General features: G+C 71.4%; 407 protein-coding genes, 9 pseudogenes and 2 riboswitches (2 of these 418 only partly in view). Of the genes and pseudogenes, 167 read left to right on the top strand and 249 right to left on the bottom strand.

The window, feature by feature from the left end; all coding sequences use genetic code 11:
* Positions 1-143, bottom strand: the 5' portion of a protein-coding gene (locus tag O7595_RS10915; protein ID WP_003966491.1) for a DUF3117 domain-containing protein. It extends 25 nt beyond the left edge of the window; the window shows 143 of its 168 coding nt (coding positions 1-143); it begins with the start codon at positions 141-143; its stop codon lies beyond the left edge, outside the window.
* Between the two features lie 337 nt (positions 144-480).
* Between O7595_RS10915 and O7595_RS10920 the strand changes: the two genes are divergently transcribed.
* Entirely contained in the window at positions 481-1,281 is an 801-nt protein-coding gene (locus O7595_RS10920) for an enoyl-CoA hydratase/isomerase family protein (RefSeq protein WP_269728519.1), read from the top strand.
* 3 nt (positions 1,282-1,284) lie between these two features.
* Here the strand turns inward: O7595_RS10920 and O7595_RS10925 are convergent, their stop codons facing one another.
* Positions 1,285-1,935, bottom strand: a complete 651-nt coding sequence (locus O7595_RS10925; protein WP_269728520.1) for a DNA-3-methyladenine glycosylase I — start codon at positions 1,933-1,935, stop codon at positions 1,285-1,287.
* Positions 1,932-2,417 (bottom strand): hypothetical protein, encoded by a 486-nt coding sequence (locus O7595_RS10930; RefSeq protein WP_269728521.1) that lies wholly within the window; start codon positions 2,415-2,417, stop codon positions 1,932-1,934. Before O7595_RS10930 ends, O7595_RS10925 begins: the two co-directional genes overlap by 4 nt.
* Before the next feature lie 111 nt (positions 2,418-2,528).
* Between O7595_RS10930 and folP the strand changes: the two genes are divergently transcribed.
* Positions 2,529-3,401 (top strand): dihydropteroate synthase, encoded by an 873-nt coding sequence (gene folP / locus O7595_RS10935; protein WP_269732450.1) that lies wholly within the window; start codon positions 2,529-2,531, stop codon positions 3,399-3,401.
* 163 nt (positions 3,402-3,564) lie between these two features.
* Here the strand turns inward: folP and O7595_RS10940 are convergent, their stop codons facing one another.
* Both O7595_RS10940 and dapE read right to left on the bottom strand, forming a co-directional pair.
* On the bottom strand, positions 3,565-4,344 hold the full coding sequence (locus tag O7595_RS10940; protein WP_269728522.1) for a TIGR00730 family Rossman fold protein: 780 nt from the start codon (positions 4,342-4,344) through the stop codon (positions 3,565-3,567).
* Positions 4,345-4,549: 205 nt separating this feature from the next.
* On the bottom strand, positions 4,550-5,629 hold the full coding sequence (dapE, locus tag O7595_RS10945) for a succinyl-diaminopimelate desuccinylase (RefSeq protein ID WP_269728523.1): 1,080 nt from the start codon (positions 5,627-5,629) through the stop codon (positions 4,550-4,552).
* A 310-nt stretch (positions 5,630-5,939) separates the two neighbouring features.
* Between dapE and O7595_RS10950 the strand changes: the two genes are divergently transcribed.
* Together O7595_RS10950 and O7595_RS10955 are read left to right on the top strand one after the other, a co-directional pair.
* Positions 5,940-6,884, top strand: a complete 945-nt coding sequence (locus O7595_RS10950; RefSeq protein WP_269728524.1) for a hypothetical protein — start codon at positions 5,940-5,942, stop codon at positions 6,882-6,884.
* Positions 6,885-7,390: 506 nt separating this feature from the next.
* Positions 7,391-7,858 (top strand): ATP-binding protein, encoded by a 468-nt coding sequence (locus O7595_RS10955; RefSeq protein WP_269728525.1) that lies wholly within the window; start codon positions 7,391-7,393, stop codon positions 7,856-7,858.
* 279 nt (positions 7,859-8,137) lie between these two features.
* On the opposite strand, the gene dapC is transcribed toward O7595_RS10955, so the two are convergent.
* Together dapC and fdxA are read right to left on the bottom strand one after the other, a co-directional pair.
* Positions 8,138-9,235, bottom strand: a complete 1,098-nt coding sequence (gene dapC / locus O7595_RS10960) for a succinyldiaminopimelate transaminase (RefSeq protein ID WP_269728526.1) — start codon at positions 9,233-9,235, stop codon at positions 8,138-8,140.
* Between the two features lie 162 nt (positions 9,236-9,397).
* On the bottom strand, positions 9,398-9,718 hold the full coding sequence (fdxA, locus tag O7595_RS10965) for a ferredoxin (RefSeq protein WP_010474859.1): 321 nt from the start codon (positions 9,716-9,718) through the stop codon (positions 9,398-9,400).
* Positions 9,719-9,857: 139 nt separating this feature from the next.
* Between fdxA and O7595_RS10970 the strand changes: the two genes are divergently transcribed.
* Both O7595_RS10970 and O7595_RS10975 read left to right on the top strand, forming a co-directional pair.
* A complete protein-coding gene (locus tag O7595_RS10970; protein WP_269728528.1) occupies positions 9,858-10,865 on the top strand; it encodes a GNAT family N-acetyltransferase in 1,008 nt (335 codons plus the stop codon).
* Between the two features lie 17 nt (positions 10,866-10,882).
* A complete protein-coding gene (locus O7595_RS10975; protein WP_269728529.1) occupies positions 10,883-11,722 on the top strand; it encodes a transglutaminase-like domain-containing protein in 840 nt (279 codons plus the stop codon).
* 217 nt (positions 11,723-11,939) lie between these two features.
* Here the strand turns inward: O7595_RS10975 and O7595_RS10980 are convergent, their stop codons facing one another.
* From O7595_RS10980 to O7595_RS10995, 4 genes are all read right to left on the bottom strand, one after another.
* The gene (locus O7595_RS10980) at positions 11,940-14,051 is read right to left on the bottom strand and encodes a hypothetical protein (RefSeq protein WP_269728530.1); all 2,112 of its coding nucleotides are present in this window, start codon (positions 14,049-14,051) and stop codon (positions 11,940-11,942) included.
* A 173-nt stretch (positions 14,052-14,224) separates the two neighbouring features.
* The gene (locus tag O7595_RS10985; RefSeq protein WP_269728531.1) at positions 14,225-14,626 is read right to left on the bottom strand and encodes a DUF6113 family protein; all 402 of its coding nucleotides are present in this window, start codon (positions 14,624-14,626) and stop codon (positions 14,225-14,227) included.
* Positions 14,623-15,561 (bottom strand): N-acetyl-1-D-myo-inositol-2-amino-2-deoxy-alpha-D-glucopyranoside deacetylase, encoded by a 939-nt coding sequence (gene mshB, locus O7595_RS10990; RefSeq protein WP_269728532.1) that lies wholly within the window; start codon positions 15,559-15,561, stop codon positions 14,623-14,625. The genes O7595_RS10985 and mshB overlap by 4 nt, the downstream gene beginning before the upstream one ends.
* A 62-nt stretch (positions 15,562-15,623) precedes the next feature.
* Positions 15,624-15,818 carry a hypothetical protein gene (locus O7595_RS10995; protein ID WP_269728533.1) on the bottom strand — a complete coding sequence of 65 codons (195 nt, stop codon included), beginning with the start codon at positions 15,816-15,818 and terminating at the stop codon, positions 15,624-15,626.
* A gap of 201 nt (positions 15,819-16,019) precedes the next feature.
* Here O7595_RS10995 and O7595_RS11000 point away from each other — a divergent pair, with 201 nt between their 5' ends.
* Entirely contained in the window at positions 16,020-18,149 is a 2,130-nt protein-coding gene (locus O7595_RS11000) for a S9 family peptidase (protein ID WP_269728534.1), read from the top strand.
* Positions 18,150-18,499: 350 nt separating this feature from the next.
* On the opposite strand, the gene O7595_RS11005 is transcribed toward O7595_RS11000, so the two are convergent.
* Positions 18,500-19,243, bottom strand: coding sequence for a siderophore-interacting protein (locus O7595_RS11005; protein ID WP_269728535.1), 744 nt, complete (start codon positions 19,241-19,243; stop codon positions 18,500-18,502).
* Between the two features lie 79 nt (positions 19,244-19,322).
* Between O7595_RS11005 and O7595_RS11010 the strand changes: the two genes are divergently transcribed.
* A complete protein-coding gene (locus O7595_RS11010; protein WP_269728536.1) occupies positions 19,323-21,416 on the top strand; it encodes a penicillin acylase family protein in 2,094 nt (697 codons plus the stop codon).
* Complete coding sequence (locus tag O7595_RS11015; RefSeq protein ID WP_269728537.1) at positions 21,406-22,026, top strand: GNAT family N-acetyltransferase; 621 nt, start codon at positions 21,406-21,408, stop codon at positions 22,024-22,026. Before O7595_RS11010 ends, O7595_RS11015 begins: the two co-directional genes overlap by 11 nt.
* A 41-nt stretch (positions 22,027-22,067) precedes the next feature.
* Here the strand turns inward: O7595_RS11015 and O7595_RS11020 are convergent, their stop codons facing one another.
* The 12 genes from O7595_RS11020 to O7595_RS11075 all read right to left on the bottom strand — a co-directional run bounded on the left by O7595_RS11020 (position 22,068) and on the right by O7595_RS11075 (position 39,538).
* Positions 22,068-23,156, bottom strand: coding sequence for an ABC transporter ATP-binding protein (locus O7595_RS11020; protein WP_269728538.1), 1,089 nt, complete (start codon positions 23,154-23,156; stop codon positions 22,068-22,070).
* Positions 23,149-24,198 carry an ABC transporter ATP-binding protein gene (locus O7595_RS11025; RefSeq protein ID WP_269728539.1) on the bottom strand — a complete coding sequence of 350 codons (1,050 nt, stop codon included), beginning with the start codon at positions 24,196-24,198 and terminating at the stop codon, positions 23,149-23,151. The genes O7595_RS11020 and O7595_RS11025 overlap by 8 nt, the downstream gene beginning before the upstream one ends.
* 11 nt (positions 24,199-24,209) lie before the next feature.
* Positions 24,210-25,190, bottom strand: coding sequence for an ABC transporter permease (locus tag O7595_RS11030; RefSeq protein WP_269728540.1), 981 nt, complete (start codon positions 25,188-25,190; stop codon positions 24,210-24,212).
* Positions 25,183-26,106 carry an ABC transporter permease gene (locus O7595_RS11035; RefSeq protein ID WP_269728541.1) on the bottom strand — a complete coding sequence of 308 codons (924 nt, stop codon included), beginning with the start codon at positions 26,104-26,106 and terminating at the stop codon, positions 25,183-25,185. Before O7595_RS11035 ends, O7595_RS11030 begins: the two co-directional genes overlap by 8 nt.
* 29 nt (positions 26,107-26,135) lie before the next feature.
* Complete coding sequence (locus tag O7595_RS11040) at positions 26,136-27,761, bottom strand: peptide ABC transporter substrate-binding protein (RefSeq protein ID WP_269728542.1); 1,626 nt, start codon at positions 27,759-27,761, stop codon at positions 26,136-26,138.
* 535 nt (positions 27,762-28,296) lie between these two features.
* A complete protein-coding gene (locus O7595_RS11045; RefSeq protein ID WP_269728543.1) occupies positions 28,297-29,397 on the bottom strand; it encodes an ABC transporter ATP-binding protein in 1,101 nt (366 codons plus the stop codon).
* Positions 29,390-30,448, bottom strand: a complete 1,059-nt coding sequence (locus tag O7595_RS11050) for an ABC transporter ATP-binding protein (protein WP_269728544.1) — start codon at positions 30,446-30,448, stop codon at positions 29,390-29,392. Before O7595_RS11050 ends, O7595_RS11045 begins: the two co-directional genes overlap by 8 nt.
* A gap of 11 nt (positions 30,449-30,459) precedes the next feature.
* Positions 30,460-31,410, bottom strand: coding sequence for an ABC transporter permease (locus tag O7595_RS11055; RefSeq protein ID WP_269728545.1), 951 nt, complete (start codon positions 31,408-31,410; stop codon positions 30,460-30,462).
* Entirely contained in the window at positions 31,403-32,332 is a 930-nt protein-coding gene (locus O7595_RS11060; RefSeq protein WP_269728546.1) for an ABC transporter permease, read from the bottom strand. The genes O7595_RS11055 and O7595_RS11060 overlap by 8 nt, the downstream gene beginning before the upstream one ends.
* Positions 32,333-32,460: 128 nt before the next feature.
* Positions 32,461-34,077 carry a peptide ABC transporter substrate-binding protein gene (locus tag O7595_RS11065; protein WP_269728547.1) on the bottom strand — a complete coding sequence of 539 codons (1,617 nt, stop codon included), beginning with the start codon at positions 34,075-34,077 and terminating at the stop codon, positions 32,461-32,463.
* Positions 34,078-34,615: 538 nt separating this feature from the next.
* Complete coding sequence (gene typA, locus O7595_RS11070; RefSeq protein ID WP_269728548.1) at positions 34,616-36,523, bottom strand: translational GTPase TypA; 1,908 nt, start codon at positions 36,521-36,523, stop codon at positions 34,616-34,618.
* Between the two features lie 591 nt (positions 36,524-37,114).
* On the bottom strand, positions 37,115-39,538 hold the full coding sequence (locus O7595_RS11075) for an ABC transporter family substrate-binding protein (RefSeq protein WP_269728549.1): 2,424 nt from the start codon (positions 39,536-39,538) through the stop codon (positions 37,115-37,117).
* 302 nt (positions 39,539-39,840) lie between these two features.
* Here O7595_RS11075 and O7595_RS11080 point away from each other — a divergent pair, with 302 nt between their 5' ends.
* The 4 genes from O7595_RS11080 to O7595_RS11095 are packed head-to-tail and all read left to right on the top strand — an operon-like array spanning position 39,841 to position 43,647.
* Positions 39,841-40,071, top strand: coding sequence for a hypothetical protein (locus O7595_RS11080; protein WP_269728550.1), 231 nt, complete (start codon positions 39,841-39,843; stop codon positions 40,069-40,071).
* 8 nt (positions 40,072-40,079) lie between these two features.
* Entirely contained in the window at positions 40,080-40,898 is an 819-nt protein-coding gene (locus O7595_RS11085) for a hypothetical protein (RefSeq protein ID WP_269728551.1), read from the top strand.
* A 17-nt stretch (positions 40,899-40,915) separates the two neighbouring features.
* Positions 40,916-42,871, top strand: a complete 1,956-nt coding sequence (locus O7595_RS11090) for a fumarate reductase/succinate dehydrogenase flavoprotein subunit (RefSeq protein ID WP_269728552.1) — start codon at positions 40,916-40,918, stop codon at positions 42,869-42,871.
* On the top strand, positions 42,868-43,647 hold the full coding sequence (locus O7595_RS11095) for a succinate dehydrogenase/fumarate reductase iron-sulfur subunit (RefSeq protein ID WP_269728553.1): 780 nt from the start codon (positions 42,868-42,870) through the stop codon (positions 43,645-43,647). The genes O7595_RS11090 and O7595_RS11095 overlap by 4 nt, the downstream gene beginning before the upstream one ends.
* A 90-nt stretch (positions 43,648-43,737) precedes the next feature.
* Here O7595_RS11095 and O7595_RS11100 read toward each other — a convergent pair whose 3' ends face one another.
* The 7 genes from O7595_RS11100 to O7595_RS11130 form a co-directional block, all read right to left on the bottom strand.
* Positions 43,738-46,380 carry a SpoIIE family protein phosphatase gene (locus tag O7595_RS11100; protein ID WP_269728554.1) on the bottom strand — a complete coding sequence of 881 codons (2,643 nt, stop codon included), beginning with the start codon at positions 46,378-46,380 and terminating at the stop codon, positions 43,738-43,740.
* 147 nt (positions 46,381-46,527) lie between these two features.
* Positions 46,528-46,956, bottom strand: coding sequence for an ATP-binding protein (locus tag O7595_RS11105; protein WP_269732451.1), 429 nt, complete (start codon positions 46,954-46,956; stop codon positions 46,528-46,530).
* A 115-nt stretch (positions 46,957-47,071) separates the two neighbouring features.
* On the bottom strand, positions 47,072-47,500 hold the full coding sequence (locus tag O7595_RS11110; protein WP_269728555.1) for a (deoxy)nucleoside triphosphate pyrophosphohydrolase: 429 nt from the start codon (positions 47,498-47,500) through the stop codon (positions 47,072-47,074).
* 72 nt (positions 47,501-47,572) lie between these two features.
* A complete protein-coding gene (locus tag O7595_RS11115; RefSeq protein WP_269728556.1) occupies positions 47,573-47,755 on the bottom strand; it encodes an SPOR domain-containing protein in 183 nt (60 codons plus the stop codon).
* A gap of 660 nt (positions 47,756-48,415) precedes the next feature.
* On the bottom strand, positions 48,416-49,168 hold the full coding sequence (locus tag O7595_RS11120) for a GntR family transcriptional regulator (protein ID WP_269728557.1): 753 nt from the start codon (positions 49,166-49,168) through the stop codon (positions 48,416-48,418).
* Between the two features lie 334 nt (positions 49,169-49,502).
* The gene (locus O7595_RS11125) at positions 49,503-50,747 is read right to left on the bottom strand and encodes a DUF4190 domain-containing protein (RefSeq protein WP_269728558.1); all 1,245 of its coding nucleotides are present in this window, start codon (positions 50,745-50,747) and stop codon (positions 49,503-49,505) included.
* A 145-nt stretch (positions 50,748-50,892) separates the two neighbouring features.
* Complete coding sequence (locus O7595_RS11130) at positions 50,893-52,467, bottom strand: S8 family peptidase (protein ID WP_269728559.1); 1,575 nt, start codon at positions 52,465-52,467, stop codon at positions 50,893-50,895.
* A gap of 192 nt (positions 52,468-52,659) precedes the next feature.
* Between O7595_RS11130 and O7595_RS11135 the strand changes: the two genes are divergently transcribed.
* Positions 52,660-53,781 carry a pyridoxal-phosphate dependent enzyme gene (locus tag O7595_RS11135; protein ID WP_269728560.1) on the top strand — a complete coding sequence of 374 codons (1,122 nt, stop codon included), beginning with the start codon at positions 52,660-52,662 and terminating at the stop codon, positions 53,779-53,781.
* 269 nt (positions 53,782-54,050) lie between these two features.
* On the opposite strand, the pseudogene O7595_RS11140 reads toward O7595_RS11135, so the two are convergent.
* A pseudogene (locus O7595_RS11140) lies at positions 54,051-55,424 on the bottom strand (DEAD/DEAH box helicase); the annotation flags it as partial.
* 260 nt (positions 55,425-55,684) lie between these two features.
* On the opposite strand from O7595_RS11140, the gene O7595_RS11145 reads away from it, so the two are divergent.
* From O7595_RS11145 to O7595_RS11165, 5 genes are all read left to right on the top strand, one after another.
* Positions 55,685-55,936, top strand: coding sequence for a hypothetical protein (locus O7595_RS11145; RefSeq protein ID WP_269728561.1), 252 nt, complete (start codon positions 55,685-55,687; stop codon positions 55,934-55,936).
* The gene (locus O7595_RS11150) at positions 55,936-56,328 is read left to right on the top strand and encodes a DNA-binding protein (protein WP_269728562.1); all 393 of its coding nucleotides are present in this window, start codon (positions 55,936-55,938) and stop codon (positions 56,326-56,328) included. Before O7595_RS11145 ends, O7595_RS11150 begins: the two co-directional genes overlap by 1 nt.
* Before the next feature lie 310 nt (positions 56,329-56,638).
* Positions 56,639-57,220 carry a Uma2 family endonuclease gene (locus O7595_RS11155; RefSeq protein WP_269728563.1) on the top strand — a complete coding sequence of 194 codons (582 nt, stop codon included), beginning with the start codon at positions 56,639-56,641 and terminating at the stop codon, positions 57,218-57,220.
* A gap of 310 nt (positions 57,221-57,530) precedes the next feature.
* Positions 57,531-57,806, top strand: coding sequence for a hypothetical protein (locus O7595_RS11160; RefSeq protein WP_269728564.1), 276 nt, complete (start codon positions 57,531-57,533; stop codon positions 57,804-57,806).
* Positions 57,803-58,210, top strand: a complete 408-nt coding sequence (locus O7595_RS11165; RefSeq protein WP_269728565.1) for a PIN domain-containing protein — start codon at positions 57,803-57,805, stop codon at positions 58,208-58,210. The genes O7595_RS11160 and O7595_RS11165 overlap by 4 nt, the downstream gene beginning before the upstream one ends.
* Before the next feature lie 252 nt (positions 58,211-58,462).
* Here O7595_RS11165 and O7595_RS11170 read toward each other — a convergent pair.
* The 11 genes and pseudogenes from O7595_RS11170 to O7595_RS11220 form a co-directional block, all read right to left on the bottom strand.
* Positions 58,463-60,094: pseudogene (locus O7595_RS11170) on the bottom strand (type I restriction endonuclease); the annotation flags it as partial.
* Positions 60,094-60,543 (bottom strand): restriction endonuclease subunit S, encoded by a 450-nt coding sequence (locus O7595_RS11175; RefSeq protein ID WP_269732452.1) that lies wholly within the window; start codon positions 60,541-60,543, stop codon positions 60,094-60,096. The gene O7595_RS11175 and the pseudogene O7595_RS11170, both read right to left, overlap by 1 nt.
* Positions 60,536-60,673, bottom strand: coding sequence for a type I restriction-modification system subunit M N-terminal domain-containing protein (locus O7595_RS11180; protein ID WP_269728566.1), 138 nt, complete (start codon positions 60,671-60,673; stop codon positions 60,536-60,538). The genes O7595_RS11175 and O7595_RS11180 overlap by 8 nt, the downstream gene beginning before the upstream one ends.
* 568 nt (positions 60,674-61,241) lie before the next feature.
* On the bottom strand, positions 61,242-62,696 hold the full coding sequence (locus O7595_RS11185; protein ID WP_269728567.1) for a hypothetical protein: 1,455 nt from the start codon (positions 62,694-62,696) through the stop codon (positions 61,242-61,244).
* A 362-nt stretch (positions 62,697-63,058) separates the two neighbouring features.
* Positions 63,059-63,442 (bottom strand): DUF4913 domain-containing protein, encoded by a 384-nt coding sequence (locus tag O7595_RS11190; protein ID WP_269728568.1) that lies wholly within the window; start codon positions 63,440-63,442, stop codon positions 63,059-63,061.
* Positions 63,439-65,184, bottom strand: a complete 1,746-nt coding sequence (locus O7595_RS11195) for a type IV secretory system conjugative DNA transfer family protein (RefSeq protein WP_269732453.1) — start codon at positions 65,182-65,184, stop codon at positions 63,439-63,441. The genes O7595_RS11190 and O7595_RS11195 overlap by 4 nt, the downstream gene beginning before the upstream one ends.
* Entirely contained in the window at positions 65,181-66,470 is a 1,290-nt protein-coding gene (locus O7595_RS11200) for an ATP/GTP-binding protein (RefSeq protein ID WP_269728569.1), read from the bottom strand. The genes O7595_RS11195 and O7595_RS11200 overlap by 4 nt, the downstream gene beginning before the upstream one ends.
* 176 nt (positions 66,471-66,646) lie before the next feature.
* A complete protein-coding gene (locus tag O7595_RS11205; RefSeq protein WP_332328149.1) occupies positions 66,647-68,182 on the bottom strand; it encodes an SCO6880 family protein in 1,536 nt (511 codons plus the stop codon).
* Positions 68,133-69,533, bottom strand: coding sequence for a hypothetical protein (locus O7595_RS11210; protein ID WP_269728571.1), 1,401 nt, complete (start codon positions 69,531-69,533; stop codon positions 68,133-68,135). Before O7595_RS11210 ends, O7595_RS11205 begins: the two co-directional genes overlap by 50 nt.
* A gap of 6 nt (positions 69,534-69,539) precedes the next feature.
* Positions 69,540-70,337 carry a hypothetical protein gene (locus tag O7595_RS11215; protein ID WP_269728572.1) on the bottom strand — a complete coding sequence of 266 codons (798 nt, stop codon included), beginning with the start codon at positions 70,335-70,337 and terminating at the stop codon, positions 69,540-69,542.
* Between the two features lie 35 nt (positions 70,338-70,372).
* Positions 70,373-70,723, bottom strand: coding sequence for a hypothetical protein (locus O7595_RS11220; RefSeq protein ID WP_269728573.1), 351 nt, complete (start codon positions 70,721-70,723; stop codon positions 70,373-70,375).
* 317 nt (positions 70,724-71,040) lie between these two features.
* Here O7595_RS11220 and O7595_RS11225 point away from each other — a divergent pair, with 317 nt between their 5' ends.
* From O7595_RS11225 to O7595_RS11235, 3 genes are all read left to right on the top strand, one after another.
* Positions 71,041-72,030, top strand: a complete 990-nt coding sequence (locus O7595_RS11225; RefSeq protein ID WP_269728574.1) for a peptidoglycan DD-metalloendopeptidase family protein — start codon at positions 71,041-71,043, stop codon at positions 72,028-72,030.
* A gap of 104 nt (positions 72,031-72,134) precedes the next feature.
* Positions 72,135-72,635 carry a hypothetical protein gene (locus O7595_RS11230; protein WP_269728575.1) on the top strand — a complete coding sequence of 167 codons (501 nt, stop codon included), beginning with the start codon at positions 72,135-72,137 and terminating at the stop codon, positions 72,633-72,635.
* Positions 72,636-72,645: 10 nt separating this feature from the next.
* A complete protein-coding gene (locus O7595_RS11235) occupies positions 72,646-73,452 on the top strand; it encodes a hypothetical protein (protein ID WP_269728576.1) in 807 nt (268 codons plus the stop codon).
* Between the two features lie 54 nt (positions 73,453-73,506).
* On the opposite strand, the gene O7595_RS11240 is transcribed toward O7595_RS11235, so the two are convergent.
* The 13 genes from O7595_RS11240 to O7595_RS11300 all read right to left on the bottom strand — a co-directional run bounded on the left by O7595_RS11240 (position 73,507) and on the right by O7595_RS11300 (position 86,534).
* Positions 73,507-76,650: a LysM peptidoglycan-binding domain-containing protein gene (locus tag O7595_RS11240; protein ID WP_269728577.1), complete on the bottom strand. Its 3,144-nt coding sequence runs from the start codon at positions 76,648-76,650 to the stop codon at positions 73,507-73,509.
* Entirely contained in the window at positions 76,647-77,105 is a 459-nt protein-coding gene (locus O7595_RS11245; RefSeq protein ID WP_269728578.1) for a TadE/TadG family type IV pilus assembly protein, read from the bottom strand. The genes O7595_RS11240 and O7595_RS11245 overlap by 4 nt, the downstream gene beginning before the upstream one ends.
* A complete protein-coding gene (locus O7595_RS11250; protein WP_269728579.1) occupies positions 77,105-77,536 on the bottom strand; it encodes a TadE family protein in 432 nt (143 codons plus the stop codon). The genes O7595_RS11245 and O7595_RS11250 overlap by 1 nt, the downstream gene beginning before the upstream one ends.
* The gene (locus tag O7595_RS11255; protein ID WP_269728580.1) at positions 77,533-77,967 is read right to left on the bottom strand and encodes a TadE family protein; all 435 of its coding nucleotides are present in this window, start codon (positions 77,965-77,967) and stop codon (positions 77,533-77,535) included. Before O7595_RS11255 ends, O7595_RS11250 begins: the two co-directional genes overlap by 4 nt.
* On the bottom strand, positions 77,964-78,179 hold the full coding sequence (locus O7595_RS11260) for a hypothetical protein (RefSeq protein WP_269728581.1): 216 nt from the start codon (positions 78,177-78,179) through the stop codon (positions 77,964-77,966). Before O7595_RS11260 ends, O7595_RS11255 begins: the two co-directional genes overlap by 4 nt.
* 42 nt (positions 78,180-78,221) lie before the next feature.
* Entirely contained in the window at positions 78,222-79,112 is an 891-nt protein-coding gene (locus O7595_RS11265) for a type II secretion system F family protein (protein ID WP_269728582.1), read from the bottom strand.
* Positions 79,109-80,017, bottom strand: a complete 909-nt coding sequence (locus O7595_RS11270; protein ID WP_269728583.1) for a type II secretion system F family protein — start codon at positions 80,015-80,017, stop codon at positions 79,109-79,111. Before O7595_RS11270 ends, O7595_RS11265 begins: the two co-directional genes overlap by 4 nt.
* Positions 80,014-81,525 (bottom strand): CpaF family protein, encoded by a 1,512-nt coding sequence (locus tag O7595_RS11275; RefSeq protein WP_269728584.1) that lies wholly within the window; start codon positions 81,523-81,525, stop codon positions 80,014-80,016. Before O7595_RS11275 ends, O7595_RS11270 begins: the two co-directional genes overlap by 4 nt.
* The gene (locus tag O7595_RS11280; protein WP_332328150.1) at positions 81,515-82,285 is read right to left on the bottom strand and encodes a hypothetical protein; all 771 of its coding nucleotides are present in this window, start codon (positions 82,283-82,285) and stop codon (positions 81,515-81,517) included. The genes O7595_RS11275 and O7595_RS11280 overlap by 11 nt, the downstream gene beginning before the upstream one ends.
* A gap of 41 nt (positions 82,286-82,326) precedes the next feature.
* Entirely contained in the window at positions 82,327-83,016 is a 690-nt protein-coding gene (locus O7595_RS11285) for an SAF domain-containing protein (protein ID WP_269728586.1), read from the bottom strand.
* Positions 83,017-83,058: 42 nt separating this feature from the next.
* On the bottom strand, positions 83,059-83,829 hold the full coding sequence (locus tag O7595_RS11290; RefSeq protein ID WP_269728587.1) for an ATP/GTP-binding protein: 771 nt from the start codon (positions 83,827-83,829) through the stop codon (positions 83,059-83,061).
* Positions 83,830-83,960: 131 nt separating this feature from the next.
* Positions 83,961-84,362: a hypothetical protein gene (locus O7595_RS11295; protein WP_269728588.1), complete on the bottom strand. Its 402-nt coding sequence runs from the start codon at positions 84,360-84,362 to the stop codon at positions 83,961-83,963.
* A gap of 321 nt (positions 84,363-84,683) precedes the next feature.
* On the bottom strand, positions 84,684-86,534 hold the full coding sequence (locus O7595_RS11300; protein ID WP_269728589.1) for a hypothetical protein: 1,851 nt from the start codon (positions 86,532-86,534) through the stop codon (positions 84,684-84,686).
* A 182-nt stretch (positions 86,535-86,716) separates the two neighbouring features.
* On the opposite strand from O7595_RS11300, the gene O7595_RS11305 reads away from it, so the two are divergent.
* Genes O7595_RS11305 through O7595_RS11315 form a run of 3 tightly spaced genes read left to right on the top strand, consistent with a single transcriptional unit; the run spans position 86,717 to position 90,063 of the window.
* Complete coding sequence (locus tag O7595_RS11305) at positions 86,717-87,262, top strand: hypothetical protein (RefSeq protein ID WP_269728590.1); 546 nt, start codon at positions 86,717-86,719, stop codon at positions 87,260-87,262.
* 58 nt (positions 87,263-87,320) lie between these two features.
* Positions 87,321-88,862, top strand: coding sequence for a hypothetical protein (locus O7595_RS11310; RefSeq protein WP_269728591.1), 1,542 nt, complete (start codon positions 87,321-87,323; stop codon positions 88,860-88,862).
* A 43-nt stretch (positions 88,863-88,905) separates the two neighbouring features.
* Positions 88,906-90,063, top strand: coding sequence for a DUF5710 domain-containing protein (locus tag O7595_RS11315; RefSeq protein ID WP_269728592.1), 1,158 nt, complete (start codon positions 88,906-88,908; stop codon positions 90,061-90,063).
* Positions 90,064-90,155: 92 nt separating this feature from the next.
* Here O7595_RS11315 and mobF read toward each other — a convergent pair whose 3' ends face one another.
* Positions 90,156-95,216, bottom strand: a complete 5,061-nt coding sequence (gene mobF / locus O7595_RS11320; protein WP_269728593.1) for a MobF family relaxase — start codon at positions 95,214-95,216, stop codon at positions 90,156-90,158.
* A 257-nt stretch (positions 95,217-95,473) separates the two neighbouring features.
* Here mobF and O7595_RS11325 point away from each other — a divergent pair, with 257 nt between their 5' ends.
* A complete protein-coding gene (locus O7595_RS11325) occupies positions 95,474-95,884 on the top strand; it encodes a hypothetical protein (protein WP_269728594.1) in 411 nt (136 codons plus the stop codon).
* Positions 95,885-96,065: 181 nt separating this feature from the next.
* On the opposite strand, the gene O7595_RS11330 is transcribed toward O7595_RS11325, so the two are convergent.
* The 17 genes from O7595_RS11330 to O7595_RS11410 form a co-directional block, all read right to left on the bottom strand.
* Positions 96,066-96,434 carry a hypothetical protein gene (locus O7595_RS11330; protein ID WP_269728595.1) on the bottom strand — a complete coding sequence of 123 codons (369 nt, stop codon included), beginning with the start codon at positions 96,432-96,434 and terminating at the stop codon, positions 96,066-96,068.
* Positions 96,435-96,686: 252 nt separating this feature from the next.
* Positions 96,687-97,553, bottom strand: a complete 867-nt coding sequence (locus O7595_RS11335; protein ID WP_269728596.1) for a GNAT family N-acetyltransferase — start codon at positions 97,551-97,553, stop codon at positions 96,687-96,689.
* A 102-nt stretch (positions 97,554-97,655) separates the two neighbouring features.
* Positions 97,656-98,981, bottom strand: a complete 1,326-nt coding sequence (locus O7595_RS11340; protein WP_269728597.1) for an asparagine synthase-related protein — start codon at positions 98,979-98,981, stop codon at positions 97,656-97,658.
* Positions 98,978-99,115, bottom strand: a complete 138-nt coding sequence (locus O7595_RS11345) for a lariocidin/triculamin family lasso peptide core domain (protein WP_269728598.1) — start codon at positions 99,113-99,115, stop codon at positions 98,978-98,980. Before O7595_RS11345 ends, O7595_RS11340 begins: the two co-directional genes overlap by 4 nt.
* A 332-nt stretch (positions 99,116-99,447) precedes the next feature.
* The gene (locus O7595_RS11350; protein ID WP_269728599.1) at positions 99,448-99,675 is read right to left on the bottom strand and encodes a hypothetical protein; all 228 of its coding nucleotides are present in this window, start codon (positions 99,673-99,675) and stop codon (positions 99,448-99,450) included.
* Between the two features lie 783 nt (positions 99,676-100,458).
* Positions 100,459-100,692 (bottom strand): hypothetical protein, encoded by a 234-nt coding sequence (locus O7595_RS11355; RefSeq protein ID WP_269728600.1) that lies wholly within the window; start codon positions 100,690-100,692, stop codon positions 100,459-100,461.
* Between the two features lie 256 nt (positions 100,693-100,948).
* Positions 100,949-102,145 carry a UDP-N-acetylglucosamine--N-acetylmuramyl-(pentapeptide) pyrophosphoryl-undecaprenol N-acetylglucosamine transferase gene (locus tag O7595_RS11360; RefSeq protein ID WP_269728601.1) on the bottom strand — a complete coding sequence of 399 codons (1,197 nt, stop codon included), beginning with the start codon at positions 102,143-102,145 and terminating at the stop codon, positions 100,949-100,951.
* 106 nt (positions 102,146-102,251) lie between these two features.
* Positions 102,252-102,737 carry a low molecular weight protein-tyrosine-phosphatase gene (locus tag O7595_RS11365; protein WP_269728602.1) on the bottom strand — a complete coding sequence of 162 codons (486 nt, stop codon included), beginning with the start codon at positions 102,735-102,737 and terminating at the stop codon, positions 102,252-102,254.
* A complete protein-coding gene (locus tag O7595_RS11370; protein WP_269728603.1) occupies positions 102,734-103,873 on the bottom strand; it encodes a DegT/DnrJ/EryC1/StrS family aminotransferase in 1,140 nt (379 codons plus the stop codon). The genes O7595_RS11365 and O7595_RS11370 overlap by 4 nt, the downstream gene beginning before the upstream one ends.
* Before the next feature lie 11 nt (positions 103,874-103,884).
* Positions 103,885-104,853 carry an ATP-grasp domain-containing protein gene (locus O7595_RS11375; protein WP_269728604.1) on the bottom strand — a complete coding sequence of 323 codons (969 nt, stop codon included), beginning with the start codon at positions 104,851-104,853 and terminating at the stop codon, positions 103,885-103,887.
* A gap of 7 nt (positions 104,854-104,860) precedes the next feature.
* Complete coding sequence (gene rfbB / locus O7595_RS11380) at positions 104,861-105,874, bottom strand: dTDP-glucose 4,6-dehydratase (protein WP_269728605.1); 1,014 nt, start codon at positions 105,872-105,874, stop codon at positions 104,861-104,863.
* Between the two features lie 135 nt (positions 105,875-106,009).
* Positions 106,010-106,576 (bottom strand): dTDP-4-dehydrorhamnose 3,5-epimerase family protein, encoded by a 567-nt coding sequence (locus O7595_RS11385; RefSeq protein WP_269728606.1) that lies wholly within the window; start codon positions 106,574-106,576, stop codon positions 106,010-106,012.
* A 418-nt stretch (positions 106,577-106,994) separates the two neighbouring features.
* Entirely contained in the window at positions 106,995-107,786 is a 792-nt protein-coding gene (locus O7595_RS11390; protein WP_269728607.1) for a hypothetical protein, read from the bottom strand.
* Positions 107,787-107,903: 117 nt separating this feature from the next.
* Entirely contained in the window at positions 107,904-108,695 is a 792-nt protein-coding gene (locus O7595_RS11395) for a relaxase/mobilization nuclease domain-containing protein (protein ID WP_443071594.1), read from the bottom strand.
* A 33-nt stretch (positions 108,696-108,728) separates the two neighbouring features.
* Positions 108,729-109,070, bottom strand: a complete 342-nt coding sequence (locus O7595_RS11400; protein ID WP_269728609.1) for a hypothetical protein — start codon at positions 109,068-109,070, stop codon at positions 108,729-108,731.
* Positions 109,071-109,439: 369 nt separating this feature from the next.
* The gene (locus O7595_RS11405; protein ID WP_269728610.1) at positions 109,440-110,672 is read right to left on the bottom strand and encodes a ParB/RepB/Spo0J family partition protein; all 1,233 of its coding nucleotides are present in this window, start codon (positions 110,670-110,672) and stop codon (positions 109,440-109,442) included.
* Entirely contained in the window at positions 110,669-110,896 is a 228-nt protein-coding gene (locus O7595_RS11410; RefSeq protein ID WP_332328151.1) for a hypothetical protein, read from the bottom strand. Before O7595_RS11410 ends, O7595_RS11405 begins: the two co-directional genes overlap by 4 nt.
* 590 nt (positions 110,897-111,486) lie before the next feature.
* On the opposite strand from O7595_RS11410, the gene O7595_RS11415 reads away from it, so the two are divergent.
* Positions 111,487-113,112: an ISL3 family transposase gene (locus O7595_RS11415; RefSeq protein WP_269728611.1), complete on the top strand. Its 1,626-nt coding sequence runs from the start codon at positions 111,487-111,489 to the stop codon at positions 113,110-113,112.
* 3 nt (positions 113,113-113,115) lie between these two features.
* Here O7595_RS11415 and O7595_RS11420 read toward each other — a convergent pair whose 3' ends face one another.
* Entirely contained in the window at positions 113,116-113,898 is a 783-nt protein-coding gene (locus O7595_RS11420; RefSeq protein ID WP_269728612.1) for an SMI1/KNR4 family protein, read from the bottom strand.
* 44 nt (positions 113,899-113,942) lie between these two features.
* On the opposite strand from O7595_RS11420, the gene O7595_RS11425 reads away from it, so the two are divergent.
* Complete coding sequence (locus O7595_RS11425) at positions 113,943-114,092, top strand: hypothetical protein (RefSeq protein WP_269728613.1); 150 nt, start codon at positions 113,943-113,945, stop codon at positions 114,090-114,092.
* Positions 114,093-114,161: 69 nt separating this feature from the next.
* A protein-coding gene (locus O7595_RS11430) for an IS3 family transposase (protein ID WP_443071595.1) occupies positions 114,162-115,354 on the top strand; the annotation gives its coding sequence in 2 pieces (ribosomal slippage) (positions 114,162-114,426 and positions 114,426-115,354; 1,194 coding nt in all).
* Positions 115,355-115,582: 228 nt separating this feature from the next.
* On the opposite strand, the gene O7595_RS11435 is transcribed toward O7595_RS11430, so the two are convergent.
* The 4 genes from O7595_RS11435 to O7595_RS11450 all read right to left on the bottom strand — a co-directional run bounded on the left by O7595_RS11435 (position 115,583) and on the right by O7595_RS11450 (position 119,125).
* Entirely contained in the window at positions 115,583-116,845 is a 1,263-nt protein-coding gene (locus O7595_RS11435; RefSeq protein ID WP_269728616.1) for a tyrosine-type recombinase/integrase, read from the bottom strand.
* A 35-nt stretch (positions 116,846-116,880) separates the two neighbouring features.
* The gene (locus O7595_RS11440; RefSeq protein WP_269728617.1) at positions 116,881-117,063 is read right to left on the bottom strand and encodes a helix-turn-helix domain-containing protein; all 183 of its coding nucleotides are present in this window, start codon (positions 117,061-117,063) and stop codon (positions 116,881-116,883) included.
* A gap of 413 nt (positions 117,064-117,476) precedes the next feature.
* The gene (locus O7595_RS11445) at positions 117,477-118,454 is read right to left on the bottom strand and encodes a TRM11 family SAM-dependent methyltransferase (RefSeq protein ID WP_269728618.1); all 978 of its coding nucleotides are present in this window, start codon (positions 118,452-118,454) and stop codon (positions 117,477-117,479) included.
* Between the two features lie 23 nt (positions 118,455-118,477).
* The gene (locus O7595_RS11450; RefSeq protein ID WP_269728619.1) at positions 118,478-119,125 is read right to left on the bottom strand and encodes a hypothetical protein; all 648 of its coding nucleotides are present in this window, start codon (positions 119,123-119,125) and stop codon (positions 118,478-118,480) included.
* 299 nt (positions 119,126-119,424) lie between these two features.
* On the opposite strand from O7595_RS11450, the gene O7595_RS11455 reads away from it, so the two are divergent.
* The 6 genes from O7595_RS11455 to O7595_RS11480 all read left to right on the top strand — a co-directional run bounded on the left by O7595_RS11455 (position 119,425) and on the right by O7595_RS11480 (position 125,253).
* A complete protein-coding gene (locus O7595_RS11455) occupies positions 119,425-120,981 on the top strand; it encodes an SMI1/KNR4 family protein (RefSeq protein WP_269728620.1) in 1,557 nt (518 codons plus the stop codon).
* On the top strand, positions 120,902-121,693 hold the full coding sequence (locus O7595_RS11460; RefSeq protein ID WP_269728621.1) for a hypothetical protein: 792 nt from the start codon (positions 120,902-120,904) through the stop codon (positions 121,691-121,693). Before O7595_RS11455 ends, O7595_RS11460 begins: the two co-directional genes overlap by 80 nt.
* A gap of 334 nt (positions 121,694-122,027) precedes the next feature.
* A complete protein-coding gene (locus O7595_RS11465; RefSeq protein ID WP_269728622.1) occupies positions 122,028-122,411 on the top strand; it encodes a pilin in 384 nt (127 codons plus the stop codon).
* Between the two features lie 211 nt (positions 122,412-122,622).
* Positions 122,623-123,963: a Mu transposase domain-containing protein gene (locus O7595_RS11470; RefSeq protein WP_269726681.1), complete on the top strand. Its 1,341-nt coding sequence runs from the start codon at positions 122,623-122,625 to the stop codon at positions 123,961-123,963.
* Positions 123,960-124,769, top strand: a complete 810-nt coding sequence (istB, locus tag O7595_RS11475) for an IS21-like element helper ATPase IstB (RefSeq protein WP_026244149.1) — start codon at positions 123,960-123,962, stop codon at positions 124,767-124,769. Before O7595_RS11470 ends, istB begins: the two co-directional genes overlap by 4 nt.
* Positions 124,759-125,253, top strand: coding sequence for a hypothetical protein (locus O7595_RS11480; protein WP_269726680.1), 495 nt, complete (start codon positions 124,759-124,761; stop codon positions 125,251-125,253). Before istB ends, O7595_RS11480 begins: the two co-directional genes overlap by 11 nt.
* Before the next feature lie 63 nt (positions 125,254-125,316).
* Here O7595_RS11480 and O7595_RS11485 read toward each other — a convergent pair whose 3' ends face one another.
* Positions 125,317-125,796 (bottom strand): diadenosine tetraphosphate hydrolase, encoded by a 480-nt coding sequence (locus O7595_RS11485; RefSeq protein ID WP_269726679.1) that lies wholly within the window; start codon positions 125,794-125,796, stop codon positions 125,317-125,319.
* Between the two features lie 470 nt (positions 125,797-126,266).
* Here O7595_RS11485 and O7595_RS11490 point away from each other — a divergent pair, with 470 nt between their 5' ends.
* The 9 genes and pseudogenes from O7595_RS11490 to O7595_RS11530 all read left to right on the top strand — a co-directional run bounded on the left by O7595_RS11490 (position 126,267) and on the right by O7595_RS11530 (position 138,782).
* Positions 126,267-127,886 carry a hypothetical protein gene (locus tag O7595_RS11490; protein WP_269728623.1) on the top strand — a complete coding sequence of 540 codons (1,620 nt, stop codon included), beginning with the start codon at positions 126,267-126,269 and terminating at the stop codon, positions 127,884-127,886.
* A 7-nt stretch (positions 127,887-127,893) separates the two neighbouring features.
* Positions 127,894-128,841, top strand: a complete 948-nt coding sequence (locus O7595_RS11495) for a PrgI family protein (protein ID WP_269728624.1) — start codon at positions 127,894-127,896, stop codon at positions 128,839-128,841.
* Positions 128,838-130,697, top strand: coding sequence for a VirB4 family type IV secretion system protein (locus tag O7595_RS11500; protein WP_269728625.1), 1,860 nt, complete (start codon positions 128,838-128,840; stop codon positions 130,695-130,697). Before O7595_RS11495 ends, O7595_RS11500 begins: the two co-directional genes overlap by 4 nt.
* On the top strand, positions 130,694-133,099 hold the full coding sequence (locus O7595_RS11505; protein ID WP_269728626.1) for a helicase HerA domain-containing protein: 2,406 nt from the start codon (positions 130,694-130,696) through the stop codon (positions 133,097-133,099). Before O7595_RS11500 ends, O7595_RS11505 begins: the two co-directional genes overlap by 4 nt.
* Positions 133,100-133,141: 42 nt before the next feature.
* A complete protein-coding gene (locus O7595_RS11510; RefSeq protein WP_269728627.1) occupies positions 133,142-134,131 on the top strand; it encodes a replication-relaxation family protein in 990 nt (329 codons plus the stop codon).
* Positions 134,128-135,066 carry a C40 family peptidase gene (locus O7595_RS11515; RefSeq protein ID WP_269728628.1) on the top strand — a complete coding sequence of 313 codons (939 nt, stop codon included), beginning with the start codon at positions 134,128-134,130 and terminating at the stop codon, positions 135,064-135,066. Before O7595_RS11510 ends, O7595_RS11515 begins: the two co-directional genes overlap by 4 nt.
* Positions 135,063-135,947, top strand: a complete 885-nt coding sequence (locus tag O7595_RS11520) for an extensin (RefSeq protein WP_269728629.1) — start codon at positions 135,063-135,065, stop codon at positions 135,945-135,947. The genes O7595_RS11515 and O7595_RS11520 overlap by 4 nt, the downstream gene beginning before the upstream one ends.
* Before the next feature lie 433 nt (positions 135,948-136,380).
* Positions 136,381-137,625, top strand: a pseudogene (locus O7595_RS11525) (IS110 family transposase).
* Between the two features lie 317 nt (positions 137,626-137,942).
* Positions 137,943-138,782: a MarR family transcriptional regulator gene (locus tag O7595_RS11530; protein WP_269728630.1), complete on the top strand. Its 840-nt coding sequence runs from the start codon at positions 137,943-137,945 to the stop codon at positions 138,780-138,782.
* Positions 138,783-139,120: 338 nt separating this feature from the next.
* Here O7595_RS11530 and O7595_RS11535 read toward each other — a convergent pair whose 3' ends face one another.
* Positions 139,121-140,080: an ISL3 family transposase gene (locus O7595_RS11535; protein WP_443071597.1), complete on the bottom strand. Its 960-nt coding sequence runs from the start codon at positions 140,078-140,080 to the stop codon at positions 139,121-139,123.
* Here O7595_RS11535 and O7595_RS11540 point away from each other — a divergent pair.
* Positions 140,079-140,366, top strand: coding sequence for a transposase (locus tag O7595_RS11540; protein WP_269726684.1), 288 nt, complete (start codon positions 140,079-140,081; stop codon positions 140,364-140,366). The genes O7595_RS11535 and O7595_RS11540 overlap by 2 nt on opposite strands.
* Complete coding sequence (locus tag O7595_RS11545; protein ID WP_269726683.1) at positions 140,354-141,274, top strand: IS3 family transposase; 921 nt, start codon at positions 140,354-140,356, stop codon at positions 141,272-141,274. The genes O7595_RS11540 and O7595_RS11545 overlap by 13 nt, the downstream gene beginning before the upstream one ends.
* Here the strand turns inward: O7595_RS11545 and O7595_RS11550 are convergent.
* The 4 genes from O7595_RS11550 to ychF form a co-directional block, all read right to left on the bottom strand.
* A complete protein-coding gene (locus O7595_RS11550; protein ID WP_269728632.1) occupies positions 141,238-141,546 on the bottom strand; it encodes a hypothetical protein in 309 nt (102 codons plus the stop codon). The genes O7595_RS11545 and O7595_RS11550 overlap by 37 nt on opposite strands.
* On the bottom strand, positions 141,543-144,188 hold the full coding sequence (locus O7595_RS11555) for an SUMF1/EgtB/PvdO family nonheme iron enzyme (protein WP_269732454.1): 2,646 nt from the start codon (positions 144,186-144,188) through the stop codon (positions 141,543-141,545). The genes O7595_RS11550 and O7595_RS11555 overlap by 4 nt, the downstream gene beginning before the upstream one ends.
* 5 nt (positions 144,189-144,193) lie before the next feature.
* On the bottom strand, positions 144,194-144,970 hold the full coding sequence (locus tag O7595_RS11560; protein WP_269728633.1) for a class I SAM-dependent methyltransferase: 777 nt from the start codon (positions 144,968-144,970) through the stop codon (positions 144,194-144,196).
* A gap of 475 nt (positions 144,971-145,445) precedes the next feature.
* Positions 145,446-146,534, bottom strand: a complete 1,089-nt coding sequence (gene ychF / locus O7595_RS11565) for a redox-regulated ATPase YchF (protein WP_269728634.1) — start codon at positions 146,532-146,534, stop codon at positions 145,446-145,448.
* Positions 146,535-146,716: 182 nt separating this feature from the next.
* On the opposite strand from ychF, the gene O7595_RS11570 reads away from it, so the two are divergent.
* Positions 146,717-147,370 carry a DUF6542 domain-containing protein gene (locus tag O7595_RS11570; RefSeq protein ID WP_269728635.1) on the top strand — a complete coding sequence of 218 codons (654 nt, stop codon included), beginning with the start codon at positions 146,717-146,719 and terminating at the stop codon, positions 147,368-147,370.
* A 110-nt stretch (positions 147,371-147,480) separates the two neighbouring features.
* On the opposite strand, the gene ppgK is transcribed toward O7595_RS11570, so the two are convergent.
* Both ppgK and O7595_RS11580 read right to left on the bottom strand, forming a co-directional pair.
* Entirely contained in the window at positions 147,481-148,224 is a 744-nt protein-coding gene (gene ppgK, locus O7595_RS11575; protein WP_269728636.1) for a polyphosphate--glucose phosphotransferase, read from the bottom strand.
* A gap of 99 nt (positions 148,225-148,323) precedes the next feature.
* Positions 148,324-149,304 carry a 4-hydroxy-3-methylbut-2-enyl diphosphate reductase gene (locus O7595_RS11580; protein WP_269728637.1) on the bottom strand — a complete coding sequence of 327 codons (981 nt, stop codon included), beginning with the start codon at positions 149,302-149,304 and terminating at the stop codon, positions 148,324-148,326.
* 362 nt (positions 149,305-149,666) lie between these two features.
* Between O7595_RS11580 and xseA the strand changes: the two genes are divergently transcribed.
* The 3 genes from xseA (at position 149,667) to O7595_RS11595 (ending at position 152,095) form a co-directional block, all read left to right on the top strand.
* Positions 149,667-150,878, top strand: a complete 1,212-nt coding sequence (gene xseA / locus O7595_RS11585) for an exodeoxyribonuclease VII large subunit (protein ID WP_269728638.1) — start codon at positions 149,667-149,669, stop codon at positions 150,876-150,878.
* A gap of 97 nt (positions 150,879-150,975) precedes the next feature.
* The gene (locus O7595_RS11590) at positions 150,976-151,263 is read left to right on the top strand and encodes an exodeoxyribonuclease VII small subunit (RefSeq protein WP_269728639.1); all 288 of its coding nucleotides are present in this window, start codon (positions 150,976-150,978) and stop codon (positions 151,261-151,263) included.
* 241 nt (positions 151,264-151,504) lie between these two features.
* Positions 151,505-152,095, top strand: coding sequence for a malonic semialdehyde reductase (locus O7595_RS11595; protein WP_269728640.1), 591 nt, complete (start codon positions 151,505-151,507; stop codon positions 152,093-152,095).
* 403 nt (positions 152,096-152,498) lie between these two features.
* Here O7595_RS11595 and O7595_RS11600 read toward each other — a convergent pair whose 3' ends face one another.
* Positions 152,499-153,053: a DUF4245 domain-containing protein gene (locus tag O7595_RS11600; RefSeq protein WP_269728641.1), complete on the bottom strand. Its 555-nt coding sequence runs from the start codon at positions 153,051-153,053 to the stop codon at positions 152,499-152,501.
* Between the two features lie 124 nt (positions 153,054-153,177).
* Here O7595_RS11600 and glpX point away from each other — a divergent pair, with 124 nt between their 5' ends.
* Complete coding sequence (gene glpX, locus O7595_RS11605; RefSeq protein ID WP_138053405.1) at positions 153,178-154,209, top strand: class II fructose-bisphosphatase; 1,032 nt, start codon at positions 153,178-153,180, stop codon at positions 154,207-154,209.
* Between the two features lie 107 nt (positions 154,210-154,316).
* Here the strand turns inward: glpX and O7595_RS11610 are convergent, their stop codons facing one another.
* On the bottom strand, positions 154,317-154,667 hold the full coding sequence (locus O7595_RS11610; RefSeq protein WP_078503542.1) for a WhiB family transcriptional regulator: 351 nt from the start codon (positions 154,665-154,667) through the stop codon (positions 154,317-154,319).
* Positions 154,668-154,803: 136 nt separating this feature from the next.
* On the bottom strand, positions 154,804-155,502 hold the full coding sequence (locus O7595_RS11615; protein ID WP_269728642.1) for a DUF1707 SHOCT-like domain-containing protein: 699 nt from the start codon (positions 155,500-155,502) through the stop codon (positions 154,804-154,806).
* 336 nt (positions 155,503-155,838) lie between these two features.
* On the opposite strand from O7595_RS11615, the gene O7595_RS11620 reads away from it, so the two are divergent.
* The 5 genes from O7595_RS11620 (at position 155,839) to O7595_RS11640 (ending at position 163,901) form a co-directional block, all read left to right on the top strand.
* Positions 155,839-157,530 (top strand): fumarate hydratase, encoded by a 1,692-nt coding sequence (locus O7595_RS11620; protein ID WP_269728643.1) that lies wholly within the window; start codon positions 155,839-155,841, stop codon positions 157,528-157,530.
* A 345-nt stretch (positions 157,531-157,875) separates the two neighbouring features.
* On the top strand, positions 157,876-159,282 hold the full coding sequence (locus O7595_RS11625) for a class II fumarate hydratase (protein ID WP_269728644.1): 1,407 nt from the start codon (positions 157,876-157,878) through the stop codon (positions 159,280-159,282).
* Between the two features lie 73 nt (positions 159,283-159,355).
* Positions 159,356-160,021: a cytidylyl-2-hydroxypropylphosphonate hydrolase gene (gene fomD, locus O7595_RS11630; protein WP_269728645.1), complete on the top strand. Its 666-nt coding sequence runs from the start codon at positions 159,356-159,358 to the stop codon at positions 160,019-160,021.
* Between the two features lie 410 nt (positions 160,022-160,431).
* A complete protein-coding gene (locus O7595_RS11635; protein ID WP_269728646.1) occupies positions 160,432-162,321 on the top strand; it encodes an ATP-binding SpoIIE family protein phosphatase in 1,890 nt (629 codons plus the stop codon).
* Positions 162,322-162,437: 116 nt separating this feature from the next.
* Positions 162,438-163,901 carry a catalase gene (locus tag O7595_RS11640; RefSeq protein WP_269728647.1) on the top strand — a complete coding sequence of 488 codons (1,464 nt, stop codon included), beginning with the start codon at positions 162,438-162,440 and terminating at the stop codon, positions 163,899-163,901.
* Between the two features lie 115 nt (positions 163,902-164,016).
* Here O7595_RS11640 and O7595_RS11645 read toward each other — a convergent pair whose 3' ends face one another.
* Positions 164,017-166,314, bottom strand: coding sequence for a transglycosylase domain-containing protein (locus tag O7595_RS11645; RefSeq protein ID WP_269728648.1), 2,298 nt, complete (start codon positions 166,312-166,314; stop codon positions 164,017-164,019).
* Between the two features lie 271 nt (positions 166,315-166,585).
* Between O7595_RS11645 and O7595_RS11650 the strand changes: the two genes are divergently transcribed.
* Both O7595_RS11650 and O7595_RS11655 read left to right on the top strand, forming a co-directional pair.
* On the top strand, positions 166,586-167,524 hold the full coding sequence (locus O7595_RS11650) for an SPFH domain-containing protein (RefSeq protein ID WP_269728649.1): 939 nt from the start codon (positions 166,586-166,588) through the stop codon (positions 167,522-167,524).
* Positions 167,470-167,733, top strand: coding sequence for a hypothetical protein (locus O7595_RS11655; RefSeq protein WP_443071831.1), 264 nt, complete (start codon positions 167,470-167,472; stop codon positions 167,731-167,733). The genes O7595_RS11650 and O7595_RS11655 overlap by 55 nt, the downstream gene beginning before the upstream one ends.
* Positions 167,734-167,897: 164 nt before the next feature.
* Here O7595_RS11655 and O7595_RS11660 read toward each other — a convergent pair whose 3' ends face one another.
* Positions 167,898-168,905 carry a LysR substrate-binding domain-containing protein gene (locus O7595_RS11660; protein ID WP_269728651.1) on the bottom strand — a complete coding sequence of 336 codons (1,008 nt, stop codon included), beginning with the start codon at positions 168,903-168,905 and terminating at the stop codon, positions 167,898-167,900.
* Positions 168,906-169,042: 137 nt separating this feature from the next.
* Between O7595_RS11660 and O7595_RS11665 the strand changes: the two genes are divergently transcribed.
* Positions 169,043-169,597 (top strand): peroxiredoxin, encoded by a 555-nt coding sequence (locus O7595_RS11665; protein WP_269728652.1) that lies wholly within the window; start codon positions 169,043-169,045, stop codon positions 169,595-169,597.
* A 2-nt stretch (positions 169,598-169,599) separates the two neighbouring features.
* Positions 169,600-170,133 (top strand): alkyl hydroperoxide reductase, encoded by a 534-nt coding sequence (locus O7595_RS11670; RefSeq protein WP_269728653.1) that lies wholly within the window; start codon positions 169,600-169,602, stop codon positions 170,131-170,133.
* A gap of 179 nt (positions 170,134-170,312) precedes the next feature.
* Here O7595_RS11670 and O7595_RS11675 read toward each other — a convergent pair whose 3' ends face one another.
* The 4 genes from O7595_RS11675 to O7595_RS11690 all read right to left on the bottom strand — a co-directional run bounded on the left by O7595_RS11675 (position 170,313) and on the right by O7595_RS11690 (position 175,615).
* Entirely contained in the window at positions 170,313-171,680 is a 1,368-nt protein-coding gene (locus O7595_RS11675; protein WP_269728654.1) for an AI-2E family transporter, read from the bottom strand.
* Positions 171,681-171,857: 177 nt separating this feature from the next.
* Positions 171,858-172,559, bottom strand: coding sequence for a transglycosylase SLT domain-containing protein (locus O7595_RS11680; protein WP_269728655.1), 702 nt, complete (start codon positions 172,557-172,559; stop codon positions 171,858-171,860).
* A gap of 392 nt (positions 172,560-172,951) precedes the next feature.
* Entirely contained in the window at positions 172,952-174,274 is a 1,323-nt protein-coding gene (locus O7595_RS11685) for a PhoH family protein (protein WP_269728656.1), read from the bottom strand.
* 579 nt (positions 174,275-174,853) lie between these two features.
* Positions 174,854-175,615: an isoprenyl transferase gene (locus O7595_RS11690; protein WP_269728657.1), complete on the bottom strand. Its 762-nt coding sequence runs from the start codon at positions 175,613-175,615 to the stop codon at positions 174,854-174,856.
* 111 nt (positions 175,616-175,726) lie between these two features.
* On the opposite strand from O7595_RS11690, the gene mgrA reads away from it, so the two are divergent.
* Positions 175,727-176,764 carry an L-glyceraldehyde 3-phosphate reductase gene (mgrA, locus tag O7595_RS11695; protein WP_269728658.1) on the top strand — a complete coding sequence of 346 codons (1,038 nt, stop codon included), beginning with the start codon at positions 175,727-175,729 and terminating at the stop codon, positions 176,762-176,764.
* A gap of 126 nt (positions 176,765-176,890) precedes the next feature.
* Here the strand turns inward: mgrA and O7595_RS11700 are convergent, their stop codons facing one another.
* On the bottom strand, positions 176,891-178,624 hold the full coding sequence (locus O7595_RS11700; RefSeq protein WP_269728659.1) for a DUF2079 domain-containing protein: 1,734 nt from the start codon (positions 178,622-178,624) through the stop codon (positions 176,891-176,893).
* A gap of 354 nt (positions 178,625-178,978) precedes the next feature.
* Positions 178,979-179,968 carry a prepilin peptidase gene (locus O7595_RS11705; RefSeq protein ID WP_269728660.1) on the bottom strand — a complete coding sequence of 330 codons (990 nt, stop codon included), beginning with the start codon at positions 179,966-179,968 and terminating at the stop codon, positions 178,979-178,981.
* Between the two features lie 103 nt (positions 179,969-180,071).
* On the opposite strand from O7595_RS11705, the gene O7595_RS11710 reads away from it, so the two are divergent.
* Complete coding sequence (locus O7595_RS11710) at positions 180,072-180,440, top strand: DUF192 domain-containing protein (protein ID WP_269728661.1); 369 nt, start codon at positions 180,072-180,074, stop codon at positions 180,438-180,440.
* A gap of 37 nt (positions 180,441-180,477) precedes the next feature.
* Here O7595_RS11710 and O7595_RS11715 read toward each other — a convergent pair whose 3' ends face one another.
* From O7595_RS11715 to O7595_RS11725, 3 genes are all read right to left on the bottom strand, one after another.
* Entirely contained in the window at positions 180,478-181,638 is a 1,161-nt protein-coding gene (locus O7595_RS11715; protein ID WP_269728662.1) for a mannosyltransferase family protein, read from the bottom strand.
* Positions 181,639-181,707: 69 nt separating this feature from the next.
* Positions 181,708-182,436 (bottom strand): Imm52 family immunity protein, encoded by a 729-nt coding sequence (locus tag O7595_RS11720; protein WP_269728663.1) that lies wholly within the window; start codon positions 182,434-182,436, stop codon positions 181,708-181,710.
* 19 nt (positions 182,437-182,455) lie between these two features.
* Complete coding sequence (locus O7595_RS11725) at positions 182,456-184,840, bottom strand: Tox-REase-5 domain-containing protein (protein ID WP_269728664.1); 2,385 nt, start codon at positions 184,838-184,840, stop codon at positions 182,456-182,458.
* Between the two features lie 257 nt (positions 184,841-185,097).
* Here O7595_RS11725 and O7595_RS11730 point away from each other — a divergent pair, with 257 nt between their 5' ends.
* Positions 185,098-185,427 carry an AraC family transcriptional regulator gene (locus tag O7595_RS11730; protein ID WP_269728665.1) on the top strand — a complete coding sequence of 110 codons (330 nt, stop codon included), beginning with the start codon at positions 185,098-185,100 and terminating at the stop codon, positions 185,425-185,427.
* A 212-nt stretch (positions 185,428-185,639) separates the two neighbouring features.
* Here the strand turns inward: O7595_RS11730 and O7595_RS11735 are convergent, their stop codons facing one another.
* The 15 genes from O7595_RS11735 to O7595_RS11805 form a co-directional block, all read right to left on the bottom strand.
* Positions 185,640-186,698 (bottom strand): PucR family transcriptional regulator, encoded by a 1,059-nt coding sequence (locus tag O7595_RS11735; RefSeq protein ID WP_269728666.1) that lies wholly within the window; start codon positions 186,696-186,698, stop codon positions 185,640-185,642.
* 439 nt (positions 186,699-187,137) lie between these two features.
* Positions 187,138-187,800, bottom strand: coding sequence for an OmpA family protein (locus O7595_RS11740; RefSeq protein ID WP_443071599.1), 663 nt, complete (start codon positions 187,798-187,800; stop codon positions 187,138-187,140).
* The gene (locus O7595_RS11745) at positions 187,800-188,393 is read right to left on the bottom strand and encodes a hypothetical protein (protein WP_269728667.1); all 594 of its coding nucleotides are present in this window, start codon (positions 188,391-188,393) and stop codon (positions 187,800-187,802) included. Before O7595_RS11745 ends, O7595_RS11740 begins: the two co-directional genes overlap by 1 nt.
* A gap of 31 nt (positions 188,394-188,424) precedes the next feature.
* Positions 188,425-189,009 (bottom strand): pilus assembly protein TadG-related protein, encoded by a 585-nt coding sequence (locus O7595_RS11750; protein WP_269728668.1) that lies wholly within the window; start codon positions 189,007-189,009, stop codon positions 188,425-188,427.
* Positions 189,009-189,242, bottom strand: a complete 234-nt coding sequence (locus O7595_RS11755; protein ID WP_269728669.1) for a hypothetical protein — start codon at positions 189,240-189,242, stop codon at positions 189,009-189,011. Before O7595_RS11755 ends, O7595_RS11750 begins: the two co-directional genes overlap by 1 nt.
* Before the next feature lie 254 nt (positions 189,243-189,496).
* The gene (locus O7595_RS11760) at positions 189,497-190,600 is read right to left on the bottom strand and encodes a response regulator transcription factor (RefSeq protein ID WP_269728670.1); all 1,104 of its coding nucleotides are present in this window, start codon (positions 190,598-190,600) and stop codon (positions 189,497-189,499) included.
* Between the two features lie 98 nt (positions 190,601-190,698).
* On the bottom strand, positions 190,699-192,120 hold the full coding sequence (locus O7595_RS11765; protein WP_269728671.1) for a sensor histidine kinase: 1,422 nt from the start codon (positions 192,118-192,120) through the stop codon (positions 190,699-190,701).
* A gap of 237 nt (positions 192,121-192,357) precedes the next feature.
* The gene (locus O7595_RS11770) at positions 192,358-193,248 is read right to left on the bottom strand and encodes a DUF5936 domain-containing protein (RefSeq protein WP_269728672.1); all 891 of its coding nucleotides are present in this window, start codon (positions 193,246-193,248) and stop codon (positions 192,358-192,360) included.
* Between the two features lie 31 nt (positions 193,249-193,279).
* A complete protein-coding gene (locus O7595_RS11775) occupies positions 193,280-194,221 on the bottom strand; it encodes a type II secretion system F family protein (RefSeq protein WP_269728673.1) in 942 nt (313 codons plus the stop codon).
* 66 nt (positions 194,222-194,287) lie between these two features.
* Positions 194,288-195,628, bottom strand: a complete 1,341-nt coding sequence (locus tag O7595_RS11780) for a CpaF family protein (RefSeq protein WP_269728674.1) — start codon at positions 195,626-195,628, stop codon at positions 194,288-194,290.
* 65 nt (positions 195,629-195,693) lie between these two features.
* Positions 195,694-196,080, bottom strand: a complete 387-nt coding sequence (locus O7595_RS11785) for a TadE/TadG family type IV pilus assembly protein (RefSeq protein WP_269728675.1) — start codon at positions 196,078-196,080, stop codon at positions 195,694-195,696.
* A 2-nt stretch (positions 196,081-196,082) separates the two neighbouring features.
* The gene (locus O7595_RS11790) at positions 196,083-196,445 is read right to left on the bottom strand and encodes a TadE/TadG family type IV pilus assembly protein (RefSeq protein ID WP_269728676.1); all 363 of its coding nucleotides are present in this window, start codon (positions 196,443-196,445) and stop codon (positions 196,083-196,085) included.
* Positions 196,446-196,633: 188 nt separating this feature from the next.
* Positions 196,634-197,875: an AAA family ATPase gene (locus tag O7595_RS11795; RefSeq protein ID WP_269728677.1), complete on the bottom strand. Its 1,242-nt coding sequence runs from the start codon at positions 197,873-197,875 to the stop codon at positions 196,634-196,636.
* 7 nt (positions 197,876-197,882) lie between these two features.
* Positions 197,883-198,593, bottom strand: coding sequence for a Flp pilus assembly protein CpaB (cpaB, locus tag O7595_RS11800; RefSeq protein WP_269728678.1), 711 nt, complete (start codon positions 198,591-198,593; stop codon positions 197,883-197,885).
* Between the two features lie 112 nt (positions 198,594-198,705).
* Positions 198,706-199,584, bottom strand: a complete 879-nt coding sequence (locus O7595_RS11805) for a hypothetical protein (protein ID WP_269728679.1) — start codon at positions 199,582-199,584, stop codon at positions 198,706-198,708.
* 751 nt (positions 199,585-200,335) lie between these two features.
* Between O7595_RS11805 and O7595_RS11810 the strand changes: the two genes are divergently transcribed.
* Together O7595_RS11810 and O7595_RS11815 are read left to right on the top strand one after the other, a co-directional pair.
* Entirely contained in the window at positions 200,336-200,782 is a 447-nt protein-coding gene (locus O7595_RS11810) for a hypothetical protein (protein WP_269728680.1), read from the top strand.
* Positions 200,783-200,954: 172 nt separating this feature from the next.
* Positions 200,955-202,652, top strand: coding sequence for a chitinase (locus O7595_RS11815; RefSeq protein WP_269728681.1), 1,698 nt, complete (start codon positions 200,955-200,957; stop codon positions 202,650-202,652).
* Positions 202,653-202,779: 127 nt separating this feature from the next.
* On the opposite strand, the gene O7595_RS11820 is transcribed toward O7595_RS11815, so the two are convergent.
* Both O7595_RS11820 and O7595_RS11825 read right to left on the bottom strand, forming a co-directional pair.
* Positions 202,780-203,349, bottom strand: coding sequence for a hypothetical protein (locus O7595_RS11820; RefSeq protein WP_269728682.1), 570 nt, complete (start codon positions 203,347-203,349; stop codon positions 202,780-202,782).
* Between the two features lie 22 nt (positions 203,350-203,371).
* Complete coding sequence (locus tag O7595_RS11825) at positions 203,372-204,649, bottom strand: Nramp family divalent metal transporter (protein WP_269728683.1); 1,278 nt, start codon at positions 204,647-204,649, stop codon at positions 203,372-203,374.
* 181 nt (positions 204,650-204,830) lie between these two features.
* On the opposite strand from O7595_RS11825, the gene O7595_RS11830 reads away from it, so the two are divergent.
* From O7595_RS11830 to O7595_RS11840, 3 genes are all read left to right on the top strand, one after another.
* Positions 204,831-206,216: a M14 family metallopeptidase gene (locus O7595_RS11830; protein ID WP_269728684.1), complete on the top strand. Its 1,386-nt coding sequence runs from the start codon at positions 204,831-204,833 to the stop codon at positions 206,214-206,216.
* A 472-nt stretch (positions 206,217-206,688) separates the two neighbouring features.
* On the top strand, positions 206,689-207,972 hold the full coding sequence (locus tag O7595_RS11835; protein ID WP_269728685.1) for an amino acid deaminase: 1,284 nt from the start codon (positions 206,689-206,691) through the stop codon (positions 207,970-207,972).
* Positions 207,973-208,095: 123 nt separating this feature from the next.
* Positions 208,096-208,404, top strand: coding sequence for a helix-turn-helix domain-containing protein (locus O7595_RS11840; RefSeq protein ID WP_269728686.1), 309 nt, complete (start codon positions 208,096-208,098; stop codon positions 208,402-208,404).
* 78 nt (positions 208,405-208,482) lie between these two features.
* On the opposite strand, the gene mptB is transcribed toward O7595_RS11840, so the two are convergent.
* From mptB to O7595_RS11855, 3 genes are all read right to left on the bottom strand, one after another.
* The gene (gene mptB, locus O7595_RS11845) at positions 208,483-210,051 is read right to left on the bottom strand and encodes a polyprenol phosphomannose-dependent alpha 1,6 mannosyltransferase MptB (protein WP_269732456.1); all 1,569 of its coding nucleotides are present in this window, start codon (positions 210,049-210,051) and stop codon (positions 208,483-208,485) included.
* A 132-nt stretch (positions 210,052-210,183) separates the two neighbouring features.
* Positions 210,184-210,837, bottom strand: a complete 654-nt coding sequence (locus O7595_RS11850) for a hypothetical protein (protein ID WP_269728687.1) — start codon at positions 210,835-210,837, stop codon at positions 210,184-210,186.
* 12 nt (positions 210,838-210,849) lie between these two features.
* Entirely contained in the window at positions 210,850-211,371 is a 522-nt protein-coding gene (locus O7595_RS11855; protein WP_269728688.1) for an ATP-binding protein, read from the bottom strand.
* A 101-nt stretch (positions 211,372-211,472) separates the two neighbouring features.
* Here O7595_RS11855 and O7595_RS11860 point away from each other — a divergent pair, with 101 nt between their 5' ends.
* The 3 genes from O7595_RS11860 to O7595_RS11870 are packed head-to-tail and all read left to right on the top strand — an operon-like array spanning position 211,473 to position 213,870.
* A complete protein-coding gene (locus O7595_RS11860; RefSeq protein WP_269728689.1) occupies positions 211,473-212,267 on the top strand; it encodes a helix-turn-helix domain-containing protein in 795 nt (264 codons plus the stop codon).
* Positions 212,264-212,506 (top strand): DUF397 domain-containing protein, encoded by a 243-nt coding sequence (locus tag O7595_RS11865; RefSeq protein ID WP_269728690.1) that lies wholly within the window; start codon positions 212,264-212,266, stop codon positions 212,504-212,506. The genes O7595_RS11860 and O7595_RS11865 overlap by 4 nt, the downstream gene beginning before the upstream one ends.
* On the top strand, positions 212,503-213,870 hold the full coding sequence (locus tag O7595_RS11870; protein WP_269728691.1) for a cytochrome P450: 1,368 nt from the start codon (positions 212,503-212,505) through the stop codon (positions 213,868-213,870). The genes O7595_RS11865 and O7595_RS11870 overlap by 4 nt, the downstream gene beginning before the upstream one ends.
* 292 nt (positions 213,871-214,162) lie before the next feature.
* On the opposite strand, the gene O7595_RS11875 is transcribed toward O7595_RS11870, so the two are convergent.
* Positions 214,163-214,795 carry an alpha-ketoglutarate-dependent dioxygenase AlkB gene (locus tag O7595_RS11875; protein WP_269728692.1) on the bottom strand — a complete coding sequence of 211 codons (633 nt, stop codon included), beginning with the start codon at positions 214,793-214,795 and terminating at the stop codon, positions 214,163-214,165.
* Between the two features lie 157 nt (positions 214,796-214,952).
* Between O7595_RS11875 and O7595_RS11880 the strand changes: the two genes are divergently transcribed.
* Positions 214,953-216,164, top strand: a complete 1,212-nt coding sequence (locus O7595_RS11880) for a pyridoxal phosphate-dependent aminotransferase (RefSeq protein ID WP_269728693.1) — start codon at positions 214,953-214,955, stop codon at positions 216,162-216,164.
* 115 nt (positions 216,165-216,279) lie between these two features.
* Positions 216,280-216,666, top strand: coding sequence for an SCO4983 family protein (locus O7595_RS11885; protein ID WP_269728694.1), 387 nt, complete (start codon positions 216,280-216,282; stop codon positions 216,664-216,666).
* A 322-nt stretch (positions 216,667-216,988) separates the two neighbouring features.
* Here the strand turns inward: O7595_RS11885 and O7595_RS11890 are convergent, their stop codons facing one another.
* Complete coding sequence (locus tag O7595_RS11890) at positions 216,989-218,824, bottom strand: phosphoenolpyruvate carboxykinase (GTP) (RefSeq protein WP_269728695.1); 1,836 nt, start codon at positions 218,822-218,824, stop codon at positions 216,989-216,991.
* 194 nt (positions 218,825-219,018) lie between these two features.
* Here O7595_RS11890 and trhA point away from each other — a divergent pair, with 194 nt between their 5' ends.
* A complete protein-coding gene (gene trhA, locus O7595_RS11895; protein ID WP_269728696.1) occupies positions 219,019-219,696 on the top strand; it encodes a PAQR family membrane homeostasis protein TrhA in 678 nt (225 codons plus the stop codon).
* 181 nt (positions 219,697-219,877) lie between these two features.
* On the opposite strand, the gene O7595_RS11900 is transcribed toward trhA, so the two are convergent.
* The 5 genes from O7595_RS11900 to O7595_RS11920 all read right to left on the bottom strand — a co-directional run bounded on the left by O7595_RS11900 (position 219,878) and on the right by O7595_RS11920 (position 228,768).
* Positions 219,878-222,283 carry a galactose oxidase early set domain-containing protein gene (locus tag O7595_RS11900; RefSeq protein ID WP_269732457.1) on the bottom strand — a complete coding sequence of 802 codons (2,406 nt, stop codon included), beginning with the start codon at positions 222,281-222,283 and terminating at the stop codon, positions 219,878-219,880.
* A gap of 116 nt (positions 222,284-222,399) precedes the next feature.
* Positions 222,400-223,626: a glycosyltransferase gene (locus O7595_RS11905; protein WP_443071603.1), complete on the bottom strand. Its 1,227-nt coding sequence runs from the start codon at positions 223,624-223,626 to the stop codon at positions 222,400-222,402.
* On the bottom strand, positions 223,623-225,254 hold the full coding sequence (locus O7595_RS11910; RefSeq protein ID WP_269728697.1) for an ArnT family glycosyltransferase: 1,632 nt from the start codon (positions 225,252-225,254) through the stop codon (positions 223,623-223,625). Before O7595_RS11910 ends, O7595_RS11905 begins: the two co-directional genes overlap by 4 nt.
* Positions 225,251-226,507: a glycosyltransferase gene (locus tag O7595_RS11915; protein ID WP_269728698.1), complete on the bottom strand. Its 1,257-nt coding sequence runs from the start codon at positions 226,505-226,507 to the stop codon at positions 225,251-225,253. Before O7595_RS11915 ends, O7595_RS11910 begins: the two co-directional genes overlap by 4 nt.
* A gap of 224 nt (positions 226,508-226,731) precedes the next feature.
* The gene (locus tag O7595_RS11920; protein WP_269728699.1) at positions 226,732-228,768 is read right to left on the bottom strand and encodes a thioredoxin domain-containing protein; all 2,037 of its coding nucleotides are present in this window, start codon (positions 228,766-228,768) and stop codon (positions 226,732-226,734) included.
* Between O7595_RS11920 and O7595_RS11925 the strand changes: the two genes are divergently transcribed.
* The 5 genes and pseudogenes from O7595_RS11925 to O7595_RS11945 all read left to right on the top strand — a co-directional run bounded on the left by O7595_RS11925 (position 228,767) and on the right by O7595_RS11945 (position 233,283).
* Complete coding sequence (locus tag O7595_RS11925; RefSeq protein ID WP_269728700.1) at positions 228,767-228,931, top strand: hypothetical protein; 165 nt, start codon at positions 228,767-228,769, stop codon at positions 228,929-228,931. The two genes, O7595_RS11920 and O7595_RS11925, sit on opposite strands and share 2 nt — an antisense overlap.
* 109 nt (positions 228,932-229,040) lie before the next feature.
* A pseudogene (locus O7595_RS11930) lies at positions 229,041-229,186 on the top strand (Uma2 family endonuclease); the annotation flags it as partial.
* A 143-nt stretch (positions 229,187-229,329) separates the two neighbouring features.
* Positions 229,330-230,706: an IS1380 family transposase gene (locus O7595_RS11935; protein ID WP_269728701.1), complete on the top strand. Its 1,377-nt coding sequence runs from the start codon at positions 229,330-229,332 to the stop codon at positions 230,704-230,706.
* Positions 230,707-230,913: 207 nt separating this feature from the next.
* Entirely contained in the window at positions 230,914-232,155 is a 1,242-nt protein-coding gene (locus O7595_RS11940; protein ID WP_269727137.1) for an IS4 family transposase, read from the top strand.
* Positions 232,156-232,521: 366 nt separating this feature from the next.
* Positions 232,522-233,283, top strand: a complete 762-nt coding sequence (locus O7595_RS11945) for a polyprenol monophosphomannose synthase (RefSeq protein WP_269728702.1) — start codon at positions 232,522-232,524, stop codon at positions 233,281-233,283.
* Between the two features lie 41 nt (positions 233,284-233,324).
* Here the strand turns inward: O7595_RS11945 and O7595_RS11950 are convergent, their stop codons facing one another.
* The 4 genes and pseudogenes from O7595_RS11950 to O7595_RS11965 form a co-directional block, all read right to left on the bottom strand.
* Complete coding sequence (locus tag O7595_RS11950; protein ID WP_269728703.1) at positions 233,325-234,680, bottom strand: hypothetical protein; 1,356 nt, start codon at positions 234,678-234,680, stop codon at positions 233,325-233,327.
* A 155-nt stretch (positions 234,681-234,835) separates the two neighbouring features.
* Positions 234,836-235,302, bottom strand: a pseudogene (locus tag O7595_RS11955) (transposase).
* 11 nt (positions 235,303-235,313) lie between these two features.
* Positions 235,314-236,360: a hypothetical protein gene (locus O7595_RS11960; protein ID WP_269728704.1), complete on the bottom strand. Its 1,047-nt coding sequence runs from the start codon at positions 236,358-236,360 to the stop codon at positions 235,314-235,316.
* 31 nt (positions 236,361-236,391) lie between these two features.
* A complete protein-coding gene (locus O7595_RS11965; RefSeq protein ID WP_269732459.1) occupies positions 236,392-236,862 on the bottom strand; it encodes a DNA/RNA non-specific endonuclease in 471 nt (156 codons plus the stop codon).
* Positions 236,863-236,953: 91 nt separating this feature from the next.
* Here O7595_RS11965 and O7595_RS11970 point away from each other — a divergent pair, with 91 nt between their 5' ends.
* The 3 genes from O7595_RS11970 (at position 236,954) to O7595_RS11980 (ending at position 238,472) form a co-directional block, all read left to right on the top strand.
* The gene (locus O7595_RS11970) at positions 236,954-237,481 is read left to right on the top strand and encodes a hypothetical protein (protein WP_269728705.1); all 528 of its coding nucleotides are present in this window, start codon (positions 236,954-236,956) and stop codon (positions 237,479-237,481) included.
* Positions 237,482-237,564: 83 nt separating this feature from the next.
* Positions 237,565-238,038: a trypsin-like serine protease gene (locus O7595_RS11975; RefSeq protein WP_269728706.1), complete on the top strand. Its 474-nt coding sequence runs from the start codon at positions 237,565-237,567 to the stop codon at positions 238,036-238,038.
* Positions 238,039-238,166: 128 nt separating this feature from the next.
* Positions 238,167-238,472, top strand: a complete 306-nt coding sequence (locus O7595_RS11980) for a hypothetical protein (RefSeq protein ID WP_332328152.1) — start codon at positions 238,167-238,169, stop codon at positions 238,470-238,472.
* A gap of 186 nt (positions 238,473-238,658) precedes the next feature.
* Here O7595_RS11980 and O7595_RS11985 read toward each other — a convergent pair whose 3' ends face one another.
* Together O7595_RS11985 and O7595_RS11990 are read right to left on the bottom strand one after the other, a co-directional pair.
* The gene (locus O7595_RS11985; RefSeq protein ID WP_269728707.1) at positions 238,659-238,808 is read right to left on the bottom strand and encodes a hypothetical protein; all 150 of its coding nucleotides are present in this window, start codon (positions 238,806-238,808) and stop codon (positions 238,659-238,661) included.
* A 57-nt stretch (positions 238,809-238,865) separates the two neighbouring features.
* Positions 238,866-239,015, bottom strand: a pseudogene (locus O7595_RS11990) (DUF255 domain-containing protein); the annotation flags it as partial.
* Between the two features lie 544 nt (positions 239,016-239,559).
* Between O7595_RS11990 and O7595_RS11995 the strand changes: the two are divergent.
* Positions 239,560-242,838, top strand: a complete 3,279-nt coding sequence (locus O7595_RS11995; protein ID WP_269728708.1) for a tetratricopeptide repeat protein — start codon at positions 239,560-239,562, stop codon at positions 242,836-242,838.
* Positions 242,839-243,200: 362 nt separating this feature from the next.
* Here the strand turns inward: O7595_RS11995 and O7595_RS12000 are convergent, their stop codons facing one another.
* The gene (locus tag O7595_RS12000; protein ID WP_269728709.1) at positions 243,201-243,443 is read right to left on the bottom strand and encodes a hypothetical protein; all 243 of its coding nucleotides are present in this window, start codon (positions 243,441-243,443) and stop codon (positions 243,201-243,203) included.
* 111 nt (positions 243,444-243,554) lie between these two features.
* Positions 243,555-244,436, bottom strand: a complete 882-nt coding sequence (gene mca / locus O7595_RS12005; protein WP_269728710.1) for a mycothiol conjugate amidase Mca — start codon at positions 244,434-244,436, stop codon at positions 243,555-243,557.
* A gap of 98 nt (positions 244,437-244,534) precedes the next feature.
* Between mca and O7595_RS12010 the strand changes: the two genes are divergently transcribed.
* Both O7595_RS12010 and greA read left to right on the top strand, forming a co-directional pair.
* Positions 244,535-244,951, top strand: a complete 417-nt coding sequence (locus O7595_RS12010; RefSeq protein WP_269728711.1) for a DUF4307 domain-containing protein — start codon at positions 244,535-244,537, stop codon at positions 244,949-244,951.
* Between the two features lie 169 nt (positions 244,952-245,120).
* Entirely contained in the window at positions 245,121-245,618 is a 498-nt protein-coding gene (greA, locus tag O7595_RS12015; protein ID WP_269728712.1) for a transcription elongation factor GreA, read from the top strand.
* Between the two features lie 109 nt (positions 245,619-245,727).
* On the opposite strand, the gene O7595_RS12020 is transcribed toward greA, so the two are convergent.
* The 3 genes from O7595_RS12020 to ilvA all read right to left on the bottom strand — a co-directional run bounded on the left by O7595_RS12020 (position 245,728) and on the right by ilvA (position 249,124).
* Positions 245,728-246,585 carry an ABC transporter permease gene (locus O7595_RS12020; RefSeq protein ID WP_269728713.1) on the bottom strand — a complete coding sequence of 286 codons (858 nt, stop codon included), beginning with the start codon at positions 246,583-246,585 and terminating at the stop codon, positions 245,728-245,730.
* A complete protein-coding gene (locus O7595_RS12025; protein WP_269728714.1) occupies positions 246,582-247,616 on the bottom strand; it encodes an ATP-binding cassette domain-containing protein in 1,035 nt (344 codons plus the stop codon). Before O7595_RS12025 ends, O7595_RS12020 begins: the two co-directional genes overlap by 4 nt.
* A 278-nt stretch (positions 247,617-247,894) precedes the next feature.
* Positions 247,895-249,124 carry a threonine ammonia-lyase gene (gene ilvA, locus O7595_RS12030; RefSeq protein WP_269728715.1) on the bottom strand — a complete coding sequence of 410 codons (1,230 nt, stop codon included), beginning with the start codon at positions 249,122-249,124 and terminating at the stop codon, positions 247,895-247,897.
* 148 nt (positions 249,125-249,272) lie between these two features.
* Between ilvA and O7595_RS12035 the strand changes: the two genes are divergently transcribed.
* The 4 genes from O7595_RS12035 (at position 249,273) to O7595_RS12050 (ending at position 250,827) form a co-directional block, all read left to right on the top strand.
* Entirely contained in the window at positions 249,273-249,785 is a 513-nt protein-coding gene (locus O7595_RS12035) for a MarR family winged helix-turn-helix transcriptional regulator (RefSeq protein ID WP_269728716.1), read from the top strand.
* A 31-nt stretch (positions 249,786-249,816) separates the two neighbouring features.
* A complete protein-coding gene (locus O7595_RS12040; RefSeq protein ID WP_269728717.1) occupies positions 249,817-250,323 on the top strand; it encodes a sigma factor-like helix-turn-helix DNA-binding protein in 507 nt (168 codons plus the stop codon).
* Positions 250,320-250,571 carry a hypothetical protein gene (locus tag O7595_RS12045; RefSeq protein WP_269728718.1) on the top strand — a complete coding sequence of 84 codons (252 nt, stop codon included), beginning with the start codon at positions 250,320-250,322 and terminating at the stop codon, positions 250,569-250,571. Before O7595_RS12040 ends, O7595_RS12045 begins: the two co-directional genes overlap by 4 nt.
* A 64-nt stretch (positions 250,572-250,635) precedes the next feature.
* Positions 250,636-250,827 (top strand): DUF1059 domain-containing protein, encoded by a 192-nt coding sequence (locus O7595_RS12050; protein ID WP_269728719.1) that lies wholly within the window; start codon positions 250,636-250,638, stop codon positions 250,825-250,827.
* 196 nt (positions 250,828-251,023) lie between these two features.
* Here O7595_RS12050 and O7595_RS12055 read toward each other — a convergent pair whose 3' ends face one another.
* Entirely contained in the window at positions 251,024-252,172 is a 1,149-nt protein-coding gene (locus tag O7595_RS12055; protein ID WP_269728720.1) for a cystathionine gamma-synthase, read from the bottom strand.
* Positions 252,173-252,255: 83 nt separating this feature from the next.
* Here O7595_RS12055 and O7595_RS12060 point away from each other — a divergent pair, with 83 nt between their 5' ends.
* From O7595_RS12060 to O7595_RS12070, 3 genes and pseudogenes are all read left to right on the top strand, one after another.
* Complete coding sequence (locus O7595_RS12060) at positions 252,256-253,362, top strand: hypothetical protein (protein ID WP_269728721.1); 1,107 nt, start codon at positions 252,256-252,258, stop codon at positions 253,360-253,362.
* A 102-nt stretch (positions 253,363-253,464) separates the two neighbouring features.
* Entirely contained in the window at positions 253,465-254,133 is a 669-nt protein-coding gene (gene msrA, locus O7595_RS12065) for a peptide-methionine (S)-S-oxide reductase MsrA (protein ID WP_269728722.1), read from the top strand.
* Positions 254,134-254,208: 75 nt separating this feature from the next.
* A pseudogene (locus tag O7595_RS12070) lies at positions 254,209-254,601 on the top strand (DUF4291 family protein); the annotation flags it as partial.
* 270 nt (positions 254,602-254,871) lie between these two features.
* Here O7595_RS12070 and O7595_RS12075 read toward each other — a convergent pair.
* The 4 genes from O7595_RS12075 to O7595_RS12090 all read right to left on the bottom strand — a co-directional run bounded on the left by O7595_RS12075 (position 254,872) and on the right by O7595_RS12090 (position 258,917).
* The gene (locus O7595_RS12075; protein WP_269728723.1) at positions 254,872-256,059 is read right to left on the bottom strand and encodes a sensor histidine kinase; all 1,188 of its coding nucleotides are present in this window, start codon (positions 256,057-256,059) and stop codon (positions 254,872-254,874) included.
* The gene (locus O7595_RS12080) at positions 256,056-256,721 is read right to left on the bottom strand and encodes a response regulator (protein ID WP_269732461.1); all 666 of its coding nucleotides are present in this window, start codon (positions 256,719-256,721) and stop codon (positions 256,056-256,058) included. Before O7595_RS12080 ends, O7595_RS12075 begins: the two co-directional genes overlap by 4 nt.
* 319 nt (positions 256,722-257,040) lie before the next feature.
* Positions 257,041-258,300: a L,D-transpeptidase gene (locus tag O7595_RS12085; protein WP_269728724.1), complete on the bottom strand. Its 1,260-nt coding sequence runs from the start codon at positions 258,298-258,300 to the stop codon at positions 257,041-257,043.
* A 251-nt stretch (positions 258,301-258,551) separates the two neighbouring features.
* Positions 258,552-258,917, bottom strand: coding sequence for a hypothetical protein (locus O7595_RS12090; RefSeq protein ID WP_269728725.1), 366 nt, complete (start codon positions 258,915-258,917; stop codon positions 258,552-258,554).
* Positions 258,918-259,037: 120 nt separating this feature from the next.
* Here O7595_RS12090 and O7595_RS12095 point away from each other — a divergent pair, with 120 nt between their 5' ends.
* Entirely contained in the window at positions 259,038-259,445 is a 408-nt protein-coding gene (locus tag O7595_RS12095) for a hypothetical protein (RefSeq protein ID WP_269728726.1), read from the top strand.
* A 252-nt stretch (positions 259,446-259,697) separates the two neighbouring features.
* Here O7595_RS12095 and hutH read toward each other — a convergent pair whose 3' ends face one another.
* The 5 genes from hutH to O7595_RS12120 form a co-directional block, all read right to left on the bottom strand.
* Entirely contained in the window at positions 259,698-261,254 is a 1,557-nt protein-coding gene (hutH, locus tag O7595_RS12100) for a histidine ammonia-lyase (protein WP_269732462.1), read from the bottom strand.
* 134 nt (positions 261,255-261,388) lie between these two features.
* Positions 261,389-262,522: a GGDEF domain-containing protein gene (locus tag O7595_RS12105; RefSeq protein WP_269728727.1), complete on the bottom strand. Its 1,134-nt coding sequence runs from the start codon at positions 262,520-262,522 to the stop codon at positions 261,389-261,391.
* A 30-nt stretch (positions 262,523-262,552) separates the two neighbouring features.
* On the bottom strand, positions 262,553-263,383 hold the full coding sequence (locus tag O7595_RS12110; RefSeq protein WP_269728728.1) for an enoyl-CoA hydratase/isomerase family protein: 831 nt from the start codon (positions 263,381-263,383) through the stop codon (positions 262,553-262,555).
* 44 nt (positions 263,384-263,427) lie between these two features.
* Positions 263,428-264,579, bottom strand: a complete 1,152-nt coding sequence (locus tag O7595_RS12115; RefSeq protein ID WP_269732463.1) for an adenylate/guanylate cyclase domain-containing protein — start codon at positions 264,577-264,579, stop codon at positions 263,428-263,430.
* 261 nt (positions 264,580-264,840) lie between these two features.
* On the bottom strand, positions 264,841-265,731 hold the full coding sequence (locus O7595_RS12120; protein WP_269728729.1) for a biotin--[acetyl-CoA-carboxylase] ligase: 891 nt from the start codon (positions 265,729-265,731) through the stop codon (positions 264,841-264,843).
* 198 nt (positions 265,732-265,929) lie between these two features.
* On the opposite strand from O7595_RS12120, the gene O7595_RS12125 reads away from it, so the two are divergent.
* The 4 genes from O7595_RS12125 to O7595_RS12140 all read left to right on the top strand — a co-directional run bounded on the left by O7595_RS12125 (position 265,930) and on the right by O7595_RS12140 (position 268,897).
* Entirely contained in the window at positions 265,930-267,531 is a 1,602-nt protein-coding gene (locus O7595_RS12125) for an acyl-CoA carboxylase subunit beta (protein WP_269728730.1), read from the top strand.
* Between the two features lie 26 nt (positions 267,532-267,557).
* Positions 267,558-267,764 (top strand): acyl-CoA carboxylase epsilon subunit, encoded by a 207-nt coding sequence (locus O7595_RS12130; protein ID WP_138053499.1) that lies wholly within the window; start codon positions 267,558-267,560, stop codon positions 267,762-267,764.
* A gap of 116 nt (positions 267,765-267,880) precedes the next feature.
* On the top strand, positions 267,881-268,009 hold the full coding sequence (gene mmpB, locus O7595_RS12135) for a morphogenic membrane protein MmpB (RefSeq protein WP_269728731.1): 129 nt from the start codon (positions 267,881-267,883) through the stop codon (positions 268,007-268,009).
* 273 nt (positions 268,010-268,282) lie between these two features.
* Positions 268,283-268,897, top strand: a complete 615-nt coding sequence (locus O7595_RS12140; RefSeq protein WP_269728732.1) for a Maf family protein — start codon at positions 268,283-268,285, stop codon at positions 268,895-268,897.
* 142 nt (positions 268,898-269,039) lie between these two features.
* Here O7595_RS12140 and O7595_RS12145 read toward each other — a convergent pair whose 3' ends face one another.
* The gene (locus tag O7595_RS12145) at positions 269,040-269,540 is read right to left on the bottom strand and encodes a hypothetical protein (RefSeq protein ID WP_269728733.1); all 501 of its coding nucleotides are present in this window, start codon (positions 269,538-269,540) and stop codon (positions 269,040-269,042) included.
* A gap of 458 nt (positions 269,541-269,998) precedes the next feature.
* Between O7595_RS12145 and O7595_RS12150 the strand changes: the two genes are divergently transcribed.
* The gene (locus O7595_RS12150; protein ID WP_269728734.1) at positions 269,999-271,762 is read left to right on the top strand and encodes an acetyl/propionyl/methylcrotonyl-CoA carboxylase subunit alpha; all 1,764 of its coding nucleotides are present in this window, start codon (positions 269,999-270,001) and stop codon (positions 271,760-271,762) included.
* Positions 271,763-271,884: 122 nt separating this feature from the next.
* Positions 271,885-272,478 (top strand): TetR/AcrR family transcriptional regulator, encoded by a 594-nt coding sequence (locus tag O7595_RS12155; protein ID WP_443071604.1) that lies wholly within the window; start codon positions 271,885-271,887, stop codon positions 272,476-272,478.
* Positions 272,479-272,798: 320 nt separating this feature from the next.
* Here O7595_RS12155 and O7595_RS12160 read toward each other — a convergent pair whose 3' ends face one another.
* Positions 272,799-273,722, bottom strand: coding sequence for a DeoR/GlpR family DNA-binding transcription regulator (locus O7595_RS12160; RefSeq protein WP_269728736.1), 924 nt, complete (start codon positions 273,720-273,722; stop codon positions 272,799-272,801).
* Positions 273,723-273,868: 146 nt separating this feature from the next.
* Entirely contained in the window at positions 273,869-275,308 is a 1,440-nt protein-coding gene (locus O7595_RS12165; protein ID WP_269728737.1) for an NAD(P)H-quinone dehydrogenase, read from the bottom strand.
* Positions 275,309-275,569: 261 nt separating this feature from the next.
* On the opposite strand from O7595_RS12165, the gene O7595_RS12170 reads away from it, so the two are divergent.
* The 4 genes from O7595_RS12170 (at position 275,570) to O7595_RS12185 (ending at position 280,191) form a co-directional block, all read left to right on the top strand.
* Positions 275,570-276,007, top strand: coding sequence for a gamma-glutamylcyclotransferase (locus O7595_RS12170; protein WP_018889198.1), 438 nt, complete (start codon positions 275,570-275,572; stop codon positions 276,005-276,007).
* 168 nt (positions 276,008-276,175) lie between these two features.
* Entirely contained in the window at positions 276,176-276,985 is an 810-nt protein-coding gene (locus tag O7595_RS12175) for a purine-nucleoside phosphorylase (protein WP_269728738.1), read from the top strand.
* Between the two features lie 179 nt (positions 276,986-277,164).
* Entirely contained in the window at positions 277,165-278,826 is a 1,662-nt protein-coding gene (locus O7595_RS12180) for a phospho-sugar mutase (protein ID WP_269728739.1), read from the top strand.
* Positions 278,827-278,994: 168 nt separating this feature from the next.
* Entirely contained in the window at positions 278,995-280,191 is a 1,197-nt protein-coding gene (locus O7595_RS12185; RefSeq protein ID WP_269728740.1) for a hypothetical protein, read from the top strand.
* A gap of 74 nt (positions 280,192-280,265) precedes the next feature.
* Here O7595_RS12185 and O7595_RS12190 read toward each other — a convergent pair whose 3' ends face one another.
* On the bottom strand, positions 280,266-280,907 hold the full coding sequence (locus O7595_RS12190; RefSeq protein ID WP_269728741.1) for a PH domain-containing protein: 642 nt from the start codon (positions 280,905-280,907) through the stop codon (positions 280,266-280,268).
* Positions 280,908-281,007: 100 nt separating this feature from the next.
* Between O7595_RS12190 and deoC the strand changes: the two genes are divergently transcribed.
* From deoC to O7595_RS12205, 3 genes are read left to right on the top strand one after another with little or no spacing between them, the layout of a single operon-like run.
* Positions 281,008-281,955 carry a deoxyribose-phosphate aldolase gene (gene deoC, locus O7595_RS12195; RefSeq protein WP_269728742.1) on the top strand — a complete coding sequence of 316 codons (948 nt, stop codon included), beginning with the start codon at positions 281,008-281,010 and terminating at the stop codon, positions 281,953-281,955.
* A gap of 12 nt (positions 281,956-281,967) precedes the next feature.
* Positions 281,968-283,410: an aldehyde dehydrogenase family protein gene (locus O7595_RS12200; RefSeq protein WP_443071605.1), complete on the top strand. Its 1,443-nt coding sequence runs from the start codon at positions 281,968-281,970 to the stop codon at positions 283,408-283,410.
* Positions 283,403-284,317 (top strand): aldehyde dehydrogenase family protein, encoded by a 915-nt coding sequence (locus O7595_RS12205; RefSeq protein WP_269728744.1) that lies wholly within the window; start codon positions 283,403-283,405, stop codon positions 284,315-284,317. The genes O7595_RS12200 and O7595_RS12205 overlap by 8 nt, the downstream gene beginning before the upstream one ends.
* Before the next feature lie 88 nt (positions 284,318-284,405).
* Here the strand turns inward: O7595_RS12205 and O7595_RS12210 are convergent, their stop codons facing one another.
* Positions 284,406-284,747: a hypothetical protein gene (locus O7595_RS12210; protein WP_269728745.1), complete on the bottom strand. Its 342-nt coding sequence runs from the start codon at positions 284,745-284,747 to the stop codon at positions 284,406-284,408.
* A 50-nt stretch (positions 284,748-284,797) separates the two neighbouring features.
* On the opposite strand from O7595_RS12210, the gene O7595_RS12215 reads away from it, so the two are divergent.
* Complete coding sequence (locus tag O7595_RS12215) at positions 284,798-285,505, top strand: uridine kinase (RefSeq protein WP_269728746.1); 708 nt, start codon at positions 284,798-284,800, stop codon at positions 285,503-285,505.
* A 166-nt stretch (positions 285,506-285,671) separates the two neighbouring features.
* Here the strand turns inward: O7595_RS12215 and O7595_RS12220 are convergent, their stop codons facing one another.
* On the bottom strand, positions 285,672-286,451 hold the full coding sequence (locus O7595_RS12220) for a SigE family RNA polymerase sigma factor (RefSeq protein WP_269728747.1): 780 nt from the start codon (positions 286,449-286,451) through the stop codon (positions 285,672-285,674).
* 181 nt (positions 286,452-286,632) lie between these two features.
* Between O7595_RS12220 and afsQ1 the strand changes: the two genes are divergently transcribed.
* From afsQ1 to O7595_RS12245, 5 genes are all read left to right on the top strand, one after another.
* Positions 286,633-287,310 (top strand): two-component system response regulator AfsQ1, encoded by a 678-nt coding sequence (afsQ1, locus tag O7595_RS12225; protein ID WP_026165053.1) that lies wholly within the window; start codon positions 286,633-286,635, stop codon positions 287,308-287,310.
* Positions 287,307-288,833, top strand: a complete 1,527-nt coding sequence (locus O7595_RS12230; protein ID WP_269728749.1) for a sensor histidine kinase — start codon at positions 287,307-287,309, stop codon at positions 288,831-288,833. The genes afsQ1 and O7595_RS12230 overlap by 4 nt, the downstream gene beginning before the upstream one ends.
* A complete protein-coding gene (locus O7595_RS12235) occupies positions 288,830-289,540 on the top strand; it encodes a hypothetical protein (protein WP_269728751.1) in 711 nt (236 codons plus the stop codon). Before O7595_RS12230 ends, O7595_RS12235 begins: the two co-directional genes overlap by 4 nt.
* 121 nt (positions 289,541-289,661) lie before the next feature.
* Complete coding sequence (locus O7595_RS12240; protein WP_269728752.1) at positions 289,662-290,186, top strand: VanZ family protein; 525 nt, start codon at positions 289,662-289,664, stop codon at positions 290,184-290,186.
* Positions 290,187-290,278: 92 nt separating this feature from the next.
* On the top strand, positions 290,279-290,479 hold the full coding sequence (locus O7595_RS12245; RefSeq protein WP_269728753.1) for a PspC domain-containing protein: 201 nt from the start codon (positions 290,279-290,281) through the stop codon (positions 290,477-290,479).
* A gap of 118 nt (positions 290,480-290,597) precedes the next feature.
* Here the strand turns inward: O7595_RS12245 and O7595_RS12250 are convergent, their stop codons facing one another.
* Positions 290,598-290,906: a hypothetical protein gene (locus O7595_RS12250; protein WP_269728754.1), complete on the bottom strand. Its 309-nt coding sequence runs from the start codon at positions 290,904-290,906 to the stop codon at positions 290,598-290,600.
* 134 nt (positions 290,907-291,040) lie between these two features.
* On the bottom strand, positions 291,041-292,228 hold the full coding sequence (locus tag O7595_RS12255; protein WP_269728755.1) for an adenosine deaminase: 1,188 nt from the start codon (positions 292,226-292,228) through the stop codon (positions 291,041-291,043).
* A 560-nt stretch (positions 292,229-292,788) separates the two neighbouring features.
* Here O7595_RS12255 and O7595_RS12260 point away from each other — a divergent pair.
* Positions 292,789-293,469, top strand: a complete 681-nt coding sequence (locus O7595_RS12260; RefSeq protein WP_332328352.1) for an alpha/beta hydrolase — start codon at positions 292,789-292,791, stop codon at positions 293,467-293,469.
* Between the two features lie 138 nt (positions 293,470-293,607).
* Here the strand turns inward: O7595_RS12260 and O7595_RS12265 are convergent, their stop codons facing one another.
* On the bottom strand, positions 293,608-294,561 hold the full coding sequence (locus O7595_RS12265) for a LysR family transcriptional regulator (RefSeq protein ID WP_269728757.1): 954 nt from the start codon (positions 294,559-294,561) through the stop codon (positions 293,608-293,610).
* A gap of 62 nt (positions 294,562-294,623) precedes the next feature.
* Here O7595_RS12265 and O7595_RS12270 point away from each other — a divergent pair, with 62 nt between their 5' ends.
* The 3 genes from O7595_RS12270 (at position 294,624) to O7595_RS12280 (ending at position 297,810) form a co-directional block, all read left to right on the top strand.
* A complete protein-coding gene (locus tag O7595_RS12270) occupies positions 294,624-295,919 on the top strand; it encodes an MFS transporter (protein WP_269728758.1) in 1,296 nt (431 codons plus the stop codon).
* Between the two features lie 193 nt (positions 295,920-296,112).
* Positions 296,113-296,757 (top strand): L,D-transpeptidase family protein, encoded by a 645-nt coding sequence (locus O7595_RS12275; RefSeq protein ID WP_269732464.1) that lies wholly within the window; start codon positions 296,113-296,115, stop codon positions 296,755-296,757.
* Between the two features lie 66 nt (positions 296,758-296,823).
* A complete protein-coding gene (locus O7595_RS12280; protein ID WP_269728759.1) occupies positions 296,824-297,810 on the top strand; it encodes a sigma-70 family RNA polymerase sigma factor in 987 nt (328 codons plus the stop codon).
* On the opposite strand, the gene O7595_RS12285 is transcribed toward O7595_RS12280, so the two are convergent.
* The 12 genes from O7595_RS12285 to O7595_RS12340 all read right to left on the bottom strand — a co-directional run bounded on the left by O7595_RS12285 (position 297,794) and on the right by O7595_RS12340 (position 311,879).
* Positions 297,794-298,114, bottom strand: coding sequence for an STAS domain-containing protein (locus tag O7595_RS12285; protein ID WP_269728760.1), 321 nt, complete (start codon positions 298,112-298,114; stop codon positions 297,794-297,796). The two genes, O7595_RS12280 and O7595_RS12285, sit on opposite strands and share 17 nt — an antisense overlap.
* A 308-nt stretch (positions 298,115-298,422) precedes the next feature.
* Complete coding sequence (locus O7595_RS12290; RefSeq protein WP_269728761.1) at positions 298,423-299,700, bottom strand: thymidine phosphorylase; 1,278 nt, start codon at positions 299,698-299,700, stop codon at positions 298,423-298,425.
* 101 nt (positions 299,701-299,801) lie between these two features.
* Entirely contained in the window at positions 299,802-300,221 is a 420-nt protein-coding gene (locus O7595_RS12295) for a cytidine deaminase (protein WP_269728762.1), read from the bottom strand.
* Positions 300,218-301,480: an ABC transporter permease gene (locus O7595_RS12300; protein WP_269728763.1), complete on the bottom strand. Its 1,263-nt coding sequence runs from the start codon at positions 301,478-301,480 to the stop codon at positions 300,218-300,220. The genes O7595_RS12295 and O7595_RS12300 overlap by 4 nt, the downstream gene beginning before the upstream one ends.
* Positions 301,477-302,586, bottom strand: coding sequence for an ABC transporter permease (locus O7595_RS12305; protein WP_269728764.1), 1,110 nt, complete (start codon positions 302,584-302,586; stop codon positions 301,477-301,479). Before O7595_RS12305 ends, O7595_RS12300 begins: the two co-directional genes overlap by 4 nt.
* Positions 302,583-304,166 (bottom strand): ABC transporter ATP-binding protein, encoded by a 1,584-nt coding sequence (locus tag O7595_RS12310; RefSeq protein WP_269732465.1) that lies wholly within the window; start codon positions 304,164-304,166, stop codon positions 302,583-302,585. Before O7595_RS12310 ends, O7595_RS12305 begins: the two co-directional genes overlap by 4 nt.
* 225 nt (positions 304,167-304,391) lie before the next feature.
* The gene (locus O7595_RS12315; protein WP_269728765.1) at positions 304,392-305,438 is read right to left on the bottom strand and encodes a BMP family lipoprotein; all 1,047 of its coding nucleotides are present in this window, start codon (positions 305,436-305,438) and stop codon (positions 304,392-304,394) included.
* A gap of 146 nt (positions 305,439-305,584) precedes the next feature.
* Positions 305,585-306,823 carry a M20 family metallopeptidase gene (locus O7595_RS12320; protein ID WP_269732466.1) on the bottom strand — a complete coding sequence of 413 codons (1,239 nt, stop codon included), beginning with the start codon at positions 306,821-306,823 and terminating at the stop codon, positions 305,585-305,587.
* A 459-nt stretch (positions 306,824-307,282) separates the two neighbouring features.
* Positions 307,283-308,362 (bottom strand): hypothetical protein, encoded by a 1,080-nt coding sequence (locus O7595_RS12325; protein WP_269728766.1) that lies wholly within the window; start codon positions 308,360-308,362, stop codon positions 307,283-307,285.
* Positions 308,363-308,367: 5 nt separating this feature from the next.
* Complete coding sequence (locus O7595_RS12330; RefSeq protein ID WP_269728767.1) at positions 308,368-309,297, bottom strand: N-acetylneuraminate synthase family protein; 930 nt, start codon at positions 309,295-309,297, stop codon at positions 308,368-308,370.
* 22 nt (positions 309,298-309,319) lie between these two features.
* On the bottom strand, positions 309,320-310,555 hold the full coding sequence (locus O7595_RS12335) for an acylneuraminate cytidylyltransferase (protein WP_269728768.1): 1,236 nt from the start codon (positions 310,553-310,555) through the stop codon (positions 309,320-309,322).
* Positions 310,556-310,586: 31 nt separating this feature from the next.
* Entirely contained in the window at positions 310,587-311,879 is a 1,293-nt protein-coding gene (locus tag O7595_RS12340; protein ID WP_269732467.1) for a DUF6716 putative glycosyltransferase, read from the bottom strand.
* A 224-nt stretch (positions 311,880-312,103) separates the two neighbouring features.
* Here O7595_RS12340 and O7595_RS12345 point away from each other — a divergent pair, with 224 nt between their 5' ends.
* Positions 312,104-313,096 (top strand): glycosyltransferase family 2 protein, encoded by a 993-nt coding sequence (locus O7595_RS12345; protein WP_269728769.1) that lies wholly within the window; start codon positions 312,104-312,106, stop codon positions 313,094-313,096.
* Complete coding sequence (locus O7595_RS12350; RefSeq protein ID WP_269728770.1) at positions 313,096-314,478, top strand: alpha-2,8-polysialyltransferase family protein; 1,383 nt, start codon at positions 313,096-313,098, stop codon at positions 314,476-314,478. The genes O7595_RS12345 and O7595_RS12350 overlap by 1 nt, the downstream gene beginning before the upstream one ends.
* 197 nt (positions 314,479-314,675) lie before the next feature.
* Here the strand turns inward: O7595_RS12350 and O7595_RS12355 are convergent, their stop codons facing one another.
* From O7595_RS12355 to O7595_RS12365, 3 genes are all read right to left on the bottom strand, one after another.
* A complete protein-coding gene (locus O7595_RS12355) occupies positions 314,676-315,227 on the bottom strand; it encodes a hypothetical protein (RefSeq protein WP_269728771.1) in 552 nt (183 codons plus the stop codon).
* 306 nt (positions 315,228-315,533) lie between these two features.
* A complete protein-coding gene (gene leuE, locus O7595_RS12360; protein ID WP_269728772.1) occupies positions 315,534-316,193 on the bottom strand; it encodes a leucine efflux protein LeuE in 660 nt (219 codons plus the stop codon).
* Between the two features lie 63 nt (positions 316,194-316,256).
* Entirely contained in the window at positions 316,257-317,837 is a 1,581-nt protein-coding gene (locus O7595_RS12365) for an acyl-CoA mutase large subunit family protein (protein WP_269728773.1), read from the bottom strand.
* A 210-nt stretch (positions 317,838-318,047) separates the two neighbouring features.
* Here O7595_RS12365 and O7595_RS12370 point away from each other — a divergent pair, with 210 nt between their 5' ends.
* Both O7595_RS12370 and O7595_RS12375 read left to right on the top strand, forming a co-directional pair.
* Positions 318,048-318,881, top strand: coding sequence for a L,D-transpeptidase family protein (locus O7595_RS12370; protein WP_332328154.1), 834 nt, complete (start codon positions 318,048-318,050; stop codon positions 318,879-318,881).
* Positions 318,882-319,108: 227 nt separating this feature from the next.
* The gene (locus O7595_RS12375) at positions 319,109-319,237 is read left to right on the top strand and encodes a hypothetical protein (protein WP_269728775.1); all 129 of its coding nucleotides are present in this window, start codon (positions 319,109-319,111) and stop codon (positions 319,235-319,237) included.
* 84 nt (positions 319,238-319,321) lie between these two features.
* Here O7595_RS12375 and O7595_RS12380 read toward each other — a convergent pair whose 3' ends face one another.
* The 3 genes from O7595_RS12380 to O7595_RS12390 form a co-directional block, all read right to left on the bottom strand.
* On the bottom strand, positions 319,322-320,407 hold the full coding sequence (locus O7595_RS12380) for a hypothetical protein (RefSeq protein ID WP_269728776.1): 1,086 nt from the start codon (positions 320,405-320,407) through the stop codon (positions 319,322-319,324).
* The gene (locus tag O7595_RS12385) at positions 320,407-321,102 is read right to left on the bottom strand and encodes an RNA polymerase sigma factor (protein WP_269732468.1); all 696 of its coding nucleotides are present in this window, start codon (positions 321,100-321,102) and stop codon (positions 320,407-320,409) included. The genes O7595_RS12380 and O7595_RS12385 overlap by 1 nt, the downstream gene beginning before the upstream one ends.
* Positions 321,103-321,964: 862 nt before the next feature.
* On the bottom strand, positions 321,965-322,567 hold the full coding sequence (locus O7595_RS12390; RefSeq protein WP_269732469.1) for a maleylpyruvate isomerase N-terminal domain-containing protein: 603 nt from the start codon (positions 322,565-322,567) through the stop codon (positions 321,965-321,967).
* A 224-nt stretch (positions 322,568-322,791) separates the two neighbouring features.
* Here O7595_RS12390 and O7595_RS12395 point away from each other — a divergent pair, with 224 nt between their 5' ends.
* Positions 322,792-324,459 carry an FG-GAP-like repeat-containing protein gene (locus O7595_RS12395; RefSeq protein ID WP_269728777.1) on the top strand — a complete coding sequence of 556 codons (1,668 nt, stop codon included), beginning with the start codon at positions 322,792-322,794 and terminating at the stop codon, positions 324,457-324,459.
* A 16-nt stretch (positions 324,460-324,475) separates the two neighbouring features.
* Here O7595_RS12395 and O7595_RS12400 read toward each other — a convergent pair whose 3' ends face one another.
* From O7595_RS12400 to O7595_RS12410, 3 genes are all read right to left on the bottom strand, one after another.
* Positions 324,476-324,994 (bottom strand): hypothetical protein, encoded by a 519-nt coding sequence (locus tag O7595_RS12400; RefSeq protein WP_269728778.1) that lies wholly within the window; start codon positions 324,992-324,994, stop codon positions 324,476-324,478.
* A 112-nt stretch (positions 324,995-325,106) separates the two neighbouring features.
* Complete coding sequence (locus tag O7595_RS12405) at positions 325,107-325,817, bottom strand: DUF4328 domain-containing protein (RefSeq protein WP_269728779.1); 711 nt, start codon at positions 325,815-325,817, stop codon at positions 325,107-325,109.
* A gap of 101 nt (positions 325,818-325,918) precedes the next feature.
* On the bottom strand, positions 325,919-327,511 hold the full coding sequence (locus tag O7595_RS12410) for a beta-N-acetylhexosaminidase (protein ID WP_269732470.1): 1,593 nt from the start codon (positions 327,509-327,511) through the stop codon (positions 325,919-325,921).
* Between the two features lie 253 nt (positions 327,512-327,764).
* On the opposite strand from O7595_RS12410, the gene O7595_RS12415 reads away from it, so the two are divergent.
* From O7595_RS12415 to O7595_RS12440, 6 genes are all read left to right on the top strand, one after another.
* Complete coding sequence (locus tag O7595_RS12415) at positions 327,765-328,361, top strand: 2-oxo-4-hydroxy-4-carboxy-5-ureidoimidazoline decarboxylase (protein ID WP_269728780.1); 597 nt, start codon at positions 327,765-327,767, stop codon at positions 328,359-328,361.
* 154 nt (positions 328,362-328,515) lie between these two features.
* A complete protein-coding gene (sdhC, locus tag O7595_RS12420; protein ID WP_026165064.1) occupies positions 328,516-328,896 on the top strand; it encodes a succinate dehydrogenase, cytochrome b556 subunit in 381 nt (126 codons plus the stop codon).
* Positions 328,897-328,904: 8 nt separating this feature from the next.
* Entirely contained in the window at positions 328,905-329,378 is a 474-nt protein-coding gene (locus tag O7595_RS12425; protein WP_138053551.1) for a succinate dehydrogenase hydrophobic membrane anchor subunit, read from the top strand.
* Positions 329,379-329,400: 22 nt separating this feature from the next.
* On the top strand, positions 329,401-331,155 hold the full coding sequence (gene sdhA, locus O7595_RS12430; protein WP_269728781.1) for a succinate dehydrogenase flavoprotein subunit: 1,755 nt from the start codon (positions 329,401-329,403) through the stop codon (positions 331,153-331,155).
* Complete coding sequence (locus O7595_RS12435; RefSeq protein WP_269728782.1) at positions 331,155-331,922, top strand: succinate dehydrogenase iron-sulfur subunit; 768 nt, start codon at positions 331,155-331,157, stop codon at positions 331,920-331,922. The genes sdhA and O7595_RS12435 overlap by 1 nt, the downstream gene beginning before the upstream one ends.
* A gap of 129 nt (positions 331,923-332,051) precedes the next feature.
* Positions 332,052-332,519 (top strand): hypothetical protein, encoded by a 468-nt coding sequence (locus O7595_RS12440; RefSeq protein ID WP_269728783.1) that lies wholly within the window; start codon positions 332,052-332,054, stop codon positions 332,517-332,519.
* 49 nt (positions 332,520-332,568) lie between these two features.
* Here the strand turns inward: O7595_RS12440 and O7595_RS12445 are convergent, their stop codons facing one another.
* Positions 332,569-333,393, bottom strand: coding sequence for an alpha/beta fold hydrolase (locus O7595_RS12445; RefSeq protein ID WP_269728784.1), 825 nt, complete (start codon positions 333,391-333,393; stop codon positions 332,569-332,571).
* A gap of 133 nt (positions 333,394-333,526) precedes the next feature.
* Between O7595_RS12445 and O7595_RS12450 the strand changes: the two genes are divergently transcribed.
* Genes O7595_RS12450 through O7595_RS12460 form a run of 3 tightly spaced genes read left to right on the top strand, consistent with a single transcriptional unit; the run spans position 333,527 to position 335,234 of the window.
* A complete protein-coding gene (locus tag O7595_RS12450; protein WP_269728785.1) occupies positions 333,527-333,961 on the top strand; it encodes a hypothetical protein in 435 nt (144 codons plus the stop codon).
* Between the two features lie 17 nt (positions 333,962-333,978).
* Positions 333,979-334,365, top strand: a complete 387-nt coding sequence (locus O7595_RS12455) for a thiol-disulfide oxidoreductase DCC family protein (protein WP_332328155.1) — start codon at positions 333,979-333,981, stop codon at positions 334,363-334,365.
* A gap of 11 nt (positions 334,366-334,376) precedes the next feature.
* Positions 334,377-335,234, top strand: coding sequence for a TetR family transcriptional regulator (locus O7595_RS12460; protein WP_269728786.1), 858 nt, complete (start codon positions 334,377-334,379; stop codon positions 335,232-335,234).
* A gap of 85 nt (positions 335,235-335,319) precedes the next feature.
* Here the strand turns inward: O7595_RS12460 and O7595_RS12465 are convergent, their stop codons facing one another.
* Together O7595_RS12465 and O7595_RS12470 are read right to left on the bottom strand one after the other, a co-directional pair.
* Complete coding sequence (locus tag O7595_RS12465; RefSeq protein WP_269728787.1) at positions 335,320-336,795, bottom strand: metallophosphoesterase; 1,476 nt, start codon at positions 336,793-336,795, stop codon at positions 335,320-335,322.
* A 12-nt stretch (positions 336,796-336,807) separates the two neighbouring features.
* Positions 336,808-337,053 carry an SCO4848 family membrane protein gene (locus O7595_RS12470; protein ID WP_269728788.1) on the bottom strand — a complete coding sequence of 82 codons (246 nt, stop codon included), beginning with the start codon at positions 337,051-337,053 and terminating at the stop codon, positions 336,808-336,810.
* 190 nt (positions 337,054-337,243) lie between these two features.
* Here O7595_RS12470 and O7595_RS12475 point away from each other — a divergent pair, with 190 nt between their 5' ends.
* Positions 337,244-338,503 (top strand): D-alanyl-D-alanine carboxypeptidase family protein, encoded by a 1,260-nt coding sequence (locus tag O7595_RS12475; RefSeq protein ID WP_332328156.1) that lies wholly within the window; start codon positions 337,244-337,246, stop codon positions 338,501-338,503.
* On the opposite strand, the gene O7595_RS12480 is transcribed toward O7595_RS12475, so the two are convergent.
* The 4 genes from O7595_RS12480 to O7595_RS12495 all read right to left on the bottom strand — a co-directional run bounded on the left by O7595_RS12480 (position 338,451) and on the right by O7595_RS12495 (position 341,380).
* A complete protein-coding gene (locus O7595_RS12480; protein ID WP_269728790.1) occupies positions 338,451-339,371 on the bottom strand; it encodes a YihY/virulence factor BrkB family protein in 921 nt (306 codons plus the stop codon). The two genes, O7595_RS12475 and O7595_RS12480, sit on opposite strands and share 53 nt — an antisense overlap.
* Positions 339,359-339,772: a GtrA family protein gene (locus O7595_RS12485; protein WP_269732472.1), complete on the bottom strand. Its 414-nt coding sequence runs from the start codon at positions 339,770-339,772 to the stop codon at positions 339,359-339,361. Before O7595_RS12485 ends, O7595_RS12480 begins: the two co-directional genes overlap by 13 nt.
* A gap of 92 nt (positions 339,773-339,864) precedes the next feature.
* Complete coding sequence (locus tag O7595_RS12490) at positions 339,865-340,842, bottom strand: decaprenyl-phosphate phosphoribosyltransferase (RefSeq protein ID WP_269728791.1); 978 nt, start codon at positions 340,840-340,842, stop codon at positions 339,865-339,867.
* A complete protein-coding gene (locus tag O7595_RS12495; protein WP_269728792.1) occupies positions 340,835-341,380 on the bottom strand; it encodes a phosphatase PAP2 family protein in 546 nt (181 codons plus the stop codon). The genes O7595_RS12490 and O7595_RS12495 overlap by 8 nt, the downstream gene beginning before the upstream one ends.
* Before the next feature lie 274 nt (positions 341,381-341,654).
* On the opposite strand from O7595_RS12495, the gene O7595_RS12500 reads away from it, so the two are divergent.
* Together O7595_RS12500 and O7595_RS12505 are read left to right on the top strand one after the other, a co-directional pair.
* Positions 341,655-343,079 carry an FAD-binding oxidoreductase gene (locus O7595_RS12500; RefSeq protein WP_269728793.1) on the top strand — a complete coding sequence of 475 codons (1,425 nt, stop codon included), beginning with the start codon at positions 341,655-341,657 and terminating at the stop codon, positions 343,077-343,079.
* 43 nt (positions 343,080-343,122) lie between these two features.
* Positions 343,123-343,878, top strand: coding sequence for a decaprenylphospho-beta-D-erythro-pentofuranosid-2-ulose 2-reductase (locus tag O7595_RS12505; RefSeq protein WP_269728794.1), 756 nt, complete (start codon positions 343,123-343,125; stop codon positions 343,876-343,878).
* A 166-nt stretch (positions 343,879-344,044) separates the two neighbouring features.
* On the opposite strand, the gene O7595_RS12510 is transcribed toward O7595_RS12505, so the two are convergent.
* From O7595_RS12510 to glyA, 3 genes are all read right to left on the bottom strand, one after another.
* Positions 344,045-344,632 (bottom strand): 2'-5' RNA ligase family protein, encoded by a 588-nt coding sequence (locus O7595_RS12510; RefSeq protein WP_269728795.1) that lies wholly within the window; start codon positions 344,630-344,632, stop codon positions 344,045-344,047.
* A 110-nt stretch (positions 344,633-344,742) separates the two neighbouring features.
* Entirely contained in the window at positions 344,743-345,756 is a 1,014-nt protein-coding gene (gene trpS / locus O7595_RS12515) for a tryptophan--tRNA ligase (RefSeq protein ID WP_269728796.1), read from the bottom strand.
* A 953-nt stretch (positions 345,757-346,709) separates the two neighbouring features.
* On the bottom strand, positions 346,710-347,987 hold the full coding sequence (gene glyA / locus O7595_RS12520; RefSeq protein ID WP_269732473.1) for a serine hydroxymethyltransferase: 1,278 nt from the start codon (positions 347,985-347,987) through the stop codon (positions 346,710-346,712).
* A 29-nt stretch (positions 347,988-348,016) separates the two neighbouring features.
* Positions 348,017-348,107: riboswitch (ZMP/ZTP riboswitch) on the bottom strand.
* A 211-nt stretch (positions 348,108-348,318) separates the two neighbouring features.
* Between glyA and rocD the strand changes: the two genes are divergently transcribed.
* On the top strand, positions 348,319-349,527 hold the full coding sequence (gene rocD / locus O7595_RS12525; protein ID WP_269728797.1) for an ornithine--oxo-acid transaminase: 1,209 nt from the start codon (positions 348,319-348,321) through the stop codon (positions 349,525-349,527).
* Positions 349,528-349,725: 198 nt separating this feature from the next.
* On the opposite strand, the gene O7595_RS12530 is transcribed toward rocD, so the two are convergent.
* A complete protein-coding gene (locus O7595_RS12530; RefSeq protein WP_269728798.1) occupies positions 349,726-350,934 on the bottom strand; it encodes a glutathionylspermidine synthase family protein in 1,209 nt (402 codons plus the stop codon).
* Between the two features lie 14 nt (positions 350,935-350,948).
* Positions 350,949-351,230, bottom strand: coding sequence for a hypothetical protein (locus O7595_RS12535; protein ID WP_269728799.1), 282 nt, complete (start codon positions 351,228-351,230; stop codon positions 350,949-350,951).
* A gap of 124 nt (positions 351,231-351,354) precedes the next feature.
* On the opposite strand from O7595_RS12535, the gene O7595_RS12540 reads away from it, so the two are divergent.
* Positions 351,355-352,239: a hypothetical protein gene (locus tag O7595_RS12540; RefSeq protein WP_443071609.1), complete on the top strand. Its 885-nt coding sequence runs from the start codon at positions 351,355-351,357 to the stop codon at positions 352,237-352,239.
* A gap of 168 nt (positions 352,240-352,407) precedes the next feature.
* On the opposite strand, the gene pdxR is transcribed toward O7595_RS12540, so the two are convergent.
* A complete protein-coding gene (pdxR, locus tag O7595_RS12545) occupies positions 352,408-353,844 on the bottom strand; it encodes a MocR-like pyridoxine biosynthesis transcription factor PdxR (protein ID WP_269728800.1) in 1,437 nt (478 codons plus the stop codon).
* Between the two features lie 47 nt (positions 353,845-353,891).
* On the opposite strand from pdxR, the gene O7595_RS12550 reads away from it, so the two are divergent.
* Entirely contained in the window at positions 353,892-354,389 is a 498-nt protein-coding gene (locus O7595_RS12550; RefSeq protein ID WP_269728801.1) for a carboxymuconolactone decarboxylase family protein, read from the top strand.
* A 7-nt stretch (positions 354,390-354,396) separates the two neighbouring features.
* Positions 354,397-354,630: pseudogene (locus O7595_RS12555) on the top strand (isocitrate lyase/phosphoenolpyruvate mutase family protein); the annotation flags it as partial.
* Positions 354,631-354,968: 338 nt separating this feature from the next.
* Here O7595_RS12555 and O7595_RS12560 read toward each other — a convergent pair.
* The 6 genes and pseudogenes from O7595_RS12560 to O7595_RS12585 form a co-directional block, all read right to left on the bottom strand.
* A complete protein-coding gene (locus O7595_RS12560; RefSeq protein WP_269728802.1) occupies positions 354,969-355,931 on the bottom strand; it encodes an ABC transporter substrate-binding protein in 963 nt (320 codons plus the stop codon).
* 33 nt (positions 355,932-355,964) lie between these two features.
* Positions 355,965-357,932, bottom strand: a complete 1,968-nt coding sequence (locus O7595_RS12565; RefSeq protein WP_269728803.1) for an ABC transporter permease — start codon at positions 357,930-357,932, stop codon at positions 355,965-355,967.
* Between the two features lie 67 nt (positions 357,933-357,999).
* Positions 358,000-359,121: a quaternary amine ABC transporter ATP-binding protein gene (locus O7595_RS12570; protein WP_269728804.1), complete on the bottom strand. Its 1,122-nt coding sequence runs from the start codon at positions 359,119-359,121 to the stop codon at positions 358,000-358,002.
* The gene (locus tag O7595_RS12575) at positions 359,118-360,659 is read right to left on the bottom strand and encodes a GMC family oxidoreductase (protein ID WP_269728805.1); all 1,542 of its coding nucleotides are present in this window, start codon (positions 360,657-360,659) and stop codon (positions 359,118-359,120) included. Before O7595_RS12575 ends, O7595_RS12570 begins: the two co-directional genes overlap by 4 nt.
* 27 nt (positions 360,660-360,686) lie before the next feature.
* Positions 360,687-362,168, bottom strand: a complete 1,482-nt coding sequence (locus O7595_RS12580) for an aldehyde dehydrogenase family protein (protein ID WP_269728806.1) — start codon at positions 362,166-362,168, stop codon at positions 360,687-360,689.
* Positions 362,169-362,806: 638 nt separating this feature from the next.
* A pseudogene (locus O7595_RS12585) lies at positions 362,807-363,797 on the bottom strand (malate dehydrogenase).
* 44 nt (positions 363,798-363,841) lie between these two features.
* On the opposite strand from O7595_RS12585, the gene O7595_RS12590 reads away from it, so the two are divergent.
* Positions 363,842-363,967 carry a hypothetical protein gene (locus O7595_RS12590; RefSeq protein WP_269728807.1) on the top strand — a complete coding sequence of 42 codons (126 nt, stop codon included), beginning with the start codon at positions 363,842-363,844 and terminating at the stop codon, positions 363,965-363,967.
* Positions 363,968-364,064: 97 nt separating this feature from the next.
* On the opposite strand, the gene O7595_RS12595 is transcribed toward O7595_RS12590, so the two are convergent.
* The 3 genes from O7595_RS12595 to O7595_RS12605 all read right to left on the bottom strand — a co-directional run bounded on the left by O7595_RS12595 (position 364,065) and on the right by O7595_RS12605 (position 367,173).
* Complete coding sequence (locus tag O7595_RS12595; RefSeq protein WP_269728808.1) at positions 364,065-365,096, bottom strand: XRE family transcriptional regulator; 1,032 nt, start codon at positions 365,094-365,096, stop codon at positions 364,065-364,067.
* Between the two features lie 380 nt (positions 365,097-365,476).
* Positions 365,477-366,310, bottom strand: a complete 834-nt coding sequence (locus O7595_RS12600; protein ID WP_269728809.1) for a DUF3017 domain-containing protein — start codon at positions 366,308-366,310, stop codon at positions 365,477-365,479.
* A 5-nt stretch (positions 366,311-366,315) separates the two neighbouring features.
* Entirely contained in the window at positions 366,316-367,173 is an 858-nt protein-coding gene (locus O7595_RS12605; protein WP_269728810.1) for a bifunctional methylenetetrahydrofolate dehydrogenase/methenyltetrahydrofolate cyclohydrolase, read from the bottom strand.
* 338 nt (positions 367,174-367,511) lie between these two features.
* Between O7595_RS12605 and O7595_RS12610 the strand changes: the two genes are divergently transcribed.
* Positions 367,512-368,093: a hypothetical protein gene (locus O7595_RS12610; RefSeq protein ID WP_269728811.1), complete on the top strand. Its 582-nt coding sequence runs from the start codon at positions 367,512-367,514 to the stop codon at positions 368,091-368,093.
* 141 nt (positions 368,094-368,234) lie between these two features.
* On the opposite strand, the gene purH is transcribed toward O7595_RS12610, so the two are convergent.
* Positions 368,235-369,803 carry a bifunctional phosphoribosylaminoimidazolecarboxamide formyltransferase/IMP cyclohydrolase gene (purH, locus tag O7595_RS12615; RefSeq protein ID WP_269728812.1) on the bottom strand — a complete coding sequence of 523 codons (1,569 nt, stop codon included), beginning with the start codon at positions 369,801-369,803 and terminating at the stop codon, positions 368,235-368,237.
* Complete coding sequence (purN, locus tag O7595_RS12620) at positions 369,790-370,407, bottom strand: phosphoribosylglycinamide formyltransferase (protein WP_269728813.1); 618 nt, start codon at positions 370,405-370,407, stop codon at positions 369,790-369,792. Before purN ends, purH begins: the two co-directional genes overlap by 14 nt.
* 226 nt (positions 370,408-370,633) lie before the next feature.
* Here purN and O7595_RS12625 point away from each other — a divergent pair, with 226 nt between their 5' ends.
* Positions 370,634-371,464: a hypothetical protein gene (locus O7595_RS12625; protein ID WP_269728814.1), complete on the top strand. Its 831-nt coding sequence runs from the start codon at positions 370,634-370,636 to the stop codon at positions 371,462-371,464.
* 309 nt (positions 371,465-371,773) lie between these two features.
* Here the strand turns inward: O7595_RS12625 and O7595_RS12630 are convergent, their stop codons facing one another.
* A complete protein-coding gene (locus O7595_RS12630; protein WP_269728815.1) occupies positions 371,774-373,888 on the bottom strand; it encodes a cell division protein PerM in 2,115 nt (704 codons plus the stop codon).
* Between the two features lie 116 nt (positions 373,889-374,004).
* Between O7595_RS12630 and O7595_RS12635 the strand changes: the two genes are divergently transcribed.
* The gene (locus O7595_RS12635; RefSeq protein WP_269728816.1) at positions 374,005-375,669 is read left to right on the top strand and encodes a sigma factor-like helix-turn-helix DNA-binding protein; all 1,665 of its coding nucleotides are present in this window, start codon (positions 374,005-374,007) and stop codon (positions 375,667-375,669) included.
* Between the two features lie 117 nt (positions 375,670-375,786).
* Here the strand turns inward: O7595_RS12635 and sucD are convergent, their stop codons facing one another.
* The 8 genes from sucD to O7595_RS12675 form a co-directional block, all read right to left on the bottom strand.
* Positions 375,787-376,671: a succinate--CoA ligase subunit alpha gene (gene sucD / locus O7595_RS12640; protein WP_269728817.1), complete on the bottom strand. Its 885-nt coding sequence runs from the start codon at positions 376,669-376,671 to the stop codon at positions 375,787-375,789.
* Positions 376,672-376,691: 20 nt separating this feature from the next.
* Complete coding sequence (gene sucC / locus O7595_RS12645) at positions 376,692-377,867, bottom strand: ADP-forming succinate--CoA ligase subunit beta (protein ID WP_269728818.1); 1,176 nt, start codon at positions 377,865-377,867, stop codon at positions 376,692-376,694.
* 469 nt (positions 377,868-378,336) lie between these two features.
* On the bottom strand, positions 378,337-379,299 hold the full coding sequence (locus O7595_RS12650; protein ID WP_269728819.1) for a hypothetical protein: 963 nt from the start codon (positions 379,297-379,299) through the stop codon (positions 378,337-378,339).
* A gap of 88 nt (positions 379,300-379,387) precedes the next feature.
* Positions 379,388-380,275: a hypothetical protein gene (locus O7595_RS12655; protein ID WP_269728820.1), complete on the bottom strand. Its 888-nt coding sequence runs from the start codon at positions 380,273-380,275 to the stop codon at positions 379,388-379,390.
* 213 nt (positions 380,276-380,488) lie between these two features.
* Positions 380,489-381,670, bottom strand: coding sequence for a VWA domain-containing protein (locus O7595_RS12660; protein ID WP_269728821.1), 1,182 nt, complete (start codon positions 381,668-381,670; stop codon positions 380,489-380,491).
* Positions 381,667-384,054, bottom strand: a complete 2,388-nt coding sequence (locus tag O7595_RS12665; protein WP_443071611.1) for a DUF5682 family protein — start codon at positions 384,052-384,054, stop codon at positions 381,667-381,669. Before O7595_RS12665 ends, O7595_RS12660 begins: the two co-directional genes overlap by 4 nt.
* Positions 384,051-385,163, bottom strand: coding sequence for an ATP-binding protein (locus O7595_RS12670; protein WP_269728822.1), 1,113 nt, complete (start codon positions 385,161-385,163; stop codon positions 384,051-384,053). Before O7595_RS12670 ends, O7595_RS12665 begins: the two co-directional genes overlap by 4 nt.
* Before the next feature lie 109 nt (positions 385,164-385,272).
* Positions 385,273-385,695, bottom strand: coding sequence for an MmpS family transport accessory protein (locus tag O7595_RS12675; RefSeq protein WP_269728823.1), 423 nt, complete (start codon positions 385,693-385,695; stop codon positions 385,273-385,275).
* A gap of 131 nt (positions 385,696-385,826) precedes the next feature.
* On the opposite strand from O7595_RS12675, the gene O7595_RS12680 reads away from it, so the two are divergent.
* Together O7595_RS12680 and O7595_RS12685 are read left to right on the top strand one after the other, a co-directional pair.
* Entirely contained in the window at positions 385,827-387,176 is a 1,350-nt protein-coding gene (locus tag O7595_RS12680; RefSeq protein WP_269728824.1) for an SWIM zinc finger family protein, read from the top strand.
* A gap of 19 nt (positions 387,177-387,195) precedes the next feature.
* A complete protein-coding gene (locus O7595_RS12685) occupies positions 387,196-388,800 on the top strand; it encodes a DUF5691 domain-containing protein (protein WP_269728825.1) in 1,605 nt (534 codons plus the stop codon).
* A 429-nt stretch (positions 388,801-389,229) separates the two neighbouring features.
* Here O7595_RS12685 and O7595_RS12690 read toward each other — a convergent pair whose 3' ends face one another.
* On the bottom strand, positions 389,230-389,637 hold the full coding sequence (locus tag O7595_RS12690) for a cobalamin B12-binding domain-containing protein (protein ID WP_269732476.1): 408 nt from the start codon (positions 389,635-389,637) through the stop codon (positions 389,230-389,232).
* Positions 389,638-390,045: 408 nt separating this feature from the next.
* Between O7595_RS12690 and O7595_RS12695 the strand changes: the two genes are divergently transcribed.
* Both O7595_RS12695 and O7595_RS12700 read left to right on the top strand, forming a co-directional pair.
* On the top strand, positions 390,046-390,990 hold the full coding sequence (locus O7595_RS12695; protein ID WP_269728826.1) for an esterase/lipase family protein: 945 nt from the start codon (positions 390,046-390,048) through the stop codon (positions 390,988-390,990).
* A gap of 209 nt (positions 390,991-391,199) precedes the next feature.
* Positions 391,200-392,882, top strand: a complete 1,683-nt coding sequence (locus O7595_RS12700; RefSeq protein ID WP_269728827.1) for a M23 family metallopeptidase — start codon at positions 391,200-391,202, stop codon at positions 392,880-392,882.
* Positions 392,883-393,246: 364 nt separating this feature from the next.
* On the opposite strand, the gene pcrA is transcribed toward O7595_RS12700, so the two are convergent.
* Positions 393,247-395,724 (bottom strand): DNA helicase PcrA, encoded by a 2,478-nt coding sequence (pcrA, locus tag O7595_RS12705; protein ID WP_269728828.1) that lies wholly within the window; start codon positions 395,722-395,724, stop codon positions 393,247-393,249.
* A 210-nt stretch (positions 395,725-395,934) separates the two neighbouring features.
* Positions 395,935-396,104: riboswitch (cyclic di-AMP (ydaO/yuaA leader) on the top strand.
* Between pcrA and O7595_RS12710 the strand changes: the two genes are divergently transcribed.
* The gene (locus O7595_RS12710) at positions 396,103-397,263 is read left to right on the top strand and encodes a C40 family peptidase (RefSeq protein ID WP_269728829.1); all 1,161 of its coding nucleotides are present in this window, start codon (positions 396,103-396,105) and stop codon (positions 397,261-397,263) included. It overlaps the preceding riboswitch by 2 nt.
* Before the next feature lie 130 nt (positions 397,264-397,393).
* Here the strand turns inward: O7595_RS12710 and O7595_RS12715 are convergent, their stop codons facing one another.
* A complete protein-coding gene (locus O7595_RS12715; RefSeq protein ID WP_269728830.1) occupies positions 397,394-397,747 on the bottom strand; it encodes a hypothetical protein in 354 nt (117 codons plus the stop codon).
* Positions 397,748-397,997: 250 nt separating this feature from the next.
* Between O7595_RS12715 and O7595_RS12720 the strand changes: the two genes are divergently transcribed.
* The gene (locus O7595_RS12720; protein WP_269728831.1) at positions 397,998-399,047 is read left to right on the top strand and encodes a C40 family peptidase; all 1,050 of its coding nucleotides are present in this window, start codon (positions 397,998-398,000) and stop codon (positions 399,045-399,047) included.
* Positions 399,048-399,113: 66 nt separating this feature from the next.
* Here O7595_RS12720 and O7595_RS12725 read toward each other — a convergent pair whose 3' ends face one another.
* The 3 genes from O7595_RS12725 to O7595_RS12735 form a co-directional block, all read right to left on the bottom strand.
* Complete coding sequence (locus tag O7595_RS12725) at positions 399,114-400,304, bottom strand: alpha/beta hydrolase (protein WP_269728832.1); 1,191 nt, start codon at positions 400,302-400,304, stop codon at positions 399,114-399,116.
* Positions 400,305-400,584: 280 nt separating this feature from the next.
* Entirely contained in the window at positions 400,585-401,280 is a 696-nt protein-coding gene (locus O7595_RS12730; RefSeq protein WP_269728833.1) for a LuxR C-terminal-related transcriptional regulator, read from the bottom strand.
* Positions 401,277-402,551 carry an ATP-binding protein gene (locus O7595_RS12735; RefSeq protein ID WP_269728834.1) on the bottom strand — a complete coding sequence of 425 codons (1,275 nt, stop codon included), beginning with the start codon at positions 402,549-402,551 and terminating at the stop codon, positions 401,277-401,279. Before O7595_RS12735 ends, O7595_RS12730 begins: the two co-directional genes overlap by 4 nt.
* Positions 402,552-402,713: 162 nt before the next feature.
* Between O7595_RS12735 and O7595_RS12740 the strand changes: the two genes are divergently transcribed.
* From O7595_RS12740 to O7595_RS12770, 7 genes are all read left to right on the top strand, one after another.
* Positions 402,714-404,009 (top strand): PspC domain-containing protein, encoded by a 1,296-nt coding sequence (locus tag O7595_RS12740; protein ID WP_269728835.1) that lies wholly within the window; start codon positions 402,714-402,716, stop codon positions 404,007-404,009.
* Positions 403,996-404,259 carry a hypothetical protein gene (locus O7595_RS12745; protein WP_269728836.1) on the top strand — a complete coding sequence of 88 codons (264 nt, stop codon included), beginning with the start codon at positions 403,996-403,998 and terminating at the stop codon, positions 404,257-404,259. Before O7595_RS12740 ends, O7595_RS12745 begins: the two co-directional genes overlap by 14 nt.
* 40 nt (positions 404,260-404,299) lie before the next feature.
* Positions 404,300-405,847: a recombinase family protein gene (locus tag O7595_RS12750; protein ID WP_269728837.1), complete on the top strand. Its 1,548-nt coding sequence runs from the start codon at positions 404,300-404,302 to the stop codon at positions 405,845-405,847.
* Between the two features lie 299 nt (positions 405,848-406,146).
* On the top strand, positions 406,147-406,356 hold the full coding sequence (locus O7595_RS12755) for a hypothetical protein (protein WP_269728838.1): 210 nt from the start codon (positions 406,147-406,149) through the stop codon (positions 406,354-406,356).
* A complete protein-coding gene (locus O7595_RS12760; RefSeq protein ID WP_269728839.1) occupies positions 406,340-406,861 on the top strand; it encodes a DUF6879 family protein in 522 nt (173 codons plus the stop codon). Before O7595_RS12755 ends, O7595_RS12760 begins: the two co-directional genes overlap by 17 nt.
* Positions 406,862-406,864: 3 nt before the next feature.
* Positions 406,865-407,695 carry a helix-turn-helix domain-containing protein gene (locus tag O7595_RS12765; RefSeq protein ID WP_269728840.1) on the top strand — a complete coding sequence of 277 codons (831 nt, stop codon included), beginning with the start codon at positions 406,865-406,867 and terminating at the stop codon, positions 407,693-407,695.
* Positions 407,696-408,384: 689 nt separating this feature from the next.
* A complete protein-coding gene (locus tag O7595_RS12770; protein WP_269728841.1) occupies positions 408,385-408,972 on the top strand; it encodes a recombinase family protein in 588 nt (195 codons plus the stop codon).
* Between the two features lies 1 nt (position 408,973).
* Here O7595_RS12770 and O7595_RS12775 read toward each other — a convergent pair whose 3' ends face one another.
* From O7595_RS12775 to guaA, 5 genes are all read right to left on the bottom strand, one after another.
* Positions 408,974-409,510: a DoxX family membrane protein gene (locus tag O7595_RS12775; protein WP_269728842.1), complete on the bottom strand. Its 537-nt coding sequence runs from the start codon at positions 409,508-409,510 to the stop codon at positions 408,974-408,976.
* Between the two features lie 90 nt (positions 409,511-409,600).
* The gene (locus tag O7595_RS12780) at positions 409,601-410,842 is read right to left on the bottom strand and encodes a hypothetical protein (RefSeq protein ID WP_443071612.1); all 1,242 of its coding nucleotides are present in this window, start codon (positions 410,840-410,842) and stop codon (positions 409,601-409,603) included.
* Between the two features lie 134 nt (positions 410,843-410,976).
* The gene (locus tag O7595_RS12785) at positions 410,977-411,765 is read right to left on the bottom strand and encodes a class II aldolase/adducin family protein (RefSeq protein WP_269728843.1); all 789 of its coding nucleotides are present in this window, start codon (positions 411,763-411,765) and stop codon (positions 410,977-410,979) included.
* A gap of 124 nt (positions 411,766-411,889) precedes the next feature.
* Positions 411,890-412,471, bottom strand: a complete 582-nt coding sequence (locus O7595_RS12790) for a Uma2 family endonuclease (protein WP_269728844.1) — start codon at positions 412,469-412,471, stop codon at positions 411,890-411,892.
* A gap of 115 nt (positions 412,472-412,586) precedes the next feature.
* A complete protein-coding gene (gene guaA, locus O7595_RS12795; RefSeq protein WP_269728845.1) occupies positions 412,587-414,194 on the bottom strand; it encodes a glutamine-hydrolyzing GMP synthase in 1,608 nt (535 codons plus the stop codon).
* A 306-nt stretch (positions 414,195-414,500) separates the two neighbouring features.
* Here guaA and O7595_RS12800 point away from each other — a divergent pair, with 306 nt between their 5' ends.
* The gene (locus O7595_RS12800; protein ID WP_269728846.1) at positions 414,501-414,815 is read left to right on the top strand and encodes a chorismate mutase; all 315 of its coding nucleotides are present in this window, start codon (positions 414,501-414,503) and stop codon (positions 414,813-414,815) included.
* A 921-nt stretch (positions 414,816-415,736) separates the two neighbouring features.
* Positions 415,737-416,810 (top strand): LPXTG cell wall anchor domain-containing protein, encoded by a 1,074-nt coding sequence (locus O7595_RS12805; RefSeq protein WP_269728847.1) that lies wholly within the window; start codon positions 415,737-415,739, stop codon positions 416,808-416,810.
* An 86-nt stretch (positions 416,811-416,896) separates the two neighbouring features.
* Here O7595_RS12805 and O7595_RS12810 read toward each other — a convergent pair whose 3' ends face one another.
* The 7 genes from O7595_RS12810 to O7595_RS12840 all read right to left on the bottom strand — a co-directional run bounded on the left by O7595_RS12810 (position 416,897) and on the right by O7595_RS12840 (position 431,890).
* A complete protein-coding gene (locus O7595_RS12810; RefSeq protein ID WP_269728848.1) occupies positions 416,897-418,690 on the bottom strand; it encodes a GMC oxidoreductase in 1,794 nt (597 codons plus the stop codon).
* Positions 418,691-418,743: 53 nt separating this feature from the next.
* Positions 418,744-420,372, bottom strand: a complete 1,629-nt coding sequence (locus O7595_RS12815; RefSeq protein ID WP_269728849.1) for a succinic semialdehyde dehydrogenase — start codon at positions 420,370-420,372, stop codon at positions 418,744-418,746.
* A gap of 215 nt (positions 420,373-420,587) precedes the next feature.
* The gene (locus O7595_RS12820) at positions 420,588-422,267 is read right to left on the bottom strand and encodes a serine/threonine-protein kinase (RefSeq protein WP_269728850.1); all 1,680 of its coding nucleotides are present in this window, start codon (positions 422,265-422,267) and stop codon (positions 420,588-420,590) included.
* Positions 422,268-422,337: 70 nt separating this feature from the next.
* Positions 422,338-423,918, bottom strand: coding sequence for a serine/threonine-protein kinase (locus O7595_RS12825; protein ID WP_269728851.1), 1,581 nt, complete (start codon positions 423,916-423,918; stop codon positions 422,338-422,340).
* Positions 423,919-424,064: 146 nt separating this feature from the next.
* On the bottom strand, positions 424,065-427,190 hold the full coding sequence (locus O7595_RS12830; protein WP_269728852.1) for a protein kinase: 3,126 nt from the start codon (positions 427,188-427,190) through the stop codon (positions 424,065-424,067).
* 253 nt (positions 427,191-427,443) lie between these two features.
* Positions 427,444-430,020: a serine/threonine protein kinase gene (locus O7595_RS12835; RefSeq protein WP_269728853.1), complete on the bottom strand. Its 2,577-nt coding sequence runs from the start codon at positions 430,018-430,020 to the stop codon at positions 427,444-427,446.
* A 163-nt stretch (positions 430,021-430,183) separates the two neighbouring features.
* Positions 430,184-431,890 carry a glycerol-3-phosphate dehydrogenase/oxidase gene (locus O7595_RS12840; RefSeq protein WP_269728854.1) on the bottom strand — a complete coding sequence of 569 codons (1,707 nt, stop codon included), beginning with the start codon at positions 431,888-431,890 and terminating at the stop codon, positions 430,184-430,186.
* 220 nt (positions 431,891-432,110) lie between these two features.
* Between O7595_RS12840 and O7595_RS12845 the strand changes: the two genes are divergently transcribed.
* Complete coding sequence (locus tag O7595_RS12845; protein WP_269728855.1) at positions 432,111-433,352, top strand: nucleotide sugar dehydrogenase; 1,242 nt, start codon at positions 432,111-432,113, stop codon at positions 433,350-433,352.
* Between the two features lie 114 nt (positions 433,353-433,466).
* Complete coding sequence (locus tag O7595_RS12850) at positions 433,467-433,991, top strand: hypothetical protein (RefSeq protein WP_269728856.1); 525 nt, start codon at positions 433,467-433,469, stop codon at positions 433,989-433,991.
* 99 nt (positions 433,992-434,090) lie between these two features.
* On the opposite strand, the gene O7595_RS12855 is transcribed toward O7595_RS12850, so the two are convergent.
* The 4 genes from O7595_RS12855 to O7595_RS12870 form a co-directional block, all read right to left on the bottom strand.
* A complete protein-coding gene (locus tag O7595_RS12855) occupies positions 434,091-435,215 on the bottom strand; it encodes a GuaB3 family IMP dehydrogenase-related protein (protein WP_269728857.1) in 1,125 nt (374 codons plus the stop codon).
* Positions 435,216-435,342: 127 nt separating this feature from the next.
* Entirely contained in the window at positions 435,343-436,845 is a 1,503-nt protein-coding gene (guaB, locus tag O7595_RS12860; RefSeq protein WP_269728858.1) for an IMP dehydrogenase, read from the bottom strand.
* 150 nt (positions 436,846-436,995) lie between these two features.
* The gene (locus tag O7595_RS12865) at positions 436,996-437,583 is read right to left on the bottom strand and encodes a sigma-70 family RNA polymerase sigma factor (protein ID WP_269728859.1); all 588 of its coding nucleotides are present in this window, start codon (positions 437,581-437,583) and stop codon (positions 436,996-436,998) included.
* 335 nt (positions 437,584-437,918) lie between these two features.
* Complete coding sequence (locus tag O7595_RS12870) at positions 437,919-438,530, bottom strand: response regulator transcription factor (protein ID WP_003948568.1); 612 nt, start codon at positions 438,528-438,530, stop codon at positions 437,919-437,921.
* Between the two features lie 381 nt (positions 438,531-438,911).
* Here O7595_RS12870 and O7595_RS12875 point away from each other — a divergent pair, with 381 nt between their 5' ends.
* Positions 438,912-439,235: a WhiB family transcriptional regulator gene (locus O7595_RS12875; RefSeq protein ID WP_269728860.1), complete on the top strand. Its 324-nt coding sequence runs from the start codon at positions 438,912-438,914 to the stop codon at positions 439,233-439,235.
* A 105-nt stretch (positions 439,236-439,340) separates the two neighbouring features.
* On the opposite strand, the gene O7595_RS12880 is transcribed toward O7595_RS12875, so the two are convergent.
* On the bottom strand, positions 439,341-440,231 hold the full coding sequence (locus O7595_RS12880; RefSeq protein WP_269728861.1) for a LysR family transcriptional regulator: 891 nt from the start codon (positions 440,229-440,231) through the stop codon (positions 439,341-439,343).
* 79 nt (positions 440,232-440,310) lie between these two features.
* Here O7595_RS12880 and O7595_RS12885 point away from each other — a divergent pair, with 79 nt between their 5' ends.
* The 5 genes from O7595_RS12885 to O7595_RS12905 all read left to right on the top strand — a co-directional run bounded on the left by O7595_RS12885 (position 440,311) and on the right by O7595_RS12905 (position 444,976).
* The gene (locus O7595_RS12885; protein WP_269728862.1) at positions 440,311-440,979 is read left to right on the top strand and encodes an MOSC domain-containing protein; all 669 of its coding nucleotides are present in this window, start codon (positions 440,311-440,313) and stop codon (positions 440,977-440,979) included.
* A 513-nt stretch (positions 440,980-441,492) separates the two neighbouring features.
* Entirely contained in the window at positions 441,493-442,266 is a 774-nt protein-coding gene (locus tag O7595_RS12890; RefSeq protein WP_269728863.1) for an SDR family NAD(P)-dependent oxidoreductase, read from the top strand.
* Positions 442,267-442,750: 484 nt separating this feature from the next.
* The gene (locus tag O7595_RS12895) at positions 442,751-442,954 is read left to right on the top strand and encodes a hypothetical protein (RefSeq protein ID WP_269728864.1); all 204 of its coding nucleotides are present in this window, start codon (positions 442,751-442,753) and stop codon (positions 442,952-442,954) included.
* Positions 442,955-443,106: 152 nt separating this feature from the next.
* On the top strand, positions 443,107-444,156 hold the full coding sequence (locus O7595_RS12900) for a hydroxyacid dehydrogenase (RefSeq protein WP_269728865.1): 1,050 nt from the start codon (positions 443,107-443,109) through the stop codon (positions 444,154-444,156).
* Between the two features lie 127 nt (positions 444,157-444,283).
* A complete protein-coding gene (locus tag O7595_RS12905) occupies positions 444,284-444,976 on the top strand; it encodes an ester cyclase (RefSeq protein ID WP_269728866.1) in 693 nt (230 codons plus the stop codon).
* A 118-nt stretch (positions 444,977-445,094) separates the two neighbouring features.
* Here O7595_RS12905 and groL read toward each other — a convergent pair whose 3' ends face one another.
* From groL to O7595_RS12920, 3 genes are all read right to left on the bottom strand, one after another.
* Positions 445,095-446,717 (bottom strand): chaperonin GroEL, encoded by a 1,623-nt coding sequence (gene groL, locus O7595_RS12910; protein WP_269728867.1) that lies wholly within the window; start codon positions 446,715-446,717, stop codon positions 445,095-445,097.
* Between the two features lie 100 nt (positions 446,718-446,817).
* Complete coding sequence (groES, locus tag O7595_RS12915; protein ID WP_017949608.1) at positions 446,818-447,126, bottom strand: co-chaperone GroES; 309 nt, start codon at positions 447,124-447,126, stop codon at positions 446,818-446,820.
* A 256-nt stretch (positions 447,127-447,382) separates the two neighbouring features.
* On the bottom strand, positions 447,383-448,501 hold the full coding sequence (locus O7595_RS12920; RefSeq protein WP_269728868.1) for a polysaccharide deacetylase family protein: 1,119 nt from the start codon (positions 448,499-448,501) through the stop codon (positions 447,383-447,385).
* Between the two features lie 55 nt (positions 448,502-448,556).
* On the opposite strand from O7595_RS12920, the gene O7595_RS12925 reads away from it, so the two are divergent.
* Positions 448,557-449,867, top strand: a complete 1,311-nt coding sequence (locus O7595_RS12925) for a THUMP-like domain-containing protein (RefSeq protein WP_269728869.1) — start codon at positions 448,557-448,559, stop codon at positions 449,865-449,867.
* A gap of 281 nt (positions 449,868-450,148) precedes the next feature.
* Here O7595_RS12925 and O7595_RS12930 read toward each other — a convergent pair whose 3' ends face one another.
* The 4 genes from O7595_RS12930 to tsaB are packed head-to-tail and all read right to left on the bottom strand — an operon-like array spanning position 450,149 to position 452,682.
* A complete protein-coding gene (locus tag O7595_RS12930) occupies positions 450,149-450,433 on the bottom strand; it encodes a hypothetical protein (RefSeq protein ID WP_269728870.1) in 285 nt (94 codons plus the stop codon).
* The gene (gene tsaD, locus O7595_RS12935) at positions 450,430-451,542 is read right to left on the bottom strand and encodes a tRNA (adenosine(37)-N6)-threonylcarbamoyltransferase complex transferase subunit TsaD (protein WP_269728871.1); all 1,113 of its coding nucleotides are present in this window, start codon (positions 451,540-451,542) and stop codon (positions 450,430-450,432) included. Before tsaD ends, O7595_RS12930 begins: the two co-directional genes overlap by 4 nt.
* A complete protein-coding gene (gene rimI / locus O7595_RS12940; protein WP_269728872.1) occupies positions 451,535-452,032 on the bottom strand; it encodes a ribosomal protein S18-alanine N-acetyltransferase in 498 nt (165 codons plus the stop codon). The genes tsaD and rimI overlap by 8 nt, the downstream gene beginning before the upstream one ends.
* The gene (tsaB, locus tag O7595_RS12945; protein ID WP_269728873.1) at positions 452,029-452,682 is read right to left on the bottom strand and encodes a tRNA (adenosine(37)-N6)-threonylcarbamoyltransferase complex dimerization subunit type 1 TsaB; all 654 of its coding nucleotides are present in this window, start codon (positions 452,680-452,682) and stop codon (positions 452,029-452,031) included. The genes rimI and tsaB overlap by 4 nt, the downstream gene beginning before the upstream one ends.
* Before the next feature lie 126 nt (positions 452,683-452,808).
* Between tsaB and O7595_RS12950 the strand changes: the two genes are divergently transcribed.
* A complete protein-coding gene (locus O7595_RS12950) occupies positions 452,809-453,339 on the top strand; it encodes a L,D-transpeptidase (protein ID WP_269732478.1) in 531 nt (176 codons plus the stop codon).
* Positions 453,340-453,411: 72 nt separating this feature from the next.
* Here the strand turns inward: O7595_RS12950 and O7595_RS12955 are convergent, their stop codons facing one another.
* The 7 genes from O7595_RS12955 to glmS form a co-directional block, all read right to left on the bottom strand.
* Complete coding sequence (locus tag O7595_RS12955) at positions 453,412-453,606, bottom strand: hypothetical protein (protein WP_269728874.1); 195 nt, start codon at positions 453,604-453,606, stop codon at positions 453,412-453,414.
* A 177-nt stretch (positions 453,607-453,783) separates the two neighbouring features.
* Positions 453,784-454,308 carry a tRNA (adenosine(37)-N6)-threonylcarbamoyltransferase complex ATPase subunit type 1 TsaE gene (tsaE, locus tag O7595_RS12960; protein WP_269728875.1) on the bottom strand — a complete coding sequence of 175 codons (525 nt, stop codon included), beginning with the start codon at positions 454,306-454,308 and terminating at the stop codon, positions 453,784-453,786.
* Complete coding sequence (locus O7595_RS12965; protein WP_269728876.1) at positions 454,280-455,509, bottom strand: alpha/beta fold hydrolase; 1,230 nt, start codon at positions 455,507-455,509, stop codon at positions 454,280-454,282. Before O7595_RS12965 ends, tsaE begins: the two co-directional genes overlap by 29 nt.
* Before the next feature lie 39 nt (positions 455,510-455,548).
* Entirely contained in the window at positions 455,549-456,733 is a 1,185-nt protein-coding gene (gene alr / locus O7595_RS12970) for an alanine racemase (protein WP_269728877.1), read from the bottom strand.
* Between the two features lie 91 nt (positions 456,734-456,824).
* On the bottom strand, positions 456,825-458,258 hold the full coding sequence (locus tag O7595_RS12975) for an NAD(P)H-hydrate dehydratase (protein ID WP_269728878.1): 1,434 nt from the start codon (positions 458,256-458,258) through the stop codon (positions 456,825-456,827).
* A 297-nt stretch (positions 458,259-458,555) separates the two neighbouring features.
* Positions 458,556-458,924 (bottom strand): holo-ACP synthase, encoded by a 369-nt coding sequence (locus O7595_RS12980; protein ID WP_269728879.1) that lies wholly within the window; start codon positions 458,922-458,924, stop codon positions 458,556-458,558.
* A complete protein-coding gene (gene glmS / locus O7595_RS12985; RefSeq protein WP_269728880.1) occupies positions 458,921-460,768 on the bottom strand; it encodes a glutamine--fructose-6-phosphate transaminase (isomerizing) in 1,848 nt (615 codons plus the stop codon). Before glmS ends, O7595_RS12980 begins: the two co-directional genes overlap by 4 nt.
* Positions 460,769-461,002: 234 nt before the next feature.
* On the opposite strand from glmS, the gene coaA reads away from it, so the two are divergent.
* Positions 461,003-461,373, top strand: the start of a protein-coding gene (coaA, locus tag O7595_RS12990) for a type I pantothenate kinase (protein WP_269728881.1). The gene runs 622 nt beyond the window's last position; only the first 371 of its 993 coding nucleotides appear in the window; its start codon is at positions 461,003-461,005; its stop codon lies off the right edge, out of view.

The following is a 461,373-nucleotide window of genomic DNA, read 5'->3' on the forward strand; positions in this document are numbered from 1 at the left end:
TCGCCAAGGGCGTCGGCCTCGTCCGGAGTCAGCTCGACGACGAGCCGACCGCCGCCTTCGAGCGGAACGCGCATGACGATGCCCCGCCCCTCCTTGGTCACCTCGAGCGGGCCGTCGCCCGTCCGCGGCTTCATGGCCGCCATGCTCGTTCCCCTTCCTGAAACCAGCTCATCGTCAGCCGACGGCCCCCTGGGTGGGCACACGTCACCGGCATCGAACACATTGCTTCCCAGCCATTATCCCGCATCGCAGGACCCGATGACCAACATCAGTCGGCATCGCTTGCGCAACGCGCTTTCGCAAAACCACCCAATTCGGGGATCCGCCTGCGATACTTCGCCCCCGCCCGAGACCAGCACACCGAACCGGGGCCGGGGATTTCTTTGACGCAGGTCACATACCGGGGCGTAGGTCGGCCCCGGTGATCTCCGCCATGCTGGGCTCGACATCACTGCCCGAGGTGCGAAGGGGACCCCCGACATGGCCGACACCGTGCTGTACGAGGTGAGCGACGGACTCGCGACGATCACGATCAACCGGCCCGAGGCCATGAACGCGATGAACGTCGAGGCCAAGGTCGCCCTCCGGGACGCCCTGCGGGCGGCCGGGGCGGACGCCGGTGTACGCGCGGTCCTGCTGACGGCGACGGGCCGCGCGTTCTGTGTGGGCCAGGACCTCAAGGAGCACATCTCGCTGCTGGTCTCCGACCGGGAGTCGGGCACCGGCCACACGATGAACACCGTGCGCGACCACTACAACCCGATCGTGCGGGCGATCACCGAGATGCCGAAGCCGGTGGTGGCGGGCGTGAACGGCGTCGCCGCGGGTGCCGGTATGGGCTTCGCCCTGGCAGCGGACTACCGGGTCGTCGCGGACACCGCCAAGTTCACGACGTCCTTCGCCGGCGTCGCGCTGACGGCGGACTCCGGGGTCTCCTGGACGCTCCCCCGGCTGATCGGCCCCAGCAGGGCCGCCGACCTGCTGCTCTTCCCCCGGTCGATCTCTGCGCAGGAGGCCTTCGACCTGGGCATCGTGAACAAGCTCGTACCGGCCGACGACCTGGCGGTGGAGGCCGCGGCGGTCGCCCGCGCCCTGGCCGACGGCCCCACACTCGCCTACGCCGCGATCAAGGAGTCCCTCGCGTACGGGGCGGGCCACACGCTGGGCGAGACGCTGGAGAAGGAGGACGAACTCCAGACCAGGGCCGGCGCCTCGGAGGACCACGCCATCGCGGTCCAGGCCTTCATCGCCAAGGAGAAGCCCAAGTACGTGGGCCACTGAGCGTCACACCGGCCGGTGCCGCCTCGGCACCGGCCGGCGGTCCGGTGGCCCCGGCTCGGGGCGGCCGGCCGGCGCCCCGGCCCCGCGCGCAATGCAGTCCGCGAGATGGTCGTCGACCAGACCGCAGGCCTGCATGAGCGCGTATGCCGTCGTGGGGCCGATGAAGCGCAGACCGCGCTTCTTCAGGTCCTTGGAGAGGGCGGTGGACTCGTCCGTGACCGCCGGGACGTCCGCGAGAGTGCGCGGCACCGGGCGCACGGCCGGGTCCGGCGCGTACGACCAGATCAGGGCGTCGAGCTCACCCTCGGCCCAGTCGGCCAGCACCCGTGCGTTGGCGATGGTCGCCTCGATCTTGGAGCGGTTGCGGATGATGCCCGCGTCGGCGAGCAGGCGCTCCGCGTCGGCGTCGGTGAACGCCGCGACCGAGGCGATCCGGAAGCCGGCGAACGCCTCCCGGAAGCCCTCGCGGCGGCGCAGGACGGTGATCCAGGAGAGCCCCGACTGGAACGCCTCCAACGCGAGCCGCTCGAACAGCGCGTCGTCCCCGCGGACGGGACGGCCCCACTCCTCGTCGTGGTACCTGACGTAGTCCTCGGTGGACAGGCCCCAGGGGCAGCGCAGCCGCCCGTCCGGGCCGACGAGGGCGCCGCTCATCGCGGCTGCTCCCCGTCGCCACCGGGGAGATCGGGGCGCCCGGGCGGGGCCTCCGGGACGTCCGGCCCTCCCGCGCCGTTCTCCGCGGCCGGGCGGTCATCGGTGGCCTTCTCGAAGAGCCCCGGCCGCTCCCCCGGCACCTCCCCGGGCCGCTCGTCGAAGAGTCCGGCCGGGCTGACCGCCGTCGCCTGGCGGCCCGCCAGCGCGGACTCCAGCTCGGCGATCCGCGCGTCCCGCTCGGCGAGCTCGGCACCGAGCCGTCCGAGGACCTCGTCGACGTCGAGCATCCGGTAGCCCCGCGCCGTCACGGGCAGACGGAGCGCCTCGATGTCGGCACGGCCCACGGGACGCGTCAGCGGCAGCGGGTCCACCAGCCGCTCGGGCGCCACCTCAGGGAGCACCGCCTTGTCACCGCCGCCGACCACCGCCAGGGTGACCGCGGCGACGACCACGACCATCGCGATCAGCAAGAACCAGAACACAGCGCGCCTCTCCCCGGAGCAGGAAACCGTCCGCTGCCGATCGTGCCATGCGCCGCTGACGGTTAAGGTCGCAGGCGACCGATCGCGAGGAGGAAACAGCGGATGCAGGGGATGCACGACGGGACTCTGCGGCTGGGGCGGCGCGAGTTCGGCGCGCACGAGCCGGTGATCATGGCGATCGTGAACCGGACTCCGGACTCCTTCTACGACCAGGGCGCCACGTTCCGCGACGAGCCGGCTCTGACCCGTGTCGAACAGGCGGTGTCCGAGGGTGCCGCCATCATCGACATCGGCGGTGTGAAGGCCGGTCCCGGTGAGGAGGTGACCGCCGAGGAGGAGGCGCGCCGCACGGTCGGCTTCGTCGCCGAGGTGCGCAGGCGCTTCCCGGACGTGGTGATCAGCGTCGACACCTGGCGGCACGACGTGGGCGCCGCCGTCTGCGAGGCGGGCGCCGACCTGCTGAACGACGCCTGGGGCGGGGTGGATCCCGCACTGGCGGAGGTGGCGGCCCGGTACGGGGCGGGCCTGGTCTGCACACACGCGGGCGGTGCCGAGCCGCGGACGAGACCGCACCGGATCGCGTACGACGACGTGATGGCGGACATCCTGCGGGTGACGAACGGTCTGGCGGAGCGGGCGCTCGAGCTCGGTGTGCGCCGGGACGGGATCCTCATCGACCCGGGCCACGACTTCGGGAAGAACACCCGCCACTCGCTGGAGGCGACGCGCAGGCTCGGCGAGATGGTGGGGACGGGCTGGCCGGTGCTGGTCTCCCTGTCGAACAAGGACTTCGTCGGCGAGACCCTCGACCGCCCGGTCAAGGAACGGGTGATCGGCACGCTGGCGACGACCGCGGTGTCGGCATGGCTCGGTGCGCGGGTGTACCGGGTGCACGAGGTGGCGGAGACCCGTCAGGTGCTGGACATGGTGGCGTCGATCGCCGGGCACCGGCCCCCGGCGGTAGCCCGCCGGGGACTCGCGTAGGACGGGGGCGGCCGGGACCGGCGCCCGACCGGACCACCGGCCGACCGGGACTCGGCGGCGGGACCGCCATGGCGGTCGACCGGCGGACCGGAGACCGGACGGCCGTCCGCCGGCCCCCGCACCGCCAGGGCGCCGCAGCGGACCGGGCCTCCGCGGCGCCCGCTCAGGCCTCGTAGCCCTCGTACGGGATCGGCGGCGGCGGGCCGGTCTCCTTGGTCACCAGGGCGACCGCCTCGTCCACGTCGTCCGTGACGTGGAAGAGCAGCAGGTCGCGCGCGGACGCCTTGCCCTCCGCGACGACCGTGCCGCGCAGCCAGTCGACCAGACCGGACCAGTACCGCGACCCGAAGAGCACGACGGGAAAGCGGGTCACCTTCCCGGTCTGGACGAGGGTGAGCGCCTCGAACAGTTCGTCGAGCGTCCCGAAACCGCCCGGCATGACCACGAAGCCCTGCGCGTACTTGACGAACATCGTCTTGCGGACGAAGAAGTAGCGGAAGTTCACGCCGATGTCGACGTGCGGGTTGAGGCCTTGCTCGAAGGGCAGCTCGATGCCCAGCCCGACCGAGATGCCGCCCGCCTCCCGCGCACCGCGGTTGGCGGCCTCCATCGCCCCCGGCCCGCCCCCGGTGATCACGGCGAAGCCGGCGTCGACCAGGGCCCTGCCGATCCGTACGGCGGCGTCGTACTCGGGGGTGCCGGGAGCGGTCCGGGCGGAACCGAAGACGCTGATGGCGCTGGGCAGTTCGGCGAGGGCGCCGAAGCCCTCGACGAACTCCGACTGGATGCGCATGACCCGCCACGGATCGGTGTGCACCCACTGCGAATCGCCCTCGGTGTCCAGCAGGCGCTGGTCCGTGGTGCCGGGCTGGATCTGATCCCTGCGCCGCACCACCGGACCCAGCCGCTGCTCCTCCGGCCGTGCTTCCTCGGGACTGCCCATGACCTGCTCCCTCCGCCGTGGTGCACGTTCCAGGTCAGGGTAGGTCGCCGGAGATGGACGAGAGCGAAATTCCGGAGGTCGGATACGAGGAAGTCCGGCTGTGGCGGTTCACCCGGTGATCGTCACGGAGTGGCCGTCGCACGATCCGGGTGGCGTCGCGGGTGGCCCCGTCCTCGGTCCGGACGGTGACGTCACGCGATGGCCGTCACGCGCTGAGCCACTGCCGCAGTCGCTCCTCACAGTGTGTGATCTTGTCGACGGCCACGTGCTCGTCCCGCTTGTGGGCGAAGAGCGCGTCGCCCGGACCGTAGTTGACCGCCGGGACGCCCAGTGCGCTGAAGCGCGACACGTCGGTCCAGCCGAACTTGGGCTGTGCCGTACCGCCGACGGCCTCCATGAACGCGGCGGCGGCCGGGTGCGAGAGGCCGGGCAGCGCCCCGCCGGTGTGGTCGTCGACGATGAACTCGGCGACGTCGCAGTCCGCGAACACCTCACGGACATGGGCCTCGGCCTCCGCCATGGTCCGGTCCGGGGCGTAGCGGTAGTTGATCACGACGGTGCACGAGTCGGGGATGACGTTCGTCGCGACACCGCCCTCGATCCCGACGGCGTTGAGCCCCTCGTGGTACCTCAGGCCGTCGATCACCGGACGGCGCGGTTCGTAGGCGGCGAGCCGGGCCAGGATCGGACCGGCGGCGTGGATGGCGTTGAACCCCATCCAGCTGCGGGCGGAGTGTGCGCGCTCCCCGGCCGTACGGAGGTGGACACGCAGAGTTCCCTGGCAGCCGCCCTCCACCTGAGCGTCGGAAGGCTCGAGCAGGACGGCGAAATCGCCCTCCAGCCAGTCGGGGTGGGTGTCCGCGATATGTCCGAGACCGTTCAGATGTGCGGCGACCTCCTCGTTGTCGTAGAAGACGAACGTCAGGTCGCGGTTGGGCTCGGGCACGGTCGCGGCGATCCGCAGTTGGACGGCGACCCCCGACTTCATGTCCGAGGTGCCGCAGCCCCACAGGACGCCGTTCTGGTCGAGCCGGGAGGGGACGTTGTCCGCGATCGGCACGGTGTCGATGTGCCCGGCCAGGACCACGCGTTCGGACCGGCCCAGGTTCGTCCGGGCGACCACGTTGTTGCCGTGTCGGTCGACGGTGAGGTGGGGCAGGGCACGCAGCGCCCGCTCGATCGCGTCGGCGAGGGGCTTCTCGTCGCCGCTGACCGACGGGAAGTCGACGAGCCGTGCGGTGAGTGCCGGGCCGTCCAGGGTGAGATCAAGCGCGCTTTCGGGCATGGCCCGACCCTAGCGCCCCGCCTCGCCCGCCTGCCGACCCGCGGGTGCGCCGCCGGGCCGGGCGGCACGGGCTCCGGGCCGGCGGGACGTCGCGGGGCCCGCGGGCGTCGGGGGCGGCCCGGGGTGTGAGGAGAGGCGACCGGGTCCGGTGCCGGTTGGGGGCCCGCGGTCCGGGGGAGTCGACGGCCCGGGCCGGGTCCCGCACCTGGTGGCGGGAGTCCGCGTGGGGACCCGAGTCGGGTGCGAGGTGCCGGGGTCCCGTGCGAGGTACCGGCCCGGGCGTTCACGGGGCTCCAGTACGGTGGGCGCCGTGACCAAGACCGCCTCCCCCACCCGGCGCGGCCGCCCCCTTCGCCTCGCGGCAGCGTTCGCCGTACTGCTGGCCCTGGTCGCGTACGTCGTCGTGCAGTACGTGAGCGGCGACGGCGCGCCGCGCTGTGTCGTCCGCTCCGGCGGCGGAGAGGACTCGGACCGCCCCGGCCCGGACGACGGGGAGGGCGGCGGCGCCTCCTACGAGCTCAGCCCGGAGATGGCGGCCAACGCGGCCACGATCTCGGCCGTCGGCACGACCCGGGGGATGCCGGAGCGAGCGGTCACCATCGCGCTGGCGACGGCCCTCCAGGAGTCCGCGCTGCGGAACATCCGCCACGGCGACCGCGACTCCCTCGGTCTGTTCCAGCAGCGCCCGTCGCAGGGCTGGGGCACCCCGCGGCAGATCCTCGACCCGGTGTTCTCCGCCGGGGCGTTCTACGACCACCTCGCCGAGGTGCCGGGCTACTCGCGGCTGCCGCTGACGGTCGCCGCCCAGCGCGTCCAGCGCAGCGGCTTCCCCCAGGCGTACGCCAAGCACGAGCCGGACGCCTCGCTGCTCTCGGCGGCGCTCACCGGACGCGCCTCGGCCTCCCTGACCTGCACGGCGGCACCCTCCACCAAGCCCGGCGACCCGGCGAAGGTCCGTTCGGAGCTGGCGCGTTCCTTCGGGGCGGGCGTCCTGCCCGCGGCCGGCGGCAAGGGCAGGGCGGGCGCCCCGCAGTCATCGGAACTGACGGTTCCGGTCGCCTCGACCTCCCGGGGCACCGGGGACGCCGACCGCCGCGGCTGGGAACTGGCCCACTGGGCGGTGGCGAAGGCGGCGGAACTGCGGATCTCCGAGGTCTCGTTCGCCGGGAAGGTATGGAGCGCGAAGGAGGCCGACGAGGGCTGGCGCACCGCCGAGCCGGACAGCTCCGGGGTACGGATCCGGCTCGCCCGCTGAGCCCCGCCTCGGCACGCCGACCGCACCTCGGACCGGCGCCGGGGCGGGCCGCACACGGATATCGGGCGCGCACGCCGTCGGGCGGCGGAGCGGACGGGGCGGGCGCCCCGCCTCCACGGGACCGGCCCTCGGCCGTGAAGGCGGGCCGGCGGAATTCCGGTACGCCGGGCGATGCCGGACGCGGCTTTTCCGGTCGCTCATCCGTCCGACCGGACACCCTCCCGAGTTATGCGGCGCACATTGCCCCGAAGTTTCTTCGCCGCGTCCGAGCGAATCCGGTTCGGGTCCTCAATTTCCTTACGGAGCAAGGGAAGTGACGGTTCGCCAGGCTGTCCGCAGGCATATTGTTCGCCCGTTTTTGTCCACAGCCGATTATGCGATGCATTGCAAACTCTTTACCTTGCGCCACCGCAACCTTCCCCGCCCTTCGAGGGGTTGTCAGTGCGTCCGATCGCCGGACACGGAACCACAGTCACCACCCAACGTTCTCTCGTCGAAGGAGCATCATGTCCCTCCCCCTGACCCGTCGGATCGCCCGTGCCGCGCTGCTCGTCGCAGCCGGGGCAGCTCCCGTGGTCGGTGCGGCCGGCTCCGCGAACGCCGTGGACCTCCCCACCCAGGACCTGGGCAACGGCGGCCTGACCCAGCTCGACGGCGCCGCGGCCGGCTCCACCGTCGACGGCGCCGCGCGCGAGGCCGCCGACACGGCGAACAAGGCCGGCGGCAGGGTGGTCGGCACGACGCTCCCGGCCGCCGCCGGCACCCTGGGCGGCGCGGCCGAGACCGGCCTCCCGGCGGCGCAGGAGACCGCCGGACAGGCCGCGGGCAGCACCGCGGGCGTCATCGGCGAGACGGCGGGCTCCGCGGCCACGCAGGGCCTGCCCGCCGCCCAGGGGTTGGCCGGCGGCGGCCTCCCGGACGCGGGCACCGCGCTGCCGGCTGGCGAACTGCCGGTGCAGGGTCTGCCTCTCTGACCCAGCCGGAGCGTGCGGAGTACACGGAAGGGCCTCGGGAACTCGCGTTCCCGAGGCCCTTCCGTACGCCGCCGGCAGTGCCGCCGTGTCGCGTCACGGAAGTCCGTCCGTCACGGAAGTCCGTCCGTCACGGAGTCCGACAGTTGCGGAAATTCCGGCAATGGCGGCAATTTCGGCCAATGAGGTCGGTCGCGGAGCCCCTCCCGCGCCGCCCTCGGCGGGGCCGGGCCCGGAACCGCTGCGGCGGCCTCGTCGGGCGCCGCCACGGCCGTCCGCCCCTCACCCGAGGCGCTTGACCGCCGCCTGGACCCGCTCGTCGGTCGCCGTGAAGGCGACCCGTACGAAGCGCTCCCCCGCTTCGCCGTAGAAGTCGCCGGGCGCGACGAGGACGCCCAGCTCGGCCAGGTGCGCCACCGTGTCCCAGCACGGCTCGTCCCGTGTCGCCCACAGATAGAGGCTCGCCTCGCTGTGCTCGATCCGGAAGCCGTTCTTCAGCAGGGCGTCGCGCAGGGCGAGACGCCGGGCCGCGTACCGGGCCCGCTGTTCGGCTACGTGCGCGTCGTCGCCGAGTGCCGCGACGGTGGCCGCCTGCACCGGGGCGGGCGTCATCATTCCGCCGTGCTTGCGGACCTTCAGCAGCTCGCCGAGGACGGCCGCGTCGCCCGCGACGAAGGCCGCACGGTAGCCCGCGAGGTTGGAGCGCTTCGACAGCGAGTGGACCGAGACGATGCCCTCGTACGTGCCGCCGCAGACGTCCGGGTGCAGCACCGAGAAGGGCTCCGCCTCCCAGCCCAGCTCCAGGTAGCACTCGTCGCTGAAGACGAGCACTCCGTGCTCGCGCGCCCAGGCCACGATCCGGGTCAGCTCGTCCTTGGCGAGGACCCGGCCGGTCGGGTTGGACGGCGAGTTCAGCCACAGGAGCTTCAGACCGGCCGGGTCGAGATCGGCGACCGGATCGTCGTAGACGACCGGGGCCGCCCCGCAGAGCCGCGCGCCGACCTCGTAGGTCGGGTAGGCCAGGCGGGGGTGGGCCACCTTGTCACCGGCACCCAGGCCGAGCTGGGTCGGCAGCCAGGCCACGAGTTCCTTGGACCCCACGACCGGCAGCACATTGGTGTGGGCGAAGGACACCGCACCCAGTCGCCGCTCGCACCACGACACCAGCGCGTCCCTCAGCGCGGGCGTTCCCCACACGGTCGGATAGCCGGGCGAGTCCGCGGCCCCGACGAGGGCCCGCCGGACCAGCTCCGGGACCGGATCGACGGGTGTGCCGACGGAGAGGTCGACGATGCCGTCCGGGTGGGCCGCGGCGGTCGCTTTGTACGGCTCCAGCTTGTCCCACGGGAAGACGGGGAGTCGGGACGATACGGCGGACACGGTGCTCACTTTCTCGTTCGTGCGGCGAACCGCCGACCGGGCGGCGACCGGTCGGGCCGCCGGCTCAGGGCTGTGCGCTGTCCCGCGCCGGGCACTCGGGTACCGGCGCAAACGCCGCGGTCCCGTACGGCTGACGCACCGTACGGGACCGGGGACGCACGATCAGCCGTTCTGCGGCGGCAGCGCGGCGATGAAGGGGTGGTCGCGCTCGATCAGGCCCAGCTTGGAGGCGCCACCGGGCGAACCGAGCTCGTCGAAGAACTCGACGTTCGCCTTGTAGTAGTCCTTCCACTCCTCGGGAGTGTCGTCCTCGTAGAAGATCGCCTCGACCGGGCAGACCGGCTCACAGGCACCACAGTCGACGCATTCGTCCGGGTGGATGTACAAGGACCGCTGGCCCTCGTAGATGCAGTCGACGGGGCACTCCTCGATGCACGCCTTGTCCTTGACGTCGACACAAGGCTGCGCGATGACGTAGGTCACGCTGTCGTTCCTCCTCGGTAGGGCGCGGCGTCCGGTCTGCGGCTCGCCGCGGGGCTGCGCGGGAGCGCGGCGTCGTCGATGCCCGCACCTAGTATCTCCGTTCCTGGGGATGATCCGAACAGGAGGGGAGGACTGAGCTGTGGAATTCACCGCAGGCGGACGACTGGAGGTTCGCATCACCCCCTCTGACGTGGGAAAACGCGTGTCGGTGCGACGGCGCGCCGAGCAGGCGGACGGGTCGGCGGAGTTCACCGACGCCGTCGGGGTTCTCACATCGTGGACCGGGGGTGTGCTGTTGATCACACGAAGGACCGGGGAGACCGTCCGCATCCCGGAATCCTCGCTGGTCGCGGGCAAGGTCGTCCCCGCGGCACCGGCCCGTCGACGGGGCACGCCGGCAGCGTCCTTCGAGGAGCTCGCGCGAGTCTCGGCCCGCGCCTGGCAGCCCGTGGAGAGCGAAGCGCTGGGCGACTGGGTGCTGCGCGCGGCGTCCGGCTTCACCCGCCGGGCGAACTCGGTGCTGCCGCTCGGCGACCCGGGCATACCCCTGGACGCCGCCCTGGCGCGCGTGCGGGACTGGTACGCCGAACGTGGTCTTCCGGCCTACGTCCAGACCGCGACCGGCGCCGAGGGGACCCAGGAGGAGCTGTGCGCCGGACTGGCGGAGCGGGGCTGGGAACGGGAGGTGAGCGCCGAACTGCGCGTCGGTGGGCTGGCACCGATCGGTGACCTGGACGCGGACGTGGAGCGGGTGCGGCTGGGCCGGTCCGTGGGCGAGCCCTGGCTGCGCCGCTACCAGCGGTTCGGTGTGCCGGGGCCACATGTACTTAAAGTACTGGGTGACGGCCCGTCGGTATGGTTCGCCACCATCCCCGGCACATCCGACGTTCCGGCGGCGATCGGCCGCTGTGTGGTCGACGGACGCTGGGCCGGTTTCATGGCGGTGGAGATCGACCCCGCGCACCGAAGGCAGGGGCTCGCGACGGCCGTGATGGCGGCACTGGCTCGGCGGGCGCTCGACGAGGGGGCCTCGGCGGCCTGGCTGCAGGTCGAGTCGGACAACGAAGGGGCGCGAACCCTGTACGAGGGGATGGGATTCGCCGTCCATCACCTCTACCACCACTTCCGATACTCCCGATCTTCCTGAACGGGTACGAGACGCATATGCAACCGCCACCCCCCGAGGCCGCGGGCCGGCGTCGCCGCTTCGCCGAGGAGGCCCGCTCCGAGCGGCCCGATCTCGCGACGCTGTGCCTGCTCGTGGGTGCGGAAGCGGATCCGCGGCTGGACGACGCGGGGCTCGACGCCGCCGAGATCGAGCTGGACCGCCTCGCGGGCCTGCTTCCGTACGGGATCACCGGCCCGCACAACTGGGTGGCCGCGCTGTCGTCACTGCTCGGCGAGCGCTGCGGCTTCCACGGCACCCCGGACTGCTACCAGCGGCTGGAGTCCTCCCTGCTGCACGAGGTGCTGCGCCGCCGCCGTGGCCTGCCGATCCTGCTGTCGGTCGTCTGGATGGAGGTGGCCCGCCGTGCCGGAGCGCCCGTGTACGGGCTGGCCCTCCCGGGCCACTTCGTCGTCGGCTTCGGCGACCCCGAGCACCCGGTGATGGCGGACCCCTTCGCGGGCGGCCGTCTGCTGACGGGACCGGACGCGGAGCTTCTCGTGGTGGGCACGACGGGCGCCCCGCTCGACCCGTCGATGATGACCCCCGCGGGCCCGCTGGAGATCGTCCTCCGCATCCTCAACAACGTCCGCGCCTGGGCCGCCGCCCGCCCCGAGCACACGGACGTCGCGCTCTGGGCCGTCGACCTCTCCCTCCTCCTGCCCTCCCACCCGGCCCGCCTCCGCTACGACCGCGCGCAACTCCTCGTCCAGCGCGGCGACTTCCTGGCGGGGGCGGCGGAGATGGACGCGTACGCGGACGTCGTCTCGGCCGCCGAACCCGCGACGGCGGCGGCGATCCGGCGGAAGGCGCACTCGGCCAGGTCGATGCTGAACTGATGCGCCGCGCGGGGGTCGTGCGGGGCCCTCCGCAGCCCCTGCTCGGCTCCACGGGCTCACGGGTGCGCGGGGCTCGTCGGCGGGCGAGTACGCCCGACCCTCCGGACGGCGGCGCCGCCGCGCACGTCCGCCGCCCATCGGGCGGTGCCGGGGGCACGCGCGAGCCCCCGGACCCCGGAGGACCGGGGCGGGGGCTCGGGAAGCGTGCGACGGGGACTCAGCCCTGTCCGTCGAGCTCGATCGTCTGCGTGCGCTCCTCGGGCGTCCTGCCGAGCAGCGCCTTCTGCATCGCGGAGGCGACGTCGTCCGCGGACAGCGGGTACTGCCTCCCGTCGCCCTTGGTGACCATGATCCCGTCGAAGACCCCGTCCAGCAGTTCCGTGATGGCCTGCTTGTTGTAGACCTCGACCAGCCGTCCGTCGACCGCCTTCATCGACAGGATCTTCGGCAGGGACTTCGCCGGTCCGAACTGGATCTCCTTGTCGCCCGCCCTGATCGTGACCAGATCGGACATGGCCGGCTCGGCGAACTCCTCCATGGCCCGGTTCAGCTCGGTCTGGGTGATCGTCGGCTCGCGGGTGGCGACGGGCAGCTCGACGTTGTTCACGCGCCCCGTCTCGACCTGGGCGCGGTACGCGTCCCGCACCGAGATCATCGACTGCTGGACGTCGAGCGTCTTGCCCGCCTTGCCCGGGACCGGCACGGCCTTGCCCGGCTCGAACCTGATCGTGGCCTCGGAGGCCGAGCCGGACGTGCCCGCGAGGTCGGTCAGGGCGACGACGAGTTTCTCCTCGTCGACCGGGATGACCGGCTGCGCGACCCGCTCGCCGCCGAACAGCGAACCGATGACCGAGACGGGGTTGTAGTCGCTGCCCGCGGCCTCGCGGACGGTGGCCTGGCTGTCCAGGGTGAGGCCGGCCTTGTCCGGCGCGAGCCGGACCTTCTGACCGCCGACGCTGAGCTGCAGCGGGGAGGTGGCGCGCTTGCCGAGCGCGGCCTCCAGCCTCGCCTGGGCGTCCTCCTTGGTCCCGCCGCCGATGTCGACGCCGAGGACGGTGGTGCCCTTGGGCACCTCGGAGTGGTTCAGCAGCAGCCCGGCACCGTAGGCGACGACCACGGCGCCGAACACGCCGGCGCCGGCGAGCACCAGTTTGGACCGGCCCTTCTTCGCCGGACCGGACGACGTCGGCGCGGACGACGAGGAGGACCTCGGCGCCGGCGAGGGGCCGGCCGTCGTCCGCGGCGCGGTGGCCGGGCCCGGGAAGTCGGGCTCCGAGAAGCCGGGACCGGGACCGCCGGGCCCGGAGGGCCACGGGGACCCGGCGCCGTCGGGGCCCCCGGGCTGGAACGGCGAACGGTGCTCCGGCGGCACCACGGGGATCCCGCTGGTCAGCGTGTCGCCCGAGACGTTGCCGCCGGGCATGCCCGGACCGCCGGAACCGGGTTCGGGCGCGGGCTTCTGCGGGGTGAGTACGGCGGTGTCGTCGCTCATCCGCGGCGGTCCGGCGGGACCGGCCCCGGGCACACCGGCGCCGGGAGCGGGGCCGGCCGGGGCTCCCGGAGCGAACGGCGAGACACCGGAGGCGGGACCGGTCGTGGGGCCCGCCGGACCGGTGCCCGGGGGCCGCTGCCCCGGTGCGGCACGGCCGGAGGCGTCAAGGTCCGAGGACAGGGAGTCCAGACCGCTGCGGGGCCGGCTCCCGGTGCCGCCCGGTGCGTCGGGGAAGTGGGGGGCGGCCTGCCCGTTCCGGGGAGCGGGCGCACCGGGCATCCGGTGGGCGCCGGTGTCCTCAGGACGCGCTCCCGGCACGTTCGGCGCCTGGCCGGGGCCCGTCGCCTGGGCCGGGACGGAGGCCGGCGGGGGCGTGGGGCTCGGCGCCTTGCGCGGGGCGAACCAGTCGCTGGTCTTGTCCTCGGCCGGCTTCTCGGGCGCCTCGGGCCTCGCGGCGTCCTGCCCGGTGCCGGAGGCCGCCGGTGCCGACGGGGCGGGCGCGGCCGGGCGGGGCGTACTGCCCGTGCGCTCCGCCGCACCCTCGCGGGCCGCGGGGGCGCCCTTCTTGTCCAGGTCGCTCATGGGCGTGCGCATGACCACGGGCGGGATGGGACGCGACCCGGGAATGTTGATCCGGATGCGGGTCGTCAGCGTCGTCTCGGTCCGGGGCTCGTCCGGCTGTCGCGTGGACGCGGGTTCGGCTCTCTCCTCCGGAGCGTCCTGCGTCGGGTGCAGCGACGGATACTGGCGGGATCCGTACGGCGGTGTCCCCGAGGGGTACGCGGCTCCACCGCGCCCCTGGGGGCCGGAGGACGAACTGTCAGTTTCACGGCTCAAAGCAGGTTCTCCCGGTTGGCTCCGCCGCCCGTTCTTACTGGCTCTCGTTGCTGCGGGCGGCTCGGCGGCGCGCACCACCATACTGGCCGCCGCCGAGGCGTATCCGGCGACTGCGGGAAGCGTTCCCCGGCCGTCCCAGCGGGTATGGGCAATTCGGCCTCAGATGGGACACGTCACTTGCCAAGTCGGCCGGAGGGCCCGCTCGGTTGCGGCAACCGCGTCATGGTGGCACACATCACAGCCAGCACGGTCCCCCCGAGCAGGAAGACGATCTCGCCGAGACCGCCCGCGAAGACGCCGTCGCCCTCCGGCCGTCCCGCGCTCAGCAGCAGCACGGCGGCGACCCAGCCCGCGGCGGGCGCGACGACACCGAGCTGGGTGCCGGTGGCACGGAGTCCGCCGTAGAAGAGCGCCGCGGCGCCGAGCAGCGCCAAGAGCAACCCCAGCGGGAACCAGGCGGCTTGGACCAGCGAACCGGCGGTGCCGACGGCGACGCCGAGCACGGCCAGGCCGATGTACGCGGCGACGCGCACCGCCTTGGAGGGCCTGGCCGGCCGGGTTCCGGACCCGCTCATCGCCCTGCCTCCTGTGTCGTCGTGACGGCCGGTCCGCCCGTCGCGGGGTCGGTGTCCGTGCCGGCGAAGAGATCGCGTTCGCGCTCACCCGCGGGCACCCCCGGGGTTCCCCTCACCAACTGGTAGTACTCCGTGGCGAACAGCGGCTGGCCGAGGTCGTTGGAGAGCGCGAAGAAGGGCCCGTGGACGGCGATCTGCGTGGCGTGGGCACGCATCGCGGCGGCCTTCCGCCCGGCGTAACCGGTGCCGTCGATCTCCGCGGTCACGTCCGCGTCGTCGACCACGCCCGGGACGTCCTCGATTCCGGCGACGCCCGGGAACTCCACGTCCGCCGCACGCAGGCGGGCGAAACCCTCCTCGGCCGCCGAGCGCGGCACCCGGTTCCAGTAGATCTTGTCGATGCGGTGCGGCGCTCCGAGGTCGCTGCGGAAGGCCGGGTCGGCGGCGAGCTCCGCCGCGCGCATGGCGACGCGGTGCGCCTGGATGTGGTCGGGGTGCCCGTAACCGCCCTGCGGGTCGTACGTGATCAGCACCTGCGGCCGCACGTCGCGGATCACCTCGACCAGATGCGGCGCGGCCTCCTCCACGGGTGTGTTCCAGAACGCGCCGGGGCGGCGGTTCTGCGGAACGCCCATCATCCCGGAGTCGCGGAAGCGTCCGGCACCACCGAGGAAGCGGTGGTCGTGGACGCCCAGCTCCTTCATCGCGGCGGCCAGTTCGCCGCTCCGGTGCACGCCGAGGGTGTCGTCCCGGTCCGCGGCGAGATGTGCGAGCCCGGCCGGGATCACCTCGCCCTCCTCGCCGAGGGTGCAGGTGACCAGTGTGACCAGGGCGCCCTCCGCGGCGTACCGGGCCATGGTGGCGCCGTTGTTGATCGACTCGTCGTCGGGGTGCGCGTGCACCAGGAGCAGACGACGGGCTGGGAGATCCGTCATGGCTCCCAGCCTACGAGGCCGCCGGCGGGCTTCGCGTCGGGGCGGACCCCGGCGAACACGTCCTAGAACTTGAGCCCGCCGATCATGCCCGCCACGTTCGTCGTCAGTTCGCTGATGGTGGGCGCGATCGAGGAGCTGGCGAGGTAGAACCCGAGGAGCATGCAAACCGCCGCATGTCCGGCCTTCAGTCCGGATTTCCGGACCAGCAGGAAGACGACGATCGCCAGCAGCACCACCGCCGAAATCGAGAGTGCCACGGCGGTTCACCTCCACAGATGTTCGGTCGGGAACGGGCAGCATGCATGTGCCGGAAGGTTCCTACCCACCTAGCGCTACGGATCATAACTATCCGTACGGCCGCATCGATCGGTGCACGGCAGCACACGGGGGCGCACGGCCGCGGCCGCCGTCAGCGCACCACGGGAAATCGGCGGACCGGCTCGGCTAGGTTCGGTCGCATGACCTCGAAGCAGCGGCTCTCCTTCCCCCGCCAGTACGCCAGGACGCAGCGCTTCACCCTCGGCGCACCCCGCGCGTTCACGGTCGCTCCGGACGGTTCGCGGGTGGTGTTCCTGAGGTCCCCTTCGGGCACGGACCGATCCCACCGGCTCTGGGTGCTGGACCTCGACGGGGAGGTGCGCGAGCGGGTGGCGGCGGACCCCGAGGCGTTGCTGGGCGGCGCGGACGAGGAGTTGCCTGCCGAGGAGCGCGCACGGCGGGAGCGCAGCCGCGAGGGCTCCGGGGGCATCGTCGCCTACGCGGTGGACCGCGAGGCGGAGTTGGCGGCCTTCGCCCTGTCCGGGCGGCTGTTCACGGCGGAGCTGCGGGCCGGCACGGCGCGTGAACTGCCCGCCGCCGGGCCGGTGATCGACCCGAGGCCGTCGCCGGACGGGCGTCTGGTCGCCTACGCGGCGGGTGGCGCGCTGCGCGTCGTCGGCGCGGAGGGCGAAGGGGACCGGGCGCTCGCCGAACCCGACGACGAGCACACCTCGTACGGGGTGGCGGAGTTCATCGCGGCCGAGGAGATGGGCCGTTCGCGCGGCTTCTGGTGGTCGCCCGGGTCGGACCGGCTGCTGGTGGCGCGGGTGGACGGCTCCCCCGTGCGGCGGTGGTGGATCGCGGATCCCGCGCATCCGGACCGGGAGCCGGCGGGGACCGCGTACCCCTCGGCGGGGACGCCGAACGCGGAGGTGCGGCTGCTGCTCATGGACCTCGACGGCACGCGCACCGAGGTGGTCTGGGACCGGGAGCGGTACCCGTATCTGGCGCGGGTGCACTGGTCACCGGCCGGCGCCCCGCTGCTGCTCGTCCAGACCCGCGACCAGCGCACGGCGCTGCATCTCGCCGTGGACACGGAGAGCGGAGCCACCCGCACGGTGCACGTCGACGAGGACCCGGCGTGGGTCGAGCTGTCGGCCGGGGTGCCCGCGTGGGCGCCGGACGGGCGGCTGGTGCGGATCGCGGACGAGGGCGGGGCCCGGGTGCTGGCGGTGGGCGACCGGCTCCTGACCGGGCCGCAGTTGCACGTCAGGGCGGTCCTGGACATCGACGGGTCGGACGTGCTGGTCTCGGCTTCGGCCGGCGAGGAGGCCGCGGAGCCGGAGGTCGGCGAGATCCATGTGTACCGGGTCGACGAGCGGGGGGCCGAGCGGGTCTCGGAGGGCGCGGGAGTGCACGGGGCGGTGCGTTCGGGGACGGTGACGGTGCTCTCGTCGGCACTGCCCGGGGTGGCGACCGGCGCGGCGGTCCAGGTGCTGAGGGAGGGCAAACCGATCACCACGATCGCCTCGTACGCGGAGAAGCCGGTTATTTCCTCCCGCGCACAGTTTCTCGAAGGGGGCGCACGGCGAATTCCGTGCGCCGTGCTGCTTCCCCACGACTATCAGGAATCACATGGTCCGCTTCCAGTGCTGCTGGATCCTTATGCGGGGCCGCACGGACAGCGGGTCGTGGCCGCGCACCATCCGCACCTCACCTCCCAGTGGTTCGCGGACCAGGGATTCGCCGTGGTCGTCGCGGACGGGCGCGGCTCCCCCGGCCGCTCCCCCGGCTGGGAGAAGGCGATCAAGGGCGATCTGCTGGTCACGCTGGAGGACCAGATCGAGGCGCTGCACTCGCTGGCCGGCCGGTTCCCGCTGGACCTCGGCCGGGTGGCCGTCCGGGGCTGGTCCTACGGCGGCTATCTCGCGGCGCTCGCGGTGCTGCGGCGGCCGGACGTCTTCCACGCGGCGGTCGCGGGCGCGCCGGTCACCGACTGGCGGCTGTACGACACCCACTACACCGAGCGCTACCTCGGCCACCCGGAGGAGCAGCCCGCGGCGTACGCGGCCAACTCCCTCGTCACGGAAGACGGACTGACCGATCCGGCCGAGCCCGCCCGGCCGTTGATGATCATCCACGGGATGGTGGACGACAATGTGGTGGTGGCACACAGCTTGCGGCTGTCATCGGCACTGCTCGCCGCAGGGCGCCCCCATGAACTGCTGCCGCTGACGGGTGTCACACATATGACGCCCCAGGAGCAGGTCGCGGAGAATCTGCTACTGCTCCAGGTGGACTTCCTGAAGCGCGCTTTGGGGGTCGCCTGACGGGCAGTCCGACGGGCGGCCCCTCGCCGCCGGACGAGGCCCGCGAGCGCCGGGCGGCGACGCCCGCCACGACACGAACGAGGAACCGCAGGGGAGGAAGAGGGCCCGCCCGGCGTCCGGAAGGCTTCCCGGCCCCACCGGTGGCCCGGGTTCCAGGTCCCGGACGCACGACCGGCCAGGCACCGGAACCCACGACCGATCCGGTCCGGGACGCACGACCGGCCGGGGCGGCATGTGCGCCCCGGCCGGTCTACGGCACCCGCACGGCCGTACGGAGTCCAGGGTGACGCGTCCGTATATCGATGCGACTTCGGTCAAGTTGCCTGGTTGTTAACGAACTTGATGGTCACTTATCGGATTTTGGGACTCTCCGGCCGCCAGTACCCGAGCGCGCTCACCCGGTCCTTGGGCAGGCCGAGCTCCTTGCGTGCGTATGCCGTGAGGGTCCGGGTGGTCGCCGTGTCGCAGGCGATCCAGACGAAGGCGTCCGCCGGGTCGTCGCCGAGCAGTGCCGGCAGCGCGGCCTTCACCTCCGCCACGAGGGCCGCTCCGCCGTCCTGCCGGGGGACCCGCCGCAGCTCGTGGTGGGCGGCGCCGGCCCGGAGCGGCAGATCGGCGTCCGACTCGTGCTGGGTCTCGAACCATATGGTGGCGGGCACCCCCGGCATGGCGTCGAGCAGGGAGTTGACGGCGGGCAGCGAGGCCGAGTCGCCGATCACGAAGAGTCGGGGGGGCAGCGGGTCGGGCACGCTGAACCCGGTGCCCTGGAGGGTGGCCTCGATCGTGTCGCCCGGCTCGGCGTTGCGCGCCCACTCGCTGGCGCGGCCCTCGTGCAGCGCGAATTCCATGCTGAACGTGCCCTTGGCCGGATCGGGGTCGACGAGGGTGTAGGCCCGCTGGTGCGGCTTGCCCGCGTCGTCGAACCAGAGGCGCACCCACATGGTGGGGTGCACCCCGGTGGCGGCGAGCATGCCGCCGTCGGTCAGGTGCACCCGGCGGTAGTGGTCGGTGACCTGCTCCGCCCCCGTCACCGTGAACTCGAAGTCCTTGCCCCGGAACAGCTTGAGGACCACGCCCTCCCAGCCATGCCCCACCGCTGTCTCCTCCCCATGCGACCAGTAAGGTTAGGTCAGCCTAACCTAAAGGTTCGTCCAGTAGGAGAGTGGGGACAGTGTGACGACCGAGGTCTACCGGGATGCCTGGGGCATTCCGCATCTGCGCGCCTCGAGCATCCTGGAGCTGGCCCGGGCCCAGGGGCGGAACGCCGCCGCCGACCGGGCCTGGCAGATCGAGGTCGAACGGCACCGGGTGCGGGGCACGACGGCGGCCTTCCTGGGCGCGGAGGCCGTGGCCTGGGACCGGTTCGCCCGGCAGGCCCGGCTCGAGGACACCGCCCGGCGCTGCTTCGCGGCCCTGGACGCGGACACGGCGGCCTGGGTGGGCGCCTACGTCGAGGGAGTCAACGACGGGCTGGCGGAAGGCACCGGGAACGCGCCCCAGTTCGCCGCCACCGCACTGGAACCCGGCCGCTGGGAACCCTGGGTGCCGCTCGGCATCTGGATCGCCACCCACATCCTGTTCGCCGGCTTCCCGACCAAGCTGTGGCGGGAGGAGGTGGCACGACGGCTCGGGGACGAACTGACCACCCTGTTCGCCACCGACGGTCCCGGCACCTCGGGCAGCAACGGCTGGCTGGTCACCGGCGACCGGACGGGGACGGGAGCACCGCTGATCGCCGGCGACCCGCACCGCTTCATCGAGGACCCCGGTGTCTACCAGCAGATCCACCTGGTGTGCCCGGACGTCGACGTCGTCGGCCTCGCGGTGCCGGGTGTCCCCGGGCTCGCCCACTTCGGCCACACCGGCTCGGTGGCCTGGGCCATCACCAACGCCATGGCCGACTACCAGGACCTGTACCGCGAACGCCTCAGGAAAACCGGTGACGGGATCGAGGCCGAGGGCCCCGACGGCTGGCACCCGGCCACCCACCACCGGGAGACGATCGAGGTGGCCGGGGGGGACCCGGTGACCGTGGAGGTGATCGAGACCGCACGCGGCCCGGTGATCTCCTGCGACGCCCCGCCGGGGGACGGCAGGGGCGCGATGTCGGAGGCCATCAGCCTCCGCTACCCGCCCCGGGTCACCGCGGCCCTCGGCTTCGAGGCGATCCCGGCGCTCCTGCGGGCCCGTACCGTCGGCGACGTGGACCGGGCCTTCGACGACTGGGCCGAGCCGGTCAATGTCGTGCACGCCGCGGACACCGAGGGCGGGCTGCTGCACCGGGTCGCCGGGCGCGTACCGGTACGGCACGAGGACAACCGGCTGCGCGTGGTGCCCGCGTGGGAACACGGCCACGACTGGCAGGGGTGGCACGGGACGCCCCGTGCCGAGGTGGAGGACTTCGCCGTGATGGCGAACGCCCGCGGCATCGCCACGCCCCTGGGAGTGGAGTTCGCACCCCCGCACCGGGCCGACCGGATCGCCGCGCTGCTGCGCGAGTCGAAGAACTGGACGGCGCCCGGGATGGCGGCCGTCCACACCGACACCTGGCTGGCGTCCGCCGCACCCCTGCTGGAGCTGGTGGCCGCGCTGGACGAGGACCGGCTGTCCCCCGGCGCCCGGGCACTGCGGGCCCGGCTGCTGGAGTGGGACCGGCGGATGGAGGCCGACAGCACCGACGCCGCGCTGTTCGCCGCCGTCCGCTCGGCCGTCGTACGGCGGCTCGCGGCCCACCCCGAACTGGTGCCGCTGAGCGGCCCGTTCGGGTACCCCGAGGTGTTCCTGCCCTGGCTCCACCTGCCGGCCAGGATCGGGTACGCGCTGGAGACCCTGCTCACGACCGACCGGCTGCCGGGAATCGACCGCGCGGCACTCGTCCACGACGCCGTCGACGAGATCGCCGCGGCCGGCGGGACCGGGACCACCTGGGGCGAGCGTCACCGGCTGGCGCCCTGGCAGGCGCTGCCCGCTCCCGAGGTCGAGGAGTGGCCCGGGCTGCCCGGCGACCACGACTGCGTGCTGGCCACCTCCAGCGTCCCCGGAGTCACCGATCTGAGCGCGCGCGGACCCTCCGCCCGCTACGTGTGGGACCTCGCCCGGCGCGACGACAGCCTGTGGGTGGTCCCGCTGGGCGCCCGGGGCGTCCCGGGGGACGCCCACCACCGCGACCAGCTGCCGCTGTGGCTGAGCGGCGGGTTCGTCCCCGTCGTCACCGACTTCGACCTGCTCACCCCCGAGCACCGCACCGAGGAGAGACATGACCATTGAGGCATCCGCAGGACCGGACGGCGCCGAGTCGCTGTACCGGGAGACCGTCGAGGGGCTGGGCACCGTGCACGTGCGGCGGCTCGACCCGGCACGGGACGCGGACGTCGTCCACTCCTGGGTCAGCGAGGAGCGGGCCCGCTTCTGGGGCATGCGCGAGACGAGCCGCGACGAGGTCCGGGAGATCTACGAGCACCTGGACTCGCTCACCACGCACCACGCCTTCCTGATCGTCCTCGGCGACGAGCCCGTGATGCTGTTCCAGACCTACGCGCCGGAAGCCGACCGGGTCGGCGAGTGCTACGAGGTCGAGCCCGGCGACATCGGCGTCCATCTGATGATCGGACCCACCCAGGGAAGTCCGCGGCCGGGCTTCACCGCCGCCGTGCTCAGGGTGCTCGTCGGCCATGTCCTGGCCGACGAGGAGGTCCGGCGGATCGTCGCCGAGCCGGACGTCCGCAACGCCAGGGCGATCGAACGGCTGCACCGCACCGGCTTCGAGCTCGGCCCGGAGATCGTCCTCCCCGAGGTCGACCTGCCCGAGGTGTTCCTCCCGGAGAAGAAGGCCCGGCTGGCCTTCCTGCGCCGGGAGACGGCCGAGACCCTGAGGTAGGTCCCGTCTGCACCCCGCCCCGGACCTTCCGGGGCGGGGGGTCAGCCCTCCGCCGGCGGCCCGTCGCCGGGCGGCACCACACGCCTCTCCTCGGCGAAGTGGCACGCCGAGTCGTGCCGCGCGGGACCCCGCACGTCCCTGAACCGCTCCGGCACCGCCAGCTCCGGCTCCTCCCGCGCGCACCGCTCCCGCGCCTTCCAGCAGCGCGTGCGGAACCGGCAGCCCGACGGGACGTTCGTCGGCGATGGCACGTCGCCGGAGAGGACGATCCGCCCGCCGTTCCCGCCGGCGGCCGCGCGCCGCTCGCGGAGCGACGGATCGGGGACCGGCACCGCGGACAGCAGGGCCTGGGTGTACGGATGCGTGGGGTGGTCGTAGATCTCGGCGTCGACGCCGGTCTCCACGATCCGCCCCAGGTACATCACCGCGACCCGGTCCGAGATGTGCCGGACGATCGACAGGTCGTGGGCGATGAACACGTAGCTGAGGCTGAACTCGCCCTGCAGCCGCTCCAGCAGATTGACGACCTGCGCCTGGACGGACACGTCGAGGGCGGACACGGGTTCGTCCGCGACGATGACCTCCGGCCGGAGCGCCAGGCCCCGCGCGATGCCGATGCGCTGGCGCTGGCCCCCGGAGAACTGGTGCGGGTAGCGGTTGACGAACCCGGGGTCGAGCCCGACGACGTCCAGCAGCTCCCGGACCCGGCGCCGCCGGTCGCCCTTCGGCGCCACCTCGGGATGGATCTCGTACGGCTCCCCGACGATGTCGCCGACGGTCATCCGGGGGTTGAGCGAGGTGTACGGGTCCTGGAACACCATCTGGATGTTGCGGCGCACGGCCTTCAGCGCCCGCGCCGACAGCCGGGTGATGTCCTCGCCCTTGTAGCGGATGCTGCCGCGGGTCGGCCGCTCCAGGTTGACCAGCAGTTTCGCGAGGGTGGACTTCCCGCAGCCGGACTCGCCCACGACGCCGAGCGTCTCACCGGCGAACAGGTCGAGGTCGACACCGTCGACCGCACGGACCTCCCCCACCTGTTTCCTGAAGACGATGCCCCGGGTGAGCGGATAGTGCTTGTGCAGACCGCGCACCTCGATGATCGGCTCGGCCGGCCCGGTCGGCTCAGTCACGGAGGCACTCCCTCCAGAAGAAGCAGGCGCTCCCGCGGTCGCGGCTCACCTCGGACAGCTCCGGCTCGTCGGTCCGGCACACGTCCCGCGCCATCGGGCAGCGCGGGTGGAAGGCGCAGCCGGGCGGGACGTCCATCGGGTTCGGCGGCAGCCCCTTGATGGCGTAGAGCTCCTCGCCCTTGCGGTCCAGGCGGGGGATCGAGTCGAGCAGTCCGCGGGTGTACGGATGGGCCGGGGCCTTGTAGAGGTCGTGGACGGGGGCCGTCTCGACGATCCGGCCCGCGTACATCACCGCGATCCGGTCGGCGACGTCCGCGACCACCCCGAGGTCGTGGGTGATGAGGACGAGTCCCATACCCAGTTCGCGGCGGAGCTCTGCGAGGAGGTCCATCACCTGCGCCTGGACCGTCACGTCCAGGGCGGTCGTGGGTTCGTCGGCGATGATCAGATCCGGTTCCAGGGCCAGCGCCATCGCGATCATGATGCGCTGGCGCATCCCGCCGCTGAACTGGTGCGGGTACTGGCCGACCCGCTCCCCCGCGGCCGGGATGCGGACCCGGTCCATCAGCTCGACGGCCTTCGCCCGGGCGTCCTTCCGCGACATGCCGCGGTGCACGGTGAACATCTCGCCGAGCTGGTCGCCGACGGTCAGCACCGGGTTCAGCGAGGACAGCGCGTCCTGGAAGACCATGGCCATTCCCGCACCGCGGATCTTCCGTCGTTCGTCCTCCTTCAGCTTCAGCAGGTCCCTTCCCCGGAAAAGGACCTCCCCGCCGGTGATCCGGCCGGGCGGGGTGTCGAGGATGCCCATGACTGCCTGGGCGGTGACCGACTTCCCGGAGCCGGACTCGCCGAGCACCGCCAGGGTCTCGCCCGCGCCGACGGACCAGGAGACGCCGTCGACCGGCCTGGCGATCCCGTCGCGGGTGCGGAACTCCACACACAGGTCCCGCACTTCGAGCAGCGTGCCGGGACGGGCGGACGGAACGGCCGGTCCCCGCGCTCGTGTGCCGGGACCGTCGGACGGCGGGTCGGTGGTCATGGCGGTGCTCCTCAGCGCAGCTTGGGGTCGAGGGCGTCGCGGACCGCGTCGCCGAGCATGATGAACGCGAGCACGGTCACGGCGAGCGCACCGGCCGGCCAGAGCAGCATGTGCGGGGCGTTGCGGATGTACGGCGACGCGGCGGAGATGTCGATCCCCCAGGACACCGTGGGCGGCCGCAGCCCGACCCCGAGGTACGACAGGGTCGCCTCCAACGAGATGTACGTCCCGAGCGCGATGGTGGCGACGACGATCACCGGCGCCACGGCGTTCGGCAGGACGTGCTTCAGCAGCAGCCGCGCCGGCGAGGCGCCGAGGGCCCGGGCGGCCTGCACGTAGTCGTTCTGCTTGACGGTGATCACCGAGCCCCGGGCGATGCGGGAGATCTGCGGCCAGCCCAGCAGCACCATGAACCCGATCACCGGCCAGACGGTGTTGCTGGTGACGACGGAGAGCAGCACCAGCCCGCCGAGGACCACCGGGACGGCGAAGAAGACGTCGGTCAGCCGGGACAGCAGCGCGTCCGGGGCCCGGCCGAAGAAACCGGCCAGCCCGCCGAGTACGGACCCGAGGAGCGCCACCCCGAGCGTGGCGCAGACGCCGACGGTCACCGAGGTGCGGGCGCCGTGGACGGTCCGGGTGTAGACGTCGCAGCCCTGGCCGTCGAAGCCGAAGGGATGGCCGGGCTGGGAGCCCTGCTGGGCCTTGGCCAGGTCGCAGTCGAGGGGGTTGCCGGAGGCGATCAGTTGCGGCCAGATCGAGATGACGACCAGGAAGAGGATGACGAGCGCCGCGATGACGAACACGGGGTTGCGGCGCAGATCGTGCCAGGCGTCGGACCACAGGCTGCGCGGTCTGCCGGCGGGACCGGACCCGGGCGGGCCGGCGGGCGCCTTCTCCAGGGTCTCGCCCTCGGCGGTGGCCAGGTCCATGGCTCCGCCGCCACCGGTCGGCGCGATGGCCCCTCCGCCGTCGTACTGGGCATCAGGCATAGCGGATCCTCGGGTCGAGTACGGCGTACAGCAGATCGACGAACAGGTTCACCAGCAGGAACACCAGCACCAGCACCGTCACGAAACCGACGACCGTCTGGGTGTTCTGGCGGAGGATGCCCTGGTAGAGCTGGTAGCCGACACCATGGATGTTGAAGATCCGCTCGGTGACGATGGCCCCTCCCATCAGGGCGCCGATGTCGGCACCGATGAAGGTGACCACCGGGATCAGCGAGTTGCGCAGCAGATGGTGGGTCATGACGCGGTGGCGGGGCAGGCCCTTGGCGACGGCCGTGCGGACGTAGTCGGCGCGACGGTTCTCGGCGATGGAGGTCCTGGTCAGCCGGGTGACGTAGGCGAGCGAGACGGCGGCGAGGACGAGTCCGGGCACGATCAGCTCGTCGAGCGGGGCCTCGGAGGACACCGAAGGCCGGATCCACCCCCACTTCACACCCAGCAGGAGTTGCAGCAGCAGCCCGGTGACGAAGGTCGGAACGGCGATCACGACCAGGGTTGCCAGCAGTACGCCGGTGTCGGCGGGACGGCCGCGGCGCAGTCCGGTGAGCACGCCGAGGCCGATGCCGATGACGATCTCGAAGACGATCGCCACCAGGGTGAGCCGGACGGTGACCGGGAAGGCGTCGGCCATCAGCTCGGTGACCGGCTGCCCGTTGAAGGCGGTACCGAAGTCCCCGGTGAAGACGTTGCCCATGTAGGTCAGGTATTGCTGCCAGACGGGCTTGTCGAGGCCGAACTCCTTGCGCAGCTGAGCCGCGGTGGCCGGGTCGCACTCCCGCTCGCCGCAGAGCCCGGCGATCGGGTCGCCCATCACGTTGACCATCAGGAAGATCAGCAGCGTGGCTCCGACGAAGACCGGGATCATCTGGAGCAGACGCCGGATCACATAACGTCCCATGAGGCGCTCCTCGGGTCCGGGCGGGTTCGTCAGCCGACGGTGATCTCTTCGTAGACGGGGACGCTGAACTGGTTCAGGGAGACGTTGGAGATCCGCTCGGAGTAGCCGGCGCTGCCGTTCTGGTACCAGAGCGGGATGGCCGCCATCTGGTCCCGTACCACGCCCTCCGCCTGCTTGAAGATCTCGACCGCCCGGGCGGGGTCGGTCTCCGCGTTGGCCTGGTCGACCAGCCGGTCGAACTCCTCGTTGCTCCACTTGCCGTCGTTGGAGGAGGCGTTGGTGTAGTAGAGCGGCTGGAGGAAGTTCTGGATGAGCGGGTAGTCCATCTGCCAGCCCGCCCGGAAGGGGCCGCTCATCTTCGACCGCGTGATCTGATTGCGGTAGTCGGCGAAAGTGCCGACGGGATTGCCGACGCAGGCCCGGTCGTTGGCGAGCGCGTTGTTGATGGAGTTGCACACGGCGTCGACCCACTCCTTGTGGGAGCCGGTGTCGGCGTTGTACGTGATCTTCACCTGGCCGCCGGGGATGCCGCCGCCCTCGGCGATCAGCTTCCTCGCCCGGGCGGGGTCGTAGGTGCACGAGCCGCCGCACAGCGACGCGTCGTAGCCCCCGTCGGGGCCGAGGACCGGCGAGGTCCAGTCCTTGGCGGGGGTGCGGGTCCGCTGGAAGATCGTGTCGGTGATCTGTTGTCGGTCGATCGCCATGGACAGGCCCCTGCGGACCTTCTCCTGCCCGGGTTTGTTCCAGTCCGGGTCGTAGTACGGGAAGGCGATGGTCTGGATGATGCCGGCCGGGGTGTTGATGTACCGGTCGCCGAGGTCGGCTTCGACGTTCCTGAGCTGGGACGCCGGCACGTCGTCGACCAGGTCGAGGTGTCCCGCCGTCAGGTCGGTGTAGGCGGTGTTGCTGTCGGTGTAGACCATCAGGTCGACGCCGCCGTTGCGCGCCTTGTCGTCACCCGGATAGCCGTCCCAGCGGCGCAGGGACATCCGGGAGCCCCTGGTGTAGCTGTCGACGGCGTACGGACCGTTGCCGACGGGGCGGGCCAGCCAGGCGTCGTGGTCGGAGAAGAAGCTGCTCGGCAGCGGCGCGAAGGCGGCGTAGCCGAGGGTCTCGGGCCAGGTGGAGAACTTCTGGGTCAGCTTGACGGTGAACGTCCGCTCGCCCGTGACCTTCAGCCCGGACATGGTCTGCGCGGTGGGCTGTCCGGACGCGGGATGGACCTGGTCGTATCCCTCGATGTAACCGAAGAAGTAGGCGTTGCGCTGGTTGTTCCCCAGATGCGCGCCGTAGTTCCAGGCGTCGACGAAGGACTTCGCGGTCACGGGCTCGCCGTTGGAGAAGGTCCAGCCGCTCTTGACCGTGACGGTGAAGTCGACGGAGTCGGTCGTGTCGATCCGCTCGGCGAGCATGTCCTCGGCCTCGCCCGTCTTCGGGTCGTAGCGCTTCAGTCCCCGGAAGATCATGTCGAGGACCTTGCCGCCCTGGACCTCGTTGGTGTTCGCCGGTTCCAGGGGGTTCTGGGGATCTCCCCAGGACGACGTCACGATCCCGTCCGGGCCGTCTGCGGGGGCTCCGCCGCCCCCGCAGGCACCGGCCGCGAGGACGACGGCGACCGCGCAGGCGGCCCTGGTGACGTGAGCGGCTCCGCGCATGGCGTGCCTCCAGATGATCGCAGCTCCGGCCTGGGCACTTCATCTGTTGACGGCGGGGGGGAATGCACACATCCGTTGGGCTCAACGGGTGTGTGACCGCTGGGCCGCACGGGTGCCTGTCCGGTGCGCCGGACGAGTACCGCGGACACGGCCGCCACGAGGCCACGGGCGGGTGCCGACCGGAGCCGGTTACGCAGGGCGGCTGCCGTCAGGCCGGCAGCGCGGCCGTCTCGTGCCGTTCCGGCGCTCCGAGCGCGGCCAGGGCGGAGTGAGCCTCCCCCAGGTGGCGCGGGCGGGGTACTCCCCGCCGAGCCGGAGTGCCTGGCCCGAGCTCCTTGTGGGGCGGAGGGCTGGACGGCAGTACCGCGTCGCGCCTGCCGCGTCATCCGGGTCCGGGGAGACCCTCGCCCCGAGGTGGTACGGCCGGGGCACTCGAGCGGGCTGCAGCTTGCCGGGCACACCACGTGGCAGGGCGCCCCTCCCTGTGGGAGGGGCGCCCTGGGATCATCGCGCGAAACGTTCGGCCCGCGAGCGCCTATCCCGCGTGGACGACGTCCTTCTCCTCGGCGAAATGGCACGCCGACTCGTGCGCGGCCGGGGTGTTCTGGCCGACGAAGCGCTCCGGAACCGCCAGCAGCGGAACCTCGGTGGCGCACTTCTCCTGGGCCTTCCAGCACCGGGTCCGGAAGCTGCAGCCCGACGGCGGGTTCGCCGGCGACGGCACGTCCCCGGTGAGCACGATGCGCTCCCGGCCCTCACGGGACTCCGGGTCGGGCACGGGGACGGCCGACAGCAGAGCCTGGGTGTACGGGTGCGTGGGGTGGTCGTAGATCTGGGTGTCCGTGCCGATCTCCGCCATCCTGCCCAGGTACATCACGCCGACCCGGTCGGAGATGTGCCGGACGATGGACAGGTCGTGAGCGATGAAGACGTAGGACAGATTGAAGTCGTCCTGGAGCTTCTCCATCAGGTTGATCACCTGCGCCTGCACGGAGACGTCGAGTGCCGACACCGGCTCGTCGCAAATGATGATCTCCGGGTTCAGCGCGAGGCCGCGGGCGATGCCGATGCGCTGGCGCTGGCCGCCGGAGAACTGGTGCGGGTACCGGTTGATGTACTCGGGGTTCAGACCGACGACGTCCAGCAGTTCCTGCACCTTGCGGCGCCGGTCGCCCTTGGGCGCGACCTCGGGGTGGATGTCGAAGGGCTCGCCGATGATGTCGCCGACCGTCATGCGCGGATTGAGCGAGGTGTACGGGTCCTGGAACACCATCTGGATGTTCCGGCGCACGGCCTTCAACGCCCGCCCGGACAGGCGGGTGATGTCCTGGCCCTTGTAGAAGACCTCCCCGGACGTGGCGGTCTCCAGCGACATCAGCAGCTTGGCGACGGTCGACTTGCCGCAACCGGACTCGCCTACGATGCCGAGGGTCTCGCCCTTGTGGAGGTCGAAGGAGACCCCGTCCACCGCCTTTACGGCACCGATCTTCTTCTTGAAGAGGATGCCCTGGGTCATCGGGAAGTGCTTGACCAGGTTGCGCACCTGGAGGATCGGCTCGCCGCGGTCGACCGGCGCCTCGACGGCGGCGTCCGAGGTGGCGACCAGGGCCTCGTCGTTCTTGCTGAGCTCAGCCATGGATCGTCTCCTTCCAGAAGTGGCACGCGCTGCCGCGGCCGGGCAGCTCGGCGCCGTCGCGCTCGGTCACCGAATGCAGCGCGGGAACATCCGTGCGGCACACGTCCTCGGCCCTGGGGCACCGCGGACTGAACGCGCAACCGGCGGGGATACGCGTCAGGTTGGGCGGAAGGCCCTTGATCGCGTACAGCTCCTGACCCTTCTGGTCGAGACGGGGAATGGAGTCCAGCAGACCACGGGTGTACGGGTGCGCGGGGCGCTTGTACAGCTCGTGGACCGGGGCCGTCTCCACGATCCGCCCCGCGTACATGACGGCGATCTTGTCGGCGACGTCGGCGACCACGCCGAGGTCGTGGGTGATCAGGATCAGACCCATGTTGTATTCGGCCTGGAGCTCGGCGAGGAGATCCATGACCTGGGCCTGAACGGTCACGTCGAGAGCCGTGGTGGGCTCGTCGGCGATGATCAGATCCGGTTCCAGGGCCAGCGCCATGGCGATCATGATGCGCTGCCGCATTCCGCCGGAGAACTGGTGCGGGTAGTCGTTGACCCGTGCGGCGGCGCCGGGGATCTTGACCTTGTCCATCAACTCGATGGACTTGGCCTTGGCGTTCCTCTTCGACAGCCCCTGATGGACACGGAACATCTCGCCGAGCTGGTAGCCGACCGAGAGCACGGGGTTGAGGGAGGAGAGCGCGTCCTGGAAGATCATCGCGATCCTGCTGCCCCGCACCCGACGTCGCTCCTCGGGCGACATCTTCAGCATGTCCTCACCGTGGAAGAGGATCTCCCCCTTGGGGATCCGCCCCGGCGGCATGTCGAGGATGCCCATGATCGCCTGGGCGGTCACGGACTTGCCGGAACCGGACTCGCCCAGCACGGCCAGGGTCTCACCCGCGCTGACCGAGTAGTTCACACCGTTCACGGCCTTTGCGACGCCGTCCCGGGTGTGGAACTCCACGTGCAGGTCGCGTACTTCGAGCAGCGGGCCGTCGCCGTTCGCCCCTCCGCGGGGGGCGGGGACATGGGCCGGCCTGTCAATGAGTGTCACGTACGCCTCCCTCAGCGCAGCTTGGGGTCGAGGGCGTTGCGCACGGCATCGCCGAACATGAGGAACGAGAGCACCGTGATCGAAACCATCACCGACGGGATGATGAGGACGAACGGCGCGTTGCGCAGCTGCTCCCGGCCGGCCGAGACGTCGACGCCCCACGACACCGTCGGCTCGGCCAGGCCGACACCGAGGAACGACAGCGTCGCCTCGGCGGCGATGTAGCCGCCGAGCGCGATCGTCGCGACGACGATGATCGGCGCCAGGGCGTTCGGCAGGATGTGCCGCAGCAGGATGCGCGAGGTGGAGGCGCCGAGGGCCTTGGCGGCGACGACGTAGTCCGACTGCTTCACGGTGATGACCGCGCCACGGGCGACGCGGGCGATCGACGTCCAGCCCAGGAACGCGAGGGCGAGGATGACCACCAGGATCGTGCGGTTCTCGAACGTCGTGAGGACCACGAGAGCGCCCAGCAGGAACGGGATGCCGAAGAAGACGTCCGTGATCCGCGACAGCACGCTGTCGAGCCAGCCGCCGAAGTAGCCGGCGAGCATTCCTATGAAGGTGCCCAGAATCGTGACCAGGACGGTCACTCCGACACCGACGAGGATCGAGGCCCGGGCACCGTGGATCACGCGTGCGTAGATGGAGCGGCCCTGACCGTCGTAGCCCAGCCAGTCGGGGGAGAAGACATGACTCCAGTTGGGTGTCTGGAGGTAGTGGTTCACCAGGTCACCGTCGCGGGGCGACGCGCTGGTGAACAGGCCGGGGAAGGCCGAGATCAGCAGCAGGAGGACGATCAGCGCGGCCGAGATCAGGAACATCGGGTTGCTGCGGAGGTCCAGCCAGGCGTCGGTCCACAGGCTCCGGGGCTTCCCCCCCGAGACACCGGGCTCGGGCTGCGCGGTGGGCGCGGCCGGAACGGTCCCGGGGAGGGTCTTCTCAGCGATCTTCTCAGGCATACCGGATCCTCGGGTCCAGGACCGCGTAAAGCAGGTCGACGAGCAGGCTGGTGAGGAGGTAGATAAGGACGATCAGTGAGGCGATGCCCACGACCGTGGCACCCTCGCGGCGGATGAGGGCCTCGTAGATGGCGAGACCGACACCCTTCACGTTGAAGATGCCCTCGGTGACGATCGCTCCCGTCATCAGGTTGCCGATGTCCGTGCCGAGGAAGGTCACAACGGGGATCATGGAGTTGCGCATCAGGTGCACGCCGATGATCCGGCGACGCGGCAGGCCCTTGGCCACCGCCGTACGCATGTAGTCGGCCCGAAGGTTCTCGGCCATCGACGTACGGGTCAGGCGCGCCACGTACGCGAGCGAGAGGGAGCCGAGGACGACCGCCGGCAGGAGGAGGTCGCTGATCGCCGGTTCCTCCGGGACCGTGGCGGGAACCAGCTCGAACTGGAAGGCGAACAGGTACTGCATCAGGAAGCCCAGCACGAAGGACGGCATGGAGATCAGCACCAGGGTCAGCGTCAGCAGACCGCGGTCCTGAAGGCTGTTGGGTCGCAGGCCGGCGACGACGCCCAGGGACACGCCCACGAGCACCGTGAAGGTGAACGCGAACAGCGTGAGTCTGACCGTGACCGGGAACGCCGCGGTGATGATGTCCGCGACCGGCCTCTTGCTGACGATCTCCGTACCGAAGTCGCCCTGGAGAAGACCGCCGATGTAGTTCAGGTACTGCTGCCAGATCGGCTGGTCGAGTCCGAGTTCCTTTCTGATCTCGGCGACGATCGCCGGGTCGAAGCTCTGGTCGCCCATGAGCGCTCTGACGGGGTCACCGGGCAGGGCGTACATCATGAGGAAGATCAGCAAGGTTGACCCGAGGAATACCGGGATCATCTGGAGCAGTCGTCGTGCGACGTAGCGCCCCATGAGTGCCTCCGTGAGGGGTTACTGCAGCGGGGGCCGACCAAGGCGGACGGCCCCCGCGACTGCCCACTGCCATCGATCCGGATGGCAGTGGGCAACGGCTGAGTGGAAATGAGGCCCGTGGCCCCCGCTTACTTGGTGCTGACCGCGTACAGCTCGATCTCGCCGTGGAAGTCGACCTTCACACCGGAGACGTTCTTGCCGTGTCCTGCGTTCGTGCGGTAGTACCAGAGCGGAATGGCCGGCATCTTCTCCGCCAGCTTCTTCTCGACCTCCTGGTAGGCCTTGACCGACTCCTCCATGGAGTTGGCGTTGTCGCCCTTCGCCATCAGCGCGTCGATCTCCTTGTCGGAGAAGCGACCGCTGTTGGCCTCGGCCTTGGAGTGGTAGAGCTCCTTGAGGAAGTTCACGTTGACCGGGTAGTCGGCGATCCAGCCACCGCGGTACATGCCCTTGACCTGGTTGCTGTCACGAGCCTCGAGGTCGGTGGGGAAGTCCGGCTTCGGGTCGCCCACGCAGTCCACGCCCGTGGCCTTGCGGATCGACTCGCACGCGGCGGTGACCCATTCCTTGTGGCCGCCGTCGCTGTTGTACTGGATGGTGAACTTGTTGCCCGGGACGCCGCCACCCTCCTGGATGAGCTGCTTGGCCTTCGCCGGGTCGTACTTCGTGATGTCGCCGAGCTCCTGGAAGCCCTTGACCTGCGGCGGGGTGAAGCCCTTGGCCGGGGTGCGGGTGTTGTTCAGGACGGTCTTGGTGATCGTCTCACGGTCGATCGCCATGGAGAGACCCTGGATGACCTTGGGGTCGATGTCCTTGAACGTCTCGGAGTAGCGCGCGGGCACCAGGGACTGCACACCTGCGAATGCCGCCTCGATGGCGCCCTCACCCAGGTCCTGCTTGTACTTGGGCAGGTCCGTCGGGCCAACGGCCTTCACGATGTCGAGGTTGCCGGACAGCAGGTCCTTGTAGGCCGCCTCGACGGTCGTGTAGTTCTTGAACAGCAGCCCCTTGTTCTTCGCCTTGTTCGGGCCCTGGTAGTCCGCGAACGCCTTGAACTTGAGGAGCTTCTTGCGGTCCCACTTCTCGAGCTCGTAGGGGCCGTTGCCGATCGGCTTCAGGCCGAAGGCCTTCGGGTCGTCGTAGAAGACCTTCGGGAGCGGCGCCCAGGTGGTGTAGCCGAGCTTGTAGTTGAAGTACGGGACCTTGGTCTTCAGCTCGATGGTGAAGGTGTGGTCGTCCACGATCTTCAGGCCGGACATGGTCTCGGCCTTGGGCGCCTTGCCCTCGCCCGGGTTGACGTCGTCGTAACCCTTGATGTCGGAGAACCAGTAGGCGTTCTTCTGCTTGTTCTCGACGTGGGCGTACCAGTTCCACGCCTTCACGTACGACTCGGAGGTGACCTCCTCGCCGTTGTGGAACTTCCAGCCCTTCTTGAGCTTCACGGTCCAGGTCTTGGAGTCCGGCGACTCCACGGACTCCGCGTTCGTCAGAACGATCTCGCCCTTGTCGTCGAACGAGAGCAGCTGGCTGAAGAGCGCGCGGATGGCGTAGCCACCGTTGGACTCGTTCGTGTCCGCCGGAATGAGCGGGTTCTGCGGCTCGCCGACGTCGATGGAGACGTAGCCCGCAGGCTGCCCCGAAGTGGGCTTCTGGTCTTCACTGCCGCTGCTGCCGCCGCAAGCCGTCGCCGCCAGGGCAACGACGATCGCACCCGCGACCCACTTGGCGCTCTTGGCACCGCGCATGGGGCTCCTCCTCATGAGTCCACTAGTCACTACGAGAGGGGCACTTCTACGCGCGCTGACACCCCGCCAGCGTGTGCGCCGAGCGCCCCGAGTGTGCTCGTGAGCCGGCGCTCCCCACAGCGCATGACCCATTGACCCGAGCTCAACGGAGCCAACTATTAAGGAGCCGGGGGCTGTAAACCACACTTAAAGGGTCTCGTTTTGACAACATCAGAGCAAGCACAGGAGTCGAAATCTGGACAAAGCGATCCCAGACAGACACGCGCGAAACGGACCCTTAACGCAGCTTCCGGATCTTCGGGTCCGATAAGCGGACACTCTCCTGGCGCCCGCGCTTGAAACGCACTTGACGGGAGCGCGGGTTCCTCTCGGTGGCCGGGGTCGGTCGGAGTGCCGGAATGGCCTCGGTTCGCCCTGCCGCACCGCCGGCGGCGCAGTTCCGACGGTAGTCCGAGGCGGAAACGGCCCGGGAGCCCCCTCGATCGAGGTCTCCCGGGCCGTCGCGGTCAGTCGGTCCCGGTGTCCGGAACCCGACGGCTCAGCCGTGCTTGGCCCTGGAGGCGGCGCGGGCGCGCTCGCGGGCGTCCAGGTTCACCTTGCGGATGCGCACGGCCTCCGGGGTCACCTCGACGCACTCGTCGTCACGGCAGAACTCCAGCGACTGCTCCAGCGAGAGCTTGCGCGGCGGGACGATGGACTCCGCCACATCGGCCGTGGAGGAGCGCATGTTCGTGAGCTTCTTCTCCTTGGTGATGTTCACGTCCATGTCGTCCGAGCGGGAGTTCTCGCCGACGATCATGCCCTCGTAGACCTCGGTGCCCGGTTCGACGAACAGCACGCCGCGCTCCTGGAGGTTCGTCATCGCGAACGCGGTGACGGCACCGGACCGGTCGGCGACCAGCGAGCCGTTGTTGCGGGTCTGCAGGTTGCCGAACCACGGCTCGTGGCCCTCGTGGATCGAGTGGGCGATGCCCGTACCGCGAGTGTTCGTCAGGAACTCGGTACGGAAGCCGATCAGACCGCGGGACGGCACCACGAACTCCATGCGGACCCAGCCGGAGCCGTGGTTCGACATGTTGTCCATGCGGCCCTTGCGGACGCCCATGAGCTGGGTCACAGCGCCCATGTGCTCCTCGGGCACGTCGATGGTCATGCGCTCGACCGGCTCGTGCAGCTTGCCGTCGACCTCCTTGGTGACCACCTGGGGCTTGCCGATCGTCAGCTCGAAGCCCTCCCGGCGCATGGTCTCGACGAGGATCGCCAGGGCCAGCTCGCCGCGGCCCTGTACCTCCCAGGCGTCGGGGCGCTCGGTGTCGAGGACGCGGAGCGAGACGTTGCCGATGAGCTCGCGGTCGAGGCGGTCCTTCACCTGGCGTGCGGTGACCTTGCGGTCCTTGACGCCGCCCTTGTTGTCCGCGCCCTTGCCGGTGGCGCCGCGGCCCACGAGGGGGGAGGTGTTCGTGCCGATGGTCATGGAGATCGCCGGCTCGTCGACCGTGATCAGCGGCAGGGCCACCGGGTTCTCCGGGTCGGCCAGGGTCTCGCCGATCATGATGTCGGGGATGCCGGCGACGGCGCAGATGTCACCGGGGCCCGCGACCTCGGCGGGCTTGCGGGTGAGCGCCTCGGTCATCATCAGCTCGGAGATGCGCACGTTGGAGATCGAGCCGTCGCGCTTGATCCACGCCACGGTCTGGCCCTTGCGGAGCTCGCCCTGCTCGACGCGCAGCAGCGCGATACGGCCGAGGAAGTTGTCGGCGTCGAGGTTGGTGACGTGGGCCTGGAGGGGGGCGTCCTCGTCGTAGATGGGGGCGGGGATGTGCTCCAGGATGGTGGAGAAGAACGGCTCCAGGTTCTCGCTGTCGGCCGGGACGGTGCCGTCCTCCGGCTTGGTCAGCGACGCGATGCCGTCACGGCCGCAGGCGTAGACGATCGGGAACTCGATCTGGTCCTCGTCGGCGTCCAGGTCGAGGAAGAGGTCGTAGGTCTCGTTGACGACCTCGTCGATCCGGGAGTCCGGGCGGTCGGTCTTGTTGATGCACAGGATGACGGGCATCCGGCGCTGGAGCGCCTTGCGGAGCACGAAGCGGGTCTGCGGGAGCGGGCCCTCGGAGGCGTCCACCAGCAGCACCACGCCGTCGACCATCGACAGACCGCGCTCGACCTCGCCGCCGAAGTCGGCGTGGCCGGGGGTGTCGATGATGTTGATGGTGATCGGGGCCCCGCCGTCCTTGGGGTGGTACTTCACCGCCGTGTTCTTGGCGAGGATCGTGATGCCCTTCTCACGCTCCAGGTCGTTCGAGTCCATGACCCGGTCGTCGACGGAGTCGAGCTGGTGCGCGGCGAAGGCTCCGGCCTGCTTCAGCATGGCGTCGACGATGGTCGTCTTGCCGTGGTCGACGTGGGCGACGATGGCGACGTTGCGGATGTCGTGGCGCGTGGGCATGGGTGGCTTGCGCTTCTCTCGGATCGTGGGATGCGGCGTCTGTTTCCTCTTACGCCCGCCGGGCGGACGCGCCACGGCTGTGTCCATGGTACGGGGCCGCCGCGCAAGGGGCTTCCCGGCCCGACCCGACCCGGAACGACCTTGCCCGCCGGGAGCTCCGGCGGGCAAGGGAATTGAGCTGCTTCTGAGGTCCGGATCGCCGGAGGGGAGGGCTCCGCCGAGCCGGTCGGGCTCGCGGCCTGCCCCGGTGCCTCCGTCCGCGGGACCCCGCAGGCGGAACGGGTCCCGCCGCGGGGCCCGGCTCGGCGCTTCCGAGACACCGGTCGGGTGGCCTCCGGTCCGGCGCGGGATCTCCCGCGTGCTCGGCTCCGGACCGGGCCCCTACCCCACGGGCGGGACCGTGGGGCCCGCCGGACGGTGCGGCCCCGGTGCCCAGGTGCTCCGGGTCCGGACCCCCGCCGGGGCCCGCACCGACGGCTCCCAAGGCGTGACTGTCCGCCCCTGCGGTGGGGCGAGGACCGATGGCCGCGTGCGATGCGCGGACGCCCCGCCCCCGACGGCCGGCTCCTCACCGCTCCGCGGCCGGAGGCGTCACTGCTTGTTCCGCCCCGCCCCGTGCGCCGGCTTCGCCTTCACGAAGCCGATGTCCTGGTAGCGCGGTGCCGCGAAGCCGAAGGCGCCGGCGTTGGCGAGGTCGTGCCTGGCGGCCACCAGCTCCGGGCGCTGGTAGAGGGGGATGGACGCCGCCGCGGCCCAGATGCGGGCGTCGACCTGCTTCATCAGGTCCCGGGACTTCCTCTCGTCCAGTTCGGAGACGGCCTCGTCGAAGAGCTGGTCGATCCGGTCCGTCCCGACCCGGGTGTAGTTCTGCTCCACCAGCAGCGACCCGTCCGTCGCGGGCTCGGGCTTGGCGTAGATCGGACGTGCGTCCGTCGCCGGGTAGGCCGTGGCCGGCCAGGACCAGAGGGCGAGGTCGTAGTGTCCGGAGGCGATGTGGTCCTTGAAGAAGCTGTCCTCGGCGACCTTCTTCACCTCGGTCCGGATCCCGACCCCGTCGAGCATCCTGCGGATGCGGTCCCCGACCGCGCGCAACGGCTCCGAGCCCGGGCCCGAGGGCAGCACGAAGCGGAGGCTGAGCGGCTTGCCGTCCTTCCCCAGCGGTCCCGCGACCGGGCTCCGGCCCGGGGCCCTGGTGCCGACCGGCGCGTAGGCGCCCGCGACCCCGCCCTCCCGCTTGTACGCCTCGGGCATCGCCTTGTCCCCGTCACTGCCGGCGGAGATCGCCACGGGACGGCCGGCGCCGGGCTTGTCGTCCCCGCCGGCAGTGGAGGCGACCGCACCGACGGCGCTCTCACCGGCGACCCCGGCGCGGGCACCGCCTCCGGCCACCGGGCTCGGCGAGGCGCTGGTAGACGCCGGGCCACCGGAGGTGGACGAGCCGCCCGCGGCGGGACCGCCCGGCGACGCGCTCTGCGCCGCCGGACCCAGCGCCGCCGGACTCTGCGCCGCCGGGCCGCTCCCGGGCGCCGGGCTCTCCACGGCCGGGCTCCCGACCTCCGGGCTCTTCTCGGGTCCCGCCTTCGTACCGGACTCGGCAGCCCGGGCGCCCTCCCGGGTCCAGCCCGCGTCCGCGAGCAGCGCCTGGGCCTCCGCGGTGTCCTGGCCGCCGAGGGCGCCGCTGCTGTCGGCGTACCCCGGCTGCCCGGCGAGCGCGAGGTGGCTGCCGACGGGCTTCGCGGGCAGACCGAGGGGCTTCAGCACCGTCTCGGCGAGCTCCCGGCGGTCCAGGGCACGGGCCACGGCGCGCCGCACCCGCTCGTCGGCCAGCGGCCCGGACTCTCCGTTGAGCGCGAGCTGGGTGTACGCGGGCTCCAGGGACTTGCGGACCACGAATCCGCGCAGCGCCGTCTGCTCGCTGGTGGACCTCGTCGGTCCGGCGTCTCCGCGCTCGCGCGCGAGCAGCGCGCTCCCGTCCTCGCCGACGCTCCCGGTGGAACGTTCCTGCACGGAGTCGGCGGACTCCCCGGCCTCCGCTGCCGCGCCCGGCCCGCTGCCGCCGCTGCCGCCCCCCTGGCCCTTGCGTGCCACGGCGATACGGTCCGCGACGCTCCGGTCGATCTCGGCCATATCGACGGCACCGGTGGCGAGCGCCGCGGCACGCCGGTCGCGCGGCACCGCCCGCAGTACCAGCGAGTCGAGCTTGGCCGGGTCCCCCCACCAGCGCGGGTTGCGGACGAGCGTGACCGTGCCGTCATCGCCGTCGACCTTCTGCAGGGCGAAGGGCCCCGCGGTCACCGGCAGCTCCGTCCGGGCCCCGTCGTTGAAGGACGCGGGGCTTCCCATCGTCTCCTTGGGGTAGAGCGGGGAGAACAGGGATCGCCAGTCGGCGTACGGCCGGGCGAAGGTGACCCTGACCTCCAGGTCGCTCTTGCCGCGCTCGATCTTCTCGATGCGCTCGTAACCGGCGTTGCGCGCCGTCCAGTACGCCGAGTCCTTGCCGTTCAGCGCCCGCCACTGGGCGACGAAGTCCGGGGCGCCGATCTCCCGCCCGTCGGTCCAGACGGCTTCCTGGTTGAGCTTGTAGAGGACGACCTGCTTGGGCTCGCGGTCCACGAGTTCGGCCGACTCCAGGTAATCGGGGTTGAGCTGCGGACGACCCCGCTGGTCCAGCGTGAAGAGGGAGGGGAGCACGGCACCCGCGACCCGGCCGGTGGCGCCGTCCGCGTCGGCCTGGAACGCGTTGAGCGTGGTGGGTACGGAGTCGACGGCCCACCGCAGCGTGCCGCCCTGCTCGACCTGGTTGCGCCCGGCGTGGCCGATGTCCGCGGGGACCACCACGCCCTCCGAGCCGCCCTCCCCGGACGTGCAGCCGGCCAGCACCGGCAGGACCAGGACGCCGCTGGTGAGCAACGCCACCGTGCGCGGCGTGCGGGTGCGGCCGGAACGGGAGCCGGGGGCTCGGAAGCAGGGCGTACGGGAGCATGTCCTCCCGCGCGGGGCGTCGACCTTGGACATGACGGGCACCTCTTCGTCCGATTGGCTGGCCTTTGGTGGATTTTGGAGATGATCACACCTATTGCGCCTACACTGAAAAGGACGGAGGGCGGAGCGTGAGGCCGACACGGCGGAGCGGTCCGAAAACCCCACCCGTGCGGCCGTACGGGGAGCCCCTAACGGGTGGCGCGTGACGCGAATCGGTGCACACGCCTTCACAAGCAGGGATGTGACGCGCGACACTCGCAGGCGCACACACAGCCCTCTGGGGGACAGCCCCAGACACCGCATGCCACCCGCGACCGCGGAAGCGAGGGCAGTTCATGTCCCTTCAGGACGAGTTGACGGACGTCAAGCGCCGTCTCGACGACCTGACCCGAACGGTCGAACGGCTGGAGCGGAGCCTCGCGCACACGCGGGAGGACGCACCCCGGACCCAGCCGGCCGACCGCCCGAGAGACCTGGTCACCATTCCCGACACCCCGTACGACAGTTCGCTGTGGACGGACTCGGACGACGAAGGCCTGGGTGTGCGCGACCGGCACGCGCCCTAGGAGCTTCGTTGGCCACTGGCACCGAACCTCATACCGACACCGGCGTACGCGGCGCCACGCGCGCCGCCATCGCCACCCGCCACCTCAGGACCGACCGCTGGTGGCTCGCGCCCGCCGCGACCGCCGGCGGTCTGCTCGCCTTCATCGTCTACTCGACCTGGCGGGCCTTCTCGAACAGCGACTACTACGCCGCGCCGTACGTCTCGCCGTTCTACTCACCCTGCCTCGCCGAGAACTGCGTGCCCATGAAGGGCGGCCCCAACTGGGAGATCTTCGGCAGCTGGTGGGGACTGTCCCCGGCCCTGCTGATCCTGATCTTCCCGCTGGGCTTCCGGCTGACCTGCTACTACTACCGCAAGACCTACTACCGGGGCTTCTGGGCCTCGCCCCCGGCCTGTGCGGTCGCCGAGCCGCACGCGAAGTACACCGGCGAGACCCGCTTCCCGCTGGTCCTGCAGAACATGCACCGCTACTTCTTCTACGCGGCGCTTCCGGTGGCGGTCATCCTCACCTACGACACGGTGCTCGCCTTCCGCGACGAGACCTACGCCTGGGGCCACATGGGCCTCGGCACCCTGGTGTTTCTCGTCAACATCGTGCTGATCTGGGCGTACACCCTCTCCTGCCACTCCTGCCGGCACATCATCGGCGGCCGGCTGCGGCACTTCTCCAAGCACCCGGTGCGCTACCGGCTGTGGGGGTTCGTCGGCAGACTGAATGAGCGTCACATGCTGCTCGCCTGGGCGTCGTTGATCAGTGTCGCCCTCGCCGACTTCTACGTCTATCTGCTCGCCTCCGGCGCCTTCGCCGATCCGCGCTTCTTCTAGGGGAAAGGTGCTCACCGATGACTGAGCTCGAACGGCAGCAGTGGGATGTTGTCGTCGTGGGCGCGGGTGGTGCGGGGCTGCGGGCCGCCATCGAGGCGCGCGAGGCGGGCGCTCGTACGGCCGTCATCTGCAAGTCCCTGTTCGGCAAGGCCCACACCGTGATGGCGGAGGGCGGGATCGCCGCCTCCATGGGCAACGTGAACTCCCACGACAACTGGCAGGTCCACTTCCGCGACACCATGCGCGGCGGCAAGTTCCTCAACCAGTGGCGGATGGCGGAGCTGCACGCCCAGGAGGCTCCCGACCGGGTCTGGGAGCTGGAGACCTGGGGCGCGCTCTTCGACCGCACCAAGGACGGGAAGATCTCCCAGCGCAATTTCGGCGGTCACGAGTACCCACGGCTGGCGCACGTCGGCGACCGGACCGGGCTGGAGCTGATCCGGACCCTTCAGCAGAAGATCGTCGCGCTCCAGCAGGAGGACGAGAAGGAGTTCGGCGACTACGAGGCCCGCCTCAAGGTCTTCCAGGAGTGCACGGTGACCCGGGTGCTCAAGGACGGCGACAGGGTCTCGGGCGCGTTCTGCTACGAGCGTGAGTCCGGACGCTTCTTCGTGCTGGAGGCCCCGGCGGTCGTACTGGCCACCGGCGGCATCGGCAAGTCCTTCAAGGTGACCTCCAACTCCTGGGAGTACACCGGCGACGGGCACGCGCTGGCGCTGCTCGCGGGCGCGCCGTTGCTGAACATGGAGTTCGTGCAGTTCCATCCGACCGGAATGGTCTGGCCGCCCTCGGTCAAGGGCATCCTCGTCACCGAGTCGGTGCGCGGCGACGGAGGGGTGCTGCGCAACTCCGAGGGCAAGCGGTTCATGTTCGACTACGTCCCGGACGTCTTCAAGGAGAAGTACGCGGAGACGGAGGAGGAGGGCGACCGCTGGTACGAGGACCCGGACAACAACCGGCGCCCGCCCGAACTGCTCCCCCGCGACGAGGTCGCCCGGGCCATCAACGCCGAGGTGAAGGCGGGCCGCGGCTCACCGCACGGCGGTGTGTTCCTGGACGTCTCCACCCGGATGCCGGCCGAGGTGATCAAACGCCGGCTGCCGTCCATGTACCACCAGTTCAAGGAACTGGCGGACGTGGACATCACCGCGGAGGCCATGGAGGTCGGACCGACCTGCCACTACGTGATGGGCGGCATCGCGGTCGACTCGGACACCGCGTCGGCGGTCGGCGTGCCCGGCCTGTACGCGGCGGGCGAGGTCGCCGGCGGCATGCACGGCTCCAACCGGCTCGGCGGCAACTCCCTCTCGGACCTGCTGGTCTTCGGCCGGCGCGCCGGACTGCACGCCGCGGAGTACGCGGCCGGCCTCGCCGGGCAGCGGCCCCCGGTCGACGAGGTGCAGATCGACGCGGCCGCGGCGGAGGCGCTGCGGCCCTTCAGTGCCGAGGGCCCCGAGCCGGACGCCCCGCCGGAGAATCCGTACACGCTCCACCAGGAGCTCCAGCAGACGATGAACGACCTGGTCGGCATCATCCGGCGGGAGTCCGAGATGGGGCAGGCGCTGAAGCGGCTCGCCGATCTGCGGGTCCGTGCCCGGCGGGCGGGCGTGGAGGGCCACCGCCAGTTCAATCCGGGCTGGCACCTCGCCCTGGACCTGCGCAACATGCTGCTGGTCAGCGAGTGCATCGCCCGGTCCGCCCTGGAACGCACCGAGAGCCGCGGCGGCCACACCCGCGAGGACTACCCCGCGATGGAGCGGGAGTGGCGCCGGATCAATCTGCTGTGCCGGCTCGCCGACCGCTCGCTGTCCTTCGGGCCGGTGGAGCCCGGTGCTCCGGCAGCCGACCCCGTCGTCCGCGGCCAGATCGACCTCGCGCGGAAGACCACCGAGCCCATCCGCCACGACCTGCTCGCCCTCTTCGAGAAGGAAGAGCTGGTCAAGTACCTCGCCGAAGAGGAGCTGTACGAATGAGCACGTACGACGCTCGGTTCAGGGTCTGGCGGGGCGACCAGGACGGCGGGGGCCTCGAGGACTTCACGGTCGAGGTCAACGACGGCGAGGTCGTCCTCGACATCATCCACCGGCTGCAGGCCACCCAGGCACCGGATCTCGCGGTGCGATGGAACTGCAAGGCGGGCAAATGCGGTTCCTGCAGCGCGGAGGTCAACGGCCGTCCCCGGCTGATGTGCATGACCCGCATGTCGGTCTTCGACCGTGCCGAGACCGTCACGGTGACTCCGCTGCGCGCCTTCCCGGTGGTGCGCGACCTGGTCACGGACGTTTCGTACAACTACGCCAAGGCCCGTGAGGTGCCGTCCTTCGTCCCGCCGCAGGGCGTCGCGGCGGGCGAGTACCGGATGCAGCAGATCGATGTGGACCGCTCGCAGGAGTTCCGCAAGTGCATCGAGTGCTTCCTGTGCCAGGACACCTGTCATGTGGTGCGTGACCACGAGGAGAACAAGACGGCCTTCGCCGGGCCGCGTTTCCTGATGCGCGTGGCCGAGCTCGACATGCACCCGCTGGACGCGGCCGACGAGTCGGGCCTCGACCGCAAGCGCACGGCCCAGGAGGACCACGGGCTTGGCTACTGCAACATCACCAAGTGCTGCACGGAGGTGTGCCCCGAGGGCATCCACATCACGGACAACGCGCTGATCCCGCTCAAGGAGCGCGCGGTCGACCGGAAGTACGACCCGCTGGTGTGGCTGGGCAGCAGGATCCGCCGCCGGGGCGAGCACACCACATAGCGCCTTTCGCCCCTCCGTGCCCGGGCGTCCGCGTCCGGGCACGGCGGTGTCCGGCGGGGGGCGGACGGTCCGTACCGTCCGCCCCCGGCGTCAGAACATGCTCAGCAGTTGCTCCACGCTCGGCTCGGCCGCCGAGTCACCGTCCGGCAGGGCGAGTTCGAACCAGACGGTCTTGCCCCGGGGCGTGCGGCGGGAGCCCCAGGCGGCGCTCAGCAGACCGACCAGCTGCAGCCCGCGACCGCCCTCGTCGGTGTCCCGGGCCCGCCGGCGCCGCGGCTGTACGAGGCCGGCGTCCCACACCTCGCAGACGAGGGTGCGGTCACGCAGCAGCCGCAGCCGGATCTCGCCCTCGCCGTAGCGAAGGGCGTTGGTGACGAGCTCGCTGACGAGCAGTTCGACCGTGTCGACGAGCGGATCGAGGTCCCAGGCGCTGAGCTGGGCCCGGGCCAGCTCGCGGGCACGGCCCACCGACCGTGGTTCGCGGGGCAGCCTCCAGTCCCCCACGGCCTCGGTCGCCAGGCCCTGGATACGGGCCATCAGCAGTGCGATGTCGTCCTCGCCGTGCCTCGTGTCGAGGGTGGCGAGCACATGGTCGCAGACGTCCTCGAGCGAACGGGAGCGGGACCCGCGGTCGGGGTCGGCGGGCGTCCCGCCGTTCGCCCCACCCGCCGGAGCGTCGGGGGAACGGGGCTCCGGCACGGAGCGGGCCGGCTCGGTCAGGGCGCGGCGGAAGGCACTGAGCCCCTCGTCCAGCGGGTGGTCCCGCGACTCGACGAGCCCGTCCGTGTACAGCGCGAGCAGTGCTCCCTCCGGAAGCTCGACCTGGACCTCCTCGAAGGGTTCGCCGCCCACGCCGAGCGGCATCCCGGGCGGTACGTCGAGCAGCAGCGCCTCCTCGCCCGGTTCCACGAGGACGGGCGGCAGATGGCCCGCGTTGGCGAAGGTGCAGCGCCGCGTCACGGGGTCGTACACGGCGTAGACGCACGTCGCCAGGTAGACCTCGGAGAGTTCGGGCCCGCGGGACTTGTGGGCGACCCGGGAGGCCTGCTGGGCACCGCTCGGCGTGCCGAGTCCGCGGGCGATCTCGTCGAGCGCGGAGAGCACCTCCGCGGGTTCCAGGTCCAGCAGGGCCAACGTCCTGACGGCGGTGCGGAGTTCGCCCATGGCGACGGCGGCGCGCAGGCCCCGTCCCATGACGTCGCCGACGACGAGGGCGGTGCGGTGGCCGGGGAGCTCGATGACGTCGAACCAGTCCCCGCCGACCTCCGTGGCGGTGTTGCCGGGGAGGTAGCGGCAGGCGATGTCGAGACCCGCGGCCTCCGGGTCGCCGGGGGGCAGGAGGCTGCGCTGGAGGATCAGGGCGCGCTCGTGCTCGCGCCGGTAGAGGCGGGCGTTGTCGATGCAGACCGCGGCTCGGGCGGCGAGCTCGACGGCGAGAGCCCGGTCGCGTTCGCCGAACGGCTCGCTGCCCTTGGCCCGGGAGAACTGGACGAGGCCGACGACCGTGTCGTGGGCGACCATCGGCACGGCCAGCGTGGACTGGACGAGGCTGCCGTCCTCGCCGGGGATGACGCGGACCCTGGCCATGCGCAGGGCGTCGGCGCAGGCGGAGCTGAAGGGGTAGTGGTGGACGGCGCCGACCTGTGGGCTGGCCGGCGTGCCCGCCCCCGAGGCGCCCCCGAGCAGGGTCTCGGAGACGGTGCTGGCGAAGGCGACGCGGCGCAGTTCGGCGCTGCCGCCGTAGCTCTCGGGCCGGGCGGGGCCCCAGCGTCCGGGCGGGGCCTCGTCGCCCGTGAGCAGTCCCTGGTAGAGGTCCACGGAGGCGAGGTCGCAGAAGCCGGGGACGGCGACGTCGAGCAGCTCGCGCGCGGTGGTCTCCAGGTCGAGGGAGTTGCCGATCCGTGCGCTGGCCTCGTTGAGCAGGGCGAGGTTGCGGCGGGCGCTGGCGGCCTCGCGGGCGGCGATATGACGGCGGGTCACGTCGATGCCGAGCCCCGCGACGCCGACGGGCCGGCCGGAACCGCTGTGCACGCGGTACAGGTTGACGGCCCAGTGCCGCCGGTCGGAGCTGCCGGGGGCGCTGCCGACGATCTGGAGGTCGGTGACGGACTCCCCGGTTTCCAGCACCCGCTGGAGGGCGGCGGTCATCCGCTCCGCCTCTGGGCGGGAGAGGTAGTCGTGCACCGTCCGGCCGCGGTGGTCCTCGACGACACCGCCGAAGACCGTCGCGAAGCGCTCGTTGGCCCGCAGCACGGTGAGGTCGGTACCGAACAGGAGAAAGCCAAAAGGAGATTGACCGAAAATCGCCTGCGAAGCCGCGAGGTCCGTCTCGATCCGCCGTAGAGCGCGTACGTCGACGACGATACAGAGCGCGGCACGCTCGCCGTTCTCCGTCTCGCTCGGCATCACGTAGACCTCGGCCAGTCCGTGCGCACCGCCCTCGCCCGGCAGGCGAAACGGGACGAGTCCCGTCCACTCCTTGCCGTCCAGGATCTCGGCGATCTTGCGGTGGCCTCGCGGGCGGAGCTCGGAGGGGATGAAGACGTCGATCGGATCCTTGCCCCTGACGTCCTCGGCGGAGATGCCGAACTGCTCGGCGGCACGCCGGCTCCACTGGTCGACCAGCCCGTCCGGCCCGATCGAGAACGACGCGACCTTGATGTAGTCGTAGATGGAGCCGGGCGGACTGCTCTGCCACACCACGCCGCTCGCCGTCTCAGGTATCTCGCTCACGCGACCGTCCCCTCCAGCTCACCGCACCGGACCGGCCATGCCCGCAGTATTCAGCACTACGGCACCTGGCGGCACGGCGTTCACGATCACAGCACGGTCTCGTTCGTTTTGAGCCGAGCACGCAGTGATCGTCGTCCCCCCACACTCCTAACCAGGCAGGGGCAGCTCGAACCACACGGTCTTGCCCGTTCTGCCGCGTCGCGTCCCCCAGCGACAGGCCGCGCAGGCCACCAGCTGCAGCCCGCGTCCGCCCTCGTCATCGGGCCCCGCGGGACGCTCCAGGGGCGGATCCGGAAGCGGGTCGGAGACTTCCACGAGCAACGCGGGAGGTCGCGGCGGCGGCGTTCCGTCGACAGCCGGCCGGACCAGGCGGACCCCGATGGGCCCGGAGGTGTACCGAAGGGAATTGGTCACGAGCTCACTGACCAGGAGCACCGTCACATCGACCACGGGGGGCTCGAGGCCCCAATTCCGCAGGGCGTCGCGGACGGCGTGGCGGGCGGAACGGACGGCGTCCGGCGCGGCAGGGAAGGTCCACTCGGCGCATGCGCCTTCGGTGTCGATCACGCCGACCACTTCCCGGACCTGCCACGGAATCCCGTCCACTTTGGGGCGGCATTCAGGACATACCCGATATTCGGTGCGAGATATCCCCGAAAAGTGCGTGCGGTGACGCGAACGGCGCAGGAAATCAGCCGCCCGCTCTCCCCGGGTGGTCACCAGGCAGCCGGCGCACGGCCTCCTCGACTGCGGGGCGGTCCTGGGGCAGCCAGTCCACGGCGTCCAGTTCGTCGACGGCGAGCCAGCGCAGCTCGTCGTGGTCCTCCAGCGGGCGCGGCTGACCCGAGATCAGCCGTGCCGTCCAGACCTGGAGCACATAGCCGGGACCCAGCGGCCACTCACCGGGCACCCGCTCGACGGGCTCGGCCTCCACCCCCAGCTCCTCGCGCAGCTCGCGCACGAGAGCCTCCTCGGGGGACTCCCCGGGTTCGAGCTTGCCGCCGGGCAGCTCCCACCGTCCGGCGAACTCGGGCGGTGCGCTGCGGCGCGCGGCGAGGAGACGCCCCTGGTCGTAGAGGGCGCCGGCCACCACGACACGGGCGTTCACAGGATCCGTCATGCGCGGGAGCGTAACCCGGGCGGAGGAACGCTCCGGCCCGCAGGCGCCCGCCCGGCGGCCCCCGGGACCCGCTCAGGAGGGTGCCGTCTGCCCCATGTGCTCCACCCAGTAGAGCTGTTTGTGGCCGCGACCACCGAGACTGTCCGCGATCTGCTGCGCCTCGTCCTGTGTGGCGTACCTTCCCACGCGATAGCGATTGCCGTTGTCGTCCTGGCGGATCACCAGCCAGGGCAGCATCGCGCCGCCGTCGGTCATCGCACCTCTCCCGCCGCCGGCCTGCACTTCTCTGACGATCCCCAGGAAACCGCAGTCTGCATATGCCCGAGCCTACGCCTGACCTTCACTCAGCGGATCCGTGTTTTCACGAAGAGAGACGAATCCGGCCAGCGTCCGCTCCCACCCAAGGGGCGCACCTGGCCGAGTGCGCCCCCTGCCTCACGGCCGCGCAGGGTGACGACCGCGCCGGGAGCGGGGCGCCGAGGCGGCCGGCGGTTTCACGACCGGAACCGGGACCGGGTACGGCCGGGCGGCCTTTCGCCGTCCGGCGCGCGCCGGCGCGTTCACGGGCCGCGCGTCGGCGCGGACCCGGGCCACGGGAGACGCCGGGGTCAACTCCCCTGTGGCAGCACCGGATCCGGCCCGGCCGCAACTGCGCACGAGCCGCGGGAAGAGGTCGCGGCCGGGAGTGGCTCCGTGAGCCCCGAGCACGGCCGTGAGAGCCCGATCCTGGAGGGCGCCGGGCCGGCTCCCACGGCGCCCCGGAGCCCGTGAACGCGCCCTGTGCGACGCGCGCTTCGAGGCGACCGCGCCCCGAACCGGCGGAGCGTCACGGACGTCGACGAAGGGCGCCGCCCTTCCCCGAACCGCGAAGAACCGGCACGCCGACGCCGCGCGCCGCGGGCCGGAGTGCGCGGGTCAGCGCACCGGGAGGTGGTACGCGATCCGGAAGCGGTCGGCCGGGACCACCACGTCCGCCGTCTCGACGGCGCGACCCGACGCGTAGTAGGTGCGCTGGATGACCATGACCACATGGCCGGGCACCCCGCCGAGGGTGAGCAGTTCCTCCGCCAGCCCCGGCCGGGCGCCGACCTCCTCGACCACGTTGTCCACCACGACGTCGATGGCGCCCATCCGCTCGACGACCCCGCAGCCGCCGAGCGGGCCCTCCTCGGGGAGCATGACCGGCGTACGGCCCGTGATCGAGAGCGGCTCCCAGGAGGTGGACAGCATCGTCGGCTCGCCGGCGTCCCGGAAGACGTATCGCGTGCGCATCACGCGTTCGCCGAGCGCGACGCCCAGCCTGCCCGCGACCGCGGCGCCCGCCGGCTCCTGCTCGCTGCTCGACTCCCAGGTGCCGCGGGCGCCCTCCGCTGCCTGCTCCTGGCGGAACGGATTGGCGCCGGACGGCGGCCGGTAACCCGACCGGGCGATGCGCCGCGGCACCGGCCGCTCCCGCACGTACGTCCCCGAGCCGGATCGCCCCTCGACGAGGCCCTCGGCCATCAGCACCTTCCGCGCCTCCAGCGCGACGGTGTCGGAGACTCCGTACTCCTCCCGGATCCGGGCCTGCGAGGGAAGGCGGGTGTGCGGCGGCAGCGAGCCACTGACGATTTTCTGGCGGAGATCGCTCGCGACGCGCAGATAGGCGGGCTGCTCACCGAATGTCACTGGCCACTCCCAACAGGTTGACAGACAGCAACAGCGTGGCAACCGACGGTTGATCCCCGCAAGTATGGGCCAAGGCGTTACACGTAGTAACGACCACCCGGGAGGCAGGCACTCGCCCCTGGCGGGCGCGCGGGCTTCGCGCGGACGCAGTCCGACGTCCTCGACGACTTCCACGTCCCCGGCGAGAAGAGCGCCACCCGGCGGTTCCGCCCTCCACACCCGGGAGGACTTCGGCGCCGACCGACCGTGCGCGAGCGGCTGCGGCGAGGGGCACCCGCCCGAAAGTCACCGGTGCGGCGGCCCGCGACTCACTCGTACCTGTGAGCCGCCGGGCTCAGACCGTCGTGTCGTCGCTCGGCAGCGGTTCCCCCTCCCCCGCGTCGTCCGCCTCCTCCGGCGGGTCCGTGGCGAGGCCGAGAGCGGACCGGACGGCGATCTCGGTCTCCTGGCGGAAGGCGTCGTCCGCCTCCGACGTGGCGTCCCAGAAGCTCTCCTCGTCCTGGGCGACCGCCGCCCGGCCGAAGTGGCGGCGGGCCGTGTCGTACTCCTTCGCGCGGGTCAGCGCGTGCGTGCGGGCCGCCGCGGGCCAGGGTCCGGCGCGCAGGTCACGGGCCTCGGCTCCGAGCGTCCGCGCCATCCGCTCCGCCCAGGCGCGGTTGGCCTCCGGATCGTCCTCGAAGAGGTCCTCCGGCTCCTCCCACCAGACCGCGTCGACGGCCATCTCACCCTCGAGGTAGGCGAGTTGCGCCGGGTCGAGCGTCGTCCGGTCGCTACGGACGGAGGACACGAGCTTCGGCCCGCGGCTCGCCAGCGCACAGGTGACGCTCCGGTCGCCGAAGCGCCAGCTGTGCCTGGTCGGCATGTAGTAGTAGGGCTCCGCCGTCCCGGGAACGGCCCACCAGTCCAGTGTGTAGGCGCTGTTGATGTCCTCGCACCGGCGCTCCGCCTCGGTCTCGACCGTCTTCTCCCCCGGCCACTCGTCGAACCCGTCGAGCGGGAAGGTGCCGGTCACCTCGCCCTCGTGCGGTCGGTCGCAGTCCACGATCCGGACGGACGCCGCCTCCTCCTCGTCCTTCAGGCCGCGGCCCGGGGTGTCGAAGCACTGCCCGGTCCGCATGTCGAACGTGGAGTCCGCGGCGGCCCTGTCGCGGGCCGCCTGGCGGAAGCCGTCCCATGCCTCACCGGCGGTGCCGGTGGCGAACGCGACGGCCATGAGGATCGTGCTGATGACGGAGAGCGCGGTGCCCGCGATCGCCAGACCCCGGCCCTCGTCGCCCCTCTTCCTGATCTGCGCCAGCGCGACCAGCCCGAGAACGAGGCCGAGCGGGGGCAGACAGCACACGATGCCCGTCACGAGGGAGCCGATGGCGAAGCCGTTGGTGCCCGGCCGCCGCGGCACCGCCCCGTAGGGCGGGTAGGGCGTTCCCGGCTGTACGCCCACCGGCGTCGGGTACGGGTACGCCGCCGGGGCGGGCTGCGGCGAGGACGGGGCGGGCGGCTGCGCCGGGTCGGACGCGCCCGGAGGCGTCCATCCCTGCGACGACGGTTCCACGGGTACGGCGCTCCTTGTGAAGATCATGCGAACATCTGCGCGGGTCAGCGGATCATATGGCGGGAGCCGGGCGACGGGCAGCCGTAATACGCGGAAGGGGCGGCCGCTCGGCGCGGCCGCCCCTCACTGCTCGTTCAGTCGCCGGACCCGGCACGGTCCGGTGCTCCGGGCGTCAGAACTGAAGACCCCAGGAGTCGATCTTGCCGGTGTCCCACCAGGCGTTGTCGCTCACCCGCAGCTTCCAGGTGCCGTTCGCGACCTCCGAGGACGCGTTCACGGTGTAGGTGGTGTTGATGTCGTCGCTGCTGCCGCCGGTGCCGTACGACTTCAGCGTGTACGCGGTGCCGTCCGGGGCGATGAGCTGGACCTGGAGGTCACCGATGTAGGTGTGCACGATGCTGACCGGCACCTGGAGTGCGGCGGGTGCGTTGCCCGCGACGCCGCTGACGGTGACGGGCGACTCCACGGTGGCGTTGTCGTTGATCGCGTAGTCCGCGGTGTTCTCGAACTTCGACCCGGGCGGCGTGGTCGTGCCGCCGCCGACGTACAGCAGCCGGTTCGGCGAGCCGGAGCCCGGGTTGCCGACCACGTTCGGGGTCGCCGCGGCGGTCAGCGCCGAGGACACCTGCGCCGGGGTGGCGGTCCGGTTGTCCGCCAGGTAGAGCGCGGCGGCACCGGCGACGTGCGGGGTGGCCATCGAGGTACCGGAGATGGTGTTGGTCGCGCTGTCGCTGGAGTTCCACGCCGAGGTGATGGACGAGCCCGGGGCGAACACGTCGAGCACGCTGCCGTAGTTGGAGAAGCTGGAACGGGCGTCGCTGCTGGTGGTGGAGCCGACGGTGATGGCCTCGCCCACCCTTGCCGGGGAGTAGTTGGAGGCGTTGGCGCCGCTGTTGCCCGCCGCCACGGCGTAGGTGACGCCGGACGCGATGGAGTTGCGGACGGCGGTGTCCAGCGCCGTGTCGACGCCGCCACCGAGGCTCATGTTGGCGACGGCCGGCTTGACGGCGTTCTGCGTCACCCAGTCGATGCCCGCGACGACCTGGGCGGTGGTGCCGGAACCGGAGTTGTTGAGCACCCGGACGCCGACGACCTTCGCCTTCTTCGCGACACCGTAGGAGCCGCCGGCGACCGTGGCGGCGACGTGCGTGCCGTGGCCGTTGCCGTCCTGCGCCGTGTTGTCGTTGTCGATCGCGTCGTAGCCGTACGAGGCACGGCCGCCGAAGTCGTTGTGGCTGATCCGCACACCGGTGTCGATGATGTACGCGGTGACGCCCTCGCCCGCGGAGTCGGGGTAGGTGTAGCTCTGGTCGAGCGGCAGCGCGCGCTGGTCGATGCGGTCCAGACCCCAGGAGGGCGGGTTCGGCTGGGTGCCGGAGATGGTGAACACCCGGTTCTGCACGACGGATTCGACGGCGGGGTCGGCGGCGAACTTCCTGGCCTGCGCCTCGGAGAGCTCGACGGCGTATCCGTTGAGGGCGGAGCGGTACGTCTTCTTGATCTTGGCGCCGTACTCCTCGGCGAGTTCTCTGCCTGCCTTGGATCCGGCGTCGGGGGCCGACTCGTCGAGGGTGACGATGTAGCTGCCGGCGATGGCACCGGGGGCGCCCGCGTTCTCGATCACGCCCACCGGGGCGGGCTCTGCCGCGGTGGCCGGGAGAGCGGAGGCGGCACCGAGTGCCAGGGCGACGACGGCTGTCGCGCTGACCGCGGACAGTCTTCGCCGCGAGTTACGCATCACGGACATGTGAGGGGTCCTCCTCATTGGTGGTGCGTTGTCGTGGGGGTATGCGGCAGGGACATGACAAACACAACGCGGTGGGTGCCCGCGAAATCGCCGCGCCACTGCCGTCCCGAAAGATTGGCTGATCCATAGGAATCCCACAAGAGTTCGGACGGCCCGTAACACGCGTGCCACATGACTGCCATGCTGGATCACATGACGGACTATCAGTGCCCGAGGTGCGGCGCACGTTCCCCGGTCGAGTCGCTCGCCTGGCGCTGCCCCCGGTGCCACGGCCCGTGGGACCTCGACTTCGCCGCGGCGCCCGTGTCCCTCGACACCCTCGCGGGCAGGGTCGGTTCACTGTGGCGGTACGAGGAGGCGCTGCCGCTCTCCGCGACGGAGGCCACGGGCGACGGTCCCGGAGCCGTCTCGCTCGGGGAGGGACGGACCCCGCTGGTCCCCCTCACCGCCACCGTCACCGCGAAGCTGGACTTCCTGATGCCGACCCTTTCGTTCAAGGACCGCGGGGCGGTCGTGCTCGTCGAGCTCGCCCGCCGGCTGAAGCCGCGCCGCGTGATCGCCGACAGCAGCGGCAACGCGGGCACGTCGATCGCCGCGTACTGCGCCCGCGCGGGCCTGGACTGCACCGTGTACGTCCCGGCCGCGACCTCCCCGAAGAAGATCGAGCAGATCGCCGCCCACGGCGCCCGTCCGGACCGCGTGCCCGGCGACCGGGAGGCGACCGCACGCGCCGCACGCGCCGCCGCCGACGAGGACGGCGTCTTCTACGCCTCGCACGTCCACAACCCGTACTTCCTGCACGGCACGAAGACCTATGTGTACGAGATCTGGGAGGACCTCGGCGGCAGACTGCCCGAGGTACTGGTCCTGCCCGTCGGCAACGGCACCCTGCTGCTCGGCGCCCACCTGGCCGTCGAGGAACTGCGCACCCACGGGCTGATCGCGGAACGGCCGGCGATCGTCGCGGTCCAGACGGCCGCGGTCGCGCCCCTGGCCCGCGCGTTCCGCGCCGGGGCGGACGACATCACCCCGGCGGAGGCGGCGCCCACCCTCGCCGAGGGCATCGCCATTCCCGCTCCGCCCCGGTCCCGCCAGATCCTCTCCGCCGTACGCGCCTGCGGCGGCACCTTCCTGACGGTGACGGACGACCCGATCCGCGCCGCCCAGCTCGACCTCGCCGCCCGCGGCCTGTTCGTCGAGCCCACGGGCGCGGCCTGCTGGGCGGCGATCCAGGAGCACGGCCTGGAGGGCCGCACGGCGGTGGTGCCGCTGTGCGGGGCGGGGGCGAAGACGGGGGTCGCCGCCGAGGGGTGACCGTTCGGGCCCGGCACCGGGGCACGCCCACCGCGGCGGGGCACCCCACCGGGTCGCCGCTCAGGGCACCGGCGGGTAAGGCCGGTTCGGGGAGGCCCGCCCGCCTTCCCGAGGCGCGCGCCCATCCTGACCCGCGACGGAGACCCATACACCGCCCTGACCAGCCATCTCTCCGCCGGCATGCGTTGGCTCCCGAGGGTCGTCTGCGGGTGTCCTGCGGACTGGTTGCGGGCCGGAGGGCACCCTCACCCGGATGCCCTGGGGCTTCCATCCTTCATACCCAGACGCGCCTGCTCCTCCTCGACGATCCGGCGGGCCAGCTCGGTGTCCGACACGTCGACCGCGTCCGGGGTGGCTTCCGCCACGGCGCTACGGCGGGCGTAGGCATCGAACAGGCGGGTCTTCTCCTCCAGCATCTGCACCATGCGTTCGTCCACTCCCCCGGTGGCGAGCAGACGATGCACGTGCACCGACCTGACCTGGCCCATACGGTGGGCCCGGGCCACCGCCTGGTGTTCGATGGTCGGCTTGATCTGCGGCTCGCAGATGATGACCACGGAGGCAGCCTGCATATTGAGGCCGATGCCGGCCGCCTGGATCTGTGCCAGGAGCACCGCTGGTCCCGAGACCCCGGCGAAGTCGTCGACGATCTGCTGCCGTCGCCCGGCCGGGACGCTACCGGTAAGCGGACCGAACATCGGAGTACCGGCAGTGGGACCCCCAGCGAGCGCCCCCTTCACCACGCCCAGCACGTCCTTGAAATTGGAGAAGACCACGGTCTTCTGCCCGTTCTCGCCGGCCTCCTGAACGATCTCGCGGAGCCTGTCCAGCTTGGCCGACCTCTCGGGGCGCATGTACGCAGCCCTGCGCATCGCCATGAAGTTGCCTGCGCGCACCGCATCGCGGTACGCCTCCTCGTCCGACGCGCTCAGCTCCTCCCACTCGTCGGTCTGCTGAAGACTCGGGAGTTCCGTCAGCACGTCTTCCTGGTTACGCCTCAGGTAGACCGGGGCGACTGCCTTGCGGAAGGCGACTGATCCCGCCAGAGCGTCCCGCTCGCCCAGGGAATCCGCCACCCCTCCATCGAGCATCCGGACCAGGTTGCGAAACTCCACGACCCGGTTCTCCATCGGTGTTCCGGTCATGAAGAGGCTGCGCTCACAACGCTCCGTCCACAGGGCGACCGACCGAGACCGCTTGGTCTTCGGGTTCTTCACGGAGTGAGCTTCGTCGACGACGAGCAGCCCGACCTCCCCGCCGCCCGGCGCCGGAAATCCGCGCAGTGCGTCGAACGTGGTCACCCCCGCCCCGCCCCGCCCCTTCCAGTCGGCGAACGCGTAGTGCCGGTCGGGCCCGTGGAGCACCATGGCGCGAAGGGCGCTGCGGGCCTCGATCTCCCGAGTCCAGTTCACGAGAACGCTCGCCGGGCAGACGACCATGAAATGGCTCTGCCCCTCGGCGGCCAGGTGTGCCAGCACGGCAATCGCTTGGACGGTCTTCCCCAGACCCATCTCGTCGCCGAGTATCACCTTGCGCTGCGCAAGGGCGAACCTCGCGCCGAACGCCTGGTAGCCGCGCAGGGAGACCCGCCGATGCGAGTCGTCGAGCTGTTGCGTCCGTACCCGCTCGGCGATCTCATCCGGCGAGCTCGCGAGTGACCGCCGCGTCGTGAATCGGCTTCAGCGCCGCCCGCACCGCCTCGACGGCCCTACCGTGGTCACCGATCACTGCCTGTGCCACGTCGTACAGTCGCACTCCCCTCGCGACCGTGTCCCGCTCGCCACGCCCCAACGCTTCCCGCCCCTCTTGCACCGTCCCCGCATCCTCCCATCGCGGGCACCGATCCATGACGGGTATCCGTCCACAGTCCCGACCTCCTACGACCGCCGGTAGGATCGGCACCATGAGCGGTAGCAGGAAGTATTCGATCAGCCTGCCCGAGGACCTCGCCGAGGCCGTACGCGCCCACGTGGGCCCCGGCGGCTTCTCCGCCTACGTCGCCGAGGCACTCGAACAGCGGGTCGCCATGGACAAGCTCCGGGAGATCGTCACCGACTTCGAGACCGACAACGAAGCCCTCACCCGCGAGGAGGTCGAGGCCGCCCGGGCGCTGCTGCGTCACGACCACCGGCAGGCCGGCGGGGCGGCCTCCTGATGCCCGGCACCCTCCTGCTCGACAGCGAAGGACTCTCGAAGCTCTACCGCAAGGACCGTACCGTCATGGCTCTGGTCCAAGCGGCGTCGGAAGAAGGCATCCGCGTCGCCACCAGTGCCATGACCAGCCTCGAGGCCGACTACGAGCGCATCCACCCGGCCCGCATCAAGTGGGTCCTCTCCCGCGTCGACGTTCACGACGTCACCAAGGAGATCACCGACCAGGCCGCCGCGCTCCTGCGCGCCCATCACCTCCACGGCCACGAGTACGCCATCGATGCCGCCTTCGTCGTCATCGCCCGCAACGCACCCCGGCCGGTCACCGTTCTCACGTCCGACCCCGAGGATCTGACACTCCTGTGCGGTCCTTCCGTGGAGGTCGTCAAGGTCTGAGGCAGCCTGACGCGGACCGGACCTGCCGCTGCCCCGCATCGCGGGGCAAGGGCTCCACACCGGCAGACGCCTGTGCCCGACCCGCCAACAGGCGAGTCGGGCACAGTTCTTGACGAGACGTCACATGTTGAACGGAATGTCTGTCACAGCGCTGTGACCTGCGAAGACGATCCTCTGAGAGATTCAGGTCAGCACAGAACCAACACGAGGGGAGTCACAGGCAAGGGGGTGCGGACAAGGCCGAACGGGAGAGGTCCCCATCGTCGGCGGTCTCGTGGCCCTGACCCTTCCGAATCGCTACGGTTGTGCCATGACCGCACTGCCCGACTGGATGCGCCCGCCGCGCGCGGAAGGCTGGTTCGCGGAGGACCTGGACCGCCTCCCCGAGGCGCCCCGCCACACCGAGCTCATCGACGGAGCCCTCGTCTTCATGATGTCGCCCCAGCGGTGGTGGCACGGCCACCTCGTCACCATGCTCACCGTCGCCCTCATGGAGCAAACGCCCGCCGATCTCAGGGTCGGCCGCGAGATGACCATAAGGCTCGACCTGCGCAATCGACCCGAACCGGATCTGCTGGTGACGACGGCCGACTACGACGGCGATCGCACCTGGTTCACACCGGACGAGGTACGACTCGTCATCGAGGTCGTGTCCCCCGAGTCCGCCCACCGGGACCGCACGGTAAAGCTTCGCAAGTACGCAGAGGCCGGCATCCCGCACTACTGGTGTATCGAGGACGAGGACGGCTTCCCCGTCGTCCACGTCTACGAACTCGACGAACCGACTGGCGTCTACGCGCCTGCCGGCATCTTCCGGGGCGACCTGAAGCGCCCTGTGCCTTTCGAGATCAGCCTGGATCTCGACAAGCTCACCCCGCCGCGGGGCAGCTAGAAGTCAGCACCACATGAGCACGGGAACACAGGAGGGGCCGGGCTCGCCAGAGGTCGACCCCTTCTGAACTGCCCGCTTGACCCACTATCTAGCACATGGCAATCAACTGATCACACATTGAAGCGGAACTCCACCACAACCGGCCTGACCTGCGGTTATGCGGGCGCGTCCCAGCACCATCCCAGCACGGGATTCACTGCAAACTACAAAAAGATCTCGAAGCGCCAAGACTACGCATCACCGCCCACCCCGGGTACAGATCGCACAGCACTCCAGGCGCTGTAATAGTTTCTGTACTAGACTTGCAGCCATGAAGTCTCCCCGCCCCGGCGGCACGGAGAACATCTCCGTCTCGATGCCCTCGGAACTCCTCGATGCTCTGCGCACACGTACCGGCAAGCGCGGCGTGTCCGCATATGTGACGGCAGCGGTCCGGCACCAGCTCGCGATGGACGGCCTCTCCGAGATCGTGGCCGCCTACGAAGCCGAGCACGAGCCGCTGAGCGAGGCCGAAGTCCAGGCCGCGCAGAGCGAACTGTTCGGTGACGCGCCGGCGCCGTACGCGTCGAACGACAGCGCCGCATGAGGGAGCCCGCGGCCAGGTCCCTGGTGCTCGACTCCCAGGCGCTGTCGCTGCTGCTGCGCAACGATCGCCAGATGATCACCCGGATCGAGGCCGCTCGACGCGTGGGCGTGCCCGTCCTCGTATCTGCCCTGACGGTGGTGGAGGCCGTTTACGGGAAGACGGACACCGCCCGACTGCGCTGGCTGCTCTCCCGCCTTCAGGTCCAGGACGTCACCCAGGCGGACAGCCTCACGGCGGTGCAGCTACTGAGTGACGCCGGCGGCCTGCACGGCCACAAGTACGCCATCGACGCCCTCGTCGCCGCGATGGCGCTCCGCTCCCCGGCACCCGTCCTCGTACTGACCTCGGATCGCGACGACTGGTCGAAGCTGTGCGGCGACCAAGTGCAGATCAAGAATGTCTGAACTCGGCGTTTCGCCCTTGAACGCGGCCGCCAGGTCAGCCCCGGCGCCGGGATTCATGTTGGCCTCGGTAAATTCGTCGTCCTTCGACGGCTGCGGGCCCGCGACGTTGGCGTGGAAGTGCTCGACGATGATCTGCACTTTCTGGCTGACGTTCGTCGGGTGGAGCTGAACCCACCTCATCAGCCCCTTGCGGGCGGCGGCCTCCTCGACCTCGCTTCCATCACTGGTCTCGGCCTTGCCGGCGATCTTCAGCGCAGTGTCGTAGGACTGATAGCCCTTGAGGACGTCGAGGATGTAGCCCTCCTCGATCGCCTGCTTCATCGAGTACAGGTGGAACTCGCGCGGCTTACCGTCGGGGCCCTTGCGGCCGAACAGCTCGAGGGTCTTGTTCTTCGGCGTCGCGGTGAACGCGAAGTACGAGATGTTCTCCGATTCGGCCCGCTCGGTCATCTCCGAGGCCAGCACCGACTCCACATCGACATCCCCGCCCTCCTCGATCTCCTTGAGCTCCTCGGCCGTCAGTACCTGCTTCAGCTTCGAGGAGATCTGCCCCGACTGAGATGAATGCGCCTCATCAGCGATCACGGCGAATCGCTTGCCCTTCAGGCTGGCGTCGGTCCGGATCTCTTCCAGCGCGTGCGGGAAGGTCTGCACTGTCACCGCGATGATGCGCTCGCCACTCTTCAACGCCTGCGCCAGCAGACCCGACTTCGACTTCGCGCCGGCCTTGCGGACGTCCTCGGGGCTGATCGTCGCGACAATCTTCTTGTTCCCGTCGATCTGCCGGATCGCGTCCTGCAGCTGGGAGTCGAGCACGGTACGGTCCACGACCACGATGACGGAGTCGAAGACCTTCTTGTCTTCGGCATCATGCAGTCGAGCCAGCCCGTGGGCGGTCCAGGCGATGGTGTTCGTCTTTCCTGACCCGGCCGAGTGCTCGATCAAGTACCGGTGCCCGACACCCTCCTCCCTCACTGCAGCGACGATGCTCGTGACGGCTTCCCACTGATGGAAGCGCGGGAAGAGCATGCTCGTACGCCGCACCGAGGTGCCGGTGGTGACGTCCCACTCCTCCTTGGTCTGCACGATCATCAGCCGCCCGATGACGTTCAGCCAAGCGTGCTTCTCCCAGACGCGTTCCCACAGGTACGCCGTCGCCGACCTGTCGCCCGCGCCAGGCGGGTTGCCGGCACCACTGTCGAAACCGACGTTGAACGGAAGGAAGTGGGTCTTGTCCCCCTCCAGCTTCGTGGTCATGGCCGCTAGACCGTTGGAGACCGCGAAGTGCACCAGCGCCCGGTGACCGAACGACAGCAGCGGCTCCGGGCGCCCGTTCGTCAACGGATTGCGGTCCTGCTTGTACTGGTTGATCGCCTCGTCCAGCGACTGGGTGAAGTCGGTCTTCAGCTCCACCGTGGCCACCGGGAGCCCGTTGACGAAGAACACCAGGTCGATGGTGCGCTGATCAGCGGTCGAGAAGTGCACCTGCCGCACCACCCGCACCCGCATCGCCTCGAAATGCGACACGGTGGTCGCGTTGAGCGAGGTATCGGGGCGGAACTGCGCCATCTTCAAGCGGCCGCCACCGATGTACTGAACCCCGTTGCGCAGGATGTTCAGCATCCCGCCGCCGTGCTCAAGCGGCTTGTCCAACGCTGCGGTCAGCACGTCAAGGAACTTCGCCTGCGACCCCGCCGCCTTCAGCGCCTTCTCGTACGCCGTCTTCTGCGTCGCCTCCAGCCAGGCGAACAGATCCGCCGGGAACAGCGCCCGCTCGCGGTCGTACTCACCACCGTCGCGGTCGTTCACCGAGTACAGCCAGCCGCGCGCCTCGAGGTACTCGCAAATCTCCTTCTCGAAGACCGCCTCGTTGTGGTCGGCCATTACGCCGCCTCTCGTACGTCGATCTGTCCTGTCACGGCCGCCGTGATCAGTGCCGATCGGCGTTCCTTTGAGAGTTCGATGAACCGTGCGGCCTCCTCGATGAGCATGTCGATTTTCGAGGTCTCCTCGTCCAGGCATTCGACGATGCGGCGCTGCTCGTCGAGCGGTGGAAGTGGGGTGCGGAAGGCTTTCAGATCTCCCATGCCGATGGTTCGGATGGTTGATCCGTTCTGGAACGAGTCGAAGAAGGGTTGCATCGCATCTTCAAACAAGACCCAGAGGTACTCGGGGTCCAGATCTGGTCCGCACACCCATGCCGCGAAGTGTTGCGACGTCGCCATCGGAACGCCCATGATCGCCGTACGACCCACAGTCGCGTCTCGCGAGAGGACGACAGTCCGTGCCGGGAGAAGGCGGGCGGAGCTGTTAGCAATCCCGGCATCACTGATGCGCTGAGCCGTTTCGTGCGAGCCGTCGCAGGATCGTGAACGGGAGGACCACTGTCCCGTACTGGTTGGGGCGATAGGGGCCCCGAAGTTGGTCAGCGATAGACCAGATGAAGCTACCGAGCGCGCTCACAAGTTCCTCACGAGAATCGTCTAGCAGTGCCGATCACTTTGCCAGAGCCAGCAGTCGCCGTCCCACGGTTCAGCCACTCACCAGAGCCGAACCCAGCACCGGCACCACATCCACGTCCCAGCACAATCCCAGCACCGTACGGATGACCAGGGATGACGACAGGTGACGAGGGGTCAGCTATCCCAGTACCATCCCAGCACGGGAAAAAACCAAGGGCCCGACCCCGAAGAGCCGAGCCCTCCCTGACCTGCATGTTTGCCAGATCAGCGACGTGATGGTATATCACCCGCTACACATTGAAGCGGAACATCGAGGACAGCGCTGTCACCTGCACTGATCGCCCATCGCGGGGCGCGATCCAGCGCGGATCCAGCATAGGGGCGGAAACTATGCCGGCTCATTCGAAGGCGGCCCGGATCGGCTACCGATCTTCGGTGGGCGCGGCGTCGAGGGCCGCGTAACCAGCGCACGCCGCAGAAACGCTGAGTCTTCCCACCCGAGGCGATTGTCGTGGATGAGCCCGCCGGGCCCCCGATCGCCGGACTCGACATGTCGATAAGAGGTCGCGTCAGCGCTCACGGCGCAGTGAGATCCGTACGTTCTTGTCCTCGTCGCGGGTGACGAAGAGGCCCGAGCCGTTCACGCTGGTGTATTGAGGGATGTCGATGCCCGCGCCGAGGACCTTCGGCTCACCGGTACCGGTGGTGAGGGCGAGCTGGGCGACAACCGGTTCGATGTCGCTGGTGGCCGAGTCTTCTTGGACCGCCCCGTAGGCCGTGCCGTCGTCTCGGATCGAGCCGAGCACGATGGTCTTGCGGTTGCCGTCACTGTCCAGGCAGATCCCCTTCTTCCGTTCCAGGTCGAAGGCCACGGGACCGGCGGCCAGATAGCGGCCCGAGGGCGAGGCGACCACCGGATAGTCACGGGCCGCATCGAACTGCTGTGCTCCGTCGTATCCGCATTCCATTCGGGCCTGGATCCTGCCCGTACGCAGGTCGTGCACCGACCAGACTGGGTCGACGTCCGCCCCGTACTTTCCGCCCCTGCTCCACCGGGCGAGAAGACGGCCGTCCCCTACGCCGTACACATCGCCGTTCCAGGTACCCAGCAGGCCGGACCGTGCGTCGACGCCGTCCGGCCGGACGTCGTCACTGAACCAGCGGCCCGGCACGCCGAAGCCTCCCCTGCCCATAGCCACCAGTGGACCAACCTCACTGGCCGCCATGACGCGAGTGTTGGGGCAGGCCACCACCTCGTCGCACTGGGGCAGCAGACTCTCGGGGTCCTTGTACGGGGTGACCGTGCCGGTCGCCACGTCCACCGCATGTGACCAGCGCGGGTACATGCCGTCCTCACCCCATGCGACCAGCAGCCGCCCGCCCTCTGCCCGCACCCGTACCTCGCCCGGATCAGCCGACACCGGCACGTCGACCTCCCGAAGCGGCTTCACCGACGAGCCCGAAGCATCCGCCGGATACACTGCCAGCCGCACCACCTCGGTGCCCTCGTGCAGGTCGTCCTTGCCACGCATGCCATGCGCATACGCGACCACATAGGCACGGCCGTCCTGCTCCACACCCGTCACATCGGGAATCTCCGCGGACTCGCCACTCTCGGGATTGCCCTCCGCACCCTCCACTGGCGTCGGCGGGTTCCACGGAGCAGAAGCCCAGCGGACCTGACCGCTGTCCGCCGACCTGACCTTCACCGTGTAACCCCCGGAAGCCGCGTACATCATGGCGACCGTCTCCGACCGCGGTACCACCGCGACGGGCAGCGTCCCCACGGATTCGGGCACCCAGGCGAGCGTCTCATCCCAGCCCTTGGCTCCGTCGTAGGCCGACGGCACACTCAACTTGGCCAAAGGCTTCGCCGCGGACGTCGCATCCGGTCCGCCGCCCCCACCCTTCGTGCCCGTACTGCCCGAACTGCTGCAGCCAGCCACCACGGCTGCCGCCAGCACAGCCCCGGCCATCGTCCTCGCCGCCCGCATGCCTCGCTGCCCCTCCCGACGATCAAGCATCGGCCGACGCTACCAACCACCCGAGGCCCCGTCAGGGGCCCTGGCCGGATCCGCTTTGTTGCCGCCCCCCGCCCCAGCAGCAAATAGGCAGCATGAGGTGGGAGTTACCTCCGCGTCCTCACTGGATACGAATGGCCGAAACAGGGTCATAGCCCCGACCAGCATCGGCACGGCGTAAGCCAATGTCCGCCCACGTAGTGTGGAGCCACGCGCGTCGCCTGCTGCGACATGGCGGGATCTCGTTGCGCAGGACGACGCAATCCGTGCAGATCCTTGCGCCTGGGCGGGGAGCGGTTGATGGCACCGGGCCTACGGGTAGGACACGATCGTTCTACGCACCGTAGCCTCTCTGGCGCCCACCGTCATCGCTTGAAAGGGCTTTCCACCCACAGCATCGGATCCGACGGCTCCAGAGGAAGCGGCGGGTGTGGATAGGGGGTGTGCCCATCGGTGGGGGAGCATGCCGAGAAGGGACCGGTGTCGGCGTCCATTAGGGCATTCAGATGGGGATCGCAGTGATAGAGCCACCACGTCGACATGCCGAGATTCTCGTCCAGGCGCAGATGCTCCCAGGCCCGCCATATCGCGTCGAGCCGGGAGATGGCCTCGGCGTGCTTCCACCACGCCGGGCACCACGTCAGCATGGTGCCGTTGACACGCCGACGGATCATCTGAGCGAGGTAGTCGGTGACGAACTCGTCCAAGGAGGAGAAGACCGGCTCGGGCTCGTCCAACGAGTCACTCACGGCCGCACCCCTGGATCGTGCGCCGCCAGAGAGGCGCGGACAGCCTCGGCATGGGCTGACTCCCACCATGGGACAGTCTCGACGAGAACGGGCTGAGTGCCGGAAGCCAGCACCAGGGCACGTCCGGGAGGCATGGCCCCCAGATCGGCCACGTCCAATACCCGCTCGCGGCGCGAGGTGTGGCTGGTAGAGCGGTTGGCGAACAGTCCCATACCCTGCTGGGCGGGCTGGTAGGAGACCGAGACGGTCTCGGCCTCGAACTCCCCGGCAAGCTGGGACAGATCGTTGAGAAACCGAGTGTCGGAGACGCCGCCGCCGTACACCCGGATGTTGGCCGCTGACCAGAGCTTCTCCATCCCCTTCTCGCCCCAGACCTCGATTCCCTGGGCCCAGGACTGGAGGATCGTCATGAGGATGATGCCGCGCGAGCCGTAGTGGGAGTACAGGTCGGGAAGGTCTGCCCAGCGGCAGACGTTGGCCGCCTCGTCGAGCACCCCGAGCAGGGGGACCTGAAGCCGCCCCCCGGGCTGGAGGGTCGCCGCCTCTTCCGCAGCCTCCACGACGGCGACGGTCAGCGCCGTCACAAGCGGCCCCGCGGAGTCCTTGCCCTCGCGGGAGAGGGAGTACAGCGTGCCGAGATCGTCGCGGACGAAATCGGCGGGGGCGAACTCAGGCCGCTTGGCCAGGCCGCTGCCCTGGGTGATCCACGGATGCACGGCCGGGTTCACCAGGCAGGACGCCATCTGCATCGCGGTGCCATAGATGCCGCCGCGTTGCTTTTCTGGCGCGGTGACCACGCCTTCGACGGAATCTGCGGCGAGGGCATGGCCGTGTGTACGCAGGATACGTACGGGGGCGCCGTCCTTCGGCCTGGTCAACCAGGTGTAGACCTGAGTGATGGGCGCCTTGGACTCGGCTGCCGCGAGCAGGAGGTTGGCGAGGAGGTCTTGGCCGGCTGGCTCGAAGAACGCATCGGTCTTGGCTCCGCTGTCGCGTGACCCGAGGGCGAAGTGAGAGGCCATCTTGCGGGCCTTGGAGACATCGGTGACATAAGACAGCGGATTCCACCACCATGTGGGGGGCTCTCCCGCGCGGCCTTGCGGGTCGAACACCCACACCTTGCCCATGGCCTCCCGTACGCCTCGAGTGGCATCGACGACGTCTCGTTTGTTGGATGTGACCAGCACTGATCCGGGGGCGTCGCAAATGGCCGGGATGGCACGTCGGGTCGTCTTGCCGGTACGCGGGCCCCATATGTCTATGTGCATGTCCTCAAAGCTGCCGTACAGCGGACGACCGCCGGTGAGCGTGCGGCCGATGAACACACCGGGCTGGTCGGCCTTCGTCCCGAGGCGAGCCGCCGTCGCAGCCGCGCCGGCCGCACTGAGTTTGTCGAGATCCTTTCCGCGGCCCAGGTGGCGTGCCGTGCGGTCGATCTTCGGCCTCGCGTTCTGGCTGAGCACGGCCCGGATGACAACGACAGCAACGAGGAGTACGAGCAGACCCTCGGCGGCGGCAACAACGGTAGCCCCTGCGCCTGGCCAGTGAGCGGATCCGGTGACCAGCCCGAGGGCGTAAGCGAACGGATTAGCGGGAGGGCTCTCCGCACCAGTCAGCTCGGCTCCGGCGGCAGCTGCTCCCCAGCAGCCAACGACTCCGAGCACGAGCGTGAGCAGAGTGCCGAGGAAGAGGAAGGGGCCGATCTCCGAGGAAGGCCCTCGCTTTCCTTCCGTGGCGGTCATGTCGTCCACCTGCGGTTGGTGTCGTTGATCGATAGCTCGGCGTCGGTGAGCTCCACCTGCAGCGGAATGCCGGGCCGTCCGCCCACCTTGATGAGGAACTTGCCACGTCCGGGAGGCGGTGCCTCGCGCCCGGCGAGGGAGTCCCAGGCTGGCGGAGTCGACCAGCCGGTGATCATCTCTTGTTCGACATGCGACATCGCGACGACCTGGTTGAGATCAGGCATTTCCGCGCCCGGAAGCCCACCGCAGATCACCATGCCTGCACGTTCGACAAAGCCCTTGGCCTTCATCCTGTCCTCCTCCGCCGGCAGCGCCAGCAGGTCGGACATGGTGTGGGTGATCATGGCCATGCCGACACCGCGTTGCCGGTTGAGGCGGGTGAGGGCGTCGACGCGGTCGACCAAGCCCCGCCCGGCCCGCAGCACGCGCCAGAGCTCGTCGAGGATCACGAAGTAGTGCTTCTGCTGCTCGAGTCCGGCGTCGGCGAGAGCTTGGGCGGCCGCGACCGAGCTGAATCCGTAGGTCCAGCAGGCCAGCAGGGCGGCAGCCTGCAGGAGCACTTCGGAATCGTCGATGGAGGACACGTCGAAACAGACAGGCCGGTCGGTGTGCATGGGGACCGAAGTGGGATGGGCGAACATGTCGCCGAGCCGTCCCTGTCCGAGGAGCCCGGTGAGGGACGACTCCAGCGGCTCGGTGATGTCGCGATAGCGGCTGAGGCTGCCGCGGTCGAGGGCGACGGAGCGCACGAACTCGGGGGCGTCCTTGATGACCTGTAGCAGGTCGGCCATGACGGGAGTGCCGCTGTGCCGTTCGTCGAGGACTTTGAGGGCAGCCGCGAGGAGTGTCTCCTCACGGTCTGTGGGGGGTTCGCCGCGCAGGATGGTCAGCAGGGCGGAGACGGCGTTGAGCCGGCGGCCGTGGGCGTCTGCGATGATGGCGCGGCGTGCCTCGCCGGTCAGGCGGGCCGCTGCCGAGGTGGCGATGGAGGTGTCCAGCGGGTTGAGGTAGCCACGACCTCGGCCAAGGGTGATGACCTGGCCGCCGAGCGCGTGGATGAGATCGACGTAGTCGGGTTTCAGATCCCCGAAAACCATGGGGTGGACGCCGTACCCCGCCAAGCCGAGTGCTTGGCGGCGTACGACCGTGCTCTTGCCCAGTCCGGGCTTTCCCAGGACGAACGCCGAGGGGTTGAGGAGCAGGTTGGCACGCTGGAACCAACTGATCGGGTCGCAGCACACGGCCGCGCCCGAGATCAGGTTGCGGCCGAGCGGAACTCCGACCATAGGGGTGCCGGAGCCGGCGGCGAAAGGCCACAGCCCGCACACCTGGACTGTAGTACCGCGCCATTCGGGCGCGGCCTCGACATATGACGCCGCGCCCCCTCCTCGTCCCGGCCAGCCACGCCAACCCGGGCGACGCGGTCCGGAAGTCTTCTTCCCAGTCATTGGCGGCCCCCTCCTCACATGGCGTCGCGTACCGCTTGCGGCACGCGCAGATGGTGAGGCAGCACGATTCCCAACGGCAGACCGGCGGCGAAGGCCGAGGCCTGGGAGCCGTACACACGGCGCAGCGCCACTCGGGCAGGAGCGGAGATGTTGCTGATCGCCGCTGCCGCACGCTCGAGTTCGTCCCGTTGGGTCACGGTCGCTGTGACGAGCATCCCGAAGCGGATGACGCCTGCTCCGGTTGCCTCTTCCCGCGCCGCCTGCTCTGCGGCACGCACGGCCACGGAGTCCCTCGCGTTCTCCACCTTGGCCTGCTGAGCCTTGAACAGCGCATCTTTGCGGTCTCGTTCGACGACGCGAGCGGCGGAGGCGGGATCGTGGGGACGGTAGAGCATGGTGACCCGCTTGCGGCTGATGTCAGGGTGCGGCAGCAGCAGGGAAGTCAGCACGGAGGAGAACACCTCTCCCCTGGGAGCCTCGCTCATAGACCATGTGATGGAGAATGCACCATCGTGTCGGTAGTGGTCCCACGACTCCTCCGCAGCGATGGGACCGGCCTCGTCCCATGTGATCCCAGAGCCGCCCGAGCTCCGGGCTTCTTCCACCAGAACGGCGACAGACGGGTCGTAGGCCACGCGCACCGCCTCGGCGAGACCGGAGGCGGTCATCGGTGTGGCCGGGCCGGCGCCGGTCATGGACAGGTTGGAGGACAGGCCGGGCAGGCGTAGACCGATCTCCGCAGCCATGCCCTCGGCATCACGGCGCTTCTGCCCCGGCGCAGCCGCGCCCGAGTAGGTGAGCGCGACACGTGTAGTAAGCGTGGCGGAGCCGGCCGGATAGGTCTGGACGACCTCGCGCAGCACTGTCTGAGCGAGGTCGGGCGCCTGGGGGTCGATATTGCCGCTGACCTCACGCTCCAAGCGGATACCGGGGTCGGGGGCAGACTCGATCGTCACCGAACACCCCACCAGGTTCGGCTCGTAGGCCAGGGCCGCTAGCCATTGGCCCCAGTAGGCCACCCAGGTGTCAACCTGCTCGGTGTCAACGAGCGAGGCGCCGTCAGCGTCGCACTGCAGTACGGCGGTGTGGTGATTCACGGAGGGTATGGAAAGCAGGGCGAAGGGGCGGCCATGTGCATCGACAGCCTCGGTGAGCGTGGACTGGGCCGCGAGACCTGGAAGCTGGCATGTGCCGTATTCGGTCCGGCCGAGCGGTCCCGACCGGTACACGTTCTTGCCGGTCTTGCGACCGTTACGGAAGGCGACACGGGCCGTGAAGCGCTGCAGCCCGTTGCGGCCGTGCGCATCCCTCAGCAACAGCGGCACGAGGGAGAGGCCTACGGCAACGGCGAAGCCCAAGGCGAGCCAGGTCGAGATGAGCATGGAGATGACGACGAGCACCATGCCGCCGAGCAAAACCATCGTCCCGGCCATACCGAGTCCGTGGATACCGGGCGAGGTGGGCTTTCGCCAGTTGCCGTACGTACGCGGCCCGCTGATCTCACTTGCTGCCACTTGGTCCCTCGCCGTCCGCCGTGTTGCCCACGGCATTTTCCGCTGCTTTCTTGGCCCCCTTGGCCGCGGTCACACCAGCCGCGACGGCAATTCCGACCGGGCCGCCCGCCGCCGCAGCACCACCAGCCGCAGCGCCCCCCGCTGCAGCACCCGAACCACCCGCCGCCGCACCACCCGCTCCGGCACCCGAACCACCCGCCGCCGCACCACCCGCTCCGGCACCCGAACCACCCGCAGGGGCACTGCTCCCGGTGGAGGAAGTCCGGCCGGCACCGCCAGCCGGGCTGCCGCCCTGCCCAGACGAAGGGCTGGGTGAGTTGCCACCGCCGGGGCGATTGCCGCCGCCCGATGACGGCTGGGGGCCGGGGCGGGCGCCGGAGGGCGCGGACGAGCCACCGGAGGAAGGCGCTCCAGATCCTCCGGACTGCTGACTGACCATGGAGGCGACCTTCTTGGCACCCATCGCCAATGCTCCACCCGTGGCGGCCGCACCCGCTCCCGAACCGCCGGAGCCCACGGCCTGGACCAGCGGGGTGGCGAAACGCATGAGCGCCGGCAGGGCGAACACCGAGAGGATCATCAGCATGATGCCGCAGACCGAGGTGAGGAAGGTCTTGCTGTCCGCGTTGCCGTCGCCGATGGCCGCCGTCATGCGGAAGGCCATCGCGTAGATGATCGCGGCAGCGGGTTTGTACAGAAGGAACGCCAGCAGCCAGGCGAGCGATTTGCGGAACCAGGCCTGGCCAGCCGCTGTCATGGTGGACGCCGCGCTGAGCGGGAGCATCCCGCAGAGGATGAACAGCATGATCGTGCGCACCATCATCAGGGCAACTTGGGCGATGCAGGAGATGGTGGCCAGCAGGGTGAGGACGAGCGCGAGCACCGGCCCGATACCTCCCACCAGGCTGCTCAGGGCGAGCCAGTCGGCGATGGCATCACCGAACTCCTTGCCGCTGTAGGACTCCTCGATGATCCATTCGGAGAACTGGTCGGAGGCCTCGAGCAGCAGGCTGATGACACTCAGGCCCATGCCCGTGACCACCGTCAGAGTGAGCATGCCCTTAATCGCCTCGACGGCTGATTCGCCTCGTCTGGTGAAGGCCATCTTGCCGGCCGCGATGAGTAGCCCCAGCACGGCCACCCATGTGGTGATCCAACCGGTGTGCAGCCAGATCCAGGCGACTGGGGAGGTCTTCGGATTGTCACCGCCGCCTGCCGCGAGATCAGGTGTGGGAATCTCCACCCACCACGTCATCACGGTCCCGACGATCTTTCCGAGTCCCTCGATGGCGCCTTCTACGATGACCACGAAGACGTCGGCACCGGTCTCGGCAACCGCGTCCGTGGCGCAGTCGCCCCAGTTGAGCGGATTCCAGCAGGAGCCCACGTCCGATCACCCGGCCGGAAACAGTGTGTAGCCGTTGGTGTTGAACCGCTTCGACACAGACGCGGACTGACCCTCGACAGACATCTGCTGCTTCCAGTCGCCTTCGTGCCACCTGGCAGTCAGCACCATGGTGAGCACTGTTCCACCGGGGTTCTTGAACGCGAGGTCGATGACAGCGGTGTCGGGCGTGTAGGAGATCAGCTTGTAGCCGGCCAGGCTGGGGCTCGACGACGGGAAGTCCGAGGCCTGGTCACTGCGGCTCGCCGCGACACCCTGTTCGAAGACTTCCTGTGTCTCGTCCGGGTACACCTGCTGAGCCACAACGCTCCGCCAGTCGGGTCCGTTGGAGGAGCGGACGGAGATGTTCGCCAGAGCGAGGAGGGCTCCGCGGGGCGTGTGAGCGTAGCAACGGGCCACTCCCCCCTTCACGATTGCAGGACCGGCGTCCCTGGACGCAGGGAGGTTGACCGGACCGAACCTCTTCCATGTGAGCCCGATCGAGGCCAGGTCGGTGACGCTGGTGGTGTCGGCCGTCGTGTCCTTCAGCGCCGGACAGGACTGCTGCGTACCGTCGCCCCCGGGGGGAGAGGCGGAGTTCCCTGCTGGCGGCGCTGCGCCTTTGGCGCTGCTGGTAGCAGCTGGCGCGCTCTTGTCCGCGGGATCGCCTCCGCCACCGGTGAGAATCAGGACGGGTACCAGTGCGATGATGACTGCAATGACCCCGGCTGAGGCAATGAAACCGGGCCTGGTGTACGGGTTCTGCAGCTCCTCCTCGGATGCCGCAGGCTGCCTGTCAGCGCTCATGCTCGTCCCCCAGGTGCTTGTTGCGGCCGGATCTGCTATTCGCCCCCGACCAAAGTGCCCACGAGTCCGGAAGCGATACCGACCAGGACGCAAGCACCGAGGACGTAGGCAAGGCCAGTGGCGTGTTCACCGCCCTGCCCGCGCTGGTGGGACAGGGCCATGCGGCCGGCCACGACGAGAACGCCCGTGACGCAGAGGGCAAGGACCACCCACGCGACCCACTGAACGACGGTCTTGAGCTTTCCGGCACCCGGCGGCTCGACACCCTGGCCCGGGTTGACGACGTCGGCCAGGTAGCGGACCTGGCTTGGGTCAGCGGCATCAGCGAGGTAGTGGCCTGCGTGGTGCGCGGAGTCCCCTGCAACAAGGACCAGCTCGTACATCATCGGATTCCCCCGTCACGCCGCGCTCCCCGCGACCCGGCTCGTGGTCAATTCGTTCTAACCAGCGACGATCATAAGGGCTTTCGAACATGCGCGTGCCAAGTTTCCGATGCACCAAGCAAGTTGTGATGTCCAGGAGGCACCAGATGCACCCGCGCAGCGTGTGGCGCGGAACATGTGCATCGTACGCGTGTGCCAACTAGTGTGCTGTATCGATCACATGGCCATGTCACGGGGGACGAAGGCATCGGATGCAGGGGGCGGCGAAAGTCGGCATAGGGTGCGGAGGCGGGTGCCTTGGCGCCTTCCTCGGAGCTCTCGTGCTACTTGGGGGACTGCTGGGCGGCGGCGGTGAACCGGCTCAGGCCAGCGAACTCAAAGAAGGTGCCGTCCCGGCGGCCTACCGCGCGTGGGTACTCAAAGCCGGATCGATGTGCGAGGAGATCACTGCGCCTGTGATCGCCGCCCAGATCCAGCAGGAGTCCGGCTGGGATCCCGATGCCCAGTCCTACCAGTACGTGAAGGACCCCGAGACCGGACGGACGATCAAAGTGCCTCTCGCTCAGGGAATCTCCCAGTTCATCCCAGGCACGTGGAAGACGTGGGGCAGGGACGACGACAAGAACGGACGGATCAGCCCCTTCGACCCGGGGGACGCGATCATGGCGCAGGGGCGCTTCGACTGTGCGCTGGCACGGCAGATGAAAGGCTACGTCGAGGACGGGGTGGCATCCGGCGACGTCCTGGATCTCACCCTGGCCGGTTACAACGCGGGGCCCTACGCAGTGAAGCAGTACGGCGGCATCCCGCCTTACACCGAAACCCGCAACTACGTAAGGTCGATCAAAGCGCTCATGGCCAAGTACACCGAGGATCTCGAGGAGGGCGGGGGCGGCACCGTTCCCGCAGGCCAGAAGCTCGCTGCTCCCCTGAAGGGCAGGCCGGTCATATCGTCGCCATACGGGGTGAATCGACCGGGCAGCGCCTACGGCTATCACACCGGCATCGACTTCGCGGTGGCCTCCGGCACGCCCGTGTATGCGGCTGGCGCAGGGACGGTGACGTTTTCGGGGTGGAACAGCGCCTACGGGAACCGTGTCGTCGTCAAACACAAAAGTCGGGACGGCAGGACCGTGGAGACGACGTACAACCACCTGAGCGCCCGGAGCGTGGCCAAGGGAGCGACCGTTCAGGTGGGAATGCTCGTCGGCCACTCGGGGAACACGGGCAATTCCACCGGCCCCCACCTCCACTTCGAGCTGTTGACCGGAGGGCAGTTCACCAACCCCGCACCTTGGATCGGGCTGTGACGGCGCCTCGTCTGCGTGCGCCCGCCACGGCCGTCGGACTCGCCGCAATAGTGGTGGCGTGTGGCACCGGCGGCGCGTCCACGCCTTCCGCGGTGGACAGCCCGGTGGCATCCGCCAAGGCTCCCGCGCCGACTTCCCGCCCCACCGACTCGGGGGCACGTCTTCCTCAGGCCAAGAGGATCGACGAGAGTGACGCGAGCGCGGTCGCCCTTGAGTGGGCTCGGCTCGCGTATGGGTACGACACGGCGTACGACGTCCATCCGCATGCCGGGATCCTGCGCACGGCCCGCTACCTCACTGCCGAGCGGCGCGAGGCCGAACGTGCGTACCAGCCGGCTTCTGCCCCTGGTGCGCGGTGGAGCACATGGTCATCCCATAGCGCTTGGATTTCCTCCGCCGTCGAGCTCGCGGATCTCGACGAGGCACCTCGTGCCGACACACCCATCACTGCGTACCGCGCAGTCGTCGTACAGGGCACCGCGCACGGCCGTGACGGCTGGACCGGGCCGGGTCCCCAGCTGCACGCGTACCTCACGCTGGCCCGGGACAGCGGATCGGCGCCGTGGCGCATCTCGGAGATCACCACCAACGAGGCCACCGACTGAAGGAGGTCCCATGGCCGCACCCGATGAACAGCAGATTCCAGGCTGGCCGCTGCTCGACATACGTCTCACTCCGGACGGTGGTGCCGCCGTGGACGGAACGGCCGTTGCAGTCTCTCCGGGCACCGATGCACGCACCGCCGCCCTCTTGCATGCTGCCGAGACCGCCGCACGGGTGGGACGGCCCGTACGGGCTCGGCTGACCGAACAAGACGGAGCGGAGGGGTTGATCGCCGTCCATTCCGACGCTGGCAGCACGGTGCTGGAGGATCCGACCACGACAGCACGAAAGGGGCGCAAGCGCCGCACGAAGCCCCCTGCCCAGCAGACCGCAGTTCCGGAGGCTCAGCAGCGAGTAGCGCCGCAGGCCGTTCCACCGTCCCTGCAGCGGCCGTCGGCACCGCCTTCGAAGACGCCGACCCCCGTACGGCCCGAAGACACGGCGCAGGAGCGGTTGAGGGCAGCAGTCGAGCGCCAGGACTGGGCCGAGGCACTCGCCCTGTGCGAGCAGGGGCTACGGGAAGCACCCGGAGAGGAGGTCGACCGGCTTCGCGGGGTACAGGCCGGGCTCACCGCGCGCTCCGGCGACACCGAGACGGCATACCTCCTCTTCAAGGCCCTGGCACAGGACCGTGCCGACCGGCATGGGCCGGACGACTCCCAGGCCGTCGTGGCCGCAGAAGCCGCACAGCAACAGTGGGCGGTGCTTCCAGCCGGTGACGCGGCCGATCTGTTGGAGCTGCGTTCGCGTGTCCCGGGCCCTGGTGGCGAGGGTTTGACGCGTGCGCGCAAGCTCGTGGTACGCAGTCGGCTTCGCTGACAGGCCTCCGCCTGTGGTGACTCTTCCGCCTCATCCCCCGATCGCCCCGCGCCCTCAGGGCAGCGCCGGACGGCGGGCCAGATCGGCGAGGAGCTCGGACGTCTCGGGCTGTGTGTCGGTGCCGAGGGACTCGGTGACGAAGTCGACCTGGGCGGCGTACGCCTCTACGGCTTCCCGGTCTCCCATGGCGGTCGCGGCCTTGATGGCCAGACGGTGGAGTTCTTCAGCGGCGGGGTCGACTCTCAGACCGCGGTCGGCGGCAGCGCGGGCACCGGACGCATCGCCTTCAGTGAGACGGAGTTCGGCCAGGCGGGCGGCGATGTCGACGATGGTGATCGTCATTTCCTGGCGAACGGGATCGGCCCAGGCATAGCGGCGTGGTGGTGTGCCGTCCAGCGGGCGGTCCTCGACCAGGTCCAGGGCTCCGGCCAGGTCACCGCTACGGACAAGGAGCTGGAACCGGTGCCAGTCAGTGCCGATCTCGCCGCCCAGGATGTAGCCGTCGCCAGCACTAATCTCCGCCCCCAGCCAACGGCGCAAGGCGGAGAGCTGGGCAGTGCGGTACGTCGCCGAGACCCCGCTGGGCCACAGGGCTTCGGTGAGAGCCTCGATGGACTTCCCCGGATGGAGCGCGATCCACGCGGCTATCTCGGTCAGCCGTACTGCGGCGGCTGAGGCGATCTCCTGCGCGGTGCCGGTGATCCTCGGCGTGCCGAGCAGGCGCACCCAGGTCGCCGGCTGCCGGGAGAGTTCCGCTTCTTCGTCTGCGGACAGGGGCATCGGCGCTGCGGCCTGGGCGCGGGGCGGCTCGGCCGTGATGCCGAAGAGGCCGAGCAGCGCGGTGTAGTCGGCGTCGGTGATGTGCTGGGGAACGAGCTGGACGTCGGTTCCGGCGAGGGTGATCGTGCCGCCGGACAGACCGGGAAGGCGTACGGCCCCGGGAACGTCCACGTCTCCGGCCGCGCCCACGAGAGCGGCGCATGCAGGAGCCTCGAGGAGGCCACGTGCGGCGTCCGCCATGTCGGCCGTGAGGTCATCCGCGCACAGCACGATGCGGGGAGTCCACGCGTCGGCGCCGAAGGGCCGCGTGCGGGCAGTGCGTACGGAGTCGACGCCTGCGTCGGCGAGCGCGGTGCGCACCGTGCGGGCCCAGTCCTCCACTTCTCCGATGGCAGCGCGATGATCGGCGGCCGGGGCCAGACGGCCGAAGCCTTCCTCGATGGCGGTGATACCCGAATCGAGGCCGACCAGGAGTACGCCGAGGTCGTCGCTCCACGGGGCGGTGGCGAGTTCGGCGGCGAGTGCCCGTGCGACCGGTAGGACAGCGCTGCTCTCGGAGGGCAGGAGCAGTACGCCGAGCGCCTCGAGATCCGCCAGGACGAGGGAGCCGTCGGCGTCGCGGCCGAGTGTGGCGAGCGCGGGATACGGAGCGCAGACTTCGCGGCACGCGTCCGCGTCGAGGAGGCCGTCGGTGTCGGCAGGGAGGATCCAGCGGGTGGGCAGGTCAGGAGCGGTGAACGGACCGATGGGTTCGGCCGGTGAGTCCAGCCACAACTCAAGCCCGGTGGGAGTCAGGCGCACCGCCACCAGTTCCGGCAGCGGGCGTCTCGCGGAGGCGAGGTGGTGGGCCAGGGTCCGCAGGGCTCGGTCGACCAGCGTGACGCCTTCGGGGTTTTCCGTGGCGCGCAGGCGGCGTTCGAGGTCCGCCAGATCCGGTGGCGGGTCCATCTGGGAGGGCGCGGAGGCGGCGTCTTCCGTTACCGGGCTTCCCGGCACGGCGATGGGAGCGGTCGGCAGAGCGATGGACTCGCCGGCTCTCCGGGCGCGTCGCTGAAGGGTCCGTTTGAGCGCTAGTACGGAAACGAGCCCAGTGGCGAGGAGTCCGCCCCAGGTCGCGAGGGCGGCCACGTCAAGGGCCTGGTCCTCCACGGAGGCCGGTGCGGCTTTGTCCTGTGGCGTGGCGGGAGACGGGCTGGAGGAGGCGGAGGGTGCACCTGATGGCGTCGGTGATCCAGTGGAGTCTCCGGGTGTCGCGGAAGCCTGCGCCCCGGCGCCCTCGGCCGGACGGGCTGCGGGCGACGACGAGGCGTTGGAACTCGGCTTGGACGACGGCGTCGCCGTTCCCGACGGTGTGGCCGATGGTTCAGCCTCTCGCGACGCTCCTGCGCCCGGTTGCTCTGCCGTCTGAGAGGGGGACGCCGAAGCCGGTCTCTCGGGAGTGGAGGCGTCCGGCTTCTTCGTGCCAGGCTTCTCGGTACCCGGCCCCGCTGGCTGGCCCTCTCCACCATGTTCGGGCAGGTCGACCTTCCAGCCGGGAAGGATCACGTCCGGGTCGGTGAGCCGGCGCCCGTCCCCGTCCATCGCATGGCCTTCGTTGGCCTCGACGATCTCGGGGTAGCGGGTCGGATCACCCAGCGCGGACTCGGCGATGCCCCAGAGGGTGTCCCCAGGATGAACGGTGACATTCTCCACCTGGTTCTGTGCCGCCGCCTTGCCGGGCAGATACAGCACCCATCCGGGCTGGATGGGGTCGGCGGCGCGGAAAGTGCGGCCGTCGGACATGGTGCGGCCGTCGTTGAGGTCGGCTATTTCCGTCCAGCGCTCTCCGTCGCCGAGTTGCTGTTCCGCGATGCTCCAGAGGCTGTCCGCGGGACGTGTGTCTCGCACCGTGTAGGTCCGATGGGAGGTCTCGAAGCGCTGGGATGAGCTGCTGGTCGTCGTTGTGACGTCCTGTTGGCCGGGTGTCACGGTGGCCGTGGCCACAGGCGGGTGGGACGACGTGGTCGACGTGTGCGGGGGCTCGGCGGCGAACGCGCCGCCGGCGGTGGGGAGCAGCACCAGAACTCCGCCGACCAGGCTCGAGGCGATGCGCTGGTTCCAGCGCAGTCCGCGCAGCCGAGGTGCTGTCCGACCACGTAGCTGTGCGGGGATTTCCAGCAGCACGGAGAGTGCGAAGCTCGCCCATCCGGCCCAGCCGACCGCGACGAGGACGAGCAACGCCACGGCACCGGTGTCCTGCCGGGTGAAGAGGTCGGTGATCGATCCGATGCTGTCCAGACCGACGGGAAACAGGGCCTGACCGGCGACATAGAGAACTGCCGGCACTCCGACGAGGAGCGCGGTCAGACCGACAAGGCTCAGCAGGAAGCGGAGGGAGTCGGCAAGGAGGGACCTGGGGCGAGCGAAGCGGGCGTTCATCGGTTCTCCGGGGCGTCGACGCCGTGCAGGAGGGTGGCGCTGCCATGTCCGGTGACGGGCATACCCGACACACCGATGACGGGCAGGAATCGGGTGCGGTATTCACCGGTCACGGTGACGGAGAGGGTCTTGCCGCCGTCTGAGACGGCGACAGTGCCATTGGCTCCGGCCTGGCGCAAGTAGTCGAGAGCGGCCGCACTGGCCGCTGCCGGGTCGACGGCGATCCTGTCGGCGGTGATGGCGTCACCGGCGTCCAGTTGCTGGCCACCGGCGCGGGCGGCCTCCTGGGCGAGGGCGTCGGCGCGTTCGGTGGCACGCATCTTGCCTCCGCCGTCGACGGCGATACCGATCATGACGAGTAGACCGACGAGGACGATGGCCACGTAAATGGAGACACTGCCGCGGTCTCCTCCCGTGCCCGTCCTTGAACGGAGAACACCGCCAGAGTGAATCATCAGCGCTCCACGTACTGGTCGACCGTGCTGGTGAAGCTGGATGTCATGGTGCGCGTGCCGGGGACGCCGGGGAGGGCCAGGTCGGAGAGTTCCACCCGGCAGGTGACGGTGGCGGTCACGGTTCCGGCTTCGCCAACGTCGGTTCCGAGGCCGCTCGTGTCCAGCGCGATGTCGACGGAGGCACAGTGCACTCCCTGTCCGGACAGCGTGGCGCGGGCCGCAGCCAGAGCGCTTTCGCGTGCCTCGCCGGGAGAGCGGGTGATCGACGCCTGTCGCGCCGCGTCCTCCGAGGCCGCGTCGACGACCTGACCCGCCATCACAATGCGTCCGGCCGCAATGGCCAGGAGCAGGAACAACAGCAGGCATGGGGTGACGATGGCGGCCTCGATGGCCGTGGATCCCTCGTCGCTGAGGTTTCGTCGTCCCTTCATGGCTTCACGGTCCAGCGTTCACGCGCGCCGGAGGCGCTCTGCGAGACGGCCATGCCGTCGACACCGGGCAGGAGCGAGGGTGCCCGCCCGGTGACCGTGACGGTGACACGTTCTGCATTGCTTCCGGATGTCGACACCTCTGCGGCGAGCAGGGAATCCCCTGCCACCCTGTCGAGCACGGTGCGGGCACGGGCGCTGCCCGCAGCGTCCGTGGACTGGTAGGCGGTGGCAGCCTGCACGCCTTCGCGGGCAGCGGTGAGTGCGATCTGCTTGGCGTAATACCAGGTACTGGCTTGGACGACCATGAAGCTGAACAGCACGACCACCGGGAGGATGATCGCCATCTCGATGGCGGCATCGCCCCGGTCGTCGTTGAGCCGCGAGCAGCGTCGACGGACTGCGGCCGCGAGCCCGGCGTACTTCAGTCTCACAGGCCGCTGAGCTGCTGGGCGTACTTGTTGTAGAGGGTGACGCCGATGATGGTTGCGATGCCGACGGCCACCCCGATGACCGCGACCCAGATGATGACGGTCGAGATGCTGACGTCACCGCGGTCGTTGTTCCGCCGCACCTCGCGGAACCGCTCACCGAGCGCCTCGAGTACCACCATCATCGGGGCGAGCTCACGAAGCTTGTTCCTCATGCAGGTCTTCCGTTTCTCCAGTTGGGTCTTAGATGTGAGTCGTCAGCCGGTGATGATCCGGATGACGGCTGGAAAGCCGATCAGCAGCATCATCAGGACGGCGAGAAGGGCGCCGGGAGCGGTCATCCGCTCGCTGTCGGCGTTGGCCTCCTCCGCGTCCTTGCTCATCAGCTCTGTGCGCAGGGACTTGGCACGCGCCCGTAGCGTCGCGTAGACGGCGGCACCGTCGTGCGCGGACAGTCGCATGATGTCGGCGACGTCCTCGAGGACGGGAAGTTCCAGCTCCTCGGAGAGCGTCTTGAGCGTGTCCCACGGCGGAACCTTGTCGACGCGGGCCCGCTGCAAGGCGTCCTGAAGCCGGCGAAATGCCCAGCCCCGACCGATCGCGGCCGCGCGCTCAAGCGCTTCGGTCGGTCCCGCGTCACCTGCCCGTTCCAAGGCCACCAGGTCCAGGTAGGCGGCGATCGCGTGTCGGAACTCGTCTCGGGCGCGACGCGCGGTGTCCCGTAGCGCCAGGTCGGGGACATACCAGAGAAATAGGGCGAGTCCTAGACAGACCGCGGTGGGGATGACGAAAGCGAGGGTCAGACCAAGGAGGGACCAGACGGTGAAGAAGAACGCGGGCAAGAGAAACCCGGTCATGGCCAAGGCGGCCTTGGTGAGAATGAACTTCGCCGGGGGCTGGCCGACGAGGGCGAGGTCGGTACGCGGGATCCGCACACCCGGCAGACGCGTCAGCCGGGGCAGCAGCCAGCTCCCCCAACGCTCGTCCTGGGACAGGACGAGTTGGTCGCCGGGAAGAGGGCCGGTCTGATTGAGCTTCTCCAGCGTTCCCGCGAGGTCGGGCTGAGGGCGTACCAGGGTGCGTACGAGAAGGGCGAGTCCGCCACCGATGGTGGCACCGCTGAGGATCGCGACGGTGGGGATGCTCATCCGGTGGCCTCCTTCGCCACGGGGACTCGGCTGCGTCGGTCTGGTTCGAGGAAGCGAGGAGTGGGGCGGTAGGAGGCGAGGGAACGCATCCAGCCCAGCGTCCCGCCAAAGCCGAGTAGCAGCAGGGTCAGGACGAGTTGGCCGAGCACGGTCCCGTAGGGCGCGACGTACTCGGTGCTGAATGCCCCGAAACCGACGACGCCCAGTGTCATGAAGGTCATCCATCGGACGGTGGTGCGCGGCTTGGCGCGGTCGGCTTCGATCTGCCGGCGCTGCCGGACCTCATCGCGCACCGAGTCGGCGAGATCGGTGAGCGCTGCCGCGAGTCCAGGCCCCCGGTCCGCGCTGCGCAGGATGAGCGCGGCGGCAACCTTGTCTGCGGTGGCGTCACCGAGGGAGTTCGCGAAGGCGCGCAGTGCGTCCTCTGGACGCCAGCCGGACAGCAGGCGGGCCGACAGTTCGCCGACCTCGGCGGACAGAACAGCGGGCGCGGTCTTACGGCTGGTGATGATGGCCTGTTCCAGACCGGTCCCGAGCATCAGGACGTCGGACAGGCGTCGGGTCCACTCGGCGAGGGCGTCGAGTTGCTCGATGCGGGCATTGGCCGCCTTGGCCGGGGATATCAGCCAGGGCAGGCCGATGGCGACGGCTAGGAGCAGCAGGCCGAGGACGAACCATCCGGTCACGATCCACACGGCGAGGCCCACGGCCGCGGCTCCCGCGGCCCTGGCGCGGGCCTGGGCCCGCCTTCGCACTTCCGCTTGGCTGCTGGCCATGGCCGCGCGCCAGCGGGACACGGGCCCGGGTGTCGCGGGTTCGGTCGTACCGACCACCCCGGCGACGAGCACGACGATGCCGCCGACCACGCTGAGGCCTGCGAACAGGCCGATGAGGATCTGGGTCACGTGGCTCTCACCTTCAGCTCCAGCGGTGCCTGCCAGGTGCCGCGCTGCAGGTCGAGCAGATGGGCGGGGAAGCCCACACGCATCAGGTCGGGTAGGCACGCGGGGTGCATCAGGGGTACGGCCCGCGGCTCGTCGTGCTCCGGGTTGGGCCCGAAGACGGTGTTGGTGGCGGGGCGGCCCATCTCGCCGGTGCCGGTGACTTCCAGGACATGGGAGACGAAGCGGTGGCGGCGGCCACCGATGGCGGTCTCGTCGATCATTTTCACGAAGACGATGAAGTTGATGCCGTTGGCCGCCTGTTTGTAGGCGAGCGACTCGGTCATGTTGCCGCCGTACTCCATGTACAGCTCGGCGATCCGGTCGAAGACCATGTGGGGCTCACGGGCGTGCAGCGTGCACAGCGAGCCGCCTTCACCGTTGGTCATGACGCGGAGCATGGGCACGACCTCGGGACCACGGACCTCACCCACGACCATGCGCGAGAGGGTCATGCGCAGCGCCGGGTAGATCAGGTCGCTGACCGTGATCTCGCCGGCATTGTGCCCATCGACGCGCTCGCCGTTGCCCACGCGGGATTCCATGGGGACGATCTGGCGATGATGGCCGTTCTCGTGCATGAACAGCTCGTACTCGGTCTCCATGGTGCCGATCCGCTCATCGGGCGGGATCTCTCGGGCCATGGCACGCAGCAGGCTCGTCTTGCCCACGCCCTGAGTGCCCACGATCATCACGTTCTTCTTGGCACGAATGAGCGCGCCGAGGAACGCTGCGAGCGTGGTGTCGATGGAGCCCAGGTCAACAAGTCCGGGAAGGTCGATGTCCCGGACCCGATGGCGCCGGATGGTGACGTAGGTTCTCGGAGTGACCTCGGTGATCGCCTGGAGGCGTGAGCCGTCCTCGAGGCGGAGGGCCAGGAAGGGGTTGGCGGTGGACAGCGTCCGTTCGCTCTGACCGATGCGGCGTGCGAGGTCACGCAGCAGCTCTTTGAGGTCTTCGTCGGATTCCGCGACGGGCGGGACCCGGACGCGGCGTGCGTCACCGTAGTCGATGCTTACGTCGTCGTGGCCGTTGACGAGGATGTTCTCCACGCGGGGGTCGTCGAGGTACTTCTGCAGACGGCCGGCTCGGAAGAGGAGGTCGTAGATGGCTTCGGCAAGTCGGCGGTCCTCAGATGGGGTGGTGGAGTGGCCACGTTCGATCGCGGCGGTGTCCGACCAGACTGCGACCGCTTCGTTGATGAGGGCGCGGCCACGCTGCGCCTGGGCTTGCGGGCCCATGCCGGGGTTGTCCTTGAGAAGGCCGGCGAGTTTGTCGGCGACGGCCTTCTTCAGGCGAGTGGCGACCGCGTAGTCGACCATGTCGTGCGTGTCGACTGACGGCTCCTGGCGAACGCGTTCCACAGCTGGCTGCGAAGCGGGCTCATGCGCGTGCCAGGGCAGCGGGTCGACGGTCGTGCGGTGTTGGACGGGCTGGACCGTCGGGTCGGGATGCAGCGGCCTACCGTGCATATGCGTGCTCCCCCGGCGTCAGGCGGGCGCGTCGTCCGCGGATGAGCTGAAGGATCTGGTCGGCGCCGGAGCGGCTCGCGCGCAGAAGGTCGGAGCGCTTGAAGGCACGGCCGCCGTCTTTCCCGTCGGACAGGACGGCGGCGGCCTGCGGCGAGTGGGGAAGTCTCATGACTACGGGTGCGCCGAGCTGCTCGGCAACTTCCGAGACGGAGTACGTGCCGTTGTCCACGACGACAATGCCGAGGGAATCAGCGCCTGTACCGGCCTGGTCCAGATCGGTACGCAACGCCCGTACGCGTGGCTGGGCGGCGTGGATGCCGCGCAGCGTGGGACGTACGACCACCAGGACGGCATCCGCCTTGCGGACGAGAGGTGCCGAAGCGCCGAAGGAGCCGGAGCGGCCGAGATCTACGACGACGTCGTGTGAGGGGTCGGTCCTTTCGATCCCGGCGAAGAGCGCAGCCAGCTTCTCCCACGTGTAGACGAGGCTGGAGGCTTGAGCCGGATCGGTGAGTCCGGGCAGGAGCAGCCTGTCAGTGCCCTCGTCGGACAAGTCGATCAGCTGCCGCCAGAAGGCCTCACCGAGCTGCCCCTGGCGGTCCGCGACCGCCAGGTTGCGCAGCCCGTAGGGACCGGGGGTCCGCCCCGCGAGTGCACCAGCCAGGACGGCTCCGCCGTCGGGGTCGCATTCGGCAAGGATGACCCGCCGACCGGCTTCGAGGGGCCACGTCAGCAGGAGGGCGAGTGCCGTGGTGGTCACGCCGGGGGCTCCGGGGCCTCCAGCGAGCGCGATGACGGCCATCAGTCATCAGCCTTCCGGGGCTCGACGACTACGGCGATGTTCCCGGAGGCCGCGCGGGAGGCGAGTGTGGGCCCATCGGTCGCGGCGACAGCGACGTCGAGGGTGAGGCTGCCGCTGCTGTCGGCGGTACCGACCTCGATGACCGTGGCGGGCAGCGTCTGGGGAAGCTTGCTGTCCTGCTGCTTGGACGTCTCCGCCGTGGTGTCTTTGGCGGGGGTGGAGACGACGAGCACCTTCGTTCCGGGCGACAGCTTGCTCGCCGGTAGCTGACCCGGCTTGAGCCTGAGTCCCACCAACTGCTCGTTGTCACCGACGAGGGGCTCGTCGGTGACTGATCCCTCGGCCAGCAGTGCTCCCGCCTTGAGTTCAGTGGCCGCTCGCTGCCCGATGATGCTGTTCTTCTCGGCCGCCTTCACCGGTTTGAGTGCGGGATCGAGGCCGACTGAGACGACGACGAGATCGTTCGCCGTCACGGTGCGGCCGTAGGGCACATCCCGGGCGACCGCCAGGAGCTGTGTCTTCTCGCCGCTGGTGAGCACGGTGAACGCGCCCGCGAGCCCGCCTGCCGCGATGAGTGCGATGGACAGCCCGATCAGGGCCGGCCTGCGTCGCCGTGTGGTGAGTGAACGCGGCGGCGTCGCGGGCGTTGTGGCCATCGGACCGGCGGGCCGGGCCTCGGTGGTGCTCACTAACGGGGGTCCTCTCGAGATGAAGTGCTGCGTCCGCGACCGTCAGTCGACGACCTGGACCTCGCCGATCCGGGCAGCAGTCTGCGATTCACGGGTGACCGTGATGTCTCCCTGCTGGCCCCCACCGGTCCAGTGCACATTCCAGGTGGTGGTCGCTGTCACGGTGAACTTGTCACTGGCCTTCGAGTAGACATGGCCGCAGGTGGGCGACGTCTTCTTGCCGTACGACTTCTCGTACGGGGTACCGGCGTTGTTGCACGTCACGCTGTTGCCGTCACCCATGTTCCAGACGATCTTCGTGGCCTTGGCGGTCGCGGTGACCGTGAGGCCCGGAACCGAGGCGCTGGCGGAGTTCGGCCCCCACGTCTCAGCAGATACGTTGTTCCACATCCACACGGGCATGCCGACCACGCCGGTCTTGCCCTGCTCTGGGGCCATGCCGATGTCCGGGCCGCGCAGAGTGAGCTTCTCCAGCGCCTGCTGTGCGAGCTGCGCCGGGGTCACCTGCGGTCCGTTGGGCGGTGTCTGCAGCCAGATCCACCCCTGGGAGACGATCGCTTCGCCGTTCAGGCAGATCTGCATGTAGATGGCGCCGCCCGGCGGGCGGCCGTCGAAGGCGGGGTCGTCCGCCGGTGGCTGCGGATCGAGAGCCTTGGCGTAGCAGCCGTCACCCATGTACCAGCCGAACGTTTCGCTGTGGCACGGGATCTCCTTGCCATCGTCCAGGCACTTCTTCGACCCGCCGGAACCGCTCCCTCCGCCGTCGCCGCCGCCTCCCCCGCCACCAGGAGTTTCCGGCTTAGTGGCTGACACATCGCAGTCCCCGATCATGGGCCCGCAGTCGACAGGTGGAGGCGGCGTGGGGCCATCCGCGGCCATAGCATGTCCGCCCGCCAGACAGCTGGTGAGAAGCGCCCCTGCAAACACCACCGCTCGTAGTGGCTTCAGCATGACCGGCTCCGGTCTATCTCGTACTCGCTGATCAGCCATCGGTCCCCCACAGTGACGGCCTTGGCTGTCACGGGCTTGCGACGCGGTTCCTTGGAGTCCTTGCGGATGGCCGACTTGCCCGTCGACTTGTACACGGTGTCCGACTTGGTGGTATCGAGGCAGTCGGACAGAACCGCTGCCTTCGGCACGCCCTTCAGATCGATCGCGGTGACCTTGGGAGCGTGCAGGGGCTCGCCGACAACCTTGAGCCCGCGCTCCTGGTACCAGTTCAGACTGACTACGACCCCGGTGGCGGCCTTGTCCCGTGCGTACTTCTGCAACTCGGCGTTGTCGAGCTTGCCGGTGCGGAACGCCCCGTAGGACACCTCGTTCATTCCTCGGTACGCCGCCAGCACCTGTTCCTTGGCCTTGTCCTCAGCCGACTCCGTCGGCGATGCCTGAGGAGACGCGGTCTTCTTCGGGCCGTGACCGGCCTCGGTCGGCGCGTCGGAGGAAGAGCACCCGGCAATGCCCCCCAGGAGCACCGCCGCGATGAAGGCAGCGGCCGCCCCTCGCCGTCGCGATGAGTCAAAACGCGGATGCACTCAATCCCCCGTCCCCGTCGGCCAGTTGACAGACCAGGAGTCAGAGTAGATGCATTCAGTCACTACATGCACATCTTTTGATAAGTTCGTTGACCGATATCTAGCGTTTCACCCTCCTCTGGCCGATATTGCCTACGGTGATCTGATCTCGGCTCCCGTGGAGTGAACGCGGGAGCGTATAGGGGGCTGCTGGGGCACCGCCCCAACTCGTATCTGCCGACGTCGATTGCGTACGGACCTCGGCAGTTGGCCCACTGCGGCAACACCGACGGCCCCGGCGCCTTCCGAGTCGACTTCGCCGGACGCCCGGAGGGCCCCCCGCGGGAATGAGGCTGCGGAGGTTGCCGCCGAAGGGGTGGGGACGCCGGGGGAAGGACGGCTGGTCGTCGACGTGTGGCCACTCGCGGGGACGGTCAGACTTGCGGCAGCGGTGAGGTCGGGCTCGCGGCCCCAGCGCCGGTTGAACCCTTCACGCAGTGCCTGGGGCGTGATCTCCACGTCCCACTTCTCCGCATGCTCGGCGGCCGTGTCCTCAAGCTGTCCAGCCACGCGGTTCACCGAACTCCACTGGGCGTAGTGGACGTAGGACTGGCCGGTGAGGACATGGGCACGGTTGCGCATCTCCTCGATCACGCGGACTTCCGCGTCCGGCTGCTCAGACAGCTCGTCGGCCTCACGTGTGAGACGGGCGGCCTCCGCACTGGCCTCGAAGCCCCTCCTGAAGAGCTCGTCGGCGTTCGCCCGGGCGTCGGCGGCGCGATCAGCGTACGTCGCCGCAGGCAAGTCGCTCTCGGCGCCACCCAATAGTTCGGCCACGGCCTCGGGAGCAGTGTCGTTCTGGAGGTCGATCCCGTACTGGCTGAAGAGCCTGTCCTGGAGGAACTCGGACATCTGCGTCTTCGCCTGGCCGCCCGGCCATCGGCCCACCTGCTTCCACACGCCCGCCACTTGGGCGGAGGTGGCCTTTCTCCACCACTCGTCGGCCGCCAGCCTGGAGCGCAGGGTCGCAGCCTGGTAGACGTATCGCGGATCCTCCCCTCGCATCTCTGCCTCCACGGCAACGGCCTGGAGAGCAAGCCGCTTCGACGCCTCGTGCAGGTCGTCGTAGCCCTCGGCCCCCTCCCCAAGCAGGCGGGCGGCCTCCTCGTTGCGGTCGAGTTCGGCGCACACGGCGTGGTGGATCTCGTCGAGGCTCCCCTTCTCCTCACCAGAGACGAGTTGCTGCTGCCGGCGGACCTCGGCGTCGACGACCGCTTGCGCACGGTCGCCGATCACCTGCGAGATGGGGGTATTTCCGGGAACGTCCTCGTTGGCGAAGGTCTCGATGCCGATGGTGCCGTCGAGGTCCCGTCCGTTGGCCGCAGCCCATTCCTTGAGCGCGCGGGCCGACGCCGCCTCGACACTTTCACCGGGGACCGTGCGCAGTTCGCCCCGGTGGAGGATCAGCTCCGGGTCGCTCGGGTCGCGAATGACGTACAGGGTAGAGGTTTCGCGCCAGGCCGCCGCATCCTCCCTGGCCGTGGCCGCCTCGGCACGGAGGTCGGGAGCCCCGAGGGCGAGGGCCCTGGACAGGTCGGCGACGTCGAGTTGCACGCCGTCGGGGACCAGGCCGTAACGGCTCTCGAGTTCGTCGCGCATGTGCTCCAGGACCGCGGCCGCCTCCGGATCGGACTGCGCCCACTCCATGGCGGTCTGCCATGCCTGGCCGATGTCCTGGGGGGTCGGGTCCTTCCAGAAGTCCTCGCTCAGGGCGGCGCGCAGCACGGGCTCGGCCCGCTGCCGCTCCTCCCAGATCTTCCGGGCATCCGCCTTGCGCGCCTGCTCGAGTACCTGCTCACGGCGCCTGGCGTATTCCTTGGCCGCGATCTCGGCGACGACCAGCGCGACCCGTACGGCTTCGAGCCACAGGTCGCGGCCTGCGCCGATGATCTGGTCGCTGTTGGCGGCGAGCTCCTGCTGGTCGAATTCCCCCTGGCCGAACACGACGCCCCCTTGGTGTTCTGCGGCGGACCCTGCTGTGGGCGAGTCGGACCACAGCCGTACGTGAAGCCGATCGTCGCACGAACGACTGTCGATCTCTCGCTCTTATGCTCGCACGAACACCGAGAAGCGCGAGGAAACATGACGTGAGATCAGTTCGATTGTGCGACGATCATCATTCGTGTGTGGAGATGCCTCTGGGGGCTGTGATGTCCGAACCGCCTGCTGATTTCCTGCCGGGCCCCGATTCGGTGTGGCCCGATCCCGTGGACCGGCCGATGGAGTTCTCGGCGCCGCACGGTTTCGTCTGGGCGGCGATGGCGCCGGGGGAACGGTACATACGTATGCGCGAGTTGGCCCGGTGGGTCAACTGGCTCGTGACCGCCTTCGAGTTGCAGGGGCAGATTCCCCCATGCTGGTACCGGCATCCGTCGATCCTGGAGCACCTGACGGCCCTTTACGCCTCCTGGGTACGGATCTACTGCCGCACCACGAGCGGCTCCGACCTCGCGGAAGCCGAGTGGATCTCCACCCTGCACGCCTTCGAGCCGTATCTGCGGGCACCGGCCTGCGCGAACGGCACCCATCACGAGACCCCCGCCCCCGCCCCGACCGCCGCCGCGGGCGAAGACCTCGAGGAATTCCTGGCCACGTCCGCTTTCGGCGCCGCCGAGGCCGAGCACCCAGCCGAGGCGGAAGCGGCACGTCAGGCGTCCGACCCCCTGCTGTAGCTGTCCGACCACGTGTGAGCCGCGCTCGCGTGATCCGCGTACCCCGCTGGGAGCGTGAATGGCGAACAAGCCCATAGCATCCGACGAGGACATCGACCGGGCCTTTCAACAGGCCCGCAGTGCCTGGTCGCACATCCGCGCCCGGGGTCTCGTCGTGGGCCTTCAGGGCTTGGACCGAGACCTGGAACGGCTACGGGACGCCTGGTGGCGGGCGGGCGAGCTACCCACCGTCTCCCGCCCCAGAACGACGCGGGAGGACCTGTACACCGCGGTGGCCGGCGCCCTCAAGGCCGTCGACGACCACGCCCCCGAATTCGCGGGGCAGGAGGCGTGGAACGACCTGAGGCAGGTGCGCACGGCCACCAGGGCCGTGCGGAGCACCGCGATGAGCCTGACCGGCGACAGGTTCTGGGCGACCCTGCGCAACGACCTTGACTGGCGGGCCTTCTGGCACCATGTTGAAGCCAACTCCAGTGCTGCTTACGCCCGTTGTGCCGCATCCCTGGCCGATCGTCTCGAAGCGGGGCCGAGCTCGCCGCGAACGGAATCGGCGGTAGCGGCGCTCAGAGACCTACGGAACGCGGCCTCCGAGTACAGCGCCCGGCTGCGCGAAACCGCACCCCAACAGGCACTGGCCCCCGAGGCCGGGGCCGAGCGGATCAACGCCGACCTGGCCCGTATGCATCACCCCTACGCTGGCTACGGCCCGCGGGAGGGAGCGGCCGAGTCGCGGGAGGATCTACGCAGGATCAACCGGGAAGTGACCCAGTCGTCCACGGCGATCGCGAACCGGTTCAACGAATGGCTGCTCACCGACAGCGGCAAACGGGCCTTTCGCTCCCACGCCTCCACCAAGGCGTTGTCCGACGCCCGCAAGCAGCTTCCTCCCCTGGGGCGGCTCGGCTCCGGAGACGACATGGGGCGGGACGCCGATCAGTACCGGCTGGCCGCCCGGCTCTACGGACGATTCGCGAACATGGCCGCCGCCGAGGCCGCCAGACGCTCGGTCACGGATCCGCCTCGGGACGTCGCACTGCTGGAGGCGGTGGCCAAGGACGCGCAGGAGCACGCACGGCGGCTGGCTCGCACCCTGCCGCCGGGCAACGACCCGTCCGCACGCGCCTATCCGCTGCAGAGCGAGGCGCTGGAATCCGGTGAGGACGTCGTCGCGGCCTTCCGTTCCTGGCGTACGACCGACATGGCGCAGAAACTGCTGCGGCACGGCGCCGATGACCGGATCCGTGCCTTCGGCGAGGCCTGGCGCGCCCTGTATCCGGCACGGAGTCACTCTGCGCCCTTCGATCCGCAGGCCGATGCCGTGGCGTTCGCGGCAGCGGCCAGAGCCGCGCGGCACATCGCGTGGTCCGCGGAGAAGAGCAGGAGATATTCGTACCAGGCCTCCGACATAGCCGGGCTGCGCCGGGTCGCCGACGCGGCGGACAAGCACGCGAGCCGACTCGCGGCGACGCCGAAGCCCCGTTCGGCGACACCGGCTCGGAACCGCTTGGCAACCCTCGGTCCGTCGGCGGCCGTCGGCTCCCCTGCTCCGGTACGCCCCGGCGTGGCCGGCCCCCGTGCCGGGGACGTCGGCCTGGGGTGAGCGACGCCTCCCGGCCCTACCCTGTACCGGTGGAGGGGTGAGGATGGAGCGCGTCTGGCTCGACGTCCCGTTCGCGGAGAAGGACGAGGCGAAGGCTCATGGGGCCCGGTGGGACACAAGGGCGAAACGTTGGTACTCGCCCCGGCCGGGAGTGCCGGGGCTGAGGCGGTGGGCCGCACTTCCCGAGGTCCCCGACCTGCTTCCCGGCGAGGACCGGTCCTTCGGGTCCGGACTCTTCGTGGACCTGGTTCCGCGGTCGTGCTGGTTCACCCATGTCCGCAGCTGTGTGAGTCCCCGCGACTGGGAGCGACTGCGCCGGATGATCAGCTGCCGGGCGGATCAGCGCTGCGAGGTATGCGGGCGGAGCGAGCACCGGGAGGCAGGGCGCTGGCTGGAGGCCCACGAGCGGTGGGAGTACGACACCGCCGCGGGCGTGCAGCGGCTGCGCCGACTGGTGTGCCTGTGCACGGACTGCCACGCCACGACTCACTTCGGTCTCGCGGAGGTGCGAGGCCGTCGGGAGGAGGCGCTGGCCCACCTGCGCGCGGTGACACGGATGTCGCGGCGACAGGCGGAGGCCCACGTCCGCGACGCCTTCGCCGTATGGCGCGCGCGCTCGGCACTGACCTGGACCCTGGACCTGGACATCCTCACAGGCGCCGGGGTGGAGGTGGTCCGGCCCCAGCCGGCGGAGGAACGGCAACGCATCGCATGGCGGACGGCCGAGCAGGAACGCCGTACGACGGCAAGCTCGGGCGGCACGCCACCGATCCCCTCACCCGCGGCGGCTCCGCTCCCCGCCCCCGCGGAGGTCACCGACGCGGAACTGACCGAGGCCCTGCGGCAGGTGCTCGGCCGACCCGCGACAGGAGGCGGAACGCAGTGGATCACTGTGCCTCGCCGACCGTGGTTCTGCCACCTGTGCGACAGCGATGTCCGCCCGCCGGAGATCGCGCTCGCCTCCGTACGGGAACTGCCGGACGGGGCAAGGGAGATCGTGGCCGCACCGTGCGAGTGGGCCCACGTCGTGGCCGAAGCGGAGCTGCCCGCCGCCCATCACCGGGCGGTGATGGCCGCCGCGGCGGACACGCTGTCCGCCCCGGGCACTGCCGCTTCCTGGGACGCGGACCGGGGTGGTCTGCGGGTGATCAGGGGGCGCCTGGCAGATCAGCGACAGGAGCGCCGTCGGCCCCTGTGGTGAGCCCGTCCCCTATATATAGGCGCCTCCCCCTCTCACCGCAGAAGCCGAACACCGGCCCCCTCACCGCAGGAGCCGAAGACCGGCTCCTCGTGTCATCGGCCCTGTCCCGGCCCCTCCCTACGGGGAGCGGACGGCCGCAGCGGCGCGACGCCCTGCTCGGCCCCCGGCACGTACCCCCGGGCCGCGCGCTGCCGCTCCTGCCGCTCGGCGGCGCGGCGCTCGTCGGGCAGGGCCGCCCGCACACTCATCCCCCCGCGCAGAGCGGCGGCCTCGTCACGCAGTTCCCGCGAGCGGGCCCGCATGGACCTCGCATCGCGCTCGGCCGCGGCCGAGCTGCGGACGGCACTGTCGCGGGCGGCCGCCAGAGCCGCGGGAAGGGTGCCCCCGGCCCTCTCCCACTCGTCCAGCGTCCGCTGGTGACCGCCAGGGGCACCGGCAGTGATCGCCGCTTCGTCACGCTGCCGCTCGGCCAGCGCGATCTCGGCCTGGAGCTGCGCGGCCCTCCGGCCCAGCTGTTCCAACGTCCCTTCCAGCTCACGCCGTTCACCGCCCCTGACCACCGGCACCCCGAGCCGGGTGGCGGTGAGCCGAGCCGCGATCTCCTCGCGCCGGGAGGCGTTGCCGGCCATCTCGCGTACGGCCTCCTCCCCTCGCTCCTGCGCCGCACGCAGCCGGTGAATCGCCGCCGCCTGATCCGCCAGCGCCCGCACCGACCGCTCGATACGACCGCCGGGAGCCGCCGCGGAACTGAGCTCGGCCGCGCGTTCCTGAAGCGAGGAGGCGCTGGAGTCCGCGGCGCGCGCGGCGTCCAGCGCACGCCGGTGCGCGTCGCGCAGCTGCCGGTCCGACAGCCGTCCGTGCGGCCGCAGATACCACGCGGCGATCTCGGCCGCCTCCGGTGCCTGCCGCGCCTGAGGCTCCCCATCCGCCGTACCCCGCAGGGCCCGGCGTGCCAGCTCGCGGCGGGCCTCGCCGCCGCGCCGCTCCCGCTCCCGGTCGGCCAGCGCCTGAGGTGCCAGTGCCACCAGCACCTGGCGTGCCTCGTCGGCCGACCGCCCTTCCCGCAGGGCCTCCGCCTCGGCCTCGTCCGCCCGCCGCACCAGCTGCCGCAACCGCGCGAGCTGCTCCGGCTCCTGGGCCACCTGGCGCAGTACCTCCGCCCGGTTGCGGGCATCGCGCGCCACCTGCTCGGCCGCGTCGCGAGCCTGCTCGGCCCGCTGCAGTTCGGCCAGCGCGTCCCCGACCCGGCGCGCCCGGTCGGCGGCGCTCCGGCCCGCGTGGTCGGCCCGGCCGAGCGCCTGCTCGTCCAGTACGGCCACCCGCTCACGGGGGCCGGATCCCGTACGCCATGCCGCGATCGCCGTATGGGCCTGGTCGTAGTCGGAGGCCGATACGGGGTCCGCCGGACGCTCCCCGAGCGCGACCGTCTCGTGGCCGAAGTCCCACAGCTCCCGGTAGGCGGACACGGCGGCAGCGGCGTCGTCCCACAGCGGGCGCGCGGGGTCGTCGGCGGCTGGCCGCACCCCGAGCACGTCGAGCCAGGCGGGACCCTCGGCGGCCAGTTCGGCGGCGCGCACGGCCGGGTCGGGCAGATCCTGGGCGGCCCGCCACAGGGCCCGCAGACGCGCCCCATCGCCGCCCGCCGCGGGCGCGGGCCCGGTCGGCTCCGCACCTTCGTGGCGGGCGAGATCGCGGTAGAGGGCAGCCGCCGTGATCTGATGCCGCCAGGCCGCCGCAGCATCGGCCTCACCTGGCTCGGGGCCGTAGAACGCCGCCCAGCCCTCACCGGTCTCAGCGTCCAGCACGGCCGACTCCGCCAGCTCCACGGCCCGCGACTGTGCCGCCTCGGCCAGCTCCCGCGCGGCCGCCAGGGTCTCCCGGTCGTCGCGTGGATCCGTCTCGGGAACCACCAGACCGAGCGCGGCCAGGACGTCGTCGCCCCGCACCTGGGGCATCGCGACGAGCTCGGGCGCGGTCGCCGGCCGGGGCGCGTCGTCCGCGCGCCGGAACTCCTCCGGCCGGCCCTCGTCCTCGTCGACCGCACGGGCGTTACGGGCATGCACCACGGCCGCGATGTCACGGACCGGGACGCCGTTCTCGTCGAGGAAACCGCGCGCGTTCCACGTCGCCCGGAGCAGCCGGTCGGTGTCGAAACCGGCGTCGGCCAGACGGCCGAGCTGGATGCGCAGCGCGGGCCACGCGGGAGCGCCCGTGAGCTGCTCGGCGGCGTCCTGCCCGAGGACCGCGGCCACCGCGTGGCGCGCCCGGTCGTCCGCGATCTGGTCCAGGACGTAGGTGAGGCGGCTGGTGTGCGTCCGCACCGAGCGGGCCTCTTCGCGCATCCGGCGGGCCACGACGGTGGCCGAGTGCCGGCTGCCGTCACGGCGCAGGACCGACTGCCACACCTGACGGGCGGTGAGCTCGGCCCCCGGCTCCCCGGTCTCCGGGTCGGCGTCCTGCGAGGTGACGAGATAGGCGTGGTTGGTGTAGCGGCCACGGGTCAGTGCCGGGTAGGCGCCGCTGCGGTCCAGCGAGGCGTCGAACAGGGCGTGTCCCGCGTCCACGGTGACGCCCTGGGCGCGGTCCTTGGTGATGGCGTAACCGAGTTCGGCGCCCGCGCCCACGTAGTCGGCGGGGAGCGTGATCAGGCGCCCGGTCCTTGCGTGCCGGGCCGTGACGGCACCGTCCTCCTCGACGGCCTCGACCGTCCAAGTGTCGCCGTTACGGACCCACTGGCGCCCGTCGTGCGTCCGCAGCCGCCGGTCGTTCGCCCGGGTGACCACACGGTCACCGGCCCCCGCCCGGTTGCCGTCCGACAGCGCGGCCTCGACGGCCGTGTCGACCTCGCCGCGCGCGATCAGATCGTCCCGGGCGCGGGCGTTGAGCTGCGCCACCAGACCGTTGCTGGACGCGATCATGATGGCGCTGAGCCCGTCGTCACGGTCCTTGCGCCACGCCTCGTACAGGGCGTCGATCATGTGCGAGGCGCCGCCGTGCACCATGCGCCCGCGCTGCGCGTAAGCGTCGAAGGAGGCGTCCGCCTCACCCCGGGACACGGCGGCGGCGGCCTCGACCTCCCACCGGCGGATCGTCTTGTCCGCGTCCCGGAAGCGCCGCACCTCGGTCAGGTACTGAGCCCCGGCGTCGGCCTTCACGAGCTCCAGCGCACCGCCCACCCCCGGCGAACCGAGCTGGCGCGGGTCACCCACCAGCAGCAGCCGCCCACCGGCACTCTCCACCTGCCGGGACAGCGCCAGCAGGTCCGGAGTGGACGCCTGCCCCGCCTCGTCGACGATGACGATCTGCCCCGGAGCCAGCGACCAGTGGGGCCCGCCCTGCCGCTCGCTCATGAACCGCCAGCGGGCGATGTTCTCCGCCCGGATACCGGCCTCCTCGGCCAGGTTGTCGGCCTGCACCTGACCACCCGCCAGGCCCAGCACCGGCAGCCCGTGCGCCTCCGCCGCCTCCCGCACCAGCCGCATGATCGTCGTCTTGCCGGTACCGGCCGGACCGATGACAGCGCTGATCCGCACATCGGACCCGAGCAGATTCCGTACGACGCAACGCTGCTCCTCGCTGGGCGCGAACCCGCGCTCGGCGTCGGCCGCCGCGAGCGCCTCGTCGACCTCCCGCGCACTCAGCACCCGCACCGGGGCGGGGCGCGTGGCCCCCTCCACCAGCTCCTGCTCGGCGGCCAGCAGCGCGTGCGACGTGAACAGCCGCCCGGTCACCACCGGCTCGAACAACGACGTGCCGTCGGCCCGCTGGAACCGCTCCGGCAACGCCACCGTGTCCGGCGCGTCCAGGCGCACGCACCGGCGCGGATCGAGGACCGCGTCGGTCACCCGCCGCACCGCGGAATCGAAGGACGCGTCGTCCAGCCGCACATGCCAGCCGCTCGCCACCAGCTGCCGGTAGACCTCGGCCGCGGCGTTGGAACGCGTCCAATGGGCGCGCTGCGACTCCAGCACCTCGAGCGCCCGGTCCGCCACATCACTCAACCGCACATCGGCGTCGGCCGCGTCGAGCACGGCCTGCCGCGAGGCCTCACGCGAGTGCTGGATCCACTTGTCCGGACGCCGCTTGCCCTGCTGCCGGGCACGCCGTCGCCACGCCCGCCGCTCCTGCTCCACCGTCGTCGCACGCTTGTCCGGACGCGCGGTCAAAGCCGCCGACTGGGCGAGCTTGTACGACTCCGCACGGGACGGCTCGCGCCCCTCCCGCGCCATGAAGTCACGCGTCAGCGACGCCAGCGCGCCCTCCGTGCTGCGACGCCGCTGGGAGAAATAACCCACCATCTCCGCGTCCACACCGAGGAACTCCCGCACCGGCCGCCGCGACGGGCGGACGGTGTTCTGCCGGGCCTCGGCAAGGACACCGAACTCGGCGGCCATGCCCCGCTCCACCTCGGCCGTGTACTGCTCGGAGAACTCCACGGCGAGGGCGTGCAACGGCCGCGCGTCCAGCGCCAGCCACCGCCCGTCCTCGGTGCGCACCTTGGCGCTGACGGCGAGGTGCCGGTGGAAGTCGGGGTCACCCGCGCGCGAGCTGCGGTGCGTGAAGGAAGCGCCGATGAGGCCCTTCCCGGGCACCTGGACCTGGGCGGCGGCGGTGGGGCCGACACGCGTCCAGCACGCCTCCTTCTCGATACGGTCGAAGACCTTCTCGAACGCCTCCCGCTCCACCTTCTCCAGCCGCCGGCGCTGCTCGTTGTCGGCGGTGGCCCACAGGATCGAGAAGCTCTTCACCGGGGAGAACACCATCTCCCAACCGGCCCGGGCGGTCCTGTTCCCCTCCCGGTCCGCCTTCGCCCTGAGCTGCTGACGACGCGCCTCGCTCGCCTCCGGCTCGCTCTGCAGATACTGCGCGTACAGATCATCGGCGGGCGTGTACCGCGGCCAAGCCCGCCCCATCTTCTGCCCGCTGATCGGGTCGACGGCGTCCTTGAACACCGCGTCGGCCGCCTCCCGGCTCACCCGGCCGGTGAGCCCCATCGCCTCCGCCTGAGCCCCCAGCCACTCCCCCGGGGTGTCACCGCCGTGCGCCCAATGGGCCGCCAGATCCTTCACACCGGCCTTCATGTCGTCACCGGCGACGGTGGACAGGAGGTAGTCGATGCCGGACCCGGAGGACAGCGGGTGCAGCGTGATCACCGGCAACACCTCGCGCTCGCACGCGACTTGGCGCCGCGTGAGGTGAGAGGGATAACCGATGCTGCCATGACTACAGTTCACCCGATGGACTGACGAATAGCAAGAGGTGTGATCAACTTTTCGAGCCTCCGGTTCTCCTTTTTCCGCGCAGGGCGCGGGAGTTGCACCGAAGACGGAAATGCCAACGCCTCAACCACCGCTGCGGAGACGGCGGTTGCGGTTGTGACACCGGCCCGAGATCGGCGATCATGGGCCGCATGACCTCACGACACAACGAACGCCTCATGGCCCGCCGCCAGGCCCTGCGCGAACAGCACAAGCGGGAACTGGAGGAGGCCAAGCGCCGCCAAGCCGCCCAACTCGCCGTCATCACCGACTTCGACCAGCGCATAGCCCGCCTGGAAGCAGCCGAACTGGACGTGGCCAAGGCCGTGGCCAAGGCAGTGGACGTCTTCGGCGGCAGAAAGGAAGCGGCCGAAGCCCTGGGGCTCACGGCGGCGCAGGTACGCGACTACATGAGCCGCTCGGCGGATGACGACGCCGACCAGGACGCCGAACACGACTCTGGCCGCGACGCCAACCCCGACGAGACGGCCCGGACCGAAGCTCCCGAGGCCCACCCCCAGCCGGCGGAGAACGAGCCCTCCTCGCTCCCCGCCGGCTACTGACGGACGCCTGGCTTGCTGCTCACCACCAGGCGAACTCGCGCAGAAGGTTCGCCTCGATGCGCATCCAGCCGCCCGCACGTGGCGCGCGCCTGCGAGAACGTGTCATGGTCCCTCCTCGGCTCCCGACGGACACCGCACGTGCGGCGGGGGGCGGCTGCTCGCCGCCCCCCGCCGCGGACCGTCAGCCTTCGATGCCCAGACCGGCGAGGACGTCGGTCTTCGGCACCGGCTTGGCCTTGCGGAGGATCTCCATCGTGGAGATCTCCAGGGCCGCCTGGAAGAACCCGCCGTTGTTGGACTTCGTGGCGGGGAGGAGCCGGTGGGAGACCACCTGGACGAAGTCGCGCTCGCCGACGGAGCTCTTCAGCTGGTCCATCAGCTTCCGGTCGAAGGTGGTGCAGCGGACCTCGAAGGTGGACTCGCGGACGATCTCACCGTCCAGCCAGCGGTGGGGTACCTCGATGGTGACCGAGACGACCTTGTCGCTCTTGGTGAAGACCTCCTTCACGTGGCCGCGCGCCTCGAAGTTGGCGAACGTCAGCAGCTGCATGTCATGCCTCCTGATCGGCCGGGAGGGTGGTCGCTGTTGCGGCCTCGGGGCTCTGTGGTCCCCTTCCCGGTGATCGGCCGTAAGCGCCGCGTCGGGCCGGGGGGTCAACCGAGCGCGTTTTTTGCTCGGTTGACCCCCCGGTTCGGCGTGGCGCAGGCTCAGGCACCGGGAAGGGGGCGCAGAGCCCCCGCACCGTCGGCGGCGACCCTCCCGGCCCCTCAGGAGGAACGCCGAAGAAGCTGTCTCGCCAGCTCACGCGTGCGGCGGCCGCGTGAACGAGTGCAGCCGGTCGACCTCGACGAACCCCACCGAGTCGTACAGTGCGTTGGCGGCCGTACGGTCCCGCTCGTCACCCGGCGGCGCATCGTCGTCGACGTACAGGATGGCCTCGGTCGCGCCGAGGTCACCGAGCAGGGCCAGCGCCGACCCCAGGAGCCCGCGCCCCAGCCCGCTCCGGCGGCTGCCCGGATCAACGTGCAGCCACCACACCACGCCGACCCCCGCCACCGGCTCCCCCACCTCCGCCTCGGCGATCACCCGCACACCCGCGTACACGCGCAGGACCCGCAGGCCGCCGCGCTTCCTGCGCACCCGCACACGGGGTGCCCGGCCCGCCTCCCGTCCGGGAAGCGGGGCTCGCATGTAGCGCCACAGGTCCGCCCCCGTAAACCCGGCGGCCTCCAGGGCGGCCCGGGTGGCCGGGCGGTGCCCCACCGGGAGCCCCTCCAGCCCTCGCGTCAGCGCGGAGGCGAACTGGAAGGCCTGCCAGGACCTCGCGCTCAGACCGCCCAGCGCGTGGGCCACGAGCGCGTCGGCTACCGCCCGGTCCTCCCGGCAGTGCAGCCACAGGATGTATCCCGTCTCGTCGCCGGGATTGAGCGCGTACGAGACCACGCCCACGACGACACCCCTGCGGTCGGCCGCCACCCAGGTGCGCGGCGGTTCCAGCCGCTCCCACCAGCCGGCGTCGACCGGGGAGCGCCCCGCCAGCGCCTCGGCCAGCATCGTCCCGGACACACCGGGCTGACCCGGCAGACGGTCGGCGTCGATGAGTTCCCGCACGGCCTCCTCGTCCGTGGCGGCGTACACGCGCATCACCAAGTCCGGCTGCGCAGCCATCGCGTACTCCCTTCGTGGAAAGTCGATTCTCCTCGTCACGTACTGGCCCGGCGCGGACGAGGTCGTCCGCCTCGCCCGCGCCGGTGCTCCGCCACGCGCCGCTCAGCCGATCACGGCGCCCCTGCGTTCCGCTCCCACCAGCCACCGCTCGATTGCCGCCACGTAGAGCAGCACTCCGGTGTCCTCCTCCCGCGCGAGACGGTCGGCGTCGACCAGTCCGAGGTCCGTCACCCTCAGCCGTCGGCCGACATCGAGGGTGGCGGCCTGGCGGGCCAGCGCGCCGCGGAAGTACTGCTTGCTCCGCGGCAGCTTCGCCCGCGCCCCGGGCATCAGGCCGAGCACCTGCGCCTTGTACCGCCAGTAGGCGGACGGCAGTTCCGCCCGGTAGCGGTCGGCGAGCGGGAGAGCGAGCGCCGCCGGCAGGAAGACCGGGTGCAGGAACGGCGACTCCTCCGGCACCTCACCCGAGGGCGGGAACGGCGTGTACGGGAACAGCGCGTCGAACGCGTCGGCCTCCGCCCACGTACGGCGGCCGACCGCGTGTCCCGCCACCTGCTCCCGCACCCAGGAACGGGCCCACTCGGTCGCCCGCGCCCGGTACGGCTCCGCCAGCACGGCCGTCGCGGTCGGCCAGGTCCATTCCGGCCAGTTCACCGCCCAGTACGCCTGCGCCCGCGCGCGCCGGGGAAACAGCCCCGCGACAGCGGCCGCGGCCTCCCCGAACAGACCGGGACCACCCTTGGCCGCGTCCCTGAGGTAGCGCGCACCGGCCCGCAGCCCGTGCCGCCGGACGACGGCCGCGGTGGCGTAGCGGGGAACGCCCAGCAGCTCGTCGGAGCCGTCCCCCGACAGCATCACGCCCACGCCCAGTTCCGCGGCCCGCTGGGCGGCCGCCGCGTTCACCTCGGGCATGCCGTCGAACCGGGGACCGACCGCCGACCAGTGGGGCTCGGCACGGTCGCGCTCGGGGTGGAGCACCACCAGCTCCACGTCCAGGGCGAGTTCGCGCACCAGCCGCTGGACCTCGGCGACGGAGCTGCCGCCGCAGTCGTCGGTCATGTCGATGACGAAGCCCACGACCCGGCGGCCGTCGGCGACGGCGCAGGCGTGAACCAGAGTGGCCAGCGAATCGAGACCACCGGAGACCTTCACCCCGATCGTGTGGACCCCGGCGGTCAGCTCCCGCACCGCCTCCTCGAAGGCGGCACGGAGCCCACCGGGCCACGGCCGGGGTACGACCGGCTCCGGCTCCAGGCGCTCGATTCCGCGCCACAGGCTGAAGGGCATGAACTCGCCCGACAGCACGGGTGGGGCCAGCAGCAGCCCCACCGCACTCAGATCGACCCCCGGGACGGGGCCGGCCAGCTCCAGCGGATCAACCGCCGTGTGGCCGAACCCGTCCCGGAAGCGTGCGACGCGCTCGATCACGCGGTGCGCGAGCCCTTCACCGCGCGGACGAGGCCGGCCAGGACCCCGCGGAGGCCGCGGCCCTCGGCGATGAAGCCGAAGCCCTTCGCGCCGAGACCGTGACCGCCGTCGCCCGGGTGCGACTTCTTGGACATGTACACCAGCTCCTTCGTGAACTGCTTGGGCGCCTCCCGCACTTCGGCGGGCCGCCCGGCCGGGGCCATCCCGGCACGAGCCGACCGGCAGACGCCTGAAGGGGGCCGCAAGGCGCTTTTCCTTGCGGCCCCCCAGGCGTCTGCCAGGCTCAAGTGCCGGGAAGGCCCCGGCCGGGTCCCGCCGTCGCGGAGGAAGCCCGCTGTTCGCGAGGGAATGCGACCGCCGTCGTCACTGGCGGTCGCCGTCGTCACGGGTGGCGGTCGTGGTCGTCGCGGGTGGCGGATGGCCGCCGGGGTCCGGACCCCGCAGGGCCCGGACCCCGGTGCCTCGGTCAGAGCAGCTCCGCGGTCCCCACGAGGTCGGCCAGCCGCGTGCGGTTGGCGCGGTGACCCCATCCGCCCTTCCAGGCGAGCTCCTCGTCCACGAGGGCGGCGGCGGCTTCGGTGGTGAGCTCACGTCCGTCGAGGGTCATGACCGGGGCCTCGTGCGCGTCCCACGGCGCGACCTGGTCGGCGGTGGGCTGAGCGGTAGTGGTCTGAGCGGTGGCAGTCGGCGCCATCGGTGACTCCGTTCCGCGGGCCTCCCCTTGTGGGGCCCGCTGTAGCTGGTGTGCTGGCGGCGGCAGTCACGCGGGCGCAATAGGGCGGGGTGTCAACTGAGCATGCTTTTCGCTCGGTTGACACCCCGACCGCGTCTGCGAGGCTGACAGAGCCAGGGCACCAGCGGGCCGCACACGGGGACGCACGGCACCGGAGACGACGCGGTCCGCGCCACGCCTGCCGGGAGAGCGGCCCGGGGCAGCGCCGGTGGGGCGTACGGGAGGCGGGGCGCCGGGGTTGCAGCACGGCACCGGGAGCTGCGTCCACGCGCGGCGACGGCAGCCGCAGGGATGCCGGTACGCGGCAGACGGCCGTACGGGCGAGCACACGCGGAAGCGACCGGACACGGGTCGGCGCTGACGGACGTACTCGAACGGCCTCGGAGGGCCGGGAACGGTGACCGCCGTGTTTGCAAGCACATGAGCTGGCCCCCCGGCACGGACGAGTTCTGGCCCCACCCTCGAACCGGTGGACGACGGCTCACCCTCGCCCCTGACGGCCTCTTCTCGCTGGCTGCGCCTGTGGGCCAGCCCTCACCGGCCCGGCGGTCGAACGGCTGTCGGAGCCAAATGAACCTGGTACGGCGGGGCCAGATTTCGTGCTTACAGACAACCGCCGTACGGCGAAGCCCGCCAGAGGCCTCCGGCAGCCACGAGAAGGGCCCCGGTGGGCTTCCTGAGGCGCGGGGAGGGAGCAGAGCCGGGGAAGGGAGCCGGTGGCCCCTCTCCCCGGCCCTCAGAAGGTCACCAGGAGCGCTGGAGCGCGTCGAGGTCGATGTCCCGCACGGAGACCGGCAGTTCGTCTCCCGAGGCGTCCACCGCCACCGGGCTGCGCAGGAGGTACGCCCCGCACTCGTCGACCGGCACCAGACGCCCGTCCGCGCAGACGAACACCTCGCCCACGAGCGGGCCCAGCGGGCTCCAGTCGTCGGCGCTCGCACCGGACGCGACCACGGCAGAGCTCACGGGGAAGGTCATGGCACTCCTCAGGGATGACGTAGCAAAGCCGCGACAGGCTCGCTCCTAGCTGTGTGCTGGCGGCGGCAGTCACGCGGGCGCAATAGGGCGGAGTGTCAACCGAGCACGCTTTTCGCTCGGTTGACACCCCGACCGCGTCTGCGAGGCTGACAGAGCCAGGGCACAGTGGCCGGTAACGCTGCTTCGGCCACCCAAGAGGAGCTCACCGCACGGCCGAGCCCACCGCGACCACACGGCCGCACCTCGGGCGCCCGCCCTACGCCGAACCGACCCGCAGCAGCACATCCACCAGGCGCCGCGCGGCATCCGGGGTGCCCAGACGCGCGGCCGCCCCGGCCATCTCCACCCGCCGCTCGTGCCGGACGAGCAGCGGTTCGATCTCCCGACGCAGCTCCCCGGCCGTCGCACGCTCCGCCACCAGCGCCACAGCGCCTCCGGCCCGCTGCAGATGAAGCGCGTTGTGCACCTGCTCGTCACCGGCCGACGTGGCCAGCGGCACCAGCACCGAGGGCTTGCCCAGCGCGGTGAGTTCCGCGATGGTGCCCGCACCGCTGCGGGAGATCACGACGTCGGCGAGAGCGAGCACATCAGGAAGCTCGGTGCCGATGAAATCGGACACCCAGTAGCGGTCCCGCAGTTCGCCGGGCAGGGACTCGGCGTACTGCCGCGACACCTCCAACGAGACGACCCCGCACTGATGAACCACATTGGCCCTTGCCAGCAGCCACGGCAGGATCTCCCGCACCATGCCGTTGATCTGGGCGCTGCCCTGCGCGCCGCCAGTCACATAGACGGTGGGCAGCAGCCGGTCGAAGCCGGACAGCCCGAGCCCGGCGACCGCCTTGTCCGCATCGCCGGTCAGCACAGCGGGACGTACCGGATTACCCGTGACCACGGCGCGTTCCGCCGCACCCGCGCTCAGCAGCGGGAGGGTGGACGCGGAGGACACCGCGACAGCGGAGGCGATACGGGCGAGCACTCTGTTGGCCAGGCCCAGCCGCACCGTCTGCTCGTGCACGACGAGCGGAGCACCGGTGAGCTTGGCCGCGAGGCCGACCGGGACGGCGACATAGCCGCCGGTGGAGAGCACTACATCGGCGCGGAAGGCGTCAAGAACCGCACGGGCCTGCGCGACGCCCTGGGGCACGCGGGCCATGTCCCGCAGATTGTCCCGGTTCACCATCGCCACAAGGCTCGTGGAACGACGCAGCCTGCCCGTGGGCACGGCGCGGAAGGCGATGCCCTCGGCCCGGGCCACACGGGCCTCCAGCCCATCGGAGGTCCCCACCCACAGAGCATCCAGTGATCCGCCCCGCGCGGCGAGCCGGGCGTGCAGTTCACGGATCGCGGTGAGGGCGGGATAGGTGTGTCCGCCCGTCCCGCCACCCGTCACGACCAGCCGGAACGGCCGGTCCGGGCAGACGAGACGCGAGAAGGGATCAGTGCTGGTCACAGGGTCAGGACATCCCATCGTGAGAACTTCGGCCGCCGCCGGGGCCGACTGGCGGAACCAGCCGGCCCCGGCACGGACCGTGGGTCAGGCCCCGGAAGGACCGATGCTACGTGAGGTGGCGCGGGGCATGGCCCGCGATGACCTCGACACAGGCCGCGAAGACGTCCTGCGAGTGCCCGAACGGGTCGGGAACGTCCCGGTCGCCGAGGTACAGCGCCAGCTTCGGCGCGGTACCCTCGTCGGCCAGGTCGAGGAGCGCCCGGAGGTTGGAGCCGTCCATCGCCAGGATCACATCGGCCCACTCCATGAGCTCAGGCGTGACCTGCTGACCGCGGTGGTCGGTCAGGTCGAAGCCCCGCTCGGCGGCAGCGGCGATCATCATGGGATGGGCCGGCTTGCCCGCCCACTTGTCCCGGATACCGGCGGACTGCACCTCGACGGCGGCACCGGCGAGCCGGGCCAGCACCTCGGCGGCCAGCGGCGAACGGCAGTAGTTGCCGAGGCAGACAGTGAGGATGCGACGAGAGCCTTCGCCCTCCGGGCGCCCCTGCGCCGCAGCGGCAGCGACACGTGCGGACATCGAACTGGTCATCGGGAGACCTCCTCGCGACAGAAACGAACAGCCTGCTCCAGAGCCGAGACAGCGTGGTCCACGGCCGCATCGCTCATGGCCGGATGGAACGGAAGGCTGAGGATCTCCCCGCCGACCGCCTCGGTCACCGGCAGGCTCCTGTGCCACTCGGCGAACGCCGGCTGGAGATGATTCGGCGGGTACGGCACCCCCACCCCGACCCCCTCAGCCTGCATGGCCCGGAACACCTCGTCCCGGGCAGGCGCCCGGACCACGCAGTTGAACGGCACCGTGCGGTCCACGTCCACATCCACCAGGGCGACGCCCTCCAGACGCCGCAGCCGACCCTCGTACCAGCGCCACAGCTGCTTGCGCCTGGACTCCACCTCGGCGAAACGCCCCAACTGCACCCGCCCGACCGCCGCGTTGAGCGCCGGCAGATGGGCGCGCATCCCGAACCCCTCGACCGAGTAGGACGTGACCCGCGCCCGCTGAGCCGGGGACTGCACGATGCCCAGGCCACGAAGACTCCGGGCGACCCGAGCCTCCCGGTCGTCCCGCGGCACGATCGCCCCACCGTCACCGCAGGTGAGGTTCTTGATCGGGTCAAAGCTGAAGCACGTCAGCGCCCCCGTGGCCCCGACCCGCTCGGCTCCGCTGTAGGAACCGAAGGCGTGCGCGGCATCCTCGATGACGGTGATGCCCAGAGCGTCGAGAACATCCTGGGCCCCGGACAGATCGACCGCCCGGCCGCCGTACAGCACCGCCATCACAGCGCGCGTCGCAGGCGTGACCGCCGCCAGGACGCTGTCCGCCTCGACGCACAACGTGCGCGGGCTCACCTCGACGAAACGAGGACGAGCACCCACCGCCAGGATCGCCTGGACGCTCGCGCAGAACGTCAACGACGGAACCAGCACCTCATCCCCCGGACCGACCCCGGCGGCCAGCAGAGCGATGTGCAGCGCCACCGTCCCCGAACCGACCGCCACCACGTCGGGCACCCCGAGAAACCGGGACAGCTCCGCCTCGAACGCCTCGGTCTCCGGCCCATGCCCGAGCTGACCACCGTGCAGCACCCGCGCGACAGCCTCGATCTCGGGCTCGCCCAGCACCGGCCGCGCGTTCCGCCCGGCCTCTTCAGCAGGAGAAGTCATCATTGCCCCCTTCACCAGACAGCCAGCGTTTCCGTGTACTTGGTCAGATGGACCCCCGGCTCGTACCACAGCCGGTCATGGTCGACCGGCAGCCCGGCCAGACCGTTGAGCGTCTGACCGACGAGATCCGCCCCAGCCGCCTCCGCAAGCGGAAAGCCGCCTCCCACACGGGCGTTGATCTCCGTCATCGCGATCGCGCCGTCCTCGGAGACGAACCCCTGGACGCAGCACGCGCCGACCGCACCCACCGCGGCCAGCGTCCGTTCGACCTGCTCGGCCACGGCCCGGTCACGGAAGGTCCGCGAGACGACCGCCAGACCGCCCTTGACCAACAGCCTGTCCCGCAGCACCACCGACGCCCTGCCGTCGCGGTCCACCAGACAGTCCGCGGTGAACTCCCGGCCCTCGACCCTCTCCTGGACGATGGGCTTCGGCACCAGCTCGCACAGCACCTGCGCCTGCTCCCCGGTGAAACAGAAATGCACGTTCTGCGCACCCTGACCACACCGCGGCTTGACCACCAGCGCCATGCCGTCGGGGACGGCGTCGAGCTCGTCCGGCGAGAAGGTACGAGGAGTGGGGATGCCCCACCGGGTGAGAACCCGGTGGAACTCCGCCTTGTCGACGCAGGCCTGCACAGCGCCCGCCTCAGGCAGCCACGTGGCCACCCCCAGCTCCTCCAACGCCGCTCGCTGGGCGATGAGTTGCGGAAGCTCCTGCTCGACGGTGGAAAGGAGCGCGTCGGGCCTGACCTCGCGGCACAGAGCCAGCAGCCCCGAGACATAATCAGGGTGCCCCGCCGGGGCCATCGTGCGCGCGGTGACACCCTCCAGCCGAAGCCCGGACGCCAGCGCGTCGGCGTCCGCCGCGATGACCTCACGGCCCAGCCTCATCAGGCTCCTGGCCAGATCGAACCCGGGCGCGCCACCGACCCCGGTGACCAGCACACGCTGCGGAACAGCACGGGAGACGTCGCTCATCCTGGCCTCACGCCCCCGTCACGAGAGCGGCCTTGGTCCCGGTCGGCACGCCCACGCGGTGACGCAGCAGCGGCGCCCAGTGCCCCGGGTTCCGCCGGTACCACTCGACGGTCTCCGCCAGCCCGTCCTCCAGGTCGCGCACCGGACGGTAACCGAGACCGTCAGCGATCTTCGACCAGTCCATCGCATAGCGGATGTCGTTGGACTGACGGTCGGGGATGTACGTCACCGAGTCCCAGTCGGCCCCGCACAGCCGCAGGATGATCCCCGTGAGCTCCTTGCTCGTCAGGTCCGTGCCACCGCCGATGTTGTAGATCTCCCCTGGAACCCCGCCCCGCAGCACCAGCTCGATGCCCTGGCCGTTGTCCTCGGCGTGGAGCCAGTTGCGCACGTGCTGTCCACGCCCGTGCAGGGTGACCTGCTCACCCCGCAGCAGCTTCGTCACGAACAGCGGGATGATCTTCTCCGGGTACTGGCAGGGCCCGTAGTTGTTCGAGGACCGCGTGACGCAGACGGGCACGTCGTAGGTCTCGAAGTACGAGAGCGCCATGAGGTCGCTGGACGCCTTGGACGCGGCGTACGGAACCGTCGGCCGCAGCGGGTCCGACTCCGTCGCCGAACCCGACACCAAAGGCCCGTAGACCTCGTCCGTCGAGACGTGGACGAACTTCTCCACACCGTGACGCTTGGCCGCCTCCAGCAGCCGCTGGGTGCCCATCACGTTCGTCGTCACGAAGCTCTCCGCGTCGACGAGGGACCGGTCGACGTGCGACTCCGCCGCGAAGTGCACGACGGCGTCGTGCTCAGCCACGAGCACGTCCACCAGCGCGGTGTCCAGGATGTTGCCGTGCACGAACTGCAGCTTCGGGGAGAGAAACGCCTCGCCCAGGTTCGACACGGTCCCCGCGTACGTGAGGGCGTCGAGCACCGTGACCTTGGCGATGTCGTCCGCCCGCAGAAGGCGCTTGACGAAGTGTGAACCGATGAAGCCCGCTCCACCAGTGACCAGTACGTTCTTCATGAGCGTCAACCACTCCGATCTGAGAGGGAAATGACCAGACGCCCCGGCGAGGCACGACGCAGACGCGCACGTCAGCCGGGGTGGAAACCGCGGTTCGGCGCCACAACGGCGCCGCGAACCGGACGTAGGAACCGGTCAGCCGGCGTAGGCGGGAAGCAGGCGGGCCCGCAGGGCCTCCGTCAGCCCGGGCGCCGCCTCGTCCTTCGGGGACAGCGTCGGCTCCACGCCGGCCGGCCAGCCGATGCCGATCTCGGGGTCGAGGGGGTTGATCCGCCGCTCGGCAGCCGGATCATGGGCACCGGAGAGCAGGTAGAACAGCGTCGAGCCGTCGACGAGGGACAGGAAGCAGTGCCCCAGGCCCTCGGAGATGTAGACCCACGCCGGCGTGTCCTCGTCGAGACGCTCCATGTGCACCCGCCCGAAGGTCGGAGAACCCACACGGAGATCGACCACGACATCCAGAACGGCGCCCCTCGTACAGGTGACGACCTTCGAATGACCGGGCGTGACGCTGATACCGCGCAGCGCGCCCTGGCGGGAGACGGAACAGTTCGCCTGCTTCGGGGCCATGTCCGCCCCGGTCGTGCCCAGCAGCAGCGAACCGCTGAACCACTCGTGGAAACTGCCTCGCTCATCCTGGAAGACATCGGCGTCGAAGCGCCACGCTCCCGGGATGCTCAATGGTCTGGCTCGGCCAGCCACGTCTTACCCCTTCGCATCAGACGCGATCGACCGGCACAGCGGCTCGATCACGTCAGGTCAGCGGGCCCGAACTGAATCGCGCCCGGCCGGGGGGCGGTCCCGCCCGGCACGAGCCGACCGGCAGACGCCTGAAGGGGGGCCGCAAGGCGCTTTCCCTTGCGGCCCCCCAGGCGTCTGCCAGGCTCCAGTGCCGGGTGGGACCGCCCGGGCGGGCGCCAGTCCCGGCCTCTGCGTGACAGAGCCGCTCAATGACCCGACGAAGAAGACGACGTGCGGCGACGGCCGCGCCCTCAGCGCGGCACGTGGTTGCTACGACGGCATGCCACTGGAGCGGAGGGCGGGAGCACAGGCCGAGGAATGATCGATACGGGACGAGTGTGAGGGGGTGCGCTGGACCGACAGGACAGATGCAGGCGCGTCAGGACAACCCCAGCACGTCAGCGCGGGCGAAGCGGTCGAAACGGCCCGGGGACAGGCCCCGGCGCTCCGCCGTCACCTCGAAACAGCCCACCGACCAACCCAGCAGCTCCGCCGCCTCCGAGCTGCTCACGCTCTCGGCCAACCAAGCCAAACGCTCCTCGACGATCGCCGAGACCGTCGTAAGCGGCAGGGCATCCAGGTCCTCCACGGCATAGAGCGGCCAGCCACGGAAATCACCCACCGCACTCAGCAGACCGCGGTCGGCCAGGAGCTGCACGTCCGAACGATCCACCTCCAGACCCGTCCGCTCGCACAGCCGCTCCGCCGCCTTCTCCGAACCCAGACCCGGATGATCACCCACCGCCGCCAGGATCTCCGGCACGCGATCCGGCAACGTCCGGGCCAGCTCCTCCGACCAGCGGTGCTCCGGCGTGTCCGGAGCAGGGATCAGGTCGCGGTCGCGGGCTCGTTGCAACTGCCAGTTCTTCAGACCGAGATAACGGGCCAGCTGAACTGGGCCCAGGCCTTCGCGACTTCCCGAACGCGTACGCTTGGGTGCCGCCTGGTCCTCGGTCGCGGGGGACGCGTCGCCGTCACTGTCCAGCGCCGCCAGAATCTCCGGCACACGGTCCGGCAACGTGCGGGCCAGCTCCGCCGACCAACGGCGGTCCTCAATGTCCGGCGCCGGGATCAGACCACGCTTCAACGCCCGCCTCAGCTGCCGCTCCTCCATACCGAGCCAACGCGCAAGCTGAACAGGACCGAAGTCGGTGCGGTGCCGGCTGGTCACAGCAGCATCCCTTCGTCGTCGTGCAGAGCCATCCACAAGAGGGCAACCCGCGCCAGCAGCACGGGAACCCCCTGCGGCAGTCTCGCTTACGGCACTGACATCGGGGGTGCGGGTGTCTCAGGGAGCCGCGGAAGGGTCCAGGTCCGCGTGCGATTCGGGGCCCTGTACAGCCACCGCCGTACGCAACTGCGGCCAGCTCAGATCCTTCGCCACCTTCGACGCCGGAATCCAGATCCGAGCCCCCTCACGGTCCCGCCACTCCGGGATCGTGAAGGAATAGCCGCCCATCACACCCGTCGCCGTCAGACGCACCCGCCACAACACACCCGCCGCGTCCAACGCCCGCTCGAACGCCTCCCTGCCCCGCCCACGCGACGCCTCCCGCGCCCCACGCACCCGCGCCCGCAACTCCTCACGCTCCGGCAGCGGCGCACCACGACGCAGGCTCGCCTCCCGCTCAGGCCGCGTCACCTGCGGCGCCACCCGGTCACTCCGCTCCTCCGCGTCCACCAGCTTGTAGATCCGCTCAATCTCCCGGACGATCGGCCACGAACGGTGATAGTCGAACGCGTCCCGCACCAGCCAGCCACGCCAATCCACCCGACTCACGGTGAGATGAATGTGCTCCTCACCGTGCCGGACCGCCACCCACGGACAGTCCCCGTAACCCATACGCCGCACATAGCGCTCAGCGATCCTGCCCCAGTCCGAATCCGACAGAATCCGGTCCTCCGGAGCCGTCCGCAGCGCGCAACGCCAGATTGGACGGGCCACGTCCGCCCGCCGCGCCGTGTGTGTGTCGATGAGCTGCACCAACTGATCCAACGTGCCAGGCACGTTCCCCGCCACCAGGCGGGGGTTCTCGTGCTCCTCATGGCGGCCCCGGACCGAAGTCGTAACGCAGGGCACGAGCCGCGCGGCGACCCTTGGTGATCTTGGCGATCACCGGGCCGTCCCAACGCCGGGAACGGGTGTGGATAGGCCACGCGTCGACAGCGCCGCCTCTCCCAGGCGGGAGATCACCTCGTCGATGTGCGGTGGAAGCTCGCCTCGCTCACGGAGGGCGGTCACCAACTCGCGCAGGTCCGACGTCGCTTGGACCAGTTGGAGGTAGGCCGCCTCGTTCACCTCCGGCATCTTCGGCACGTCTCCTGGAACGCCGGGGTGGCCCTGCAGGGCCTCTTCTACGACCGCCCTCACCCAGGCGCCCAGTTCCTTCCTCTCCGTGCCGCCGCGCGCCTTCTGCCAGCGCTCCAGCTCCTCCTCGTTCAGGCGCACGCTCACGCAGTGCTTCCGCTTCGCACCCGGTGTACCCCGTACCAACTCCCGCTCCCTCCCCAGCGATAGCTGCCGCCACCTGCCTATCGGCGCCGACCGACACCGCAGCAGCAGTCCCACCCCTCACGGTAACCACACGCCGAGCAGCGCGAGATCGTCGAGCGCCAACAACAGATAAGCGAAGCCCTGTTGCATAGCTCGCTCGCCCTCGCCTCGTTACAGCCCATCCAGTGCGGCCCGGCAAGCCGTAGGGCACTCAGGTCTGCTCAGCCACGGCCTTTCTAGACGCGGACGCAAACGAAAGGGGGCGTTGCCTGACAGACAACTGCTGTCGGGCAACGCCCCTGGTTCTGTGGGTGGTCCGTTTCGGTCCGACTACTGCGCTTCTTCCGCCCGCTGTTGCTGCAGCAACCGCTGGACCATCCGAGCCCTCTGCTCCCGGGACATCTTCTGGATGGCGATCTCCGCGCACGCGACCCCGTCATCCCACGGCATCTTGACCTGGCGCCGGGGGACGGGCTGGTTCCAGGCAGGGAGGTCGCCGCCGGTATGCGGCTCCAGTACGGGCTGGGCCGGCGGTTCGGATCCCGGCGGCTCCATTACGCCGTAATGACCTTCACCTCGCGTCGATCCCTCCCTTACGCCGTAATAACCGGCCGCGGCTTCGGAGCTCATTACGCCGTGATGTTCAGCCTCAGCCTCCTGATTGATTACGGTGTAATGACGGGCCTCCCCCGCACGGCTCATTACGCCGTAATGCCGAACCTCTCCCGGTGCCGTTGACTCTCCCTTCGTCGTGTTCATTGCGTCGTAATGAACAGCCTGGACCTGGGGGTGTTCCGAAGCGGATGCCGGGCTGGGTGTGGCGGGTCGGGTTGCCCTGGCCGCCTGCCGTGCGGCGTCCTTCTCCGCCCTCTGCTGCTTCAGCCGCTCAAGAGCGCGCTCCTGCTCCTCGACCGGCTTCTTGCCCACCGCGCGCAGCAGGTCGATAGGCTCCCGCCCGATACGCTCCTGGAGTCGCGGGGTGAGATTGAGCAGCGCCAGGCGCTGGGAGACCCAGCCCTGGGAACGGTGCAAGCGCTTAGCGAGGGCCTCCTGGGTGCCGTGTACGGCCTTCAGTCTGTGCAGTGCCCGGGCTTCGTCGAGCGGGTCGAGGTCCCGGCGATGGATGTTGGCGACGAGCGCCGACTCCAGCAGGGCCTCCTCGTCGTGTCCCTGGGCGTCGTCGACCAGAACCTTCACGGTGGCCATGCCCGTCTCCCGGGCCGCGGCCAGGCGGCTGCTGCCGTCAATGACGACATGGGTCGCATTCTCGTCGAGCTCCGCTTCCCGCCGGGGGTTGGCCTTTACATAGGCATCCCTGCTCATCACCGTGATCGCCTGCTTCTGCCCGTGCTCCTTGAGACTGCCGGCGAGCTGGGCGAGGTCGCCCAGGGACGAGCGGGGATTGTCCGGGTTGAGGCTGACGCGGTCGGTCGGCAGTTCTGTCGGGGGCGCCACGCCGTCGGTGGGCGCCCCGGTTGCCGCGGCGACTACTTCCCGACGTGAACTCGCCCGGTGGGCGGCACCGCCGAAACCACCGGAGTCCTGTTGTTCGGCCCTGCTCATGAGCTTTCCTTGGCCAGTGTGCGCATACCCACCGCATGCTGGCGCTTGGGGGCATAAAGGAGTAGGCGCCGCTTCATGCGTATCGCTTCCTTCCGTTCCGTAAGATCACTGGTGATCTCAACAACCCTGGGATCCTTCACATCCCTCCAGCCCTGGAGTAGCGAAGTCACAATGACGCCCCGGCGAAGGTCGTAATGGATCATGCCGAGATCGTCGATGTTCAAGGAGGGACCGCCACACAGATCCTCGTCTGATCGGTAATCAGATCACAGGCGTCGGCGGAGCTGTCCTCGGCCTGCACGACAGACAGACCCCATCTTTCGCCGTCACGCCGACGGCTATAGGGGTTCTCCACGTCCGGCGCGGCGTCCGCGTCGGACGCCACCAGCTGCTGGAGGACACACCAGGTACAGCGTGCCGGGGTCTTCCCCGAGGTCTTGGCCCGTGCCAGCCATGACGGTTGTCTACCCACGCCGCCTTTCTGGTTGCACACGACGATCCGCCGGGTGATGTCCGGACGGCTGCGGTCTGATGCGAGAGAGACGCCGCGTGCCGCGCACATCGCCCTGAGTCCGTCTCACTTGACCGAGGGAAGCCAGGCGAAGAACGAGTCCGCACCCGCAATGCTCGCGGGAGTCATGGGGGGAGCCCGAACCAGTCGGCAATGACCTCCCCCACAGCCGCTTCCCGCGCCCTCAGGTTGCTGGACCGCGGATGATTGGGCTATCTGAATCTGGCTGTGGCGGATATTTCGTGACGGTCAGTTCTAAACATCCGTCATGACCGGCAATGTCCGTTCACCAGCATGGTGTTCGTGGGGGACGAACATTTCTGGGATCTGGTGTGGCCCGACGTCGAGGGGCTGGTCATCGACGCGGTGGGCGTCGTTGGGGACGCGGTGTGGATCGACCTGCGTTCTCAACAGAAGACGGTGATGTGCCCCTCGTGCGGCGTGACCGTGTCACGCGTGCACAGTACGTATGTGCGGCGCCTGGCCGACCGCCCGCTGGGCGGGCGGCGGGTGTTACTGCGGCTGCGGATCCGCCGGTTCTTCTGCGACAACGGCCTGTGCTCCCGCCGGACCACGGCCGAACAGGTCCCGAGCCTGACCACGCGGTACCGGCGCCGAACCACGGCGCTCGCCCGGATGGTGCAGGCGATCGGGCTGGCCGTCGGCGGCCGGGCAGGCGCTCGGCTTGCCGGTTACCTACCGGTGCGGACGAGCCGGGACGTGATCCTGCGGGAGCTCCGGCGCCTCCCAGACCCGCCATCCACCCAGGTCACGGTGCTGGGGATCGACGAGTTTGCGTTCCGGAAGGGTGCCACCTACGGCACCGTCCTCATCGACGTCGAAACACGACGGCCCATCGACCTCCTGCCCGACCGGACCGCGGGCACCGTGGCCGCCTGGCTCGCCGACCACCCCGAGATCGAGGTCATCTGCCGGGATCGGTGCAGCACCTTCAGCCAGGCCGCCGCCCGCGCGGCACCCGACGCGATCCAGGTCGCGGACAGGTGGCATCTGCTGCACTCGCTCGCCCGCGCGGTCGAACGAACCGCCCACCAGCACCGCGCCTGCCTGCGTAAAGACGCCGAGACCGGTGACCCGGACCACCCCGAAGAACGGTCGGACCCCGCGGCCCTGGCCTCGCTGATCGCACCGCCGGAGCCGAACGACCCACCTGACAGCCAGCTCCTGGCCCGCGTCCGCCAATGGCACACCGACATCCACCAGCTGCGCGAACGCGGCTGGACCATCAGTGCCATCGCCCGCCGCCTGGGGCGAGACCGCAAGACCGTGCGCCACTACCTGACCACCGACCTCGACCAGATCCTCGCCTCCGCCCGCGAACGCCGGCCCAACGGCCACATCAACCGGTTCAAGCCCTACCTGCAACACCGCTTCCGCGGCGGCGCGACCAACGCCGCGGCCCTCTTCCGAGAGATCCGCGAACGCGGCTACCGCGGCAGCCGCGTCGTTGTCACCAAGTACATAGCGACCCTCCGCGCCGGCACCGCCGCCCCCGAACCTCCGCGGCCGATCCCCAGCCCCCGCCGTATCACCACCTGGATCATGCGGCACCCCGACACCCTGACCGACAGCCAGCGTGACCAGCTCAACCGCATCCTGGACGCCTGTCCCGACCTGGCCACCGCCCGCGACCTCGCCCACGAATTCAGCACCATCGCCCGCGAACCCCGAGGTCAGGACCTCACCCACTGGATGACGCGTGCCCTCGACCAAGGGCCACCGCCGGTGCAGGGCTTCGCCTCGTTCCTCCAGAACGACTGGGACGCCGTCGTCAACGGCCTCACCCTGCCGTGGAGCTCCGGCGCCGTCGAAGGCCAGGTCACACGCATCAAGCTGATCAAGCGCCGGTCGTACGGGCGGGCGTCGTTCGCTCTCCTGCGGACGCTGGTCCTCGCTCAGCCGCCGTGAGCGTCAGAACGGCAGGACCCACTCGCGATCGTCGACCGGCTCGGTGCCCGCCGGCACGGCGGGCGGCCAGGCTCCGGGAATGGCCTCAACTGCACGTTGGACATCAGCCATTGTCCTGCCGGTCACGACCAGATCCATCCCCTCCAAGCCGGGCTCCAGGCAGAGCAGCAGACCAGAGGCAGAGAACCAACGAACGAGCGGCCCCATTGGCTCGAACCACGCCGGATACGGAGGCAACGCAACCGGGGCGAACCTCTCCTCCAGGCAGGCGACCACCTCGGGCGTTGCCTGACAGGTACGGCTCTCGGTCCAGCTGGCCATGGCGGCTTCGCTCAGGACGGTCTCCACGCAGGCCAGCGACAGGCGGTCCAGGAAGTGGAGTCGGCTGGACGCGGGCAGGCGATCAGCGAACAGGGCGACCGGCGGGTCCTCACGGGAAAGGTCGGACAGGGCCACACCCCACCCGGCGCAGCCCTGGTTCTCGCTGCGGAACACCAGCAGTTCGCCGGAAGGGTCGAGCAGCAGCTCATCAGGCTCCAGCAACGGATTCTGCTGGGCGACCAGGTCACGCCGTCGACCGAACAACGCATACGCCTCCTTGAGCGCGGGTGGGAGGCGGAGGCCGAGGCGGTCCTCAGCCCGCTGCACATCAGTCGATGAGAACCCATCGGTCGGCAACAACGGAGCGGACCAGGCAGCAGAAAACCCCCGCACGAACGCCCACGCATCCGCCTGCGTCGGGCACCCACCAGCCAGCGCCTCAGCTACATCGAACCTGTCAGCCATGCCGCTGACCCTATGCGGCCGCCAACCCTCTGTCGGACGACACCGTGATCATCACGAAATATCCGCCACAGCCGTTTTCAAGAATCCCCATCACCGAGCGGCTGGCGTACTCGCGCCGGCTTCGGGACCCCTACGGCGATGCCGTCACCTACAGCCACCCCGGTAACCAGTACTTCCAAGAGCAGGCACAGTGAGCTGCACCCCGTTTCGTGGAGTCCCTGAAGCCAGGCTTATGATCCTGGCCAGAAGGAGAACCACGAGCTGTGCCAGCACCACGTAAGTATCCGGACGAGCTCCGCGAGCGGGCCGTCCGAGAGGTCCGCACCACCGGCCGCCCGGTCGCGCATGTCGCCCGGGACCTCGGCATCCACAAAGAAGCCCTGCGGCAGTGGGTGCGCCAGGCCGAGGCTGACACCGGCGAACGCGACGACCGGCTGACCACCGCCGAACGCGACGAGCTGAAGCAACTCCGCAAAGAGAACGCGGAGTTGAAGCGGGCGAACGAGATCCTGAAAGCCGCCAGCGTGTTTTTTGCCCAGGAGATCGACCGTCCCCGGACGAGGCCGAGCAAGTGATCGACCACCTGCGCGAACGTGGCCTCGGGGTCGATCCCGTCTGCCGGGTGCTGGACCTGTCGCCGTCGACGTACTTCGCCCGCAAGAAGCGTCCGAAGTCGGCCCGCCGGCTCCGCGACGAGCAGCTCATGCCGCTGATCGAGGAGATCCACGCGGAGTCCGGGGCCACTTATGGGGCCCGGCGGATCACCCGCGCCCTGCGGCGCAAGGGCATCGACGTGGCCCGGTGCACCATCGAGCGGCTGATGCGTGAGCTGGGCATCGAGGGCGTCATCCGCGGTCAGCGGCGCCGCACCACGGTGCCCGAGCCGTCGGCGCCCCGCCCGCCGGACCTGGTCGACCGCGATTTCACCGCCTCGCGCCCGGACCAGTTGTGGGTCGCGGACATGACGTATGTCCGCACCTGGTCGGGCTGGGCGTACGTGGCGTTCGTCCTGGACGTGTACTCGCGGATGATCGTCGGCTGGCAGGTCGCGAACCACATGCGGACCGAACTCCCACTGGACGCACTGGAGATGGCCCTGTGGAGACGGAGGATCAAGAAGGACTCCGGCCTCATTCACCACAGCGACCGCGGGTCGCAATACGTATCAATTCGGTACACCGACCGGCTCGCCGACATCGGCGCCTCGGCGTCGGTCGGATCCGTCGCGGACAGCTATGACAACGCGATGGCCGAGGCCCTGAACGGCACATTCAAGGCCGAGCTGATCGAGATGCAGGGCCCCTGGAAGGACGCCGACCAGGTCGAGCGGGCCATCTTCCGGTGGGTCACGTGGTACAACGAAGAACGCCTGCACTCCGCGCTCGACTACGTACAGCCCGCCGAGTACGAGGAAGCCTTCTGGCAGAGCCGGGAGCAAACCCCGCAGTCCGCCTGAAACAAGATCACCGGACTCTACGAAACTCGGGGCAGCTCACAGCCAGTCTGTCTCCGACTGGTTTTCATTGCGGCGTGATACGCCGACGGTCCTCGGCCTCGCGTTGGGGGTATCAAGGCGGCTGACCTGTGTGACCGAGCTCAAGTGTGGAGAGACACGGGCCGCTGGATGTGGTCGGCCGTGGCCTCCTTCAGCACCCCGCACACATGGAATGCATCGCCACGCAGATCATGTGACGCCCGCCAGGTTCATACTGCTCCCCGCCATCAGCCCGCCCGTTTGAACGAGTCTGCCAGGTCTCTCGTGCAGTTGCCGACTTGGCGCCTCGGGGCGTAGGGCGGTCTGCATGATGGTCCGGCAGCGGTCCCAGGAAGCGGGGACGAGGTGCCCGTAGACGTCGACCGTGGTCTTGATCGATCTGTGGCCCAGCCAGCGGGAGACTTCGTGGATGGGGATGCCGGCGGCGAGGGCGGTGGAGGCGAAGAAGTGGCGCAGGCCGTGCGGTGTGTACTTCGCACTCCCGTCCTGGTTGACGATGCCTGCGTCCTTCAGGGCCTTTTTGAAGTGGTAGGTGTACGTCGTCGCGGTGGGCATGGTGCCCTTGGCCCGCTCCCGTGGTGCGAACAGGACCTCCAAGCCGGAGGACGTGACCGTGCCCCACTCCCGTAGATGGGCATCGATCTCCTCAGCGAGGAACGGAGGGAGGGGGACGTCCCTGTACTCCCCCTCGGCCCGGTGTTTGAGCGGGACGAACCGGGTCTGACAGTCGCCGCGGTGCGCCTTGCAGCTGACTTGGCGGCGTACGCGAAGGAAGTCGGAGCGGCGGCAATCGGTGGTAAAGGCAAGGGTCTCGCTGATACGCAGTCCCGCCCCTGCCTGCAGGTACACGGTCAGCCGGTATTGAGGGGAGATCTGCTTGGCGATGAGATCGACCTCGTGCAAGGTCGGGATCTCATCCTCGTCAACCGCGTTGGTCGCGCGTCGGGGGAGTTTGACCCCGTCGGTGGGGTCGTCTGTCCGTCGCCGCTCCTCGACCGCGGTCTGGAAGATGTGCGTGACCAGTTTCATCCGGTCGCAGACGGTGCTGGCGGCGAGTTTCTTACTCACAGCTGCGACGAAAGCCTCGATGTCCTTGCGCTGTACACCGGCGATCGTCTTGCTGCCGAGGTGGGGGGCGAGGTGGTTCCGGATGAAGCTCTCGTAGTTGCGGTACGTGGCGTCGTTGATGACCTGGCGCTCGAGCCACTCGGTGCAGTATGCGTCGAGGGTGAGTTCGCCGCGTTTGGGGTCGAGGTAGAGGCCCTCGTACTTGTCGTGCTCCAGCTTCGCTGCGAAAGCGTCAGCCTGGGGCTTCTTCTCGAAGCTCGGCTGGCGTTCCGCTCCGCCGGGTTCGCGGTAGCGGACCGTCCATGCGTGCCCGCACCGTGGGAGGGTGCAGGGGTAGTGGACACTCCGCTTGTCGCTCTTGCATCTCTGGTAGACGGTGGCCAACGGCCCTCACTCCTTGCTCGCTGCGGCACGCGGTCTCACCCGTAGTGCCGCTCCAAGTAGTTGGCGATGTCGCGCTCGCGGAACCGCAGGAGGCGTCCTACCTTCTGGGGCTTGATCCCCCAGGCTCGGTACTTGTTCCTGACGGTGGTCTCACTGACTCTGAGCCACGCCGCGACCTCTTCCACGGTCAGCAGCCGGTTGCTTCCGCCTCGCGTCATACGCGCACCGCCCCGTGCGGGTGCACGGTCGTACCTCTCGTTGTCGGGCTTTCGGGCAGCAGTGCATGACGTGATGCGGATCCGGATGCCGTGCCGGGCGTCGACCATGGACGCTCCGTCTTGGGCGTGTCGTCAAGGCCGTGGACTGGCATGTTGACGCGCGGCATGAATGACGGCCGCCAGCCGTGCCTTGCTTCGGCACGGCGGCGGAACGCGGGACGCATGCCTTCGCTGAGCCGGGGCCTCCGCGACGAGCGAGCTGCGGGAGGGGACGGCCTTTCGTACCGCAGAGACGGAGCCGCGCGGCGCGTGGTCGGTCCCGGTGCGTGCGGCGGTCGTGCGGCCGAGTGCCGCAGCGATTCCGAGGGTGTGAAGCCAGCAGTCTCCGGCGCATCGTCTTCGGGTCGGCCCGTTCAGTGACCGCCACGCTCGCCGCCTCGCGTACAGGTACGGGAGCGGCATGCCGCCGCTGTGCGGGCGGTTCTGGCCGGGCGCGCCGATGCATCCCGGCTGTGCTGCGTCGTCTCGGTTCGTGCCTGTCGTGGTCCCGGTCGGGTGAAGACCAGGACGTCCTCGTGCTGGATCACCGCGAGCGGGATGCCCTGGCGGCGGGCATCGCGGACGTTCTTCATCTGGAAGAACGACGGACGAGTGATCAGTCGGCTGTCGCGGATGCCGGCGAGGAGGGCGACGCAGCGTTCGGAGGGGGTGAGTCCGGCGGCCTGGCCGGCGGCGAGGACGGCGGAGGGCAGGTCGATGAGTTCGCCGTGTTCGCGCCAGGGGCGAGTGGTGACGACCATGGTGCCGCCGGGGTGCAGCATCAGGCGACACTGGGCGAGGATCTCTGTGAACGCCTCCAAGAGCCGGTCGGTGGAGACATGGGCGAGGTTGGAGGGGTCGTGGCTGTAGCGGTAGTCCTTTTTGACGACGCCGCGTTCGCCGGTCTCGCGGGTGGAGCGGACTTGCCCGTGCACCGAGTTCCCGTACGGGGGTGAGGTGACCACGAGGTCCACATGGCCGTGGAGCGGGGCGGGGATGAGTTGGGTGAGGCGGCGGGCGTCGCCGCAGTGCACGGTGCCGCTGCCGGTGCCGGTGCCGCCTTCGTGGGTGGCGGTGGCGGCGTTGAGGCGGGCGAGGTCGGCCCACTTCGGTTCGTACTCGACGCCGAGGACATTGCGGCCGAGGTGGATGGCTTCGACGAGGGTGGTGCCGATGCCGCACATCGGGTCGAGGACCAGGTCGCCGGGGCGGGTGTAGGTGGCGATCGCGTGGGCGGCGATCCGCGGGAGCATCTTGGCGGGGTGGGCGGCCGAGCCAGGCGCGTAGCGTCCCTTGCGCTGCGCCGGGGCGGAGGTGGGCGCGGTGTTCCATACCGAGAGAGGAGAGGTCACAGCGATATCTCCTTGGTCTTGGGCTATGCGTGGCGGATCGCGGACAGGGCGATCAAGTCGCAGTGCGCGACGCCGCGACAGGCGTCTGCGGGAAGGGTGGGTACCAGGCGGTCGCCGACCGGGTGGCCGTAGACGACCACGATGTGCTGGAGGTAGCGGAAGCCGGCGGTGCGGGCGGAAGCGACCAACGTGCCGAGCGGATGCGTAAGGCGCCCGGCCTCCCGGCCCTGACGGGTGGCCAGTAGCAGGAGTCCGTCGTCGGGGAGGAGCCGGTGGGCGCGGTGGAAGAAGGCGGGCCAGCCGTCCTCCAACGCGCCGGGCATCTCGCCTCCGCCGGCTGGCAGGTCGTTGGAGGGCGTGGGGAGGGTGTCGGGGTGGACCTCGGCGAGCAGGATGGACAGCCTCCTGGAGTCCTCGGCCGCGGCGGAGAAGGGTGTGGTGGGGATGCGGGCGTCCATGCCCGGCTCGGTGTCCCGGATTGCGATCTTGAGGAGAGGGGCGGGCCGGTGGTCGGGGCGTCCGACGAACTCGGTACGGACCTTGTCGAGCGCCCAGGCGGGCAGCACCGCGCCGGGGATGGGAGCGGCGTTGGGCTCGTCCGGGTCGGGGATCCAGATCGTCGTCGGCAGCGGGTGGGATTCGGTGGGGCGGCGGGACGAAGTGTTCGGCATGGGCTGGTTGGCGCCCGGGACCGTGGGTCCGGCCGTCTCGTGCTGACGTGAGTAATAGGGACTCAGCGGCTGGTCTTTGCCATCGCGCCGGTAGGTGTTCGGCCCGGGTATTTGCCGCTGAGCGTTCAGAGTCGTCCCAGGTCGTGCTCATGTTCACCGAATCTGCAGGTCCTCCCGTATCCGAGCCAGTTTCGCGCCAGTGCCGAGCCACTGCCGGGCCACCTCAACTCGTGCTCTGTGCGGCGGCCAGTGGGCGGTACGCCGCGGCGCTGTCAGTGGCCGCGTCTAGGGTCTGCCGTATGACAACCGACCTGGTCGAAGGCTCCTGGGACCGTATCGACGACTGGTTGCGAAAGCACGCCCCGCGCACGTTCGCCTCGCTCGGCCCGCCCGCGGCGGACGAGGAGATACGGGCTGCGGAGGTGGAGTTGGGGGTCGCCTTCCATCCCGACCTGGTCGCGTCGCTGCGTCGGCACAACGGGGCGCGGGGCGGTGTGGAGGCGTTCCAGTTCACTACGCACGACCGGCTGCTCGGCGTGCGGGAGATCGTCGAGGCGACGGGGTTCATGCGAGGCATTGCGGCCGACCTGGACGAGGAGGAGGCCGAGTACTACTGGCACCATGGCTACCTCAAGTTCGGTACCTACGAGGTCACCGCCGATGGCTTCACGATCGACTGCCGGCCAGGGCGGGGCTCGTATGGCGCGATCGGACGGTTTTTCGACGAGACCGGAACTGACTTCGGGCGAGCCGACTCGCTGGGCGCCTATCTGGCGGAGTTGGCGTACCGGTTGGAGGGCGGCAAGGGCCCGAGCGCGGTGGCGTTCAACGGCCGGCTGATCTGGGAGTCCGCGCGTGCGCCGCGGCCGGAGTGGGGCAGCGTCGACGACCCGCTTCCCGGACCGGAAGCGCAGCTCCCGCCGCTGGACCTGCCCGCAGACCCGACGGAACCCCTGAAAGTGGGCTACCTGCACGGACTTGAGGAACTGGGCGCGCTGGTCGCTACCCTGCCTCGCGAGCGCGTGGCCTATGCGGCGTGGAAGCAGATGCGCAGACTGGCCGTGGAGACCGGGCTGGCCAAGTACGTCGAGGTCACGACGGCGCTGGACGCGCTGGAGCGGGGCGAGGCCGTCCTGCCGGGCCAGGTCGGCCCGCTCGGCCTGCGGCTGCGCAAGGTGATCGTCCAGTCGGACGCACACCGTGACGACCTTCGCCGATGGGCGGCGCAGGACATGGTGGTCGCGGCATGGGGCTCGCCGCACCAGGCGGTGTGCAAGATCGCGACCACCCGCAGCCACCTGAGCGTCGGCTGGCGCGCCGAACTGCTCGCGGACCTCGGCAGCCCACCCATTCCGACCGTGCCGGATGACTGTTCTGGGCGGGCCTGCGCAACCCCGACATCGATTCGAGTTGGTACGCGGCTCGCTACACCCAGGACCAGGGCTGACGCCTACACGGGCGTAGGACAAGAAGCGCGTGGCCATGTCCGCTTACGCCTTCGATGGCACACGCTCACCCTCTGGGTGGCACAGGACATCGACTCGCCTACAGCGAAGGCTGAGCCCGGTGTAGAAGAATTCTCTTGTTCGATTCGCGTTCCCGAGGTCAAAGCGTCGTGCCAGGTCGTCAGGGGCGGGCCGGTGACGGGCCATCGCACAGGCCGGACCATTCGACCGCGCCTGGCCCGGCACTGGCGTGCGGGTGGGCCGTTCGTGGCACGACGGCTTGGGAGGTGTGGCGGCGGAAGTTGTCCGCACCGCTCATGGGAGCTGCGCCATGCACCACCGTCACTACGCCCACCGCCCCGCCACCCGTACGGAGAGCACCGTCCTCCGGTCTCCGCTCGGGGAGCTTGAGCAGGCGTTCCTCGCCCTTGCCAGCGGCGCGGAGCCGCTCACGTTCCCCGCGCACCTTGTGTGTGACGAACCCGACCGTGCGGCTTGGCCGGTCGACCGGGTTCGCACACAGCTGGCCCATCCGTCCACCCGCGCCGATCTGCGTGAGCAGACCTGGCGTGAAGCGGTCCGGCGCGCCCGCGAGCTGGGCGAGCCGTGGGGCATGGTCGCGGTGGCCCTGACCGTGCCCGTGCTGCGGCGGATGCTTGCCCGGCTGGCACGTCCCGCTCATCTGGAGCGTGCCGAGGTCGAGCAGGAGGCCCTGGCGGCCGTCGCCGCGGCGCTGTGCACGGTGGACCTGGGTGCGCAGCGGCTGGACCGGGAGCTGTTCAGCGCGGCCGACCGGGCCGTGCACCGGCTGGCGTACGCCGCGCGCTGCCGCACCACACGCGAAACCGCCCCGGTGACAGCGCATCTCGACCACCTCTGCGCTGTCCCGCCGGCAGACCAGGGAGAGCCGGTGGACGAGCTCACGGTGCTGGCCCACGCGGTGCAGGCCCACGTAGTGGATGTCACCGAGGCGCGGCTGATCGCCCGTACCCGCCTCGACGGCGAGCCCATGGGCCGCCTGGCGGCCGAGCATGGAGTGAGTGTGCGTCAGCTCTACCGGCACCGCAGCGCTGCCGAGCAGCACCTGGCCGCCCATCTGCGACGCCAGCTGCAGGACCAGTAAACGCCCAGCCGGGGGATTCGCGGCAGCGGAGTGTCAATTCCCGCCGCCGGGATCTCTATTCACGGTGCCGCCAGCTCGGTCCGGCTTCGGACCGGACTGGCCGCCTGGTCCGGGGCGGCGGCCGATGCCCCGGACCAAGCCCCGCACAGTGCGGGGTGAGCGCGACCGTCTCGTGCTGACACTCGAGAGACCCTTCCCGCCGAGGTTCCACGAAGGAGGTCGGCCCCGGGGCCCAGGGTTCTGCTCACCCCGCGCTGCCTGCTCTCCGCCCTTCTGGGGCGCTCCCCTGCTCTGTCCTGCTCTTGCTGTGTGCCCGATGGAGGTGTGTGCTGCCATGCTCGCGAGGCTCTGCCGGCTGCACCGGTCGGTGGTCCGGATACTCGTCCGCTGGATCTTCCGGCTGGGGTTCGTCGCAGCCCTCACCACGTTGGCGCTGCTGGCGGAGCCGCCACACGTATGGGCGGTCGCGGACATCCCGACCGTCATCACGAACCTGCGGAACTGGGTCGTCGGCATCCTCGCCGGGCTCGCCACCCTTTTCCTCACCTTCGGCGGCCTGCGCTACCTGATGGCCGGCGGGGATCCCGGCGAAGTCGAGACTGCCAAGCGAGGGTTGAAGGCAGCGGCCATCGGCTACGGGCTGGCGATCCTGGCCCCGGTCATCGTGACGGTGCTCCAGGGCATCGTGGGATCGGGCGCTGGCGGGGGCGGGCAGTGATCCGCGCCTGGCGTCTGGGCCGCGCCCCTTGATGGCGCTTCTTGAATCTCCCCACTTGCTGCTAAGGGGTGGGGCAAACCTGCTCTGTTGATCTCCCCACCCATTGTGTGATCTTGCCCGGTGTGTCGTCGTATCTGGCGGTTGATCCGGAAAGCCTGCGTGCGCAAGTTCGGCCTGTCCGGGGGCCTGGATGCTTACGCGGGAGGAAGACGTGGATGCTCATGCACTGCGTCGGCAGGGTTGGACGATCTCAGCGATCGCCCGGCATCTGGGCCGGGACCGCAAGACGATCCGGGCCTATCTGAACGGTGAGCGGACCGCCGGCCCGCGGCGTCAGGCGCCTGACGCGTTCGTGCCGTTCCTTCCGTACTGCCGCCAGCGCCTCGCCGACGACCCGCACCTGTGGGCGTCCACCCTGTTCGACGAGGTGGTGGGGCTCGGCTACGAGGGTGCGTACTCGACGTTCACCCGCGCCCTTCGCCGCTATCGCGTCCGGCCGCACTGCGAGCCCTGTCATGCCTCCACCGGTCGCAACGTCGCGGTGATCGCGCATCCACCCGGCGAGGAGATCCAGTTCGACTGGCTGGAGCTGCCCGATCCGCCTGACGGATGGGGGGTGGGTGCGCACGCGCATCTACTCGTCGGAGCTCTCGCGCATTCGGGCCGGTGGAGGGCGGTGCTGGCGGAGTCGGAGGACTTCCCCCATCTGGTCCAGGCCCTGGACGATGTTGTGCGCAAGCTGGGCGGAACCGCCCGTCGGTGGCGCTTCGACCGGATGGCCACCGTCTGCTATCCCTCCAGCGGCCAGGTCACTGCGGCGTTCGCCGCCGTCGCCAAGTACTACGGGGCTGGGGTGGACATTTGCCCGCCCCGTCGCGGCAACCGCAAGGGAGTGGTGGAGAAGGCCAATCACTCGGCCGCGCAACGATGGTGGCGCACGGTTCCCGACGGGCTCACGGTCGTGCAGGCCCAGTCCGGTGTCGACAAGCTCTCGCTCCGGATGGATGACCGGCGCCGGCGGATCGACGGAGCGGTCACCACCGTCGGCGAGCTCGCCGCGGCCGAACCGTTGCTCGACATCCCGGTGCGGCCGTTCCCGGCCGAGCTGGAGGTCGAGCGGACCGTCAGCCCGCAGAGTCTGGTCGGCTTCGACGGTAACTTCTACTCCGTTCCGCCCGGCCTGCCCGGCGTCACGGTCAAAGTCCTGCACCGGCTCGGCGAGGACGACCTGCGGATCGTCACCGCAGGCCGGGCCGTCGTCGCCTGCCACCGCCGGGCCCCGCGAGGCGCCGGGCAGACCATTCGGGACGACGGACATGTCATCGCCCTGGAGAGGGCGGTGCTGTCCTCCTTCTCCGACCGGGCTCCCTGCAAGACCAAGGTCCGCAAACCGCCGTCAGCCGCAGCCCTGGCCGAAGCCGAGCGTCTGCGCGAAGGACCGGCCGCCGGCAGTTCAGCCGAACGGGTCGTGATCGACCTGACCCACTATGCCGCCGTGGCCGACCGGCTGCGGAGTGTCCCCTCATCGAAGCAGGAGGAGAGTCCGGAGTGAGTACGTCACCGATGCAGGTGAGCGAAGCCCGCCGCTTCCAGCAGCTCAGAGGCCACCTGTCCTACCTCAAACTCAACGACGCAGCTGAGGCGTTGAACCGGGTCCTGGACCAAGCCCGCACCGAGCGAATGTCACTGACCGCAGCCCTGGAACGGCTCCTGGAGATCGAGGTCGAGGCCACCGAAGCCCGCAAGCTCGCCGCCCGGGAACGGTTCGCCTGCCTGCCCGAGCCCTGGACCCTGGCCGACTTCGACTTCGCCGCCCAGCCCGGCGTCGACGAGAAGCTGATCCGCGACCTGGCCACCTTGCGCTTCCTCGACGACGCCTCCAACGTGCTGTTCGTCGGCCCTCCCGGAGTGGGCAAGACCATGCTGTCCGTCGCTCTCGGACGAGCAGCCGTCGACGCCGGTCACCGTGTCTACTTCACCACCGCCGCGGAACTCGCCGCCAAGTGCCACAAGGCCGCCCTCGAAGGCCGCTGGAAGACTTGCATGCGCTTCTTCGCAGGTCCGAAGCTTTTGATCATCGACGAGCTCGGGTATCTGCCGCTACCCGAGGACGGCGCCTCGGCCTTGTTCCAGGTGATCAACCAGAGGTATCTCAAGTCCAGCACGATCCTGACGACCAACGTCGGGATCGCCGACTGGGCCGGAGCCTTCGGCGACGCCACCGTCGCCGCCGCCATGCTCGACCGGCTCCTGCACCGGGCTGCCGTCGCCGGCATCGACGGACCCTCCTACCGGCTCCGCGGCCACCAGAACCAGGCCGACGCCATGCGCAAGGGAGTCAACGCACGTGTCTCCTGACCCCACCCACAACGACGAACAGCTCACCCCCAGGTCCACCAACTGCCCAGTCTGCCACGGCGAGTTCATGCCGAGCCCCAGACAGATCTACTGCTCTCCCCGCTGCAAGAGCGCCGCCCACCGACGCACTCCCGCCAGCCTGGCCGCACACACCTGCCCAGTCTGCGAGGGCATGTTCACCGCCAACCCCCGACTCCGTCAGATCTACTGCTCGCCCGAATGCCGTCGCGAGTCGGAAAGACAACGCAACCGCACCCGGGACGAAGAGCGGGCACGCCGCCTCGGCGAACACCCCCGAGCCCTCCCCGCCCCGCAGCCGGCAACCCCCGGCCCCATCGACCCACTGGCACCGACAGCCGTCCGAAACTGCCCGCACTGCGACCAGCCCGTCACGATCGTCGCCCTGCTCGCCACCCAGGAAGCCGCCCGTCCCACGATCACCAACCGCGTCACCGACATCGCCCCGCTCAGACGCCTCCAGTGAGCTTCGGCTGACCGTCACCGATCACCGGGCCCGCCGACCTGACGGTCGGCGGGCCCACAACACTCAGGCTGCCGAGCGCAGTTGGTCCAGTTCGCCGCTGATCGCATCCCGCAGCACGTCATGCTGCGGACCGAGCCTGAACCGCTCGTCGCTCCACCGCTCACGCGGATAGAGCCACACCGGAGCACCCACCACATCGGTCGGCTCCCACTCGAACCGCGGCCAGACATGCGCATGCAAGAACGGGTCCGTGTTCCCCAGGATCTCCAGGTTGACCCGCCGGAAAGCCGGGTCCAGCCGCCGACAGACACGCTCGACCGATTCGCCGAGCTGGTCCATGTCGGACAGGAACGACAGCCGCTTCGCCCTCGGCAGGTCCGACAGCCGCTGCACATCCGGCTCGTCCACGAGCAGGACCGAGTAGCCAGGCAGGAACTGCACGTCCCCGATCACCGCGAACCCCGACGTCAGCCGTCGCAGCACAGTCGGGTTCTCACCCCTCAGTGCAGTCCCGATCCGGTCCCTCCGCCAGTCACCAGTCATGGCCAAAACCTACATTCCGGTGATCAAGGGCCGCTCTTCGATCCCCATCTCCTCACACAGTTCAAGGAACAAGCAAGTGAGGCCAGGAGCGACCCCGGCCGTTTTCAAAGATCCCCATCACCCTGCCACTACTGTTCCTGGCCGCCTTCGCGCTGGTCCCGCTTGCCCAGTCGGCCTCCGCACACGTCACGAGTACGGCTGCCCTGGCCCCGGCGGCCCCCGCGACGCCTCAACCCGAACCGCAGCCCGCGCCCGGCCCCCCAGCTCCCTCCCCGGAGCCAGATGCCCGGCCGAGGCCGGAGCCTGCGCCAGGCCCAACCCCTGTTCCTGGCCGCCCCTCGCCAGAACCGGAACGGGCCTCCTCCCCCGAGCCGACGCCGGGGCCGACACCTGCGGCGTGCGAGGCGGACGGCGATCCGAGCGACTGCGACGCCGGGGGCGGCGGTGTCGGCCTGTTCGATATCCCCGGCATGATCGTGAACGCGATCACCTCGTTCCTCGGCATACTGATCGAGCAGATCATGAAGCCGGTCCGCGAGTTCCTCGCCGACACGCTGCTGGCCACCCCCGACGTCACGAAACACGCGGACATCACGAAGCTGTGGACCGCGACACTGGGGATCACAGCCGGGATCTATGTACTGTTCGTGACCGCGGGCGGCGTCACGGTCATGGGCTATGAAACCGTCCAGACCCGCTACGCCCTGCAGCAGATCGCCCCGCGCCTGCTGCTGGGGATGGTCGCGGCGGCCTCCTCACTGACCTTGATGGGCAAGGCGATCAGCCTGTCCAACGCGCTCGCTCACGCGATCATGTCCACCGACATGGCGGACGCCGGACAGGGCATGGTCGAACGCGTCCTGCCCTTCGCCTTGTTCGGCGTTGCCGGGCTGAAGATCTACCTGCTGCTGCTGGCGATCGTGATGATCGCACTGGTGCTCGCGGTGCTGATCGGTTTCCTGGTGCGCGTTGCGGTGATGGCGCTGCTGGCCGTGGCCGCGCCCCTGATGCTGGCGTGTCACGCCCATCCGCTGACCGATCCGGTCGCCCGGCTGTGGTGGCGCGCGCTCGCCGGGTGCCTGGTCATCCAGGTCGCCCAGTCGATGACGTTCGTCCTCGCTTTGAAGCTGTTCTTCGCCCCCGGCGCCACGACGCTTGGCATCCCCAGGTCCGACCAGTTGGGCACGATGCTGGCAGGAGTGGCCCTTTTCTGGGTGCTGTTCAAGATTCCCGGCTGGACCCTGCAGGTCGTCCTGCGCGGCACCCCCGTGCACAACCCGCACGCACCCACCGGAGTGCGGATCCTCAAGCACCTGGCCATGTACCGGCTCATGGACCACTACCTCCCCGGCATCAGCCTGCTCCGCCGACACGGAGGAGCAGGCGGTGGAGGTGCCGGGCCCGGCCTGGGCCGCGGCAGACCCGGCGGTGGCGGAGGCGGCCACCCAGGCCGAGGCGGAGGTGGACGACAGCCCGCCGCCGGGCCCGGGCGCGGTGGTGTGCGCGGCCGGAGCCCTCTCGTTCGCGGCCGAACCATTCTGTCCCGGCCCGGTAACGGTGGCGGTGGCGGTGGCGGAGCAGCGGATCAGCCCGGAACTGTTGGCCCGGCTGGGTCGGGCGGGCGCCGCGCTGGCGCCGCCAGCGCGCATCTGGTGCCCGCCGTAGCCGGTGCTCCCGGCGCCGCTCCACGGCCGGGTCCGGATGCCGTCCCCAGACCGCACGGCGCTCAGCCTTCTCAGCGCCGCGGGCCCGGGGCGGCTCCCCCCGTCCGTACGCCGAAAGGTCCCCGCGCTGTGATCCATCCCGCCCAGGCTCACCGGATCCGGCAACTGGCCCTCCCCGTCACCGCCCCGCGCACCCCCACCCGGCCCGGGAGGCCCACCCAGATGTGGCTCCCGATCCATGCCGAGCGCGCACCCGCCACACCCCCAGCAGCTCACGCAGCGCCCGCCACGCCACCGCCCCCAACCGGCCCTGCCCCAGTGCCGCAAGCGCGTCAGCTGGCGCTACCCATTCCCGCCCGCCGCGTCCGTGTTCGCCCGCCGCGCCCCATGCAGCTGCGGCTGCCCCTCGAACCACCCCGGAGGTGAATCCCGAATGAACCAGTCCGACGCAGCGGACCCCCCGCACTCTGCACGCATCCCGGCCGATATCTCCCGCCCCGACCGTCTCTTGGGGCCTTTCACGGCCCGGCAGACCGCCATCCTCGCCGCCGCCGGGCTTGTGCTGTACGGCGGCTGGTGGGCCACCCGTTCTTTCATGGCACCGCTCGCGTACGGGGCCTTGGTGATCCCGATCTCCGGGGCGATGGCCGCCCTCGTGCTCGGCCGCCGGGAGGGCATCGGCCTGGACCGCTTCCTGCTCGCCGCCCTCACCCATGCCCGCACCCCCAAGCGCCGGGTACACGCCCCCGAAGGAGTGCCGCCACTGCCTGCCGTCGTCCCCGACCGGTGGGCAAGGGCCGCAGGGCCGCCTCCTGCCGCGACGTGCATGCCGTACGCCGGCGTCACCACGGATGGAGTGCTCGACCTTGGCCGTGAGGGGAAGGCGGCCCTGGCGACGTGCTCCACGGTCAACTTCGAGCTGCGTTCGACAGCCGAGCAGCAGGGCCTGACCGCGGGATTCGCGCGCTGGCTCAACTCCCTGACCGGCCCCACCCAGCTGCTGGTGCGCTGCCACCGCATCGACCTCACCCCGCTCGCCGACACCCTGCACAAGGATGCCGCTGCGCTGCCGCACCCCGCTTTGGAGAGGGCCGCCCGCGCGCACGCCGACTTCCTCGCCGACCTCGCCAGGGGCGGCGACCTGCTCGGCCGGCAGATCGTGCTGGTCGCCCGCGAAGAAGCCGCAGTCCACGGAGTACGGCGCCACACAGGTGAGGGGCGGGCACTCCAACGCGTAGCCGAAGCGGCCCGCGCCCTGGCAGGGGCCGAGATCACCGTCACCCCTCTGGACGCCGAGCAGAGCGCCAGCTTGGTCGGTGCGGCCTGCAACCCCGACAGCCCCACCAGCCCCGAGGACGGATCGGAAGGTGACCTCACATGACTCGGCTCTTCTCCAGCCGCCGCACCGCTGACGACGCACCGGTCATCGACACCGCCCATCTGCTGAATGTGGCCGGCCCGGAGGCCATCGAGGTGCACGCCCGCGCCCTCGCCATCGGCGGGCACCTGGCCACAACCCTGGTGGTCACCGGTTATCCGGCCGAGGTCACCGCCGGCTGGCTCGCCCCGCTGCTGAACTTCCCCGGACACCTCGACATCGCCCTGCACATCGAGCCCGTCCCCAATCCCGTTGCTGCTGCCGGGCTGAAGAAGCAGCGTGCCCGCCTGGAGTCCGGCCGCCGCAGCGGCTTCGACAAGGGGCACCTGGACGACCCGGAGGTGGAAGCCGCCGCCGCGGACGCCGCGGACCTCGCCTACCGCATCGCCCGCGGCGAGGGCAAGCTCTTCCAGGCCGCGCTCTACCTGACCGTGCACGCACCCGACGAAGACACCCTGGCCGAGCAGGCCGCAGCCGTCCGCGCGATCGCCGAGTCGCTGCTCATGACGGTCGCACCGACCACCTACCGGGCCCTGCCCGCCTGGCTGGCCACCCTCCCCCTCGGCATCGACACCCTCAAGATCCGCCGCACCTTCGACACCGCCGCGCTCGCCGCCTGCTTCCCCTTCACCAGCCCCGACCTACCCATCACCACCGACGCGGACGGTACGGCGTCCGGGGTCTTGTACGGGCTGAACGCGGTCTCTGGTGCTCCGGTGCTGTGGGACCGCTTCGCGCAGGACAACTACAACTCCGTCACCCTGGCCCGCTCCGGCGCCGGCAAGTCGTACCTCGCCAAACTCGAGCTGCTCCGGCTCCTGTTCACCGGCGTGACGGCCTCGGTGATCGACCCGGAGGACGAGTACGTCCGCCTCGCCGAAGCCGTCGGCGGACACGTCATCGCCCTCGGTGCCGACGGCGTACGCCTCAACCCCTTCGACCTCCCGGCAGCCACGGGCGGCGGTGACGACGTCCTGACGCGGCGGGTACTGTTCCTGCACACCTTCCTCGCCGTCCTGCTGAGTTGCGACCAGACCGCGGCCGAGAAGGCGGTGCTGGACCGGGCCATCCTCGCCACCTACACACGCGCCGGGATCACCACAGACCCCCGCACCTGGCAGCGCACCCCGCCCACCCTCGCCGACCTGGCCGCCGTTCTGGCCGAGGACGGCAGCGAGCCGGCAGCCGATCTCGCCGACCGGCTCGCCCCCTTCACCACCGGCTCGCACTCAAGCCTGTTCAACGGCCACAGCACCGTCTCGACCACCGGGCATCTCGTCGTGTTCGCCCTGCGCCGGCTTCCCGAAGAGGTCAAGGCGCCGGCCATGCTGCTCGCGTTGGACGCGATCTGGCGACAGGTGACCCATCGCGCCGATGCCGGACGGCATCTGGTCGTGGTGGACGAGGCGTGGCTGCTGATGCGCGACGGTGCCGGGGCGCGCTTCCTCTTCCGCATGGCCAAGGCCGCCCGCAAGTACTGGACCGGACTGGCCGTGGTCACCCAGGACGCCGATGACGTCCTCGCCTCGCCGCTCGGGAGGGCCATCGTCTCCAACGCGGCCACCCAGATCCTGCTCCGCCAGGCCCCGCAGGCCATCGAGGTGATCAGCGAGAACTTCCACCTCTGCCACGGCGAGCGGGAGTTCCTGCTCTCCGCGACCCGCGGCGAGGCCCTGCTACTAACCGGCGACCGCCGCCACAAGGTCGCCCTCACCAGCGTCGCCGCGCCCGGCGAACACGAAGTGATCACCACCGACCCGGGCGAACTCGCCGCCCACTACACCGCAGGCGCAGATGACCACCCCGACGACCTCTACGCCGATGACCCCTCGGGCCACGATGCGGGATGGGCGTCATGACGGCGCACGTCTCGCACGCCACCCCTCTGCCAGGCGGACCGCTTGGGGAGTTCCTCACCAACCCAGGCGGCTTCTGGAGCACCCTCGGCGGCCAAGGCATCGGCTGGCTCGCATCGCATGCACCGCTCCTCTGCCTGGGCGCCGCCGTCGCTGTGGCCGGCGGCTGCGTGCTCAAGGCCCGTCTGCGCCTGTGGCGCGAGCAACGCCTCGCCCGTGGCGCACGCTGCGTGGAGATCCTTACGCCACCCTCGGTCACTCCCAAGGGGGGTGAGGTCCTGTGGGCCCAGCTCGCCGGTCTGCTGCGCCCGTGGTGGCGCCGGGCCACAACCGGCCAGCCCCACCTCGCGTTCGAATACACCTGGTCCCACACCGGGCTGTCCATCCGCCTGTGGGTGCCCGGCACCGTGCCGCTGGGCCTGGTACGCCGCGCCGTGGAGGCCGCCTGGCCCGGTGCCCATACCCGCGTCACCGAGCCTGCCGTGTTCCTCCCGCCCGGCCACGCCGTGTCCGCCGGACGGCTGCGTCCGGCCCGCCCCGACGTCCTGCCCCTGCGCACCGACCACGCCACCGACCCGCTCCGGGCGCTGCTCCAGGCCGCCACCGGCATGGGCGAGGACGAGACGGCGTGCGTGCAGATCCTGGCCCGCCCGGCCACCGGCAGCGCCCTGCGCCGAGCCCGCCGGCAAGCCCGCAGGCTGAAAGCGGGACACTCCCCCGCCCGAGCGGCAGCCCTGGCCTCGTTCCTCCTCCACCGCGCCCAACCGGCTGCCACCGGCAAGCAGGATCCCGAGCACAGTGCCGCCGTACGGCAGTCGGCTGCGAAGCTCTCCGGGCCGCAGTGGCAATGCGTGCTCACCTACGCCGCCACCTGCTCCCCCGACGTGAACCGAGCCGAGGACGTGGCGCGTGGCAGGGCCCACGCGCTCGCCTCCGCCTTCGGCCTGTACGCGGACCGCAACTACCTCGCCCGCACCCGTTCGCGGCATCCCGAACCGCACCTGAGCGCACGGCGGATTCCGCTCTCCCGCCCGGCGCTGCTGTCGGTCCCCGAACTCGCTGCCCTCGCCCACCTTCCCGTCGATGCGGATGCCCCCGGCGTCCAGCGGGCCGGTGCCCGCTCCGTCCTGCCGCCCCCGTCCGTCCCCGAACCGGCGCCCGGCAGCGGAGTGAAGCCGCTGGGCCGCTCAGACACCGGTGCCCGCCGCGGCGTCGGACTCGCGGTCACCGACGCACGCCACCACCTCCATGTCATGGGCGCGACCGGCTCCGGCAAGTCCACCCTCATCGCGAACCTCGTCCTCGACGACGTACGCCACCACCGCGGCGTCATCGTCATCGACCCCAAAGGCGACCTCGTCACCGACCTGCTCGACCGTCTCCCGGACACCTGCGCCGACCGGCTTGTGCTCATCGACCCCGACGACCCGCACACCCCGCCCTGCCTGAACGTGCTGGACGGGGCCGACATCGACGTCGTCGTCGACAACATCACCGGCATCTTCCGCCGCATCTTCACCGCCTTCTGGGGCCCGCGCACCGACGACGTGATGCGCGCCGCCTGCCTGACACTCCTCAAACACCGCGACCGGACCCGCCAGCTGGTCACACTCGCCGACGTGCCCCGCCTGCTCGGCGAAAGTGCCTATCGTCTGCGGATCATTCCTGCGCTCAAGGACCCTGTGCTGCGCGGCTTCTGGGCCTGGTACGAGTCCATGTCCGAACCCTCCCGGGCCGCCGTGGTCGGACCGGTGATGAACAAGCTGCGCGCCTTCCTACTGCGCGACTTCGCCCGCCGCGCCATCGCCGCCGGCCCCTCCACCTTCGACCTCACCAGCGTGCTCGACGGCGGCATCCTCCTCGCCCGCCTCCCCAAAGGAGCCCTCGGTGAGGAGACCGCCCGCCTGCTCGGCTCCTTCATCGTCGCCGGAACCTGGCAGGCCGCCGCAGCCCGCGCCCGCACCCCCGAGCACACCCGCATCGACGCCACGCTCAGCATCGACGAGGCCCACAACTTCCTCACCCTGCCGTACCCGCTGGAGGACATGCTCGCCGAGGCCCGCGGCTACCGCCTGTCCATGCTCCTGGCCCACCAGCACCTCGCCCAGCTCCCCCGCGACCTACGCGAAGGCATCTCCGCCAACGCCCGCAACAAGGTCTTCTTCAACGCCTCCCCCGAAGACGCCACCGCCCTGGAACGGCACACGCTCCCCACCCTGGCCGCGCACGACCTCGCCCACCTCGGCCCCTACCAGGCCGCCGCCCACCTGCTGACCGGCGGCGCGGAATCCGCCGCCTTCACCCTCACCACCCGCCCACTGCCGCCTGCGGTGCCCGGCCGCGCCAAGGACCTGCGCGCGGCAGTCGGCGGCCGCACCGGGCCGCGCCCGGCCACCCGCCCCTGAAACACACCCTCACTGTCCCGTGCCCCTTGGTGGTGACCCGTCATGCCCGCTCTCCCCCGCCCCGCCGTCGGCCCCGGCTCCCGCTACACCGCCCGCGCCGCCACCACCCGACTCCGCCCAGCCCGGCATACGGACGTCGCCGCCCTCTCCCGCGTCCTCACAGCCCGTGACCTGTGGCTGACGCGAATGCTTCACGAACACCGCGTCCTGACCACCCGCCAGATCGCCAGCCTCGCCTACCCCTCCTCCCGATCCGCCCAGCGCCGCCTGCGTACCCTGCACCAGCACGCCATCCTCGACTCCTTCCGCCCCCTGACCCAGACCGGATCCGCCCCCGAGCACTACACGCTCGGCCCCGCCGGCGCCGCCGTCCTCGCCGCCCACGCCGGATGCGACCCGGCCGAACTCGGATGGCGCCCCAGCACGACCGGCCGCATCGCCTACTCCCCCTCCCTCGGCCACGACCTCGGCGTCAACGAACTCCTCACCCACCTCGCCGCCCGCGGCCGCACCACGCCCGGCACCGGCCTGTCGCTCTGGCTCTCGGAACGTTCCTGCGCCCGCCGCTGGGGCGACATCGTCCGCCCCGATGCTTATGCCGAATGGCAAGAAGGGGATACCCGGCTTCCGTTCTTCCTCGAGTACGACACCGGCAGCCAGCCCCTGTCTCGCGTCGAGGCGAAACTCACCGGCTACGCGGCTTTCAGCACGGCCACCAGCACCCGACCGGCCCTGCTCATCCACACCCGCACCGCCTCCCGCGAGCAGGCCCTCCGCCGCCGTCTCGCTGCCCCCGCACGCGAACTGGACCTGAACGTGGTGACCGCGTCCGCGGACTTCACCACCACCAAGCCCTGGGGCCCCTGGTGGAGCCCGCTCGAGCCCGGAGACACCCGCCGCACCACCCTCACCCAGCTCGCCACCCGCTGGCCTCACCTCAGCGCGGCCGCCGGGCTGGAGCCCACCGACGCCGACACCGCGCTCACCCTCCCCGTGCCCCCACTCCCACGCACGACCGAGGCAAGCTCGTGAGCTCCCTGCTCACCAAGACCATCGGAGGCATCGGCTGCGCAGTCCTCGCCCTGCCACTCCTGGGCGCCGTCACCATCGCCGCAATGCTGGGCGGGCTGTCCTCCGGCGGCAGCATGGCGACCTCGCCGAGCAAGCACGCGCTCGCGGACATCCCCGCACGCATGCTCGCCCTCTACCAACGCGCCGCCCCCGAATGCCCCGGCCTGTCCTGGACGATCCTGGCCGCGATCGGCAAGGTCGAGACCGACCACGCACGCCACCCCACCATGGTCTCCTCGGCAGGCGCAGTGGGCCCGATGCAGTTCTTGCCGTCCACCTTCACCACGTACGCCCATCCCGTACCGCCCGGCGGGAAAATGCCGCCCACGCCGTGGGACCCAGTCGACGCCGTCTACGCCGCAGCCCGGCTGCTGTGCGTCAACGGCGCGAAGAACGGCAAGAACCTGCGACGCGCCCTCTGGCACTACAACCACTCCGACACCTACGTCAACCAAGTCCTAAAGATCGCCGACAGATACGCGACCGCCGCCCCGGCCCCAACCAGCGCCGCGGGAAAGGCAGTTGCCTTCGCCCGTGCCCAGCTCGGCACCCCCTACGTATGGGGCGGCGATGGCCCAGCTGAGGGCGGCTTCGACTGCTCCGGCCTGACCCAGGCCGCCTACCGCGCCGCCGGCATCACCATCCCCCGCATCGCCCAAGACCAGTACCACCACGGACCCCGCTTCCCCAAAGGAGCACCTCTGGCACCGGGCGACCTGCTGTTCTTCGGCAGCAACCCACGCAAGATCACCCACGTCTCCCTCTACATCGGCCGCGGCCAGGCCATCGACGCCCCGCGCCCCGGAGCCGTCACTCGCCAGGGCCCAGCCCGCACCAACTCCCCCTCCTTCCAAGGCACGACACGCCCCTCGGTGCGAGAAGGCGGCGCCCGGTGAAGCAGCTCCCCGCCCGCGAGGCCATCGGCCTGCTGCGGGCCATGACCTGGGTGCTGTGCGCGGTCGGGATCCTGGCCTTGGTCTTCACCACGGTCAACGTCACCCGCTTCGCCACCAGCCGGGACGTTCCCCTGCCCATCGCGGTCCTCCTCGACCCGATGATCGGCACCGCGCTCGCCGGCGTCCTGTTCGTGGACGCCCGCCTGGCCTCATGGGGCATCAGCCCGCCGGCCTGGTCCACCACCCTGCGCTGGGGCGCCGGATGCACCGCCGCCCTCATGAACTCCTGGGAAAGCCTGTGGCCGGACGGCCAGATCGGCTGGCCCCGCCAGGCCGATCCGGCGGCTGTCCTGCTGCATCTGACCCCGGCGCTTCTCCTGATCGCCCTGACGGAAACGATCGCCGCCTACCGAAGGACCGTCACCGACCTCCTGGAAAGGATCGGCCCCGCCGATCCTGCCGAGCACCCCGCCCCACCCACGCCCCCCGCACATCGATCGGTCGCCGTCCACATCGTTCCCGCCGCTCCCGATTCCGATCCGCCAGGCGCCGTGTCCTCGGACGGCCGATCCGATCCCGAATCCGTCCCAGACCACACTCCCGCCTCCGCCGACGCCGATATCGAAAGGCCCCACGCGGGCGACAGCGCGCCCGACGGCTATCTCCTGGCATCCGCCCCCCGCACGGTCGGCGACGGGGCGGCAGGAGCCGACGTGTGGCCGCGCGCCCGCGCGCTGGACAACGCAGCCCGCGCTGCCACCGGCAAACCGGTCAGCATCTGGCGGCTGCGCACCGAGCTTCGCATGGGCCCCGACCGCGCCCGCCAGATCCGTGAACAGCTCCTGGCCCGCCGCTCCGACCCACCGCCGTCGATCCGATGAACCGTCCCGATCCGCCCGCCAATCCCGCCCGCCCCCGATCCAGAGGCACGGGATCTCTCCACGCCCCGCTCACCGATCGAGCACACCGGCCCCTGCCCTGCACCCTCCCGCCATTGGTACGCACCTCGGGAACTGGTCAGCAGCGCAGCGCGCCTTCGGCGCGCGCCGGGGGCGTGGTAAATCCCGTGGCGTGCGCCGGGGGTGCTTCTGTCTGCCCTGACGTGGGCTGCTGCGGGCCGGGACGCTGGAGGGGTTCGTTCCGGCCGAAACCGAGGTCTCTGTGATGCCGGTGAGCTCGCAGGTCAGCATGGTGCCGAGGGCCGTCCGCGGGAACCGTGGAGTGTTGCTGTGAGCACGTGCGTCAGAATTCCTGATCCACCCTGGCCCTCCCGGAACGGCGTACCGCTCGGCCGCCTGGGGAGGGGCTGTGGACATGGACGTACTGCACGAACGCTGCGTCGGTGTGGACGTCAGCAAGAAGGACGCCAAGGCGTGTATCCGCACTCCGAGTACGAAACGGCGCGGGCCGTTCACCACTGAGACCACAACCTGGGGCGCGACGACGAACGCCGTGCTCGCCCTGCGCGATCACCTGCTCGCCGCCCAGGTCACCCTGGTGGTGATCGAGGCGACCTCGGACTACTGGAAGCCCTTCTACTATCTGCTGGCCGACGAGTTGAACGTGATCCTGGTCAACGCGCGGCAGGTCAAGAACCTGCCCGGCCGCAAGACCGACGTCTCGGACGCGGCCTGGCTGGCCCAGCTCGGCGCCCACGGCCTGGTCCGTGCCTCGTTCGTCCCGCCGCAGCCGGTGCGCGAGCTGCGGGATCTGACCCGAGCCCGGACCCAGATGACCCGCGAGCGCGGCCAGATCGTGCAGCGCCTGGAGAAGCTGCTGGAGGACACCGGGATCAAGCTCTCCGCGGTTGCCGCCGACATCATGGGCGTCTCCGGCCGGGCCATGCTCGAAGCCCTCATCGCCGGGGAACGCGACCCGCAGGTCCTCGCTGAGATGGCCAAACGCAAGCTCCGCAGCAAGATCCCCGAGCTCACCGAGGCCCTGACCGGCCGCTTCCGCGAGCACCACGGGTTCCTGACCCGGCTGCACCTGGACCACTACGACCAGCTCACCGCCGCGATCCGGCAGCTCGACGAACGGATCGAGGAGACGATGGCCCCCTTTCGCCCCGCCCTCGACCTCCTGGACACCATCCCCGGCATCAACCAGGCCGTCGCCGAAGTGATCATCGCGGAGACCGGCGGCGACATGACCCGCTTCCCCTCCGCCAAGCACCTCGCCTCCTGGGCCGGGGTCTGTCCCGGCCACCACGAGTCCGCCGGCCGCACCAAGAACGCCAAGGTCCGCCCCGGCAACCCCTACCTCAAGGGCGCCCTCGGCCTGGCCGCCTTCGGCGCGGTGCGAACCAAGGACACCTACCTGCAGGCCCGCTACAAACGGCTGACCTCTCGCCGCGGCCCGCTGCGGGCCCTGGTCGCCGTCGAACACTCGATCATCACCGCGATCTGGCACATGCTCACCGACAACGTCCCCTACCACGAGCTCGGCGGCACCTACTTCACCTAGCGCGACCCCGAACGCGCCACCCGCCGCGCGATCAACCAGCTCAACCAGCTCGGCTACACCGTCACCCTCAACCCGAGAGAGCAGCCAGCCTGACCGACGACCCCGGACACCCGGCGACCCCACGGCCACCGGGCGTCCAATGCTGCCCACACCGACCCTGACCTGCTGCTATTTACGCGTCAGCGACCGACCCGCTTGACTTCCTGGCGGAGCGGAGCGTCCATGGTCGTGGCCGACGAACCGAGCGGTATCGCAGCGATCCGCGACCCCACTCGCGCCACGGTCATGTTCGCTCGGGGAAACCACGATGCGCACGCGCCCAGCGGACACCCGCGGCTCCGCACACGCGGTCCGCACCCCGGCCGGGGACCTCCACCACCTTCGGCACACACCGGAATCGAGGTTCCCTCATGTCTAACGCCGCGACCGACAACACACAGACCATGCACGCCGTCCCCGTGCCCAAACTCCCAGCCGGACTGACCGGCGCCCCCGCCGCCGTCTACGCCGAACTGGTCAACCTCACCGGTGACGACAAGGCCACGGCCGTTGAACTCGCCCGCGCCGCAGGCCTGGGCCGCTCCACCACGGGCAAGGCCCTGACCATCCTGGAGCAGCAAGGGTTGGCACAACGCACCCTCGGCGGCCACGACGGCCCCCGTCGCACCCCCGACCGCTGGCGCGCCGCGTCCTCCCCCGCCAGCAGCGATCATCCGAAGTGTGCTCCCGAGCACGCCAACGCCAAGTCGGAGCCCTCCACCGTCAGTACCCCGCAGCCGGACACCCCCCACGCAGAGGGCGAGGACATCCCAGCCACTGACACCGCACCGGACAGCGAGGAGGAGACGGACGCTGCCACCGCTCCGGCGGCCAACACCCCGCCCCAAGCCCCCGAGCGCGCCGAATCCAACGCCACTGCCGAGGCCGATCCGGAGCACAACAACGGCGGCGGATGGGACTCCGGGGATACCCTTGACCCACAGTCGGAGCCCGAGCCGCACCCGACGGTCTCGCCGGCCCTCATCGCCCAGCCGGGCATGAGGAAGCGGCTGGCGCCCGGGGCATTGCGACAGATGGTCGTCGACCACCTTGAGGCGCACCCCGACGAGGCGTTCACGGCCACGCGCATCAGCCGCCTGATCGAGAAGTCATCGGGCGCGATCGCCAACGCCCTCGACAAGCTCGTCAAGGAGGGCATCGCCGAGCAGGTGGACGACCGCCCGCGCACCTTCCGACTGGCCAACGGATAGGCAACCGACGACAGCGAGCCGGGCTGGTTCCCACGGGGGTCGGGAACCAGCCCGGCCGCTGTGTGAGTCTCCCACCCACGCCACGCAGTGGACACGGAGAAGCGCCGTTCGGTGGCTGACTGATTGGGATGTTTTCATCCTGAATTCGCAGGTCACGGGGCTGGCGTGAGCGGGTGATGGGGCTCTCGCCCTGGTGCTCGGCGTGATCGTCTCGGGGAGATCATCTGACGCGGCGGATCAGCGGCTGATCTCCGCGTTCGTCAGAACGAGAAGAGCCCGCAGCAGCATGGTGGCGTGCTTGGCGTTCATGCGGACCTTGGTGAGGATCCGCCAGTTCTTCAGGTCGGCGAAGCCGTGTTCGTTCGCCGCTGACCAGCCGATTCGCCTCCTTCTGGGCGGCGGTGAGCGGTTGGCCGCGGGTCGCCTTGCGGCCGGTGATGATGACGGGGTCGTCGTCCAGGCCGACGGACGCGGAGCATGCGCTCGGGCCGGTCGGCGCGGGCGTAGCGTTTGACGGTGTTCAGGGCCAGTTGCAGGCGGCGGGCGCACTCGAGCAGGCCCACGCCCTGGTCGAGCAGGCCGTGGACCTGGTGCCAGCGTTCGAGGGTGGTCTGGGCGCGGGGCCCGTCGTAGATGGGCGCGTCCAGTACGGCGGCCCAGCAGGTGCTGTGCGCTTTGACCTCGCTCAGGGCTGCTTCGCACAGGTTGTGCCACAGATGCCACCGGTCGGCGACTTGGACCGCGTCGGGCAGGGCGCGGCGGATGGCCTCGGCGTAGGTGGCGGAGCCGTCGCGGCACACGACCTCGACGCCTGGATGGTCGAGCAGCCACGTCTCGAGCGTGTCGGCCGTGCGGTCGGGCAGCACGTCGATCCGCTCATGGGTCTCGGCGTTGATGATCACGGTGGCGTAGCGGTGACGCCGGCGCAGAGCGAAGTCGTCGACGCCGATCACACGGGGCACCCGCCCGACGGGCAGCGGGATCCGCAGCAGCGTGCGCAGAGCCGTGTGACGCGACAGGCTCACCGCGAGTATCGCCAGCAAACGCGTCCCGGCCCGGCCCGCTAACTCCTTGACCACGGCCTTGACTTGCCTGGTCAGGCGGACGGTTCGCCGCTGATATCGGTCCAGCACTCCGGGCACCTGCTCGCGGAAGGTGTGGCGGCAGCCGCGCGTGGGACACACCAGGCGCCGCACCCGCACACGGACCACCACCCGTCGTTCATCGACCGGCACGTCGGCCACTGTCCCTCCCCTCGTAGCGTGAAGACCGTGACTGCAGGGGAAGTTGGGAGTCATGGCGGAGAAGCGACGGAAGTTCGATCCGGAGTTCCGTGAGGGGGCCGTACGGATCGTGACGGAGACCGGCAAGACGATCGCCGAGGTCGCCGAAGACCTGGGGATCAACGAGACCACTCTGGCGAGTTGGGTCTCCCGCGCCCGTCGGGCAGGGATCGCACCGGCCGGCGGGAGTGACGAGCTGGAGCGTCTGCGGCGTGAGGTCGCCCAGCTCAAGCGGGAGAAGAAGGAACTGGTCATGGAGCGTGATGTCCTCAAACGCTGCATGGTCCTGTGGGTGAAGTAGCCGTGGCGGACCCGGCGTCCGTCGTCGGGGTGATCAGCGACTTCAGGACCGAGCACGGCATTTCGCACCGTGTCTCCTGCCGCGCTCTGGGCGTGAGCGAGGCATGGTTCTACAAGCACCGCACCCGTCGGCCCACCCGGCGTGAGCTGCGCAGACAGCGTCTGATCGAAGCGGTGAAGGAGGAGTTCGACGACTCCGGCGGCACCTACGGCTCGCCGAAGATCTGGATCAGGCTGGTGAGGCAGGGCTGGCGGGTCTCCGTGAACACCGTCGCGAAGATCATGTCGGAGTTCGGCCTGGTCGCGCGGAAGGTACGAAGACGGCGGGGGCTGACCCGGCCGGGGAAACGGCTGGCCGCCCCGGACTTCGTGCGCCGCGACTTCACCGCCGAGGCGCCCGACCTGGTCTGGTGCGGAGACATGACCGAGATCGACGCCGGCGAGGGCAAGCTCTATCTGGCCACGGTCATAGACCTGTTCTCCCGCCGCCTGCTCGGCTATGCGATGGGCGCCCGCCACGATGCCGACCTGGTCGTCGCTGCCCTCCACATGGCCGCCGCCACCCGCGGCGGGGACGTCCGCGGTGTGATCTTCCACAGCGATCGCGGAAGCGAGTACGGCTCGCGGAAGTTCCGCCGGGCCTGCCGGAAGCTGGGCGTCACCCAGTCCATGGGCCGGGTCGGATCATGTTTCGACAACGCCGTCAGCGAGGCGTTCAACAGCGTGCTGAAGGTCGAGTACGTCCATCGCCGGACCTTCGCCACCCGCACCGAGGCCCGGATCCGGATCGCGACCTGGATCACCGACTTCTACAACGCTCGACGACTACACAGCGTGTGCGGCTGGAAGAGCCCGATCGACTACGAACACGACTACTGGGCCGGCTTCACCGGGGAGCTGGCTGCATAGGAAGGTCTCCACGAAACCGGGGGATTGACAGGCTGGTCGAGGCGAATGACGAACTCCGCCCGGTCGGGGCTCTCAGCGCTGATGTGAAAGCGGACGCGTTCGCCCGTGCGGATGGTCCGGAATCCCTCGGTCACGATCTGCCGGTAGTCGAAGCCGTAGTACCGCTCATCCTCGTCGTCCTGGACGACATAGGTGCCGAGCGCGCCGCTCAACCCGCCACCATGCGGACGCCTGTCCACGATGGTTCCGTAACGCGGCCCGCCGCCGCTCATGCCGTCGCCTCCTCCGTCCCTGATGTGTCGGGGTCTTGCACGCACCGGAAGCCGACCGCGTTGCTCCCGCCGCGCTTCCGGTAGATGCCCTTGCTGCTGGTCTGCACCGCACGCATCGGATTGTCGTAGCTGCCACCGCAGATGACGGCCTCGCCGGGGTCGTCCAGGATGGTGGATGTCCATTCCCAGCAGTTGCCCACCATGTCGAGGACGCCGAACGGGGAGCGGTTGCCCGGCCGTTCGCAGACGGGTGTCGCCCCGGCCCGCCGAACGGTGTTGCCTGCGAAGTCCCGGTACCACGCCTGATACGTCACGACAGGTCGGCCCACCCATGTGTCGGCACAGTTGACACGCACGCTGTCCGGCGTGTCGCCCCAGGGGAAAAGGCGTCCGTCGGTGCCACGGGCGGCGGCCTCCCACTCGAGGGAGGTCGGCAGCCGCTTGCCCTCGAACGCGGCGAAGGCGTATGCGCTCCACCAGTTGACGCAGATGGCAGGGTGAGCGTCGTAGCGCGGATTCTCGTAGTAGTCGGGCCGGCGCAGCCGGTCGGTCCAGGGGCGGTGTGTGACGTTGGCCGGCTGGTCGGGGTGGTCCCACTCCGAGGTGCCGTCCGTGTCGAGGGCGTCGAGGAAGCGGCGGTAGCGTGCGACGGTCACGGCATGGCCGTCGAAGCGTACGGGACGCTCGACGCGGCGGATCAGCAGCCGTTCGGCCGGCCCGACCAGGTACGCCCCGGCGGGCAGCACGCAGTCGTCCGTCTCCGGACTGCCGGGCACACCGGCGAGGAATGCGCGCACCTGCTCGGTGAGGAAGGCACCGCCGGGAAGGTCCGCTGCCAGGTCCTGGTTCGCCGGCTCAGCGAGAAACCTGGCAGCCAGTAGTTCCTGGTACGCCGTGTGCACGAAGGCGACGTGATCGGGCCCGGCGGGCCGCAGCAGCGGAGCGAGGACACAGGCGTCGCGATCGAGGCGCCCGTCCGTGAATGCGTTGGCTCCCAGCTGCCGGTGAATGTCGAGAAGGGAGAACACGGTGCGGTCGGTGAGGAAGGCATGTCCGAACGCGGCGGGCAGCCGCTGCTCCAGGTCGGGCTGCCCACGCTCGGCCAACGTCCGCGTGATGTGAGCGCCGAGGATGTCCGCGAGCGGCTTCCCCGCGGGAAGATTCAGCGCCGTGGTGAGGCGCGTCTCGAGAGGGGTTGCCCCGGGTTCGGCCAGCCGTACGACGTGGAAGTGCGGCACGCGTGACGGGTCGACGCCGTTCGCGTACATCTGCTCGACCAGCTGCTCGGAGCGGCCCGCGCCGCTGTCCAGCAGCTGACGTACCTGGGGTGAGTCCGCGAGGAAGGACACCCGTGAACTCATGACCACCGCCGATTCGGCGGACAGCACGGCCGCGAGATCGGTGAAGAGCCGCAGGAAACCGGCAGGGCTTGGTACCTCGACGCCCTCGTCGACGGCATCGAGCACGCACAGTGCGGTCCCGGAACGGATGAGGTAGAGGAAGAGTTCGTAGGCACGTGAGCGGTCCGACGTCATGGCCGGGGCGAGAAGGCGGGCCGCGTACTCGGAGAACGGTTCGTCCTTCGGTTTGAGACCGAGGTCGAAGTAGAAGCGGAAGCGGCGGATCTCCGGGTTGACGGCCAGCGAGCGCAAGAGCGTGCTCTTGCCGCTCCCCGGACGACCGGTGACCAGGACGTTCGCACTGCCGCGCACCAGACGCGTCAAGACCTCCGCCGCGTCGCCGCACTGCTCCATCCTCGACTCACCGGTGCGCGGGTCGGTGGTCAACGCCGCCGCGGCGACAGCGGCCCTCGGATCCTCCGGGTTCACCGCGGAGGTGAGTTCGGCGAGGTGGATGTCGAGGTTGACGATGGTGTCGACAAAGCCGTCGTAACGCACGATACGGAAGTCGAGCCCCAACATATGATGGAGGGCGCCGGGTGCCGCACCGCCGTCTTCGTCCAGGACGACGAATCGGGTGAGCTTGGGCAGCCGGGTGCGCAGCAGCTCGCCACCACTGGAGGCCAGGACGGTGCTCAGGTCATCGGCGTCCCGGGAGAGCATCAACTCCACGTATTCCAGCCGCATCCCCGACTCACGGCAGAACAACTGGTACACCGTGTCCGGGCTGAGGACGAACCGCTTCGCCTGCCGGTAGCCGAGCGTGACGTACAACCCGGCAAGAAACTCACAGCGGCGCGCCACCTCGGGCGCCACGTCGGGCTCGCCCCCGAGCAGGGCCGCGCTCCCTGTATTGGTGAACCAGACCAGCACGTCCACGAGCCTGCGGACCGCCAGCAGCCCGTCCTCGTCACCTATGTCGTACCCGTCGTGCGCGGACCGGTTGCGCAGCCGACGAATGTCCTCGAGCGCATCCAGAACCGTGCTGCTGCGAATGTACGGCCGGCAGCGCTTGACCAGATCGTTCAAGGCCTTCGTCGAAGGATCGCCCTCGACGCCATGATGGCGCCACAGCTCCTTGAGCAGCTTCTCGGTCAGTTTCCCGACCAGGGCAACCGCGTTTTCGGGATAGCCGTCATTGAGCGACCGTAACGGCCGCTCCAGATCAAGCCCCAGCCGATCGGCGATCCGCGAGTGGTCGTCGAGTTCACTCCGTAGGCGCCGCAGCCGTTCATCGACCATGGTGCTCACGCCGACTCCCCACCTCGCCGGCCGAGGACGAACGCGAACCGGTCCGGAAACACGAGCACAGGCTCCGGATGAGCGACCCGCATCTCCTCGATGCCCTTCTCGATCTCGCTGTCGCTGAAGGTGGACAGCAGGGACATATAACGGGCACGCACCATGCCGAGGTACTTGTCCCGATCGATGCGCAGCTCATGCTCGACATGGCTGCGACCGGCCGACAGCCCGACAGCTCGCAAGTGCCCCTCGATAACGGCCGGGTCCGGCTGCAGTTCCTCGAAGCGCGCGAGGGCCGCCTCGAACAGCGGGTACTGGATGGTGGCCGGAAGCATCACCACCAGCAGCCGGCCTCCGGGCGCCAGCCGGTCGGCCAGGCCGCGAAGCGTGTGCGCCGGATCGGCCACGTGATGCACCGACTCTTTCAGCCACATCGCATCGAGTTGCTCGTATGGCAGTCGTGTACGCCCTTCTGCGATGTCCTCGGCAGAAGCAACGATTGGTGTCAGGTCGGCCGGAGGCGGCATTCCGAGCTGACCGAGCATCGCCTCGGAAGGATCGACGCACAGAACGGGACGGTGAGGCTGGAGCCGCTTGGCCACTTCCCTGGCGAACAGGCCCGTACCGGAGCCGATGTCGGCGATCCGGTCCGTGGGGCCGAGCCGCAGCGCCTCAGCGATCCGGCCGGACATCCAGGGAATGTAGTCCGGACTATAGACCCAGTGCTCGTCGTATTCGGCTGCCAACTCCTCGTAGTGCCCTCGCGCGTCGCGCCCCTCCACGATCCCCCTCGCGTGCCGCCGGTTGTGCCGTACAGGGCACAGGACAGGCTATCGCGGGTACTTGATCGGCAACATGCTGTAACTGGACGTTCTGGCCAACATCAGCTCTGACCCCCACGGCCTGTTCTCCCGGCTGCCGGCCACCCGTCACGACGGGCCGCGCGGCAGCCCGGATCGACGATATTGCGGGAAAGAGCGCGCCACGCCACCCCAGTCACCGCCCCAGCCGCCCCGCAGTGGCCCTCTGGCTACAGATTTCACCGGACCCCGGCCGATCCCACTGACGCCCCGTCAGTCACATCCAGCGCCGATCCAGCAACGGTACGGATGACCAGGGATGACGACAGGTGACGAGACGTCAGGAGATCCAGCACGGATCCAGCACCGGATACAGCGACGGGGCCAACCCCAAATGGAGCCAACCCCGTCTGACCTGCACGTTTGTCAGATCGCTACATCGATGCTACGGCGCGGACTAAACGTTGAAGCGGAACTCCACCACGTCCCCGTCCTGCATCACGTAGTCCTTGCCCTCCATGCGCGCCTTCCCCGCCGCGCGGGCGTCGGCGACCGAGCCGGTCTCGACCAGGTCGGCGAAGGAGATGACCTCGGCCTTGATGAAGCCCTTCTGGAAGTCGGTGTGGATCACACCGGCCGCTTCGGGGGCCGTGGCGCCCTTCTTGATCGTCCAGGCGCGGGACTCCTTGGGGCCCGCCGTGAGGTAAGTCTGCAGGCCCAGCGTGTTGAAGCCGACGCGGGCCAGTGTGGCGAGGCCCGGCTCCTCGGCGCCGACGGACTGGAGGAGCTCCATCGCGTCCTCCTCGTCGAGCTCGGCGAGGTCCGCCTCCAGCTTGGCGTTGAGGAAGATCGCCTCGGCCGGGGCGACCAGTGCGCGCTGCTCGTCCTTGAAGGCGTCGTCCGTCAACTCGTCCTCGTCGACGTTGAAGACGTAGAGGAACGGCTTGGTGGTGAGCAGGTGCAGGTCGTGCAGGAGCTCCGCGTTCTCCGAGCCCTGGACGATGCCCTGGGAGAAGAGGGTGTCGCCCTTCTCGAGGATCTCCTTGGCCGCCTCGACCGCCGCGACCTTCGGCGCCACGTCCTTCTTGATCCGGGACTCCTTCTGGAGCCGCGGCAGGACCTTCTCGATGGTCTGGAGGTCGGCCAGGATCAGCTCGGTGTTGATGGTCTCGATGTCGTCCTTGGGTGAGACCTTGCCGTCGACGTGGACGACGTTCTCGTCCTTGAAGGCCCGGATGACCTGGCAGATCGCGTCGGACTCGCGGATGTTCGCCAGGAACTTGTTGCCCAGGCCCTCACCCTCGCTCGCGCCGCGGACGATGCCGGCGATGTCGACGAAGTCGACCGTCGCGGGCAGGACCCGCTGCGAGCTGAAGATCTCGGCCAGCTTGCCGAGCCGGGCGTCGGGGACGCCGACCACGCCCACGTTGGGCTCGATGGTGGCGAACGGGTAGTTGGCCGCCAGCACGTCGTTCTTGGTCAGGGCGTTGAAGAGGGTCGACTTACCGACATTCGGCAGACCGACGATTCCGATCGTGAGCGACACGTTGGCGACTTCCTGGAGTGAGGACTGGCTGGTGGCCGGGCCCGGGAGTGGGCCGATCCCCCAGTTTACGGGCGGCCCGCCGGAGTACGTCACGCGTGCGACGTCTCGAACTCTTGACCAAGCTCACCCAAAGGGCGTGTCCCGTGACCTACTGATCGCACATCGCGACCTACGTTGTTCACGTGGAGCAGCAAAGGACTGGTACCCCGTCGAGGCAGCCGCGGCCGCAGGCCCCTCTTTCGCAGCAGGCCCCCCTCTCCAAGGGCGCCCTTATCGAGGGTGCCTCGGTGTACCGGGTCACCGCCCGGCCCGGCAGGGCGGGGCAGCCGGAAACCCCGCAACGGCCCGGGAAGCGGCCCGGCGCCCGGACCGCGCGCCAGGGCCCCCCGCTGGTGGCCGCCCTGCGCAGACTGCCGAACCCGCGGCTGACCGGACTGGGCGCCGGACTGTTCGTCTGCGTCCTCATGCTGGTGATCGGCTCGCTGGACCAGCTGCTCTTCGACGGCTCGGCCGTCGTGTACGGGGTGCTGTTCCTGCCGGTGAGCGCCCTGACCGCGTTCTGGGTGCGGAGCGCGGACCTGGTCACCGCGCCGATCAGCGTGCCGATCGCCTTCGCCGTGGGGCTGCTCCCGATCACGGGGGGTTCGGACGGGACCGGCGGGTCCGGGGGTGTCGGCGTCCAGATCATGGCCGTGGTCACCGCGCTGGCCGTGCAGGCGGGCTGGCTGTACGGTGGCACGCTCGTCGCCGGGCTGATCGCGACCGTGCGGAAGATCCGGCTGATGACGACCCGGCGCCGTTCCCGCCGGCCGTCCGGGCCGCCGCGCCGGGCCTGAGGACGCCCGGCACCTGACGGCACCCGACGACGAGGCGCCCGTCGCATGGGTGACGGGCGCCTCCCCATGTGCGCTGCCCCGTCCGGCCGGCGGGCGCGGTCCCGCCCTCGTCAGCCGTGCTCGGCCGCCGCCGTCATCGCCGCGCCGACGATCCCCGCGTTGTTCTGCAGCTGAGCCGGGACGATCTCCGCCCGGATGTGGTGGAGCAGCGGAATGAACTTGTCCGCCTTACGACTCACGCCGCCCCCGATGATGAACAGCTCGGGCGAGAACAGCATCTCCAGGTGGGCCAGGTACTTCTGGACCCGGCGGGCCCAGTGCTCCCAGCTCAGCCCCTCGTCCTCCTTGACCTTGGTCGACGCCCGCTTCTCGGCCTCGTGGTGGTTCAGCTCCAGATGGCCGAGCTCCGTGTTCGGCACGAGCCTGCCGTCGAGGAAGAGCGCGCTGCCGATGCCCGTGCCGAGGGTCAGCAGCATCACCGTGCCCTTGCGGCCCTTGCCCGCGCCGAAGGTCATCTCGGCCACTCCGGCCGCGTCCGCGTCGTTGAGCACGGTCACCGGCAAGCCGATCCGCTCGCGCAGCAGTTCGGCGGCGTCGACGTCGATCCAGTTCTTGTCGACGTTGGCGGCCGTACGGATGACCGAGCCGGTGACCACTCCGGGGAAGGTGACCCCCACGGGGCCCGACCAGCCGAAGTGCCGCACCACCTCCGCGACGCAGTCGGCCACGGGTTCGGGCGCGGCCGGGTGGGGGGTGAGTACCTTGTGGCGGGGCTCGGCGAGGTCGCCGCGGTCCAGGTCCACGGGGGCGCCTTTGATCCCCGATCCGCCGATGTCCACTCCGAAGACGTTCATGGACACAACGTTACGAGGAAGGCCCCGCCGTCACTCCCCGACGACGGGACGTTCGCCGGACTTCCCGGGGCGCCTCGTCCCCGCTCCCCGCCCGGGCGGTCAGTCCTCGACGAGCGACGACGCCTCGGCTCGCAGGTCGCGGCGGAGCTCCTTCGGCAGCGAGAACGTGATCGACTCCTCGGCCGCCTTGACGATCTCGACGTCCTCGAAGCCGCGCTGCGACAGCCACTCCAGGACCTCCTCGACCAGGACCTCGGGCACCGACGCGCCCGACGTGACGCCCACGGTCGAGACGCCCTCCAGCCAGGCTTCGTCGATCTCGTGCGCGTAGTCCACGAGGTGGGCGTCGCGGGCGCCCGCGCCCAGGGCGACCTCGACGAGCCGCTTGGAGTTGGAGGAGTTCTGCGAGCCGACGACGATCACCAGGTCCGCCTCGGCACCCATCTGCTTGACCGCGATCTGGCGGTTCTGCGTGGCGTAGCAGATGTCGTCGCTCGGCGGGGAGACCAGCAGCGGGAACTTGGTCTTCAGCCGGTCGACGGTCTCCATCGTCTCATCGACGGAGAGCGTGGTCTGGGACAGCCAGACGACCCGGGAGGGGTCGCGGACCTCGACCTTGTCCACGTCCTGGGGGCCGTCGACCAGGGTGATGTGGTCCGGGGCCTCGCCGGTGGTGCCGATGACCTCCTCGTGGCCCTCGTGGCCGATGAGGAGGATGTCGAAGTCGTCCTTCGCGTACCGCACGGCCTCCTTGTGGACCTTCGTCACCAGCGGGCAGGTGGCGTCGATGGTGGCCAGCTTGCGCTCGGAGGCCTCCTCGTGGACGACCGGGGCCACACCGTGCGCCGAGAACATGACGATGGAGCCCTCGGGGACCTCCTCCGTCGTCTCGACGAAGATCGCGCCCTTCTTCTCCAGGGTCTGCACGACGTACTTGTTGTGGACGATCTCGTGGCGGACGTAGATCGGCGCGCCGTACTGCTCGAGGGCCTGCTCCACGGCGATCACGGCACGGTCCACGCCCGCACAGTAGCCACGGGGTGCGGCGAGGAGGACGCGGCGGGCGTTCGTTGCAGTCATGTCCCCCATCGTAAGGGCGCGCCGGACGGCCCAACGATCGCCCACGGGGCTGAGACCGGTGCGGGTTCGGGACCACGCCTCGTGATCGGCACCGCGGACGGGACGTACGGGGACGAACGCTCCCATGACCGGCACCGGCACCGGCTCCGGGAAGGGGGCGGGGCGCGGGACCGGGCCGCACGCAACCGTCCGGGGCACGGGACCTCCCCGCACGGGGCGTGGCGGACACGGCGCGGACGTGGCCGGGCGCTCGCTGCGGCAGGCCCGGGCGGGGAGGAAGGGGAAACCGAACCGTCGGCCCGGCGCAGGGGTGCGGCGCCGTCGGCCCGGGCGTGTCGGAGGCTGCCGTTACGCTCGCGGGCATGGGTCTCACTACGTCAGCCGAAGCCCCGATGCCCGTCGGCGAGGTGTCACGGCTCATCGGGGGGTGGATCGACCGGCTCGGCGCGGTCTGGGTCGAGGGGCAGATCACCCAACTGTCGCGCCGTCCGGGCGCCGGGGTGGTCTTCCTGACGCTGCGCGACCCTGCGTACGACATCTCGGTCAGCGTCACCTGCTACCGACAAGTGTTCGACGCGGTCGCGGACGCCGTTGCCGAGGGCGCGCGGGTGGTCGTCCACGCGAAGCCGGAGTGGTACGCCCCGCGCGGGCAGCTCTCGCTCCGGGCCGCCGAGATAAGGCCGGTCGGCATCGGAGAGCTGCTGGCTCGGCTGGAACGGCTGAAGCGGTCGCTGGGCGCCGAGGGACTCTTCGCGCCGGACCGCAAGAAGCCGCTGCCCTTCCTGCCCCAGCTGATCGGCCTGGTCTGCGGCCGGGCCTCGGCGGCCGAGAGGGACGTGCTGGAGAACGCCCGGCGGCGGTGGCCCGCCGTCCGGTTCGAGGTGCGCAACGTCGCCGTGCAGGGCGTGCGTGCCGTGCCCCAGGTGATCCAGGCGGTGAAGGAGCTGGACGAGCACGCCGGCGTGGACGTGATCGTCGTGGCGCGCGGCGGCGGCAGCGTGGAGGACCTGCTGCCCTTCTCGGACGAGCAGCTGGTGCGCGCGGTCGCCGACTGCCGTACGCCCGTGGTGTCCGCGATCGGGCACGAGCCGGACTCCCCGCTGCTCGATCTGGTGGCCGATCTGCGGGCCTCGACGCCGACGGACGCCGCGAAGAAGGTCGTCCCCGACGTCGGCGAGGAGCTGGACAGGGTGCAGGCGCTGCGGGACCGCGCGCTGAGGACGGTCCGCGGCCTGCTGGAGCGGGAGGAACGCGGCCTGCAGCACTGTCTGCACCGGCGCGTCATGGAGCATCCGCAGCGGATGGTGGAGGAGCGCGAGCACGAGACGGACGCCCTGGTCGCCCGTGGCCGCCGGGTCCTGGGGCACCTGCTGGACCGCGCGGACTCCGAGCTGTCCCACACCCATGCGCGCGTGGTCGCGCTGTCGCCTGCGGCGACGCTGGAGCGGGGGTACGCGGTGCTGCAGCACGAGGACGGCACGGTGGTGCGCACGGCGGGCGAGGTGGCGGCGGACGAGGAGCTGCGGGCGCGGGTCGCCGAGGGCGAGTTCCGGGTCCGGGTGACGGGCGGTTGAGCGGCCCGGTGGGACGGGGCACGGCCTCCGGCTCCGGGGGGAAGCGGCCTGCGCGCGCACGGCCGGACGACGACAGGCGGAATTGAGGGTGGATCACATGACGGCCAGGACCCACGAGGGCGCGCTCGGCTACGAGCAGGCGCGGGACGAACTGATCGAGGTCGTACGCCGGCTGGAGGCGGGCGGCACGACGCTGGAGGAGTCCCTGGCGCTGTGGGAGCGCGGCGAGGAGCTGGCGAAGGTGTGCCGCCGCTGGCTCGACGGCGCCCGCGCGCGGCTGGACGCGGCGCTGGCGGAGCGTGACGAACCCCAGGGCGGGGCGGCTCCGGGCGCGGCCGGGGCGGGTGCCGGTGCCGGCCGGGACGAGAGCGACGCGGCCGGCTGAGGCGGCGCGCCGACCACCGCTGAGGCGGCGCGCCGACATCGGGCGCGCCGGACGGCGGGGACGCTGCGACATTCACGGGCAGGGACGGGCATAAGCACGGACCGGATTTAGTTGAACGTTGAGTTATTGAAAGTTGAGTGACTTACCTCACCCGAGGGCGCGAATGGTTGAACATTCATCTATTCCGCTCGTACGGTGAGGGCTCGGCTTGATCCTCTTTGCTCATCGGAAGGTAAGCAGCATGTCCCTCGTTCTCGACCCCGCCGCCCAGGACCTCCTCTTCCGCGAGGCCCGCACCGCCAACACCTTCACCGACGAGCCGGTGACCGAGGAGCAGGTCCAGGCGATCTACGACCTGGTCAAGTACGGCCCCACCGCCTTCAACCAGTCGCCGCTGCGGGTCGTCCTGGTCCGCTCTCCCGAGGCCCGCGGGCGCCTGGTGAAGCACATGTCCGAGGGCAACCAGCCCAAGACCGCCACCGCTCCGCTGGTCGCGATCCTCGCCGCCGACAACGAGTTCCACGAGGAGCTGCCGGAGTTGTTCCCGCACTTCCCGCAGGCCAAGGACGCGTTCTTCGCCGAGCGGCCGGTCCGTGAGCGGTCCGCCGTGCTGAACGCCGCGCTCCAGGCCGCGTACTTCATCGTCGGCGTCCGCGCCGCCGGCCTGGCGGCCGGCCCCATGACGGGCCTTGACTTCGCAGGCGTGCAGAAGGAGTTCCTGGACGACGACCACACCCCGCTGATGGTCGTCAACATCGGCAAGCCGGGCGAGGGCGCCTGGTTCCCCCGTTCGCCGCGGCTGGCGTTCGACGAGGTCGTCACCACCGTCTGACCGTCGCGCCGCGCCCGGCGGGACCGTCCGCCGCTGCCGGGACGCACTGCGGCACCGGGCCGCCGCACCGCTTCGGTGCGGCGGCCTCGTCGTGTCCGAGGAACCGGTGCGCGGTCGGAGGAAGCGGCGTGCGGCCCGAGCGGGCCACCCGCCCCGAGGGCACCCCGGCGCCGGTGGCGAGCGGCGCCCGGAGCCGGCCCGCTCGCCACCGTGCCGGGCGGCCGGCGCACGGGCGGGGTGCACCCCGGGCGGCGGACGGGCGAGGGCGGCGCGGCGGAAGCGGCGCAGGCCCGGGACGCGCCCCGCAGGGCCCACCCGGTCCCGGCCGTGACGTGCGACGGCCCGCCGGGCGCCCCGATCAGGCCGGCGGCCGCCGTACGTCCCGGATCACCGGATCACTCCGTCAGGAGGCCGGCGGAGCCGGCGACGGCGAGGCGCCGGGCCGCGCGTCGAGCGCCGCGGCCATCTGAGCGAGCCGCTCGTACGAGGCCGTACCCGTCACCACGGTCGTGGAGCCCTTGTCGGCGCGTACCAGCGCGTCGTACTTGGGACCCTCCCAGCGCTGCCAGGACTCCCCGGCCACCTGCTGGGTGCGCTCGGTCGGGGCCGCCTGCTGGGTGACCCTGGGGACGTACTTCCGCGGCGGTTCCGTGGACTGCTCGACCGCCACGTACTGCCCGTCCGGGTCCAGGAACCCGATGTGCCAGGCATGACCGTCCTCGCGCCGGAAGGTCACCGAGGTGGGCTTCCAGCCCGCGGGCAGCCCGGCCGGGGCCGCAACCGGGTAAGGTGCCGCCCGGCGTGCCGTCGTGAGCTCCACGCTGTAGTCGACGGGCTGGATCGGGTCCAGGGAGTCGTCGTGCGGAATGAAGAAGTAGATGACGCCTGCGAATGCGCAGATGACCGTCATCGACTGGATCATTCCGCGCACTGTCTGGTTGCCTCGCTTGCCTGCCACCGCACTATGGTCGCATCAAGGCTGCCTGCTCAAACGTGGGCCCCTCTGCTCAATTTGTCGACGTACCGATAGAGTCGCAGCACCCTCTTCATCCGGCCGTCGTCGTACAGAAAGGTGCGCTCCGATGACCGAGAATCATCTTCCGTCGCAGCTCGAGGTCTCGCCCGAGGCCCCGGACCGCAACCTCGCCCTGGAGCTCGTCCGGGTCACCGAGGCCGCCGCAATGGCCGCCGGCCGCTGGGTCGGCCGCGGCGACAAGAACGGCGCGGACGGCGCGGCCGTCAAAGCCATGCGCACCCTCGTCAGCACCGTGTCGATGAACGGTGTCGTCGTGATCGGCGAGGGTGAGAAGGACGAAGCCCCGATGCTGTTCAACGGGGAGCGGATCGGCGACGGGACCGGCGCCGAGTGCGACATCGCCGTGGACCCGATCGACGGCACGACGCTCACCGCCAAGGGCATGCCGAACGCGATCGCGGTGCTCGCGGCCGCCGACCGCGGCACCATGTTCGACCCGTCCGCGGTCTTCTACATGGACAAGCTGGTCACCGGCCCCGAGGCCGCCGACTTCGTCGACATCAACGCCCCGGTCTCGGTGAACATCCGCCGGGTCGCCAAGGCGAAGAACTCCTCCCCCGAGGACGTCACCGTCGTCATCCTCGACCGCCCCCGCCACGAGGGCATCGTCAAGGAGATCCGCGAGACGGGCGCGCGCATCAAGTTCATCTCGGACGGCGACGTCGCCGGCGCGATCATGGCCGTGCGCGAAGGCACCGGCGTCGACATGCTGATGGGCATCGGCGGCACGCCGGAGGGCATCATCACCGCGTGCGCGATCAAGTGCCTCGGCGGCACGATCCAGGGCAAGCTGTGGCCGAAGGACGAGGAGGAGCGACAGCGCGCCCTCGACGCCGGACACGACCTGGACCGCGTGCTCCTCATGGACGACCTGGTCAGCGGGGACAACGTGTTCTTCGTCGCGACCGGCATCACGGACGGCGAGTTGCTGCGCGGCGTGCGCTACCGCTCCGCGACCGCGACCACTCAGTCGCTGGTCATGCGCTCCAAGTCGGGCACCATCCGGCAGATCGACTCGACCCACCGGTTGTCGAAACTGCGCGCCTACAGCGCCATCGACTTCGACCGGGCCAAGTAGGCCCCGCCCGGCAGGACACCGGACGCAGACACGACACACGGAGAGGGGCGCCCCCATGTGCGGTGGGAGCACCCCTCTCCGTGTGTGCCCGGGTGCCGCGGTCTCCGTCAGGCCGCCGACGCCGCTTTCTTGATCTCCGTCTCGCGCCGCCGGCGACGGGCCAGGACGACCCTGCGCTCGGCCGCGGTCAGGCCGCCCCACACGCCGTACGGCTCGGGCTGGAGCAGCGCGTGCTCCCGGCACTCGACCATGACGGGACAGCGGGCGCAGACCCGCTTGGCGGCGTCCTCGCGCGAGAGCCGCGCGGCCGTCGGTTCCTTGGAGGGCGCGAAGAACAGCCCGGCTTCGTCCCGGCGGCACACCGCCTCCGTGTGCCAGGGCGCATCCTGGTCTTCCCGAGCGGCAGAACGCTGGGGCGGAACGGCTACCTGCAAGGACTGATGCGGCAGTTGCAGCACGGTCTACTCCTGACGACGGCTTCGCGAGCGAGAGACGATGCAGCAAGGCCTACCCGCTGTGCGCGCGCCTATGCACTGAGTGGCAGTGGGTTCCGAACGCCGGAACTGCGGACGGCCGTTCGCGCCCACCCGTCGGTCAGTGCCCCAGATGCTTGCGCAGCCGGTCATGGAGGTCCGTGATGCGCTTGCCGCGCTTCGGCTTGGCCTCCACATTGCCGAAGACGGAATAGCCGTTGACGACCACCACCGGGGCCTCCGGGTCGGCCGCCTCCAGGGTGACGACCTCGAAGTTGCCGAAGATGCCCGTGCCGCTGCCGCGCAGCGAGATGTTCTCGGGGACGCGCACCTCCACATTGCCGAAGATCGAGGTCGCGTTGATGACGGTGAGCCGCTGGCCGAACATGGCCTCGGTCAGATCGATCTCGATGTTGCCGAAGAGCGAGAACGCCTGGGTCCGGGCGCCGACGCGCCAGCGGCCCTTGCGGGTGGAGCTGGAGAAGACGGCGACGAGGTTCTCGGCGGGGCCGGCGGGGGTCTCGGGGCCGTACGCGTACGGGGCGGGCTCCTGACGGGGCGGCCCACTCGCCGGGAGGTCGCGGACGATCGGCTCCAGTTCGCCGACGGTCTTGGCCCGGTAGACCGCGTCGATCCGCTCGGCGTGCTCCTCGGCGTCGAGCCGGCCCTCGGCCAGGGCCTCCCGGAGGATGTCCGCGATCCTGTCGCGATCCGCGTCGGAGGCGCGGATCGCCCCGGCGGGGTCCGCGGGCACCGCGGGCGCGACCGGCTTCTGGGGCTGTCCGCGGCCGGGGGCTGAATCATGCTTGTCGAGGTCCACACCAACACCCTAGCGAAACGCGATAGATCGCGACTAGTGGCCGCGCGCGACACCCTCACTCCGCGTCGCTCCGGGCCGTCGCGCCCCCGCCGGTACCGAAACGCCCGCAAGCCCGCGCCGGTGCCGACGCCCTTGCACCCGCACGCCGGCACGCCCGCACGCCCGCCGGACACGATCCCGGAGCCGGGCGCCCCGGCCCGACAGCGCCGGGCCCCGGGCGCCCCCGACGCCAACTGAGCCTTACCTCACAAGCCCGGACGGCGGGGGGCGTCTTACGCTTGTGGGCGCGCTGCCAATGGATGCCAGCCGCCGTCTGCCGAGTGAGGAATGGCCGCAATGCCCCCTGTCTCCCGTCCGACCCGCCCTGCGTTCGAGTACACCGATCTGCTCCCGCTGGGCGAGGACACCACGCCCTACCGCCTGGTGACCGCCGAAGGCGTCTCCACCTTCGAGGCCGACGGGCGTACCTTCCTCAAGGTCGAGCCGGAGGCACTGCGCAAGCTCGCCGAGGAGGCCGTCCACGACATCCAGCACTACCTCCGCCCGGCGCACCTCGCCCAGCTGCGCAAGATCATCGACGACCCCGAGGCCTCGTCGAACGACAAGTTCGTCGCGCTGGACCTGCTGAAGAACGCGAACATCGCGGCCGCCGGCGTGCTCCCCATGTGCCAGGACACCGGCACGGCGATCGTCATGGGCAAGCGCGGGCAGAACGTCCTGACCGAGGGCGGCGACGAGGAGGCGCTGAGCCGCGGCATCTTCGACGCCTACACCGAGCTGAACCTGCGGTACTCGCAGATGGCCCCGCTCACCATGTGGGAGGAGAAGAACACCGGCTCGAACCTGCCCGCGCAGATCGAGCTGTACGCCACCGACGGCGGCGCGTACAAGTTCCTCTTCATGGCCAAGGGCGGCGGCTCCGCCAACAAGTCCTTCCTCTACCAGGAGACCAAGGCGGTCCTGAACGAGGCCTCCATGATGAGGTTCCTGGAGGAGAAGATCCGCTCGCTGGGCACCGCCGCGTGCCCCCCGTACCACCTGGCCGTCGTCGTCGGCGGCACGTCGGCCGAGTACGCGCTGAAGACCGCGAAGTACGCCTCCGCGCACTACCTGGACGAGCTGCCGGAGGACGGCTCGGCCCTCGGTCACGGCTTCCGGGACAAGGAACTGGAGGAGAAGGTCTTCGAGCTGACCCAGAAGATCGGCATCGGCGCGCAGTTCGGCGGCAAGTACTTCTGCCACGACGTGCGCGTGGTGCGGCTCCCGCGGCACGGCGCCTCCTGCCCCGTGGCGATCGCCGTGTCCTGTTCCGCCGACCGCCAGGCCGTCGCGAAGATCACCGCCGAGGGCGTCTTCCTGGAGCAGCTGGAGACGGACCCGGCGCGCTTCCTGCCGGAGACGACGGACGAGCACCTCGACGAGGGCGGCGACGTCGTGAAGATCGATCTCAACCAGCCGATGGACGAGATCCTCGCCGAGCTGACCAAGTACCCGGTCAAGACCCGGCTTTCGCTCACCGGTCCGCTCGTCGTGGCCCGGGACATCGCGCACGCCAAGATCAAGGAGCGGCTGGACGCCGGCGAGGAGATGCCCCGGTACCTCAAGGACCACCCGGTCTACTACGCCGGTCCCGCCAAGACCCCGGAGGGCTACGCGTCCGGCTCCTTCGGCCCGACGACGGCGGGGCGCATGGACTCCTACGTCGAGCAGTTCCAGGCGGCGGGCGGCTCCAAGGTCATGCTGGCCAAGGGCAACCGCAGCAAGCAGGTCACGGACGCCTGCAAGGAGCACGGCGGCTTCTACCTCGGTTCGATCGGCGGCCCCGCGGCGCGCCTCGCGCAGGACTGCATCAAGAAGGTCGAGGTCGTCGAGTACGAGGAGCTCGGCATGGAGGCCGTCTGGAAGATCGAGGTCGAGGACTTCCCGGCCTTCATCGTCGTCGACGACAAGGGCGGCGACTTCTTCCAGGACCCCGCGCCCGCGCCGACCTTCACCACCATCCCGGTCCGCGGCCCCGGCCTGGCCTGAGCCCGGGACCGGGTCGGGACCACCGGACCCGGAGGATCCCCCGGCGCGCACCGCAGCACCCGGGAGGGCGCCCACGCAAGACGCTCGGCTGGGATACCCCAGCCGAGCGTCTACGTGATCCACTCACCACCTGAAACCAAGTGGTGTTGCGACGACCCCTTGAACACAAGCCCCGGCGGCGGGGCCCTCTTCCGTGTCCCGCGCCGCCTCCAGGCCGCCGTGGCACGGCTCCCCGGGCGGCGCCGCCTCCCCGGTCCGGCGCCGTCGAGGGCTTCTACTGGCCGGTGGCGCGCTTGGGAATACACGGAACCAGGGGCGTGCTGACCTTGTTCAGGAGGTTTGAGGATGTCCGACGCGAGCGAGAACGCAGGCCGTCACCGGATCGAGTACGACTCCATGGGGGAAGTGCGGGTGCCGGAGCACGCCAAGTGGCGCGCCCAGACCCAGCGGGCGGTGGAGAACTTCCCGGTCTCCGGACAACGGCTGGAACGCGCCCATGTGGAGGCGCTGGCCCGGATCAAGGCAGCCGCCGCCAAGGTCAACGCGGAGCTCGGCGTGCTCGACGAGGACATCGCCCTGGCGGTCCAGGAGGCCGCAGCGGAGGTCGCCGAGGGGCGCTGGGACGAGCACTTCCCCGTGGACGTCTTCCAGACCGGCTCGGGGACGTCGTCCAACATGAACATGAACGAGGTCCTGGCCACCCTGGCGTCCGAGCGCCTCGGCCGCGACGTGCACCCCAACGACCACGTCAACGCCTCGCAGTCGTCCAACGACGTCTTCCCCTCCTCGATCCACATCGCCGCGACGGCGGCCGTGACGAGGGACCTGGTCCCCGCGCTGGAGCACCTGGCGGAGGCGCTGGAGCGCAAGGCCGGGGAGTTCTCCCGAGTGGTGAAGTCCGGCCGTACGCACCTGATGGACGCGACACCGGTCACTCTCGGCCAGGAGTTCGGCGGCTACGCGGCGCAGATCCGGTACGGGATCGAACGACTGAACGCATCGCTGCCCCGGCTCGCCGAACTCCCCCTCGGCGGTACGGCGGTGGGCACGGGCGTCAACACACCGCCCGGGTTCCCTGCGGCGGTCATCGCCGAGGTGGCGCGGACGACCGGGCTGCCGCTGACCGAGGCGCGCGACCACTTCGAGGCACAGGGCGCCCGTGACGGGCTTGTCGAGACGAGCGGCCAGCTGCGGACGATCGCCGTCTCGCTGACCAAGATCTCGAATGATCTTCGCTGGATGGCGAGCGGCCCGCGCACCGGGCTCGCCGAGATCCGGCTGCCCGACCTGCAACCGGGTTCCTCGATCATGCCCGGCAAGGTCAACCCGGTCGTCCCCGAGGCCGTCCTGATGGTGGCCGCCCAGGTCATGGGCAACGACACGACGGTCGCGGTGGCGGGCGCGGCGGGCAACTTCGAGCTGAACGTGATGCTCCCGGTGATGGCCAAGAACCTGCTGGAGTCGGTGCGGCTCCTCGCGAACGCTTCCCGGCTGCTCGCCGACCGCACGGTGGACGGCATCACGGCGGACGAGAAGCGGGCCCGCGAGTACGCCGAGTCGTCCCCCTCCGTGGTCACCCCGCTCAACAAGTACATCGGGTACGAGGAGGCCGCGAAGGTCGCCAAGAGGTCGCTGGCCGAGCGGAGGACGATCCGTGAAGTGGTGCTGGAGGGCGGGTACGTGGAGCGCGGCGCGCTCACGCTCGAGCAGTTGGACGAGGCGCTGGACGTGCTGCGGATGACGCGTCCCTGAGGTGCTCGCCGGCCGCCGCGGACTCCCCGCGGCCCTCGACGGCGCCCTCCCGACGCGGCACTAGGATCCCTGCATGACGGGATCGGCGGGCTTCGAGCACTGGGCGCCGGGGGAGCAGATCCTCTGGCGGTATCGCGGCAACGGCTCCTCCGACGTGCACATCTGCAGGCCCGTGACCGTGGTCCGGGACACCGACGAGTTGCTGGCGGTGTGGATGGCCCCGGGCACCGAGTGCGTGAAACCGGTGCTCGCCGACGGGACGCCCGTGCACCACGAACCGCTCGCCACGCGGTACACCTCGCCCCGGACGACCGTACGCGCCCGATGGTCCGGAACGGGCGTGCTGAAGCTCGCCAGACCGGGCGAGGCGTGGTCGGTGTGGCTCTTCTGGGAAGAGGGCTGGCAGTTCAGGAACTGGTACGTGAACCTGGAGGAACCGCATCTGCGTTGGTCCGGCGGGGTCGACTCCGAGGATCACTTTCTGGACATCGCCGTGCAGCCGGACCGCAGCTGGCAGTGGCTGGACGAGGACGAGTTCGAACAGGCGCGTACGGCCGGCCTGATGGGCGAGGAACAGGCGCGGCGGGTGCGTGCGGCCGGGCGGGAAGCGGTCGAGGTGATCGGCGACTGGGGCCCACCGTACTGCGACGGCTGGGAGGGCTGGCGGCCCGACCCGCGCTGGCCTGTACCGGAGCTTCCGGCCGACTGGAATCGGACCCCCGCGCCCACGTCCGCATGACGACGCCGTGAGACCCTTGATGCGCCCCCGGGGTTCAAACGTAGGATCGTCCTCCGCAAGGCCACATCGCATCAACGATTGAGCGCAGCACAAGAACTGACCGTAAGTCATCACAAGGGGGACTGAACCGTGCCGGATGTGTGCCCGGATCTCCCCCGATCTGTCGACGCCTCGCCCGGATTGGGTATGGGCTATATCGACCTTCCAGGGGCGTTGCCGTCCCGGGCCAGGGGTGTGTTCGCCCGATGGCCCGGGGAACCGCGGCTCAGCCACGGTCGTCACCGCCCCCGGAGGCGCACAGCGGCACCCGAGGCGCCGGGACCCGCCGTGCCGGTCGTGCCGTGCCCGGCAGGATCGGCAGGACGGTTCCCAGCCTCGCACCACCGGCCCGGACGGACGGAATCCCAGGCGTGACGGAGCACCCCACCTCCCACGAAGGCCGGCAGCCCGTGGCTGCCCGGCCGCAGGAGCGCACCCGGCCGCGGCAGGAGGCCGCCGCCCATGCCCCCCTGCCGGCCGCGCCCGCCGCGGTCCCGCCGCAGCCGCCCGCGCCCCCGGAGCCGCCGCAGGATCCCGCGGGCCTGGCGCGCCGCGAGGGCGACCGGCTGCGTTTCGTCGGGGCGGCGACCCGGCGGATCGCCCGCGGTATGGACCTGGACGAGATCGTGCTCGGGCTGTGCCGGGCCACGGTGCCCACGTTCTCCGACGCGATCCTGGTGTACCTGCGGGATCCGCTGCCCGTGGGTGACGAGCGGCCGGTCGCGCCGTTCGTGCTGCGGCTCCGCCGGACCGACAGGTTGCGTTTAACCGACGAGGACACCGACGGCGCCCTGATCGGCGGCGTCCAGGTGCCGGTGCTCGGCCCCCCGGCGGACGTGGCGCCGGCCGCCGAGCTGTGCGAGGTGATCGCCGGCGGTCCGCTCGCGGAGGTGCTGCGGGGTGTGCGCCCGGTCTTCGGCGACTCGGCCGCCGCCCGGGCCGCGCTGCCCGAACTGCTGGGCGACGGCAAGACCCTGCCCGCGGGGCAGCGGGCGATCCTGGCCCCGCTGCGCGGCCGGCGCCGGGTCACCGGCGCCGCGATCTTCCTTCGGCGTCCGGACCGGCCGGCCTTCGAGCCGGACGATCTGCTCGTGGCCGCCCAGCTGGCGACGCACACCGCGCTCGGCATCGACAAGGCGGTCCTGTACGGCCGTGAGGCGTACATCGCGGACGAGCTGCAGCGCACGATGCTGCCCGAGGGGCTGCCGCAGCCGACCGGCGTACGGCTGGCCTCGCGCTATCTCCCGGCCGCGGAGACGGCCCGGGTCGGCGGCGACTGGTACGACGCCATCCCGCTGCCCGGCAGCCGGGTCGCCCTGGTCGTCGGCGACGTCATGGGCCACTCGATGACCTCAGCCGCGATCATGGGCCAGTTGCGGACGACGGCCCAGACCCTGGCCGGTCTGGACCTGCCCCCGCAAGAGGTGCTGCACCACCTCGACGAGCAGGCGCAGCGGCTCGGCACCGACCGCATGGCGACCTGCCTGTACGCGGTCTACGACCCGGTCTCGCACCGGATCACGATCGCCAACGCCGGCCATCCGCCGCCCATACTGCTGCACCTCGGCGGCCGGGCGGAGGTCCTGCGGGTGCCGCCGGGCGCCCCCATCGGCGTGGGCGGGGTGGACTTCGAGGCCGTGGAGCTGGACGCGCCCGCCGGGGCGACGCTGCTGCTGTACACGGACGGGCTGGTGGAGTCGCGGCTGCGGGACGTGTGGACCGGCATCGAGCAGCTGAGGGAGCGGCTGGCCGCGACTGCGCAGCTCACCGGCCCCGACCATTCGCCGCCGCTGGAGGCGCTCTGCGACGACGTGCTGGACATGCTCGGCCCGGGTGACCGGGACGACGACATCGCGCTGCTCGCGGCCCGTTTCGACGGGATCGCTCCGAGTGACGTCGCGTACTGGTTCCTGGAGCCCGAGGACTCCGCCCCCGGCCGGGCCCGCCGGCTGGCCCGCAGGGCACTGGCACGATGGGGCCTGGAGGAGCTGTCCGACTCGGTGGAACTGCTGGTCAGCGAAGTGGTGACCAATGCCGTGCGGTACGCGGAGCGGCCGGTGACCCTGCGGCTCCTGCGCACCGACGTGCTGCGGTGCGAGGTCGGTGACGACTCGCCGCAGCTGCCGCGTCAGCGGCGGGCCCGGGACACGGACGAGGGCGGCCGCGGGTTGTTCCTGGTGAACCGGCTGGCCCGGCGATGGGGGGCGACGCGGCTGTCCACGGGCAAGGTCGTGTGGTTCGAGTTGTCCACCCAGGCGTGACCAGTAACGGAGCCAAACCTGGACATGGTCCAAATGTTGCCGACTTCGCATGTAAGGAGTTGACTGGGGCACACGGCCGAAGCGACCACATTCCCTCGATGGACGGGAGGACGCTCGTGACCGAGTCACCCCCCAAAGCTCCGTACACGACGAACAACCACGGCATTCCCGTGGAGAGCGACGAGCACTCGCTGACCGTGGGGCCGGACGGCCCGATCCTTCTGCAGGACCATTACCTGATCGAGAAGATGGCCCAGTTCAACCGCGAACGGGTCCCCGAGCGGGTGGTGCACGCCAAGGGCTCCGGCGCGTACGGCTTCTTCGAAGTCACCAACGACGTCAGCCAGTTCACCAAGGCCGACCTGTTCCAGCCGGGCAGGCGCACCGAGATGCTGGCCCGGTTCTCGACGGTCGCCGGCGAGCAGGGGTCCCCGGACACCTGGCGCGACCCGCGCGGCTTCGCACTGAAGTTCTACACCGAGCAGGGCAACTACGATCTGGTCGGCAACAACACGCCGATCTTCTTCGTGCGCGACACGATCAAGTTCCAGGACTTCATCAGGTCGCAGAAGCGACACCCGGCCACCGGGCTGCGCAACAACGACATGCAGTGGGACTTCTGGACCCTCTCCCCCGAGTCGGCGCACCAGGTCACCTGGCTGATGGGCGACCGGGGCATCCCCAAGACCTATCGCCACATGAACGGCTACGGATCGCACACCTACATGTGGATCAACGGCGCCGGTGAGCGGTTCTGGGTGAAGTACCACTTCAAGACCGACCAGGGCATCGACTTCCTCACCCAGGAGGAGGCCGACGAACTCGCCGGTTCCGACGCGGACAAGCACCGGCGCGATCTGTACGACTCGATCGAGGCCGGGGACGCGCCCTCGTGGACCCTGAAGGTCCAGGTCATGCCGTTCGAGGACGCCGCGGACTACCGGTTCAACCCCTTCGACCTGACGAAGGTGTGGCCGCACGGGGACTACCCGCTGATCGACGTGGGCCGGATGACGCTGAACCGGAACCCGGAGGACTACTTCATCCACATCGAGCAGGCCGCCTTCGAGCCGTCGAACATGGTTCCGGGCATCGGGCCGTCGCCGGACAAGATGCTGCTCGGCCGGCTGTTCTCCTACCCGGACACCCACCGGTACCGGATCGGCCCCAACTACGCACAGCTGCCGCCCAACCGGCCGCACGCACCGGTGAACTCGTACGCCAAGGACGGCCCGATGCGCTACGCCCCGTCCTACGCCGCGCGGCCCTACGCCCCGAACTCCTACGGCGGCCCGGACGCCGACTTCGCGCGCTTCGGAGACCCTGCGGGGTGGGCGACGGCCGGTGAGATGGTGCGCGAGGCGTACAAGCTGCACCGCGAGGACGACGACTGGGGCCAGGCGGGGACGATGGTCCGCAGCGTCCTCGACGACGCCGCCCGTTCGCGGCTGGTTTCGAACGTCAGCGGTCATCTGAAGCAGGGCGTTTCACGGCCGGTGCTGGACCGGGCGGTGCAGTACTGGCGCAACGTCGACAAGGAGATCGGCGACCGGATCTCCAAGGAGGTCAACGGAGGCTGACCGCCCGCCCCGTGCGGACCACGCGGAAGGGCCCGGCGCTCCGGGCCCTTCCCGGTCCTGCGGCTCCCCCGTCCCAAGGGCTGTCCGCCGTTCCGCGACAGCCGCGGGACGGCCCTCAGGTGTTCTGGGGCCGGGGCGGCCGTACGCCGGACGTCGTCCCCGTCGTCGTCCCGTCCGTGGTGCCGGAATCGGTCCCGCCGTCGCTCTCGCCGCCCTCCGTGGTGCCGGAGTCGGTCCCGCCGCCCTCGGTGGTACCGCTGTCGGTGCCCTCCGTGGTGCCCGTCGAGTCGCCCGGCCCGGTGGACTCGTCGTCCGACTGCGTCGGGTCGGGTGAGGTGCTCGGCCGGTCGTCCGGCTTCTCCGACTGCGACGGCTCGTCCGAGGGCTCCTCCGGCTCCTCGCTCCCGGAGGGCGACCCGCTGGGACTCGCCGGGAGCTCCTCCTGCACCGGCGCCATGAGATCCAGGTCGAACCGCTCGTCCGAGCCGCCGCCGAGCGCGCCGGTCGTGTACTGCTGCCAGATCATGGCCGGCACCCCACCGCCGTTGGCGCGGCCCTCGTTGATGGTGTCGGTCAGGGTCACCTGGCGGCCCTTGGCGTCCTCCCCGAACAGACCGACGGCGGTCACCAGTTCGGGCGTGTATCCCACGAACCAGGCCGAGCGGTTGTTCTCCGAGGTGCCGGTCTTGCCGGCCGCGGAGTAGTCGCCCTGGGCGTTGCGGCCGGAGCCGCTCCGCACCACGCCGGTCATGGCCTGGGTCACGGTGTCGGCGGCCTCCCGGCTGATGACCCGGTCACCGCCCTCGGGGGCGGCTCCCGCCTCGCGGGTGCGGTGCTTGACGTCCTTCACGATCGAGGGCACGACCTGCTCGCCGTGGTTGTCGAGGGTCGCGTAGGCCGCGGCCATGTCCCAGGTCGACGCGCCCATCGTGCCGAGTGACATCGCCGGCCGCACCGGCCAGCCCTCGCCGTCGTGCATCCCGAGGCCGACCGCGGTCTCCTTCACCTTGCCGGGGCCGACGTCCACGATCATCTGGGCGTACACCGAGTTGATCGAGCTGTTGGTGGCCCTCTGGACGGTGACGGGGCCGTAGCTGCGGTCGTCCTCGTTCTCCGGCGCGAAGGGCGTGTCGCTGCCCTCCACCGGGCGCTTGCTGTTGCCGTCGTAGATCGTGTTGAGGCCGATCCGTCGGCCGTCCTGGGTCTCGGCCCCGTTCTCCAGCGCGGAGGCGAGCACGATGGGCTTGAACGTGGACGCGGGCTGGTAGTCGCGCCGGGTGGCGTTGGAGATCCAGTGCTCGGTCGCGCCGACCCCGCCGTACAGGGCGACGACCTTGCCGGTCTTCGGGTCGACGGAGGTCGCTCCCGCCTGGACGGTCGCGTCGCGCGTGTCGCCCTTGCGGTCGAGCTTCTCCTCCAACTGCTCGCCGACGGCCTTGAGGAGGGCGTTCTGGCGCTTCTTCTCGATGCTGAGCGTGATCGTCCAGCCGCCGGCCTCGATCTGGTCCTCACTGACGCCGCGCCTGGCGAGTTCGGCGTTGGCCGCCTTGACGAGGTAACCGGTCTGCCCCTCCATACCCGGGGCCGCCTTCGGCTCCTTCGGCACCGGGAACGAGAGGGCCGAACGCGCGGACGCGTCCAGCCAGTTCTCCCCGACCATGTTGTTCAGGACGTAGTTCCAGCGCTCGCTCACCAGCTTCCTGCCGGTCGGCGAGGCAACCGCCCAGTCGTACTGGCTGGGGGCCTGGAGCAGGGCGGCGAGGTAGGCGCCCTCGGCGACGGTCAGCTTCTGGGCGTCCTTGCGGTAGTACGCCTGGGCCGCGGCCTGGATGCCGTAGGCGCCGCGCCCGTAGTAGCTGGTGTTCAGGTAGCCGGCGAGGATCTCGTCCTTGTCCTTCTGCTGGTCCACCTTCAGCGAGATCACCAGCTCCTTGAGCTTGCGGGTGACCGTCTGGTCCTGGTTCAGGTAGTAGTTCTTGACGTACTGCTGGGTGATCGTCGAGCCGCCCTGCTTGCCCCCGCCGGTCAGGGTGTTGAAGACACCACGCGCGGTGCCCTTCAGGTCGACGCCGGAGTCCTTGTAGAAGGTCTTGTTCTCGGCGGCGACGAAGGCCTTCTCGACGTCGTCCGGGATCTTGTCCAGACCGACGATCTCGCGGTTGACGGAGCCGGTACGGGTCAGGATGGAGCCGTCGCTGTACTTGTAGACGTTGCTCTCCTTCTCGGCCTGCGCGTTGGCCGTGGGGACCGGCACCAGCAGGTAGACGATGAAGAGCGCGCCCATGCCCAGCAGGCAGAGGGTGAAGAAGGTGCCCAGCAGCTTCCGCCAGGTGAGGAAGCGCCGTATGCCCCCGGCCTTGCCCGCCCGGCGCGCGTCGCGCTGCCGGGTTCTCCGCGCTTCCGCTCGGCCCATCGCTTCGTCGCTCCGCTCTCTGTTCCGCGCTCGTCGTTGGTCGTTGGTCGTGCCGTACCCCGGCGCTCTTCGCCAGATCAGCTCAGAAAGCTAACACCGGTCGTACAGACAAAGGACGACCGATCCGGTCTTTTCCGGACGTGACAATCAGCACCCGTCTCACAAGGAACCGACTCACGAGGGGTGCGCAGGGTTGCCGGTTCAGATAATGTGTAATCACATTGCTAGCTAGTCGGGCCGCCGGTGCGGCCCGCTGAACGGGGGGACCGGAATGCCTGCGACCAGCACATCCCTGCACCACGACGACGTACCCGAGATGCCCGCGCCGAAGGTCAGGGAGTTCGCCGCGCACAGCATCGGCGGGGGCCTGGCACTGCTGCTCGCCCTGGCCGGACTCGCGGCCGGCATCGCACTGATCGTGACGGGTCCCACAGCGACGGCGGCGACCGCGAAGGTCGCACTGGTCGTGCTCGGAATCGTCGTGGTGGCCGCCTCCGCCTTCTCGATGTGCGGGCTCAACATGATCGCACCGGGCGAGGCGCGGGTGGTGCAGCTCTTCGGCCGCTACCGGGGCACGATCCGCACGGACGGACTGCGCTGGGTCAACCCGCTGACCACCCGGGCGAAGATCTCCACCCGGATCCGCAACCACGAGACCGCGGTGCTCAAGGTCAACGACGCCTACGGCAACCCGATCGAGCTCGCCGCGGTGGTCGTGTGGAAGGTCGAGGACACCGCACAGGCGATGTTCGAGGTGGACGACTTCCGGGAGTTCGTCTCCACCCAGACCGAGGCGGCGGTGCGGCACATCGCGATCGAGTACCCGTACGACGCCCACGACGAGGACGGCCTGTCGCTGCGCGGCAACGCCGAGGAGATCACCGAGAAGCTCGCCCTGGAACTGCGCGCACGGGTCGAGGCGGCGGGCGTCCACATCGTCGAGTCCCGCTTCACCCACCTCGCGTACGCGCCCGAGATCGCCTCGGCCATGCTCCAGCGCCAGCAGGCGGGGGCCGTGGTCGCCGCCCGCCGGCAGATCGTGGACGGCGCGGTCGGCATGGTGGAGGCCGCGCTGTCGAGGATCACGGAGGAGGGCCTCGTGGAGCTGGACGACGAACGCAAGGCGGCGATGGTGTCGAACCTGATGGTGGTGCTCTGCGGGGACCGCGCCGCACAGCCCGTCCTGAACACGGGCACGCTCTACCAGTGACCCCTTCCGAACGGAAACAGGTGCTGTTGCGGCTCGACCCGGCGGTGTACGAGGCGCTGGCGCGCTGGGCGTCGGACGAGCTGCGCAGCGCCAACGCGCAGATCGAGTTCCTGCTGCGCCGGGCACTGTCGGAGTCGGGCCGTCTGCCCGGCGGCGTCAAGCCCATCCCCCGCCGCGGACGACCGCCGAAGGCGCCGTCCGAGGAGTAGCCGGGGCGGCCTCCGGAGGGCACCCGCCCTTCGGAGGCCGACGCACGTCGGGGCGGGCCGTACGCGAGCACGGCCGGGTCGGAAGAGGGTGACGGCACGGGTGCCGGCCGTCGGCCGGGCCGCGAGCGCGTCCCTGGCCGGCGTCGGCGCCGGCGTGACGCTGCTCAGCCCGCCGTCGCCGCTGCGGCCGATGCGGTCGGAGGGTCTGCGGACGCGGCGAACCCGCCGTCGTGGAGCACGCGCACCGGAAGGTCCCCCAGCGCCTCCCGGAGCGCGCCCGCGAACTGCTCGAACTCGCCCTGGCGGGCCGCTCCCGTGCGCATCGCCAGGGCGACGCGGCGGGCCGGGGCCGGGTCCGCGAAGTAGCCGGTGGACAGGGCCGGGTTGCGGCCCGTCTCGACCCGGACGGCGGTGCGCGGGAGGAGGGTGACGCCCAGTCCGCCCGCGACCAGCTGGACCAGGGTGGACAGCCCGGCGGCGGTGGTGGTGACCGGTGCCCCCTCGGTGCGGCCCGCCTCCCGGCAGATGTCGAGGGCCTGGTCACGCAGGCAGTGCCCCTCGTCGAGAAGCAGCAGCGGGAGCTCCCGGAGCGCGTCGCGCGGAATGTCCTCGCGGCCGCCGAGCCAGTGGTCGTCGTACGTCACCAGCACGAAGTCCTCGTCGAACAGGGGAAGTTCCGTCACCCCGGGCACCCCGAGGGGGACGGCGAGGAGCAGCAGGTCGAGCCGGCCCGCCGAAAGGCCCTCCAGCAGCGACGACGTCTGCTCCTCGTGGACCTGGAGATCCAGATCCGGATAGCGCTCGTGGACCAGCCGCAGAACGCTCGGCAGCAGGTACGGCGCGACGGTCGGGATCACCCCGAGCCGCAGCACCCCGGTGAACGGCGCGCGTACCGCCTCCGCCTCCTCCAGCAGTTCACCGACGGCGTCGAGGACCGCCTTGGCCCGGACCGCCAGCCGCGCACCCGCCGGCGACAGGAGGACCTTCCGCGTCGTACGCTCCAGCAGCTGGACACCCAGTGCCTCCTCCAGCGCCGACACGGCCCCGGACAGCGCGGGCTGACTCGTCCCTATTGCGGCGGCCGCGTCCCGGAAGTGCAGATGCTCGGAGACGGCGGCGAAGGCTCGAAGCTGAGCCAGGCTGGGCTGCTTGCCCCGATTCGACCCGTTCACCGCCACCACTAATAAGCACCTCCGATCACGGCGACCCAGTCTAGCTATTTCTTTGATCAATGCACTCTGTGCCAGGGTGGAGATCCGTCCAACCCCCGGAGGCCCTCACGAGGGGCTTCCTGTTGCAAGGAGAGCGTGTGCTCACTGTCGGTGACCAGTTCCCCACCTTCGAGCTGACCGCCTGCGTCTCGCTGGAGAGCGGCAAGGAGTTCGAGCAGATCACCCACAAGTCCTACGAGGGCAAGTGGAAGGTCGTCTTCGCGTGGCCCAAGGACTTCACCTTCGTCTGCCCCACGGAGATCGCCGCGTTCGGCAAGCTGAACGACGAGTTCGCCGACCGTGACGCCCAGGTCCTCGGCTTCTCCGGCGACTCCGAGTTCGTCCACCACGCCTGGCGCAAGGACCACGACGACCTGCGTGACCTGCCCTTCCCGATGCTGGCCGACTCCAGGCACGAGCTGATGCGCGACCTCGGCATCGAGGGCGAGGACGGCTTCGCCCAGCGCGCCGTCTTCATCGTCGACCCGAACAACGAGATCCAGTTCACGATGGTGACCGCCGGCTCCGTCGGCCGTAACCCCAAGGAGGTCCTGCGGGTCCTCGACGCCCTGCAGACCGACGAGCTCTGCCCCTGCAACTGGACCAAGGGCGAGAACACCCTCGACCCGGTCAAGCTGCTGGCCGGTGAGTGAGCATGGCGCTCGATGAGCTGAAGTCCGCCCTGCCGGACTACGCCAAGGACCTGAAGCTGAACCTCGGTTCGGTGATCGGCAACAGCGACCTCCCGCGGCAGCAGCTGTGGGGCACGGTCCTGGCCTGCGCGATCGCCTCCCGCTCGCCGATCGTGCTGCGCGAGCTCGAGCCCGAGGCCAAGGCCAACCTGTCCGGCGAGGCGTACACCGCCGCCAAGTCGGCCGCCGCGGTCATGGCGATGAACAACGTCTTCTACCGGACCCGGCACCTGCTGTCGGACCCCGAGTACGGGACGCTGCGCGCCGGTCTGCGGATGAACGTCATCGGCAACCCCGGCGTCGAGAAGACCGACTTCGAGCTGTGGTCGCTGGCCGTCTCCGCGATCAACGGCTGCGGCCAGTGCCTGGACTCGCACGAGCAGGTGCTTCGCAAGGCGGGCGTCGAACGCGACGTCATCCAGGAGGCCTTCAAGATCGCCTCGGTGATCCAGGCCGTCGGCACCACGCTGGACGCGGAAGCCGTTCTGGCCGAGTAGTCACGTCCCGGCCGGACGGCCGGGACGTGAGGAGGGCGCCCCGCCCGGCTGCATGCCGGGCGGGGCGCCCTCGTCGTACGCGGGGGAAGCGCGCCGGTCGGCACCGGCGCCGAACCGCCGTCCGGCACACGGGGCGTTCGAGCCGGGCCGCCAGCCGCCTGGTGTCCTCGACCAGGTGCTCATGTGCGTTCCTCGCCCTCCGGGGGAGAGGACTCGGGCTTCGGGGCGGTCGGGGGCGGCGACGGGGTCGGGGCGAGGTCCGTCACCGTCGCCCCGTGCGGAGCGGGACCGATCCGGCTGACCTGGCCCCGGCCGTACGCACGCAGATAGGTGACCACCGTGTTCGTCACCGCGACCAGCGGCACCGCGACCACCGCGCCGCCGATCCCCGCCGTCAGACCGCCCGTGGCGACGGCGAGGACGACGGCCAGCGGATGGACGCGGACCGCGCGGCCGAGGATGAACGGCTGCAGCACGTGCCCCTCGATCTGCTGCACGGCGAGCACTACCAGCAGCACCATGAGGGCGGTGAACACGCCCTGGGTGACCAGCGCGACGACGACCGCGAGGGCCCCCGACACGACCGCACCCACGAGGGGGATGAAGGAGAACAGGAAGATGAAGACGGCGAGCGGAACGGCCAGCGGCACATCGAGGAAGTAGATGCCCAGTCCGATGAAGATCGCGTCGATGAGGGCGACCACCACGGTGCCCCGCACGTACGCCGTCAGCGTCCGCCAGGCGCGCGGGCCGGCGCCGGCGACACCCGGGCGGGCCGCGGAGGGCACCAGCTTCAGGGACCACTGCCAGATCCGCTTCCCGTCGTAGAGCAGGAAGAGGGTCGAGAACAGCGCCAGCAGCATCCCGGTGAGGATCTCCACCATCACGCTCACGCCCTCGAGCCCGGCGGAGGTGATCTCCTGCGTGTTGGTGCCGATGGTGTCCTGGAGGTTGTTCGCGATGTCGTTGATCTGGCGCTCGGTCACATGGAACGGACTGTTGAGCAGCCAGCGCTTGAGCTCCTCGATACCGTCCTTGACCCGGTCGGCGACGTTGTCGAGGTTGTCCATCACCTGCCAGACGACGAACCAGCCGACGAGGCCGATGACGACGAAGCCCAGGATCGCCGTGACGGCCGTGGCGAGCCCGCGCGGCAGGCCGACCCCCCTCAGACGGGCCACGGTCGGCTGGAGCAGCGCGGTGACCAGCAGGGCCGCGACGAAGGCGAGCACGACGAGCTGGACCGCGCTGATGACACGCATCAGCACCCAGAGCGTTCCCGCCAGGACCAGCAGCCGCCAGCCCGCCTCGGCCGCGACCCTCATGCCCCAGGGGATGGCCTCGACCGGATGGGGCCTCGCCGGAACGGCCGGGGCGTACGCGGGCGGCGGCGGGACGTGCTCGGGCGGGTTCCCCGCGTCGAGATCGCCGTCACCCATGCCGTTGCCGTCGTCCGCGGCCGCGGCGGCCCGGCGCTCCTCCAACCGTGCCCCGAGCCGGGACAGTCCGGCCCCCAGCCGACCCAGCCAAGCTGGCGTCTTCGACATCTCGTGCTTCCCTCTCCCCCCAAGGTCCGTCCCGACCGTACACGCATCGAGCCCCCCACCGTCGGACGGTGAGGGGCTCAGCGGAGTCGAGCAGCCGGAACTTCCCGGAGTCCGGGGCCCGGTCGGTACCGGTCGTCCGCCTGGGTACCGGTTGTCGGGCCGGTACCGATGGTCGGCCTAGTACCAGTGGTTGGCCTGCCAGAACGACCAGGCGCCGCAGGGGCTGCCGTAGCGGTCGTTCATGTAGTTGAGGCCCCACTTGATCTGGGTCGCGGGGTTCGTCTGCCAGTCCGCGCCGGCGGACGCCATCTTGGAGCCCGGCAGCGCCTGGACGAGGCCGTAGGCACCGGAGGACGGGTTCTGGGCCCGGTAGTTCCAGCTGGACTCGTGGTCCACGATGTTGCTGAAGCACTGGAACTGGTCGCCGGGGACCATCTGGCGGGCCATCGCCTGGACCTCGGAGATGCTGTACGAGGACTGCGTCGCGAAGCTGGAGGCGTCACGGACGGCGGACCGGCTGGCGCGCTCCTCGGCCTCCTTGGCCTCGGCCTCGCGCTGGGCCTTCTCCTCGGCGGCTTCCTTCTTCGCCTCGGCGTCCTTGGCGGCCTGGACGCGAGCCGCCTCCTCGGCGGACTTCCTCGCGGCCGCGTCGGCGGCGGCCGCCTGCGCGTCGGCCTGCTGGGTCAGGGATGCGACCTGAACCTGGGCCTGCTCACCGACGGGGATGTCCGCGAGGAGCGTCGCGTCTGCCGCGGTCGTCTCCAGGTTGTCGCCGTTCGCGGGCACGGTGTTGCCCGAGGCAACACCGACGACGGCGCCGACAGTGGTGACTGCGGTGGCGGACGCCACTGCGAATCCCCGGACCGAGATCCGGCTCACACGGTTTCCTTCCAGCATCGCCCGCACAGGTGACCTCGCGGGCGCAATCGTGCCCCTGGCACTGGCACTCCCTCTTGCTAGGTCACGGGAGGCACGGGCCCGGTGGGCGCTCCCTTGCGGGAGTGCCGCGTGGTGCTCGGGCGGCATACGGCGGCGTCTGTGGAGTTGTGTGGTGCCGCACCCCTGAGGGTGCAGCTGTGCCGTATGCGGGGCCTGACGGAACCCAGACTCTGCCGGAAGCCGATGCCGCAAGGCAATTCATGGCTGCGTGTGAAAGCTCACACCTCGTTTGTCCCAGGAGTTTTCTGGAAAGGGCGGCACGGCACGACGCCGCCCGGCTAAGCTCCTTCGCTTCGCCGGGCGGCGTCAACTCCCAAGCCGGGCAGGTCCCGTCAGATCGGTCCGTCCTCCAGCATTTCGGTCACCAGCGCGGCGATCTGCGAACGCTCGGACCGGGTGAGCGTGACGTGCGCGAAGAGCGGATGACCCTTCAGCTTCTCCACGACGGCGACGACCCCGTCGTACCGACCGACACGCAGATTGTCCCTTTGTGCCACGTCATGGGTGAGAACGACCCGCGAGTTGGCCCCGATACGGGACAGAACGGTCAGGAGGACGTTCCGCTCCAGGGACTGGGCCTCGTCGACGATGACGAACGCGTCGTGCAGCGAACGCCCGCGGATATGGGTCAGCGGCAGCACCTCGAGCATGCCCCGGCCCAGGACCTCCTCGATGACCTCGCGGCCGGCCACCGCGGACAGCGTGTCGAAGACAGCCTGCGCCCAAGGGCTCATCTTCTCGGCCTCGGTGCCCGGCAGATAGCCCAGTTCCTGCCCGCCCACCGCGTACAGCGGCCGGAAGACCATCACCTTCCGGTGCTGCCGGCGCTCCAGGACGGCCTCCAGGCCGGCACAGAGCGCGAGCGCGGACTTGCCGGTGCCCGCCCGGCCACCCATGGAGACGATGCCGACGTCCGGGTCGAGCAGCAGATCGAGGGCGATGCGCTGCTCGGCGCTGCGGCCGCGGATCCCGAAGGCCTCACGGTCACCGCGGACCAGCCGGACGTTCCCGTCGGAGGCGACCCGACCGAGCGCCTTGCCCCGCTCGGACTGGAGGACGAGCCCGGTGTGGACGGGCAGGTCGGACGCCTCCGGCACGTACAGGCGCTCCTCCTCGAAGAGGATGTCCACCTGCTCCCCGGCCAGGGTCAGTTCGGACATACCGGTCCAACCGGAATCCGTGACCGCGAGCTCGGCGCGGTACTCCTCGGCAAGCAGGCCGACGGAGGACGCCTTGATGCGCAGCGGCAGGTCCTTGGACACGACGGTGACGTCGTACCCCTCTGCCTGGAGGTTCCGTGCCACCGCGAGGATCCGTGAGTCGTTGTCACCCAGCCGGTAACCGGCGGGAAGCACCCCGGGGTCCGAGTGGTTGAGCTCGACGCGCAACGTGCCGCCGAGGTCGCCCATCGGGAGGGGTGCGTCCAGGCGGCCGTACCGGACCCGGTAGTCGTCGAGCAGGCGCAGCGCCTGCCGGGCGAAGTAACCGAGCTCCGGGTGGTGCCTTTTGGCCTCCAGCTCCGTCACGACGACGATCGGGAGCACCACCTCGTGCTCGTCGAAACGCGAGACGGCATTGGGGTCGGCCAGCAGGACGCTGGTGTCGAGAACGTAGGTGCGCCTGTCGGACATGCGGCGCTTTGTGCTGTTCACCACGGAAGGACGTACCCCCTCGGCTGAGATCGGGGTGCGACGGCGTCGCGGACTGGGGGTCTCCCCACCGAACGGCAGGGGACAGGACCGGTCTCCGGCCACGATGCACGGGCCGGGCACCGGCCCCCCGTTCCTTCCGTGCTGGCCGCACGGTCGTCCTGGCGCAAAGGGCCTCCCGGGCGAGCGGCTCGGTGCCGCGCGCTGTAGAACGGCATCCGGAGCGGGTGTCCGGATGTCGACCTGTCAGGGATATTCCCTCGAACAAGCAAGGCCATGCCATGGCATATGACGACGCGTCGATGAACATGCGGTGACCACGCCCGGGACCGCGCCCACGGACGCGCGAACGTCACCCGATCGGCCCCTTGCTCCCGGGCCGGACGTGCGACCGGTCGTCAAGATCCCGCCACCCGCCCGCGAAACCCGCCTCGGTGGGGGCCGCACCCACTCGAACGGGGACCGCCGCCCGGGACCACCCGCGAACGGGGGCGCACCGCCCTCGGACGGCGGCGCGACCGGGTGCGGACCGTTCCCGGGCGAGCGGACCAGCCCCCGGACGGTCTCCGGCGGGGCGGCCCGAGCTCAGGCGCCGTAGCGGCGGTGGCGTGCCGCGTAGTCGCGGAGGGCTCGGAGGAAGTCGACCTTGCGGAAGGCCGGCCAGAAGACCTCGCAGAAGTAGTACTCGGAGTGGGCGCTCTGCCAGAGCATGAAACCCGACAGTCGCTGCTCGCCGCTCGTGCGGATCACCAGGTCGGGGTCGGGTTGTCCGCGCGTGTAGAGATGGGACGCGATCATGTCGGTGTCGACGATCTCCGCGAGCTCCTCGAAGGTCGTCCCCTTGGCCGCGTGCTCGTTCAGCAGGGAGCGCACCGCGTCCGCGATCTCCTGACGGCCGCCGTAGCCGACCGCGACGTTGACCAGTATCCCGTCGACGCCGACCGTCGACTGCTCGGCCTCCTTGAGGACGGACTGGGTCCTGGCGGGAAGCAGGTCCATGGTCCCCACGTGGTGCACCCGCCACCGGCCGTCGGCGGCCAGATTGCGCACGGTGTTCTCGATGATGCCGAGCAGCGGGCGCAGCTCCTCCTCCGGACGGTCGAAGTTGTCCGTGGACAGCATCCAGAGGGTGACGACCTCGACATCGGTCTCGGCGCACCAGCCCAGCAGCTCGGAGATCTTGTCGGCCCCGGCCTGGTGTCCCTCCGCGGCCGTGCCGCCCGACGCCTTCGCCCAGCGGCGGTTGCCGTCCAGGATGACGCCGATGTGCTTGGGCACCTGGGCGTGGTCGAGGCGGCCCTCCACCCGGCGTGCGTAGAGCCCGTACACCAGGTCGCGCAGGTTCACAGTCCTTAACCCCTCCGTGCTGTGGCTGACCCCCGACGCCCGTCACACTACTGCGGAGCGGCCGAACGCACCCAACCCGGTCTGTCACAAGTCCGTGATAGGGAGGGAAGCGTGAACGACTCCCCCTATTACCGTGCAGCCGAGAACCGCTACGACTCGATGGAGTACCGCCGCACCGGCCGCAGCGGACTCAAGCTCCCCGCGATCTCCCTCGGCCTCTGGCACAACTTCGGCGACGACCGCACGCTCGCCTCGCAGCGGGCGATCCTGCGCCGCGCCTTCGACCTCGGCGTGACGCACTTCGACCTGGCGAACAACTACGGGCCGCCCCCCGGCTCCGCCGAGCTGAACTTCGGCAAACTGTTCGCCCAGGACTTCGCCCCGTACCGGGATGAACTCATCATTTCCACCAAGGCCGGCTATCTGATGCACCCCGGCCCCTACGGCGAATGGGGCTCCCGCAAGTACCTGATGTCCTCACTGGACGCCTCCCTGAAGAGGATGGGGCTGGACTACGTCGACATCTTCTACTCGCACCGCTTCGACCCGCACACCCCGCTGGAGGAGACGATGGGCGCCCTGGCGTCCGCCGTCCAGCAGGGCAAGGCGCTCTACGCGGGCGTGTCCTCCTACAACGCCGAGCAGACCGCAGAGGCGGCCGGGCTGCTGAGGGAGATGGGCGTCCCGGCCCTCATCCACCAGCCGTCCTACTCGATGATCAACCGCTGGACCGAGGACGACGGGCTCCTCGACACGCTCGAGGCCGCCGGCATGGGCTGCATCTCCTTCGCGCCGCTCGCCCAGGGGCTCCTCACCGGCAAGTACCTCACCGGCATCCCGGCGGGCTCGCGGGCGACGCAGGGCAAGTCCCTCGACCCGGACCTGCTCTCCGACGAGGTGCTGCGGCGGCTGCAGGGCCTGAACGAGATCGCCCAGCGGCGCGGCCAGTCGCTGGCCCAGCTGGCGCTCAGCTGGGTGCTGCGCGACGACCGGATGACCTCGGCGCTGATCGGCGCGAGCAGCGTCGGGCAGTTGGAGGAGAACCTGGCCGCACTGCAGGCCGCACCTCTCACCGACGAGGAGTTGAAGGAGATCGACGTCTTCGCCGTGGACACCGCCGGGACGAACATCTGGGCCGGTCGCAGCTGACCCGGCGCCCCGGTCTCCGCGGGCAGAGAAAACGGGCCGGTCCGTGGGGGGGATACGGACCGGCCCGAGGGGGGGTTTCCACCATAACCCTTCGTGAAGGCAGACGCGTGCCGCGGCATGCGGTCACTACTCTCCGAAATCGTTCGACTGCGGTGCGAAAGGGGAAAGAGCCTGGGCAGGGGCCGTGTCAGGCCGTCGCGCCCGGCCTCGGCCGTACTCCCCACGGGGGACCCGGGGGTGAGGCACCCGGTTGACGCGGCCGAGGGAGAAAGGGGCGCGCGGGCGGCGGACCCGGCGAGGAGGGCGGCGGGCGGCAGTGGGCGGCGGGCGGCGGTGGGCGAGCGGCGGATCCTGGCGGCCGAGCCTCACCGCGCGCCTCAGCAGCGTGATGCCGTCGCGCGCCGCGACGCGCTCGTAGCCGTACGCCCGCTGCGCCGCGTCGAGTTCGGCCTGCTGCTGCTCCGGCGGATACGGCCAGTGTCCCGTCTTGTACGGCCACGCCTCCGGGGCCTCCGCGTCGTGGATGATCCATTCCGCGGTGGGCCTGGGCAGCCGTTTCCGGTCGTACTCGTACAGATGCCCTTCGACGGGCCAGGTCGGGAAGAGCACGACGTCGCACCGGGAGGTGAGCTGGGGGACGAGCCGGTTGGAGGCGGCCACCGTCGCCCCGTCCGGAATCCGCTGGAGCAGCGCGCGGGCGGCCTCGACGTGGGAGGTCGTGCGCCAGGTGGCCCGCTGCGCCAGCTGGGCGAGCGGGAAGGACGGCAGCATGACCACCGTCACGGCCAGGACCGTGACCAGAGAGGCCCGGACATGGCGCGCCGCGAGCGGATCGCGGGCCTGCCGGTAGCGGCCGAGGGCGTCGACGAGCCCGGCGAAGACCACCGGCATCAGGACGGCGCTGTAGTGGAAGGCGGTCCCCCAGTGGAAGGCGTTCTCCGACAGCATCCGCCACGCGAGCGTCGGCACGGCGATCAGCGACAGCGGCGACCGCAGGGCGAGCAGGGCGCTCGGGGCGAAGACGAGCACGAGCGTCATGGCCTTCACGTCCGGACGGAGCGCGTCGAGCGGTGCGAAGGCCATCGTGGCGAGGAGCGAGCCGTGCCCGTCGGTGAGGTTGCCCCCGTGCGCGTACCCGCCGCCGGGGTTGAAGGCGGGCAGCAGCAGCTTGATCTCGATCGCGCTGCCGACGAGCCCGGCCGCGGCCGTCGCGATCCCCAGCCTCCGGGGCCCCTTCCAGGCCACGTACGCGCCGACCGCAGCGAGGGTCAGCCCCAGATCCTCCTTGATCAGGAGCAGGGGCGCGGCCCAGACGACGGCCCGCCCCCAACGTCGCCGGCCGAGCGCCTCGAGGGCGAAGGCCAGGAGCGGTACGGCGAGGGCCACTTCATGGAAGTCGAAGGCGGCCGCCGAGGCGATGCCCCAGCTCGCGCCGTATCCGAAGGCGACGACGTGCGCGGCGCGGCGGCCGAGCGTCCGCACCGCCCAGCGGGCGAGCGGCACCACGGCCGCGGCGAGGAGGACGGACTGGGCCAGGAGCAGACAGAGCGGGGACGGCCAGAGCCCGTAGAGCGGGGCGAGCACGGCGATCAGCGGGTGGAAGTGGTCGCCGAGCAGATTGAAGCCGTCGCCGCGCAACGGGACGACGGGGGCCTGGAGTTGGGCGTAGGCACGTACGGCCTGCTCGAAGATGCCGAGGTCGTACCCCGTGGTGCGCAGGAGTTGGTGGCGGCGCACGGCGACGGTCGCGTAGAGCAGGGACAGGACCGCCGCCCAACCCCAGGGGAGGAGGGCGACGGCGGGACCTTCCGCCGGCCGGGCGCCCGCGGAAGCCGGAAGCGGCTTCGTCTGCGTACGCAAGACCGTTAGATTGTCAAAGAATGTCCGCATACGTCCGCATGCTAGACGGCGTCACTCATAGCGCCGTCCACATGGCCTGGGATCTCCCCCTCGTGGCGGTCACCCGTGGAACTCGTGGCGGTCAGCGCGGATATCGGGTTCGCTCCCCACGGACGACGCCGGCCGGCCTTCGGCGCGTCACGGGGCACGAGGACACGTCCCCGTACGTGGGGCCCGACCGGGGTCCGGCCACCGCCCGTGCCGTCCACGGCGCGCATCGCGACGCCGTGGCGGCCGCGCCGAGGGGTCGGTCGGCCCCGCGGGGCGGGACTGAGCAGGGCGGGACTGAGCAGATCGGGGTTGAGCTGGTGGGGGCTAAACGGACAACGCCCCCAGCAGCAGCGCGATCAGCGTGCCGGAGATCATGAACGGCCCGAAGGGAATCGCCGTCCCGCGCCCCGCCCCGCGGAGGACGACGAGGCAGAGCCCGTAGAGCGCGCCCAGCAGGAAGCCCGCGAAGGCGCCGACGAACAGCACCCCCCAGCCGTACCAGCCGAGCGCCACACCGAGCGACAGGGCCAGCTTCACATCGCCGAAGCCCATGCCGTTCGGGTTCACGAGGAAGAGCACGAGGTACGCGGCACCGAGCACGAGTCCTCCGAGCAGAGCGACCGGCCACGATCCCCCGGCACCGGGGAGCAGTGCCGCACCACCGAGCAGCACGGCCGCCGCGGCGGCAAGCGGCAGCGTCAACTGGTCCGGGAGCCGGTGGACGTTGCGGTCGACGAGGGCGAGCAGTACGGCCACGGGCGCGAGCAGCAGCCATACGGCCAGCTCCGGGCGGGGCCCGACGGCCGCGGCGAGCGCGGCGCAGGCGAGGGCGGTGAGCGCGGGCACGACGGACGACGGCCGGTACGGGACGGGCTCCCGGACGGCGACAACGGGCGCGCCCCTGCCTCCCGACTCGTCCACGGCTGGCGACTTCCCCCCGCCGCCACGCCCGGCCACGGCTGCCGGCTCTCGCGTGCCGCCCCGCTCGTCCACGGCTGCCGACTCCCCCCCGCCGCCACGCCCGGCCACGCCCGGCCGGTCCGCTGCCCTCTGCTCGCCCGGCACTTCGTGCGCGCCGGTCCCGGGAGCCGCCCCTGCGGCGACGGGCGCGGGCGGCACCGCGCAGCCGGCGCAGCGTGCCGTCCCCAGCCAGCCCTGCGCGGGCCCGGTGATCGGATGGCCGGTGGGACAGGCGTCCCGCCACGCCTCCTCCGGCTCGACGGACATCCGGTAGGCGGGGCGCGGCACGAGTACCCCGGCCGCGGCCCCCCACAGGGCGGCGGCGGCGATCAGCGTGACGTACGCGTACTCCACGGTCCGACCCTAGGACCGCGAGGCCCCGGGGTCATGGGCCCACGGGCCCACTCCCCGGCATCCGGGGCCCACGACGGCCCGACTCCCGCTACGGTCAGGGCACATGGGCGGATGGCAGGACGGCAAGGGCACACTGACGGTCCCCGGCCGGGAGGACCCGGTCGAGCTGCTGGTCGCCGCGTCGTACGGGGCGCGGTACCGAGGTCTGCTGGGCCGTGACGGCCTGGACGGCGCGCTCATGCTGACGCCGTGCACGAGCGTGCACACCTTCCGGATGCGCTTCGCCATCGACGTGGCGTACCTCGACAGGGAACTGCGCGTCCTCGACGTCCACACGATGCGCCCGGGGCGGCTCGGGCTGCCGAGGCTGCGCAGCCGTCATGTCCTGGAGGCCGAGGCGGGGGCGATGGCGCAGTGGGGCGTGCGGCCGGGGGTCCGGCTCGCGATCGGCGGGCCGGGGCGCGGGGCCTGACCCGTGGGGCGTCATTCCGGGGCCGGCAGACACGGGCTCAGGGCGGTCCCGAACCGAGCAGCGTGAACGCCCCGTACGCCCCCGAGGCGACGGCGAGCAGCGCCACCACCACCGCGGCCGTCGTCCGGCGGGCCGGCCGCGCGAGGGCGACCGCCGCGGGCAGCAGCAGCGGGAAGGCGGGCATGATCAGGCGTGGGCGGGAGCCGAAGTACGCGGCGCCGATCAGTGAGATGACGACGATCCCCGCTCCGTACACCAGCAGCGGCAGCGGCTGGCGCTGCTTCACGCAGAGCCACACCACCCACGAGAGCAGCCCGATCGCGGCGACGAGGCCGACGCCGGCGAGCGGGGTGGGTCCGCTCAGCTGCGCGCCGACGAAGCGGGCGAGTGCGACCCCGCCGTCGATGTTGTTCCCCCACGCGGCCTGTACCTCGAAGTACGCCGTGGGGCTGCCCTGGCGCACGGCCACGAAGACGACGTACCCCAGCCATCCGAGCGGCGCGACGACCACGCCCACGACCGTCCGCCGGGTCAGGTCCCTCCTGAACAGCCGTACGAGACCGGTGACCCCGAGGGCGGCGACGAGCGCGGCGGCCGAGGGCCGGGTGAGCCCGGCCAGCGCGCAGAGCGTCCCCGCGGTGATCCAGCGGTCGGTCAGCACGGCGTACAGCGACCAGGCGGCCAGCGCGGTGAACAGCGTCTCGGTGTACGCCATCGACTGCACGAAAGCGGTCGGGTACACGCCCCACAGCACCGCCAGCAGCACCCCGGCCCGCTGCCCCGCCACATGCGCCCCGACGGCGTAGACACCCCAGGCGGCGGCGAACGCCGCGATCCAGCCGATCACCAGTCCCGCCGTGGCGGCGGAGACCGGCAGCACCTCGGAGACCGCCCGCTCCAGCGCGGGCAGCAGCGGGAAGAAGGCCAGATCGGAGTGGACACTGCCGTCGGGCAGCGTCACGTCGTACCCGTATCCGTTCTCCGCGACCCGGACGTACCAGACCGAGTCCCAGCGCCCGTTCAACCGGTGCAGGGCGTCCTTGCCCTGCACCGCAGCGGCCACCGCGAGGATCGCCATCCCCAACACCCGGACGGCCGCGTAGCCCAGGAGTGCGGGGGCGGCAGCGCGGACCCCGGGCGGGACGGGCACCCTGCGCGGACGGGAGCCCCGCGGCTCGGGATCGGGCTGGTCGGACATGCGCCCGATTATCACCGCTGGGCGGAAGTGACCGCGCTCACGGTGCCGGGACGGCCGGCGCGGGCGGGGTCACCACTTGGCGCGGTCGTACGGCACGGGCAACTCCTCCAGGGCCCCGGCGGACCGGAGGACCCGGTTGGTCTCGATGATCGTCTCGATGTCGGGCTCCTCAGCTCCGTCCCGAGTGAGATCGATGATCAGCCCGCCGTGTGCCGTGCGTACATAAGTACCGGGAAATCCCTCCGGAGCCAGGCCCGCGCGTTTCGCAGACAAGTACACCGATCGGCCGCAGCGGGGGGCTGAATTATCGAGACCGAACTCATCTCGCACCGCATCGTACTGGGCACGGCCGTAGGCCTGCCCCGTGTCGATGTCCCAGGCGTCGGCGAGAATTCGCAGCACCTCCGAGGAGCGACCCACAGTCGGCACGGATTCATCCAGCTTGCGCGATCGGAACGACAGAGCAACCGAATTCGTCACCCACTCCGAAGTACCACCTGCATGAATCGAAAATGTCACACGAGGCATCCCGGGATTGTTAGTCACCAGGGATGTCGTGTAGCCAATACGGTCCACGTCGGACTCCGGGTTCTCCCTCTTCAGGTACTCGGAGAGCGCAGCCACCGACAGCGGCATACGCGGCGCAGTGGAAATATCGTCGACTGCCTCGAGCCAGCCGGTGAAAGCCGCATCATTCAAATCAGCCAAGGCCGACAGGCTTTCCACCCAGCGCTCAGCGATCTGGACAACGCTCTCCTGCCGCCTCCCCCATCCCCCGTTGACCACGACGTACAGCACCTTCGCTCTCCCTCTTCCCTCAGCTTGTGCCCACAACGTCATCCGCCGTGTGCTCAACCTTAACCTTGATACGCCTCTCCTCAAACATCTCCCGTGCGGCCTCAGCCACCTCCGGATCGGAAAAGTGCCATACAACCGGCTTCCCTCGGGCCGCGTCCACCTGCCGCTGCGCCTGCTTGGCCCAGCGGTTGGCGATGTCGAGCTTAAGCTCCCCCACTTCGGCGTCGTAGTACTTCGGATTGCGGTAGCCGTACTTCGCCTCGATATAGGTCCCCTTCGCGGAGTCCCACCCGTCGAAATTGACGGGCTTGCCGTCGAGTTTGTCGAGGGGGACCTGGTACTCCTTGCCGCGGTTCACTCCGGAGATCTGCTCCTGGTAACGCGCACCCATCTCGGATTCGTAGCTGAAAAGGGCGGGCTTGATGCGCTCCCACTTCCCGTCGCCGCCGTCCTTGGTCCCGGCGCGGGGGTTGGTGAGGTTCTCGTACCAGGACGGCTTCGGCTGCTGCTGCGCCCTCTCGAGCCCCGCCTTCCGCTTCGCCGCGGCGGCCGCCCTCTTCGCCTCCTCCGCCTGCTTCGCCGCCTCCTCGGCGGCCTGCTTCTTCTCCGGGTCGACCTCGTCGCACTTGCCGGCGAACAGCGCGACCGGTACGGCGCCGCTCCGGCCCGCGACCACACCCGTACCGCTGCCGGGGACGCCCGGCCCGCCGCCGTAGGGGATGCGCACGCGCGCGCCCATCCCGATGGTGCAGCCGGTGAGTCCCGCGTCCCTGGCGGCTTCGTCGGCGTGCTGCTGGGCCTCCTTGGCGGCCTGCTCGGCCCCCTCGACATCGCCGGCCTTGGCCGCCTTACGGGCCTTCGCCGCCGCCTCGGATGCCTTCCGTGCGAGCTCGCCGACCTTGCCCAGTTTCCCGAGCTTGCCCAGTTTGCCCAGTTTGCCGACGAGCTTCGCCTCGCCGTAGCCCGGAATGAAGAGGGATCCGACGTTCCAGAGGACCGTGCCGACGGCCTGTCCCTCGTCGCCCCGGTTCCACATGTCGCGGACCTCGTCCCCGACGAACACGTCGTCGAGGACGGTCACCCCGGTGTTGACCGAGGCCGAGCCCCAGTCCCAGAGGGCGCCCAGGTAGTCGCCCTTGGACCACTTGTCGCCCGCCCCCGCACTGTCCTCGACCCACTGGTCGCCGAGCTGGGATCCGTAGTCCTTGATGCCTTCCCAGGCCTTGCCGGGGTCGAGGATCGTCTCGAACGTGCCCGTGATGTCGCCCCAGAGGCCGTCCACGACGACGCCCTCGAAGAAGCCGCCGACCTGCTCGGCACCGCAGGAGAGGAAGGCGCCGACCCCGGAGGTGCAGCTCTCGCCGTCGCCCTCACCGTTTCCGTCGTCTCCGCCGTCCCCGCCGTCGTCGAGGTCGTCGAGGTCGTCGAGGTCGTCGAGACCGTCGTCCGGCACCCCCGGCTCGCCCGTCTCGTCGGTCTCGTCGTCCTCGTCGTAGACGGCCTCGTCGGCCGTCCCGGTCCCGCCGGTGTCGTCCTGGGGCCCGCCGGTGCCGCCGCCGGTACCGCCTGTGCCGCCTGTGCCGCCTGTGGCACCCGTGGTGCCCGTGGTTCCCGTACCGCCGTCCGTGCCGCCCGTGGCACCCGTGCCGCCGTCCGTGCCGCCTGTGGCACCCGTGGTGCCCGTACCGCCGTCCGTACCGCCCGTGGCACCCGTACCGCCCGTGGTGCCCGTACCGCCGTCCGTGCCCGCGTTGTCGTCCCCGGTGCCGGTGCCGGTGCCGGTGCCGGTGCCGGTGCCGGTGCCGGCCTCGACGTCCGCCGGGCCGCCGTCGCCACCCCCGCACGCCGTGCCGGTGATCTCGCAGACAGCGGACCGGAGTCCTCCGGCGATCTGTCCGCCGACCCCGGTCGCGACCAGGCCGACGACGATGGCCGCGACGAGCACGATGAGCCCGACGTACTCGGTGGCCGTCTGGCCGCCGTCCCGGCGCCACTTGATGAGGCGGGCGAGCTTCAGGGGCCGCCGCTCGACCCGGTTCGTACCGGGCACGAGGAACCACTCGCGCACCGACGGCCGGAACAACAGCACGATCACGGCGACGGGGACGAGCAGTTGGGTCAGCCCCCGGCCACTGCCGTCGAAGAGTGCGCTCAACGCCCCGAGGAGCAGCCACGCCTGCACCGCGAGCAGCGCCCGCCGCACCCACACACCACCGGTCCACACCCGCAGCGCGAGCAGGAATCCGGCCACGCCCGGAGCGGCGGCGTACACCAGAAGGCCGAGGAACTCCCCGTCGACCCCGTCCACGGCCGCGGCCGTCACGAGCAGACCGAGAGCCCCCAGCAGCGTGAGCCCGAACAGCGCGTGCAGCAGTACGAGCACGGCCCGCACGGCCCGCGGCATGGGCTGCCGGCCGTTCCCCCGGACGGGCGGCCACACCCCCGCACCCATCCCTCCGGAAGCGCCCGTGGGCGCAACTCCCGCCGTTCCCCCACCGGTTGCAGCCATACTCGGGAGGCTAGGGGCGCCCGGGGGAACGGTCATGGGCCCGTGGACCCAAAGTCCGCAAGCACGTCCGACTGGGCCCTGAACCCACCCGAGGCGGCGCACCGGGTGCGTGAGTTCGGCCGACATGCACACAGTCGCGATCCTCGCCACACATGGTGCGCAGCCACCTCGGCGCGGCGACGGCCTCCCGAACCGCCCGGCTGATCGTCACGATCGCTCAGCGCGCGGGTGTGCAGACCCAGTTCATCGAGTACCCCGATCCCGTGCCGGACTCCGACGATCTGGGGCCGACACTGCGCTGGATGCAGGAGGACCTCGAACGGCCCCTCACCGTCGCGGAGATCGCCGCCCAGCCCGCGATGAGCTCACGCACCCTCATACGCCGGTTCCGCGCCCAGACCGGCACGACCCCGCTGCAGTGGCTGCTCGGACGGCGGTTGCAACGGGCGAGGGAACTGCTGGAGACGACGATCTTCCCATGAGCCGGGTCGCCGGGGCGTCCGGACTCGGCTCACCGGAGACTCTCCGGCACCACTTCTCCAAGCACGTCGGCACCACGCCCACGGCGTACCGGGCGGCGTTCCATGGCTGGTGGAGCGGTCTTCGGACTGCCTGGCGCAGGGTCGCTGATCGGCCGAGCGATCCTGAGTCGGAGTCCGTCCCGGCCGCCGAGATCGGTGAGCCTTCCGACGTCTCAGACCTCCCGGCGCGGCCAGTCGAGCAGACGTGCTCCGATGACCGCCGTCTGCAGGGTGTAGCGGTGCACGGGTTCGCCCGGATCCGCGCCGGTCAGCCTGTGGATGCGGTCGAGCCGGTACGTCAGCGCCCGCACGCTGAGGTTGAGCCGGCGGGCCGCCTCGGCCGCCACACAACCCGCGTCGAAGTACGCCGTGAGCGTGTCGAGCAATGGCAGAGCCCCACCGCGGGCGTCCCTGAGCGGACCGAGGACGCTGAGCACGAGGTCGGCCATCGCCTGCCGGTCGCGGGTCAGCACCGGGTACACCAGCAGGTCCGAGGCCAGCAGCACCGGATCGTCCAGGCCCATGCGGTCGGCCAGATCCAGGGCGTTCAGCGCCTCCTCGTAGGAGTGGACCACCCCGCCCGCGCCCGGGTGGGGACGTCCCACGGCCACCCGGCCGCCGCCCGTCGCCCCGTACGCCTGCTTGGCGAAGTGGTTGAGCACATCGGACTGGTCGCCGGGCGCGATGCAGATCAACCGGCCGTCCTTCGTGGTCAGGAGGATGCGCCGGTCCCCGAAGCGGGCGACGAGCGAGGTCTCGATCCGGCGGATGAGGGGATGGCCGTCGTCGTACGGCTCCTGGCCCTGGGCGACGGCCACCGCGTGGGCGTGGGAGAGCAGCAGTCCGAAGCGTACGGCCCGCTCGGCGAGCCGGCCGAGGTCACTGCGCCCGTAGAGCAGGTCGTCGACGAACTCACGGCGGGCCGCCTCCTCCTGGCGCACCGCGAGACGCTGCGCCCGCTCGTGGCCCTCGGCGAAGGCGTCCACGGCCTGCTCGACCGCGGCGAGAAGGTGGTCGGCCGCGGCCCCTGTGAGTCCCGGCCGTATCGCCCGGGCGGCCGCAAGGTGGGCGTGCACCATGGTGCGCAGCCCGATACCCGCCTCCGCGGCCCGTTCCCCCTGGCCGCGGAGTGAGGCCAGTTCGTCGCGCGTGAGCCTCCGGCCGGTGGCACAGGCACCCGTCAGCGCCTCGGCGTACCCCTCCAGATAGGTCGCGGTCTCCTGCACCGTCATGATCGATCCCCCCGCTCGCCGGCACGCCGACGACGATTTCCTGTTGCCGGAGATCAGAGACGGCTCCGGAGGTCAGAGACCCCTGACGTCCGGCGAACGACGTCCGGCATCAAGGATACGTAAATATTGCCGATGGTCGGCAATGCGAACACGGCCACGAGGCTGGGAGGATCGGACCGCGCGGGGGAGGGCGAGGAAGACCGGGACACTGCCTGCCGGAACCGGGAAACGGGGGAAGCCGGGTTCGGTTGCCGTGCCACGGCTGACGGCCGTGGGCCGGCCGGCGCGCTCGGTTCTCCTCGCCCGCGCCGACCGGTCCGGTCTCCGCCTGCCGCTGCTTCGCGCGGTTCGACGCGGGAAGTCCGTGGGGGCGTCGGGCATGACGTCCCCCACGGGACTTCGAGTAGCCGCGGGAGAATCGGGCGCGTCGGACACGGGCTCAGCTCTGCGAGGCGCCACTCTCGCCGCGCGGGAAGGAGACCTCCACCCGGCGGTTCTTCTTGCGGCCTTCCTCACTGCTGTTGTCGGCGATCGGGTACTGCTCGCCGTAGCCACGGATCTCGTAGCTGATCCCCGAGCCGGACAGCTGCTGGGAGAGCACCCCGTGCACGGCGTCCGCCCGCTGCTTGGACAGCACGTCACCGTGCGCGGCCGAGCCGAGGTTGTCGGTGAAGCCGAAGACGCGGACTCTCTTGGCCCCCTGCTTGCGGATCTCGGCCGCGATCTCGGCGATACGTGCATGGGCGGCGCCGGACAGCTTGGCGCTGTCCTTGCCGAAGAGCACCTCCGCCTGCAGCGCGAACTTCAGGTTGGAGCTGGTCTCCTCACGGCGCTCCTCACCACCCTCGGACTCGACGACGGAGACGATGTCGAGCACCCGGGCGGGCGCGAGGGTCGCGCCGTCGCGGAGCTTCAGGCCCGGTGAGTTCCCGTCGACCTCGGGCGGCGGCGAGGTCGACTCGGTACCCGGCGGCGTGCCCGGGGCGGGCGTCTCGTCGGCCCAGGCACCGCCGGCGGCGGTGAACTGCATGCCGACGACGAGCACGGCCGAGAGGAGCGTTGATGCCGCGGCCCTGCGGGAGCGGGACGTGGTGGCGGTCATCAGGAGATCTCAATCGTGGCGGTGGGCATCAGGGGGATCTGGATGTCGACCTGGGAGGTCTTGTCGGGCGGTGACGGGAACTGGGCGAAGAAGGAAACGGAGGCCCCCGCATCGACGTCTGTAATGCCTGTGGTGGTCAACGGATAGCCATCGGTGTCGCGCAGCACGTAATAGCGCTTCTTCTCGGCCTTGTCCACCAGGGTCATGCCCCCAAGGGAGCGACCCGTTCGCCGCACATTGGTCTCCTGGCCGTTCCAAGCAACAGGGGCGTAGGCCTTCTTACCTGACGTGTTCTTGAGGCTTCCGGTTACTGTGAGGAATCCGCCGGGGTCCCGGGTCGCACTGTGGATGACGAACTGGAATCCGTCATTGCCGTTGATGGTTGCCAGCGTCTTGCTGGTATCCGGCACGGTGTTGCCGCCGTCGTCCTGGGGCTTGCTGTTCCCCGTGGCGGCAGGCGCCGAACTGCTCCCCTTGTCCTTCGCCGACCCTCCGTCGTCCCCGCCGCAGGCGGTGAGCGAAAGGGTCAGCGCTGTCGCGAGGAGAGCGGCGGTCGCCGCCCTGCGCGTGGTCACTCCGTGCCGGATACTCATGCGTGTCATTCCTTCTGCGTTCGTTTCGCGGTCAGTTCTCGGTCAGCCGGATGTCGAAGAGGTCCGGCCCGTCCGGCGGAGGGCCTTCGCCCACCAGCCAGGGAACCGTCGCCTTGCACGTCAACGTCCCCAGCGGCTTGGGGACCGGCTTGTAGAGGCATCGAGACGTGAGTTCGGCCGTGGCCTCGGCGGTCGCCTTCTTCGTCTCGGTCCCCGGCAGGACGGTGTCCCCGACCGGCTTATCCGTTTCGACCTCGACGGTGAAGGCCCAACCGCCGTTGAAGGCCGGGCTGCAGCCACCCGGTTTCACGACGGTGTCGTTCTGCTGCGCCATGGGGTAGGCCGCCTCGCAACCACGGAAGCTTCCGAACTGACCCAGATTGAAGATCGCCGTCAGAAGCGCCGGATTGGGGTTGCCCAGCAACTCCAGCTCGAACTGGTCACGAGATTGCTTGGCCGCCGCAAGCGCGGCGGCGTCGGCGCCGGTCTGCGCGCCATTGCGTGTGGCGCCGGCCTGGCCGACCGCGAAGAACGCAAGCGCGAGAAAGAGCAGGCTCGCTACCACCACCACATAGGCGGGGGCGACCTGCCCTTTCTCGCGGGAGCTGCGCAGCATCAGCCGCCCAGGATTTCGCCGACCCGCTGGGTCAGGCCGTCGGCGATCGTCTCCGCCACGCCCGAGCCCACCAGAGCCGCGATGATCAGCGCGACCAGCACGATCACACCCACGTACTCGACGGCACCCTGACCCTTGTCGCCGCGGCGCTGGATCGCCTCGGCGGTCGTCTTCGCCCAGCTGCCGATGTAGACGCGGGCGTTGGTCGCGGCCTTGAGAGTGATGTTCGACATGGTGTTCCCCTCCTGGTCCGGCCGGCCGCTTGCCGGCCGACTCGTACGAGCCCTCGGCGCCGCTCGCGCTTCCGGCTCCCTCCTGGCCGGTCTCGCTGGCGACATGAGAAACGTACGGGGGGAGATCACCCCTCGGCATGGGCCTCAGGGCCCAGCCGCGGGCCCATTCCAGGGATTGGGTCCTCGAACGTCCGGGCGTCCCGGCCGTACCCGCGGGTCCGGTCACGCCGATCGCGCTCGTCGTCCCGGTCGTGTCAGCCATGGCTCGCCGGCCCCCTTCGGGCCACACCGTGCCAGATGGCGATGGCCTCGCCCCGGCTGCCGGCGTTGAGCTTGGCGAAGATGCGGTTGATGTGGTTCTTGACGGTCTTCTGGCTGATGAAGCAGGTGGCGGCGATCTGCTGATTCGTCATGCCCGACGCGATCAGATCCATCACTTCCACCTCCCGTTGGCTCAGCTCGGTCAGCAACCCCCCGGAGCCCGGCCCCGGGGCGGCCCCGGAGGGGGCCGACCCTGCAGAAGAATGTGCCACATTCGCTTGCGAAAGCGAATAGGGTCCATCGAATTGTTGCGACATGGAACTACGTGCAACTGAGCCAACCTGCTGATTTGTTGATGATGTGTAGACAGATAACCGGCTCGTGTCGTGTGCGGTTGCAGACGTTTGGGGCTGGTGCCCCGGGTCGCCGAACGCCGTGCCCAGACCGTCCGGCAGGGGTGAGGCCGGCTGCTCCGGGGGCCCGGCGGTGTCACGCACCGCCGCGAGCAGGGCGCTGGAGGCCGAGGACGTGAACGAGGCCCGGCCCTCCTTGATGTCGCGGACCGCGGCGACGAGCTGGTCCGCCGTGAACTCGCCGTGGACCAGATAGCCGCCCGCGCCGCGGCGCAGGGCCTCGTGCACGATCTCGCTCTCGCGGCTGTAGGTCATCATCAGCACCGGCGCGAGGCGGACCAGGTGAGGAAGGGCGGAGATGCCGTCGACGACGGGCATGCGCACGTCGAGCAGAACGACGTCCGGCCGGTGCTGGACGGCCGCGTCGTAGGCCTGGCGTCCGTCGGCGGCCTCCGCGACGACATGGATGTCCCGGCGGCCCTGGAGCAGCACGGTCAGGCCGGCTCGTACGACCGGGTTGTCGTCGGCGACGACCACCCGGAGCGTCGGGGCTGAGGCGACGGGGGCGGGCAGGCCCGGGTAGTCATCGGACGCCGCCTCCGCCGGTCCGTGGGGAGCGGGGAAGGCGGACGGTCCGGAGGAATGGTCGGAGGTGAGCGGTGTGGCATGCGAGGACGTGTGCTGCGACATGTGCGGTTGCCGTGTCCACTGCTGCCCCGATGTACGGGAGATGTCGTCCGGCATGGTTGCGGCCTCCTCTCGGAGTGGGACGGTTGTCAGGGAAGGTCGGGCGCTCGGAACGGGGACGGTCGGCCGGTCGGCCGACGGATCGCGAACGCCGCTCAGTTCAGGAGCGGAGCCGCCCGCTGCTGTCTCGGAAGCCCGCCCAGTGGCGCCGGGGCGATGGCCGTCAGCGGAAGTTCGAGCCGTACCTCCGTCCCCCGTACGTGGCGTCCGCGCCCGATGCGGATACGGGCCCCGATGGACGCGGCGCGCTCGACCATGCCGACGAGGCCGAAGTGGCCCGCGCGGCGGAGGTCGTCGAGTGTCGTACCCGGCGGCAGCCCCCTGCCGTCGTCGTAGACGCTGACGCGCAGGACGTCGCCCACCACGCCGGCCGAGACGTCGAGGTACGTGGGCTGCCCGTGGCGGTGGGCGTTCTCCATGGCCTCCGAGGCGATGGTGAGCGCCTGGCGGGCGACGATCTGGGGCACGGCAGGTACGGGCGTCGGGCCGAGTCGGCGGAAGCGGGCCTCTACCTCGTGCCGCCGGGCGAAGTCCTCGGTGCGGGAGCTGAGTTCGGACAGTACGTCGACGCCGCCGTCGAGGCCTGACTGGCGCCGGAGGTCCGAGAGCAGCTCGCGGGACTCGGCGGCGGCCCGGCGCGCCGAGCGGGCGACGAGTTCCGCCTGGTGCTTGACGGTGAGCGGGTCCATGCGGTCCGCGGATCCGGCCAGGCCGTCCGCGGCCAGGGCCAGCCCGTGGAGTGTCTTGGCCACCGAGTCGTGCATCTCCCGTGCGAGGCGGGCGCGCTCCCCCTCCACCGCCTCGTTGACGGCGAGACGGGCGCGGGCCTCGGTGAGGGCCTGGGTGGCGGCGCCGAAGCCGAGCATCAGGTTCCGCAGGGTGCTCCCGACCGCTCCCGCGATGACGCACAGCCCGGGCAGCAGCAGATCGCCGAGCCCGGCGCTCACGTCCGGGTTGACGGCGAACGCGCCGCCGATGATGAGCGACTGGAGCACGGCGAAGACCGCCGCCCCGCGCCAGCCGTAGACCAGCCCGGCGAGCAGCGGGGTGCAGAGGGTGACGTACGCGAGGATCGACTCGGGTGAGGCGGTGGCCAGAAGCAACGCGCCGAACAACGAGTCGACCGCGAGGAGCGCGGGATGGCGGAGCAGGAACGGCCCGAAGCGTTCCCAGTCCCGCAGGGGGATGTACGACACCATGAAGGTCACGATCACGGCCGAGCCGACGAGCCACGTGCCGAGACCCGACCGGGTGTTGTCCAGGGCGAACGGCGTGGCCAGCGCGATCGTCGCCAGGCGGAAGCCGAAGACCTGACGGCAGAGGGCCTGGAGGGCGTTGACCTGGATGGGCAGCGACGGCACGTGCCGGGACGCCGCGGCGGCGGCCTGCGCCGGCGCTCCCCCGCCGATTCCGCCCCGGATCTCGCCGGCGGCCGGGCCGCGCGGGCCGTCGCCGGTCCCGCCGCGGGATCCTCCGGTGCTGCCGCCTCTTCCTGGGACGGGGATCCTCAGGCCCATGTGGGTCACCTCCTGTTCCGGTCGCTCGCGCCGTCGTGCCGGTGGTGCTCTGCCGGTGCGGTCTCGCCGTCGTGCTCGTGCCTGTACTCGTACCTGTACCTGTACCTGTACCTGTGCCTGTGCCTGTGCCTGTGCCTGTGCTGTGCCTGTGCTCTGCTCGTTCTCGTGCTCGTGCTCGTGCCACCGGTACGTTTCCGGGCCCCGGTGTCCAGCCGGACCCCCGTCTCGCAGGCCCGCTCAGGTGCCGCTCAGGATGTCGGCGAAGTCGACGCCGGACCCGTAGTAGAAGCTCATGACGATGAGGATCATGGTCGCGGGGAGCATGACCATCGTGACCACGAGCGTCGTCTTGGGGACGGCCTTGGCGGCGGAGCGCCTGGCGTTCTGCGCGTCCGTCCGCCGCATGTCCGTCGCGATCTGGATGAGCGTGTCGACGATGGGGGCGCCGAGCTCCTCTCCCTGCTGGAGCGCGGTGACGAACATCGACACCTGCTCGGACGAGTTCCGCTTGCGCAGTTGCTCGAACGCGTCGCGCCGGCTGACGCCCATGTCCATCTGGCGCAGGGTGATCCGCAGCTCGTCGGCCCACGGGCCCTTGTACTTCTCGGCGACCCGCTCCAGCGCCTGCCGGAAGCCGAGTCCCGCGGACACGACGACGGCGAGCACGTCGAGGAAGTCGGGCAGGGTGCGTTCGATGTCGTTGCGGCGGCGGCGGATGGCGGCGCGCAGGACGACATCGGTCCAGACGAGTCCGTACACCAGCGCGATCAGACCGATGACCGCCTGCCCGCGCAGGACGAGGGAGAAGGCGGCGGCCGCGCCGAGCATGCCGTAGACGGCGCGTCGGGCGGCGTAGCGGTCGACGGTCATGCCGCCGGGATTTCCCGCCATGTCGAGCCTGCGGCGCAGGGCGTCGACGCGCTTCGGCCCCATCATGGAGAGCACGGTCGGGGCGAAGCGCATGCCCATGCGGTCGATCCCGGAGCCGACCGCGGTGGTGCGGGTCGCACCGACTTCGAGTGCCACCGCGAGGTCGCCGGGCAGTTTGGCGTCGGCCCGGTACATCCGGATGCCGTGGAAGGCCCCGTACACCGCGAGGCCGAAGACGGCCGCCAGCAGAAGTCCCATGGCTAGTCCCCCTGTTCCCTTCGTCCGTTCCTCAGACCCGGATCCGGGACATACGGCGGATGAGGAAGAAGCCGACGGCGTACATGCCGAAGGCGATGACGACGGCGAACTGGCCGACGACCGAGGCGGTCATCTTGTCCAGAGCGCCCGGACGTATGGCGTTGATCATCAGTAGGAAGCTGAGTCCGAGGAGGGGAACGGCGAGCGCGGTCACCTTCACCTGCGAGAGCAGGGTCGTGACTTCGCGCCGGGTCTCCTTTCGCTCCTCCAGCGTCTCGGTCAGGTTGCGCAGCGAGCTGACGACCTGGCCGCCCGCACGGTTGGAGAGGACGAGGGTCGTGACGAGGACGACCAGTTCGCGGGAGGGCAGTCGCTCGGCGAGCTCGCCCAGCGCGTCGTCCAGGGAGTGGCCCACGGCGAGCTGGTCGGCGACACGCATGAGCTCCTCGCCGGCCGGGTCGTCCAGCTCCTCGGCGGCCATGGCGAGCGCGGTGCGCATCGCGAGTCCGGCCTGGGTGGCGTTGGCGAGGACGCGGGTGAACTCCGGGAGCTGGTTGATGAACGCCTCGGTCCGCTTGGCGCGCTGCCAGTTGAGGAAGGCGTTGGCACCCCAGAGGCCGATGACGGCGGCCAGGATGCCGAAGAACGGTGCGAAGACGGCCCCGATGGTGAAGTAGACGGCGAGCAGGGCGCCGATCACGTAGACGACGTACTCGCCCGGGGTGAGGTCCAGGCCGGTCGTGGCGATCTTGTGCTCGATCCGCTTGCCGAGTGCGGTGCCGCGCAGCCGCCGGTCCACCCCGCGGAAGCGGCGCCGCCGGCCCGCGGGAAGGGCGATCTGCCCGGTCTGGGACATCCGGTCGACGAGCGCCTGGCGCTGGGCCCTGCCCGCGGAGTAGACGTGCACGCCGATGACGCCGAGAACGCACGCGAGCAGGGTGACGCCGATCGTCAGGAGCGGGAGATTAGCCACGGGCTGAACCTTCTGTCGCGGTCGGGGACGGCGCAGGGCTCGGGGGACGCGTGAGGCTCGGGGAACTCATGCCACCGCCCTGCGCAGTGTGAGCTGGTCCTCCGAGTCGGCGACGCCGAAGGCCGGCGGGATCGGTTCGTTCTTCATGTAGAGCCGCTCGGCGACCCGGCGCGGCAGCGGCAGGTACTCGAAGGAACCGTGGATCAGACCGTCGGCGGACATCGGCTGGGCGTTGAACCGGCAGACCGAGACGATGCGGTACTCCTCCCTGCCGTGGGAGTCCAGGACGGCGATCTCGGTGATCCTGCGGGAGCCGTCGGCGTGCCGGGTGAGCTGGACGATCACGTCGACCGCACTGTTGATCTGGTCCTTGATCGCCACGAACGGGATCTCGATCTCGGACATGGAGCCCAGGGTCTGCAGCCGCATCAGCGCGTCCTCCGCGCTGTTGGCGTGGACGGTGGCGAGGGAGCCGTCGTGACCCGTCGACATTGCCTGGAGCATGTCAAGCGTTTCGCCGCCTCGGACCTCACCGACGATGATGCGGTCGGGGCGCATGCGCAGCGAGTTGCGGACCAGGTCGCGGATGGTGATCCGCCCCTTGCCCTCGACGTTCGGAGGCCGGCTCTCCAGCGTGATCACATGGTTCTGCTGCAGCTGGAGTTCCGCCGAGTCCTCGATGGTGACGATGCGCTCCCCGTCGGGGATGAGCCCCGACAGCGCGTTGAGCAGCGTGGTCTTGCCCGTGCCGGTCGCCCCGGAGACGATCACGTTGAACTTCGCCCGGACGAGGCCCGACAGCAGCATCGTCATCTGGTCGTCGAGGGAACCGAGCTCGATCATCTCGCGGAGAGTGAACGCACGGGGGAAGCGCCGGATGGTGAGGATCGGGCCGCTGAGGGAGAGCGGCGGGATGATCACGTTGACGCGCTCCCCGCTGGGCAGCCGGGCGTCCACCATCGGATTGGCCTCGTCCACACGGCGGTTGACGGTCGAGACGATGCGCTCGATGGTCTGCATGAGCTGTTCGTTCGAGCTGAACCGCATGGGCAGCAGCTCCAGCCGGCCGCGGCGCTCGACGAACACCTGCTCGGGTCCGTTCACCATGATCTCGCTGATGGAGGCGTCCTCCAGCAGGGGCTCAAGGATGCCGAGGCCGAGGGCTTCGTCCACGACCCGGCGGATCAGCTGCGAGCGCTCGACCGAGGACAGCACCGGCCCCTCGCGGCTGATGATGTGGCCCAGCACGCGCTCCAGCCGCGCGCGCCGCTCGGCGGCCTGCAGCGTGGACATCTCCGCGAGGTCGATCTCCTCCAGGAGCTTGGCGCGGTAGATCCCGACGAGCTGGCTGTCCGCCCCGTGCCCGGGGCTCGGTTCGGGATTGTTCATGCGCGCCCGGAGGCTCATGGGTGCTCGACTCCTTCGAGGGGTTGACCGGACCGGCGTGCCCGGTGGCGCCGGAGGGCGATGGGTCAGCGGTCGGTGACGGGCATGGTCGCGGAACGGGTGGCCCGGTCGAAGTCGAAGACCGGGATGAGGGAGGGGATGTCGACGTGTGCGGTCGCCGTCACTTCGTCGCCGGCCGGGTCGACGACGATGTCCGTCCCTTCGGCCAGCCAGTCGCTCATCGCCGCCTTCCCCGCCTGCGCTCCGCTCCCGTTGTCGATCGACGCGGTCCGCGCCGCCGCCCGTGCCGCCGTCCCCGCCTGCTGGACCGCGTACACGGCGATGCCGAGCTGGATCGCGGCGAGTGCGACCAGCAGCAGGATCGGGATCCAGCCGAGGTACTCGATCGCGGTCTGACCCCGGTCGCGGCTCCCGCGTGCACCGAACCGCCGCCCATGGGTGTGCTTCCGCATGGTCAGCCCTCCCACACGGCGGAGGCCCGCCCGGGTGCGGTGAACGAGAAGTCGATGAAGCCCGGGTAGAGGACCGGGACCACGACGTCGACCTCCACGTCGTACAGGTCTCCACCGCCCGGCGGACAGCTGATCTCGGCCTCCCAGGAGTCCGGCAGGTTCTTCCGTGCCGCCTGCTCGCACGCCTGGGCCGCTCCCCGGTCCGCCGCCGCGCCCGCCCGGGCGGCCTCGTCCGCCGAGTTCCCCGCGAGCGAGAACGAGTACCCGACGAGGGCCGCCTGCCAGAGCAGGACCAGCGTCGCCAGGACGATCGGCACCATCCCGGTGAACTCCACCGCGGTCTGCCCGCGGTCGTCCCCCACCACGTTCCGGCTCCGGTAGGCACGCCTCCGAGGGGCCGGCCCGGTCCCCATGTGCCTCCGGCCCGTCACCCGGCCCCCGGCGTCCCGCCCACCGGCGCGTCGCCGGCCGGCGGGACGCCCGTCGGTAACCCTCCGGTCCGTACCTGCCACGATGTGCATCGCTTCAACTCGCCCCCTCGCTCCCCGGCCCCTCAGGACCTTCTCCGGATGCCCAGGGCACCCCGGTCGCTCCTCAACTTTCCCTGTTTCTGCGGTGCTTCATTCGCCTTCACGAGTCCCAGCTCCCCCGCCAGTCCCCACAGCGCCTGCTTGACGGTGGACTTGGCCTCCAGGTCCTGCATCCGGCCGGCGTCCACGAGGGCCTGCAGTTCCTTGAAGTTGGCGGGGATGACGACCCTGGAGACCCGGGTGGAGGTGATCCGCTCGATGAGCGGGGGCTGTATCTCCGTGTTGCGCACATAGCGGTTGACGACGGTCACGGTCTCCTCCGCCTTGCGGATTTGGAGCCGGTCCCAGAGCCTGACCATGCGCTTGGCCGCGCGTACGGCGACCACGTCCGGTGTGGTGACGAGCAGCGTCGTGTCGGCCATCTCGATCGCCGCCGCGTTGGCGCCGTTCATATGGCTGCCGCAGTCGACGACCACGACCTCGTAGCGGTTTCGCAGGGCGCTGACGATCTGGCGCACCGAGCGTTCGGTGACCTCCTCGCCGCGCTCGCCCTCGCCGGGGGCGAGCAGCAGCCCGATCCCGGTCTCGTGGGCGTAGACCGCGTCCTGCAGTACGCGCGGCGAGATGTCCTGGATACCCGCGAGGTCGACGATCGAGCGCCGGAACTGGACGTCCAGGTACGAGGCGACGTCGCCCGACTGCAGATCGAGGTCGGCGAGGGCGACGGTCGTCCCGCCGGCCCTGGCGGCCAGGGCGAGCTGGACGGCGGTGAGCGTGGTGCCGACGCCGCCCTTGGCGCCGCTGACCGTGACGACCGTCCCGCCGGGGCCGGTGAACACATCGCCGCCGGAGCCCAGATGGCGCCGTACGCCGACCGACCACGCGGCCGCCGCCTGCACCCGCTGGACGAGTTCCTCGTAGGAGAGGGGCAGGCCGACCAGGCCGCGGGCGCCGGAGTCCATCGCGGCCGAGTACAGGCCGGGGCTCGCGTCGGCGGTGACCAGGACGACCCCGACCGCGGGGAAGCGCAGGGCCACCTCCCGGATCAGTTCGAGTGCGGGCACCGGACCGATCCGCTCGTGGACCAGGACGACCTCCGGGAGCTCGTCCACGGACTCCGCGGCGAGCCTCGCCAGGGTGTCGATCAGCGATGTCGAGTCACCGACCGGCCCCGCCGGCTCCGCTTCCGGGAGCTGGCTGAGCAGGGTGGCGATGGACCGGGCGGCGTCGGCGTCACCGACGGCCGGGAGGATTCTGGTCGTCATCCGTCTCTCACTTGTCCCCTTCGAGGGTGTAGGTACCCTCCCCCGGGCGCAGCTGGGTCGAACCGCCGTCCGCGAGCAGCGCCAGCCGCACGTTCACCGCGAACGACTCGGCGTACGCGACGCGCTGGGCGTCCTTGGTGGTCAGCGCGAAGGTGATCGGGACGGCCTCGCGCAGCGCGCCCCGTCTGTCGTTCTCCTTGGGCTCGAGCGCGGTGAGCCGGCCGACGTCGATGACCCGGGCGTTGGGGACGATGACGCGGGACTGCGCCTTCGCCCCGCCCTGGTCGTCGCCGGCGAAGGTGGCGTAGATGTTGACGGAGTCGCCGGCCCTGATCTTGCCCGCCACGCCCGTGGCGGCATCGATCATGATGGCTATCTCCTGCTCGTCGCGGTCGAGGGCCGGACGCTTGACGAACATGTCGTCCTGGAGCAGCGAGCCCTTCTTGAGCTGGGTGACGGCCACCTTCCCGTCGACCACCGAGACGTCGGTCACCGCGTTCTCGGAGAGCCAGCGCTTCGGCATGGTGATCTTCTCGAACTGGTTCGGCTGCAGTGCCTGGTACGGAGCGACGTCGGACTTGACCCGGTACGCGGCGACCTCGGGCCCGACCTTGGAATTCACGTCGCTGATCACCGAGAGCACACCGGCGAACGCGCCGAAGGCACACAGGACCGAGAGGAGCAGCAGGATGACGCCGCGGCGTTGGCGCGAATTCATGAGCGGGGCGACCTCGATGGAAGACGTGGGCTGATGAGCGGACTGGTACGTGCGGTGGGGCGCGCATACGGCGGGGCCGCCATCGGTCCGCGCCCACCGCACCGGCGGCGCACTACGACCCGTGGTGCATCGGTGTTCCTTCGCCTAGGACACCCGTGGGATGCGCTCGGTTCTCTGCCGGGGCGAGCGGGGCCGAACAGAAACCGCAGCGGTCACCGATGAGTTCGATGCCGCACCAGGTGCACACCTCCCGTCGTACCGAGGAAACCAGCTGGTAGATCACGGAGATGTCGGGAAGGAAGGCGGCGAATTCGATCACCCGTGAGGTACCCCACCATCTCGGGGAATCGGCCGGCAGCGCGGTCTCCTGGATTCCCTGGACCTGCCATGCGGGCGCGAGCGTCGTATTCACCCATTCCGACTGCAGCTGCCCCTTCGCCACCAGGAGCTGGGTGGCGAACTCGGGTCCGATCAGCTCTCCGTGACCGACTCTGACCAGCTGGGGGCCGGGGTTGGCCACGACACCGAACTGCGAGCCGGGAACCCACGACTTGGCGTGGGACTTGAGGCTCACGGGGACGCGGTCGAGCTTGGTGACCGAGTTGAGCAGGGCGCCGGCGTGGATGTAGTGGGAGAGCAGCCGAGCCGCGGAGGCCACCACTCCGGCACTGAAGTCGCAGACGGACAGCTGTCGCAGCTGCCGGACCAGTACGGACACCCCGAGCGGCGGCAGATCGAGCTTCAGCAGCGCGATCCGATCGCTCTCCAGGACCGAGCGGACCGTGTGCAGTCTGCGCTCGTGGGCCGCGGGTATGGAGGCGGGGTAGAGGGCGATCACATAGCCGTTCTGCTCCACCAGGACCTGCATGTCGGCGAGTGCCGCGTCCAGCGGCTGGGCGTCCGGGGCGTGCAACAGCGCAGCGGTGGGCGTATGGCTGTCCGTCGGCGGCAGCACCAGGTCGGCGCTGGTCACAGCAATCGCGGTCGGCACGCTGATTCCCCGTTCGGCTCCGGCCGCCGCAGCGACGGCGACCGCAGTTCCCCTGCTCTTCGTGCTTCTCCTGCATCAGCACTTTATCCACGTCCAACAGGATCGGAGAACAGCTTTCGGTACCCGGCAACCCAACCCTCACGCAATACTCACCGGCCAAAGCGGACGAAGCCGCCAGAGGTTAACTCCTGCATCAGCGAGGGGATTTCAGGAATCGTTTCTCCGCTATTCGGGACGTCGGCACTTCGCGTCCCGCGCCACTCGTCCCCGCATGTCCCCCGCGCCGCCCTCCGATCGACCCGGCCGGGGCCCAACCCGCCGTCTGGGCCCGGATTGGGGCCCCAGGGCCCACGCCCCGGGCACCGGGCATCCGTACCGTCCGGTTCCGGTCAGTGAGCTTCACCGAGGCGGACTCTGCCGCGTGACGCGGCGATCGGCGCCGAGGCGGGGGGCGCGCCCGGTTCCACGCTCAAGGGTCAGAAGGAGATCACCGTCGCGGGTCCGTTAGGCCGGCGGGAGGCTCGGCGGATCGACTTCGAGTTCACCAGGGGGCGGGACCGGGTCCGGGGCGTGATCGTCGCGGGACTGGACACGGCCGGGAAGGCGTACGCCGTGCGTGTCGACGCGGTGGAGGGACGGCTCGGCGACGACGATCTGAAGAAGATCGTCGATTCGGTCACGGTCGGGTAGGTCGGGCAGGGCCGGTGTCCCGCGCACCGCGCGGTGGGCTGCTGACGGGAGGCGGAGGACGATGACGAGGTACGGCTCTCCCGGGGCGTCCGCCCGGGAGGACGAGCGGCCCGGAGCTGCGCTGTTCGCGCTGGCGCGGGCTTGGGCGGCCGGGGCCGTCGTCCTGCTCTTCACGGAGTACGTGCAGGCGACTGTGGTGTACGAGCACGTGGCGACGGCCGCGCGGATGGAGACGTTCGGCGGACGGCTGCTGCTGATCCATCTGCCGAACGCGCTGTGCATCGGGCTCGCCGTCTGGGCGGCGGCGCGGATCCACCGCGCCCCCTTCCGGGACTCGGTGCCGTGGCATCTGACGTCGGCGCTCACCGTGCCGGTCGCGGCCCAGCTGCTGAACATGGGACTGCAGTGGGAGCGGCTGTCCGCCGAGGGACTGCTGATGTCGAACGCCGTCCTGGCGGTGGCGTGTGTCGCGGGTTGGGCGGCGGACCGGTTGCAGGAGGACGCCTGAGGGGCGGTCGGGGGGTCGAAGGGGTGGGCCCCGGTCCCGTGGGTACCGGGCCGCTTTCGTATACGGGGTTCCGCCAGAGGTCTTGACAACCTGATTGGTCTGGACCAGCTTGGGGCCAGCGGTGGCCACCGTTCCGTACCTCCTCCCCCAACTCCCCCACGGAGGCAGCAAAGTGGACCGCACCACACGCAGACGCAGATGGCTCGGCGGATTGCTGGCGCTGGCCGTCGGCGCCGGACTCGGGCTGACCGGTGGGGCCGGCACCGCGCTGGCCGCCGACGTCAACAACGCGAAGAACGCCGGGTTCGAGTCGGGACTCACGAACTGGACGTGCTCGGGCGGGAGCGGAGCCGTGGTGTCGTCGCCGGTCCACGGCGGGGCCTCGGCGCTCAGGGGCACGCCTTCCGGGCAGGACAACGCGAAGTGCTCGCAGACCGTGCCCGTGAAGCCCAACTCGACGTACAGCCTCAGCGCCTGGGTGCAGGGCTCGTACGTGTACCTGGGTGCGAGCGGGACGGGAACGACCGACGTGTCGGTCTGGACGCCCGGCGGCTCGGGCTGGTCCCGGCTGAGCACCACGTTCACCACGGGCGCGGGCACCACGTCGGTGACGGTCCACACCCACGGCTGGTACGGGCAACCGGCCTACTTCGCCGACGACATCTCGGTGTTCGGACCCGACGGGGGCGGCGGCGGTGACCCCGACCCGGTGGTGCCCCCGGCTCCGGGCGGGCTCACCGCAGGTGCGGTGACCTCGTCCTCGGTGGCGTTGAGCTGGTCCGGCTCGTCCGGCGCGACCGGGTACCACGTGTACCGGAACGGCACCAGGGTGCAGTCGGTCACCGGAACCTCGACGACGGAGACCGGGCTGGCCGCCTCGACGTCGTACCAGTTCCAGGTGTCCGCCACGAACGCCGCCGGAGAGTCGGCGAGGTCGGCGGCGGTGACCGCGACGACGTCGGGCGGCGGCAACCCGGGCAACCCCTCGGTGCCGAAGCACGTGCTGACCGGCTACTGGCAGAACTTCGACAACGGCGCGACCGTGCAGAAGCTGCGGGACGTCTCGTCGCAGTACGACATCATCGCGGTCTCGTTCGCCGACTCGACCGCGACCGCCGGACAGATCGTGTTCAATCTGGACCCGGCCGTCGGTTACGGATCCGTGGACGAGTTCAAGAGCGACATCGCCGCCAAGAAGAGCGCCGGGAAGTCGGTCATCCTCTCGGTCGGCGGTGAACGCGGCAACGTCACCATCAACAGCGACGCGTCCGCGACGGCCTTCGCCGACAGCGCGTACGCCCTGATGCAGGGCTACGGCTTCAGCGGGATCGACATCGACCTCGAACACGGCATCAACTCGGTGTATTTGACGAAGGCCCTGCGCCAACTGTCGCAGAAGGCGGGCTCCTCACTGGTCCTGACGATGGCGCCGCAGACCATCGACATGCAGAACACCGGGACGGAGTACTTCAAGACCGCGCTCGCCGTGAAGGACATCCTCACCGTCGTCAACATGCAGTACTACAACAGCGGTTCGATGCTGGGCTGCGACCAGAAGGTCTACTCCCAGGGCTCGGTGGATTTCCTCACCGCGCTCGCCTGCATCCAGCTCGAGGGCGGCCTCGATCCGTCCCAGGTGGGGATCGGCGTGCCGGCCTCCACCCGGGGGGCCGGAAGCGGCTACGTCGATCCGCAGATCGTGAAGAACGCCCTGGACTGCCTCACCCGGGGCACCAACTGCGGCTCGTTCAAGCCCTCGCGGACGTACCCCGCCCTGCGCGGTGCCATGACCTGGTCGACCAACTGGGACGCCACGGCCGGCAACGCCTGGTCCAACGCGGTCGGACCGCACGTGCACAACCTGCCCTGACCACGGACGCGCGGTCGCGGGCGCCATCCGCGGCCCACCCGACCACGCAGTCCTTCCCGTCCTTCCCGTCCTCCCCGGACAGGCAGCGTCACCGCCCCCACCGGTGGCGCTGCCGCCGTTCGGACGGTCAGTGCGCCGGCGGCCGCCGGGACAGGTGGAAGTGGACTACCGGCGCCACTTCCTCCAGCCACTCCTGCAGCAGGGCCTTGCGGCGGGCGGTGATCCGGCACTCGTAGAGCAGTCCGCCCGCATGGACGACGGCCACCATGAGGACGGTGCCGTAGGGGGCGGGGGCGTAGTGGACGGTCCGGATCTGCGACCAGGGGAACTCCATGGTGTGGCCCTGGATCTCCAGGGCCACACCCGAGCCGTCGACGACGACGGAGTTGGTGCGGTCGTGTGCGAGGAACTCCGGTTCCTCGGCGTGCGCCGCGCCGCCGTGGGGCTGCGGCGGCGGGCCGGGCTGAGCATGCGCCGGCACCGGCTGCCCGTACGGGGGTGCCGACTGCCCGTACGGGTAATGCCGGGGCTGCTGTCCGTACGGGTACGGCTGGGGCGGCCCGTATCCACCCGGCCCGTACCCGCCCTGCTGCGGTGGGCCGTGGGGCGCCTGCGGGGGTACCGGTACGGGCGGGCCGAAGCCGGGCGGCGGTCCGGCGGCCGGAGGGTTCTGGTCGGGCGATCCGCCGTACGTCATGCCCGCCAGTATGACGGCACCCTCACCAGGGGAGTTCACGGACCTGCTGGACGCACAGCACGACGAAGAGCAGCCCCGCCACACCCAGCATCGCGTTGCTCAGCATCCCGTTGCGCCACTCCCGGGGGATGCGCGAGGAGTTGAGCAGCCACACCAGGGTCAGCGCCAGGAACGGCATGAAGAACGCCCCGATCACTCCGTACACGATGACGAGACCGAACGGCTGGTCGAGGAACAGCAGCGAGATCGGCGGGAAGGTGAGCCACAGCAGATAGGCGCGGAACGCCGGCGACTTCTCGCGCGGCGTCCCGGCCGGCGCGAGCGACGGCCGGTAGTGGGCGACGAAGTCGGCGAACAGCAGGCTGACGCCGTGCCAGACGCCGATCAGCGAGGTGAACGACGTGGCGAAGAAGCCGACGAGGAAGAGCGTGGCCGTGGCGGCGCCGTAGCGGTCCTCCAGGATCGTGCCGAGGTCCAGCAGGCCCCTGTCGCCCTTGGCGATCGCGATCCCCGAGGAGTGCAGCAGCTCGGCACCGACGAAGAGCATCGCGACCACGAAGACTCCGGTGGTGAGGTAGGCGACGCGGTTGTCGAGCCGCATGACCTTCATCCAGCCGGTGTTGTTCCAGCCCTTGGCGTTGACCCAGTAGCCGTACGCGGCGAGCGTGATGGTGCCGCCGACGCCGCCGATCAGACCGAGCGTGTAGACGAGGGAGCCCTCGGGGAGGACGGGCACCAGCCCGGCGAACGCGTCGCCCAGGTTCGGCGCGACACGCACCGCCAGATAGACGGTGACCACGAACATGACGCCCACCAGGACCGTCATGACCTTCTCGAAGACCGCGTACCGGTTGAACCAGACGAAGACGAGCCCGGCGAGGCCGCAGAGGATGCCCCACCATTTGAGGTCCATCGCATCGGGGAAGAGCGCACCGAGCGGCAGCGCGCTGGACGACATCGCGGCCGCTCCGTAGACGAAGCCCCACACGACGACGTAACCGGTGAAGTAGACCGTGGTCCAGCGGCCGAGGCTGCGCCAGCCGTCGAAGAGGGTGCGGCCGGTGGCGAGGTGCCAGCGCCCGGCCGCCTCCGCCAGTGAGATCTTCACCAGGCAGCCGACGACCGCCGCCCACAGGAGCGTGTAACCGAACTTGCTGCCCGCGATCAGGGTGGCGACGAGGTCCCCCGCGCCGACGCCGGTCGCGGCGACGACGATGCCCGGGCCGATATGACGCCAACTCGCCTTGCGCATCACCGGGGCCGCCGTCCGTCCTTCTCGCTCTTCCGTCGTGTCCGCCATGCGTGTGGTCCTGCCTTCCCGTTCGTGCCGTGCGTCCCGTACCTCAGCCAACCGGAGACCGGCGTGTGCTATTGACCGGGGCATGCCATACCCCGACCATGTGCCCGACACACCAGAACCACCGTCAGCACATCCGCACGTCGCATCCAGCCACCCCCACACTCCCCACCCAGGAGACAGCATGCGACTTCGCACACGCGGCATCGGCACTCCCGGCCGCACCGGCAGACGCCGCGGCCGGAGGTCCGCCACCCGGTCCGCCACCCTCGCAGGCCTGCTGGCACTCGCCGTGGCGGTGCCCTTCACGGCGACCGCCTCACCGGCACCGGAGCCCGCGGGGTCCGCGACCGCCGCGGCCGACGAGCAGACCCGCCAGTACGAGATCCACGGCCCGTCGACCGTCGCCGAGCGCACGGCCCTCGCGGCCACCGGCGTCTCGATCGACGAGGTCCACGACCACACGGTCGTCGTCAGCGCCGACACCGCCCAGGCCAAGCGGCTCCGCGCCCTCGGCCACGACCTCGAAGCGCTGCCCGCGCCGCCGTCCCGCAAGGCGGTGGGCGCCTCGGCCGAACCGTTCGACTTCCCGTCCGCGGACTCCCGGTACCACAACTACGCCGAGATGAACGCGGAGATCGACCAGCGCATCGCGGCCCACCCGGACATCATGAGCAAGCGGGTGATCGGCAAGTCCTACCAGGGCCGGGACATCATCGCGGTCAAGATCAGCGACAACGTCGGCACCGACGAGGACGAGCCCGAGGTCCTCTTCACCCACCACCAGCACGCCCGTGAGCACCTCACGGTGGAGATGGCCCTCTACCTGCTGCGCGAGCTCGGCGACGACTACGGCTCGGACTCCCGGGTCACCAACGCCGTCAACGGCCGTGAGATCTGGATCGTGCCCGACCTCAACCCGGACGGCGGCGAGTACGACATCGCCACCGGTTCCTACCGCAGCTGGCGCAAGAACCGGCAGCCCAACTCCGGTTCCTCGGCCGTCGGCACGGACATGAACCGCAACTGGGACTTCAAGTTCGGCTGCTGCGGCGGCTCCTCCGGCTCCCCCGGCTCGGAGACCTACCGCGGCCGGGCCCCCGAGTCGGCCCCCGAGGTGAAGGTCGTCGCCGACTTCGTGCGCTCCCGCGTCGTCGGCGGCAAGCAGCAGATCAGAGCGGGCATCGACTTCCACACCTACAGCGAGCTGGTGCTGTGGCCGTACGGCTACACCACGGCCGACACCGCCCCGGGCATGACCCGCGACGACCGCGACGCCTTCGCCGCGGTGGGCCGGAAGATGGCCGCGAGCAACGGCTACACCCCCGAGCAGTCCAGCGACCTGTACATCACGGACGGGTCGATCGACGACTGGCTGTGGGGCAGCCAGAAGATCTTCGGCTACACCTTCGAGATGTACCCGAGGGGCTTCGGCGGCGGCGGCTTCTACCCGCCCGACGAGGTGATCGAGCGGGAGACGAGCCGCAACCGCGACGCGGTGCTGCAGTTGCTGGAGAACGCGGACTGCATGTACCGGTCGATCGGCAAGGAACAGCAGTACTGCTCCTGAACCGTGCGGTGCCGTCCGAGCGGGCGGCACCGGCGCAGGCCCGACGGGTTCCCGCCGGGCCTGCGCCCGTTCCTCCCTGCCGGAACGCCGCGGCCCCGCGCCCCGCCGATCCCGGTCGGCGTATCCGCCTCTTCCACGACCCGCACGGCTGCCGTCCGCGGACGGGGGATGACACGTCCGCCGGCCGTCGCCGTCCGGGACGTCGAGGCCGTCAGCGCACGGTCCGCGGGTGCTCCGGGTGCGGACCTCGTACGCGACGCGGGAGCACGACCAAGGGCCCGCCGGCGAGACCGCGCACACGACGCCACCGGCCGCTGCGGCTGCCGCGGTCACCCTGACGCGCCCACGGCGGTCGCGGCCTGGTCTGATGGGTCCAGAGCCCCGGCACCCGGCCGGGATGCCGGACTGTCCGAGCGCGCTGCTGCGCGACGCAGCGTCGCCCAGCACGCGACCGCACGCCGAGGAGGCAACCATGCCCGCCGACAACACCGTCGAAGGCCTCGACCGGCTCGCCCGCGAGACCGTCGACCACCGCTTCAAGGCGCTCCCCCCGGACGCCGAGGGCCTCACCGTCGGCGAGCTGGCCGCCCAGCGGCGCAACCTCTTCACCGGTGGCTTCACCACTCCCGTGCTGGCCCTCTCCGCGGAGGCGCTGGAACACAACCTCGCGCTGCTGGAGACCTACGCCGAGCGCCACGGCCTCGCGTTCGCCCCGCACGGCAAGACCTCCATGTCGCCGCAGTTGTTCGCCCGCCAGTTGGAGCGCGGGGCCTGGGGCATCACCGCAGCCGTCCCGCACCAGCTCCGCGTCTACCGCGCCCACGGGATCCGGCGCGTCTTCCTGGCCAACGAACTCGTCGACCCCGTGGCGCTGCGCTGGCTCGCCGGTGAGCTGGAGCGGGACCCGGACTTCCGGTTCATCTGCTACGTCGACTCCGTGCGCGGCGTGGAGCTGATGGAGGAGGCGCTGCGCGGTGCCGCCAGGCCCGTGGACGTCGTGGTCGAACTCGGCGCCGGCGAGGGCGCGCGCACCGGTGCCCGCACCGATGCCGACTGCACCGCCGTCGCCGGGGCGGTCGCCGCGGCGACGAACCTGCGGCTGGTCGGTGTCGCGGGCTACGAGGGCGAGGTCCCGGACGCGACGCCCGAGCGGGTGCGCGACTGGCTCCACCGGCTCGTCTCACTGGCCGTCACCCTCGACGAGGACGGCCGCTTCGCGGCCACGGACGAGATCGTGGTCAGCGCCGGTGGCAGCGCCTGGTTCGACACCGTCGCCGAGGTGTTCGCGGAACTTCCCGAACTGTCCCGCCCGGTGCTCAGGCTGCTGCGCTCCGGTGCGTACGTCTCCCACGACGACGGCCACTACAGGCAGCTGACACCGTTCAACCGGGTGCCCGAAGAAGGCGCGCTGGAGCCGGCGTTCCGGCTCTGGGCCCAGGTCGTTTCCCGCCCCACCGGGCAGCAGGCGTTCGCCAACGCGGGCAAGCGCGACGCAGCGTACGACCTCGACCTCCCCGAGGCCCAGGTCGTCCGGGACGCCCGGGACGGGTCGGTGCGCCCGGCCGCCGGCATCACCGTCACCGGGCTGTCGGACCAGCACGCCTGGCTGCGGACGGACGAGGACGCGGACCTGGAGGTCGGGGACTGGGTCGGCATGGGCCTGTCCCACCCGTGCACGTCGTTCGACAAGTGGCAGCTGATCCCGGTGGCCGAGGCGGACGGCACGGTGACGGAGTACATCCGCACCTTCTTCTGAACCACCCTCTGATCCTCGGGGCAGGCAGGCACGACCGGCCGGTCCCGACGGCCGATCACCGGGACCGGCCCCTATGTCCCGCCCGGCCCTCCCGGCCACCCCGACCCGGACAGCACCGATCGGGTGTGGTCGGCGAGTGGACACCGCGAGCGGGCCGAAGAGCTCGCGGGCGGCCACGACGCCTTCGCACGAGGGGCCGAGCGGCTGCCGGCGGAGGCCCGCGCATGGCGGCTCACCGAGATGCGGGAGGAGCGCGGCTACACCCAGGCGCAGGTAGCCGAGCGCATGGGCGTGAGCAAGGGGCGCGTGTCGCAGATCGAGAGCGGACAGGTGTCGGGGACCGACATCATGGCGCGCTACATCCAGGCGCTCGGAGGCAGCCTCGTGCTGGTGGCGGTCTTCGACGACGGCGACTTGCGCAAGGTCGGGTGAAGACCGGCGGGCGCACGCCACAGCGGCATCGCCGGCAGGGCGCCCCCGTGTCCACGTCCTGATGGACGGCACCTTGGTTCATCGAGGACGGGAAACGGACGGACGCCCTGGCGGGACGGTCGGTCCGCCGAGGCCGGTGAGCACCGGAGTCGCGGGGCGTCGGCGCAGGGCGACGAGCGCCACCGCGCAGGCCAGTGCCCCCAGCACGAAGCCGTACGGCGGGGTGTGCCCCGAGGGGGCGGTCTCGTACACCAGCCCGGCGGAAAGCACCATGAGCACCCGGACGAGCCTGGAGTCCCGGGCGGGTGCCGTCGCGGCGACGGCCGCCGTCCCCCAGAGCACGTACCACGGCTGCACCATCGGTGAGAGCGCCACCAGCGCCAGCAGCGACAACCCCAGGGCGTACACGGGATCGAGCGGCCGGCGGCCGCGCCACGGGAGCACCGTCCGGAGGGCGAGGAAGGCGATCACCGCGAGCGCGACGGCGAGGCCGATCGTCTGCACCGCGCCCTTCACGGCGCCGAGTTCGGCACCCAGGAGGGCCCGCGCGGCGAGGCCCGCGCCCTGGCCGAGGTCACTGGTCACCGACAGGGGCGTGTGGATGGTCCCGGCGACGCTCTGCGTCCGAAGCCAGCCGAAGCCGGTGCCGCCGAGCAGGGAGGCGGCGGCCACGACGGCGGCGGCCACCAGCCCGGGGCCGGGAAGGGCCTTCACCACGCGCCGCACCAGGGGCCCTTCGCCCCGGCGCACCGCGATCAGCCCGATGAAGAGCAGGGCGAGCGCCGCCGGGGACTTGACCATCACGGCGAGGGCGACGACCGCGCTGCCCGTCAGCGGCCTCCCGCGCAGCGCCAGCAGGACCCCGGTCAGCATGAGACCGATCATCAGGCCGTCGTTGTGCGCGCCGCCGACGACGTGCAGCAGCAGAAGCGGGTTGAGGACGGCCAGCCACAGCGCGCGGCGCTCGTCCGCCCCGCACTCGACGGCCAGACCGCGCAGCGCCCACACGATGAGGACGAGCGAGGCGACGGCGATCAGCCGCATCCCGAGGACGGCCGGCACGAGGGTGCCTCCCGTGACCCACACCACGGCCTTCGCCAGCAGCAGGAACACCGGGCCGTACGGCGCCGGGGTGTCCGTCCAGTGGCCTCCGACGCTCGCCGCCGCGGCGGCGCCGAGCGAGTCCGGGCCGAGCACCGACGGCCCGTGCGCGTACACGTCGTGGCCCTCGAGGACCATGGCTCCCTGGGCGATGTAGCTGTAGACGTCGGCGCTGTGGAGCGGTGGCGCGAGCAAGAGCGGCGCGGCCCACCAGCCGAGGGTGACGAGGGCGTGCCGGACACCGGGCCCCTTGCCGCCGTCACCGCCGCCGCCGTCCCTGCCGTCGCCGCCGCCGTCCCTGCCGTCGCCGTCGCCGTCGCCGTCGCCGTCGAGCAGCCTGCCGTACGCCCACCAGGCCAGCACCAGCAGCGTCAGCCCGGCGTACGCGAGGACGGCACCCGCCGTGGTCACCGCGGATCCGTACGTGCCCCACAGCCCCCAGGGCTCGCGCACCGGCAGGGCTCCGGCGACCGTGCCCCCGGCCGCCACGGCCAGCGCCCCGGCCGTCCCCAGCCGTCGCGCGCCGGCCGCACTCCGCATCCACATGAGCAGCAGGTCCGTCCCCACCAGGTCTGCCGGCCGGCGCCGGGTCGTAAGGACTGCCGAGCCTACAGCGCCTTCCCGGCAGGTTCGGCGGGCCGCTCACGGGGCCGCTCGCGGCCCGTTCAGCCGGGGCCGTCAGCGGGCGTGGAGCATGTAGGTGTTCTCCAGCTCGTCCTGCACGACGGTGGCCTTCTTGTCCGCCGTCCGCACGTGCATGTCCTCGTCCGGGGTGTGGGTGCGGAACCGCCAGCCCTCCGGCAGCCGCAACCGGTCGCCGAGGGAGGCCAGGGAGTCCGACGTCAGGCCCGGGTCCACGGTGTGGGAGTACGCCTGCAGCACGAACGTCCGGCCGTCGGAGTCCTCGAGGGTGTACACGGGCCTGCCGGCCTTCAGCACGTACTCGGTGTCGCGGTCCACGGTGGTGGTCACGTAGTGCTTCCCGCCGGCCCCGGCGGAGAAGTCGACGTCCGGGGGGATGCGCACATCGGCGGCCCAGCGGGCCTCAAGGCCGTCGAACTCCTCGACGCCGCCCCAGTTGTAGGTGGTGACCTCGTCGATCGTCCAGAAGCGGGGACCGTTCAGGAAGACGGCGGGGACGCCGAACCGCGCCGCCAGGGCGCCCGCGTCCAGCGCGTTCCACTTGTCGAGGGGGCAGTCGTTGAGGCCGTAGGTGGTGTAGACGGCGCCCTTGAGGCCGCCGTTCCCGTCCGGCGAGATCAGCACGACCTCGCCGTAGCGCTCGTCGCGCATGCCGCTCAGGTGCCGGGACGGCTTCGCCGGGTCGGACATGGCTCCTCCTTGTCACGGCCCGTCGTCCACGGCTGCGGGAACCGTGGCGGCGGGCCAGGGCCCGCCGAGAGGCGGGCCCGGGTCGTGACGCGCGTCGTCCACTCCCTCCAGATCAGCACACCCGGAACGCGCCCGCACGCCGTCGCCGATCTCGAACCACACCGTCTTCCCGATGCCGCACTCCCTCGGGTGGGCACCCCAGACGTCCGCGAGCGCGGCGACCAGAGCGAGTCCGCGCCCCGACTCGTCGTCCGGCCCGGCGGCACGCGGGCACGGCAGCACATCGTTCGCGTCCGACACCTCGACCCGCAGCACGCCGTCGCCGCCCAGCACGCACCGCGCCCGCACCTCACGGCCCGGCGGGACGCGGGCGTGCCGGCAGGCGTTGGTCACCAGCTCACTGAGCAGCAGCACGGCCGTCTCGGTCAGGTCGTCGGGGAGCTTCCACTCCCGCGACTGCTCGGCCAGGAACGCGCGGGCCCGGCCCGCGCTGCGCGGGCTGCGGGGCAGCCGCCACTCGATGTGCTGATTCATGGCTCATACGCTGCTGGCGCCGCCCCGGCCTGATGAAGTAACGACATGAGTACGCACGGTGGTTGTACCCGACGCGTACACCCGGGACGGGGAGGGCGACCATGACGGAGACCTGGCGGTACTGCGGCAACCAGATCAAACTGTGGCGGACGGAGGCGGGCGTCAGCCGCGAGGAGCTCGGCAAGGAGGCCAACTACGAGTACGAGACGGTGAAGTCCATGGAGCAGGGGCGCCGCAAGCCGAGCGCCAGGCTGCTCCAGGTCGCGGACCAGATGTGCGGGGCGCAGGGGAAGCTGCTGGCGGCGCTGGAGTTCCTGAAGCCGGAGCCCTTTCCGGCGCGGGCCAAGGAGTTCATGGCCATCGAGGCGGAGGCGGTCTCCAGACACGCTTACGACGCCCTCCTTATCCCGGGGCTGCTTCAGACCGAGGAGTACGCGCGGGCGTTGATCCGCGAGAGCCATCCGCCGCTGGACGACGAGACGGTCGAGGAGCGGGTGCGCGCACGACTGCAGCGCCAGGAGGCGCTGACGCGGAGGTCCGGCACGGTCTTCGGTTTCGTGCTCAACGAGGCGAGCCTGCGGACGATGGTCGGAGGTGAGAAGGCGATGAAGGGGCAACTGGAGCACATCCTGGAGGCGGGCGAACCGCGCAACGTGTCGGTGCAGGTCCTGCCCCGCGGCAGATGCAACGGCCTGGCGCTCAACGGCTCGATGGTCCTGCTGGAGACCGCCGAGCACGACCGCTACGCCTATGTCGAGGCACCGGAGACCGGCGCGCTCCACTCGGATCCCGGCACCGTCAGTGCGCTGACCGAGGCGCATGGAATGATCCGGATGCAGGCCCTCGGCAGCGGGGAGTCGGCGGACTTCATCAGGCAAGTGGCGGAGGAGCTATGAGCGACATACTCACGTGGTTCAAGTCCAGCTACAGCGACAGCGAGGGCGGCGACTGCGTCGAAGTCGCCCTGGAATGGCGCAAGTCCAGCCACAGCGACAGCCAGGGCGGCGACTGCGTCGAGATGGCCGCCTGCCCCCACACCGTCCACGTCCGCGACTCCAAGCTCGGCGAGGACGGCCCGCGCTTCGCCGTCGCCGGTGCCGCGTGGACCCGCTTCCTCGGCGGTGTCTCCGCATGACGACGAGCGCGCGCGTGCCCGGCCCCGCCGGTCTTCCCCTGCTGGGGTCGATGTTCGACCTCAAGCGGGACTCCCTCGGCACGTACCTCGCCGCCCGCCGGGCGCACGGCGACGTCGTCCGCTTCACCGCCGGGCCCCCGGGGCTGCGGATGGAGCTGTACGCGGTGTTCTCGGCGGAGGGCGCCCAGCAGGTGCTGGCGACCGACTCGGCCAACTTCCGCAAGGACAACGCCTTCTACCAGGAGGTCCGGGAGTCCTTCGGCAACGGGCTGCTGACCAGCCAGGACGAGGACTACCTGCGGCAGCGGCGGCTGATGCAGCCGCTTTTCACCCGCCGCCGCGTGGACGGCTACGCCTCCGCCGTCACCGAGGAGACCGCCGGTCTGCTCGACCGCTGGGCCACGGCCCCGGGCGGCACGGTGGACGTCGTCGACGAGATGACGGGGCTGGCGCTGCGGGCGGTGGCGCGCATCCTGTTCGGCACGGACGTCGAGGCGGCGGTCCCGGTCGTCGAACGCTGCTTCCCGGTCATCGGCGACTACACGCTCCGGCGCGGGTACTCCCCCGTCAACCCGCCTCGCAGCTGGCCCACTCCGGACAACCGCCGGGCCGCGTCCGCCACGGAAGAGCTGTACGGGGTGTGCGACCGGATCATCGAGGAGCGCCGCGCGGAGGGGGACGCGGCGAAGGGCGACGACCTGCTGACCCTGCTCGCCCGGGCGGAGAGCTCCGAGGACGGGGCCCTGGACGCTTCCGAGATCCGGGACCAGGTGCTGATCTTCCTGCTCGCGGGGCACGAGACGACGGCCACCTCGCTGGCGTTCGCGCTCCATCTGCTCGCCCGGCACCCGGAGCAGCAGTCCCGGGCACGTGCGGAGGCCGTGCGCATCCTGGGAGACCGCAGGCCCGAGGCGTACGACCTCGACGCGCTGCCGTACCTCACGCAGGTGCTGAAGGAGGCGATGCGGCTCTACCCGGCCGCTCCGGTCATCGGCCGCCGCGCGGTCGCCGACGCGGTCGTCGGCGGGCACACGATCCCGGCCGGTGCGGACGTGGTCGTGGCGCCGTGGGTGACGCACCGGCACCCCCGCTACTGGGAGGACCCGGACCGCTTCGACCCGGAACGGTTCGCCCCGGGCGCGGAGAAGGACCGTCCGCGCTACGCCTGGTTCCCGTTCGGCGGCGGGCCGCGCGCCTGCATCGGCCAGCACTTCTCGATGCTGGAGTCCGTGCTCGCGCTGGCCATGATCCTGCGCGGGTACGAACTGGAGGCGGTGGACGAACGGGTCCCGGTCGACGCGGCCATCACCCTGCGCGCCAAGGGCCCGGCGCGCTGCCGGCTGCGGCCCACCGGGGGCGGGTGACACCGGCCGCCCGAGGTCTACCCGCCGGCCCGGTCGGCTGTCCCGCTCCCGCGAATTCCGGACACGTCCGTCTGTCGGCGTCCCGGGAGCTTCCGCCGGACGACGGGTAGACCTCGGGCGGGGACGTACCAGGGACCGGTCGCTCGACGCGAGTGACCGACCCCTGGTGCGTGGCGCACCCGGCGAGCGGCAACGGCCACGGGCACGGGCACGGGCACGGGCACCATGCCACCGGGCCCGGCCAGGACACGGGAGATGGACGCGCCGCGCGGGGCTACGACGGCCCGGCCGCTCAGTTCACCCCGCGCGGCCGGAACTGGATGCTGATCCTGGCCCCCACGGCCCGGCTGGTCTTGGCCACCGCGTGCTCCCACGTCCGCTGGCAGGAGCCGCCCATGACGACGAGGTCGCCGTGGCCGAGGGCCTTGCGGACCGCTGTGCCGTGGCCGCTCCTGGGCCGGAGCGCCAGGTCGCGCGGGGTGCCGACGGAGAGGATGGCGACCAGCGTGTCCTCCCGGGAGCCCCGGCCGATGCGGTCGCCGTGCCAGGCGACGCTGTCGTGGCCGTCGCGGTAGTAGCAGAGCCCGGCCGTCACGAAGGGCTCGCCGAGTTCGGCGGCGTAGTGGGCGGTGAGCGCGTCGCGCGCCTCGGCCAGGACGGGGTGCGGCAGCGTCTCGCCCTCGCGGTAGTACGCGAGCAGCCGGGGCACGTCGACCTCCCGCTCGTACATCTGCCGCCGCTCCGCACGCCAGGGGACGCCGTCCGCCAGTTCCCGGAACAGCGCGTCGGCGCCGCTCAGCCAGCCGGGCAGGACGTCGAGCCAGGCGCCCTGGCCGAGCACCGTGCGGCGGACGTCCGTCAGCGGGCCGAGGCGGATCTCGTCGGTCTGGTCGAAGAGCGAACCCTGGAGATGGACTGACGGCATGCTTCCAGCGTACCCAGGAAACCGAACGTGTGAGCTATTCGAGGGGGAGCCTGCACCGGTCTTCCGACGGGCGGCCCCGGCCGGAGCCGCCCCCGCCGAACCCGAGGGTGTCCCAAAACACGGAGCGCGTCCCGCGGCGGGCCCGTAAGCTCGCGTCATGCAGGTGATCCAGTCGACCAAGCTCGCCAACGTCTGTTACGAGATCCGCGGCCCGGTGCTCGAGGAGGCGATGCGACTGGAGGCGGCCGGGCACCGCATCCTCAAGCTGAACACGGGGAACCCCGCCGCCTTCGGGTTCGAGTGCCCGCCGGCGATCCTCGAGGACATACTGCGGAACGTGGGGGACGCCCACGGCTACGGCGACGCGAAGGGCCTGCTGAGCGCGCGCCGCGCGATCATGAGCCACTACGAGACCAAGGGCATCCAGCTCTCCGTCGAGGACATCTACCTCGGCAACGGCGTCTCCGAGCTGATCCAGATGTCGATGCAGGCCCTGCTCGACGACGGGGACGAGGTCCTGGTCCCGGCGCCGGACTATCCACTCTGGACGGCCGCCGTGTCGCTCTCCGGCGGGACGGCCGTGCACTACCGGTGCGACGAGCAGTCCGACTGGATGCCGGACCTCGCGGACATCGAGCGGAAGATCACCGACCGCACCAAGGCGATCGTGATCATCAATCCGAACAACCCCACCGGCGCCGTCTACGACGACGAGATGCTGCGCCGGCTCGCGGACATCGCCCGCCGGCACAAGCTGGTGGTGTGCTCGGACGAGATCTACGACAAGATCCTCTACGACGGCGCCACGCACACCCCGACGGCCGCGATCGCGCCGGACCTGCTGGTCCTCACCTTCAACGGCATGTCGAAGAACTACCGGGTCGCGGGCTACCGCAGCGGCTGGCTCGCGGTCTGCGGCCCCAAGGCGCACGCCGCCTCGTACATCGAGGGCCTGACGATCCTGGCGAACATGCGGCTGTGCGCCAACATGCCCGCCCAGCACGCGGTGGCCGCCGCCCTCCAGGGACGGCAGTCGATCGAGGACCTGGTGCTGCCGGGCGGGCGACTGCTGGAGCAGCGCGACGCGGCGTACGACCTGCTGACCCAGATCCCGGGCGTGACGTGCGTGAAGCCCAAGGGCGCGCTCTACCTGTTCCCGAGGCTCGACCCACAGGTCTACAAGATCAAGGACGACCGGCAGATGGTGCTGGACCTGCTCCGGGCCGAGAAGATCATGGTCGTCCACGGGACGGGCTTCAACTGGCACGAGCCGGACCACTTCCGGATCGTCACCCTGCCGAACGCGACGGACCTGGCGGACGCGGTCACCCGGATCGGGAACTTCCTGGACGGCTACAGCCAGCCCTGACGAAGGGGACCTCCGGAGCGTGAACGGACCGGAACCTCCAGTTTCCGGACGCCACTCAACTTTAGACGCAATCCAAGCTAGGATGGCTCCAGAGCTACTGCAGGAGGCCGTCCCCATGTACGAACCGATCCGCTCCAAGTCGGTGCACTCGATGGCCGGCGAGTCCGACTTCCCCCACCGGACCCGTGAGGAGGAGCTGGACATCCAGCTCGCCGGTCATCTCGCCGCGCTCCTCGCCGTCACCGACGAACTCGGCCTCGGCACCGAGGCCGACCGCATCGCCGAGCAGGTCGGCCGGCTGCGCGGGGCACCGCCCGTCCGCCATGCCGGACTCACCGGCGCCGACCCGGCCGCCCTGCACCGCCGCGCCCTGGCCCTCGCCGGGCGCGCCCTGGTGGTCGCCGCCTCGCGCGCCGACACCGCCGCCGCGATCCTCGCCGCCGAGCGGATGGACGCGCACACCGCCGCCCTGCGCGACACGCGGCTGGTCGGCGCCCCCTGACGGCCCCGGTCCGCGTGCCACGAGACGCGCGGACCGGGCGCCACGTACTGGCCGCCGACCGACGACGGCTGCCGGCACCGGAGGGCTTGCGGCAGCGGACGGCTTCGGCCAGACGACGACTACCGGCCGCGGACGCCTTCCGCCAGACGACGACTACCGGCCGCGGGCCCGGACGGCTTCCGCCAGACGACGGCTTGCGGGAGCGGGCCTTGGTGGGAGAGCCGAGTTCACCGGCACGGTCGAACGCCGCGCGCCAAAGGCCGGGGCCCGCTCCGTACGCCTTTGTACGGTGCGGGCCCCGGTCTCAGCTCCGAGTGGGGGTTCAGCCCAGTCGGGCCACCAGCGCGCGGTACTCGTCCCACAGCTCCTTCGGGGTGTGGTCACCGAAGGTGTTGAGGTGCTCGGGGACCAGCGCGGCCTCCTCGCGCCAGACGTCCGCGTCGACCTTGAGCAGGAAGTCCAGGTCCTCGTCGGCCAGCTCCAGGCCGTCGGTGTCCAGGGACTCCCGGGTGGGGAGGATGCCGATCGCGGTCTCGACGCCCTCGGCCCTGCCCTCCAGGCGCTCCACGATCCACTTCAGAACGCGGCTGTTCTCACCGAAGCCCGGCCACACGAACTTGCCGGCGTCGTTCTTGCGGAACCAGTTCACGTAGTAGATCTTCGGGAGCTTGGACTGGTCGCCCCGTGCCGAGGCGGCCTGCCCGACCTTGATCCAGTGGGCCATGTAGTCGCCCATGTTGTAACCGCAGAAGGGCAGCATCGCGAACGGGTCGCGGCGCAGCTCGCCGACCTTGCCCTCGGCGGCGGCGGTCTTCTCGGAGGCGACGTTCGCACCCAGGAAGACACCGTGCTGCCAGTCGAACGACTCCGTCACCAGCGGGACCGCGGAGGCGCGACGGCCGCCGAAGAGGATCGCCGAGATCGGCACGCCCTTCGGGTCCTCCCACTCCGGCGCGATGATCGGGCACTGCGCGGCGGGGACGGTGAAGCGGGCGTTCGGGTGTGCGGCCGGGACCCCGGACTCCGGCGTCCAGTCGTTGCCCTTCCAGTCGGTCAGGTGGGCCGGAGTGTCCTCCGTCATGCCCTCCCACCAGATGTCGTTGTCGTCGGTGAGCGCGACGTTGGTGAAGACCGCGTTGCCCCACAGGGTCTTCATGGCGTTGGCGTTGGTGTGCTCGCCGGTGCCGGGCGCGACGCCGAAGAAGCCGGCCTCGGGGTTGATCGCGTAGAGGCGGCCGTCCTCGCCGAACCGCATCCAGGCGATGTCGTCGCCGATGGTCTCGACGGTCCAGCCGGAGATCGTGGGCTCCAGCATGGCCAGGTTCGTCTTGCCGCAGGCCGACGGGAAGGCGGCGGCCACGTACTTCGACTCGCCCTGCGGCGGGGTCAGCTTGAGGATGAGCATGTGCTCGGCGAGCCAGCCCTCGTCGCGGGCCATGACGGACGCGATGCGCAGGGCGTAGCACTTCTTGCCGAGGAGGGCGTTGCCGCCGTAGCCGGAGCCGTAGGACCAGATCTCACGGGTCTCGGGGAAGTGCGAGATGTACTTCGTGGAGTTGCACGGCCACGGCACGTCCTCCTGGCCGGGCTCCAGCGGCGCGCCGAGGGTGTGGACGGCCTTCACGAAGAAGCCGTCGGTGCCCAGCTCGTCGAGGACGGCCTGGCCCATCCGGGTCATGGTGCGCATGGCGACGGCGACGTAGGCGGAGTCGGTGATCTCGACGCCCAGCGCGGAGAGCGGCGAACCGAGGGGGCCCATGCAGAAGGGGACGACGTACATCGTCCGGCCCTTCATCGAGCCGCGGAAGATTCCCTTCTCACCGGTGAAGACGTCCCGCATCTCGGCGGGGGCCTTCCAGTGGTTCGTCGGGCCGGCGTCCTCCTCCTTCTCGGAGCAGATGAAGGTGCGGTCCTCGACGCGCGCCACGTCGGTGGGATCGGAGGCGGCGTAGTAGGAGTTCGGGCGCTTGATCGGGTCCAGCTTGCGGAACGTGCCCTTGGCGACCAGTTCCTCGGCCAGGCGGTCGTACTCGGCCTCGGACCCGTCGCACCAGACCACCCTGTCCGGCTGCGTCAGAGCTGCGATCTCGTCGACCCAGGCGATCAGTTCCTGGTGATTGGTGGGTGCGTTGCTGGGAGCCGCGATGTCGCGCGCCACGATTGCTCCTAAAAGAGGGGTTTGAGGTTGTTGCCCCGTGGGGGCTGCGACCCGGATGCTTCGTAGCTGCTCATCCGGTGCCGACCGCACTCATCTGATCATCCGTGTCCGGTGCCCATATGTCCAGAGGACCTCTCACGTGAGCATTACCACTCGGGGTCCGTCACCTACGGCCCCGTAGGTAGCATGCCGCCATGACTGCAGCCCCGCCCGCCGTGAACGAGATCGATCCACCGCCGGTGAAGCCGCGGTTGCGGGGCTGGCTGCACGCGGGGATGTTTCCCGCCGTACTGATCGCGGGGATCGTGCTGACGGCACTCGCGGACTCGACCCGCGGCAGGATCGCCTGCGGCATCTACGTACTCACCGCCTGTCTGCTCTTCGGTGTGAGCGCGCTCTACCACCGGGGCACCTGGGGGCCCCGCGCGACGGCCGTCCTCCGCCGGCTCGACCACGCGAACATCTTCCTGATCATCGCCGGTACGTATACCCCGCTGACGCTGCTGCTCCTGCCGGACTCCACCGGGCGGGTGCTGTTGTGGGCGGTCTGGGCGGCAGCGGTTGCCGGAATCGCCTTCCGGGTGTTCTGGGTCGGCGCGCCGCGGTGGCTCTACACGCCCTGCTACATCGCGATGGGCTGGGCCGCGGTCTTCTTCCTGCCCGACTTCATGCGCAAGGGCGGCATCGCCGTCCTCGTGCTCGTGATCGTCGGCGGGCTGCTGTACAGCGCCGGCGGGGTCATCTACGGGATGAAGCGGCCGAATCCGTCACCGCGCTGGTTCGGCTTCCACGAGGTCTTCCACTCCTTCACCCTGGCCGCCTTCGTCGTCCACTACGTGGGGATCTCCCTGGTCGCCTACCAGCACGCCTGAGCGAGGCCGAGGGGCCCTCGGACCGTCCTCGGCGGGGCCGGTGCCCGACAGTGACGGCCGCCCTGCTCGAGGCCGCGCTCGACCGGGCGGAGCGCGGCCGGCGGGACGACCCGGCCGCGCCCCTGGACGGTGCCCTCCCGCGCCCGGGGGACGGGCCGTCCCCCGGGCGCGGGAGGACCGGCTACCGCCTCAGGTCCCCCTTCCCGCAGGTCCGGCCGTCCCGGTCCGGGTCGAGCCGGAGCGGATCGTCCTTGCCGTTGACCTTCAGCCGGGCGTAGCCGTGCGCCGTGAGCCAGTCGCAGCGGGACCTGGTCGTCGCCTTCACCGGCGCAGGGAAGGCGAGCGGCACACAGACGTCGGCCGGGCCGTAGTGCCGGTCGCAGCCCGCGATCCTCGGGCCGACCGGGGCCGAGGCGCGCTTCTTGCCGTTCTTCTTGGGGGACTTGGCGAGATCCCCGGCGAAGTCGTGGACGTGCGCCGACGGGGCGTCCTCCGCGGCCCGCGCCGCCGCGGGCGGGGCACCCAGGTGCACCCACTCGGCCACCGACGGGATCCCGGCCGCGTCCACGCCGAAGAGCATGTACCAGCCGGGCGGGGCGAGGTTGGGGTTGCTGGTGACGTTCAGGTCGATCGTCCGGTCGTCCACCACGCTCATCGGAAGGTCCACGAACCGCTGGTTGGGGTCCGAGGAGTGGGTGACCGCTGCGGGGCGGATCAGCTCCGCCTTGGCGATCGGCCGGTCCACGGTGATCCGCTGGGTGTCGCCGTACTGCCACTCGCCGTCGATCACCGAAGTGATGCGCGGGCGCGGGCCCTTCAGCAGGTACGGCGGGGTGTAGATCGACACGTTGTGGTTGTAGGTGCCGTTGCCGGGGTTGTCCCCGACGGCCATGACCCGGCCGTCGGGCAGCAGGAACGCCGACGAGTGGTACGTGCGCGGGATCGGGTCGGCCGCGAGGCCCTCCTCGTAGGTGTCGGTCACCGGGTCGAAGAACGACGCCTCGTACACCGGGTCCGCCCGGTCGTGCAGCCCGCCGCCGGTCTCCAGCACCTTGCCGTCGGGCAGCAGCACCGCGGAGACGAACATCTTGCCCTCGTCACCGGTCTGCGGACGCTTGCCCTGGCCCTGGTCGACGAGGCCCTGCGGCAGCGGCGGACCGGCCGTGTACTGCGGGTTCGGCTGCTTGAGGTCGATGATGTCGGTGAGCCGGTTGGCGGCCGGGTTGGTCTCGTTGTTGCCGCCGCCGATGGTGAGGACCCGCTGGTCCTGCGCCGGGGGCAGCAGCACGCTCGCGCTCTCGTCGCGCTGGTCCTTGTTCCGCAGGCCCGGCACGTCGGTGATGGTGTTGGCGTCGTAGTCGTAGATCGAGGCGCCGGTGCCGGGGGTGCCGTTGCCGAAGACATGGCTGCCGGAGTAGAAGAGGCGGCCGTCCTGCATCAGGATCATCGACGGGTACAGGCCCCAGAACGACCAGGTCTGGTTGACCTGGTGGAGCGGCAGCCACCTGTTCTCGGCGGCCGAGAACTTCTCCGCCGTCACATTGCCCGTCGAGTCCTCCTTCAGCCCGCCGAAGGAGATGACGTCACCGTTGCCGAGGATCGTCGCCGACGGGTACCAGTGGCCCCCGTTCATGTCGTTGGTCCGCGTGTACGTCTCGGTCTCCGGGTCGAAGACGTACGAGTCCTTCAGGCCCTGGTAGCCGATCGTGCCGTCGGCCGACGGATAGCCCTTGTTGCCGCTCATCACCAGCACCCGGCCGTCGGACAGTTGGACGTGCCCGGCGCAGAACATGTCCGCGGGCGTCGGGATGTTCTTGTACGTCCCGGCCACCGGGTCGTACACGGCGGAGGTGAACGTCCCCGCCTCGAACATCCCCGGGTCGTTCCCGGAGCCGGCGATCAGGAGCACTTTTCCTCCCCCAGGGCCTCCGTCCTGGGAGGTACCCCCGTGCAGCACCACCGAGTGCATCGAGCGCACCGGGTTCTTCGTCGGCATGACGTCCCACCGGCCCTTGGCGCACTCCTCGGCCGTGGCCGTGCACATCGGGTCGGGCGTCGGCGGCGCGACCTCCTCCATCGCGTAGTCGTCGGTCGTGACGCTGCCGGTGCCGAAGACGGAGACGCCCCAGGTGATCTGGTCCGTGCCCGGCGGGATGGCCGGGGTGCGGACCTCGCTGCGGGTCCAGTCCCCCTCCATGGGGAGGGTGCGCAGATCGGTCCAGTACTGCCAGCCCGCGGTGGTGTCGTGGCGGAAGAGGGTGAGGGCGGTGTCCGGGGTCGTCGACTTGTACCAGAAGGACAGGTCGTACTGGCGCTCCGGGACGACGTGCGGGGCGCAGTCGGCGGACTCCGTGATCAGGGCCTTGCGGTCGCCGTCCAGCCGGCGGGTCAGCTCGACCTTCATCGCCGCGGAGCCGGTGTGCGCGTCAGCGGTGGTGGTGAAGGTGAAGTCGTTGTCCCCCCAGCCGGACTTGGCCCAGCAGAAGGGCATGTCTCCGCTGCCGGGGGTCTCGAATCCGGGGTTCCTGACGAGGTTGGGCCCCGCGGTGGCCGGCTGCTGCGCGGCGAGCAGCAGGCCGGAGGTCATGGCGGCGACGGCGAGCAGCGCGGTCGTCCTGCGGGTGCGTCCGGTGGATCTGCGGGTGCGTCCGGTGGGTCTGCGGGTGCGTCCGGTGGTGGGTCTGCGGGTGCGTCCGGGTGGCTTCAACTGGTGCTCCTTGCTGTGCCGGTACGGCTCCTTGCGGAGCGGCCTCCGCGCGGCAGGTAGACGAGCGCCTCGGTCCCGGCGAAGCGCAGGACGAACGTCGTGAGCAGCGCGAGCGTGGTGGCGGGCAGCACGGCCAGGTGGAACTGCCCGACGAGCAGGGCGATCAGTGGGATGCGCAGCACCAGGTCCGCGTTGGCGAGCAGCGCGAACCGGCCCACGCGGTCCGCCCAGTGGCGGTGGTGGCGCCGGTCCCGGAACAGCAGCACCTCGATGAGGAGGAAGTTCCACAGCACGCCGAACTGGTTGGCGAGGATCTCGGCGGGCAGATAGTGCAGACCGGCGGTCACCAGCGCGTGCAGCGCCAGCAGGTTGGGGACGAAGCCGGTGAGCCCGATGAGCCCGAAGGCGGCCATCCGGGCGAGCGGGGAGGCGGTGCGCAGCCCGACCAGATGGCGCAGGAAGCGCACGCCTTCCCTGGCCGTCGACTTGGACTCGCCCGCGAACCGGTCCTGGAAGACGAACGGCACCTCGGCGACTCCGCCCGGCCGGCAGCGCACGGCCAGTTCCAGCAGGATCTTGTAGCCGAGCGGCTTCAGCGCCTCGGCGCTCACCGTGGACCGGCGGATGGCGAAGAAGCCGCTCATCGGGTCGCTGATGCCGCGCAGGACGCGCGGGAAGAGCCCCTTCGCGAGCCAGGTCGCGCCGCGGGAGACGGCCACCCGGTAGCCGCCCGCGAGCCCGGCGCGGCTGCCGCCGGGCAGATAGCGGCTGGCGACGACGAGGTCGGCGGACTCCTTCTCGCCGGTGGCGACGAGATCGGGGACCAGTGACGGCGGATGCTGGAGGTCGGCGTCCATGACCACGATCCAGTCCGACCCCGCGGCCTTCATCCCCTCGACGACCGCGCCGCCGAGTCCGCCGTCGGGCGAGTCCCGGTGGATGACCGTGACGGGGAAGGGGCAGTCCTGCGCGGCCTCGGCGATCACCGCCGGGGTGTCGTCGGAGGAGTCGTCGACGAACACGACCTCGCAGGGGAGCCGCGCCGGCACGGAGTCGGTGAGCCGGTGCAGCAGTTCGCGTACGTTGGCCGACTCGTTGAAGGTCGGGATCACCACGGTGACGGCCGCCGGTTCGGCGACCCCCGCGGTCTCGCCGAGCGTGCCCTCGAACGCTCCCGGACTGCACCCCAGTCCGTCGGCCGGAGGTGTGTGATGGCTCGTCACGTGTGGTCAGCTCCCCCGATTTCTCGGATCTCGATACGGTCCTCGCCCTCGCCGAAGACGGCGACGGGCGTGGAGTGCTCCAGCGCGGCCCGCACATTGGGCAGATCGCGCGCGTCGCGGCGGACCGTCGGCGAGGCGACCACGTAGTCCAGGTCCCGCCAGCCGCGCGGCATGGTCTTCGTCACCGCCGGGTCGAGGTCGGCCTTGTAGAACCAGATGGCCCCGAGCCCCGGCTGGTACCCGGCGTGCACCAGGTCGAGCCAGAGGGCGTCGTCGACGAGCACCCGGGTACGGGCGGGTTCGTCGACCTCGGTGCTCAGCCACCGCGCGGCGGCCCGGTACGGGCCGTTGGCGTCGGCCGTCATCGCGGTGCGGTCGCCGTCGTACCAGCGCGGCACCACGTACACGGCCGCGGCGAGGGCGAGCACGGCGGCCGCGGACCGGCGGGCGAGCATGAGCGGCCGTTCTTCTCCGGGGCGCCGCCACCGGCTCAGCACCGCGTGCCCGACGCTCGCCGCCCCGCCGGCCAGCACCAGTGCCAGGAACGGCAGCGCCTGGATGACGTACATCGCGGGCAGATAGCCCGACGGGCGCATCGCGACGGCCGCAAGGACGGCCACGGCCAGCGCGGGCCCGGCGAGCGCCCGCGCGGTCACCGACCAGCGCAGTGTCAGGAGCAGCAGCGCGGCCCCGGCGAGCCCGCCCAGCGGCAGCACCCGGTCGTAGTAGAGCCAGGACCGGAGCACGCCGTTCGATCCGGTCCCCTCACTGAGGATGAACCCCGAGCCGGGCCGGCTCATCTGGTAGGTGATGCCCTCCCACAGCGACACATGGCCCTCGCCCGGCAGGAGTTCGCCCTTGAGGAGCGCGAACAGCGGGTAGGAGAAACCGATCAGGGCGCAGGCGGTGACGGCGCCCGTGACCGCGAACTTACGGGTGTCGCGGTGGCTGAAGCGCCACATCGTCACCAGCAGCGCGGGAAGGACGACCAGCATCGTCTCCTTGGTGAGCACCCCGGTGGCGGCGGCGAGCCCTGCCCCGAAGTGGTGCCACAGATGCCGGCTGGGCGAGGCCGCGAGGCAGAACGCCAGCAGCATCCACATCACGGCGAGGTTGTCGAGGAAGATCTCCCGCTGCAGGACCACGGACAGCGGCGACAGTCCGAACAGGGCCATCGCGAGCCCCGCCGCCCAGCGCGGCAGCCAGAGCCGGCGCGCCAGGACGTAGAGCAGGACCGCGCTCGCCGCGCTGATCAGCAGCATCGCCCCGCGCATCGTGGCCACCGTCATCGCGTCCGGCGCGATGAGCGAGGGGATCCAGGTCAGACCGGCGAGCTGGATCCAGCCGAGCGGCGGATGGTCGTACCAGTACGTGTAGTGGGCCAGGCCCTCGCCCTGCTGGACCGCCCACGCCTGGGCGAGGTAGGTGCCCTCGTCGTCACTGAGGGTCGGGAAGTGCTGGATGTTCCAGCCCTGCACCAGGAGGATCGCGGTCAGCAGCGCACCGCACAGGAGCAGGTCCGGCCGGGAGGACCGGAAGCGGACGACGGGCCGGACGGTGAGCCGTCTTGCGGGATGGGCGGAGCGGGCGGCCGCCACCGGTGGCGCCGCCGTGAGGGTGGAGGTCACGCGGGGACGTCCTCTCGGGTGAGGTGCGCGCCGACATGGCTGGTCAGCTCCCACTCGTTGCGGCCGCGCTGCTCGCGCCACACGGCCCGCACGGCCGCGCCCGCGAGGAGCACCTGGTAGAAGGGGCCGCCGCCGATGAGCTTGAGGTAGTGCGGGAAACGGACCCGCAGCCCGTACTGGGTTCCGAAGTCGTGCAGTCCGACGATCTCGAAGACGAAGGTCACCATCGCCGTGACCAGCGGCAGGAACGTGAGGAAGGCGACGCCGACGGGCACGTCGAGGAGGAGTGCGGCGGCGGCGTTGACGGGGATGACCACGCCCGTGAACGCCTGCATGAACGGCGTCATCAGCGTGTAGCGGGCGAGCATGCGCTGCCCCAGCGCGGGCAGTTGCCGCCAGTCCTTCTTCCGGTAGACCTGAAGGAAGCCCTGGTTCCAGCGGGTGCGCTGCTTCAGCAGCGACATCAGCGTGCCGGGGGTCTCCTCTCGGGTGACCATGTCGGCGTCGTACGCGACGACGACCTTCTTGCCGCGGCTGGACAGGCGCACGCCGAGGTCGCAGTCCTCGGCCAGGCAGTTCTGGTCCCAGCCGCCGGCCTCGCGCAGCACGTCGGTGCGGACGAAGACGGTGTTGCCGCCGAGCGGGATGAAGCCCTTGGCGGCATGGAGGTGGAGACGGGAACGGAACCAGAAGAAGTACTCCAGGCAGTTGCGCAGCGCGTACCACGAGGAGTGGAAGTTGATCAGCTGGACGCCGCCCTGGACGACGTCGGCGCCGGTGGCGGTGAAGGCGTGGTCGACGTGCGCGAGGAGCTCCGGGTGGACCTGGTCCTCGGCGTCGAAGACCCCGACGACGTCCCCGCGGCAGTGCGGGAGGGCCGTGTTCAGCGCCTTCGGTTTGTTCTTGGTCTCATGGGTGTCGACGACGACCCGTACCCGGTCGGGATCGCGGGAAGCGGCCCGCGCGGCGACCTCCGTGGTCTCCGGGTCGTCGTGCCCGACGATGACGATGATCTCGAAGTCGCGGTGGCTGGACTGCAGCAGCCTGCTGATGGTGTGTTCCAGCACCAGCTGTTCGTGCCGGGCGGGCAGCAGCAGGGAGAACGACAGTCCCCCCGTGCCCGCCGGGCTCTCGAAGCGTGTCGACGCGAGCGTCTCCGGTGTGCGCCAGGCGTGCATCTGCCACCAGAGCGTGAACGCCGCCATCCAGAAGAGCGCCAAGGAGACGGCGCCGATGAACAAGGACGTGAGCAATTGGCCCCCCAACGACAGGGGCGACCGCCACGGCAGGCCCCCTCGCCCGCCGCGCTCCTGCCCCTGAACCCCCCTGCGCGGCGCGGCGGGACCGCAGCGCGGACCCGCCGCATACGCAGCTGCTGTGTCAGCGGTGAAGAGAATAGGAGGATTGTGTGACTGTCGTACGCCTGTTTTGATGAATGGCGCGTTTCGGGCAGGTCACCGAAATCGCTCGCCGGCGGTCACCCCCGGGGCGCCAACTCCCGCCGTAGCGCCTCCACTTCGGTGACCGGTGCGGCACAGACGAAACGCCGGCAGACATAGGCCGCCGGCTTCCCGTCGACCAGCGGGCGGTCCGCGAGCAGCGGGAACTCATCACCGCCCGGCCCACCGGCGGCGACCACGGCGCCCGGCGCCGTCCCCAGCAGCGCGGCCCGGTGCAGACTCCGCATCCCGGTGTCACCGGGCGCTCCGACGACCGCCACCTCCCGCGGACCGTCGAGCAGCGCCTCCGCGGCGGCGAGCCCCCACCCGATGAACCGGGGGGCGCGCGGGCCGAGCGCCTTCACCACTCCCAACGCCCTCTCCGCCTCGCTGCGGTGGGCCTCCGAGCCGGTGTGCGCGGCGTAGGAGAGCAGCGCGCCGGCCGCGGCCGTCCAGCCGGAGGGAGCGGCGTTGTCCGTGGGGTCCTGGGGCCGTCGGATCAGCCGCTCGGCGTCGCGGGCCGTGTCGTACAACTGCCCCCCGGGGCCCGTGAACCGCTCCAGGACTCCGTCCAGCAGGAGGCCCGCGAACTCCAGCCACGCCCCCTCGCCGCTGACGGAGGCGAGGGCCAGGAAGCCCTCGGCGACATCGGCGTAGTCCTCCAGCACCCCGGCGTTGGCACCCGCACGGCCGTCCCTGGAGGTACGGGTCAGTCGCGCACCGTCGTCCAAGTGGAGCCGGACGAGCAGATCGGCGGCCTCCGTGGCACGCTCGACGAGGTCCGGCCGGTCGAAGTAACCGCCGGCTTCCGCCAGTGCGGCGATCGCGAGACCGTTCCACGCGGCGACGACCTTGTCGTCGCGGCCCGGCCTCGGCCGCTGATCACGCGCCGCCAGCAGCCGCTCCCGCACGGACGCGACCCTCCCGGAGTCGGCGACGCCCGCGTCCTGCGGAAGCCGGAGCACCGAGGAGCCGTGCTCGAAGGTGCCCTCCTCGGTCACGCCGAAGTACCGCATGGCGAACTCCGCGTCGTCCTCGCCCAGCACGTCCCTCAGTCCGCCGGGCGTCCAGACGTAGTACGCGCCCTCGGCGTGCTCACCGGAACCGTCGGGAAGAGCGCTGTCGGCGTCGAGGGCGGAGGCAAGGCCGCCTTCCGGCGTCCTTAGTTCCCGCACCATGAAGTCGGCGGTCTCCAGGGCGACCCGGCGGGCCAGGTCGCTGCCGGTGACCCGCCACAGATGTGCGTACACCCGGCAGAGCAGGGCGTTGTCGTAGAGCATCTTCTCGAAGTGGGGAGTCACCCACTCGCGATCCACCGAGTACCGGGCGAAGCCCCCGCCGAGCTGGTCGTAGATCCCGCCGCGGGCCATCGCCTCGCAGGTGTCGGCGGCCATCTGCAGCGCGCCCTCCGCGCCCGTGCGCGCGTAGTGCCGCAGCAGGAACTCCAGGACCATCGACGGCGGGAACTTGGGCGCCCCGCCGAAGCCGCCGTGCGCCGGGTCGTACTCCCGGGTGAGGCCGAGCAGCGCCTGGGCGAGCTCCTCCTCCCCCGGGGTTCCCTGGCCCCCGTACGCCAGGGCCCGTCCCGCCAGATCGCGGACGATCTTCCCAGCCACCTCGTCGACCTCGCCGCGCCGGTCCGCCCAGGCGGCGGTGACGCCCTCCAGGACCTGGCGGAACGACGGCATCCCGTGCCGCGGGGCGGGCGGGAAGTAGGTGCCGAAGTAGAAGGGCTGCGCCCCGGGCGTGAGGAACACCGTCATGGGCCAGCCGCCCTGACCCGTGGCCGCCTGCACGGCCTCCATGTACACGGCGTCCACATCGGGACGCTCCTCGCGGTCGACCTTGACGGACACGAAGTGCTCGTTCAGATACGCCGCGGTGTCGTCGTCCTCGAAGGACTCGTGGGCCATGACGTGGCACCAGTGGCATGCGGAGTAGCCGACTGACAGCAGCACGGGTACGTCGCGTCGTCGCGCTTCCTCGAAGGCCTCCGGCGTCCAGGGCCACCAGTCGACCGGATTGTCCGCGTGCTGAAGCAGATAAGGCGAGGTCACACCAGCCAACCGGTTCATGGGATCCAGCCTCTCACAGTGCCCGGCCGGGTCGGCGAAGCCCGCACGGGCCTGCCTGCGCCGACCTTTCGCACGGCTGGGGGAGCTCGCGCACGAGAAGGTGGGCACCGGCTTCGGCGACGCGGCCGCCTCCACCGGTGGCCGGGGCAGGCAGAACCGGTAGGCGTCGAGACGTCCTGGCACCCTTGCGCATCGAGCGTCCCGACATCAGCGGACAGGAGGCTGGACCCAGCAGCGCTGGACCCGTCGAGGCTCCTCGAAGGAGGTACGCCATGGCCGCCGAGATGGTGGCGCCCGAGTGGAGGCACACGCCGATCAGCGCGGAGCAGTACGGCTCTGGTCCGAGGAGCAGTGTGCCGGCATCGAGATCGTGGACGGAATGGTGGGCCGAGCCTCCAAGCGGCACAGCCAGCTGGCCGGATCCCGGCCAATGTCCTAGCCTCGCGCTTTCATGAAGCGGACTGTCCGACAGGTGATCAGGCAAGCAGAAAGTGCCTCTGACCAGCGAGAATGAGGATTGCTGAGGTCCTTGTTCCCGCCCCTGTCGGAGGCACTTTCCAGGTGAAGCAGCCTATCGGGTCCTATCCCCACGTCCTTGTCCGGGATGACGGCCGGGCCGTGGTCTCGCAGGCCGGTTCGGTCCTGCTGGTCGAAACGGTCCGCAAGATCGGCCTTGACCAGGCGATATCCACAGCCCTGACCCCGTGGCGGAGACCGCGAGCCGTCCACGACCCCGGCAAGATGCTCGTGGACCTTGCGCTGGCGGTCGCGCTCGGCGGGGACTGCCTCGCCGACATCGCGATGCTGCGGTGCGAGCCGGCCGTGTTCGGGCCGGTCGCCTCCGATCCGACGGTCTCCCGGCTGATCGACACCCTCGCTGCCTCCAGCGAGAAGGCGCTGACCGCGATCCGCACCGCACGTTCCGAAGTACGCAGGCGGGTCTGGGGACTGGCCGACGACCGTGCTCCGGACGCCGACGCTCAGGTGACCGTGGACCTGGACGGGGTCCTGGTCGTCGCGCACTCGGACAAGCAGGACGCGGCCCCGACTTGGAAGAAGACCTACGGCCACCACCCGCTCATGGGCTTCGTCGACCACGGCCCGGGAGGAACCGGCGAACCTGTCGCAGCCCTCCTTCGGCCCGGCAACGCGGGCTCGAACACGGCCGCCGACCACATCAGCGCCGCTCGCCTCGCCCTGGCTCAACTGCCCAAGAAGTACCGGCGGGGACGGCGGACGCTGATCCGCTGTGATTCCGCGGGCGGCACCCACGAGTTCGTGGCCTGGCTCGCCCAGCGCGGACGCTGGCTGTCCTACTCGGTCGGCATGGTGATCACCGAGGCCATCCACGAGCACGTTCTGAAGATCCCCGCATCGGCCTGGACACCCGCAATCGAGTCGGACGGTGAGGTCCGTGACGGGGCCTGGGTCGCCGAACTCACCGGCGACCTGCTCGACGGCTGGCCCAAGGGCATGCGGCTGATCGTCCGCAAGGAACGGCCCCATCCCGGAGCCCAGTTGAGGATCACGGACGCGGACGGCATGCGGATCACCTGCTTCGCCACCAACACCCTCAACCGGCCGATCGCCGGACTCGAACTCCGCCACCGGCTGCGAGCCCGCGCGGAGGACCGCATCCGGGCCGCGCGTGCGACCGGTCTGCGCAACCTGCCCCTGCACGACACCGCCCAGAACAAGGTCTGGCTGGAGATCGTCCAGATCGCCCTCGACCTGCTGGCCTGGATGCCCATGCTCGCCCTGACCGGCAAGACCCGGCTCTGGGAACCCCGCCGCCTGCGGTTGCGCCTGTTCTCCGCGGCCGGCCAGCTCGTCACCACCGGTCGGCGCCGCATCCTCCGCCTCGCACGCCATTGGCCCTGGACCCGCGAGATCACAGACGCCCTCGAACGGCTCGCACCCCTGCCAAACCCTGGCTGACCAGCGGACTCACCCGTCCCTACAAGAGAACGTGCCAGCCCGGAGGAGTGGAACCCGGCGTCCACCCGAGACGACACCCGGGCCCTGAACCTGCCCGGCCTCAGCCACCGACAACGAAATGGGCCCCCGACTCCGTCGGCGACCCATCACGAAAGATCGAGGCTACAATACCGGTGACTTTGGTGGTTTCTGGTCGTTGGGTGGGTTGTGCCAAGACCGGGTCAGGTGAAGTCGTCGGGGGTTGATCGGTTCTCGGATCGGATCGCGTTGGGGGTGCTGACGCGGGCGTTTCCGCCGGAACTGGTCGACGAGGTGGTCGCCGAGTGCGGCAGGGTCGAACAGCGGACGCGGCTGCTGCCGGCACGGGTGGTGGTCTACTTCGTCCTGGCGATGTGTCTGTTTTTCGGGCAGGGCTATGAAGAAGTGGCCCGGCTTCTGGTCCAGGGGCTGGAGCGCGAAGGCCGGTGGGTGAAGACCTGGCGGGTGCCCACGACGGCGGCGATCGGCCGGGCTCGTCTGCGGCTTGGTCCGGAGCCGTTGCGGGCCCTGTTCACGCGGGTGTGCCGGCCGGTGGCGGTTGCGCGAACGCAGGGTGCCTGGTACCGGCGGTGGCGGCTGGTCGCGGTGGACGGCACGGTCTTCGACGTTCCGGACACCGCGGCGAATGCCCAGTTCTTCGGGCGCCCCGGTACCAGTCGCGGGCAGGGCCGCAGTGCGTATCCGCAGGTGAGGGTGGCGGCCCTGGCCGAGTGCGGCACTCATGCCGTGTTCGCGGCCGAGGTCGGACCGCTCAAGGTCCACGAGAGCGTCCTGGCTCAGCGGCTGTTTCCCGTGCTGACGAAGGGCATGCTGGTGCTCGCCGACCGGGGCTTTTGCGGTCTCGACCTGTGGCGTGCTGCGAAGGCGGGCGGTGCGGACCTACTGTGGAGGGTCCGCAGCGTCGTGGTGCTGCCGGTCCTCGAAGCCCTCCCCGACGGGTCCTACCTGTCGGAGATCGTTGCCAAGCGGGACCACTATCGGCGCGCGGACCCCGAGCGGGTGCGGGTGATCGAGTACACCCTCGGCCCACGCGGTGGTGACGGCACCGTCTACCGGCTGATCACCACCCTCCTCGACCCCGCCCAGGCACCGGCCGAGGAGCTTGCCGCCCTCTATGCCCAGCGGTGGGAGATCGAGAACACCCTGGACGAGATCAAGAACCACCAGGGCGTCCCGGGGATGGTGCTGCGTTCCCGGTACCCACGCGGCGTCGAACAGGAGATCTTCGCGTTCCTGCTGGTCCATCACGCGCTGCACGACCTGATGCACCAGGCCGCTCTCAAGGCCGGGCACGATCCCGACCGGATCTCCTTCACCCGCACCCTTCGCGTCGTCCGCCGCCACGTGACCGGGCAGGCGGCGCTTTCCCCCCTCGCGACTGGCCTGGTCCACCGCCCAGAGCCTGCGTGAGATCACCGAACGGCTGCTGCCCGCACGGCGGTTACGCTCCAACCCCCGCGTGATCAAACGCAAAATGTCCAACTGGGCCCTCAAACGAGCCGAGCACCACGGCCCACCACGGCCAGACACCCCGACGGTCCGGCTGGTCGAGCCAACCAGAGCCACTTCAACCAGCCGGAAAACAACCTAAATCACCGGTATTGAGGCTAGACGGCCGATCTACCAGCCGAGTACCCGCCTCGGGGCCGACAGGCCCATTTACCATGCAGGCACCCTTATCACCCCTCGCACGGCCGTTTGTGTTCGGGCCCGTATGCTCACGGGGACCAGCCGGGCCTCTGTACCGCGCTGGCAAGCACACGAGGTGGATACACAGTGAGTGAAGGCGGTCAGCGGGCCACAGACCCGCTCGGCACGGTGTTGGTGATCATTCCGACCTACAACGAGGCCGAGAACATCGCATCGATTACGTCTCGGGTCCGTAGCTCGGTGCCGCATGCGCACGTTCTTGTGGTCGACGACAACAGTCCGGACGGCACCGGCAAGATCGCGGACGAGCTCGCAGCCGAAGACAGCCATATTCACGTTCTGCACCGGAAGGGCAAAGAAGGCCTCGGCGCGGCGTATCTGGCTGGGTTCGCCTGGGGCATCGAGAACAATTACGGCGTCCTGGTCGAGATGGACGCCGATGGCTCTCACCGCCCCGAGGAACTGCCCCGCCTGCTTACGGCGCTGCCCGGTGCGGATTTGGTGCTCGGGTCCCGTTGGGTACCCGGCGGGAGCGTAGTGAATTGGCCCAAGTCCCGGGAGTTCCTGTCGCGAGGCGGCAGCCTCTACTCCCGTCTGATGCTGGGAGTACCTATCCGCGATGTGACCGGCGGCTTCCGGGCGTTCCGCAAGGAGACCCTGGAAGGACTGGGTATCGCCGAGGTCGCCTCCCAGGGGTACTGCTTCCAGGTTGATCTGGCCTGGAGGACCGTGAAGTCCGGTTTCCATGTCGTCGAGGTGCCGATCACCTTCGTCGAGCGGGAGCGGGGCGACAGCAAGATGAGCCGCGCGATCGTGGCTGAGGCGCTGTGGCGGGTGACTGCCTGGGGCCTTGGCCACAGAGCCAAGGCGCTCCTACGACGCAGCTGATTTGAGGTCCGTCCTGCGGACCCCGCAGGACGGACCTCAAATCAGTGGGCGCTCCGGGCCATGGGCCGGCTGTCGGATGCGGTGGTGTCAACAGGAAGCTGCGGAACCCTCTCACGGTCCACACGCCCCTGGATGAGCTGGCTGAGCAGGAGCGGCAAACCGACGACGGCGATAACCCACACGTTGAGCATGAGCCGGTCGCCCTGACTGTCGACGGGGTGCGCGATCTCGGCCGCGATTCCAGTCAGTCCGACGGCCAGAACGATCCAGCCGAGCGCGCGGCTGTGGCGGAACAGGCCCCAAGTGCCGAGGCCGACAGCAGCGATAAGCCAGGGGCTGCGGACCTGCTCCTGAATCCAGTGGGTCCAGTAGTTGCCGTTCAGATCGACCAGCATGGGCCACGGGGCGGCGACATCGGGCTGGGCAAAGTGATCAGTGAAAGTGTCCTGCAACGTCTCGGTACTGCCCGGCAGGTTGTAGTGCATGCTGAGCGCACCGATCCCGAGAACCACGGCCACATTCAGGGCAGCCATCAAATACGTGCCCCGATGCCTAGTGCCAGCCACTAGTGCCAGGCACACCATCGCAGCGGCTGCCAATGCCCCCGCAATGAGGAGGAAGGTCGAGTACTTGACAGCCGTACCCACCACCATGGACCCGGTGAGCAGGATCGTTCCTGCGGTGAGGCGACGGTTGAACAGCCACCACGCACCCAACAAGGAAGTCATGATCAGAGCGAGGACAGGGCCCTCTGTGAGGGGATATCCACCCCACCAGCCGATCGGACAGGCGTAGAAGAAGGCCTGTCCGATTAGGGCGAACCTTGCAGGTGCCCCTACGGCGCGCAGCAGCAGGTAGGCAAAGAGGCCGCCGACAACGGTAAACAGGACCGAGGTGACGAGCAGTCCCGAACCCGCGCCGAACACGGCGACAAACGGCGCGGCCAGCACCGGGAACCCCGGCCGGACATCGAATATGCGCTCATAGCGAGGGCTGAGCGGTTTCAACCCGTCAGCCGACTCCGCCATGCAGGCGGAGAACCCTTTCCCCGGCGTGGGGTACGGAGCAGCGTCATCGCGCAGGTTCTCCGGCTTCAGCCCGTGGGAGCTGGCCTCCCGTCGCGTCTTGTCGTGACAGTACGCCTTCAACGCGGTCCGGTGCGCCTGCTCCGGAGAGTCACCGAGCAACTGCAGCGCGGCCTGGTTGTATCGGTAGGCGTCATTGGCCGGCGCCAGGGTGGGCCTGCCGATGATCTGGAGAATTATGTACGCGATGGCAATCAGCGCGGGGAGCATCCACCGGCGCGACCGACGTATGCTCTTTCTCCGGCGGGTCTCGGACGACCCCACATAGCCTGCTCGGGACCGAGAAACAGCAGAGAGGTCATTGGCGCTCATCACGGGCGGTCACATTACCCTACTAGCACCCTCGTGCGAATCCGCACATAAGCGGGCGCCCTCGCCGCGGCGCAGCCCACCGCACGCTCCGTCAACCCAGTAGCCCCCCGCCGGGACGGCGCCTTCACCGTCCGCCTTCTTGCTTTGACCGTGTCCTATCTGGTAAGGGAAATGAGTTGTTTGTAGCAGCAGAGGGCGGCGGCGAGGCTTAGGAAGGCCAGGTAGTTGCGGGGATGGCGCTCGTAGCGGTGGTTGAGTCTGCGGTAGCCGGTGAGCCAGGACATGGTGCGTTCGATGACCCAGCGACGTCGACCGATCCTGTCGAGGACCGCTTCGTGCAACCATCCCCAGACGCCGGCCCTGGGCCAGATCATGAACCGGCGATGGGCTGTGGATCTGGAGATGCCGAAGCAGGGCGGCAGAGCCACCAGGCGTAGCCGCTGACCAGCACATAGACGATCGTGGCGAACAGCGACTCGTCCGGCGTGTTCTGCGTTGCACCGCCCGGCGACCGTACCTTCGACGGCAGGATCAGCGGCTTCGCGATCTCCAGCAAGCCATCCGGAACAATCCAACTCCACGTACCCCGCCCCGTGAACCGTCCAACGGGCAACAGCCACATAGGACACGGTCTTACTGGACCAGTTCGATGTGTGGGTGGTCCGGGGATGCCGGACAGGCGTGGAGTTGGAGGTCGTAGCCACTGGCGACGTCGATCATGGTGAAGTTCGCAGGAGGGTAGCCGGGAGGGAGCGGCGTGGGGTTGGTCTGCTCCTCTTCGGGGTCCCAGCTTTCGGTGCCGGCGTTCGATTCGACGGTGGCGATGGTCAGGAGCGGGACCGCCTCGGTGCCGCATGCGGAGCAGATCCGGGGCAGGGGATCGGTGAGGCCCCAACGGGTCCAGCCACCGGTCTTCCAGCCGGGGGAGATGGACAGCATGTCCACGTAGAGCTCCTGCGGGGCGAGCTCGTAGGAGCTGTCCAGGGCTGATCCGGCCGCCTGCCACCTTCTCCAGTCGCCCAGTTCCTCCTGTAGCTCCTTACTCAGCTCCAGATAGCTGGGGTACTCGGTGACCTGCTCTGGTGTGAGCAGACACGGCGCCGGCAGATAGGTGGGGAACTGGATCGCGGGCGGCTCGGGAGGTGCGTCGAGTACGTCCGATACGGTCGCGGCGGTCCGCCAGAACAGTGCGGTCCTGGGATGTGCCGGGTGGTCGAAGGGGCACCACAGGACCTGGAGCACATCGGCCTCGGACTGCCCGGGCGGGCGCAGCAACGGGACGTCACGTACGTACAACTGGGCCACGGGCAGCATGGCGATCGGGCCCTCGGGCCACGGGCGGCCGGCCTTGATCCGCTCCTCGATCGCCAGCTCCTCGGGCGTGTACCGGGTCACCGGGGGATCGCCGCCCGGCCGGTTCGCCACCGCTGCGCGGATACGCCGCAGCTGCCGCACGTCCTCCGGCGAGAGGATTTCGTTCACCCCGTCCCACTCGTGCGGTCCCTCGCAGCGCGGCCACGGCTCGTCGGCGGGCCAGAGCATGGGCCCGCCGACGGAGCTGTCGTGCGGCGTGGGCGACCCGGGGCGGGGATGCAGCCGGGTTGCCGTGCGTGCCAGCGGGGCCAGTTGAGGGAAGAGCGCGGTGACGTCGAGCGGCCGCGGCGGGGTAGTACGACTCATGCTGGCTCCCGCAGGCACTAACCGGCTGTGATCAGTTTCCGAGGTTCAGCAGCCCGGTGTTCGCCTTGGTGTTGGGGACGTAGACGTTGGGGAACAGCTCCTCGGTCGACCCGTTCGCCCGTTCGATGCTAGCGGTCATCGTGACTCCCACCGGAATCGTGCTGGTGGCATCCCGGAAGACGGGGGTCACCTGGTAAAGGATCGCGTCGTTCGCCCCGAAGTCGGCTTCGCCGAGCTTCTTTTGAGCCATGAACTCGTAGGTCCGCATGCTGGGCGTTCCGGTGTTCATTCCCACCTGCCAGCAGGGGACGAGGTTGTTCTGCCCGCCGTCCAGGATCCCGCCTGGTCCACCGAGTCTGTTCGCGATCAGGTGACACCGGGCCTGACTGGTCACTGGAGGGTTGTCCTGGTTGAACTCGCCGGGACAGGGGGCCTCTCCTTTTGAGAGGTAAGGGCGCCGCTTTCCGCAGGAGTGGGGGCACGCCCGGCAGGACGATGCGATATCGCATTACTGTGCACCCAATTTCGAGCCCGATGATGAACATTCGGCCGTCAGCGACGAACTGGGGGATGCAATGAAGGAATACAGCAGAATGCCCGTGAAGCCGCAGCGCAAGCGGCTTGCGCGGCGCGCATTGGGCGCGGCCGCGGTCGGCGCCCTGGCTTGGATCACGGCTACCACGGGCATCCTCGGCGGGGCGTCGCAGCAGACGGGCCCCACCGCACTGGTCGCGGGGGACGCCCCCGGATACACGGTGGAGGACTTCAACTACCCGTACGCGGACAAGATCCTGGCCGAGAAGAACATCGTCCTCAAGCGCGGCGACGGGCACATCACCCCGGCCGACTGTGCGGGTGGCACCGACCTCCTGGGGATCCTGGCCCGTGACAGGAAGGACAAGATCTGCTTCAAGGTGGTGGGCGACTCCGGCTGGCTGACCCTGGAGATCCCCGCGGTCTACGCGATCAAGGGCAACGACTACACGACCGCGGTCGACATGACCGTAGGTACCGAGGAGAAGTCGTTCGACATTAAAAAGAACGCCTGGACCTCGGTGGGCGAGACCGCGGACGCAGAGGGCCGCGATCACATGCTCGTCGAAATCAGGTCCTCCAAGTAGCCGCAGTCAGCATCGACATGCTCACCGCTCCGCGGTCCTGTGCCCACGGGACGCGCGGCCCTTGTGCCTAGGAAGCCACATTCATGTACCTCTCCAGACGCCCCCGTCTCTCCGCGTTGGCCGCTGCCCTGCTCGCGGCCCCCGTCGTGCTGAGCGCTGCCCCCGCCACCGCACTCACCGGAGCCGACGCCCCGGCACAGCTGAACTACGTCGCGAAAATCAACGTCGGTGAACAGACCGCCTGCACCGGCACCCTCATCGACCCGCAGTGGGTCCTGACCGCGGCCACCTGCTTCGCCGCGGACGGACAACCCCCCGCAGGCAAACCCGCCATCACCACCACCGTCACTGTCGGCCGCACCGACCTGACCCAGGCCGGCGGCAGTGTCCTGTCGGCCATCCGGCTCGTCCCACATGCCGACCGGGACCTGGTGCTCGTCAAACTCGCCGCCAGGATCACCGATCCGGGCATCACGCCCGTCCGGTTGGCGACCACGCCCGCCACTGCGGGTGCGGAGCTGGTGAAGGCCGGATTCGGACGCACCAAGACCGAATAGGTGCCCGACAAGCTCCACACCGGCACGTTCACCGTCGCCTCGACCACGGCCACGACAGTGGACCTCAACGGCTCCGAAACACGGCGACCGTCTGCAAGGGCGACGCCGGCGGACCCGCCCTGCGCACCGTGAACGGCGCCACGGAACTCGTCGCCATCAACTCCCGTTCCTGGCAAGGCGGATGTTTCGGCAACGACCCCGCCGAGACCCGTACCGGTGCCATCGACACCCGTGTCGATGACATCAACGACTGGGTCGATCACGCCACCTCGCGCAATCCGGACGACCTCACCGGTGACGGCAAGGCCGACCTCGCGGCCATCAAGAGCGACGGCATTCTGTGGATCTACCCCGGCACCGGAAAGCCCGGCATGGACGCCTTCCCCAGCCGCTACCAGGTCGGCAGAAGCTGGGGACCCTACCGCATCATCTGAGCGGCGGGGATGACCTCCGATTCTCCCCCGCACTCCTCTCGAGGGTGCGGGGGAGATCCCGAACCATCGGCAGTACCGGCACCGGTCAGTACCCCGGCCGCGATATCACCGGCGACAACAAACCCGACTTTTCGGCGTCACGACAGCGCCCCGGCCATCGACCCGGGGGCGTTTCTGTGAACCTTGTCAGGCGGCTTCGTTGAGCGGCGCCTCGGAGGTCTCCAGGTACGTCCGTACTGTCGTGTAGCGCTCGGCGCTCCACTCGGGTGAGGCGGCAAGCTGGTCTGCGACCCAGGCGGCGATCTCAGCGTCGATGCGGTCCTGCTTCGTGCTCACGCGGTATCTCCTAGCGAAAGATCCCGGTAGGGGCTACCGGGTTGTCTTCATCTACTGGCACCAGTGGCATGCGGAGTAGCCGATTGACAGCAGAACGGGTACGTCGCGTCGTCGCGCTTCCTCGAAGGCCTCCGGCGTCCAGGGCCAGCAGTCGACCGGCGAGATGTTCACCGGCGCGATCAAGGCTTCCGCACCCTTCTCCGTCACCGTCGGCCCGGGTACCGCCTGGCAGCGTCCGCAGTTCCTCATGGCCGAGCACAGAGAAGAAGGCGGACGTCCCACCCCCACGGCGGAGCGGGGAGAGACCCGCATCTCTCCCCGCTCCCGCCGGGCCGGGTGCCGGCCCGGCGCGCCGGAGGACGGCTGCCGTCCGACGGCCGGCGGCGGCTCCCGGGTGGCGGTCGGCAGGAAGCGGCGCAGCGAGACTTCGTGATGACCACCCGGTGCCGCCACTCATCTGGCGGTCCTTCTCCTCGTGGTGTCCTCCTTCTCGCAGTCGGAACGGGGGACTTGGGTGTCTGCCAGGGGCACCTCCCTTGGTCGCCGTTGGGTCCGATACCGTCCGGCTGCCCTGGCCAATAATGGACAAACGTCCGCCAATCGGGTGGATCCTCCCTCGGTGGGCGTCCCGGAGGCGTGCGGTGGAACGCCCGAGGAGAGGGCTTGATCGCCGGACTCCCTCGCGTCGGCGTGCGTCTCGCAGGACACTTGGCACCGGAACGGAAGCGGAGGCTCTCGGAGGGGGACCGACATGCGGGACAGCCATCGGGCGGAAGCCGAGCGGCTGTTGGTACGGGCCGTGGAGGAGGAGGTGCGCCGCTCCGGCGGCCGGGCGGACTCCGCGGCGCTGCTCTCACGCGGCCGCGAGGCACTGGAGACCATGGCGGCGAGCGCGGACGAGGAGTACGCCGCGTACCGCCGCGCCGTGGAGGAGGCCGAGGCGGGGCACTCGTCCCTGGCCGAGCGGTTCAGCCGGCAGGACATGTCGACTCCCGTACTGGTCACGGCCGTCGCCGCCGCCGCCGCGATCGGGGCGGACATGGCACTCGGCACGGCGACGGGCACGGCGCTGGGCGCCGGCGCCGTCGTCATGGTCGCCGGGGCGGCGGCGACCGTCGCCAAGGTGACCGCCTCCCACTGGCCGGCGGCGCACCGCAGAGCCGGTGCGCTCGGACAGCCGGGCGGGCCCGAGCAGTTGCGGCTGCAGTGGCTGACCGCGCTGGAGGTCCGGGGCATCCGCCCGTTCCTGGACCAGCAGCGGATGCTGACGGCCGCCGCCGCCCGCCCGGTGAAGAAGACGGCGGCGGGCCCGCCGCTGCGCGGGGCGGACCGCAGCCAGGCGGCCCGCCGGCGCAATGTGCTGGAGCAGTCCTTCGCCCATCTCCCGGAGCCCGGCGGGCCGTTCGCCGGACGCCGGGAGGCGATGGCGCAGATCGCGCAGTGGGTGCACGCGGCGCGCGCGTCGACGGAGACGAAGCCGACGGTCGTGGTGCTGTACGGAGAGCCGGGGTCGGGCCGGACCACGCTCGCGGTGCGGGCCGCCCGTCAGCTGAAGGACCAGTTCCGGGGCGCGTGCCTGGTGGACCTGCGCGGCGGCTCCGCGGACGGGCGGCCGCTGTCGACCCGGGACGCGCTGCTGCACCTGCTGAACCGGCTCGGTGCCCCGCGCGAGCAGCTGCTGTTCCGGGAGCGGTCTTCAGCGGAGCAGCAGGTGCGCCGCCTCGGCGAGCTCTACCACCAGTACCTGACCGGCCTGCCCGTCACCGTCGTCCTGGACGACGCGAGCGACCCCGATCAGGTGCGGACCCTCGTCCCGGAGCGCTCGGACAGCCTGGTGCTGGTGACCGCCCGGGAGCCGCTGGAACTCCCGGAGGACGTCCCGGCGTGGGTGCACCGGCTGCCGGTGGAGGCGCTGGACGCGGCGGGTGCCGAGGAACTGCTCACGGCCTCCGCCGGGGAGCCGCTGGAAGACCCTTACGACTCGCGCTCGATGGACACGATCCGGGACCTGTCCGGCGGACTGCCCCTGGCGCTGCGGATCGCGGGCTCGTCCCTCGGCGCCCGCACCCCGCAGGCACTGGCCGCCGACCTCGGCGCCTACGGGCCGGTGGGGCCGGTCGAGCGAGCCCTGTGGCTGCGCTACACGGACCTCCCGGACCAGGGCCGCAGGCTGCTGCGCAGGCTGGCTCTCGCGGGCCGGGCGTCCCTGGGGGCGGCCGCGGCGTCGGCGCTGCTGGGCACCGACGAGAGCGAGGCACAGCGGCTGCTGTCGGAGCTGGCGCGCGCGGGACTGCTGGACCGTGTGCGCGGGGGTCCCTCCACACCGCCGGGAGTACCGCCACGTCCGCAGGGCGTCGGGGGAGCGGGGGGAGAGCGCTACCGGCTGCACGACGCCGTGCGGGCCTTCGCCCGGGAGCGGCTGCTGGACGAGGAGGAGCAGGCGGAGCGCACGGCCGCGCAGGAGCGGTTGGTCATCGGGTACGCGGAACTCGCCGACACGGTGATCCGGCTCGTCGACGGGAAGACCTCGACCCGTGCCGACATGTTCGCCCGGACGTCGGCCGGTCACGGCTTCTCCTCGCTGGAGGCGGCGCTGCGCTGGCTGGACGACGAGTCGAGCTTCATCACCGCGGCGCTCCGGCACGCCGAGGGCGTGGACCAGCGGGCCGTCCTGAACCTCCTGGGCGCCCTGTGCGACTACTGCCTGCTGCGGGGCGACCTCTACCGGCTCGGGGAGATCAACGAGCTGACGCAGGCCGTCGACCAGGGCCTGCTGGTCCGCTCGGTGCAGTGGCGCACGGGTATCGCCGCCCGGCAGCTCGGTGAGCTGGACAAGGCGCGCACCACCCTGTCGTCGGTGGTGGACCTGTACCGCGAGGCGCAGCACGAGGCGGGCGCGGCCCGGGCGCTGTGCTCGCTCGGCATCACGCTCCACCACCAGGGCAATCTGACCGAGGCGTCGGCGAAGCTGCGCGAGGCGGTCGAACTGCAGTCGTCCGAGGAGCTGGCCGCGGACCGGGCGTGGACCCTGCACGCGCTGGCGGCGGTGGAGCGGGACCGGGCCAACCTCGCCGAGGCCCGGGCGCTGCTCACGACGGCCGTCCGGCTGCACCGCGAGAGCGAGTCGCTGCACGGCGAGGCCTGGTCCCACTTCCAGTTCGGCCAGGTGCATCTGCGCATGGGCGCGGTGCCGGACGCGGAGTCGTCGCTGAGGCTGGCGCTGGACCTCTACGGACGGACCCAGGACGAGCGGGGCGAGGCGTGGGCGCTGACCCAGCTGGGCCGTGCCCGGCTGGTGGACGGCGATCCGTCACCGGCGGTCGAGCAGCTGAAGCAGGCCCTCGCCCGGCACCGCGAGAACGAGGACGCGCGCGGTGAGGCGTGGACCCTCTACTACCTGGGCCAGGCGCTGGAGGAGCGGGGCGAACGCGACCAGGCGGTACGCGAACTGGAGCGCGCCCGGACGATGTTCTCCCGGATGCGGGACGTGTACGGGCTGGCCTGCGCCCGCCACCACTCCGGCCGCGCCACCCGCGACCAGCGCGCGGCGCAGACGGGCAATCTGCGCAACTCCGGGTTCGCCCGCCAGCTCCTGGTCGACGCCCGCGCGGACTTCCAGCGCATCCGGGTGGCCCACGGGGAGGCGTGGACCTGTCTGGAACTGGCCGTGATCGACGCGGGCAACAGCCGCGCGGCCCAGGCGCTGGCGTTGTGCGACGAGGCGGCCGGGCTGTTCGCCTCGTACGGCGACCGCCGGGGCGCGGACTGGGCGGGCTTCCTGCGCTGCACGCTGCTGCCGTACGCCTCGGCGGGCGGGGTGGAGGTGGGCACGGTCGTCGCCCGGGAGGAGCTGGCCGCGCTCCGCGAGGCGTCCCACCCGGCCCGCGACGGCCGGCTGGAGGACTGCACGGAGGCGTTCGCCCTGGTCCTGGAGCGCGGGGTGCGGTTGGAGGACGACTGGCAGGCGTGGCAGCTCGGCATGGTGCCGGGCCGGCACGCCCGGGAGGTGATGGGAGTGCCCGTGGACTGAGCCGGTGTACTCACGCCGGCCGGTCCGGTACGGCCGGAAGGCCGCGGGCGCAGTCGTGAGCCGCCTCAGCGAGGACACCTCCCCGGTCCGGCACGACCGGAAGGCGGGTGACGGCCCGTCGACGCCGATGGCGGCGGCGCCGACGGCGCCGGTACCGCGTGGTGCACGCGGCGGTACGTCGTAGTGCGGCAGGGCCGCCGGTACCGCGTGGTGCACGCGGCGGTACGTCGTGGTGCGCGGGGGCCGGCGGTACGTCGTAGTGCGGCGGGGCCGCGGTGGACGCGGCACCGCCGGGGGCACGTACGCCCGGCCGATGTCCACGGCCGGGCCGCACGGTGCGGGACGGGCCCGGACGAGAGGCCCTACTCGCCCTTAGCCGGTTCGGCGGCGGCCCGGGACGCGGCGCCCGCCGTCGCGGCCGGCGCCGGGGCCTCCTCGAAGTCCACCCGGTTCATATGGCGGTTCATCGACTTCATCAGCAGCCAGACACCGGCCGCCATCACCGCGAAGACGATGAATCCGAGGACGCCGGGCGTCACCTTGTTCTCGTCGAGCTCCTTGGCGAGGGGGACGAGGTGCGTCATCGCCAGGCCTGTGCTGCTCATCGGTCGCTCCTTGTGTGGATGTACCGACCATACCCGGGCGTCCGCGACGCCCTCTCCCGGCCCACCCGCGGCCGGGAGAAGGAGTGGTGGAGGGTCGGGGGAACGGCCGGGTCAGGCCCGCTCGCGGACTCCGGCGAACAGGTCGTCCTCGGGCAGGGAGGTGTCGACGAGGGACTTGGCGAGCTCGTACTCCTCGGTCGGCCACACCTCCTTCTGGATCTCCATCGGGACGTGGAACCAGCCGCCGTCGGGGTCGATCTGGGTGGCGTGTGCGATCAGCGCCCGGTCGCGGGTCTCGAAGAAGTCGGCGCACGGCACGAACGTGGTGAGGGTCCGCTCGGCGCGCTGGAACTGCTTCCAGCGTTCCAGCCACTCGCCGTACGGGGACTCCAGGCCGCGCTCGAGCAGGGCCTCGTGGAGGGCGACGGTGCGCGGGCGGTTGAAGCCCTGGTTGTAGTACAGCTTCCGCGCCTGCCAGGCGGGGCCGTACTCGGACTCGGGGTACTTCTCGGTGTCGGCCGCGCCCTCGAAGGCCACCATCGTGATCTTGTGGGTCATGATGTGGTCCGGGTGCGGGTAACCGCCGTTCTCGTCGTACGTGGTGATGACCTGGGGACGGAAGGAGCGGATCTTCCGCACCAGCTCGCCCGCCGCCTTGTCGACGTCCTCCAGCGCGAAGCAGCCCTCGGGCAGCGGGGGCAGCGGGTCGCCCTCCGGCAGGCCGGAGTCGACGAAGCCGAGCCACTCCTGCTTCACGCCCAGGATCCCGCGCGCTTCGTCCATTTCCTTGCGCCGTACCTCGTGGATGTTCTCCTCGATGTACCGGTTGCCCTGGAGCTTGGGGTTGAGGATGGAGCCGCGCTCGCCTCCCGTGCAGGTCACGACCAGCACGTCCACCCCCTCGGACACGTACTTGGCCATCGTGGCAGCGCCCTTGCTCGACTCGTCGTCGGGGTGGGCGTGGACGGCCATCAGTCGCAGCTGCTCAGTCAAGACTCGATCCTCGGTGATGTGTCGCATCGGACGGCTTCTATAGTGACGGAAACCGAGGGGCGAAAATTCCGGCGTCTTTCGGGAATGAGAGGACGATCATGGGCGCGGTGCGCGAAGGGCTTCCCGAGGGCCGTTACGGGCGCTCGGCGGACGAACGCGCCGATCGCAAGCTCAAGGTCATCGGCGCGGTGCTCGGCGCCGGCTTCCTCGCCATGATCGCCTGGTTCGGCTACGACTACGTGAGCGGCCAGCGGATCAGCGCCGAGGTCATCAAGTTCGACGTCACCGCGGAGGACCGGGTCCAGGTTCATCTGGAGGTCCGCAAGGACGGCGACGCCCAGGGCTACTGCACCCTGCGTTCGCGGGCCGAGGACGGCTCCGAGGTCGGCCGCCGGGACGTCCGCTTCGACATGCGCGAGACGCGGGTGGACCGGGTCGTCACCGTGCGTACGACGGCGAGGGCGACGAGTGCCGAACTCGCGGGCTGTACCGCGGACGACGGGCCGAAGGGCTGACGTTTTCCCGGTCGCGTCGGCGCTGACCTGCGCGGACGTATTTTTGATGGCTTTCGGTCCTCCCCCTTTTCGCCGCCAATTGTTAGGCTCGTGGTTTCGCCCACTCGTGGAGGTACATCCTTCTGGGTAGGGCGATGCTTTGTATCCCCAGTACCTACGAGGAGCACCTGTGACCCAGACCAGCGAAGACGTCACCTGGCTCACCCAGGAGGCGTACAACCAGCTCAAGGCCGAGCTGGAGCACCTGTCTGGTCCCGCGCGCGTCGAGATCGCGAAGAAGATCGAGGCGGCCCGCGAGGAGGGCGACCTGCGGGAGAACGGCGGGTACCACGCGGCCAAGGAGGAGCAGGGCAAGCAGGAGCTCCGTGTGCGCCAGCTGACCCAGCTCCTGGAGAAGGCCAAGGTCGGCGAGGCCCCGGCGGACAACGGCACGGTGGCTCCCGGCATGGTCGTGACGGTCGCCTTCGACGGCGACGAGAGCGACACGGAGACCTTCCTGCTCGCCTCCCGCGAGTACGCGTCGGGCGACATCTCGACGTACTCGCCGCAGTCCCCGCTCGGCTCGGGCGTGAACGGCAAGAAGGTCGGCCAGGACGCGGAGTACGAGCTTCCCAACGGCAAGACGGCCATGGTGAGGATCCTCGAGGCCAAGCCGTACCAGGGCTGAGCCGCCGCGTCGGCACGGCCCCCGCACGCCAGAAGGCCCCGGCAGCGATCCGACGCTGCCGGGGCCTTCCGCCGTCCGCCGGGACGGTACGGAGAGGGGGTCGTGGGGTTCAGACCGCCGAGCGGTACTTGCGCACCGCGAGGGTGCGGAAGACCGACAGGATCAGCACCGACCAGATCACCGAAGCCAGCACCGGGTGCTGCATGGGCCAGGCGTCGGGCGCCTCGAAGCCGGGCGGCAGATTGCCGAACAACTCGCGGCACGCCTGCACCGTCGCGCTGAACGGGTTCCACTCGGCGATCGTCCGCAGGAAGCCCGGCATGTTGTTGGCGTCCACGAAGGCGTTCGAGATGAACGTCAGCGGGAACAGCCAGATCAGCCCGCCGGAAGTGGCGGCCTCGGGCGTGCGGACCGACAGGCCGATCAGAGCCCCGATCCACGAGAAGGCGTAACCGAGCAGGAGCAGCAGCAGGAAGCCGAGCAGCACCTTGCCGAGGTTCTCGTGGGTCCGCCAGCCGACGAGCAGCGCCACGACGGCGAGGACGACGAGCGTCAGCGCCGTCTGCACCAGGTCGGCGAGGGTGCGACCGGTGAGGACCGCGCCCCGGGCCATCGGCAGCGAGCGGAAGCGGTCGATGAGGCCCTTGTGCATGTCGTCGGCGATGCCCGCACCGGCACCCGCGGTCGCGAACGTGACGGTCTGGGCGAAGATGCCCGCCATCAGGAACTCGCGGTAGGCCTGGGTCGAGGTGGAGGCACCGACCTGGATGGAACCGCCGAACACGTACGTGAAGAGCACCACGAACATGATCGGCTGGATCATCCCGAAGATGATCATCTCCGGGATCCGGGTCATGCGGATCAGATTGCGCTTGGCGACGACGAGCGAGTCGCTCACCGACTGCACGATGCCGCCGCGCGGGCGGGGCGCGGCGACGCGGTCCGCCGCTTCCTGGACGGTGGTCACTTCACGGCCTCCTTCCCGGCCTTGCGGTCCTTGCCCTGCCGGGCGGCCGGCACCTCGCCGCCGTCCTCGGCGCCCTGCTCGGCATGGCGGCCGGTCAGGGAGATGAAGACGTCGTCGAGGGTCGGGCGGCGCAGACCGATGTCGTCGATCTCGATGCCGGCGGCGTCCAGTTCGCGGATCACCTCGGCGAGCAGCTTGGCCCCACCGGTCACCGGGACCGTGAGCCTGCGGGTGTGCTCCTCGACCGCGATGTCGCCTGCGGCCGCTCCTTCCGCGCCGAAGCGGCGGAGGATGCCGCGGGCCGGGGCGATCTCGTCGGGCCGGTGGACGACGACCTCGACTCGCTCACCACCGGTACGGGCCTTGAGCTGGTCCGCGCTGCCCCGGGCGATGACCTTGCCGTGGTCGACGACGCAGATGTCGTCGGCCAGGTGGTCGGCCTCCTCCAGGTACTGCGTGGTCAGCAGCAGGGTCGTACCGCCGCCGACGAGCTCCTTGATGACCTCCCACAGCGCCTGGCGGTTGCGGGGGTCGAGACCGGTCGTGGGTTCGTCCATGAACATCACGGGTGGTGAGACGACGAGCGCGGCGGCGAGGTCGAGGCGTCGACGCATGCCGCCGGAGTAGGTCTTCGCCGGGCGGTCGGCGGCGTCGGCGAGGTTGAAGCGCTCCAGCAGCTCTCCCGCCCTGGCCTTCGCGGCCCTGGCGTTCATCTGGTAGAGCCGGCCGACCATCTGCAGGTTCTCGCGGCCGGTCAGGTACTCGTCGACCGCGGCGAACTGGCCGGAGAGCCCGATCGACCGCCGGACTTCGTTGGGGTTCTGGAGGACGTCGACGCCCGCCACGACGGCTCTGCCGCTGTCGGGGCGGAGCAGGGTGGTCAGGACGCGCACGGCGGTGGTCTTGCCCGCGCCGTTCGGGCCGAGGAGCCCGAGGACGGTGCCCTCGGGAACATCGAGATCAACTCCGTCCAGAGCCCTTACCTCGCCGAAGGTCTTGACCAGACCCTCGGCGTAGATGGCGCCAGGCATGTGGGTACTCCCAGTCAGGTGGTGGCGGCGGTGCTTACCGTTTGCTCACTTCGGGCGATTGCTGCGCAAGCTTAGATTTCGCCAACCGCCGGCGCAGGCGAATTTACGACCCGGCCGCACCATAACGCGATACAACGCGATACTCAACCCTTGCGACGCACGGCCGGTCGCGGGAACTCGCGCACCGCCGCACCGGCCCACGCCTGCCGGGCGCGGGCCGGGCGGGCGCGGGCCGGGCGGGCGCGGAACGGCAAGGGGCCGCGCACCCGGCCGTCGGGTCACCCGACCGCGTGGTAGCCCGCCTCCCGGAGCGCCTCCGCGACCTCCGCGCAGTGCTCGGGCCCCTTCGTCTCCAGATGGAGCTCCACCTCGACCTCCGTCAGGCCGAGCCGCGGATCCGTCCGCACGTGCCCCACGTCCAGAACGTTCGCATCCGCCACTGACAACACCCCCAGCAGCGTCGCCAACGCCCCCGGCCGGTCCGGCAGACGCAGCCGCAACGACAGGTAGCGGCCCGCGGCGGCCATTCCGTGGCGCAGGACGCGCTGCATCAGCAGCGGGTCCACATTGCCGCCCGACAGCACCGCGACGACCGGTCCCTGGTACGCCGCCGGGTCGGTCAGCAGCGCCGCGACGGGACTCGCCCCCGCCGGCTCGACCACCAGCTTCGCCCGCTCCAGGCACAGCAGGAGCGCCGAGGAGAGCGCGTCCTCGGAGACCGTGCGCACGTCGTCGACCAGGTCCTCGACCAGCGCGAACGGGACGTCCCCCGGCCGCCCCACCTTGATGCCGTCCGCCATCGTCGCCGGGGACTCGATCGACACCGGCCGCCCCGCAGCGAGCGACGGCGGGTACGCGGCCGACCCCTCCGCCTGGACCCCGACCAGCTTCACATCGGGTCGCAGCGCCTTCACCGCCACCGCGATGCCCGCGACGAGACCGCCGCCGCCGACCCCGACGACGATCGTCCGCACCTCCGGGCACTGCTCGAGGATCTCCAGCCCCACCGTGCCCTGCCCGGCGATGATGTCCGGGTGGTCGAAGGGATGGATGAAGACGGCACCGGTTTCGTGCGCGTACTCCTGCGCCGCGGCCAGGGTCTCGTCGACGACATGGCCATGCAGCCTCACATCGGCGCCGTAGTCACGGGTCGCGGCGACCTTCGGCAGCGGAGCCCCCTTCGGCATGAAGACCGTGGAGTGCACACCGAGCAGTGAGGAGGCGAGCGCGACGCCCTGCGCGTGGTTGCCCGCCGACGCCGCGACGACGCCGGCGGCCCGCTCCTCGGGCCGCAGCCCCGAGATCCGCACGTAGGCGCCGCGCAGCTTGAACGACCCCGTCCGCTGGAGGTTCTCGCACTTCAGGTGCACCGGGGCCCCGACCAGGCCCGACAGGTGACGGCTGCCTTCCATGGGCGTCAGCCGCGCGACCCCGGAGAGCATCTTCTGGGCGCCCCGCACGTCGTCGAGGATGACCGGGTGAAAGGGGCCAGTGGTACGGAAGCTCATGACAGCAAGTCTCGCAGCTCAGCGGCGGGACGGCGGCCCCGGGAAGGCGGCCGTCCGCAGGTTTCCCCAGGGCCGGTACGCACCCGCCCGGCTGCGCGTACTCTGTCCCCCACCAACCGACCACCGCACGAGAGAGCCCCCCGTAGCCATGCCCACATCTCAGGACATGACGACTGATCTTGACGCCGGTCTCCTCGATGCCCTCCAGCACCAGGTGGCCGTCTTCGCACGCAGAGCCGAGCAGACGCGCCTGGGCGGCGTCGGCCAGGTCCGCAACTCGATGGACCGCGCCGCCTATCTGCTGCTCAACCGGCTCGACCAGGAAGGACCGATGGGCGTCAAGGCCCTCGCGGCGGGCATGGGCATCGACTCCTCGACCGTCACCCGCCAGGTCGCGCCGCTCGTCGACACCGGCCTGGTGAAGCGCACGTCCCACCCGGAGGACGGCCGCGCCGTCGTGCTGCAGCTGTCTCCCCGCGGCCTGGCCCGCCTGGAGGAGGTCCGCGCCTCGCGGCGCGAACTCATGGCCCAGGTGACCGGCGGCTGGACTCCGGAGGAGCGGGAATCGTTCTGCACCCTGCTCACCCGTTTCAACTCGGCGCTCTCCGCCCGGCAGGCCGGGCTGCCCGCCGAAGTGACGGAGACGTCCCCGACCTCTTGACCGGGACCGCCGCCTGCCCTGGTATGAGGACGTGCGCGAGAGCCGGGAGTCCACGCTCACCGGCCGCCGCGCCCGCGAGTTCGAGGCATTCGTCGCGGGCGCCGGTGGCCGACTGCTGCATGTCTCGACCCTGCTGACCGCCGAGCCCTCCGGCCGGTGCCCCCGGGCCCAGCGGCTGCTGCTCGGCGCTCTGGCCCACATGTACGCGGAGTGGGACCGGCTGCGGGACGAGGATCCGTACGACCTCACCCGCCAGGAGCTCGTCACCCGCTTCGCGCGCAGCGCCTGGCGCCTGCACCGGCGCTCCCGCGTCCGGGACACCGGGTCGGAGCGCGGGGTGCTCGCCCGGCTCGGTCCGCAGGAGCGGCTCGTCGTGGTACTGCGGCTGTACGAGGGCGTACCCGAGGAACAGACGGCCGCGCTGCTCGGACTGCCGGTGGAGCGGGTCGGCACGATCGGCACCCGCGCGGTCTCCCTGCTGCGCGGCACCCGCCCGCCGCGGCCGCGCCGGACCGGCGACCGGGCGGACGCCCGATGAGCCGCCCGGGACGCAAGGAGGAGGAGATACGGCGGATGCTGGACGTCCCGCACCCGCTCGTACCGGCCGATCTGCACGTCCGGGCGGCGCGCCGCGGCGCGCGGCTGCGCCGGCGGCGCCGCACGCTCAACCACGTGGGGTGCGTGCTGCTGGTGGTGGCGGCGATCGCCTTCGCGATATGGGCGGTGGCCGTCGAGCCGTGGGTCGCACCGCCCTCGGCGACGACCCCGGAGATCGACGGCTGGTGAGGGTCGCGCGGTCCGGACCTATCCTGGAACCAGCGGCGCAACGCCCCAGCACCAGGAGGTCGCCATGACCAGGAAAGTTGCCGACTGCCGCAAGTTTCCCAGCGAGACGGACTGCACGCTCACCATCTCGGGCGAGGAGGACGAAGTCCTGCGAGCCGCCACCGACCACGCCGTCTCCGTCCACGGTCACACCGAGTCGCCCGAACTCCGCGAGCAGATACGCGGAATGCTCGAGGACGAGAAGGTCGGCGCCTGACCCGCAGTCAGATCACTCGCCCCGCGGACCGCATCACGCACACCGCATCACGCACACGAGAAGCCGACCGGGCACACGAGTCCTGCCGGGCGCACGAGTCGGAACGTTCACCGCCGACCGTACAGCGGACCGCGCGCCCGGAGGCACGGGGGGCACCCGCCCCCCGAACTCGCCGGCCGGACACGCGGCCCGACCGTCACCGGCCCAGTGCCTGCTGGAGGTCGGCCAGCAGATCGTCCGCCGACTCGATGCCCACCGACAGCCGCACCAGGTCCGCCGGGACCTCCAGCGCGGAGCCGGCGACACTGGCGTGCGTCATCCTGCCCGGGTGCTCGATCAGCGACTCGACACCGCCCAGGGACTCGCCGAGGGTGAACAGCCGGGCACGGTTGCAGACCTCGACGGCCGCCTCCTCGCCACCCCGGACCTGGAAGGAGACCATCCCTCCGAAGTTCCGCATCTGCTTCGCCGCGATCTCGTGCCCCGGATGCTCCTCCAGCCCCGGGTACAGCACCCGCGTCACCTCGGGGTGGCCGCTGAGCATCTCCGCGACCCGCGCCGCGTTCTCGCTGTGGCGGTCCATGCGCACCGCGAGCGTCTTGATGCCCCGCAGCACGATCCACGAGTCGAAGGGCCCGGCCACCGCGCCCATCGCGTTCTGGTGGTACGCCAGTTCCTCGCCGAGACCGGCGTCGGCCGTGACCAGCGCCCCGCCGACCACGTCCGAGTGACCGCCCATGTACTTGGTGAGCGAGTGCACGACCACGTCCGCACCGAGCGCGAGGGGCTGCTGCAGGTACGGACTGGCGAAGGTGTTGTCCACGACGAGCCTCGCCCCGGCCGTGCGGGCGATGTCCGCGACGGCGGCGATGTCGGTGATGCCGAGCAGCGGGTTGGAGGGCGTCTCGACCCAGATCACCTTCGTACGGTCGGTGAGGGCGGCCCGCACCGACTCGGGGTCGGAGGTGTCCGCCACCGAGTACTCCACGCCCCAGCGCCGCACCACCTTGGCGAACAGCCGGAACGTGCCGCCGTAGGCGTCGTTCGGGATCACCACGTGGTCGCCGGGCACCAGCAGCGCGCGCAGCAGGCAGTCCTCGGCGGCGAGCCCGGAGGCGAAGGCGAGGCCACGGTTGCCGCCCTCCAGCGCCGCGAGGTTCTCCTCCAGCGCCGTACGGGTCGGGTTGGCGCTGCGGCTGTACTCGTAACCGCCCCGAAGCCCGCCCACACCGTCCTGCTTGTAGGTGGACACCTGGTAGATCGGCGGGACGACCGCACCGGTCAGCGGGTCGGCGGTGTTGCCCGCGTGGATGGCGAGGGTCTCGAAACTGTGCTGGTCGCTCATGCGACCCGAGCGTAGTCCCCCGTCGGGCCTCCGGGCGCTCCCCGGCCGGTTCCCATCGCTCGGCCGTCCGGGACAATGGCCCCATGGAGATTCTCTGGTTCCTGATCGCGCTGGGCCTGCTGGCCGCGGCGATCGGCCCGTTCGTGATGCGCCGCCGCCACGCCGTACGACAGGTCGCCCCCGGTTCGCCGGACGCCGCCGACCCCGCCGCCTACGGATTCGTGCGCCAGGAGGAACTCGACCTGCGGCTGCCCGGGCCCGACCAGGACCTCCTCGACGTGCTCGACCTGGTGCAGCGCACCCAGGACTGGCGGGCCGCGTCCCAGCTGCTCGCGGGCACCGAGAAGGAGGGCGAGCGGCGCTGGCAGCGGGTGCAGGCGTTCGCGGGCGCCGCGTCGCTGGAGCTCCAGCACCAGCCCGGGACCGGGGGATCGTGGCTGCGCGCCTGGCGCGCGGAGTCGCCGAAGGACGCCGGCGGCGCCGCCGTCCACGCGGAGTTCCTGGTACAGCAGGCCTGGCGTTCCTCCGGCGGGGCCGGCAGCGACGACTTCCGGATCATCCTGGAGGAGGCCCGCTCGGTGTGCGGGGAGGCCGCACTGCTCGCGCCGGGCGACCCCGTCCCGTACATCACCGAGCTGGCCGTGGCCCGGGGGCTCGGCTATTCCCACGAGCAGTTCGACCAGGTGTGGGCCAAGGTGATCGACCGTGCCCCGGCGCACATGGGCGCCCACCTCGCGGCCCTCCACTACTGGTGCGAGAAGTGGCACGGCTCGCGGGAGGAGGCCGACCACTTCGCGACCACCTCGGCCGCCCGCGCGCCCCAGGGCTCGCTGCTGTCCGCCCTGCCGCTGTTCGCCGTGTTCGAGCACCTGCCCGAGGTCAACCTGGTCTCCGGCTTCTACCAGAGCGCGGTCGTCACCAAGGCCGTGGAGGGCGCTCTGCACGCCGCGCACCACGCGTCGGCGAACGACCCGGTCCTCCCCCACGTCCGCCATCTGCTGATCTTCTTCCTGGTCAGGTCCGAGCGCTGGGCCGAGGCCATGCACCAGCTGGTCCACGTCGACGGCCACGTCGGCGCCCTGCCCTGGACCCACGGCAGCGACCCGGCCGGTGAGTACACGGTCTACCGGGCGCTCGCGGTCGCGGGCTACGAGGCGAACGGCGGCAGCCCGGCGACGCTGCCGCACTGAAGGCACGGAACGGCTCGGCGGCCGGCCGCTCCGGGCCACGGGGGAATCCCCCGGGCCCGGAGTGCGTTCTGAGGGGTGCAACCACTCCCGGAGGAGATTCGCATGTTCCTGAACCGCCGCGTCCCTGAGCTGCCCAACCCCGCCCAGGCCCTGCGCGGTCGCGAAACCCCCGAGTTCGACGTCCCCGCCCGCCACACCGTCCTCGGCAACCCGCTCCTGGGCCCCTACCCCGAGGGCCTGGCGGTCGCCGACTTCGGGCTGGGCTGCTTCTGGGGCGCCGAGCGCACGTTCTGGCGGATCGACGGTGTGTGGACCACACTCGTCGGCTACCAGGGCGGCTACACCCCGAACCCGACGTACGAAGAGGTCTGCTCGGGCCTCACCGGCCACACCGAGGCCGTCCGCGTCGTGTACGACCCGTCGGTCGTCTCCTACGAGCAGCTGCTGAAGGTCTTCTGGGAGGCCCACGACCCGACCCAGGGCTTCCGCCAGGGCAACGACGTGGGCACCCAGTACCGCTCGGCGATCCACACCCACACACCGGCCCAGGCCGAGGCCGCGGAGGCCTCCCGCGTCGCGTACCAGAAGGTGCTGACGGGCGCGGGACACGGCACGATCACGACGGAGATCCTGGCCGCGGAGGGCAGGACGTTCTACCCGGCCGAGGGATATCACCAGCAGTACCTCGACAAGAACCCGGCGGGCTACTGCGGTATCGGAGGGACGGGTGTCTCCTGTCCGGTCGGTGTGGCCGGGGCCCCCGGGAAGTGACCTTCCCACTCCCCGATCCCGTACATGCATGAGCGGCTGACCCGCCTCTGGCACGACCGGTGGCGGGTCGGCCCGCAAGAGACCGTGCTTGCCGTCGAGATCACCCGCGAGGGCTTCGAGTGGGCGCTGAGCAACGCGTGCCTGTCGAGTTACGTCCGTGGGCTGCACTCCGACCGCAGCGCCTGGCAAAGCCGGCTGAAGCGGGCACCGGCCCGCGTCCAGTGGGACCCCGAGCGGGATCTGCGCCTGCAGCCGCTGCCGTACCGCTCGCTGCAACTCGGGCTCTCCGGCGAAGCCGTACGACGCTACGCGGACGAGTGGACGGTCTCCGTCAACGACGTGACTCCGCTCGCCCGTGAGATCCACGCGCTCGTCAGCAGCGGCGACCTGGACTCCGCGACCCGACTGCTGCCCCACGAGCGACCGTACCCCGCCGGGGACGAACTGATGGCCGATCCGAGTTCGTGACGGGACGCGTTCGTCCGGGGTACGGCTGCCACCCGTGCCACATGGCACCACCGGCTCGCCGGGGCGGGGGTTTCCTGCCCGGTGAGTACGGGCGGCATCCCTGATCACGTGGTGGCGGAAGTGGAACGTGGCCCCGCGTGATCCGCTGATCATCGTGGTCCGTATCGTGCCGCCGTTCGTCGCACTGCGGCGGACGCACGGCCGGGCACACCACTCGCCGGCAGATCGCGCTCGCCCTGCTCGTCCAGGATGCCGTATGCGTCGCGACCGTCAGACGTGGCCCTGCGCCGGTAGTTCCAGGCGGAGTTCGTAGCCGCCGTCAGCCGTCGGGCCCGAATCGACCGTGCCGCCCAGGAGCTCGGCGCGCTGGCGCAGGCTGACGAGGCCGTAGTGGGCGCTGGGGAGGGGCAGGGCGGGCCGGGTAGGGGCCGTGTTGGTGACCGTCACGCGGACCGCGCCGCCGTCGTGCCGCACACGGACCGTGGCCGTGGCGCCGGGCGCGTGCTTGCGGACGTTGGTCAGGGCCTCCTGGACGGTGCGGTAGACGGCGCGCTGGACGGTCACCGGCAGCCCGTCCGGTCCCGGCGTCCCACCGGCCGGCGGCGGAGCGGCGGCGGCTCCGCCGAGTGCCGGTCCGGCCGGCGGCCGGTGGCCCGAAGGCGGCAGGTCCGTGTGCAGCTCGGCCTGGATGCCGCTGCCGTCCACCAGCCGCTGGAGGTCCGCCATGGACGGCTGGGGGGTGAGTTCGGCAGGACGTCCGCCGGAGGCCCGCAGGACGCTGACCATGTGGCGCAGCTCGTCCAGGGTCTGCACGCTCAGCCGCCGGATCGTGGCCGCCGCGTCCCTGACCTCGGGGTCGCCGGTGCCGACCTGGAGCGCTCCGGCGCGTACGGCGATCAGGCTGACCTGGTGGGAGACCACGTCGTGCATCTCGCGGGCGAGCTGGGCGCGCTCCTTGGCCAGCACTGTCTGGGTGGTCAGCAGCCGCTCGTGGTCCCGCGCCTCGGAGATCTCCGCCAGCCGCAGCGAGAGGTCGCGCCGGGTCTGGACGAGCTGGCCGAGGAAGACGGGCGCGGCAGCCGTGGCCGCGGTGTAGCCGAGGGTGATGAGGGTGGAGGTCTTCGTCAGGTCCAGCTCGGGCGACGGCAGCGAGATCATGTCGCTGACCGTGAAGGCCAGCGCGCAGACGGCGAGCAGGATCCGGCGGCGGGACAGCGAGGCGAGAGTGTAGAGCGCGGCCAGCCCGGCGAAGATCGCGTCGTTCAGGGCGACGGCGGGCAGCGTGACCAGGAAGACCAGTAGCGGCACCCGGCGGCGCAGCGCGAGGGCGAACGCGGCGACCAGGGCGAAGCCCAGGCGCAGCGGCTCGGCGGTGGTGACGTTGACCCAGACGTCGAGCAGTGCCACCCCGACCAGCGCGGCGTCCATCACGGGGGGCGGTACGCGGCGGGAGGTCATGGCGCCTCCTGGTCCCGGGGCGGTCTGAGCAGGCCGGCCCGCTCGGCGAGCAGGGCGGCCTGAACCCGGCCGGCCACTTCGAGTTTGGTGAGGATGGCGCTGACGTGGTCCTTCACCGTGCCGGTGCCCAGGTGCATCCGGGCGGCGATGTCGGCGTTGGAGAGTCCCTCGGCGATCAGCACGAGTACGGCGCGTTCCCGGTCGCTGAGCCGGGCGATGCCGCGTGCGGCGGCCTCCTCGGGGCCCGCGTCGAGATAGCCGTCCACGACGGTCCTGGTGACCTTGGACGACAGGACGGTTCCACCGTCGGCGAGGGTCCGCACCAGGAACGGCAGTCCCTCGGGGTCGGTGTCCTTGAGCAGGAAGCCGGCGGCACCCGCGCGCAGTGCCGTCGCCACGTACTCGTCCATGTCGAAAGTCGTGAGCATGGCGACTACTGGAGGGTGCTGCAGGCGGCGCAGGCCGCCGAGGACGGTGAGGCCGTCCACGTCCGGCATCCGGATGTCCAGCAGTACGACGTCGGGGCGGGACTCCTCGGCGGTCCGGACCGCCTCGGCGCCGGGGACCGCGGCCACGACCTCGATGTCGTCGGCCGCGTCGAGGATGTGCTGGAAGCCCGTGCGGATCAGGGCCTCGTCGTCGACCACCATTACCCGGATCACGCGTGCTCCGCTCGCCATGCCCCGTGGGACCACTGTCCGATTCGTACCATGGCGAGCGGTGAGCCGCGCGGGTGAGCGGGGTGGCGGGCCGTCCGGGCGCCGGTGGCGGACCGCCGTCTCCGGTCCCCGGCCCGGCGACGAGGGCGGCTACGCGTACGACGTGGTGACGTGTACGACCGACCGGCACGCCCGACACGTGCGCGCACGAGCACGACGAAGGCGGTGGCCCCGGTGCGTTCGGGTGCCACCGCCTTCGTGCGGCGGGTTCGGTGGACGAGTGGCTGGTCCCCCGGGGCGGGCCGACGGGCCCGGTGCGGGATCAGACCGCCGAGCCGGCCTTCCAGTCCGCCCAGCTCATGTTCCAGCCGTTGAGGCCGTTGTCGGGCTGGATCGTCTTGTCCTTGGAGTTCTTGACGACCACGACGTCACCGATGATCGAGTTGTCGTAGAACCAGGCCGCGGGCTGCTTCGGGTCGCCGGCGCCCTTGACGTCGTTCAGGCCCACGCAGCCGTGGCTGGTGTTGGCACTGCCGAAGATCGAGTCGGCGCCCCAGTAGTTGCCGTGGATGAACGTGCCGGAGGTGGACAGCCGCATGGCGTGCGGGACGTCCTTGATGTCGTACTCGCCCTTGCCGTCGTCGTCCGTGAAGCCGACGGTGGCCCCGTTCATCCGGGTCTCCTTGAACTTCTCCGAGATGACCATGCGGCCGTTGTAGGTCGGGTTCTCGGGCGAGCCGGCGGAGATCGGGATGGTCTTGACGGTCTTGCCGTCCTGGGTGACCGTCATGGTCTTGGCGGCGGCGTCCACGGTGGAGACCTGGTTGCGGCCGATGGTGAAGGTCACCGTCTTCTGCTGGACGCCGAAGACGCCGTCGGCACCCTCCACACCGTCCAGGTTCAGCTTCAGCGTGACGGTGGAACCCTCCTGCCAGTAGTCGTCCGGGCGGAAGTCCAGCCGCTGGGAGTTGAACCAGTGGCCGACGACCTCCTGGCCGCTGCTGGAGGAGACGGTGATGCCGGACTGAACGGCCTTGCGGTCCGTGATCGCCTTGTTGAAGTTGATCGAGACCGGCATGCCGACGCCCACGGTGGAGCCGTCCTCGGGCGTGAAGTTGCCGATGAAGCTGTTGTCGGGCGAGACCGTGGTGAACGAGGAGTTCTCGTGCGCCTCGCGGCCCTTCCCGTCCTTGGCGGAGGCCGAGATCTTGTAGACGGTGGCGCGCTCCAGCTGCCCGTCGGGCTTCCAGCTCTTGCCGTCGCCGCTGAGCGTGCCCTCGACGGCCTTGCCGTCGCCCGTGGTCATGGTGACCTCGGTGAGCGTGCCCTCGCTGACGGTGACCTTGGCGTCGTTGTTGATGCCGGCGTTGGTCGCGCCGTTCTTGGGCGAGATGACTATTCGGGCGTCCGAGGCGTCCTTGGCGGCCGCCTCGTCCACCTGCTCCTGCGACTTCTTCGCCTCGGCACCGGGGCCGTCGGCATCGGCGCTGCTGCAGCCCGTGAGTACCAGTACGCCGCCGAGCAGGGCGGACACGGTCAGACGTCCGCGCCGCTTGCTGTCCGTCATCACACGCTTCTCCATCGTCACCGATTTACCTGCGATCTCTATCAAGAAGACCCAAAACGTCCCGCCCGGTTCCAGTCCTGGCGGATTTTGTGGGCAACACCACTCATCGACGCGTCCGAGGGCGCGCCGGTTGCGGTCGCGCGCCCTCCCGTTTCGGGTTCCGGCGATCCTTCACGACTTTCCTGTGAACCCGCACGGCGGGGACGGGCCCCGGTTCGCCGCCCGCGGCGACCGGGGCCCGGTCGGTCCGCCCGGCTCCCGTCGCGTCACGGGCGCCCCGCGCGGTCCGCCCCGTCGTCCTGCCCGTCCTCGTCCGTCTCCCCGTCTTCCTCGTCGATATCCCAGTCGTCGGCGTCGGGGTCGTAATCGATCTGCTCACAGCTCCACGACGCCTGGGCGAGTTCCACGCCGGGAACGTCGCCGATCAGGTCGAACGGGTCGACGAGGTACGCCAGGGCCTCCGCGGAGTCTTCGCTCACGGACGAGGAGGAGTGCGCGCGCTCCTCGTCCGGCATGAGTTCGTCCGTCTCGATACGGTCGAGGGCCGCCCCGGCGAGCTCTTCCGGTTCGGCAACCTCCAGCACCAATTCGACGTGTAGCCGCACATAGCGTGATGTCTCAGAAGTGGTCATACGACGGAGACTAGAGCGCGGGGCCTCCCGACTTTCCTGCGACCCGCTGCTTTCATTAGCATCGCCGGAGCATCGCCTCACGCGGTCAATTGGCCGCTGTCACAAGGGGGATCGTTTCCCGTGCCCGTCGCTCGTCGTCCGCTGCTGACCGCCACCGCGGCCGGTTCCCTGCTCTGTGCGCTGTGGTTCGTACCCTCGGCGAACGCCACGGCGGACGGTGAGCAGCGGCAGCCCGACCGGTCCCGGTCCGGCCATTCCGCTTCCGCCGTCGTCGACGGCACCCGGGACTCGGACCCGGCGGGCGGCGCGCCGGCCGTGCCCGACGCCGGGGACGCCGGGGACACCCCCGCCCCGGGCGGCGTCCCGGCGGGCGCCGAGGGCCCGCAGGGGGGCGCGCAGGGCCTGTCGCTGGCGGACACCGGAAGCGTGGACACGACGCCGTATCTCGTGGGGGGCACGCTCTTCCTCGGGGTCGGTGCCGGGTTCGTGAGCCATGCCGCACGCAGGAGCGCCGGCCGGCTGGACTGACCTGCCGCGGGCGGCCCGGAGCGGGGCGGTCCACGCCCGCCTCGGCCCCTCGGACCTGCCGGAAGGGCCTCCCCGCACGGGGAGGCCCTTCCGGCAGGGACGGGCGGGGACTGCGGTGGCAACGGGCGCCGCCCGCTGACGGCGGGCCGTCGAGGGAGACGACGGGCGGCTGCGGAAGCCCTACGAGCGCCGAGGCAGGCCCACGGCGCGGCCACGCACGGCCACGGGAGCCGATGCGGCACCCGCCCTTCGCTAGGCCAGTGGACCGGTCACCGACTCCACGGCCCCGATCAGCCGCCCGTCCCGGACGAACGCCTCTGCGGCTGCCAGGTCCGGGGCGAGGAAACGATCCGGCCCGGGGCCGTCCACGCCCGCCGCACGCAGGGCCGCGATGGCCGCCTGGGTCGCGGGGGCGGGAGTGAGCCCGCGACGCAGTTCGATCGCCCGGGTCGCCGCGTACAGCTCGACGGCGATGATCCGGGCCAGGTTGTCGACGGCCGTGCGCAGCTTGCGCGCGGCCGACCAGCCCATGGAGACGTGGTCCTCCTGCATCGCGGAGGAGGGGATCGAGTCGGCGGAGGCCGGGACGGCGAGCCGCTTCATCTCGCTGACGAGGGCCGCCTGTGTGTACTGGGCGATCATCAGGCCCGAGTCCACGCCCGCGTCGTCGGCGAGGAAGGGCGGCAGGCCGTGCGAACGGTTCTTGTCGAGCAGCCGGTCGGTGCGGCGCTCGGCGATGGAGCCGAGATCTGCGGCGGCGACGGCGAGGAAGTCGAGCACGTACGCGACGGGCGCGCCGTGGAAGTTGCCGTTGGACTCGACCCTGCCTGCCCCGGAGCCTCCGCCGGGCAGCACCACCGGATTGTCGATGGCGGCGGCGAGTTCGCGGTCGGCGACCAGGGCTGCGTGGGCGATGGTGTCCCGCCCGGCACCGGCGACCTGCGGTGCGCAGCGCACCGAGTAGGCGTCCTGGACCCGAGGGGCCTCTTCCTCCTGGAAGTGGCCGGTCAGTTCGGAGCCCTTGAGCACGGCGCTCATGTTGGCGGCCGCGGCGGCCTGGCCCGGGTGGGGGCGGATGGCGTGCAGCTCGGGCGCGAGGACCTTGTCCGTGCCGAGCAGGCCCTCCAGCGTGAGGGCGGCGGTGATGTCGGCTGAGGTGTAGAGCCTGCGCAGGTCGGCGAGAGCCATGATCAGCATGCCGAGCATGCCGTCGGTGCCGTTGAGGAGGGCGAGGCCCTCCTTCTCGTGCAGTTCGACGGGCTCGATGCCGTGGGCGCTGAGGAGTTCACCGGCGGGGCCGACGGTGCCGTCGGGGCCTTCCGCGTCGCCCTCGCCCATCAGCGTCAGCGCACAGTGCGACAGCGGCGCGAGGTCTCCGGAGCAGCCGAGGGAGCCGTACTCGTGCACGACCGGCGTGATCCCTGCGTTCAGGACGTCCACCATGGTCTGTGCGACCTCGGGGCGTACGCCGGTGTGCCCGGAGGCCACGGTCTTCAGCCGCAGGAACATCAGGGCGCGGACGACCTCGCGCTCGACGTGCGGGCCCATGCCGGCGGCGTGCGAGCGGACGATGTTGCGCTGCAGCTGGGTGCGCAGGTCGTGACCGATGTGCCGGGTCGCCAGGGCGCCGAACCCGGTCGAGACCCCGTACACCGGCTCGGGCTTCGCGGCCAGGGCGTCCACGATCGCGCGCGCGGCGGCGAGCGCGGAGAGCGCGTCGTAGGAGAGCTCGATCCTGGCGTTGCCGCGGGCCACGGCGATGACGTCTTCGGCGGTGGTCCCGGACGTCCCCACCACGACAGTGTGCATATCCATATTCAGCACCCTACGGATTGAATCTCTCTCTGTCACGGGGTGGGCGGCCCCACCGGCCCCGGCGGGAACGACCGCCCGGCACGCGCAGCACGGAAGCACCCAGCGACGGCGCGCGCCACGGCCGCGACTCAGTGGGGGGCGTCCCGGAAGCGGCGGCGGTCCTGCGGCGACGACGGCGGGGTGTCCGCCAGCGGGAGCACCGCGTCGTCCCGGCCCGCGACCACCGGCCCCGTCGCCCGGGCGGCCTTCGCACGGTACTGCGCGGCGTCCGCGAGCCGGAACAACCGGCGGGCGGAGCGGACCGCGCCGATCGGGTCGCCGGTGGACGCGACGCCGCACGCGACCCCCTCCCCCAGTTTCAACTCACCGGCCCGCTCGCAGAGTTCCTCGGCGACCTTCACGACGTCGTCGGCGGACGGGCCCGCCGCGAGCAGACAGAACTCGTCGCCGCCGAGCCGGGCGGCCAACGCCCCCGGCAGCATCGCACCGCACAGCGAGAGCACCGAGCCGAAGCGCTCCAGCAGCCGGTCGCCCGCCGCGTGGCCGTGGGTGTCGTTGACCCGCTTGAGGCCGTTGAGGTCGCACACCACCAGCGAGACCACCGAGCCGTCCACCCGGTGCCGCTCCAGCAGCTCGTCCAACCGGACGTCGACGGCCCGCCGGTTCGCGAGCCCGGTCAGCGGATCGGTGAACGCCAGCCTGCGGACCTCCTCCAGCCGTTCCTGCTGAGCGATCCCGGCCGCCACGACCTGGGCGAGCACGGTCGCGAAGTCCGCGTCGTCCCGGTCGAACACGGCCTCTCCCGCGGGACGGGCGACGTACAGCTCGCCCCAGGCCCGGCCGTGCAGCACGATCGGCGCGACGACACAGCAGCCGCGCCCGCGCTGCCTCAGCGCGTCGACCCGCTGGTGGCTGTAGCCGTGCTCGCCCTCCGCCGCGCCGTCCGCCGTCTCCACCCAGGCGCGCGGGGCACCGCCCCCGGCCCACTGCTCGTGCAGGAACTCGGTGATCTCCGGGAAGCGGTGGACCGGATAGGTCTCGCCGTCCGGGAACTCCTCCTCGTCCGGGGCGCGGGCTCCCGCGTTCACGAGAACCTTCAGCCGCCCCCGGTCCCGCTCCCAGACGGAGAGCGCGGCGAAGCTCCCCCTCAGCGCGTCGCACGCGGCCGCCGCCGCGCCACGCCACAGCTCCCGCGGTGTGCGTGCGGCCGCCATCGCCTGCGCCAGCGCCACGACGGCTCGCAGCCGGACATCCTCACCCATTACCCCAGCTTAGGGATTTTCGTATGGGTTTCACTCGCCGGGCCACTCCGGCTTCCGCTTCTCGTTGAAGGCCGCGACACCCTCGGCCCGGTCGCCGGAGAACGCCACCGAACGCCATGCCGCGTCCTCGACGTCGAGCCCCGCCCGCAGGTCGAGCCCGTGGCCGAGACGCAGCGCCCGCTTCGCGGCCCGCAGGCCGACCGGGGAGTTGGCGGCCATCCGCGCCGCCAGGGCGAGGGCGGCGGGACGGGCGTCGTCGGAGAGCTCGTCGACCAGGCCCAACTCCCGGGCCTCGGACGCCTCCACGCGCCGCGCGGTGAACACCAGCTCGGCCGCCCGCGCCGCCCCGACGCGCCGCGGCAGCAACTGCGTACCGCCGCCGCCGGGGATCACACCGACGGACACCTCGGGCAGGCCGACGACGGCCGTCGCGTCGGCCACGATCACATCGCAGGAGAGTGCCAGTTCGAACCCGCCGCCCAGCGCGAACCCGTGCACCGCGGCGATCGTGGGCATCGGCAGTTCCAGCACTCCGGTGTACGCGGCACGGGCGGTCGGGCGCTGCCGGACCAACTCGGCGTCCGTGAAGGAGTTGCGCTCCTTGAGGTCGGCACCGACGCAGAAGGCCCGGTCGTTCGACGAGGTCACGACGGTCACCCGGACCGACCGGTCCGCCGCGAGCGCGTCACAGGCCGCGGCGATGGAGCCGGCCATCTCCGTGGAGACCGCGTTCATGGCCTTGGGCCGGTCGAGCACCAGCTCGGCGACGTGCCCGCCCTCGTGGCGGCGCACGGCGACGAACTCCCCGAAGCGCTGCTCGGACACGCTTTCGGACCCGACCTCGGAGCTGACCTCGGACATGATCGACGACCTCCCGGTTAACGATGGTTCACCGGCAGGAGATCCTAGGCCGGGCGCCGCGTCAACAGCCAGGGCTCCACCACGCCGAGCCCGCGCACCGGCCGCTGCCACATGGGCTGCAGCGCGAAGCGGTACGACGGGGGCTCCTCGCCCTCCTTCTCGGCGGCGGCCGCCGCCTCCGCGGCCTCCGCCTCCGACACGGGCGCGTCGCCGGTGCGCGCCAGCTCCTCCGCGAACGCCCCGTCCACCAGGACGGCGTCCTTCGGCGCTATCGAGGTCAGCCGGCTCGCCAGGTTCACCGTCGTACCGAACACGTCGCCCATCCGGGTCGTGACCGTCCCGAAGGAGATGCCGACCCTCAGCGCCGGCATGGTCTCGTCGTGCGACAGCGTCTCGATCAGCCGCATCGCGATCTCCGCGGCCGTCCCCGCGTCGTCCCCGGCGAAGAGCACCTCGTCCCCGAGAGTCTTGATCAGTCGGCCGCCGTGCGCGGCGACCAGGTCGGCACAGGTCGTCTCGAAGGCCTCGACCAGCTCGCCCAGCTCCTCCTCCTCCAGGCGGCGGGTGAGCCGGGTGAAGCCGACGAGGTCCGCGAAGCCGACCGCGAGCCGCCGGTCGACCATCTCCTCGTCGTCCGCGGCCTGCACGACCCGGCCGGTGGCGGCGGCCAGCTGGCGGCGCCACACATAGACGAGGAACTCCTCCAGCTCCGGCAGCAGCAGCTCGACCAGGGGATAGGTGACCTCGGTGCGGGTCATCCCAGGCTCGGGCGGTTCGGTGAGGCCCTCGAGGAAGGAGTCGATCTGCCACTCCGCGAGCCGGGCCGTGGTCTGGCCGGTGGACCGTGCCACCTGGACCGCCATCGGCTCGCTCAGCAGCCCGGCCTCGACCAAACCGGCCAGTCGGCGCAGCGCGAGCACATCGGCCTCGGTCAGGGCCTTGGCCTGGCCGATGTCCGCGAATCCCATGGCCCGCCAGAAGCGGGACGCCAGGTCCATGGAGACCCCGGCGGTCCTGGCGGCCTGAAAGGGGGTGTAGCGGCGGTCCGCGCCCAGGATCAGCTGTTCCAGCCGGATGGCCAGCGGATCCTTGGTCGGCTCGGCCGTGTGGTCCACCTCGTGGTGCGGCGTCGGGTGGACGTCCGACGTCTGCCTCCGGCCGGAGCCGCCCCCGGAGGAGTCCGCCCCGGCGGACACGCCCCCGCCGGAGGGCTCCGTCCCCGGCGCGCTCCCGCCCGGGGACTCCGCGCCGGAGGCGCTGTCGTCGACGGTCACCGGCCGCCTCCTGCCCGTTCCCTGCGCACTGCCCTGCCGATCTGTCGTGCGTGCCGGTCCGCGTACGGCCGCGGGAAGCCCGGCGCGGCCTCAACGATACGGCAGGTGTGCCCTGGCTCACGTCCCGGTGGCGCGGCCCGTCCGGGGTGTCCGGCCCGTCACTCCGGACGGCCGCACCCCCGGTCACCGGCCGTTCGGCCGCAGGTGGACGATGTCGCCGGCCCCGATGGGGTGGTCCTTGCCGTCGGGAGTGGTCACCACGAGCCGCCCGTCTCCGTCGATCGCGACCGCCTCGCCGATCAGGCTGCGGTCGCCGGGGAGCTCGGCGCGGACCGTGAGCCCCAGCGTCGAGCAGCCGGCCGCGTACGTCTCCTGCAGCCGCGAGACGTGGGCGTCGCCGTTGGCCGCCCGCCAGGTGCCGTACCAGTCCTCCAGCGAGCGCAGCAGCGCCCGAAGCAGGGGGTCGCGGTCGGTGGAGACCGCGTTCGCGAGGGCCAGGGAGCCCGCCTGCGGGACGGGGAGCTCGTCCTCACGCAGGGTGACGTTGATCCCGATGCCGATGACGACGCCGTCGCCGCCCACGCGCTCGGCGAGGATGCCACCGGCCTTCCGCTCCTCCCCGCCGACCTTCACCATCAGGTCGTTCGGCCACTTCAGCGCGAAGTCGGCCCCGGCCGCCCTGGCAAGGCCCGTCGCCGCGGCGACACCGGTCAGCAGCGGCAGCCACCCCCAGCGGTCCACGGGCACGTCGGGCTTCAGCAGTACGGAGAGGAAGAGCCCGGAGCGAGGGGGTGCGGTCCAGCTGCGGTCGAGACGGCCGCGGCCGGACGTCTGCTCCTCGGCGACGAGCACGGCCCCCTCGCCGAGCTCCGCGGCCCGGGCCGCGAGGTCGGAGTTGGTGGAGCCGGTCGCCTCGACGACGTCGAGCGAGGTCCACAGCCCGCCGGGGCGGATCAGTGCGCGGCGCAGGGCGGCGGCGTTGAGCGGCGGGCGGTCCAGGTCGGACCAGCGGCCGCCGGTGGGGCCGCCGGTGGACTCGTCGGACGGGCTGCCGGAGGTGTCGTGAGGCGTCATGCCGCACAGCTTGGCCCCATCCGTCCCCGGGACGCGAACCGCGGGGACGGACCGTGTCGGGCCCTGTGCGCAAGCACTACGGGGTGTGGCCAACGCCGCACTGCCGAACGGTATCCGCGCCGATACGCTACGAGTCAGTAGCCAGACCTCTCCTTACGTAGCCAACACCCCCGTGACCAGGCAGGGAGCCGCATCCCGATGTCCGAGCCGGCAGAGCACCAAGAGATCGACATCCACACCACCGCTGGCAAGCTCGCGGATTTCCAGCGCCGTGTCCACGAGGCGACGCACGCGGGCTCCGAACGCGCGGTCGAGAAGCAGCACGCCAAGGGCAAGCTGACCGCCCGTGAGCGGATCGAACTCCTCCTCGACGAGGGGTCGTTCGTCGAGCTGGACGAGCTCGCACGGCACCGCTCCACCAACTTCGGACTGGAGAAGACCCGCCCGTACGGCGACGGCGTCGTCACCGGCTACGGCACGGTCGACGGCCGGCCGGTGGCCGTGTTCTCGCAGGACTTCACGGTCTTCGGCGGGGCCCTGGGCGAGGTCTTCGGCCAGAAGATCATCAAGGTGATGGACTTCGCGCTGAAGACCGGCTGCCCGGTCGTCGGGATCAACGACTCCGGTGGCGCGCGCATCCAGGAGGGCGTCAGCGCGCTGGGCATGTACGGCGAGATCTTCCGCCGCAACACCCATGCGTCCGGGGTGATCCCGCAGATCTCCCTGGTCGTGGGCCCCTGCGCGGGCGGCGCCGTGTACTCGCCCGCGATCACCGACTTCACGGTGATGGTCGACCAGACCTCGCACATGTTCATCACCGGACCGGACGTCATCAAGACGGTCACCGGCGAGGACGTGGGCTTCGAGGAACTGGGCGGCGCCCGGACCCACAACACCACGTCCGGTGTCGCCCACCACATGGCCGGCGACGAGAAGGACGCGATCGAGTACGTCAAGTCGCTGCTGTCGTACCTGCCGTCGAACAACCTGTCCGAGCCGCCGTCCTTCCCCGAGGACGCCTCCCTGGAACTCACCGCGGAGGACCAGGAGCTGGACACGCTGATGCCGGACAGCGCCAACCAGCCGTACGACATGCACACGATCATCGAGCACGTGCTGGACGACGGTGAGTTCCTGGAGACCCAGGCGATGTTCGCGCCGAACATCGTCACCGGCTTCGGACGGGTCGAGGGCTTCCCCGTCGGCATCGTCGCCAACCAGCCGATGCAGTTCGCGGGCTGTCTCGACATCGACGCGAGCGAGAAGGCCGCCCGCTTCGTGCGCACCTGCGACGCGTTCAACATCCCCGTGGTCACGTTCGTCGACGTGCCCGGCTTCCTGCCGGGCGTGGACCAGGAGTACGGCGGCATCATCCGGCGCGGCGCGAAACTGATCTACGCGTACGCCGAGGCGACCGTGCCGCTGATCACCGTGATCACGCGCAAGGCGTTCGGCGGCGCGTACGACGTGATGGGCTCCAAGCACCTGGGCGCCGACCTGAACCTGGCCTGGCCGACCGCACAGATCGCGGTGATGGGCGCGCAGGGCGCGGTGAACATCCTGCACCGCCGCACGCTCGCCGCCGCCCCGGACGCCGAGGCCCAGGAGAAGCTGCGGGCCGAGCTCATCACGGCCTACGAGGACACGCTCCTCAACCCGTACGTGGCCGCCGAGCGCGGCTACATCGACGCCGTGATCATGCCTTCCGACACCCGCGCCCAGATCGTGAAGGGCCTGCGTCAGCTGCGGACGAAGCGGGAAAACCTTCCCCCGAAGAAGCACGGCAACATCCCCCTGTAGATCCCCGAGGACCGCGAGGAGCAGTGATGATCAGGGTCGTACGGGGAAACCCGACCCCGGAGGAACTGGCCGCCGCCCTGGCGGTGGTCCAGGCACGCGCCGCCGCGACGGCCTCCGCCGTGTCCGGCGCGCCGCTGCCGCCCGAGGAGTGGTCGGACCCCGCCCGAATCGCCCGGGCCCGGGCACTGCGGGTGGGACCGCGGGCGTGGACGCGGACGTACTGGCCGGGCTGAGCCCGCGAGCGGGGGTTCACGAGGGCTCCGCCGCTCCGTGATTGGTCCCCTGCCACCGGGGCGCCTGAGTATCCGTACTCAGGCGCCCTTCGCGTCCCGCCGCCACGATCGGAACCATGCTGTGGTCCGACCCGGAGAACGAACCCCCGCAGGAAATGCGCGACATGCAGGCGATGATGCGCCGCGCGGGCGTCCTGCTGGCGCTTGCCATGATCGTCGCGATGTTCGTCGTCGGACTGCGCTGACGGGCGGGAGGGGACGGGACGGGCACGAGGACCGGCTCCAGCGACGAGACCGCTCTCCTGCCGCGGGTACGAGGACGTGCACCCCGGACACCGGCACGGAAGGGGCCCGGTACGGGAACGGCTCTCCGGCCGCAGGTACGAGGACGGGGACGGGGACGGGCTGCGCCGGCCGGGACGGCGGTTGCCGTGCGCACCGCCGTGCCCCGGGCCCGGCGCCCTCACCCGGGGTGGGTTGCCGCATCGCCCTCCGGGCCGTCACCCGGGCCGCCTACGATGGCCCGCATGACCGACCAGCGCCGCCGTCTCGTCCTCGCCTCCGCCTCCCCCGCCCGCCTCGCGCTGCTCCGGGACGCCGGGCTCGCCCCGGAGGTCATCGTCAGCGGCGTCGACGAGGACGCGCTGACCGCGCCCGGCCCGGGCGCGCTCGCGCTCGTCCTCGCCGAGGCCAAGGCGAACGTGGTCGCCGCCCGCCCCGAGGCCGCCGGCGCCCTCGTCATCGGCTGCGACTCCGTGCTCGAACTCGACGGTGAGGCCCTCGGCAAGCCGGCCGACGAGGAAGAGGCCACCGCCCGGTGGAAGTCCATGCGCGGCCGTGCGGGCGTCCTGCGGACCGGTCACTGCGTCGTCGACACCGCTACCGGCCGCCGCGTCTCCGCGACCGCCTCCACCACGGTCCGCTTCGGCGACCCGACCGACGCCGAGATCGCCGCGTACGTCGCGAGCGGGGAACCGCTTCACGTGGCGGGCGCGTTCACGCTGGACGGCCGGTCCGCCCCGTTCGTCGACTCGATCGAGGGCAGCCACGGCAACGTGATCGGACTGTCGCTGCCGCTGCTGCGCCGTCTGCTGGCGGACCTGGGGATCGGCATCACGGACCTCTGGACCTGACGCGCGGGGGCGGGGCGGGCAGGTCCGGGGGCGCGGTGCGGTCCACGCCCGCCGGGGCGCACCCGGACGCGGCCGGGCGGACGCCGACCGCACCGGGCCGGCGGTCGCCCGCGGCGCGGCGCCGGGCCCGCTCCCGAAGGACTCAGGCCGTGGCCGGACCCTCGCCGACGACGGGCCCCTTGTCCATGGAGACCGACGTGCCCGTACCGCCGGGCCCGGCCTCTCCCCCACTCGCCTCGGGTTCCGTGCCGCCGTACTGCAGCAGGGCGAGCACGATCAGGCCCAGTACCACCATCAGGAACGCGAACGCGTGCCAGCCGACCAGCCCCACGGTCAGCGCGCCGAGCACGCCGTGCACCACCGCGCAGCTGACCAGGAGCACCCGGCCCCAGCGGCCGGGACCGCGGTCGCGGACGGCGGCGATGAGGAAGAGCGTGCCGCACAAGGCGAGGAAGAAGCCGAAGGCGCCGCCCATCACCCAGGTGCCGGCGGCCATGACATCGGGGTCGAGGCCGTCCACGGACATGCTCTGGCCGTTCACGAAGGTGGCCATGATGCCGTTGATCACGACGATGCCGACGGCTTCCAGATAGAGCACGATGGCGGCCACCACGGCCACCGTTCTGCGTACCACGGCGCCCACCCCTTAGCTTCCCGGCCTCTGTTACCAGCAGTACGAACGACACGGCGAACGCTACTAACGGGTAAACCCGTGGACAAGGGTTCGGGCAGGGGCAAAGAATCATTCGGCCATTCGTAGGGACTCCACAAAGAAACGCGCGTCGCCGCTGACCGCTGAGGCAGAGACCTTGACCACACCTGACGGCTACTCTGCACAGGAGAAAACAGACGTACCGTGGTGCGACAAGGGCATTCACAGCACGGCCACGCCCCGGATCACCCTCCGTGTGGGGAAGCTCACGACTGGGAACGGGTCGAAAGGCCGTGGAGGTAGTCCCTAAACTCAGCGTGTTTCAGCGAAGTCTTCGGCGCGGTGACCCGCCGAGTGCTCCGGCCGGCACGCCCGGACGGGGGACCGGCCCGCGGCGTAGCCGCGAACCGGGGCGTCACCCCCGGGACAACAGCAAGGAGGGAGCCATCGTGCGCAAGGTGCTCATCGCCAACCGAGGCGAGATCGCTGTCCGCGTTGCCCGTGCATGCCGGGACGCCGGGATCGCGAGCGTAGCCGTCTACGCCGACCCGGACCGTGACGCTCTGCACGTCCGCGTGGCCGACGAAGCGTTCGCCCTGGGCGGTGACACCCCGGCCGCCAGCTACCTGGACATGGCGAAGGTCCTCCAGGCCGCCGCCGACTCCGGCGCGGACGCCATCCACCCCGGGTACGGCTTCCTCTCGGAGAACGCCGACTTCGCCCAGGCCGTCATCGACGCCGGGCTCATCTGGATCGGCCCCCCGCCCGCCGCCATCCGCGACCTCGGCGACAAGGTGGCGGCCCGTCACATCGCCCAGCGCGCCGGAGCCCCGCTGGTGGCCGGCACCCCCGACCCGGTCTCCGGCGCGGACGAGGTCGTCGCCTTCGCCGAGGAGAACGGCCTCCCCATCGCGATCAAGGCCGCCTTCGGCGGCGGCGGGCGCGGCCTGAAGGTCGCCCGCACGCTGGAGGAGGTCCCCGAGCTCTACGACTCGGCGGTGCGTGAGGCCGTCGCGGCGTTCGGCCGCGGGGAGTGCTTCGTCGAGCGGTACCTGGACAGGCCTCGCCACGTCGAGACCCAGTGCCTGGCCGACCAGCACGGCAACGTGGTGGTCGTGTCCACCCGTGACTGCTCGCTGCAGCGCCGGCACCAGAAGCTGGTGGAGGAGGCCCCGGCGCCGTTCCTCACCCAGGAGCAGAACGCCGAGCTGTACCGTGCCTCCAAGGCCATCCTCAAGGAGGCCGGCTACGTCGGCGCGGGCACCGTGGAGTTCCTCGTCGGCAACGACGGCACCATCTCCTTCCTCGAGGTCAACACCCGCCTGCAGGTGGAGCACCCGGTCACCGAGGAGGTCACCGGCATCGACCTGGTGCGGGAGATGTTCCGCATCGCCGACGGCGAGAAGCTGGGCTACGACGACCCGCCGCTGCGGGGCCACTCCTTCGAGTTCCGCATCAACGGCGAGGACCCCGGCCGGGGCTTCCTCCCGGCGCCCGGCACCGTCACCTCCTTCGTCGCGCCCTCCGGCCCGGGTGTCCGCCTGGACGCGGGCGTGGAGTCCGGCAGCGTCATCGGCCCCGCGTGGGACTCGCTGCTGGCGAAGCTGATCGTCACCGGCGCCACCCGTGAGCAGGCGCTGCAGCGTGCGGCGCGTGCCCTGGCCGAGTTCCAGGTCGAGGGCATGGCCACGGCCATCCCCTTCCACCGCGCGGTCGTCTCGGACCCGGCCTTCGCCCCGGCGGGCGGCACCCCGTTCAAGGTCCACACCCGCTGGATCGAGACCGAGTTCGTCAACGAGATCAAGCCCTTCGCCGCCCCGGCCGACGCCGAGGCGGAGGAGGAGCCGGGCCGCGAGACGGTCGTCGTCGAGGTCGGCGGCAAGCGCCTGGAGGTGTCGCTGCCGTCGTCGCTGGGCATGACCCTGGCGCGCACCGCCGCGGCCGGCGGAGCGCGCCCCAAGCGCCGCGCGGCCAAGAAGTCCGGCCCCGCCGCCTCCGGTGACACGCTGGCCTCCCCGATGCAGGGCACCATCGTCAAGATCGCCGTGGAGGAGGGCCAGGAGGTCAAGGAGGGCGACCTCGTGGTCGTCCTGGAGGCCATGAAGATGGAGCAGCCGCTGAACGCGCACCGCTCCGGCACCGTGAAGGGCCTCACCGCCGAGGTCGGCGCGTCGGTCACGTCCGGCGCGGTGATCTGCGAGATCAAGGACTGACACCACCGCCACCCGCCCCTGTGCGGACGGGGCCCGCCGAAAGCATCCGGCGGGCCCCGTCCGCGTTCCGGCCGAGTACCGAGCGGGCTCGCACCCCCCGCACCGATGGCATGCTGGGTGCCATGACGACGAGTACGGCGGCCGGCGCCACAGCGGGCGCGGTACGGCCGATGCGGGCCGACGCGCGCCGCAACTACGAGCGGCTGCTCGTCGAGGCGCGCAAGGCGTTCGCCGAGCACGGCACGGACGCCTCCCTCGAGGACATCGCCAGGCGGGCGGGCGTGGGCATCGGCACGCTGTACCGCCATTTCCCGAACCGGCACGCACTGATGAACGCGGTCTTCCAGGACGCGCTGGCGTCACTGCTCAACCGGTCCGGGGAACTGGCCTCGGCGGACCAGCCGTGCGCCGCCCTGGTGGAATGGCTGCGTGCCATCATCACTCATGCGGGTGAATACCGCGGGGTGGCCCGGGCACTCATGTCGGCCTCGCACGACGCCAGTTCCGCCCTCTCCCAGTGCAGCGTCCCCCTGCGCGACGCGGGCGCCCGGCTCCTGTCCCGCGCCCAGGAGGCCGGCGCGGTCCGGTCCGACGTCTCCATCACCGACCTTCTCCAGCTCACCAACGCGATCGCCCTGGCGGCCGAGCAGGCCCCGTCCGACCCCGAACTCGCGGACCGACTGCTGATGCTGACGTTGCGCGGTCTGAAGGCATAGCCCCTGGCTCCCCTCGTCGATGAGGGGGCTCCTCGGTGTGCCGGTGGGGCTCTGCGGCGGACCGGCCGGGCCGGGGGCGGCGCGCCCCGCGAGGCCCGCCCCGGGGCCAGGGGACTCGGCTCCCCCGTGCGGCCCCGGCACGGCGCCGCCCGCCGACGCGGCCCGGGGCCCGGCCGTGCGGTCGCCCCCGAAGGGCCGCGGCACCGACAGTGGCCCCGCGCCCTCGGCGCGCCCTGCGCCGGCACGGTCGCAGCGCCCACCCCGGCCCCTGGTCCCAGGCATCTCGCCCCCGGTCCCGACAGCGCGGTGGTCCGGCGCCCTCAGCGGCGGCGCAGGTCCGCCACGCGCCGCTCCGGGGGATCGGCCGCGAGGGCAGCGGCCGGACGGAGCGGGGTGGTCGGGTGGGTCGTGCGGCGCTGGCCCGGGAGGGGGACCTCACGGCGCGGCTGGGTCGCGTCGGTCGCCGTGCCCGCCACGGCGACCTGCACCCCCTGGTCCGCGAGCGCCTGCAGCTCCGTCGCCGCCCGGTCGTCGTGCTGCGGCGGCTCGTCCGTCACCAGGCGGGTGATCACGTCGGTCGGCACGGTCTGGAACATCGTGTCCGTGCCCAGCTTGGTGTGGTCGGCCAGCACGACGACCTCGGAGGCGGCCTGCACCAGCGCCCGGTCCACGCTCGCCGACAGCATGTTGGACGTGGACAGCCCGCGCTCGGCCGTCAGACCGCTGCCGGACAGGAAGGCCCGGGAGACCCGCAGCCCCTGGAGGGACTGCTCCGCCCCACTGCCGACCAGCGCGTAGTTCGAGCCGCGCAGCGTGCCGCCGGTCATGACGACCTCGACGCGGTTGGCGTGCGCCAGCGCCTGCGCGACCAGCAGCGAGTTGGTGACCACGGTGAGCCCTGGGATCCGCGCGAGCCGGCGGGCCAGCTCCTGCGTGGTCGTGCCGGCGCCGACCACGACGGCCTCGCCCTCTTCGACCAGACCCGCGGCGAGATCGGCGATGGCCGTCTTCTCCGCGGTCGCGAGATGGGATTTCTGCGGGAAGCCGGATTCTCGCGTGAATCCGCCCGGCAACACCGCACCGCCGTGCCGGCGGTCGAGCAGTCCTTCTGCCTCCAGGGCCCGCACGTCCCGCCGTACGGTCACTTCGGAGGTCTGGACGACGCGGGCGAGCTCACGGAGCGAAACCGCCCCGTTGGCGCGCACCATTTCGAGGATCAATTGACGACGTTCTGCAGCGAACACGAAACTGACAGTAACCCCAGCGGTCGATGCTTTTCAGCACTTTGCGCCGAATACGGGAAGTTGCCCACACAGGTGTACCGGAAGTGGTATAGCGACGCTGCCCTATCGTCCCGGCTTGCCGGGGTTGATCCCCCGCGACTCCCGCGCTACGCCCCGCCGGTCGCCTTCCGGGTGTGCAACTGGCGCGCGACCTCCGCGATCGAGCCGGACAACGACGGGTACACGGTGAAGGCGTTTGCGATCTGTTCCACCGTCAGGTTGTTGTCGACCGCGATCGAGATGGGGTGGATCAGTTCCGAAGCGCGCGGCGCCACGACCACTCCGCCGACCACGATGCCGGTGCCGGGCCGGCAGAAGATCTTCACGAAGCCGTCCCTGATGCCCTGCATCTTGGCGCGCGGGTTGCGCAGCAGGGGCAGCTTGACGACCCGGGCCTCGATGACGCCGCCGTCCACGTCCGCCTGGGTGTAGCCGACGGTCGCGATCTCCGGGTCGGTGAAGACGTTCGAGGAGACCGTCTTCAGGTTGAGCGGGGTCACCGCGTCGCCCAGGAAGTGGTACATGGCGATACGTCCCTGCATCGCCGCCACCGAGGCCAGTGCGAAGACGCCGGTGACGTCGCCGGCCGCGTACACGCCCGGCGCCGTGGTGCGCGAGACCTTGTCGGTCCAGATGTGCCCGGACTCGGTGACCTTGATCCCGGCCTCCTCCAGGCCCATGCCCGCGGAGTTGGGGATGGCGCCGACGGCCATCAGGCAGTGGGTGCCGGTGATGACCCGGCCGTCGGCCAGCGTCACCTCGACCCGGTCGCCGACCCGCTTGGCGGACTGGGCGCGGGAGCGGGCCATGACGTTCATGCCGCGGCGCCGGAAGACGTCCTCGAGGACCGCGGCGGCGTCCGGGTCCTCCCCCGGCAGCACCCGGTCGCGGGAGGAGACGAGCGTGACCCGGGAGCCGAGCGCCTGGTAGGCGCCGGCGAACTCGGCACCGGTCACGCCCGAGCCGACCACGATCAGCTCTTGGGGCAGCTCGTCCAGGTCGTACACCTGGGTCCAGTTGAGGATCCGCTCGCCGTCGGGCTGGGCGTCGGGGATCTCGCGCGGGTGACCGCCGGTGGCGATCAGCACGGCGTCGGCGGTGAGCGTCTCCTCGCTGCCGTCCGCCGCGGTGACGACGACCTTGCGGGAGCCGTCCAGGGCCTGACCGTCCTCCAGCCGCCCCCGGCCGCGCATGACGCGCGCGCCCGCGCGGGTCACGGAGGCGGTGATGTCGTGGGACTGGGCGAGCGCGAGCCGCTTGACCCGGCGGTTGACCTTGCCGAGGTCGACGCCGACGATCCGGGCGGCCTGCTCGATGTGCGGGGTGTCGTCCGCGACGATGATGCCGAGCTCCTCGTGCGAGGAGTCGAAGTTGGTCATCACCTCGGCGGTGGCGATCAGGGTCTTCGAGGGTACGCAGTCGGTGAGTACGGAGGCTCCGCCGAGGCCGTCGCAGTCGACGACGGTCACCTCCGCGCCGAGCTGGGCGGCCACCAGAGCCGCCTCGTATCCGCCGGGTCCGCCACCGATGATCACGATCCGGGTCACTGGGGTTACGCCTCGCGCTCTCGCTCTGCCGGGTGTCCGTCACCTCCATTCTCCCGCACGCGGGAACCTGCTTCGCGCGGGGGGCTCTCCCGGGCCGGGAGCGGACCGGGAGGGAACGGGGGGAGAGGAAGGGGAGACCCGGCGCGGACGCGGGACCTGCGGGTACGGGCCCCGGCCCGTACGGCGGCACCCCTCCCCGCGGGTCCGTCCCGGGGGATCGGGGCGGGCGGCCACCGCTTCCCCTCCCGTACCCTCGATCCCATGTCGCTCTACGCCGCGTACGCCGGCAACCTCGACGCGCGGCTGATGACCCGCCGCGCACCGCACTCCCCGTTGCGCGGCACGGGCTGGCTCAACGGCTGGCGGCTGACGTTCGGCGGCGAGCAGATGGGCTGGGAGGGGGCGCTGGCCACGATCGTGGAGGCCCCCCGCTCGCAGGTCTTCGTCGCGCTCTACGACATCGCCCCGCTCGACGAGGACTCGATGGACCGCTGGGAGGGCGTCGGGCTCGACATCTACCGCCGCATGAGGGTCCGGGTGCACACGCTGGACGGCGAGGAGCCGGCCTGGGTGTACGTCCTGAACGGGTACGAGGGCGGGCTGCCCTCCGCGCGCTACCTGGGCGAGATCGCCGACGCGGCCGAGTCCGCGGGCGCCCCCCACGACTACGTGATGGAGTTGCGCAAGCGCCCCTGCTGACCGGGGCGCCGGGAGGTCCTCCCCGAGGCGCGCACCCGTTCCCCGCCCCGTCGGGCCGTGCGCCCGGCGCGCTTCCGTACGCCTTTGTGCGTTTCCACGAGGAAACGGTTGCAGAGTCGTGAGCATCGTCATCTACGCGCGTAGGGTTTCTCAGGCTAGGCTTTTCTCGTGAACGTTTCCCTTACCCCGGACCCCCACGCCGCCGCCGACGCCGCGGCCGCGCGCCTGCGAGAGCTGACCGGCGCCGAGACCCACGACGTCGCCCTGGTGATGGGCTCGGGCTGGGCGCCCGCAGTCGACGCCCTCGGTGCCCCCGACGCCGAGTTCCCGGTCACCGAGCTGCCCGGCTTCCCGCCCCCGGCGGTCGAGGGCCACGGCGGCAAGATCCGCTCGTACCGGATCGGTGAGAAGCGCGCGCTCGTCTTCCTCGGCCGTACGCACTACTACGAGGGCCGCGGCGTCGCCGCCGTGGCGCACGGTGTGCGCACCGCGGTCGCCTCCGGCTGCAAGACCGTCGTCCTGACCAACGGCTGCGGCGGTCTGCGCGAGGGCATGCGGCCCGGCCAGCCGGTCCTCATCAGCGACCACATCAACCTCACCGCGGCCTCGCCGATCGTCGGCGCCAACTTCGTGGACCTGACCGATCTGTACTCGCCGCGGCTGCGGGCGCTGTGCAAGGAGGTGGACCCGACGCTGGAGGAGGGCGTCTACGTCCAGTTCCCCGGCCCGCACTACGAGACCCCGGCCGAGATCAACATGGTCCGCGTCATGGGCGGCGACCTGGTCGGCATGTCCACGGTGCTCGAGGCCATCGCGGCCCGCGAGGCCGGCGCCGAGGTGCTCGGCATCTCCCTCGTCACCAACCTCGCGGCGGGGCTGTCGGGCGAGCCGCTGAACCACGAAGAGGTCCTGCAGGCGGGCCGCGACTCCGCGGCGCGGATGGGCGAGCTGCTGACCCGGGTGCTGGCCCGGATCTGACGGGTCTCGCCGCCCCGGCGCCGGCCCGGCTCCGGGCCACGGCCCCGCCTGCCGGGCACACCGCCCGGAGCGCAGCGGGACGACACGCCGCCCGGAACGGGCAGGCGCAGGCGTCGGCGCTGCCGGGCACACAGCCGGCGGCGCTCACGCTCACGACGACACCAGAGAGGCACATCACCGTGGCGCAGGACCTGATCGCGCAGGCCCGGGCTTGGCTGGCCGAGGACCCCGACGCGGAGACCCGCGACGAACTGGGCCGGCTCATCGAGGCCGGGGACACGGCGGAGTTGGGCGCCCGGTTCGCCGGGACCCTGCAGTTCGGCACCGCCGGTCTGCGCGGGGAGCTCGGGGCCGGGCCGATGCGGATGAACCGCGTCGTCGTCATCCGCGCCGCGGCCGGGCTGGCCGCGTACCTCAAGGCGCAGGGTCACACCGGCGGCCTGGTCGTGATCGGCTACGACGCCCGCCACAAGTCCGCGGACTTCGCCCGCGACACCGCCGCCGTCATGGCCGGCGCCGGACTGCGGGCCGCGCTGCTGCCGCGCCCGCTGCCCACACCCGTGCTCGCCTTCGCGATCCGGCACCTGGGGGCCGTCGCCGGCGTCGAGGTCACCGCCAGCCACAACCCGCCGCGCGACAACGGCTACAAGGTCTACCTCGGGGACGGCGCCCAGATCGTGCCCCCGGCCGACGCCGGGATCGCCGCGGCGATCGAGGCGGTCGGCAGCATCCACGACCTGCCGCTCCCCGAGAGCGGCTGGGAGACGCTCGGGGACGAGGTCCTGGATGCGTATCTGGAGCGCACCGACGCGGTCCTGAGCCCGCGCTCGCCGCGTACGGCCCGTGTGGTCCACACGGCCCTCCACGGCGTCGGCGGCGACGTGGTTCTGGCGGCCTGGGAGCGGGCCGGCTTCCCCACCCCCGTGCTCGTCGGCGAGCAGGCCGAGCCGGACCCCGACTTCCCCACGGTCGCCTTCCCCAACCCGGAGGAACCGGGCGCGATGGACCTCGCGTTCGCGAAGGCGCGCGAGGTCGGGCCGGACCTCGTCATCGCCAACGACCCCGACGCCGACCGCTGCGCCGTGGCGGTCCCCGACGGCAGCGCGGACGGCGGCTGGCGCATGCTCCACGGCGACGAGGTCGGCGCGCTGCTCGGCGCCCATCTCGTCCGCAAGGGCGTGTCGGCGAAGGACGCGAGCAGCACCTTCGCCACGTCGATCGTGTCGTCGTCGCTGCTCGGCCGGATCGCCGCCGCGGCCGGGCTCGGCTACGAGGAGACCCTGACCGGCTTCAAGTGGATCTCCCGGGCGGAGGGCCTGCGGTACGGCTACGAGGAGGCGCTCGGCTACTGCGTCGACCCGGACGGCGTGCGCGACAAGGACGGCATCACCGCCGCGCTGCTGGTCGCCGAACTGGCCTCGGAGCTGAAGGCCGAGGGCCGTACGCTCACGGACCTGCTGGACGACCTCGCCGTCGCCCACGGTCTGCACGCGACCGACCAGCTGTCGGTGCGCGTGGAGGACCTGGACGTCATCGCGGAGGCCATGCGCAGGCTGCGCGGGAAGCCTCCCGTGGCGCTGGCCGGACTGCGGGTGGTGTCGGCGGAGGACCTGTCGAAGGGCACCGAGGCGCTGCCGCCCACGGACGGTCTGCGGTACTACCTGGAGGGCGAGTACGCCGCCCGCGTCATCGTCCGCCCGAGCGGCACCGAGCCCAAGCTCAAGTGCTACCTGGAGGTCGTGGTCCCGGTCGGTCCGGGCGAGCCGGCCTCCGCGCGGGCCCGTGCCTCCGAGGTCCTCTCGGCCGTCAAGCGGGACCTGGCCGAGGCCGCCGGGATCTGACGGCCCGCCGGGCCGGAGCTCCCCGCCCGCGCCCGGCCAAGGCCGGGCGCGGGCGCCGTCTTCTTGCGGGTGATTTCCGTACGGCAACCGACCTACCTGCCCGTGCCCCTGGCGTGCCCCGCGGGCGAGGGTGGCCCCGGTAGCGCCCGCCGAATCACCGGAGCACCCGTGCCCCCGACCGCAACCCCCCACGCCACCGTCCCCGCCTCCCGCCGGGCACCCGGCTCGGGAGGCGGCGCCGTACCCGGCGGGGAGAGCCGGCTGCTCCACGCACTGAACCGGGCCGCCCCGGCGCTGCTCGGCTATCTGGCCGTACGGCTGACGGGGCTCCTGGTGCTCGCGCGGTGGGCCCACCTCAAGGGCGAGAGCCTCTGGCCGACGCTGGCCGCCTCCTGGGACTCCCACTGGTACCTGGGGATCGCCGACCACGGTTACCACCGCGAGCTCGGACCCGCCCCGAACACCAACAACCTGGCGTTCTTCCCGCTCTACCCGGTGCTGGTGAAAGCCGTCGCGGCGGTGGCCCCGGGCAGCCGCGCCTCGGTGGCCCTGGCCATCGCGGTGGTGGCGTCCGTCGCCGCGGCGTGGGGCGTCTTCGCGGTCGGCGAGCGGCTGCACGGCCGGCGTACCGGGACCGTGCTGGCGGTGCTCTGGGGCGCCATGCCCGTCGCGGTCGTCCAGTGGATGGGCTACACCGAATCGCTGTTCACGGCGCTCGTGGCCTGGTCGCTGTACGCGGCGCTCACCGGCCGCTGGCTGTGGGCCGGATGGCTGGCGGCCCTGGCCGGGCTCACCCGGCCGACGGGCGTCGCTATCGCCACGGCGGTGACGGTGGCCGGGCTGGCGGCGTTCGTCCGCGGCCGCGGCCGGCGCGCCCTCGTGGGAGCGTTGCTCGCCCCGCTGGGATGGTGCGGCTACGTGGCCTGGGTGGCGCTCCGCCTCGGGCGCTGGGACGGCTACTTCGCCGTGCAGCGGCACTGGGCCAATGTGTGGGACGGCGGGAAGGTGACGCTGGAGGAGCTCACGCAGCAACTCGCGTACGACGCGGACCCGCAGTTGCTGATGCTGCTCGTCTCCGTCGTCCTGGTGCTGGCCACCGGGCTGTTCCTGCTCTGTCTCGCCGACCGGCAACCGCTGGTGCTGGTGGTGTTCACGGGTGTGCTGCTGCTCATCGTCCTCGGCAGCGGCGGCGTCTACTTCCCGCGCGCCCGGTTCCTGCTGCCCGCGTTCCCGCTGCTGCTGCCCGTCGCGGTGGCGGTGGCGCGGGCGCGGAGGGCGGCGGCGCTGCTCGTCCTGGGCGGTGCGGTGCTCTCCTCGGCCTGGCTGGGCGGGCATCTGCTGCTGGTGTGGCAGGGCCCGCCGTGACGGGCACGCGGCCGGCTCCGTGCCGGGCCGTGGTGCGCGCACGCGCGCACCGGGCCGGGGAGGCGTGCGCCGGCTCAGCCGACCGCGAGCAGGACGAGCAGGGCGACCGCTCCCACGACGACCGGGCCGGCGATCTCGTACGCCCAGCGCACCTGCGGTTCTCCCGTCGCGGTCGGCCGGTGCGCGGCCCGCTCGGACAGCTCCCTCAGTTCGGCGATCGTCCGGTCGCCGGGCGCCATGTGCGACGCGCCGCCTGCGGTGGGTGCGCCGCCCGGTGCGGTGGTGCCCCCGGCATCGCCCGCGGCGGCCCTCGACCGCCTGCGGGCGGCCGTCTTGCGCTGCCGCAGCGACACCGGCACGGCCCACAGCTGGTACTTCGCGCCGTCCTCGGTGAAGACCTCGCTGGAGTACGCGGCGCGCACCTGCGCGACCGTCCGCCAGGGCAGCACGATGGTACGGAAGGGGTTCCTGATGCGGAGCCGGTCGTCATTGGCGAAGACCGCGGGCCGCAGCGTGAAGGCGACGATCAGCGGCACCAGCACCAGGAGCCCGGCGAGCGCGACCCAGGGCGTGAGCCCCTCGCCGCGGACGAGCGCGTCGCCGCCGATCCAGCCGGTGAGCGCGAGCAGCAGCACACCGGCCGCGATGCCGGAAAGCGAACGGTAGGCGCGGTCGGCGTGGACCGGCTCGGCGGTCGGCTGCTGGGGGCTCTTCATGCTCACGATTCTGCCGCATGGTCCCGTGGCGCCCGATGAACGAGTCCCCGGCGCCCCCTGTACAGGTTGCTACGCGCGTAGATATGCTGGTCTGGTGACCATGCCCACCATTGCACCTGCATTCGCTGACGTGACCTCGTCCGACAGCGCACTGCGCCGCTTCCTGCACGGGCTGCCCGGTGTCGACGCCGTCGGCCTGGAAGCGCGCGCCGCGTCTCTCGGCACCCGCTCCATCAAGACGACGGCCAAGGCGTACGCCATCGACCTGGCCATCTCGATGATCGACCTGACGACGCTGGAAGGCGCGGACACCCCGGGCAAGGTCCGGGCGCTCGCCGCCAAGGCCGTCAACCCCGACCCGACCGACCGCTCCGCACCGAGGACCGCCGCCGTCTGCGTCTACCCCGACATGGTGGCCACCGCCAAGGCCGCCCTGGGCGGTGCGGACGTGAAGGTCGCCTCCGTCGCCACCGCCTTCCCCGCCGGCCGCGCCGCCCTGGACGTCAAGCTCGCGGACACCCGCGACGCCGTCGAGGCCGGGGCCGACGAGATCGACATGGTGATCGACCGCGGCGCCTTCCTCGCGGGCGACTACCTGAAGGTCTTCGAGGAGATCCGCGCCGTGAAGGAGGCCTCCGGCCCCGCCCGACTGAAGGTCATCTTCGAGACCGGCGAGCTCTCCACCTACGACAACATCCGTCGCGCCTCCTGGCTCGGCATGCTGGCCGGAGCCGACTTCATCAAGACGTCGACCGGGAAGGTCGCCGTCAACGCGACCCCGGCCAACACCCTGCTCATGCTGGAAGCCGTCCGCGACTTCCGCGCGCAGACCGGCGTACAGGTCGGCGTGAAGCCCGCCGGCGGCATTCGCACCAGCAAGGACGCCATCAAGTTCCTGGTGCTCGTCAACGAGACCGCGGGCGAGGACTGGCTGGACAACCACTGGTTCCGATTCGGCGCGTCCAGCCTGCTGAACGACCTGCTGATGCAGCGCCAGAAGCTGGCGACCGGCCGCTACTCCGGCCCCGACTACGTGACGGTGGACTGAGACCCCATGACCATGGACAAGCATTCTGTCTTCGAGTACGCGCCCGCACCCGAGTCGCGGTCGGTCGTCGACATCGCCCCGTCGTACGGCCTCTTCATCGACGGCGAGTTCACCGACGCCGCCGACGGCAAGGTCTTCAAGACCGTCTCCCCCTCCACCGAGGAGGTCCTGTCCGAGGTCGCCCGGGCGGGCTCCGAGGACATCGACCGTGCGGTGAGGGCCGCGCGCAAGGCGTTCGAGAAGTGGTCCGCGCTGCCGGGCTCCGAGCGCGCCAAGTACCTCTTCCGCATCGCCCGGATCATTCAGGAGCGCTCGCGCGAGCTCGCCGTCCTGGAGACCCTGGACAACGGAAAGCCGATCAAGGAGACCCGCGACTCCGACCTCCCGCTGGTCGCGGCGCACTTCTTCTACTACGCGGGCTGGGCCGACAAGCTCGGCCACGCGGGGTACGGACCCGACCCGCGGCCCCTCGGCGTCGCCGGCCAGGTCATCCCCTGGAACTTCCCGCTGCTGATGCTGGCGTGGAAGATCGCCCCGGCGCTCGCCACCGGCAACACCGTGGTGCTGAAGCCCGCGGAGACCACCCCGCTGTCCGCGCTGTTCTTCGCCGACATCTGCCGCCAGGCCGGGCTGCCCAGGGGCGTCGTCAACATCGTCCCCGGCTACGGCGACGCGGGCGCCGCGCTCGTGGCCCACCCGGACGTGAACAAGGTGGCCTTCACCGGTTCGACCGCGGTCGGCAAGGCCATCGCCCGCGAGGTCGCGGGCACCGACAAGAAGCTCACGCTGGAGCTGGGCGGCAAGGGCGCCAACATCGTCTTCGACGACGCCCCGATCGACCAGGCCGTCGAGGGCATCGTCGGCGGCATCTTCTTCAACCAGGGCCAGGTCTGCTGCGCGGGCTCCCGGCTCCTCGTCCAGGAGTCGATCCAGGACGAGCTGCTCGACTCCCTCAAGCGGCGGCTGTCGACGCTGCGCCTCGGCGACCCGCTGGACAAGAACACCGACATCGGCGCCATCAACTCGGCCGAACAGCTGGCCCGGATCACGGCCCTCGCCGAGACCGGCGAGGCCGAGGGCGCCGAGCGCTGGACGGCACCGTGCGAACTGCCTTCGTCCGGCTACTGGTTCGCCCCGACGCTGTTCACCAACGTCACCCAGGCCCACACCGTCGCCCGTGACGAGATCTTCGGCCCGGTGCTGTCGGTGCTGACGTTCCGCACCCCGGACGAGGCCGTGGCCAAGGCCAACAACAGCCAGTACGGCCTGTCGGCGGGCATCTGGACGGAGAAGGGCTCCCGCATCCTCGCGGTGGCGAACAAGCTCCGCGCGGGTGTGGTGTGGGCGAACACCTTCAACAAGTTCGACCCGACCTCGCCCTTCGGCGGATACAAGGAGTCGGGCTTCGGCCGCGAGGGCGGCCGCCACGGTCTGGAGGCCTACCTCGATGTCTGAGTCGACGCGTCTGTCCGTCTTCAAGACCTACAAGCTGTACGTCGGGGGCAAGTTCCCCCGCAGCGAGAGCGGCCGGGTGTACGAGGTGACCACAGCGACATCAGCCGGCGGCGCGGCGGGCAAAGGCAGGTGGCTCGCCAACGCGCCGCTGTCCTCACGCAAGGACGCCCGTGACGCGGTCGTCGCCGCACGCAAGGCGTTCGGCGGCTGGTCGGGCGCCACGGCCTACAACCGCGGCCAGATCCTCTACCGCGTCGCCGAGATGCTGGAGGGCCGCAGGGAGCAGTTCGTCCGCGAGGTGGCCGACGCCGAGGGCCTGTCGAAGTCCAAGGCGGGCGCGGTCGTGGACGCCGCGATCGACCGCTGGGTGTGGTATGCGGGCTGGACGGACAAGATCGGCCAGGTCGTCGGCGGGGCGAACCCGGTCGCGGGCCCGTTCTTCAACCTGTCGACGCCCGAGCCGACGGGTGTCGTCACCGTCCTGGCCCCGCAGGAGTCGTCCTTCCTCGGGCTGGTCTCGGTGATCGCCCCCGCGATCGCGACGGGCAACACGGTCGTGGTCGTCGCCTCGGAGCGGGCCCCGCTGCCGGCGCTCTCGCTCGGCGAGGTGCTGGCCACGTCCGATCTCCCCGGCGGCGTGGTCAACGTCCTCTCCGGCCGCACGGCCGAGATCGCCGCCCCGCTGGCCGCGCACCAGGACGTCAACGCGATCGACCTCACCGGGGCCGAGGCGCAGCTCGCCAAGGAGCTGGAGGTGGCCGCCGCGGACAACCTGAAGCGGGTGCTGCGGCCCCGCGCGGAGGACTGGACGGCCGACCCCGGTACGGACCGGATGACGGCCTTCCTGGAGACCAAGACGGTCTGGCACCCCACGGGTTCGCTGGGGGCCTCCGGCTCGGCGTACTGAGCCGCCCCGCGGTGCGCGCACCGCGCCGCACGCTCGGCGGGCCCGCGGGGAGCGATCCCCGCGGGCCCGCCGAGCGTGCACCCTCCGGTCAGCCCGGGATCAGCCCGCCGAGCAGCGGGCCGGCGACCGGCACCTCCCGCGGGCTGCCCAGGGACCCGGTGACATGCCGGGTGTCGAGCGCCCTGAAGTCGGCGACCTGCGTGCCGACCCCGTTGTCGAGCGGGTCCGCACCGGTGTGCGCCAGCGGGTTCAGCGGAACGCTCTCGACGGGCGCCCCGACGTACCCGACGCTGTCCGCGAGGGCGTTCACGGTCGCCGAGCCGTGGCCGTCCGCGTGCGCCGCCTGGGCCGGTGCGGCCCCGGCTCCGAGCGCCGCGCCCAGCGCGGTGACGGTCAGCCCGGCCGCCCTGAGGAATTTCGTGCCTGCCATGGAATCCTGCCTCCAGAAGTAACCGGTCGACGACGCAGCGTAGTTGTGATGTGACGCTCGATACCAACCGGACCTCCGGGGGATCCCACGCACGGGTCAATGCCTCACACTGGTGTCCCGTGAGTTCCCAACCCCCGCCGACGCGCGTCGTCCTGCTGTCCGGGCCCTCGGGTTCCGGAAAATCGTCCCTCGCCGCCCGCTCCGGCCTCCCGGTGCTGCGCCTCGACGACTTCTACAAGGAGGGGGACGACCCCAGCCTTCCGCTGATGGCGGGCACCACGGCCGTCGACTGGGACTCCCCCGCCTCCTGGGACGCCGACGCCGCGGTCCTCGCGGTCGCGGAACTGTGCCGTACGGGACGGACGACGGTCCCCGTGTACGACATCGCCACCAGTTCCAGGACCGGCGCCGAGTCCGTCGACATCTCCCGTACGCCGCTCTTCGTCGCGGAGGGCGTCTTCGCCGCGGACCTCGTGGACCGTTGCCGGGATCTCGGCATCCTCGCGGACGCCCTGTGCCTGCGCGGACGGCCCTCGACGACCTTCCGCCGCCGACTCCTGCGGGATCTGCGCGAAGGCCGCAAGTCGGTGCCCTTCCTGCTCCGGCGCGGCTGGCGGCTGATGCGCGCCGAACGCGGCATCGTCGCCCGCCAGACGGCGCTGGGCGCCCACCCCTGCGGCGCGGACGAGGCGCTGGGCCGTCTCGCCACGGCCGCCGCGAGCCACTGCCGCCGCGCGCCGGCGAAGGAAGCGGTGTAGGGAGCCCCCGCCCCCGGGGAGCCGTCCGCCGACGTGGCGGCGCGCGGGCGACGCCCGCTGCTCGGGCCCCGCCGCGGACGCGCGAAGCGGGGTCGTACAGAACCCCCGGTTCTGTACGACCCCGCTTCGTTCCCCCGTGGATCCCCCGTGATCCCCCGTTCCGCCTTCAGGCCACCAGCTCGCCGAAGGACTCTTCCTCGTCACGACCGAAGCTGAGGGCGTCGTCCTCGCGCATCCGGCGCAGGGAGCGCCAGATGCTCGACTTCACCGTGCCGACACTGATGTCGAGGATCTCCGCGATCTCCGGGTCCGTGCGTCCCTCGTAGTAGCGCAGCACCAGCATCGTGCGCTGCAGCTCGGGGAGCCGGGCCAGGGCCTGCCACAGGACCGCGCGCAGCTCCGTGCCGCGCATCGCGTCCGTGTCGCCCGCCGTCTCGGGAAGCTCCTCGGTCGGGTACTCGTCGATCTTGCGCCGGCGCCAGGCGCTGATGTGCAGGTTCGTCATCGTCCGGCGCAGGTATCCGCCGACCGCCGCCTTGTCGCTGATCCGGTCCCACGCCCGGTAGGTGGAGAACAGCGCGCTCTGCAGCAGGTCCTCCGCCTCGTAGCGGTCACCGGTCAGGTGGTAGGCGGTCGCGTACAGGGAGGCGCGGCGCTCCCGGACGTAGGCGGTGAACGCCGCTTCGGCGTCCGCCCGCTCCCCGGGAACGCTCCGCTCCCCCGCTGCCTCCCCGTACGCGCTTCCCCCGTGGCCCCCCTCGGCCCTGGCGTCGACGACCGTCATGCAGGACGTGCGTCCCTGCTCGGCGGTCGACGGCCGGTACTGGCGCCCGGCGCCGCGAACGCACCCCCGCCCGTTCACGGCGCCGGACTTCTCGGTGTTCCGCACGACGTCGTGGAGACGTGTGACAACCGCGCTCGAAGACGTGCTGTGCAGTGCGTTCATCCCGCGCCCCCCGTCGGTAGGAGTCCGTTCGTGCCTTGTGGAGAAGACTCTGCCCGGGGGACTTCACACCGCTGTCCGCCGACTGTCACAGGCCTGTCACAGGGCCCCGTGTCCCTGGCGGGACGGGCCGGAGCGGTCCGGCGGTCGAACTGTCGGGGCCGCATGGGCCAGAATGACCTCCGTGCCATTCCTGTTGCTGATCGAGGACGACGACGCCATCCGCACGGCCCTCGAACTCTCCCTGTCACGCCAGGGCCACCGTGTGGCCACCGCGGCGACGGGCGAGGACGGCCTGAAACTGCTGCGCGAGCAGCGGCCGGATCTGATCGTGCTGGACGTGATGCTGCCAGGCATCGACGGTTTCGAGGTGTGCCGGCGGATCAGGCGCACGGACCAGTTGCCGATCATCCTGCTGACCGCGCGGAGCGACGACATCGACGTCGTCGTCGGGCTGGAGTCGGGCGCCGACGACTACGTGGTCAAACCGGTGCAGGGGCGGGTGCTCGACGCCCGGATCCGCGCCGTGCTGCGGCGGGGTGAGCGCGAGTCGACGGACTCGGCGACCTTCGGCTCGCTGGTCATCGACCGCTCCGCGATGACGGTCACCAAGAACGGCGAGGACCTGCAGCTCACGCCGACCGAGCTGCGCCTCCTGCTGGAGCTGAGCCGCCGGCCCGGTCAGGCCCTGTCCCGCCAGCAGCTGCTGCGCCTCGTGTGGGAGCACGACTACCTGGGCGACTCCCGGCTGGTGGACGCCTGCGTCCAGCGGCTGCGGGCGAAGGTGGAGGACGTGCCGTCCTCGCCGACGCTGATCCGCACGGTCAGAGGTGTGGGCTACCGGCTGGACACGCCTCAGTGAGCGGTGCCGCAAAGAGGGCCATACTCGCGGGACTTGGCTGGACCAGTCTCAGACTGCGCCTCGTCGTCGTGTTCGGCATGGTCGCGCTGACCGCCGCCGTGTCCGCGTCCGGGATCGCGTACTGGCTGAACCGGGAGGCCGTGCTGACCCGTACGCAGGACGCGGCGCTGGGCGACTTCCGGCAGCAGATGCAGAACCGTGCCGCCTCGCTGCCCGCCCGCCCCACGGAGAGCGAACTGCAGACGACGGCGGAGCAGATGGCGGGCGGCACCGCCGGCTACAGCGTGCTGCTGCTCGGGGAGCGGGCCGCCGGCAAACCGATCGTCGGCGCCTCCGACCCCGACGTCTTCACCCTCGACGACGTGCCCGCGGAGCTGCGGAAGGCGGTGAACGACCAGCCGCATCTGTTCTGGGTGCGCACCCAGCGCGGCAACACGCCCTATCTGGTGGCCGGCACGCGCGTCGTCGGCGGCGGGCCCACGGGCTATCTGTTCAAGTCCCTCGACCAGGAGCGCCAGGACCTGAACTCGCTGGCCTGGTCGCTGGGCATCGCCACGGCCCTGGCCCTGGCCGGCTCGGCGCTGCTGGCCCAGGCCGCCGCGACCACCGTCCTCAAGCCGGTCCAGCGGCTCGGGCAGGCGGCCCGTCAGCTCGGCGAGGGCAAGCTGGACACCCGGCTGCAGGTGTCCGGCACGGACGAACTGGCCGAGCTGTCCCGGACCTTCAACAAGGCGGCGGAGTCGCTGGAGAAGAAGATGGCGGACATGAGCGCGCGGGAGGAGTCCAGCCGCCGCTTCGTCGCCGACATGTCGCACGAGCTGCGTACGCCGCTGACCGCGCTGACCGCCGTGACGGAGATCCTGGAGGGCGAACAGGACGCCCTCGACCCGATGATCGCCCCGGCCGTGGAACTGGTGGTGAGTGAGACGCGGCGGCTGAACGACCTGGTGGAGAATCTGATGGAGGTGACCCGCTTCGACGCGGGCACCGCGCGACTGGTCCTCGACGACGTCGACGTCGCCGACCAGGTCACGGCCTGCATCGACGCGCGGGCCTGGCTGGACGCCGTCGAACTGGACGCGGAGCGCGGCATCATGGCCCGCCTCGACCCCCGCCGCCTCGACGTCATACTCGCCAATCTGATCGGCAACGCGCTGAAGCACGGCGGTTCGCCGGTGCGGGTGGCGGTGCGTACGGAGGGCGAGGAACTGCTCATCGAGGTACGGGACCACGGTCCGGGCATTCCGGAGGAGGTCCTGCCGCACGTCTTCGACCGGTTCTACAAGGCGAGCGCCTCGCGTCCGCGGTCCGAGGGCAGCGGACTGGGGCTGTCCATCGCGATGGAGAACGCCCTGATCCACGGGGGCGGCATCACCGCGGCCAACTGCACGGACGGCGACGGCGGTGCGGTGTTCGTGCTGCGGCTGCCCCGTGACGCCTCCGACATCACCCCGGAGGGCCACGGGCGGGCGGCGTCCCGGGAGCGCGAGGGCGAGCAGGAAGAGGAGGGCGGCGCACGGTGAGCCGAGTACATGGGTCACGCAGGGTCCCCGCGCCGGAAGCGGCGGCCGGCACCGCGGACGCGACCGGGCCGGGCCGGAGCCCCGCACGGCCCGCGCTGCGCCGGACCGCGGTGGCCGTGGCCGGTGCCGTCGCCCTCGCTGTCGCCGTGGGCGGCTGCGGGATCAGGACCACCACGGTCCCGGTCGAAGCCGGCGCGGCGCCCTCCCGGGTGCCGTGCACCCTCTCCGGCAAGGAGACCGCCACCGGGACCCAGCCGCAGATGCCGGTACGGGTGTACCTGGTGTGCGCGTCGGCGCTGGAGGCGGTGGACCGTACCGTCCCGATCGCCGAGGGACGGACCGGCGACCGGGTGCGGATCGCCCAGGCACTCCTCCAGGAGCTGCGGGAGGACCCGTCGGAGACCGAGCGGGAGGCCGGGTTCGCGAGCCTCGTACGGGGGCCGCTGACGGTCTCCCCGCCGCGTGACGGCGATCCTGCGGGCACGCTGCGGCTGAGCCGGCAGCCCGAGGACCTGCCGCCGGCGGCGCTGGCGCAGCTCGTGTGCACGCTGGCGGAGAGCGAGGCGGCGAGCGCGGGCGGCACGGTGGTGCTCGCGGGACCGGGCGAGTACGTGCCGCGCGGCTACCGCTGCACGGACTCGGTGAAGCAGCGTCCCGACACGGCCCTGCCGACCGCGGGCCCGTTGCCGTCGCCGGCCGCCTCCTGACGAGGACCCCGGCGGGCGATGACTCCGGCGCGACCGGCACGGAACCGATCCCGCCGGTCGCCGCGTCTTGGGGGGCGTGCAGCGTCAAGGTTCGGGCGGCAGTGCCGCCATCCGCTTCCGCGTGGCAGGAGGCGTCCTCCTGCTCGCACATCTCGCTCTCGTGGCGTGGCTGACGCTCCGCCCGCTGGATGTGCCGTGGGTGACGGCGGCGAACCTGGAACCGCTGGCGGGCATCAAGGCCGACCTCGCGGCGGGCCCCCTCCACGCGCTCCGTCGGATCGGCGAGGGACTGCTGCTCCTGGCGCCCCTCGGGATACTGCTCCCGATGGCGGGCGGCAGGCTCGCCGTCTCCCCCTGGGCCTCACTGGCGCGCACGGTCGCGGCGGGGGCGCTGCTGTCCCTGGGCATCGAACTGCTCCAGACCGCGGTGCCGGGCAGGGTCGTCGACGTGGACTCGCTGCTGCTCAACACCGCCGGGGTGGCGCTGGCCCATCTCCTCGTCGTTCCCGCCGGTCGGGCCCGGCTGCGGCGCGGGGGCTCGGGACGGCGGCCGGCGGGCCGTGGGAAGGACCGGGGACCCCTGCTCCGGGAGGACGCTCCTCAGGGGCCCACCCCGACGATTCCCAGGGTCGGGATCGCCCCCTAGAGCGACGCTTGTTCCGATCGTTCCGGGTGAACATGGAGTCATCGGGAGCCCGACGGAGCGGCTTCCACGTAGGACTCGTGAAGGAGCACACCATGGCCGCACTTGCCCGCCCCCGCGACGGACGGATGATCGGCGGAGTGTGCGCAGCGCTGGCACGGCGCTTCGGCACCTCCGCGACCACGATGCGCGTGATCTTCCTGGTGTCCTGTCTGCTGCCCGGCCCGCAGTTCCTGCTGTACCTGGCGCTGTGGCTGCTGCTGCCGACGGAGAAGAGCGCCCCCACCGCCTGGTGACGACCGCCGCGACCACGCGCAGGAGGCGCGCACCCGGGCGTCCCGGGTGCGCGCCTCTCGTCGTCGGCGGTCGCGCCGTGGGGCGCCCTCGCCGGTGACCGGACGCCGCGCGCGCCGGTCACACGGGCAGCGGAAGACCGTTCAGCGGGAGGCCGTTCAGCGGCAGACCGCTTGCCGGCAGGCCGCTGACCGGCAGACCGCCCAGGAGGCCGCCGGCCGGGGCGGGCGTGGGCAGGATCCTGGGGCCGGACTGCTGGGCCAGCTCCTCGACGGCGGGCAGCGCGGTCGGCTGGACGGCGGAGAGGGCGTCCACGGGCGTACCGACGTCGGGGAGGGACGTCGTGGCCGACGCGGAACCGGCGGCGGCAGCGGCGAAGGCGGCGCCGAGAGCGGCGACACCGAGGGTCTTGGCAGCAGCTTGCTTCATCAGGTGTGTTTCCTTGGGGAGGGGAATTGCACGGCTTTGCAAGCTAGCCAGCGCCGCCACGGCCCCGCAAACACCCGGGGAAAGGAAAAACGACCGGGGGTTGACACTCCCGGCCGTTTCCACATCACTTCGGTTCAGCCCTTTTTCGCGGCGGAACCGCTGGTCGTGGCGGTCTGTTGGAAAAGCCACTCCGACCTGAGCTCGGCGTATCCCGGCTTGATGACATCATTGATCATCGCGAGCCGCTCATCAAAAGGAATGAACGCCGACTTCATCGCATTGACCGTGAACCACTGCATGTCGTCGAGCGTGTAGCCGAACGTCTCGGTCAGCAGCTCGAATTCGCGGCTCATACTCGTGTTGCTCATCAGCCGGTTGTCCGTGTTCACGGTGGCCCGGAAGTGCAGCCGTCGCAGCATCCCGATGGGGTGCTCCTCGTACGAGGACGCGGCGCCCGTCTGCAGATTGGACGTCGGGCACAGTTCGAGCGGGACCCGCTTGTCCCGGACGTACGCGGCGAGCCGCCCCAGCTTCACGCTGCCGTCGGCGGCGACCTCGATGTCGTCGATGATGCGGACGCCGTGGCCGAGACGGTCCGCGCCGCACCACTGGAGGGCCTGCCAGATGGACGGCAGCCCGAATCCCTCGCCGGCGTGGATCGTGAAGTGGTTGTTCTCGCGCTTGAGGTACTCGAACGCGTCGAGGTGGCGGGTGGGCGGGTAGCCGGCCTCGGCGCCCGCGATGTCGAAGCCGACGACACCCGCGTCGCGGTAGCGGTTGGCGAGTTCGGCGATCTCCAGGGCCCGGGCCGCGTGCCGCATCGCGGTCAGCAGGGCACCGACCCGGATGCGGTGGCCGTTGGCGCGGGCCCGGCGTTCACCCTCCCGGAAACCGTCGTTGACCGCCTCGACGACCTCCTCGAGGGTCAGCCCCGCTTCGAGGTGCTGCTCCGGCGCGTATCGCACCTCGGCGTACACGACACCGTCCTCGGCGAGGTCCTCGGCGCACTCGATCGCGACGCGCTTGAGGGCCTCCCGGGTCTGCATGACGGCACAGGTGTGCGCGAACGTCTCCAGGTAGCGCTCCAGCGAGCCGGAGTCGGCCGCCTCGTGGAACCAGATGCCGAGCTTGTCCGGCTCGGTCTCGGGCAGGGCGTCGTAGCCGACGGCGCGGGCGAGGTCGATGACGGTGCCGGGGCGCAGCCCGCCGTCGAGGTGGTCGTGCAGAAGAACCTTCGGGGCGCGGCGGATCTGGTCCGTGGTGGGCCCCTGGTGCCCGGGGGCGCTTCCCCGGGAGGATGCGTGGGGTGTCTGGCTCGTCATCTCCGCACTCTAATCCCTACGCGCGTAGAAGGCAGATGCACGAATCACCTGTCGATACGTAACAGTGACCGTGCGGACGGGTGGAGTACACCCGCCCTTCTGAGAATGTTCTGCCGTGACTCCACCCACGCGTGAACGCGCGGGCTTCCCGTGGCGGTGGCCGGGCCCTGTTGAGGACGTTCGACGCGCCGACGTGGTCCGCGTCCACGGTGAACCCGCGCGCCGTGCAGGTGAACTGCGCTCGGGGACGCGGTCCTCCTCCGCGACGTGCCCGCAGGACGGGCAGGTGCGGGAGGTGCCGCGGGGGTGGTCCACGGCGATGACGTTCCGACCGGTGCTCCCCCATCGGCTGAAGTCGGTGGTCCCCTTGCTCAGGAGGATTGATGGCACACCACGCACTGCCCCGGTGGTGGGGGCGCACGGGCGCGACGGGAACGCCCCGTGCCCGGTTCGAGGGGAACGCGGCACGAGGGGAACGGCGGGACGGCACGGCCGCGCAGGCCCGGCTGGGCCGGGCGGTCCGGCCCCTCGGAGAGGCGGCGGACGGCGTCGTCACCGGAGTGGTGCTGGTACTGCCGGACGGTGAGCCCGAGTCGGCACGCGGCCCGTCCGCGGTCTCCCGCGCCTCCGCCCTGCCGCTGGCGCGCTCCCTGGCCCGGGCGGGCCGCGCGGACGGCCTCGTCGCCCACGTCGTGCGCTACGGCGGACGCGGCTGGAACGGCACGGACGCCCGGCTCGCGACGGACGCGTCCTGGGCGGCGGACGAGGCGGTGCGGCGCTACGGCGACGTCCCCGTCTGCCTGGCCGGACAGGGCATGGGAGGGCGGGCGGCCCTGCACGCGGCGGGGCACGGCGCCGTCAACTCCGTGCTGGCTCTCGCCCCCTGGCTGCCGGAGGACGACGTCGCGGCGCAACCCGAACCGGTGAAGCAGCTCGCGGGCCGCCGGGTGCTGATCGTGCACGGCACGAACGACGCGAGGAGCGATCCGGAGCTGTCGTACCGGCTGGCGGAGCGGGCGAAGAAGACGAACCGGGACACATGCCGGTTCGAGGTCCATTCGGACGGGCACGCGCTGCGGCAGTACCAGGCCGAAGTCCGGGCACTGGCAGCGGACTTCGTCATCGGCTCCCTCCTGTCGCGCGCCTACGCCCGCCCCGTCGCGGACGCGCTCGCCGCGCCGCCGCCACTGGGACTCCGGATGCCGCTCGCCGCGGGCTTCGGGAGGGCGCTGCGCCACTGACGGCAGGGGCGCCGCCGTGCGGTACGCGCGTACGCGGCAGCCGGCGGTACGGGGACGCCGCTCCGGCGTCCCCCGCGGGGCGTCGCACTCGGGTGCGCGGGCGCGTTCGCCGGTGCGGCCGGGCCCCCGTAGCGCGGCTCAGTCCGGAAGCAGGTTGCCCCGGCGCGACAGCAGGAACTTCTTGAACGCCGCCACCGGCGGAGTGTCCGCGAGCCCGTCCAGCCATGCCACCCCCACCTCCCGGATCGCCCGCGGCGCCGTCACCGTCAGCTCGACCACCCCCGGCCGGGGCACCGCCGGCGGGGGCAGCAGGGCCACGCCGAGACCCGCGGCGACCAGGCCGCGCAACGTCTCGGCCTCCTCCCCCTCGAACGCGACGCGCGGCGAGAAGCCCGCCTCTGCGCACAGCGCGTCGGTGATGCGGCGCAGCCCGTAGCCCGGTTCGAGGGTCACGAAGGTCTCGTCCGCCGCCTCGGCCAGCCGGACCCGTTTCCGGGTGGCGAGCCGGTGGTCGTCGGGCACGACGAGCCGCAGCCGCTGCTCGTCCAGGCGCCGGGCGACCAGGTCGGGTGCGTCCGGGACCGGCGAGGTGAGGCAGAGGTCGAGCTCGCCGGCGCGGAGCCGCTCGATCATCGCCTCGCCGTAGTTCTGCACGAGCGTGAAACGGATCCGGGGGTGGTCGACGCGGAACGCCCGGATCAGTTCGGGCACGGTCTCGGAACCCATGGTGTGCAGGAAGCCGAAGGCGACCTTGCCCCCGGACGGGTCGGCGTCGGCGCGTACCGACTCCGCCGCACGCTCGACCTCGCCGAGTGCCCGCTCCACCGAGACGAGGAAGTCGCGACCCGCGGGCGTCAGCGACACGGTGCGGCCCTTGCGGGTGAACAGCGTCACGCCCAGGTCCTGTTCGAGGCGGACCATGGCGCGCGACAGGGTCGACTGGGGCACGCCGAGTTCCTGCGCGGCCCTGGTCACATGCTCCTGCCGGGCGACCCCGGCGAAGTACGCCAGCCGCGGCGCGAGCAGCAGCCGCATGTCTTCTTCGTAACTACTCGGTGACAGGCGAGCCTGTGAGCTGTATTCATGCGCCATGGGAACGATTAAAGCCGTTCCATGCATTGGACGCATCAAAACGGTGCGCCTACCTTCGAGGTATGCCTTCCGCAAGTACCGGGGCACCCGCCACCGTGGGTGCCCTCCCCTCGCCGTCCCCCGAACCCACCTCGTCACGGCTCGCTCCCGGAGTCCCCGGCTACCGGCGGATGAGCTTCGCGCTCTTCTCCGCGGGCGTCGCCACCTTCGCCCTCCTCTACTCCACCCAGGCCCTGCTGCCCGCCCTGTCCGACGACTTCGGCGTGACGGCGAGCGAGGCCAGCTGGACGGTCTCCGCGGCCACCGGGGCACTCGCCCTGTGCGTGCTGCCGCTGAGTGCGCTCTCCGAGCGGTTCGGCCGGGTGCGGCTGATGACGGTGTCCCTGGTGGCGGCGACGGCCCTGGGGCTGCTGGTGCCGTTCGCGCCCGGCCCGGAGTGGCTGGTGGCGCTGCGCGCGGTCCAGGGCGCGGCACTGGCGGGCATCCCCGCCTCGGCGATGGCCTACCTGGCGGAGGAGGTGCGCCCGAAGGCGCTGGTCGCCGCGATCGGTCTCTTCGTCGCGGGCAACAGCATCGGCGGGATGAGCGGCCGGATCGTGACCGGCTGGGTCTCGCAGGCGTGGGGCTGGCGGGCGGCGCTCGCCGCGGTCGGACTGATGGCGGTCGTCTGCACCGTGGCGTTCCGGCTGCTGCTGCCGAAGGCGCGGAACTTCACACCCGGTTCGCTGAACCCCGGGGCGTTGGCGCGCACCGTCCGCGGTCATCTCTCCGACCCGCTGCTGATGCGGCTCTACGGGATCGGCGCCCTGTTCATGACGGTCTTCGGCGCGGTCTACACCGTGATCGGCTACCGCCTCGTCGGAGCCCCGTTCGGTCTCCCCCAGGGTGTCGTCGGCTCCGTCTTCCTGGTCTATCTGGTCGGCACCCTCTCGTCGGCCGCCGCGGGGCGTCTGGTGGGCAGGCTGGGTCGGCGCGGTGCGCTCTACCTCGCGGTCGGCACGACGGCGGCGGGTCTGCTGCTGTCGCTCGCCGACTCGCTGACCGCGGTGCTCCTGGGCCTGGTACTGATCACGGCCGGCTTCTTCGCGGGGCACGCGGTGGCCTCCTCCTCGGTCAGCCGCACCGCGACGACGGGCCGCGCCCAGGCCTCGGCCCTGTACCAGTCCGCGTACTACCTGGGCAGCAGCCTGGGCGGCACCCTCGGTGCGGTCGCCTTCCACTCGGGCGGCTGGGCAGGCACGGTCCTGCTGGGGCTGCTCGCTGTGCTCGGCGTCGTGTCGATCACGCTGTACGGGACGTACGCGGCCCGGGCCCGGGAGAGCCGGCCGATGCTCTCTGCGGCGGCAGTTCGCCACTGAGGCTCGTGTGACGGCGGCCCCGGAAATCCGCCGAATCCGTCTCCTCCTCCCTACAACCGCGGCTCCCCCCTACGCGTCCAAAGGTCAAGGCAACCGCACCGGGCGTACAGGGGAGTTGGTGACCGTGGGCCGCACAGCACACTGGGGGACCGTACGGAGACGGGGTGGTGTCGCCCTCGGCGTCACCGGGCTGGTGGTACCGCTGGGTCTCGCGCTCGGCGCGGCGCCGGCCCTGGCGGCGTCGTGCACGACGTCGACCGGGCCGTACCAGAAGCAGGTCGAGAAGTTCATGGGCCTGAAGGTCGACGGGCGGCAGTCGCCGTCCGACTGCAAGGCGATCCAGACCTTCCAGCGCTGGCACGGGATCACCCCGACCATCGGCTACGCGGGTCCGGTCACCTGGCGCACGATGAACACCATCCTCGCCCAGCGGGCCGCGGGCACCACCCCGAACAGGGCCGGCACGTGCCCGACGAACAAGGGGCGCATCGCATGTGTCGACCTGACCAGGCAGCTGAGCTGGATCCAGGACGGTTCGAAGCTGAAGTACGGGCCGGTGCCGGTGCGGACCGGGCGGGACGGCGCGGAGACCCGGACCGGCGCCAAGCGGGTCTACTACCGCAGCGCCAACCACTGGTCGACGATCTACAAGGTGTGGATGCCGTACTCGCAGTTCTTCGACGGCGGGCAGGCGTTCCACTCGGTCACCAAGAGCATGTACAACCCGCCGGGCTCCGGCGGCTGCGTCAATATGCGACCGGCGGACGCCAAGGCGTACTGGAACCTGCTCAAGAACGGGGACGACGTGTACGTCTACGGCCGCAAGCCCGGAACCTGACCCTCGTTGTCAGTCCCCTCCGGTAGCGTCCGAAGGGCTGGTGCGGACGGCGACAGGGGCGGAACCATGGGTGATCCGGCAACGACACGGGACCTCGAGTCCCGGCTGGAGGGCTTCCGGACGGAGCTCACCGGTTACTGCTACCGCATGCTCGGCTCGGCCTTCGAGGCGGAGGACGCGGTCCAGGACACGATGGTGCGGGCCTGGAAGAGCCTCGAGAAGTTCGAGGGGAGGTCCTCGCTGCGTTCCTGGCTGTACCGCATCGCCACGAACGTGTGCCTGGACATGCTGAACGCGGGCAACCGCCGCGCCCGCCCGATGGACCTGACCGCCGCCACCCCGGTGACCCAGGCGCAGCTCACCGCCCGTCCGGAGATCACCTGGCTGGAACCTGTGCCGGACGGGCGGGTGCTGCCGTCGGTGGCCGACCCGGCCGACACGACGGTGGAGCGCGAGTCGATCAGGCTGGCGTTCGTCGCCGCGCTGCAGCACCTGCCGCCGAAGCAGCGCGCGGTGCTGATCCTGCGGGAGGTGCTGGCGTGGAAGGCCGCCGAGGTCGCCGAGCTGCTGGGCACGTCCGTCGCCTCGGTCAACAGCGCGCTCCAGCGGGCCCGTGCCACCCTCGGCGAGTACGACCCCTCGGACTCCGATCCGGCGGACCCGCTCGACCAGGAGCAGCAGAAGCTGCTGGAGCGCTATGTCGCCGCCTTCGAGGGGTACGACATGCAGGCGCTCACGGCACTGCTGCGCGAGGACGCGACGATGTCCATGCCTCCGTACGACCTGTGGCTGCGCGGCCACGACGACATCGTGGGCTGGATGCTCGGCGTCGGCGAGGTGTGCCGCGGCTCGAAGCTGCTCCCCACGGTGGCCAACGGCTCGCCGGCCTTCGCCCAGTACCACCCGAGCCAGGACGGCGAGGGGTACGAGCCCTGGGCGCTGATCGTGCTGGAGGTCGCTGGCGGCCGGATCGGCGCGATGGACTTCTACCTGGACACCAAGCGCTGGTTCCCGCTGTTCGAACTGCCGGAGCGGCTCAGCGCCGGGGGCTGACCGGCGCGGGCAGGTCCGGGTCGTCGTCGCCCAGCCCTACGAGGGCGAGCAGGGTGAGCAGCTCGTGACCGGCGTTCGCCAGTCGCAGCTCCCGGCCGAGTCGGCGGGCGGTGAGCCTCAGCCGGGCGACGGCCTCGACGGCGGTCAGATCGGCGACGGTCAGCCGGGCCGCGTCGCACACGACCTCCCGGCCGGCGCGGCCCCCGGCGGCTCGTCTCCGCAGCAGGGCGCACAGCAGCGGCACATCGGCCGGGGTGATCCGGCCGACGAGTTCCAGAACGATCGGCTGCCGAGTGCTCTCCACACGAGAGGAGACCGCGCCCGCGACGACAACTCATCGGATCGGCGCGGTCACTTCCCGCGTGGGGCCCGCGCGCACGGCAGGCCGGGCGGGAAGTCAGCCGACGGGAAATGCGCCCGTGTCGATCGTGAGGTCGTAGGGGGCGGGGATGTGGAGTCCTTCCCCGTACTTCACCGTGTCGAGCACGCGGTGCATGGCGGTCTCCTCTGTCGGTGCGTCACCGAGTCCAGCATGCCGAACGGGACCGGCGGCCCATCACCGATCCCGTTCGCCCGAAAACAAGCACCGGGCTCCTGCCCGCGCCCGTCCCATTAGGCGATGCGCTCCAGCACCACCGGGGTCGCCTCGTGCGAGGTGCCCGGTGCGGCGATGTCGAAGGAGCCCTCCAGGGACTGCAGGGCGTAGTCGAACTTCTCGGGGGTGTCCGTGTGCAGGGTCATCAGCGGGGCGCCCGCGGTGACCTCGTCGCCGGGCTTGGCGTGGAGCTCGACGCCCGCGCCCGCCTGCACCGGGTCCTCCTTGCGGGCCCGGCCCGCGCCCAGGCGCCAGGCCGCGACACCGACCCCGTAGGCGTCGAGCCGGGTCAGCACGCCCGAGGCCGGAGCCGTGATCACATGCTGCTCGCGGGCGACCGGCAGCGCGGCGTCCGGGTCGCCGCCCTGTGCGGCGATCATGCGGCGCCAGACGTCCATCGCCGAACCGTCGGCCAGGGCCTTCGCCGGGTCGGCATCCTTGATGCCGGCCGCGTCGAGCATCTCGCGGGCCAGTGCGAGGGTCAGCTCCACGACGTCCGCCGGGCCGCCGCCCGCCAGCACCTCGACGGACTCGCGGACCTCCAGGGCGTTGCCCGCCGTGAGGCCGAGCGGCGTCGACATGTCGGTCAGCAGCGCGACGGTCCTCACCCCGTGGTCGGTGCCGAGGCCGACCATGGTGGAGGCGAGCTCGCGGGCGTCCTCGATGTTCTTCATGAAGGCGCCGGAGCCGACCTTCACGTCCAGGACGAGCGAGCCCGTGCCCTCGGCGATCTTCTTGGACATGATCGAGGAGGCGATCAGCGGGATGGCCTCGACCGTGCCGGTGACGTCGCGCAGGGCGTACAGCTTCTTGTCGGCGGGGGCGAGCCCGTCGCCCGCGGCGCAGATGACCGCACCGGTGGTGTCGAGTACCCGGAGCATCTCCTCGTTGGACAGCAGCGCCCGCCAGCCGGGGATGGACTCCAGCTTGTCGAGCGTGCCGCCGGTGTGGCCGAGGCCGCGGCCGGACAGCTGGGGCACGGCTGCGCCGCAGGCGGCGACCAGCGGGGCCAGCGGGAGCGTGATCTTGTCACCGACTCCGCCCGTGGAGTGCTTGTCGGCGGTCGGGCGCGAAAGCGACGAGAAGTCCATGCGCTCGCCGGACGCGATCATCGCGGCGGTCCAGCGGGCGATCTCCGTACGGTTCATGCCGTTCAGCAGGATCGCCATAGCCAGCGCCGACATCTGCTCGTCGGCGACCTTGCCGCGGGTGTACGCGTCGATGACCCAGTCGATCTGCTCGGGGGTGAGTTCGCCTCGGTCGCGCTTGGTGCGGATGACGGAGATGGCGTCCATGTGCTTGGGGTCCTTCCGGGTGCGAACCAGGTGGTGCGAAAAATGTCGCGGCCCCTCCGCCGGAGCAGCGGAGGGGCCGCCGGGTCATGGCCCTGCGGGGCCTAGCCGAGCTTCTCCGGGCCGAAGGCCAGGGGCAGCATCTCGGAGAGAGGCAGGATGCCCGCCTCGGTCTCCAGCAGCAGACCGGGGCCGCCGAACTCGTACAGCAGCTGGCGGCAGCGGCCGCACGGCATCAGCACGTCGCCGTTGCCGTCCACACAGGTGAAATGCGTGAGCCGGCCACCGCCCGAGGCTTGCAGCTGCGAGACGAGCCCGCACTCGGCGCACAGCGACAGTCCGTACGAGGCGTTCTCGACGTTGCAGCCGCTGACCGTGCGGCCGTCGTCGACGAGGGCGGCCGCGCCGACCGGGTAGCCCGAGTACGGGACGTACGCGTGGGACATCGCGTCCCGCGCCGCCTCGCGCAGGGCTCCCCAGTCGACGGCGCCGGCGTCGGCCGCCGGCGCGGGGCCGTGCGTCACTTGCCCTGGCCCTTCTTGTACGGCTGTCCGATGACCTTGGGTGGCCGCAGACGCTGCGCCGACAGCGCGAGCACCAGAAGGGTGGTCACATAGGGCGCGGCGTCAACGAACTGGCTGGGCAGCGCGTCGGTGAGCCCGTACCAGGCGAAGAGCAGGCCGGAGACACCGAGGCAGATACCGGCCTGCCAGTGCTTCCTCTTGTACAGCTGCCAGGCGAAGACCAGCACCAGCAGGATCGCCAGGAGCAGGAGCATGGCGTGGACGTTCTCGGCGCCGCCACGCAGCTTCAGGCTGTCGGTGAAGCCGAACAGTCCGGCACCGAGCGCCAGTCCGCCCGGCATCCAGTTACCGAAGATCATGGCGGCGAGACCGATGTAGCCTCGGCCGCCGGTCTGGCCCTCCTGGTAGATGCCCGTGGAAACGATGGCGAGGAACGCGCCTCCGAGTCCGGCCAGCGCACCGGAGACGATCACGGCGATGTACTTGTACTTGTAGACGTTGACGCCGAGGGACTCGGCGGCGACGGCGTTCTCACCGCAGGACCGCAGCCGCAGACCGAAGCCGGTGCGCCACAGGACCCACCAGGTGGCGGGGACGAGCAGCAGCGCGATGACGGTCAGCAGGGAGAGGTTGGTGACCAGTCCGCCGAGCACGCCCGCCAGGTCGGAGACGAAGAACCAGTGCTTGGCCTGCAGGTCCGCCAGGGCGTCCGAGAGCCCGGGAATCGTGATCTCGGTGATCGCGTCGATGCGCGGGGACTGCTTCGAGGAGCCGCCCGGCGCCTCGGCGAAGGTGAAGTCGGACAGGTAGCGGGTGGCACCGACGGCCAGGATGTTGATGGCGACACCGGAGACGATGTGGTTGACGTTGAACGTCACCGTCATGATCGCGTGCAGCAGGCCGCCGAGCGCGCCGCCGATGATGCCCACCGCGACGCCCGTCCAGGGGCCCCACTGGTAACCCGCCCAGGCGCCGAACCAGGTACCGAGGATCATCATGCCTTCGAGGCCGATGTTGATCACGCCCGCGCGCTCCGCCCAGAGGCCACCGAGACCGGCGAGACCGATGGGCACGGCAAGCTGGAGGGCGCCGGACACCTGCCCGACCGAGGTGAGGTCGTCGGCGCCGCTGATGACGCGGACCAGCGAGAACAGTGCCAGACCGCCCGCGATGATGAGCAGGATCATGGGCACGGAAAGGGTGCGACGGGCGCGCTTGATGGGCGCCGCGCCGGCCGGGACGGCCGTGGTGGTCGTCACGCGGCCACCTCCTCACGGTTCTTGCGGGCCTGGGCGGCGAGTTCCTCGCCGACCTTCTGCTGCTGGCGGCGGAGCCCGTACTGGCGGACGAGTTCGTAGGACACGACGACCGCGATCACGATCAGGCCCTGCATGATGATGGAGATCTCCTTGGGGTACCCGGCGAGACCGAGCCCTTCCGCCGTCTTCTCCAGGAAGGAGATGAGCACGGCGGCGAAGAAGATGCCGATGGGGCTGTTGCGGCCCAGCAGCGCGATGGTGATGGCGGTGAAGCCGACACCCACCGGGAAGCTGAGGCTGTAGGTGTGGGTCTGCCCCAGCAGCATCGGCATGCCGGCGAGGCCCGCGACCGCACCCGAGATCAGCATGGCCGTCATGACCATCTTCTTGGCGTTGACGCCACTCGCCTGCGCCGCGGACTCGCTGGCGCCGGTGGCGCGCAGGTCGAAGCCGAAGCGGGTGCGGTTCAGTACGAACCAGTAGACGAGGCCGAGTGCGAAGGCGACGAAGGTGAAGCCGTAGATGGTGCCGCCTTCGAGCTCCAGACCGGGGACCCAGCCGGACTCGGCGATCTCCCCGGTCGTCAGGTCGTTGGAGCCCTCGGGCTGCACACCGAGGTTGGCGGGCAGGATCAGCCAGGCGATCAGGCTGGTCGCGATGGCGTTCAGCATGATCGTGGAGACGACCTCGCTGACCCCTCGGGTCGTCTTCAGGAGGCCCGCGATACCGGCCCAGAGCGCGCCGACGAGCATGGCGACGAGCACGATCAGCGCGACGTGCAGCGGGCCGGGCAGCTCGACGGAGGCGCCGACGACGGCCGCCAGCATCACCGCGAGGCGGTACTGGCCGTCGACGCCGATGTTGAACAGGTTCATCCGGAAGCCGATGGCGACGGCGAGGGCGGCGAGGTAGTAGATGCCGCTCTGGTTGAGGATGTTCACCTGGACATCGGTGAACTCGACCTGCTCCGCCATCAGCTGGTAGGGCTCGATGGGGCTGAGGCCCGACGCCAACAGCACCACGGAGGTCAGCACGAAGGCGACGACCAGGGCGAGCGCCGGCCCGGCGAAGCCCAGGATCAGCCGGTCCTTGTCGAATTTCTTCATCGGCCCTCACCGGTTCCGTTCTCGTGGTGCTCAAGGTGGCCGGTGGCGGCGCCGGTCATGGCCGAGCCCAGCTCCTCGGGGGTGATCGTGGCGGGGTCGGCGTCCGCGACCAGCCGGCCGCGGTACATCACCCGCAGGGTGTCGGAGAGCCCGATGAGCTCGTCCAGGTCGGCCGAGATCAGCAGCACCGCGAGACCCTCGCGGCGGGCCTCGCGGATCTGGTCCCAGATCTGTGCCTGGGCGCCGACGTCCACACCACGGGTGGGGTGGGCGGCGATCAGCAGCTTGGGCGCGTGGCTCATCTCGCGACCGACGATCAGCTTCTGCTGGTTGCCGCCGGAGAGGGAGGCTGCGGTGACGTCGATCCCGGGGGTGCGGACGTCGTACTCGCGCACGATCCGCTCGGTGTCCTTGCGGGCGGCCTTGAGGTCGAGCAGGCCGTTCTTGCTGTTGGGACGCTCGGTGACATGGCCGAGGATACGGTTCTCCCACAGCGGGGACTCCAGCAGCAGACCGTGCCGGTGGCGGTCCTCGGGGATGTACCCGATCCCGTCCTCGCGGCGCTTGCGGGTCGGCGCGTGGGAGATGTCGGCACCGTCGAGGGTGATCACGCCGCCGTCGGGGTCGCGCAGGCCCATGAGCGCCTCGATGAGCTCGGTCTGGCCGTTGCCCTCGACTCCCGCGATGCCCATGACCTCACCCTTGTGAATGGTGAGGGTGATGCCGGCGAGGACCTCGCGGACGACGCCGTCGGGGTCGACCGCGGTCAACCGGAGGTTGTCGACGTCGAGCATCGGCACATCGGTGACCGTCGACTCGCGCGTCTCCGGCGAGGGGAGCTCGCTGCCGACCATCAGCTCGGCCAGCTGCTTCGGGGTGGTGGTGCGCGGGTCGGCGGTGCCCACGGTCGTGCCGCGGCGGATGACGGTGATGTCGTCGGCGACCGACAGCACCTCGCCCAGCTTGTGGGAGATGAAGATGACCGTGAGTCCCTCGGCCTTGAGCTCCCGCAGGTTGTCGAAGAGCGCGTCGACCTCCTGCGGGACCAGCACGGCGGTCGGTTCGTCGAGAATCAGAGTGCGGGCACCACGGTAGAGGACCTTGAGGATCTCCACGCGCTGGCGGTCGGCGACGCCGAGCTCCTCCACCAGGACGTCCGGGCGGATGTTCAGCCCGTACGCGTCCGAGATGTCCTTGATCTTCTTCCGGGCCTTGGCGCCGATGCCGTACAGCTTCTCGCCGCCGAGGACGACGTTCTCCACCACGGTGAGGTTGTCGGCCAGCATGAAGTGCTGGTGGACCATGCCGATGCCGGTGGCGATGGCATCGGCCGGGCTGTGGAAGCTGACCTGGTTGCCGTCGACCGTGATGGTGCCCTCGTCCGGCTTCTGCATGCCGTAGAGGATCTTCATGAGGGTCGACTTGCCGGCACCGTTCTCACCGACGAGGGCATGGACTGTGCCCTTGCGGATGGTGATGTCGATGTCGTGGTTGGCGACGACGCCAGGGAAGCGCTTGGTGATGCCGTGCAGTTCTACGGCAGCAGCAGCCGGCGGCGATGACGGACTGGACGCGTTGATGACGCACTCTCCTTGGAGGAAGGAGCGAGAAGCAGGGGCAGGGCAGGCGTGGGGGCGGGCTGTTCCGCGGTCGGGGGTGGTGGCGAAGCTATCGCGCCCGAAAGAACTCTACGCGCGTAGCAGCAACAAAGAGCGAGAACCGGCGGACGGAACCCGGTCCGGGTCCGGAGGGGCTGCTTCGCGCCGCCCCTCCGGACCCGTGGGCCCGTGGTTCCCGTCGCCCGGTTACGGTGCGGTCTTGACCGTGACCTTGCCCGCGACGATGTCGGCCTTGGCCTTGTCGATCGCGGCGGTGACCTCGGTCATCTTGGTGAAGGCCGGGTTGGAGGTGGCCAGGCCCACGCCGCCCTTGTCGAGGCCGTAGCGGACCTCACCGGACTGCGGCTTGCCGTCCTTGACCGACTTGATCAGGTTGTAGACGGCGCCGGACACGTCCTTGGTCACCGAGGTGAGGATGTAGTCCTGGTACTGGGCGAGACCCCGCTGCTTGTACTGGTCGGAGTCCACGCCGATGGCCCACTTCTTGGCCTTGGCGGCGGCCTCGATCGAGCCCGAGCCGGCGAGACCGGCGGCGGCGTAGATCACGTCGGCGCCCGCGTCGAGCTGGCCCTGCGCGGCGGCCTTGCCCAGGTCCGGCTTGGAGAAGCCACCGAAGTCCGGCGGCTGGGTCAGGTACTGGACCTTGACGTTGACGTTCTTGTTGGTGTCCTTGACACCCTGGACGAAGCCGGCCTCGAACTTCTTGATCAGCGGCACCTCGACGCCGCCGATGAAGCCGACGGTGTTGCTCTTGGTGACCTTGGCGGCGGCGACGCCGGCCAGGTAGGAGCCCTGCTCCTCGTTGAAGACCAGGTTGGCGATGTTCTTGCCGGTCTTGGAGGTGTCGTCGATGAGGCCGAACGTGGTGTTCGGGAACTTCGGCGCGACCTCGGCGATGGCCGGGGCGTAGGCGAAGCCGACGCCGATCACCGGGTTGTTGCCGGCCCGCGCCAGCGAGGTGAGGCGCTGCACCTTGTCCGGGTCGCCCTCGCCTTCGCTCGGCTCGGCCTCGGCGCCCGTGATGTCGAGCTCCTTCTCGGCCTTGGCGAGACCCGCGTAGGCGGCGTCGTTGAACGACTGGTCTCCGCGGCCGCCGATGTCGTAGGCGATGGCCGCCTTGGCACCACTGCCCGATCCGGCCTCGGACGAGGACTTGCCGCCACATGCGGTGGCGGACAACGCGAGTGCCGTGGACGCGATGCCCACGGTGGCGATCCTGGTGATCCGGCGCACTAGAGGCTCCTTTTAAACCTGACCGAAAGCGCCACTTCCGGCGCTGGTTTTGCGGCGATCGTAACGCGCGTAGATGTCAGGTAAAGACGTGTTCGACAGCCGTTATCGGATCGTCGCGTTGGACGAACGTAAGGTGAACTGTCTGGTTACGATCGGTGGTCGTCCAGGAGCGCCGCCGCCGTGAAGAGCTCGACGCCGACGCGGATCGCCTCCTCGTCCACATCGAAGTCGCCCCGGTGCAGGTCGAGGCGGGAACTCGAGCCGGGAGCGCGGACGCCGAGACGGGCCATCGCGCCCGGGACGTGCTCCAGGTACCAGGAGAAGTCCTCGCCGCCGAGGCTCTGCTCGGTGTCCTCGATCGCCTGCGATCCCCGCCGTGCGGCGTGGGCGTCGTGCAGCAGTTCCGTGATCACGGGGTCGTTGACCACGGGCGGCACCCCGCGGATGTAGTTGATCTGGGACTTGGCGCGGTGCAGCGTGGCGATCTCGTCGACCGCCGCGTGCACCAGGTCCGGGGCCTCGCGCCAGGCGGGCAGGTCCAGACAGCGGACGGTGCCGGCGAGTTCCGCCTGCTGCGGGATGACGTTGCAGGCGTGCCCGGACTCGATACGGCCCCAGGTCAGGGCCAGTCCGGAGCGGGTGTCCACCCTGCGGGACAGCAGTGCCGGGACCTCGGTGACGATCTTGGCGGCGGCGGTGACGAGGTCCGTCGTCAGATGCGGACGCGCGGTGTGGCCGCCGGGGCCGTCGAGGGTGATTTCCAGCCGGTCGCAGGCCGAGGTGATGGGACCGATGCGCAGTCCGATCCGGCCGACGTCGACACGGGGGTCGCAGTGCACGGCGATGATCCGGCCCACGCCGTCCAGCGCCCCCGACTCGATCGCGTCGGCCGCGCCGCCCGGCAGCACCTCCTCGGCGGGCTGGAAGATCAGCCGCACCGGGTGGGGCAGCAGGCCCTGCCGGTCGAGGTCGGCGAGGACCAGTCCGGCACCGAGGACCGCCGTGGTGTGGACGTCGTGGCCGCAGGCGTGGGCCCGGTCCGGCACGGTCGACCGGTACGGCACACCGGTCTTGGTGTCCGGGATCGGGAGGGCGTCGATGTCGGCGCGCAGGGCGAGCATGGGCCGGACCCGGTCCGTACCCACGTCGCACACGAGTCCCGTGCCCGTCGACAGCACCTGCGGGCGCAGGCCGGCGGCCTCCAGCCGCGCCTTGATCGCGGCGGTCGTGCGGAACTCCTGGTTCCCGAGCTCCGGGTGCATGTGCAAGTCCCGGCGGAAGGCGATGAGTTCGGTGCACAGGGCGTCGGACAGCGTGCCGGGCAGAACGTAGTCGCCGGGCAACTCGGCTTCGCCGGGGAGGCCGGCGTCGGGCTCGCGGGACATCAACTGGTTCACCCGTTGAAGAGTAGGCCCCTTCAAGGCCCAACTAACTCGAGATCAACAAAAGTTCAGCCCTATAGGGGGAAGAAAATGCGTCTGACGACGCTTGACCGTCGTTCGGTGTGGGTAAGCTCACCCGCTCCTGACCACGATATGGACACTCCGGCCTCCTGTCGCGTCCAGGTCGGCCGTACGGGTACCCCTGGCCGGGTGGACGGAACGTCCGTACGCCGGTCCGGCCCGCCCTCCGGGACCCTTCCGTACGGCCCGGCCCACCGCCCGTCCGCGCGGCACCGTCCGCGCCCGAGCGGGTCGGACCGCTCCTTCGCCTCCTGGTCCGTTCGGGCCGGGCTCCGGGCCACTCCTACCGGATTGTGACCACCCCCACCGGTCTCCGGTTCTCCGGGGCTCCGGGCCGCTCGTGGTTCTCGGGTTCCGGTCCTTCCGGCTGGGCCCCGCGGGTCAGGCGGGCGCCGAGAGCCGCTGCACGTGCCGCGCCGTGCCCGTGACCCCCGCGAGGAAGCCCTGGGCCCGCGGTGACGCCGTGTCCCTGAGCCATTCCGGGGCGATGTCGCACACCGCGACCGTCACACCGGTGCCGGCCAGCGCGAGCGGCAGGGTGTGCACGACGGTGGAGGGGAAGCTCACCACCGTACGGCCGACCGGCCCGCGCCGGGCGATCACCTCCAGCGGCAGATCGGGCCGGACGATCTCCAGACCGGTGTCGGCCGCGAGCCGGTGCAGCTTGTCCGTGCCCTCCCGGCGGTGGGCGAAGTAGCGGGTGGCTCCGTGCGTACGGGCGAGCGAGGCGACGGCGTCCAGGTAACGCTGGAGATCGACCACTCCGGTCTCCACGAGCGAGGTGCCCACCAGGTCCGCGCCCCGGGTGAGCAGCGGTGGGCCGAACCGCGAGCGCGTCCAGCGGAACCGGTTGGGGGTGACGGCGATGCCGTCCGGCGCTTCCTCCACGGGCATCGCGGTGAAGAGCTCGACCTCCCGGCAGCGCGACGGCGTGAGCCGCCGGCGGGCGGCCGCCGAGACCGGCGCGAGCAGCAGCTCGCGCGGGCCGCGGCGGCCCCGCCGGTGCCAGCGCACCAGCCGTTCGCCGCGCGTCAGCTGCGCCACGAACTCCATGGTGGCCGTGCCGTCGTCGACCACGGTCAGCCGCCGGGTGCCCACGAGGGTGAGCAGGAGCTGCACATACCGGGAGAACGGGTCGCCGATGACGATCCGCTCGGCCCGGCGCAGCACGGGGCCCAGCGCGCGCACGGTCCGTACGACCGCGTCCGCCCCGCCGCGGGCCTCCTGCCAGCGCACCGTGATCCCCTCGTCGCGCGCCAGCTCCGCCATCCGGCGCAGTTGTCCGCGGGACATCGGATCGGTGGGCGAGAGCACGACGACCGTCAGGTCGCCGCCCCGGTCAGCCGCGCTGCGGGCGGCGCCCGGTCCCGGCTGCGCGGGTATCGCGGGCAGTGCGGGGGTGTGTGCCCACTCCAGGACGTTCAGCAGCTGGACCGGGCTCTCGACGAAGGCGAGGTCCATGGGCGTCAGACCGCGACCGGCTCGGCCCGCTCGCTCTGCTCTGCCTCGGCGACGACGCCGGGGACGCGGCGGAGCTTCCTCATCGGGGCGAGCTCGGACTCGTAGACCTTCTTCACCCCGTCGCCGAGGGCGGCCTCGATGGTGCGGATGTCGCGGACCATGCGCTGCAGACCACCGGGCTCGACGGAGGCGGCCTGGTCCGAGCCCCACATGGCGCGGTCGAGGGTGATGTGGCGCTCGACGAACGCGGCGCCGAGCGCCACGGCCGCGAGGGTGGTCTGCAGACCTGTCTCGTGGCCGGAGTAGCCGATCGGGACGTTCGGGTACTCCTGCATCAGGGTGTTGATGACGCGGAGGTTGAGCTCCTCGGCCTTGGCCGGGTAGGTCGAGGTGGCGTGGCAGAGCACGATGTTCTCGCTGCCGAGGACCTCGACGGCGTGCCGGATCTGCTTCGGCGTCGACATGCCGGTCGACAGGATGATCGTCCTCCCGGTGGCGCGCAGCTCGCGCAGCAGCTCGTCGTCCGTGAGGGACGCGGAGGCCACCTTGTGGGCGGGGACGTCGAACTTCTCCAGGAAGGCGACGGCCTCGGTGTCCCACGGAGAGGCGAACCAGTCGATGCCGCGCTCACGGCAGTGCTCGTCCACGGCGCGGTACTCGTCCTCGCCGAACTCCACGCGGTGGCGGTAGTCGATGTACGTCATCCGGCCCCAGGGGGTGTCGCGCTCGATGTCCCACTGGTCGCGGGGGGTGCAGATCTCCGGGGTGCGCTTCTGGAACTTGACCGCGTCGCAGCCCGCGTCGGCGGCGGCGTCGATCAGCGCGAGGGCGTTGTCCAGGTCGCCGTTGTGGTTGATGCCGATCTCGCCGGTGATGTAGACGGGCCGGCCGGGACCGGCGGTCCTGCCGCCGAGGGTGCGCAGACGGGAGTTCATGAGGGGTTCCTTACGGTTCGGCTTACTGGGCGGGAGTGCTGAGGGTGGGACCGAGAAGCCAGGTGGCGATCTCCCGGATCGCGCCGGCGCCACCCGGGGTGGTGGTGACGGCACGGGCGGCGGCACGCACGGAGTCGTGCGCGCTCGCCACGGCGACGGGCCAGCCGACGAGCCCGAAGCAGGGCAGGTCGTTGACGTCGTTGCCGGCGTAGAGGACCCGCTCGGGCGCGACCGCGTTCTCCGCGCACCACCGCTGCAGGGCGGCGTCCTTGCGGTCGATGCCGTGCAGGACGGGGAGGCCGAGCTTGCGGGCTCGGGCTGCGACGACGGGGTTCTGTTCGGTGGAGAGGATCAGCAGCTTCAGTCCGGCACGGCGCAGCGCGGCGATGCCGAGGCCGTCGCCGCGGTGCACTGCCACGAGTTCGCGTCCGTCGGAGTCGACGAGGACGCGGTCGTCGGTCTGGGTGCCGTCGAAGTCGAGGACGACGGCGTCGACGTCCGCGCGGGTGGGGACGGTCACCTGGTCGAGCAGCGGCGCGAGGGCGCGGGCCCGGGCGAGGTCGTGCGGGTCGTCGATCTCCAGGACCCGCGCGGGGTCGGTCTCGACCAGCGCGGTGCGCCCGAAGAAGCGGTGTCCGTGGAGGCGGAGGCCGCGGGCGTCCATCGCGTACGCGGCCCCGGTCTCGAGGAAGTCCTCGGGTCGGTCCTGCCGCCGGGGGCGGTGGCTCTTGTCGTGGTTGACGCCGTGGCCGCCGTCGGCGGTACCGGCGGCGGCGGGCGTGCCCGTCGCCGGTTCACGGCGCCAGACGAAGGCGTGGAAGGGGGCGACCGTGACCGCGGTGTCGGCGCCGTCCTTCGCCACGGCGGAGGCGACCCGGTCGATGTCGTCGGCGGTCAGGAAGGGGCTGGTGCACTGGACGAGGAGGACCACGTCGACCCTGCGGCCGTGCTCCGCCTCGTAGGCGTCCATGGCGTGGAGCACCGCGGACTCGCTGGTCGCGGTGTCGCCCGCGATGTCCGCCGGACGCTCGACGCAGTGGACCCTGCCGGCCGCGCCGGCGGCCGCTCCGGCCGCCCGCGCGGCGTCCGCGATCGCCGGGTCGTCGGTGGACACCGCGACATCGGTGACCAGGGGGGATCCGGTGCAGGCCCGTACGGCGCGCGCGACGAGCGGCACGCCGCCGACCGCGGCGAGGTTCTTGCCGGGCACGCCCTTGGAGCCGCCCCTGGCGGGGATCACGGCGAGGACGGTGGTCATGAGGTGGAGCTCCTTCGGGCTCTCGGAACGGTCACAGCTCGCCCATGCGGCGGATGACGGGCGCCACGCGCTGCACGCCGTGGCGGTAGGCGCCGCGTGCCGCCCCGCGGACCGCGTCGCGGACGAGGCGGCGCACCCCGGTGGGACCGGCGGCCGGCGCCGTTCCCGGGAGCGGGCTGCCGTCCGGGGCGAGACGGTGGCGGGCGAGGATCGCCGGCAGGTAGCCGGGCGCCGTGGTGGGGGTGTAGTAGGGGGTGACGGGCGGGAGCTCCGGCCGGCGCAGCAGTGCGGCCACGCGCTCGCGCGCCTCGTCGAAGGCCGTCCCGTACCGCCCGTCCGCGGCGACGCCCTGCCGGGCCAGCCACTCCTCGTCGGGTACGGGCCGGTGGTCCCGGTCCAGCCGGTCCCAGGAGGTGAGCAGCCCGGAGCCGAGGAAGTGGTGGTTGCCGAGCGCCTCGCGCACGCCGAGATCGGTGAGGATCGCGGTGGGGATGCGCCGGTGGAGCGCTTCGAGCGCGGCGGTCGAGGAGACGGTGACCAGCAGGTCCGTCCGGTCCAGGACCTCGCCCATGTGCCCGTACACGAGGCTGAGGTTCGGCGGCAGTCCGCCGGGGAGCCGCTCGGCGAGCCTCTGGTACGGCACTTCCTCCAGGTGCGTGGTGTGCTCGCCGGGCCGGGAGCGCAGCTTGAGCAGCACCTCGCGGGAGGGGTGGAGCCTCGCGTGCCCGGCGAGCCGGCCGAGCAGGTACTCGCGATCGGACCGGCTCTCGGGGACGGACGGCTGGACGGCGAAGACCACCGTGTCCCGGTCGTCCCTCCGCTCGTACGGGGCGCCGCCGAGGAACGGCAGCGCCGCCTCGGTCACCGGCGAGGCATCGGCGCCGACGCCCTCGTAGACCGCGCGGAACCGTTCCGCGTCGTGGCGGGAGTTGGCGAGGACGACGTCCGCACCGTGCCGCAGCAGCAGTCCGTCGGCGAGCTTCTCGTAGACGACGCCGACGTAGCCGGTGACCAGTACGGGTCGGCGGGGCAGCCGGAGGGCCGCGATCCCGTGGAGCACGGCCTGAACGGCGCCGCCGACGAGGGCGAGGACGACGACGTCGTACGCCTCGTCGCGTATCGCGCGGAGGAACTCGGCGGCGGTGACCTCGCGCACGGTGTCCGCGGCGACCCCGACCTCGGCGAGCTGCCGCGCGGTGGGCGTCGCCCGCCCCCGCAGCAGGAACCCGGCCGGTTCGGCGGAGGCCGCCGGGTCGTCCCCGGCGGCTATCCGGTGCGCGGTGAGCGCACCCCATTTCCACCGGGTGTCGGAGTCGGCGAGCACGGCGACGCGCGGCGCCTGGCTGGTACGTGATGGCACGCCGAGGACGTTAGGAAGGCATTCGGCTCGGCGGCCCAACTCGGCAGCAACAAAGGGTTAACAGCGCGTCGACGAAGGACGAAAGGGCCCGGGGACCGTCCGGGTTAACAATTCCGCCGCACCTTGTTCACCCGCCGTCCCTCCCGCGGTCAGAGCGAATGACGGAGCCCGCGCCTAATGTCCGGCGCGTGGTCAAGCTCTCGGTCATCGTGCCCTTCTACAACGTCCAGGCCTATGCGCCCGACACCCTCGCAAGCCTCCGGGCGAACGCCCGGGAGGACTTCGAGTTCCTGCTCGTCGACGACTGCTCGACGGACGGGACGCCGGAGATCCTGGAACGTGCCGAACGCGGGGTGCCGGGAGCGGTCCTGATCAGACACGAGCGCAACGGCGGGCTCGCCACGGCCCGCAACACCGGTCTGGACGCCGCCCGCGGCGCGTACATCACCTTCCTGGACGGCGACGACTGGCTGGCCCCGGGCTACTACGAGCGGCTGCTCGCGGCCGCCGAGGAGCTCGGCGTCGACTTCGTCCGCACCGACCACGTGCAGTGCACGGCCCGGGAGCGCAAGGTCTTCCGGGTGCCCGTCGGCCGCCGGAACGAGGTGCTCCGGCCGCGTGACGCGATCCTGCCCGCCGACCGGTCCACCTCCGTCGACTACCCCATGGCCTGGGCCGGGATCTACCGGCGCGAGCTGCTGGACCAGGGGCTGCTGCACTTCACGGACGGCCTGCGCACCGCGGAGGACCGGCCCTGGATCTGGCGGCTGCACCGCGGGGCGGAGTCCTTCGCCGCGGTGGGTCTGCTGGGGATCTTCTACCGCCGCGGGGTGGCCTCGTCACTGACGCAGATCGGTGACGTCCGGCAGCTGGATTTCATCAGGGCTTTCGACCAGGTACTCGAAGAAGCCGCAAACGATCCGGAATCCGGGCGGCTTCTGCCGAAAGCCGTCCGGACCTATTGTGCCGTCATTTCCCATCACCTGGGATCGATCGAGAGGTTCGAACCGTCCGTGGCCCGGAAATTGCGTTCGATGAGCGCGGACGCCCTGCGCCGTATGCCGCAGGACGTTCTCCAGGACGCCCTCGACGGCATGGACGGCGAACGCTCCTCGCGGCTGCGCAGGCTGCGCCGGCGTGCGACGGGCGCCGCTCACTCCGGCGCGGCGGGAGCGGCCTGATGGGTACGACGAGCACCGGACCGGGCACCGCACGGACCACGCAGATCTTCTTCGCCTCCACCCTGTACGGCGCGGCGACGCTGGCGGCGGCGCTCGACAGCGGCTGCTTCGCGCCGGCGGACCGGCGGCTGCTGCTGGTGAGCAACAACGCGACGACGCCGGAGACGGCGCCCCCGGTCGACCGGATGCCGGGCTTCGAGCGGCTGCGCGGACGCTTCGACGATGTGCTGTCGTGGAACGAGGCGATCGCACCCTTCCACCCGGCCGGCTGGTCGCCGCGCCCGGACGACGTTCCGATGTGGGAGCGGTATCTGCGGATGCTGTGGGCCCTCGGGGACGACCGGATCGAGCTGGCACTGGAGTCCATCCAGGTCAACCCCGCGCTAGCGGTCGCCCAGTTGTTCCCCGACGCCCGCCTCGACGTGTACGCGGACGGGCTGATGAGCTACGGCCCGACGCGCAACAAGATCGATCCGCTGGTGGGCGAGCGGGTGCGCAGGCTGCTGCACCTCGACCTGGTGCCGGGACTCACGCCGCTGCTGCTGGAGGAGTTCGGCGCCCGCCCGGAAACGGTGCCGACCGAGGCGTTCACCAAGGTGGTCGCCGAACTCGCCGCCGACGCCGAGGGCATGGGAGCCACGGCGGACGGCACGGAAGCGGCGGTTCCGGCAGACGGGGGCGCGGGGCCCGCGCTGCTGCTCGGGCAGTACCTGGCGGCCCTGGGCATCCTCACCGCGGAGGAGGAGGAATCCCTGCACGTGCGGATGGTGCGGGGCGCGGTCGCCCACGGCCACCGCCGGCTCGTCTTCAAACCGCATCCGACGGCGCCGGCGGCGTGGTCGCGGACCCTGGAGCGCGAGGCGGAGGGCCTGGGCGCCGAACTGACCGTGCTGGACCGGCCGGTGCTGGCGGAGGTGCTGTACCGGCGGCTGAGGCCGGCGCTGGTGGTGGGGTGCTTCTCCACGGCGCTGCTGACCGCGAGCACGTTCTACGGCATCCCGGTCGCACGGGCCGGGACCGGGCCGCTGCTCGACCGGCTGAAGCCGTACCAGAACAGCAACCGGGTGCCGGTGACGCTGGTCGACGCGCTGGTCCCGGACCTGGAGACCGGCCGCCCCGGTGCCCCGCGCCCGGCGGACGAGGAGGTGTCGGGGCTGGTCCGGGCGGTCGGGTTCGCCATGCAGCCGCAGATCCGGGCGGATCTGCGCGGGGCGGCGGAGGCGTATCTGACGGCCCGTCTCACCGCGGGGAACGCACGCTACTTCAAGCGCCGCCGTCTGACGGTCCTCGGCCTCCCCGGCGGTCTCCCGGTCCCCCGCCACGCGGCGATCCGCCGTATGGCCCGCAGGGTCCGCCGCATCAAGCGCGCAGCGCTCGGCTGAGGCTCCGCCGCGGGAGCGGGCGCGCCGGGACGGGGCCTGGCCGCGCCCCGCGTCGCGGTCGCCCCGGTGCGGGGCGACCGCGATGCCCCTCCCCAGTGCGGCGAGGACCGCGTGGAGGCCCGCCCCGCGCCGCTGCCGGCACCGGAGTGACGGCTGGGGCAGCGACCGGCGGCGGCCTGCGAGGGGCCTGGTCCGGTTCACCCGGCCTTGACGGCCTGTCGAGGGGAAGATGCCGACGCGGAGGCGAGGACGAGGAAGCTGCTCGCCGCGTAGAACAGGGCCGGTCCTGCGCTGAAGACGCGCAGATGGGCCTTGAGCGCCTCGTGGTACTCGGCCTCCGTGAGTGACACCCGTTCACTCTGCAACGTCGTGTTGTTCCAGTACGTGTAGTAGTAGCCCGACGCGTCCTCCTTCGCGTCCCTTCCGCCGCCGGTTGCACCACCCGCGAGTGCCAGGCAGATGACGATCCCGTAGGCGAGCTTCAGGGACAGCGGCAGCAGCCACACGTACCTGGCCAGCCGCCCCGCGTTCGCCGGTCCGAACAGGGTGCCCGCGGCGCCGGAGGCGAGGCTGCGGACGAAGGCGACGCCGAAGACCGGGAAGACCAGGACGAACAAGCCGATTACGAAGCTCTTCGGGACGATGTACCCGCCGGGCAGCCAGGTCGAGGCCATCGCCAGCAACGCGATCCCGCAGAGGCTCAGTGCCAGAACGAAGTGCACCCTGTAGCCGCCCCGCAGCTCCGGCATGGCGATTCCCTCTCGTGAGCCCCTGTCGGTGCGGACAGCTTGCAGCACTTCGGCGGTCCGGGAGAGGCCCTGTGTCGGCAGGTGCAGTGAGGCGGTCTTTGCCGGAGGCGGGCACGGATGGGGTGGCCGAGCGGGGGTGGAAGCGGCTGTCACTTCAGGGCGGCGGACCGCCTCAGGCGGACGGGTCCGCCCGCCGTGCCCGTCGGGCGCCCGGAGATGCGGACGGGCGCGAACCCGGCGGTGCGCACCATGGAGGCGGACCGGGCCCCGGCTGTGCGATCCGGCTCACCGGCCGGTGCGGAGAGGTCATGCGCTGCTGAACGACAGCTTCACCGCGAAGCCGAGGAACAACGCGCCCGCCGCCGAGGTCGCGCCGGCCGACAGCCGCTTGCGGCGCCGGAAGGCGGCGGCCAGATGGGTGCCGGTGAAGATCAGCAGGGTGAGGTAGAGGACGCTCGCCACCTGGGCGAGTCCGCCGAGCACGGTGAAGGACACCGCCGGATAGGCATAGGAGGGGTCGACGAACTGCACGAAGAAGGCGATGAAGAACAGGATCGCCTTCGGGTTGAACAGGCTGATCACCAGGGCCCTGCGGAACGGCCGCTCACCCGGCGCGGACGCGTCGGGCGCCCGTCCTCCCCCGGGTTCCGTCAGCTCCCGACGCGACCGCCACATCGACCATGCGGCCCGCAGCATGCCCACTGCCAACCACGTCAGATAGCCCGCGCCGGCGAACTTCACCACCGAGAAGAGCACGGCGTTGGCCTGGAGCAGCGAGGCGACGCCCGCCGCTGACAGCACCATCAGCACCGTGTCGCCGCACCACACGCCCGCGGCGGCCTGGTACCCCGTGCGCACCCCTCGACGGGCGGCGACCGAGAGCACGTACAGCGAGTTGGGCCCCGGCAGGAGGATGATCAGGACAAGTCCCGCGAGATACGTCGGCAGATCGGTGACACCCAGCATGAGGCGGAGTGTCGCACACGGGTACGACACTCCGCCTCTGCGTTCCGGATGGCGGAAAGTCGATCAGAACACGTCACTCGGGACGTACGTGCCCCACACCTCGCGGAGGGTGTCGCACACCTCGCCGACCGTCGCCCGGGCCCGCAGTGCCTCCTTCATCGGGTACAGGACGTTGTCCGTGCCGGCGGCGGCCTCCCGCAGCTCGCCGAGCGCCGCGTCCACGGCGGACCGGTCCCGATCGGCCCGCAGTCCCGCGAGCCGCTCGGCCTGCCGGGCCTCGATCGCGGGGTCGACGCGCAGCGGCTCGTACGGCTCCTCCTCGTCTAGGGTGAAGCGGTTGACGCCGACGACGACGCGTTCGCCGGTGTCCGTCTCCTGCGCGATGCGGTAGGCGTTGCGCTCGATCTCGCCCTTCTGGAAGCCGCGTTCGATGGCGCTCACCGCGCCGCCGAGGTCCTCCACCTTCCGCATCAGCTCCAGCGCCGCGGCCTCCACGTCGTCCGTCATGCTCTCCACCACGTACGACCCGGCGAACGGGTCGACGGTGGCGGTGACATCGGTCTCGTACGCGAGTACCTGCTGGGTGCGCAGCGCGAGCCGGGCCGACTTGTCGGTCGGCAGCGCGATCGCCTCGTCGAAGGAGTTGGTGTGCAGCGACTGCGTGCCGCCGAGGACGGCCGCGAGCCCCTGGACGGCGACGCGCACCAGGTTCACCTCGGGCTGCTGCGCGGTGAGCTGCACCCCGGCGGTCTGGGTGTGGAAGCGCAGCATCAGCGACCTCGGGTTCCTGGCGCCGAACTCGTCGCGCATCACCCGGGCCCAAATACGGCGCGCGGCGCGGAACTTCGCGACCTCCTCCAGGATCGTCGTTCGTGCCACGAAGAAGAACGACAGCCGGGGCGCGAAGTCGTCCACGTCCATCCCCGCCTCGACGGCCGTCCGGACGTACTCGATGCCGTCCGCGAGGGTGAAGGCGATCTCCTGCGCGGGGGACGCGCCGGCCTCGGCCATGTGGTAGCCGGAGATCGAGATCGTGTTCCACTTCGGGATCTCGGTCCTGCAGTACTTGAAGATGTCGGCGATCAGCCGCAGCGAGGGCTTCGGCGGGAAGATGTAGGTGCCCCGGGCGATGTACTCCTTCAGCACGTCGTTCTGGATGGTGCCGGTCAGCCTGTCCGCCGGCACGCCCTGCTCCTCGCCGACCAGCTGGTAGAGCAGGAGCAGCAGCGCGGCGGGCGCGTTGATCGTCATCGACGTGGAGACCCGGTCCAGCGGGATGCCGTCCAGCAGCACCCGCATGTCGTCGATCGAGTCGACGGCCACGCCCACCTTGCCGACCTCGCCGTGCGCGATCGGCGCGTCGGAGTCGTGCCCCATCTGCGTCGGCAGGTCGAAGGCCACGGACAGGCCGGTCGTGCCGTTGGCGATGAGCTGCTTGTACCGGGCGTTGGACTCGACGGCCGTGCCGAAACCCGCGTACTGGCGCATGGTCCACGGGCGGCCCGTGTACATGGACGGGTGGACACCGCGTGTGTAGGGATACGAGCCCGGCTCGCCCAGCTTCTCGCGGGGATCCCACCCTTCGAGGTCGTCCGGTCCGTAGACCGGCTCGATGGGCAGACCCGACTCGGACTCGCGCGCCATGTGGTGTGCCTCCGGTGGGGCTACTCGCCGGTACGGAACTCTCGCGACGGACCGTACCGGCGGGTCTGCGGGCAACGACTCGCCCCCTGCTGGGACCTTGCTCACAGCATGCTCCTTCGACCGCAACCAAGCACGGCCGTGAAGCATCCCTACTCACACAACCTCAGGGGGGCACCTATGCACCGTACGTCCGTTCTGCACAGATCGCTCATGTCCCTCGCGGCCGTGGTCCTGGCCGCCGGGTGCACGAGCCAGGGGGCGGCCGGGGGCAGTGCCGAGCCGCCGGCCGCACCGGCCGGTGCGGCCGGCCCGTCGAAGGCTCCGTCCGCCCCCGTCACCGCCGTTCCCGCGGCCGACGACGCCAAGCCCCCCACCCCGTCCCCGTCGACGCCGGGCGCCCGGACGCCGGAGCCGAGGGTTCTGATGACGGAGGGCGCCGAGAGCGAGCAGGTACGCGAACTGCAGGCGCGGCTGCGCCAGATCGGCCACTTCCACCGGAGCCCCACCGCGTTCTACGGCTCGATGACGGCGAAGGCGGTCAGCGGATTCCAGCGGAAGCAGGGGCTCGCCGCCACCGGTTCGGTCGACGAGACCACCTGGCAGCGACTGCTCGGCGCGACCCGCAAGCCCACCGCCGACGAACTGCGGCCCGCGACGACCAACACGCTCGACGAGCCCGATCCCCGGTGCATGAGCGGACGCGTGCTCTGCATCAGCAAGGAGAGCAGGACGCTCGCCTGGATGATCGACGGCACGGTCGTGGCGGCGATGGACGTGCGCTTCGGCTCGGAGAACACGCCCACTCGTGAAGGAACGTTCAGCGTGGGCTGGAAGGCCGAGGAGTGGGAGTCGACGCTCTACCACACCCCCATGCCGTACGCGATGTTCTTCAGCGGCGGCCAGGCGGTGCACTACTCCTCGGACTTCGCCGCCCGCGGCTACGACGGGGCCTCGCACGGCTGCGTCAACGTCCGTGACAAGAAGAAGATCGCGTCGGTGTTCGGCCAGGTGAAGGTCGGCGACAAGGTCGTCGTCCACTGGTGAGGCGGCGCGGACCCGACGGGCGGCCGGCCGGCGCCGTAGGCGCCGCGCGGGCCGGACGGAAGGAGTGAGGAGGCGCGGGCGGGACCGGGGGAACGTGCCCCGCCCGCGCCTGTGTGCTCTGAGCCGTGGGTACGGGGGGAACCCCGGCTCAGGCATCGCCGATGACCAGTCGGCTCACTTAGTACTGCGTCACCCAGCCGAAAAACGTCACACCTGGCCGGAAATTTTTGCCACGCAAGGAAAATCGCAGGTCAGCGGTCCAGCGCGACCCCGAACGCGCCACCCGCCGCGCGGTCACCGCCCTCAACCGGCTCGGCTACACCGTCACCCTCAACCCGAGGGAGGACGCGGCCTGACCGGAAACCCAGACGCCCGGCGGCCCACAGCCACCGGGCACCCAGCCCTGCCCAAACACTCCCTGACCTGCACCTATTTACGCGTCAGAGCGTTGCGATCGGGAGCGTGCGCACGGCGTCCGCGGGCAGTCGGCCGCCGGCGGGGAGAGCGCCGGACTCTCCGGGCAGCGACGGCCCGGGGACTGACGCACCCGGCACCGCGGGCCGGAACGCGGGCCGCACGGAGGTCGGCGGCACGAGGGGCCGCTCGACGGTACCGGGCCGCACGGAGGTGGGGGGCAGGAACGGGGAGCGGGGGAAGCCAACCGGACCGGAGCCGTCGTCGTCGCCGTCGTCCCCGCCGCCGTCCCCGTCGTCGCCCTCGCCGTCGTCGCCGCCCTTGCCGCCGTCGTCGCCCCTGCCGTCGGCGGACAGCATCCGGTCGCAGAACCGCTTCACACGGTCCGCGCCCTGCGCCGCGGCCTCCAGCTTGCGTTTGCGCTCCTCGTCCAGGGTGCCGTTGCGGTAGTCGCGACAGGCGTCGGCGGTCTTGCGGTACCAGTCCCTGCCGTTGGTGCCCCCGTCCGTGCGGCTGTCGTGCGGCGCGGTGGACTCGTCCCGCCCCGGACCTGCGCCCTGCCCGTCCCCGGGTCCGTCCGGGGTGTCGGTGCCGCCGGAGGCCGCGGGGGCGCTCGGCGAGGGGGTGTCCGCGGGCGACGGCAGGTCGGGGCTGCGCAGCTCGTCGGGTGCGGGCTCGGAGGTGACCGGCCCGGGGGTGACGGCACCCGAGACGGAGGAGGCGGGTGCGGGCTGAGGACCGCCGAACGGAGTGGGCAGCACCCCGACCCCGGCGGCGACGGCCACGCCGCCCACAGCGAATCCGGTGAGCGAGGCCGCCAGCCCCCAGCGCAGGGACCGGCTCCAGGAGACCGGCCGCGTCTCCGGCGTCAGCCGCACCGTCGGCAGCAGCTCCGCCGCGCCTCCGTCACGTGCCTTGCGGAACGCGGCGAGCGCGGCGTCCTCGCCCCTGAGGGGCTCGGTCACGGGCTCCTGGGCGCGCGCGTCGTCGAGCAGCTCGGCGAGCCGAAGGGCCTGGTGACGCGCGTCAACGCCGAGGGGCTCGACCGGTTCACCGCGGAGCAACCGCTCCGCCGCCTCCTGATCGAGCCATTCGTAACGCTCGTCGGCCATCACATGTCCTTCTGCGTCCGCAGACGCGAATGCGTCACACCGGTGGAGCGCTTCACGCCGGAGCGAACGGTGCGCGGGGACGGTACGGCGCCGAGCTCGGTTCCGCGCCCAGGAGCCCCTGACGTCTCTCCGTGCCCCGTTCCATGCTCGGCCCCCAGCAGCTCCGCGAGCCTCTTCAGCCCCCGGTGGGCCGCGGTGCGCACCGCGCCGGGCCGCTTGCCGAGGGTCTTCGCCGCGGTCTTCGCGTCGAGGCCGACGACCACGCGCAGCACGACCGCCTCGGCCTGGTCCTGGGGGAGCTGGGCGATCAGGGCCATGGTCCGGCCGGTCGACATGGCCTCCATGGCCTCGCCGGCGGTGTCGGACTCGGCCGGCTTCCCGGTCAGTTCGGTCTCGTCCCCGCCGACCGCGGGGCGCCTGCCGCGCATCCGGATGTGGTCGAGGGCGCGGTTGCGGGCGATGCGCGCCGCCCAGCCGCGGAAGCGGTCGGCGTCACCGCTGAACCTCTCGAGGTCCCGGGCGATCTGCAGCCAGGCCTCGGACGCCACGTCCTCGGCCTCCAGCTCGCCGACCAGCGTCCTTATGTATCCGAGCAGCCGCGGATGAACGGCGCGGTACACAGTCCGGAAGGCGTCCTCGTCCCCGTCCTGCGCCGCGCTCACCGCGGCGGTCAGCTCCGCGTCGTCCCCCAGCACTCCCACTACCCGTTCGTCATCGCGGCTGGTCACCACCGCCGCACACCCCAAGCGCGCAGCGCCACGCTACGTCCTCCGCGGGTGCCGCGTCCATGTCTTGTACAACCTGCAACATTCTGCGGCGGCGTGCGGTGTGACAGAAAACGCACCTGCGGCGCTGAGAGAAGTACGGGGCCGCTCCGCGGCTCTGGCGGACGACGGCCGGGGCCTCTCCTGTGGGGGGTGGCGGCCCCGGTCGTCTCACGTCGGACCGCTCCGACCCGGCATCGCCCGGGGCGCGGGCTTCCGCGTGACCAGCCATGACCGACGCATCCGGGCCTCCACCCGGTCCACCCCGGACCGGTGCGGCCCTCTCCACTCGGCGCGTGCCGTACTGGGTCGCGGTGTGGCCCGGCGCGTGGTGCCGCACACCGGCGGGAGGCCCCGCCGGGGCCGTGTCCACGTCACGAGCACGGTCGATCGGCGACAAACCCCTCAGTGCACCACCTGGGCGAGGTCCGCCGAAGCTGCGGGCTGCCAGTCCGAACGCCGAGCCGCCGAGAATGAACCAGGGATTCCAAAGGGCGAGCGTCCAGAACCTCTGTGCGGCACTGATCTCGCCGACGGTCGGCCCTCCGGCGATGAGCAGCACCTCGACGAGAAGGCCCCGGGCCGGCAGCAGCACGCAGATCGCAACGCCGAGCCACCGAGCGCACGCCACCGGCGCCGTGCACGCCGCGGGGACGGCCGCACGGGCGTTGGGCCGGGCCGCCGACCTCCGCCCCGCCGCCATCACCGTCATCGACCGACCCGTAGCGACCAGGAGCAGTCAGAAGCAACGAGGGAGGCCCGTCCGGACGCGCCCCGGTCGGGCCCGTGGGCGTCACTCGGGAACCGCGCCGTACCACCGCCAGGACTCCAGGCGTTTGCGGCCCGGCAGTTCGCCCCGGCCCGTCGCCCAGAGGAGGGTGTCCCACCGGTCCGTGTCCGTCGGGGCGTACGGGAAGAGGCGGGCGAGGACCCGGGCGCAGAGGCCCGCCGGCGGGGACCAGCCGAGGCCGAGGCCCTGGGCCACGTCATGGGTGTGGACGAGGGTCTCGACCACACCCATGGCGGCGAAGCCCTCGGCGTCGGCCGTCCCGAAGGTGTGGTACGCCCGGGCCTCCGCGGGGGCCGTGCGGACCATCGCCGTGAGCATCCCGCCACAGGCGTCGAGCACCCGGAGCAGGCCCCGGGGGCCGGCGGCCCGGTCGGCGAAGGTGACGTTCGCCGGTCCGCCGTCCCGGCGCGCCATCCAGTCGAAGGGGATGTCGTCGTCCAGCGGCGGGGACTCGGGGCCCAGTTGGGCGGCGTAGGCGAAGAGGTCGTCGGCGAGATGTTCGACGGTCTCCCAGCAGGTCCACTCCAGGGCGCCGGCCCTGGCTTCCCAGTCGGCGCCGAGACCGGCCCGCAGGGTGGCGAGCGCAAGCCTGACGGCGTGCTGCACGTCGTCGGCGGTCACGGGCGCTCTCGTCGGTTCCTCTGATGCGTCTGACACACCTGACGCGCGATCAACGGCCATGACCGGACCGTACCAATGCCCGGGGAACGGGAGTTCGGGGCGATCCTTATCGGACAGCTCGTCGATCACCCGTTCATTCCGGGCGTCACCGTCACGGCCGTAGCGTCATTGCACACCGTATGCCCGCCGTTTCCTTATGCTCCGGCCCCATGAGATGCCGCCCTGTGGCCTTCACCGCCGCGTGCACCGCCGCCGTCTGCCTCACCGGGCTCACGGCCGCCGCGCCCCCCTCGGCTCCCCTCTCCCCGTCCGTCTCCCCCGTCCCGTCCGTCGCTTCCCCGGCGCACGGTCCGGGCACACCCGGCTCGGGCGAGGTCCACAGCGTGCCCGTGCCGGGCACGGACCCGGCGCGGCGTGAGCTCCCGGCGCGTGCCACCGAACCGTTCAGCCTGGTCGGCGTGACCTGGGACGACCCGAACGCGGAACTCGGCGGCACCGTCGAGGTCCGCACCCGGGACAGCCGTACCGGTGTCTGGTCGTCCTGGCACACGCTCGACATCGACCTGCGGACGCCCGAGCCCGGCCCGGGACAGGTCTCCGCGGAGCTGCGGGCGGGCAGCCGGCCGCTGTGGACCGGACCGTCGGACGGGGTGCAGCTGCGGGCCGAGGGGGCGTCGCTGCCCCGTGGGCTGCGAGTGGAACTGGTGGACCCGCAGGGCGGCGACCCGGCCCCGTCGTCCGCCCGTGCGGAGGTGCCGGCGGGCGCTCCGGCGATGACCACGCGGGCCGGCTGGGGCGCGGACGAGTCCAAGGTCGGTGGGCCGCCCACCTACAACTCCACCACCAAGGCGGTGTTCGTCCACCACACCGCCGGGTCCAACACGTACCAGTGCGCCGACTCGCCCGCGATCGTCCGGGCCGTCTTCACCTACCACGTGGAGGGCCAGGGCTGGAACGACATCGGCTACCACTTCCTGGTCGACAAGTGCGGCAGGATCTTCGAGGGCCGGGCCGGCGGCATCGACCGGCCGGTCCAGGGCGCCCACACGTACGGCTTCAACATCGACACGAGCAGCGTGTCCGTGATCGGCGACTACAGCACGGCCACCACCACGCCCGCGGTCCGCGACGCCGTCATGAGGGTCGCCTCCTGGAAGCTCGGCCTCTACGGGCTGGCCCTCAACGGGACCACGACGCTCACGGCGTCCGTGGACAACGGCAAGTTCCGGCGGGGGCAGCGCGTGACGCTCCCGCGGCTGCCGGGACACCGCGACGCGTACCCGACCGAGTGCCCCGGCGGTCATCTGTACGCCGATCTGCCCGCGATCCGCGCGGCAGCCGCGGCACGGGGCGAGGGACCGGGCGATCCGGACGCCTCCCCGGTGCCCTGGCCGCTGGACCCCGGGTCCGAGGCGGCGGCCGTCGTACCGGACGGCGCCGAGGAGCAGGACTCCGTCGGCGGCGACTTCGACGGGGACGGCGACCGGGATCTGGCCGTCGCCTACCGCACACCGGAGGGTGCCACCCCGCTCGTCGTGCTGAGCAACCCCGAGCGCGGACGCCGTACCGCCTCGCCGACCGTCCTGATGGGTGCCGGCGGGACCGCCCTCGCCTCGGGCGACATGAACGGCGACGGGTACGACGACCTGGCCGTGTCCACCGGGCGCGGGATCGTGACCTACCACGGCTCGCCCACCGGTCTGAGCACCGCCGGCGCGCCCTCCCTCGCGGTGGGCGCGGACGCCGGGGCGCTGACCGCGCAGGACCTGGACGACGACGGCTACGCGGATCTCCTCGCCGGTCCCGACGTGATCGCGAGCGGCGGGCCGCTGGGGCTCGCCGTCCCCGGGAACGAGCCGGCCGCGACCGCCCGGTGACGCGCCGCGGGGCGGCTCAGCCCTGGGCCCTCGCCCGCCGGGACAGGGCCGCGCGCAACACACGGCGGCCCTCCGTCGAGAGGTCCAGGGCGCGGCGGAGGGCGGCGCCGTCCGGACTGCCGGCGAGGATCTCGAGGATCTGGATCTGGCGGCGCTCCTCGCCGGCGACGAGCGGACCCCCGGTGCCGCCGGACGGGTCGAGTTCCCGGTGCAGTTCGAGCGCGAGGGCGGAGCACGCCGTCGCCCACTCGCCGAGCGGTCCGGTGGCCCACTCGGACGGGGCTGCGGCGATCATCCTCCGCACCGGTGCCCATGCCTCGCTCGACGCGTCGTCGACGGGCGTCTCGTCGAGTGCCGCCCTCGCCGCGGCCAGCTGCCCGGCCCAGCCCTCCTCGCCCTCGGAGACGCCCGCCCACAGGGGCCGCAGCACGTCGGGCTCCTCGTCGAGCAGGGGCTGGCAGCGGTCCAGACACGCGAGACCGCTCGCGGCCAGGCTCCGCTCGTCCGCTTCCGCGATCAGTTGCACCAGGCCCATCGACGCCTCCCCGACTGTGCGTTCGCAGTACGTCACTTACAGCGCCGAGTGGCCGAAAATCGTCACCCGGGCGGCCGAAGGACCACCCGGATGTTTCCGTTTTCGACCGGGTTCAGGCCGTCGGCACGGTCCGGCCCGCGACGGCCTTCGCGTGCTGCATCGACGTGAGCCTGCGGACGAAGAGGACGGCGAGCACCGCGGCGACGATGTCGAACCCGGCGCCGGCCAGCACCAGCGCCGCCGCGTCGTGGATCGCTTCGGGGTCCTGGGCCCTGTCGTACGTCCTGCTCGCGTACCGGTCGAAGACCATCGACCAGACCCAGGCGCCCCACCAGGCATTGAGGAGGCCGCGGCCCTTCGCCTCGCCGCCGTAGGGGTCGGTGCGGCTCGCGCGCAGTACGTCGGCGGCGATGCCCCGCGGGATCCACAAGTTGGCGATGGGGATGAACCAGGCCCCGATCGCCCAGCCCGGGGTCCTGCGCTGGGCGTCGGGCGCGAAGACCTCCGCGTTCTGCCGGACGCGGTGGAACCAGACGATGAAGAGCGTGCCCGCCGCCACCACGGCGGCGACGTACAACACACTCGATCCGGCCATCGCGTAGTCGGCGCGGCTCGCCGCGTCCTCGTCGAAGTCGGCCGCGCCGGAAGTGACGCCGCTCAGGAACGACCGCATGTTGAGCGAGGCCGCGACGATCAGGAGGTCGACCACGACGACGACACCGAGCAGCGCGGTGACGGCGTACGAGAGCCCCACGGGCGAGCGGAGCGCACGGCCGGGCGCGGACGCCGGCGGTACGGGCACGGGTACGGGCGCAAACGTCATGAAAGGTTCCCCCCACGGGACACGGTGAATCCGGGCGAGCCCCTCCCCAGGGCAGCGCGGCGAACAACCGTACGAGAACGGTCGGCCTCCGGACCTTAACCTCAGCCGAGCCTGTCCGCCAGCGCGTCGAACTGCGCCCACGTGAGCGCGGGCGGCCCCGGCGTCCACAGCTTCTGGGACACCGCGCGCAGCGGCATGCGGATGCCCGCCGCCACCTGGTCCTGGGTCTGCGCCCGGGCGCGGTCGCCCCAGATCGCGAGGCGCCCGCCGAGGATCTGGTCCGAGTAGCGCTCCGGGACCGGAGCCGTGCCCCGCAGCACGAGCGGCGTCCACTCCTCGTAGATGCGCCGGCCCGTCGGGTACGTGAACTCATTGGGCTCACCGAGCACGTAGTAGAGGTACTCGTCGTTGAGGTTGACGACCTTGCGGCCCTCGGCCAGGTACTCGGCCGGCGGCCTGGCCCCGATCTCCTTGCCCGTCCAGTACTCGACCTCGATGTCCTTGTCGGGCGAGACCGCACCGCCGCGGAAGAAGCCGTCGTTCCACGCCTTGGGCTGCTTCTGCGCGGCACGCACCACGGCGGCCCGGTCGTTCAGCCAGCCCGTCGCCAGGTCCTGCACCGTGGCGTTCGGCCCGTACTTCCGCTCCGCCGCACGGGCCAGCTGCGGGTACGACGCCTGCGGGTCGCGCACGGTCAGCGCCTGGTACTCGTCGGCGCCGACGTGGAACCAGCGACCGGGGAAGAGCCGGGAGTACTCGCGCAGCAGGTCGTCGACGATCCGGGCGGACTCCGGATCGGAGATGTCGATGGCGCCCTGCCGGGGCACGCCCCGGACGTCGCGCAGCTGGAGCCGGGGGTGCGCCCGCATGACCGCGCCCAGGTGCCCGGGCGAGTCGATCTCCGGCACGACGGTGATGTGCAGGCTCCGCGCGAGGGCGATGATCCTGCGCACCTCGGCCTTGCCGAGGTGCTCCGGGGAGACGACCTCGGGATGGGTGTCGGAGGCGATCCGGAAGCCCTGGTCGTCGGAGAAGTGCAGGCCGAGCACGTTGAGCTTGAGGTCGGCCATCTCACGCAACCGGGCCTCGATCCAGCCGGGGGTGAAGTGCTTGCGCGCGATGTCGACGTTCAGACCGCGCTGCGGCCGGTCGGGCCGGTCGCGGACCACGCCCTCGGGCATCGTGCCGCCGGAACGGACGGCCTGCTTCAGGGTGCGGGTGCCGTAGAAGACGCCGGCCTCGTCCGGCCCCGTGATGCGGACGCGGTTGTCGCGCGCGGTGAGCGTGTACGACTCGGGCGCGCCCCCGCCCGTCGTATCGAGCGAAAGTTCGATGTCGCCGGCCTTCACCGGCCCACTGTTGCGGAAGCCGGTCTTCAGCTCCCCGGCCAGCAGCCGGCCCTCGTCCGCCAGCGCCTCGCTCCCCTTGGCGACCACGACGGCGCTGCCCGCCGCCGGGCGCCAGCCCGGCCCGCGGGCCGCCTCGTGGGCGCGCACGGAGGGGATCGTGCGGGGGGCGGTCGAGAGCGGGTACGTCTTCGTCGGGGAGGGGGTCGGAGCGGCCTCCGCCCGCGGCGTCCCCTGGGCCCGCTCGGCGCCCGCGGTGCCGCCGGCGCCGCAGGAGGCGACCGCCGACAGCGCCGCGGCGGCCGCGACGACCGGGGCCGCGCGCCGCACCCTCCGGGAATGCCACATCACGAAAAACCTCCTCCTCATGAAGAAGCATGACGAACAAAGCCTAATCGGGTGATTCACCCCGACGTCGTCCACGGTGCGCACCGAAACTCTCCCGTCCGGGTGAAATTCACGCATCCATCGGACACCTTCTGGCGCGCCTCGATAGCGTTGCAGCTCAACCACCCCACGCTTCCCAGTCGCACCGGAGCCCACGCTGTCCAGCGAATCGCACACCGGCCTCCCGCAGCGACCGCCCACGCTCCCCCCGGCGGTGCGGATCCCCGCCCCCGCCGGTCCCGCCTCCCCGGCGCCCGTCCCCGGGCCCCGCCAGGCCACCGGAGCGCACCTGCCCGGCCTGGAGCGCTTCAACACCGCCCCGGCGGCCGCCACCACCGCAGCCCTCCTCAGCTGCTGCGGGAGCGACCGCTGGGCCCGGCGCGTCGCCGCCCACCGCCCCTACCCCGACCTCGGCGCCCTGCTCGCCGCCGCCGACGAGGCCAGCTACGACCTCGCCGCCGCCGACCTGGACGAGGCGCTGGCCGCGGAGTCGTCGTCCGGGCTGCACCCCGCCGCCCCGGCGGCCGCGCACACCGCCCTGCGCGCCGCGCATGCCGCGTACGAGGCGAGCTTCGGCCACGCCTTCGTGATCTGCCTGGACGGCTTCCGGGCCGACGAGCAGCCCGACCAGGTGCTGGCCGGCATCCGCTCGCGACTCGCCAACGATCCGGACGAGGAGCGCGTGGTCGCCGCCGACGAGCTGCGCCGGCTCGCCCGGGCCCGACTGGCACACGCAGTGGCCAATCATCCCGGACACCCCGATTCCGGCCATCCCGGAGGCCGCCCCGATAGCCCGTCCGTGCCTGTTTGATCACACCAGCGGACCCCGGGCGAGGGATCCGACAAGTCGTCGCTACGATGGCGAGGGCCGGTGGACCGTACCCGGCCGGGCCAGACCGACAGAGCTGTCACCTTGGTAGGACGCTGGCGGCCGGCTCCAATCCCCGCTCCCGGAGGGTTTTTCCGTGCCGGCTGGAACGCTGTACCGCGGCCGGGAAGGTATGTGGTCCTGGGTGGCTCATCGAGTCACCGGCGTCCTCATCTTCTTCTTCCTGTTCGTACACGTGCTGGACACCGCTCTCGTCCGTGTCTCCCCCGAGGCGTACGACGAGGTCGTCGCGACGTACAAGACGCCGATCGTCGCGCTGCTGGAGTACGGCCTGGTGGCCGCCATCCTCTTCCACGCGCTGAACGGCCTTCGCGTCATCGCTGTGGACTTCTGGTCCAAGGGCCCGCGCTACCAGAAGCAGATGCTCTGGACCGTGATGGGCATCTGGGTCGTCCTGATGGCCGGTGCCGTCTACCCGGTGCTCGGCCACGCCGCACGTGAACTGTTCGGGAGCTGACGCCAGACATGTCCGCTGAGACCTCTTCCGCGATCGGCGCCGTCGAAGGCGCCTCCTACGGCCCCGACAACCCCGCGCCGTACATCGAGCCCCCGCGCAAGCGGACGGGTCGGACCCCGCGGTCGACCCGCGGCAACTTCGAGATGGCCGCATGGCTCTTCATGCGCCTCTCGGGCGTGGTCCTCGTCGTCCTGGTCATCGGCCACCTGCTGATCCAGCTCGTTCTGGACGGCGGGGTCTCCAAGATCGGCTTCGCGTTCGTCGCGGGCCGCTGGGCGAACCCGTTCTGGCAGGTCTGGGACCTGCTGATGCTGTGGCTGGCGATGCTGCACGGCGCCAACGGCCTGCGTACCGTCATCAACGACTACGCCGAGCGGCCGAACACGCGTCTGTGGCTCAAGGGCCTGCTGTACACCGCCACGGTGTTCACCATCCTTCTGGGCACGCTGGTGATCTTCACCTTCGACCCGAACATCCGCTAGGACGGGGCTGAGGTTCCACACCATGAAGATTCACAAGTACGACACCGTCATCGTCGGCGCCGGCGGCGCCGGCATGCGCGCCGCCATCGAGTCGACGAAGCGCAGCCGTACCGCCGTGCTCACCAAGCTGTACCCGACCCGCTCCCACACGGGCGCCGCGCAGGGCGGCATGGCCGCCGCGCTGGCGAACGTGGAGGAGGACAACTGGGAGTGGCACACCTTCGACACGGTCAAGGGCGGTGACTACCTGGTCGACCAGGACGCCGCCGAGATCCTGGCGAAGGAGGCCATCGACGCCGTCCTCGACCTGGAGAAGATGGGCCTGCCGTTCAACCGGACGCCGAACGGCACCATCGACCAGCGCCGCTTCGGCGGCCACTCCCGCAACCACGGCGAGGCCCCGGTCCGCCGGTCCTGCTACGCCGCGGACCGCACGGGCCACATGATCCTCCAGACGCTGTACCAGAACTGCGTCAAGGAGGGCGTGGAGTTCTTCAACGAGTTCTACGTCCTCGACCAGCTGATCACCGAGGTCGACGGCGTCAAGAAGTCGGCCGGCGTGGTCGCCTACGAGCTGGCCACCGGCGAGATCCACGTCTTCCAGGCGAAGGCCGTCATCTACGCCTCCGGCGGCACCGGCAAGTTCTTCAAGGTGACCTCCAACGCGCACACGCTCACCGGTGACGGCCAGGCGGCCTGCTACCGGCGCGGCCTGCCGCTGGAGGACATGGAGTTCTTCCAGTTCCACCCGACGGGCATCTGGCGCATGGGCATCCTCCTCACCGAGGGCGCCCGCGGCGAGGGCGGCATCCTCCGCAACAAGGACGGCGAGCGCTTCATGGAGAAGTACGCGCCCGTCATGAAGGACCTCGCCTCCCGCGACGTCGTCTCCCGCTCCATCTACACGGAGATCCGCGAAGGCCGCGGCTGCGGCCCCGAGGGCGACCACGTCTACCTGGACCTGACGCACCTCCCGCCGGAGCAGCTGGACGCCAAGCTCCCGGACATCACCGAGTTCGCGCGTACGTACCTCGGCATCGAGCCCTACACGGACCCGATCCCGATCCAGCCGACCGCGCACTACGCGATGGGCGGCATCCCGACCAATGTCGAGGGCGAGGTCCTGGCGGACAACACCACCGTCGTACCGGGCCTGTACGCCGCGGGTGAGGTCGCCTGCGTGTCGGTGCACGGCGCCAACCGCCTCGGCACCAACTCGCTCCTCGACATCAACGTCTTCGGCAAGCGGGCCGGCATCGCCGCCGCCGACTACTCGGCGAAGGCCGAGTGGGTGGACCTGCCGGAGAACCCGGCCTCCCTCGTGGAGGAGCAGGTCGAGCGCCTGCGCAACTCCACGGGCGCCGAGCGGGTCGCCGAACTGCGCCGCGAGCTGCAGGAGACGATGGACGCCAACGTGATGGTGTTCCGTACGGAGCAGACCATCAAGACGGCCGTCGAGAAGATCGCCGAACTGCGCGAGCGCTACAAGAACGTGTCCGTCCAGGACAAGGGCAAGCGGTTCAACACGGATCTGCTGGAGGCCGTCGAGCTGGGCAACCTGCTCGACCTGGCCGAGGTCATGGCCGTCTCCGCCCTGGCCCGCAAGGAGTCCCGCGGCGGTCACTACCGCGAGGACTTCCCGAACCGCGACGACGTCAACTTCATGCGCCACACCATGGCGTACCGCGAGGTCGGCGCCGACGGCACCGAGACCGTGCGTCTCGACTACAAGCCCGTCGTCCAGACCCGCTACCAGCCGATGGAGCGTAAGTACTGATGGCTACCCCGACCATGGACAAGGTGGAGGCAGAGTCCGTCTCCTCCCCCTCCTCCCCGTACATCACGGTCACCTTCCGGATCCGCCGCTTCAACCCGGAGATCTCGGACGCGGCGGTCTGGGAGGACTTCCAGATCGAGATCGACCCGAAGGAGCGCGTGCTCGACGGTCTCCACAAGATCAAGTGGGACGTCGACGGCACGCTGACCTTCCGGCGCTCCTGCGCGCACGGCATCTGCGGCTCCGACGCGATGCGGATCAACGGCAAGAACAGGCTCGCCTGCAAGACGCTGATCAAGGACATCAACCCGGAGAAGCCCATCACGATCGAGGCCATAAAGGGCCTGACGGTCCTCAAGGACCTGGTCGTGGACATGGAGCCGTTCTTCCAGGCGTACCGGGACGTCATGCCGTTCCTGGTCACCAAGGGCAACGAGCCGACGCGCGAACGGCTGCAGTCGGCCGAGGACCGCGAGCGGTTCGACGACACCACCAAGTGCATCCTGTGCGCCGCGTGCACGTCGTCCTGCCCGGTGTTCTGGAACGACGGGCAGTACTTCGGCCCGGCGGCGATCGTCAACGCGCACCGCTTCATCTTCGACTCGCGTGACGAGGCGGGCGAGCAGCGCCTGGAGATCCTCAACGACAAGGACGGCGTGTGGCGCTGCCGCACGACGTTCAACTGCACGGACGCCTGCCCGCGTGGCATCGAGGTCACGAAGGCCATCCAGGAGGTCAAGCGCGCGCTGATCACCCGCCGCTTCTGAGCGAAGGGTCAGACGCTCCGTCAAGGGCCCGTTTCTGTACGCTCGCCGTACGGGAACGGGCCCTTGCCCTGTGTTTCCGTCACGCGTGCTTGTGCCGTGCCAGCTTCTGTCATGCGAGAGCGGGGACCGATGAACCAGCCGAACCCCTACCAGGACGGCGGCGACTACCAGTGGGGTCCGGCGGAGCCGCCGGGCGCACCCCAGTACGGCCACGGCTTCGCCCCGGCGCCGCTCGCACATGTGGGCGGCCCCGGCGTCCCCCTGCTGGCGATCGGTGACATCGTCGTCCTCCAGGACTCCATCGTGACCCCGAACGGGACGCTGCCGCTCAAGGGGGCGGTGTGGAACGTGACGGACATGTCCCGCACGGAGGAGCGGATCCCCACCGTCGGCGTCGTGCTCGCGGTCGTCTTCGCGGTCTTCTGCCTCCTCGGGCTGCTCTTCCTGCTCATGAAGGAGCGGCGGACGACGGGCTACATCCAGGTCGGCGTCACCAGCGGCGGCCGCCATCACACGACGCTGGTCCCGGCGACCGGCCCGGACACCCTGTACTGGGTCATGGACCGGATCAACCACGCCCGTGCGCTGAGCGCCTGACGCCCCCGGCCCGGCCCGGGCACGACCGGGCGGACCGGGCCACAAGGCGTCAGACGGCGGGCGGCACCGGCTCGGCGGCGCCGTGCCGGTGGAGGACGCTGTCGCGCAGGAAGTCCCGGAGCAGGTCCGTCACCTCGGCCGGACGCTCCAGTGCGGGGAGATGCCCGGCCCAGGGGAGCTCCACGGCGCGCGCTCCCGCTATCAGCTCCGCGAGGCGGGCGGACATGTCCCGGAAGTCGTCGAGGTCGTGCCGGCCCGAGACCACGACGGCGGGGGCGGTGATCGCGGCCGGGTCGACGGGGGGCTCGTCGTCGTCCACGGGCTCCGCACCGGCCTCCTCCGCCTCGGCGTCCGCCGCGAGCTGGAGCTCGAAGGCGTGCCGCTGCATGGCCCGTACGCGGCCCCGTACGGCCTCGTCGGCCTCCGGGCCCAGCCAGGTGGCCACGTTGAGCTCCACGGCCGCGTCAAGGTCGCCGGCGTCCAGCAGCTCGTCCTCCTCCTCGTCGAAGGCCAGCAGGCCGGGCCCCGGTTCGTGGCCGGGCAGCGCGGCGCAGAGCAGGGCGAGCGCCGTCACCCGGTCCGGTCGGCTCGCGGCGATCTCGACGGCGACCCCGCCTCCGAACGAGGCCCCCACGAAGGCCGCGCGCCCGATCCCGAGCGTGTCCAGAAGAGCGAGGACGTCGTCCGCGTCGCGGTAGGGGCGCAGTGCCTCGGCCGGGGTGTCGCCGAAGCCCCGGAAGTCGGGGCAGACGACCCGGTACCCGGCCCCTGCCAGCGCGTCCCGTAGGTCGTCCCACATCCGGCGGTCGCAGACCGAGGAATGCAGGAGCACCACCGCGGGGCCGTCCCCCGCCACATCGTGAGCAATGGTCATCCGGCCGACCCTACGGGCCACGAGCGGGCGGCGCCCCTCGTTTTCCCGCACCCCGAAGCGACTTGAACACGTTCAAGAAGAGGGCTACAGTCCTCGACAAGACCTTTTGAACACGTTCAAAGGAGGGTGGGGAATGGACCTCGCTGTCGTCGCGTACGTCGTCTACCTGCTGATCAGCGTCGCGCTCACCATCTGGGTGGCCCGCACGCTCAGCCGGAACGGACGGATCTTTCTCTCCGACGTGCTGCACGGGAACGAGCAGCTCGCGGACGCCGTGAACCATCTGCTGGTGGTGGGCTTCTACCTCGTCAACTTCGGCTTCGTCGCCCTCTACCTCAGCCAGGACGACGCCGTGGCCGACGCCCGCCGGCTGTTCGAGGCGCTCTCGGTGAAGCTCGGGGTGGTCCTGCTCGTCCTCGGGGTGATGCACCTCGCCAACGTCTACGTGCTCAACAAGATCCGCCGGCGCGGTGTGATGGAACGCGAGCACACCCCGCCGGTTCCGCCGCAGGGCTGGACCGGACCGGCCGACAAGGGTCCCTGGGCCGCGCCCGCGACGGGTGCGTGAGCACCGTGGGGGTCCCCGTGAAGCGGCTGACCGTGCTGTACGACGCCCAGTGCCCGCTCTGCGTCCATCTGCGCCACTGGCTGCTGCGGCAGCGGCAGCTCGTCCCGCTGGACCTCGTCCCGGCGGCGTCCGTGGAGGCCAGGCGTCGCTTCCCGGCCCTCGACCACGAGAGCACCCTGAGGGAGATCACGGTGATCGGCGACCGGGGCCAGGTCTACCGGGCCGCCTCCGCCTGGATCGTCTGCCTCTGGGCACTGGCCGAGCACCGGCCCAAGGCCCACTGGCTGAGCACCCCCGCCGGCCGGCCCTTCGCCAAGGTGACGGTCCTCGCCGCGGCCAAGTACCGGGAGATGACGGCCGCCTCCTGCGAAGGGCGGTGCGAGGTCCCGGTCCCGCCCGGCTAGGCTCACTCACCGTGAACGACGTGACGGACGAGAAGCAGGACCGGGCCGGAAAGCCCGCGAAGAGCGAGCAGACCCGCACCCTCATCCTCGAGACCGCCCTCCGGCTCTTCCAGGAGCGCGGCTACGACAAGACGACGATGCGGGCCATCGCCCAGGAGGCCGGGGTCTCCGTGGGAAACGCCTACTACTACTTCTCCTCCAAGGAACACCTCGTCCAGGGCTTCTACGACCGGATCGCCGAGCAGCACCGGGCGGCTGTCGCGGAGGTCCTGGACGGCGGCGAGAAGGACCTCGTGGCACGTATCCGGGGGGTCCTGCTCGCCTGGCTGGACATCGCCGAGCCCTACCACGAGTTCGCGTCCCAGTTCTTCAAGAACGCGGCCGACCCGGACAGTCCGCTCAGTCCCTTCTCCCCGGAGTCGGAGGGCCCGCGGGAGGCGGCCATCGACGTCCACCGGCAGGTGCTGTCCGGGGCCTCCGTCAAGGTCGACCCCGAACTGGCCGACGCCCTCCCGCGGTTGCTCTGGCTCCAGCAGATGGGGCTCGTCCTGTTCTGGGTGTACGACCGCTCCGAGGGCTGCGCCAACAGCCGCCGCCTCGTCGAGCGGCTCGCGCCGGTCACCGCCCGGGCGGTCTCGCTCTCCCGGTTCCGCATCCTGCGCCCCCTCGTACAGGAAACCCACGAGTTGCTGCGGGACTTCATGCCGACGGCCGCGGGCATGGCCGCCTCGGGCATGCCCGGGCGGAAGGCGGACCGGAAGGCGGACCGGAAGTCCTCCGCCGCGGACGACGGCGGAGGTGGGAGCGGAGGGAAGGAAGCGAAGGAGAGCCGGGGCAGGGGCCGCCGCCGGGAACGCGGGACGGCGTGAACCCGGCCGGACGGCTCGCGCGGTCCTTACGTGCCGGCGGGGCGTGCTCCTTCCTCCGACGCGGTACGGGTGGTCCCGGTTGCGGTCAGGCCTCGCGGGAGGCGAGCTCCACCACGGTGATGTCGGAGGGGGCGCCGACCCTCACCGGCGGTCCCCAGGCCCCGGCCCCGCGCGAGACGTAGAGCTGGGTGTCGCCGTACCGCTCCAGACCCGCCAGGGTCGGATTGGCCAGGTCCGCGATGTAGTTGGCGGGCCAGAGCTGGCCGCCGTGGGTGTGGCCGGAGAGCTGGAGGTCCACTCCGTGGCGCACGGCCTCGTGGATGACGACCGGCTGGTGGGCGAGGAGCACGGCGGCACGGCTGCGGTCGCGGTCGCCGAGCGCCCGTGCGAAGTCCGGGCCCTGGCCCTCGCGTTCGCCCGCCACGTCGTCGACCCCGGCGAGGTCGAAGCCGGCGATCTCGACGCGGTCGTTGCGCAGCGGGGTCAGTCCGAGCTCGCGCACATGGTCGACCCAGGCGTCGGCGCCGGAGAAGTACTCGTGGTTGCCGGTGACGAAGAACGAGCCGTCGCGAGCGCGGAGCCCGGCGAGGGGTTCGGCGGCGTTTCCGAGGTCGGCGACGCTGCCGTCGACCAGGTCCCCGACGACGGCGACGAGATCGGGCTGCGTGGCGTTGATCGCGTCCACGATCCGCAGGGTGTGGGCGCGGCCCAGGACCGGCCCGAGGTGGATGTCGCTCACGACCGCGATCCGGTAGCCGTGCGTGCCCCGCGCGAGCTTCGCGAGCGGCACGGTGACACGCTTCACGCTCGGTCCGCGCAGGACGCCGTACGTCCCGTGGCCGACGGTCGCCGCGGCCGCGGCGACGGCCGCCCCACCGACGATCCGCGCCACGAACAGCCTGCGCGACACTCCGGCCGCGGGGCGCCCCTCCTCCGGCGGAGCGTCCGGTGCTTCGGGTGCTTCGGGTGCGTCGGGTGCGTCGGGTGCCGGACCGCCGTCGGTGCGGGCGGCTCCGCCCGGCGTCTCCTCGACCGCCGCGGCGACCGCGGTGGCCGTTCCCGGACCGGCGTCGGACGAGGCCGGTTCCGCGGCCGTCGCGGGGCCTGCGGTCGCGGGGCCTGCGGTCGCGCCGCCGGACGGACGGCCGGCCGGGCCCGGGACTGCCTGGTTCACGGACGCCCCGGGGGGCGCGGACGTGTCGGGCACCCCGGCCGGCGGGGTCCCGGGTGCACGGCCGCCCGCACGGCGGACCAGGGCACGGCGCAGGAGGGGGCGCACGGCCTCGCCCGCCACCAGGGCGAGCGTCAGGTACAGCAGCGCGGCGAGCCAGAGGTAGCCCGGCCACGCGAAGGTCTGCTGAAGCCAGAAGGGCGCGTCCGCCCGGCTGGAGACGAACGCGCCGACGGTGAGCAGCGGCAGCACGACCACGGCCGCCGTGCCCGTACGGCGGGCCGCACCGGGCCCGGCCGTCGTGTCGCGGACCAGGCGCCGCCAGACGTACCAGTGCACCGTCACCAGCAGGGTGACGACGGCAGCGATCACAAGCAGGACGACCAGCACGGCACCGTTCCCCTATTCGCGGTCGCGGCGCAATGCGCGTACGCCACGCAACCCGATGACCCCGACGGCCGTCCCCAGGAGCAGGGACGTGACGGCGAGCAGCAGATGGACCCAGAAGTACGCAGTCGGGTCACCGGCGTCGTCGAAGGCGAGGCCGCTCGCGTCCTGCCACAGGTTCTTGACGAAAGTGACCCAGATGACCCAGCTCCACACCCCGAACGCGAGCAGGAACCAGGAGACGGGGCGACTGAGCTTCATGGACTCAGTATCGCCGCAGTCCCCTGCACCGGAGCGGCGGGGTCCGGTGCCGCCGGAAGCCGGTTCCGCGCCCGCGGCAACCGGAGCCTCGGCGTCCGCCCCGGGCCGGGCTGGGCTGTACCGGCGGAGCTCGCGGCGGGTCACCCGGCCGGTGTCGGAGCCGTCGTCGCCTCCATGTACGTTCTCGTCCGTGTCTGCCTTGAGGAAGACCGCACTGACGGTCGCCGCCGCCGCGTTGCTGCCCGCGCTCACCGCCGTACCCGCGACCGCCGCGGCCAAGGCCGGCACCCAGGACGAGAAGGCCCCCAACCCCCCGTCGGTGATGTCCACCGTCGGCGGCGCGCAGCTCGGCAGGCCCGGCACCCAGGTCAGGCTCGCGGCGGGCGCGCCCGTCCTCCCCAAGGGTGTGACGGGCCGGTCCTGGATCGTCGCGGACGCCGAGAGCGGCGAGGTGCTGGCCGCGCACAACGCGCACTGGCGCCTGCCTCCCGCCTCCACGCTGAAGATGCTGTTCGCGGACACGGTGCTGCCCAAGCTGTCCAAGGACCAGAAGCACACGGTCACCCGGGGCGAGCTCGACGGCGTCGGCGTGGGCAGCAGCCTCGTGGGCATCAAGGAGAACCAGACCTACTCCGTCCACGATCTGTGGCTCGGGGTGTTCCTCCGCTCGGGCAACGACGCGGTCCACGTGCTGTCCGAGATGAACGGCGGCATCCCGCGGACCGTGCAGGAGATGCAGGAGCACGCGGAGGAGCTGCAGGCCCTCGACACCCATGTCGTCACGCCGGACGGATACGACGAGAAGGGCCAGGTGTCGAGCGCGTACGACCTGACCCTGATCGCCCGGAGCGGTCTGCAGAAGAAGGACTTCCGGGAGTACTGCGCGACCCCCCGCGCCCAGTTCCCGGGCGAGCAGAAGCCGGGCAGGAAGCGCGAGTCGTTCCAGATCCAGAACACCAACCGCCTGCTGACCGGTGACTTCGGCGTCGCCCCGTACCAGGGCATCGCGGGGGTGAAGAACGGCAGCACCACGCTCGCCGGATCCACCTTCACCGGGGTGGCGGAACGCAACGGCAAGGTGCTGCTGGTCACGGTGATGAACCCGTCGTCGAAGGAGGGCCACGCGGTCTACAAGGAGACCGCCCGGCTGCTCGACTGGGGCTTCGCCGCGGCCGGGAAGGTGGAGCCGGTCGGCGAGCTGGTGCCGCCGAAGTCGGCGGACACGGGCGCGACGGGCGACTCCGACGGGCCTTCGCCGGCCGGTGAGGAGGGCGGGCAGAGCCGGCACGGCCCGGACGAGGCGTCCGCCGCAGGCCACGGCGAGTCCACGGGCGCGGGCATCGCCGTCTCGGTCGCCATCGTCGCGCTGGTGCTGCTCGCGGTCGGCGGGTTCCTGGTCAACCGGCGCTGGCCGCTGCCCGATCTGGCCCGTCGTCTGCCTCGCCGCTGACGGGTTCCTCCGCGCCGGAGCCGCTGCCCGTCGCCGTCCAGGCGGCGCAGTACAGCAGCAGCTTCGCCGTGAAGTTGATCCACAGCAGCAGGGCGACGGGCACACCGAACGCGCCGTACATCGAGTTCGCCGCCACCCCGGAGATGTAGCCGCTGAGCAGCAGCTTCAGCAGCTCGAAGCCGATGGCCCCGATCAGCGCCGCCACGATCAGCCGGCGGCGCGGGGGATGGACGCCGGGCAGCAGTGTCAGGACGTACAGCAGCATCAGGAAGTCGGCGACGACCGCGACGACGAGGGCGGCGGTCTGCAGCAGCATGCCGCCCGCCCCGTCGCGGTCGATGCCGATCTGGTCCGCCGTCCAGCCGACGGCGGTGGACCCGAGCGCCGACGCGGCGAACGATGCCAGCACCACGGCGCCGAGGCCGAGCAGGACCACCGCGTCCTTGCCCTTGCGGACCAGCGGGTTGCCGTCCTCCTTGTCGTCGAGACCCCAGACGACGCGCAGGCACTCCCGCATCGAGCCGACCCAGCCGATGCCGGTGAGCAGCAGCAGCGCACCGGCGATCAGTCCGACGGTGCCGGCGTTGTCCACCAGCGCGCCGAGGTCGAGCTGGTCCGAGATGCCCGGCACCTGCTCGGTCAGCTTCCCTTGCAGGGACTTCAGCCGCTCCTTGCCCACGAGCCCGGCACCGATCGCGGCGGCGACGGTGATCAGCGGGAACAGCGCGAGGAAGCTGATGAAGGTGATCGCCGCGGCCAGCCGGGTCCAGCGCGCCTCGTCGAGCGTCTCGTACGAGCGCCATGCGTGCGTCCGCATCAGCCGCTGCACGAGTGGTCCGATGCCGGGAAGCCGGGTCAGCCAGTCCATGGCCTACGCCTTCCCCCGACCGGCTCCGTTGATCCGAAGACGAGCGTCCGGGTCCCCCAGAAGCGCAGACAGGTCGCGAGGAGCATGCCCACGCCCAGACCTGACACGGTGTCGGCACGGGCCGAGGTGAAGCCGAGGACGTGGTGGGACACGGCGAGGCAGAGCAGTTGGACGAGGGCGCCGGCCGTGTTGACCCCGAAGAAGGCGGCGCAGTCGCGCCAGGCGACCCGGCGGGCCCGCCCCCGCCCGCCGTAGGTGCCGAGCGCGTTGCCCAGGTAGGCGACGGTGGAGCCGGCGAGGAAGGACAGGGTCTTGGCCGTCAGCGGCTCCCAGCCGAACCGGCCGCGGAGCGCCAGGAAGAGCACGAGGTCGACGGCGTAGGCGCAGCATCCGACGAGCAGGAACGAGACGAGTTCCCGCCCGTCCGGCCCGCCGGTCCGGGCCCGGGGGCGGGGGAGCGGGTGGAAGAGGGGCGGCCGGTGCAGCGGCTCTGTCACAGGCCCGCGACCGCCATTCCGTAGATCGCCAGCCAGGCCAGTCCGATCACGGCGAGCGGCCGGTCGCGCAGGACGACGTCCTCGGGGGCGCCCGCGGCCCCCCGGTCGGCGAAGACCGCGTACCGCAGCACGGCCAGGATGAACGCGATCATCGAGAGCTGGCGCCACGGCAGCAGCGAGCCGTCGGCGCTCCCGCCGTCCTCCAGCGCCCAGAGGCAGTAGCCGAGGACCGCCACACCGGCCGCGAGCTGCCACACGAAGCGGAGGTAGCCGGTCGTGTACGAGGTGAGCAGGGCCCGGGTCGCACCGGCGGAGCCCTCCATCTCGACGGCTTCCGAATAGCGCTTGGCGGCCACCATGAAGAGCGCCCCGAATCCGGTGGTGATCAGGAACCAACGGGACAGCGGAATGGACAGCGCCACCCCGCCGACCATGGCGCGCATCAGGAACCCCGTGGTGACGATGGCGAGATCGACGACGAGGACGTGCTTGAGCCGGACGCAGTAGGCGATCTGCATCACCACGTACGCCGTCAGCAGCGCGGCCGTCAGGGTGTTGCACAGGACGGCCGCGGCGGCGGTCGAGGCGACGGCGAGCAGCGCCCCGGCACCGTAGGCGACGGGCACCGGCACGTCCCCGCGGGCCACCGGGCGCCGGCACTTCGCGGGGTGCGCGCGGTCGGCCTCCGCGTCCAGCGCGTCGTTGATCAGATAGACGGCGGAGGCGGCGGCCGTGAACAGCAGGAAGACGAGGCCGAGTTGGCCGGCGGTCTGCCGGGACACCAGCTCCCCGGCGGCGGCGGGCGCCGCCCCGACGAGCACGTTCTTGATCCACTGGCGTGGTCTGGCGGTCCTGACCAGACCGATCGGCAGGCTCAGCGGACGTCGCCGTCCGCGGCCGTTCCCGCCGGACGGCAGCGGCGGCCGTCCGGGCTCCCCCGGCTGTTCCAGCAGTGCGGTGCTGCGCTCAGACACGGCGTCCCCCTGCGGGCCGGCACCCTCCCGCGGCCCGCAGCCAGGCCGTTGCGCCGTGTGCCAGTACCCCTCCGAGCAGCGCCCCCGCGGCCACATCTGTGGGGTAGTGGACCCCGGCGACCAGGCGGGACACGCACATGGCCGCGGCGAGCGGCGGGACCAGCACGCGGCCGGCCGGACGCAGCACCCCGAAGGCCACGGCGGCTGCCGCCGCCGAGGTGGCGTGCGAACTGGGGAAGGAGTGCCGCCCCGCGGTGCGCACGAGGGGTTCGCCCGTTGGCAGCAGGGGCCGGGGGCGCCGCACCACGCGCTTGACGCCCATGCTGGTCAGATGGGCGGCGGCGATCAGGGCTGTGCCTCGCAGCCAGCCGTCGCGCCGCTCGCGGTCGGCCGCCGCACAGACCAGGCCGCCCGCCAGCCAGAGCGCGGCGTGCTCACCGCCGTGCGAGAGCGCGCGGGCCGCTGCCGCGACCCGGGGCTCGTCGCCGCAGCCGCGCAGCACGGCCAGCAGCCGCCGCTCGGCGGCGGTCCAGCCCACCGGCCCCTGCCCGCGGCCGGGCCGCCGGGCCTGTGGATCGTCCGTGTTCCGCGGGTCGATCGGATCGCGCGGGCCATGCGGGCCCCTCTGTTCCGGCCGGGGTGTGCCTTCGGCGTCTCGCATCTGCCGCCCCTTTCGATGCACCAGGAACGACTCTTCTCAACGTGAGGCCGAATTTTGCGGTCATATTTTGGGACACTCGTTTAATCACCCGTTTCGGCGAGTCAGGGACATTAAGGAGAAAACCCTTGTAAGGGGCGATACCGTCGCGCGCATGTCTGCCGAGTGCGTCCCCGTCGCCCCCGCCGAGCACGCCGCCCCGACCGCGCCCGCGACCCCCTCCGGCCGGGACGACGATCTGCCGGTGCCGGTGACCGGATGGGGGCGTACCGCAGCCACCGCGGCGCTGCTGGTCAGCCCCCGGACGCACGAGGAGGCCGTGGCGGCCGTGCACCGATGCGGCAACCGCGGCACCATCGCCCGCGGGCTGGGCCGGGCCTACGGGGACGCGGCGCAGAACGCGGGCGGGAGCGTCCTCGACATGACCGGCCTGGACCGTGTCCGTACGATCGACGCCGAGCGCGGGGTCGTCGTCTGCGACGCCGGGGTCAGCCTCCACCGGCTGATGGAGGTGCTGCTGCCGCTCGGCTGGTTCGTACCGGTCACGCCCGGGACCCGCTACGTCACGGTCGGCGGCGCCATCGGCGCGGACATCCACGGCAAGAACCACCATGTGTCCGGGTCCTTCTCCCGCCATGTGCTCTCGCTGGAACTGCTGACCGCGGACGGCGAGGTGCGTACGGTGGTCCCCGGCACGGAGCTCTTCGACGCGACGGCCGGCGGCATGGGCCTGACCGGCGTCGTCCTCTCCGCCACGATCCGGCTGCACCCCGTCGAGACGTCGTTGATGTCGGTGGACACCGAGCGCGCCGGCGACCTCGACGACCTGATGGCCCGTCTGACCGCCCATGACGACCGCTACCGCTATTCGGTCGCATGGATCGACCTGCTCGCACGCGGGGCGGCGACGGGCCGCGCGGTCCTCACCCGCGGGGAGCACGCACCGCTGGACGCGCTCCCTGCGCGCGCTCGACGCCGTCCACTGGAGTTCCGCCCCCGGCAGTTCCCCCCGGCGCCCGCCTTCCTCCCCGAAGGGCTGCTCGGCCGCGCCTCCGTGTCCCTGTTCAACGAGCTCTGGTACCGCCGCGCCCCGCACGCACGCCGTGGGCAACTGCAGAGCATCCCCGCCTTCTTCCATCCGCTCGACGGCGTTCCGCACTGGAACCGCGTCTACGGCCGGAGCGGCTTCGTCCAGTACCAGTTCGTGGTCGGCCACGGGCAGGAGGAGGCGCTGCGCGAGATCGTGCGACGCGTCTCCCGGCACGGATGCCCGTCGTTCCTCGCCGTGCTGAAGAGGTTCGGCGAGGGCGACCCGGGCTGGCTGTCGTTCCCGATGCCGGGCTGGACGCTCGCCCTGGACCTACCCGCCGGGCTGCCGGGCCTCGGCCCTTTCCTGGACGGGCTCGACCAGGTGGTTGCCGACGGCGGCGGACGGGTCTATCTGGCCAAGGACTCCCGGTTGCGGCCGGAGTTGCTGTCAGTGATGTATCCGGGCCTCGACCGCTTCCGGGCGCTGCGCGCACGGCTCGACCCGCGCGGGGTGTTCGTGTCCGACCTGTCCCGCCGGCTGTCCCTGTGACCTCGGCCGGCCCAGCACCCATGTGACGCAAGGAGCACGCACCATGAAGGACGCCTTCGGAACCCCCCAGACCCTGCTCGTCCTCGGCGGCACGTCGGAGATCGGCCTGGCCACCGCGCGAAGGCTGGTGGCCCGCCGGACCCGTACGGTCTGGCTGGCCGGCCGCCCCTCCCCCGCGCTGGACTCCGCCGCCGACGGACTGCGTGAACTCGGCGCCGACGTACGCACCGTGGTCTTCGACGCCCTGGACCCCACCGGGCACGAGGAGGCCCTCGGCAAGGTCTTCGCCGAGGGCGACATCGACATGGTGCTGCTCGCGTTCGGCGTGCTGGGCGACCAGGCGCACGACGAGGCCCGGCCGCTCGACGCGGTCCGCGTCGCCCAGACCAACTACACCGGAGCGGTGTCCTCCGGGCTGATCTGCGCCGGCGCACTGCAGGCGCAGGGGCACGGCTCGCTCGTCGTGCTGTCGTCGGTGGCGGGCGAGCGGGCCCGGCGGGCCAACTTCATCTACGGCTCCAGCAAGGCGGGGCTCGACACCTTCGCCCAGGGGCTCGGCGACGCCCTGCACGGCACGGGCGTGCACGTGATGGTCGTCAGGCCCGGATTCGTCCGGTCGAGGATGACGGCGGGGCTGGTGGAGGCGCCCCTGGCCACGACGCCCGACCAGGTCGCGCAGGCCATCGAGAAGGGGCTGCGGCGGCGCTCCGAGACCGTGTGGGTCCCGGGGGTACTGCGGGTGGTGATGTCGGCGCTGCGGCACGTCCCCCGGCCGCTGTTCCGCCGCCTCCCGGTCTGAGCGGTCCGCGGTCCCACGGGGAGACCACGGCCCACCGCGACCGGGTGCGTCCGCTCCGTCCGAGGTGCCGTGCACCGGGCGCCCCGGTCCGTGCCTTCGTCCGGGCCGCCCGCGGTCATGGGAGCGCGGCGGGCTCCGGGAGCGGCGGTGCGGCTCGGCAGCGGGATCAGTGGTGCGTCGGGGCCGGTGCGTCGACCGGGGCGCTCTGCGGCGGGACACCCGGCACGGAGCCACCGCCGAACGCGTACTCGCGCAGCTTCCGCCACACCCCGTCCGCGCCCTGCTCGTAGAGGGCGAAGGAGGTGCAGGTCCACGCGGCCTCGTAGCCGGCAAGCTCCTCGTACGCCCGGTCCATCGCCTCCTCGGCGATGCCGTGGGCGACGGTCACATGCGGGTGGTACGGCCACTGCAGCTCGCGCACGAGCGGTCCCGAGTCGTCCCGCACCCGCTGCTGGAGCCGGGTGCAGGCCGCCGCGCCCTCGACCACCTTGACGAACACCACGGGTGACAGCGGGCGGAACGTGCCCGTGCCGGACAGCCGCATGGGGAACGCCCGGCCCGCCGCAGCGACCCTCGTCAGATGCGCCTCGACCTCGGGCAGGACCGACTCGTCGGCCTCGGTGGGCGGAAGCAGGGTCACATGCGTGGGGATGCCGTGCGCGGCGGGATCCCCGAAGCCGGCGCGCCGCTCCTGGAGCAGGCTGCCGTAGGGCTCCGGGACCGCGATCGAAACGCCGAGCGTTACGGTCCCCACGTCGTTCTCCTCATCCGGGTTCTGGGTGGTCTGCGCAGCCGCCAGTGTGACGCCTGCGGCCGTGGTCCCGCCAGGGCCCTTGGCCCCGGTGCCCGGCGGAACCGGGGTCGTCAGTGCTTGGCGGGCAGGAATCCCACCCGGTCGTACGTCTGCGCGAGGGTCTCCGCGGCCACTGCGCGGGCCTTCTCCGCGCCCTTGGCCAGCAGCGAGTCCAGCGTCTCCGGGTCGTCCAGGAACTCCTGGGTGCGCGCCCGGAACGGGGTGACGAAGTCGACCATGACCTCGGCGAGGTCGGTCTTGAGCGCGCCGTACCCCTTGCCCTCGTACCTCAGCTCCAGCTCCGCGACGCCCGTGCCGGTGAGGGTCGACAGGATCGTGAGCAGATTGCTGACGCCGGGCTTCCCGGCCGGGTCGAAGCGGATCACCGTGTCGGTGTCGGTGACGGCGCTCTTGACCTTCTTCGCGGTCGCCTTCGGCTCGTCGAGCAGATTGATCAGGCCCTTGGGGGTGGACGCCGACTTGCTCATCTTGATCTGCGGGTCCTGCAGGTCGTAGATCTTCGCCGTCTCCTTCAGGATGTACGGCTCGGGGAGCGTGAAGGTCGGGCCGAAACGGCCGTTGAAGCGTTCGGCGAGATCGCGGGTGAGCTCGATGTGCTGCCGCTGGTCCTCACCGACCGGCACCTGGTCCGCCTGGTACAGCAGGATGTCGGCGACCTGGAGGATCGGGTAGGTGAAGAGGCCGACGGTGGCCCGGTCGGCGCCCTGCTTGGCGGACTTGTCCTTGAACTGCGTCATGCGCGAGGCCTCGCCGAAGCCGGTGAGGCAGTTCATGACCCAGCCGAGCTGGGCGTGCTCGGGCACATGGCTCTGGACGAACAGCGTGCAACGCTCCGGGTCGAGGCCCGCGGCGAGCAGTTGGGCGGCGGCCAGGCGGGTGTTGGCGCGCAGCTCGGCCGGGTCCTGCGGGACCGTGATCGCGTGCAGGTCGACCACCATGTAGAAGGCGTCGTGGGTCTCCTGCAGGGCGACCCACTGGCGGACCGCGCCGAGATAGTTGCCGAGGTGGAACGAGCCGGCGGTGGGCTGGATTCCCGAGAGCACACGAGGACGTTCAGAGGCCATGTCCAGCATTCTCTCAGGTGGCGCCGACAGGTCGGGAACCGATCGGCGGCGCGTGGTGCGTCGAGGGTGCGGCGTTCGGGAGGGGACCACGCGAGGGGGGCCGCACTCCGGCCCCCGTCGACTCGGCAGCGGTGATCACGCGCATGCGTTCCGGGAAGCCCGAGTCGGATGCGGGGCCGGGGGCGCGCGGACACCGGTGGCACCGCGCGCGGCGGTGGCCTGCGGCGCCGGCGCCGGCGTGGAGGGCGCGGTGCCGTCCGCGCTCTGCGGGGCGTAACGACAGCGCGGGGCCGGGGGCGCGCGGACACCGGTGGCACCGCGCGCGGCGGTGGCCTGCGGCGCCGGCGCCGGCGTGGAGGGCGCGGTGCCGTCCGCGCTCTGCGGGGCGTAACGACAGCCGGGACGGTTCCGGGACGGCGCGGCCTGCCGAGCCGCGGCGGCGCCGGCTGCCGCGGATCGGGGGGCGCAGTGAGACGAGGAACACAGTGCGGTGGGCCGTGCGGCGCGCGAGCCCGCCGGGCGGGAAGCGCGACCGCCGGGCGGCCGGAGCCGCCGGTACCGGACGCGGCGGGGCCGGACCGGACCGAGCCGGACGGAGCCGGGAACGGAAACGGCCCGCGGACGGGCCGGGAGCCGCCGGAACCGGACGCGGCCGGGCCCGGACCGGGTGCACCACCACGCCGCCCGACCGGCCCTGGGACGGCCGCACACGCCCGACCGCGCGAGGACGGCCGCGCCCGGGTGGGGCGGGCCGGGAACGGAAACGGCCCGCGGACGGGCCGGACCACCGGAACCGGACGCGGCCGGGCCCGGACCGGGTGCACCACCACGCCGCCCGACCGGCCCTGGGACGGCCGCACACGCCCGACCGCGCGAGGACGGCCGCGCCCGGGTGGGGCGGGCCGGAGGGCGTGGCGGACGGGATCGCCGGGGACGCGGGAGCGACCGTCGGGTCAGACCGGCAGGCCGGGCGCCGGGAAGGCCGCCATGAGGTCGCGGACCTCGGCCCGGATCGCGGCCAGGGCGTCCTCGTCGCCCTTGCGGGCGGCGGCCACCCCGCGGTCGATCCAGTCCGCGACGACCGGCATGTGCTCCGTGGTGAGGCCGCGGGACGTCAGGGAAGGGGTGCCGACGCGGATGCCGGAGGGGTCGAAGGGCTTGCGCGGGTCGTAGGGGACGGTGTTGTAGTTGACCACGATCCCCGCCCGGTCCAGGGCCTGTGCCGCGACCTTCCCCGGGACGTCCTTGGACGTGAGGTCCATCAGCACCAGGTGGTTGTCGGTGCCGCCGGAGACCAGCTCGAAGCCGCGCGCGACCAGGGCCTCGGCCAGGGCCTTGGCGTTGGCGACGACGGCGTGGGCGTAGCCGCGGAAGGAGGGCTGGGCCGCCTCGTGCAGGGCGACGGCGATGGCGGCGGTGGTCTGGTTGTGCGGACCGCCCTGGAGGCCGGGGAAGACGGCCTTGTCGATGGCCTTGGCGTGCTCCTCGCGGGACATCAGCATGGCGCCCCGCGGGCCGCGCAGCGTCTTGTGCGTGGTCGTGGAGATCACGTCGGCGTGCGGGACCGGCGAGGGGTGGGCGCCGCCGGCGATCAGGCCGGCGATGTGCGCGACGTCGGCGACGAGGACGGCGCCCGCCTCGCGGGCGATCTCCCCGAACGCGGCGAAGTCGATGGTGCGCGGCAGGGCGGTGCCGCCGCAGAAGATGACCTTCGGCCTTTCCCCGAGGGCGAGTTCACGCACCTCGTCGAGGTCGATGCGGCCGGTGTCCCGCCGGACGCCGTACTGGACGCCCCGGAACCACGTGCCGGTGGCCGAGACGCCCCAGCCGTGGGTGAGGTGGCCGCCCATGGGGAGGGCCATGCCCATCACGGTGTCGCCGGGCTCGGCGAAGGCGAGGTACACGGCCAGATTGGCCGGGGAGCCGGAGTAGGGCTGGACGTTGGCGTGCTCGACGCCGAAGAGGGACCTTGCGCGGGCGACGGCGAGCCGCTCGACCCGGTCGATGTTCTGCTGGCCCTCGTAGTAGCGGCGCCCCGGGTAGCCCTCGCTGTACTTGTTCTGCAGGACGGTGCCGGAGGCCTCCAGCACCGCCTGGGAGACGTAGTTCTCGCTGGGGATGAGCCGCAGGGTGTCGGCCTGCAGACGCTCCTCGGCCCCGACGAGCGCGGCCAGTTCGGGATCGGCGGCGGTGAGCGCGGGATGGCGGGCGGGCGTGGCGGGCACGGGCATGGCGTCCTCCGGGCAGATGGCGGGTGCGTCCGGGGTGCCCAGGCGGGCGGCACCTCGCAGGTTCTGCCGCACACGGCTCCCCCGCGGTTCGTTCCGCGTACGCCAGTCGCCGTGCGTACCGTCCACCCTACTGGTGGTGGCCCCGGGGCACGGCCACGGGTTCGCGAACGGCGGGGGAACGGGAAGGTCTCCGGCGGACCGCACCCGGAAGCCCGATGTTTCTTCATACGGTGGGCGAGCGACGATAGAAAAGGGGCACGCAGCCCGGCCCCGGTCCGATCGGGCGCCCCGCGCCGCAGTGGACCCACGCCGCAGTACGAACGGAGACCCCGTGTCTGCAACGGAGAGAGCCATCGCCTCCGCGGAGGCGCACAGCGCCCACAACTACCACCCGCTGCCCGTCGTGGTCGCGACGGCGGACGGTGCGTGGATGACGGACGTCGAGGGGCGCCGCTTCCTCGACATGCTCGCCGGTTACTCGGCGCTCAACTTCGGCCATGGCAACCGGCGTCTGATCGACGCCGCGAAGGCCCAGCTGGAACGGGTGACGCTGACCTCGCGGGCGTTCCACCACGACCGGTTCGCCGACTTCTGCACCCAGCTCGCCGAGCTGTGCGGCATGGAGATGGTGCTGCCCATGAACACCGGGGCGGAAGCGGTCGAGACCGCGGTGAAGACGGCCCGCAAGTGGGGCTACAGGGTCAAGGGCGTCCCGCCCGGCCAGGCGAAGATCGTCGTCGCGGCGAACAACTTCCACGGCCGTACGACGACGATCATCAGCTTCTCCACGGACGCGGAGGCCCGGGCCGACTTCGGGCCCTACACGCCGGGCTTCGAGATCGTGCCGTACGGCGACCTCACCGCCCTGCAGGCCGCGTGCAGCGCGAACACGGTGGCGGTGCTGCTGGAGCCGATCCAGGGCGAGGCCGGGGTGCTGGTGCCGCCGGCCGGCTATCTCGCCGGGGTGCGGGAGCTGACCCGCGAGCGCAACGTCCTGTTCATCGCCGACGAGATCCAGTCCGGTCTGGGCCGCACCGGACGGACGTTCGCCTGCGAACACGAGGGTGTCGTCCCCGACATGTACGTCCTCGGCAAGGCCCTCGGGGGCGGTGTCGTCCCCGTGTCGGCGGTGGTGTCCTCCTCCGAGGTCCTCGGGGTCCACCGGCCCGGCGAGCACGGCTCCACCTTCGGCGGCAATCCGCTGGCCTGCGCGGTGGCGCTGGAGGTGGTCACGATGCTGCGCACCGGCGAGTTCCAGCAGCGGGCGAGCGAGCTGGGCGACCATCTGCACCATGAACTCGGGCTGCTGGTGGGCGGCGGCGCGGTGGACGCGGTGCGCGGGCGCGGGCTGTGGGCCGGTGTCGACATCGCTCCCTCGCGCGGCACGGGCCGGGATATCTCCGAGAAGCTCATGGACCGCGGTGTCCTGGTCAAGGACACACACGGCTCGACGATCCGGATCGCGCCGCCGCTCGTGATCAGCAAGGAGGACCTGGACTGGGGCCTCGACCAGCTGCGCGCGGTACTGGCGGGCGAGTGAGCGGAGTCCGGGGAGGCGGCGTGTCCTGACCGGCACGTGAGCGACGGGCGGTGGTCCCGGGCCCGGCCGGCCCGGGACCACCCCCGGCTCCTGGCGGCGCCTTGGCCCACGGCCCGGACGGCTCCGCCCGTCGGTGGACCCCGACCGAGCAGCTGATTCCGCCGGTCGACTGGACCTCCCGGCCGGCGTTTCCGCCCGTCAGAGGATCACATGAGGCAGGAAACGGGCGTACTCGTCCGTGACCAGCCCCGCGGACTCGCGGATGCCGAGTCCGGCCGCCTCGTTCTCGACGACCCAGGCACCGAGCACCACGCGGTTCCCCCCGCCGGAGCCGTCGCCCTCGGGTGCCGTCAGATCGGGGAGCGGCGCCAACTGCTGGTAGCAGCAGGGCTCGTCGCGCACCTCGGGCGCCGCTCCCGGCTCGTGGACCGTGATGCCCGAGCCCTCACGGCCCAGCAGCGGTTTGGCGACCCAGCCGGTGGAGGCGGCGAGTTCGCGCGGGCCGTCGAGATAGGCGGGCAGCAGGTTCGGATGACCGGGGTGGAGCTCCCACAGCACGGCGAGCAGCGCCTTGTTGGACAGCAGCATCTTCCAGGCGGGTTCGATCCAGCAGGTGCTGCCCGTGCCACCGCCGTTGTCCAGGGTGTCCAGGACGTACGGGCCGAAGCGGTCCGTCGTCAGCCACTCCCAGGGATACAGCTTGAAGCAGCTGCGGATGAAGCGGAGCCGCTCGTCCACGAAACGGTCCGACAGCCGGTCCCAGCCGATCTGCTCCACGGACAGCGCCTCGGTGGTCAGCCCGGCCTGCTGCGCGGTCTCGCGCAGATACGCGACCGTCATCAGGTCCTCGCCCAGTTCGTCGCCGTCGGAGTGCACGAAGTGCAGCGGGCCGGGCGGCAGCAGCGGGGCCTGCCGCTTCCAGGCGTCGACCAGACGCTCGTGCAGCGAGTTCCACTGGTCGGCACCCGGGAAGCGGTCCTCCATCCAGAACCACTGGGGGCTGGCCGCCTCCACCAGCGAAGTGGGCGTGTCGGCGTTGTACTCCAGCATCTTGGCCGGCCCGGAGCCGTCGTAGCGCAGGTCGAACCGCCCGTACAGGGACGGCAGTTCGGCGCGCCGCTGCCAGGACTCGGCGACGAGGCGCGCCAGTCGGGGGTCGGTGATGCCGAGGTCCGCGAAGCGGTCGTGCTCCACGATGTGGGCCGCCGCGGCGAGACACATGGCGTGCAGTTCCTCGACGACCTCCTCCAGCGCCTCGACCTCCGCCAACGAGAACGTGTAGTAGGCGCTCTCGTCCCAGTACGGCCGCAGGGAACCGTCCGGGTAGCGGGTGAGGGGATAGACGAGTCCCTGCTCCTCGACGATCCGCTGCCAGCCGGGGCGGGGTTCGATGGTGTGCCGCTCCATTGCCGCCGGGCCGCTCAGCCGCCGCCGGAGCCGGAGCAGCCGAAGCCGCCGCGCTCCACCGCGGCCTTGTCGAAGCTGCCGCCCGACACCCTGCCGTTGGACTTGCTGCCGCCGTAGTAGTAGGTGCCGCTTCCGCTGCCCTTGTCGTCGTCGCACTCGTAGCTCGGCAGCACCTCGCGGGTGACGGGGTCGACGCAGCGCTTGTCGGGCTCCGAACCGCACGAGGTGATCGCCGTCGCGAGCACTCCCATACCGCCGAGCACCACCGTGCTCGACCTCAGCCTGCGACGTGCCATCCTCCGGGCCTCCCCCTCGGCGTTCGGACATTTCCAGCCGGACGACCGGCCGCCGGACAGACTAGAGGGCGCCTCCGGAAGTCCGTAACCGGGTCCGCGAACCCTCCACGTCTAGAGTCGTTTTGTGATCTTTGGAATGCTCTGCGCCCTGGGTGCGTCGGTCTGCTACGGCACGGCCACCGTCCTCCAGGCCGTGGCGGCCCGGGCGGCCGCCGGCCAGGACGAGGGCGCGTCCCGCGCGGGGGTGGACCCCGCACTGTTCGTGCGCGCGGTGCGCCAGTGGCGCTACCTCCTCGGACTCGCCCTCGACGGGGCGGGCTTCGCGCTGCAGGTCGTGGCACTGCTGCTGGTCCCCATCTACGTGGTCGGCGCGGCACTGGCGGCGAGTCTGGCCGTGACCGCGGTACTGGCCACGCGCGTGCTGGCGGCGCGGCTGAGCCGGACGGAGTGGACGGCGGTCGTCGTGGTCTGCGCGGGGCTCGCGTTGCTGGGGCTCGCCTCGGGGCCGGAGGGCAGGGCACCCGCACCGCCGTGGCTGGAATGGGCGCTGCTCGGCACGGGGGCCGGCGTCCTGCTGTGCGGTGCCGCCGCCGGCCGGCTGCCCGGACGTTCGCGCGCGCCGGCGCTGGGGGTGTGCGCGGGGCTCGGCTTCGGGGTACCGGAAGTGGCGGTCCGGCTGCTGGAGCGGCCCTCGCTCACCGATCCGGCGCTGTACGCGTTGCTGCTCGGCGGCGCGGCGGCGTTCCTGCTGCTCACTTCGGCGTTCGCACACGGCTCCGTCACCACGGCCACGGCGGGGATGGTCGTCGCGGAGACCATCGCCCCGGCAGTCGTGGGGGTGGTCTGGCTGGGTGACCGCACCCGCGAGGGCCTGGCCTGGCTCGCGGTCCTGGGCTTCGCCGTCTCCGTGGCCGGTGCGCTGGCGCTGGCCCGCTTCGGCGAGATCCCGGCCGCGGCGTCGCCGTCCGGCTCCTCCGGGGCCCCGCCCGGCGACCGCGACCGCGGCTGACCCGGCCCCGGGCGGTGCCGAGGCCCGGCACCCGGCCGTGCGAGGGGCGTCAGGAATCCGCCCGACCAGGCGGTCGGGAGCTCCACCGGATCCGTCCGCCACTCCCGCTGCGCCGACGGTCCGACCGGTCCGGACCGGTCGCAGCCGGGCGGTGTGCCTGAGAGGGCGTCAGGGAAGCACCCGGCACAACGCGTCCAGTGCCCCCGACCAAGCGCTGTCCGCAGGGGTGCCGTAGCCGACGACGAGAGCGTCCGGGCCCGGCGGGGCGGACGGGTGCCGGAAGCGGCCGAGGCCCTCCACGGCGAGGCCCTGCCAGGCGGCGGCCTGGACGATCGCGCGTTCGGTGCCCGGCGGGAGTTCCAGCACCGCGTGCATCCCGGCCGCGATGCCGCTCACCCGGATGTCCGGAGCGTGTTCCGCGAGCGCGTCGACGAGCTGGTCGCGGCGGCGGCGGTAGCGCAGCCGCATGGCCCGCACATGGCGGTCGTAGGCACCGGAGGCGATGAACTCGGCCAGGGTCAGCTGGTCCAACGAGCCCGAGGACCAGTCCGACACCCCCTTCGCGGCGGCCACGTCACCCACCAGCGCCTCCGGAAGGACCATCCACGCCAGCCGCAACCCCGGAGCCAGGGACTTGCTCGCCGTTCCGAGGTACACGACACGCTCGGGATCCAGTCCCTGGAGGGCGCCGATGGGCTGGCGGTCGTACCGGAACTCCCCGTCGTAGTCGTCCTCCAGGATCAGTCCGCCGGTGCCGCATGCCCAGTCGACCACGGCGGTGCGCCGGTCCGGGGGCAGTGCGACCCCCATCGGGAACTGGTGGGCGGGCGTCAGCAGCACCGCTCCCGGGCCCGTGGAGGAGGCGAGATCGCCGGTGCGGGTGCCGCGCTCGTCGAAGCGCAGCGGGGACAGCCGCAGGTCGGCGTCGGTCAGCCGCTTCCAGTGGATGTCGAGCCCGTACGCCTCGACCGCCACCTCCCTCACCCGGCCCCTGAGGCCGGCCGACGGCGCGCCGGCCCGCAGCACCGAGCCGAGCAGCATCAGCCCGTGGACGTAACCCGAGCAGATCACGGTGCGCTCCGGGTCGGCGTACACGCCACGGGCCCGGGCCAGGTAGTCGGCGAGGGCGGTGCGCAGTTCCACGCGGCCGCGTGGATCGCCGTAGCCGAAGGCCTCGTGCGGGGCGGCCGTGATCGCGCGGCGGGCAGCCCTGAGCCACTCGGCGCGGGGGAACGACGCCAGGTCCGGCGATCCGGGCATCAGGCTGTACGCGGGGCGGCCGCGCGCCGGGCCGGGGCGCGGCGGCGACGGTGCCGGCCTGCTCGGGGCGGCGCGCCGGGCCACCCTCGTGCCCGAGCCCTGCCGGGCGGTGAGCCATCCCTCGGCGACGAGTTCCGCGTAGGCGTCGGCGACGGTGTTGCGGGCGATGCGGAGATCGGCGGCGAGCGTCCGCGAGGACGGCAGCCGGGTGCCGGGGGCCAGCCTGCCGCTGCGGACGGCGTCCCGCAGGGCGTCCATCAGCCCGGTCCGCAGGCCGGTGCCGCGCAGCTCGACATGGAGGTCGGCGCCGGCCCCGGATCGAAAAGTGGCCCAGTCGTTCGTCATGGAAATGGACCATAGCGATGTGTCATCTTCCGCGTACTGTCGATGACATGCCTGAGACCGAGAACGACTTCAACCACGAGCACAGCCCGCGCATGCAGTGGGCCGAGCACGCCCCCGCGGTGTACAAGGCCATGGTCAAGCTGGACGCGGCCGCCCGGCAGGGGGTCGACCCCACGCTGCTGGAGCTGGTGAAGATCCGCGCCTCCCAGCTCAACCACTGCGCCTTCTGCCTCGACATGCACACCAAGGACGCCCTCGCGGCGGGCGAGTCGGTGGATCGGATCATCCAGCTGAGCGCCTGGGAGGAGTCGCGGCACTTCTACACGGCCCGGGAGATCGCGGCGATCGAGCTGACGGACGCCGTGACGGTCCTGACGGACGGGTTCGTCCCGGACGAGGTGTACGAGAGGGCCGCGAAGCACTTCGAGGAGGCGGAGCTGGCGCAGCTCATCGCGGCGATCGCCGTCATCAACACGTGGAACCGCTTCGCCGTGACGACGCGGATGGCGCCCGGCCACTACACGCCCGGCCAGTACAAGCGCTGAGGACGCGATGTCCGTGGAGGGCTTCCGCGAACTGCACCGCGGACGGGCACCCGAGGACCCCCTGGTCCTGCCCGGACCGTGGGACGCGGCCGGCGCACGCGTCCTCGCCGAGGCCGGCTTCCCCGCCCTGGCCACGCCGAGCGCGGCCGTGGCCGCGTCACTCGGGTACGAGGACGGGCGGACGCCGCCGGGCGAGATGTTCGGGGCGGTCGCCCGGATCGTCCGGGCCCGGTCAACGCCCTGAAGTCCCCCGGCGGCCCGAGCGTCCCCGTCCTGGGGGGGGTCCGGGAGTCACCCGCGTCACCTTCGGCCCCGGTCTCCTCCTGCGGACGCTCGACCGACTCGGCGAGTGCGCGGCGGAGCTGCGCGGCTGACCGCCGGCGCACGCACGAGCGAAGACGCCCGACACGGGCCGACCCGGGCCGGCCGGTCCCGCGCCTCACCGGGCGGGACCGGGACGCGGTCGCGGCGGCCGGCCCCGGACCGCGGCCGGCCGCGGTGCGCGGCCCTGACGTTGCGGGGTCCGCGCGCCGCGCCCGGGGCCTGACCGACGAGGCCCGGGGCCCCGTGGTCACCGCGTCACTTCTTGGGGAGCCACGCCTTCCAGGTGGCCTCGTTCTCCTTCACCCACTTCTCGGCCGCGGCCTCCGGCGACATCTTCTCGCCGGCGATCATCAGCGCGACCTCGTTCTGCTGCTCGGTCGTCCACTTGAAGTTCTTCAGGAACTCGGCGGCCTCGCCGCCCTCCTTCGCGAAGTCCGCGTTGAGGAACTTCTGCAGCGGTGTGTTCGGGTAGGCGCAGGCGACCTTCTCCGGGTCGGCGTCGCAGCCCTCCTTGTACTCCGGCAGCTTGACCTCGACCATGTCGATCTGGGCGTTCAGCCACTGCGGGGTCCACCAGTACGTGATGAAGGGCTTCTTCGCCGCCGCGTACTTCTTGATGGCCGTGATCTGCGCGGCCTCGGAGCCGGCGTACTTGGTCTTCAGGTCCAGCTTCAGGTTCTTGATGATCGCGTCGTCGTTGGTGACGTAGTCCGGCGAGCCCTCGAGCAGTTCGCCCTTGTCGCCGCTCTCCGCGGTTCTGAACTCCTTGGCGTACTTGTTGAGGTTCTTCCAGTCCGTCACATCGGGGTGCTCGTCAGCGAAGTACTTGGGGACGAACCAGCCGATGTGCCCGGTGACGCCGAGGTCACCGCCCTTGACGACGGTCTTCTTCGTGTCGACGTACTGCTTTTCCTCCTTGGGGTGGCCCCAGTCCTCGAGGATCGCGTCGATGTCGCCCTTGGAGAGCGCGTCCCAGGCGAGGACCTCGCCCATCTGCTGGGTCTTGACCTTGTAGCCGAGCTCCTTCTCGAGGATCTGCTTGGCCACGGCGACGTTCGCCTGGGCACCGACCCAGGACGGCACGGTCAGCTTGACGGTCTTGTCACCGCCGGCCGTGTTGCTCTTGCCGGTCTCGGCGGCTCCGCAGGCGGTGAGGGAGAGGACGCCGAGGGCTCCGGCAACGGCCACGGCGGTACGAAGGGTACGGACGGTGCGCATGGTGCTCCTGTCGAGTGATCTGAGAGGGGTGGGTCAACGGGGGGTGCGGGAGGTCCGCTGGGTGACGCGGTCCAGGACGAGCCCGAGGCAGACGATCGCGATTCCGGCCGTCATGCCGAGGCCCATCTCGCCCCGGGACAGGCCCTTGATCACGTCGTAGCCGAGCGCGCCTCCACCGACGAGTCCGCCGACCACGACCACGGCGAGCACGAGCACCACGCCCTGGTTGACGGCGAGCTGCAGTGCCGGACGGGCCAGCGGCAGCTGGACGCCGAACAGCTGCTGACGCGTGGACGCGCCGAGCGAGCGGGACGCCTCCACGGCGGCCGGGTCGACTTCGCGCAGCCCCTGGGTGGTGATCCGCACCACCGCGGGCAGCGCGTACACGACGGCCGCGACGATCGCCGAGGTGCGGGTGGCGCCGAAGAGCGCGACGACCGGAATGAGGTACACGAACTGCGGCATCGTCTGCATGGCGTCAAGCAGCGGCCGCACCCATCGTTCGAGGCGTTTGGCGCGGGCGCACAGCACCCCCGCGAGGAAGCCGAGCACCAGCGTGAGCACCAGCGCGGCGAGCACCTGCGAGAGCGTGTTCAGGGACCTGGTCCACACGCCGAGCACGCCGATGGCAGCCATCGCCGCGGTCGCGGTGACCGCGGAGACCCAGTTGCCGACGAGCCAGGCCGTGGCGGCGACCAGCAGCAGGACGGACCACCAGGGCAGCCAGACCAGCCCGTCCCGCAGCGGGTTGAGGACCCACAGCGTGAACTCGCGCGCCCAGACCTCGGTGAAGGTCAGGTTCGCGGTGATCCACTCCTGCGCCTTGTTGACGGGTGTGGAGATGTCGTACGTCCAGGCGTCGGGCCAGGCCGTGGTGCGCACGGCCGCCGCGGCGGCCACCGCGGCCGCCACCAGCGCCCAGGCCCGGCCGCCGTGCAGCCAGCTCCCGGCGGCGCCCGGTGTGCCGGTGCCGTCGCCCGCGGCCGCCGTCGTACGGTCCAGCCAGACCGCGATCAGCACGATCGGGAGACCCGCGGCGAACGCCTTGCCGACGTCCGTGGTCGCCAGTGCCGAGTACACCTCCTCGCCGAGACCTCCGGCGCCGACGAGTGCGGCGATGACCACCATGGACAGCGCCATCATGATCGTCTGGTTGAGGCCGAGGAGCATCTGCTTGCGGGCGAGCGGCAGTCGCGCGGTCCACAGTCGCTGCCGGCCGTTCGCGCCGAGCGAGACGGACGCCTCCAGCGCCGCCGGGTCGGCCCCGCGCAGTCCGAGTGCGGTGAGCCGGGCCATCGGCGGGGCGGCGTAGATGACGGTGCAGAACAGCGCGGCGGGCGTCCCCGTACCGAAGACGAGCACGAACGGCAGGAGGTAGGCGAAGGCCGGCATCACCTGCATGGTGTCCAGCACCGGGCGCAGTGCCCGGTCCACCCGGTCGGAGAGACCTGCGGCGAGACCGATCAGCGCGCCCAGCACGGCCGCGATCGCGACGGAGACCACCATCAGCGCGATGGTGAGCAGCGTCGCGTCCCACATCCCGAGCAGTCCGCAGACGGCGAACGCGCCGAACGCGGTCAGCGCGACGCGCAGCCCCCGCCGGCCCAGCCCGGCGGACCGCCAGGCGACGAGCACGGCGGCGGCCATGACACCGAGCCAGCCGAGGGCGTCGAGCCCCTGGTAGACGGCGTTGACGGCATCCGTGGCGGTATTGGACAGGTGCAGCAGGAAGTACAGGAAGAGCGGGTGGCTGTCGCGGTTGTCGACGACCCACTCGTTGGCCGCGTCGAGCGGCCCGGATATGTCGGCGGTCAGCCCGGCGGGCCAGCCACCGCCGCCGAGCAGGACGGCGCCCAGCACGAGGAGCGCGGCCAGCACGCCGCCGCCCGCGAGCAGCTTGCGCCGGCGCCGTATGGCGTCACGCAGGCCACCGGACTGCTCGTTCCGGGCCTCGCCCGCGGCGGTGCCGGCCTTGGAGACGGTCGTGACGGTGGCGCTCACCGGCCCCACCTCCCGGTACCGGCGGCGGGTTCGCGCATGGGGCGGCACCCGGTGTGGACGGCTTTTCTCATGCCGCCACCTCCTGCGCGGGAACGCCCGCGACGACCCCGAGGAGCGCGGCGTGGTCCACCACGCCCAGGCAGCGCCCGTCCTCGACGACGCGGACGGGGCCGCCGGAGCGGGCGACCGCCTCGATCGCCTCGGAGACCGTCGCGCCGGGGGCGACCGCGGGCCCGTGCTCCGCCTCGGTCGCGTCGTTCGCGGGGCGCATCGCCGTGCGGACGGTCATGACCTGCTCGCGCGGTACGTCGCGGACGAAGTCCCGTACGTAGTCGTCGGCGGGCGAGCCGACGATCTCCTCGGGCGTGCCGAGCTGGACGATGCGCCCGTCCCGCATCAGGGCGATCCGGTCCCCGAGGCGCAGCGCCTCGTTCAGGTCGTGGGTGATGAAGACCATCGTGCGGCCCTCCTCACGGTGCAGCCGGATCACCTCCTCCTGCATGTCGCGGCGGATCAGCGGGTCGAGCGCACTGAACGGCTCGTCGAAGAGCAGTACTTCGGGGTCGACGGCGAGTGCGCGGGCGAGGCCGACGCGCTGCTGCTGACCGCCGGAGAGCTGTCCCGGACGGCGTTCCTCCAGCCCGGCGAGGCCGACCTTGGCGACGACCTCGGCGGCCTTGGCCCGCCGCTCGGCCTTGCCCATGCCCTGGATCTCCAGCCCGTAGGCGACGTTGTCGAGGACGGTGCGGTGCGGCAGCAGGCCGAAGTGCTGGAAGACCATGGCAGCGCGGTGCCGGCGCAGCTCGCGCAGGCGTGCCTTGTCCATCGAGAGCACGTCCTCGCCGTCGATGGAGATCGATCCGGAGGTGGGTTCGATCAGCCGGGTCAGCGTGCGCACGAGCGTGGACTTGCCGGAGCCGGAGAGGCCCATGACGACGAAGACCTCGCCCTTGCGCACGTCGAAGCCGACGTCCCGCACGGCGGCCGTGCAGCCGGTGCGCTCGCGCAGCTCGGCGGGGCTCAGCCCGGCGAGCTCGGCCGAACCGGGCACGCGGTCGGCCTTGGGACCGAACACCTTCCACAGGCCGCGCACCGCGAACACGGGCGGTTCCGGGTGCACGGCGCCGCTGTCGGTGGTGCCCCCGGCCTCGGTGCCGGTGTCGGTCGTTTCCTTGGTGTCGCCGTTCATCGTGCCTCACTTCCCGTCGGCGTCAGCAGATCCGCACATTTCTCGCCGACCATCAGCACCCCGATCATCGGGTTGACGGCCGGCATGGTCGGGAAGACGGACGCGTCGGCGATCCGGATTCCTTCGAGCCCTCTGACCTTCAGGTCCGGGGCGACCACGGCCAGTTCGTCGGCGTGGGAGCCCATCCGGCAGGTGCCGGCCGGGTGGTAGACCGTGTGAGCGACCTTGCGCGCGTACTCGCTCAGCTCCTCGTCGCCGGTGACCTCCGGCCCCGGGCAGACCTCCCGCTTCAGCCAGCCGGCCAGCGGTTCGGACTTCGCGATCTCCCGGGCGATACGGATGCCGTCGACGAGGGTCCGCCCGTCGTAGTCGTCCTCGTCGGTGAAGTAGCGGAAGTCCAGTGCGGGCTTGACCTCGGGGTCCGCGCTGGTCAGGTAGAGGCGGCCGCGGCTGCGCGGCTTGGGGATGTTGGGCGTCATCGACACGCCGTGCGCGGGTCGTTCGTAGCCCAGCCGCTCCGGGTTGTCCGTGAACGGGATCTGGTAGAAGTGGAACATCAGGTCGGGGCCGCGTTCGTCGTCGTCGCGGCGCACGAACAGACCGGCGTCCGAGTCCATCGCCGAGTTCTCCGGGATCGGCCCGTGGGTCTCCCAGACGATCACCGACTCGGGGTGGTCGAGCAGGTTCTCACCGACACCCGGCAGGTCGTGGACCACGGGGATGCCGAGGGCCTCCAGATCGCCCTTGGGCCCGATGCCGGAGTGCATCAGCAGCCGCGGGGTGTCCACGGCCCCGGCGCAGACGATCACCTCGTGCCGCGCCCGGACCAGCCGCTCCTCGCCGTCCCCGGTGCGGACGTGCACACCGCGGGCCCGGGTGCCGTCCAGCTCCAGCCGGTAGGCCCAGGTCTCCAGCAGCAGGGTGAGGTTGGACCGTTCGTCCATCACCGGGTGGAGGTACGCCACCGACGCCGACGAACGCTTGTTGTTCTCGGGGTGGTACGCGAGGTCGAAGAATCCGACGCCCTCGTGGAACGGCTTCTTGTTGAAGCCCTCGACGCGCGGTACGCCGAGCGCCGACTGGGCCGCCTCCACGAAGTCCCGGGCGATGGCGTTGCGGTCGGCCTCGTCGACCGGGACGACGTTGTTGAGCAGCTTGCCGAAGTACGGGTCCATCGCGGCGGCGTCCCAGCCGTCGGCCCCCGCCTCGGCCCATTCGTCCCAGTCGGACGGCAGCGGCTTGAACGCGATCAGGGTGTTGTGCGAGGAGCAGCCGCCGAGCACCCGGGCGCGGCTGTGCCGGATGTGGGAGTTGCCGCGCGGCTGTTCGGTGGTGGGGTAGTCGTAGTCGAGTTCCCCGCCGAGGAGGCCCATCCAGCGGCGCAGGGTGAGGACGTCCTCGCGGTCCACGTCGCTCGGGCCGCCCTCGATGACGGCCACGGTGACATCCGGGTTCTCCGTCAGGCGGGAGGCGATCACCGATCCTGCGGTGCCGCCCCCGACGACGACGTAGTCGTACTCGTAGTCGTGCTCGGTCATGGTGGTGGTTGCTCCTGCTCCCCGTGATCAGCCCGCGAACCAGCGCACGGGGCGCGGGGCGAGGTTCTGATAGATGTGCTTGGTCTCGCGGTACTCGGCGAGCCCGGCCGGGCCGAGCTCCCGGCCGATGCCGGACTTGCCGAATCCGCCCCACTCCGCCTGAGGCAGGTACGGGTGGAAGTCGTTGATCCAGACGGTGCCGTGGCGCAGCCGTGCGGCCACCCGCCGGGCCCGTCCGGCGTCGCCGCTCCAGACGCCTCCCGCGAGCCCGTACTCGGTGTCGTTGGCGAGCGCGACGGCCTCGTCCTCCGTACGGAAGGTCTCGACGGTGAGGACCGGGCCGAAGACCTCCTCGCGCACGACGCGCATGGTGCGGTCGCACCGGTCGAGGACGGTCGGACGGTAGAAGTACCCGGGCCCGTCGGGGCGCTTGCCGCCGGCGCGCAGCACCGCCCCCTCGGCGAGTGCGGAGGCCACGTACTCCTCGGTCTTCGCCAGCTGCTGCGCGGAGACGAGCGGGCCGCACTCGACGCCGTCGTCCGTGCCCCGGCCGAGCCGGATCAGTTCGGCGCGGCGGGCGAGTTCGACGACGAAGCGGTCGCGGAGGGACTCCTCGACGATGAGGCGGGAGCCGGCGGAGCAGACCTGGCCGCTGTGGATGAACGCGGCGTTCAGTGCCTGGTCGACGGCGGTGTCGAAGCCCTCTTCGTCGGTGCAGGCGTCGGCGAACACCACATTGGGGTTCTTGCCGCCGAGCTCCAGGGCGACCTTCTTGACGCTGTCGGCGGCGGCCCGCATGACCTTGGTGCCGCTGGCGAGCCCGCCGGTGAAGGAGACGAGGTCGACGTCGGGGTGCTCCGCGAGGCGGGCGCCGACCGGGTCGCCGGGGCCGGTGACGAGGTTGGCGACGCCGTCCGGGAGCCCGGCCTCCGACAGGAGCCGGACCAGCGCGACGGTGCTCAGCGGGGTGATCTCGCTGGGCTTGACGACGAAGGTGTTGCCGGCGGCCAGGGCGGGCGCGATCTTCCAGCTCGCCTGCAGCAGCGGGTAGTTCCACGGCGTGATCAGACCGCACACACCGACCGGCTCGTGCACGACCACGCTGTGGACGTCCGGCGAGCCGGCGTCCACCACTCGACCGTTCTCGTTGACGACGAGATCGGCGAAGTAGCGGAAGGCGTCGGCGACGCAGTCGACGTCGACGCGGCCTTCCTCCACGGTCTTTCCGGCGTCGCGGCTCTCCAGGCGCCCGAGTTCCTCGCGGTCCCGCTCCAGCAGCCCGGCGACCCGGCGCAGCAGTGCCGCCCGCTCGGCCACCGGCGTACGGGGCCACTCCCCCTCGTCGAACGCCTGGCGCGCGGCGGCGATCGCGGCGTCGGTGTCCTCGGCCCCGCCTTCCGCCACCACCGCGAAGGGCGTGGCGTCAGCGGGGTCGAGGATCTCGCGCGTGGCGCCGGAGACGGCTTTGCGCCATTCTCCGGCCACGTGGATGGTCAGTTGTGCCGACACGTCGCGTTTGGCCTTCCATTCCCGTTATGTCTCTCACCAGCAAGGACTGGCGAGCGGATCGCCTGCCCCGGAGGGCGGAAAGCATGCGCGACGGGTGGCCGGAAGTAACGCGTGTCACTCTCCGGGGAGGCTGTCGTCCGACTCGTCACGGACGGTGAGCCGGGGTGCCGGGAGGGCGCCGTCCAGGCGGAGACCGCGCCCCCGCCCACCGATCGAGGCCGCCGTCGGCACTCTCTTGACTTCCGACAAATCGGGAGGAAACTGGTCTTTACACCAGAAAACCGCAGAGAGCCGCACCCCCTCGGAAGAGACGTCTTGCCGACGGGCGTGACCCCCTCGGCTCTGGCTAGGCCCCCGGCGAGAAGAGCGAGGACCAGCGGGATCGGCGACGACCGGTCCGCAGGAAATCGTCCGGATCACCGGGGACTGTTCTGTTCCGGGGCCTTCTCCCGGATCGGCTCCCGGCCACGGCTGCCGCCTTCCGGCCGACCGCCGACCGCCGAACCGCGCACCGCCGTCGGCGGACACCGCGGTCCCCTTGCGGCCGTCCGGCACGGGCGGTCACGGAAAACGCCTGTGGGGCGCCGCGCGATCGCGCGGCGCCCCACAGGCGCTCGACCGGGTACGGGTACCGGACGTCAGATGAGACCGAGGCCGCGAACCGCCTCGCGCTCCTCCTCCAGCTCCTTCACCGACGCGTCGATGCGGGTGCGGGAGAACTCGTTGATGTCCAGGCCCTGGACGATCTCGTAGGTGCCGCCCTTGCAGGTGACCGGGAAGGAGGAGATCAGACCCTCCGGGACGCCGTAGGAACCGTCCGACGGGATGCCCATGGAGGTCCAGTCGCCCTCGGCGGTGCCGTTGACCCAGGTGTGGATGTGGTCGATCGCGGCGTTCGCGGCGGAGGCGGCCGAGGAGGCACCGCGGGCCTCGATGATCGCGGCACCGCGCTTGGCGACGGTCGGGATGAAGGTGTCCGCCAGCCAGGGCCTGGTCGTCGATGACCTCCGCGGCGTTCTTGCCCGCGATCTCCGCGTGGAAGACGTCCGGGTACTGGGTCGCGGAGTGGTTGCCCCAGATGGTGAGGCGCTTGATCTCGGAGACCGGGGCGCCGGTCTTCGCGGCCAGCTGCGACAGCGCGCGGTTGTGGTCGAGGCGGGTCATCGCGGTGAAGCGCTCGGCCGGCACGTCCGGGGCGGCGGCCTGCGCGATGAGCGCGTTCGTGTTGGCCGGGTTGCCCACGACGAGGACCTTGATGTCGTCCGCGGCACGGTCGTTGATGGCCTTGCCCTGCGGCTTGAAGATGCCGCCGTTCGCCTCCAGCAGGTCACCGCGCTCCATGCCCTTGGTGCGCGGGCGGGCGCCGACGAGCAGCGCCACGTTGGCGCCGTCGAAGGCGACGTTCGGGTCGTCGCTGATGTCGATGCCCTGCAGCAGCGGGAAGGCGCAGTCGTCGAGCTCCATCGCCGTGCCCTCGGCGGCCTTCAGGCCCTGCGGGATCTCGAGGAGGCGGAGCCTGACCGGCACGTCCGCGCCGAGCAGTTGGCCCGAGGCGATGCGAAAGAGCAGCGCGTAGCCGATCTGGCCGGCGGCGCCGGTGACGGTGACATTCACGGGAGTGCGGGTCATGGCGATCTCCGTAAGACAGCTGGCGGTGGGGGTCCCTGCCCCTGGTGCTGGACATCTCCACCGTAGTGATCGGCACCGCCGCGATCGACGCGATCGGCGTGACCGACGCGTACGGCGCCGGGGTGGCACCGGTCCGCGACGATCGGCACCGACGGCACCGATCACGGTGATCGATCTCTCGACGTGAAGAGATATCCAGCGGTCAGGCTATCGGACCCGGGCCCCCCGGAACCCCCGGACCCTTGTGGTGCGGCTCACTGGAGCGGGCTACTGCTCCGCCGTGCAGCCCTCCGTGCCGGTCGTCAGCGTGGCGCACGCCTTCGCCTCGGACTCCGCGGCCACGGCGACCATCGGGGTGTAGGCGTCCTTGTCCGCGTTGACGAGTCCGTTCTCGCTTTCCGCGCCGGCGCTTATCCGCACCTGATCGCCCGGTGTGGCCTGGGTGATCCGCGCCCAGGCGGCCCCGCAGGTCCTGCTGTAGCGCACCTCGACGACGGCGGTGCCGACGGTCGCCCGGGAAGCCGTCGTGGCGAGCTGTCCGCCGCACCCCATGTTCTCGGGGTCCTGGCCCGTGCAGTCGGCGCCGACGCACTTCACGCCCGCGGGCAGCTCCGGCGCCTGCGTCGTCGGGGCCGCGGAGGGCGACTTGGCCACGTCGCCGCCCGGCTCGTCGCCGCCACCGCCGAGGTCGGTCAGCAGCACCGCTGCCACGATCACCAGCAGCGCACCGAGGAGCCCGGCCACGAAGACCGTCGTCCTGCGCCGTCCCTTCCCCCGGCCCGGACCGCCCGGCGAGGCGGGTGCGCCGGAGTAGGAGGGCCCCGACGGTTTCCCGGCCCGTCCCGATCCGCTGCCGGGCTGGGCGGGCACGTGAGGCCGGTCGCGCGGGCCGTCACCCGCCGGCGCGGCCGTGGTCAGTCCGCCGGCGCGGCCGTCCCGGGCCGCCGGCCCGTTCGGCCCGAACTCGCCCAGCGCGGCCCGCGCCTGGGATATCCGGATGGCCTCCATCGTCATGTCGTGGCGCATCTCGGCACGGCTCCAGGCGCGCTCGGCCAGCTCCCACATGGTCGTGAGGTGCACCGGATTGGTACCGGTCACCTCGGCGAGCGCGACGATCGCGCGCTTGGGTGCGAGCAGCCGTCCGTTGAGAAAGCGCTCCCACGACGTCTTGCTGTAACCGGTCCGGTCAGCGACCGCGGCGATGCTCAGCCCGCTGCGGTCGACGAGCCTGCGCAGCTGGCTCGCGAACTCCCTCACCTGCGGATCGAGTTCTTCCGGTAGCGCCTTCCAACGAGGCATTGCCTCCCCCTTGTCCCCCGAGTACGTGCCTGATGTGCCCCGCGCCGTGGTGCCCCCCGCCACGCCCCGGGTCCGCGTCGTGCGGACTGTCCGGAGGGACGCGCGAAGCCAGGATGACAGTTCCTGGCGCCGGGGCGCACGGGGGCATTCGGGACGATGCCGTACCCCGCGTCCGCCGCCGTTCCGAAAGCCGGCCTCAGTCTCGCATCCGTTGCCCGACGATCACACCATGGCGGAACGGTCACTTCCGTGCCACAGGCTCCCGCCGTCCCTTGTGGACCGTTTGGCGCGTGCATGACCCTGGATCACGCGACGGCGCCCGTCCTCCTCGGGGGAGGGGACGGCCGCCCTCGCCCACCGGGCCGGGCGGACGGGGCCCGCTATCGCACGGTGAAACGGACCGCTTCCTCCAGGAACGGGATCTCCAGCCACGGCTGCGGCTGGACCATCAGGGCGAGCAGCACGATGACGGTGCCGAGCAGCCCGTACGTGACCATGTCGGTGAAGCGCGAGCGCACCGCCAGCATGCCCACGGACGGCAGCACCCGGCGCAGCACCGTGCCGGTCAGCAGCGCGACTCCGACGAGCATCGTGCCGACCCTGAACGCCTGCTCGAACGGGTCCGCGCCGACGATCAGCAGACCGAGCGCCGCGAGCCCGAGGACCGTCAGCAGCGGCCACTGGCGCGCGGGCGCCGGGGCGTCACCGGGGGCGGCGCGTCCGCCCCCTTCCGGACGCGCGGTGTCCCGGGTGACGGCGGGCGGGCGACGCGACCTGCTCGTGGCCCGCTCTCCCGCACCGGCCGGGTCTCCCGCCGGCTCCCGGCGGGTGTCGTTCGACGGTCCTTCCCCGGCGGCAGCCGCCCCGCCGGCGATCGCCGTGGGGTCCGCGCGGTCGGCGCCGCTCGCCGAGCCGTTCGCAGAACGGTTCGACGCCACGCGGTCCGCGGCAGGGGCGGCGCCGTCCGGTGCACCGCGGTCGCGCCGGACGGCGCCCTCGCCGTTCAGCGGTACGGGCTCGTCCGACGCCTCGGGCCGGGTGGCGTTCGGGCCGGATGCCGACTGGTCCGTGCGCTCGGCGCCGTTCGCCGGCGGGGCCGTACCGGGCCTGCCCGGGGCAGGCGCCGGCTCGTCCCGCGGGCCGCGGGACGAGCCGTTCGCGCGGGCCGGCCGGCGGCCCGCCACGGGGTCCGCGTGGTTGTCCGGGGTGCCCATGGGTCTCAGACCGCGGCTGCGAGCTCGGCCGCCTCGACGACGTTGACGAGGAGCATGGCGCGGGTCATCGGGCCGACACCGCCCGGGTTCGGCGAGAGCCAGCCGGCGACCTGCGCCACGTCCGGGTGGACGTCGCCGACGATCTTCCCGTTGCCGTCGCGGCTGACGCCGACGTCCAGCACGGCGGCGCCCGGCTTGACGTCCTCGGGACGGACCAGGTGGGCCGAGCCCGCGGCGGCCACGATGATGTCGGCCTGGCGCAGGTGCGAGGAGAGGTCCCGCGTACCGGTGTGGCACTGGGTGACCGTGGAGTTCTCGGAGCGGCGTGTCAGCATCAGCGGAAGGGAACGTCCGATGGTGGTGCCCCGGCCCACGACGACGACGTGTGCGCCCTTCAGCTCCACCCCGTACCGGCGCAGCAGCCGGATCACGCCGTTCGGCGTGCACGGCAGCGGGGCGGGCTCGTTCAGCACCAGACGGCCCAGGTTCATCGGGTGCAGGCCGTCCGCGTCCTTCGACGGGTCGATCAGCTCCAGCACCCGGTTCTCGTCGATGCCCTTCGGGAGGGGCAGCTGCACGATGTAACCGGTGCACTCCGGGTTCTCGTTCAGCTCGCGGACGGCCGCCTCGATCTCCTCCTGCGTGGCGGTCTCCGGCAGTTCGCGCTGGATGGAGGCGATGCCCACCTCCGCACAGTCGCGGTGTTTGCCGGCCACGTACTTCCGGCTGCCGACGTCGTCACCGACCAGGACGGTCCCGAGGCCGGGCGTGGACCCCTTGGCCTTGAGCGCCGCCACGCGGGCGGCCAGTTCGGACTTGATCTCGGCCGCGGTGGCCTTGCCATCGAGAATCTGGGCGGTCATACCCCCATCCTCGCGGATGACCCCGCCCCGGTTCCAATCAGGTTCGGCTCGGGCCGCCGCGCACCGCCGCCCCCGCCCCGCCGTCCCCGCTCCGGAGCAGTTCGCAGCGGCCATCCCCGGAATCCTCCCGGCAGGCCGCCGCACGGTTCGCCGAGCGGTGGACGAGGTTGCACTTGCACAACACATCGGCATATCGACTGGACAAAAAGTCGGCGGTAATACGACGATGAGCCGCGCAGTGTCGCGGGCAGTGTCGGGGGGCAGCCGCTTAGTCACATGTGAAGTTCCTCCGTCAGGACCGCGTCGTCCCCGCAGAACCCCGACGGAGGAAACCCGCCATGAGCTTCGGCGACCCGAACAACCCGTACGGCCAGCAGCAGGGCCAGCCGGGCTACGGCTACCCGCAGGGCCAGCAGCAGCCGCCCCAGCCCGGTTACGGCTACCCCCAGGCCCCGCCCGTCCAGCCTTACGGTGGCGGTTATCCCGGCGCCCCCATGTCCATGCCCGGCCTGATGCAGACCGCCCGCGTCCTGCTCTTCATCGTGGGCGGCCTGCAGCTCCTCTTCGCCGTCATCGCCGCGGTCTTCGTCGCCGCCGCACAGGACTCGGCCAACGCCGTCGGCGTCGGCGAGGAGACCGGCATGCTGGCCGGCCTCGGCTTCTTCCTCGTCTTCATCCTGCTGGCCTTCGCCGTCTGGGCGATCGTCCTGGGCGCCAAGTTCTCCAAGGGCGGCAACGGCGTGCGGGTGACGACCATCGTCTACGCCTCCCTGTTCATCCTGGGCAGCCTCACCAATTTCGGCGGCGGGACGGCGAGCTCCGCGGTCGGCGGCGTCATCGGTCTGGCCATCGGCGGCATCATCCTCGCCGCCATGGTCAACAGCGGCGCCTCCGCGTGGTTCAACCGCCCGCGCTACTGATCCCCCTCCGGCACGGGGGACCGAACCGGTCCGTCCCGGGCGCCCGGGCCGCCTGCACGAAGGCCGTAACCCCCGCCGGTGAGCGGGCGTTACGGCCTTCGGCCTGTCATGTCTATGGCAGGCGAGACGGCTGTGCCGCCGTCAGTGGAAGAAGTGACGCGTGCCCGTGAAGTACATCGTCACGCCGGCCTTGCGCGCCGCCTCGACGACCTGCTCGTCACGGACCGAACCGCCCGGCTGGACCACGGCCTTGACGCCGGCACCGGTCAGGATCTCCAGCCCGTCGGGGAAGGGGAAGAACGCGTCGGAGGCGGCGTAGGACCCGGCCGCCCGCTCCGCGCCCGCACGCTCGACGGCGAGCTTCGCGGAGTCGACCCGGTTGACCTGGCCCATGCCGACACCCACGCTCGCACCGTCCTTGGCGAGGAGGATCGCGTTGGACTTCACCGCGCGGCAGGCCCGCCAGGCGAAGGCGAGTTCGGCGAGCTCCTCCGCGGACAGTGCCTCACCCGTGGCCAGGGTCCAGCCGGCCGGGTCGTCGCCCTCGGCCTGGAGCCGGTCGGTGACCTGGAGCAGCGCGCCCCCGTCGATCGGCTTGACCTCCACCGGCGCTGACGGGGCGTCGGGACAGCGCAGCACGCGGATGTTCTTCTTGCGCGCCAGCACCTCGACGGCGCCGTCCTCGTAGTCCGGGGCCACGATGACCTCGGTGAAGATCTCGGCGACCTGCTCGGCCATCGCCACCGACACCGGGCGGTTGACCGCGATCACCCCGCCGAACGCGGACAGCGGGTCGCAGGCGTGGGCCTTGCGGTGGGCCTCGGCGACGTCCGCGCCGATCGCGATGCCGCACGGGTTGGCGTGCTTGATGATGGCCACGCACGGCTCGGCGTGGTCGTACGCGGCACGGCGGGCGGCCTCCGTGTCCGTGTAGTTGTTGAACGACATCTCCTTGCCGTGCAGTTGCTCGGCCTGGGCGAGCCCGCCGCCCTCCTCGGTGACGTACAGCGCGGCGTTCTGGTGCGGGTTCTCGCCGTAGCGCAGGACGTTGGATCGGCGGTACGTGGCGCCGAGGAAGTCGGGGAACGCAACCGCGTCGGAGCCGCCGCCGGCCGGGGCGTACGACGAGGCGAACCAGGACGCGACGGCCACGTCGTAGGCGGCCGTGTGCTGGAACGCCTCGGCGGCCAGGCGCTTGCGCGCGGCGAGGTCGAAGCCGCCCGAGGTGGCCGCGGTGAGCACGTCGGCGTAGCGCGCCGGGCTGGTGACGACGGCGACCGAGGGGTGGTTCTTGGCGGCGGCGCGGACCATCGACGGACCGCCGATGTCGATCTGTTCGACGCACTCGTCGGGGCTCGCTCCCGAGGCGACGGTCTCGCGGAACGGGTACAGGTTGACGACCACCAGGTCGAACGGCTCCACGCCGAGCTCCGCGAGCTGCTCGCGGTGCGCGTCGAGGCGGAGGTCGGCGAGGATTCCGGCGTGCACGCGGGGGTGCAGCGTCTTGACGCGGCCGTCCAGGCACTCGGGGAAGCCGGTCAGTTCCTCGACCTTGGTCACCGGGACGCCGGCCGCGGCGATCCTCCCCGCGGTGGAACCGGTGGAGACGAGCTCGACGCCGGCCTCGTGGAGCCCCCGGGCGAGCTCCTCCAGCCCCGTCTTGTCGTAGACACTGATCAACGCGCGACGGATGGGCTTATTCACCGACATGAACCTTTCGTCCCTCAATGCGGTAGCCGTTACGGGCCAGACGCCCCACGACCTCGACGAGCAGCTGGCGCTCGACTTCCTTGATGCGCTCGTGCAGAGCGGCTTCGTCGTCCTCGTTGCGGACCTCGACCACGCCCTGGGCGATGATCGGTCCCGTGTCGACACCGTCGTCGACGAAGTGGACGGTGCACCCGGTGACCTTCACCCCGTAGGCGAGCGCGTCGCGCACACCGTGGGCACCGGGAAAGCTGGGCAGCAGAGCGGGGTGCGTGTTCACGAACCGGCCCCCGAACCGGGCGAGGAAGTCCTTGCCGACGATCTTCATAAAGCCGGCCGAGACGACGAGATCGGGCTCGTACGCGGCCGTGGCCCCGGTCAGCGCGCGGTCCCACTCCTCCCGGGTCGCATGGTCCTTGACCTTGCACACGAACGTGGGAATCCCGGCCGCGCGGGCCCGCTCGAGGCCGGCGATGCCGTCCCGGTCCGCACCCACGGCGACGATCCGGGCGCCGAAGCCCTCGGGATCGTCGCCGATGGCGTCGAGCAGCGCCTGGAAGTTGGTGCCGGATCCGGAGACCAGGACGACGAGGCGGGCGGCAGCCACAAGGGACTCTTTTCGCGTTGCGGTTCGTATTTGTATGGTCGTACGAATGAAACGAGTCCGGCGATGGGGGAACTCTACGAAGCCGTCGACCGTCAGCAACGATACCGGCACACCGAGCGGCCCCCGCGGGACGGGGGCTGGGCCGGGAGGTAGCGTCTGGGGGCAGGGCCCGTCCCAGACGGAGTACCCGCGTACCGAGGTACAAGAGGGGAAGACGTTCACCACCATGCCGGACCGACGCCGCCGCACGGCACTCCGCCTCCCGCTCGCCGCCGAGCGGGGCTCCCTGCTGCTGCGGGATCGCCAGTCCACGGAGCCCACGGAGACGCCCAAGGACGAGAGCAATCCGTTCGCGCCTCCGCCGGAGGGCTCGCCGGACCGGCCGTGGCAGCCGCGGCACGGGTCGGGGGACGACTCCCCGGGCGGGGACGACGGGCACGGTTCCGGCGACGAGGGCGAACGGGAGGACGGGCGCACGTCCTGGGGCAGCCAGTGGAGCAGCCGCCAGCCGGGCCGTTCCCAGGGCGGCTTCGGCGGTCGGCCGGGCAACCAGGGCGGAGGCGGCAACCAGGGCGGAGGCGCCGGTCAGGGCGGCCCGGATGGCGGCCCCGGCCAGGGCACCGGTCTGCGCTGGGACCCGACGGACCCCGTCCAGCGCCGCGCCCGGTATGCGCTGCTCGGCGGTATGTGGGCGTTCTTCTTCGCCTTGTTCGACTTCCCCGAGATCGCCCTTCTCCTCGGGGCTCTGGCGATCTACTGGGGCGGCAGCTCGCTCCGCTCCAAGTCCCGACCGGCGCCGAGCGGCGCGTCGACCGCGACGGCCCCTTCCCCCCGTGCCCCCGGGCAGCCGGCGGGCCGGCCGCAGGTCACGGCCGCGGTGAGCGGACTGGTGATGGCCGGGATCGCGCTCACGATCGTGGCGATGACGTTCACGATGCAGCTCGTGTACCGCGACTTCTACACCTGTGTGGCGGACTCCCTGACGAAGGCCGGCCAGATCTCCTGCAACGAGCGTCTGCCGGAGCCGCTGCGGGGCGTCATCGGCGTCAAGGAGTAGCCCCCTGCCCGCGGGCCTGGCGGCAGCCGCCCCGGGCCGGGTGCGGGGGCGCGAGCGGCGGCCTTCCGGAAGGAGGGCGTACCCGCCGAACAGGTCGTACGTCGCCGCCGGCCGCGGCGGACGCGTTTCGCCGGACGGCGTGACACGCCGCCCGCACGGGACGCGCGCGCGACCTTCGCTCCGTGCGGGCGCCCGTCACCCAGCGGCCCCACCCCCCGGCGACCCCGACCCGGCAGACGAACCCGAGGACACCGAACCCCCCGGACGCTCGCCCCGGTCGCAGAGACCCCGTCGACCGCCGGACACCCATCACGAAACGGCCCCACCCCCCGGCGACCCCGACCCGGCAGACGAACCCGAGGACACCGAACCCCCGGGCCCGCGCGTCCCCCTGCTGTCGGAGGGACCCGACCAGCTGCCGAGTCCGCTGCCGCCGACGGGACCCACTGGGCCGGGTGCAGGCCCGTCGGCCACCTGGCCGCCGTCGGGGACGGGTACGGCTCCGACGGACCCGCCCGCTCCGGGGTCCGGCGCGGACCCGCCCGGTACGAGTCGGGGATCGGGGGCCGGCGACCCCGGCGTGGAACCGGGGGCGGCCGGCGTGGAACCGGAGGCGGGTGCGCCCGGCCCGGCACCGGGGCCCGGAGACAGCGGACCCGGTGCGCGGACGGCGGGCCCGGGGCCGGGCATCGGGAGGACGGGCGGCAGTTCGTCCCAGACGCCGCTGTTGATCCCGGGGTCTCCGACGGGCATCGCGGGCCAGGGAAGCGGGCCCGTCCCGACCGCGGCCGGAGGCGCCTTCGGCTGCGGTCGGGCCCCGTCCCCCGGGGCGGTCGCCGCGGCGGACGGGCCCGACCCCCCAGTGATGGCATCGGCCCCGGGTACGGATCCCGCCCCGGGCCCGGCTCCGGGCAGGGCGCCCCCCGCCCCGGGAGTCTCGGGCACCGGCGGCTCGCCGGACGCCCGTGACGCCGCGGATGTCGGCGGGGTCGGCCCGGCCGGGAACGTCGGTGCACCGGGGGACGGGAACGGGAACGCCGCCATCAGACCGCCCGACGCCTGCTTGATGGCCTCCCAGCGAGGGACCCTCAGCGGGCGGTCGGCGTCACGGAAGCGCCATGCGCGGAGCGCCAGGGCGACGGGCACCCCCACCGCGGCCGTCCAGAGGAACGCGGCCGGTCCCGTGAGCCACCAGACGGGACCGAATGAGGCCAGGGCACCCGTACCGAGCGCCCCACCGGCAGCCGCCGACAGGCCGGCCATGAGGGCCCCGCAGACGGCGGCCGCCAGCGCCGCGGTGAGCGCCGTCTCGCCGCGGCTCACCGGCGCCTGCCCGGCGGCCGCGTCGGCGCCTGGGCTGCTCCCGCCGCTGAGGGGAACACCCGCACCCCGGGCCCCTGCCCCCGGGGACTCGGCCGTCGGTGCCGTGCACCAGGCCACCGTCAGCCCCGCCGCGACCGGCACCACCGCCGCGGCCAGGCCCAGCGGCATGCCCGCCCGGTCGAGCGGTACCGCGGCGAGCAGGGGGAAGGGCGGCAGCGCGGGCGTACCCGCGAGCCCCAGCGGCGTCGCCGTCGCGCCCGTACCGAGCATGAAACCCGGGCCCAGTCCGTAGGCAGCCGCCCAGACCGCGGCGTTCGGCATCAGCGCCAGCACGAGCAGCAGCAGCGCGAATCCGCCCTGCCAGTCGTGCGCGAGCTGCACGAACGCCTCCTGCGCCGCGCCCGCGTGCACCACCAGCGAGGCGGCGACGACCAGCGCGCCGCCCCCGGCCAGCACCGCGACCGTGAGCCCCGCGGCCCGGAACGCCCCGATCACCCACGAGCGGGCCGGCGCGATCCGCGCGGTTTCCGGGACCCAGCGGGGCAACGGCCCGAGCGGACGCCCGTACGCCGTCCATGCGCCGGCCGCGGCCGTGATCACGACCAGCGCCGGTACGTGCAACAGCGCGCTGAGCGGTTCCGCGGCGAGTTCACCGCCCCTGGAGTAGAGCACAGCGCCGACCGCCACCATCAGATATCCGCAGCTCACACCGAGGGCCGCCGTGGTCGCGGACGGCTGCCGCCCGCTTTCCACCGTCTCGACGGCATCGCGGGCGGCCCGGTACACCAGGAACACCGGCAGCGCCGTGAGCAGCAGCGGGACGAGACCCACGGGGGCCGGCGTCTCGGAGAGCGTCTCGGATCTGATCAGCTCGGTCCCGTGGGCGAGGAGCCACATGCCGGCGGCGGCGTGGAGCGCTCCGTCAGGTCCGCTGTCCGGGTACGGGGAGCTGATCCACATCACCGTCACCAGCGCGGCGAGTGCACCGAGCCCGAGGCCCGCGGCGATCGCCCCGCGCAGCAGGGACATCGCGGGCGGGGCCGCGGACCGGCCGCCCTGCACGGCCACGCGCGTGGGGCCGCGATCGGTCGTCTGGGTCACGCGGCCATGCTGCCAACGACACGCGCTTTATCCGCGTAACGGGAGATTGCTCGCTGTGTCGCTAAAAATACGCTTATGTACTTTTCGGCCCAGTACGCCCTCCCGGGGAGGTCTTCATGACGAAGAGCACCGCGGACAGCACCGAAGCGGCCGCATCTCCGTTGCCGTCGCCCAAGGAGCGCCGCAGGCTGCGCGAGGGCAAGTCGCTGTCCGAGGAACAGCTCGCGGAGGCCCTGGGCGTCACCAGAGCGACGATCAGGTCCTGGGAGACGGGTCGCAGCGACCCTCGCGGGCGCAAACGCGAGGCGTACGCGAAGCTGCTCGCCACGTACGTGGCCGAGCTCTCGGCCCGGGAGTCCACGCCCGGGGACGAGGGCGGGGCCCGGCCGGCCGACGAGACGGGTCGGAGGGACGAGGGGGCTCGGACGGGGGCTCGGACGGACGAGGGGGCTCGGACGGACGAGCAGCGGACCGCAGGTCCTTCGTCCGCTCCGGATCGCCGGTCCGGTGAAGGCCGGCCCACCGGGCGGGCGGAACCGTCCGGGAAGGCCCCCGCCGGGTCGGACGCCCGCACCTCCAAGGGCGCCACCCCCGCCGGGTCGGACGCCCGCACCTCCAAGGGCGCCACCCCCGCCGGGTCGGACGCCCGCACCTCCGCGGGCGCCACCGCGAACCCCGCCACCCGCACCTCCAGGGGCACCGCCGGCGCGGCCGGGGTCCCCGCCGCCGGGTCCCGGAGGACGCCCGCAGTCCGGCCCGGGGGAGCCGCACCACCCCCTCCCCTCGAACCCCCGCGCCCCTACCCCGCGACGACCCCGGCCCGGGCCCCGGTCGAGCACGGCGAGGCTCCGGCTGCGGACCGGCACGCGGCCTCCGCCGGACCGGCAGGCGCGATGGAGGCCGCCGCCGGCGACCGTCCCCCAGAGCCCTCCGAGCGACCGCCCGCCCGGGACGGGGCCGCGCAGACCGCGGAGCAGGCGTTCGACGAGCTGTACGCCCGCGCCGCCCCCGGTCTCGTCCGCCAGACGCTGCTGCTCACCGGTCGGCAGTCGCTCTCGCAGGAGGCCGTCGAGCGTGCCTTCCACCTGGCGTGGCAGCGCTGGCCCGAGGTCGCCGTGGACCGGGACCCCGCGGGCTGGGTGCGGGCGGCGGCGTACGAGTACGCCATGTCGCCCTGGCACCGCCTGCGCCGCGCCCACCGCCGCCACGACCCGGTCGCGTCGGCCCGCCCCGCCTCGGCCGCGTACCCCGGCGGGCGCACTCTGCGCGAGGCACTGCTCGGGCTGCCGCCGTCGTACCGCCGCACGCTGCTCCTGTACGACGGTCTGGGCCTCGACCTCCCCGAGACGGCCGCCGAGACCGAGGCGAGCACGCCCGCCGCCGCGAACCGGTTGCTGCACGCCCGCGCGGCCGTCGCCGAGCAGATCCCCGAGCTGGCCGAACCCGAGGCGCTCCAGCACGAGCTGGGCGATCTGGTGGCGAACCTCTCCACACCCCGGATCGCCTCGGCCCGCGACGTGCGCGGCGGCAGCGAACGCCGTGCGGAGCTCTGGACGCGCGCCGCGATCGGACTGACCGTCCTGATCCTCGGCGCCGCCGCCGTGACCATGGCCGTCACCGAGGACCACTACGAACCGCCGCAGGCACCCGGGGAGCGGGTCGGCGGGGTGCCTCCGCGGAACGGTCCGGAGCCGTGGTCGAAGGAGGACTACCGCCTCCGCGTCCAGCTCCACTCCCATCCCGACGCCGGGCCGGCGCGCCTCGTCCCCCTGGCCCGCTGATCCCCGCCACGCGCACGCGCCCCGGAACGGTGACTGGGCCCGCACCCCGGAAGTCCGGGGTGCGGGCCCAGTCGCATGCTCACCCGCAACGGCGGCCGGCGTGGCCGCGTCGGAGGATCAGCCGAGCAGGATCTCCCGCGCCAGCTTGGCGGTCTCGGTCGGGGTCTTGCCGACCTTCACGCCCGCGGCCTCCAGGGCCTCCTTCTTGGCCTGTGCGGTGCCGGAGGAGCCGGAGACGATCGCGCCGGCGTGGCCCATGGTCTTGCCCTCGGGCGCGGTGAAGCCGGCGACGTAACCGACCACCGGCTTGGTGACGTTGGCCTTGATGAAGTCGGCCGCACGCTCCTCGGCGTCGCCGCCGATCTCGCCGATCATCACGATCAGGTCGGTGTCCGGGTCCGCCTCGAAGGCGGCCAGGGCGTCGATGTGGGTGGTGCCGATGATCGGGTCACCGCCGATGCCGACGCAGGAGCTGAAGCCGATGTCGCGCAGCTCGTACATCATCTGGTAGGTCAGCGTGCCGGACTTGGACACGAGACCGATGCGGCCGGGCTTGGTGATGTCGGCCGGGATGATGCCGGCGTTCGACTGGCCGGGGGTGATCAGACCCGGGCAGTTCGGGCCGATGATGCGGGTCTTGTTGCCCTTGGCACCGGCGTACGCCCAGAACTGCGCGGTGTCGTGGACCGCGACGCCCTCGGTGATCACGACGGCGAGGCCGATCTCGGCGTCGATCGCCTCGATGACCGCGTCCTTGGTGAACTTCTCCGGCACGAAGATGACCGTGACGTCCGCGCCGGTCTTCTCGACGGCCTCCTTGACCGAGCCGAAGACCGGGATCTCCGCCCCGTCGAAGTCGACGGTCGTGCCCGCCTTGCGCGGGTTCACGCCACCGACGACGTTCGTGCCGGAGGCCAGCATGCGCCTGGTGTGCTTCTGGCCCTCGGAGCCGGTCATGCCCTGGACGATGACCTTGGATTCCTTGGTGAGGAAGATAGCCATGGTGTGGTGTCCCTCGTCCCTTACTTCGCAGCCAGCTCGGCGGCCTTGTCGGCCGCGCCGTCCATGGTGTCCACGCGCTCGACGAGCGGGTGGTTGCGGTCCGCGAGGATCTGGCGACCCAGCTCCGCGTTGTTGCCGTCGAGGCGCACGACCAGCGGCTTCGTCACGGCCTCGCCCTTGGCCTCGAGGAGCTCCAGGGCCTGCACGATGCCGTTGGCCACCGCGTCGCACGCGGTGATGCCGCCGAAGACGTTGACGAAGACGGACTTGACGTCCGGGTCGCCGAGGATGATCTCCAGGCCGTTCGCCATGACCTCGGCGGAGGCACCGCCGCCGATGTCGAGGAAGTTGGCGGGCTTGACGCCGTTGTGCTTCTCACCGGCGTACGCCACGACGTCGAGGGTCGACATGACCAGACCCGCGCCGTTGCCGATGATGCCGACCTCGCCGTCGAGCTTGACGTAGTTGAGGCCCTTGGCCTTGGCGGCGGCCTCGAGCGGGTTGGCCGATGCCTTGTCCTCGAGCGCCTCGTGCTCCGGCTGGCGGAACTCGGCGTTGGCGTCCAGCGACACCTTGCCGTCCAGGGCGATGACACGGCCGTCGGCGACCTTCGCGAGCGGGTTCACCTCGACGAGGAGGGCGTCCTCCGCGACGAAGGTCTTCCACAGGGTCACCAGGATCTCGGCGACCTGCTCGGCCACCTCGGCCGGGAACTGCGCGGCCTCGACGATCTCGCGGGCCTTCTCGGCGGTGACGCCGTCGTTGGCGTCGACCGGGATCTTGGCGAGCTTCTCGGGGGTCGTCGCGGCGACCTCCTCGATGTCCATGCCGCCCGCGACCGAGGCCATGGCCAGGAAGGTGCGGTTGGTGCGGTCGAGGAGGTAGGAGACGTAGTACTCCTCGGCGATCTCGGGAGCCGTCTCGGCGATCATCACCTTGTGGACCGTGTGGCCCTTGATGTCCATGCCGAGGATGTCCGTCGCACGGGCGACGGCCTCGTCCGGCGTGGCTGCCAGCTTGACGCCGCCGGCCTTGCCGCGGCCGCCGACCTTCACCTGCGCCTTGACGACCGAACGGCCGCCCAGTCGCTCGGTCGCCTCGCGCGCCGCCTCAGGCGTGTCGATGACTTCACCGGCCAGCACCGGTACACCGTGCTTGGCGAAGAGGTCCCTCGCCTGGTACTCGAACAGGTCCACGCGCGTCCGTCCCTTTGCTTCTAATCGTCGCAGTAGTGATCCGCGGTTCGTTGTCTGCGTGGGCGTGCCGCGAAGGGCAACGTGACTGCGCAGTCACTAGGGAGGCGTACACGGTGACCGGGCACGCGGCATGTCCGCCTCGCAGGTTATCCCCGTGGGCCGTGGGTCCCTAAATCGCAGATCACAACCGAGCGGTGATACCGGTCACAGATCGCGCGCGCTGCGGAACCGCCGGTTACGGGACGGCCACGCGCCGGGCACGGTCCGGCACCGAGCGCTCACGGCCCCCGGGGACGTACGGACACGACGCTCGCGGATGCCCACGGGCGCGGCAGGCCCGGCCCGTCGCCGCACGCCCCGCCGGCCTCCCCGCGTCCGCCCCCGGACACGGGGGACGGGCGGCCCCCACCCCAATGGGGACCGCCCGCCGAAGCATGTGACCCGCCGGTCACCGGTGTGCGTTCGCCGCTCAGAAGCCCTGGGTCGCGTAGCGGCCGAGGGAGTCGGCGTAGCCCGGGGTGATGGTGTCCGCCGCGCCCTGGGCACCGGCGACGGCGTTGCCGGCGATCGGGGAGGCGGCGACCGTGCCGTACACGTCCTGTGTGAACGGCCGGACCTCGGACACCACGCCGCCGGCGAACGGGGCCACATCGCCCACGACGCCGTGGGCGAGGTCGCCGGCGCTGCCGCCGACCCCGTGGGCGACCGGCTGGACGTGGTCCACGACGGTCTCGACGAGGGGCTGAACGGATCCGACGACGCCCCCGGCGAAGGGCTGGACCTCGCCGGCCAGGTCGCCCGCGAAGGGCTGGACACCGGAGACCACACCATCGGCGAAGGGTGCGACATCGCCGACGACGCCCGTGGCCAGGCCGCCGGCGTCTCCGACCGCCTGACCGGCCACCGGGAGCACACCGTCGACCGCGCGGCCGGCGATGGGGGGCAGGACGTCCTGCGCCGCCTCCTCGGCGACAGGGGTGGCGTGGGCGACCGCACCCCGGGCGTGGCCGTGGACGGTGGCCGGGGCCCGGTCCACCAGTTCCGGCGCGAAGGAGGACAGCGGGCCGAAGAGGTAGTCGATCTCGGCGCCGGCGTCGGCCACCTCGCTCTCGGCGTACTGACGGGCCTGGTCCGCGGTGGTGAGGGCCGGGGTCCGGGCGGCCTCGTGAACGGCACCCTCCGCCTGTCCGGCGGTGGTGGCGGCGGTGCCTGCGGTGGTGGCCGCCGCGGCCTGCGCCTCGCCCGCGGCGGCGGCGACGGCCGGTGCCTCGGTGACCTCGGCGGCCGTGTCCTCGACCGAGTCGGCGGCCTTGTCGGCGGTGGAGAGGGAGAGCGAGGGGAGTTCGTCGGCGGTGGCGGTGGCGGTGCCGACGGCCCACATGCCCGCGGCACCGGCGGCGACGGCTATGGAGCGGCGGATGTTCTTGTTCATGATCGGGAGAGTCCTTCGAGTTCCGAGGGATAGGGCAGACCTGCTCCGCCCCCGCGCGGCAGGTCTCGGGCAGGGGGAACGGCCTGCCCTATCCGGGGAATTCGGGAATCTCACGCCGGCGGTCGCGCATCCCTGAGGCGGCCTCGGACTGCCCGGAACCGGGCAGGAGCGCGGACGCCGGCGCGTCGTGGAACCAGGCTGCGGGCTGGTCACCGGGGCGGGGCGTATGGCTGTCGCCGGCGGTCCCCAGCACGGCGGCGCCGTGCGGTGTGGCCGGGGAACGGCCCGGGTACCGCGGGAGGGGGACGTCGCCGGGGCCACCGGTCGGCACCGGCGAGCGGTCGTCGCGGGCGGCGTCGGCGAGTGCACGGACGTCGTGGAACGGCCCGAAGTGCTGGACGCCCACGGGGCCCGAGCGGGGCGCGGCGGCGGTGGACCGCTCGCTTCCGGGCGTGCCCACCAGGGCGCCGCCGGGCCGGGGCCCGGCGGGGAATCCGGTCTGCGGGCCGTACCGCGCACCGCCACCGGGCAGGTCGAGTCCGAGGACGGGCCGGGAGCCCTCGCCGGGCCACCCGGGCGCCGGGGCGGGCAGCGGCCGTGCGGCCGTGCCTTCCACGGCCTCGCCGACCTCGCCGACCACGTCGCCGACGGGCTCCGTCGCCTCGGTGACCACATCGTCCACGGTCTCCGAGACGGGACGGAGGACGGGCCGGACGACCTGCTCCACCACGGGTTCGGTGACCGGCCGCACCACGTCGCGCTCGGTGCGCTCGGTGGCCGGACGCAGCGTCCCCTTCACCGCTTCCCCGGCGACGGACCCGGTGTCGTCGTGCAGTTGGCGGACCGGACCTGCGGAGCCGGCCGGCGACGCCCCCGCGGGCACCCCGGACCGCTCCGCCGCGTGGGCCTGGCCACCGAGGACGAATCCCAGCACCATGAGACCGCCCAGGAGGAGCAACGCCTTGAAGGCGCCCACCGCACACCGCCCGGCCGCGTGGTGCGCAGGGCGCCCGGCGGCAGGGGTCTCAGCAGCGGTGACAGTCGAAATGGGGCGAGCCCTCCCAGTCGCGGAACATGCCCCTCCGGGGGCAACGGTGACGATGCTCGCACGAGTCTCCCGGGGTTGTGCAAGTCCCTTGTTACCGATGAGTCGCCTTGTCCGGTATGTACGGTGACTCGGTGTCCGCTCTCATGTGTCGGCCGGCACCGGCAGCGGCCGCTTCTCGATCGCGGCCGCCATGACCTCGGGGAAGAGGTCGGGCGTGCACGCGAACGCCGGGGCGCCCAGGGCCGCCAGAGCCGCCGCGTGGTCATGGTCGTACGCGGGAGCTCCCTCGTCGGAGAGGGCGAGCAGGGCGATGAACTGCACCCCCGACGCCTTCATCGACGCCACCCGCTTCAGCATCTCGTCGCGGATACCGCCCTCGTGGAGATCGCTGATCAGCACGACGACGGTGTCGGCGGGCCGGGTGATCCGCGACTGGCAGTACGCGAGCGCACGGTTGATGTCCGTACCGCCGCCGAGCCGGGTGCCGAACAGGACGTCCACCGGGTCGTCCAGCTGGTCCGTCAGGTCGACGACCGAGGTGTCGAAGACGACGAGCCGGGTCGCGATCGACCGCACAGAGGCCAGCACCGCGCCGAACACCGCGGCGTGGACGACGGACGCCGCCATCGACCCGGACTGGTCGATGCACAGGACGACGTCCTTCTTCACCGACCTCGAGGCACGGCCGTGGCCGATGAGGCGCTCGGGCACCACCGTGCCGTGCTCGGGAAGGTAGTTGGCGAGGTTCGCCCGGATCGTGCGGTCCCAGTCGATGTCCCGGTGCCGCGGCCGGCTGATGCGCGCACTGCGGTCGAGCGCGCCCGTGAGGGTCGCGCGGGTGCGCGTCGCCAGCCGGCTCTCCAAGTCCTGGACGACCTTCCGGACGACCCCGCGGGCGGTTTCCTTCGTCTTCTCCGGCATCGCCTTGTCGAGCGAGAGCAGCGTGCCGACGAGATGGACGTCCGCTTCGACGGCCTCCAGCATCTCCGGCTCCAGCAGCAGCGTGGACAGTCCGAGCCGGTCGACGGCGTCCCGCTGCATGACCTGGACCACGGAGTTCGGGAAGTACGTACGGATGTCTCCGAGCCAGCGGGCGACGGAGGGCGCGGAGGCCTCCAGTCCGGCCGAACGCCTGCCGGCGCGCCTCTCCTTGCCGTCACCGGCTCCGTAGAGCGAGGACAGCGCGCCGTCCACGGCCGCGTCCGTGCCAGTCAGGGCGCGGCCGGTGCCGTCCGCCGGTCCCCCGCCGAGCACCAGCCGCCAGCGGCGTAGCCTCTCGTCGGACGCCCTCCCCGCCCCCGCGGAGTCCGCCGTCGCGCTCATACCCTCTCCCCCTCCAGAATCAGCCGCAGTACGGGCAGCACGGCATCGGCGCGCCGCTCGTCGGCCCCGGCCCCGAAGCCCGGCACCCCGGTCTCCGCGCGCACCGGCCCGCCGGCGGTCCGCCCCCGCCGCGCCAACTCGCCGAGGGTGCGGCGCACACCCGGCTCGTACGCCGAGAACGTGCGGCGCAGCAGCGGGAGAACGTCCGTGAAGGCGTCGGCCGGGACCGACGTCAGCCAGGCGTCGACGAGGCCGAGGAGACGCTCGTCGTGGACGAGGAGCATCCCGCCCCCCGACGCACCGCCGACGAAGCCCTCGATCCAGGCGGCCGCCTCGGCGGACGCGGTACCGCGCGACAGGGCGCGACCCATCAGCCGTGCCGCCTCCCCTTCGGCGAGACGGCCGTCGTCCAGCAGCAGCCGGGCCGCACGCCCCCGTATCAACCCGGGCACCGTGTCCCGCAGGACGAGCCTGCGCAGCGCATCCGCCCACCGGCCGCCGAGCTCCCCGGACTGCGGAAGCAGTCCGATCGCGGAGTGCACTCCGTCGAGGCGGCCGCGCATCCCGGCCGCGGCGTCGGCGTCGAGTCCGGTGCACGCGGGCGGCAGCACGACGCAGATGCGCTCGGCGATTCCGGCTGCCACCTCGGCGAGCGCGGCGGTGTCCGTCGCGCGGACGTCCCCGTACCGCAGCGAGCGGGCGAGCGCCGGCAGGGCGTCCGCGAGATGGCCCACGTCCGCGTCGAGCGCGGCCCGGTCCGCGAGCGCCCTCATCACCACCGGCAGCGCGTCGGGGAGTTCGGCGAGCAGACAGCGCTCGGCGAGGGACGTGACCTCGGCCAGTGCCGTCACCGAGACGGCCTCCGACTCGGCCCTGGCGGTGGCCGCGGAGAGCACCGTGGTGCCCCAGACGCCCGCCTCCGCGACCCTGACGTACAGCTCGGGCTCCCAGCGCAGCCGCCAGGTCTCGCGGAAGGTACCGGTCGAACCGCGCCCCGCCTCCGGGCGGCCCCAGCCCACGCCGAGGAGCCGCAGCCGGTGCAGCAGCCGGCTGCGCGCCGCGTCGTTGTCCTTGCGGAGATCGAGCTCCAGCTCCCGCTCGGCCGGTTCGGGTCTGAGCCGCAGACCGCGCTGGAGGCGGGCCAGGTCGCGCTGCAGAGGCACCACGGGCGCGGTGTCCGGGACCTCGCCGAGGACGTCCCCGACGACCACCCTGTCCCGGACCAGCGCGAGGGGCACGTCCGAGCCGTCGCACATCACGGCCCGGACGGCGTCGATCGTCTCCCCCAGTCCCGCCAGCGGACGGTCGCGCACGGCCGCGAGCGTCCCGGCGAGCCGGACCGCCTCGATGACATGGGCGGAGGACACCATCCGGCCCTCTTCCCTGAGCAGACCGGCCACCTTGGTCATCCAGCGCTCGACGGGCCGGTCCGGAACGCCGAAGAGATGGGCGTACCAGCCGGGCGATTCGACGCCCGCGCCGTATCCTCCGCCGGAGCCCCGCCCCGGGGGTCCGTCCAGTCGGGCGAGCCTGCGGTGGGTCCAGGGCACCCAGGTCGTCTCGGTCCTGACCTTCGGCAGGCCCTTCAGGAGGGCGCGGTCCGCGGTGGCGGTGGACCGGGCCGTCAGCGCGGGCACGTGCCAGGCACCACAGACGACGGCCACCTCGTCCCCGAACTCCTTGCGCGCCGCCCGCAACCGGATCCGCATATGGGCCTCGCGGACGAGGTCGCGGGGGTGGCCCCCGTGTCCGTACCGCTCACGGAGGGCGGCCATGGCCTCGCCGATGGCGGCGAACGGCGCGAGAACGCCCTCCCCCGGACCCGCGCGCCCCTTGGGTTCCGGCCCACCACGGTGCTCGACGACGTCCTCCCACCAGCGCTCCGGGTCGTCGTACCCGGCGGCTTCGGCGAGCGCGCCGATCGGGTCGACGCGGAGCGTGGGCTCCTCCCCGGACACGACGTCCTCCTCGTCGCCCCACGAGGGGTCGGCGGCCGCCGCGAGGGAGTGAGCGGCGGGCAGGTCGACGAACCGCACGGTCACGTCGTGGGCCAGTGCCCAGCGGATCGCCACCCACTCCGGGGAGAATTCGGCGAACGGCCAGAACGCGGCGCGTCCCGGGTCGTCCACGGCGTGGGCGAGAAGGGCCACGGGCGGCACCATGGCCTCGTCGGCCGCGAGCGGCAGCAACGCGTCTCCCTCCGGAGGTCCTTCGATCAGCACGGCTCGCGGCTCCGCCGCGTCCAGCGCGGCCAGCACCGCCCTGGCGGACCCCGGGCCGTGGTGCCGCACGCCGAGAACCATCGGCCCCGCGCAGGGCCACACCCGGTCCGGGTGACGGGAGTCCGCGGCCGCCCGGGGCGGGTGCGCCGTCGGCGCCGTCATGCGCTCACCTCGCGGCAGGCGCGGTAGAAGTCCTTCCAGCCGTCCCGCTCGCGGACGACCGTCTCCAGGTACTCCTGCCAGACCGTCCGGTCCGCGGCCGGGTCCCGGACGACGGCACCGAGGATCCCGGCTGCCACGTCGCCGGGCCGCAGCACGCCGTCGCCGAAGTGTGCCGCGAGCGCCAGCCCGTTGGTGACGACGGAGATCGCCTCCGCGGTGGAGAGCGTCCCCGAGGGGGACTTGAGCTTGGTGCGCCCGTCCGAGGTGACGCCGTCCCGCAGTTCGCGGAAGACCGTGACGACCCGGCGGATCTCGTCGATGCCCTCGGGCACCGCCGGCAGATCCAGCGAACGTCCCATCTGGTCCACCCGCCGGGACACGATGTCGACCTCCGCCTCGGCGGTCGCGGGCAGCGGCAGGACCACGGTGTTGAACCGGCGGCGCAGCGCGCTCGACAGGTCGTTGACGCCGCGGTCGCGGTCGTTGGCGGTGGCGACGAGGTTGAACCCGCGGACCGCCTGCACCTCCTCCCCCAGCTCCGGGATCGGGAGGGTCTTCTCCGACAGGATCGTGATGAGCGTGTCCTGCACGTCCGCCGGGATGCGGGTGAGCTCCTCGACCCGCGCGGTCATGCCGTCGGCCATCGCCCGCATCACCGGGCTGGGCACGAGGGCGTCGCGGCTCGGGCCGTGGGCGAGCAGCCGGGCGTAGTTCCACCCGTACCGGACCGCCTCCTCCGGGGTGCCGGCCGTGCCCTGCACCAGCAGCGTGGAGTCCCCGCTGACCGCCGCGGCCAGGTGCTCGGACACCCAGGTCTTGGCCGTGCCGGGCACACCGAGGAGGAGCAGCGCCCGGTCGGTGGCGAGCGTCGTGACGGCGACCTCGACGATCCGGCGGGGACCCACGTACTTCGGCGTGATCACCGTGCCGTCGGACAGCGTGCCGCCGAGCAGATAGGTGGCCACGGCCCACGGCGAGAGCCGCCAGCGGGGCGGACGCGGCCGGTCGTCCGCCGCGGCCAGTGCCGCGAGCTCGCCGGCGAACGCGGCCTCGGCGTGCGGGCGCAGGGCCGAGACACCGGACTCCGCGGTGGTTTCGGGCACGGTCATGGGTCCCCCTCCAGATCGTTCGACCGGGTGTGGGACCCACCGTGCACCATGCCACTGACAACGGCCCGCTTCCGCGGGCGAGGCCGAAGTCAGCCGCCTGCGGGCGGGGTCACCGGGCGATCGGCGAGACCGCGACACAGCCGCCGGCGGTCGCGATCCCCTCGCCCTTCGACTCCTTGATGACCTCGCCCTTGTACGTGATGGAGCAGGTGACTTCCGCGCCCGCGGCGTCCACCGCGACCGGCATGACGGCGGGCGGCACGATGCCCTTCAGCGTCACGGTCTTCTTCCACGGGAGCTCGGGCTTCTGCACGGTCTCGATCTTGGGATCCATCGCCGTGCCGCCGTCGGCGTGGTAGTCGATCGAGTCGACGCCCTCACCCGTGACCTCGTACGTGACCTGGTACGTCTCGCTCACCGCCTTGTCGACCTGGTCGACGGCCCGGTCCGCGGCCTCGGAGCAGGCGGTGAGGCCGACGGCGAGGCCGGCTGCGGCGAGTGCGCACACGGCTGTACGGACGCTTCTGTTCATGCGGATCCCCCTGGATCGTCGGTTGGCGACCCGAAGCGAATCGCAAAGAGCAGGCAAGGTCAAGTCGTCGCCGGCACGGTGAACCACCAGGTCAGGCCTATTTGTCAGTGCCGTCCCCTAGCGTCGTCCCCATGAATCAGCAGGGGGTGCGCTGGACGGCGGAACAGGTGCTGGCCCTGGCTCCTGACGCCACGTCACGCAAGGCGGGCGGCGAACTCGGCGCGGCCGCGCCGTGGTCCGGCACGGGCAGCAGCGGCACCGGTGCCGTCTGGGGTCTGTGCGAGGGCAGCGGCGGCAAGCCGTACCGGACGGTCGTGGACACGACCGGCCCGGCGTACGAGTGCAGCTGCCCGAGCCGGAGGTTCCCGTGCAAGCACGCGCTGGGGCTGCTGCTGCTCTGGGCCGGCGGCCCGGAAGCCGTCAGGGAGGTCGAAGTGCCCCGCTGGGCAGGTGAGTGGCTCGCGGACCGCCGCAGGGGGGCGGCGGGGCAGGAGGGACGCGGAGCCGCGGAGGACCGACCCGCGAGGGCAGCCGACCCGGAGGCCGCCAGACGCAGGGCGGAGCGCCGGGCCGCCCGGATCACCGCCGGCGCGACGGAGCTGGAGCAGCGGCTCGCGGACCTGCTGCGCGGCGGGCTGGCCTCCGTGGAGCGGCCCGGGTACGGACTGTGGGAGGAGACCGCCGCACGCATGGTCGACGCCCAGGCCCCCGGACTGGCGGCGCGGGTGAGGGAGTTGGGTGCCATACCCGGTTCCGGTCAGGGGTGGCCGGTGCGGTTGCTGGAGGAGGCCGCGCTGGTGCACCTCCTCGACCGCGCGTGGCTCGGGATCGACCGGCTCCCGGAACCACTCGCCGCCACCGTGCGCGCCCGGATCGGCCTGACCGCCCCCGCCGAGGGCCCGGCGGTCCGGGACGACTGGCTGGTCCTCGCTCAGTACGACTCCGCGGACGCCAGACTGACCACCCGCCGGGTCTGGCTGCACGGACGGGAGACGGGCCGCACGGCCCTGCTCCTCTCCTTCGGTGCGGCCGGACGGGCACCGCAGCTCGCCCTGCCCCCGGGGTTCGTGATCGACGCCGAGATCGTGCCGCACGGAGGCGCGGGACAGCTGCGGGCCGAACTGCGCGAGCGGTTCGGTACCCCGGTGCCCATCAAGGCACCGCCACCGGGCGGCTCCGCGGCGGACGCGCTCGCCGCGTACGGACAGGCGCTGCGCGACGACCCCTGGCTTGATTCGTGGCCGGTCACTCTGCAGGGCGTCGTACCCGTGCCCTCGGACGACGGCTGGCAACTGGCCGACGCCGGAGGGCGGCAGGCCCTGCCGGTCACACCGGCAGCACGGTCCCGGCCCGGGCTGTGGCGGCTCGTCGCGCTCTCCGGCGGCGGCCCGGTCACGGTATTCGGCGAGTGCGGCCACCACGGCTTCACACCGCTGGCCGCCTGGTCCGGCGACAGCCCCGAGACGGTCACGCTCACCTGAACGCCCCCCGGAGGCCCCGATGTCCAGCATCCTCACGAGCGCCTGGGACGAGCTCGTCACCTCCGCGCTGCTCGGCACCGACCGGCGCACCCCGCCGGCCGACGTCCTGGCGCCCGGCCGCGCGGCGCCCGTCGCACTGCTCGACGCCGCCGCACTGCACACGGTGCGACGGCGGGCCGGGCTGCGGCCCGCGACAGCCCGGCCCCGGCCGGAGCCCGCGCCGCCGGACGACCGGCGGGAGCTGCCCGAGCCGGCCCACCGGCGGCTGGCCGCACTGCTCGCGGACCGAGTCGCGCCCGCGGGCTCCGGAGGGCGGCGGGGAGCCTCGCCGGATCTGACGGAGCTCCTGCCGCAGTGGCTCGCCGCCGCCAACGAGCGCGGCTACCGCGCCCCGGCGTCCGCGCTGCCCGCGCTGCTGGACGCCGCCCGCGCCCGCACCGATCTGCGGACCCTGGCGCTGCGCTTCGCCGGGCCGCGCGGGATCTGGCTCGCCCGCCTCAACCCCGAGTGGAGGTTCGCCCTCCGTGGCACGGCGGCCGGCACGGCCCTGCCGGCGCCCGGGGACGGCCGGGCCGTCCGCCGACTGTGGGAGGAGGGCCTGTTCGCGGAACGGGTCTCGCTGCTCGGGTCGCTGCGCGCCCACGACCCGGCGGCCGCGGTGGCACTGCTGGCGGAGACCTGGGCGACCGAGCGCGCCGAGGACCGGCTGCTGTTCCTGGATTCGCTGCGCACCGAACTGTCCCACGCGGACGAGCCCTTCCTGGACCAGGCCCTGTCCGACCGCAGCCGCAACGTCCGGGCGACGGCGGCCGAGCTGCTGTCGGCACTGCCGGGTTCCGCGCTCGCCGGGCGGATGGCGGCGCGCGCGGCGTGCTGCGTCGGTCTGGACCGCACGGCGGCCGTCGCGACGATCGCCGTCGAGGCCCCACACGAGTGCGACGCCGGGATGGAGCACGACGGAGTCGTCCCGACCGCCCCCTCCGGACGCGGCGAACGGTCCTGGTGGCTCGGTCAACTCGTGGAGGCCACCCCGCTCGCCACCTGGCCGGCGCGGCTCGGCGGGCGAACGCCGGAGGAGATCGTCGCACTGCCGGTAGCCGACGGCTGGGGCGACGAACTGCACGCCGCCTGGTGCCGGGCAGCTGTGCGGCAGCACGACGCGCCGTGGGCCCGGGCACTGCTGGGGGCGCCCTCCCAGCCGCCCGCGACCGGCCCCGGGACGTCCTCGCTCGGGGAGCGGGCCAAGCTCCTCGCAACGCTCCGGCCGGAGGAACGAGCCGGGTGGGTCGCCGGGTTCATCTCCGCGCACGGACTGCCCGAGGCGTTCCAGCTGCTCGGCGTCTGCGCGGTGCCGTGGGCGGAGCCGCTCGGCCGCGCCGTCGTCGACGCGCTCGACATCGCACGGGACGCGGGGAGCTACCCGTGGAGCTTCAGCGGTGTCATGGGTCTCGCCGAGCGCTGCCTCGATCCCGTCGAGGCGGGCCGGCTGGAACTCCTCACGGCCGTCCCGGACGAGCCCGAAGGGGCGTCACCGGGGGCGGGCAGCTACTGGTCCGAAGCCTTCCGGCGACTGGTCTCGACGCTCAGGCTCCGCGCGCAGATGCACACCGAGCTCTCGGCGTAGCCGCGCGGATCGCGGGGGGCGCGGGGGCGCTCCGCGCACGGCGACCGGGCGTCGTACTGCCGGGGTCGGCGCCACGCGCCCCTCCGCGGCCAGGCCCGGCGGATCCGCCCGTGCCGCCTCGTTGCCGGTCTGCGGCTCCGCCGGTCCCGCCGCTCCTGCCGGACCCCCGGCCTGCGCCTCGAGTGCCGCGTCCCACGGGCGGTTCCGGGGCGCTTCGTTCCACGCGCGGCGGCCGCACGCCGCGCTTCCGTTCGGGGGACGCCTCCGTACCGGTCGAGAAACCCGGCCCCGCGCCGAAGCGCTCCGGCGCGGCCGTCGGCACCGAAGGACAAGGGCACGGCCCGTCGCCGCCCCAGGCGCGACGCAACGGCCGCCGCCGAAGCGCGGGGAAGGGCCGCCCCCGCGGTGCCGCAGTCCCGCCGTGCGCGCCTACGCCGCCTGGCGGACGTTCGCGTTGACCCAGTCGACGATCGACGCCGTCGTCGCTCCCGGGGTGAAGATCTCCGCGACGCCCTTCTCCTTCAGCGGAGGGATGTCCGCCTCGGGAATGATCCCGCCGCCGAAGACCTTGATGTCCTCCGCGTCCCGCTCCTTGAGCAGTTCGAGCACCTTCACGAAGAGCGTGTTGTGCGCGCCGGAGAGGATGGAGAGGCCGATCGCGTCGGCGTCCTCCTGGATCGCGGTGTCGACGATCTGCTCGGGGGTCTGGTGCAGCCCGGTGTAGATGACCTCCATACCGGCGTCCCGCAGGGCTCGTGCGATCACCTTCGCGCCGCGATCGTGGCCGTCGAGACCCGGCTTGGCCACCACCACGCGGATCGGACCGGTCACACCCATCACTGCCTCCACATACCGACTGTGCCGCCATGGGCACTGTGCCCTCATTGGCACCCAGCCGCGCCGATCGACGCGCTGTGTGCCGTCGTGGCACGGATCCCGTGCCGCGCCCCGTGCCAGCGGGCCCGGGAGGTGAACGAACGTTATCCACAGATCTACAGCATCCCGCAAGCCGCCGTTTCGCGGTGGACGGCGAGGGGGAAATCACACATGGGACATATTCGCTACGCGCCGTACCCGCCGGAGGGCCTCGGGCCCCGGCCGGGACGCCGCGAGGGAGCCGCTGTTCGGTCGCCGTGACCACCGTGTCGCCAACCGCGCGGCGCGGCGGTAGGCGCCGTGGGCAGCCCCATGAGGGCACACGGGGGACGGAGCCGCGACCCCGTGCGCCAGTCTGGAGGTCGGGCCATGGGGTTCCTGCCGCTCTTGCGGATGAGGATGTCGGTCGCCCTGCTGCGTGCCACGGCCCTGGAGCTGGCCATCCTCACCGCGCACATGATCGTTTATCCCTCCGGCCTGTTCCCGGAACGCCGCTCCCCCGCACCGGCTACGGGATCACCGCACCTCGGCGGGCCACCGCATCTCGACACGACCCCGCACCTCGGCACAACCCCGCTCCCGGACTCCCCGGACACGGACTCCCCGGGCACGGGGACACCCGACGGCCGTCCGGACTCCCCGGACTCCCCCGCGCTCCCGTTCCCGGCGCAGTCAGCCCCGTATCCGCCGGCCGTGCTGCTCCACGGCTTCGTGGACAACCGGTCCGTTTTCGTCCTGCTGCGGCGGGCCCTGGTACGCCAGGGCGGGCGCCACGTGGAGTCGCTCAACTACTCACCGCTGACGTGCGACATCCGGACCGCCGCCGAGCTGCTGGGCCGCCATGTCGAGGAGATCTGCGCACGCACCGGCCGGCAGCGGGTCGACATCGTCGGCCACAGCCTCGGCGGTCTCATCGCGCGGTACTACGTCCAGCGACTCGGCGGCGACCGCCGGGTCCGCACCCTCGTCACACTGGGCACGCCCCATGCGGGCACGCGTGTCGCCCCGCTCGCCAGCGCGCACCCCATCGTGCGCCAGATGCGCCCGGACTCCGCCGTGATCGAGGAACTGCGGCTGCCCGCTCCGGGCTGCCGGACCAGGTTCGTCAGCTTCTGGAGCGATCTGGACCAGATCATGGTGCCGCTGGAGACCGCACGACTGGAGCATCCGGATCTGATCGTGCGGAACGTCCGCGTGAGCGGCATCGGCCATCTCGCACTCCCGGTGCATCCGGCTGTCGCGGCGGGCATCCGCGAGGCGCTCGAGGCGCCCGGTGCGGAAGCCGAGTCGCCCGGCGCCGTTTCCGTGGCCTGAAGTCGAACAAGGATCGAACGTAAGGCCAAAGCTCTGCCCGCAGTCCGCCGAAACACGGCCGAATGCCCGTTTCCCGCTTCCCCAAAACCTGCCGAAGATTGTCGGCGTCGCATACCGCCGGGTACAGTCGCGCCACTGCGTTGCCTCTGGGACCCCCTGCGGGGCGGCCCCCAGAACTTGGTCCTGCTGCCGAGGCGAGAGAGAAGTTGGTGAACGACCAGCACCCCCACGCCGGGTACGACGCGTACGCCACCGGCAGCTTCGACACCGACCCGCTCTTCGGCGCCATGCCGGGCAGCTACGAGGACGGTCACCTCGCCCACAGCGGCCAGTACGACAGCGGCCAGTACGACGCGACGCAGTGGTCCTCCACTTCCCCCACGGGCCACGAGGCCTACGGCAACCCCCAGCATGCGTACGGGCAGCAGTACGACGCAACGCATTTCGACGCCGCACAGTACGACGGGGGCGCGCAGTACGACGGGGGCGCGCAGTACGACGGGGGCGCGCAGTACGACACCACCGGCCAGTGGGACGCCAACGCCTGGAACGAGGCGGGGCAGTTCACGGCGGCACGGTTCGAGAACGCGGCGCAGCCCTACGACACGAGCGGCCAGTGGCCCACGGCCGGCTACGGCGCGTCGACGTACGAGACCGGCGCCTACGACGCCACCGCGTGGAACTCGGCCGGAGCCGAGGCCACCCCCGTCCACCCGCAGTACGGCGACCACATCGGACAGCCGTCCGGATCCGGACACTCCGAGTACCCGGCGTACGGGGAGCAGCACGATCCCGCGGAAGCCTTCGTCCCCGAACAGTTCCCCGCCACGGCCGAGTTCGGCACCTCACACGAGACACGGCCCGGCACGGCGTCCGGCTACGAGACCGAAGCCGCGCACGACAGCGAGCCCGGCTTCGGCGGCGAGGCCGCGTTCGACTCCGCAACGGAGCACTCCGATCGCTCGGAGCACACCGAGTACGAGCCGGAGCGACCGGCGGCAGCGGACGCGTACGACGGAGGACCGGATTCCGGCCACGACCACGACCACGAAGCCGAGATGATCGCCGGCGCCGCCACCGTCGCGGCACCCGCGGTCCCCCTCTCCTCCGCCGCCTCGGCCCGTCCCGTGCGCAGGGCCGGCGGCGCCCGCGGTCGCCGCCGCACTCCCGCCAAGCGCTCCGCGCTCCTCACCGTGGCCGTGCCTTCCGCCTGTGTGATGGGGGTCGCCGGTGTCGCGGCGGCCTCGGTCGGCGGACTCACCGACGGCGAGCAGCAGAAGGACGACAACACCGCGGTCACGGCAGCCGATCCGTCGTCCGTGAAGCCGGTCGCCGCGAACAACGCGCTCGACACCCAGCTCGCCGCACTCAGCGCCGACGCCCGGGACTTCGGCGACCGCGCCAGCCGGACCCAGGAACGCATCGACCTCAAGGCGCGGCAGGAGGCGGAGCGCAAGAAGCGCGAGGAGGAAGCCGCCCTCCGCGAGCGGCTCCGCCCCAAGTTCGCCCTCCCGGTCGCCCAGCACGGCCTCAGCGCCTACTACGGCCAGGCCGGTGTCAACTGGATGTCCATGCACACCGGAATCGACTTCCCCGTCTCGTACGGGACGCCGGTGATGGCCGCGACCGACGGCACCGTGCGGACGCAGTGGAACAGCGCGTACGGCAACATGGCCATCGTCACCGCCGCCGACGGCACGGAGACCTGGTACTGCCATCTCAGCAGCACCAAGATCCGCTCCGGGAAGGTCAAGGCCGGCGAAGTCATCGCCTATTCGGGCAACTCGGGCAACTCGACCGGCCCGCATCTGCACTTCGAGGTGCGCCCCGGCGGAGGGTCCGCGATCGACCCGCTGGCGTGGCTGCGCAGCCACGGTCTCAGCCCGACCTGATCCGGCCGGCTCCGCCGGTACGTGTGCGGCCCGGCCCCGACCACCCGGCCGGGCGTGCGGCTTCCGCGACCGCTCCTGAGTCTTCGCCCGGACCGGCACACCGCCGGCCCCGCCCGAAGCCGTCACCCACGGCCGTACCCCCGAGGCCCGGTCGAGCCGGCCGGTTCACGCCGCGACCCGGCGCCGCCGCCACCCGTCGGGTCGAGCCGGCGCCGCCCATCGCGTCTGCGCACGCCGCGGTGGGTCGGCGCACCGGCCCCGCTCAGGGAACCCGCGGGCGACCGCCGCAGAGCCCCGCGACCCCCTGCGACAGCCCCGTGTTCGCTGCGGATCACTCTCCGGATGCCGACGGTTTCTCAGCCCGTCAGAGCTTCTCCACCGGCGCGTACCGCAGCAGCAGCCGCTTCGGCTTGGCGTCGCCGAAGTCGATCGTCGCCTGGGCGTCCGCGCCCGAGCCCGTCACCGCCATCACCGTCCCCAGTCCGAACTGGTCGTGGGTGACGCGGTCCCCGACTGCCAGGGCGATCACGGGCTTGTCCGTCGTCCGCCGCGTGGCGAAGCCCGAGGGGCCGGAGCGGGACCGGGACGACGAGAGCGCCGAGGCGATGCCGGACGTCGGCCCCGCGGGCGCCGCCATCGGGCCCGTCCGCTTCCACTGCAGGTGCGCGTCCGGGATCTCCTCGAGGAAGCGCGAGGGCGGGTTGTAGGCGGGCTGGCCCCAGGCGCTGCGCATCGAGGAACGCGTCAGGTAGAGGCGCTCGCGGGCACGGGTGATCCCCACGTACGCCAGACGGCGCTCCTCCTCCAGCTCCTTGGTCTGGCCGAGCGCCCGCATGTGCGGGAAGACGCCGTCCTCCATGCCGGTGAGGAACACGACGGGAAACTCCAGGCCCTTCGCCGTGTGCAGGGTCATCAGCGTGATGACGCCGCTGCCCTCCTCGTCCTCGTCGGGGATCTGGTCGGAGTCGGCGACGAGCGCGACCTGCTCCAGGAACTCGGCGAGCGTGCCCGTTCCCTCCTCGGCGCCGCGCTCCTGCTCGAACTCCAGGGCCACCGCCGCGAGTTCCTGGAGGTTCTCGATACGGGTCTCGTCCTGGGGATCGGTGGACGCCTGCAGCTCGGCGAGATAGCCGGTCCGCTCCAGCACGGCCTCCAGCACGACCGCGGGGCCGGCACCCGAGTCGACGATCGTGCGCAGCTCCTCCATGAGCGTGTTGAAGCGCTTCACGGCGTTGGCTGAGCGGGCGGCCATGCCGTACGCCTCGTCGACGCGGCGCAGCGCCTGCGGGAACGTGATCCTCTCCCGCAGGGCGAGCGCGTCGACCATCGCCTCGGCGCGCTCGCCGATGCCTCGCTTCGGGACGTTCAGGATCCGCCGCAGCGGCACATTGTCCTCGGGGTTGGCGAGGACCCGGAGATACGCCAGGACGTCCCGGACCTCCTTGCGCTCGTAGAAGCGCACACCGCCGACGACCTTGTACGGCAGGCCGACGCGGATGAAGATCTCCTCGAAGACACGGGACTGGGCGTTGGTCCGGTAGAAGACCGCCACGTCGCCGGCCCTGGCCTCGCCCGCGTCCGTCAGCCGGTCGATCTCGTCGGCGACGAACTGGGCCTCGTCGTGCTCGGTGTCCGCGACGTAGCCGGTGATCTGCGCTCCGGCGCCCGCGTTCGTCCACAGGTTCTTGGGACGGCGGCTCTCGTTGCGCTCGATCACGGCGTTGGCCGCGGAGAGGATCGTCTGGGACGACCGGTAGTTCTGCTCGAGCAGGATCGTGGTCGCGTCCGGGTAGTCCTCCTCGAACTGGAGGATGTTGCGGATCGTGGCGCCGCGGAACGCGTAGATCGACTGGTCGGCGTCGCCCACCACGCACAGCTCGGCGGGGCCGAGGTCGTCGTAGCCCGTGCCGACCAGCTCGCGCACGAGCGTGTACTGGGCGTGGTTGGTGTCCTGGTACTCGTCGACCAGGACATGACGGAACCGGCGCCGGTAGTGCTCGGCGACGTCCGGGAACGCCTGGAGCAGATGGACCGTGGTCATGATGATGTCGTCGAAGTCCAGCGCGTTGGCCTCGCGCAGGCGGGCCTGGTACATCCGGTACGCCTCGGCCAGTGTCTTCTCGAAACCTCCCCCGGAGCCGTCGGCCTGGGTGGTACCCCCACCTGCCCGGTCGGCGTAGGTCTCCTCGTCGATCAGCTCGTTCTTCAGGTTCGAGATCTTGGCGCTGAACGACTTCGGCGGGTACCGCTTCGGGTCGAGGTCCAGATCGCGGCAGACCAGTGCCATCAGCCGCTTGGAGTCGGCGGCGTCGTAGATCGAGAAGGACGACGTGAAGCCGAGCCTCTTGCTCTCCCGGCGCAGTATGCGGACGCAAGCGCTGTGGAAGGTGGAGACCCACATGGCTCCGGCGCGCGGGCCGACGAGCTGCTCGACGCGCTCCTTCATCTCCCCCGCGGCCTTGTTGGTGAAGGTGATGGCCAGTATCTGGCCGGGGTGGACGTCACGGGTCGCCAGCAGATGGGCGATCCGGTGGGTCAGCACCCGGGTCTTGCCGGAGCCGGCGCCGGCGACGATGAGCAGCGGCGACCCCGTGTGGACGACGGCGGCGCGCTGCTGCTCGTTCAGCCCGTCGAGCAGGGCCGCCGGGTCGATGACGGGGCGCGGGGCGCCGTTGCGGTAGTGGGCGTCCCCGGACGGAGGCACGTCGAACCTGCCCTCGAAGAGGTCGTGCGGGACCTCGTCCGCGGGCGGGTGCTCGTCGTCCTCCGGTGGCGGGGGGTCCTCCGGGGCCGGGGTGCGCTGGAGGTCCGCCAGGAAACTGTCGTCAAAGAGGCTGCTCATCGCTCTCCGAGTCTAGGCGGCCCCACCGACAGCCCGCCGCCGCCTTCGCGGGAATCACGATCGGACACCTCCAGTCATGACATGGACACACAGCGCCAAGGTCACGAAAATGTATCGGGCATATCGACCACTCTCCTTCACAGCAGCGCCACACTTTGGCTAGCGTGCTCGCCCAGGCGGCCCGTACCCCCTTCGACGAACCACGTCGGCCGGGCAGCCGCGCCGAATCCGTGCCCCTCACCGAGGAGTTCGGAACCGGGGACCCACTCAAAAAGCACAACTGGGGTGAATCGGGCCTGGTTTCATCTGGCCCGTAGGGCAAACCTTCCGTTCCGTCCGAACCCGACAGCTAACCCGGTAGGCGTTCCACGGAAGGAGATGCCGGCCTTGGCGTCGCACCGCAAGCCGCGCAGCCGCACACGTACGAACACACCTGCCGTCGGGATCACGACGGCCGCCATAGCGGGGGTCTCGCTCCTCTCGGCCCAGAATGCGACAGCCGACCCGAAGCCCAGCATCGAGGAAGTCCAGAAGAAGGTGGACGACCTCTACCGCCAGGCGGGTTCGTCGACCCAGGAGTACAACAAGGCGAAGGAGTCCGCCGAGCAGCAGCGCCGCAAGGTGGACCGTGCGCTCGACGAGGCCGCCGAGCGCACGGAGGCGCTCAACGAGTCCCGGCGCGCCCTCGGCAGTTACGCGGCCGCCCAGTACCGCACCGGCGCCGTCACCCCGACCGCCGCACTGCTCTTCGCCGACAACCCGCAGTCCTACGCCGACCAGACACAACTGATGGACCGGCTGACCGAACAGCAGCGCGGCGCCATCGCCGACTACGAGACCCACCGGGCCGAGGCCGCGAAGCAGCGCGCGCAGGCCACCAGGAGCCTGGAGACGCTCACGGACTCGCAGGAGTCGCTGCGTGCCAGGAAGCAGGCCGTCCAGAGGAAGCTCGCCGAGGCGCGGGAACTGCTGTCGCGGCTGACCGCCGAGGAACGGGCGCGGCTCGCCGAGCTCGAGCGCAAGAAGGAGGAGGAGGCCCGCCGGAAGGCCGAGGCGAGGGCCGAGGCGGAAGCCGAGGCCGAGCGGCAGCTCCGGGAGCGTGAGCGGCAGGAGCGGGAACAGACCGGCACCGGCACGGACACCGGCTCGGCCACGGGGACGGCCTCCGGAACGACCGGCGGCACGTACGCGGCCAAGGCCGAGAAGGTGCTGTCCTTCGCACGCGCCCAAATCGGCAAGCCGTACGTCTGGGGCGCGACCGGCCCGAGCTCGTACGACTGCTCCGGGCTCACCCAGGCCGCCTGGCGCGCGGCGGGCGTCGACCTGCCCCGGACCACCTGGGACCAGGTGAAGGCCGGACAGAGCGTGGCGACGGCCGATCTGCTCCCGGGTGACCTGGTCTTCTTCTACGACGACATCAGCCACGTCGGTGTCTACATCGGCGACGGAAAGATGATCCACGCCCCCAAGCCGGGCGCGAACGTCCGCGAGGAGTCGATCTACTACATGCCGATCCACGGCAGCATCCGGCCCGCGTAGCGTTCACGTGGGCCGGAGACCCGCGACCGCCGACCCCCGGGTCGCGGAGTCACGCACTCGCTCACTCGCGCCGCGGCGCCCTTCGGAAGAGGGGGTTCGCGGCGCGAGCCGTGCAGGGCTCCGGGCCCGCTCAGGTCCACAGGGTCGCGATGAAGACGTTCGCCAGGGTCAGGCCCCCGACCGCCCCGAACACCCCCTTGTCCACGGTCTCCTCGTCCCGCTTGACGTAGACGAGCGCCAGGATCACCACGAGCACGGCGAGCTTGATGCCGATCTTGAGGTTGTTCACGGGCTGGTCGTCCGCCTGGTTCAGTCCCACCAGTGCCACGCCCGTCACCAGCATGGTCAGCGCGCCGTGCAGCATCCCCGGAGTGAAGTGCGCCGCCCCCGCCCCCATCGCCTTCATCTGGGTGAGGAAACCGCCGAGCAGCGCCGCGATACCGATGATGTGAAGGGCGACGAAGACATTGATGAGTACGTCCATGGCACCGGAGCCTAGCCGGGCGGTCCCAAAGCGAACCCGGGCGGTCCTTCTCATGCCAATTCCGTTCATGGCGCCACTTCGTGGTGACCGAGAGCTCTAGCGTCCTCACCCAGGTGGCCGGCTCCACCACCGTCCGTACCCGGGCGGCCGCCGGCCGCCCCCGCCGGAAGAGCCGGTGGCGGGCCGCTCCCCCTGTGCGGTCCGCCGCCGGTCCCCGTGACGGCGGGCCCCTACGGAAGGACGGGCCCTCGTGGCAGCGCACCGCAAGCCCAGGCAGCGCACGCATTCCGGCACCGCCGCACGCCTCTCCGCCACTCTCGCGCTCGCCGGTGCGGCCACCGCCACCGCCTTCGAGGGCGCCGCGCACGCCGAGCCGGTGCCCACTGCGGAGGAGGTCCGGGCCGCGGCCGACCGGCTGTACCAGGAGGCGGAGGCCGAGACCGAGAAGTACAACGGGGCGAAGGAGAAGGCCGATACGGCGCGGAGGGAGGCCGGGGAGCTCCGCGACGAGGCCGCCCGACGCATGGAGCGCCTGAACGCCTCCCGCGACGCGCTGGGTTCCTTCGCGACGGCGCAGTACCGGGCGGGCGGCCTCGATCCCGCCCTGCGGCTCGTCCTCGACTCCGACCCGGCGCGGTACCTCGCGGGTGCCGAGCTGACCGAGCGGGTCGGTGACCGCCAGGCCGCGGCCCTCGCGGCGTTGCAACGGCAGACGAGGGAGCTCGAGCAGGTGCGCGCCGAGGCCGGTGAGCGGCTGGCCGAGCTCGAGGAGCAGCGGGCACGCGTGGCCCACCACCGCGCGGTGGTGCGGAAGAAGCTGGCCGCGGCCGAGGCCCTGCTGGCGCGGCTCACCGCCGAGCAGCGCGCCGCCCACGCCGGCCGGGACGGCACCGCCGCGGGCCGTGCGGACCGCGGCACGGTCCGCACCGGACCCGCTGTCGCCGCCCCCAACCCCCGTGCCGCACAGGCCGTCGCCTACGCCTACGGGGCGCTCGGCAAGCCCTACGTCTGGGGCGCGACGGGACCGTCCGCCTTCGACTGCTCGGGGCTGACCCAGGCCGCCTGGCGCTCCGCCGGGGTCGCGCTGCCGCGCACCACGTACACCCAGATCGACGCGGGGCAGCGGGTGCCGAGATCCCGGCTCGCGCCGGGGGACCTGGTGTTCTTCTACTCCGGCATCTCGCACGTGGGGCTCTACATCGGTGGGGGCCGGATGATCCACGCCCCTCGTCCGGGAGCGCCGGTACGGATCGCGCCCATCGACCAGATGCCCTATGCGGGAGCGACGCGGATCTCCTGATCGTGGTGCCCCATGGGGTGCCGGGCGGGTCTCGCCCTGCGTCCGGACGGGAGGCGCCCGGCGGGCTCATGGCAAGGGGCCCGCCCCGCCCGATCCCTGCCGGCCGTCGACCGGCCGTCGGCGGCCGGCCGCCGACGGCGTCGTTCCTCGCTCGTAGCCGACCTGGCGGGTCAGCCAGAAGAAGACGTCGGGGACCTGCCGCCGCCACTCACCCGTGTCGTGCGCGCCGCCGATCTCGACCACCTCGACCGTCGTCGGGTGCAGGGCGGCGGAACGCAGTGCGAGGCCCGACTCGAAGCCGTCGCCGCGTGCGCCGGAGACGAAAAGGGCGGTGCGCGGCGGCGTCGCCGCGGACCGCAGGATGGCGAGCGGGTCGTTGGCGCGGCGCAGTTCCCCGTCCCGGCCCGCGAGCGAGGCCTTCTCGGCTGCGGGGTCGTTGTAGCCGGACAGGCTCACCCCGGCGCGGTAGCGGTCGGGATGGGCGACGGCGAGCTTCGCCGCACAGTGCCCGCCCGCCGAGTAGCCGGCCACGGCCCAGCCCTCCGAACGTTGCATGGCACGGAAGTTGTCCATCACCATCCTCGGGACGTCGACGCTCAGCCAGCTGTCGGCGTTGATCCGGCCCGGGATGTTCGCGCAGCCCGTGTCGACCCGGCCGAGCAGGGTCGTGCGCGGGGCGACGAGGATGAACGGGGCGATCCCGCCGCTCTCCATCAACGGCCGCAGCTGCTCCTGCACCTCGAGCGTGGCGAACCACGCCTTCGCCGACCCGGGGTACCCCGGGAGGAGTTCGACGACCGGGAACTTCGTGTTCCGGTAGGCGGGTTCGTCGTACTGCGGGGGCAGCCAGACGTAGACCTCGCCGCGGACGCCCGAGACCTGCCCCGTGAATTCGGTGACCTGGACGCCTTCGCCCAGGAGCGGATCGGTCGCCCGTCCGAACGTCACCCTGCTCTTGGGGAGGTCGGCGAAGCGCACCCCGCCCAGTCCGTCCTCGCCGAGGTCGGACGCGGCCTCGACGTGGTCGCCCGTGCCGAGCAGGTCCTCCCAACTGCCGTAGAGGCCGTTGCTGTTGTTCACGGCGACGAACACGACCACCAGCGCGGTCGCCTGCGCGAAGCCGAGCATCGCCAGCCGGACGGCGCCCCGCACCAGCGCCGGGCCGCGCACCCTGCCCCACAGGACGAGCGGCAGCAGCACCGCGACCGCGGCCAGCACGATCGCCGTCACGAAGAAGGAGGTACCGGTCAAGCTCATCACGGACGGTTAGAGGGAGCGGACCCCGTCCCGGTTGCCGCGCACACGGGGCGTTCTCGTCACACATCCGCCCCATGCCGGACTCGTGGACACGGGGCGGGCGGACCGGCGCGGGCCGGAGACCGGACGCGGGCCCGCGCCCCGTCACCGCCCGTACGCCTCGCCGACCGGTCGTCTCGTCCGGCGGGCCTCGACGATCCCGGTCCGGTGGTCCTCGACTGCCCGTCGTGCGCCGCCGGGTCCTCACCGGACTCGTGGTGCGCCGCCGGGGCTCGCGGGCTCAGACCAGCCGGCGTGCCGTCGCCCAGCGCGTCAGCTCGTGCCGGTTCGACAGCTGCAGCTTCCTCAGCACCGCCGACACATGCGACTCCACCGTCTTCACCGAGATGAAGAGCTGCTTGGCGATCTCCTTGTACGCGTAGCCACGGGCGATCAGCCGCAGCACCTCGCGCTCGCGCTGGGTGAGCCGGTCCAGGTCCTCGTCCACGGGGGGCGCGTCCGTGGAGGCGAAGGCGTCGAGGACGAATCCGGCCAGCCGCGGCGAGAACACCGCGTCGCCCTCTTGGACCCGGAAGATCGAGTCGACCAGATCGGCGCCGGTGATCGTCTTGGTCACATAGCCGCGTGCGCCGCCGCGGATCACCCCGATGACGTCCTCGGCGGCGTCCGACACGGACAGTGCCAGGAAGCGGACCGGGCGCTCGGCGGCCGTCGCCAGTCCCGCGCAGCGGCGCAGCACCTCCACGCCGCCGCCACCGGGCAGATGCACGTCGAGGAGCACCACCTCGGGACGGGTGGCAGTGATCACGGTGACGGCCTGGTCGACGTCGGCGGCCTCGCCGACGACCTCGACGCCGGTCTCCTCGGTCCTGCCGATCTCGGCCTGCACCCCCGCGCGGAACATCCGGTGGTCGTCGACGAGCACGACCCGTGCCCGGCGCTCCGTCCCCTCGGCTGCGTCGGTCTGCTCGGTCATCCGTCCGCCCTCTCCATCTCCAGCTCCACTTCGGTGCCTCCGCCGGGCACCGACCGCAGGCGCGCCGTGCCTCCGTTGCGCTGCATACGGCCGACGATCGATTCTCGTACGCCCATGCGGTCCTCCGGAACGGCGTCGGGGTCGAACCCCGGCCCCCGGTCGCGCACCGAGACGAACACCGTACGGCCCTCCACCTCCGCGTACACCTGTACGGGTCCTCCCTCGCCACCGTACTTCGCGGCGTTGACCATCGCTTCGCGCGCGGCCTGCATCTGCGCCGTCAGCTTCTCGTCGAGCGGGCAGTCACCGACGACGACGACCTCCAGCGGGACGCCGTGCTTGTCCTCGACCTCCGCCGCGGAGCGCTTCACCGCGTCCGCGAGCATGGCGGGCTCCTCGTCCTCCTCCTTGCCGGTGCCCTCCGGCCGGTACAGCCAGTTGCGCAGCTCGCGCTCCTGGGCGCGGGCGAGCCTGCGCACCTCACCCGCGTCGTCCGCGTTCCGCTGGATCAGGGTGAGGGTGTGCAGCACGGAGTCGTGGACGTGGGCGGCGACCTCGGCGCGCTCCTGGGCGCGGATGCGCATGAGGCGCTCCTCGGAGAGGTCCTGGGTCATCCGCACCAGCCACGGGCCGGCCAGCAGAGCCACACCGACGATCACGGCCAGGGCGGCGGTCAGGACGTTGCCGAGTTGGGCGGCGGAGCCCCGGACGACCACGAAGACGGTGAGTCCCATGCCGACCAGCGCGACGCCCGCCAGGCCGCGCGCCAGTTGCAGCAGTCTGCGGCGCCGGTCGTCGCCGGTCCACTGCGCCCGGCGGGCGTTGTCCGCCTGCCGCCACACCAGCACGACACCGGCGCCCGTCAGCAGCACGGGCCAGACGTAACGGTTCGCCGGACCGCCGAGGTCGATGTTGGCGACGAACACGACCGCGCCGATCAGCAGGGCGACCAGCGCGAACAGCTGTCCCTTGTCGGGCTTGCGCAGCCGCCGTCTGCCGTCGGGCGCCGTCTCGAAGACGGGCTTGGGCTCGGCCGATCTGCCCCCGACACCGAGCGGCACGGCGATCCAGAACACCGCGTAGAGCAGCGCGCCGAGGCCGTCCGCCATGAAGAGCCCGAGGAAGACGAGCCGGACCCAGATCACCGGCAGTCCGAGGTGCCCCGCCAGCCCGCGCGCCACACCGCCCAGCCAACGGCCCTCCGCGCTGCGGTACAGCCTGCGGGCGGCGGGCTCTTCGGTCTCGGGCGGACGGGCGGTGGCGGCGGGCATGTCCCGATGGTCACACGGCGCCGGCGGTGGGGACATCAGGGCCGTCCCTGAGAGAGACCCTGAACCTCCGTGGTCCCGGCCCCGGCCTCGGGGTGCAATATCAGGGAAGGGCCAGGGTCGGGACGGCTGCCGTCCGCCGTGGCGGCCCGTCACCATGGAGACATGACTCAGCCGACCGCCCCGCCCGCCGCGCCGCCGGAGCCGCGGTTCCCGCCCGCGCTGCTGCGGCGGACCGCGCGGCACAAGGTCGTCGGCGGGGTCTGCGGGGGGCTCGGCCGGTACTGCGACGTCGACCCGGTGGTCCTCCGTATCGCCATGGGCGTGCTGGCGGTGACCGGCGGCATCGGTCTGATCTTCTACGGCTTCGCCTGGCTGCTGATCCCGCTGGAGGGCGAGGAGGAGAACGAGGCGCGGCGCGCCCTGTCCGGCCGCGTCGACGGGGCCGCCCTGGTCGCCGTACTGCTGGCGCTGCTCGGCTGCGGACTGTTCCTGTCGATGCTGGGCAACGACGGGACGCTCGCGTTCTCCGCGCTGCTGTCGCTCGCCGTCGCGGGCGCCGCCGTGTGGTCGCGGCGGCGCACCACCGCCGCCCCGCACGGCGGGCCGCTGGACGCGGCGACGGCGCACGCCGTGGCGGAGGCCCCGCCGGAGGCCAAGGCTCCCCCGACGCCCGACGGCCCGTCCTGGTGGCGCGACCCGATCGTCAAGGACGGCACCACGGGGCCGGTGGCGACCGGCTATCTGTGGGGGCCGGCCGACGCCGCGCCGGACGCCGCCGCGCTCCCCCGCGAGCGGCGCCGCGCCACTCCGTCGCCGCGCCCGCGCGGGCCCCGCGGCATCGCCGGAATCGTCTTCCTGCTCGCTCTGGTGGCGGGTGGTCTCGGCACGGGTCTGTCCTGGGAGTCGCAGCCGCTGGGCACCAGCCTGCAGACCGGGCTCGCCTGCGCCCTCGCCGTGTTCGGGTTCGGCCTGGTGGTCGGCAGCCTCCTCGGCCGGATCGGCGGTGGCACGGTCCTGCTGACCGTGGTCACGGCCGGGCTCCTGGTGGGTGCGTCCGTCCTGCCCGAGCAGATCAGCACCCGGTGGACGCGGACGGAATGGCGGCCCACGACGGCCGCCGCCGTGGCTCCGCGGTACCAGCTGGGCTCGGGCACGGCCACGCTCGACCTGAGCCGGGTGGCGGTGCCGCCGGAGGGGACGGTGAGCACCGCCGCGGAGCTCGGCGCGGGCCGGCTGACGGTCGTGCTGCCGCCGGACGCCACGGTGCGGATCCGGGCCCGCGCCGGCGTCGGTGACGTCCGGCTGCCCGGGGATCCCGTGAACGACGTGGACGTCGCCCCGGACCGGGACCGCACGGGTACGCTCGCTCCGCCCGCCGGTGCGGGGCCCGCGGGCACGCTCGACCTCGATCTGGCGGTCGCGCTCGGACAGGTGGAGGTCACCCGTGCTGCGTCATGAGTTCCGTCCGGGGAGGCTGATCGCGGGCACGGCGGCCCTGGCGACCGCCGCGGCCTATCTCGGCGACGCGACCGGGGCCTGGCAGACCCCGTGGTTCACGGCCCTTCCGGTGATGTCCGGCGGCCTCTTCCTCGCCGCCGTCGTCGCCCTCGTCCACTACCGGCTGCGTCGGCGCCGTTCGGCGATCGCCGCGTCCAGCGAGAACACGGAGGCGCCGGCGAGCACCAGTGGCAGCCAGGCCACCAGGTAGGCCAGATCACTTGCGTATTGCTGTTGTAGGGTCATGATCCATGAAGCCTGTGCGGGTACTGATCGCCCTCAGGATCAGCAACGAGACCGACGCGTCCACCTCACTGGAGCGGCAACTCCAGGACTGCACGGCCTACGTGAACGAGAGGCAGCACCTCGGGTGGCAGGTAGTGGGCGTAGCCAGAGACGCTCACATCTCCGCCACCAAGTCACACCCCTTCGAGAGACCGGAACTCGGAGAGTGGCTGAACAACCGAGCCCCAGACTTCGACCTGTTGCTCTTCTGGAAAATGGACCGGTTCGTCCGCAAGGTCGTCGACATGCAGGACATGATCAAGTGGGCGACTGCACATGGCGGCAAGGCATTGGTTTCGGTCAAGGAACCCGTTCTCGACATGGTCGGCCCTTTCCGGCACGTCATCATCGACCTGTTCGCGGCCATCGCCGAGACCGAAGCGCAGAACATCTCCATGCGAGTCAAGTCGTTTCAGAGCTACGCCAAGTCGAAGAACGTCTGGGCTAAGGGAAACCCACCCTACGGCTACGAATCCTTCCGTGACACCGACGGCGCGATGAGGCTTCGGGTCCGGGAGACTCAAAGGGAAGTCATTCGGGAAATTTACAAGCGAGTAGTCGAAGACGGGGACCCTTACTCGACAATCTGTGACGACTTCAACGCCAGAGGGGTTCCCTCCCCTGCGGGCGAGAGGATGTCGGAGCGTCGAAAGAAAAACGGCACAACCATGCCTGTATGGCGGAGCCGTACCATCACGAACATCCTGAGGTCGGAAACCATCCTCGGCTGGAAGTGCGAAGAGGTGAAGATCCCCGGAAAGAAATACGGAGTATCGCAAGCTATTCTCACTTCTGAAGGAAAGATCCGGATGGCAGACCCCATTCTCACGGACGATGAATGGGCGAAGCTCCAGGACGAGATGAACAGGCGCCCCGGCGCCGCCCGTCGCACCACAAAGAACACGACCGCCTATCGCGGAGTTGTGCTCTGTGGCGGGTGCGGCAAGAACCTGTACCTCTTCAACCCGGAGAGGCAGCAAGGCAAGCCGGTGTACCGGTGCAATAAGTCGGCAAGTCGGGATTCATGTGGCAAGGGGTACGCCTTCCGGGCCGAGAAGGTGGAGGAACTTGTCGAGACGATGATCCTCGGAACCATCGGAGACTCCCCGATGCATGAGCGCCACTACGTCAAGGGGTCGAACAACTCTCAGAGGCTGCGGGAGATCGAAGAGTATGTAACGGAACTCCAGAGGTCCATCCGCCCTGGCGGAAAGAACTCATCGGGATTCGCCAAGAAGTCGACGGAAGAAGAGATTGCTGCTCTCTACGAGGAACACGATTCCCTGGCGGCCGAAGGAGACAAGCCGGACAGGTACGAGTACCGGGACACCGGGGAGACCTTCCGTCACATGTGGGAGAGGAACAAGGACAACGAAGCCGAGAGGACGCGTCACCTGCTGAAGGCAGGGATCACCATCCGGCTGCATCCACTCACCAAGGGAGTCTCCAACACCACTGACTTCGGTGCAGAGGTGGACCTGGGGAACCGAAGTGAGCCATTCACTATTCACTGACCCTGCGGACATCCTCCTCGAAGGGGATGCCCGCTCTAGCGACATCTAGAGACTCTCCATCGTGGGGGGGTATATACAACCCCCCACATTAAATATGTACGTGTCCTTGGCTGAAGTCCGGGACGGGACTCACGAGAGTGAGAGCGGGGTCACACAACGAACGGCAGAGACCTCGGGAACCTCTCAAGATCTTTTATTCCGCAACCGGAATAGTCCCGAGTCGGCATGGACGAAGAACAACAGCCTACGTAGCGTCGATCAGCAAGGGCCTCACCAGGGGCCGCAGACAAGGGGGCACCATGGCGCGTGAAGAACTGATCCGTCTCACCGGCAAGTTCGACGGACCCGACTGCGATGACGACGACTGCCCGAACGTCTACCGCACGGCAAGCGGCTCCATCGTGGTGCAGGGAGGCGTCTCCACGGCCTTCCAACCGCCGGAGGGGGAAGCTCTGGTGGAGATCCCCGAAGCAGTACTCAGGGAGGCTGTACGTGCTCTTGGATGGTGATGAGTGGCGCAGGACGTTCGACGCCTTCCAGCACGACGCCTGGCGGTTTGAGGCTCAGCCCACCTACACCATACCCAAGGAGACCGAGAACGTTGCTCGGTTCCTTCGAGGGGAGCCCAAGCCCGCCGTCCACAACTCCCGCTGGCATGAGCGCGTTCACGGCTACGTGTCATCGGGCCGGAAAATAGGGCGAGTACGGATCGTACGGCAGCCGTTGACGGACTATCAGCGATACCAGTTCGCTTGGGGCATTCCCGGCAACATCCAGGCCGGGGAGGATATCCGCGTGCTGGATGTCACACACGACGACTACGGCCTACCGCTCTCAGGAACCGACTGGTGGATGTTCGACGAGACTCAAGTGGTGCACCTCAACTTCCGTACGGACGGGACACAGATCAACCGTGAACTGTTCACTGGCGACATCACTCCCTATCTGGAATGGAAGCACACGGCCCTGGCTCATTCCATACCATTCTTCGAGTACGTGAAAGAAGCCGAGTGACGGGTGACGTTCGAGCCTGAGCAGCTAGGGCAGTCGAGGACTGATCTGGCAGAAAAGCTCCGTGAGTTGCGTAAGCGAGCCGGTCTCACAGGTGATCGGCTCGCAAGGCGCTGTAACATGTCTCAGAGCCAGATCAGCAAGTTCGAGACCGGCAAGAAGACACCGAAGCTGGTTGACGTCGAACGCATCCTGCGAGCCCTGGACGCTCCCCCTGAGCTGATCACGGAGATCACCGCCCTTGCTCGAATCGCCAACACCGAGTGGCAGGACAAGCGCTCTTCCTGGCGCAGGGGGATGGAAAAGCGTCAGGCGGAGTTGGCCTCACTGGAGTCCGAAGCGACGGAGCTGCGATATTTTCTGCCAGCGATGATCACTGGGCTGTTGGCGACCCCGGAATACATCCGCGCCAGCCTGAGCCACACACCGGGCGACCCTTCCACGACCCTTGCCAAGAAGCTGGAGCGTCAGGCCGTCCTCTATGACACGGCGAAAACCTTCACGTTTCTCCTCACGGAACAGGCAGTAAGGTGGGCGACCGTCCCACACCCCGCCCTGGCCGTTCAGATTGGCCGCCTCACATCACTCTCCCACCTTCCCAATATCCGTATAGGAGTTATCCCGTTGGGGACGGTGATACCACGAGGACCGATGAACACCTTCACGGTCTATGACGACCGATTGACCACGGTCGAGAACTTCACCGGCCGCATGGTCTTTCGTGATCCTCGTGACGTCTCTGAGCACCTCACCGTCTTTGCCTCGTTCGAGCGTTCCGCTCTATTCGGAGGCGCAGCAAGAGAGTTGCTTGAGCAGTGGGCAGACCACCACCGGTGATCTTTAGTCAGGAACGGGAATACTGATCGGCGCTGCTCGCCGGCCGGTGGACCATGAATGGGTCACGAATCCGGGGAGGACTGATGGCGAGCACACAGCAACCTCAAGGCTACGGACTCACCGAACTGCCGCCAGAGCCAAGAGCGGTATCAGGATGCAGTACCTGTCTCGGCATCTGCGTACGGCGGCGAAATGCACGGTCGAGAGGCGACTACAGCGCCGTCTCCGATGCGAACGTCGAGCTGCGCCAGCACCACATCAAGGCGCACAACTCATGAGTGCTGACAAGGCACTTGGGCTTTTCGGTGACCACCCCTTGATGACCCTGCGCGTCTCTCGCGACTCAGGGAAGACCTGGGGTCCTGAGCGAACCGTGTCCACGACGGACGACCTTCACCCCCTCATCACGCTCGCTTGGCCTCCCTGTCAGTGCACAAGATGCACGGAGCGCGGCAAGTCCTGAAACCCGTACAGCATCGAAGGAACTTGCCCCTGCGGTCCCTGCAACGGATTCCTGCCCTCATTACCCCCGGGTGCTCGTCGCAGGCACAGAAAGGGCGTCTCAGAAACCTTGGTTTACGAGACGGTGGGCAGCGGGGTCCACCGAGCCCCCTGGGTGTGTTCGAAACTCGTCTCACAACCAGTCGAGACGGGTTGATATTTTGAGACGAGTTATGAGACAGTCGAGCATGGCGACGGACACCCCCACTCACCTCATCGGCTACGCCCGAATCTCGACCGACGACCAGGAGGCACAGCTTCAAAGGGATGCCCTCACCGCAGCGGGATGCTCTCGGATCTTCGAAGACAAGGCATCCGGCAAGAACACCGATCGCCCTGAACTGGCAGCCGTACTCGACTACCTGAGGGGAGGAGACACTCTCGTTGTCTGGAAGCTCGGCAGGCTTGGCAGGTCCCTCATCGACCTTGTGAGCATTGTGGACGGCCTGAGGGGCCGTGGCATCGGCTTCAAGGTGCTGACGGGGGCTCTCAGCGCCGTGGATACGACCTCCGCCGACGGCCGTCTCTTCTTCCAGATCATCGCCGCCATGGCGGAGTTCGAGCGCTCCCTTATCAAGGACAGGACCAAGGCCGGACTGGAAGCGGCCAAGGCACAGGGGCGCACCGGAGGACGCCCCACAGTCATCACTGATGATCTCCTCACCGTGGCCAAGGCAAGGAAGGCCAAGGGCGAGAGCGTCAGCGCCATAGCCAAGGCTCTGGGAGTGTCCAGGGCGACGCTGTACCGACACCTGTCCGACCAGGAGCAGCTCTGACCTACCGCCAAGCCCCCGCCTGGCCCCGTCCCCGCCGTCGACCCCTGATCACGGCATCCAGTGACCAGTAGGGCGCCCCGGCCAGCACCAGCGGCACCCAGCAAAACATGTACGGGAGATCGTTCCCGTAGTAGTACGGCTCGGTCTGCCAGCTGACGGTCAGCCACAGGCTCAACGAGATCAGTGCTCCGCCGAGGGCGGCCAGCCGCGCGAGCAGCCCCAGCAGGGTGCCGACGCCGACGGCCAGCTCGCCGAAGGCCATCGCGTAGCCGAAGCCCTCGGGGCTCCTCAGGGCCATGTCCACGAGCGCGGGTACTGCGGAGCTGTTCCGCACGTTGGTCATCAGCTCGCCGACGGAGCCGGTGCCGCTCGCGGCGATGAACGCGCTGTCGAAGAGCTTGTCCAGTCCCGCGTAGATGAAGGTCACTCCGAGGAACAGCCGCAGCGGCAGCAGCGAGTAGCGCGCCGCGCGTTCCTTCCAGTCGGTGCTCACGTCGTCGGTCGCGTACGTCGCCGTCGTCCGGTACACATGCGTCATCGTCGCCTCCGTGTCTCACCCGGCTGGGACGATTGTCCCCACGTCCCGCCCCCGTGAATACGGGGGCGACGGCCGTACGGCTCAGCCCGGTCAGTCCACGACGTCGACGGCCATCCGGTTCGACTCGGCACCCGCCGCGGTCACGACCTGCACCTCGACCCTTCCGGGCTCGACCTCGGCCGGCACCGGGACCGTGATGCTCGTATCACTGGGGCTGGTGAATCCGCCGGGGACCGGCACCAGCGGCACATGGACGTGGACCGTGCCGATCCGGACGGTCATCAGCGCGAGCCGGTCGGGGCTCCCGGCGCCCGGCGGCACGAACCCGGCGCCGCGGATCTCGATGTCGTCGCCGATGCGGACGGGGCCGTCGAGGCCGCCGGGCTCCCTGGCACGGACGACGGACAGGACGACCGGGCGGCCGCCCTCCGCGTACTTCCCTGCGAGGTAGACCGCCGCCGAGACCAGGACCAGCACGGTAAGGCCCCACGGCAGCTCCGGCAGCCGGTCGGGCCGGCGTGCCAGCAGCACCGTCGCGCAGAGGAGGGCCACCCCGCCGACGAGGACGTACTGCGCGTCGGGGAAGCTGCCGCGGCCCGCGTCGTCGCACACCAGGTCCACGGGCCGGGGCCGGTCCGCCTCCACCTTCTGCAGCCGCTGGGTGATGATGCGCACGGCGACGACACGGCGCACGACGACGGCGATCAGGGAGACGGCGGCCGTGATCGTGAGCAGTCCGGCGCCCTGGGCGAGGCCGAGTCCGGCGGGGGCGGACGCGGCGAGCCGGAACGCCAGGAACAGCACGGTGTAGGCGGCGAACAGCACCCACACGGCGGCCACCGCCCGCGAGGTCGACAGCCGGTTGTCCTCGCCGACGAGCGGGGCGAGGAGTCCGCCGTGCGCCCGGTGGAGCCGGGCCGCGCCGGTGAGCAGCCCGGCCAGACAGACGGCGGCGGCGAGGCAGGCGGTGCGGGCCACGGTCCAGCCGGAGCCGATCGCGGTCACGGTCTGGACCAGGAGGAGCAGCACGACCCAGCCCCACAGCACCAGCAGGGTGCGCCGCCAGACGCGGGTGAGCCACGACTCCCCGGCGGCGCGGCTGCGCTCGGCGACGGCCCGGGCCGACTCGGTCAGCTCGTCGGAGATCCACTGCCGGGTGCCGCCCGCGGAGGAGGCGACCTGGGCGGGCAGCCCGCGTCCCCCGGCGAGTTCGTCGCGCCTGGCCAGGAACCTGGCGACGGCCCTCCGGTGTCCCTCACGTCTGCCGTGCGGGCAGTCGCCGCAGGTACAGCCACCGCCGTGCACGCTCTGTCCCGCTTCCTGCACCGCCACGGCGACGCACCCTTCCCCGGTAGGCAGCTTCGGCAACTACCCCGTGATTCCAAGGAATTGTGCCGTACGGACGAGGCTGGGCGCGCATCGGGAAGCCGACGCGAGGGTGATTTGCGCACGATCGAATTGACGTACTACGACATGAGTTCGGGTTCTTCGGCGGCGATTCGACGCCACAGGGGCTGGTAGCTGATCCATGCGACGAGATCGCCGCCGAGCTGCTCACGGGTGGCGAGCGCGTCGCGGTGGTCGATGAGCACCGGCTTCCCGGCGGCCCGGGCGCTCAGCTGCACCTGCGCGCAGCGCTCCATGGAGACGAACCACCAGGCCGCCGCGTCGACCGAGTCCCCGACCGTGAGGAGCCCGTGGTTGCGCAGGATGACCGCCTTGTACGGGCCGAGGGCGGCCGCGACGCGCTTGCCCTCCGCCGCGTCGACGGTGACGCCCGTGTAGGCGTCGTACAGTGCGTGGTCCTGGTAGAAGGCGCACGCCTCCTGGGAGATCGGGTCCAGCAGCTCACCGAGCGCGGCCAGCGCCCGGCCGTGGACGGAGTGGCTGTGCACGACGGCGACGGTCCCGGGCCGGGCCCGGTGCACCGCGGCGTGCACGGCGAACGCGGCCTGGTTGACGTGCCGGGTGCCGCGGACGACCTGTCCGTCCCCGTTGACCAGGATCAGCCTGCCTGCCGTCATCGTGGCGAACGGCTCCCCGAACGGGTTGACCCAGAAGCAGTCCGGCGCCTCCGGGTCGCGCACGCTGATGTGCCCGGCGACGCCCTCCTCGTACCCCAACCGGGCGAACAGCCGCAGCGCGCCGGCCAGCCGCTGCTTCCGGTACACACGTTCATCCACCGCGGACTCGTGCACGGGCGGCATGGCCAAGTGCAGCCGCTCGGCGGGTATCGGCTCCGGCATGTCGGTCATGGCGCGGAAGGTACCTCCGGGTGCGCCAACTGACCATATACGGCGCGCGCCTTGCGCGGCGGATGTGCAGTGCCGCACGCGGGAGGTGGGGGGGGACGGGTCGGGACCCCGGGGGACGGCCGGCTCAGAGACGGTCGATGTCCGCGAGGTCGATGTCGATGCCGAAGGGGACGGAGACCTTGAGCCGGTCGCGGAAGGTGCCGCCCGGCACATAGACGCGCGATTCCTTGTCGAGCTCGAAGACGTGGGCCACCGGCCGTTCGTCGGCGGCCATCTCGACGCGCCAGAAGTACGGGATGCCCGCGCCCGCGTACTTGTGCGGCTTGGTGTCGGTGTCGCGCGCCTCGGAGTCCGGCGAGACCACCTCGACCGCCAGCAGCACGTCTCTGGACTGGAAGTAGGTCTGCTCCCGGCTCCGCGCGGCGGCGGCACGGACGACGGAGACGTCCGGCTCGGGACCGTTGCGCTTGTCGAGCACGACGGTCATCTCCCGGACGACCCTCAGCTCGGGGGGCGCCGTGCTCCGCAGCCCTTGCACCAGCAGGTCGATCGCAAGGCTGTGGAAATAGCGCTGCGGACTCACGAAGACCAGGCTCCCGTCGATCAGCTCGGTGTGTGGCGGGAGGTCGGGCAGGGTGAGCAGGTCCTCCACGCTGTAGCCCTCTCGCGGTGGCACCGGCCAGTGGTGCGAGATCTCTGCGCTCATGAGTGCTCCCATGGACGTGAGCCTGGTACGTATGGGCAGCCTACCCACCGTGAATGCCGACGCCGCCACCCAAACGAATGAGCGACGGCGCCGGCGTTGACCTACGGAGCGGGGGTCACTCCCACTCGATGGTGCCCGGCGGCTTCGACGTCACGTCGAGGACGACGCGGTTCACGTCGGCGACCTCGTTGGTGATGCGGGTCGAGATCTTCGCCAGGACGTCGTACGGCATGCGCGTCCAGTCCGCCGTCATCGCGTCCTCGGACGAGACCGGGCGGAGCACGATCGGGTGGCCGTAGGTGCGGCCGTCGCCCTGGACGCCGACGGAGCGGACGTCGGCGAGGAGGACCACCGGGCACTGCCAGATGTCACGGTCGAGACCGGCGGCGGTCAGCTCCTCGCGGGCGATGGCGTCGGCCTCCCGCAGCAGGTCCAGGCGCTCCCTGGTGACCTCGCCGACGATGCGGATGCCGAGGCCGGGGCCGGGGAACGGCTGGCGCTGGACGATCTCCTCGGGCAGGCCCAGCTCCTGGCCGACCATCCGGACCTCGTCCTTGAACAGCTTCCGCAGCGGCTCGATCAGCTCGAACTCGAGGTCCTCCGGGAGACCGCCGACGTTGTGGTGCGACTTGATGTTCGCCGTGCCCGTGCCGCCGCCGGACTCCACCACGTCCGGGTAGAGCGTGCCCTGCACCAGGAACTGCACCGGCTGCTCGCCGTGCTCGCCCGCCGCCTCGGCGACGATCTCGGCCTGGGCTTGCTCGAAGACCCGGATGAACTCCCGGCCGATGATCTTCCGCTTCTCCTCGGGGTCGGAGACCCCGGCGAGCGCGTCCAGGAAGCGCTGCTCGGCGTCGACGACCTTCAGCGAGACACCGGTCGCGGCGACGAAGTCCTTCTCGACCTGCTCGGTCTCGCCCTTGCGCATCAGACCGTGGTCGACGTACACGCAGGTCAGCTGCGAGCCGATGGCCTTCTGCACGAGCGCGGCCGCGACGGCGGAGTCGACGCCGCCGGACAGTCCGCAGATGGCGCGCTTGTCGCCGACCTGCTCACGGATCGCGGCGACCTGCTCCTCGATCACGTTGCCCGTCGTCCACGTCGGCTCGATGCCCGCACCGCGGTAGAGGAAGTGCTCCAGGACCTGCTGGCCGTAGGTGGAGTGCATCACCTCGGGGTGGTGCTGGACGCCGTAGAGCTTCTTCTCGTCGTTCTCGAAGGCGGCCACGGGCACGACGGCCGTGGAGGCGGTGACGGTGAAGCCCTCGGGGGCCGCGGAGCAGGCGTCGCCGTGGGACATCCAGACCTGCTGCTCGGCCGGGGTGCCTTCGAAGAGGGTCGACCCCGCCTTGCTGACGTGCAGGTCGGTACGGCCGTACTCACGGGCGCCGGAGTTGTCGACGGTGCCGCCGAGCGTCTGTGCCATCAGCTGGAACCCGTAGCACATGCCGAAGACGGGGACGCCGGCCTCGAACAGCGCGCGGTCGAGGCGCGGGGCGCCCTCCGCGTACACGGAGGACGGGCCGCCCGAGAGGATGATCGCCGCCGGCTTCCTGGCCAGCATCTCCTGCACCGGCATGGTGGACGGGACGATCTCGCTGTAGACCCGCGCCTCACGGACGCGGCGGGCGATGAGCTGGGCGTACTGCGCGCCGAAGTCGACAACGAGGACCACGTCCGGGTTGGTGACGTCGGGCGCGGCAGCGGGGGACGCAGATGACACTACGGCGGCCTTCCGGCGGTGGGTGGAGGGGGCTCTGTCAGTCGATTCTACCGGCGCCGCGGTACCGCTCTTCGTCTCACCATCCGAACCCGCGTTGGCCCCGGCGACGGCCGGGGGGCCATACTGACCCCATGCGCAAGCACCCGACCTTCGTCTTTACCTATGGCACCCGGCCCGCCGGCTGCCATGGTCGTGCTGCTTGAGCAACTGACAAGCGACTTCCCAGGCGCCCCGGGCCGACAAGGCCCGGGGCGTCCTGTCGTTTCCGGGCCCGGTCGGTACGGGGCCTGAACACAAGGAGCCCCCGTGCCCGCCACCGACACCGCAGCCCGTCCCGACACCGCAGCCCGTCCCGACACCGGCGCCCGCACCGACGAGGCCGCGGATCTGATCAGCGGCGCCCGCGACCGCATCGACTCCCTCGACGACCGGATCATCGGGCTGATCCAGGAACGGATGGCCGTCTCGGCCGTCATCCAGGAGGCCCGGATCACCTCCGGGGGCCGCCGGGTGAACCTCTCGCGCGAGATGGAGGTGCTCGGTCACTACAGGGAGGCGCTCGGCAAGCCGGGGACGGCGCTGGCCATGACGCTGCTGGAGCTGTGCCGCGGTCGCGTCTGAACGTGCGCCCGGCACCGTGGTCCGACGGATGTGCGCAGCTCCCGTGGCCCGGAGGCTGCGCGGTGCCCGGTGGGGCGCGCCGGATGTGCCGGTGCACGCCCGCCGTACCGCCGCGCACTCCTGCCGCACGCCGTACGCACATCCGTACGGGCGCGCTCTCACCCGTACGGCCCGTGACCGGTCCCGGAACGCTTCGTTGGTACCGATGTCCGTGCCAGCCAGGGGCGGCCCCGAAGGAAAGATCCACGCGTGGCCCCGCTGGGGCGTGTGACGTACCGCAGGTACGTCGTGGGACCTCGCCCCGGCGCGCGTGACCGGTCGGCAGGGGACAGCAGCCCGGTCACCCCGAGGCGGTCGGTTCCGGGGACGCCCGGAACCGGCCGCATCCGGCCGAAGCGGTTGACCGCTCGCGCGACCCGCCCGCCATGAAGCGGCCCCTCCCGGATCCCACCGCGCAACCCCCACGGCACCGCGCCCCGCGCCGTCGGGCCGCCGCCGGACCGGGAGATGCGGCTCCGGCCGTCCGGTCCGGCGGCCCCCACCCCGGGCGCGCCGCCTCTCGGTGCCCACGCGGGCCCCGACGTCGGCACCGACGGCCGAGGGCCCCTGGAAACCGCCCGCTTCCGCGAGGCCCTTCCTGGCGGTCCGCGTGCGGGTGGACGACAGTGCTCCACCCACGAGCAAGGCCACGACGGCGGTCTCGCCGAACCGGACGTCGGCGCCATATGCCCGCGGCAATGTGTCGGGCGTCACATAAATTCTGTGTGAGTTCCTGTGCAACCAATTGCACTGGTCACAGGTCATGCATGCGGAACCAATGGCCACACCCGTAACCCCCATAGCCGGGAGGGCCCCAGACTCCGTGCCGCGTGACGCGGCACGCCGGACTTCACTGAGGTCTTGATGAAGCTTCGCCGCGCTATGGCTGTCGCTGCCGCGACCGCTGTCATAGCCCCTGCCGCCTTCCTTGCGGCGCCGGCCGCGTACGCGACCGACGGCACCACCAGCACGACCTCCACCGCCGGCTCAACCGGTGACACGGAGACCCCGACGACGGAGGACGACGCGGCGAAGACCGAGACGCCCTCCGCCGAGGACGACGCGAACAACGCCGAGACCCCGGCCACGGAAGAGGACAAGGCCAAGGACGACGCCACCGAGGAGGACACCTCCAAGGACGACTCGACCAAGGACGACGCCACCGAGGAAGAGACCTCCAAGGACGACGCCACCGAGGACGAGAACGTCGACGAGGAGCCGGGCGGCGACGAGGAGTTCCTGCCGTACTGCGAGGAGGTCGACGAGAACTTCGAGGAGAAGGCTCTCGACGTCCAGATCTCCGGACTGCCCGGCAAGATCGTCGCGGGCAGCGCCCCCGAGGAGTTCAACCTCACCATCACGAACAGGTCGGAGGCCGACCTCAAGCAGGTCGCGTTCTACGCCGAGGTCGAGAACTACGAGTACGAGGACGAGGACAAGTTCCTCAGCAAGTACGTCGACCTGGAGTTCAAGCTTCCCGGCACCAACGAGTGGATCGGCATCGGGGACGAGGAGTGGGCCGGCGACTACTTCTGGGGCGTCGAGACCATGAAGTCCCAGGACTTCGTGAAGATCGACCTGCGCCTCGCCATCGACAAGAACGCTCCGGCCGGCGACAGCTACTCCTTCGGCTCGGGCGGTTACCTCGGTGACGTCAAGGGCCAGGAGTGCATCGCCGAGAACGCGGGCCAGGTCGTGGACTTCGTCGTCCTGAAGCCGGGCTCCTCCAACGAGGACCCGGGCGAGGCCAAGCCGGGCGACCAGAAGCCCGGGGACAAGGGCCCCGACATCAAGCCGCAGGGTGACATCAAGGAGATCCCCGTCACCGGCAGCCTGGCCGAGACCGGTTCCTCCTCCGTGCTCCCGGCCATCGGCATCGCCGGCGGGGTCGCCCTCGTCGCCGGTACCGGTGTCGTCTTCGCGATGAAGCGCCGCAAGGGCGACGCGGTCGCGTAACGCACCGCCGTTACAGGCAGCCGTAAAGGCGAGAGAGGCGCTGCACTCGGAGGGGGGTGCAGCGCCTCTCGTCTGTTCAAGGGCGGTCAGGAGGACTTCGGCGGGACCGCCGGCATCCCCAGGAACGGCAGGTTCAGCGCCCCGAAGGCGTCCGCCGGGACGACGGGGGCCTTCGGCGCGACCGGGGCCAGGCGTTCGTAGGCGACGCCCTGTTCGGGACGCGGGTCCGTCTCGCCCTTGTTGGGCCAGAAGGACATCGCCCGCTCGGCCTGGGCCGTGATCGTCAGGGACGGGTTCACGCCCAGGTTCGCGGACACCGAGGCGCCGTCGACGACCGAGATGCCGGGGTGGCCGTACAGGCGGTGGTACGGGTCGATGACGCCGGTCTCCGCCGAGGCGCCGATCGGGCAGCCGCCGAGGAAGTGGGCGGTGAGCGGGGTGCCGATCAGCTCGCCGATGTTGGACCCGGCGAAGCCGTTGATCTCCTCGGCGAGGAGCGTCGCGGCGCGGGTGGCCTCGGGGATCTGGCCGGGGTTCGGGGCTCCGTGCCCCTGGCGGGCGGTGAGCAGGCCCTTGCCGAGTCCCTTGGGCTTGCGGTAGGTCGTCAGCGAGTTGTCCAGGGACTGCATCACGAGTCCGATGATGGTCCGCTCCGACCAGCGACGGTTGGAGAGCGCCCGGACGGTGCGCCACGGGTGCCGGGCGCAGTTGGCGAGCCAGGCCAGGACGCGCCGCGAGCTGTACGGGACCTGGAGGACGGTCATCCCGCCCATCGCGTTGGAGCCCTTGCCGTACCGGACGGGCTCGATATGGGTGCTGGCGTCCGGGTGGATCGAGGACGTGATCGCGACGCCCCGGGTGAAGTCCACCCTCTCCTCGCCGTGGCGCTTGCGGTAGCGCCGGTTGTCGGTCTGGGCCCCGACGATGGCCTCGGAGTTGGTGCGGGTCAGCTCGCCGAGGCGGGCGGAGATGCGGGGCAGCAGGCCGCTGTCCTTCATCCGGTGCAGAAGGGTCTGGGTGCCGTACGTGCCGGCCGCGACGACGACCCGGCGGGCCGTGAACGTACGGCCGCGGTCCTTGCGCCGGTTGTCGCTCGGGAGCGTCTTGACCGCGAAGCCGCCGCGCGAGTCCTCGGTGACGGCGACGACCGACGTCATGGGATGGACGACCGCGCCCGCCTTCTCGGCGAGGTAGAGGTAGTTCTCGTTGAGGGTGTTCTTGGCACCGTGGCGGCAGCCTGTCATGCACTCGCCACACTCGGTGCAGGCCCGGCGCGACGGGCCCGCACCGCCGAAGTACGGGTCGGGGACCTCCGTGCCCGGCTCGGTCTTCACGGCCCCATCGGCGTCGTCGCCGTCGCCGAAGAAGACACCCACCGGGGCCATGTGGAAACTCTCACCGACGCCCATCGCCCGCGCGGCGGCCTGCAGATGGACGTCCGACGGGGTCATGGTCGGATTGAGCCGTACCCCGAGCATGCGCTTGGCCTGGTCGTAGTAGGGCTTCAGCTCGTCCTGCCAGTCCGTGATGTCCTTCCACTGCGGATCGTTGAAGAACGGCGCGGGCGGTACGTAGAGGGTATTGGCGTAGTTCAGCGACCCGCCGCCGACACCCGCGCCCGCCAGCACCATCACATTGCCGAGCAGATGGATGCGCTGGATGCCGAAGAGGCCGAGGGCCGGGGCCCAGAGGTAGTTGCGCAGGTCCCAGGAGTTCTTCGGCAGGGACCCGCGGGTGAAGCGGCGGCCCGCCTCCAGGACTCCGACGCGATAGCCCTTCTCGGTCAGGCGCAGGGCCGATACCGAGCCGCCGAAGCCGGAGCCGACCACGATGACGTCGTAGTCGTAGTCGTCATTCTGGGCAGGGGGGACCTCGGACATGGCTCTCCTCGTCGAGAACGTGCGAACGTGCGAACGTGCGTATGCCGGCGGCCCTAGCGCAGCCGCAGGGCCTTCATCACCTTCAGGGACGTGCTCATGAACGCCGCGTACTTCTCGTCGTCCATGCCGAAGGACGGGGCGAGCGGGATCAGCCGCTGCTGTGCCACGGTCTGGGCCTCGGTGTACTTGAGGATGCCCTCGGAGCCGTGGCGCCGGCTCAGACCGGAGTCCTTCATGCCGCCCATCGGCGACTGCACGCTGCCGTAGGCGGGCGCGTAGCCCTCGTTGATGTTGACGGTGCCGGTGCGCAGCCGGGCGGCGACCGCGTGGCCGCGCCTGCCGTCCTTGGTCCAGACGCTGGAGTTGAGTCCGTACGGCGTGGCGTTGGCCTGTTCGACCACGTCGTCCTCGTCCGTGAACCGGTAGACGGAGACGACCGGGCCGAAGGTCTCCTCGGTGCATACGGACATCGGCGCCTCGACCCCGTCGAGGATGGTCGGCTCGTAGAAGAGGGGGCCGATGTCGGTGCGGTGGACGCCGCCCGCGACGAGCGTGGCGCCCTTGGCGACGGCCTCCTCGACGTGCCGCTTCACCGTCTCCAGCTGGCGCTCGCCCACCAGGGATCCCATGTCGGCGCCGTACGCGAGGGCGCTGCCCAGCCGCATGGCCTTCGTACGGGCCGCGAAGCGCTCCACGAACGCGTCGGCGACCGACTCGTGCACGTACAGCCGCTCGATGGAGATGCAGAGCTGCCCGGCGGACGAGAAGCAGGCGCGGACGGCGCCGGCCGCGGCCTTGTCGATGTCGGCGTCGTGCAGCACCAGCATGGCGTTCTTGCCGCCGAGTTCGAGGGAGACGCCGACGAGACGGGCGGCGGCGCCCTGGGCGACCTCGCGGCCGGTGCGGGTGGAGCCGGTGAACGAGACGTAGTCGGCGTGCCGCACGACCTCGGGGCCGACGACCGGTCCCTCGCCGAGGACGACCTGGAAGACACCCGCCGGGAGCCCTGCCTCGATGAGCAGGTCACGGGCCCAGAGCGCGGTGAGCGCGGTCTCGGTGTCGGGCTTCATCACGACGGCGTTGCCGGAGACGAAGGCGGGTAGCGCGTCGCCGACCGACAGCTCCAGCGGGTAGTTCCAGGGGGCGATCTGGCCGACCACCCCGCGCGGCTGGCGCAGTTCGGTGGTCTTGGTGAGGACGGGGACGACGCCGGTGTGCCGCTTGGGCCTCAGATAGGAAGGCGCCTTCCGGCCGTAGTGGCGGGCGGCCACGGCGACCGCCAGGACCTCCTCGTGGGCGTGCAGACGGGCCTTGCCGGTCTCCAGTTGGATGAGGTCCAGCACCTCGGCCTGACGCTCCAGGACCAGGTCGTGGAAGCGCAGCAGCACGGCGGCACGGGCGCGCGGTGAGGTCGCGGCCCAGGCGGGCTGGGCGGCCCGGGCGCGGGCGAAGGCGTCGGCCACGTCCTCGGGGGTGGACTCGGGCAGGTCCGCCAGCTTCTCCCCGGTGAACGGGGTGTGGTTCGCGGTACGGCCGGAGCCGACGACACCTCGGGTGAGCTGGGCGACCACCTCGGGTGTGACCACGTCGGCGGCGGTGCGCGCACCGGCCGGGGAGGCGGCGGCGGGGTTGGTGCCGAGGGCGCCGGTGTGCTGGGCGGCGGGGGCCTGCGAGTCCGTCATGGGGGCGAGAGTATGACGCAATCAAGGCTTTGGGTACCCGTCGGTAACAGCTTTTCGCCAGGTCCACACATCGTGCCAGTGATCACTGGCAGATAAGCCCTGATCAGGGGCTTGTTACGCCCCGCGGGGTCCGCGTCCGCACATTTCCGGGTCCGGTGCCTCCCCCGGGTGCCCTCCGGCGGTGGTCCGCGCGGACCACCGCCCAGGAGCCGGGCTCACAGACCCTGGATCCGCAGGTGCTTCACGACGTCCGTGAAGATCTGCTCCCCGTCCTGCCGTGCGGCGCCCTCCGAGGGCATCTGGACCCGCAGCCGCCAGTGCACCTCGTTCTTGCCCGGCACGACGAGTTCGTGCCAGCGGTAGCGGACGGCGTCCTCCTCGTCGTCCCTGTAGAACAGGAAGTCGACCGTGGTCTCGAAGGACTTCGCGCCCTGGTGCGTGACGTCCCTGGTGCCGACGTCGGCGTCCTTGATCTCCGTGCCGTTCTTCCCGCCCTTCGCGTACCAGTCCTTCCACACCTCCTTCCTGGGCTCGAGGACCTCCACCTCGGTGTCCTCGGATCCGGCCGCGACGCGCTCCAGGTAGATCGAGAACACCCCGCTGGGGTCTTGGTAGTTGACGGCGAAGCCGCCGTCGAACTCGGACCGTTCGTACTCCTCCGGCACGGCCACGTCCGCCGCGAGGATCTCGCTCTCCGGACGCACCTTCCAGCCCTCGGGCAGTTCGTCGCCGCCGAAGGGGTCGACGACGACCGCGGTTGCGGCGAGCACGACTGCGAGGAGGCCGCCGAGGAGTCCCCACTGCGCCGGGCGGTTGCGGTGCAGGACCGGCGGCACCCAGCGGGAGCCGCCGCTCCCGGCCGCGGTCCCGGTGCCGTACGCACGGGTCGCGTCGGGGGAGGGCAGCGGCGGACGGGCCACGGCCTCCAGCGTGGAGCGGATCTCCGCGGCGGCCGGCCGGGCCGCGGGGTCCTTGCGCAGCAGCTGCATCACCAGCGTGCCGAAGGCGCCGGAACCGCGCGCCGGGACCTGGGGTTCCGCGGAGAGTACGGCCTGAAGCGTGGCAGGGATGTGCGAGCGCCGGTACGGGGACATGCCCTCGACGGCCGCGTACAGCACCACGCCCAGCGACCACAGGTCCGACTCCGGACCCGGCCGCTGGCCCAGCACCCGCTCCGGGGCGATGTACTCGGGCGAGCCGACGAACGCGCCGGTCTCGGTGAGGCCCTGCTCGCCCTCGACCTGGGCGATGCCGAAGTCGGTGAGCACGACCCGGTCGCCGCGCCCCAGCAGGACGTTGTCCGGCTTCACGTCGCGGTGCAGCACGCCCGCCTCGTGCGCGGCGGACAGCGCGCCGAGGACGGCGAGGCCGATCCTCGCGGCCTCACGCACGTCCAGCGTGCCCTCCTGCAGCCGGTCGCCGAGGGACTGACCGCGCACCAGCTCCATGACGATCCACGGTCTGCCGTCCTCCATGACGACGTCGTGCATCGTGACGACGGAGGGGTGGTCGATCCGGGCGGCGGCTCGAGCCTCGCGTTGCATGCGCAGATGGACGTTCTCGCGCTCCCGCTCGCCCAAGTGCTCGGGGACGCGCGGCTCCTTGACCGCCACGTCCCGGTCGACGACCTCGTCGTGCGCGCGCCAGACGGTGCCCATGCCGCCGTGCCCGAGACGGGAGACGAGCCGGTAGCGCCCACCGATGACGCGTCCCGCCTCCGGGTCGGCCACAGGCGCCGCCGGTGTGCCCGTCACCTGCCGGCTCGGCGCCGGATACGGCGTACCGGGACCGGAGTGCCGCGGCCCGGACGGCGGTGGCCCGGCAGGCCGCGGTGCCTGCGGTGGGCGGAGTGCGTAACTGGTGGGCTCGTTCGCCCGTCCCCCGTCTTTCGTCATGCTCACATCCTGACGAACAGCGTTTGCCATCGCCACCGCCGGAGTTGAGCGATGCAGAGCCGTGACAGAGTCAGCTCGCCGAGGGCTGGAAGCTCTGCACCATTTTGTCGAAGCGCTGCCGGGTCGTGGCCCACTCCTCCGCCGGGCTGGACATGTAGAGCGCGTACTCGGTGCCGTCGTCGCCGTAGTAGACCTGGTCGATGGCACGCCGCTCCCCCGCGTTGTTCCTGGTCTCGGTCCAGGTGAACTCCCACAGGGCGGAATTCTCCTGGTCCCGGAAGGTGTTCTGGTCCAGCCGCACCCGCTGGTACTCCGGCAGCCGCGTCCTGACGGTCTTCTCGACGTCGAGCATGTGCATGTACGGGTTCTCGAAGTCGGGCGTCGGGTCGATGCTGATGCGGATGAGCCGGCGGCCGTCGTCGGGGGTGTAGTCGATCTGGTCGCCGTCCCTCTGGCGCGTCCAGCCCTCGGGTACGAGCAGGCTGAAGCCCTCGGGATCCCGTACCCGCTGCCACTTCTCCCCGTCCGCGGGCTTCGGAGTGGAGCCCGGGGCCGAGACGGAGGATCCGGCGTCGTCGGTGGTGGCGCTCCCGCCACCGGAGCCGTACTGCAGGGCGAGGAATCCGGCGGCGCCGCCTGCCACGGCGGCGAGGACGGCCACGACCAGCGCCCGGCGCCAGACGCCGGAACGTTTCGGCGCGGAGGCGGGAGCCGGGGCGGGCGTCGGCCCGGTGAGCAGTGCGGTCGCCGCCCGCCGGGCCTCCGGATCCACCGTCTGGGTCGGCACGTACGCCTGCGCCGCTCTGGGCCGGCGCCCCTCCATCGCCTCCAGCAGCATCCGCTCGGCCTCGTCGGCCGGTGGCCGCTGCTCTGGCTCCTTGCGCAGCAGCGCGGAGATGACGGGCTCCAGCGCTCCGGCGTGCCGGGCGGGCGGGTGTTCCTCGGTCACCACGGCCTGCATCGTGGACAGCGGTGAGGTGCGCCGGAACGGCGAGTTCCCCTCCACCGCCGAGTAGAGGGTGGCGCCCAGGGACCACAGGTCGGAGGCCGACCCGGGATCGCCGCCCCGGACCCGCTCGGGGGCCAGGTAGTCGATGGAGCCGACGAGTTCACCCGTCCTGGTGATGGTCGAGTCGCCCTCGATCGCGGCGATGCCGAAGTCGGTGAGGAGGACCCGCCCGTCGGAGGCGAGCAGCACGTTTCCGGGCTTCACGTCGCGGTGCAGCACCCCGGCGGCGTGCGCGGCGCGCAGGGCCCCGAGAACGTGCAGCCCGATCCGGGCGGCCTCGGCCGGTTCGATACGGCCCGACTCCTTGGCCGCCTCGGCGAGTGACGGCCCGTCGACGTACTGCATCACGATCCACGGCCGGCCGTCGTACTCCAGTACGTCGTGGACGGTGACAACGTTGGGGTGGCTGATCCGGGCTGCGGCGCGGGCCTCCTTCTGGGTGCGCGCGTGCAGCACCGTGCGGTCCGCCTCGGACACGTACAGACCGGCGGTCAGTTCCTTGACGGCGACCGTCCGGTGGAGGACTTCGTCCTGCGCGCGCCAGACCTTTCCCATGCCTCCGCGGCCGATGCTCTCGGTCAGTCGGTACCGGCCTGCCAGCAGGAGTCCCGCTGCCGTACCCGCGCTCTGTGCGTGTTCCACGTGTTCCGCCCCGTTCCTTGGATTCCCAGGTTACGGAGGGGAGGTACGTACACGGAACCTGGGGCGGCTCAGTAACTCGCACCGTGATGTGACGGTTGCGGCGCGCGGTCGGGGGCGGAGGGACGGCGGGGGCCGGCCCTCCGGGGTCAACTCCGGGCGCTGTAGGCGGTCATGGCCTGCTGGTAGATCTCGGTGACCTTGTCCCGCTGGTCCTCGGGGCCGATCACCTGCAGCACGTGGTACCTGTCGCCGACGATCATGGCGAGATTGCGGACGTACACCTCGCGGCCGGTGCTGTCCTGCCAGGTGAACTGGCCCTCCGCCATGGCCTGCTTGCCCACGTCGATCCGGCGCAGTCCGGAAGCCGTCGACCAGGACGAGTCCCGGAAGGGCTGGAGCTCCCGCTCCTTGTCGCGCTGGTACGCCATCGGGTCGGAGCCGTTCGCCCCGACGGTGTCCCGGCCCGGGACCACGATGAGCGTGAAGTTCCCGCCGCCGTATCGGACCTGGCCGCTGTCGTTGACCGGGCTGCGCCGCCAGGTCTTGTCGACGCCGATCCGGAAACCCTCGGGGTCCACGCGCACGACGTAGCCGTCGGCGAGGTCCACGGCGGGCGCGGAGGTCTGCGCCCCCTTCCCGTCGGGCGACGGGTCACCGCCGGCCTCACCGGCCGGGTCCTCCGGCCGGTCCGGCCCCCGGGACGAGGACGAGGCGGGCTGCGAGGACGGCGCGGACCCGGGGCCGGTCCGGGGCATGAACAGCACGGCGTAGGCGATGGCGGCGGCGAGCGCGAGCAGGATCAGGAGGAGCAGCGTCCGGCCCAGTGAGCGCGGACTGCGCGCCGGCCGCTCGCGGGGTTCACCGGGCCCCCCGGGCTCCCTGGACTCCCTGGGCTTCTTGTGGCGGTGCCGGCCCCGGAGTTCGGCGGAGCCGCCGCGCCGCCGGCGGACCAGCTCGCCCCTGCGCCGCACCACGGGGAGGCGGGTGCCGTCGACGGAGGGCAGCGGGACCACCTCGGTGCCCGCGTCCGGTTCCGGGGCTGAGCGGACGAGCGAACGCAGCCAGCCGCGCAGCTCCTCGAAGTCCGGCCGCTCGGTGGGGTCCTGACGCAGCAGCGACTCCACGACCGGACGCAGCGGTCCGCACTCCTCGGCGAACGCCGGCGGTTCCGCGCACACCAGCTGGACCAGCTCGACCGAACTCTCCTCCGGGTACGGGGCATGGCCCTGCACGGCGCGGTAGAGCAGAGCTCCGAGCGCCCACAGGTCGGTGGCCGGGCCGATGGGCGGGGCCAGCTGCCAGTTCTCGTGGACCGGGCCGGCCTGCTCCGGTGCCCAGCGCTCGGTGACCGCTCCGACGACCGCGATCCGGGTCTGGCGGGCGCGCTCGGCGGCGAGGGGCGTCGTGGGACCTCGGTAGGGCGCCGGGGCCGCTCCGGCGGCGACGACCTCGTCCCAGCGGCCTGCGGGGACGGGTCGCGTACCGGTGTCCGCGTCGCTCCCCCGCCGGGCGTCGGCGCGCAGGGCATCGCGGGCGCTGCCACCGTACGCGGCTGTGCTGCCACCGGCGGGGAGCGGGGCGGCGCCGTCCGAGGCGGGGCCGTCGCGCCAGACGCCGGCGAGCCGGACCCGGCGGGGACCGCCGGGCGGGTCCTCGTGCGGACCGCCGTAGGGGCCGCCGTCCGGGTCGTCGTGCTCGTCGGCGTCATCGACCTCTTCGGCGTCCGCGGGCCGCGACCACCACTGCGGGGCGGGCGCTCCGGCTCGGGGAGCGGGCAGGGCCGGACCGGGCCGGAGCGGGGGCACCGCGGCGCCGGAGGACGTCCCGGCCCCCTCGGGTGCGTCCCACTCGTCCCTCACGCCTGGGTGGTGCAGCCGGTCGATGCCGTCCGTCGCACGGCCCGCGGGCGGCAGCGCGCTCCGGTCGCCGCGCTCGTCGCGGCCGTGCACGCCGGTCGGGCCGTCGCCGGACGGCCGCCCGGTGCCGTCGGGCTCACCGGGGACGGGGCCGGCCACGGCGTGGCCGTGGGGCCGGACGGCCTCGCCCGCGCCGTGGACGCCCACGCCGGCCGCGGCCTGCCACCAGCGGTCCTCGGAACCGGCCGCGGGTCCGGCGTCATCGCTGCCGAAGGGACCGCCGCCCTCGGCGGTACGCCGTTCGCCGGCCCCGGGACCGCCCCCGGAAGGAACGCCCGTGGAGCCGGGGTCACCGCCGCCGGGCAGGGCCCACCGGCTTTCGTGCGGACCGGCGCCGCGACCGCCGTCGCCGGCCCGGTCCCGGTCGCCCTCGTCGCGGGCCGACCCCTGCCGGTTCTCCTCACTGAGCCGGGCGGCGGCACGGGCGCCCGCCCGGTAGGCGGCGATCGCACCGGCCCGTGCGGCGCGTGCGTCGTCCGGCCCGCCGCCGAATCCGTAGCCGTACGCGGGAGGGGCGTACCGGTCCACCGCGCCGCCGGGTCCGGGGACGACCGGTCCGGGCACCCGGTCCGGCGGGGACGGGGGTGCGGGCAGACGCTCGGGGGACGGCCGACCCCGGTGGGGCTCCGTCGCGTCCGTCCCCCGGCCCGGGGGCTCCTGACCGCCGTGGCCCAGCGGAGCCGGCCCCGCCTCGTACGGCGGCGCACAGGGCGCGTACGGCGGATCCGCCGGCTCGGCCTCCTCGACCTCGGCGACGGGGTCCGGGACCGGCGCGTACCCGCACAGGGCCTCCTCCGCCGCGCCCGCCGCGAGTCCCGTCAGCACGACACGGCCGTCGTCGCACACGAGCACCGTGCGGACCGTGATGTTCCGGTGGGTCCAGCCGTGCGCGTGGAGGGCGCGCAGGGCCGTCAGCACGTCCGAGCCGATCTCCGCCGCCCGGTACGGGTTCAGCGGCCTCTCGGCCAGCAGCGCGGCGAGCGGCCGTGCGGCGACCAGCTCACTGACGATCCACAGCGACCCGTCCTCGGCGAACACGTCGAAGACCTGGTCGAGCCGTGGGTGGTCGGGGATCTGCGCGGCGGCCTGCGCCGCCTCGACGGCGCGCCGCACCGCCGGGTCGGTCGGTCGGCGGGTGGTGCGCCCCGCGGCCCGGCGCGGCGGGGGAACGCCGGTGCCACCCCGGTCGTCGAGCACCTCCGCCTCGACGACCTCGGGCAACGGGACCTGCCGGACGAGGACTTCCTGGCCGCTGTAGGTGTCGAAGGCGCGCGTCTCGACGAGTTCGTACTCGTCGGAAGGCGGCAGGGGAAGCCGATAGCGGTCGGCCAGCACCCTTCCCGCGTAGTCGTCCACGACGCCTCCCCACCAGCGTGCAGCATTCCCGGCCCGGTTGTCCCCCTGCCCGTCGGTGGGGTCTCCCACCGGGCGTGCTCGGACCGGTGCCACGGTCGATCGTGTGCGCGGCCCTGGTCGTCAGAACCCCGCCCCCGGTCCCCGGGGACCGCACGAACCATCAATTCCGGTCACTCACCGGCCTCTTGCGGCTGCGCACGGTCCACGACCTCTCACGATACGTGGCGTGCCCGGTCCTCGGGGGCGAACCACCTCAGTCCTTCGGGGCGAACGTGGCGAACGCCGTCTTGCGCAGCGTGCTGCACTCGGTGCCGTCCCATTCGCCCGCCTTGCAGCTGATCATGATCGAGTAGCCGTGGCGGGCATCGACCTTGAAGCCGCGGTTGAGCACGCGCACCCGCTGGCCGCCCTGGTTCCGCTCGAAGCTCCAGTCCGCGACGGTCGGATAGCCCCTGTACTCGACGGGCTTGATCCCGAGGTGCTCGTAACCGCTGCTGCTGCCCCTCACCGCGAACAGCGCGGCGTTCCAGGCGGCCGCGGCGTCGCCCTTGGGGCTGTCGGTGAAGTCGACCTGGACGCGCGGGAAACCGCCGTCCGCACTGAAGATCGCACCCGAGTTCTGACCGGCGGTACCGGTGCGGCGGAACGACTTCGGCATCGCCATGGTGAAGTGGAACTGATCGCTCGAAACCATTGCGTACCCGGCGGGGAGTGCGCTCCCCGCGGGGGCTCCGGGGTCCGTGCCGCCGGACGGCTGCGCCCCGCCCGTGTCCGTGCTCCCGTCGTCCTTGCCGGCGTCGCCCGTGGGCCGGCCGTGGCCCTCGCCCGGGTCGCTGCCGCTGCCGCCGGTGGCACCGCCGTCGTCCTCGGCGTCGCCGCCCGCGGCGCTCCCGGCGGAGGTGGTGTCGCTCTTCGGCTTGTTCTGCCCGCCCTTGTCCTCGTCCCCGCCCAGCGCGACGACGAGCACGGTGGACAGGATCGCGAGCGCGGCGACGACCGCGACGACCACCAGTGTGCGGCGGGGCACCACGTCGGTGAGCGGCGCCCGCACGGGCGTCGTCCGGGTGGCCGCGGGCACCGTCGGGGGCTTGGCGGCGGTTTCCTTGCCCTCGGTCTGCCCGGCCTCGCTCTTCGCCGCGTTCCGTACGGAGCGCAGCGCGCCGCGTACCCGCTCGGCCGCCGCGTCCGTGACCTCCCTGGCCCGGTCCCGGGTGGGGACGGCCGGCTCGGGCGGGACGGGCGGCAGGGCCACGACGCGGGTCGACTCCGGCGAGGGCTCCGTCTCCGCCGGGCGCTCGGGGGCGTCGACCACGTTCCGCAGCAGCGCCCGGGCGCCGGCGTCGTCGAGCCGCTGCGCCGGGTCCTTGGCCAGCAGGCCGTAGATGACCTCCTCCAGCGGCCCGGCGTTCTTCGGCGGATCGAGCGGCTCGGTCATCACGGCGGTGAGCGTCGCGATGGCCGAACCCTTGTCGTACGGGGGGCAGCCCTCCACGCTCGCGTACAGCAGACCTCCCAGCGACCAGAGGTCGGCGGCCGGACCGGGCTTGTGGCCCCGGGCGCGCTCCGGGGAGATGTACGAGGGCGCGCCGACGAGCATGCCGGTGGAGGTGATCGAGGGATCGCCCTCGACCTGGGCGATGCCGAAGTCGGTGAGCACGACCCGGCCGTCCGACGAGATGAGGACGTTGGACGGCTTCACATCGCGGTGAAGGATGCCCTCGCGGTGCGCGGAGCGCAGGACGTCGAGGACGGCCAGACCGACCTCGGCGGCCCGCCGGGGCGTCAGGAGGCCGTCCTCACGGATGGCCTCGGCGAGGGACTTGCCCTCGACGAGCTCCATCACGATCCACGGGCGGTCGTCCTCGTCGACGACGTCGTAGACCGTGACGGCCCCGGTGTTGCGGATCCGGGCGATCGCCTTCGCCTCGCGCAGGGTACGGGTGATGAGGCGGCGCTTCTCGTCCTCGTCGATGCTGTTCGGGAAGCGCAGTTCCTTCACGGCGACCGTGCGGCCGAGCGTCTCGTCGTCGGCACGCCAGACAGTGCCCATGCCTCCGCGTCCGAGGACGCCTCCCAGCCGGTACCGGCCGGCCAACAACCGCCCCTCGGCGGTCGGTCCGCGTCGCGACGAGGACCCCGCGGCCTTCGCCCCGCCCGCCCGGTCGGCCGGGCCTGGGCCCGCCTCCGCGGCCTTCGCGTCACCGCGCCCGGGAGCCCTCCGGCCCGCCGGTTCCCTCGCCGGGCCGCGCGCGTCCCCGCCCGCGGCGTCCTCGGGACCGGCGCGCCGCGGGTCGGGCGCGGCGTCCTCGGGAGCGCCCGCCCAGGGACCGTGGTCCGTGCCCCGCGATCCACCGTCACCGGCCGCGTCCCGCGCCGCGTCACGCTTCACCGGGTCCGCCGGGTCGGGCCGCCGGTCCGTGCTCTGTGACCCACCGTCCTTCATCCGGTTCGCCTGCCCCGCAGTCGGTTTCGCACGCGTACCGGGGCCGGCCGCGGGGTTCGCGCCGTCGGAGCCGGGCTCGGCGCCGGCCGTGGCCCGCCCGGGCTCCGGCCCCCCGTCCGCGGCCTCGCCCATCGAACCAGTGCCACCGTCCCGCCCGCCCGGATCGGCGGCGTCGTCCGCCGCGCCGCGCGCGGAGTCCCGCGCCGTGCCCTTGTCCGCGGCCCCACCCGAACCGCCGTCACGGGAGCCGGAGCCCGCATCCGGACGTTCGGACCGCTCCGCGGCCGAACTCGCCGCGGGATCCGCGCCGGTGGCGTGTCCGCCCTCCGGCTGCGCGTCCCGAAGGGGTTCCCGTGTCGTGTCCCGCGACTGCTCCGCCTCCGACATGCGTCCCCTCTGCGATCCCTGATCCTCGCCCGCGCCCGCCGCTCCCGCGCGATGCGGTAACCCGCCCTGGAAGAGCCCCCATTCTCTCTCACTCCGGGACGGGTGAAGCTCCCGGGTCCACCGAGCGTCAGGAAGGCTCCGGAGAAGGGGATTCCGCAGGATCCTAGATGGGGACGATGTCCGGCGCGCCCAGCCGCGCCGCGTCGGCCGTCAGGTCGTCCGGCTGCAACTGCGACTCCCGCTCGGCCTCCACCCGCTTCTCGTAGTGCTCGACCTCCTTCTCGATCTGCTCCTTGTCCCAACCGAGCACCGGGGCCATCAGCTCGGCGCACTCCCGAGCGCAGCGCGTGCCCCGGTCGAAGGTCTCGATGGAGATGCGGGTCCGCCGGGTGAGCACGTCGTCGAGGTGCCGTGCCCCCTCGTGGGAGGCGGCGTAGACGACTTCGGCCCGCAGGTAGTCGTCCGCCCCGGACAGCGGCCGGCCGAGCCCGGGATCGGCCGTGACGAGCTCCAGCAGTTCCTCGGTCGTGGACCCGTACCGGTTCAGCAGGTGCTCGACGCGGGCGACATGGAGGCCCGTCCTCTCCGCGATCCTCGCCCGAGCGTTCCACAGGGCGCGGTAGCCCTCGGCTCCCAGCAGCGGAACGTCCTCCGTGACGCACTCCGCCACCCGGCGGTCCAGCCCGTGCACCGCCTCGTCCACCGCGTCCTTCGCCATCACCCGGTACGTCGTGTACTTGCCGCCGGCGACGACGACCAGACCGGGCACCGGGTGCGCCACCGTGTGCTCGCGGCTGAGCTTGCTCGTGGCGTCCGACTCCCCGGCGAGGAGTGGGCGCAGACCCGCGAACACGCCTTCGACGTCGTCGCGGGTGAGCGGCACGGCGAGCACCGAATTCACGTGCGCCAGGAGGTAGTCGATGTCGGCGCTCGAAGCCGCCGGGTGCGCCTTGTCCAGGTCCCACTCGGTGTCCGTGGTGCCCACGATCCAGTGCCGCCCCCAGGGGATGACGAAGAGGACGGACTTCTCGGTGCGCAGGATGAGGCCGGTGGTCGAATGGATCCGATCCTTGGGCACGACGAGGTGGATGCCCTTGGAGGCCCGGACGTGGAACTGGCCGCGCTCGCCGATCATGGCCTGGGTGTCGTCGGTCCAGACGCCCGTGGCGTTCACTATCTGCTTCGCCCTGATCTCGTACTCCCCGCCCGTCTCGATGTCCTTCACCCGGGCGCCGACGACGCGCTCCCCCTCGCGGAGGAAGCCGATGACGGGCGCCCTGCTGGCGGCGTGCGCCCCGTACGAGGCGGCCGTGCGCACCAGGGTCGCCACGTAACGGGCGTCGTCCATCTGGGCGTCGTAGTACTGCAGGGCACCCACCAGGGCGTCCTTCCGCAGGCACGGGGCCACCTGGAGGGCGTGCCTGCGACTGAGATGGCGGTGGACGGGCAGACCGCGGCCGTGGCCCGAGGAGACCGACATCGTGTCGTAGAGCGCGACACCCGCTCCGGCGTAGACGCGCTCCCAGCCCTTGTGCTGCAGCGGATAGAGGAAGGGCACGGGCTTCACGAGGTGCGGGGCGATCCGCTCCAGCAGCAGTCCGCGCTCCTTGAGGGCTTCCCGCACCAGCGCGAAGTCCAGCATCTCCAGATAGCGCAGCCCGCCGTGGATCAGCTTGCTCGATCTGCTCGACGTGCCCGACGCCCAGTCACGCGCCTCGACGATTCCGGTGGACAGCCCGCGCGTCACCGCGTCCAGCGCGGTCCCCGCGCCGACCACTCCGCCACCGACCACCAGTACGTCCAGCTCGCGCTCCGCCATCGCGGCCAGGGTCTCGGCGCGCTGCGCCGGTCCCAGTGTCGCTGTCCTCACGGTGCCTCCCGTCGCCCCCATTGGTCAGGCCCACACACTCGATTCTGTCCGCACTCCCGGACTTCAGCCACCGCCTGTGGACAACACTCGGGCGACCTGACGCGCGCAATACCGCATATCGGTCATATTTACTCCTAGTCTGACATTGCCCCTGCTCGTTCTGTCCACAGGACTTGCGCGTCACGTGCCCTTCGGCTACTGGGAAGGACGGCTCAACGCCATGCCCGCAGATCTCGCCGTCATCGGACTCGGCCACCTCGGACTGCCCCTCGCCCAGGCCGCCGCGGCCGCGGGCATCGGGACCATCGGCTACGACCCCGATCCCCGCCCCGCCGCCGAACTCGCCGCGGGACGTCCGCCCGTGGACGGCTCCCTCAGCGCGTCGGAGATCCGCCGGATGCTCTCGGGGGGCTTCCGGCCCACCACCGACGCCACCGAGCTGGGCCGGGTGCGCACCGCCGTCATCTGTGCGCCGACCCCCCTCGGCCCGGACCGCAGGCTCGATCTCACGGCGGTCGGCGCGGCCGCCCGGGCGCTGGCCGCACGGCTGCGGCCGCACACCACCGTGCTCCTCGGGTCCCCGGTCGAACCCGGCACCACGGAGGGCTATCTGCGGCCGATCCTCGAGGAGGGCTCGGGGCTGCGCGCGGGCGCCGACTTCCATCTCGCGTACTCCCCCAGCCGGCTCGACCCCGGCAACCGCGCCCACGGCCAGGCCAACACCCCCCAGGTGATCGGCGGCCTGACACCCGCCTGCACCGAGTCGGCGGCGACCTTCTACAGCCGGGTCAGCGACAAGGTGGTCCGCGCCCGAGGACTGCGCGAGGCCGAAGCCGTCAAACTCCTGGAAACCAACTTCCGGCACGTCAACATCGCCCTGGTCAACGAGATGGCGGTGCTCTGCCACGAACTCGGCGTCGACCTGTGGGACGTCATCCGCTGCGCCGAGACCAAGCCGTTCGGGTTCCAGGCGTTCCGCCCCGGCCCCGGGGTGGGCGGACACGGCCTCCCCGTCGACACGGTCGGCCCCCACCGCTCGCTGCGGCTCGTGGAGCTCGCGGGCCAGATCAACGAACGCATGCCGAGTTACGTCGTCCAGCGTTGCGCGACCCTGCTGAACGAGCACGGCAAGTCGGCCCGCGCGGCCCGGATCCTCCTCCTCGGCATCACCTACAGGCCGGATCTCGCCGACCGGCAGGGCTCCCCCGCCCCGGAGATCGCGCATCGGCTGATGGAACTGGGCGCCTCGGTCGGCTACCACGACCCCTATGTGACCGACTGGCGGGTGAACGACCGTCCCGTACCCCGCGCCGACTCCCTGTACGAGGCCGCGGCCACCGCCGACCTCACCGTGCTGCTGCAGCACCACCGCACGTACGACCTGCAGGGACTGGCCGTCAAGGCACAGATCTTCCTGGACACCAGAGGGGCCTCCCCGGCGGGCGCGGCGCACCGTCTCTGACCCGCGGGGGCACCGGCGGAATTCGTGTGTGCGGTGTCGGAACCGGGTGTTAGCCTCCAGCGCCACGTGTCGCACATCCGTGCGCTTGAGCGTTTCCTTGGGGGGAACACCAGCATGTCCCAGTCCACTCCGCCGTCCGAGCAGTCCACCGCGCCGTCCGGAGCTCCGTTCGCCGACCGCACCGCACCGGCGCCCGCACCCGTCATCGGCGCGGACGTCCCGGCGCCCGCACCCGCCCGCGGCAACGTCGGCCTCGGCCTGGTCGCCGCCCTGGTCGCGGCCCTCGTCGCGGGCGGCGTCTACGGCGGTGTCGCCGGCGCGATCGAGCGGGAGATCGGCTGGGCCGCCATCGGCGTCGGCTTCCTCGTCGGCTTCGCGGCCGGCAAGCTCGGCGGCCGCAACGCGGTGCTGCCCGTGGCCGGCGCCGTGCTCTCGCTCGGCGCCGTCTACCTCGGCCAGCTCATCGCCATCGCGGTCATCGTCGGCAAGGAGTTGAAGGTCCCCGCGTCCGAGATGTTCCTCGAGAACCTCGGGCTGATGACGGACGCCTGGAGCGCGAGTACGGACTTCATGACCTTCGTCTTCTTCGCACTGGCCGCCTTCGCGGCCTTCGCCGGGGCCAAGAAGGCGACGGAGTGAACGCCCACCGCCGCCGTCCGGCCTGACCGGCACGCGACAACGGGAGGGGTCCGGCACCGACGCGGTGCCGGACCCCTCCCGTGCGTACGGCCCGGACCGTCAGCGCTTGTGCTGGGAGTCCGCGACCGTCACCTCGACGCGCTGGAACTCCTTGAGCTCGCTGTAGCCCGTCGTGGCCATGGCGCGCCGCAGGGCGCCGAAGAGGTTCATCGAGCCGTCGGGAGAGTGCGACGGACCGGTGAGGATCTCCTCCGTCGTACCGACGATGCCCAGGTCGACGAGCTTGCCGCGCGGCACGTCCTCGTGGACCGCCTCCATGCCCCAGTGGTGGCCCCGGCCGGGCGCGTCCGTCGCGCGGGCCAGCGGGGAGCCCATCATCACGGCGTCCGCGCCGCAGGCGATGGCCTTCGGGAGGTCGCCTGACCAGCCGACACCGCCGTCGGCGATGACGTGGACGTACCGGCCGCCGGACTCGTCCATGTAGTCGCGGCGGGCCGCGGCGACGTCCGCGACGGCCGTCGCCATGGGCACCTGGATCCCCAGCACATTGCGGGTGGTGTGCGCCGCGCCACCGCCGAAGCCGACGAGGACGCCCGCCGCGCCGGTGCGCATCAGGTGCAGCGCCGCCGTGTACGTGGCGCAGCCGCCGACGATGACCGGGACGTCGAGCTCGTAGATGAACTGCTTCAGGTTCAGCGGCTCGGCCGCCCCCGAGACGTGCTCGGCCGAGACGGTCGTGCCGCGGATGACGAAGATGTCCACGCCCGCGTCGACGACGGTCTTGGAGAACTGCGCGGTGCGCTGGGGCGACAGGGCGGCGGCCGTGACGACGCCGGAGTCACGCACCTCCTTCAGGCGCTGCCCGATCAGCTCCTCCTTGATCGGGGCGGCGTAGATCTCCTGCAGACGGCGGGTCGCGCTCTCGGCGGGCAGCTCGGCGATCTCGTCGAGCAGCGGCTGCGGGTCCTCGTACCGGGTCCACAGGCCCTCGAGGTTCAGCACGCCCAGTCCGCCCAGCTCACCGATGCGGATCGCGGTCTGCGGGGAGACGACGGAGTCCATGGGGGCGGCCAGGAACGGCAGCTCGAATCGGTAGGCGTCGATCTGCCACGCGATCGAGACCTCCTTCGGGTCCCGGGTGCGCCGGCTCGGTACGACGGCGATGTCGTCGAACGCGTACGCCCTGCGGCCGCGCTTGCCGCGCCCGATCTCGATCTCAGTCACGATGTGTGGCCTTTCCCTCTACGTCTGCGCCTACCAGTATCCCCGACACACACGTCAGGGGCGGTCCCGGGAATCCCCGGAACCGCCCCTGCGGAAACACGGCCGCCGTCACCTGCGGCGGTTCGCGCTACTTCCTGCTGTAGTTCGGCGCCTCGACCGTCATCTGGATGTCGTGCGGGTGGCTCTCCTTGAGACCCGCCGAGGTGATCCTGACGAACCGGCCCCGGTCCTGCAGCTCCGGGACCGTGCGGCCGCCGACGTAGAACATCGACTGGCGCAGACCGCCCACGAGCTGGTGGACGACCGCCGAGAGCGGGCCGCGATAGGGCACCTGGCCCTCGATGCCCTCGGGGACGAGCTTCTCGTCGGAGGCGACGCCCTCCTGGAAGTAGCGGTCCTTCGAGAAGGAGCGCTGGTCACCGCGGGACTGCATCGCGCCGAGCGAGCCCATGCCGCGGTACGACTTGAACTGCTTGCCGTTGATGAAGAGCAGCTCGCCCGGGGACTCCTCGCAGCCGGCGAGCAGCGAGCCGAGCATCACCGTGTCGGCACCGGCGACCAGGGCCTTGGCGATGTCGCCGCTGTACTGGAGGCCGCCGTCGCCGATGACCGGGACGCCCGCCTCCTTGGCTGCCAGCGACGCCTCGTAGATCGCGGTGACCTGCGGGACGCCGATGCCGGCGACGACGCGGGTCGTGCAGATGGACCCGGGGCCGACGCCGACCTTGATGCCGTCCACGCCGGCGTCGATGAGCGCCTGGGCGCCGTCGCGGGTCGCGACATTGCCGCCGATGACGTCGACGGGGGCGTTGGACTTGATCTTGGCGACCATGTCGCCGACCAGCTTGGAGTGGCCGTGGGCGGTGTCGACGACGATGAAGTCGACACCGGCCTCGATGAGGGCCTGGGCGCGTTCGAAGGCGTCGCCGGCGACACCGACGGCGGCGCCGACGATGAGCCGGCCGTCCTTGTCCTTCGCGGCGTTCGGGTACTTCTCGGCCTTGACGAAGTCCTTGACGGTGATGAGGCCCTTGAGGATGCCCGCGTCGTCGACCAGCGGAAGCTTCTCGATCTTGTGGCGGCGCAGCAGTTCCATGGCGTCGACGCCGGAGATTCCGACCTTGCCGGTCACCAGCGGCATCGGGGTCATGACGTCGCGCACCTGCTGGGAGCGGTCCGTCTCGAAGGCCATGTCGCGGTTGGTGACGATGCCCAGCAGCTTGCCGGCCGCGTCGGTGACGGGAACGCCACTGATGCGGAACTTGGCGCAGATCGCGTCCGCCTCGGCGAGCGTCGCGTCCGGGTGCACCGTGATCGGGTCGGTGACCATGCCGGACTCGGAGCGCTTCACCAGGTCGACCTGGTTGGCCTGGTCGGCGATGGAGAGGTTGCGGTGCAGCACGCCGACGCCGCCCTGGCGGGCCATGGCGATGGCCATCCGGGACTCGGTGACCTTGTCCATGGCTGCGGACAGCAGCGGGATGTTCACCCGGACGTTCTTCGAGACGAGCGAGGAGGCGTCGATCTGGTCGGGCGCCATGTCGGACGCGCCGGGCAGGAGCAGCACGTCGTCGTAGGTCAGCCCGAGTGTCGCGAATTTCTCGGGCACTCCGTCGACGTATGCAGTCATGACACCTTCCCCAAATGGCCTTGATCGGTGCGGATGTCCATGCTAACGGGATCCGAAGGTGTCTCATTCCACGATCAAGATCACCGAGCAGCTTTGTACGTTCGTACGTACGGACGTGGCGCGCGTGCGGTTCAGCCGCCGCCCTCCACGCTACTGCTCCGCGAGCGCCCGCAGTCTGCTGAGGGCCCGGTGCTGTGCGACGCGGACCGCGCCCGGCGACATGCCGAGCATCTGTCCGGTCTCCTCCGCGGTGAGCCCGACCGCGACCCGCAGCACCAGCAGCTCGCGCTGGTTCTCCGGGAGACTGGCGAGAAGCCGCTTGGCCCACTCCGCGTCATCGCTGAGCAGCGCGCGCTCCTCGGGACCCAGGGAGTCGTCGGGGCGCTCCGGCATCTCGTCGGACGGCACCGCGGTGGACCCGGGGTGCCGCATGGCGGCCCGCTGCAGATCGGCGACCTTGTGTGCCGCGATCGCGAAGACGAAGGCCTCGAAGGGACGGCCGGTGTCCTTGTAGCGCGGCAGCGCCATGAGGACCGCGACGCAGACTTCCTGCGCGAGGTCCTCGACGAAGTGACGGGCGTCACCGGGCAGCCGGCTCAGCCGGGTGCGGCAGTACCGCAGCGCGAGCGGGTGGACCCGGGCCAGCAGATCGTGTGTGGCCTGGTCGTCGCCGTCGACGGCACGCTGGACGAGGGCACCGATGGCCCCCTGGGCAGCCGCCGCCTCGTCGTCGCGCATCGGTCCATGGTGCCTTGGCTGCCGCTGCTCCGTGGCACCGCGTCCGTAGTTGTGCACCGAAGCGTTATGAGCAGGTGCGCCGGAACTCATCTCCTGCGCCCTCCCCTTGCGCTCGACCGACTCGTCCCCGAGGAACTCCACAACTCAAGGATGCGGCATCGCGCGGGAAACGTGCGCCCTCCGTCGTCCGCCGCCCCGCCCACCGTACGACGGGCGGGACTTACGATGCCTGTGTGGCCCGTGCGACAGGGCCCCGGGCGCGCGTCGCGTGCACGACGGCCGCGCGCCCCTCCGGTTCGCCCGCCGGGACCGGTCCCGGCTTCGCCCGGCACCGCTCAGCGGACCAGGCCCCAGCGGAATCCGAGCGCGACGGCGTGCGCCCGGTCCGAGGCGCCCAGCTTCTTGAACAGCCGCCTGGCGTGCGTCTTCACCGTGTCCTCGGAGAGGAACAGCTCACGCCCGATCTCGGCGTTGGACCGGCCGTGGCTCATGCCCTCGAGCACCTGGATCTCCCGGGCGGTGAGGGTCGGCGCGGCGCCCATCTCGGCCGAACGCAGTCGGCGCGGGGCGAGTCGCCAGGTCGGGTCGGCGAGGGCCTGGGTGACCGTGGCCCGCAGTTCGGCGCGCGAGGCGTCCTTGTGCAGGTACCCACGGGCGCCGGCGGCGACGGCGAGCGCGACGCCGTCCAGGTCCTCGGCGACGGTGAGCATGATGATCCGGGCTCCGGGGTCGGCGGAGAGAAGCCGGCGGACCGTCTCGACGCCGCCCAGTCCGGGCATGCGTACGTCCATCAGAATCAGATCCGAGCGGTCGGCCCCCCAGCGGCGGAGGACTTCCTCGCCGTTGGCCGCGGTCGTCACGCGCTCGACGCCGGGCACGGTTGCCACCGCGCGGCGGAGCGCCTCTCGGGCGAGCGGGGAGTCGTCGCAGACGAGGACGGATGTCATGGCCGCCCTCCGCAGCTGATGCGCGTCACCTTGAGCCTCCAGGCTGGTTACGTATCGTCACCTGTGCGGTTGACGCCCCCGGACTTCTGCCCGAGCGCTTGTTCTCTCAACCGCCTCCGCCCTCTCAACGACGGTCACTCGAAAGAGTTACGGGTGGGCCGGGGACCTTCGGCACTCTACGTGAGGACCCGCGAACGGAGGAGAGCGACACAGCTCAACTGCATGTCAGATGAGCCCCCATGCCCCATTTAGCTGCATTTCTTCCCATTTGCTGGTGTCTGCGACTAGATTCGCAATGAGTCATATTTACATCTACTTACACCGTAGATGTACGGTCGGAGCTTCAGAACCACTCAGCACGGCTACAAGGGGACATGCGCTATGGCAGATTTCTCCCGCCTTCCCGGACCGAACGCCGATCTGTGGGACTGGCAGCTGCTCGCAGCGTGCCGTGGGGTCGACAGCTCGCTCTTCTTCCATCCCGAGGGGGAACGCGGCGCGGCAAGGAGTGCGCGCGAGAACTCGGCGAAAGAGGTCTGCATGAGGTGCCCGGTACGCGCGGAGTGCGCGGCGCACGCACTCGCGGTCCGGGAGCCCTACGGGGTGTGGGGCGGACTGACGGAGGACGAACGCGAGGAGCTCATGGGGCGGGCTCGGCACCGGCTGATCCCGGCGGGGGGCGCGGGGAGCGCGCCGCACGGCTGATCACAGCCGTCGACGACTTGAGAAGAAACGTTCCTGCAACGCCCGGGCCGCGTCCGGGACCTCCCGCATCCGGACGGCGCGCACCGGAGGTGGCGTTTCGTCGCGTCAGCGGGCGGCGGCCAGGGCCAGCCGGTCGAGCGTGGCCGCGACCGTGGGCACCTGAGCCAGATCGGGCAGGGTCAGGGCGACGATCTCGCGGTGGACGGAGGGCTCCACCGCCACCGTGCGAGCCCCTTTGGGGAGCACGGACTCCAGCGCGAGCTCCGGCAGCACCGCGACGCCGAGACCGGCGCCGACGAGCCCGACCACGGCCGGGTAGTCGTCCGTGGCGAAGTCGATCCTGGGGGTGAACCCCGACTCCTCGCAGACCGCCACGAGCTGGCGGCGGCAGCGGGGGCACCCGGCGATCCACGGCTCGTCCGCGAGGTCCGCGATGGAGACGGATCCCGCGTCGGCGAGACGGTGCCCCTCGGGCACCAGCCCCACCAGCCGGTCGCTCAGCAGCGGCCGTACGACGAGGTCCGCCCACTCCGTGCCCCCGGCGCCGTACCGGAACGCCAGCGCCACGTCGCAGTCCCCCTCGCGCAGCATCTCCTCGGAACGGGGCGGCTCCGCCTCGACCAGGGAGACGCGCGTGCCCGGATGCGCGGCGCGCAGGGCGGCGAGGGCGGTGGGCACCAGTGTGGAACTGCCGCTGGAGAACGACACCAGCCGGACCCGGCCGGCGCGCAGCCCGGCGATCGCGGCGACCTCCTCCTCCGCCGCGGTGAGCCCGGCCAGGATCCCCGCCGCGTGGCGCACCAGCGCCTCCCCGGCCTGGGTGAGGCGCATCTCCCGGCCGGTGCGGACCAGCAGCGGGGTCCCCGCGGTCGCCTCGAGGGCCTTCATCTGCTGGCTGACCGCGGGCTGGGTGCAGCCCAGCTCACGGGCCGCCGCGGAGAAGGAGCCGGTGGCGGCCACGGCACGCAGGACGCGGAGGTGGCGGGCTTCGATCACCCCTCGATCATAAGGGACACTTGGGTCCCCGGTGAAATATTCGATGGAGGCTTTGGGTGGGTCGGTCTAGCGTCGGGGCATGGAACTTCTCTCGGTGAACGTGGGGCGGCTCAGGGCCGTCGAGCACACCTCCGCGGCCTCCGGCCTCAGCGGTGTGGACAAGCGGCCCGTCGCGGGCCCGGTGCGGGTCTTCGCCCCCGGGCCGGGGGGTGCCGGCGCGAGCGGGGTGGAGGGGGACGAGATCGGCGACGCCCGCTTCCACGGGGGCGACGACCGGGCCGTCACCGCCTTCGCCCGCGAGGACCTCGACCACTGGGAGCGGGAGCTGGGCCGGCCGCTGGCGGACGGCTCGTTCGGGGAGAACCTGACGACCACCGGTCTCGACGTGAACGGAGCACTGATCGGGGAGCGCTGGCGTATCGGTTCGGGGGTGGTCCTCGAGGTCACGGGCGGCCGGGTGCCCTGCAGCACCTTCCAGGGGCACCTCGGGGAGAAGGGCTGGGTCAGGCGGTTCACCCGGGCGGGGCAGCCCGGTGCGCTGCTGCGGGTGATCGAACCGGGGACGCTCCGGGCGGGCGATCCGGTGCAGGTCGTGCACCGGCCGGACCACGACGTCACCGTCGCGCTGCTGTTCAGGGCGGCCACGCTGGAACGGGAGTTGCTGCCGCGCACGCTCGTCGCGGCGCCGTGGATGGAGGGTTCGCTGCTGGAGGTCGCCCGGGGGTACACGGAGAAGCACGGCGGCTGACGGGGCTCCGGCGCGCCCCCGCCCACGGAAGGAAGTCGGCGGCCGGGGAGCGACGGGCACATGCCGGTCAGGACGGCGGCGGGCGCGGCCGCGAACCGGACGGATCGGACGGTCAGGACGGTCAGGACGGCCACGGACGGGAGGGGGCGGGGAGGGGGCGGGCGGGAACGGTGCCGGGCGGCCGGGCTCCGAAGCGGCCGGGTGTGCTCCGCAACCGCCGGACGGCCTTCCCGACGGACCGGGTGACGGCCCGTTACCCGCATTCCGCGGGAACGACTCACGGCCCGTTACCCGCACCCCGCCCGGCCGGGTGACACCCCGCCGCCCGCACCCCGCCCGGAGGGCTGACGGCCCGTTACCCGCATTCCGCGGGAACGACTCACGGCCCGTTACCCGCACCCCGCCCGGCCGGGTGACACCCCGCCGCCCGTACCCGCCGGGAGGGCTGACGGTCCGGGCTCCGCGGCCGGGCTCGCACGGCGCCCGTGGACGCGGCGCACTAACGTGCCGCCTATGACGACAGCACTCATCACGGGCTCGACCGCGGGCATCGGGGCCGCGTTCGCGCGGCGGCTCGCGGCGGACGGGCACGATCTGGTCCTGGTCGCCCGGGACACCAAGCGCCTCCAGGAGCAGGCCACCGAACTCCACGACCGGCACGGCATCGAGGCGGAGGTGCTGACCGCCGACCTGGCCGAGGACGACGGCATCTCCTCCGTGGAGCAGCGGCTCGGCGAACGCAGGCGACCGGTGGACCTGCTGGTCAACAACGCCGGGTTCGGCAACAAGGGGCGCTTCCTCGAGGTCTCCATGGCCGACGAGCTGCGGATGCTCAAGGTGCACTGCGAGGCCGTGATGCGGCTGACGGCCGCGGCCGCCGCGCCCATGCGCGACCGGGGCCGGGGTGGAGTGGTGAACGTGGCCTCGGTCGCCGCGTTCGTACCGCGCGGCACGTACGGGGCGTCGAAGGCGTGGGTCGTGCAGTTCACCCAGGGCGCGGCCCGGGACCTGGCGGGCACGGGGGTTCGGCTGATGGCGCTCTGCCCGGGGTTCGTACGCACCGAGTTCCACGAACGGGCGGGGATGGGCACGGACAACATCCCGGGCTGGATGTGGCTGGACGCCGACAAGCTGGTGTCGTCGGCGCTCGCCGATCTGTCGCGCGGCAAGACGCTGTCGGTGCCCGATCCGCGCTACAAGGCGCTGATGGGCGTGGTGAAGCTGGCTCCGCGGGGTCTACTGGGCGGGGTCAGCTCCAGGGCGGGCCGCAAGTACGGGCCGCGGTAGTCCCGCCCTGCCGGGGCACCATGAGGGTGCGGCCGCTGGTCCCGACCCCGGTGAGGGCCGTGACGGGTGCGGGATCGGGTTCGGCGGTGAGCGTGACGGGTGCGACGAAGAGCGTGTCCGGTCCCGGGCCGGTCGTGCCGCGCAGGGGTGGCGGTGCGGCTGAGCGGAGCGGCCCCTGGAGGTGGGGCCGGACGCGGAGGCCGTCCGGACCGTGTGGCCGTGTGCGGGCTGGAGTTGCGCGGTCGGTCCGTCCGGGCCGGCCGCCCAGCCCGTCTGCCGGACGGGGTGCCCTCGGGCTGCCCTCCGCGACGCGATCGGCCCCGTTCCTCGGCGCGGCCGTGTGCGAGCGCCGGGGAGTGCGCACGCACCACCGGGCACGGGGTGCGGAAACGGCCCGGCCGGGACCGCTCTTGACTTCGCCCACACCCGGCTGAAGTATCTCGGCCGACGCCCGCACCCGTGCCGCAGCCTCAGGAGCCCAGCCGTGAGCCGCAGTCGGAGCAGATCCACCCGAGTCATGGCCGGCGCGGGCACCGCCCTCGGGGTCCTCACGGCATGCGGCGTGGCAGTGACACGGGCCGGTTCGGCCCGTTCGGGAACGGGACGCCGCGATCGCCTACGGGTCGAGGCCGGGCACGACGCGACGGTCGCGGAGCCGAGGAAGCACGACCTGAAGGTCGAGGGCTGATGCCCGCGCCGACCCCCCGGGGCGCCTTCGCCCCCCTGCAGCCGCACCGGAAGGCTCGCCTGACGGCGGGGAGCGTCACGTGACCCCGTAGGTGTCCCGCCCGGCGACCCGCGGTTGACCTCAACCGACCACAGAGGAGTCGGACTTCCACCATGCACCACGCCACTGACAACGCCGGTGCCGACGGCAGCGGCGGGCCGTCCCTGCTGCTCGCCATGGGGGCCGGTGTCGCGGAACGCCTGTTCACCGACGCCCACCGGGCCCGTCTCGCCGCCCTGACCCGGACCGACCCGTACCTCGTGGCCCATGACCTCGCCGACCCCCCGCCCGCGGTGGCCACCGCGCTCGCCGATGCGGAGCTGCTGCTCACCTGCTGGGGCGTGACGCCGCTCGACGAGCGCGTCCTGGACGCCGCGCCGCGGCTGCGTGCCGTCGTCCACGCGGCGGGTTCGGTGAAGCACCACATCACCCGGGCGTGCTGGGACCGCGGCATCCTCGTCGCGTCGGCCGCCGCGGCCAACGCGCTGCCCGTGGCCGAGTACACGCTGGCCGCGATCCTCTTCGCCAACAAGCGTGTGCTGCACAGCGCTCACCGCTACCGCGAACTGCGTGCCGCGCACGACTGGCACCCGGAACTGGACGGCGCCGGCAACCACGGCCGTACGGTCGGGGTCGTCGGTGCGTCCCGGATCGGGCGGCGGGTGATCGAGCTGCTGCGCCCCTTCGATCTCCGGGTGCTGCTGTACGACCCGTACACGGACGTCGGCGAGGCCGCCGGCCTGGGGGCGGAGGCGGTGTCGCTGGACGACCTCTGCCTGCGCAGCGACGTCGTCACCGTCCACGCACCCGAGGTCCCGGCCACCCGCCATATGATCGACGCCCGCAGGCTGTCCCTGATGCCCGACGGCGCGACCCTGGTCAACACCGCGCGGGGCTCGCTGGTCGACACGGACGCGCTGCTCCCGGAGCTGCTGTCCGGCCGCCTCAGCGCCGTGTTGGACGTCACCGCGCCCGAGGTGCCCCCCGCCGACTCGCCGCTCTACGACCTCCCGAACGTCCTGCTGACGCCGCACGTCGCGGGTTCCCTCGGCCGGGAGCTGTACCGCATGGCCGATCTGGCGCTGGACGAGGTGGAGCGGTACGCGCTGGGCCTGCCCTTCAGCGAGCCGGTCGTCCCCGCGGCGCTGAACCGCTCGGCGTAGGTGTTCCGTCCGGGAGGGCCGCCCGTCCCGCCCGAACCTCTCCCGGTACGACAAATCAAGGCAGAACGCATGCATTTCACTAGACTGGAGGAATCCGACGCAGCGCCCGATCCGCCCGGGAGACGCCATGACATTCGTACAGATGATCGACTGCAAGACGGAACGCGTCGACGAGCTCAACCGGCTCCTGGACACCTGGGTCGAACAGACCAGGGGCAGGCGCACCGCCACCCACAGCCTCCTCGCCCAGGACCGCTCCGACGGGACCCACGTGGTGGAGATCGTCGAGTTCCCCTCGTACGAGGACGCGATGCGGAACTCGAACCTCCCGGAGACCGACCGGATCTTCCAGGAGATGGTGGCGCTGTGCGACGGCATGCCGACCTTCACCGACCTGGAGGTCATCCGCGACGAGCAGCTGCACAAGGACCTGTGCGCCCGGTTCTTCACCGAGGCCCTGCCCGGTGACCTTGGCCTCCTCGACGGACTGCTCACCCGGGACTACCACGATCACGACCCGGCCAACTCGCCGGACGTGATCGGGGTCGAGGCCTTCCGCCGCGAGGTCGCGATGTGGCGCGACGCCTTCGACTTCACCTTCACCGTCGAGGACCAGGTCGCCGAGGGCGACCGGGTCTGCACCCGCTGGACGTGGGCGGGCACGCACACGGGCGAGTTCCTCGGCCTCGCGCCCACCGGCAGGCAGGTCTCGATGACCGGCACGACCGTCCACCGGCTCCACGAAGGCCTGATCCGCGAGGGCTGGTGGCAGTACGACCGGCTCGGGCTGATGGGGCAGCTCGGGGCACTGGAGATGTGACCACCGGGCGGCGCCCCGGCCCGACCGAGGGCATCCGGCCCCGCACGGGGAAGGTCCCCGCTCCCTCCCGGGAGCGGGGACCTTCGTACGTCCTGGACGGACGGGAGACCGCCGCGGGTCAGTGGGCGTGGCCGTGCCCGTGGCCCGCGTCCGCCGGCTCCTCCTCCTTCTTCTCCACCACGAGGGTCTCGGTGGTGAGGAGCAGGGAGGCGATCGAGGCGGCGTTCTCGAGGGCCGAGCGGGTGACCTTGACCGGGTCGATGACGCCGGCCTTCACCAGGTCGCCGTACTCGCCGGTGGCGGCGTTGAAGCCGTTGCCCTTCTCCAGCTCCGCCACCTTCGCGGTGATGACGTAGCCCTCGAGGCCGGCGTTCTCGGCGATCCAGCGCAGCGGCTCGACCGCGGCACGGCGCACGACCGCGACACCGGTGGCCTCGTCGCCGTCCTTGCCGAGGCTGCCGTCCAGCACCTTGACGGCGTGGACCAGGGCGGAGCCACCACCGGAGACGATGCCCTCCTCGACCGCGGCGCGGGTCGCGGAGATGGCGTCCTCCAGACGGTGCTTCTTCTCCTTCAGCTCCACCTCGGTGGCGGCGCCGACCTTGATCACGCACACGCCGCCGGCCAGCTTCGCGAGGCGCTCCTGGAGCTTCTCGCGGTCCCAGTCGGAGTCCGTGGCCTCGATCTCGGCCTTGATCTGCGCGACGCGGCCGGCCACGTCCTCGCTCTTGCCGCCACCGTCGACGATCGTGGTGTCGTCCTTGGTGACGGTGACACGACGGGCGGTGCCCAGCACGTCCAGACCGGCCTGGTCGAGCTTGAGGCCGACCTCCTCGGAGATGACGGTGGCACCGGTGAGGGTGGCCATGTCCTGCAGCATCGCCTTGCGGCGGTCGCCGAAGCCGGGGGCCTTGACCGCGACCGCGTTGAAGGTGCCGCGGATCTTGTTGACGACGAGGGTGGACAGGGCCTCGCCCTCGACGTCCTCGGCGATGATCAGCAGCGGCTTGGAGGCCCCGGCCTGGATGACCTTCTCCAGCAGCGGGAGCAGGTCCTGGATGGAGGAGATCTTGCCCTGGTTGATCAGGATGTACGGGTCGTCGAGGACGGCCTCCATACGCTCCTGGTCGGTCACCATGTACGGCGACAGGTAGCCCTTGTCGAAGGCCATGCCCTCGGTGAAGTCCAGCTCCAGACCGAAGGTGTTGGACTCCTCGACGGTGATGACACCGTCCTTGCCGACCTTGTCCATCGCCTCGGCGATGAGCTCGCCGACCTGCTGGTCCTGGGCGGACAGCGCGGCGACGGCGGCGATGTCGGACTTCTCCTCGATCGGGCGCGCGGTGGCGATCAGCTCGTCGGAGACGGCCTTGACCGCGGCGTCGATGCCCTTCTTCAGGGCGGCCGGGGAGGCGCCGGCGGCGACGTTGCGCAGGCCCTCGCGGACCAGGGCCTGGGCGAGCACGGTGGCGGTGGTGGTGCCGTCACCCGCGATGTCGTTGGTCTTGGTCGCCACCTCCTTCACCAGCTGGGCGCCGAGGTTCTCGTACGGGTCCTCGATCTCGACCTCACGGGCGATCGTGACACCGTCGTTGGTGATGGTGGGGGCACCGAACTTCTTGTCGATCACGACGTTGCGGCCCTTGGGGCCGATCGTCACCTTGACCGTGTCTGCGAGCTTGTTGACGCCGCGCTCAAGGGCGCGACGGGCGTCCTCGTCGAACTTCAGGATCTTCGCCATGGAGCTTCTCAAGTCCTCTCAAAGCGAACCGCGCCCCCCGCCGCCCGGCTTCATCATCAGCGGGGGCCAGGGGCGCGGCTCTGAGCAAATCTGCGGTGAACTACTTCTCGACGATCGCGAGCACGTCGCGGGCCGAGAGGACGAGGTACTCCTCGCCGCTGTACTTCACCTCGGTGCCGCCGTACTTGCTGTAGAGCACGACATCGCCGGTCTTGACGTCGAGCGGAAGACGCTCGCCGTTCTCGAAGCGGCCCGGGCCGACGGCCAGGACGACGCCCTCCTGGGGCTTCTCCTTGGCAGTGTCCGGAATGACCAGGCCAGAGGCGGTGGTCTGCTCGGCGTCGAGCGGCTGGACCACGATGCGGTCCTCGAGCGGCTTGATGGCAACCTTGGAGCTGGTGGTCGTCACGATCCGACCTCCCCCTTCGGAGATCTCACGGGGTTCAACTGTCTGAGGTGGCGACCAGGTGGATCCGTCGTCGCGGGTGCCGGACCTGCCCGTCGCTGTGTTGGCACTCTCCGGTGGGGAGTGCCAGAGCCGAGACTATGACCGGGATTAGCACTCGGTCAAGCGGAGTGCCAATCCACTGCGTGTTCGGCCGGTTCCCGACGGGCCGTCCGGCGGGCGTCCCCTCGCGCGGGCGGCCTGTGCCCCGACGCGATCCTCAGACGTAGTCCTCCAGCCGCGCCACGGCATAGCCCTTCGAGGTCACGACCTTCATCACGTGGCGGATCATGTCAGGCATGCCGCCCTTCCACTCCGCCTTGCCGCGGAAGTGCGTGAGGATGATGTCGCCGGGATGCAGATCCCGGTCCCACTCGCGCCACTCCATGTGGTCGGGGAACGCCTCCGCCGCCCACAGCGGCACGGCCTTCACACCGCACGACCCGGCCGCGCGCAGCGTGTCCCGGTTGTAGCTGCCGTACGGCGGGCGGAAGAGCCGCGGCCGCTCGCCGAACCGCTTCTCGATCCTGGCCTGCTGCCCGCAGATCTCCGCCCTCTGCTTCGCGTACGGCAGCGCCGGCAGGTAGGGGTGCGTGAGCGTGTGGTTGTGCAGGGAGACACCGCGGTCCTGCATCTTCTCGAAGTAGCCGTAGTCGTCCCGGACGACGTAGTCGCTGAGGAAGGCGCTGTACGGGATCTGCAGCTCGCTCATCATCCGCAGCAGCTCCGGGTCCTTCTCCGCGCCGTCGTCGATGGTCAGGAAGACGACCTTCTGCTTGGTGGGCACGGTGGTGAAGACCGGCGGCAGGCCCTTGTGGCGGTCGACCTCGAAGCCCTTGCGCGTGGTGATCCTCGGCTTCTCGTCGGGCGGTGGGGGCGCGGGCAGCGGGACCTGCCGGAGGCCCCAGCGCCTGGCGGCGGCAGCCCGGGCGGCCTGGATCTTCTTCATGCGCTTGGCGTACGCGGCGAGTGCCTCGGCCGGTCCGGCGGGCGCCTTCCCCCCCGCCCGCTCCCGGCCCTCGCCGCGCTCACCCTTCCCCCGCCCCCCGCCCCCCTCGCCGGAGCCCTTCCGGGCGCCTTCCCGGCCCTCCTCCCCGTCATCCCCCCGGCCCTCCGCCCGGTCCTCCGCCTTCCGGGACCCGCCGCCCTCCTTCCGCGATCCGGCGCCCTCGCGCGCGTCCTCGCCCTCCCGGCCCTTCCGCTCCCCCCGCACGGGCGACCCCGGCTCCTGGCCGTGCGCGGGAGCGGCGGCCGACGCGGTGGCGCCGGCCCCGCCGCCGTCGTGTCCGGGCTCGGCGGCACAGCCCGAGCCGACGGCCATGACGAGCAGCACGCACATCCACATACGTCTGCGCCGAATTGCCGGCTTCTTTTCGTTTTGTCGTACTGGCTGCATGGCGTCGCATCCTGTCAGCGCCGCGCGCCCGCGAAGGTCCGACAGCGCCGCCCGGCCGCGCACCGTCCCCCGGCCGGCCGACAATGGCCGGGTGAACGACGCCGACTCGCCCTCCCCGCTCGCCCCTCTGCTCACCGACGAAGGGCAGGCCCTGCTCGCCGCCCTGCGCGACTACGACCCGGGAGAGGAGCTGGGCGTCGCCACCCGGCTGCGCCGCGACCACCCGGCCGAGCTGGTCTCGGCCGCGCTGACGCAGGCCCGGCTGAGGCAGCGCGCGGTGGCCAAGTTCGGCGCGGAGGACGCCTACCGGATGTACTTCACGCCCAACGGCGTGGAGCAGTCGACCCGGGCGTCCGTCGCCGCCCACCGAGCCGCCCGGTTCGCGGAACTCGGTGTACGGAGCGTCGCGGACCTGTGCTGCGGGATCGGCGGCGACGCGATCGCGCTCGCCCGCGCCGGGATCTCCGTACTCGCCGTGGACCGCGACCCGTTCACCGCCGACGTCGCCCGGGCCAACGCCGAGGCGCTGGGCCTGGCCCCGCTGATCGAGGTCCGCCGGGCCGATGTCACCGAGGTCGACACCTCGTCCCACGACGCCGTCTTCGTGGACCCCGCCCGCCGTGCCGGGCGGCCGGGAGGAGGGCGCGGGGCGAAGGGCGGCAGCGGCCGGATCTTCGACCCGGAGGCGTACTCACCACCGCTGTCCTGGGCCGTCGGGGCGGCCCGCACGGCCGGGTTCGCGGCCCTCAAGATCGCTCCGGGCATCCCGCACGAGGCCATCCCCGAGGACGCCGAGGCCGAGTGGATCTCCGACCACGGGGACGTGAAGGAGGCCGTGCTCTGGTTCGGCACCGCCCCGGGCGCCCGGCGCGCCACGCTGCTGCCGTCGGGCGCCCAGCTCGTCGGACGCGGGCTGCCCGACCCGTGCGTACGCAGGACCGGCCGCTACCTCTACGAGCCCGACGGCGCCGTGATCCGCGCCCATCTGGTCGCTGAGGTCGCCGAGGAGCTCGGCGGCGGTCTGCTCGACGGGACGATCGCGTACATCACGGCCGACGAGCTGCGCCCGACGCCGTACGCGACCGCGTACGAGATCACCGACGAGCTCCCGTTCAACCTGAAGAAGCTCAGGGCCCTGCTGCGCGAACGGGAAGTCGGCACGCTCACCGTCAAGAAGCGAGGATCGGCGGTCGAACCCGAGGAGCTGCGCCGCAAGGTGAAGCCGAGCGGGCCGAACGCGGCCACGGTCTTCCTGACCCGCGTGGCCGGTGCGCCCACCGTGCTGATCGGCGCTCCGGCGGGCGCCTGACGCGGCGTCGGGCGCAGCGGCACGCGCGCCCGACGCCGTCCGTGCGCCGCCCCGGGCGCCGCGGCGGAGGGGACCGCCGAGGTCGGGCGGCGCGTTGCCGTTGGGCGGTGCGGTGGCGGGGCCGGCCGGTGCCGCCGAGACGTGCGTCGGAACACGCGTACGAGACCATCGCCCGGACGGCGGCGCCTTCCGGCCCCGACCCGGCGTACACGGAGGGGAGTTGACGCCGTGCCCGCCGGGGCGCGACCGCCCTCCGCCCGGGCGACCGGCCCGACGGGGGATCAGCCGCCGGTGCGGTCCGCTCCGGAGAAGTCGAGCGACTGGAAGCGCCACCGGTGCACCGGCCGGCCGACCAGCCCGGCGTCCGGGTCCGGCAGCTCGGGGAGCTCGTCGTCCGGACCGTCCGTCTCCCACCAGGTCAGCACCAGCACCCGCTCACCCGGCGCCCGGAAGGTCTCCCGGCGCAGCGGGGCCTCGCCGAGGGTCTGGGCGCGGGCCCACTCCAGCAGCTCCCCGCCCCGCCCGGAGGCCGCCCTGGCCTCCCACATCAGGGTGACGACGGTCATGAGTACAGGTTGTCCTTGCTGATCTCGTGCACATGGTCGTGGTCGTGCACACGACCGTGGTGGTGCTCGCCCGGCACGTGCGGATCGGTCACCGGCAGCGAGGAGTCCGCGGACAGCTCCCAGTCCGAGGCGGGCCGGTTCCTGGCGACCATCTCCGCCCCGAGCGCGGCGACCATGGCCCCGTTGTCCGTGCACAGCTTCGGCCGGGGCACCCGCAGCCGGATCCCGGCGCGCTCGCAGCGCTCCTCGGCCATCGCGCGCAGCCGGGAGTTCGCGGCGACCCCGCCGCCGATCATCAGATGGTCGACGCCCTCGTCCTTGCAGGCGCGTACGGCCTTCCGGGTCAGCACGTCGACCACGGCCTCCTGGAAGGAGGCGGCGACGTCCCGCACGGGAACGTCCTCGCCCGCGTTGCGCTTGGCCTCGATCCAGCGGGCCACGGCCGTCTTCAGCCCGGAGAAGGAGAAGTCGTACGCGGGGTCGCGGGGACCGGTCAGCCCGCGCGGGAAGGCGATCGCCCCAGGGTCCCCCTCCTTGGCGAGCCGGTCGATGACCGGGCCGCCGGGGAAGCCGAGGTTCAGCACCCTGGCGATCTTGTCGAACGCCTCGCCCGCGGCGTCGTCGATCGTCGCCCCCATGGGCCGCACGTCGGCGGTGATGTCGGGTGCCAGCAGCAGCGAGGAGTGACCGCCGGAGACCAGCAGGGCCATCGTCGGCTCGGGCAGCGGGCCGTGCTCCAGCTGGTCGACGCAGATGTGCGAGGCGAGGTGGTTCACGCCGTACAGCGGCTTGCCCAGGGCGTACGCGTACGCCTTGGCGGCGGAGACGCCCACGAGCAGCGCGCCGGCGAGGCCCGGGCCGGCCGTGACCGCGATGCCGTCGAGGTCCCCGGCCGAGACCCCGGCCTCCTTCAGGGCGCGTTCGACGGTCGGGACCATCGCCTCCAGATGGGCGCGGGAGGCGACCTCGGGCACGACCCCGCCGAAGCGCGCGTGCTCGTCGACGCTCGAGGCGATGGCGTCGGCGAGGAGCGTCGTCCCGCGGACGATACCGACGCCGGTCTCGTCGCAGGACGTCTCGATGCCGAGTACGAGGGGTTCGTCAGCCATGGTTTCGGGTTCCTTGTGCGTCGTGTACGTGCAGCCGCATCACGAGGGCGTCGACGTTGCCGGGCTGGTAGTAGCCGCGGCGGAAGCCGATCGGCTCGAAGCCGAAGCGCTCGTACAGCTTCTGGGCCCGGGTGTTGTCCACCCGTACTTCGAGCAGGACCTCGTCGCACTCGAAAGCGGTCGCGTGCTGCAGCAGGTCGGTGAGGAGCCGGGCGCCGAGGCCCGTGCCCCACTGGTCGCGGGCGACGGCGATGGTCTGGACGTCACCGAGCCCGCCGGCCGCGGCGAGGCCCGCGTAGCCGACGATCCGCCCCTCCGCCGGGTCCTGGGCGACCACGTAGTGGCGCGTCGCCTGCGGGCCGCGCGCGTGCGCCAGCTCGGACCAGAACATTCCCGGGGACCAGGCGTCCTCCGGGAACAGCTCGTGCTCGAGGTCCAGCACCGGCGCGATGTCCCACCAGCGCATCCCGCGCAGGACAGGGGCGCTCACTTCGGCGTGACCACCTTGTAGTTCTTGGGCACCTGGGCGTCCGGGCGGCGCAGGTACAGCGGCCGCGGCGGCAGGAGTTCCTCGCCGGCGGCCAGCTTCCCGGCGGCCAGTGCGGCGAGGGCGGCCGCCGACTGGTGCTCGGGGCCCCGGGCGTGCGGGAAGACCTCCGGGTACAGCAGGGCGCCGGCGCCGACCGCGGGGAGCCCCGCGACCTGCTCGGCGATCTCGGCGGGCCGGTCGACCGCGGGCTCGCCGGCCCTCGTGCGGGTGCCGTCGTACCGCGCCCAGTAGACCTCCTTGCGCCGCGCGTCCGTGGCGACCACGAACGGCTCGTCCAGCCCGGAGGCGTACGCCAGCCCGTCCAGCGTGCACAGTCCGTGGACCGGCACCCCGAGCGCCGAGCCGAAGGTGGCCGCGGTGACCAGGCCCACGCGCAGTCCGGTGTACGGGCCGGGCCCGACGCCGACGACGAGAGCGGTGACCGCGTCGAGTTTCAGACCGGCGGAGGCGAGGACCCGGTCGACGGAGGGCAGCAGCAGCTCCCCGTGCCGGCGGGCGTCGACCTGGGTGGACTCGGCGACGACGGAGTCGCCGTCGTGGAGGGCGACGGTGACGGCGGGCGTGGCGGTATCAAGGGCGAGCAAGAGCACGCAAACAGCCTACGGCCACCGCGGGGGAGGCACGGCTTCCCGCCCCACCGCCCCCCTGCTGCTACCGTCACTCAGGCAGGTGTGCGGGCGAGGGGAGCAGGCGTGGCAAGGAGCAGCTCGGGAACGGTGACCGGGCTCACCGCTGCGGCCCTCGCCGTCGTCACGTTCCTCGCGTACCAGGCCTCCGCCAACGTGCCGGCGAGCCTGGAGAAGCCCGCGAAGGCCGCCCCCAGCGCCCGCCCCTCGGAGGCCGCCGCCGAGGAACCGCGCAAGGACCCGCTGGCCGTCCCCACGGGATCCGGCAAGGGCGTGCGCGTGGTCTACTCGCTGGCCGAGCGCCGGGTCTGGCTGGTCGGCGCGGGTCAGCTCACCCAGACGTTCCCGGTCGTGCCCAGCACGGTCAGCCCGCGGCCCGGCACGTACGAGGTGACGTCGCGCAGCGGCCGGATCGAGGGTTCGGACGGCGTGGAGATCGAGCACGTCGTGCGGTTCGCCAAGGTCGACGACGTGTCGATCGGCTTCAGTGCCGCCGTGGACGGGTCGATGGCGAGTCCGGACCCGGGCAGGAAGACCGGCGGCGTACGCATGAAGCGGGCCGACGGCGACGCCATGTGGACGTTCGCGACGATCGGCTCGAAGATCGTCGTCGTGCCGTAGCGGAGCAGGGAGACCGGCGCCCCGCGGCACCCGGAAGGCACTCACGGCGCCCGGGAGTTTCACCCGAACGGACTATGCCGCGTCGCGGCGGGACTCCCGCTCGGATGGGTCCCCGGCCGGTACGGACTCGCCGCGGTCGCGCGGCGGCGTGGAGACCGCGCTGGCCGCCGCGCACGACGCCAGCAGATCACGCATGGAGACAGCCGCCGGCGACGGCCGGGGCGACGGCTTCGGCCGCGACTGCGCTTCGTGCTCGGACGCCGGCATGGATGCCTCCTGGTGCTCCGGGGGCAGGCGTGGTTAGGCAGACCTAACCACGTACTGCCCTCAATGTGACCATGCCCGGAGCGGCGCACGCAACACCTTGCCGACGTCTTGTCGGAACGTACACACGGGCGGACGAGGAGTCCCGGCGGACGCCGGGCGTCCGGACCCGGCATGGGCTCAGGCGCTGAGCCCGGCCAGTCCGGCGTCCGCCCAGCGCGGACCGGTGCCGGTGAGCGTGACCTGGCGGCGGTCGTCGTCCGTGTTGCCCACGACGCGGTGGATGACCACGTGCAGGCGGTCCTCCGACAGGTCCTCGACCTTGCCGTCGCCCCACTCCACGACGACGACCGATTCCGGCAGCGACACGTCGAGGTCGAGGTCCTCCATCTCGTCCAGCCCGCCGCCCAGCCGGTAGGCGTCCACGTGCACCAGCGCGGGTCCGCCGACCAGGGACGGATGCACCCGGGCGATCACGAAGGTCGGGGAGGTGACGGCACCGCGCACGCCCAGGCCCTCGCCGAGCCCGCGCGTCAGGGTCGTCTTGCCGGCGCCGAGCTCGCCGGTGAGCATCACGAGGTCACCGGGCCGTAGCAGCTTGGCGAGCCGGCGGCCCAGCTCCAGGGTCTGCTCCGGCGAGGTGAGGGTGAGACGGACGGCGGACCGGTGAGCGGTCTCAGCCGCCGGGCTGTGCGGTGCTTCCATACGTGCCAACGTTAGCCGCTGCCGGGACCGCCCCGACCCGCACCAGCAGGTCCGCCAGCCGGTCGGTGACCACCTCGGGGTGCTCCAGCATCACCAGGTGCCCCGCGTCCGGCACGATGACCAGCTCCCCGTCCGGCAGGAGGTCCGCGATCGCCTCACTGTGCGAGCTGGGGGTGACCAGGTCGCGGTCCCCGGCCAGCACCAGCACCGGGACCTCCTGGAAGACGTCCAGCGCCGCCGCCTTGTCGTGCTCCGCGAAGGCCGGGTAGAACTCGGCGACGACGTCGATCGGCGTCCCCTCGATCATCCGCTCGGCGAACCTGGCCACCGCCGGGTCCACGTCCCTGGAGCTGAACGAGTAGCGCTTGATCAGCCCGGCGAAGAGGTCGGCCGTCGCCCTCCGGCCCCGCTCCACCAGCTCCGCCTGCGAGCCGAGCGCCTTCAGCACCCCCGGCAGCACCCGGCGCACCACGTTCACACCCGCCACCGGGAGGCCGTAGTTCACCTCCCCGAGCCGGCCGGCCGAGGTGCCGACGAACGCGGCGCCCACGACCCTCTCCCGGATCAGCTCCGGGTACGCGGCGGCCAGCGCCATCAACGTCATACCGCCCATCGAATGACCCACCAGCACCAGCGGCCCCTCCGGAGCGGCCTCGTCGACCACCGCCTTCAGATCACGGCCCAGCTGGTCGATGGAGACCGGCACCCCGTCCGGGCCGGTCTGGGCGGCACCCCGGCCCGACCGGCCGTGGCTGCGCTGGTCCCAGTGGACGGTACGGATCAGCCCGCGCAGCGCGGCCCGCTGGAAGTGCCAGGAGTCCTGGTTGAGGCAGTAGCCGTGGCAGAACACGACGGTCACCGGCGCGGGGGCCTTGCGGCCGAACAGCCTGCGCCGGCGCGGCGCGGTGCCGCCCGTCTCCGGATCCACCTCGTCCGTCTCGAAGTACAGGGCCGTGCCGTCGTCCGCGACGGCCCTGCCCGGAGTGCCGCGAAGCGCCCCGTACGGCCCGGAGGCGTCCAGTGCGAGCCTGGCCTTCCGGCGCATGCCGCGGCCCACGGTCATCCGCTCCATCGCGACGCCCGCCGCCGCACCGGCGGCGATCACCCCTATGGCGGCGCCGGCGACACCCGCCCGGCGCCAGTTGCCCGTGGCGGCGTCGGTCACCGCCGCCGCCACGTCCCCCGCGCTGTTCTCGCTCACCGTGCCGCTCCTACTGGTGGTCGTCTCCTGGTCGTCCGGTCAGTCGCCGGATGCCGTGCCGTCGCCCTCGTGGAGGTCGTCCTCGTGGAGATGGACGCGCGGGACGCGCGCCCCGATCCGGGTCACGATCTCGTAGGCGATCGTGCCCGCCGCCTCAGCCCAGTCCTGGGCGGTCGGCTCGCCCCCGTCGCCCGGGCCGAACAGCACCGCCTCCGCGCCCTCCTCGACCGACTCCCCCTCGGGGCCGAGGTCGACGACGAACTGGTCCATCGCCACCCGGCCCGCCACTCGCCGCCACTCGCCGCCGACCAGCACCGGACCGCGGCCGGAGGCGTGCCTCGGGATGCCGTCCGCGTACCCCACCGGCACCAGGCCAAGGGTGGTCTCACCGCCGGTGACGTAGTGGTGCCCGTAACTGACGCCGTGTCCGGCGGGGACGCGCTTCACCAGTGCCACCGACGCCCTGAGCGTCATCACCGGGCGCAGCCCGAAGTCGGCGGGTGTGCCCAGCTCCGGGCTCGGCGAGATCCCGTACACCGCGACGCCCGTGCGCACCAGGTCGAAGTGGCTCTCCGGAAGGGTCAGCGTGGCCGGGGAGTTGGCGATGTGCCGCACCTCCGGCTCGATTCCCTCCTTCTCGGCGTACGCCACCAGGTCCTTGAAGACGGACAGCTGGGCGGCGATGGAGGGGTGACCGGGCTCGTCGGCGCAGGCGAAGTGCGACCACAGGCCGGTGACCCTGACGGTGCCCGCCTCCTCGGCGACCCGGGCCGCCGCGACCAGTTCCGCCCAGTCGGCCGGCTGGCAGCCGTTGCGCCCCAGGCCCGTGTCCGCCTTGAGCTGGATCCTCGCGCGGCGGCCGGCCGCCGCGGCCGCCCGCGTCACCTCGCGCAGCGCCCACATACCGCTGACCGACACGTCCAGGTCCGCCTCGACCGCCTCGCGCCAAGGGCCTCCGGGCGTCCACAGCCAGCACATCACCCGGCCGCCGATCCCGGCGGCCCGCAGTCCGAGCGCCTCCTCCGGCGTCGCGGTGCCCAACCAGTCGGCGCCCGCGGCCAGGGCGGCTTTCGCACAGGGCACCATCCCGTGTCCGTACGCGTCCGACTTGACCACGGCCATGAGGGCGGCGCGGGGCGCCCGCGCACGCAGTGCGCGGACGTTGGCGCGCAGCGCGGCGAGGTCGATCTCGGCACGGGCCCGGAAAGGTGCGTTCTGAGTCATCGCGCTCAGTCTCTCAGAGGCCCGCCGCTCAGTTCGTACGGCAACGACCACGAGTGGCCCTGGTCACCCACGCGCTGTGGCCTGCGGCACGTCAGGGTGTCCGCGTGTCGCGCCAGGCCCGCGGAATCGCCCCCGCCACCTCCTGTGCGGTCACCGGGGCACCCCGCGAGGCGAGCCGCGCCGCCAGGCCGTGCAGATACGCGGCGGCGGAGGCGGCGTCGAGCGGTTCGAGGCCGGCAGCGAGGAGCGAGCCGGCGAGCCCCGACAGCACGTCGCCGCTGCCGGCCGTGGCGAGCCAGGAGGTGCCCGTCGGGTTCACCCTGACCGGGCGGCGGGCGTCCGCGTCGGCCACGAGCGTCGTGGAGCCCTTCAGCAGCACCGTGGCGCCGTACTTGGCGGCCAGCGCCCGTACGGAGCCGAGCCGCGCGGCCTCCACCTCCCCGCGCTCCACCCCGAGCAGCACGGCCGCCTCGCCCGCGTGCGGAGTGAGCAGCGTCGGGGCGCTGCGGGCCCGCACCGTGTCCGGGTCGAGGCCCCGGAGGCCGTCGGCGTCGACCAGGACCGGGACGTCGGACTCCAGCACCTCCGCCACCCCCGGAGCGTCGCCGAGGCCCGGTCCGACGACCCAGGCCTGTACCCGGCCCGCGCGGGACGGCGGCCAGCCGTGCACCAGCACCTCCGGGAACCGGGCGATCACCGCGTCCGCCCCGGGCCCCACGTACCGCACGGCCCCGGCGCCGCCGTGCACCGCGCCCGCCACGGCCAGCACCGCGGCGCCCGGGTAGCGGGCCGACCCGGCCACGACGCCGACGACCCCGCGCCGGTACTTGTCGCTCTCCGCGGCGGGCACCGGCACCAGACGTGCCACGTCCGCGTGTTGCAGCGCCTCCAGGTCCGGTACGGACGGCAGCCGGGGACCGAGGCCGATGTCGACGAGCCGCACGGCGCCTGCGTACTCGTGGGCCGGATCGACGAGCAGGCCCGGTTTGTACGTGCCGAAGGTGACGGTGGCGTCGGCCCGCACGGCCTCGCCCTCGACCTCGCCCGTGTCCGCCTCGACACCGCTCGGCAGATCGACGGCGACGACCGTCGCGCCGGAGCCGCGCGCGGCCCGCGCGAGCGGGACCGCGTCCGGGCGCAGACCGCCCCGGCCGCCGATGCCGGTGATGCCGTCGAGGACGACGTCGGCGACGGCGAGCACGGCGAATGGGTCCTCGGCGACCCGGCCCCCGGCGACCCGCAGCGCCGCGAGCCCGCCGCGGTGGACGCGGTCCGGGGCGAGCAGCACCGCGCTCACGCCGGCGCCGCGGCGGGCCAGCCGGGCGCCCGCGTACAGGGCGTCGCCGCCGTTGTCGCCGCTGCCGACGAGCAGGACGATCCGGGCGCCGGAGACGCGGGGCAGCAGACCGGCGACCGCCGCGGCGAGCCCCGCGGCGGCCCGCTGCATGAGGGCACCCTCCGGCAGGCCGGCCATCAGTTCGGCCTCGGCGGCCCTTACGGTGTCGACGCTGTAGGCATGACGCATGCTCAGAAGCATGCCGTGCGCGCGTGCGTGGCGCCTGCGGTGGCGTGATGTTCGGCGCCCTCTCGACGGGCGTCACCCCCTCCGGCCGGTCCCGGTCGAACCGGCCGCCCCGCAGGTCGTGGCGCGGCAGGCGGGGGGAGACGCGATGAGGGGCGTGACTCGCCCTCCTGCGGGGGGAGCCACGCCGAAACGCACCCGGCTCCGGCGGCGGAGGGCCGTCGGCGCAGGCCGACCCGCCGTCCAGGACCGGGACCGGCCCCGGGTGGTCCGACCGGCCAGGGGGCCCTCGGGCAGGTCCTACCCCTCCGCGACCACCATCGCCGACGCCACCCCCGCGTCGTGGCTCAGCGAGATGTGCCACGAACGCACCCCCCGCTCCCGCGCCGCCGACGCCACCGTGCCGGTGACCCGGAGGCGCGGCCTGCCGGAGTCCTCGACGTAGACCTCGCAGTCCGTCCAGAGCAGCCCTGCCGGTGCGCCCAGCGCCTTGGCCACCGCCTCCTTCGCGGCGAAGCGTGCCGCGAGGGAGGCGATTCCGCGCCGTTCCCCGCTCGGGAGGAACAGCTCGCTCCGCAGGAAGAGCCGGTCGGCCATCGCCGGTGTCCTGAGCAGCGCCTCCTCGAAGCGGTCGATCTCGGCGACGTCGATCCCCACCCCGATGATCATTCGACGGTGACCGACTTCGCCAGGTTGCGCGGCTGGTCCACCTCGTTGCCACGGGCGGTGGCGAGTTCGCAGGCGAAGACCTGGAGGGGGACGGTCGCCACCATCGGCTGGAGCAGTGCCGGGGTCTGCGGGATGCGGATCAGGTGGTCGGCGTACGCCTCGACCGCCTCGTCCCCCTCCTCGGCGATGACGATGGTCCGGGCGCCGCGGGCCCGGATCTCCTGGATGTTGGACACGATCTTGTCGTGCAGCACGGAACGGCTGCGCGGCGACGGCACGACGATGACCACGGGCAGACCGTTCTCGATCAGGGCGATGGGCCCGTGCTTGAGCTCGCCGGCCGCGAAGCCCTCGGCGTGCATGTAGGCGAGTTCCTTGAGCTTCAGCGCGCCCTCCAGGGCCACCGGGTAACCGACGTGCCGGCCGAGGAAGAGCACCGTGTTCTTGCGGGCCAGCGAACGGGCGAGCTTGCGCACCGGCTCCATGGTCTCCAGGACCTGGTCCACCTGGGTGGCGATCTGCGAGAGGTCCCGGATGACGGCCCGGATCTCGTCGCCCCACTTGGTGCCGCGCACCTGCCCGAGGTACAGCGCGACCAGGTAGCAGGCCACCAGCTGGGTCAGGAACGCCTTGGTCGAGGCCACCGCGACCTCCGGCCCGGCGTGCGTGTAGAGCACGGCGTCCGACTCGCGCGGGATCGTGGAACCGTTGGTGTTGCAGATGGCGAGGACCTTCGCACCCTGCTCACGGGCGTGGCGCAGCGCCATGAGCGTGTCCATGGTCTCGCCGGACTGCGAGATGGCGACGACGAGGGTGCGCTGGTCGAGGATCGGGTCGCGGTAGCGGAACTCGCTCGCCAGCTCCACCTCGCACGGGATCCGCGTCCAGTGCTCGATGGCGTACTTGGCGATGAGCCCGGCGTGGAACGCCGTGCCGCACGCCACGATCACCACCTTGTGCGCCTCCCGCAGCACCGCCGCGGGGATCCGCACCTCGTCGAGCGTGAGCGATCCCTCGGCGTCGATCCGCCCGAGGAGCGTGTCGGCGACGGCCTTCGGCTGCTCGGCGATCTCCTTGAGCATGAAGTAGTCGTAGCCGCCCTTCTCGGCGGCGGAGGCGTCCCAGTCCACGTGGTACGAGCGCACCTCCGCGGGCGCGCCGTCGAAGTCGGTCACCGTGACGCCGTCGCGCCGGAGTTCGACGACCTGGTCCTGCCCGAGCTCGACGGCCGATCGCGTGTGGGCGATGAACGCGGCGACGTCCGATGCCAGGAACGCCTCGCCGTCGCCGATGCCTACGACGAGCGGGGAGTTGCGCCGTGCGCCGACGACGACGTCCGGCTCGTCCGCGTGGACGGCGACGAGCGTGAACGCACCGTCCAGCCGCCGGCACACCAGCCGCATGGCCTCGGCGAGTTCGCCGCAGGACGAGAACTCCTCGGCGAGCAGATGGGCCACGACCTCGGTGTCCGTCTCGGAGGCGAGGTCGTGGCCGCGCTCGGCGAGTTCGGCCCGCAGCGCGGCGAAGTTCTCGATGATGCCGTTGTGGACGACGGCGACGCGCCCGGCGTTGTCCAGGTGCGGATGGGCGTTGGCGTCGGTGGGGCCGCCGTGGGTGGCCCAACGCGTGTGCCCGATACCAGTGGACCCGCTCGGCAGCGGCCGGTCGGTGAGTTCCTTCTCCAGGTTGAGCAGCTTCCCGGCCTTCTTGGCCGCGGCCAGCCCTCCGTCGGAGAGCACGGCCACGCCTGCCGAGTCGTAGCCCCGGTATTCGAGCCGCTTGAGCCCGGCGATGACGACATCGAGCGCGGACTGCGCTCCCACGTAACCCACGATTCCGCACATGGCGGCAGCCTACGACTCCGGCGCCCCGCCCGCCGCCGTCGCGGACCGCGTGAGCGCGGCGGTCCGCCGCCGGCCGGTCGTGCGGCCGGCGGCGGGGGCCGGTCGGCGAGGTGACCGTGCGGGGTGCAACGCTGCCCGAACCGTGATACCCACGTGATCATCCGGAGCCGGGCCCGGCCGCCGCGTGACCGAGCCCACCCCCCACGACCCGCCCGCAGCCCCGACAATGGGCATGTGATCACTTCGCCGCCACGAAGCCGCAGGGGCGACCGGACCGAGGCGTCCCCGTATGTCGACCTGACCCGTGAGGAGTGGAGCGCCCTCCGCGAGAAGACGCCGCTGCCGCTGACCGCCGCCGAGGTCGAGCGGCTCCGCGGCCTCGGTGACGTCATCGACCTGGACGAGGTACGGGACATCTATCTGCCGCTGTCCCGGCTGCTCAACCTGTACGTCGGGGCCACCGCCAATCTCCGCGGCGCCCTCAACACCTTCCTCGGCGAGGCCGGCAACGGCCACGGCACCCAGCGCGGCACCCCGTTCGTCATAGGCGTGGCGGGCTCCGTCGCCGTCGGCAAGTCCACGGTGGCCCGGCTGCTGCAGGCGCT

This window comes from Streptomyces sp. WMMC940, assembly GCF_027460265.1.
Taxonomy (GTDB): domain Bacteria; phylum Actinomycetota; class Actinomycetes; order Streptomycetales; family Streptomycetaceae; genus Streptomyces.

Excerpts from the sequence above, each read along its gene's own strand:
- O7595_RS11595 (WP_269728640.1), top strand. The coding sequence starts at position 151,505 with ATGTCCCTCGTTCTCGACCCCGCCGCCCAGGACCTCCTCTTCCGCGAG.
- O7595_RS12865 (WP_269728859.1), bottom strand. The coding sequence starts at position 437,583 with ATGCGCGACGACGAGGCGGCGGCTGCCCAGGGGGCCATCGGTGCCCTC.
- O7595_RS11355 (WP_269728600.1), bottom strand. The coding sequence starts at position 100,692 with ATGACCTTCCCCGTGAGCTCTGCCGTGGTCGCGTCCGGTGCGAGCGCC.
- pcrA (WP_269728828.1), bottom strand. The coding sequence starts at position 395,724 with ATGAGCAGCCTCTTTGACGACAGTTTCCTGGCGGACCTCCAGCGCACC.
- O7595_RS12450 (WP_269728785.1), top strand. The coding sequence starts at position 333,527 with ATGGACCTCGCTGTCGTCGCGTACGTCGTCTACCTGCTGATCAGCGTC.
- O7595_RS11335 (WP_269728596.1), bottom strand. The coding sequence starts at position 97,553 with ATGGCTGCGCAGCCGGACTTGGTGATGCGCGTGTACGCCGCCACGGAC.
- xseA (WP_269728638.1), top strand. The coding sequence starts at position 149,667 with ATGGGTCTCACTACGTCAGCCGAAGCCCCGATGCCCGTCGGCGAGGTG.
- trpS (WP_269728796.1), bottom strand. The coding sequence starts at position 345,756 with ATGGCCTCTGAACGTCCTCGTGTGCTCTCGGGAATCCAGCCCACCGCC.
- O7595_RS10925 (WP_269728520.1), bottom strand. The coding sequence starts at position 1,935 with ATGAGCGGCGCCCTCGTCGGCCCGGACGGGCGGCTGCGCTGCCCCTGG.
- O7595_RS11065 (WP_269728547.1), bottom strand. The coding sequence starts at position 34,077 with ATGCGCGGTGCCAAGAGCGCCAAGTGGGTCGCGGGTGCGATCGTCGTT.
- O7595_RS11850 (WP_269728687.1), bottom strand. The coding sequence starts at position 210,837 with ATGTCCGACCCGGCGAAGCCGTCCCGGCACCTGAGCGGCATGCGCGAC.
- O7595_RS11375 (WP_269728604.1), bottom strand. The coding sequence starts at position 104,853 with ATGAGCGACGTCTCCCGTGCTGTTCCGCAGCGTGTGCTGGTCACCGGG.
- O7595_RS12550 (WP_269728801.1), top strand. The coding sequence starts at position 353,892 with ATGCCTGAGACCGAGAACGACTTCAACCACGAGCACAGCCCGCGCATG.
- O7595_RS11830 (WP_269728684.1), top strand. The coding sequence starts at position 204,831 with ATGCGACTTCGCACACGCGGCATCGGCACTCCCGGCCGCACCGGCAGA.
- O7595_RS11590 (WP_269728639.1), top strand. The coding sequence starts at position 150,976 with ATGACGGCCAGGACCCACGAGGGCGCGCTCGGCTACGAGCAGGCGCGG.
- O7595_RS12870 (WP_003948568.1), bottom strand. The coding sequence starts at position 438,530 with ATGACATCCGTCCTCGTCTGCGACGACTCCCCGCTCGCCCGAGAGGCG.
- O7595_RS11835 (WP_269728685.1), top strand. The coding sequence starts at position 206,689 with ATGCCCGCCGACAACACCGTCGAAGGCCTCGACCGGCTCGCCCGCGAG.
- O7595_RS11970 (WP_269728705.1), top strand. The coding sequence starts at position 236,954 with ATGCCCGTGAAGCCGCAGCGCAAGCGGCTTGCGCGGCGCGCATTGGGC.
- O7595_RS12660 (WP_269728821.1), bottom strand. The coding sequence starts at position 381,670 with ATGAGCGCGACGGCGGACTCCGCGGGGGCGGGGAGGGCGTCCGACGAG.
- groL (WP_269728867.1), bottom strand. The coding sequence starts at position 446,717 with ATGGCGAAGATCCTGAAGTTCGACGAGGACGCCCGTCGCGCCCTTGAG.
- ppgK (WP_269728636.1), bottom strand. The coding sequence starts at position 148,224 with ATGAACGTCTTCGGAGTGGACATCGGCGGATCGGGGATCAAAGGCGCC.
- O7595_RS11220 (WP_269728573.1), bottom strand. The coding sequence starts at position 70,723 with ATGATGTACGAGCTGGTCCTTGTTGCAGGGGACTCCGCGCACCACGCA.
- O7595_RS12435 (WP_269728782.1), top strand. The coding sequence starts at position 331,155 with ATGGCTACCCCGACCATGGACAAGGTGGAGGCAGAGTCCGTCTCCTCC.
- O7595_RS11260 (WP_269728581.1), bottom strand. The coding sequence starts at position 78,179 with ATGAGGAACAAGCTTCGTGAGCTCGCCCCGATGATGGTGGTACTCGAG.
- O7595_RS12815 (WP_269728849.1), bottom strand. The coding sequence starts at position 420,372 with ATGACGGACTCGCAGGCCCCCGCCGCCCAGCACACCGGCGCCCTCGGC.
- guaB (WP_269728858.1), bottom strand. The coding sequence starts at position 436,845 with ATGACTGCATACGTCGACGGAGTGCCCGAGAAATTCGCGACACTCGGG.
- O7595_RS12355 (WP_269728771.1), bottom strand. The coding sequence starts at position 315,227 with ATGCCGGAGCTGCGGGGCGGCTACAGGGTGCACTTCGTTCTGGCACTG.
- O7595_RS11240 (WP_269728577.1), bottom strand. The coding sequence starts at position 76,650 with ATGAACGCCCGCTTCGCTCGCCCCAGGTCCCTCCTTGCCGACTCCCTC.
- glmS (WP_269728880.1), bottom strand. The coding sequence starts at position 460,768 with ATGTGCGGAATCGTGGGTTACGTGGGAGCGCAGTCCGCGCTCGATGTC.
- O7595_RS11675 (WP_269728654.1), bottom strand. The coding sequence starts at position 171,680 with ATGTCGAAGACGCCAGCTTGGCTGGGTCGGCTGGGGGCCGGACTGTCC.
- O7595_RS12875 (WP_269728860.1), top strand. The coding sequence starts at position 438,912 with ATGGCAGATTTCTCCCGCCTTCCCGGACCGAACGCCGATCTGTGGGAC.
- O7595_RS11275 (WP_269728584.1), bottom strand. The coding sequence starts at position 81,525 with ATGCACGGTAGGCCGCTGCATCCCGACCCGACGGTCCAGCCCGTCCAA.
- O7595_RS12425 (WP_138053551.1), top strand. The coding sequence starts at position 328,905 with ATGTCCGCTGAGACCTCTTCCGCGATCGGCGCCGTCGAAGGCGCCTCC.
- O7595_RS12440 (WP_269728783.1), top strand. The coding sequence starts at position 332,052 with ATGAACCAGCCGAACCCCTACCAGGACGGCGGCGACTACCAGTGGGGT.
- O7595_RS11460 (WP_269728621.1), top strand. The coding sequence starts at position 120,902 with ATGCACCACCGTCACTACGCCCACCGCCCCGCCACCCGTACGGAGAGC.
- O7595_RS12140 (WP_269728732.1), top strand. The coding sequence starts at position 268,283 with ATGGCCCGCATGACCGACCAGCGCCGCCGTCTCGTCCTCGCCTCCGCC.
- O7595_RS11925 (WP_269728700.1), top strand. The coding sequence starts at position 228,767 with ATGGGATCCAGCCTCTCACAGTGCCCGGCCGGGTCGGCGAAGCCCGCA.
- O7595_RS12625 (WP_269728814.1), top strand. The coding sequence starts at position 370,634 with ATGCCGGACCGACGCCGCCGCACGGCACTCCGCCTCCCGCTCGCCGCC.
- O7595_RS12365 (WP_269728773.1), bottom strand. The coding sequence starts at position 317,837 with ATGGCGCGCGAGTCCGAGTCGGGTCTGCCCATCGAGCCGGTCTACGGA.
- O7595_RS12775 (WP_269728842.1), bottom strand. The coding sequence starts at position 409,510 with ATGACGCATGTGTACCGGACGACGGCGACGTACGCGACCGACGACGTG.
- O7595_RS11215 (WP_269728572.1), bottom strand. The coding sequence starts at position 70,337 with ATGAGCGCTGACAGGCAGCCTGCGGCATCCGAGGAGGAGCTGCAGAAC.
- pdxR (WP_269728800.1), bottom strand. The coding sequence starts at position 353,844 with ATGACGAACGACTGGGCCACTTTTCGATCCGGGGCCGGCGCCGACCTC.
- rfbB (WP_269728605.1), bottom strand. The coding sequence starts at position 105,874 with ATGAAGAACGTACTGGTCACTGGTGGAGCGGGCTTCATCGGTTCACAC.
- O7595_RS11795 (WP_269728677.1), bottom strand. The coding sequence starts at position 197,875 with ATGACGACCAGAATCCTCCCGGCCGTCGGTGACGCCGACGCCGCCCGG.
- fomD (WP_269728645.1), top strand. The coding sequence starts at position 159,356 with ATGACGGGATCGGCGGGCTTCGAGCACTGGGCGCCGGGGGAGCAGATC.
- O7595_RS11135 (WP_269728560.1), top strand. The coding sequence starts at position 52,660 with ATGACGGACTATCAGTGCCCGAGGTGCGGCGCACGTTCCCCGGTCGAG.
- ilvA (WP_269728715.1), bottom strand. The coding sequence starts at position 249,124 with ATGAGCTTCCGTACCACTGGCCCCTTTCACCCGGTCATCCTCGACGAC.
- O7595_RS10940 (WP_269728522.1), bottom strand. The coding sequence starts at position 4,344 with ATGGGCAGTCCCGAGGAAGCACGGCCGGAGGAGCAGCGGCTGGGTCCG.
- O7595_RS12900 (WP_269728865.1), top strand. The coding sequence starts at position 443,107 with ATGCACCACGCCACTGACAACGCCGGTGCCGACGGCAGCGGCGGGCCG.
- O7595_RS11370 (WP_269728603.1), bottom strand. The coding sequence starts at position 103,873 with ATGACTTCTCCTGCTGAAGAGGCCGGGCGGAACGCGCGGCCGGTGCTG.
- O7595_RS12045 (WP_269728718.1), top strand. The coding sequence starts at position 250,320 with ATGAGCCGCCCGGGACGCAAGGAGGAGGAGATACGGCGGATGCTGGAC.
- O7595_RS11195 (WP_269732453.1), bottom strand. The coding sequence starts at position 65,184 with ATGACCGCCACGGAAGGAAAGCGAGGGCCTTCCTCGGAGATCGGCCCC.
- O7595_RS11760 (WP_269728670.1), bottom strand. The coding sequence starts at position 190,600 with ATGCCGGACGACATCTCCCGTACATCGGGGCAGCAGTGGACACGGCAA.
- O7595_RS12320 (WP_269732466.1), bottom strand. The coding sequence starts at position 306,823 with ATGTCCCGCGAGCCCGACGCCGGCCTCCCCGGCGAAGCCGAGTTGCCC.
- O7595_RS12920 (WP_269728868.1), bottom strand. The coding sequence starts at position 448,501 with ATGTGCGTGCTGCTCGTCATGGCCGTCGGCTCGGGCTGTGCCGCCGAG.
- O7595_RS11235 (WP_269728576.1), top strand. The coding sequence starts at position 72,646 with ATGGCCGCACCCGATGAACAGCAGATTCCAGGCTGGCCGCTGCTCGAC.
- O7595_RS12155 (WP_443071604.1), top strand. The coding sequence starts at position 271,885 with ATGACGACGAGTACGGCGGCCGGCGCCACAGCGGGCGCGGTACGGCCG.
- O7595_RS11780 (WP_269728674.1), bottom strand. The coding sequence starts at position 195,628 with ATGAGCCTCCGGGCGCGCATGAACAATCCCGAACCGAGCCCCGGGCAC.
- O7595_RS11900 (WP_269732457.1), bottom strand. The coding sequence starts at position 222,283 with ATGACCTCCGGCCTGCTGCTCGCCGCGCAGCAGCCGGCCACCGCGGGG.
- O7595_RS11770 (WP_269728672.1), bottom strand. The coding sequence starts at position 193,248 with ATGGGACTTCTGCTGGCGGCCGTCTTCGGCCTCGCGGTGTACGGGGCC.
- O7595_RS12805 (WP_269728847.1), top strand. The coding sequence starts at position 415,737 with ATGGCTGTCGCTGCCGCGACCGCTGTCATAGCCCCTGCCGCCTTCCTT.
- O7595_RS11535 (WP_443071597.1), bottom strand. The coding sequence starts at position 140,080 with ATGACTCCCAACTTCCCCTGCAGTCACGGTCTTCACGCTACGAGGGGA.
- purH (WP_269728812.1), bottom strand. The coding sequence starts at position 369,803 with ATGTCGGTGAATAAGCCCATCCGTCGCGCGTTGATCAGTGTCTACGAC.
- O7595_RS12670 (WP_269728822.1), bottom strand. The coding sequence starts at position 385,163 with ATGACCGTGCCCGAAACCACCGCGGAGTCCGGTGTCTCGGCCCTGCGC.
- O7595_RS12170 (WP_018889198.1), top strand. The coding sequence starts at position 275,570 with ATGTCGCTCTACGCCGCGTACGCCGGCAACCTCGACGCGCGGCTGATG.
- O7595_RS11455 (WP_269728620.1), top strand. The coding sequence starts at position 119,425 with ATGACAACCGACCTGGTCGAAGGCTCCTGGGACCGTATCGACGACTGG.
- O7595_RS11555 (WP_269732454.1), bottom strand. The coding sequence starts at position 144,188 with ATGGTCGATGAACGGCTGCGGCGCCTACGGAGTGAACTCGACGACCAC.
- O7595_RS12445 (WP_269728784.1), bottom strand. The coding sequence starts at position 333,393 with ATGACCATTGCTCACGATGTGGCGGGGGACGGCCCCGCGGTGGTGCTC.
- O7595_RS11015 (WP_269728537.1), top strand. The coding sequence starts at position 21,406 with ATGACCATTGAGGCATCCGCAGGACCGGACGGCGCCGAGTCGCTGTAC.
- O7595_RS12730 (WP_269728833.1), bottom strand. The coding sequence starts at position 401,280 with ATGACCGAGCAGACCGACGCAGCCGAGGGGACGGAGCGCCGGGCACGG.
- O7595_RS11950 (WP_269728703.1), bottom strand. The coding sequence starts at position 234,680 with ATGAGCGCCAATGACCTCTCTGCTGTTTCTCGGTCCCGAGCAGGCTAT.
- O7595_RS11160 (WP_269728564.1), top strand. The coding sequence starts at position 57,531 with ATGAAGTCTCCCCGCCCCGGCGGCACGGAGAACATCTCCGTCTCGATG.
- O7595_RS11495 (WP_269728624.1), top strand. The coding sequence starts at position 127,894 with ATGAACCAGTCCGACGCAGCGGACCCCCCGCACTCTGCACGCATCCCG.
- O7595_RS12255 (WP_269728755.1), bottom strand. The coding sequence starts at position 292,228 with ATGACGAGCCAGACACCCCACGCATCCTCCCGGGGAAGCGCCCCCGGG.
- deoC (WP_269728742.1), top strand. The coding sequence starts at position 281,008 with ATGCCCACCATTGCACCTGCATTCGCTGACGTGACCTCGTCCGACAGC.
- O7595_RS11785 (WP_269728675.1), bottom strand. The coding sequence starts at position 196,080 with ATGCGGAAGCACACCCATGGGCGGCGGTTCGGTGCACGCGGGAGCCGC.
- O7595_RS12105 (WP_269728727.1), bottom strand. The coding sequence starts at position 262,522 with ATGGGTGAGGATGTCCGGCTGCGAGCCGTCGTGGCGCTGGCGCAGGCG.
- O7595_RS12675 (WP_269728823.1), bottom strand. The coding sequence starts at position 385,695 with ATGAACAGAAGCGTCCGTACAGCCGTGTGCGCACTCGCCGCAGCCGGC.
- O7595_RS12055 (WP_269728720.1), bottom strand. The coding sequence starts at position 252,172 with ATGAGCGACCAGCACAGTTTCGAGACCCTCGCCATCCACGCGGGCAAC.
- O7595_RS11765 (WP_269728671.1), bottom strand. The coding sequence starts at position 192,120 with ATGGGCCTGAGGATCCCCGTCCCAGGAAGAGGCGGCAGCACCGGAGGA.
- O7595_RS11865 (WP_269728690.1), top strand. The coding sequence starts at position 212,264 with ATGAGCGACATACTCACGTGGTTCAAGTCCAGCTACAGCGACAGCGAG.
- O7595_RS12785 (WP_269728843.1), bottom strand. The coding sequence starts at position 411,765 with ATGACCGACATGCCGGAGCCGATACCCGCCGAGCGGCTGCACTTGGCC.
- O7595_RS11035 (WP_269728541.1), bottom strand. The coding sequence starts at position 26,106 with ATGGGACGTTATGTGATCCGGCGTCTGCTCCAGATGATCCCGGTCTTC.
- O7595_RS11975 (WP_269728706.1), top strand. The coding sequence starts at position 237,565 with ATGTACCTCTCCAGACGCCCCCGTCTCTCCGCGTTGGCCGCTGCCCTG.
- typA (WP_269728548.1), bottom strand. The coding sequence starts at position 36,523 with ATGCCCACGCGCCACGACATCCGCAACGTCGCCATCGTCGCCCACGTC.
- O7595_RS12085 (WP_269728724.1), bottom strand. The coding sequence starts at position 258,300 with ATGGAGAAGCGTGTGATGACGGACAGCAAGCGGCGCGGACGTCTGACC.
- O7595_RS12200 (WP_443071605.1), top strand. The coding sequence starts at position 281,968 with ATGGACAAGCATTCTGTCTTCGAGTACGCGCCCGCACCCGAGTCGCGG.
- O7595_RS12690 (WP_269732476.1), bottom strand. The coding sequence starts at position 389,637 with ATGGGTGTGACCGGTCCGATCCGCGTGGTGGTGGCCAAGCCGGGTCTC.
- O7595_RS12395 (WP_269728777.1), top strand. The coding sequence starts at position 322,792 with ATGAGATGCCGCCCTGTGGCCTTCACCGCCGCGTGCACCGCCGCCGTC.
- O7595_RS11365 (WP_269728602.1), bottom strand. The coding sequence starts at position 102,737 with ATGACCAGTTCGATGTCCGCACGTGTCGCTGCCGCTGCGGCGCAGGGG.
- O7595_RS11030 (WP_269728540.1), bottom strand. The coding sequence starts at position 25,190 with ATGCCTGATGCCCAGTACGACGGCGGAGGGGCCATCGCGCCGACCGGT.
- O7595_RS12210 (WP_269728745.1), bottom strand. The coding sequence starts at position 284,747 with ATGGCAGGCACGAAATTCCTCAGGGCGGCCGGGCTGACCGTCACCGCG.
- O7595_RS11490 (WP_269728623.1), top strand. The coding sequence starts at position 126,267 with ATGATCGTGAACGCGATCACCTCGTTCCTCGGCATACTGATCGAGCAG.
- cpaB (WP_269728678.1), bottom strand. The coding sequence starts at position 198,593 with ATGAATTCGCGCCAACGCCGCGGCGTCATCCTGCTGCTCCTCTCGGTC.
- O7595_RS12740 (WP_269728835.1), top strand. The coding sequence starts at position 402,714 with ATGACTCAGCCGACCGCCCCGCCCGCCGCGCCGCCGGAGCCGCGGTTC.
- O7595_RS12890 (WP_269728863.1), top strand. The coding sequence starts at position 441,493 with ATGACGACAGCACTCATCACGGGCTCGACCGCGGGCATCGGGGCCGCG.
- O7595_RS12570 (WP_269728804.1), bottom strand. The coding sequence starts at position 359,121 with ATGAACGGCGACACCAAGGAAACGACCGACACCGGCACCGAGGCCGGG.
- O7595_RS12290 (WP_269728761.1), bottom strand. The coding sequence starts at position 299,700 with ATGGACGCCATCTCCGTCATCCGCACCAAGCGCGACCGAGGCGAACTC.
- O7595_RS12190 (WP_269728741.1), bottom strand. The coding sequence starts at position 280,907 with ATGAAGAGCCCCCAGCAGCCGACCGCCGAGCCGGTCCACGCCGACCGC.
- O7595_RS12600 (WP_269728809.1), bottom strand. The coding sequence starts at position 366,310 with ATGGGCACCCCGGACAACCACGCGGACCCCGTGGCGGGCCGCCGGCCG.
- O7595_RS11000 (WP_269728534.1), top strand. The coding sequence starts at position 16,020 with ATGACCTCGAAGCAGCGGCTCTCCTTCCCCCGCCAGTACGCCAGGACG.
- O7595_RS11745 (WP_269728667.1), bottom strand. The coding sequence starts at position 188,393 with ATGAGTATCCGGCACGGAGTGACCACGCGCAGGGCGGCGACCGCCGCT.
- O7595_RS11735 (WP_269728666.1), bottom strand. The coding sequence starts at position 186,698 with ATGACGGTGCAGGAGACCGCGACCTATCTGGAGGGGTACGCCGAGGCG.
- O7595_RS11250 (WP_269728579.1), bottom strand. The coding sequence starts at position 77,536 with ATGAAGGGACGACGAAACCTCAGCGACGAGGGATCCACGGCCATCGAG.
- O7595_RS11405 (WP_269728610.1), bottom strand. The coding sequence starts at position 110,672 with ATGAGCAGGGCCGAACAACAGGACTCCGGTGGTTTCGGCGGTGCCGCC.
- O7595_RS11440 (WP_269728617.1), bottom strand. The coding sequence starts at position 117,063 with ATGACGCGAGGCGGAAGCAACCGGCTGCTGACCGTGGAAGAGGTCGCG.
- O7595_RS12735 (WP_269728834.1), bottom strand. The coding sequence starts at position 402,551 with ATGCCCGCCGCCACCGCCCGTCCGCCCGAGACCGAAGAGCCCGCCGCC.
- tsaE (WP_269728875.1), bottom strand. The coding sequence starts at position 454,308 with ATGGAAGCACCGCACAGCCCGGCGGCTGAGACCGCTCACCGGTCCGCC.
- O7595_RS12770 (WP_269728841.1), top strand. The coding sequence starts at position 408,385 with ATGGCGACGGACACCCCCACTCACCTCATCGGCTACGCCCGAATCTCG.
- O7595_RS11650 (WP_269728649.1), top strand. The coding sequence starts at position 166,586 with ATGCCTGCGACCAGCACATCCCTGCACCACGACGACGTACCCGAGATG.
- O7595_RS11315 (WP_269728592.1), top strand. The coding sequence starts at position 88,906 with ATGGAGCGCGTCTGGCTCGACGTCCCGTTCGCGGAGAAGGACGAGGCG.
- O7595_RS12205 (WP_269728744.1), top strand. The coding sequence starts at position 283,403 with ATGTCTGAGTCGACGCGTCTGTCCGTCTTCAAGACCTACAAGCTGTAC.
- O7595_RS12350 (WP_269728770.1), top strand. The coding sequence starts at position 313,096 with ATGGGTACGACGAGCACCGGACCGGGCACCGCACGGACCACGCAGATC.
- O7595_RS11500 (WP_269728625.1), top strand. The coding sequence starts at position 128,838 with ATGACTCGGCTCTTCTCCAGCCGCCGCACCGCTGACGACGCACCGGTC.
- O7595_RS12410 (WP_269732470.1), bottom strand. The coding sequence starts at position 327,511 with ATGTGGCATTCCCGGAGGGTGCGGCGCGCGGCCCCGGTCGTCGCGGCC.
- O7595_RS12695 (WP_269728826.1), top strand. The coding sequence starts at position 390,046 with ATGGGGTTCCTGCCGCTCTTGCGGATGAGGATGTCGGTCGCCCTGCTG.
- O7595_RS11485 (WP_269726679.1), bottom strand. The coding sequence starts at position 125,796 with ATGACTGGTGACTGGCGGAGGGACCGGATCGGGACTGCACTGAGGGGT.
- O7595_RS12665 (WP_443071611.1), bottom strand. The coding sequence starts at position 384,054 with ATGACGGCGCCGACGGCGCACCCGCCCCGGGCGGCCGCGGACTCCCGT.
- O7595_RS12330 (WP_269728767.1), bottom strand. The coding sequence starts at position 309,297 with ATGAACTCCCGTCTGCGCACCCTCGGCGGCAGGACCGCCGGTCCCGGC.
- O7595_RS12680 (WP_269728824.1), top strand. The coding sequence starts at position 385,827 with ATGAATCAGCAGGGGGTGCGCTGGACGGCGGAACAGGTGCTGGCCCTG.
- O7595_RS11045 (WP_269728543.1), bottom strand. The coding sequence starts at position 29,397 with ATGGCTGAGCTCAGCAAGAACGACGAGGCCCTGGTCGCCACCTCGGAC.
- O7595_RS12060 (WP_269728721.1), top strand. The coding sequence starts at position 252,256 with ATGGAGATTCTCTGGTTCCTGATCGCGCTGGGCCTGCTGGCCGCGGCG.
- O7595_RS12850 (WP_269728856.1), top strand. The coding sequence starts at position 433,467 with ATGTCCCAGTCCACTCCGCCGTCCGAGCAGTCCACCGCGCCGTCCGGA.
- O7595_RS11150 (WP_269728562.1), top strand. The coding sequence starts at position 55,936 with ATGCCCGGCACCCTCCTGCTCGACAGCGAAGGACTCTCGAAGCTCTAC.
- O7595_RS12035 (WP_269728716.1), top strand. The coding sequence starts at position 249,273 with ATGCCCACATCTCAGGACATGACGACTGATCTTGACGCCGGTCTCCTC.
- O7595_RS11855 (WP_269728688.1), bottom strand. The coding sequence starts at position 211,371 with ATGAATCAGCACATCGAGTGGCGGCTGCCCCGCAGCCCGCGCAGCGCG.
- O7595_RS11090 (WP_269728552.1), top strand. The coding sequence starts at position 40,916 with ATGACTGAGCTCGAACGGCAGCAGTGGGATGTTGTCGTCGTGGGCGCG.
- O7595_RS12925 (WP_269728869.1), top strand. The coding sequence starts at position 448,557 with ATGGCGTCGCATCCTGTCAGCGCCGCGCGCCCGCGAAGGTCCGACAGC.
- trhA (WP_269728696.1), top strand. The coding sequence starts at position 219,019 with ATGACTGCAGCCCCGCCCGCCGTGAACGAGATCGATCCACCGCCGGTG.
- O7595_RS11420 (WP_269728612.1), bottom strand. The coding sequence starts at position 113,898 with ATGGCTGACAGGTTCGATGTAGCTGAGGCGCTGGCTGGTGGGTGCCCG.
- O7595_RS11165 (WP_269728565.1), top strand. The coding sequence starts at position 57,803 with ATGAGGGAGCCCGCGGCCAGGTCCCTGGTGCTCGACTCCCAGGCGCTG.
- O7595_RS12025 (WP_269728714.1), bottom strand. The coding sequence starts at position 247,616 with ATGCCTGGCGCCATCTACGCCGAGGGTCTGGTCAAGACCTTCGGCGAG.
- O7595_RS12405 (WP_269728779.1), bottom strand. The coding sequence starts at position 325,817 with ATGACGTTTGCGCCCGTACCCGTGCCCGTACCGCCGGCGTCCGCGCCC.
- O7595_RS11875 (WP_269728692.1), bottom strand. The coding sequence starts at position 214,795 with ATGCCGTCAGTCCATCTCCAGGGTTCGCTCTTCGACCAGACCGACGAG.
- O7595_RS11530 (WP_269728630.1), top strand. The coding sequence starts at position 137,943 with ATGTCTAACGCCGCGACCGACAACACACAGACCATGCACGCCGTCCCC.
- O7595_RS11110 (WP_269728555.1), bottom strand. The coding sequence starts at position 47,500 with ATGACGGATCCTGTGAACGCCCGTGTCGTGGTGGCCGGCGCCCTCTAC.
- O7595_RS11345 (WP_269728598.1), bottom strand. The coding sequence starts at position 99,115 with ATGTCCAAGAAGTCGCACCCGGGCGACGGCGGTCACGGTCTCGGCGCG.
- O7595_RS11145 (WP_269728561.1), top strand. The coding sequence starts at position 55,685 with ATGAGCGGTAGCAGGAAGTATTCGATCAGCCTGCCCGAGGACCTCGCC.
- O7595_RS11995 (WP_269728708.1), top strand. The coding sequence starts at position 239,560 with ATGCGGGACAGCCATCGGGCGGAAGCCGAGCGGCTGTTGGTACGGGCC.
- O7595_RS11350 (WP_269728599.1), bottom strand. The coding sequence starts at position 99,675 with ATGGCGCCGACTGCCACCGCTCAGACCACTACCGCTCAGCCCACCGCC.
- O7595_RS11200 (WP_269728569.1), bottom strand. The coding sequence starts at position 66,470 with ATGGTCGGAGTTCCGCTCGGCCGCAACCTGATCTCGGGCGCGGCCGTG.
- O7595_RS12090 (WP_269728725.1), bottom strand. The coding sequence starts at position 258,917 with ATGACCACTTCTGAGACATCACGCTATGTGCGGCTACACGTCGAATTG.
- O7595_RS12755 (WP_269728838.1), top strand. The coding sequence starts at position 406,147 with ATGGCGCGTGAAGAACTGATCCGTCTCACCGGCAAGTTCGACGGACCC.
- hutH (WP_269732462.1), bottom strand. The coding sequence starts at position 261,254 with ATGCACACTGTCGTGGTGGGGACGTCCGGGACCACCGCCGAAGACGTC.
- O7595_RS10985 (WP_269728531.1), bottom strand. The coding sequence starts at position 14,626 with ATGAGCGGGTCCGGAACCCGGCCGGCCAGGCCCTCCAAGGCGGTGCGC.
- O7595_RS11920 (WP_269728699.1), bottom strand. The coding sequence starts at position 228,768 with ATGAACCGGTTGGCTGGTGTGACCTCGCCTTATCTGCTTCAGCACGCG.
- O7595_RS10955 (WP_269728525.1), top strand. The coding sequence starts at position 7,391 with ATGTCCCTCCCCCTGACCCGTCGGATCGCCCGTGCCGCGCTGCTCGTC.
- O7595_RS11755 (WP_269728669.1), bottom strand. The coding sequence starts at position 189,242 with ATGTCGAACATCACTCTCAAGGCCGCGACCAACGCCCGCGTCTACATC.
- O7595_RS12280 (WP_269728759.1), top strand. The coding sequence starts at position 296,824 with ATGGGTGATCCGGCAACGACACGGGACCTCGAGTCCCGGCTGGAGGGC.
- O7595_RS12400 (WP_269728778.1), bottom strand. The coding sequence starts at position 324,994 with ATGGGCCTGGTGCAACTGATCGCGGAAGCGGACGAGCGGAGCCTGGCC.
- O7595_RS11810 (WP_269728680.1), top strand. The coding sequence starts at position 200,336 with ATGACGAGGTACGGCTCTCCCGGGGCGTCCGCCCGGGAGGACGAGCGG.
- mptB (WP_269732456.1), bottom strand. The coding sequence starts at position 210,051 with ATGTGGATGCGGAGTGCGGCCGGCGCGCGACGGCTGGGGACGGCCGGG.
- mshB (WP_269728532.1), bottom strand. The coding sequence starts at position 15,561 with ATGACGGATCTCCCAGCCCGTCGTCTGCTCCTGGTGCACGCGCACCCC.
- O7595_RS12610 (WP_269728811.1), top strand. The coding sequence starts at position 367,512 with ATGAGCTTCGGCGACCCGAACAACCCGTACGGCCAGCAGCAGGGCCAG.
- alr (WP_269728877.1), bottom strand. The coding sequence starts at position 456,733 with ATGACTCAGAACGCACCTTTCCGGGCCCGTGCCGAGATCGACCTCGCC.
- O7595_RS11125 (WP_269728558.1), bottom strand. The coding sequence starts at position 50,747 with ATGATCTTCACAAGGAGCGCCGTACCCGTGGAACCGTCGTCGCAGGGA.
- sdhA (WP_269728781.1), top strand. The coding sequence starts at position 329,401 with ATGAAGATTCACAAGTACGACACCGTCATCGTCGGCGCCGGCGGCGCC.
- O7595_RS12560 (WP_269728802.1), bottom strand. The coding sequence starts at position 355,931 with ATGCGCACCGTCCGTACCCTTCGTACCGCCGTGGCCGTTGCCGGAGCC.
- O7595_RS11205 (WP_332328149.1), bottom strand. The coding sequence starts at position 68,182 with ATGCCGTGGGCAACACGGCGGACGGCGAGGGACCAAGTGGCAGCAAGT.
- sucD (WP_269728817.1), bottom strand. The coding sequence starts at position 376,671 with ATGGCTATCTTCCTCACCAAGGAATCCAAGGTCATCGTCCAGGGCATG.
- O7595_RS11325 (WP_269728594.1), top strand. The coding sequence starts at position 95,474 with ATGACCTCACGACACAACGAACGCCTCATGGCCCGCCGCCAGGCCCTG.
- O7595_RS12370 (WP_332328154.1), top strand. The coding sequence starts at position 318,048 with ATGTCCCTCGCGGCCGTGGTCCTGGCCGCCGGGTGCACGAGCCAGGGG.
- O7595_RS12820 (WP_269728850.1), bottom strand. The coding sequence starts at position 422,267 with ATGACGAAAGACGGGGGACGGGCGAACGAGCCCACCAGTTACGCACTC.
- O7595_RS11040 (WP_269728542.1), bottom strand. The coding sequence starts at position 27,761 with ATGCGCGGAGCCGCTCACGTCACCAGGGCCGCCTGCGCGGTCGCCGTC.
- O7595_RS10975 (WP_269728529.1), top strand. The coding sequence starts at position 10,883 with ATGCAACCGCCACCCCCCGAGGCCGCGGGCCGGCGTCGCCGCTTCGCC.
- O7595_RS12710 (WP_269728829.1), top strand. The coding sequence starts at position 396,103 with ATGCCGGCCTTGGCGTCGCACCGCAAGCCGCGCAGCCGCACACGTACG.
- O7595_RS11820 (WP_269728682.1), bottom strand. The coding sequence starts at position 203,349 with ATGACGTACGGCGGATCGCCCGACCAGAACCCTCCGGCCGCCGGACCG.
- O7595_RS12010 (WP_269728711.1), top strand. The coding sequence starts at position 244,535 with ATGGGCGCGGTGCGCGAAGGGCTTCCCGAGGGCCGTTACGGGCGCTCG.
- O7595_RS11025 (WP_269728539.1), bottom strand. The coding sequence starts at position 24,198 with ATGACCACCGACCCGCCGTCCGACGGTCCCGGCACACGAGCGCGGGGA.
- O7595_RS11870 (WP_269728691.1), top strand. The coding sequence starts at position 212,503 with ATGACGACGAGCGCGCGCGTGCCCGGCCCCGCCGGTCTTCCCCTGCTG.
- O7595_RS12810 (WP_269728848.1), bottom strand. The coding sequence starts at position 418,690 with ATGTCCGAGGTCCCCCCTGCCCAGAATGACGACTACGACTACGACGTC.
- O7595_RS11540 (WP_269726684.1), top strand. The coding sequence starts at position 140,079 with ATGGCGGAGAAGCGACGGAAGTTCGATCCGGAGTTCCGTGAGGGGGCC.
- O7595_RS12250 (WP_269728754.1), bottom strand. The coding sequence starts at position 290,906 with ATGAAGCAAGCTGCTGCCAAGACCCTCGGTGTCGCCGCTCTCGGCGCC.
- O7595_RS12930 (WP_269728870.1), bottom strand. The coding sequence starts at position 450,433 with ATGACCGTCGTCACCCTGATGTGGGAGGCCAGGGCGGCCTCCGGGCGG.
- O7595_RS11625 (WP_269728644.1), top strand. The coding sequence starts at position 157,876 with ATGTCCGACGCGAGCGAGAACGCAGGCCGTCACCGGATCGAGTACGAC.
- O7595_RS11645 (WP_269728648.1), bottom strand. The coding sequence starts at position 166,314 with ATGGGCCGAGCGGAAGCGCGGAGAACCCGGCAGCGCGACGCGCGCCGG.
- O7595_RS12685 (WP_269728825.1), top strand. The coding sequence starts at position 387,196 with ATGTCCAGCATCCTCACGAGCGCCTGGGACGAGCTCGTCACCTCCGCG.
- O7595_RS12500 (WP_269728793.1), top strand. The coding sequence starts at position 341,655 with ATGTCTGCCGAGTGCGTCCCCGTCGCCCCCGCCGAGCACGCCGCCCCG.
- O7595_RS11880 (WP_269728693.1), top strand. The coding sequence starts at position 214,953 with ATGCAGGTGATCCAGTCGACCAAGCTCGCCAACGTCTGTTACGAGATC.
- O7595_RS12635 (WP_269728816.1), top strand. The coding sequence starts at position 374,005 with ATGACGAAGAGCACCGCGGACAGCACCGAAGCGGCCGCATCTCCGTTG.
- O7595_RS12955 (WP_269728874.1), bottom strand. The coding sequence starts at position 453,606 with ATGCCGGCGTCCGAGCACGAAGCGCAGTCGCGGCCGAAGCCGTCGCCC.
- O7595_RS11715 (WP_269728662.1), bottom strand. The coding sequence starts at position 181,638 with ATGTCCGACCAGCCCGATCCCGAGCCGCGGGGCTCCCGTCCGCGCAGG.
- O7595_RS12975 (WP_269728878.1), bottom strand. The coding sequence starts at position 458,258 with ATGCGTCATGCCTACAGCGTCGACACCGTAAGGGCCGCCGAGGCCGAA.
- O7595_RS12905 (WP_269728866.1), top strand. The coding sequence starts at position 444,284 with ATGACATTCGTACAGATGATCGACTGCAAGACGGAACGCGTCGACGAG.
- O7595_RS12725 (WP_269728832.1), bottom strand. The coding sequence starts at position 400,304 with ATGAGCTTGACCGGTACCTCCTTCTTCGTGACGGCGATCGTGCTGGCC.
- O7595_RS11330 (WP_269728595.1), bottom strand. The coding sequence starts at position 96,434 with ATGCAGCTGCTGACGTTCGCCAACTTCGAGGCGCGCGGCCACGTGAAG.
- O7595_RS11130 (WP_269728559.1), bottom strand. The coding sequence starts at position 52,467 with ATGTCCGTGATGCGTAACTCGCGGCGAAGACTGTCCGCGGTCAGCGCG.
- O7595_RS12130 (WP_138053499.1), top strand. The coding sequence starts at position 267,558 with ATGATCAGGGTCGTACGGGGAAACCCGACCCCGGAGGAACTGGCCGCC.
- O7595_RS11725 (WP_269728664.1), bottom strand. The coding sequence starts at position 184,840 with ATGCCGCGGGCCGTGCGGGCCGTGCTCGTACTGCTGCACGCGCTGTTC.
- O7595_RS12605 (WP_269728810.1), bottom strand. The coding sequence starts at position 367,173 with ATGACCGCCCAGATTCTCGATGGCAAGGCCACCGCGGCCGAGATCAAG.
- O7595_RS11450 (WP_269728619.1), bottom strand. The coding sequence starts at position 119,125 with ATGCCGAACACTTCGTCCCGCCGCCCCACCGAATCCCACCCGCTGCCG.
- O7595_RS11510 (WP_269728627.1), top strand. The coding sequence starts at position 133,142 with ATGCCCGCTCTCCCCCGCCCCGCCGTCGGCCCCGGCTCCCGCTACACC.
- O7595_RS12470 (WP_269728788.1), bottom strand. The coding sequence starts at position 337,053 with ATGAAGCTCAGTCGCCCCGTCTCCTGGTTCCTGCTCGCGTTCGGGGTG.
- O7595_RS12305 (WP_269728764.1), bottom strand. The coding sequence starts at position 302,586 with ATGAAGAAATTCGACAAGGACCGGCTGATCCTGGGCTTCGCCGGGCCG.
- O7595_RS11185 (WP_269728567.1), bottom strand. The coding sequence starts at position 62,696 with ATGCTTGATCGTCGGGAGGGGCAGCGAGGCATGCGGGCGGCGAGGACG.
- O7595_RS12000 (WP_269728709.1), bottom strand. The coding sequence starts at position 243,443 with ATGAGCAGCACAGGCCTGGCGATGACGCACCTCGTCCCCCTCGCCAAG.
- O7595_RS12125 (WP_269728730.1), top strand. The coding sequence starts at position 265,930 with ATGTCCGAGCCGGCAGAGCACCAAGAGATCGACATCCACACCACCGCT.
- O7595_RS11825 (WP_269728683.1), bottom strand. The coding sequence starts at position 204,649 with ATGGCGGACACGACGGAAGAGCGAGAAGGACGGACGGCGGCCCCGGTG.
- O7595_RS11055 (WP_269728545.1), bottom strand. The coding sequence starts at position 31,410 with ATGCCTGAGAAGATCGCTGAGAAGACCCTCCCCGGGACCGTTCCGGCC.
- O7595_RS12885 (WP_269728862.1), top strand. The coding sequence starts at position 440,311 with ATGGAACTTCTCTCGGTGAACGTGGGGCGGCTCAGGGCCGTCGAGCAC.
- O7595_RS11310 (WP_269728591.1), top strand. The coding sequence starts at position 87,321 with ATGGCGAACAAGCCCATAGCATCCGACGAGGACATCGACCGGGCCTTT.
- O7595_RS10920 (WP_269728519.1), top strand. The coding sequence starts at position 481 with ATGGCCGACACCGTGCTGTACGAGGTGAGCGACGGACTCGCGACGATC.
- O7595_RS12335 (WP_269728768.1), bottom strand. The coding sequence starts at position 310,555 with ATGACCACCGTCCTCGCCGTGATCCCCGCCAGGGGCGGCTCCAAGGGC.
- O7595_RS12245 (WP_269728753.1), top strand. The coding sequence starts at position 290,279 with ATGGCCGCACTTGCCCGCCCCCGCGACGGACGGATGATCGGCGGAGTG.
- O7595_RS12715 (WP_269728830.1), bottom strand. The coding sequence starts at position 397,747 with ATGGACGTACTCATCAATGTCTTCGTCGCCCTTCACATCATCGGTATC.
- O7595_RS11580 (WP_269728637.1), bottom strand. The coding sequence starts at position 149,304 with ATGACTGCAACGAACGCCCGCCGCGTCCTCCTCGCCGCACCCCGTGGC.
- O7595_RS11750 (WP_269728668.1), bottom strand. The coding sequence starts at position 189,009 with ATGCTGCGCAGCTCCCGCGAGAAAGGGCAGGTCGCCCCCGCCTATGTG.
- O7595_RS11670 (WP_269728653.1), top strand. The coding sequence starts at position 169,600 with ATGGCGCTCGATGAGCTGAAGTCCGCCCTGCCGGACTACGCCAAGGAC.
- O7595_RS12535 (WP_269728799.1), bottom strand. The coding sequence starts at position 351,230 with ATGGCACGTCGCAGGCTGAGGTCGAGCACGGTGGTGCTCGGCGGTATG.
- O7595_RS11115 (WP_269728556.1), bottom strand. The coding sequence starts at position 47,755 with ATGACCGACGGCGGCGCGATGCTGCCCTGGCTGGTGATCCGCCAGGAC.
- O7595_RS12120 (WP_269728729.1), bottom strand. The coding sequence starts at position 265,731 with ATGACGCCTCACGACACCTCCGGCAGCCCGTCCGACGAGTCCACCGGC.
- O7595_RS11885 (WP_269728694.1), top strand. The coding sequence starts at position 216,280 with ATGTACGAACCGATCCGCTCCAAGTCGGTGCACTCGATGGCCGGCGAG.
- folP (WP_269732450.1), top strand. The coding sequence starts at position 2,529 with ATGCACGACGGGACTCTGCGGCTGGGGCGGCGCGAGTTCGGCGCGCAC.
- O7595_RS11465 (WP_269728622.1), top strand. The coding sequence starts at position 122,028 with ATGCTCGCGAGGCTCTGCCGGCTGCACCGGTCGGTGGTCCGGATACTC.
- O7595_RS11095 (WP_269728553.1), top strand. The coding sequence starts at position 42,868 with ATGAGCACGTACGACGCTCGGTTCAGGGTCTGGCGGGGCGACCAGGAC.
- O7595_RS12790 (WP_269728844.1), bottom strand. The coding sequence starts at position 412,471 with ATGAGCGCAGAGATCTCGCACCACTGGCCGGTGCCACCGCGAGAGGGC.
- O7595_RS12110 (WP_269728728.1), bottom strand. The coding sequence starts at position 263,383 with ATGTCCGAGGTCAGCTCCGAGGTCGGGTCCGAAAGCGTGTCCGAGCAG.
- O7595_RS12505 (WP_269728794.1), top strand. The coding sequence starts at position 343,123 with ATGAAGGACGCCTTCGGAACCCCCCAGACCCTGCTCGTCCTCGGCGGC.
- O7595_RS11505 (WP_269728626.1), top strand. The coding sequence starts at position 130,694 with ATGACGGCGCACGTCTCGCACGCCACCCCTCTGCCAGGCGGACCGCTT.
- O7595_RS12480 (WP_269728790.1), bottom strand. The coding sequence starts at position 339,371 with ATGGACTGGCTGACCCGGCTTCCCGGCATCGGACCACTCGTGCAGCGG.
- glpX (WP_138053405.1), top strand. The coding sequence starts at position 153,178 with ATGACCGAGAATCATCTTCCGTCGCAGCTCGAGGTCTCGCCCGAGGCC.
- mmpB (WP_269728731.1), top strand. The coding sequence starts at position 267,881 with ATGCTGTGGTCCGACCCGGAGAACGAACCCCCGCAGGAAATGCGCGAC.
- O7595_RS12325 (WP_269728766.1), bottom strand. The coding sequence starts at position 308,362 with ATGGACCTCGCCTTCGTCGAGAGCCCGGTCCAGCTGCTGAACGTCCTG.
- O7595_RS12835 (WP_269728853.1), bottom strand. The coding sequence starts at position 430,020 with ATGTCGGAGGCGGAGCAGTCGCGGGACACGACACGGGAACCCCTTCGG.
- O7595_RS12650 (WP_269728819.1), bottom strand. The coding sequence starts at position 379,299 with ATGAACAAGAACATCCGCCGCTCCATAGCCGTCGCCGCCGGTGCCGCG.
- O7595_RS12380 (WP_269728776.1), bottom strand. The coding sequence starts at position 320,407 with ATGGCCGACGAGCGTTACGAATGGCTCGATCAGGAGGCGGCGGAGCGG.
- O7595_RS11710 (WP_269728661.1), top strand. The coding sequence starts at position 180,072 with ATGGGCGGATGGCAGGACGGCAAGGGCACACTGACGGTCCCCGGCCGG.
- O7595_RS12750 (WP_269728837.1), top strand. The coding sequence starts at position 404,300 with ATGAAGCCTGTGCGGGTACTGATCGCCCTCAGGATCAGCAACGAGACC.
- O7595_RS11740 (WP_443071599.1), bottom strand. The coding sequence starts at position 187,800 with ATGACCGCCACCACGTCCCGCTCCCGCAGGGCCGCGGCATCAACGCTC.
- O7595_RS11550 (WP_269728632.1), bottom strand. The coding sequence starts at position 141,546 with ATGAGCGGCGGCGGGCCGCGTTACGGAACCATCGTGGACAGGCGTCCG.
- O7595_RS12220 (WP_269728747.1), bottom strand. The coding sequence starts at position 286,451 with ATGAACGCACTGCACAGCACGTCTTCGAGCGCGGTTGTCACACGTCTC.
- O7595_RS11245 (WP_269728578.1), bottom strand. The coding sequence starts at position 77,105 with ATGATTCACTCTGGCGGTGTTCTCCGTTCAAGGACGGGCACGGGAGGA.
- O7595_RS12270 (WP_269728758.1), top strand. The coding sequence starts at position 294,624 with ATGCCTTCCGCAAGTACCGGGGCACCCGCCACCGTGGGTGCCCTCCCC.
- O7595_RS12575 (WP_269728805.1), bottom strand. The coding sequence starts at position 360,659 with ATGACCGAGCACGACTACGAGTACGACTACGTCGTCGTCGGGGGCGGC.
- O7595_RS11730 (WP_269728665.1), top strand. The coding sequence starts at position 185,098 with ATGGTGCGCAGCCACCTCGGCGCGGCGACGGCCTCCCGAACCGCCCGG.
- dapE (WP_269728523.1), bottom strand. The coding sequence starts at position 5,629 with ATGCCCGAAAGCGCGCTTGATCTCACCCTGGACGGCCCGGCACTCACC.
- O7595_RS12530 (WP_269728798.1), bottom strand. The coding sequence starts at position 350,934 with ATGGAGCGGCACACCATCGAACCCCGCCCCGGCTGGCAGCGGATCGTC.
- leuE (WP_269728772.1), bottom strand. The coding sequence starts at position 316,193 with ATGCTGGGTGTCACCGATCTGCCGACGTATCTCGCGGGACTTGTCCTG.
- O7595_RS11075 (WP_269728549.1), bottom strand. The coding sequence starts at position 39,538 with ATGTCCAAGGTCGACGCCCCGCGCGGGAGGACATGCTCCCGTACGCCC.
- O7595_RS11080 (WP_269728550.1), top strand. The coding sequence starts at position 39,841 with ATGTCCCTTCAGGACGAGTTGACGGACGTCAAGCGCCGTCTCGACGAC.
- O7595_RS12845 (WP_269728855.1), top strand. The coding sequence starts at position 432,111 with ATGCCCGCAGATCTCGCCGTCATCGGACTCGGCCACCTCGGACTGCCC.
- glyA (WP_269732473.1), bottom strand. The coding sequence starts at position 347,987 with ATGCCCGTGCCCGCCACGCCCGCCCGCCATCCCGCGCTCACCGCCGCC.
- O7595_RS11265 (WP_269728582.1), bottom strand. The coding sequence starts at position 79,112 with ATGAGCATCCCCACCGTCGCGATCCTCAGCGGTGCCACCATCGGTGGC.
- O7595_RS11620 (WP_269728643.1), top strand. The coding sequence starts at position 155,839 with ATGCCCCCTGTCTCCCGTCCGACCCGCCCTGCGTTCGAGTACACCGAT.
- tsaD (WP_269728871.1), bottom strand. The coding sequence starts at position 451,542 with ATGGCTGACGAACCCCTCGTACTCGGCATCGAGACGTCCTGCGACGAG.
- O7595_RS12595 (WP_269728808.1), bottom strand. The coding sequence starts at position 365,096 with ATGCCTCGTTGGAAGGCGCTACCGGAAGAACTCGATCCGCAGGTGAGG.
- O7595_RS12265 (WP_269728757.1), bottom strand. The coding sequence starts at position 294,561 with ATGGCGCATGAATACAGCTCACAGGCTCGCCTGTCACCGAGTAGTTAC.
- O7595_RS11060 (WP_269728546.1), bottom strand. The coding sequence starts at position 32,332 with ATGGGGCGCTACGTCGCACGACGACTGCTCCAGATGATCCCGGTATTC.
- O7595_RS12980 (WP_269728879.1), bottom strand. The coding sequence starts at position 458,924 with ATGATCATCGGGGTGGGGATCGACGTCGCCGAGATCGACCGCTTCGAG.
- O7595_RS11155 (WP_269728563.1), top strand. The coding sequence starts at position 56,639 with ATGACCGCACTGCCCGACTGGATGCGCCCGCCGCGCGCGGAAGGCTGG.
- O7595_RS11860 (WP_269728689.1), top strand. The coding sequence starts at position 211,473 with ATGACGGAGACCTGGCGGTACTGCGGCAACCAGATCAAACTGTGGCGG.
- msrA (WP_269728722.1), top strand. The coding sequence starts at position 253,465 with ATGTTCCTGAACCGCCGCGTCCCTGAGCTGCCCAACCCCGCCCAGGCC.
- O7595_RS12075 (WP_269728723.1), bottom strand. The coding sequence starts at position 256,059 with ATGACCTCCCGCCGCGTACCGCCCCCCGTGATGGACGCCGCGCTGGTC.
- O7595_RS12050 (WP_269728719.1), top strand. The coding sequence starts at position 250,636 with ATGACCAGGAAAGTTGCCGACTGCCGCAAGTTTCCCAGCGAGACGGAC.
- O7595_RS11960 (WP_269728704.1), bottom strand. The coding sequence starts at position 236,360 with ATGAGTCGTACTACCCCGCCGCGGCCGCTCGACGTCACCGCGCTCTTC.